This is a genomic window from Brevundimonas sp. AVps23W (assembly GCF_058681395.1).
This window is the reverse complement of the sequence record NZ_CM178738.1, coordinates 394430-752500: the sequence shown is the minus strand read 5'-3', so window position 1 is coordinate 752500 and position 358071 is coordinate 394430. Positions and strand designations below refer to the sequence as shown.

At 66.2% G+C, this 358071-nt stretch carries 351 protein-coding genes, 5 tRNA genes and 2 pseudogenes (2 of these 358 only partly in view); 180 read left to right on the top strand and 178 right to left on the bottom strand.

Going from position 1 to position 358071, the window contains the following annotated elements; all coding sequences use genetic code 11:
• The 3 genes from ACW177_RS03660 to cpdR form a co-directional block, all read right to left on the bottom strand.
• Window positions 1-1063, bottom strand: the 5' portion of a protein-coding gene (locus ACW177_RS03660; RefSeq protein WP_492027297.1) for an alpha-N-arabinofuranosidase. 467 nt of this gene lie to the left of the window's left edge; the window shows 1063 of its 1530 coding nt (coding positions 1-1063); the start codon lies at window positions 1061-1063; its stop codon lies beyond the left edge, outside the window.
• 160 nt (window positions 1064-1223) lie between these two features.
• Window positions 1224-1298: transfer RNA gene (locus ACW177_RS03655), tRNA-Val, on the bottom strand.
• A 148-nt stretch (window positions 1299-1446) separates the two neighbouring features.
• The gene (gene cpdR, locus ACW177_RS03650) at window positions 1447-1803 is read right to left on the bottom strand and encodes a cell cycle two-component system response regulator CpdR (protein WP_492027296.1); all 357 of its coding nucleotides are present in this window, start codon (window positions 1801-1803) and stop codon (window positions 1447-1449) included.
• A gap of 109 nt (window positions 1804-1912) precedes the next feature.
• On the opposite strand from cpdR, the gene ACW177_RS03645 reads away from it, so the two are divergent.
• A complete protein-coding gene (locus ACW177_RS03645) occupies window positions 1913-2743 on the top strand; it encodes an N-formylglutamate amidohydrolase (protein ID WP_492027295.1) in 831 nt (276 codons plus the stop codon).
• A gap of 265 nt (window positions 2744-3008) precedes the next feature.
• On the opposite strand, the gene ACW177_RS03640 is transcribed toward ACW177_RS03645, so the two are convergent.
• Entirely contained in the window at window positions 3009-3692 is a 684-nt protein-coding gene (locus tag ACW177_RS03640) for a DUF599 domain-containing protein (RefSeq protein WP_492027294.1), read from the bottom strand.
• 124 nt (window positions 3693-3816) lie between these two features.
• On the opposite strand from ACW177_RS03640, the gene ppa reads away from it, so the two are divergent.
• A complete protein-coding gene (gene ppa, locus ACW177_RS03635) occupies window positions 3817-4365 on the top strand; it encodes an inorganic diphosphatase (protein ID WP_271165281.1) in 549 nt (182 codons plus the stop codon).
• A gap of 70 nt (window positions 4366-4435) precedes the next feature.
• On the opposite strand, the gene arsH is transcribed toward ppa, so the two are convergent.
• From arsH to ACW177_RS03620, 3 genes are read right to left on the bottom strand one after another with little or no spacing between them, the layout of a single operon-like run.
• Window positions 4436-5179 carry an arsenical resistance protein ArsH gene (gene arsH / locus ACW177_RS03630; RefSeq protein WP_492027293.1) on the bottom strand — a complete coding sequence of 248 codons (744 nt, stop codon included), beginning with the start codon at window positions 5177-5179 and terminating at the stop codon, window positions 4436-4438.
• Window positions 5176-5601, bottom strand: coding sequence for an arsenate reductase (glutaredoxin) (gene arsC, locus ACW177_RS03625; protein ID WP_492027292.1), 426 nt, complete (start codon window positions 5599-5601; stop codon window positions 5176-5178). Before arsC ends, arsH begins: the two co-directional genes overlap by 4 nt.
• 8 nt (window positions 5602-5609) lie before the next feature.
• Window positions 5610-5945 (bottom strand): ArsR/SmtB family transcription factor, encoded by a 336-nt coding sequence (locus ACW177_RS03620; RefSeq protein WP_492027291.1) that lies wholly within the window; start codon window positions 5943-5945, stop codon window positions 5610-5612.
• 79 nt (window positions 5946-6024) lie between these two features.
• Here ACW177_RS03620 and ACW177_RS03615 point away from each other — a divergent pair, with 79 nt between their 5' ends.
• The 4 genes from ACW177_RS03615 to hslU all read left to right on the top strand — a co-directional run bounded on the left by ACW177_RS03615 (window position 6025) and on the right by hslU (window position 12120).
• Window positions 6025-7308, top strand: coding sequence for an arsenic transporter (locus tag ACW177_RS03615; RefSeq protein WP_492027290.1), 1284 nt, complete (start codon window positions 6025-6027; stop codon window positions 7306-7308).
• Window positions 7309-7629: 321 nt separating this feature from the next.
• Window positions 7630-8715, top strand: a complete 1086-nt coding sequence (locus ACW177_RS03610) for a DUF3800 domain-containing protein (RefSeq protein ID WP_492027289.1) — start codon at window positions 7630-7632, stop codon at window positions 8713-8715.
• Entirely contained in the window at window positions 8708-10384 is a 1677-nt protein-coding gene (locus ACW177_RS03605; protein WP_492027288.1) for a hypothetical protein, read from the top strand. Before ACW177_RS03610 ends, ACW177_RS03605 begins: the two co-directional genes overlap by 8 nt.
• Before the next feature lie 434 nt (window positions 10385-10818).
• The gene (gene hslU / locus ACW177_RS03600) at window positions 10819-12120 is read left to right on the top strand and encodes an ATP-dependent protease ATPase subunit HslU (RefSeq protein WP_492027287.1); all 1302 of its coding nucleotides are present in this window, start codon (window positions 10819-10821) and stop codon (window positions 12118-12120) included.
• Here hslU and ACW177_RS03595 read toward each other — a convergent pair.
• Entirely contained in the window at window positions 12110-13345 is a 1236-nt protein-coding gene (locus ACW177_RS03595) for a YihY/virulence factor BrkB family protein (RefSeq protein WP_492027286.1), read from the bottom strand. The two genes, hslU and ACW177_RS03595, sit on opposite strands and share 11 nt — an antisense overlap.
• Before the next feature lie 86 nt (window positions 13346-13431).
• Here ACW177_RS03595 and prmC point away from each other — a divergent pair, with 86 nt between their 5' ends.
• A complete protein-coding gene (gene prmC / locus ACW177_RS03590) occupies window positions 13432-14346 on the top strand; it encodes a peptide chain release factor N(5)-glutamine methyltransferase (protein WP_492027285.1) in 915 nt (304 codons plus the stop codon).
• Window positions 14347-14948: 602 nt separating this feature from the next.
• On the opposite strand, the gene ACW177_RS03585 is transcribed toward prmC, so the two are convergent.
• Complete coding sequence (locus ACW177_RS03585) at window positions 14949-15323, bottom strand: GIY-YIG nuclease family protein (protein WP_492027284.1); 375 nt, start codon at window positions 15321-15323, stop codon at window positions 14949-14951.
• Between the two features lie 327 nt (window positions 15324-15650).
• Here ACW177_RS03585 and ACW177_RS03580 point away from each other — a divergent pair, with 327 nt between their 5' ends.
• Together ACW177_RS03580 and ACW177_RS03575 are read left to right on the top strand one after the other, a co-directional pair.
• Window positions 15651-15839 (top strand): hypothetical protein, encoded by a 189-nt coding sequence (locus ACW177_RS03580; protein ID WP_492027283.1) that lies wholly within the window; start codon window positions 15651-15653, stop codon window positions 15837-15839.
• A gap of 1161 nt (window positions 15840-17000) precedes the next feature.
• Window positions 17001-17420, top strand: a complete 420-nt coding sequence (locus ACW177_RS03575; protein WP_492027282.1) for a hypothetical protein — start codon at window positions 17001-17003, stop codon at window positions 17418-17420.
• 11 nt (window positions 17421-17431) lie between these two features.
• Here the strand turns inward: ACW177_RS03575 and clpB are convergent, their stop codons facing one another.
• Window positions 17432-20020, bottom strand: coding sequence for an ATP-dependent chaperone ClpB (gene clpB / locus ACW177_RS03570; RefSeq protein WP_492027281.1), 2589 nt, complete (start codon window positions 20018-20020; stop codon window positions 17432-17434).
• A gap of 257 nt (window positions 20021-20277) precedes the next feature.
• Between clpB and ACW177_RS03565 the strand changes: the two genes are divergently transcribed.
• Window positions 20278-20658 carry a BA14K family protein gene (locus ACW177_RS03565; RefSeq protein ID WP_492027280.1) on the top strand — a complete coding sequence of 127 codons (381 nt, stop codon included), beginning with the start codon at window positions 20278-20280 and terminating at the stop codon, window positions 20656-20658.
• 62 nt (window positions 20659-20720) lie between these two features.
• On the opposite strand, the gene ACW177_RS03560 is transcribed toward ACW177_RS03565, so the two are convergent.
• Window positions 20721-23027 (bottom strand): TonB-dependent receptor domain-containing protein, encoded by a 2307-nt coding sequence (locus ACW177_RS03560; protein ID WP_492027279.1) that lies wholly within the window; start codon window positions 23025-23027, stop codon window positions 20721-20723.
• A gap of 161 nt (window positions 23028-23188) precedes the next feature.
• The gene (locus tag ACW177_RS03555; protein ID WP_492027278.1) at window positions 23189-23833 is read right to left on the bottom strand and encodes a LysE family translocator; all 645 of its coding nucleotides are present in this window, start codon (window positions 23831-23833) and stop codon (window positions 23189-23191) included.
• A 132-nt stretch (window positions 23834-23965) separates the two neighbouring features.
• On the opposite strand from ACW177_RS03555, the gene ACW177_RS03550 reads away from it, so the two are divergent.
• Window positions 23966-25612 (top strand): serine hydrolase, encoded by a 1647-nt coding sequence (locus ACW177_RS03550; RefSeq protein WP_492027277.1) that lies wholly within the window; start codon window positions 23966-23968, stop codon window positions 25610-25612.
• Here ACW177_RS03550 and ACW177_RS03545 read toward each other — a convergent pair.
• Window positions 25609-26313 carry a DUF4893 domain-containing protein gene (locus ACW177_RS03545; protein ID WP_492027276.1) on the bottom strand — a complete coding sequence of 235 codons (705 nt, stop codon included), beginning with the start codon at window positions 26311-26313 and terminating at the stop codon, window positions 25609-25611. The genes ACW177_RS03550 and ACW177_RS03545 overlap by 4 nt on opposite strands.
• A gap of 128 nt (window positions 26314-26441) precedes the next feature.
• Entirely contained in the window at window positions 26442-27428 is a 987-nt protein-coding gene (locus ACW177_RS03540; RefSeq protein WP_492027275.1) for a DUF4167 domain-containing protein, read from the bottom strand.
• A 353-nt stretch (window positions 27429-27781) separates the two neighbouring features.
• Between ACW177_RS03540 and ACW177_RS03535 the strand changes: the two genes are divergently transcribed.
• Both ACW177_RS03535 and ACW177_RS03530 read left to right on the top strand, forming a co-directional pair.
• Window positions 27782-29014: an NAD-dependent epimerase/dehydratase family protein gene (locus ACW177_RS03535; protein WP_492027274.1), complete on the top strand. Its 1233-nt coding sequence runs from the start codon at window positions 27782-27784 to the stop codon at window positions 29012-29014.
• 7 nt (window positions 29015-29021) lie between these two features.
• Window positions 29022-29915 (top strand): NAD-dependent epimerase/dehydratase family protein, encoded by an 894-nt coding sequence (locus tag ACW177_RS03530; RefSeq protein WP_492027273.1) that lies wholly within the window; start codon window positions 29022-29024, stop codon window positions 29913-29915.
• Window positions 29916-29922: 7 nt separating this feature from the next.
• Here ACW177_RS03530 and ACW177_RS03525 read toward each other — a convergent pair whose 3' ends face one another.
• Complete coding sequence (locus ACW177_RS03525; protein WP_422653188.1) at window positions 29923-30978, bottom strand: 1,9-bis(guanidino)-5-aza-nonane synthase; 1056 nt, start codon at window positions 30976-30978, stop codon at window positions 29923-29925.
• Window positions 30979-31169: 191 nt separating this feature from the next.
• A complete protein-coding gene (locus tag ACW177_RS03520; RefSeq protein ID WP_492027272.1) occupies window positions 31170-32435 on the bottom strand; it encodes a type III PLP-dependent enzyme in 1266 nt (421 codons plus the stop codon).
• Between the two features lie 376 nt (window positions 32436-32811).
• Between ACW177_RS03520 and phnC the strand changes: the two genes are divergently transcribed.
• The 8 genes from phnC to ACW177_RS03480 all read left to right on the top strand — a co-directional run bounded on the left by phnC (window position 32812) and on the right by ACW177_RS03480 (window position 40089).
• Entirely contained in the window at window positions 32812-33621 is an 810-nt protein-coding gene (gene phnC, locus ACW177_RS03515; protein WP_492027271.1) for a phosphonate ABC transporter ATP-binding protein, read from the top strand.
• Window positions 33618-34634: a phosphate/phosphite/phosphonate ABC transporter substrate-binding protein gene (gene phnD / locus ACW177_RS03510; protein WP_492027270.1), complete on the top strand. Its 1017-nt coding sequence runs from the start codon at window positions 33618-33620 to the stop codon at window positions 34632-34634. Before phnC ends, phnD begins: the two co-directional genes overlap by 4 nt.
• A 17-nt stretch (window positions 34635-34651) precedes the next feature.
• Entirely contained in the window at window positions 34652-35521 is an 870-nt protein-coding gene (gene phnE, locus ACW177_RS03505; protein WP_492028067.1) for a phosphonate ABC transporter, permease protein PhnE, read from the top strand.
• Window positions 35522-35619: 98 nt separating this feature from the next.
• Entirely contained in the window at window positions 35620-36687 is a 1068-nt protein-coding gene (locus ACW177_RS03500) for a substrate-binding domain-containing protein (protein ID WP_492027269.1), read from the top strand.
• Window positions 36688-36768: 81 nt separating this feature from the next.
• The gene (gene galU, locus ACW177_RS03495) at window positions 36769-37647 is read left to right on the top strand and encodes a UTP--glucose-1-phosphate uridylyltransferase GalU (RefSeq protein WP_492027268.1); all 879 of its coding nucleotides are present in this window, start codon (window positions 36769-36771) and stop codon (window positions 37645-37647) included.
• A 122-nt stretch (window positions 37648-37769) separates the two neighbouring features.
• Entirely contained in the window at window positions 37770-38567 is a 798-nt protein-coding gene (locus ACW177_RS03490; protein WP_492028066.1) for an enoyl-ACP reductase FabI, read from the top strand.
• A 43-nt stretch (window positions 38568-38610) separates the two neighbouring features.
• On the top strand, window positions 38611-39792 hold the full coding sequence (locus ACW177_RS03485; protein WP_492027267.1) for a benzoate/H(+) symporter BenE family transporter: 1182 nt from the start codon (window positions 38611-38613) through the stop codon (window positions 39790-39792).
• 120 nt (window positions 39793-39912) lie between these two features.
• Window positions 39913-40089: a YegP family protein gene (locus tag ACW177_RS03480; protein WP_492027266.1), complete on the top strand. Its 177-nt coding sequence runs from the start codon at window positions 39913-39915 to the stop codon at window positions 40087-40089.
• Here the strand turns inward: ACW177_RS03480 and rimM are convergent.
• From rimM to ACW177_RS03430, 10 genes are all read right to left on the bottom strand, one after another.
• Entirely contained in the window at window positions 40086-40613 is a 528-nt protein-coding gene (gene rimM, locus ACW177_RS03475) for a ribosome maturation factor RimM (RefSeq protein WP_492027265.1), read from the bottom strand. The genes ACW177_RS03480 and rimM overlap by 4 nt on opposite strands.
• A gap of 69 nt (window positions 40614-40682) precedes the next feature.
• Window positions 40683-41225, bottom strand: coding sequence for a 30S ribosomal protein S16 (rpsP, locus tag ACW177_RS03470; RefSeq protein WP_492027264.1), 543 nt, complete (start codon window positions 41223-41225; stop codon window positions 40683-40685).
• 24 nt (window positions 41226-41249) lie between these two features.
• On the bottom strand, window positions 41250-42800 hold the full coding sequence (gene ffh, locus ACW177_RS03465; protein WP_492027263.1) for a signal recognition particle protein: 1551 nt from the start codon (window positions 42798-42800) through the stop codon (window positions 41250-41252).
• 471 nt (window positions 42801-43271) lie between these two features.
• Window positions 43272-44645 carry a S41 family peptidase gene (locus tag ACW177_RS03460; protein WP_492027262.1) on the bottom strand — a complete coding sequence of 458 codons (1374 nt, stop codon included), beginning with the start codon at window positions 44643-44645 and terminating at the stop codon, window positions 43272-43274.
• Between the two features lie 138 nt (window positions 44646-44783).
• On the bottom strand, window positions 44784-45863 hold the full coding sequence (locus tag ACW177_RS03455) for a murein hydrolase activator EnvC family protein (RefSeq protein WP_492027261.1): 1080 nt from the start codon (window positions 45861-45863) through the stop codon (window positions 44784-44786).
• 1 nt (window position 45864) lies between these two features.
• Entirely contained in the window at window positions 45865-46329 is a 465-nt protein-coding gene (gene rlmH, locus ACW177_RS03450) for a 23S rRNA (pseudouridine(1915)-N(3))-methyltransferase RlmH (RefSeq protein WP_166622028.1), read from the bottom strand.
• Window positions 46330-46333: 4 nt separating this feature from the next.
• Complete coding sequence (gene rsfS / locus ACW177_RS03445) at window positions 46334-46759, bottom strand: ribosome silencing factor (protein ID WP_492027260.1); 426 nt, start codon at window positions 46757-46759, stop codon at window positions 46334-46336.
• Window positions 46760-46892: 133 nt separating this feature from the next.
• Window positions 46893-47471, bottom strand: a complete 579-nt coding sequence (locus ACW177_RS03440; protein WP_492028065.1) for a nicotinate-nucleotide adenylyltransferase — start codon at window positions 47469-47471, stop codon at window positions 46893-46895.
• A 186-nt stretch (window positions 47472-47657) separates the two neighbouring features.
• Window positions 47658-48548, bottom strand: a complete 891-nt coding sequence (locus ACW177_RS03435; protein ID WP_492027259.1) for an alpha/beta fold hydrolase — start codon at window positions 48546-48548, stop codon at window positions 47658-47660.
• Window positions 48549-48550: 2 nt separating this feature from the next.
• Window positions 48551-49048 carry a Fur family transcriptional regulator gene (locus ACW177_RS03430; protein WP_492027258.1) on the bottom strand — a complete coding sequence of 166 codons (498 nt, stop codon included), beginning with the start codon at window positions 49046-49048 and terminating at the stop codon, window positions 48551-48553.
• 106 nt (window positions 49049-49154) lie between these two features.
• Between ACW177_RS03430 and ACW177_RS03425 the strand changes: the two genes are divergently transcribed.
• Complete coding sequence (locus ACW177_RS03425) at window positions 49155-51182, top strand: TonB-dependent receptor (RefSeq protein ID WP_492027257.1); 2028 nt, start codon at window positions 49155-49157, stop codon at window positions 51180-51182.
• Window positions 51183-51292: 110 nt separating this feature from the next.
• A complete protein-coding gene (locus ACW177_RS03420; protein ID WP_492027256.1) occupies window positions 51293-52069 on the top strand; it encodes a SapC family protein in 777 nt (258 codons plus the stop codon).
• Between the two features lie 57 nt (window positions 52070-52126).
• Here ACW177_RS03420 and ACW177_RS03415 read toward each other — a convergent pair whose 3' ends face one another.
• Together ACW177_RS03415 and ACW177_RS03410 are read right to left on the bottom strand one after the other, a co-directional pair.
• The gene (locus ACW177_RS03415) at window positions 52127-52534 is read right to left on the bottom strand and encodes an acyl dehydratase (protein ID WP_492027255.1); all 408 of its coding nucleotides are present in this window, start codon (window positions 52532-52534) and stop codon (window positions 52127-52129) included.
• A gap of 8 nt (window positions 52535-52542) precedes the next feature.
• Complete coding sequence (locus ACW177_RS03410; protein ID WP_492027254.1) at window positions 52543-53571, bottom strand: NADP-dependent oxidoreductase; 1029 nt, start codon at window positions 53569-53571, stop codon at window positions 52543-52545.
• A 324-nt stretch (window positions 53572-53895) separates the two neighbouring features.
• Between ACW177_RS03410 and ACW177_RS03405 the strand changes: the two genes are divergently transcribed.
• Complete coding sequence (locus ACW177_RS03405) at window positions 53896-54246, top strand: hypothetical protein (RefSeq protein ID WP_492027253.1); 351 nt, start codon at window positions 53896-53898, stop codon at window positions 54244-54246.
• Between the two features lie 62 nt (window positions 54247-54308).
• On the opposite strand, the gene phyR is transcribed toward ACW177_RS03405, so the two are convergent.
• The gene (gene phyR, locus ACW177_RS03400) at window positions 54309-55103 is read right to left on the bottom strand and encodes an anti-anti sigma factor/receiver protein PhyR (RefSeq protein ID WP_492027252.1); all 795 of its coding nucleotides are present in this window, start codon (window positions 55101-55103) and stop codon (window positions 54309-54311) included.
• Between the two features lie 201 nt (window positions 55104-55304).
• Between phyR and nepR the strand changes: the two genes are divergently transcribed.
• From nepR to ACW177_RS03375, 5 genes are all read left to right on the top strand, one after another.
• The gene (gene nepR / locus ACW177_RS03395) at window positions 55305-55508 is read left to right on the top strand and encodes an anti-sigma T factor NepR (protein WP_492027251.1); all 204 of its coding nucleotides are present in this window, start codon (window positions 55305-55307) and stop codon (window positions 55506-55508) included.
• Window positions 55505-56116 (top strand): sigma-70 family RNA polymerase sigma factor, encoded by a 612-nt coding sequence (locus tag ACW177_RS03390; RefSeq protein ID WP_492027250.1) that lies wholly within the window; start codon window positions 55505-55507, stop codon window positions 56114-56116. Before nepR ends, ACW177_RS03390 begins: the two co-directional genes overlap by 4 nt.
• A 111-nt stretch (window positions 56117-56227) precedes the next feature.
• A complete protein-coding gene (gene phyK / locus ACW177_RS03385) occupies window positions 56228-57931 on the top strand; it encodes a sensor histidine kinase PhyK (protein WP_492027249.1) in 1704 nt (567 codons plus the stop codon).
• A 48-nt stretch (window positions 57932-57979) separates the two neighbouring features.
• On the top strand, window positions 57980-58117 hold the full coding sequence (locus ACW177_RS03380) for an entericidin A/B family lipoprotein (protein WP_008264300.1): 138 nt from the start codon (window positions 57980-57982) through the stop codon (window positions 58115-58117).
• Window positions 58118-58207: 90 nt separating this feature from the next.
• Window positions 58208-59662, top strand: a complete 1455-nt coding sequence (locus ACW177_RS03375; protein ID WP_492027248.1) for an NAD-dependent succinate-semialdehyde dehydrogenase — start codon at window positions 58208-58210, stop codon at window positions 59660-59662.
• A 3-nt stretch (window positions 59663-59665) separates the two neighbouring features.
• On the opposite strand, the gene ACW177_RS03370 is transcribed toward ACW177_RS03375, so the two are convergent.
• Window positions 59666-60160, bottom strand: coding sequence for a hypothetical protein (locus ACW177_RS03370; protein WP_492027247.1), 495 nt, complete (start codon window positions 60158-60160; stop codon window positions 59666-59668).
• Between the two features lie 45 nt (window positions 60161-60205).
• A complete protein-coding gene (locus ACW177_RS03365) occupies window positions 60206-60682 on the bottom strand; it encodes an Lrp/AsnC family transcriptional regulator (protein ID WP_492027246.1) in 477 nt (158 codons plus the stop codon).
• A gap of 147 nt (window positions 60683-60829) precedes the next feature.
• Between ACW177_RS03365 and ald the strand changes: the two genes are divergently transcribed.
• From ald to ACW177_RS03350, 3 genes are all read left to right on the top strand, one after another.
• Window positions 60830-61948, top strand: coding sequence for an alanine dehydrogenase (gene ald, locus ACW177_RS03360; RefSeq protein WP_492027245.1), 1119 nt, complete (start codon window positions 60830-60832; stop codon window positions 61946-61948).
• Window positions 61949-62143: 195 nt separating this feature from the next.
• Window positions 62144-63190 carry a GTPase ObgE gene (gene obgE, locus ACW177_RS03355; RefSeq protein ID WP_492027244.1) on the top strand — a complete coding sequence of 349 codons (1047 nt, stop codon included), beginning with the start codon at window positions 62144-62146 and terminating at the stop codon, window positions 63188-63190.
• A gap of 132 nt (window positions 63191-63322) precedes the next feature.
• Entirely contained in the window at window positions 63323-64204 is an 882-nt protein-coding gene (locus tag ACW177_RS03350) for a hypothetical protein (RefSeq protein ID WP_492027243.1), read from the top strand.
• Here the strand turns inward: ACW177_RS03350 and ACW177_RS03345 are convergent.
• Together ACW177_RS03345 and ACW177_RS03340 are read right to left on the bottom strand one after the other, a co-directional pair.
• Window positions 64201-65367 (bottom strand): kynureninase/PvdN C-terminal domain-containing protein, encoded by a 1167-nt coding sequence (locus ACW177_RS03345; protein ID WP_492027242.1) that lies wholly within the window; start codon window positions 65365-65367, stop codon window positions 64201-64203. The genes ACW177_RS03350 and ACW177_RS03345 overlap by 4 nt on opposite strands.
• Window positions 65367-67025 (bottom strand): GNAT family N-acetyltransferase, encoded by a 1659-nt coding sequence (locus ACW177_RS03340; protein WP_492027241.1) that lies wholly within the window; start codon window positions 67023-67025, stop codon window positions 65367-65369. The genes ACW177_RS03345 and ACW177_RS03340 overlap by 1 nt, the downstream gene beginning before the upstream one ends.
• 156 nt (window positions 67026-67181) lie before the next feature.
• Here ACW177_RS03340 and ACW177_RS03335 point away from each other — a divergent pair, with 156 nt between their 5' ends.
• The gene (locus ACW177_RS03335) at window positions 67182-67706 is read left to right on the top strand and encodes a hypothetical protein (protein ID WP_492027240.1); all 525 of its coding nucleotides are present in this window, start codon (window positions 67182-67184) and stop codon (window positions 67704-67706) included.
• 257 nt (window positions 67707-67963) lie between these two features.
• Here the strand turns inward: ACW177_RS03335 and ACW177_RS03330 are convergent, their stop codons facing one another.
• A complete protein-coding gene (locus ACW177_RS03330; RefSeq protein WP_008258823.1) occupies window positions 67964-68206 on the bottom strand; it encodes a GlsB/YeaQ/YmgE family stress response membrane protein in 243 nt (80 codons plus the stop codon).
• A gap of 192 nt (window positions 68207-68398) precedes the next feature.
• On the opposite strand from ACW177_RS03330, the gene ACW177_RS03325 reads away from it, so the two are divergent.
• On the top strand, window positions 68399-68779 hold the full coding sequence (locus ACW177_RS03325; protein ID WP_492027239.1) for a helix-turn-helix domain-containing protein: 381 nt from the start codon (window positions 68399-68401) through the stop codon (window positions 68777-68779).
• A 66-nt stretch (window positions 68780-68845) separates the two neighbouring features.
• Window positions 68846-69631: a histidinol-phosphatase gene (hisN, locus tag ACW177_RS03320; protein ID WP_492027238.1), complete on the top strand. Its 786-nt coding sequence runs from the start codon at window positions 68846-68848 to the stop codon at window positions 69629-69631.
• Between the two features lie 664 nt (window positions 69632-70295).
• Here hisN and ACW177_RS03315 read toward each other — a convergent pair.
• The 3 genes from ACW177_RS03315 to ACW177_RS03305 form a co-directional block, all read right to left on the bottom strand.
• A complete protein-coding gene (locus ACW177_RS03315; protein ID WP_492027237.1) occupies window positions 70296-71348 on the bottom strand; it encodes an alpha/beta fold hydrolase in 1053 nt (350 codons plus the stop codon).
• A complete protein-coding gene (locus ACW177_RS03310) occupies window positions 71345-72268 on the bottom strand; it encodes a class I SAM-dependent methyltransferase (RefSeq protein ID WP_492027236.1) in 924 nt (307 codons plus the stop codon). The genes ACW177_RS03315 and ACW177_RS03310 overlap by 4 nt, the downstream gene beginning before the upstream one ends.
• 89 nt (window positions 72269-72357) lie before the next feature.
• Entirely contained in the window at window positions 72358-73167 is an 810-nt protein-coding gene (locus ACW177_RS03305) for a class I SAM-dependent methyltransferase (protein ID WP_492027235.1), read from the bottom strand.
• Window positions 73168-73423: 256 nt separating this feature from the next.
• On the opposite strand from ACW177_RS03305, the gene ACW177_RS03300 reads away from it, so the two are divergent.
• Window positions 73424-73912, top strand: a complete 489-nt coding sequence (locus tag ACW177_RS03300; protein ID WP_492027234.1) for an Hsp20 family protein — start codon at window positions 73424-73426, stop codon at window positions 73910-73912.
• Between the two features lie 66 nt (window positions 73913-73978).
• On the opposite strand, the gene ACW177_RS03295 is transcribed toward ACW177_RS03300, so the two are convergent.
• The 3 genes from ACW177_RS03295 to ACW177_RS03285 all read right to left on the bottom strand — a co-directional run bounded on the left by ACW177_RS03295 (window position 73979) and on the right by ACW177_RS03285 (window position 76185).
• Window positions 73979-74335, bottom strand: coding sequence for a hypothetical protein (locus ACW177_RS03295; RefSeq protein ID WP_492027233.1), 357 nt, complete (start codon window positions 74333-74335; stop codon window positions 73979-73981).
• A 67-nt stretch (window positions 74336-74402) separates the two neighbouring features.
• A complete protein-coding gene (locus ACW177_RS03290) occupies window positions 74403-74879 on the bottom strand; it encodes an RNA pyrophosphohydrolase (protein WP_492027232.1) in 477 nt (158 codons plus the stop codon).
• A 115-nt stretch (window positions 74880-74994) separates the two neighbouring features.
• On the bottom strand, window positions 74995-76185 hold the full coding sequence (locus ACW177_RS03285; protein ID WP_492028064.1) for a divergent polysaccharide deacetylase family protein: 1191 nt from the start codon (window positions 76183-76185) through the stop codon (window positions 74995-74997).
• Window positions 76186-76355: 170 nt separating this feature from the next.
• Here ACW177_RS03285 and ppc point away from each other — a divergent pair, with 170 nt between their 5' ends.
• Complete coding sequence (gene ppc / locus ACW177_RS03280; RefSeq protein WP_492027231.1) at window positions 76356-79055, top strand: phosphoenolpyruvate carboxylase; 2700 nt, start codon at window positions 76356-76358, stop codon at window positions 79053-79055.
• Window positions 79056-79193: 138 nt separating this feature from the next.
• Window positions 79194-79532: a UrcA family protein gene (locus tag ACW177_RS03275; RefSeq protein ID WP_492027230.1), complete on the top strand. Its 339-nt coding sequence runs from the start codon at window positions 79194-79196 to the stop codon at window positions 79530-79532.
• A 49-nt stretch (window positions 79533-79581) separates the two neighbouring features.
• Here ACW177_RS03275 and ACW177_RS03270 read toward each other — a convergent pair whose 3' ends face one another.
• Together ACW177_RS03270 and ACW177_RS03265 are read right to left on the bottom strand one after the other, a co-directional pair.
• Window positions 79582-80547, bottom strand: a complete 966-nt coding sequence (locus tag ACW177_RS03270; protein WP_492027229.1) for a magnesium and cobalt transport protein CorA — start codon at window positions 80545-80547, stop codon at window positions 79582-79584.
• Window positions 80548-80677: 130 nt separating this feature from the next.
• A complete protein-coding gene (locus ACW177_RS03265; protein ID WP_492027228.1) occupies window positions 80678-82870 on the bottom strand; it encodes a M3 family metallopeptidase in 2193 nt (730 codons plus the stop codon).
• Between the two features lie 128 nt (window positions 82871-82998).
• On the opposite strand from ACW177_RS03265, the gene ACW177_RS03260 reads away from it, so the two are divergent.
• The gene (locus tag ACW177_RS03260) at window positions 82999-83856 is read left to right on the top strand and encodes a glutamate racemase (protein WP_492027227.1); all 858 of its coding nucleotides are present in this window, start codon (window positions 82999-83001) and stop codon (window positions 83854-83856) included.
• Between the two features lie 177 nt (window positions 83857-84033).
• On the opposite strand, the gene ACW177_RS03255 is transcribed toward ACW177_RS03260, so the two are convergent.
• The 5 genes from ACW177_RS03255 to argH form a co-directional block, all read right to left on the bottom strand.
• A complete protein-coding gene (locus ACW177_RS03255) occupies window positions 84034-85047 on the bottom strand; it encodes a cation diffusion facilitator family transporter (protein ID WP_492027226.1) in 1014 nt (337 codons plus the stop codon).
• A gap of 79 nt (window positions 85048-85126) precedes the next feature.
• Window positions 85127-85783, bottom strand: coding sequence for a hypothetical protein (locus tag ACW177_RS03250; RefSeq protein WP_492027225.1), 657 nt, complete (start codon window positions 85781-85783; stop codon window positions 85127-85129).
• A 48-nt stretch (window positions 85784-85831) separates the two neighbouring features.
• Complete coding sequence (gene lysA / locus ACW177_RS03245; RefSeq protein WP_492027224.1) at window positions 85832-87106, bottom strand: diaminopimelate decarboxylase; 1275 nt, start codon at window positions 87104-87106, stop codon at window positions 85832-85834.
• Window positions 87107-87112: 6 nt separating this feature from the next.
• Window positions 87113-87343: a hypothetical protein gene (locus ACW177_RS03240; protein ID WP_166621524.1), complete on the bottom strand. Its 231-nt coding sequence runs from the start codon at window positions 87341-87343 to the stop codon at window positions 87113-87115.
• Window positions 87340-88776 (bottom strand): argininosuccinate lyase, encoded by a 1437-nt coding sequence (gene argH, locus ACW177_RS03235; protein ID WP_492027223.1) that lies wholly within the window; start codon window positions 88774-88776, stop codon window positions 87340-87342. The genes ACW177_RS03240 and argH overlap by 4 nt, the downstream gene beginning before the upstream one ends.
• Between argH and ACW177_RS03230 the strand changes: the two genes are divergently transcribed.
• Complete coding sequence (locus tag ACW177_RS03230; RefSeq protein WP_492027222.1) at window positions 88775-89440, top strand: redoxin domain-containing protein; 666 nt, start codon at window positions 88775-88777, stop codon at window positions 89438-89440. The two genes, argH and ACW177_RS03230, sit on opposite strands and share 2 nt — an antisense overlap.
• A gap of 7 nt (window positions 89441-89447) precedes the next feature.
• Here ACW177_RS03230 and ACW177_RS03225 read toward each other — a convergent pair whose 3' ends face one another.
• Entirely contained in the window at window positions 89448-89759 is a 312-nt protein-coding gene (locus tag ACW177_RS03225; protein ID WP_492028063.1) for a hypothetical protein, read from the bottom strand.
• A 198-nt stretch (window positions 89760-89957) separates the two neighbouring features.
• Here ACW177_RS03225 and ACW177_RS03220 point away from each other — a divergent pair, with 198 nt between their 5' ends.
• On the top strand, window positions 89958-90200 hold the full coding sequence (locus ACW177_RS03220; protein ID WP_492027221.1) for a hypothetical protein: 243 nt from the start codon (window positions 89958-89960) through the stop codon (window positions 90198-90200).
• A gap of 85 nt (window positions 90201-90285) precedes the next feature.
• Here the strand turns inward: ACW177_RS03220 and ACW177_RS03215 are convergent.
• Window positions 90286-90362 (bottom strand) — tRNA-Met (locus ACW177_RS03215).
• Window positions 90363-90557: 195 nt separating this feature from the next.
• Between ACW177_RS03215 and ACW177_RS03210 the strand changes: the two genes are divergently transcribed.
• The 4 genes from ACW177_RS03210 to ACW177_RS03195 all read left to right on the top strand — a co-directional run bounded on the left by ACW177_RS03210 (window position 90558) and on the right by ACW177_RS03195 (window position 95776).
• Window positions 90558-91805: a PQQ-dependent sugar dehydrogenase gene (locus ACW177_RS03210; protein ID WP_492027220.1), complete on the top strand. Its 1248-nt coding sequence runs from the start codon at window positions 90558-90560 to the stop codon at window positions 91803-91805.
• Window positions 91806-91865: 60 nt separating this feature from the next.
• A complete protein-coding gene (locus ACW177_RS03205; RefSeq protein ID WP_267515307.1) occupies window positions 91866-92087 on the top strand; it encodes a hypothetical protein in 222 nt (73 codons plus the stop codon).
• Between the two features lie 262 nt (window positions 92088-92349).
• Complete coding sequence (locus ACW177_RS03200) at window positions 92350-93555, top strand: acetyl-CoA C-acetyltransferase (RefSeq protein WP_271165359.1); 1206 nt, start codon at window positions 92350-92352, stop codon at window positions 93553-93555.
• Between the two features lie 16 nt (window positions 93556-93571).
• Window positions 93572-95776: a 3-hydroxyacyl-CoA dehydrogenase NAD-binding domain-containing protein gene (locus ACW177_RS03195; protein WP_492028062.1), complete on the top strand. Its 2205-nt coding sequence runs from the start codon at window positions 93572-93574 to the stop codon at window positions 95774-95776.
• A gap of 356 nt (window positions 95777-96132) precedes the next feature.
• Here ACW177_RS03195 and recA read toward each other — a convergent pair whose 3' ends face one another.
• The 6 genes from recA to ACW177_RS03165 all read right to left on the bottom strand — a co-directional run bounded on the left by recA (window position 96133) and on the right by ACW177_RS03165 (window position 102037).
• Window positions 96133-97212 carry a recombinase RecA gene (gene recA, locus ACW177_RS03190; RefSeq protein WP_492027219.1) on the bottom strand — a complete coding sequence of 360 codons (1080 nt, stop codon included), beginning with the start codon at window positions 97210-97212 and terminating at the stop codon, window positions 96133-96135.
• Between the two features lie 166 nt (window positions 97213-97378).
• Window positions 97379-99283: a M20/M25/M40 family metallo-hydrolase gene (locus tag ACW177_RS03185; RefSeq protein WP_492027218.1), complete on the bottom strand. Its 1905-nt coding sequence runs from the start codon at window positions 99281-99283 to the stop codon at window positions 97379-97381.
• A 69-nt stretch (window positions 99284-99352) separates the two neighbouring features.
• Window positions 99353-100297 (bottom strand): right-handed parallel beta-helix repeat-containing protein, encoded by a 945-nt coding sequence (locus tag ACW177_RS03180; RefSeq protein ID WP_492027217.1) that lies wholly within the window; start codon window positions 100295-100297, stop codon window positions 99353-99355.
• A 1-nt stretch (window position 100298) separates the two neighbouring features.
• Entirely contained in the window at window positions 100299-101111 is an 813-nt protein-coding gene (locus ACW177_RS03175) for a phosphatase PAP2 family protein (protein ID WP_492027216.1), read from the bottom strand.
• Window positions 101108-101611, bottom strand: coding sequence for a hypothetical protein (locus tag ACW177_RS03170; protein ID WP_492027215.1), 504 nt, complete (start codon window positions 101609-101611; stop codon window positions 101108-101110). The genes ACW177_RS03175 and ACW177_RS03170 overlap by 4 nt, the downstream gene beginning before the upstream one ends.
• A gap of 75 nt (window positions 101612-101686) precedes the next feature.
• Entirely contained in the window at window positions 101687-102037 is a 351-nt protein-coding gene (locus ACW177_RS03165) for a ribonuclease (RefSeq protein WP_492027214.1), read from the bottom strand.
• 95 nt (window positions 102038-102132) lie between these two features.
• Here ACW177_RS03165 and ACW177_RS03160 point away from each other — a divergent pair, with 95 nt between their 5' ends.
• Window positions 102133-103140, top strand: coding sequence for an LLM class flavin-dependent oxidoreductase (locus ACW177_RS03160; protein ID WP_492027213.1), 1008 nt, complete (start codon window positions 102133-102135; stop codon window positions 103138-103140).
• 162 nt (window positions 103141-103302) lie between these two features.
• On the opposite strand, the gene ACW177_RS03155 is transcribed toward ACW177_RS03160, so the two are convergent.
• Complete coding sequence (locus tag ACW177_RS03155; protein WP_492027212.1) at window positions 103303-104274, bottom strand: alpha/beta fold hydrolase; 972 nt, start codon at window positions 104272-104274, stop codon at window positions 103303-103305.
• Between the two features lie 47 nt (window positions 104275-104321).
• Between ACW177_RS03155 and ACW177_RS03150 the strand changes: the two genes are divergently transcribed.
• Complete coding sequence (locus ACW177_RS03150) at window positions 104322-105158, top strand: aldo/keto reductase (protein ID WP_492027211.1); 837 nt, start codon at window positions 104322-104324, stop codon at window positions 105156-105158.
• Window positions 105159-105255: 97 nt separating this feature from the next.
• On the opposite strand, the gene ACW177_RS03145 is transcribed toward ACW177_RS03150, so the two are convergent.
• Together ACW177_RS03145 and ACW177_RS03140 are read right to left on the bottom strand one after the other, a co-directional pair.
• Window positions 105256-105654: an HIT domain-containing protein gene (locus ACW177_RS03145; RefSeq protein WP_492027210.1), complete on the bottom strand. Its 399-nt coding sequence runs from the start codon at window positions 105652-105654 to the stop codon at window positions 105256-105258.
• 2 nt (window positions 105655-105656) lie between these two features.
• Window positions 105657-106571 (bottom strand): SIMPL domain-containing protein, encoded by a 915-nt coding sequence (locus ACW177_RS03140; RefSeq protein ID WP_492027209.1) that lies wholly within the window; start codon window positions 106569-106571, stop codon window positions 105657-105659.
• A 138-nt stretch (window positions 106572-106709) separates the two neighbouring features.
• Here ACW177_RS03140 and mdh point away from each other — a divergent pair, with 138 nt between their 5' ends.
• On the top strand, window positions 106710-107672 hold the full coding sequence (gene mdh / locus ACW177_RS03135; protein ID WP_492027208.1) for a malate dehydrogenase: 963 nt from the start codon (window positions 106710-106712) through the stop codon (window positions 107670-107672).
• On the opposite strand, the gene ACW177_RS03130 is transcribed toward mdh, so the two are convergent.
• Both ACW177_RS03130 and zapE read right to left on the bottom strand, forming a co-directional pair.
• The gene (locus tag ACW177_RS03130; protein WP_492028061.1) at window positions 107669-107848 is read right to left on the bottom strand and encodes a YodC family protein; all 180 of its coding nucleotides are present in this window, start codon (window positions 107846-107848) and stop codon (window positions 107669-107671) included. The genes mdh and ACW177_RS03130 overlap by 4 nt on opposite strands.
• Before the next feature lie 176 nt (window positions 107849-108024).
• Entirely contained in the window at window positions 108025-109116 is a 1092-nt protein-coding gene (gene zapE / locus ACW177_RS03125) for a cell division protein ZapE (protein WP_492027207.1), read from the bottom strand.
• A gap of 141 nt (window positions 109117-109257) precedes the next feature.
• Here zapE and ACW177_RS03120 point away from each other — a divergent pair, with 141 nt between their 5' ends.
• Together ACW177_RS03120 and rarD are read left to right on the top strand one after the other, a co-directional pair.
• Window positions 109258-110304, top strand: a complete 1047-nt coding sequence (locus ACW177_RS03120; protein ID WP_492027206.1) for an aspartate-semialdehyde dehydrogenase — start codon at window positions 109258-109260, stop codon at window positions 110302-110304.
• A 183-nt stretch (window positions 110305-110487) separates the two neighbouring features.
• Entirely contained in the window at window positions 110488-111405 is a 918-nt protein-coding gene (rarD, locus tag ACW177_RS03115; RefSeq protein WP_492027205.1) for an EamA family transporter RarD, read from the top strand.
• Between the two features lie 6 nt (window positions 111406-111411).
• Here rarD and ACW177_RS03110 read toward each other — a convergent pair whose 3' ends face one another.
• The 7 genes from ACW177_RS03110 to ACW177_RS03080 form a co-directional block, all read right to left on the bottom strand.
• Window positions 111412-112545 (bottom strand): serine hydrolase domain-containing protein, encoded by a 1134-nt coding sequence (locus tag ACW177_RS03110; protein ID WP_492027204.1) that lies wholly within the window; start codon window positions 112543-112545, stop codon window positions 111412-111414.
• An 85-nt stretch (window positions 112546-112630) separates the two neighbouring features.
• A complete protein-coding gene (locus ACW177_RS03105; protein WP_492027203.1) occupies window positions 112631-112897 on the bottom strand; it encodes an ATP synthase F1 subunit epsilon in 267 nt (88 codons plus the stop codon).
• Window positions 112898-112904: 7 nt separating this feature from the next.
• A complete protein-coding gene (locus tag ACW177_RS03100; RefSeq protein ID WP_492027202.1) occupies window positions 112905-113435 on the bottom strand; it encodes a hypothetical protein in 531 nt (176 codons plus the stop codon).
• Window positions 113435-114970 (bottom strand): F0F1 ATP synthase subunit beta, encoded by a 1536-nt coding sequence (gene atpD / locus ACW177_RS03095; RefSeq protein ID WP_492027201.1) that lies wholly within the window; start codon window positions 114968-114970, stop codon window positions 113435-113437. Before atpD ends, ACW177_RS03100 begins: the two co-directional genes overlap by 1 nt.
• A 37-nt stretch (window positions 114971-115007) precedes the next feature.
• Window positions 115008-115886, bottom strand: coding sequence for a F0F1 ATP synthase subunit gamma (locus tag ACW177_RS03090; RefSeq protein WP_492027200.1), 879 nt, complete (start codon window positions 115884-115886; stop codon window positions 115008-115010).
• A 34-nt stretch (window positions 115887-115920) separates the two neighbouring features.
• Complete coding sequence (gene atpA / locus ACW177_RS03085; RefSeq protein WP_492027199.1) at window positions 115921-117453, bottom strand: F0F1 ATP synthase subunit alpha; 1533 nt, start codon at window positions 117451-117453, stop codon at window positions 115921-115923.
• A 75-nt stretch (window positions 117454-117528) separates the two neighbouring features.
• Complete coding sequence (locus tag ACW177_RS03080; RefSeq protein ID WP_492027198.1) at window positions 117529-118083, bottom strand: F0F1 ATP synthase subunit delta; 555 nt, start codon at window positions 118081-118083, stop codon at window positions 117529-117531.
• Between the two features lie 277 nt (window positions 118084-118360).
• Here ACW177_RS03080 and ACW177_RS03075 point away from each other — a divergent pair, with 277 nt between their 5' ends.
• The 3 genes from ACW177_RS03075 (at window position 118361) to ACW177_RS03065 (ending at window position 120938) form a co-directional block, all read left to right on the top strand.
• Entirely contained in the window at window positions 118361-119233 is an 873-nt protein-coding gene (locus tag ACW177_RS03075; protein WP_492027197.1) for an endonuclease/exonuclease/phosphatase family protein, read from the top strand.
• Window positions 119234-119332: 99 nt separating this feature from the next.
• Window positions 119333-120160 (top strand): TerC family protein, encoded by an 828-nt coding sequence (locus tag ACW177_RS03070; RefSeq protein ID WP_492027196.1) that lies wholly within the window; start codon window positions 119333-119335, stop codon window positions 120158-120160.
• 4 nt (window positions 120161-120164) lie between these two features.
• Entirely contained in the window at window positions 120165-120938 is a 774-nt protein-coding gene (locus ACW177_RS03065) for a glutaminyl-peptide cyclotransferase (protein ID WP_492027195.1), read from the top strand.
• On the opposite strand, the gene ACW177_RS03060 is transcribed toward ACW177_RS03065, so the two are convergent.
• On the bottom strand, window positions 120925-121506 hold the full coding sequence (locus tag ACW177_RS03060) for a DJ-1/PfpI family protein (RefSeq protein WP_492027194.1): 582 nt from the start codon (window positions 121504-121506) through the stop codon (window positions 120925-120927). The genes ACW177_RS03065 and ACW177_RS03060 overlap by 14 nt on opposite strands.
• Before the next feature lie 117 nt (window positions 121507-121623).
• Complete coding sequence (gene katG / locus ACW177_RS03055) at window positions 121624-123894, bottom strand: catalase/peroxidase HPI (protein ID WP_492027193.1); 2271 nt, start codon at window positions 123892-123894, stop codon at window positions 121624-121626.
• Window positions 123895-124036: 142 nt separating this feature from the next.
• On the opposite strand from katG, the gene ACW177_RS03050 reads away from it, so the two are divergent.
• The gene (locus tag ACW177_RS03050; RefSeq protein ID WP_492027192.1) at window positions 124037-124936 is read left to right on the top strand and encodes a hydrogen peroxide-inducible genes activator; all 900 of its coding nucleotides are present in this window, start codon (window positions 124037-124039) and stop codon (window positions 124934-124936) included.
• 106 nt (window positions 124937-125042) lie between these two features.
• The gene (locus tag ACW177_RS03045) at window positions 125043-125567 is read left to right on the top strand and encodes a hypothetical protein (protein ID WP_492027191.1); all 525 of its coding nucleotides are present in this window, start codon (window positions 125043-125045) and stop codon (window positions 125565-125567) included.
• Between the two features lie 61 nt (window positions 125568-125628).
• Here the strand turns inward: ACW177_RS03045 and acnA are convergent, their stop codons facing one another.
• Entirely contained in the window at window positions 125629-128355 is a 2727-nt protein-coding gene (acnA, locus tag ACW177_RS03040) for an aconitate hydratase AcnA (protein ID WP_492027190.1), read from the bottom strand.
• 339 nt (window positions 128356-128694) lie between these two features.
• Here acnA and ccmA point away from each other — a divergent pair, with 339 nt between their 5' ends.
• The 7 genes from ccmA (at window position 128695) to ACW177_RS03005 (ending at window position 132855) form a co-directional block, all read left to right on the top strand.
• Window positions 128695-129318, top strand: coding sequence for a heme ABC exporter ATP-binding protein CcmA (gene ccmA / locus ACW177_RS03035; RefSeq protein WP_492027189.1), 624 nt, complete (start codon window positions 128695-128697; stop codon window positions 129316-129318).
• Window positions 129315-130178 (top strand): DUF3800 domain-containing protein, encoded by an 864-nt coding sequence (locus ACW177_RS03030; RefSeq protein ID WP_492027188.1) that lies wholly within the window; start codon window positions 129315-129317, stop codon window positions 130176-130178. Before ccmA ends, ACW177_RS03030 begins: the two co-directional genes overlap by 4 nt.
• An 88-nt stretch (window positions 130179-130266) precedes the next feature.
• Window positions 130267-130968 (top strand): heme exporter protein CcmB, encoded by a 702-nt coding sequence (ccmB, locus tag ACW177_RS03025; RefSeq protein WP_492027187.1) that lies wholly within the window; start codon window positions 130267-130269, stop codon window positions 130966-130968.
• Between the two features lie 54 nt (window positions 130969-131022).
• The gene (locus tag ACW177_RS03020) at window positions 131023-131742 is read left to right on the top strand and encodes a heme ABC transporter permease (RefSeq protein ID WP_492027186.1); all 720 of its coding nucleotides are present in this window, start codon (window positions 131023-131025) and stop codon (window positions 131740-131742) included.
• A 1-nt stretch (window position 131743) separates the two neighbouring features.
• Window positions 131744-131956, top strand: a complete 213-nt coding sequence (gene ccmD, locus ACW177_RS03015) for a heme exporter protein CcmD (protein WP_492027185.1) — start codon at window positions 131744-131746, stop codon at window positions 131954-131956.
• Window positions 131953-132549 (top strand): DsbE family thiol:disulfide interchange protein, encoded by a 597-nt coding sequence (locus ACW177_RS03010; protein WP_492027184.1) that lies wholly within the window; start codon window positions 131953-131955, stop codon window positions 132547-132549. Before ccmD ends, ACW177_RS03010 begins: the two co-directional genes overlap by 4 nt.
• A gap of 27 nt (window positions 132550-132576) precedes the next feature.
• Complete coding sequence (locus ACW177_RS03005; RefSeq protein WP_492027183.1) at window positions 132577-132855, top strand: hypothetical protein; 279 nt, start codon at window positions 132577-132579, stop codon at window positions 132853-132855.
• Here the strand turns inward: ACW177_RS03005 and ACW177_RS03000 are convergent, their stop codons facing one another.
• Together ACW177_RS03000 and ACW177_RS02995 are read right to left on the bottom strand one after the other, a co-directional pair.
• Complete coding sequence (locus ACW177_RS03000) at window positions 132856-133626, bottom strand: M48 family metallopeptidase (protein ID WP_492027182.1); 771 nt, start codon at window positions 133624-133626, stop codon at window positions 132856-132858.
• A 176-nt stretch (window positions 133627-133802) separates the two neighbouring features.
• Window positions 133803-134915: a lipocalin-like domain-containing protein gene (locus ACW177_RS02995; protein WP_492027181.1), complete on the bottom strand. Its 1113-nt coding sequence runs from the start codon at window positions 134913-134915 to the stop codon at window positions 133803-133805.
• A 160-nt stretch (window positions 134916-135075) separates the two neighbouring features.
• On the opposite strand from ACW177_RS02995, the gene ACW177_RS02990 reads away from it, so the two are divergent.
• Window positions 135076-135684, top strand: coding sequence for a TetR/AcrR family transcriptional regulator (locus tag ACW177_RS02990; RefSeq protein WP_492027180.1), 609 nt, complete (start codon window positions 135076-135078; stop codon window positions 135682-135684).
• Here ACW177_RS02990 and ACW177_RS02985 read toward each other — a convergent pair.
• From ACW177_RS02985 to ACW177_RS02975, 3 genes are all read right to left on the bottom strand, one after another.
• Window positions 135675-136064, bottom strand: coding sequence for a thiol-disulfide oxidoreductase DCC family protein (locus tag ACW177_RS02985; protein ID WP_492027179.1), 390 nt, complete (start codon window positions 136062-136064; stop codon window positions 135675-135677). The two genes, ACW177_RS02990 and ACW177_RS02985, sit on opposite strands and share 10 nt — an antisense overlap.
• A 193-nt stretch (window positions 136065-136257) precedes the next feature.
• Window positions 136258-136332 (bottom strand) — tRNA-Gly (locus ACW177_RS02980).
• Between the two features lie 242 nt (window positions 136333-136574).
• On the bottom strand, window positions 136575-137357 hold the full coding sequence (locus tag ACW177_RS02975) for an SDR family NAD(P)-dependent oxidoreductase (protein ID WP_492027178.1): 783 nt from the start codon (window positions 137355-137357) through the stop codon (window positions 136575-136577).
• 55 nt (window positions 137358-137412) lie between these two features.
• Here ACW177_RS02975 and ACW177_RS02970 point away from each other — a divergent pair, with 55 nt between their 5' ends.
• Entirely contained in the window at window positions 137413-137811 is a 399-nt protein-coding gene (locus ACW177_RS02970; protein WP_492027177.1) for a YkvA family protein, read from the top strand.
• 157 nt (window positions 137812-137968) lie between these two features.
• Here ACW177_RS02970 and ACW177_RS02965 read toward each other — a convergent pair whose 3' ends face one another.
• Entirely contained in the window at window positions 137969-138970 is a 1002-nt protein-coding gene (locus ACW177_RS02965) for an NADPH:quinone oxidoreductase family protein (RefSeq protein ID WP_492027176.1), read from the bottom strand.
• Between the two features lie 142 nt (window positions 138971-139112).
• Here ACW177_RS02965 and ACW177_RS02960 point away from each other — a divergent pair, with 142 nt between their 5' ends.
• Window positions 139113-139982: an isoaspartyl peptidase/L-asparaginase family protein gene (locus ACW177_RS02960; protein ID WP_492027175.1), complete on the top strand. Its 870-nt coding sequence runs from the start codon at window positions 139113-139115 to the stop codon at window positions 139980-139982.
• Window positions 139983-140094: 112 nt separating this feature from the next.
• Here the strand turns inward: ACW177_RS02960 and ACW177_RS02955 are convergent, their stop codons facing one another.
• Window positions 140095-143133 carry a TonB-dependent receptor gene (locus tag ACW177_RS02955; RefSeq protein ID WP_492027174.1) on the bottom strand — a complete coding sequence of 1013 codons (3039 nt, stop codon included), beginning with the start codon at window positions 143131-143133 and terminating at the stop codon, window positions 140095-140097.
• Between the two features lie 379 nt (window positions 143134-143512).
• Between ACW177_RS02955 and ACW177_RS02950 the strand changes: the two genes are divergently transcribed.
• Entirely contained in the window at window positions 143513-146368 is a 2856-nt protein-coding gene (locus ACW177_RS02950; RefSeq protein WP_492027173.1) for a M16 family metallopeptidase, read from the top strand.
• 169 nt (window positions 146369-146537) lie between these two features.
• Here ACW177_RS02950 and ACW177_RS02945 read toward each other — a convergent pair whose 3' ends face one another.
• The 4 genes from ACW177_RS02945 to ACW177_RS02930 form a co-directional block, all read right to left on the bottom strand.
• Window positions 146538-147368, bottom strand: coding sequence for a S1 family peptidase (locus ACW177_RS02945; protein WP_492027172.1), 831 nt, complete (start codon window positions 147366-147368; stop codon window positions 146538-146540).
• A gap of 19 nt (window positions 147369-147387) precedes the next feature.
• Entirely contained in the window at window positions 147388-147828 is a 441-nt protein-coding gene (locus tag ACW177_RS02940) for a DUF350 domain-containing protein (protein WP_492027171.1), read from the bottom strand.
• A gap of 258 nt (window positions 147829-148086) precedes the next feature.
• Entirely contained in the window at window positions 148087-149247 is a 1161-nt protein-coding gene (gene rlmN / locus ACW177_RS02935) for a dual-specificity RNA methyltransferase RlmN (protein ID WP_492027170.1), read from the bottom strand.
• An 81-nt stretch (window positions 149248-149328) separates the two neighbouring features.
• The gene (locus ACW177_RS02930; protein ID WP_492027169.1) at window positions 149329-149628 is read right to left on the bottom strand and encodes a DUF6356 family protein; all 300 of its coding nucleotides are present in this window, start codon (window positions 149626-149628) and stop codon (window positions 149329-149331) included.
• A 170-nt stretch (window positions 149629-149798) separates the two neighbouring features.
• Between ACW177_RS02930 and ACW177_RS02925 the strand changes: the two genes are divergently transcribed.
• Window positions 149799-151154: a trypsin-like peptidase domain-containing protein gene (locus ACW177_RS02925; RefSeq protein ID WP_492027168.1), complete on the top strand. Its 1356-nt coding sequence runs from the start codon at window positions 149799-149801 to the stop codon at window positions 151152-151154.
• 361 nt (window positions 151155-151515) lie between these two features.
• Window positions 151516-151851, top strand: a complete 336-nt coding sequence (locus ACW177_RS02920) for a DUF2794 domain-containing protein (RefSeq protein WP_492027167.1) — start codon at window positions 151516-151518, stop codon at window positions 151849-151851.
• 8 nt (window positions 151852-151859) lie between these two features.
• Here ACW177_RS02920 and ACW177_RS02915 read toward each other — a convergent pair whose 3' ends face one another.
• A complete protein-coding gene (locus ACW177_RS02915) occupies window positions 151860-152414 on the bottom strand; it encodes a hypothetical protein (RefSeq protein ID WP_492027166.1) in 555 nt (184 codons plus the stop codon).
• A 176-nt stretch (window positions 152415-152590) separates the two neighbouring features.
• A complete protein-coding gene (locus ACW177_RS02910) occupies window positions 152591-153340 on the bottom strand; it encodes a Bax inhibitor-1/YccA family protein (RefSeq protein WP_492027165.1) in 750 nt (249 codons plus the stop codon).
• Window positions 153341-153470: 130 nt separating this feature from the next.
• Between ACW177_RS02910 and thpR the strand changes: the two genes are divergently transcribed.
• Both thpR and ACW177_RS02900 read left to right on the top strand, forming a co-directional pair.
• Entirely contained in the window at window positions 153471-154010 is a 540-nt protein-coding gene (thpR, locus tag ACW177_RS02905) for an RNA 2',3'-cyclic phosphodiesterase (RefSeq protein WP_492028060.1), read from the top strand.
• Entirely contained in the window at window positions 154007-154555 is a 549-nt protein-coding gene (locus ACW177_RS02900; RefSeq protein ID WP_492027164.1) for a GNAT family N-acetyltransferase, read from the top strand. Before thpR ends, ACW177_RS02900 begins: the two co-directional genes overlap by 4 nt.
• Before the next feature lie 15 nt (window positions 154556-154570).
• On the opposite strand, the gene ACW177_RS02895 is transcribed toward ACW177_RS02900, so the two are convergent.
• A complete protein-coding gene (locus ACW177_RS02895) occupies window positions 154571-156130 on the bottom strand; it encodes a methyl-accepting chemotaxis protein (RefSeq protein WP_492027163.1) in 1560 nt (519 codons plus the stop codon).
• A 337-nt stretch (window positions 156131-156467) separates the two neighbouring features.
• Here ACW177_RS02895 and ACW177_RS02890 point away from each other — a divergent pair, with 337 nt between their 5' ends.
• The 4 genes and pseudogenes from ACW177_RS02890 to mmcB all read left to right on the top strand — a co-directional run bounded on the left by ACW177_RS02890 (window position 156468) and on the right by mmcB (window position 158709).
• Window positions 156468-156998 (top strand): lipocalin family protein, encoded by a 531-nt coding sequence (locus ACW177_RS02890; protein WP_492028059.1) that lies wholly within the window; start codon window positions 156468-156470, stop codon window positions 156996-156998.
• 127 nt (window positions 156999-157125) lie between these two features.
• On the top strand, window positions 157126-157662 hold the full coding sequence (locus tag ACW177_RS02885; RefSeq protein ID WP_492027162.1) for a carbonic anhydrase: 537 nt from the start codon (window positions 157126-157128) through the stop codon (window positions 157660-157662).
• 242 nt (window positions 157663-157904) lie between these two features.
• Entirely contained in the window at window positions 157905-158126 is a 222-nt protein-coding gene (locus ACW177_RS02880) for a hypothetical protein (RefSeq protein WP_492027161.1), read from the top strand.
• A 135-nt stretch (window positions 158127-158261) separates the two neighbouring features.
• Window positions 158262-158709: pseudogene (gene mmcB / locus ACW177_RS02875) on the top strand (DNA repair putative endonuclease MmcB).
• A gap of 372 nt (window positions 158710-159081) precedes the next feature.
• Here the strand turns inward: mmcB and ACW177_RS02870 are convergent.
• A complete protein-coding gene (locus tag ACW177_RS02870; protein WP_492027160.1) occupies window positions 159082-159870 on the bottom strand; it encodes a C40 family peptidase in 789 nt (262 codons plus the stop codon).
• An 84-nt stretch (window positions 159871-159954) separates the two neighbouring features.
• Window positions 159955-161334: a leucyl aminopeptidase family protein gene (locus ACW177_RS02865; RefSeq protein WP_492027159.1), complete on the bottom strand. Its 1380-nt coding sequence runs from the start codon at window positions 161332-161334 to the stop codon at window positions 159955-159957.
• 75 nt (window positions 161335-161409) lie between these two features.
• Here ACW177_RS02865 and ACW177_RS02860 point away from each other — a divergent pair, with 75 nt between their 5' ends.
• Window positions 161410-162213, top strand: a complete 804-nt coding sequence (locus tag ACW177_RS02860) for a tetratricopeptide repeat protein (RefSeq protein ID WP_492027158.1) — start codon at window positions 161410-161412, stop codon at window positions 162211-162213.
• Between the two features lie 39 nt (window positions 162214-162252).
• Window positions 162253-162924: an HAD-IA family hydrolase gene (locus ACW177_RS02855; RefSeq protein ID WP_492027157.1), complete on the top strand. Its 672-nt coding sequence runs from the start codon at window positions 162253-162255 to the stop codon at window positions 162922-162924.
• Window positions 162925-162931: 7 nt separating this feature from the next.
• On the opposite strand, the gene ACW177_RS02850 is transcribed toward ACW177_RS02855, so the two are convergent.
• Together ACW177_RS02850 and ACW177_RS02845 are read right to left on the bottom strand one after the other, a co-directional pair.
• A complete protein-coding gene (locus ACW177_RS02850) occupies window positions 162932-164626 on the bottom strand; it encodes a methyl-accepting chemotaxis protein (protein WP_492027156.1) in 1695 nt (564 codons plus the stop codon).
• A 242-nt stretch (window positions 164627-164868) separates the two neighbouring features.
• On the bottom strand, window positions 164869-166362 hold the full coding sequence (locus ACW177_RS02845) for an OprO/OprP family phosphate-selective porin (protein WP_492027155.1): 1494 nt from the start codon (window positions 166360-166362) through the stop codon (window positions 164869-164871).
• Window positions 166363-166942: 580 nt separating this feature from the next.
• Between ACW177_RS02845 and ACW177_RS02840 the strand changes: the two genes are divergently transcribed.
• Window positions 166943-168001 carry a DUF2332 domain-containing protein gene (locus tag ACW177_RS02840; RefSeq protein WP_492027154.1) on the top strand — a complete coding sequence of 353 codons (1059 nt, stop codon included), beginning with the start codon at window positions 166943-166945 and terminating at the stop codon, window positions 167999-168001.
• On the opposite strand, the gene ACW177_RS02835 is transcribed toward ACW177_RS02840, so the two are convergent.
• Entirely contained in the window at window positions 167998-168789 is a 792-nt protein-coding gene (locus ACW177_RS02835) for an SDR family oxidoreductase (protein WP_492027153.1), read from the bottom strand. The two genes, ACW177_RS02840 and ACW177_RS02835, sit on opposite strands and share 4 nt — an antisense overlap.
• Before the next feature lie 138 nt (window positions 168790-168927).
• Here ACW177_RS02835 and ACW177_RS02830 point away from each other — a divergent pair, with 138 nt between their 5' ends.
• The 5 genes from ACW177_RS02830 to ACW177_RS02810 all read left to right on the top strand — a co-directional run bounded on the left by ACW177_RS02830 (window position 168928) and on the right by ACW177_RS02810 (window position 173825).
• Window positions 168928-169305 (top strand): hypothetical protein, encoded by a 378-nt coding sequence (locus ACW177_RS02830; protein ID WP_492027152.1) that lies wholly within the window; start codon window positions 168928-168930, stop codon window positions 169303-169305.
• Between the two features lie 73 nt (window positions 169306-169378).
• Window positions 169379-169918 (top strand): DUF6998 domain-containing protein, encoded by a 540-nt coding sequence (locus tag ACW177_RS02825; protein WP_492027151.1) that lies wholly within the window; start codon window positions 169379-169381, stop codon window positions 169916-169918.
• A gap of 222 nt (window positions 169919-170140) precedes the next feature.
• On the top strand, window positions 170141-171850 hold the full coding sequence (locus ACW177_RS02820; RefSeq protein ID WP_492027150.1) for a type I restriction-modification system subunit M: 1710 nt from the start codon (window positions 170141-170143) through the stop codon (window positions 171848-171850).
• A 2-nt stretch (window positions 171851-171852) separates the two neighbouring features.
• Window positions 171853-172869, top strand: a complete 1017-nt coding sequence (locus tag ACW177_RS02815) for a hypothetical protein (protein ID WP_492027149.1) — start codon at window positions 171853-171855, stop codon at window positions 172867-172869.
• Between the two features lie 347 nt (window positions 172870-173216).
• The gene (locus tag ACW177_RS02810) at window positions 173217-173825 is read left to right on the top strand and encodes a recombinase family protein (protein ID WP_492027148.1); all 609 of its coding nucleotides are present in this window, start codon (window positions 173217-173219) and stop codon (window positions 173823-173825) included.
• Window positions 173826-173905: 80 nt separating this feature from the next.
• Here the strand turns inward: ACW177_RS02810 and ACW177_RS02805 are convergent, their stop codons facing one another.
• A complete protein-coding gene (locus ACW177_RS02805) occupies window positions 173906-174208 on the bottom strand; it encodes a hypothetical protein (RefSeq protein WP_492027147.1) in 303 nt (100 codons plus the stop codon).
• A 61-nt stretch (window positions 174209-174269) separates the two neighbouring features.
• On the opposite strand from ACW177_RS02805, the gene ACW177_RS02800 reads away from it, so the two are divergent.
• Window positions 174270-174542: a helix-turn-helix domain-containing protein gene (locus ACW177_RS02800; RefSeq protein WP_492027146.1), complete on the top strand. Its 273-nt coding sequence runs from the start codon at window positions 174270-174272 to the stop codon at window positions 174540-174542.
• A 575-nt stretch (window positions 174543-175117) separates the two neighbouring features.
• Here the strand turns inward: ACW177_RS02800 and ACW177_RS02795 are convergent.
• Together ACW177_RS02795 and ACW177_RS02790 are read right to left on the bottom strand one after the other, a co-directional pair.
• Window positions 175118-176689, bottom strand: coding sequence for a DUF6538 domain-containing protein (locus ACW177_RS02795; protein WP_492027145.1), 1572 nt, complete (start codon window positions 176687-176689; stop codon window positions 175118-175120).
• Between the two features lie 92 nt (window positions 176690-176781).
• Window positions 176782-176857 (bottom strand) — tRNA-Ala (locus ACW177_RS02790).
• Between the two features lie 167 nt (window positions 176858-177024).
• On the opposite strand from ACW177_RS02790, the gene ACW177_RS02785 reads away from it, so the two are divergent.
• The 6 genes from ACW177_RS02785 to ACW177_RS02760 all read left to right on the top strand — a co-directional run bounded on the left by ACW177_RS02785 (window position 177025) and on the right by ACW177_RS02760 (window position 183064).
• Window positions 177025-177330 (top strand): YggT family protein, encoded by a 306-nt coding sequence (locus ACW177_RS02785; RefSeq protein WP_492027144.1) that lies wholly within the window; start codon window positions 177025-177027, stop codon window positions 177328-177330.
• A 124-nt stretch (window positions 177331-177454) separates the two neighbouring features.
• Window positions 177455-178336, top strand: coding sequence for a 3-hydroxybutyryl-CoA dehydrogenase (locus ACW177_RS02780; RefSeq protein WP_492027143.1), 882 nt, complete (start codon window positions 177455-177457; stop codon window positions 178334-178336).
• Window positions 178333-178890 (top strand): phthalate transporter, encoded by a 558-nt coding sequence (locus ACW177_RS02775; protein ID WP_492027142.1) that lies wholly within the window; start codon window positions 178333-178335, stop codon window positions 178888-178890. The genes ACW177_RS02780 and ACW177_RS02775 overlap by 4 nt, the downstream gene beginning before the upstream one ends.
• A 30-nt stretch (window positions 178891-178920) precedes the next feature.
• Complete coding sequence (locus ACW177_RS02770) at window positions 178921-180162, top strand: DUF418 domain-containing protein (RefSeq protein WP_492027141.1); 1242 nt, start codon at window positions 178921-178923, stop codon at window positions 180160-180162.
• Between the two features lie 41 nt (window positions 180163-180203).
• Window positions 180204-182087: a cobaltochelatase subunit CobT gene (gene cobT, locus ACW177_RS02765; protein WP_492027140.1), complete on the top strand. Its 1884-nt coding sequence runs from the start codon at window positions 180204-180206 to the stop codon at window positions 182085-182087.
• Complete coding sequence (locus ACW177_RS02760) at window positions 182084-183064, top strand: esterase-like activity of phytase family protein (protein ID WP_492027139.1); 981 nt, start codon at window positions 182084-182086, stop codon at window positions 183062-183064. Before cobT ends, ACW177_RS02760 begins: the two co-directional genes overlap by 4 nt.
• 1 nt (window position 183065) lies before the next feature.
• Here the strand turns inward: ACW177_RS02760 and ACW177_RS02755 are convergent, their stop codons facing one another.
• Genes ACW177_RS02755 through otsB form a run of 3 tightly spaced genes read right to left on the bottom strand, consistent with a single transcriptional unit; the run spans window position 183066 to window position 187079 of the window.
• Entirely contained in the window at window positions 183066-184478 is a 1413-nt protein-coding gene (locus ACW177_RS02755; RefSeq protein ID WP_492027138.1) for an alpha,alpha-trehalose-phosphate synthase (UDP-forming), read from the bottom strand.
• Between the two features lie 53 nt (window positions 184479-184531).
• Window positions 184532-186316 (bottom strand): glycoside hydrolase family 15 protein, encoded by a 1785-nt coding sequence (locus tag ACW177_RS02750; protein ID WP_492027137.1) that lies wholly within the window; start codon window positions 186314-186316, stop codon window positions 184532-184534.
• A 4-nt stretch (window positions 186317-186320) separates the two neighbouring features.
• Complete coding sequence (otsB, locus tag ACW177_RS02745; protein WP_492027136.1) at window positions 186321-187079, bottom strand: trehalose-phosphatase; 759 nt, start codon at window positions 187077-187079, stop codon at window positions 186321-186323.
• 170 nt (window positions 187080-187249) lie between these two features.
• On the opposite strand from otsB, the gene ACW177_RS02740 reads away from it, so the two are divergent.
• The 10 genes and pseudogenes from ACW177_RS02740 (at window position 187250) to truA (ending at window position 194675) form a co-directional block, all read left to right on the top strand.
• Window positions 187250-188242: a KpsF/GutQ family sugar-phosphate isomerase gene (locus tag ACW177_RS02740; RefSeq protein ID WP_492027135.1), complete on the top strand. Its 993-nt coding sequence runs from the start codon at window positions 187250-187252 to the stop codon at window positions 188240-188242.
• 10 nt (window positions 188243-188252) lie between these two features.
• Complete coding sequence (locus ACW177_RS02735) at window positions 188253-189536, top strand: glycosyltransferase family 4 protein (protein ID WP_492027134.1); 1284 nt, start codon at window positions 188253-188255, stop codon at window positions 189534-189536.
• Between the two features lie 30 nt (window positions 189537-189566).
• On the top strand, window positions 189567-190739 hold the full coding sequence (locus ACW177_RS02730) for a polysaccharide biosynthesis/export family protein (RefSeq protein ID WP_492027133.1): 1173 nt from the start codon (window positions 189567-189569) through the stop codon (window positions 190737-190739).
• The gene (locus ACW177_RS02725) at window positions 190739-191323 is read left to right on the top strand and encodes a hypothetical protein (RefSeq protein WP_492027132.1); all 585 of its coding nucleotides are present in this window, start codon (window positions 190739-190741) and stop codon (window positions 191321-191323) included. Before ACW177_RS02730 ends, ACW177_RS02725 begins: the two co-directional genes overlap by 1 nt.
• Window positions 191324-191355: 32 nt before the next feature.
• The gene (locus ACW177_RS02720; RefSeq protein WP_492027131.1) at window positions 191356-191757 is read left to right on the top strand and encodes an acyl-CoA thioesterase; all 402 of its coding nucleotides are present in this window, start codon (window positions 191356-191358) and stop codon (window positions 191755-191757) included.
• Window positions 191758-191841: 84 nt separating this feature from the next.
• The gene (locus ACW177_RS02715) at window positions 191842-192111 is read left to right on the top strand and encodes a hypothetical protein (RefSeq protein WP_492027130.1); all 270 of its coding nucleotides are present in this window, start codon (window positions 191842-191844) and stop codon (window positions 192109-192111) included.
• A 59-nt stretch (window positions 192112-192170) separates the two neighbouring features.
• Window positions 192171-192749, top strand: a complete 579-nt coding sequence (gene def / locus ACW177_RS02710) for a peptide deformylase (RefSeq protein ID WP_492027129.1) — start codon at window positions 192171-192173, stop codon at window positions 192747-192749.
• Complete coding sequence (locus tag ACW177_RS02705; RefSeq protein WP_426025816.1) at window positions 192749-192991, top strand: hypothetical protein; 243 nt, start codon at window positions 192749-192751, stop codon at window positions 192989-192991. The genes def and ACW177_RS02705 overlap by 1 nt, the downstream gene beginning before the upstream one ends.
• A gap of 27 nt (window positions 192992-193018) precedes the next feature.
• Window positions 193019-193932, top strand: a pseudogene (gene fmt, locus ACW177_RS02700) (methionyl-tRNA formyltransferase).
• Entirely contained in the window at window positions 193932-194675 is a 744-nt protein-coding gene (gene truA, locus ACW177_RS02695; protein WP_492027128.1) for a tRNA pseudouridine(38-40) synthase TruA, read from the top strand. Before fmt ends, truA begins: the two are co-directional and overlap by 1 nt.
• Window positions 194676-194693: 18 nt before the next feature.
• On the opposite strand, the gene ACW177_RS02690 is transcribed toward truA, so the two are convergent.
• On the bottom strand, window positions 194694-195737 hold the full coding sequence (locus ACW177_RS02690) for an aspartate-semialdehyde dehydrogenase (RefSeq protein ID WP_492027127.1): 1044 nt from the start codon (window positions 195735-195737) through the stop codon (window positions 194694-194696).
• A gap of 644 nt (window positions 195738-196381) precedes the next feature.
• Here ACW177_RS02690 and ACW177_RS02685 point away from each other — a divergent pair.
• Window positions 196382-197662 (top strand): hypothetical protein, encoded by a 1281-nt coding sequence (locus ACW177_RS02685; RefSeq protein WP_492027126.1) that lies wholly within the window; start codon window positions 196382-196384, stop codon window positions 197660-197662.
• A 48-nt stretch (window positions 197663-197710) separates the two neighbouring features.
• On the opposite strand, the gene ACW177_RS02680 is transcribed toward ACW177_RS02685, so the two are convergent.
• The 4 genes from ACW177_RS02680 to ACW177_RS02665 all read right to left on the bottom strand — a co-directional run bounded on the left by ACW177_RS02680 (window position 197711) and on the right by ACW177_RS02665 (window position 200656).
• Window positions 197711-198169, bottom strand: coding sequence for a GNAT family N-acetyltransferase (locus ACW177_RS02680; RefSeq protein ID WP_492027125.1), 459 nt, complete (start codon window positions 198167-198169; stop codon window positions 197711-197713).
• A gap of 4 nt (window positions 198170-198173) precedes the next feature.
• Window positions 198174-199391 (bottom strand): beta-ketoacyl-ACP synthase I, encoded by a 1218-nt coding sequence (fabB, locus tag ACW177_RS02675; protein WP_492027124.1) that lies wholly within the window; start codon window positions 199389-199391, stop codon window positions 198174-198176.
• 77 nt (window positions 199392-199468) lie between these two features.
• On the bottom strand, window positions 199469-200005 hold the full coding sequence (gene fabA / locus ACW177_RS02670; protein WP_492027123.1) for a 3-hydroxyacyl-[acyl-carrier-protein] dehydratase FabA: 537 nt from the start codon (window positions 200003-200005) through the stop codon (window positions 199469-199471).
• Window positions 200006-200083: 78 nt separating this feature from the next.
• The gene (locus tag ACW177_RS02665) at window positions 200084-200656 is read right to left on the bottom strand and encodes an SH3 domain-containing protein (RefSeq protein ID WP_492027122.1); all 573 of its coding nucleotides are present in this window, start codon (window positions 200654-200656) and stop codon (window positions 200084-200086) included.
• 63 nt (window positions 200657-200719) lie between these two features.
• On the opposite strand from ACW177_RS02665, the gene ACW177_RS02660 reads away from it, so the two are divergent.
• Window positions 200720-201706, top strand: a complete 987-nt coding sequence (locus ACW177_RS02660) for a 2-hydroxyacid dehydrogenase (protein WP_492027121.1) — start codon at window positions 200720-200722, stop codon at window positions 201704-201706.
• On the opposite strand, the gene ACW177_RS02655 is transcribed toward ACW177_RS02660, so the two are convergent.
• Window positions 201703-202908, bottom strand: coding sequence for a DUF6880 family protein (locus ACW177_RS02655; RefSeq protein ID WP_492027120.1), 1206 nt, complete (start codon window positions 202906-202908; stop codon window positions 201703-201705). The genes ACW177_RS02660 and ACW177_RS02655 overlap by 4 nt on opposite strands.
• A 119-nt stretch (window positions 202909-203027) precedes the next feature.
• Between ACW177_RS02655 and ACW177_RS02650 the strand changes: the two genes are divergently transcribed.
• Entirely contained in the window at window positions 203028-203279 is a 252-nt protein-coding gene (locus ACW177_RS02650) for a hypothetical protein (RefSeq protein ID WP_492027119.1), read from the top strand.
• A 3-nt stretch (window positions 203280-203282) separates the two neighbouring features.
• On the opposite strand, the gene ACW177_RS02645 is transcribed toward ACW177_RS02650, so the two are convergent.
• From ACW177_RS02645 to ACW177_RS02635, 3 genes are all read right to left on the bottom strand, one after another.
• Window positions 203283-204020: a HesA/MoeB/ThiF family protein gene (locus ACW177_RS02645; RefSeq protein WP_492027118.1), complete on the bottom strand. Its 738-nt coding sequence runs from the start codon at window positions 204018-204020 to the stop codon at window positions 203283-203285.
• Between the two features lie 48 nt (window positions 204021-204068).
• A complete protein-coding gene (locus ACW177_RS02640) occupies window positions 204069-204479 on the bottom strand; it encodes a BLUF domain-containing protein (protein ID WP_492027117.1) in 411 nt (136 codons plus the stop codon).
• A gap of 77 nt (window positions 204480-204556) precedes the next feature.
• Window positions 204557-204946: a BLUF domain-containing protein gene (locus tag ACW177_RS02635; RefSeq protein ID WP_492027116.1), complete on the bottom strand. Its 390-nt coding sequence runs from the start codon at window positions 204944-204946 to the stop codon at window positions 204557-204559.
• Window positions 204947-205101: 155 nt separating this feature from the next.
• Between ACW177_RS02635 and hslV the strand changes: the two genes are divergently transcribed.
• Window positions 205102-205656 (top strand): ATP-dependent protease subunit HslV, encoded by a 555-nt coding sequence (gene hslV, locus ACW177_RS02630; protein ID WP_492027115.1) that lies wholly within the window; start codon window positions 205102-205104, stop codon window positions 205654-205656.
• A 50-nt stretch (window positions 205657-205706) separates the two neighbouring features.
• Entirely contained in the window at window positions 205707-207197 is a 1491-nt protein-coding gene (gene hisS, locus ACW177_RS02625; RefSeq protein ID WP_492027114.1) for a histidine--tRNA ligase, read from the top strand.
• Window positions 207198-207570: 373 nt separating this feature from the next.
• On the opposite strand, the gene ACW177_RS02620 is transcribed toward hisS, so the two are convergent.
• Window positions 207571-209694: a M13 family metallopeptidase gene (locus ACW177_RS02620; RefSeq protein WP_492027113.1), complete on the bottom strand. Its 2124-nt coding sequence runs from the start codon at window positions 209692-209694 to the stop codon at window positions 207571-207573.
• Window positions 209695-209849: 155 nt separating this feature from the next.
• On the opposite strand from ACW177_RS02620, the gene ACW177_RS02615 reads away from it, so the two are divergent.
• Entirely contained in the window at window positions 209850-211685 is a 1836-nt protein-coding gene (locus ACW177_RS02615; protein WP_492027112.1) for a cation:proton antiporter domain-containing protein, read from the top strand.
• A gap of 201 nt (window positions 211686-211886) precedes the next feature.
• Window positions 211887-212528: a TetR/AcrR family transcriptional regulator gene (locus ACW177_RS02610; RefSeq protein WP_492027111.1), complete on the top strand. Its 642-nt coding sequence runs from the start codon at window positions 211887-211889 to the stop codon at window positions 212526-212528.
• A gap of 87 nt (window positions 212529-212615) precedes the next feature.
• Here ACW177_RS02610 and ACW177_RS02605 read toward each other — a convergent pair whose 3' ends face one another.
• From ACW177_RS02605 to ACW177_RS02595, 3 genes are read right to left on the bottom strand one after another with little or no spacing between them, the layout of a single operon-like run.
• A complete protein-coding gene (locus ACW177_RS02605; RefSeq protein ID WP_492027110.1) occupies window positions 212616-213200 on the bottom strand; it encodes a Smr/MutS family protein in 585 nt (194 codons plus the stop codon).
• Window positions 213197-213436 (bottom strand): helix-turn-helix domain-containing protein, encoded by a 240-nt coding sequence (locus ACW177_RS02600; RefSeq protein WP_492027109.1) that lies wholly within the window; start codon window positions 213434-213436, stop codon window positions 213197-213199. Before ACW177_RS02600 ends, ACW177_RS02605 begins: the two co-directional genes overlap by 4 nt.
• 23 nt (window positions 213437-213459) lie before the next feature.
• Window positions 213460-214104: a DUF2975 domain-containing protein gene (locus ACW177_RS02595; protein WP_492027108.1), complete on the bottom strand. Its 645-nt coding sequence runs from the start codon at window positions 214102-214104 to the stop codon at window positions 213460-213462.
• 464 nt (window positions 214105-214568) lie between these two features.
• Here ACW177_RS02595 and rdgB point away from each other — a divergent pair, with 464 nt between their 5' ends.
• Complete coding sequence (rdgB, locus tag ACW177_RS02590) at window positions 214569-215183, top strand: RdgB/HAM1 family non-canonical purine NTP pyrophosphatase (RefSeq protein ID WP_492027107.1); 615 nt, start codon at window positions 214569-214571, stop codon at window positions 215181-215183.
• A complete protein-coding gene (gene hemW, locus ACW177_RS02585) occupies window positions 215176-216348 on the top strand; it encodes a radical SAM family heme chaperone HemW (RefSeq protein ID WP_492027106.1) in 1173 nt (390 codons plus the stop codon). Before rdgB ends, hemW begins: the two co-directional genes overlap by 8 nt.
• A 191-nt stretch (window positions 216349-216539) precedes the next feature.
• On the opposite strand, the gene secA is transcribed toward hemW, so the two are convergent.
• Entirely contained in the window at window positions 216540-219389 is a 2850-nt protein-coding gene (gene secA / locus ACW177_RS02580) for a preprotein translocase subunit SecA (RefSeq protein ID WP_492027105.1), read from the bottom strand.
• A 281-nt stretch (window positions 219390-219670) separates the two neighbouring features.
• On the opposite strand from secA, the gene ACW177_RS02575 reads away from it, so the two are divergent.
• From ACW177_RS02575 to ACW177_RS02540, 8 genes are read left to right on the top strand one after another with little or no spacing between them, the layout of a single operon-like run.
• On the top strand, window positions 219671-220579 hold the full coding sequence (locus ACW177_RS02575) for a peptidylprolyl isomerase (protein ID WP_492028058.1): 909 nt from the start codon (window positions 219671-219673) through the stop codon (window positions 220577-220579).
• A gap of 1 nt (window position 220580) precedes the next feature.
• Window positions 220581-221975 (top strand): bifunctional glutamate N-acetyltransferase/amino-acid acetyltransferase ArgJ, encoded by a 1395-nt coding sequence (argJ, locus tag ACW177_RS02570; RefSeq protein WP_492027104.1) that lies wholly within the window; start codon window positions 220581-220583, stop codon window positions 221973-221975.
• 32 nt (window positions 221976-222007) lie between these two features.
• Window positions 222008-222199 (top strand): colicin E5-related ribonuclease, encoded by a 192-nt coding sequence (locus ACW177_RS02565; RefSeq protein WP_492027103.1) that lies wholly within the window; start codon window positions 222008-222010, stop codon window positions 222197-222199.
• On the top strand, window positions 222171-222455 hold the full coding sequence (locus ACW177_RS02560) for a hypothetical protein (RefSeq protein WP_492027102.1): 285 nt from the start codon (window positions 222171-222173) through the stop codon (window positions 222453-222455). Before ACW177_RS02565 ends, ACW177_RS02560 begins: the two co-directional genes overlap by 29 nt.
• Window positions 222456-222464: 9 nt before the next feature.
• Window positions 222465-222692: a hypothetical protein gene (locus ACW177_RS02555; protein ID WP_492027101.1), complete on the top strand. Its 228-nt coding sequence runs from the start codon at window positions 222465-222467 to the stop codon at window positions 222690-222692.
• Entirely contained in the window at window positions 222682-222978 is a 297-nt protein-coding gene (locus ACW177_RS02550) for a type II toxin-antitoxin system RelE/ParE family toxin (protein ID WP_492027100.1), read from the top strand. The genes ACW177_RS02555 and ACW177_RS02550 overlap by 11 nt, the downstream gene beginning before the upstream one ends.
• Complete coding sequence (locus tag ACW177_RS02545; RefSeq protein WP_492027099.1) at window positions 222975-223385, top strand: (deoxy)nucleoside triphosphate pyrophosphohydrolase; 411 nt, start codon at window positions 222975-222977, stop codon at window positions 223383-223385. Before ACW177_RS02550 ends, ACW177_RS02545 begins: the two co-directional genes overlap by 4 nt.
• Window positions 223386-223410: 25 nt before the next feature.
• Window positions 223411-223590 carry a Flp family type IVb pilin gene (locus ACW177_RS02540; protein WP_492027098.1) on the top strand — a complete coding sequence of 60 codons (180 nt, stop codon included), beginning with the start codon at window positions 223411-223413 and terminating at the stop codon, window positions 223588-223590.
• 6 nt (window positions 223591-223596) lie between these two features.
• On the opposite strand, the gene ACW177_RS02535 is transcribed toward ACW177_RS02540, so the two are convergent.
• Window positions 223597-224490, bottom strand: a complete 894-nt coding sequence (locus ACW177_RS02535; protein ID WP_492027097.1) for a methyltransferase domain-containing protein — start codon at window positions 224488-224490, stop codon at window positions 223597-223599.
• Between ACW177_RS02535 and ACW177_RS02530 the strand changes: the two genes are divergently transcribed.
• From ACW177_RS02530 to ACW177_RS02470, 13 genes are all read left to right on the top strand, one after another.
• Entirely contained in the window at window positions 224489-225283 is a 795-nt protein-coding gene (locus tag ACW177_RS02530) for a ComFC family protein (protein ID WP_492027096.1), read from the top strand. The two genes, ACW177_RS02535 and ACW177_RS02530, sit on opposite strands and share 2 nt — an antisense overlap.
• 51 nt (window positions 225284-225334) lie before the next feature.
• The gene (gene grxC, locus ACW177_RS02525; RefSeq protein ID WP_492027095.1) at window positions 225335-225592 is read left to right on the top strand and encodes a glutaredoxin 3; all 258 of its coding nucleotides are present in this window, start codon (window positions 225335-225337) and stop codon (window positions 225590-225592) included.
• A 4-nt stretch (window positions 225593-225596) separates the two neighbouring features.
• Entirely contained in the window at window positions 225597-226436 is an 840-nt protein-coding gene (locus ACW177_RS02520) for a carbon-nitrogen hydrolase family protein (protein WP_492027094.1), read from the top strand.
• 7 nt (window positions 226437-226443) lie between these two features.
• Complete coding sequence (locus ACW177_RS02515) at window positions 226444-226878, top strand: DUF1178 family protein (RefSeq protein WP_492027093.1); 435 nt, start codon at window positions 226444-226446, stop codon at window positions 226876-226878.
• A 1-nt stretch (window position 226879) separates the two neighbouring features.
• Window positions 226880-227704, top strand: coding sequence for a DUF6597 domain-containing transcriptional factor (locus ACW177_RS02510; RefSeq protein WP_492027092.1), 825 nt, complete (start codon window positions 226880-226882; stop codon window positions 227702-227704).
• Between the two features lie 33 nt (window positions 227705-227737).
• Window positions 227738-228208 (top strand): DUF6265 family protein, encoded by a 471-nt coding sequence (locus tag ACW177_RS02505; RefSeq protein WP_492027091.1) that lies wholly within the window; start codon window positions 227738-227740, stop codon window positions 228206-228208.
• An 11-nt stretch (window positions 228209-228219) separates the two neighbouring features.
• Window positions 228220-228705 carry a GNAT family N-acetyltransferase gene (locus ACW177_RS02500; protein ID WP_492027090.1) on the top strand — a complete coding sequence of 162 codons (486 nt, stop codon included), beginning with the start codon at window positions 228220-228222 and terminating at the stop codon, window positions 228703-228705.
• A gap of 138 nt (window positions 228706-228843) precedes the next feature.
• A complete protein-coding gene (gene typA, locus ACW177_RS02495) occupies window positions 228844-230676 on the top strand; it encodes a translational GTPase TypA (RefSeq protein ID WP_492027089.1) in 1833 nt (610 codons plus the stop codon).
• 51 nt (window positions 230677-230727) lie between these two features.
• Window positions 230728-233430 carry a [protein-PII] uridylyltransferase gene (gene glnD / locus ACW177_RS02490; protein WP_492027088.1) on the top strand — a complete coding sequence of 901 codons (2703 nt, stop codon included), beginning with the start codon at window positions 230728-230730 and terminating at the stop codon, window positions 233428-233430.
• A gap of 37 nt (window positions 233431-233467) precedes the next feature.
• A complete protein-coding gene (murJ, locus tag ACW177_RS02485; protein ID WP_492027087.1) occupies window positions 233468-235063 on the top strand; it encodes a murein biosynthesis integral membrane protein MurJ in 1596 nt (531 codons plus the stop codon).
• Between the two features lie 125 nt (window positions 235064-235188).
• A complete protein-coding gene (gene trpS, locus ACW177_RS02480) occupies window positions 235189-236229 on the top strand; it encodes a tryptophan--tRNA ligase (protein WP_492027086.1) in 1041 nt (346 codons plus the stop codon).
• Window positions 236230-236304: 75 nt separating this feature from the next.
• A complete protein-coding gene (locus tag ACW177_RS02475; protein ID WP_492027085.1) occupies window positions 236305-237012 on the top strand; it encodes a GNAT family N-acetyltransferase in 708 nt (235 codons plus the stop codon).
• Between the two features lie 13 nt (window positions 237013-237025).
• Entirely contained in the window at window positions 237026-237490 is a 465-nt protein-coding gene (locus ACW177_RS02470; RefSeq protein WP_492027084.1) for an OsmC family protein, read from the top strand.
• Window positions 237491-237908: 418 nt separating this feature from the next.
• Here ACW177_RS02470 and ACW177_RS02465 read toward each other — a convergent pair whose 3' ends face one another.
• Genes ACW177_RS02465 through ACW177_RS02455 form a run of 3 tightly spaced genes read right to left on the bottom strand, consistent with a single transcriptional unit; the run spans window position 237909 to window position 240122 of the window.
• Entirely contained in the window at window positions 237909-238823 is a 915-nt protein-coding gene (locus ACW177_RS02465) for an NAD(P)/FAD-dependent oxidoreductase (RefSeq protein ID WP_492027083.1), read from the bottom strand.
• A gap of 4 nt (window positions 238824-238827) precedes the next feature.
• On the bottom strand, window positions 238828-239316 hold the full coding sequence (locus tag ACW177_RS02460; protein WP_492027082.1) for an Rrf2 family transcriptional regulator: 489 nt from the start codon (window positions 239314-239316) through the stop codon (window positions 238828-238830).
• A 56-nt stretch (window positions 239317-239372) separates the two neighbouring features.
• The gene (locus ACW177_RS02455) at window positions 239373-240122 is read right to left on the bottom strand and encodes a dienelactone hydrolase family protein (RefSeq protein ID WP_492027081.1); all 750 of its coding nucleotides are present in this window, start codon (window positions 240120-240122) and stop codon (window positions 239373-239375) included.
• 107 nt (window positions 240123-240229) lie between these two features.
• Here ACW177_RS02455 and ACW177_RS02450 point away from each other — a divergent pair, with 107 nt between their 5' ends.
• Window positions 240230-240868: a PadR family transcriptional regulator gene (locus ACW177_RS02450; protein ID WP_492027080.1), complete on the top strand. Its 639-nt coding sequence runs from the start codon at window positions 240230-240232 to the stop codon at window positions 240866-240868.
• Window positions 240865-241674, top strand: coding sequence for a siderophore-interacting protein (locus ACW177_RS02445; RefSeq protein WP_492027079.1), 810 nt, complete (start codon window positions 240865-240867; stop codon window positions 241672-241674). Before ACW177_RS02450 ends, ACW177_RS02445 begins: the two co-directional genes overlap by 4 nt.
• A 53-nt stretch (window positions 241675-241727) precedes the next feature.
• Here ACW177_RS02445 and ACW177_RS02440 read toward each other — a convergent pair whose 3' ends face one another.
• Window positions 241728-242345 (bottom strand): alpha-ketoglutarate-dependent dioxygenase AlkB, encoded by a 618-nt coding sequence (locus ACW177_RS02440; protein WP_492027078.1) that lies wholly within the window; start codon window positions 242343-242345, stop codon window positions 241728-241730.
• 220 nt (window positions 242346-242565) lie between these two features.
• Here ACW177_RS02440 and dnaK point away from each other — a divergent pair, with 220 nt between their 5' ends.
• The 3 genes from dnaK (at window position 242566) to dapB (ending at window position 246593) form a co-directional block, all read left to right on the top strand.
• Window positions 242566-244467 carry a molecular chaperone DnaK gene (gene dnaK / locus ACW177_RS02435; protein WP_492027077.1) on the top strand — a complete coding sequence of 634 codons (1902 nt, stop codon included), beginning with the start codon at window positions 242566-242568 and terminating at the stop codon, window positions 244465-244467.
• 177 nt (window positions 244468-244644) lie between these two features.
• On the top strand, window positions 244645-245847 hold the full coding sequence (gene dnaJ, locus ACW177_RS02430; RefSeq protein WP_492027076.1) for a molecular chaperone DnaJ: 1203 nt from the start codon (window positions 244645-244647) through the stop codon (window positions 245845-245847).
• The gene (dapB, locus tag ACW177_RS02425) at window positions 245844-246593 is read left to right on the top strand and encodes a 4-hydroxy-tetrahydrodipicolinate reductase (protein WP_492027075.1); all 750 of its coding nucleotides are present in this window, start codon (window positions 245844-245846) and stop codon (window positions 246591-246593) included. Before dnaJ ends, dapB begins: the two co-directional genes overlap by 4 nt.
• A 217-nt stretch (window positions 246594-246810) precedes the next feature.
• Here dapB and ACW177_RS02420 read toward each other — a convergent pair whose 3' ends face one another.
• Window positions 246811-247176 (bottom strand): hypothetical protein, encoded by a 366-nt coding sequence (locus ACW177_RS02420; protein ID WP_492027074.1) that lies wholly within the window; start codon window positions 247174-247176, stop codon window positions 246811-246813.
• Between the two features lie 145 nt (window positions 247177-247321).
• On the opposite strand from ACW177_RS02420, the gene ACW177_RS02415 reads away from it, so the two are divergent.
• Window positions 247322-248260: a DMT family transporter gene (locus ACW177_RS02415; RefSeq protein WP_492027073.1), complete on the top strand. Its 939-nt coding sequence runs from the start codon at window positions 247322-247324 to the stop codon at window positions 248258-248260.
• 90 nt (window positions 248261-248350) lie between these two features.
• Window positions 248351-249193 carry a DUF3800 domain-containing protein gene (locus ACW177_RS02410; protein WP_492027072.1) on the top strand — a complete coding sequence of 281 codons (843 nt, stop codon included), beginning with the start codon at window positions 248351-248353 and terminating at the stop codon, window positions 249191-249193.
• A 119-nt stretch (window positions 249194-249312) separates the two neighbouring features.
• Here ACW177_RS02410 and dut read toward each other — a convergent pair whose 3' ends face one another.
• A complete protein-coding gene (gene dut, locus ACW177_RS02405) occupies window positions 249313-249768 on the bottom strand; it encodes a dUTP diphosphatase (RefSeq protein WP_492027071.1) in 456 nt (151 codons plus the stop codon).
• Window positions 249765-250994, bottom strand: coding sequence for a bifunctional phosphopantothenoylcysteine decarboxylase/phosphopantothenate--cysteine ligase CoaBC (coaBC, locus tag ACW177_RS02400; protein ID WP_492027070.1), 1230 nt, complete (start codon window positions 250992-250994; stop codon window positions 249765-249767). The genes dut and coaBC overlap by 4 nt, the downstream gene beginning before the upstream one ends.
• 111 nt (window positions 250995-251105) lie before the next feature.
• Between coaBC and ACW177_RS02395 the strand changes: the two genes are divergently transcribed.
• Together ACW177_RS02395 and ACW177_RS02390 are read left to right on the top strand one after the other, a co-directional pair.
• Window positions 251106-251654 carry an S-type pyocin family protein gene (locus tag ACW177_RS02395; protein ID WP_492027069.1) on the top strand — a complete coding sequence of 183 codons (549 nt, stop codon included), beginning with the start codon at window positions 251106-251108 and terminating at the stop codon, window positions 251652-251654.
• Between the two features lie 40 nt (window positions 251655-251694).
• Window positions 251695-252558: a haloacid dehalogenase-like hydrolase gene (locus ACW177_RS02390; protein WP_492027068.1), complete on the top strand. Its 864-nt coding sequence runs from the start codon at window positions 251695-251697 to the stop codon at window positions 252556-252558.
• Between the two features lie 2 nt (window positions 252559-252560).
• Here the strand turns inward: ACW177_RS02390 and ACW177_RS02385 are convergent, their stop codons facing one another.
• From ACW177_RS02385 to ACW177_RS02375, 3 genes are all read right to left on the bottom strand, one after another.
• Window positions 252561-252902 (bottom strand): PilZ domain-containing protein, encoded by a 342-nt coding sequence (locus ACW177_RS02385; RefSeq protein ID WP_492027067.1) that lies wholly within the window; start codon window positions 252900-252902, stop codon window positions 252561-252563.
• 112 nt (window positions 252903-253014) lie between these two features.
• Entirely contained in the window at window positions 253015-254301 is a 1287-nt protein-coding gene (locus ACW177_RS02380; protein ID WP_492027066.1) for a hypothetical protein, read from the bottom strand.
• Between the two features lie 62 nt (window positions 254302-254363).
• Window positions 254364-254732, bottom strand: a complete 369-nt coding sequence (locus ACW177_RS02375; RefSeq protein ID WP_492027065.1) for a hypothetical protein — start codon at window positions 254730-254732, stop codon at window positions 254364-254366.
• Window positions 254733-254916: 184 nt separating this feature from the next.
• Here ACW177_RS02375 and ACW177_RS02370 point away from each other — a divergent pair, with 184 nt between their 5' ends.
• Window positions 254917-256197, top strand: coding sequence for a polyhydroxyalkanoate depolymerase (locus ACW177_RS02370; protein WP_492027064.1), 1281 nt, complete (start codon window positions 254917-254919; stop codon window positions 256195-256197).
• The gene (locus tag ACW177_RS02365; RefSeq protein ID WP_492027063.1) at window positions 256163-256891 is read left to right on the top strand and encodes a M48 family metallopeptidase; all 729 of its coding nucleotides are present in this window, start codon (window positions 256163-256165) and stop codon (window positions 256889-256891) included. The genes ACW177_RS02370 and ACW177_RS02365 overlap by 35 nt, the downstream gene beginning before the upstream one ends.
• A gap of 189 nt (window positions 256892-257080) precedes the next feature.
• Here the strand turns inward: ACW177_RS02365 and ACW177_RS02360 are convergent, their stop codons facing one another.
• The 3 genes from ACW177_RS02360 to ACW177_RS02350 form a co-directional block, all read right to left on the bottom strand.
• Window positions 257081-259177 carry a transglycosylase domain-containing protein gene (locus ACW177_RS02360; RefSeq protein ID WP_492027062.1) on the bottom strand — a complete coding sequence of 699 codons (2097 nt, stop codon included), beginning with the start codon at window positions 259175-259177 and terminating at the stop codon, window positions 257081-257083.
• A 106-nt stretch (window positions 259178-259283) separates the two neighbouring features.
• The gene (locus ACW177_RS02355) at window positions 259284-259907 is read right to left on the bottom strand and encodes a class I SAM-dependent methyltransferase (RefSeq protein WP_492027061.1); all 624 of its coding nucleotides are present in this window, start codon (window positions 259905-259907) and stop codon (window positions 259284-259286) included.
• Window positions 259904-260851, bottom strand: a complete 948-nt coding sequence (locus ACW177_RS02350; RefSeq protein WP_492027060.1) for an alpha/beta fold hydrolase — start codon at window positions 260849-260851, stop codon at window positions 259904-259906. The genes ACW177_RS02355 and ACW177_RS02350 overlap by 4 nt, the downstream gene beginning before the upstream one ends.
• Window positions 260852-260960: 109 nt before the next feature.
• On the opposite strand from ACW177_RS02350, the gene ACW177_RS02345 reads away from it, so the two are divergent.
• Complete coding sequence (locus ACW177_RS02345) at window positions 260961-262103, top strand: aromatic ring-hydroxylating oxygenase subunit alpha (protein ID WP_492027059.1); 1143 nt, start codon at window positions 260961-260963, stop codon at window positions 262101-262103.
• A gap of 159 nt (window positions 262104-262262) precedes the next feature.
• Here ACW177_RS02345 and ACW177_RS02340 read toward each other — a convergent pair whose 3' ends face one another.
• Window positions 262263-263279, bottom strand: coding sequence for an adenosine kinase (locus tag ACW177_RS02340; RefSeq protein ID WP_492027058.1), 1017 nt, complete (start codon window positions 263277-263279; stop codon window positions 262263-262265).
• A gap of 92 nt (window positions 263280-263371) precedes the next feature.
• Between ACW177_RS02340 and ACW177_RS02335 the strand changes: the two genes are divergently transcribed.
• A complete protein-coding gene (locus ACW177_RS02335; protein ID WP_492027057.1) occupies window positions 263372-264256 on the top strand; it encodes an ATP-grasp domain-containing protein in 885 nt (294 codons plus the stop codon).
• On the opposite strand, the gene ACW177_RS02330 is transcribed toward ACW177_RS02335, so the two are convergent.
• Window positions 264253-265737 carry a methyl-accepting chemotaxis protein gene (locus ACW177_RS02330; RefSeq protein ID WP_492027056.1) on the bottom strand — a complete coding sequence of 495 codons (1485 nt, stop codon included), beginning with the start codon at window positions 265735-265737 and terminating at the stop codon, window positions 264253-264255. The two genes, ACW177_RS02335 and ACW177_RS02330, sit on opposite strands and share 4 nt — an antisense overlap.
• Window positions 265738-265986: 249 nt before the next feature.
• Here ACW177_RS02330 and ACW177_RS02325 point away from each other — a divergent pair, with 249 nt between their 5' ends.
• Window positions 265987-266403, top strand: a complete 417-nt coding sequence (locus ACW177_RS02325; protein WP_492027055.1) for a MarR family winged helix-turn-helix transcriptional regulator — start codon at window positions 265987-265989, stop codon at window positions 266401-266403.
• On the opposite strand, the gene nth is transcribed toward ACW177_RS02325, so the two are convergent.
• Together nth and ACW177_RS02315 are read right to left on the bottom strand one after the other, a co-directional pair.
• A complete protein-coding gene (nth, locus tag ACW177_RS02320; protein WP_492027054.1) occupies window positions 266400-267152 on the bottom strand; it encodes an endonuclease III in 753 nt (250 codons plus the stop codon). The genes ACW177_RS02325 and nth overlap by 4 nt on opposite strands.
• Entirely contained in the window at window positions 267149-268480 is a 1332-nt protein-coding gene (locus tag ACW177_RS02315) for a flavin monoamine oxidase family protein (protein WP_492027053.1), read from the bottom strand. The genes nth and ACW177_RS02315 overlap by 4 nt, the downstream gene beginning before the upstream one ends.
• 121 nt (window positions 268481-268601) lie before the next feature.
• Between ACW177_RS02315 and ACW177_RS02310 the strand changes: the two genes are divergently transcribed.
• From ACW177_RS02310 to ACW177_RS02285, 6 genes are all read left to right on the top strand, one after another.
• On the top strand, window positions 268602-269681 hold the full coding sequence (locus ACW177_RS02310; protein ID WP_492027052.1) for an HlyD family secretion protein: 1080 nt from the start codon (window positions 268602-268604) through the stop codon (window positions 269679-269681).
• Complete coding sequence (locus ACW177_RS02305; RefSeq protein WP_492027051.1) at window positions 269678-271285, top strand: DHA2 family efflux MFS transporter permease subunit; 1608 nt, start codon at window positions 269678-269680, stop codon at window positions 271283-271285. The genes ACW177_RS02310 and ACW177_RS02305 overlap by 4 nt, the downstream gene beginning before the upstream one ends.
• Window positions 271285-271899 carry a TetR/AcrR family transcriptional regulator gene (locus tag ACW177_RS02300; RefSeq protein ID WP_492027050.1) on the top strand — a complete coding sequence of 205 codons (615 nt, stop codon included), beginning with the start codon at window positions 271285-271287 and terminating at the stop codon, window positions 271897-271899. Before ACW177_RS02305 ends, ACW177_RS02300 begins: the two co-directional genes overlap by 1 nt.
• A gap of 26 nt (window positions 271900-271925) precedes the next feature.
• Window positions 271926-272711 carry a creatininase family protein gene (locus ACW177_RS02295; protein WP_492027049.1) on the top strand — a complete coding sequence of 262 codons (786 nt, stop codon included), beginning with the start codon at window positions 271926-271928 and terminating at the stop codon, window positions 272709-272711.
• 92 nt (window positions 272712-272803) lie between these two features.
• Complete coding sequence (locus tag ACW177_RS02290; RefSeq protein WP_492027048.1) at window positions 272804-273175, top strand: phasin; 372 nt, start codon at window positions 272804-272806, stop codon at window positions 273173-273175.
• A gap of 283 nt (window positions 273176-273458) precedes the next feature.
• A complete protein-coding gene (locus tag ACW177_RS02285; protein ID WP_492027047.1) occupies window positions 273459-274325 on the top strand; it encodes a hypothetical protein in 867 nt (288 codons plus the stop codon).
• Between the two features lie 103 nt (window positions 274326-274428).
• Here the strand turns inward: ACW177_RS02285 and ACW177_RS02280 are convergent, their stop codons facing one another.
• The 3 genes from ACW177_RS02280 to ACW177_RS02270 form a co-directional block, all read right to left on the bottom strand.
• Window positions 274429-274632, bottom strand: coding sequence for a hypothetical protein (locus ACW177_RS02280; protein WP_492027046.1), 204 nt, complete (start codon window positions 274630-274632; stop codon window positions 274429-274431).
• Between the two features lie 276 nt (window positions 274633-274908).
• The gene (locus ACW177_RS02275) at window positions 274909-275790 is read right to left on the bottom strand and encodes an AraC family transcriptional regulator (RefSeq protein ID WP_492027045.1); all 882 of its coding nucleotides are present in this window, start codon (window positions 275788-275790) and stop codon (window positions 274909-274911) included.
• A gap of 97 nt (window positions 275791-275887) precedes the next feature.
• Window positions 275888-276163 carry a YdeI/OmpD-associated family protein gene (locus ACW177_RS02270; RefSeq protein WP_492027044.1) on the bottom strand — a complete coding sequence of 92 codons (276 nt, stop codon included), beginning with the start codon at window positions 276161-276163 and terminating at the stop codon, window positions 275888-275890.
• Between the two features lie 130 nt (window positions 276164-276293).
• Between ACW177_RS02270 and ACW177_RS02265 the strand changes: the two genes are divergently transcribed.
• Both ACW177_RS02265 and ACW177_RS02260 read left to right on the top strand, forming a co-directional pair.
• Window positions 276294-276767, top strand: coding sequence for an SRPBCC domain-containing protein (locus tag ACW177_RS02265; RefSeq protein ID WP_492027043.1), 474 nt, complete (start codon window positions 276294-276296; stop codon window positions 276765-276767).
• Between the two features lie 2 nt (window positions 276768-276769).
• Window positions 276770-277108, top strand: coding sequence for an ArsR/SmtB family transcription factor (locus ACW177_RS02260; protein ID WP_492027042.1), 339 nt, complete (start codon window positions 276770-276772; stop codon window positions 277106-277108).
• Between the two features lie 213 nt (window positions 277109-277321).
• Here the strand turns inward: ACW177_RS02260 and ACW177_RS02255 are convergent, their stop codons facing one another.
• The 5 genes from ACW177_RS02255 to ACW177_RS02235 all read right to left on the bottom strand — a co-directional run bounded on the left by ACW177_RS02255 (window position 277322) and on the right by ACW177_RS02235 (window position 281858).
• Window positions 277322-277933, bottom strand: a complete 612-nt coding sequence (locus ACW177_RS02255; protein ID WP_492027041.1) for a MarR family winged helix-turn-helix transcriptional regulator — start codon at window positions 277931-277933, stop codon at window positions 277322-277324.
• A 114-nt stretch (window positions 277934-278047) separates the two neighbouring features.
• Window positions 278048-278701 carry an inner membrane-spanning protein YciB gene (locus ACW177_RS02250; protein ID WP_492027040.1) on the bottom strand — a complete coding sequence of 218 codons (654 nt, stop codon included), beginning with the start codon at window positions 278699-278701 and terminating at the stop codon, window positions 278048-278050.
• 1 nt (window position 278702) lies between these two features.
• Window positions 278703-279638 carry a signal recognition particle-docking protein FtsY gene (ftsY, locus tag ACW177_RS02245; RefSeq protein WP_492027039.1) on the bottom strand — a complete coding sequence of 312 codons (936 nt, stop codon included), beginning with the start codon at window positions 279636-279638 and terminating at the stop codon, window positions 278703-278705.
• 67 nt (window positions 279639-279705) lie between these two features.
• Complete coding sequence (locus ACW177_RS02240; protein ID WP_492027038.1) at window positions 279706-281334, bottom strand: DNA-packaging protein; 1629 nt, start codon at window positions 281332-281334, stop codon at window positions 279706-279708.
• Window positions 281335-281537: 203 nt separating this feature from the next.
• Window positions 281538-281858, bottom strand: a complete 321-nt coding sequence (locus ACW177_RS02235) for a 2Fe-2S iron-sulfur cluster-binding protein (RefSeq protein WP_267515239.1) — start codon at window positions 281856-281858, stop codon at window positions 281538-281540.
• Between the two features lie 78 nt (window positions 281859-281936).
• Here ACW177_RS02235 and ACW177_RS02230 point away from each other — a divergent pair, with 78 nt between their 5' ends.
• The 3 genes from ACW177_RS02230 (at window position 281937) to ACW177_RS02220 (ending at window position 284380) form a co-directional block, all read left to right on the top strand.
• Complete coding sequence (locus ACW177_RS02230) at window positions 281937-282149, top strand: hypothetical protein (RefSeq protein ID WP_492027037.1); 213 nt, start codon at window positions 281937-281939, stop codon at window positions 282147-282149.
• Window positions 282150-282781: 632 nt separating this feature from the next.
• On the top strand, window positions 282782-283657 hold the full coding sequence (locus tag ACW177_RS02225; RefSeq protein WP_492027036.1) for a hypothetical protein: 876 nt from the start codon (window positions 282782-282784) through the stop codon (window positions 283655-283657).
• A gap of 210 nt (window positions 283658-283867) precedes the next feature.
• Window positions 283868-284380: a hypothetical protein gene (locus ACW177_RS02220; protein WP_492027035.1), complete on the top strand. Its 513-nt coding sequence runs from the start codon at window positions 283868-283870 to the stop codon at window positions 284378-284380.
• A gap of 168 nt (window positions 284381-284548) precedes the next feature.
• Here the strand turns inward: ACW177_RS02220 and ACW177_RS02215 are convergent, their stop codons facing one another.
• Genes ACW177_RS02215 through sdhC form a run of 5 tightly spaced genes read right to left on the bottom strand, consistent with a single transcriptional unit; the run spans window position 284549 to window position 288402 of the window.
• Window positions 284549-284899, bottom strand: coding sequence for a gamma-glutamylcyclotransferase family protein (locus ACW177_RS02215; protein ID WP_492027034.1), 351 nt, complete (start codon window positions 284897-284899; stop codon window positions 284549-284551).
• Between the two features lie 20 nt (window positions 284900-284919).
• Window positions 284920-285717: a succinate dehydrogenase iron-sulfur subunit gene (locus tag ACW177_RS02210; RefSeq protein ID WP_492027033.1), complete on the bottom strand. Its 798-nt coding sequence runs from the start codon at window positions 285715-285717 to the stop codon at window positions 284920-284922.
• A 12-nt stretch (window positions 285718-285729) separates the two neighbouring features.
• Window positions 285730-287529, bottom strand: coding sequence for a succinate dehydrogenase flavoprotein subunit (sdhA, locus tag ACW177_RS02205; protein WP_492027032.1), 1800 nt, complete (start codon window positions 287527-287529; stop codon window positions 285730-285732).
• 7 nt (window positions 287530-287536) lie between these two features.
• Entirely contained in the window at window positions 287537-287941 is a 405-nt protein-coding gene (gene sdhD, locus ACW177_RS02200) for a succinate dehydrogenase, hydrophobic membrane anchor protein (RefSeq protein ID WP_492027031.1), read from the bottom strand.
• Entirely contained in the window at window positions 287938-288402 is a 465-nt protein-coding gene (gene sdhC / locus ACW177_RS02195) for a succinate dehydrogenase, cytochrome b556 subunit (protein WP_492027030.1), read from the bottom strand. The genes sdhD and sdhC overlap by 4 nt, the downstream gene beginning before the upstream one ends.
• Before the next feature lie 262 nt (window positions 288403-288664).
• Here sdhC and ACW177_RS02190 point away from each other — a divergent pair, with 262 nt between their 5' ends.
• Window positions 288665-289543, top strand: a complete 879-nt coding sequence (locus ACW177_RS02190) for a pirin family protein (protein WP_492027029.1) — start codon at window positions 288665-288667, stop codon at window positions 289541-289543.
• Between the two features lie 36 nt (window positions 289544-289579).
• On the opposite strand, the gene ACW177_RS02185 is transcribed toward ACW177_RS02190, so the two are convergent.
• Window positions 289580-289882, bottom strand: a complete 303-nt coding sequence (locus ACW177_RS02185) for a hypothetical protein (protein ID WP_492027028.1) — start codon at window positions 289880-289882, stop codon at window positions 289580-289582.
• A gap of 303 nt (window positions 289883-290185) precedes the next feature.
• Here ACW177_RS02185 and ACW177_RS02180 point away from each other — a divergent pair, with 303 nt between their 5' ends.
• Together ACW177_RS02180 and alaS are read left to right on the top strand one after the other, a co-directional pair.
• Window positions 290186-291142 (top strand): IS110 family RNA-guided transposase, encoded by a 957-nt coding sequence (locus tag ACW177_RS02180; RefSeq protein WP_492027027.1) that lies wholly within the window; start codon window positions 290186-290188, stop codon window positions 291140-291142.
• Window positions 291143-291234: 92 nt separating this feature from the next.
• The gene (gene alaS, locus ACW177_RS02175) at window positions 291235-293883 is read left to right on the top strand and encodes an alanine--tRNA ligase (RefSeq protein ID WP_492027026.1); all 2649 of its coding nucleotides are present in this window, start codon (window positions 291235-291237) and stop codon (window positions 293881-293883) included.
• A 456-nt stretch (window positions 293884-294339) separates the two neighbouring features.
• Here alaS and ACW177_RS02170 read toward each other — a convergent pair whose 3' ends face one another.
• From ACW177_RS02170 to ACW177_RS02160, 3 genes are all read right to left on the bottom strand, one after another.
• On the bottom strand, window positions 294340-294891 hold the full coding sequence (locus ACW177_RS02170; protein WP_492027025.1) for a DUF2939 domain-containing protein: 552 nt from the start codon (window positions 294889-294891) through the stop codon (window positions 294340-294342).
• Window positions 294892-294936: 45 nt separating this feature from the next.
• Entirely contained in the window at window positions 294937-295548 is a 612-nt protein-coding gene (locus tag ACW177_RS02165) for a DUF2939 domain-containing protein (protein ID WP_492027024.1), read from the bottom strand.
• Between the two features lie 175 nt (window positions 295549-295723).
• Entirely contained in the window at window positions 295724-296944 is a 1221-nt protein-coding gene (locus ACW177_RS02160; protein WP_492027023.1) for an NADP-dependent isocitrate dehydrogenase, read from the bottom strand.
• Between the two features lie 259 nt (window positions 296945-297203).
• Between ACW177_RS02160 and ACW177_RS02155 the strand changes: the two genes are divergently transcribed.
• On the top strand, window positions 297204-298112 hold the full coding sequence (locus ACW177_RS02155; protein WP_492027022.1) for an NAD(P)/FAD-dependent oxidoreductase: 909 nt from the start codon (window positions 297204-297206) through the stop codon (window positions 298110-298112).
• Between the two features lie 9 nt (window positions 298113-298121).
• Here the strand turns inward: ACW177_RS02155 and ACW177_RS02150 are convergent, their stop codons facing one another.
• Together ACW177_RS02150 and glmM are read right to left on the bottom strand one after the other, a co-directional pair.
• Window positions 298122-299957: a DUF885 domain-containing protein gene (locus ACW177_RS02150; protein ID WP_492027021.1), complete on the bottom strand. Its 1836-nt coding sequence runs from the start codon at window positions 299955-299957 to the stop codon at window positions 298122-298124.
• Between the two features lie 266 nt (window positions 299958-300223).
• On the bottom strand, window positions 300224-301573 hold the full coding sequence (gene glmM / locus ACW177_RS02145) for a phosphoglucosamine mutase (RefSeq protein ID WP_492027020.1): 1350 nt from the start codon (window positions 301571-301573) through the stop codon (window positions 300224-300226).
• Window positions 301574-301738: 165 nt separating this feature from the next.
• Here glmM and glmS point away from each other — a divergent pair, with 165 nt between their 5' ends.
• A complete protein-coding gene (gene glmS, locus ACW177_RS02140; RefSeq protein WP_492027019.1) occupies window positions 301739-303553 on the top strand; it encodes a glutamine--fructose-6-phosphate transaminase (isomerizing) in 1815 nt (604 codons plus the stop codon).
• On the opposite strand, the gene ACW177_RS02135 is transcribed toward glmS, so the two are convergent.
• The 3 genes from ACW177_RS02135 to ACW177_RS02125 form a co-directional block, all read right to left on the bottom strand.
• Window positions 303514-304059 carry a Crp/Fnr family transcriptional regulator gene (locus tag ACW177_RS02135; RefSeq protein WP_492027018.1) on the bottom strand — a complete coding sequence of 182 codons (546 nt, stop codon included), beginning with the start codon at window positions 304057-304059 and terminating at the stop codon, window positions 303514-303516. The two genes, glmS and ACW177_RS02135, sit on opposite strands and share 40 nt — an antisense overlap.
• The gene (locus ACW177_RS02130; RefSeq protein WP_492027017.1) at window positions 303962-304249 is read right to left on the bottom strand and encodes a DUF6894 family protein; all 288 of its coding nucleotides are present in this window, start codon (window positions 304247-304249) and stop codon (window positions 303962-303964) included. Before ACW177_RS02130 ends, ACW177_RS02135 begins: the two co-directional genes overlap by 98 nt.
• Before the next feature lie 67 nt (window positions 304250-304316).
• Window positions 304317-305402: a glycosyltransferase family 4 protein gene (locus ACW177_RS02125; protein WP_492027016.1), complete on the bottom strand. Its 1086-nt coding sequence runs from the start codon at window positions 305400-305402 to the stop codon at window positions 304317-304319.
• A gap of 176 nt (window positions 305403-305578) precedes the next feature.
• On the opposite strand from ACW177_RS02125, the gene ACW177_RS02120 reads away from it, so the two are divergent.
• A complete protein-coding gene (locus ACW177_RS02120; protein ID WP_492027015.1) occupies window positions 305579-306445 on the top strand; it encodes an FkbM family methyltransferase in 867 nt (288 codons plus the stop codon).
• A 539-nt stretch (window positions 306446-306984) separates the two neighbouring features.
• Here the strand turns inward: ACW177_RS02120 and ACW177_RS02115 are convergent.
• Window positions 306985-307446, bottom strand: coding sequence for an Lrp/AsnC ligand binding domain-containing protein (locus tag ACW177_RS02115; RefSeq protein WP_492027014.1), 462 nt, complete (start codon window positions 307444-307446; stop codon window positions 306985-306987).
• Between the two features lie 110 nt (window positions 307447-307556).
• Between ACW177_RS02115 and putA the strand changes: the two genes are divergently transcribed.
• A complete protein-coding gene (gene putA / locus ACW177_RS02110) occupies window positions 307557-310688 on the top strand; it encodes a bifunctional proline dehydrogenase/L-glutamate gamma-semialdehyde dehydrogenase PutA (protein WP_492027013.1) in 3132 nt (1043 codons plus the stop codon).
• On the opposite strand, the gene ACW177_RS02105 is transcribed toward putA, so the two are convergent.
• The gene (locus ACW177_RS02105; RefSeq protein ID WP_492027012.1) at window positions 310685-311383 is read right to left on the bottom strand and encodes a class I SAM-dependent methyltransferase; all 699 of its coding nucleotides are present in this window, start codon (window positions 311381-311383) and stop codon (window positions 310685-310687) included. The genes putA and ACW177_RS02105 overlap by 4 nt on opposite strands.
• Here ACW177_RS02105 and ACW177_RS02100 point away from each other — a divergent pair.
• Window positions 311372-312802: a glycosyltransferase family 4 protein gene (locus ACW177_RS02100; protein ID WP_492027011.1), complete on the top strand. Its 1431-nt coding sequence runs from the start codon at window positions 311372-311374 to the stop codon at window positions 312800-312802. The two genes, ACW177_RS02105 and ACW177_RS02100, sit on opposite strands and share 12 nt — an antisense overlap.
• Before the next feature lie 7 nt (window positions 312803-312809).
• Here the strand turns inward: ACW177_RS02100 and ACW177_RS02095 are convergent, their stop codons facing one another.
• Genes ACW177_RS02095 through ACW177_RS02085 form a run of 3 tightly spaced genes read right to left on the bottom strand, consistent with a single transcriptional unit; the run spans window position 312810 to window position 316167 of the window.
• The gene (locus tag ACW177_RS02095; protein ID WP_492027010.1) at window positions 312810-313565 is read right to left on the bottom strand and encodes a tetratricopeptide repeat protein; all 756 of its coding nucleotides are present in this window, start codon (window positions 313563-313565) and stop codon (window positions 312810-312812) included.
• Complete coding sequence (locus ACW177_RS02090; RefSeq protein ID WP_492027009.1) at window positions 313562-314728, bottom strand: glycosyltransferase; 1167 nt, start codon at window positions 314726-314728, stop codon at window positions 313562-313564. Before ACW177_RS02090 ends, ACW177_RS02095 begins: the two co-directional genes overlap by 4 nt.
• A 59-nt stretch (window positions 314729-314787) precedes the next feature.
• Complete coding sequence (locus ACW177_RS02085) at window positions 314788-316167, bottom strand: glycosyltransferase family 4 protein (RefSeq protein WP_492027008.1); 1380 nt, start codon at window positions 316165-316167, stop codon at window positions 314788-314790.
• A gap of 185 nt (window positions 316168-316352) precedes the next feature.
• Between ACW177_RS02085 and gmd the strand changes: the two genes are divergently transcribed.
• Together gmd and ACW177_RS02075 are read left to right on the top strand one after the other, a co-directional pair.
• On the top strand, window positions 316353-317333 hold the full coding sequence (gene gmd, locus ACW177_RS02080; RefSeq protein WP_492027007.1) for a GDP-mannose 4,6-dehydratase: 981 nt from the start codon (window positions 316353-316355) through the stop codon (window positions 317331-317333).
• Between the two features lie 23 nt (window positions 317334-317356).
• Window positions 317357-318295 carry a GDP-mannose 4,6-dehydratase gene (locus ACW177_RS02075; RefSeq protein WP_492027006.1) on the top strand — a complete coding sequence of 313 codons (939 nt, stop codon included), beginning with the start codon at window positions 317357-317359 and terminating at the stop codon, window positions 318293-318295.
• Here the strand turns inward: ACW177_RS02075 and ACW177_RS02070 are convergent.
• The 10 genes from ACW177_RS02070 to ACW177_RS02025 all read right to left on the bottom strand — a co-directional run bounded on the left by ACW177_RS02070 (window position 318292) and on the right by ACW177_RS02025 (window position 327732).
• The gene (locus ACW177_RS02070) at window positions 318292-319761 is read right to left on the bottom strand and encodes a hypothetical protein (RefSeq protein WP_492027005.1); all 1470 of its coding nucleotides are present in this window, start codon (window positions 319759-319761) and stop codon (window positions 318292-318294) included. The two genes, ACW177_RS02075 and ACW177_RS02070, sit on opposite strands and share 4 nt — an antisense overlap.
• 86 nt (window positions 319762-319847) lie before the next feature.
• On the bottom strand, window positions 319848-320552 hold the full coding sequence (locus ACW177_RS02065; RefSeq protein WP_492027004.1) for a glycosyltransferase family protein: 705 nt from the start codon (window positions 320550-320552) through the stop codon (window positions 319848-319850).
• A 6-nt stretch (window positions 320553-320558) separates the two neighbouring features.
• Window positions 320559-322055, bottom strand: a complete 1497-nt coding sequence (locus ACW177_RS02060; RefSeq protein ID WP_492027003.1) for a glycosyltransferase family 2 protein — start codon at window positions 322053-322055, stop codon at window positions 320559-320561.
• Entirely contained in the window at window positions 322045-322683 is a 639-nt protein-coding gene (locus tag ACW177_RS02055) for an HAD family hydrolase (RefSeq protein WP_492027002.1), read from the bottom strand. Before ACW177_RS02055 ends, ACW177_RS02060 begins: the two co-directional genes overlap by 11 nt.
• Window positions 322680-323342 (bottom strand): PI-PLC domain-containing protein, encoded by a 663-nt coding sequence (locus tag ACW177_RS02050; RefSeq protein WP_492027001.1) that lies wholly within the window; start codon window positions 323340-323342, stop codon window positions 322680-322682. The genes ACW177_RS02055 and ACW177_RS02050 overlap by 4 nt, the downstream gene beginning before the upstream one ends.
• 24 nt (window positions 323343-323366) lie before the next feature.
• Window positions 323367-323645, bottom strand: coding sequence for a hypothetical protein (locus ACW177_RS02045; RefSeq protein ID WP_492027000.1), 279 nt, complete (start codon window positions 323643-323645; stop codon window positions 323367-323369).
• Window positions 323646-324149: 504 nt separating this feature from the next.
• Window positions 324150-324863, bottom strand: a complete 714-nt coding sequence (locus ACW177_RS02040; protein ID WP_492026999.1) for a hypothetical protein — start codon at window positions 324861-324863, stop codon at window positions 324150-324152.
• A 198-nt stretch (window positions 324864-325061) separates the two neighbouring features.
• Window positions 325062-325742, bottom strand: coding sequence for an ABC transporter ATP-binding protein (locus tag ACW177_RS02035; protein ID WP_492026998.1), 681 nt, complete (start codon window positions 325740-325742; stop codon window positions 325062-325064).
• Window positions 325742-326908 carry a KpsE/RkpR family capsule polysaccharide export protein gene (locus ACW177_RS02030; protein WP_492026997.1) on the bottom strand — a complete coding sequence of 389 codons (1167 nt, stop codon included), beginning with the start codon at window positions 326906-326908 and terminating at the stop codon, window positions 325742-325744. The genes ACW177_RS02035 and ACW177_RS02030 overlap by 1 nt, the downstream gene beginning before the upstream one ends.
• A 38-nt stretch (window positions 326909-326946) precedes the next feature.
• Window positions 326947-327732: an ABC transporter permease gene (locus ACW177_RS02025; protein WP_492026996.1), complete on the bottom strand. Its 786-nt coding sequence runs from the start codon at window positions 327730-327732 to the stop codon at window positions 326947-326949.
• A 128-nt stretch (window positions 327733-327860) separates the two neighbouring features.
• Here ACW177_RS02025 and ACW177_RS02020 point away from each other — a divergent pair, with 128 nt between their 5' ends.
• The 5 genes from ACW177_RS02020 (at window position 327861) to dapD (ending at window position 331979) form a co-directional block, all read left to right on the top strand.
• Complete coding sequence (locus ACW177_RS02020) at window positions 327861-328550, top strand: class I SAM-dependent methyltransferase (protein ID WP_492026995.1); 690 nt, start codon at window positions 327861-327863, stop codon at window positions 328548-328550.
• 315 nt (window positions 328551-328865) lie between these two features.
• Window positions 328866-329225, top strand: coding sequence for a class I SAM-dependent methyltransferase (locus ACW177_RS02015; RefSeq protein WP_492028057.1), 360 nt, complete (start codon window positions 328866-328868; stop codon window positions 329223-329225).
• Between the two features lie 311 nt (window positions 329226-329536).
• On the top strand, window positions 329537-330466 hold the full coding sequence (argB, locus tag ACW177_RS02010; RefSeq protein WP_492026994.1) for an acetylglutamate kinase: 930 nt from the start codon (window positions 329537-329539) through the stop codon (window positions 330464-330466).
• A complete protein-coding gene (locus ACW177_RS02005) occupies window positions 330463-331125 on the top strand; it encodes a pyrimidine 5'-nucleotidase (protein ID WP_492026993.1) in 663 nt (220 codons plus the stop codon). The genes argB and ACW177_RS02005 overlap by 4 nt, the downstream gene beginning before the upstream one ends.
• Window positions 331122-331979, top strand: a complete 858-nt coding sequence (dapD, locus tag ACW177_RS02000; protein WP_492026992.1) for a 2,3,4,5-tetrahydropyridine-2,6-dicarboxylate N-succinyltransferase — start codon at window positions 331122-331124, stop codon at window positions 331977-331979. The genes ACW177_RS02005 and dapD overlap by 4 nt, the downstream gene beginning before the upstream one ends.
• A 60-nt stretch (window positions 331980-332039) precedes the next feature.
• On the opposite strand, the gene ACW177_RS01995 is transcribed toward dapD, so the two are convergent.
• The 7 genes from ACW177_RS01995 to fsa form a co-directional block, all read right to left on the bottom strand.
• The gene (locus ACW177_RS01995; RefSeq protein ID WP_492026991.1) at window positions 332040-332540 is read right to left on the bottom strand and encodes a YciE/YciF ferroxidase family protein; all 501 of its coding nucleotides are present in this window, start codon (window positions 332538-332540) and stop codon (window positions 332040-332042) included.
• Window positions 332541-332636: 96 nt separating this feature from the next.
• Complete coding sequence (gene thrS / locus ACW177_RS01990; protein WP_492026990.1) at window positions 332637-334565, bottom strand: threonine--tRNA ligase; 1929 nt, start codon at window positions 334563-334565, stop codon at window positions 332637-332639.
• Window positions 334562-334810, bottom strand: a complete 249-nt coding sequence (gene yidD, locus ACW177_RS01985; RefSeq protein ID WP_035305826.1) for a membrane protein insertion efficiency factor YidD — start codon at window positions 334808-334810, stop codon at window positions 334562-334564. Before yidD ends, thrS begins: the two co-directional genes overlap by 4 nt.
• 79 nt (window positions 334811-334889) lie before the next feature.
• Window positions 334890-335345: an iron-sulfur cluster assembly scaffold protein gene (locus ACW177_RS01980; RefSeq protein WP_492026989.1), complete on the bottom strand. Its 456-nt coding sequence runs from the start codon at window positions 335343-335345 to the stop codon at window positions 334890-334892.
• A 37-nt stretch (window positions 335346-335382) separates the two neighbouring features.
• The gene (locus ACW177_RS01975) at window positions 335383-336324 is read right to left on the bottom strand and encodes a tyrosine recombinase XerC (RefSeq protein ID WP_492026988.1); all 942 of its coding nucleotides are present in this window, start codon (window positions 336322-336324) and stop codon (window positions 335383-335385) included.
• On the bottom strand, window positions 336306-337019 hold the full coding sequence (locus ACW177_RS01970; protein WP_492026987.1) for a DUF484 family protein: 714 nt from the start codon (window positions 337017-337019) through the stop codon (window positions 336306-336308). The genes ACW177_RS01975 and ACW177_RS01970 overlap by 19 nt, the downstream gene beginning before the upstream one ends.
• Before the next feature lie 36 nt (window positions 337020-337055).
• On the bottom strand, window positions 337056-337709 hold the full coding sequence (fsa, locus tag ACW177_RS01965) for a fructose-6-phosphate aldolase (protein ID WP_271165077.1): 654 nt from the start codon (window positions 337707-337709) through the stop codon (window positions 337056-337058).
• A gap of 180 nt (window positions 337710-337889) precedes the next feature.
• Between fsa and ACW177_RS01960 the strand changes: the two genes are divergently transcribed.
• Window positions 337890-340070: a primosomal protein N' gene (locus tag ACW177_RS01960; protein ID WP_492026986.1), complete on the top strand. Its 2181-nt coding sequence runs from the start codon at window positions 337890-337892 to the stop codon at window positions 340068-340070.
• Window positions 340071-340091: 21 nt separating this feature from the next.
• Here the strand turns inward: ACW177_RS01960 and ACW177_RS01955 are convergent.
• Window positions 340092-340168 (bottom strand) — tRNA-Ala (locus tag ACW177_RS01955).
• 259 nt (window positions 340169-340427) lie between these two features.
• On the opposite strand from ACW177_RS01955, the gene ACW177_RS01950 reads away from it, so the two are divergent.
• From ACW177_RS01950 to ACW177_RS01925, 6 genes are all read left to right on the top strand, one after another.
• The gene (locus tag ACW177_RS01950) at window positions 340428-340856 is read left to right on the top strand and encodes a DUF2141 domain-containing protein (protein WP_492026985.1); all 429 of its coding nucleotides are present in this window, start codon (window positions 340428-340430) and stop codon (window positions 340854-340856) included.
• Between the two features lie 25 nt (window positions 340857-340881).
• A complete protein-coding gene (locus ACW177_RS01945; protein WP_492026984.1) occupies window positions 340882-342354 on the top strand; it encodes a carotenoid oxygenase family protein in 1473 nt (490 codons plus the stop codon).
• A 66-nt stretch (window positions 342355-342420) separates the two neighbouring features.
• Entirely contained in the window at window positions 342421-343560 is a 1140-nt protein-coding gene (locus tag ACW177_RS01940) for an acyltransferase family protein (protein WP_492026983.1), read from the top strand.
• Window positions 343561-343608: 48 nt separating this feature from the next.
• Window positions 343609-344139, top strand: coding sequence for a CHAP domain-containing protein (locus tag ACW177_RS01935; RefSeq protein WP_492026982.1), 531 nt, complete (start codon window positions 343609-343611; stop codon window positions 344137-344139).
• A gap of 69 nt (window positions 344140-344208) precedes the next feature.
• Entirely contained in the window at window positions 344209-345006 is a 798-nt protein-coding gene (locus ACW177_RS01930) for a tryptophan 2,3-dioxygenase (protein WP_492026981.1), read from the top strand.
• 328 nt (window positions 345007-345334) lie between these two features.
• A complete protein-coding gene (locus ACW177_RS01925) occupies window positions 345335-345820 on the top strand; it encodes a PA2169 family four-helix-bundle protein (protein ID WP_492026980.1) in 486 nt (161 codons plus the stop codon).
• Here ACW177_RS01925 and ACW177_RS01920 read toward each other — a convergent pair.
• Together ACW177_RS01920 and glpK are read right to left on the bottom strand one after the other, a co-directional pair.
• The gene (locus tag ACW177_RS01920; RefSeq protein WP_492026979.1) at window positions 345817-346908 is read right to left on the bottom strand and encodes a phosphotransferase family protein; all 1092 of its coding nucleotides are present in this window, start codon (window positions 346906-346908) and stop codon (window positions 345817-345819) included. The genes ACW177_RS01925 and ACW177_RS01920 overlap by 4 nt on opposite strands.
• 36 nt (window positions 346909-346944) lie before the next feature.
• On the bottom strand, window positions 346945-348474 hold the full coding sequence (gene glpK, locus ACW177_RS01915; RefSeq protein ID WP_492026978.1) for a glycerol kinase GlpK: 1530 nt from the start codon (window positions 348472-348474) through the stop codon (window positions 346945-346947).
• A 58-nt stretch (window positions 348475-348532) separates the two neighbouring features.
• Between glpK and ACW177_RS01910 the strand changes: the two genes are divergently transcribed.
• The 3 genes from ACW177_RS01910 (at window position 348533) to ACW177_RS01900 (ending at window position 351437) form a co-directional block, all read left to right on the top strand.
• Window positions 348533-349513, top strand: a complete 981-nt coding sequence (locus ACW177_RS01910) for a threonine ammonia-lyase (protein WP_492026977.1) — start codon at window positions 348533-348535, stop codon at window positions 349511-349513.
• Between the two features lie 56 nt (window positions 349514-349569).
• Window positions 349570-350025, top strand: coding sequence for a MaoC family dehydratase (locus ACW177_RS01905; RefSeq protein ID WP_492026976.1), 456 nt, complete (start codon window positions 349570-349572; stop codon window positions 350023-350025).
• Window positions 350026-350276: 251 nt separating this feature from the next.
• Complete coding sequence (locus ACW177_RS01900) at window positions 350277-351437, top strand: OmpA family protein (protein WP_492028056.1); 1161 nt, start codon at window positions 350277-350279, stop codon at window positions 351435-351437.
• Between the two features lie 449 nt (window positions 351438-351886).
• On the opposite strand, the gene ACW177_RS01895 is transcribed toward ACW177_RS01900, so the two are convergent.
• Entirely contained in the window at window positions 351887-352561 is a 675-nt protein-coding gene (locus ACW177_RS01895; protein WP_492026975.1) for a YiaD family glycine zipper/OmpA-like lipoprotein, read from the bottom strand.
• Between the two features lie 266 nt (window positions 352562-352827).
• On the opposite strand from ACW177_RS01895, the gene ACW177_RS01890 reads away from it, so the two are divergent.
• Window positions 352828-353739: an isopenicillin N synthase family dioxygenase gene (locus ACW177_RS01890; protein ID WP_492028055.1), complete on the top strand. Its 912-nt coding sequence runs from the start codon at window positions 352828-352830 to the stop codon at window positions 353737-353739.
• A gap of 15 nt (window positions 353740-353754) precedes the next feature.
• Here ACW177_RS01890 and ACW177_RS01885 read toward each other — a convergent pair whose 3' ends face one another.
• The 3 genes from ACW177_RS01885 to mtgA all read right to left on the bottom strand — a co-directional run.
• Window positions 353755-355326, bottom strand: coding sequence for a TadE/TadG family type IV pilus assembly protein (locus ACW177_RS01885; RefSeq protein ID WP_492028054.1), 1572 nt, complete (start codon window positions 355324-355326; stop codon window positions 353755-353757).
• A gap of 205 nt (window positions 355327-355531) precedes the next feature.
• On the bottom strand, window positions 355532-357436 hold the full coding sequence (locus ACW177_RS01880) for a M2 family metallopeptidase (RefSeq protein WP_492026974.1): 1905 nt from the start codon (window positions 357434-357436) through the stop codon (window positions 355532-355534).
• 64 nt (window positions 357437-357500) lie between these two features.
• Window positions 357501-358071: the 3' portion of a monofunctional biosynthetic peptidoglycan transglycosylase gene (gene mtgA / locus ACW177_RS01875; protein ID WP_492026973.1), read on the bottom strand. 122 nt of this gene lie beyond the right edge of the window; only the last 571 of its 693 coding nucleotides appear in the window; its start codon lies off the right edge, out of view — the gene reads right to left on this strand; the stop codon is at window positions 357501-357503.

Genomic DNA, 358071 nt, shown 5'->3' with positions numbered 1-358071 from the left:
GGCGATGGAAGATATTGAAGTTGACCGCGGCAAGCAGGGCGTCGCGCAGACTGTTCTGCTGCTGCAGCCAGCCATCGGGCGACCCCGGAGTCGGATCGTACCAGGCGCCCCATTCATCGACAGCCAGTATCTTGGCGCCCGCAGGATCGGTCTGGTCCATGACGGCGTCATGTTCGCGCAGCATCTCGGCTATGCGATAGGTCTGCTCGAAAGTCGCCCGCCACTGGGCCTCGTCAAAGCCCAGGGCCGGACCCTTGGTCGTCCAGTCTCCGGTCGGCAAGGTGTAGTAGTGCAGGGACAGGGCGTCGATATCCTCGCCCGCCGCGCTCATCAGGGTGCGCGTCCAGTCGTAGTCGGCCGCGGCCGGCCCGGCGGCGACCACGACGGTCTTGTCCGATTTGACGAAGCCCACATACTGGCGGAACAGATCGGCGTAATAGGCGGACCGCATCCGGCCGCCGCATCCCCAGGGCTCGTTGCCGACGCCCAGATAGTCGATCTTCCACGGCTGGTCGCGGCCGTTGGCGCGACGCTCCTGCGCCAGGCGCGAGCCGCTCGGCGAAGTGATGTATTCGATCCAGTCTGACGCCTCGGCCGGCGTACCCGTGCCAACATTGATGCTGAGATAGGTCTTGGCCCCGATCAGTTCGGCGAACTCGAAGAACTCGTGCGTGCCGAAGCCGTTGTTCTCTTCCTTGTCGCCCCACCAGCGGTTCAGGGTGACGGGGCGCTGCTCGCGCGGGCCGACGCCGTTGCGCCAATGATAGATGTCGGCGTAGCAGCCGCCCGGCCACCGCACCACGGGCACGTCCAGCGCCTTCAACGCGGCGACCACGTCGTTGCGAAACCCGTGCGTGTTGGGAATAGCGGAGTCGGGCCCCACCCAGACGCCCTCATCGATGCCGGTCCCCAGTTGCTCCATGAACTGACCATAGACCTCGGGCGCAATGACCGCCCCCGGCTGATCCAGTTGCAGCCGCCCCGTGGTCTGAGCCTGAACGGCGCCCGCTAAGGTGCAGGTCAAGGCGGCCAGAACGGCCGTCGCAGTTCTTATCAGTCTCATCTCGCGTCTCCCCCAAGCGCTTTAGCGTCCTTTGTGAGAGGCGCAGCAAAGGGGTTCAAGCCGTTTCAGCGAATCCGGCACTGAGAGACCTGGGGCGAATAGACACGGCGCGCGATCAGACGGGCGCAAGATCGACGCTAATCAATGTCTTGGGAAGGAATGGTGGACGCGACAGGGATTGAACCTGTGACCCCCTCGATGTCAACGAGGTGCTCTCCCGCTGAGCTACGCATCCGCCGTAGGGCTCCGGGAAATGTCTCCGGAGCGGGAAGAGCGGTCGTATAGCGGCACGCCCGGACGGCATCAAGCCGATTTCACGGCCAGAATGAGATTTTTGGCCGAACGACGTTAATCCCGCCGCTCAGCCGCTCTCAGATCCCGCTTCAGGCCGCCACCATCCGTTCGACCTCATTGACCAGGTCGCGCAGGTGCACGGGCTTGGACAGGACCTTGGCCTGGGGCGAGGCCTGGGCGGCGGTCAGGGCGACGGCGGCGAAGCCGGTGATGAACATGATGCGCAGGCCCGGTTGACGGGCGGCGGCGACGCGGGCCACCTCGATCCCGTCCGCGCCGGGCATGACGATGTCGGTCAGCAACAGGTCGTAGGGGCCGTGTTCAAGGGCGTCGATGGCGTCGTCCCCGTTCTCGCAATCGACGACCTGATGCCCCGCCCGTTCCAGCGCCCGGGTCAGGAAACCGCGAAGCGAACTGTCGTCTTCGGCCAAAAGTATGCGCGCCATTCGAGAAGTGCCCGTTGAAACAGGGACGCAGCCTAGGCCGCCAAGCGTAAACCGGCGATGAAATTCCGCGCCAGGCCGCCTTCCTTCCACAACGAAACGCGCTATGCGGATGGCTATGACGACGGACGGGGCCAGTTTCGCGATCACTCTGCCGCCCGAGGCGGCGCCGCAGACGGCCCTGGTCTTCGCTTCGCCCCACTCGGGTCAGACCTATCCGGACGACATGGGCGCCGTCGCCGGCCTGCCGCGTTCCAGCCTGAAGAGTGCGGAAGACGCCCTGGTCGGAACCCTGGTCCAGGCCGGTCCAGGCCACGGCGCGCCCTTGATCGAGGCGAGGATCGGCCGGGCCTATCTGGATCTGAACCGCGACCCCGCAGAACTGGATCCCGGCCTGATCGACCAGGTCGAGGGTCCGGTCGGGGCCAAGACCCTGGCCGGATACGGCCTGATTCCCCGCCTGACCGGCGACGGCCTGCCCCTGTACGACCGCCGTCTGTCACGCGCAGAGGCCGAGGCGCGGATTTGCACCGCCTACATCCCTTATCATGAGGCCCTGGCGGACCTGATGGATCGAACGCACGCCCGCGCGGGCCGGGCGGTGCTGATCGACTGGCATTCGATGCCGGCGCGCGCGGTGGGGGCGGAAGTGGTGCTGGGCGATCGGCATGGGACGTCGTGCCAGACGCGGTTGACGCGGCGGCTGCGTGACCTGTTCGAGGGACTGGGTTGGCGGGTGGCGCTGAACCATCCCTATGCCGGCGGCTGGTCCACCCAGATGTGGGGCCGGCCCGACGACGGCTATGAGGCGGTCCAGATCGAACTGAGCCGCAAACTCTATCTGGACGAGGCGACCCAGACCCCCAACGCCGCCCATGGCGCGACGGCCAAGGCGCTGAACCGCATCATCGCCGCCCTGTGCGCCGAGCGCTGGGCTGACTGATCCCGCGCTGACTGATCAACGACAAGTCAAAAAAAAGCCGCGCCCGGAGGCGCGGCATATAAAGTCTATAGGGAGGAAACGCCCAGGAAGGGCAAGACGCCCGGAGGCGTCGAAGGTCAATCTAGGTTGCGATGCACAATCGGTCAAGCGCCGACAGCGGTTTTCAGGTCACGGGTTGTTACGCAATTACGGCGCCTTTTGCCGCAATTCGCCGTTTTGGCGACGACAGGGATCGCCGCGCCCTCCCGCAACTGCAAAATGACCGTCATTCACCCAGCAGACGACGCGCCGTGCGGATCGCGCGGGCGGCGGGCGAGGCCTCCTGGCGATAGATCAGCAGGCCGAAGGACGAGGCCACGCCCAGGGCCAGCCACAGCGGCCCGAACAGCCAGGCCGCCGCCGCCAGGGCGAAATAATAGCCGCGCACACCCTGGCTGAACGCACTCAGCGCCGGGTTCAGCAGTTCGGCCGCCGCCTCGCCGAAGGCCTTGCGGTCGGTCTTGTGGTGCAGTTCGGGGGCCGAGCCGATCAGGGCCAGGGTGTAGTTCATCTGGCGCAGGGCCCAGATGAAATCGAGGAAGCCGCGCGTCAGGCAGATCAGCACCAGGGCCAGCTTGGCCTCCAGGATTTGAATCGGCACGTTCTCGGCCCCGACGGCGGCGAAGCCTTCCAGCTTGCTCTCGCCGCCGAACAATATGCCCCCCACCGCCGCGATCAGCAGCAGATTGGTCGAGGCGAAGAAGGAGGCGGAGTTGATCGAATGGCCCATCAGCTGGCTGTCGACCAGGCGAACCTCCCGGTGGGTCATCGACGCCATCCACACCCGACGGACATGGCTCATGTCATCGTTCAGCGAACCACCGTGGCGGCCGACAAACTTCAGGATCGGCGCATAGCCGAGCCAGCAGATAAAGAAGAGCGCCAGCGCGGCCCAATCAATCCAGGTCATGGCGCGAAATGAACCCAGTCCGGGGCGGGGCGCAAGGGCGTCGACTCACGTCGCGCTTGCCCCGACCGCGCGCGCGGCCTATCACCCATCGCCCAATATTCGCAGTCGCAGCAAAAGACCCGCCATGAACCTCGACGCCATTCCGGTCGGCCCGAACGCCCCCTGGGACATCAACGTCATCATCGAGATCCCCCAAGGGGGCCTGCCCGTGAAGTATGAGATGGACAAGGCCTCGGGCGCCCTGTTCGTCGACCGCTTCCTGCACACCGCCATGTACTATCCCGGCAACTATGGCTTCATCCCGCACACCCTGTCGGATGACGGCGATCCTTGCGACGTGATCGTGCTGAACCCGACGCCGGTCGTGCCGGGCTGCGTCATCCGCTCGCGCCCCATCGGCGTTCTGAAGATGGTGGACGAGGCCGGCGGCGACGAGAAGATCCTGGCCGTGCCGGTCGACAAGCTGAACCCCTATTACACCGAGATCGCCAGCTATCGTCAGTTGCCGGCCATCCTGATCGAGCAGATCGAACACTTCTTCACCCGCTACAAGGATCTGGAGAAGGGCAAGTCGGTCACGGTCAAGGGCTGGGGCGACGCCGGCGAGGCCGCCGAGCTGATCCAGGCCGGCATGAAGGCCCACCAGGACAAGCTGGCCGCCAAGAAGGCCTGATCAGGCGCACATCGCCAAAACCATCAAGGCGTCCTCCGATCCGGGGGACGCCTTTTTGCTGGGCGGGATGTCAGGGGCGTGCGGCGATGGCGGACAGGTCGGTCGAGGGATCGAGCGGAATCCCGGCCGCCTTGCGTTCGGAATACCGGTCCACCAGCTGGGCGGCGTGGGGGCGGGTCAGGATCGTGAACCGGACCAGCTCCTCCATCACATCGACGATCCGATCATAATAGGCCGACGGCTTCATCCGGTCGTTGTCGTCGAACTCCATGAAGGCCTTGGCGACGCTGGACTGGTTGGGGATGGTGATCATCCGCATCCAGCGGCCGAGCAGACGCAGGGTGTTGACCGCGTTGAAGCTCTGCGAGCCGCCCGACACCTGCATCACCGCCAGGGTGCGGCCCTGGGTCGGACGCATTCCCCCCATGCTCAGCGGCAGGTGGTCGATCTGAAGCTTCATGATCCCCGAGATCTGGCCGTGCCGTTCCGGGCTGCACCAGACCATGGCTTCGGACCACAGAGCGTGCTCGCGCAGCGCGTGGACGGCGGGATGGTCGTCGCCTGCGACCTGATCGGTCAGGGGCAGGTCGGACGGATCGAAGATGCGGGTCTCGCACCCCATCCGCCGCAGCAGCCGCGCCGCCTCCTCCACGCACAGCCGCGAGTACGACCGCGCGCGCAGAGAACCGTACAGCAGCAGGACGCGCGGCGCCGGCTCATCCGGCCCCAGCCCTGCCGCCGGCGCAGCGCCAAGATAGGCCGGATCGAGCGCCGGCAGATGGTCGGGGTCAGGCAGGAGGCGAAGGCGGCTCATCCGGCCACCCGGCGACCGTCAGCGTCGATCACCACCTCGCCGTCCTCCTTGGTGAAGGGCTTCAGCCCCGCCTCGGGCAGCAGGTCCAGCACCGCCTCGGACGGCCGGCATAGTTTCACGCCGCGCGGCGAGACGACGATGGGCCGGTTCATCAGGACCGGATGGGCCTCGATCGCATCCAGCAACTGATCGTCCGACAGGCCGGGCTCGCCCAGGCCCAGCTCGGCAAAGGGCGTGCCCTTCTCGCGCAGGATGTCGCGCACCGATCCGCCCATCCGCTCGACCATCTGCGCCACCAGGGCCCGGCTGGGCGGGGTTTTCAGATATTCGACCACATGGGGCTCGATCCCGACATGGCGGATCAGGGCCAGGGTGTTGCGAGACGTCCCGCAGGCGGGATTATGATAGATGACGACGTCCATAGGGGGCCTCAGTCGCAGCAGGGGGCCAGTTCGGCCAGCAGGGGTTGGCAAAGTTCGGCGCGGCCCTGGCAACAGTCCTTCAGCAGGAACAGCACCAGCTCGCGCAGCCGATCCAGGTCGGCGCGATAGACGATCGACCGGCTGCGTCTTTGCGACCGGATCAGCCCCGCCCGCGACAGCACGCCCAGATGGGCCGACATCGTATTGGCCGGCACCGCCAGCCGATCCGCCACCGCGCCGGCGGCCAGACCGTCCGGCTCGCTCCGAACCAGCAGCCGAAAGGCGTCCAGCCGTGTAGACTGGGCCAGGGCCGCAAGCGCGAGGATGGCGGGTTCGGATTCCATTATTCCAAGATACTGGAAATATAACCCGGCGCAAGCTACAGGATCGCGGCGGACGCCGGTCCGCGCTACGGACCCACCCATGATCGTCGCCCTTCTGATCTTCGCCGTCACCATCGTCCTGGTGCTGTGGCAGCCCAGGGGATTGCAGATCGGCTGGAGCGCCCTGGGCGGGGCGGCGGCGGCCCTGTTGCTGGGGGTGGTGGCCCTGAACGACATCCCCGTGGTCTGGGGCATTGTCTGGAATGCGACGGCGGCCTTCGTGGCCATCATCGTCATCAGCCTGCTGCTGGACGAGGCCGGCTTCTTCGAATGGGCGGCCCTTCATGTCGGTCGCTGGGGCGCAGGGCACGGGCGGCGGCTGTTCGTCCTCGTGGTCCTTCTGGGCGCGGCCGTCTCGGCCCTGTTCGCCAATGACGGGGCGGCCCTGATCCTGACGCCCATCGTCATCGCCATGCTGCTGGCGCTCGGCTACGGACCCAAGGCGACCCTGGCCTTCGTCATGGCGGCGGGATTCATCGCCGACACGGCCAGCCTGCCGCTGGTGGTGTCCAACCTGGTCAATATCGTCTCGGCCGACTTCTTCGACATCGGCTTTGATCGCTATGCGGCGGTCATGGTCCCGGTGAACCTAGCCGCCGTCGCCGCCACCCTGGTCGTCCTGTTCGCGGTCTTCGGGCGCGACATCCCCAGGGCCTATGAGGTCGAACGCCTGGCGGCGCCGCACGCCGCGATCAAGGACCGCGCCACCTTCATCGCCGGCTGGGTCGTGCTGGCCCTGTTGCTGGTCGGCTTCTTCGTGCTTGAGCCCCGGGGCGTCCCCGTCTCCGCCATCGCCGCCGCCGGCGCCGTCGTGCTGCTGATCGTCGCCGGGCGCGGGTCGAAGATCAGCACCACCAAGGTGTTGCGGGAGGCGCCGTGGCAGGTCGTGATCTTCTCACTGGGTATGTATCTGGTGGTCTATGGACTGGGGAACGCCGGCCTGACGCGCCATCTGGCCCAGCTGATGGACGGGTTCGCCCAAGGCGGCGTCTGGGGCGCGACCTTCGGAACCGGCTTCCTGACCGCCGTCCTGTCGTCCATCGCCAACAACCTGCCCACGGTCCTGATCGCGGCCCTGTCCATCGACGCCTCGTCGGCGACAGGCCCGGTGCGAGAGGCCATGATCTACGCCAATGTCATCGGCAGCGACCTGGGCCCCAAGATGACCCCCATCGGCTCGCTGGCCACCCTGTTATGGCTGCACGTCCTGGCCCGAAAGGGCGTCCGCATCGGCTGGGTCTATTATATCAAGATCGGCCTGATCCTGACCCTCCCCGTCCTCGCCGTCACCCTGACCGCCCTGGCTTTGCGGCTGACGGTGTAGGCCACAACGACAGCCGCCGCCGCCCAACCACCGCCCGTCTCCTCCCCCTCCGGGGGAGGTGGCGCGGCGCTTCTTCAGCACCGTGACGGAGGGGGTGCGTCCGCACGACCGGCGCCTGTGCTCGAGCGGGCCGCACGCAGACCCGTGGTGACCATGCCCAGCTTCGCCCGATTGTCCGCCCGTGACTCATCACGGACCTCGGGAAGGTCCGCCTGTGCGTCAATCGAGGGCAATGCGGCCGTACTTGTTAAGCCACCCTACACTGTGAGCGATCTGCGTTCTCCGCGTGGCGGCGGCCCGACGTAATTGCTAAGATGCGGTATGACCGAAATTTATTTCGATGAGTCCGGATATACTGGCCGAAATCTACTCGACCCGGTTCAGCCGCAGTTCGTTATCGCCTCCTGCCGCATCACCGAAGCGGACGCTGCGGCCATCCTGAAAGACGCCTTCCCACGGTTCAAAGGGGAAGAGCTCAAATTCGGCGAAGTGTGGAAGCGTAACAGGAACGCGCTCGTGCCCCTCTGCGAGGTTCTGGGGCGCCGGGCCGAGGATTTCTACGTCTGGCATGTCGATAAGAAATTCTGCGTCCTGCAGAAGATGATCGACTTTCTGATCGAGCCCGTCGCCTACGACGCCGGCTACGATTTTTATGCCAACGCCCATGCCTACAAATACTCAAACTACATCTACACTGGGCTCGCGATCATCGGATCGTCGGCACTCTACGACGCTACAGTCACTGCCTACCTCGCCTTCGCACGCGAGCCCAGCCAAGAGGCGCTGGAACTGCTCCGGTTCAAGCTTGAGCTGTTCGCGAACAGCGCACCCGAAAAAATACGATTCTTCTTCCAGACCGCGCTCGTCGGCATCGACCGTTTCCACGATCACAGCAACATCGAGACCTTTGGCGATACGCTAGAGATATACCTCACCTCCATGCTGAACGCCGTGTCCTACTGGTCCGCGCAGGCGACGGATGAACTCGACCTGTTTCACGACCAGTCGAGCAGCTTCTTCGCGCGTAAGGAAATGTGGGACGCGCTGATGTCCAAGGAGATCGAAGAGCAGTGGCATCCAGTCGCCAACGGTCCGCCGGTCAGATTCCCACTGCCTGTTCGCTCGACGAACTCACTGGACTCCAAGGCCAGCGCGGGGGTGCAATTGTGTGATCTGATTGCGGGGCTGAGCACCAAGATTTTTTCCCGACCGGACGATGGACAAGAAACGATCGAGGCGATTCTCCGATCCGGCTTCTCGGAAGTGACGGTGAACGGGATTGAACCCGGAACAGCCTTCCCGGAGGGTGGTCCCGAGCGTCGTGTCGGTCTCGATCCCGTCGACCGGATGGTACGCATGCTGCACCCCGATGTAGCGATCCCGACGCTGGGAGGTCGTGATGGTTAAGTTGGATAGGGAAGAGCTCGAACTCCTGAAGGATCGCCTCGCGTCGGTGAACGACGATTACGACGTCGATCCAACCTTCAACGCCTGCATCAACGCGCACGGCATGTACGAAACGATGCGGTTCGTGCTCCGTCTGAGCCCGCGCAATCACCAGCTCATGGACGAGATCGAGGCCAACGCGTATGAGGCCAGTTCGGTGCCGCCGGAGGCCTTGCAGGCCTATTCCACCTACATCCACGAAACCGTGCACTGGTGGCAGCACGTCGGCTCGACCTCCGGTCTGCTCTTCAGCTTAAGTTACCTCGCCCAAGCGCATTCAAGCATGGATGAGCTCAGGGACGTTCTCCAAACCATTGGCGCGAAAAAGCCTCTCAGGGGCTACACGGACAAAGTCCTTCTAGCGGAGGGCCATGAAGCGCAAGCCAAACTCGCAAAGGCCAATATTGCCGTAAACAACGCGGTCGATGTGGAATTCTACAAGGCCTACGCTTACGCGCCGCGCGAGAACATCAGGTGGATGATCGAAGACAACCACTTCGAGTCAGTCGGGCACGGGTACTTCATCGTTTACGGGCAACTCGTTGGGATGGTGGCTGGCGCAATCGATCCGGACTTTGCGATCCTCCCGAAAATAGCTGCATGGGACGATGAGATCCGGCGGCTCGGGATTATCAAGCACGAGGGCTTTTTCTGGGGATCGGAGGTTCGTCTTCCGGCGACCGGCCTGCGCGCGATCTTTGAGGGACAGGCGCGATTCATCCAGCTTCAGTTTCTGAGCAATACTCAGCAGCAGCCGATGACCTGCGAGCGATTGCGGGAGATGGGATATTTCAGCGGAATCTATGTCGAGGCGTTCGACTGGTTCCTCAAACTCTCGGAGACTGACTGGCCCGAGACAATGGATGATCCCGTAATCGGGCTCTTCCTTCTTATATGCGACATCGCGATCAACCCGACGCGCGGGTTCCCGATCGATATCGAGAGCTTCGAAGACCTCATTGTCGATGTCGATGCAGGGGCGAGATTTACGCGGCTCTGCCTTGCGGTCCGAGAGCATCCCGAGCTCCGAACGGCCATCCGCAACTACTCGCGCGAAGAATATGTCGCGGCCGCGAAAAAGCTGACCGAAGCCACCGGCTACGATCATCCTCTGGCGGGTCTGCAAACTGTCGTGGACTGGATCGATAAGGCTCCCGGTCTCGCCGGCCTGATGGAGGAACACGCCAGCTTCGAGTTCAACCAGATGAACCTGCCGATCCGGGTGTTCCTTTCGCACTTCGTCGCCTTCTGTCGCGACAAGCTCAACCATCCCGAGTTCTTCTGCTGGCCTGGAGCGCACATGGCGGGCGGACGGAACAAGAGTGGCGTGAAGGAACTCTGGCTTCGCCATCTCTCCCTCTTTAGCGATCGAGGCGACAAGGAAGGCGTTTATCCCCGTCGGTGGCCCAATCGTTCGGACGAAGCCGTCAAACAGACGTTCAACCGCTTCTACGGGACGATGGCTCTGTATGACCTAACGAGACAATGGCTGCTGAAAAGCGGGCCGTTCGTCTGCGACTTCAGATGGATTTCCGAGAACTACGACCAATCCCATGCCGACGCGTGGGGCAACGATACGTTCAAGCAAATCTACGGAGTGACGCTGGACGATTTCGAGATCATTGAATGAACCAGCACACCCCCATGGACGTGAGTGTCTCGTTCCCGCTCATCACCAATGTCCGCTGCTGGCGCATACGCGACATTGGTGATGAGCCTTAGGCTGCCGCCAATCCCCAGGTCCGCGTCGGACGCTCGAAATCACAGCCCCTTCCCATCCCAATTCCGCAACCAAACCCCCGCCTTTTCAACGCCCTGCCTCCCGCAACCGCCCTTCAACCTATCACGCCCCAAAACCGTGCCATCATGTCCGCACGGTCTTTGACAACTGAAGCCCCTCGCCAGATCCGCCCCCCTCGGGCCGGCGCGCCCCGTCGCCCCAGGCCGAAGATTGTACGAAAATAGACTCCATTTTTTGCAGTGGATTGAGTCTATTCTCGCCCCGGAACGGCCCGTCGGCGCCGCCCCCTCCCGCTCGGGCTTTCGGCGCCCTATCTGCATTCCATGACTGACCTCTCCCCCCGCGAAATCGTCTCCGAACTGGATCGCTATATCGTCGGCCAGGACGACGCCAAGCGCGCTGTGGCCGTGGCCCTGCGCAATCGCTGGCGTCGCAAGCGCGTGCCTGAGGATCTGCGTGACGAGGTGACGCCCAAGAACATCCTGATGATCGGCCCCACCGGCGTCGGCAAGACCGAGATCGCCCGGCGGCTGGCGCGGCTGGCCGGTTCGCCCTTCCTCAAGGTCGAGGCGACCAAGTTCACCGAGGTCGGCTATGTCGGCCGCGACGTGGACCAGATCATGCGCGATCTGGTCGAGAGCGCCCTGGTCATGGTGCGCGACCGCCGGCGCGGCGAGGTGCGGGCGCGGGCCGAGGGCGCGGCCGAGGACCGGATCCTGGACGCCCTGGTCGGCCCCGGCGCGGGGCCGGCGACGCGCGACAGCTTCCGCAAGAAGCTGCGGGCCGGGGAGCTGGACGACAAGGAGATCGAGATCGCCCTGGCCGACACCGCCTCGCCGATCCAGGGGCTGGACATCCCCGGCGGCGGGGCCGTGGGCCTGCTGAACCTGTCGGAGATGCTGGGCAAGATGGGCGGCGGCCGGACCAAGACGGTCAAGCTGACCGTCCGCGACGCCACCGCCCCCCTGATCGCCGAAGAGGGCGACAAGCTGCTGGATCAGGACAGCCTGACCAAGGAAGCCCTGATCCTGGCCGAGAACGAGGGCATCGTCTTCCTGGACGAGATCGACAAGGTCGCGGCCCGCCAGGGCGCGTCCGGCGCCGACGTGTCGCGCGAGGGGGTGCAGCGCGATCTGCTGCCCCTGATCGAGGGGACCACCGTCTCGACCAAATACGGGCCGGTGAAGACGGACCACGTCCTGTTCATCGCCTCGGGCGCCTTCCATGTGGCCAAGCCGTCGGACCTGCTGCCCGAGCTTCAGGGCCGGCTGCCGATCCGGGTCGAGCTGAAGGCCCTGACGCGGGACGACTTCAAGCGGATTCTGACCGAGCCCGAGGCCAATCTGATCCGTCAGAACCAGGCCCTGCTGGCCACCGAGGACGTCACCCTGACCTTCACCGAGGACGCGATCGAGGCCCTGGCCGACGCGGCGGTGGCGGCCAACTCGGCCGTCGAGAACATCGGCGCCCGGCGGCTCCAGACCGTGCTGGAGCGGGTGCTGGAGGAGACCAGTTTCAAGGCCTCGGACCTGGCGGGCCAGACCGTGGCCTTCGACGGGGCGGCGGTGCGCGACAAGCTGAGCGCCCTGACCAAGGACGTGGACCTGAGCCGGTTCATCCTTTAGCGGCCCGCTCGCGCCGATGGCGGTTGCGGCGGCGCATCAGCCGGTCGGCGACCGCCTCGGCGTGGCGCTGGGTGAAGGCCAGGGCGGAGGGATTGCCCCGCTTGGCGCCGATGCTGTCGGCCACCTTGGCGCCTCGCTCGCCCATGGGCCGGGGCTTGCCGGTGGTGGTGTCTATCGCCGTCTGATGCTCGATCTCGGCGTTCAGCTCGGCCCCCATCAGGATCACCTGCACCGACAGCCAGGTCCACAGCAGAAAGCCCATCATGGCCGCCAGCGGGCCGTAGGAGTCGGTGCGGACGAAGTTGCTCAGGTACCAGCTGAACACGAACGAGACCGTCAGGCTGACCACCGCCGCAAAGATCGCCCCCGGCGTCAGCCAGCGCCAGCGCGCCTTCTGCCGGCACGGGCCGAACCGGTAGATCAGGGCCAGGGCCGCGACATAACCGACCAGCAGCAGGGGCCAGCGCAGCAGGGCCATCAGGCCCCACTCCTCCTCCAGCCCGAACAGCCGGATCGCCACGGGCGCCCCGACCACCAGCAGCGAGCTGAACAGGACGGCGGCAATGGCCCCCAAGGTGAAGCCTAGGCACAGCAGGTTGTAGCGGACGATGTTGCGGCGCTCGACCTCGTGATAGGCGATGTTCAGCCCGTAGAAGAGCACCTTGACCGCCCCATTGGCGGTCCACAGCGACAGGGCCAGGGTCCAGATCAGGGTGAAGGTCAGCTGGCCGTTCGAGTTCGCGGCCAGCCGCTCCATCTCCCCGCCCAGGAAGGCGGCGATACTGCTGGGCATGACCCCGTACAGGAACTGAAGCCGGCTCCAGGCGTCGGCCGGATCGGCGAACAGGCCGTACAGGGTCACGAAGGTCCCCAGCAGGGGGAACAGGGACAGCAGGGTGAAGAAGGTCACGCCCCCGGCCACGAACCCGACCCGGTCGCCGAAGTAGGAGCCCCCGGTGCGCCACAGGATGTCGGTCCAGCCCTTGCGCGGGATGTGTTCGGGCCGGGCGGCGAGACGGCCTCGGCCCGGTTCCCGGGCTTCATAGTCCTCGGGCTGGGGCGGCTTGGGCGGCAGGGGTTCGGGCCGTTCGGGGCGCAGCTCGACCCCGAGCTTGTGGCCCTGGGTGTAGAGGATGTGGGCTGCCCCGGCCCCGGCGGCCAGACCGCCGGCGGCCGCCGCCACGAACCGCCAGAGGCCGCCCCCCGATTTCGACTTCGACTTCATTCTGGCCATCCTTCGCGAACGGCCCAGCTGGGGGCCTGTTCCTCCTCATGCTTGAAATCCCGGCCGCGAAGGGCCAATCACCCGAAATGACCACCGAGCCCCTCTCCCCCAAGCCGTCCGACGGCGCCGCGACCCTGCTGACCGTGTGGAAGGCCGCCCAGGCCCGCCTGAAGGGCGGCCGCATCGACAGCCCGGCCATCGACGCCCGCCTGCTGCTGGAAGCCGCCGCCGGCGCCAGCCGCATGGACATCCTGACCGACCCCTACCGGGTCGTCACCCCCGAGCAACAGGCCGAGTACGAGGCCATGGTCGACCGCCGCCTGCGCCGCGAGCCCGTGTCTCGGATCGTCGGCAAGAAGGGGTTCTGGAAGATCATGCTGAACGTCACCCCCGACGTCCTCAGCCCCCGCCCCGACACCGAAACCATCCTCGACATCGCCTTGCTGGCCTTCGCCAAGACCCAGGCCTTCAGCATCGCCGACCTGGGCACCGGCTCGGGCGCCATCCTGCTGGCCCTGCTGGCCGAGCGGCCGGCGGCCCAAGGCGTGGGCACGGACATCTCGACCGAGGCCCTGGCCGTGGCCAAGGAGAACGCCGCCAACCTGGACCTGAACGAACGCGCCGCCTTCCTGCGCACCGAATGGGCCGCCGGCTTCGGCGACGCGAGCTTCGACCTGGTGGTGTCCAACCCCCCCTATATCCCCACCGACCATATCCCGACCCTGGACCCCGAGGTCCGCGACCACGATCCGCACCTGGCCCTGGACGGCGGCCCCGACGGGCTTCAGGCCTATCGCGACCTGGCGCCCGAGGTGAAGCGGATCCTCAAGCCCGGCGGCGTCTTCGCCGTCGAGATCGGCTGGGACCAGGGGCCCCAGGTCAAGGCCCTGTTCGAGGCCCAGGGCTTTGCCGACGTCAAGGTGATCAAGGACCTGGGCGAACGCGACCGCGTCGTCACCAACGGCCCGGACCCGAGGACCAATCCGATCCCGCAGGAGTGAGGGGCGGGGGCCTGTCGTAAAAACAGGGTGACAAAGCGCCAAAGCGCCAAATCCGATCTGCATTCCGTCTGATGATGCGCCATGTCTCCCCTGGTCCTGAACCTTCGCGGGCGACAGGACGGCACGGTTTTCGGGGGTGGCTAGGAGAGGGCGGTTTGACGGGGACAAGGCCTTGATAAGGCGGAGATTCGCGTCTCGAATTGTGCGCGTTCGACAGCAAGGCGGACCTTCCCCCGCTTGCGGGGGAAGTGGCAGGCCGTGGCGCGCAGCGACACGCCTGACGATGGGGGAAGTCTTCTTGTTAAGCGACACTCCCCTCTCCGACCCTGGTCCGCTTCGCGGACGCCGGGCCACCTCCCCCGCAAGCGGGAGAGGATCTTTCGCCTATGCCGGGGCGTGGGGGCGATCCCGCATCGTGCGGCGTCCAGAACCCCTCCACCCCCGCGCAAGCGGCGCGGCGGCCCCCCTCCCCGCAGGCGGGGAGGAGACGGTGCGACGGCCCTTGCCTGTCTCCTCCCCATGAAATGGGGAGGTGGCGCGGCGCCTCTTCAGCGGCGAGACGGAGGGGTTCTTTCAGCATCACCAGCCTGCACCCCGCCCCGTCATCCTCCGGGCTGTGAATCGAAACCGGGGAAATCCTCATCCTCGATGGGCGGCGTCCAGTTCGGATCATTGACCGGATACCAGCCCTCAGCCAGATCGCGCCAATCGGGGTTGGCGGCCTCGATCAGCTGCAACTTCCAGTCCCGCAGCCATTTCTTGAGCCGTTTCTCGCGGCGAATGGCCTCCACCACCCATGCGTGCTGTTCGAACCAGACCAACCGGGTGCAGCCATAAGCCTTGCCGAAGCCGTCGAAGGCGCCGGTCCGATGCTTCCACACCCGCGCCTCCAGGTTCGCTGTCATGCCGACATAGAGCGTCCCGTTGCGCCCGCTGGCCATGATGTAGGTCGCGATGAAGGTGCGATGGGTCGGCATTCGCACAACCTATACGACACCCTCACTTCTGTCATCCACGCCGCCCCTCTCTTTCGTCATCCTCCGGCGAGCGCAGCGAGACCGGGGGACCCAGCGGCGCGCGAGAGCGCGAACCTGTCGCGGACAAGATGTTCCCGCATCGTGCGGCGGAAAGATTTCGCCTGACGGCGCCGCTGGGTCCCCCGGTCTGCGCCGCGAAGACGCGGCTTGCCGGAGGATGACGAAAGGAAGAGGCCGAACATCGGACCCGCCGACGCCACAACCTTCACTGTATGGACTCACCATCTCGAATCGGCGATGTTCTAGTTTCGTTCGAAGGAGACGACCATGGGCAAGAATACAGGCCAGGGCTTTAGACAAGGCGCCGTTCGCGGCCGCACCCAATTCCAGCAGCCGAACGGCGACTGGCAGAAGCGCGACGAAGGCAATGGTCAGTTCATGGAGCGGAAATCGTCTCCGGGACCGTTCAAGGGCGTCGCGAAAGAGCCGGACGGCCGCGACACCAAGAACTCTTAAGCGGTCCCACCGAAAAACCCGCCCCTCCTTTCGTCATCCTCCGGGCCGCGAAGCGGAACCGGGGGACCCAGCGGCGCGCGAGAGCGCGAACCTGTCGCGGACCAAGTCTTCCCGCATCGTGCGGCGGATGGATTTCGCCTGACGGCGCCGCTGGGTCCCCCGGTCTGCGCCGCAAAGACGCGGCTTGCCGGAGGATGACGAAGGGTAGTTACACGGTAGGACAGAGCATCGAATAGGAGCATTATGCCAGATATTGCTGAGCTTACCCTTCGCGTTGAAGACACTCTTCGCGACCCACGAGAGACCTTAGACGTTGAACTCAAAGGGTGGTTAGACTTGACAAGCCGAGACCACCAAGCACTGCTTGCAAAAGCCGCGATAGCGTTGGCTAACCATGGCGGCGGATTGATCGTTATTGGTAAGGAACAGGTTGGTGCCGATGTAATGGAAGCGCCAAGTCGCCCCGCCGATCTCGCCTCATTTCATGCAGACGCAGTAAACGGGATAGTTGCGCGGTATGCAGAACCAGTTTTTCATTGTGACGTTCGAATTTCCCAAGACCCGGACGGAAGACAGTATCCAGTCGTGCTTGTTCCCGGCGGTCACCGTCATCCCATTCGAAGTCTACGCGATGGCCCTGGTCAAAACCACATTCGTCAGAATGTATACTACATCCGTCGCCCTGGCCCGCAAAGCGATGGACCACAAACGGGAGGAGAGTGGGACGATCTACTGCGTCGCTGTCTAACGAACGGCCGCGAAGAACTTCTAGATAGCTTCAGGAACATTTTGGCGGGAGGGGGGGCATCAGCAGTCCGTCCCGAACAAGCTGATCGAGTGAATGACTGGTTCGTCCAATCGATGACACGCTGGAACGAGCTAATCGCAGATAGCCCCCCTGACAGTGCTGTTCGCCTACCGTTGGGGCACTACGCTGTCTGCTACTCACTAAATGGAGACATTGAGCGCCCGAATTTAGTGCGTCTTCGCGAAATCCTTCACGGCTACCCTCAATTGACAGGCTGGCCGCCTTTCTGGGTGCCCACGCGAGCAGGAATCGCCCCGTATGTAAACGAAGGCGCCATTGAGTGTTGGCTAGGAGCCGAGGAAATTGGGCGTGACCCCGCTCATTCAGATTTTTGGAGAGTGTCCCCGGATGGGTTGTTTTTCCTGATCCGTGGATACCAAGAAGATGGGACCGACCGTCGTCCAGCAGGTACAGGTTTCGACATAACCCTGCCAACATGGCGCATTGGCGAGATCCTTATGCACGCGGCAGCCATGGCGCGAGGCTTCGGAGACCCGAGTGCTCGAGTAAATTTCATGGCGGAATGGACAGGATTAGCCAATCGAGAATTAGTCTCACTCGGCGATAGTTTAAGAGGAGTCATACCGGGAAGTCGTTCGCGCCAAGATCGTTATGAAACACGATTATCTATAGACGCCGGCCGGATCAGTGAAAATCTTCCCGAATTCGTCACTCAAATAGTAACTCCGGCCTATGCACTCTTTGACTTCTTTGAACTTCCGGCAAGGGTCGTCACTGAAGAGTTAGCTAGAATGCGGGATCGACGAGGGTAGCTGACTAGCTCCTAATGCACCCGCGCCTTCCCGATCTCCAACCCGCCTTCCCCGGCGGTGACGGCAATCACCCCGCCGTCCTCGATCTCACCGGCCAGCAGCTTGCGCGCGATCGGGTCCACCAGTTCCTTCTGGATCACCCGCTTCAACGGCCGCGCGCCATACGACGGGTCGTAGCCGCGGTCGGCGAGCCAGGCGAGACCGGCGTCATCGATGGACAGGTTCAGGCGGCGGTCGGCGAGCAGTTTCTCGAACCGTGACAGCTGGATCCGCACGATGCCGCCCATCTGTTCGCGGCCGAGGCGGTGGAACAGGATGATCTCGTCGATCCGGTTCAGGAACTCGGGCCGGAAGTGGGCGCGGACGGCGTCCATGACGAACGGGCGGACGGCTTCCACATCGTCGCCCTCGCCCTGTTCGGCCAGATACTGGCTGCCCAGGTTGGAGGTCATGATGATCAGGGTGTTGCGGAAGTCGATGGTGCGGCCCTGGCCATCGGTCAGGCGGCCGTCGTCCAGCACCTGGAGCAGGACGTTGAAGACGTCGGGGTGGGCCTTTTCGACTTCGTCGAACAGGACGACCTGATAGGGGCGACGGCGCACGGCCTCGGTCAGGGCGCCGCCCTCGTCATAGCCGACATAGCCGGGAGGGGCGCCGATCAGGCGGGAGACGCTGTGCTTCTCCATATATTCGGACATGTCGAGCCGGGTGATGGCGGCCTCGTCGTCGAACAGGAACTCGGCCAGGGCCTTGGTCAGTTCGGTCTTGCCCACGCCGGTCGGGCCCAGGAACAGGAAACTGCCCAGGGGACGGTTGGGGTCGTTCAGGCCGGCGCGGGCGCGGCGCACGGCGTCGGAGACGGCGGCCAAGGCCTCGTCCTGACCCACGACGCGGCCGCCCAGGGCGGTCTCCATCTGGAGCAGTTTCTCGCGTTCGCCCTCCAGCATCTTGTCGACGGGGACGCCGGTCCAGCGGCTGACGACGGCGGCGATCTGTTCGGCGTCGACGACTTCTGGCGTTAGAGGGCCCCCGCCCCCCGTCTCGGCGGCCTCGGCCTCGGCCAGTTGTTTTTCGATCTGGGGGATCTGGCCGTAGGCGATTTCGGAGGCGCGACCGAGGTCGCCGGCGCGCTGGGCGTTGGTCAGTTCCAGACGCAGGCGGTCCAGGGTTTCACGCAGTTGCGCGCCCTGGCCGACCTTGTCCTTTTCGGCCTTCCACTGGGTGGTCAGGTCGTCGGACTGGCCCTCCAGATCGGCGATCTCGTCCTCCAGCTTTTCCAGCCGGTGCTGGGAGGCCTGGTCGGTCTCCTTCTTCAGGGCCTCGCGTTCGATCTTCAGCTGGACCAGGCGGCGGTCGATTTCGTCCAGGGACTCGGGCTTGGAGTCCACGGCCATGCGGACGCGGCTGGCGGCCTCGTCGATCAGGTCGATGGCCTTGTCCGGCAGGAAGCGGTCGGTGATGTAGCGGTTCGACAGGGTCGCGGCGGCGACGATGGCGCTGTCCGAGATGCGGACCCCGTGGTGGACCTCGTACTTCTCCTTCAGTCCACGGAGGATCGAGACCGTGTCCTCGACCGTCGGTTCGGCGACGAAGACCGGCTGGAAGCGCCGGGCCAGGGCGGCGTCCTTCTCGACGTGCTTGCGGTATTCATCGAGCGTGGTGGCGCCGACGCAGTGGAGTTCTCCGCGCGCCAGGGCGGGTTTCAGCAGGTTGGAGGCGTCCATGGCGCCGTCGCCCTTTCCAGCGCCGACCAGGGTGTGCATCTCGTCGATGAACAGGACGATGCCGCCCTCGGCCGCCGAGACCTCGTTCAGGACAGCCTTCAGCCGCTCCTCGAACTCGCCGCGGTATTTGGCGCCGGCGATCAGGGAGCCCATGTCGAGCGCCATGACGGTCTTGTCGCGCAGGCTCTCGGGCACGTCGCCGTTGACGATGCGCAGGGCCAGGCCTTCGACGATGGCGGTCTTGCCGACGCCGGGCTCGCCGATCAGGACGGGGTTGTTCTTGGTCCGCCTAGCCAAGACCTGGATGGTGCGGCGGATTTCCTCGTCGCGGCCGATGACCGGGTCGATCTTGCCGTCGCGGGCGGCCAGGGTCAGGTCGCGGGCGTAGCGTTTCAGGGCGTCATAGCCGTCTTCGGCGCCGGCGCTGTCGGCGGTCTTGCCCTTGCGGACCTCGGCGATGGCGGCGTCCAGCTTGTCGGCGCTGGCGCCCGAGGCCTTCAGCACCTCGGCGGCGACCCCGCCCTCGCGCGCCAGGGCGGCCAGCAGGCGTTCGGTGGTGACGAAGGCGTCGCCGGCGGTCTTGGAGGCCTCCTCGGCGGCGGCGAAGACGCGGGCGGTGTCGCCGTCCAGATAGAGCTGGCCCGAGCCACCGGTGACCTGGGCGCGCTTCTTCAGCGCGGTTTCGGTGTCGGCCTCGGCGCGTTTGGCGTCGCCGCCGGCGGCGGTGATCAGATTGCGGGCCAGGCCGTCGCGTTCTTCCAGCAGGATTTTCAGCAGATGTTCGGGCGCGAACTGCTGATGGCGACGGGCCAGGGCCAGCGACTGGGCCGACTGGACGGCCTGTTTGGCGCGGTCGGAATAGAGATCGAGATTCATGCGTGTCCCCTCGTGAGGCGGAAATGGCCCGGCACGCCCTCTGGAGCAAGCGACGTCCCGGTTCGCCAGAGCAAGTGGGTGTGTTGATCGGGCCACACAAGTGCCTCGAGCTGCGGCTTGCGCGCCTTGACCGGGGTCAATTGCGGCGAACACCGGTCAAACTGATGTCCGAAACGAAATATTTGAATGAATGCAACGGATTAGCCCCACCTATGCGTTTAGGAGGCATCTACTCACCTACGGAAAGGCGCCGTCTCATGCGCAAGTCTATCATTGCAATCGCCGCCGGCCTGATGGCCCTGAGCACCGTCTCCGCCCAGGCCGCCGGCCTCGACCAGAACCGCCCCGCGCCGGACCGCGAGGAACAGCGCCAAGACCAGCATCAGGACCAGCATGGGGGCCAGAACAACGGCCACGGGAACGGCCAGCAAAACGGCGCGCGTGGCGAACACCGCGATTCCTACGGCGCCTGGCAGTCGAGCTGGGGTTCGCGCCCGCCGGCGCCGCCCGCCCACTTCAAGCGCCAGTCCAACTGGTACGCCCACGTCCGCGCCTGCCAGCAGCGCTATCGCAGCTATAACCCCCGCACCGACCGCTACACGGTCCGCGCCGGCCGCACGGCCGTCTGCACCCTGTAAACGGCGAACAGCGCCGCCCGCCCGCCCCGGCCGGGCGGGCGGCGCAAAGCCGATCTTGCCCGTCAGCCGCCGGTGGGGCCGGTCGAGAAGTCGAACTGTTCCGGCTGGCGACGCGGCCCGCCGAAGTTCCAGGTCAGGCCGATGTAGAAGGCCCGCAGCTTGATGTCCTGGTCGGACTGTTCGCGGAACTGCGGCGTCTCGAAGACGGTCGTGGTGTTGAAGGTGTTGAACAGGTCGCGGGCGGTGAAGTTGAAGGAAAGCTGCTCGCTCAGCTTGCGGCGATAGCCGAGGTTGATCATGCCGCCGGCTTCGCGACGGCCCTGGGCCAGCAGGCTGTCGCCCTGCCAGAAGCTGGACACCTGAAGGAAGTCCTTGGCCGTCGGCTGCCAGTTCAGGCTGATCCGGCCGCTGGCCAGGGTGGCCTCCCGGTCGTCGCCGCCGACCACGGCGCCGGCCTCGATCTCCTGACGGAAGACATTGACCCCGGCGCTGTAGCGCAGGGTCGACAACAGGCGGCCGTTGGCCGTCGCCTCAACCCCCAGGTCCTGACGCGAACCCAGGTTCTCGGGCCGGGTCAGGAAGACGTCGCCGCCGATGTCGGTCGTCACGTCGGTGAAGGCCTTGTCCGTGTTCCGCAGATAGGCCGTCGCCTGGTAGAAGCTCTGACCCTTGCGCAACTGCCACATGGCCTCGAACGAGTCCGTTTCCTGCGGCTCGAGATCCGGATTGCCCGACCGCACATTCAACGGATCCTGATAGGTGACCAAAGGGTTCAACTGGGCGGGCTGAGGCCGCTGGATGCGGCGTGAATAGCTGGCGCGCAGGGTCTGGGTTTCCGACAGCTGATATTGCAGGTGAGCCGTCGGATAGGCGCGGAAATAATCCTGAGAGGCCGAGGCGCCGCCGGTCAGATCCTTGATCTCGACCTCGGCCTGCTCCAGCCGCAGGCCCAGTTGGGCCGACAGCTTGTCGCCCAGGGGCCGTTCGTAGGTAGTGTAGAGCGCGTGCACCGTCTGCTCGGCCTCAAACCGGTTGTTCAGCCCCGGCGCCGGCGCCAGGACCGCCTCGGACGGGCCGCGCAGGAACTCGGCGTCCTGCTCGGGCCGCTGGATGTTCAGCTCATAGCCCAGGCGCAGCTTGCCGCCGTCGGACATCGGGCGGGTGTAGGCGCTGGTGAAGCCCCAGGTGACCTGATCGACCGCGTTGCGGGTGCGCTCATACAGGTCGGCTCCAGCCGGCGTCAGGAAGGTGGAGCGCGCCTGGCCGTCGCTTTCATTGCCGTTGGAGTCGTAGCGAAGTTCGTTCGACCACTCGTGGCCGTCGCCGGTGAAGCGGCGCAGCACTCGCGCCGTGGCGCCCCAGTTGGTGAAGTCGAAATCCGACGAGCCGTCGCGACGATAGGCGCTGGTCACGGCGCCGGCCGCATTGCGCGTTTCGTACAGGCTGGAGGTCGATCCGGTCCCGTCGAAGGCGACGCCGCGCAGTTCGCCGGTCACCTGGGTCTTGTCGTCCAGCTTGTATTCGGCGGTGAAGCGGCCGACGAGGCCATTCTGCTCAGACTCGATCGGCTGATCGACGGTGGTGGTCGCGATCAGCGCGCCCGTCGTCGGATCGAACTGCTGGCGCACCCGGTTGAAGCTCAGCTCGGTGGGGTCGGAGCGATAGCTGGCGTCACCCGACAGGGTCAGGCGGTCCTTCTGCCACGACCCGCTGAGGCCGGCGTTCCAGCGTCCGTTGTCGCCGATGTTCACCCGCAAGGAGCCGGTGGACTGGGTTCCCGGCTTGGGCGCCGTCGGCTTGGTGATCAGGTTGATGACCCCGCCCGAGCCTTCGGGGCTATAGGCGGCGGAGGGGTTGGTCATGACCTCGATCCGCGCATACTGGCTCGCGGGGAGCTGGATGAGCGCCTGACCGCGACCGGGGCCGGTCAGGATTCCGGACGGCCGCCCGTCGACCAGGATGGTGACGTTCGAATCGCCACGCAGCGACACATTGCCTTCCGGGTCCACATCGACCGAGGGCACATTGCGCAGGGCGTCGGCCAGGCTGCCGGTCGTCGCCTGCAGATCATTGGACAGGCTGTAACTGACCGAGTCGATCGAGGTGCGGACGTCACTGGCGCGCGCCGTCACGGTCACGTCGCCGACCGTGGCGGGCTCTTCCTGGGCGGGAACCGGCTGGGCTGCGGGCTGCTGGGTCGTGGACGGCTGGGGCGCCGGCTGGCCAGAGGGCGACTGAGAGCCGGTCTGGGCCGGAGTCGAAGACCCGGTCGTGGCCGGCGCAGGAGCGCCCGCAGACTGGGCAAATGCACCACCCGCAGCCCCCGAAACGGCGACGCCTAGCATAAGAGCGAATTTGAAGGATTTCATACCCTTGCGATCCCCATACGACCCTGGCGTCAAGCCGCCCCCGTCGTGACGCCTTTGAGATACCGAGGGCGCTTTGAAATGCAAAGTTACTTCTTGTCCATATGATTACAGCTTCGTCACAATGGCAGCCGCACAACCTGGGGAAGGCTAGCGCCGGCGCGCTACAGCCGCGTCTCCCACGCGGTCCAGGCGGCGATCAGGATCAGGACGCCGGCCATCGAGGCCCGAACCCCGGTGCCCTGGCTGCGCGCGATCCGACCGCCGGCGTGGGCGGCCAGAATGACGATGAGACTGTGAACGGCGAGGCTGATCACCACATGGATTCCGCCCAAGGCGAGCGCCTGGGGCAGGGTCGGGCCGTGGCCAGGGCGGATGAAGCCGGGCAGCAGGGCGATGTAGAACAAGGCCGCCTTGGGGTTCAGCAGATTGGCTGTCAGTCCACGCAGGAACAGGGCGCGGCGCCGATGTTCGGTCTCTTGCCTCGGCTCGGCCGGGCCGCCCTCGCCTCGCCAGGCCTCCCAGGCGAGCCAGAGCAGAAGCCCGACGCCGGCCCAGCGCACGGCCTGATACAGGGCCGGCCATTTCAGCACGATCTCGGTCAGGCCGAAGGCGGCGGCCAGCATCCACAGCGTCAGCCCCAGGGTAATCCCCGCCACCGCCGACAGCCCCGCCGGCCGCCCCTGAGACACGGACAACAGCGCCAGCCAGCCCATATTGGGGCCGGGCGTGAACTCGATCAGAATGACCGCGGCCAGGAAAGGCAGGATCACGCCTGGATCGACCAGCCCGTTCGTCAAAAATTCCATCCACGTCTCCGGCCCGAGGTCTAGGCCGTGTCGGGCGCTGGGTCCAATCGCGACCCGTGAGGCCTTGGCCAGGCGTTGCATTCGGCCCGGCGGGAAGGCTAAGCCTTGTCGTTCTTCGTCGGAGTGCTTTCCATGACCGTCCGCCTGTCGCGCCGCGCCCTGTTCGCATCCGGAGGCGCGACGGCGCTGGCGGTCCAAGCCGTGGGGGCTCCGGTCTGGGCCCAGGCGGCCAATGACGACGCCGCCTTGGCCGAGGCCGTCGACTCCTATGTGAAAAAAGCCATGGCGGCCTGGCCCGAGCAGCCGGCGCTGGGCATCGCCGTGGTCAAGGACGGAACGCCGGTTCTGACGCGCGGCTATGGGGTCAAGGTCCAGGGCAAGACTGCAACGGCCGACGAACACACCCTGTTCGCCATCGCCTCGAACAGCAAGAACGTCACCGCCGCCGCCCTGGCCATACTGGTGGACGAGGGCAAGGTGAAATGGGACGCGCCCATCAAGACCTATCTGCCCGACTTCCGCCTGTCCGATCCGTACATCAGCGACCACATCACCGTTCGGGACACCCTGAGCCACCGGGCCGGGTTCGGCCTGGGCGCCGGAGACCTGCTTTTCTGGCCCAATAGCGACCGGACCCGCGCCGAGGTGATCGCCCAGGCCGCCTTCGTCCCGATCGAGGACGGTTTCCGCGCGGCCTATCACTATTGCAACCTGATGTTCGTGGTCGCGGGCGCCGTGATCGAGGCCGTATCGGGCCTGACCTGGGAGGCCTTCGTCCAGACGCGCATCCTGGACCGGGTCGACATGACCGAGACCGTGCCCCTGGCGCGCCTGGCCGATCCGGCCAAGTCCGCCCTGCCCCACGGGCGCGTCGGGCCGCCGTTGCGCTATCAGGGGGCAATGACGCCGATCGCGGCCTCCATCGTTGAGGTGTGGAATTGGGATTCGGCGGCGGCGGCGGGCGGAATCTGCACCACCCCGACCGATTGGGCCAAGTGGATTGCGGTGCGGCTGAACGACGGCCTGCTGCCGGACGGAACCCGCCTGTTCTCGGAAGCGGCGGCGCGCGAGATGTTCAGGCCGAACATCATCGTCGGCAGCTCGCCGGGACCGACGGCGCAACTGCCGAACCGGGCCATCGCCTCGACCTACGCCATGGGGTTCCAGGTCCAGGACTATCGCGGCGAACGGCTGATCAGCCACGGCGGCGGCTCGCCTGGCGGGATTTCGGCGACCGTGCTGATCCCCGGCCGCAAAACCGGTTTCAGCATCTTCTCCAACGCCGAGGAGAGCTTCCTTCTGCGCGCGCTACGCTCGGGCATCGCCGACCTGTGCATGGGCAAGGTGGATGTGGACTGGATCGCCGATTCCAAGCGGCTGGAGGCCGAGGGGAACGCCAAGTCCATCAAGGCGGCGGCCGAGATCGACGCCAAACAGGCGGCGGGTTCTGCGCCGGCCATGCCGCTGGACGCCTACGCCGGAACCTGGCGCGATCCCTGGTACGGGGATATCGTGATCGCCCCCAAGACCGAGGGGCGCGGGCGCAATCGCAAGACCGGTCTGTGGCTCAGCTTCACCCACACCCCGGCGCTGCAAGGCTGGCTGGAGCCCTATGACGGCGAGACCTTCCGCACCCGGTTCCCGGACAAACGGGAGGAGGACGCCTTCGTCACCTTCAACATCCAGACCGCCAAGCCCGCCACGGCGACGATGAAGGGGGTCTCGCCCGACATCGATTTCTCGTACGACTATCAGGATCTGAGATTGACGCGGGTCTAGCTCCCGGCGGCCGGGACCAGTTCGATCAGGTCGAGGTTCGACTCGTACTGGGGCCAGGGCAGGACCAGGCGCCAGCGGGCGTCGCCGATCCGTTCCAGCACGGCGACCAGGTCGCGGTCGGGGTTGCGGCCGTAGGAGTTGGCGGCGGGCTCCTGGGCCAGGGCCATGGAGCCGAGCAGCAGCATGTGCCGGTCGTTCTCGGGGAACAACAGACCCGAGGGACGTTGAGAACCGGTCAGTTTTGAGAATTTGAGCCCGCGCGACGTCTGTTCGATACGGCAGGCGAACCAGCCGTAGACAACATAGCCGAGACCTTCTTCGCCGCCCTGGGAGCCCAGCTTGACGGTGCGGCAGCGATAGTTTCCGGGCGGCGGGGCGACATCGGCGCGGCCGGCGCCGGGATCGATCAGGGCGCCGAGACTGTCCAGGTCGCCCGAACCGCGTTGGCGGCGGGCCTGTTGCAAGGCCAGGCTCCAGGCGGCGTCGCGGCGCGCGTATCGGTCACGGTCTGCAGCAGTGATGATCCCGCGCCAGTCCATCAGGACGGCGCCGGTCCCTCCGCCGGGCGCCGGCGGCGGAGGTGGAGGCGGGGGTGTCGAAGCGCAGGCCGCAGCGGCGAGCACCGCAGTCAGCACGACAGGCCGGGCCAGGTCGCGGAGTCCGGCGAAACCCGAAGAGCGAGACTGTGAGCATTGACGCATCAAGGCTTCCCTTTGGGCTGGTCGAGGGCCCCGCCTCGCGGCGGAGACCCTTTTAGGCGCCGTATGGACTGGCGTCGTCAAGGCCGTTCGTGCGCCGCCCGGCCATGAGAGGCCGGGGGCGCGGCGGGTCAGCCTTCGCTGTCGGCGACCTCGGCCTTGCGACGCGGGGCGCGGCGACGGGGCGCGGGTTCTGCGTCCTCGGCGGTCTCGGCGGGCGCCGAAGCGGCGGGGGCGGAAGAGCGGGTCAGAAAGCCCGGCAGGGCGGTCGGCGCCTCATCGTCGGCAGCGGCCACGGCCGGACGACGCGAGCGGCGGGCGGGTCGATCCTCTGCCGCCGGCGATTCGGCGGGCGTTTCAAACGCAGGCTCGGCGGCCGGCGCGGACTCGGCCTGAACGTCGGCGCCCTCGTCCGAACCGGGGTTTTCCTGGTTGTCGAAACGGCGGTTGCGTTCCTCGCGGCGACGCTCCCAGCGTTCGCGACGGCTTTCACGACGACCGCCGCCCTCGCCCTCGGCGCGGGCCTCGCCGTCTTCGCGCGGCTCGCGGGGTTCGCGCGGCGGCTGGGCGTCGCGGTTCTGGTCACGATCACGATCACGGTCACGGTCGCGGTTCTGAGATTGGTCCCGATCACGGTCCCGGTCGCGATTGAAGTCGCGGTCACGGTTCTGATCGCGGTCGTTGCGCTCGCGGTTCTGGCCCTGCTCGCGGTCGGCGGCTTCCTGAGCCTGACGGTCAGCGGCCTGCTGGGCGGCGACGAAGGCGGCGGCCTGGGCGCCGGATTCGTCCTCGAAATCGATGTCGAAGCCCTGGTTCGACTGTTCGCGCGCTGCGATGTCGGAGAAGGACCGCTGCGGCTGAAGCGCGCGCAGGACGCGGTAATAGTGTTCGGCGTGCTGCTGATAGTTTTCGGCCAGCACCCGGTCGCCGCCGGACGCCGCGTCGCGGGCCAGCTGCTGATAGCGCTCGTACACGGTCTGGGCGTTGCCGCGGACCTTGATGTTTTCGGGGCCTTGCGAGTCCCACGAACGATTCGGATTGGCGCTGTTGGCGTTTGAGGCGCCCGCCTTGTTCCGATTGCGTCCGCGCTGACGCTTCATGCCCTTGAAATCTCTCATTCGCGCTACCGTGTGCAGGGATGGAGCCTAGGCCAGCGGCCGGTTCCGTCCGTTTCGTGGTTCCGTTTCGCTCGGGGCCGATCCCCGATTGTCGAACTGTCGGAATGCCTTGTCGCCCGCATGGTGCGCCGGTCCTTTCGGGACCGACCGTCATGATCGGCTCAAGCCGCGAACAGCCGGGTGTAGGCCCGTAAAGCTGCGTTTGAGTGGGAGACGACCGAGACTTAGCCTGTGCGACGGTGCTTTCCAAGGGGTTTTCGTCAAAGCGTCGCGTCGATGCTTTGACGGCCCCGCTTTGCCGGAGCCCTTTCGTGGGCTAGGCATGGGCTTTGAGACGACGACGAGGCTTTTCCATGCGGGTTCTGGTTCTGGGCGGCGACGGCTTCTGCGGTTGGCCGACGGCCCTGCATCTGTCGGCCAATGGCTGGGACGTGACGGTCATCGACAATCTGAGCCGTCGCAACATCGACAATGAGCTGGAGGTCCAGTCCCTTACGCCGATCCGCACCATGGGCGAGCGGATCAAGGCATGGAAAGAGGTGTCGGGCCGCGACATCGGCTTCGTCAATATGACGGTCGGCAAGGAGTTCGACCGGCTGGTCGCCCTGATCCGCGACCTGGCGCCCGACAGCGTGGTGCATTTCGCCGAACAGCGGGCCGCCCCCTATTCGATGAAGTCGGCGCGGCACAAGCTGTACACGGTCGACAACAATATCAACGCCACCAACCACCTGCTGGCCGCCATCGTCGAGAGCGGGCTGGACGTGCATCTGGCGCACCTGGGCACCATGGGGGTCTATGGCTACGGCACCGCGGGTCTGCGCATCCCCGAGGGCTATCTGAAGGTGACGGTGGACACCGACCACGGCCCGGCCGAGCAGGAGATCCTGTTCCCGCCGAACCCGGGCAGCATCTATCATATGACCAAGACGCAGGACGCCCTGCTGTTCCAGTTCTACGCCCGGAACGACGCCTTGCGGATCACCGACCTGCACCAGGGCATCGTCTGGGGCGCCCAGACCGCCGAGACCAAGCTGGACGAGCGGCTGATCAACCGGTTCGACTATGACGGCGACTACGGCACGGTGCTGAACCGGTTCCTGATGCAGGCGGCGGTCGGCTATCCGTTGACCGTGCACGGATCGGGCGGTCAGACGCGGGCCTTCATCCATATCCAGGACACGGTGCGCTGCGTCGAACTGGCGCTGAAGAACCCGCCGAAACGCGGCGAGCGGGTCAAAATCCTGAACCAGATGACCGAGAGCCGACGCGTGCGCGACCTGGCGCGGATGGTCGCCGACATGACCGGCGCCGAGATCCACAATGTGCCGAACCCGCGCCAGGAGGCGGACGAGAACGACCTGGTCGTGGCCAATGACCAGTTCCGCGAACTGGGGCTGAAGCCGATCACCCTGGCGGAAGGGCTGATGCAGGACGTGACCGACATCGCCCGCCGCTACGCCGACCGGGCCGATCTGAGCCGGGTGCCGTGCGTCTCCGCCTGGAACCACCGCCGGGCCGAGGCGCTTGAAAAGGAAGCGCGGCCTTATGCGACCGACGCCCCCTCGAAAATCCTGACTGCCTGAATTCTCCATGCCTGACGCCGCCCCATCACTGTCCCTGCTGGTCTTCGGCGGCGGCTATCTGGGCCGAGGCGCAGCATTGGAGGCGATCCGGCGCGGCGGCCGGGCGGCGGCCACATCGCGTGATCCCGAACGGCGGCGCGCGCTGGCGGCCGAAGGGATCACGGCGATCGATCCGGCCGACACACAGGCCCTGAAGGCCGCGCTGGAGGCCGCGACGGCCGTGTTGGTGACGGCGGCGCCCGACATCCACGGCTGTCCGGGACTGCGCGCCCTGGCGCCGGTGGCGTCCCAGGCCTGGCCGGACTGGATCGGCTATGTCTCATCGACCAGCGTCTATGGCGACCGGGCCGGCGGCTGGGTGTTCGAGGACGGGCCGCTGAACGCCGCCAGTCTGGAAGGCGCGCGGCGGGTGCGGGCCGAGCGCGACTGGCTGGACGGGGCGCAGGGCATGGGGCTGACGGTGCAGATCTTCCGTCTGCCCGGCTTCTATGGGCCGGGACGCAGTGTCGTGGACCGGCTGCGGGACGGGACGGCGAAACTGGTGAGGAAGCCGGGCCAGGTGTTCAACCGCATCCATGTGGACGACGTGGTCTCGGGCCTGTTCGCCTCGATGGAGCGGCCTCGTCCCGGCGCCGCCTATAATCTGACCGACGACGCCCCCTCGCCGGCCGATGTGGTGACGGTTTGGGCCGCCGACCGGATGGGTGTACCTCGTCCGCCCGAGGTGGACTGGACCGACGACAGCGTCAGCGAGGCCATGCGGCGCTTCTATCTGGACTCCAAACGCGTCTCGAACGCCCTGGCCAAGGCGGAGTTGGGCTGGCGCCCCGTCTATCCGACCTGGCGCGAGGGGCTGGCGGCGCTGATGGACGCGCCGCCGCCCTTGAGGTTGGTCGGTTAGGCCCGCCTCAGGCCTTTTCGAACAGCTTGTTCCAGCGGCGCTTGTCGCGGGCCTTCCAGGCGCCGCGGTGATAGGCGTCGGAGCCGATCAGGGGGACGACGGTGGTGGCTTCGGCAAAGACCATCTGTTCGTGGGTGGTCTGGACCTTGCCCCAGGAGGCGGCTTCTTTCAGCGTCGAGGACGAACAGGCGCCGTCGCGGACGTCGGCGACAGTGATCTGGACCGCATACCGGTGCATCTCGGCCTCAACGCCCAGGATCTCGGCGCAGACGACGGTGTCCTGGGCGAAGTTCTTGGGCACGCCGCCGCCGACCATGAACAGGCCGGTGACGCCGGCGGCGATCTTGATGTCGGTCAGTTCGCGGAAGTCGGCGATGGCGTCCAGCATCAGATAGGCCTGGCCGGCGGCGGCCCGTTCCTTCTGGTGCTTGACCAGGCCGAAGCCGGCCGATGAATCGACGAAGGCCGGGCAGAAGATCGGCACGCCCTCTTCATAGGCGGTCTGGATCAGCGAGCCGGGCTTCTTGGCGTTACCCTCGGACAGCCACTTGCCCATTTCCCAGATGAACTCACGGCTGGAATAGCCGCGCGGCTCCAGACGGTTGGCGATCTCCAGGATGGTGTGGTCGCAGGCCTGAAGCTCTTCCTCGTCGATATAGGTGTCGTAGATCCGGTCGATGTAGTTTTCGCGCAGGACGTTGTCGTCCACCTCGCCAGCGGCCTGATAGTGTTTGAAGCCCAGGGCCTCAAAGAAATCCATGTCCACGATGGAGGCGCCGGTGGCGACGACGGCGTCGACCATGCCGAACTTCACCATGTCGCGGTAGACGTGCATACAGCCGCCGGCCGAGGTCGAACCGGCCAGGATCAGCCAGGGCGAACAGTCCTTGTCCTCGATGGCCATGCTGAAGATGTCGGCGGCGCGGGCGGTGTCGCGCGAGCTGAAGGACATCTTGCGCATAGAGTCGATGATCGGGCGGGCGTCGAAGGACGTGATATCCACGTGCTCGACGACATTTTGCAGCAGTTGGGCCTTGGCGTTCGACGAAACGGGTGCGTTCATTTCGGAGGTTTCCCTTTTGATTTGAGCGCCCGTCATAACCTTCAGGAGCGTCGGGACGGAGCGACCGATGATCCTAATAGACCGTCACCCTCGGGCTTGTCCCGAGGGCCCACCTGTCAGTCGCACAATCCCATCATCGGGGAGGCAGAACCGTGGGCCCTCAGGACAAGCCCGAGGGTGACGCAATCAAGTTACTTCCGGCGCGACTTGCGCTGACCGGCCTTACCTTTCGGACGTGACAGACGCACGACCTTGCGGGCGTTCTCCTCGGCCGTGGTGCGCACGGTCGGGATGGAGCGCGGGGCCAGGCCGTAGAGCGAGGCCATCGGGGCGTCCTCGACCGCGGCGATGTCGTGTTCGCCATAGCCGTTGAAGCCGGTGGACATGGCGACGCCGTAAGCGCCGAGCATGCCGATCTCGATGAAGTCGCCTTCGCGGATGTCGGCCGGCAGCCAGAACGGACCCGGCATGTGGTCGATGGAATCGCAGGTCGGACCGTAGAACTGGAAGGCCTTCAGCTCGGACGCAGCCTCACCGTCCCGAACCAGCTTGGTCGGGAAGGGCCAGCGCGAGTGGGTCGCGTCGAACAGCGAGCCGTACGAACCGTCGTTCAGATACAGGGCGTCGCCCTTGCGCAGATCGACGCGGGCCAGGATCGACGAGGATTCGGCGACCAGGGCCCGGCCGGGCTCGCACCACAGCTCGGTCGTTTCCGACACCGGCATCTCGTTGAAGCCGCGATGAATGGCGTCGGCGTATTCGCTCATGTCCGGCGGGACCATGCCCGGATAGACCGAGGGGAAGCCGCCGCCGACATCGACGATGTCCACGATGACGCCGGCGCGGCTGATCGACCGGCCGACCTGGGCCATGGCGGCCTGGTAGGCGGTCGGACGCATGCACTGGCTGCCTACGTGGAACGAAACGCCCATCAGGCCGTCCTTGACCGCCTGGCGCGTTTCCATCAGCAGGGCCGGCGCCTGATCCGACGAGACGCCGAACTTGCCCGAAAGCGTATAGGCGGCGCCATCGGCCGAGACGGCCATGCGCACGATCAGATTCAGGTCGTCCGCGCCGCCGGTGGCGTCGAGGATCTTGTTCAGCTCATCCACGCAGTCGAGCGAGAAGGTGCGGACGCCGTGTTCGAAATAGGCCTTGGTGATCGCAGACCGGCTCTTGACCGGGTGCATGAAGGCCAGGCGAACGTCATGGCTGACCGAGCGAACCAGCTCGATCTCGGCGATAGACGCCACGTCGAATCCGCGAACACCGGCCTCGATCAGGGTCTCGATGACCCAAGACGACGGGTTCGCCTTCACGGCATAGAAGACGTCGGCCTTTAGATTATCCTGGAACCAGCGCGCCGCTACGGAAACCGAACGCGGCCGCACGAGGGCGACGGGACGTTCAGGGGACCGCTCACGGACCAGGTCCAGGGGAAGCTGATACGTGCGCAATTCACGTAACCCCCTGCTAATTGTTAAACCCAGACCGGCGTTAGCAGCGCTTAACGGTTAGACCACGGGGTCCGCCGGAAGGCGCGATATGGGGGCATCGACCTGTCATGTAAAGGGGTTTTTTCGTGGCGGGGCCTAGGTTTGGACTGTCACAAATCCCCTACGGCAGCGTCACAGGCCCCAAGGGGCTCACGGTCGAGCTTTCCACGCCGATTATGAAAGGTCCGGTTCTCGCCCCGATACGGACAGTCGCGGCATAAAAGGCCACGAACGGCACGGCTCTGGACGACATCGCGCCCGCCGTGCGATTAAGACTTGCCCAAACGCGCCTATCGCGTCATGCGGCGCCCGTTCGCCACAGCCTCCCAGCGAGTTCATGAGTTCATCCGCAGCCGCCGTCGCCCCCGGGCTAGTCCTGGCGCGTGACGTGTCGAAGACCTTCGGATCGCGAAAGGCGCTGGACGGCGTCTCGATTTCCGTCGCCTCGGGCGAGATGGTCGCCCTGATCGGCCCGTCGGGATCCGGCAAGTCCACCCTATTGCGTTCGATCACCGGACTTCAGTCCATCGACCCCGGCCGGGGAACGATCAGCGTCTTCGGCGAGACGGTCCAGAAGGACGGTCGCGTCACCGGCGCCGTACGCAAGGCGCGCAGCAAGCTGGGCATGATCTTCCAGCAGTTCAATCTGGTCGGCCGTCTGAGCCTGTTCGCCAATGTCATGCTGGGCGCCCTGGGGCGTCTGCCGGCCTGGCAAGGCCTGCTGGGCCTGTGGCCCCAGGCCGACAAGGACCGCGCCATGGCCGCCCTGCACCGGGTCGGTGTCAGCGACTACGCCGGCCAGCGCGCCAATACGCTTTCGGGCGGCCAGCAGCAGCGCGGCGCCATCGCCCGCGCCATCGTTCAGGGCGCCAAGGCCATCCTGGCCGACGAGCCCGTCGCCTCGCTGGACCCGGTTTCGGCCCGCAAGGTCATGGAACTGCTGGTCGAGCTGAACAAGCGCGACGGCATGGGGGTGATCGTCACCCTGCACCAGGTCGACTACGCCATCCGCTACTGCGACCGCGTCATCGCGCTGCAGGGCGGCAAGATCGTCTATGACGGTCCCGCCACGGGCCTGGATCACCAGCGCCTGATCGATATTTACGGTCCTGAATTCGAGGACGCGTTCTGGGAGACCAAGGCATGAGCCTGTCCCGCATTTCCGCCACCCGTCGTCTGGTCGCGGCGGCCGGCGCCGCCGTCATGCTGCTGGGCCTCGCCTCGTGCGGGGGCGACGACGACCAGAAGGCCGCCGGCGCCATGCCGTCGGAACTGACCTTCTCGATCCTGTCGGCGGAAGGCCAGGCGTCTTCCGGGCCGCTTTGGCAGCCGCTGCTGGACGACATGTCCAAGGCCGTCGGCGTGCCGGTGAAGCCCTTCTTCGCGGGCAACTATAACGTTCTGATCGAGGCCATGCGGTTCAACCAGACCCAGGTGGCCTGGTTCTCGGCCAAGCCGGCGCTGGAAGCCGTCGATCGCGCCCAGGGCGAGGTCATCGCCCGCATCGTCGATCCGGAAGGCCGCGACAGCTACACCTCAACCCTGATCGTGCGTAAGGGTTCGGGCATTACGCTGGACAAGGTGCTGGCCTGCGGCAAGCAGTATGACTTCGGCATCGGCGACGCCCAGTCGACCTCGGGCACCCTGGCCCCGCTGACCTTCCTGTTCAATCCGCGCGGCATTGTGCCGAACCAGTGCTTCAAGACCGTGCGCTCGGCCAGCCATCAGGCGAACGCCTTCGCCGTGGCGACCGGTGTGGTCGATGTGGCCACCTCGAACTCTGTCAACACCGTCTTCATGCGTCGCGAGAACCCGCAACTGGCGTCGCAGATCGAGGACATCTGGGTTTCGCCGCCGATCCCTGAGTCCGGCATCGTCATCCGCGAGGACCTGGACCCGGCGCTGAAGGAAAAGCTGCGCAGCTTCTTCCTGACCTACGGCCAGGGCCAGGGTCCTGAAGCCGACCGCCAGCGCCAGGTGCTGGCCGGTCTGAACTATTCGATGTTCCGCGCCGCCGACGATTCCTATCTGGACCCGGTGCGCGAGATGGTCGCCGACCAGAAGCTGACCGAGGCCAAGGCCAAGAACGACCAGGCCGGGGTCGCCGCCGCCGAACGCGACCTGGCCGCCCTGCGCGCCAAGCGTGAGGTCCAGCCTTGACCGACGTCACCGCAGATATGGCGGCCCGGGGCGGCGTCGCCCCCAGCGCCATCCCCTCGGCCCCGACCAAGTCCCTGTCCTCGACCCTGTTCGACGTCATGTTGTGGGGCGGTCTGGCGATCATCCTGATCGCCAGCTTCGGCAAGGTGGACATGCAGAATTTCGACCGGCTCTTCTCGGGCTCGTCGAACATCTCGACCTATGGCGCGGATCTTCTGCGGCCCGACTGGGCGGCCATCTTCCCGCCCGGCGACTTCTGGACCTCGTTCACCCACATCTTCACCCAGCCGACGACCAGCCTGGCCGGCCAGATGTGGCTGACCGTGCAGATCGCCCTGTGGGGCACCTTCCTGGCCGTCTTCCTGGCCCTGCCGCTCAGCCTGATGGCCTCGCGCAACATCGCGCCGGGCTGGATGGTCTTCATCGTGCGCCGGGTCATGGACCTGCTGCGGTCGATCCCCGACCTGGTCATCGCCACCCTGTTCATCGTCGCCGTGGGCCTGGGCCCGCTGGCCGGCGTCCTGGCCCTGGCGCTGAACACCGGCGGCGTGCTGGCCAAGCTGTTCTCAGAGGCGGTCGAGTCGATCGACAAGGGGCCGGTCGAGGGCGTGCGCGCCACCGGCGCCGGCAAGCTGCACGAGATCGTCTGGGGCGTCTTCCCCCAGGTCGCGCCGCTGTGGACCTCCTTCGCCCTCTATCGCTTCGAGTCGAACAGCCGCGCGGCCACCGTGCTGGGCCTGATCGGCGCGGGCGGCATCGGCCAGACCCTGTTCGAGAGCATCCAGGCCTTCGACTATAGCCGCGTCGCCGCCATCGCCATCGTCATCGTCGTCGCCGTGACCCTGATCGACACCCTGTCGCAGGTCATGCGCAAACGCCTGCTGTAACGGGTCGGGACTTTTGTCGCACCCGCCGCGACGCCGGAAAAACCTTCACAATCCTCTGGTCTAACCGTCGCGAAATCGATGCTCAGGGAGAGCGAAGAATGATCCGCACACTGAAACTGACGACGGCGGCCGCCGCGCTTCTGGCTCTGGTGGCCTGCGGCGACAGCGGATCCGGCGGCGGCTCCTCGGCCCGTTCGGGCATCTGGGCGGCCGGTTCGTCCACCGTCTTCCCGTTCGCCACACGCGTGGCCGAGAATTTCGCCCGCACCTCGGGCGGTTCGGCGCCGCGGGTCGAATCCCTGGGCACCGGCGGCGGCATCCAGGCCTTCTGCCAAGGCGTCGGCCCGACCACGCCGGACATCGCCAACGCCTCGCGTCAGATGAAGGCGTCGGAGTTCGACCTGTGCGCCAAGAACGGCGTGACCGACATCGTCGAGATCAAGATCGGCTTCGACGGCATCGTCATCGCCACGGCGCGCAACGGCAACAGCTTCAACTTCGAACTGAACGACATCTACGAAGGCCTGGCCAAGGAAGTCCCCGGACCTGACGGCCAGTTCATCGCCAACCCGACCAAGACCTGGAACCAGGTCAATGCCGGCCTGCCGAACCAACGCATCCAGGTCTATGGCCCGCCCCCCACCTCGGGCACGCGCGACGCCTTCCTGGAACTGGGCATGACGCCGGGCGCCAAGCTGGTGCCCGCCACCGCCGCCGTGGAAAAGGCCGACAAGGACCGGTTCGAGGCCCTGGCCCACACCCTGCGTGAAGACGGCGCCTGGATCGACTCCGGCGAGAACGACAACGCCATCGTCCAGACCCTGACCCGCACCCCCGGCTCGCTGGGCGTGTTCGGCTATTCCTTCCTGGAACAGAACCTGGATACGGTGAAGGCCGAGACCATCGACGGCGTCACCCCCAATGCCGACACCATCGCCAGCGGCGAATACCCGCTGTCGCGCAGCCTCTACATCTATGTGAAGAAGGCCCATATCGGCGTGATCCCGGGCCTCCAGCAGTTCGTGCAGGAATTCCTGTCGGAAGGCTCGGCCGGCAAGGGCGGCTATCTGGCCGACCGGGGCCTGATCCCGCTGCCGGAAGACCAACTGGTCGCTCAGCGCGCAACCGCCGCCGCCATGACGCCGATGCAACGGCCCGCCAAGTAGGGGGCGCATTCTGGGGCTATCCGCCCCTTTCCATGGCCGATCCGTCGGCTATGATGGGCGGATAGCTATCAGGAAAAGCCTATGACTTCTCAGCCCGCGCGTCTGCGCAAGGCCGTGTTGCCTGTCGCCGGCCTCGGCACCCGCGTCCTCCCCGGCACGAAGACCACGCCGAAGGAACTGCTGAACGTCGTAGATCGGCCGATCCTGTCCTATATCGTCGAAGAGGCCCGCGAGGCCGGGATCGAACATATCGTCTTCGTCACCGGCCGGTCGAAGGGCGCGATTGAGGATTATTTCGACCACCAGATCGAGCTGGAAAGCCAGCTGGAAGCCAAGGGCAAGACCGAGATTCTGGACCAGTTGCGGGCGGAACTGCCGACGCCTGGGGAAATGAGCTTCACCCGCCAGATGTCGCCCAAGGGCCTGGGCCACGCCGTCTGGTGCGCGCGCGACATCGTCGGCAACGAACCCTTCGCCGTCCTGCTGCCCGACGTCATCGTGGACAGCCAGCCGGGCGCGCTGAAACAGCTGATCGACGCCTACAACGAAGTCGGCGGCAATCTGATCGGCGTCGAGGCCGTGCCCGAGAGCGAGACCCACAAATACGGCATCGTCGATCCGGCCGGTCGCGATGGGCGTCGCATCACCATGAAGGGGATGATCGAAAAGCCGGCCAAGGGCACGGCGCCGTCCAACCTGTCGATCTCGGGCCGCTACATCCTGCAGCCGGAAATCTTCGGCCTGCTGGCCACTCAGGAACGCGGCGCCGGCAACGAGATCCAGCTGACCGACGCCATGGCCCGCCTGATGGCCGACCAGCTGTTCACCGCCGTCGAATACGAGGGCGTGACCCACGACTGCGGCGACAAGATCGGCCTGTTGCGCGCCAATGTCGCCCTGGCGCTGAAACGCCCCGACCTGGGCGAGGCCGCGCGCGCGGCGGTGACGGCCCTGCTGTAAACGGCCACAGCTCTCCCTTCCCCTGCGGGGGAGGGAGAAAAGTTGAGCCCGCCTGTTCGGCCTGCTAACCCTCCGCGCAAATCATCAGGAGACGAACCATGGCCACTTCCGAAGGCTGGGACATGCCGACCGGCGACCTCATGAAGGGCAAGAAGGGCCTGATCATGGGCGTGGCCAATTCCAGCTCCATCGCCTGGGGCATCGCGTCCCAGCTGGCGGCCCAGGGCGCAGAGTTGGCCTTCACCTATCTGGGCGAAAGCCTGGAGCGCCGCGTGCGTCCGCTGGCCGAGAGCGTCGGCGCCAAGCTGCTGATCCAAGCCGACGTCACCGACGACGCGTCGATGGACGCCGCCTTCGCCGAGCTGGAAAAGACCTTCGGCACGATTGATTTCGTCGTCCACTCGGTAGCCTTCGCCAACAAGGACGAACTGAAGGGCAGCTTCGTCGATAACACCACGCGCGACAGCTTCCTGCTGGCCATGAACATCTCGGCCTTCAGCTTCGTGGACGTGTCCAAGCGGGCCGCCAAGCTGATGCCGAACGGCGGCAGCCTGATCACCCTGACCTATCTGGGGTCGGAACGGGTCATCCCGAACTACAACACCATGGGCGTGGCCAAGGCCGCGCTGGAGGCGGCGACCCGCTATATCGCGCGCGACCTGGGGCCCAAGAACATCCGCGTCAACGCCATCTCGGCCGGCGCCATGCGCACCCTGTCGCTGGCCGGCATCTCGGGCGGGCGCGGCCTGCACTCCAAGAGCGCCCAGTTCTCGCTGATCAAGGAAGAGACCTCGATGGAGGGCGTCGCCGGCGCCGCCCTGTGGCTGTGCTCGGACCTGGGTCGTTCGACGACGGGCGAGGTCGTCCACGTCGATGCGGGCTTCCACGCCGTGGGCCTGCCGGACGACATGGAAGGCTGATCCCGCTCTTCCGCCTCTTACGGCGACGGTTTAAGGCCGGGGCATGACTGCTCCGGCCTTTTCCATGCGCGTCCCGCCCGCCTCCGCCTTTTCGTCCGCCGCCGTGGCGACTGTTATCGGGTTCGGGGGCACGGTGGCCCTGGTGGTGCAGGCGGGGCAGGCCCTGGGCGCGGATGCGAACCAGATCGGCTCCATGGTCACGGCGCTTTGCCTGGCCATTGGCCTGCCGGGCGCCCTGTTGAGCTGGCGACTGAAGATCCCCGTCGTCCTGGCCTGGTCCACGCCGGGCGCGGCCCTGCTGGCGGCCTCGACGCTCGGCCTGTCGTGGCAGACGGCCATCGGCGCCTTCGTCTTCGCAGCCCTGCTGATGATCCTGACCGGCCTGATCCCGGCATTGGGGCGACTGGCGGCGCGGATCCCGGCGGCCATAGCCTCGGCCATGCTGGCGGGGGTGCTGCTGCCCTTCGTGCTGCGGCTGTTCAAGGTCGTTCCGGACGAGACGGTCTTAGTCGTCGGCCTGGTCGCGGTGTTTCTGGTCGTCCGGCGGCTTTGGCCGACCTGGGCCCTGCCCGCCGTGCTGGGCGCGGCCTTTGCGGTTCTGGCGCTGCGGGGACAGTTGGCGCTTCCTGCGGGAACAGGCCTGTTCGGCCATCTCCAGCCGGTGGCGCCCGTGTTCGACTGGAAGGCGGCGGTCAGCCTGGGCTTTCCCTTGTTCCTGGTGACGCTGGCGGCGCAGAACCTGCCGGGACTGGTCGTGCTTCAGAGCGCCGGCTATCCGCCGCCCGCCAACCGGCTGATCCTGTCCACCGGCGTCGCCAGCCTGCTGGCCGCCCCCTTCGGCGCGCACGGGGTCAATCTGGCGGCGATCACGGCCGCGATCTGCACCGGTCCGGACGCCCACCCCAACCCGGCGCAGCGCTGGGTCGTGGGCGTCATCTATGGCGGCTTCTATCTGGTCGTGGCCCTGTTCGCCGCGCCGTTGGCGGGCCTGTTCATCGCCATGCCTGCCGCCGTGCTGGCGGCCGTAACGGGCCTGGCCCTGATCGCGCCCCTGACCGGCGCCTTGCGGAGCCTGACGGCCGAGGCGCCGTCGCGCGAGGCCGCCGTCCTGACCTTCGCGGCGACGGCCTCAGGATTGGCCCTGTTCGGGGTGGGATCGGCCTTCTGGGGGCTGGTCGTCGGGTTCGCGGCCCTGGGCGCTGGGCGACTGATCCGCAGGGCCTGAGCCCCTGCCGCGCCCGCGTCCCTGTGTCGGCGACCGACTATTATCCAGTTGACGATCGTTCTGATCGTGCCAGCTTGGCGTTGACCGATCATCGGTTTTCAAAAAAGGGGAGACGCCCAGATGGCGCACAAGTTCGAAATCTACAAGGACAAGGCCGGTGAGTTCCGGGTCCGGTTCAAGTACAATTCCGAGACCATGTTCTCGACCGAAGGCTACAGTTCCAAGGCCTCGGCCCAGAACGCCATCGACTCCATCAAGAAGAACGGCCCGGACGCCGAGGTCGAAGACAACACCTAATCTGGCTCGCGCTCGCCCACCTCGGTCGGGGGCACGGCCAGCAGCCAGCCGTCGGCCAGGTGCAGCTCGGGCGTCGCTTCCTTGGTGAAGGGCAGATACCAGGTCGGACCGCCGGTCGCGGGGGCGATCTCCAGCATGTCGTCGGCGCCGAAATTCTGGACGGACTTGACCGTGCCCATGACCCCGCCCGCCGTGTCGCGGACCTCGACCCCGATCAGGTCGGCGAGATAGAATTCGTCTTCGTCCGGTTCGGGGAAGCGGTCGCGGGGGACGTAGAGTTTCAGGCCGCGCAGGGCGTCGGCCTCTTCTTTCGTCGCGATTTCCTTGGCCCGGCCGACCACGCCGCTCTTGTCGGGGCGGGTCGCGGACAGGGTCAGGGCGACCGTGCCATCGGCGCGCAACAGCGGGCCGTAGGCGGTCAGGGCGAGAGGATCGGCGGTGAAGGCGGTCACCCGCACCTCGCCCCGCACCCCGAAACCGCCGCCGATCTGGCCGACGAGGATAAGTCTGCTGTCCGTGGTCATGGTCGTCCTTAGCGCATGAAAAAGGCGGCGTCGAAGGACGCCGCCTTGATCGTGTCGAGACCGAAAGCCTTAGGCTTCGGTGGTCTCTTCAGCAGCCACTTCTGCAGCGGGGGCTTCTTCAGCAGCGGCTTCAGCGGCGGGCGCTTCTTCAGCCGGGGCTTCTTCGACAGCCGGAGCAGCGGCGGCGGCGGCGGCTTCTTCCTTGGCGCGGGCGGCGGCTTCAGCGGCCTCGACCTTGGCGGCGGCTTCGGCTTCCAGGCGGTCGGCTTCGCGCTGGGCGCGTTCGGCGGCGCGCTCTTGCGCCTTCTTGCCGGGAGCGCCCTTGTTCGGGTTGTTGGACTGGGTCCACTTGACCTTGGCGCCCAGGGTCTCGTCCTGCGACAGGAAGCGGGCGACGCGGTCGGTCGGCTGGGCGCCCTTGCCGAGCCATTCAGCGATACGCTCGACCTTCAGGGCGACGCGCGGGGTGGCGCCGTCCTTGGGCAGCATCGGGTTGTAGCTGCCGACCTTCTCGATGAACTTGCCGTCGCGGGGCGAGTGCGAGTCGGCGATGACGATGTGGTAGTAGGGGCGCTTCTTGGCGCCGCCGCGGGCCAGACGAATCTTCAGCATTTTCAGTCTCTTTCTAGGAAGTCGTTATTTCTTGGGAGGGAAGCCCGGGAGGCCCGGCAGCCCCCCCGGAAGTTGTCCGCCTCCCAGGCCCGCAAGGCGGTCCTGGATGGCTTTCAGTTCGTCGGCGCTGGGTTCCGGCGTCTTGCCGCCGCCCAGGGCCTTCAATCGGTTCAGGTCAGGGCCGCCGCCCATGCCCGGCATGCCGGGGATGCCGCCGCCGCCGCCGCCGAGACCGCCCAGCATGGCGGCCATCTGTTGCATCTTGCGAGGACCGCCGCGCGCCATCTGTTTGACCACGTCGGCCATCTGGCGGTGCTGTTTCAGAACCCGGTTCACGTCCTGCACATCCACGCCGGCGCCGGCGGCGATGCGCTTCTTGCGGCTGGCGTTCAGCAGGTCGGGCTTCTTGCGCTCGGCCTTGGTCATCGAGGAGATGATGGCTTCCTGGCGCAGGATCATGCGGTCGTCGATGCCGCTCTCGGCCATCTGGCCCTTCATCTTGGCCACGCCGGGCAACATGCCCATGATGCCCTGAAGCCCGCCCATCCGCTTCATTTGCTGAAGCTGGCCGGCCAGGTCGTCCAGGTCGAACTGGCCCTTGGCCAGCTTGCGGGCCATCTTCTCGGCCTTGGCCTGGTCCAGGTCCTGGCTGGCCTTTTCGACCAGGGCGACGATATCGCCCTGACCCAGGATGCGGCCGGCGACGCGGCGGGCGTCGAACACGTCCAGGGCGTCGACCTTTTCGCCGGCGCCCAGATATTTGATCGGCAGGCCGGTGACGGCCCGCATCGACAGCATGGCGCCGCCGCGGCCGTCGCCGTCGGCGCGGGTCAGGACGAGGCCCGTCAGGGGCAGGCGGGCGTGGAAGGCGGCGGCGGTGCGGACGGCGTCCTGGCCGGTCAGGCTGTCGGCGACCAGCAGGGTCTCGACGGGCTTGGAGATCTCGGCGACCTCGGCCACCTCGTTCATCAGCCCTTCGTCCAGGGTGATGCGGCCGGCGGTGTCGAGGATCAGGACGTCGAAGCCCTGAAGCTTGGCCGACTGCAGCGCCCGGCGTGTGATCTGGACGGCGCTCTCGCCCGCCACGATCGGCAGGACGGCGACGTCGATCTGTTTGCCCAGTTGGGCCAGCTGTTCCATCGCGGCCGGACGACGCGTGTCCAGCGAGGCCATCATGACCTTCTTGCGATCGAACTTGGTCAGGCGCAGCGCCAGCTTGGCCGAAGTCGTGGTCTTGCCCGACCCCTGAAGGCCGGCCATCAGCACCACGGCCGGCGGAGTGGCGTTGGTGTTGAGCGGGACCGGCTCTTCGCCGCCCAGCATCTCGATCAGGCCGTCATAGACGATCTTGACCACCTGGTCGGCCGGTTTGACCGAACGGATGACCTCTTCACCGGTCGCGCGTTCGGTGGCGAAGGCGATGAATTCCTTGACGACCGGCAGGGCGACGTCGGCCTCGAGCAGGGCCACGCGCACTTCGCGCATCGCCTCGGCGACATCCTTTTCGGACAGGGCGCCGCGGCCGGTGATCCGGTCAAAGACGCCTGTCAGCCGCTCGTTCAGAGCCTCGAACATTCACTACCTCGTGGCGACGGGTGAAACGGCTCCATACGACAACGGCCCCCGGCGACGATCACGTCGGCGGAGGGTTCTCGCCCACCTCGTTCTCTTTTTTGGGCTATCGGCCTTACGGCCTACTTGAGCCCGAATGGGCTGTGCTCAAGCAGCGCGGAGCGCGGTAGCACGACAAAAGAGCTGTCGTGTGGGTGGAGACGCGAGGTTCACTTGCGTCGGAAGCGGCGGCTTATGAAGGAAAACAAGGGGAATGTCGAATCCTACGACCTCCCATTCTTTCGTCATTCTCCAGCGAGCGTAGCGAGACCGGGGAACCCAGCGGCGCGCGAGAGCGCGAAGCTGCCGCGGACGAGGCGTTTCAGCGTCGTGCGGCGGAGAGATTTCGCCTTCGGCGCCGCTGGCTCCCCCGGTCTGCGCCGCGAAGACGCGGCTTTTGCCGGGGGATGACGAAAAAGAAAGGAGCGCGGCTCCTTACGGCTGCTCAGGCGTCACGTCCGGAGTCTCGTCCTTCTTCGGTTCCGAGCCCGGCTCGGTCACAACGACATTCTCTGGCGGGGCGGACAGTTTCGACAGGTCGCCGCCGGCACGCAGGACGTCCAGGGCGCGTTGCAGCTGGTAGTCCTTCTCCTTGTCGAAGTCCTTGCCCGGAGCTTCATAGGGGGTGTGCGGCCCCTTGCGTTCGGCGCCGATGGAAGCGTCCAGGGCCGTGGCGTAGGCGGCTTCGGAATAGATGAAGCTGGATCGCGAGACGATCCGGGCCTCGGCCTCGGTGCGGGCGACTTCCAGGTCCGGCTCGATGCCGATCTTCTGGATCGAGGCGCCGGACGGGGTGTAGTAGCGGGCCGTGGTGATCGACAGGGCGCCGTCGCGACCCTGGCGCAGCGGGATGACCGTCTGGACCGAGCCCTTGCCGAAGCTGGTCAGGCCGACGATGGTCGCCCGCTGGTGATCCTTCAGGGCGCCGGCGACGATCTCGGACGCCGAAGCCGAGCCGTAGTTGACCAGGACCACCAGCGGCAGGCCGCCGGTCAGGTCGCCGGGCTTGGCGGAATAGCGCTGGATCTGTTCAGGCTTGCGGCCGCGCTGGCTGACGATCTCGCCGCGTTCCAGGAAGGTGTCGGACACGTCGATGGCGGCGTTTAGCAGGCCGCCGCCGTTGTTGCGCAGGTCCAGGATATAGCCCTTCACGCCCGGCTTCTCGGCCTTGATCTTGGCGATGGCCTCGGTCAGTTCGCGGCCGGTGTTCTCGTTGAAGGTCGAGACGCGCAGATAGCCGAAGTCGCCTTCGACCCGGCCGGTGACGGACTGGACCTTGATGATCTCGCGCGTCAGGACGACTTCGCGCGGCTCTTCGCCGTCGCGCAGGAAGGTGACGCGGACGCTGGTGCCCGCCGCGCCGCGCAGCTTCTCGGACACCTGGGTCACGGTCAGGCCAGCCGCGTTCTGGCCCTCAATGGACGAGATGACGTCCCCGGCCTGAACCCCGGCCTTGGCGGCGGGGCTTTCGTCCATCGGCGAGATGACCTTCACCATGCCGCCTTCGGAGGTGATGGTCAGGCCGACGCCCGAATACTGCCCCTCGGTCCGCTCGCGCAGCTCGTCATAGTTGGACGGCGCCAGATAGTTGGAGTGTGGATCGAGCGCCGTCATCATGCCGGCCAGGGCGGCCTCGATCAGCTTCTTGTTATCGACCGGCACCACATAGGCCTGTTCGACGATGCCCACGACGTCGCCGAACAGCTCCAACATGCGGAAGGTTTCGTTGCGAGGCGTCTGGCTGGTGGCGACGGCGGCCGAGCCGCCGAGAACCAGGGCGGCGCAGCCGACGAGGAGCAGTTTACGCATTCGGTCTCTTTCGGTCGGGCCGATCATGATGGGCGCCCGTTGGGAGGGTAAGGCCCCGTAGACACGACGGAATCGTGGCGACGCGGCGTCATGCCGATAAAATCAGCGTCAGAGCGGATTGCAAAGCTCTATTGCGGGTCATTGCAACCAGGGACCGGGGTCGATGGGGCGTTCCTCGCGGCGCAGCTCGAAATAGACGTCGCCGTCGGGGCCGCTGCGGCCCAGGGTCTGGCCGTCGGCGACGCGGGCGTCCGGCGTCACATCAACACTCTCCAGGCCTGCGATCACCGCCCGCCAGCCGGGCCCCAGATCCAGGATCACCACCTGGCCCCAGCCGGTCAGAGGCCCGGCATAGGCGACCTTGGCGTCGGCCGGCGCGACCACGGCCGCCCGATCCGCGCGCCAGCGCCAACCTGATGTCCCTGCCCCCCAGGTCTGGCTGGGCGCGCCCTGGACCGGCGAACTGAGACGGTTACGACCTGCGGGAAGACGGGCGGGAGCAGTTTCGGCAGGCTCCGCGGCGGGGACAGAGCCCCCCAGTTCACGGATCCGGTTTTCCAGCACGCGGGCGGATCGTTCGGCGGCGCGGGCCTCGGCATTGAGGACTGCGGTCAGGGCGGTCTTGCGCGCGGTCAGGCCCTCGATCTCGGCGCGGCGGTCGCCCTGGGCGCTTTCCGTGGTCAGCAGCCGCTCCGACGACAGAACCGCAAGACGGCGGATGCGCATGATCTCTGCCTGACGGTCGGCCAGGGCCTTGGCGCGTTTTTCCAGGTCGGGCGTCATGGCCTTCAGCAGGATGGAGGCGCGCACCGTGTCGATCGCCTTGTCCGCCGGGACCAGCAGGGGGGGCGGCGGGCGGCGGCTCATCATCTGCAGGGCGCTGAGCAGTCGGCCCTGGGCGCCGCGTTCGCGGGCCAGGTTGGTGACCAGTTCGGCCTCACGCGCGCTGAGCTGCTGAAGGCGGGCGCGCTGATCCTCGATCTGGCGGTCGTCGGTCTGTTCGTCGGCGCGCAGGGCGGCCAGCCGGCGCTCGAGCTGCGCCAGTTCGTCCTTGGCCGCCTCGGCGTCGGCGCGCAGGCGGCGCGCCCGCACGGCCTCGTCGCGATATTCAGCCTGGATGCGCGCCAGTTCGCTCTCGGGCGCCTGCCGGCCTGCGGCGGGGGCGGCGAGGACGAGACCCGTCATCAGGGCGAGGGAAAGTGTGGCGGCGCGACCCATGTCAGTCGCGATGATAGGGTGATCCGGCCAGGATGGTAACCGCCCGATACAGTTGTTCGGCCAACATGGCGCGGGCCAGGGCGTGGGGCCAGGTCTGGGGACCGAAGGCCAGGGTCGAGGACGCGGCGGCGCGCACGCTCTCGTCCAGCCCGTCGGCTCCGCCGATGGCGAAGACCAGCCGGCGTTCGCCCTGATCGCGCAGTTTGGCGACATGGTCGGCGAAGGCCCGCGAGGAATAGGTCTTGCCCCGTTCGTCGCAGGCGATCAGGTGCGCGCCTTCGGCGGCGGCGAGGATTAGCTCGGCCTCCGGCGCCTTGCCCGGCTTGCGGGCCTCGAGGTCTATCAGTTCGAGGGGACCGAGGCCCAGCGCGCGTCCCGCAAGGGTGGCGCGCCGGGCGTAGTCGTCGGCGAGCGTCGCCTCAGGCCCCCGGCCCGGTCGGCCGATGGCGACGATGCTCAGCTTCACGGTATTAGTCGCGGACCATGCGGTGGGCGGAATCGACCGCCCAGATCTTCTCGATATTGTAGAAGGTGCGCACTTCCGGGCGGAACAGGTGCACGATCACGTCGCCGGCGTCGATCAGGACCCAGTCGCAGTGCGGCAGGCCCTCGACCTTGGCCTTGCCCAGACCCTGTTCCTTCAGGGTGCGCAGCAGGTGGTCGGCGATAGCGCCCACGTGACGGTGCGAACGGCCGGAAGCGACGATCATTGTGTCGGCCATGGCGCTTTTGCCCTTGAGGTCGATCAGGACCATGTCCTGAGCCTTGTCCTCGTCGAGGCGGCTCAGCAGGGCTTCTTCGAGCGGCGTGGAGCCGACCGGACGCGGGGCGGAATCGCCGAACGCCAGGGAGGATTCAGATCCGTCGTCGGAATGGAGAGGTTCGATAGCGTCCATCTCGTGCGCCGTGTTCGAAACGGCGGCGTCTTGCGTATCATACGCGGGCGAGGGGGTCAGCGGAGGGCTCCGGGAGCGTTGACTAAAGCAGTCCTCTAGCACGAATGGGCCGGAACGTGAACCGCCGGCCCGATCACGAGCCCGCGCGTCGCCCTTTTGCGGTTCGGATCGCCGTCGAGGACAGGGGATTCAGCGGCGCCGTCAGATAGGTCCAGGCCGGCGCGGCGAGGGTCGGCAACAGACCCGCCTGCTGGGCCGGAATGCGGAAACCGCCGAAGCGGGCGGCGGCCGGCGCCGTGCGACTGTCCAGCAGCGAGCCCGGCCGAGCGATCACCGCCACCGGCATCAGCCGCATGATGTCGGTCCAGCCTCTCCACCGGTGGAAGCTGGCCAGATTGTCCGAACCCATCAGCCAGACGAAATGAACGCCGGGATGCCGTGCCGCCAGCAGACGCAGGGTGTCGACGGTCCAGGCCACGCCTGTGCGGGCCTCGAAGTCCGAAATGATCATCGACGGGCCGTGCGCGTGCTCCCGCGCCGAAGCCATACGGTCGGACAACGGGGCGCTATGGCGGGCGTCCTTCAAAGGATTTTGCGGCGAGACCAGCCAGACGACCCGGTCCAGGCCCAGGCGACGCATCGCCGTCTCGGCCACATGGGCGTGACCGTCGTGGGCCGGATTGAAGGAGCCGCCGAACAGGCCGACCTTCATCCCCGGCGTCAGGATCAGACCGTCTCGCAAGCCCCCGGTTCGGGGACCGGCGCCTTTGGGCGCGGGACCGGCGTGAAAGAAGGGCAAGCGGGGCGTCTCGGGGGAGTTATGCTCAGCGGCGCCCTTATCATGGCGAGCAATGGTCCGCATACCGATTTCTCCCCCGCGAACGGAAGCCGCCCCGATCTAGACGGCGGCCTCGAACAGGGCGTCGCGGGCGACGTCGGCGTGGGTCATGGGGAACAGGTGGCCGGCGCCGGTCACGACCTCGACCGTCACGTCCCCCAGGCCTCTGGGCGATGTCGATACGAAGGTCAGGGCGCCGTGCTCGGCCTTCAGAATGCGGATCGGCCCCGGATAGCGCCGCAACGCCCGCCAGGGATTGTGCGCCTGGGCCGCGTAGTTGGCGGCTTCCCAGGCGGGGGTGGCGCTGAGGCTCAGGCCCTCGGACGTCTCGACCAGGCCTTCGGACAGGTAATCGGCGAGGACCATGTCCGGCCAACCCTTGAAGGCGCCGCGCCCGCGGTAGGCGGCCAGGGCCTGTTCGCGGCTGTCGAAGACGGCGCGACGGCGACGGGTGGCCTTGGCGATGGGGATTCCCGCCATCAGCCGATGGGCGAAGGGCAGATTGAAGGCCAGGACCGCAGAGCGCCTCCAGATCACCGGGTCGAACAGAACCAGGCTCGAGACCCGGTCGGGCTGTTCCGCCGCCGCCAGCAGCGAGGCGGTGCCGCCCATAGAATGACCGGCCAGGACCACGGGCGGTCCGTCGATGGCCTTCAACAGGGCCAGAAGATCGTCGCGGTGGTCCAGCCAACTGGCCTTGGGCCGGGCGAAGACCGGCAGGCCCGAGGCGCCGTGCCCGCGTAGGTCCGGGGCCCAGATCCGCAGCGACGCCGACAGCGGCGACAGCAGGCTGCGATAGGTGGCGGCGTTGAAGCCGTTGGCGTGAGAAAAGACCAGATCGACCGGCCGGTTCGGATCACCGAAATCCAGCACCGACATCTGACCGGCGCCCCAGTGGTTCTCAATGGGGATGCTGAGCCGGCGCGGCGCTGACATCCGGGCGACGTCCATGATCAACCCGCCTCGCGGCAGGCCAGGCACAGGCCATGCGCTTCGATCGTGGTGCGCGCGATCGCATAGCCCGCGGTGGCGGCGGCGGCGTCTATCGCGCCCTGGTCCGGCCCCTCGATCTCGCGCGTCGCGCCACAGCAGTCACAGATCAGGAAGGCCGCAGCGTGTGGCGCCGAGCCTTTTGCGGCGCTGCCCGAACAGGCGACATAGGCGCTGATGGAGGCGATCCGGTGGGCCATCCCCTGGCGCTCGAGAAACTCCAGGGCGCGGTAGACGGTCGGCGGCTTGGCCGCCTGGCCGTCCTCGCCGAACCGGGCGATCAGATCATAGGCCTTCACCGGCTCGCCGGTTTCCAGCAGCAGGGACAGGACCCGCCGACGCGGCGCCGTCATCCGCTCGCCTGCCTCGGCCACGCGGCTTTCCGCGCCCTGCAGCGCGCGCGCCAACGCCGCACCGTGCAGGCCGGAATGGTCGTGATCGTGGTCGCAGGTGGAACTCATGGGCCACAGCTAATCGCTGACCGCCTTTATCGCAACAGACACGGCTTGACGCGTCGTGACGTTATCTCATAACACATTATCATCTCTCCCCGAAAGTAGGCCGTCCATGCGTCCCTTCGTCACCCGTCCCCTGCTGCTGTCCGCTGTCGCCTGGAGCGCCCTGGGCGGCGCAGCCTTCGCCCAGAACGCCCAGTCCCCGGCGACGACGGTCGATGACATCATCGTCACCGCCACCCCGTTCGGCGTGACGCAGCGCGCAACCACCATCGCCACCGACGTGCTGGACGAGCAGAAGCTGGCCATCGCCCCGGCGACCTCGCTGGGCGATCTGGTCAACGGCCTGCCGGGCGTCCGCTCGACCGACTTCGCGCCGGGCGCCAGCCGCCCCGTGATCCGCGGCCTGTCGGGTCCGCGCGTCCAGGTGCTGACCAACGGCCTGGGCCAGATCGACGCCAGCTCGGTGTCGCCCGACCACGCCGTGGCGACCGATCCCGGCGAAGCCCATCGCATCGAGATCGTGCGTGGCCCGGCGACCCTGGTCTATGGCGGATCGGCCATCGGCGGTGTGGTCAACATCATCGACGACCGGATTCCTGAAACCCTGCCCGAAGGCGGGATCGAGGGCCGGATTTCGACCCAGTATTCCAGCGTCGACGACGGACGCGGCGCCTCGGGCCACACCACGGTCGGCGTGGGCCGTTTCGCCTTCAACATCAGCGGCGTGACGCGCAAGACCGACGATTATGACATCCCCTCGCCCGCACGCTCGCAAGTCCTGGCCGACAGCGACGGCGAGCCGCGCGGCGACGGCGACAAACAGCCCAACTCCTGGTCCGAACTGAACGCCTGGGGCGTCGGCGGCTCCTATATCGCTGACAAGGGCTTCGTCGGCCTGTCCTACAAGAAGACCGAAAGCGAGTACGGCACGGTCGCCGAGCCGGAAGTCTTCATCAACCTGGAACAGGAACGTTGGGACGGTCGCGGCGAATACCGGTTCGACACCGGCCCCTTCGCCAAGGTCCGCGCCTCGTACGGCCACGCCGACTACACCCACACCGAGTTTGAAGGACCGGGCGAGCCGGGCACCGTGTTCAACTCGGACGGCTGGGAAACGCGCGGCGAACTGGTCCAGCGCGAGCAGAACGGCTGGAACGGCGCCATCGGCGTCCAGGCCCTGGAGCGTAATTTCGAGGCCATCGGCGAGGAAGCCTTCGTCCCGACCGTCAAGATCGAGGAACAGGGCCTGTATACTGTCCAGCGCTATGACCTGGGCCGCTACGGCTTCGAAGGCGGTCTGCGCTACGACCGCCGCACCCTGACCGCCACCCCGATCGGCGAAACGGCCGAGGTCGAGCGTGAGTTCGACAACTGGTCGGCCAGCGCGGCGGCCTTCGTGCGGCCGCAGGCCGGCCTGTTCCTGGGTCTGAGCCTGTCGCGCACCGAGCGCGCGCCCAGCGAGGTCGAACTGTTCGCCGACGGCGTCCACATCGCCACCGCCGCCTATGAGACGGGCGACGTGAACCTGGACACCGAGAAGGTCACCACCCTGGAGGGCACGGTCCACTATGACCGGGGCGCCTTCACCGGCGACCTGCACGTCTATCGGTCCTGGTACGACGGCTTCATCGACGAACGCGCGACGGGCGGCCAATACTATTTCGACGAAGAAGACGAGTATTTCCCGATCTACCAGTTCGTCCAGACCGACGCCGACTTCCAGGGCTTCGAGGCCGAGGCCGCCTACGCCCTGTGGGAAAGCGGCGACCGCAAACTGTCGCTGGAAGGCGCTGCGGACTACGTCAAGGCTGACACCGACCTGGGACCGGCCGCACGCATCCCGCCGTGGTCCGCGACCGCCCGCCTGGCCTGGACCTCGCGCATGTGGGACCTGGCCGGAGAAGTCCGCCACGTCGGCGAACAGGACCGTCTGGCCGAAAACGAACTGCCCACCGACGCCTATACGATGGTCAATCTGCGCGGCGCGGTGCGTCCGTTCTCCGACAAGGAGATCACCGTCTTCGCCGAGGCGCACAATCTGACGGACGAGGAGGCGCGCGAGCATGCCTCCTTCCTGAAGGATATCGCGCCCCTGCCCGGCCGGAACCTGCGCGTCGGCGTCACCTACGCCTTCTGATCGTGTCAATGCGGCCTCACGGAATCCCCTTCTCCGTGAGGCCGTTTGCCGCTGAAGCGGGCTTGGGCTAGAAGGCCCGCCTCAATCAATTCCAGAGTGCCTGGCTTCAAATGACCGACACGACCAACTCGCCGCTCGAAGGCAACGTCCTCTTCTACACCAAGCCCGAGCCGCTGGATCCGGTTCAGCATGGCGGGCTGGGCGTCAACCCGGCCGACAAGCCCTACGCCTTCGTGGCCCAGACCAATGTCGTGCCGCTGACGGTGACCGAGTTCGCCGCCGCCGCCCTGTCCTATCCGGTCATCTTCACCGGCGAAAACCGCCAGCCGGTCGTGGTCATGGGCCTGCGCCAGGGCGAGAACCTGTTCGTCGCCGCCGACGGCGAGTTCCGCCCCGACGCCTACATCCCGGCCTATGTGCGCCGCTATCCGTTCGTCTTCGCCGACGACAAGCAGAACCAGCGCCTGATCCTGTGCATCGACCGCGGCTCGCCGATCGTCGCTGAAGGCGGCCAGAACCCGCTGTTCGTCAACGGCCAGGCCAGCGACTACACGACCATGGCGATGGAGTTCTGCAACAACTTCGAACAAGAGCGCCAGCGCACCGAAGCCTTCGTCAAGCTGATCCAGGACCTGGACCTGCTGGACGTCCGTGAAGCCGTCTTCACGCCGCGCAACCCGGACGGCACGCCCGGCGCGCCGCAGAAGCTGGCCGAATACTACGCCGTGTCGGAAGACAAGCTGAAGGCCCTGCCGGCCGAGAAGCTGGCGGAGCTGCGCGACAACGGCGCCCTGGGCCAGATCTACGCCCACCTGGTGTCACTGCTGGGTTGGGACCGCCTGATCGCCCTGGCCTTCCTTCGCCAGGCCCCCGGCACGGTCAACTAAGACCCCCGGCATCAAGAACAAGCGCCCCGCCGGTTCGCCGGCGGGGCGTTTTTCGTTTCAGCGTCGCGCGAACAGGGCCCGGGTCAGGCAGGAGAAGACCAGCCGCCCCGCCTCGTCCAGCAGGTCATGCGACGCGATGACGATCCCCTTTTCATCGCCGACCGGATCCTTACCCATCACCGTCATCCGGCCGCGCAGCAACTCGCCAGGCGGCGGATTACGCATGAAACGCAGGCCGTCCACGGCCAGCACCTTGGTCTGGGCCCAACCGCCGGACTTCTCGGCGGCCAGCCGGCTCCACAGAACATAGACCATGGCGTCGGGCGCGCCGTAGGCGGTGTCCCAACCGGGCGAGAACCGCTCGACGAAGACGTCCAGGGCCGCCGGATCGACGGCGCAAGCGCCCAGAGGCACCACCTGCCCTGTCTCCAGATCCTCAAAATGGACAAGCAGGGGGTCGCTCATGGCAATCCTTAGGCGGGTTCTTCAGAGACGCGAACCAGCAGCTTGCCGTCATGATCGCCGGTGAACAAGCGGTTCAGCGAGTCCAGCGCCCCTTCCAGCCCGTCATCGACGTGAACCTTCCACTTGACCCGCCCGTCCGCCAGCCAGGGTCCCATCTCGGCGACCATTTCGCGGGCGCGGGGTGCGTAGTCGAGCACCAGGAAGCCCTGAACATTCAGGCGATGGGTGATGATCCGGGCGAAGTTCGGCGACGGCGGCGCCTTGGTGGCGTTGTAGGACGAGACCAGGCCGCAGACCGCCATCCGTCCGTGCACCTTCAGCCGGTTGAACACGGCGATCATGATGTCGCCGCCGACGTTCTCGAAATTCAGATCTATTCCGTCCGGCGCCAGGCGATCCAGCGCGTCGCCGACGTCCTCGTTCTTGTAGTCGATGGCGGCGTCGAAACCGAGTTCATCGGTCAGCCAGGCGCATTTCGCGGGTCCGCCGGCGATGCCGATGACCCGGCAACCCCGTTGTTTGGCGATCTGGCCGGCGATGGAGCCGACGGCGCCCGCTGCGGCCGAGATGACCAGCGTCTCGCCCGCCTTGGCCTTCAACACATCCGTGACGCCGAAATAGGCGGTCAGTCCCGTCATGCCGAGCACGGACATGTTGGCCGTCAACGGCAGGCCGGACGCGCGATGGACAGGCCGAAGCCCGCCCTCGGGCACGACGGCGTAGTCGGCCCAGCCGCCCGAGGCGGGCATGACCAGGTCCCCGACCCGGAACCGATCCGACCGGCTGTGCTCGACGATCCCCAGGGTCAGGCCGCGCATCACCTCGCCCAGGCCGACCGGCGGAAGATAGCCCTCGGAATCATTCATCCAGGTGCGGTTGGTCGGATCCAGAGACAGGTAGATGGTGCGGACCAGCACCTCGGACTCCTTGATGTCCGGGATGGGGCCCTCGACCAGTTCGAGGTCGCCCGGCTGGATCAGGCCCTTGGGTCGCTGTCGCAGCACCCATTGGCGATTGGTTTTTCCGTTCGAGGTCATCGTATATCCTCCGCAGGTTTTCTTTGAAGACCATGGTGGCCCGGTCTCACGCGACGGTCGAGGCCCGCCCCAAAGAAAAAGGCGACCCCTGAGGGCCGCCTTGAAGTGGCATCATCGAGAATGAGGCGCGGAGGCGACAGATTGGCTTTCGCCAATCTCAAGTCGGGGGGGGGCGTCGCCGCCTCCGCAGACCTGTAACGGCGAAGGCAGACCACGGTTCCCAAGGGGCGACGGATTTTTTGGCGCATGACGAACGGCCGCAGGCCGGAACAGCGTTACCGAGGGGGCGTTGTTTCGACCTGAACAACAAATCGGAAGATCGACATGGCAGAGCAAGATCCCCAAGCGAACCCTGGCGACAGGGTGGTCGCACGCCAAGGGGTCGACGCACAATCAACCCGCCAGGGCCGGTCTGGCGTCCGCATCCTGGTGATCCTGATCGCGTCCCTGGGCGGCGCGACCTTGCTGTTGGGCTTGATCTGGTTCTTCAGCCAGGGCGGCCTGTCGCAAACCAACGCCAACGACGGCGGCCAGCCCGTAGATGCGCGGGCCTTTAGCGGGGACGCGGCGACGCCTCCGGCCGCCGACGCTCCGACCGGACCGAACGGGGAGCCCCGCCCCGTCCCCACCGGCGAAGCGCCCAATGTCAACGCCCCGACCCAGCCGTCCAACTGAACAGACAAAAGCCCCGGCCGAAACGACCGGGGCTTTTCCCGTCTATAGCGGGCTCGACGGGCCTAGGCCGCCTGCTTGTGGCGCGACGGATGGAAGAACAGGGCCTGGCTGATCGCCGCCTTCACCGTCTCGGGCTGGAAGGGTTTGGTGATCAGGAAGGTCGGCTCGGGCCGCTCGCCGGTCAGCAGCCGCTCCGGGAAGGCGGTGATGAAGATCACCGGCACATCCATGCTCTTCAGGATTTCCTTGACGGCGTCGATGCCCGAAGAACCGTCGGCCAGCTGAATGTCCGCCAGGACCAGGCCGGGTTTGTGGCGGGCGACCGCCTCGATCGCTTCCTCGTGGGTGGTGGCGGCGCCGGTGACGCGATGCCCCAGTTCCTTCACCAGGCTCTGGATGTCGGCGGAAATAATGGCCTCGTCCTCGATCACCAGGACGTCGGTCGCCAGTTCGGCGTCGATGTCGGACTGGGCGTCGGCGATCAGGCGTTCCACGTCGCGCGCGTCGGCCGACAGGACCTGGGCGGCCTCCGAGGGCGTGAAGCCTTCAAGCGCGGTCAGCAGAAAGGCCTGGCGAGACCGGGGGGCGATACGAAGCAGACGGCTGGAGGCGTCAGAGCCGGTCTCTGCTCCGATCCCGTCCTCAAGCTGGGCGCCGGTCGAGGACCAGATGGCGTGGAAAACATGATAGAGCGCCACCCGCGGCGTCATCTCAGGCGAAAGCTGCTGCTCGCCGGCGGCCAGGGCCTCCAGCGCCACGCGCACATAGTTGTCTCCGGTCGCCTGATCGCCGGTAAGAGCCCGCGCATAGCGACGGACGTAAGGCAGATGCGGCGCAAGTCTGGCCAGAAGGCTCATAAGTTCGTCCCCGACAAAATCCGCTGAACCGTCCCACAGGACGCAGCGCTACAAGCGGGGCAAACGTGCCAACCGGCCCGCGGTTCCGCTGAAGCTCCCAAGCTTGAGCATTATATTGCATAATCGCCGGAACTCGCAGCGTGGAGGGACGTTACTCCCGCTGCATTTCTGCACTGCAGTTGGGTGGGCGGTGTTCTGTCTATGATTGATTCTTCCGATTCCTCGCGGCGCAAAGGCGCCGATAAACCGGGGGAGGCGGGGCTCGAAGAAGCTCGCCTTCGTCAACAGGCCATTGGCGTGAAGCTGCGTCACATGTTCGACGAGGTCGTCAACGAGCCCGTTCCTGATGAATTCCTTGAAATTCTGAAGCGCGCCGACGCCAAGTCTCGCGGCGGTGGTTCATGACTTCCCCGCGTCTGGGCGCCGCGCCCAAGCCTGCGTCTGCGGACGACGAGGGCTTCAAGCGCGAGCTGGTCCAGCTGATCCCTCATCTACGGGCTTTCGCGCGTACCCTGACCGGCGATCCAACCGCAGCCGACGACCTAGCGCAGGACGCCATGATGAAGGCGTGGGACGCGCGCGCCAGCTATCAGATGGGCACCAACATGAAGGCCTGGACCTTCATGATCCTGCGCAACCAGTTCTATTCCGAGAAGCGCCGGTCCTGGCGCCAGTCGCAGCTGGACCAGGAGGCCGCCGAACGGACTCTGGTGGCTGTCGATGATCCCGAAGCGCCGGTGGCCCTGGACGAATTACGCCAGGCGCTGAAAACCTTGCCGGAGGAACAACGTGAAGCGCTGATCCTCGTCGGGGCGGGCGGTTTCGCCTATGAAGAGGCCGCCGAAATCTGCGGCTGCGCCGTGGGCACGGTGAAAAGCCGCGTCAGCCGCGCCCGTCGGGCGCTGCAAGCGACGCTGGAGAAGGGCGGTTATGGACGCGATGGCAAGGCGGCGGGAGACGCCATGCGCTCGATTCTCGGCGAGGCCGACAGGCTGGCCGGCGCCCGGTCCTGAGCCCCGGTGACGGAAGAGACGAGATCCGGCTCCGCCGCCCCCCGGTCCCGGTTGGAGCGGAAATGGAACGCGGCCCGATTTCAGGGAATCCGCTTCCGCCTTGGCACCGCCATGGCTCTGGCGCTCTTGCCGATCCTCATCCTCATTCTGGTGCAGACTCAGGCTGACTTCAGCAGTCAGGCCGAGCAGCGCAAGATCGACCTTCAACTTGCCGCCGAACGCAGCGCGGGCGACGTCAAGGCGCGGTTGGACAGCGCGCAGGTTCTTCTGCGCGCTCTGAGCCCCGATGCCTTAGGTCCCTATTGCGCGCCTCGGCTGACGGCCCTGGTTGACCGACTGGAAGACTACGAGGGGCTTTATCGCCTCAGCCCCTCCGGCGACGCCGTCTGCGCGTCCGGCCGCCGCGACGGGCTTCGGTCCGGGGTGGCGCCTGCAGCCCAGGCCCACTGGTTTCAACGCCTGAGGCAGGGCGAGGATCTCGTCGTCGTCCGCGCCCCCGCCGGCGCCGGCTATCCCGCAGCCCTCATCATCGCCATTCGAGCGGAAAGGCCAATGGGCCGGTTCGACGGCGCCATGGCGGCCGTCATTCCCCTGTCTGCGCTTCAGCCGGACATCAAGGACCGCGCCCTGCCTTCGGCCTCGGAAGCCGCCCTGACCGACGGCGCCGGCCGTCTGTTGGTCGCCAGTGATCCCACCGCCTTCCGCTTCGCCGACGGCGGCGATGTCTCGGGTTGGGTCGCGCGGGCGCGGAACGAAGGCTCCGCCGTGTTCGCGGCCAGGGACAGCCGCGGCCAGAACCGCGACTATGCGGGGGCCGTACTGGCGGGCGGCGACCTGTACGCCCTTTTGTCGGCGCCGGCGCCGGGCCTTCTGTCCTGGGCCAGGCTCAATCCGATAGGGAGTCTGCTGCTGCCGCTGGGCGCCTGGCTGACCGCCTTCGCCGCGGTCATGCTTCTGTCCGAACGGATATTCATTCGCTGGCTCGACTATCTGGAGCGGATCGCTTCCCTCTACGCAAAGGGGCGGTTCTCGGTTCGACCGTTACAGGCGATGAACGCCCCGTCCGAGATTCGCACCCTGGCCCGGACCCTGGACGAGATGGCCGAGGCCATTACGGTCCGCGACCGCGAACTGACGGATGCGATCGCCGAGAAGGACGCGCTGATGCGCGAGATCCATCACCGGGTGAAGAACAATCTTCAGATCATATCGTCCCTGCTTTCTATGCAGCAGCGAGCCCTGACGGACGCGCCGGCCAAGGCGGCGCTGGGGGATACGCGGCAGCGGATTTCGGCCTTGGCCCTGATCTACCGCACCCTCTACCAGAGCGATGACATCCGCCACGCCGATGCGCGAGACTTCCTGACCGAACTGGTCGGTCAACTGGTGGCCAGCGAAGCCGTGCGCGGACCAGTCGTGGCCAGTTCGGTGGAGGCGGACTCTCTGTTCGTCGATCCCGACAAACTGGCGCCCTTGGCGCTCTGGCTGGTCGAAGCGGTCACCAATGCGCAGAAACACGCCTTCGCCAACCGGGGCGGGGCGTTGAGCGTGCGCTTCCGGGTTCATGGGGACACCTCCACCCTGGAAGTCGAGGATGACGGTCCCGGCGCTTCGACCGGCGCAGAGGCGGGGGTGGGACGAACCCTGATGGGCGCCTTCGCTAAACAGCTACGGGGTGAAACGGAGTTCGTGACGGCGCCAGGCGGCGGAACCATCGCCCGCATGACCTTCACCACGCCCGAAGCCCTGTCGCCGACGGACCCCGCCGACACGTCGGGCGGCACGGACGGAACCGGCGCCGTGCGGTCGCGTTGATAGGCCAAGACCGACAGACTCCCATGTCGGCTCAACCGGAGCTTTCTCATGCGCAAGATTTTCGTACTGGTCGCCGCCGCCGCCGCCCTGACCACCGCCGCCTGCAACACCGTCGAAGGCGTGGGTCGTGACACCCAAGCCGCCGGCTCGGCCGTTTCGGGCGCCGCTCAAGACGCCAAGAACTGATCGGCTGCGGCCAAGGCCGCATGATCGAGACTTGCAAGGCCCCGCTTCGTCGGGGCCTTGTTCGTTTCAGGACCTCATCAGGAGATTTCCGTGAACCAGTCTGCCCGGAACGCCGGCCTCGCCCTGCTTCGCCAGCACGCCTTGATCGCCGGAGAGCCTGTCCCGGCCAACGGCGGCGGAATCGCGGTGGACGATCCGGCGACGGGCGACATCATCGGCCATGTTCCCGAGCTGGGCGAGGTTGAGACGCAACGCGCCATCCAGGCCGCCGCCGACGCCTTTCCGGCCTGGTCCCGCGCCGATCCGCACAAGCGCGCCGCCTTCCTGCGCCAATGGGCCGAACTGATCGACGAGAATGTCGAGGGTCTGGGCGCCCTGATGGCGCTGGAGAACGGCAAGCCGTTTGAGGAGGCCAAGGGCGAGGTGGTCTATGCCAACGGCTTCATCAAATGGTTCGCCGGAGAAGCCGAGCGGCTGATCGGCGAGACCCAGGATAGCCCGCTGGGCCATCTGCTGCTGACCTATCGCGAGGCGGTGGGTCCGTGCGCCCTGATCACGCCGTGGAATTTCCCGGCCGCCATGCTGACGCGCAAGCTGGGACCGGCCTTCGCCGCCGGCTGCACTGCCGTGGTCAAGCCCGCCAGCCAGACGCCGTTCACGGCCATCGCCCTGGCCGAGCTGGCCTACCAGGCGGGTCTGCCGGTTGGCGCCCTGTCGATCGTGACGGGCGAGGCCTCGGTGATCGGCAAGGCGCTGACCGAAAGCCCCCTGATCCGCAAACTGTCCTTCACCGGATCGACAGGCGTAGGTCCCAAGCTGGCGGCACAATGCGCCCCGACGCTGAAACGGGTGTCGATGGAGCTGGGCGGCGCGGCCCCCCTGATCGTCTTTGCTGACGCCGATCTGGACCTGGCTGTGGCCGAGACCATCAAGGGCAAGTTCCGCAACTCGGGCCAGACCTGCGTCTGCCCCAACCGGGTCTATGTCGAACGGTCGGTGTCTGAGGCCTATGCCGAGAAGCTTGCGGCCGAGGTGGCGAAGATCAAGGTCGGCCCAGCCTTCGACGATGGCGTCAAGATCGGCCCGCTGATCGAGGACAAGGCCATCGACAAAGTCGAGAAACATGTCGCGGCGGTCAAGACCGACGGGGGCCGGGTGCTGACCGGCGGGTCACGCCATGAGCTGGGCGGTCGCTTCTTCCAGCCGACCGTGACCCTGGGCGGAAACGACGCCCTGTTCCGCGAGGAGGAGACCTTCGGCCCGATGATCCCGATCTTCGCCTTCGACAGCGAGGACGAGGTTCTGAAGAAGGCCAACGCCAGCGAGTTCGGACTGGCGTCGTATCTGTTCACCCGCGACCTGGACCGGGCCATGCGGTTCAGCCGCCGGATCGAGGCGGGCATGTGCGGGGTCAACACCGGCCTGATCTCCACCGCCGTCGCCCCGTTCGGCGGGGTCAAACAGTCCGGCTACGGCCGCGAAGGCTCGATCCACGGCATAGATGAGTATGTGGACGTGAAGACGGTGACCCTGGCGTTGAGGTAGGGGTCAGGCAAGGGCCCACCCGGCCGCCGGGTCGTCATCCGGCGACGCCGGGCGGCGCCGGGCCGAAGGACGCGCGGGCCGTGTCGTGCGATAGCGGATCCGACGCCGGACTGAGGCGCGCCATTGATCCGCCTTCGAGCCGACCATCCCGCGAATGACCCGGACGCGGGCGTTCGCCGCGATCAAGCCGACGGCCGCCAGCACCTCGACATAGGCCAGCACATCGCCAGCCATGAACAGCGCCATCTCCAGCGGCAGAAGCTGAAACAGCATCACGGCGCCCAGGACGATGATCGCGGTGCGCAGGGCGCCGCGCGACATCAGCCGAAGGGTCGCGCGCTCGACCAGACGACGACTGCCCGCATGGAGGGCGCAGGCCAGGCCGACGCAGACGAGAAACAGCGGGAGAAGCGGCGTTCCGCCCGCCAGGACGCCCGGCGCAGCGATCATGCCCAAGCCCAGGGTCAGGCCCAACCAGATGAAGCCGTCGCGATCCATGTCATCCCCAACAGAAGCGTCGCCGTTCGATCTGGTGACCAGCGGTCAGACCGGCAAGACCCCCCGCTTGACCACCGACCGCATGGCGACGCTGGAGGAGACGCGGTGGACCCCCGGCAGGCGCGTCAGGGTCTTGGCGTGGACCCGTTCCAGATCATCGACATCGCGCACCACCAGCCGCAGCAGATAGTCGGCGCCCCCGGTCATCAGATAGCATTCCATCACCTCGGGCGCGGCGGCGACCGCCTGTTCGAAGGCGCTCAGGGCCGCCTCCGACTGGGACGACAGGGTGACGGTGACGAAGACGCTGATCGGCAGACCCACGGCCCGTTCGCTGATCACGGCGGCATAGTGATCGACCACCCCGGCGGCCTCCAGCGCCCGCAGGCGACGCAGGCAGGCGCTTTCGGACAGGGCCACCTGACGCGCCAGGTCGGCGTTGGTCATGCGGCCGTCCTGCTGCAGAAGACGGAGCATCTTCCTGTCGGTTCCGTCAATTTCGACAGCAGAAACAGTCTTCATTGGCTCACTCCATCGCAGAGACTGCGCATGTATGGCGATTAGGTGACGAAATGAACAGGATTCTGCGTCCGGCTCAGCGCTATATGTGAAGGAACGGCGATCCGCCCGCAGGGACGGACGCTCCCATCATTTCCGGAGAGGCTCCCTATGCGTGTCGGCGTTCCCAGCGAAATCAAGAAGAATGAACACCGGGTGGGCCTGACGCCGACAGCGGTGCGCGAATATGTGGCCCATGGTCATCAGGTCTCGGTCCAGACCGGGGCAGGCCTGGGCGCCGGCTTCACCGACGCGGACTACGAAAAGGCGGGCGCGACCCTGGTCGCCGACGCCGCGACGATCTTTGCGAACAACGACATGATCGTGAAGGTCAAAGAACCGCAGAAGGTCGAGTGGGAGATGCTGCGCGAGGACCAGATCCTCTACACCTATCTGCACCTGGCGCCCGATCCGGAACAGACCAAGGGCCTGCTGGCGTCCAAATGCGCCGCCATCGCCTATGAGACCGTAACCGACGCGCGCGGCGGCCTGCCGTTGCTGGCGCCCATGTCGGAAGTGGCGGGGCGGATCGCGGTCTTCTCGGCGGCCGAGACCCTGCTGAAGCACAACGGCGGCATGGGCCTGCTGTTCTGCGGCGTGCCGGGCGTGGTGCCGGCGCGGGTGCTGGTGCTGGGCGGCGGCGTCGTCGGCCTGAACGCGGCGCGGATGGCCATGGGCCTGGGCGCCGAGGTGGTGGTGCTGGAACGTTCGATCCCGCGCATGGCCTATATCGACGAGATCACCGGCGGGCGGGTCATCACCCGCTATTCGTCGATCGGCGCGATCGAGGAAGAACTGGTCAAGGCCGATGTGGTCATCGGCGCCGTCTTGGTGCCGGGCGCCTCGGCTCCCACACTGGTCAAGCGCGAACATCTGAAGACGATGAAGCCCGGATCGGTGCTGATCGACGTGGCCATCGACCAGGGCGGCTGTTTCGAGACCTCGCACGCGACGACCCACGAGGACCCGACCTATGTCATCGACGGCGTGGTCCACTATTGCGTCGCCAACATGCCGGGCGCCGCGCCACGCACCAGCTCCGAAGCACTGAACAACGCCACCCTGCCCTTCGGCCTGGCCCTGGCGGATCACGGGCTTGAGGCGCTGAAGAAAGACCCGCACCTGGCGCGCGGCCTGAACGTGCTGAAGGGCGAGATCACCTATCCTGCCGTGGCCCAGGCCCTTGGGATGGAGTCCAGCGACCCGTTTGGGGTGTGGGCCAAGGGCTGACGCACCTATCCTTCTCCCCTTGCGGGAGAAGGTGGCCCGCAGGGCCGGATGAGGGGTCGCAGCGGCTGGAACGCCCGCGCGACCCCTCGCCCGACCGCGCCAGAACGACGGCTTCGCCGCCGTGCGCGGTCTCCCTCTCCCGCAAGGGGAGAGGGGCGCCTGTAATTCGCCGTCGTCTTGCGGCATAAGCCCGCGATGAAGTTCCTCGACCAGGCAAAGATCTATATCCGCTCCGGCAACGGCGGCGCGGGTTCCGTGTCGTTTCGACGCGAGAAATTCATTCCCAACGGCGGCCCCGACGGCGGCGACGGCGGCAAGGGCGGCGACGTCTGGATCGAGGCGGTCGATGGGCTGAACACCCTGATCGACTATCGCTATCAGCAGCATTTCAAGGCCCAGACCGGCCACCACGGCCAGGGTCGCCAGATGCACGGCGGCAAGGGCGAGGACGTGCATCTGAAGGTTCCGGTCGGCACCCAGGTGCTGGACGAGGACAAGGAGACCGTGCTCCTCGACATGGACACGCCCGGCAAGATCGAGCTGTTGCTGAAGGGCGGCAACGGCGGCTGGGGCAATGTCCGTTTCAAGGGACCGACCAACCAGGCCCCCGCCTACGCCAACCCCGGCCAGGACGGGCAGGAACGGTGGATCTGGCTGCGGCTGAAGCTGATCGCCGACATCGGCCTGGCGGGCCTGCCGAACGCCGGCAAGTCCACCTTCCTGTCGGCGGCCAGCGCGGCCAAGCCCAAGATCGCCGACTATCCCTTCACCACCCTGGCGCCGAACCTTGGGATGGTGGACCTGTCGCCGTCCGAGCGGTTCGTCATCGCCGACATTCCCGGCCTGATCGAGGGCGCCAGCGAGGGCGCCGGTCTGGGCACCCGCTTCCTGGGCCACGTCGAGCGTTCGGCCAGCCTGATCCACCTGATCGACGGAACCCAGGAGGATGTGGCCGAGGCCTATCGGATCATCCGCGGCGAGCTTGAGGCCTATGGCGAAGGCCTGGCCGACAAGGCCGAGATCCTGGCGCTGAACAAGATCGACGCCCTGTCGCCCGAGGAACGCGAGGAGAAGGCGGCCGAACTGGAGGCCGTCGCCGGTCGTCGCCCCATGCTGGTCTCCGGCGTGTCCGGCGAAGGCGTGCCTGCCCTGCTGCGCGCCGCCTGGGCCGAGGTGAAGAAGACCCGGGGCGCCCTGGCCGGCGACAGCGACGCGGACCAGACCTCGGGCTGGCAGCCCTGAAAGACGTGGGGTGTGGCGTGCGAACGTCACCCCTGGATTTCGCCGGTTAATCGCCGGAGAAATAAGCGCACGACGATTTTCGATGCTATGCGTTAACCAGCGCCAAACGGTAAAGCTGGAGCCTGCCTCCCCATGCGTCGACTACTGATATGGTCAACCCTGGCCGCCCTGATCGGCCTGATCCTGGCTGGGGTCGGCTATTGGGCCTATTGGAACTTCTATTCGCGGTTCCAGCCGGTCACCATCAGCCGCGACCAGGCGGAGATCCAGCAGCTGCTGGACGAGGCGTCCTGGGTGTCCAGCGGCGGCGGGGGCGAGCCGCTCTATATCATCGCCTATCGAGACAGCGCCTCGGCCCAGCGCTATGAGCGCGAGGAGGTGGCGAAGCTGAGGGCGGCGGGGGTCGAAGCCCGCGTCATCCTGTTCGCCCGCGCCGACCGGGAAGGCCTGCCCCAGTCCACGGCGGCCGAGCGCGCCACGATCGCGGAGCTTTGGCTGACCCGCGACTGGTCGCTGTATCAGCGCTGGACCGCGACGCCCGCGCGTAACTGGACGGCGGCGGGCATACCGGCGGCGGACGGCAATCTGGCGCGTTCCGCCGTGGTCGAGGCCAGCCGGCAGTTCGATGCCCGCCTGAGCGCCCTGCTGAAGGACGCAGGCGTGCAGATCACCTATCCCCTGATCCTGTGGCGCGACCGCGAGGGCTTCCTGAAGGCCTGCGGTTGTGCGGACAGCCGGGCCTGGGCCTTTATCCGCGATGACCTGAACGCGCCCGAACGGGTGGGGCAGGCCGCGCCGGTGGACGCCCTGCCGGCAGCGGAGACGACGCCCGGAGACGGGACACCGGCGGCGGCGGATCCGTCCGCCCTGCCCTATCCGGCCCTGCCGGCCAATCCACCCGCAGCGGGTCAGACGCCGAATGCGGCCCCCAATGGCGGCCCCGCGCCGGCGTCCCCGCCGGCCCCACGCGCTGCGCCCGAGGCCAAGAAGCAGGACGATACGACCTTCTTCTAGGTTCCAAGCGCGCGGCAGGCGGCGATCAGGCGGTCCACGTCCTCGGCGTCCTGATACAGGCCGAAGCCGAAGCGGATGACGTCGTCGCGGACGTCGGTCACCACGCCTGCAGACAGCAGGGCCGTCCGCCAGGTCTGGGCGTTCTCGTGGCGCAAGGCCAGGAATCGGGCGCGCGGGCCGTCTCCGATGACGGGATTGAGGATCTGCGCCTCGCCCAGCACGCCGGCCTGACCGGCGCGAACCGCGTCCTGAAACTGGATCGCCAGCCCCCGGCTGTGATCGGCCACATCGGCCGTGGTCAGCCCCGCCTGGCTCAGCATCTCGCGCACGGCGTTGAACCGATACAGGGCCGAACTGTCGAAGGTGGCGCCCCAGAAGCGACCGCCATCCGAGCGGTACTGAACCCCGCCCGGCGGGCCTGACAGATCCCCGAACTCGGCGAACCAGCCGGTCACCACCGGCCGGGGCGCGAAGCCGTCGGGGGCGTGGAGGAAACAGGCGCCCTCGCCGGCCATGGCGTATTTGTAGCCGCCGGCGACGTAGAAGACCCGGTCCGCCACCGCCGACAGATCGGTCGGGGTCGCCATGAAGCCGTGGTAGCCGTCGACCAGGACCCAGGGGCCCTCGGGCCGGGCCAGGTCGGCCAGGGCCTCGATCCGGTCGAACCGACCGCCGGTGCGGAAGAAGACCTGGCTGACCAGGATCCAGTCGTGCCCGCCGGCAGCGGCGGCCGCAACGAACCGCTCGGCGAAGGTATCGAACGGCGCCAGGGGCACGCGGGTGACCACGGCCTGGCCGGCCTCTTCCCAGCGTTCGGCCTGGCGGCGGAAGGAATGGAACTCGCCGTCCGTGGACAAGATGCGGACCGGCCGGGTTTCGAAGGCCGAGAAGACCCGCAGCAGCAGGTCGTGGGTGTTGGACGAGAAGACCAGGCTGTTCGGATCGGGCAGACCCAGTTCCTGCGCCACTTCCGCCTGGGCGCGGGGGATGACCTCGTCGAAGATCAGATCCCATTTGCGGTCGGCGTGCAGATTGGCGTCCAGCCAGGCCTGCTGCTGGGCCTCGAAACTGACGTCGGGCCACAGATGATGGCTGTGGGCGGCGAAGTGCAGACGGTCTGGCGCCAGGGCCAGGGCGCGCGAGAACAGGGACTTGAACGACATCAGCGTCCCTTTCTGATCCCGAGCATGCCCAGCCATCCGCCGCTGGTCAGCAGGGCGACGTCCAACAGGGCCAGCGGCAGGGGCGTGGAGACGGGGGCGGCGATGAAGCGGGCCTTCCAGTCCGGCGAGAATTTGGCCTTGTAGCTGCGCAGCCCCTGGAAGCCGTAAAGGGCGCCGCCCTCTTCGAACACCAGGGCGCCGACGCGGGCGAAGACGGGGGCGACGCGACGGTCCTCCAGCCCGGCCAGGGGCGCCATGCCCAGGTCGAATGTGTCGATGCCTTCGGCCTTGGCCCACTGGACACAGCGGGTGAACAGATAGTCCATCCCCCCGTGCGGCGCCTCGGGGCTGTAGCGCATGAGGTCCACTGCGGCCTCGCCAGGGGTGACCAGCAGATTGGCGAAGGCGACGATCCGGTCCCCTTCGCGCATCACCGCCAGGGGCGTGAGGTTCAGATAGTCGATATCGAAACGGCCCAGGGAGAAGGCTTTTTCCGCCCCATTATGCATGGTCAGCCAGGCGTCGGAGATGGCTTTCAGCTCGGCCTCCAAGGGTTTGGCCGCGCCGGGCGGCAGAACCTCGAACCGGGCGCCTTCCCGTTCGGCCCGGTTCAGGGCGGTGCGGAGGTTCTGCTTGCTCTTGCCTTCCAGGCTGAAGGCTTCGGTACGGATCACGGCCGTCTCGCCCACCTTGCGCATGGCCAGGCCCATGGTCGCCAGTTCGCTGAGGATACCGTCGCCGACGGAATAGAAGACGGCCGAACCGCCGTAGCTGTCGGCCATTTCGGCGAAGCTCCACAACAGCTCCTGGCGTTCCTCGACCACGCCGGCCGGCTCGCCCATGGCGATCCAGCGCCGGCCGCGCACGCGATAGGCCAGGAAGCTGCGGCCTGAGGGGCTGAACAACAGGGCCTTGTCGCCCAGCATGGCCAGCCAGGCCTCGGGCGTCGCCTCCTCGGCCGCCTCCAGGGCGATGCGGGCGCGTTCGATCTCGTCCGCCGAGGCGGGGCCGTGGTTGTCGGCGCCGGGCGAGCTGAGCAGGGAACGGCCGGCCACAAGCAGGGTCAACAGGGACAGGACCAGGCCGGCGCGGAGGAAGCCCGAGGCCTGGCGATCCACCAGGAACCGCCACCACAGCTCGTCGGAATAGGCCACGTCGCGATAGGCGAAGAAGCCCAGCCACAGCATGGCGACGACCACGGCGATCAGCAGCAGCAGCCAGCCGGGCCTCAAGGGCTCGCTGAGGCGGGAGCGGCGATTGAAGGCCGTGCGGCAGGGGGCGAGCAGGATGGCGACGATGATCAGGTCGATCGATTCCTGCCAGTCCAGTCCCTTGAGCACCGAGAAGACGGCCCCGACCGCAAGCACGGCAAGGGCGGCCCAATAGGCCCCGCGCCGGCGCCGCCACAGGCCCGCCGAGAGCAACAGCAGGACGAAGCCGGCGATGCTGGCCACGAAGTGGGACAGGTCGATCAGGATCGGCGAGACCACCCCGGTCAGCTGACGCAAGCGCTCGTCAAACTCGGGCGTGACGGCCGAGATCAGCATCAGAGCCCCGGCGCCGAAGGCGACCACGGCGAAGATCTGGGGCGTCAGCTCATAGGCCAAGCCAAGCAATCGGCGGAGCAGGCGGGGCACATAGACGTTGCGGCGGTTCACACGGCCCCCTAGCGATTCGACGGAATGCCTCACCTTAGACCAAGAATCGGCCAACCGGGGCAGTCCCGAGGTCTTTTCGAGGCATACGAAACAATCCGTAACATAGCGAGTTTTGGGGTTGCGGGCGCCGGGCCCGTGCAACCGGATGTAAGTCCCATGACCTTCAAGACCGCTATTCTGGGCAGCGCCGCCGCCGCCTTCATGATCGCCTCGCCCGTCCTGGCTCAGGACGCCTCCACCACCCAGACGCCTTCGGCCGAAGCCACCGCCCAGCCAAGCCTTTCCCTGACCCCGGGCACCACCGTCGCCGGCCCTGACGGCGAACTGGGCAAGCTGGAAGGCGTTCAGAACAACGCCTCGGGCGCCCAGGAACTGACGGTGCGGGGCGCCGATGGTCAGCTTCGTGCAGTGCCGCTGAACGGCATCCGTCCGGACGGCGCCAATGTCGCCGTGGACTATACAAAGGCCGAGTTCGACGCCGCCGCTCCGATGACCGATCCTTCGGCGACATCGCCGTCATCGACCCCGCCGTCATCGAGCATGCCGTCCTCGACGATGCCGTCCACGCCGCCGGTGCTGCCGACGCCCACGACGCCGGAACCGGCGATCCCCGATCCGGCCGACCCGTCGGGCAGCAGCGACCCGATGGCGCCGCCCACCGGCGATCAGCCCCAGGGCTGACGTCGTGCGGGCCTGGCCCCGCTGATCGATAGAGACAAGGCGGTCGGGACGTGTCCTGACCGCCTTTTCGCGCCGGATGGCGAAGCCGTGTCGGGTTGAGCGGGGCGAAACGGGGCGGGAAGCCATACGCCGCCGCGATTTGAAGCGATGGGAAAAAGACTGAGCGTCGTCCAACTTCGGAACGCCGGCCACCGCCTCATACGAAAAAGGGCGGCTCTTGCGAGCCGCCCTTTCATCGTTTCAGTCCAGAGGGACGATCAGGCGCGACGCTTGACCAGACCCAGCAGGAACAGAAGAATGATGGCGCCGATGGTCGCCACGATGGTCGAACCGATCCAGCCGCCCCAGGCGAAGCCCAGCGCATTGGCGACGAAACCGCCGATCAGGGCGCCGATGACGCCGACGATCAGATTGGTGATCAGGCCGTGATTACGGCCCATGATTTGTTCCGCGAGCCAGCCCGCGACGATACCGATAATGATCCAGGCGATAATGCCCATGATGTAGTTTCCTTCCGTTGAAGCCAAGCTGCCGACTAAATGCGCCCGGAGGAAATGGGTTGCGACCGACTTGACCAGGCGTTCGAAGAACCGCGTAACTCCCCTGCCGCGCGACCTTCGGCACGCGGATTGCGGCGTGCAAGGCGAGCCGTCCCGCGTTGGGACAGGTCGCAAGATGAGGAACTGGGGGCCATGGCCACCGACATCGATCTCCACCTGGGCCGCCGCCTGCGGCGTCGCCGTCGCCTGCTGGGCCTGACCCAGCAGCAGCTGGCCGTTCAGGTCGGCATCCGTTTCCAGCAGATCCAGAAATACGAATGCGGCGCCAACCGCATCTCGGCCGCCCGCCTGTGGCAGCTGGCCGAGGCGCTGGAGACGCCCGTCAGCTATTTCTACGACGGGGTGACCGAGGCGCTGGAGCGCAAGGACGCCACCCAGACCGGGGGCGAGATGTTCTCGCGCAAGGAGACGCTGGATCTGATCCAGGCCTATTACCAGCTGGGCGAACGGCCGCGCCGACGCCTGCTGGACCTGGCCAAGTCGCTGCACGACGCCAACGACGCCGTCGTCTGACGCTCACGAGAATCGGGCGTCGGTCGGGGTTCTCGCGAAGGGGCGATCCGGGCTAAGAGCAGGCCCATGACCGAATTCGAATCCTTCGCGGTGGAGCTGGCGCACGAAGCCGCGCGCATCACCCTGCCCTTCTTCCGCTCGGACATCGGGCATGAGGACAAGGGCGGGGCGGCGGGCTTCGACCCGGTGACCGAGGCCGACAAACAGGCCGAGGCGGCGATCCGCCGCCTGATCGCCGACCGCTATCCGGACCATGGCGTCATCGGCGAGGAATATGGCGAGGACCGGCCGGACGCCGACCACGTCTGGGTGCTGGACCCCATCGACGGCACGCGGGCCTTCATCTCGGGCCTGCCGCTGTGGACCACACTGATCGCCCTGCGCGTCGGCGGCAAACCGACCGTCGGCGTGATCGCCCAGCCCTATCTGGACGAAATCTTCATCGGCGGCCCGTCCGGCGCCCGGCTGATGCGCGGCGAAACCGAGACGCCCCTGGCGGTGCGGTCGTGCGAACATCTGACCGACGCCGTCATCTCGACCACCGATCCGAACATCTTCAACGGCGCCGAACGGGGCGCCTGGACCCAGGTCCGCGCCGCCGCCCGCCTGGCCCGCCTGGGCTGCGACGCCTATGCCTACGCCATGGTGGCGGCGGGCAAGATGGACCTGGTCGCCGAGACCAGCCTGAAGTCCTGGGACTGGTCCGCCCTGGTCCCGGTGATCGAGGCGGCCGGCGGCCGGGTGGTCAACTGGCGCGGGGAGGCGCCGGACGGCAGCGGGCAGATATTGGCCGTGGGGGATGAACGGCTGATCGATCAGGCGCTGGTGACGCTGAAGCGGGCGGCGGGCTGAAAGCAGACGTCGGGACTGGCTGCAACGGGTGGGAAACGGACCTTGGCTTCTGAGATAATCAATGAAACGGTGGCCCCATGATTGGTCAGCCCCTCATCCAGCGACGATCCAATGGCTTCGAGATAGCTCACAGGGTTCAAGGCGACGAGCATCGCATTGAAGTGACTATTGGAACGTCATTCAACGAACTTTATTGGGACCTTACGGCGGACGACCTGAGAAAAGGTTGGTGGCGTCATCGCGCGGTTCGCAGAATATTGCGGGACCAAGGGGCGCAATGGTTATTGCGCGCACTCCCGAAGTTGGTGAACAAGCGGCTTTCACTCGATCAACTCCGAGCATTGGCGACGAAGTCCGCTTAGGGTCGGGAGCGGCGGTCCCGAGAGCGGGGCTTCCTTTACTTTCGTCATCCTCCGGCAAGCCGCGTCTTCGCGGCGCAGACCGGGGGACCCAGCGGCGCCGAAGGCGATGGTTCGGCCGCATGATGTTTGAACGGCGAGTCCTCGGCAGGTTCGCGCTCCCGCGCGCCGCTGGGTCCCCCGGTCTCGCTACGCTCGCCGGAGGATGACGAAAGTGAACAGACGCACCAAAGTCAGCAACCGTTCGGTTTGCGACATGGGCCGCAGGTCAAGCCCGAGGATGACGGGTTTGGAGTAAGCGCCCCTCACGCCACCGACGGCGTCTCTTCCGTCACGTCCTCGATCCTCGCCGACGGATCAACCTCCGTCGCGCCCTGCACCGGCGAGACGTAGTCGGCCATGGCGTCGAACTCGTCGAGGAAGACGGCGCGCATGGGGTCGGCTTCCATGATGACTTCGTGCTTGGCGCCGGGGATCTCGACATAGCGGCCGCGGCCCAGGCGTTTAGCGGCCCAGCGGCTGGTCTGTTTCCAGACCACGTCGTCGGCGTCGGCCTGGACGAAGGCGACGGGAATCTTGACCGCCTTCAGAGCCTTGGACTTCAGCGCGCGCTCGCCGGCGTCGAGGGCGAAGGCCAGCCAGCCGTAGGTGGGGCCGCCGATGGCCAGGTGGGGGCAGGCGTACAGCTGCTGTCGCCACATCTCGTAACGGGTCTCGTCCGAGGTCAGGGCGTCCTCGGCGAAGGTGTGGTCGAACGGATCGTCCGGGTCGCCCAAGATATAGTCGCCCGCATGGCCGTGACGGATGTTCCAGCGCACCGCCAGCTTGACCGACCACATCGAGCGTTTGCCGGTCTTGATCCGCAGCATGGGGCTGGACAGGATCGCGCCCGAGAAGCGGGTCTCGCCCGCTTCCAGCGTCAGCAGGTTCAGGCAGGCGCCCATGGAATGGCCGACCATGATCCAGGGCTTGGGGCACTGGCTTTCGAAGGCGTCCAGCAGGCGGCCGTAGTCGTCCAGAAACTCTTCGACCGCGCGGGCGTGGCCCTTGAGCCGGTCGGGCAGGAGGCGGGCCGACAGGCCCTGGCCGCGCCAATCGTGGGCCAGGACGCACCAGCCGCGCGCCAGGAAATTGCCGATGACCTCGAAATATTTCTCGATCGGCTCAGTGCGGCCGGGGCTGAGCACCACGGTCCCGCGCGCCGTTTCGGCCGTCAGGTGCGAGGGGGTCCAGAGGGCGGCGCGTAGACGCATGCCGCCGGCGCCGCGATACCAGTCGCCCTTGCCGCCCGGAGGCGAAGAGGCGCCGGGGACTCCCATCAGGGGCGCATTGGCGGCGAAGGCTTGGGCGCGGTTCACTCGGGTTTCCTGAACTTCAAGGTCATACGGTCGCTTTCGCCGATCTCTTCGAACTTGGACCGGTCGAACGTGGGGTCGGCGGGTTCGCCCCGGGGGGCGGTCAGACGCATCGGCGGCAGGGTGTCGACGCCGAACGGATGGTCCTTGGTGTCCTTGTCGTTGGCGTTGATCTCGGAGGCGGCGACGAAGACGAAGCCGGCCTCGGCCGCCAGCTGTTTGACGAAGGCCTCCTGGACATAGCCGTTGGCGGCCACCGGATCCTGATCTTCTTCCGGGGCCAGACGGTGCTGTTCGATGCCCAGAACCCCGCCGGGCTTCAGGGCCGCAAAGGCGTCGGAGAAGGCTTTTTCCGCGATCCCGGCGGCCATCCAGCCGTGCAGGGTGCGCAGGAACAGGCACAGATCGGCCGTGCCCGCCGGCGCCACGGGGCCGGAGCCGGCGCCGAAGAAGGTGAATTGGGGTTCGCCGTATCGTTTCTTGTCGGCGCTGAACCGGGTCTGGAAGGCGGCGTTCAGGGCGGCCTGGGCCGGGTCGGCGGTCGGGCCTTCGGGGAAGAGGGCGGCGATATAGGTCCCCTCGCCCTCGGCCAGATAGGGGGCCAGGATTTCGGTGTACCAGCCGCTGCCGGGCCAGAACTCGACCACCGTCATGGTCGGCTTGAGACCGAAGAAGCGCAGGGTCTCCATCGGATGACGGAAGGGGTCGCGCGGCCGGTCCTGGGCGCGCCAGGGGCCGGCGACAGCCCATTCCAGCGAACCCTCGGGCGGGCCGGCGGGGGCGGGCGGGGCTTCGGGGGCGGCTTCCTTCTTGCGTCCGCAGGCCGCCATGCCGGTCAGGGCCCCGGTCAGGGCCAGTCCGGCGGCGCCGGACAGCAGAAACCGGCGCGACAGGCCGCTGGAAATCGCAGAAAGATCAGCCATCAAAACACCCCCTAGGAACGCCGGGCCCCGCGTCCGGCAAACCTTGGTCGAACGGGCTTACTCACGTTCGCCGCGCGGGTCAAAAGGGACTATTCCGGCTTGCGGAACCGCAGGGTCATGCGGTCACTCTCGCCGATTGCATCGAAGGCCGCGCGCTGGTCCGGGGTCAGGGCGCCCGAGCCGTCGCGGGCCTGGGACTGGCGCACCGGCGGCAGGGTCCAGACGCCGAACGGGTGGTCGTGGTCGTCCTTGGGATTGGCGTTCAGCTCGCTGCGCGCCTCCAGCACGAAGCCGGCGTCCTGGGCTTCATGGATCACATAGCTTTCGGGGACATAGCCGGTCGAGGCGACGCCGGCGACGTTCAGCCCCTCGGCGCTGCGGTGCTGTTCGACGGCCAGGATCCCGCCGGGCTTCAGGGCGGCGTAGAAGGCCTTCAGATAGGGTTCGGTGCGGCCGTCGCGCGACCAGTTGTGGAAGGCGCGGGCCACCAGGATGAAGTCGGCCGAGCCGGGCTCGACCCCCATGCCCTCCAGCGGGCGGTTGACGCCGACATAGCGGCCGCCGGTCGCCGCCGCATAGGGCTCCAGAATATGCCGCCACCAGCTGGCGCCGCCCGGCTCGATCTCGACCACGGTCATGCCGGGCGTCAGACCCCAGAAGGTCAGGGCCTCGTAGGGATGACGCGCGGCGTCGCGGGCGCGGTCGGCGGCGGGCCGGGTCTCGGCGGCGACGGCGGCTTGCAGCGCCGTGTCCTCCTCGAAGCTCGGCATGGCGCTGGACAGGGCCGAGCGCGGCGGGGTCCAGGCGCCCTCGGTGGGGGCGGTTTGAGACTGGGCGGAGACCGTCGTCGCGGCGACGGTCGACAGCAGGGCGGCGAGGCCGAAGGCGGCGAGACGCATGGGGTCTTCCTTCATCAAGGGTGATCTTCAATACGGGGCGCGGCGGCCGGCGCAAATGACGATCGTGAGACGTGGGGATTCGTCGCGTGCGACCGACCCCTTGACGCTCGTTCGTCGCATCCCATTTCATCTCTCGAGAGCGCCGATTTCGGGCTCTCCAGACCGACGGCGCCGATTTCGGGTCGCCGGGCTGAACCCCAACCGTCCGGGCAAACCGCCGGGCGGCTCAACCTTGCTGATCCGCAGGAGGATGCTGATGCGTACCTATGATTTCACCCCGCTGTACCGTTCGGCCGTCGGTTTCGACCGCCTGGCCAATCTGCTGGAAACCGCCGCGCGGACCAGCCAGGACGGCGGCTATCCGCCCTATAATATCGAGACCACGGGCGAGAACGCCTATCGCATCGAGATCGCCGTCGCCGGATTTTCTCCCGACGAGCTGAATATCGAAGTGAAGGAAAACCTGCTGACCGTCACCGGCCGCAAGACCGCCAATGACGACGCCGAGGCGCAGAAGACCTATCTGCACCGCGGCCTGGCCGAGCGCGATTTCGAGCGCCGCTTCCAGCTGGCCGACTATGTGATCGTGAGCGAGGCCAATCTGGTCAACGGCCTGCTGTCGATTTCGCTGAAGCGCGAACTGCCCGAGGCGCTGAAGCCCCGCCGCATCGAAATCGGCGGCGCCCAGCCACTGATCGAGGGCCAAGCCGACAAGACCAAGACGGATAAGGCCAAGGCGGCCTGATCGGTCTCTCTGGAACTGGAAAGGGCGGCGTTCGCGCCGCCCTTTTTTGTGTCCAATGATCAGCAGTCAGCGCAGGTCGAACTCAGCAGCCATGCAAACTGGAACCTTGAACGACACGCGATGCGTCAACTGGGACGATCCAACGTTTTTGGTGGCCTCAACACTGCCCTTGCGTGCTTCCAACCCGCCTATGGAAACGACCTTGAGGCTTCCGCCCACACCGCCATCTTTGGAAGAAGACGCCTCATGTGCATCCGAAACGACCAAAGAGACATCAAACTCGATGTAGGTGATTTCAGCGACCATTTTTCCGTCGATAGTGCCTGGAGTGATAGCAAAGACACTTCTGGATTTTTCCTTTGCGTTCTTCACACCTTGGGCGATTTCACTGAGGGTTTCCTCGATCAGGTCGCTGAGTTTCATCCCTGTATCCTCACGTCGGCTCGATTTATCGACAAGCAGACACAGATACCGTGAATATGCGAGCTCTCTATGCCGCCAGGTGGGCGAAGGCGGCGACTACCTGTTCGTAGGCCGGGCGTTTGAACGGCACGATCAGGTCGCAGGCCTCAGCCAACGAACCCCAGCGCCAGGCGTCAAACTCGATCTCGTCGTCGGCCGCCAGGTCGATCTCGCTGTCCTGGCCGGTGAAGCGGAAGGCGAACCACTGCTGGCGCTGACCCTTAAAGCCGCGCCAGCCCTTGGGATTGTTCATCGCCTCGGGCGGGAAGTCGTACAGGATCCAGTCGTCGGTCCGCGCCAGGAATTCGACCGAGGTCACGCCGGTCTCTTCCTTCAGTTCCCGCAGGGCGGCGGCCAGCAGATCCTCGCCGTCGTCCACGCCCCCTTGCGGAAACTGCCAGTTATACGGGCCGGGCGTGGCGTGGCGGCGGCCGTACCAGACCTGGCCTTCGGCGTTGAACAGCACGACGCCGACATTGGGGCGGTAGAGGGAAAGGTCGGTCATGGAGCCTTGGTGAATAGTGCTAGTGAGCAAGGGGTGAGCGATGGTGCGGCGGGCAAATCTCAGCTCACCTCTTGCTCACTAGCACTATTCACCAGCACGGCTCACCAGCACCGGATCAGCGCCCCGGCCGCAGGCTCATGGCGGACGCCGGAGCCAGCTGCAGGCCGCGCTGTTCCAGGCCGGCGGTCCAGCGGGCGGCGGCCTCGACCGTCACCGGATAGGAGAAGCCGGTTCCCAGGGCCGAGCCGCGCAGCTTGGCCTGGGCTTCCAGACTGTTCAGGGCGGCGATGATGGCGGCGGGGGACTGGGTCTGGTCGATGACCTTGTCGGCGCTGGCGCGGGCCCAGGCGCCGGGGCGGCGCTGGAAGGAGCCGTCGTCGAGGAAGGCGATCCCGCGCTGGCGCAGGGTCGAGAGGAAGGCGTTCATCCCCGTGTCCGAGGTCGCGAACCGGTCGCCCAGATAGTTGGTCACGCCGAAATAGCCGACAGCGCGCCCCAGCAGCCAGTCCATCTTGGCGTGGACGTCGTCGGGCGTTCCGCTGGCCAGCAGGGTGAAGGGGCCGGGGTCGTTGTCCGGATAGCCGCTGGGCTCCATCGGCATTTCCAGCATGACCTCATGGCCCTGGGCGCGGGCCTGGTCGATCCAGGACTGAAGATTGTCGGCATAGGGGACGAAGCTGAGGGTCACCTCGGCCGGCAGGCGTTCGATGGCGGCGCGGGTGGTGACGGCGTTCAGCCCCAAACCGCCGACGATCAGGGCCACGCGCGGCTTGCCGTTCGAGCGGAAGGGCCGGGCATAGGCCTGGGCCGGGACACGGCCGTCGGGCGCGATCATCGGCAGGGCGCCGCTGGGGCCGGGTTGCGACAGGCCGGCGATCGGCGCCTTGGGCAGGGGCGAGGCAGGCTGGACCGGAGCAGTATAGCTGGCGCCGCCCGCGACGGTGGCGCCGTCCGGCAGGGTGATCACGGCCTCGCCGCCCGCCGCGCCGCTGGGATCGCCGGTTCCCGTCAGATCCTGATACAGGCCCATGGCCCCCATGGAGAAGGCCTCGAACCCGGTCGGCGCCGGGGCGGGCGCCGCCTCTTCGCGGTGCAGGGCGATACGGGCCGAGGGCGTGCCCGCATGGGGGTCGCCCAGGACGGTCAGGAACAGGGCGCTGGTGGACAGCAGGAACAGGCCGGCCAGACCGGCGATCACCGGCGGCTTCTTCAGCACGGCGACGACGGGCTTCAGGCTCAGCTTTCCACGCGCAGCGGGTGGAGAACCGGCGGCGGCGGCGAGAGCGGACTGGCGTTTGGCGAACATGGACACGGGGCGGAATCCTTCGATCCCATCCTCGCACTGCGCCGGTTAAGAAAGCCTAACAGCCGTTCACCATGAACGCGCCTATCGGCCGTTGTCATGGATCGTGCGTTGACGGCGGGGTTTTGGCCCTTTCACATGCCGATCTCCCTGCTCCCGCCTAGGACATGCCGATGATGACGCCCGCCGCCGACGACTCCCTGCGCGAAGAAGTCCGACTGCTGGGCGGCATACTGGGCGACGTCATTCGTCAGGAGGGCGGCGAGGCCCTGTTCGACCATGTCGAGGCGGTGCGGCAAGCCTCCGTCGCCTATCACCGCGACCCGGCCTCGCATCCGGCCAAGCGGCTGGAGAAGCTGTTGACCACCATGTCGGTCGATCAGGCCGCCGGCCTGGCCCACGGTTTCGCCCTGTTCTCCCTGCTGGCCAATATCGCCGAGGACCGCGCCACCCGCCGTCGCGCCCAGGGCCAGGCCGAGGCCGGAGCCCGCCCCGACACGCCCGAAGGCGCCCTGCTGAGGCTGGCCGAGCAGAAGGTGGACAAGACGGCGGTGCGCGCCCTGCTGGACGAGGCCCTGATTTCGCCGGTCCTGACGGCCCACCCGTCCGAGGTCCGCCGCAAGAGCGTCATCGACCGGATCGCCGCCATCTCCGACATCCTCGACGCCTGCGACAGGGCCGGCGACGCCTGCTCGATGGACCAGATCAACGAACCCCTGCGCCGCCAGATCGTCATCCTGTGGGCCACCCGCCTGGTCCGCACCCAGGGACTGGTGGTGCAGGACGAGATCGACACCGTCGTCTCCTTCCTCGACCGCATCTTCCTGCGGGTTGCGCCGAAACAGCTGTCGGCCTGGCGTCGCCTGCTCGATGCGCCGCAGCTTCAGCCCTTCATGCGGGTCGGCACCTGGGTCGGGGGCGACCGCGACGGCAATCCGAACGTCGACGGAACGGTGCTGGCCGCCGCCTTCCACACCCAGTCGCGCGCGGTTCTGGGCTATTATCTGGACGAGGTTCACGCCCTGGGGGCGGAACTCAGCCTGGCCGCCGAGCTGGCGGAGGTCTCGCCTGAACTCGCGGCTTTGGCCGACGCCGCCCAGGACCCCTCGCCCCACCGCGCCGACGAGCCCTATCGCCGCGCCTTGACCGGCGTCTACGCCCGCCTGGCCGCCACCTATGAAGCCCGCGGAGGCGCCCAGCCGCCGCGTCGCCCCGCCGTCGCGGCGGAGCCCTATTCCGGCCCGGACGCCTTCGAGGCCGACCTGCGGATCATGCACGACAGCCTGGTGTCCCACCACGGCGGGGTCTTCGCCGACGACCGGTTGAACGATCTGATCACGGCGGTCGAGATCTTCGGCTTCCACATGGCGACCCTGGACCTGCGCCAGAACTCGGACGTCCACGAACGGGTCGTCGCCGACTTGCTGAAGACGGCCGGGGTGTGCACCGACTATTCCGGTCTGGACGAAGAGGGCCGACTGGCGGTGCTGGCGGCCGAACTGGCCTCGCCCCGCCTGCTGTTCAGCCCCTATGCCGACTATGCGGCCGAGACCCTGAAGGAGCGCGGCATCCTCCAGGCCGCCGCCGCCGCCCTGGCCGCCTTCGGCCCCCAGGCGATCCGGACCCATATCGTGTCCAAGACCGATGCGGCCTCGGACCTGCTGGAGGTCTATCTGCTGCTGAAGGAGGTCGGCCTCTATCGCCCCGAGGATCCCGCCGCCTGCCCGATCCAGGCCGCCCCCCTGTTCGAAACCATCGAGGACCTGCGCGCCTCGCGTCCGACCCTGGAACGTCTGCTGAAGGAGCCGTCCGCTCTGGCCGTGGCCAAGGCGCGCGGCGTGCAGGAGGTGATGATCGGCTATTCGGACTCCAACAAGGACGGCTCGTATCTGACCTCGGGATGGGAGTTGCACGAGGCCTCGCGCGCCCTGGTCGAGGTGACGCAGGCCGCCGGTCTGAAGCTGCAACTGTTCCATGGGCGCGGCGGCACGGTCGGGCGCGGCGGGGGCTCGTCCTTCGCCGGGGTGCTGGCCCAGCCGGAGGGCACGGTCCAGGGCCGGATCCGCACCACCGAACAGGGCGAGGTCATCGCCAACAAATACGGCGAACCCGAGATCGCCCTGCGCAATCTGGACGCCCTGACCTGCGGCGCCGTCCTGGCCTCGCTGGGCCAGGGCAAGGACCAGGTCTTCACCGCCGAACACGGCGCCACCCTGTCGGATCTGTCGGCCCGGTCGATGGCCGCCTATCGCAAGCTGGTCTACGAGACCGACGGCTTCGTTGACTATTACCGCGCCGCCACCCCCATCGCCGAGATCGCCGACCTGAAGATCGGCTCGCGCCCGTCGTCGCGCACCGCCTCGACGCGGATCGAGGATCTGCGAGCCATTCCCTGGGTGTTCAGCTGGTCGCAGAGCCGGGTCATGCTGCCCGGCTGGTTCGGCTTCGGCTCAGCGGTCGAGGGGCGGGACATGGGCGAGCTGAAATCCATGGCCGAGGCCTGGCCCTTCTTCCGCACCCTGGTGCAGAATATGGAGATGGTCATGGCCAAGTCAGACATGACCGTGGCCCGGCGCTACGCCACCCTGGTGACCGACGCCTCGCTGGCCGCGCGCATCTATGGCGAGATCCGCGACGAATGGCAGAGAACCCATGACGCCATCCTGGCCATCACCGGCCACGACAAACTGCTGGGCGGCCAGCCGGAGCTGGATCGGCTCATCCGGCTGCGGATGCCCTATGTCGAGCCGCTGAACCATGTGCAGATCGAGCTGATCCGTCGCCGCCGCGCCGGGGACGAGGATCCCCGTGTGCGCGAGGGAATCCTGCTGGCGATCAACGGGGTGGCGGCGGGGCTTCGCAACAGCGGCTGATTGCGGCCATTACAATGACGACGATTTAATCTGCCTGTCTTGGATCGGCGCCGGAACCCTCACTGAGCTGTTACACAACACGCGTATTGCGCCTTCGTCGCCAACTTGAGCGATTATCTTTCTCCTAGGAGCAAAGCGATGAAGGTTCTCTCCCCCGCTCTCTTCGCCGTCGCCGTCCTGTCCGCATCCTCCGCCCTGGCCCAGAGCAATGAGGCCCGGATCGTCTTCCGCGATCTGGACCTGTCCACGGCCGCCGGCGCCGCCGCCTTCGACAGCCGCGTCGATCAGGCCGCCGCCGACCTGTGCCGCGACTTCACCATGACGGGCAGCCGGATCGTTCGCAACCAGACCTGCCGCTCGATCGTTCGCGCCGAGGCGATGCGCCAGCTGCCGCGCGCGCGCCAGATCGACTACGCCCGCGCCCCGCGCGACGCGCGTCAGGTCGCCCAGGTCGTCGGCCTGTTCGCCAACAGCTGATCCCCGAACCGGCGAGGGGCGTACGCCGCCCTTCGCCGGCGCGTCGGCCTTAAAGCCACTTCGTGCGTTTGAAGGTGACGTACAGGCCGATGCAGACGGCGACGATCAGGCCCATCACGAGCGGATAGCCATAGCGCCAGTGCAGCTCCGGCATGAATTCGAAGTTCATGCCGTAGATGCCGGCGATGGCCGTGGGCACAGCCAGCAAGGCGGCCCATGACGCCAGCTTGCGGGTGATCACCCCCTGCCGTTGCTGCTCCAGCAGATTGGCGACTTCGAACACCGAGGCCAGAATGTCCGTCAGGCCGTTCAAACGGCTGTTCACCCGCCGCACATGGTCGGCGATGTCGCGGAAATAGGGGCGGACGTTCGGATCGATGCAGGGAAGGTCCAGCGACTGCAGCTTGCCCGCCACCTCTTCCATCGGCCCCAGAATGCGTCTGAACTTGAGCAGTTCGCGGCGCAGGGTGAACAGGCGGCGGATTTCCGAGCGGGACAGGAAGGCGTCCAGCGCCCTCTGCTCCAGTTCCAGAACACTGTCCTCGGCGCCGTCGACAATGGGGACATAGGCGTCGGCGATGAAGTCCAGCACCCCGTGCAGAACGAAGTCGGGCCCCGCCCGCAACTGCTCGGGCGCGGCCTCCAGCTGGGCGCGCAGGGCCGTGTGCGACCGATCCGAGCCGTGGCGGATGGTGATGACATGGTCGGTACCGACAAAGACGTGGGTCTCGCCGTAGCTGATGACGTCATCCACCTTTTCAGCGGTGCGGGCGACGACGAACAGTTCGTGGCCATAGACTTCGACCTTCGGCATCTGGTGCGCCGACAGGGCGTCCTCCACCGCCAGCGGATGGAGGTGAAACCGTTTCACCAGAACGTCGAACTCGGCGTCGGTCGGGTCGTGCAGACCGATCCAGACGAACTCGCCAGGCTTCAGCGCCAGCCCCTTCTGCGTCAGGGGCGCCGCCCGCACGCGCTGACCATCCTTGTAGACATAGGAGGCGACGACGGTCATGGGCGGCTCTTTCGCGGACGATTCCCCCTGATCTAGGCCAGGTCGCGCCCAAACAAAACGGCCGGCGGATCGCTCCGCCGGCCGTAAGGTTCACGAACGCGCTCAAGTAGCGCGAAGCGCGGTAGCGCCCTTAAGATACAGGGAAGCCCCGGACCTTCAGCAGGGCCGCGACGTCCGGGTCGCGACCGCGGAAGGCGCGGTAGGCCTCGGCGCGGTCGGTAGTGTTGCCGGGCGCCAGCATGATCGACTTGAAGCGGCCGGCGATGTCCGGATTGAAGACGTCGCCCGACGCCTCGAAATAGGCCCAGGTGTCGGCGTCCATCGTCTCGGACCAGAGATAGCTGTAGTAGCCGGCCGAATAGCCGTCGGACGTGAACAGGTGATTGAACTGCGGCAGGCGGTGCCGCATCACGATCTCCTTGGGCATGCCGATGCGCGCCAGGCTGGCCTTCTCGAAGGCGTCGATATCGGTCGGCGGCGTGGCCTGGGTGTGCAGGTCCATGTCGACGATGGCCGAAGACAGATAGCTGACGGTGGCATAACCCTGGTTGAAGGTGGACGAGGCCTGGATCTTGTCGACCAGGGCCTGGGGCATGGCTTCGCCGGTCTGATAGTGTTTCAGATAGCCGTCCAGGATCGGCCGGCTCAGCACCCAGTGCTCGTGCACCTGCGACGGATATTCGACGAAGTCGCGCGGCGTATTGCCGAACGACGGATAGGTCACGTTCGACGAGAAGTAATGCAGGGTGTGGCCGAACTCGTGGAACAGGGTCTCGGCGTCGTCCAGCGAGATCAGCACCGGCTCGCCGGGCTCGGGCTTGGTGAAGTTGTTGTTGTTGGAGCCCAGGATCACCTTCGACCCGTCCAGGGTCGAGAAGGACCGGTAGGTGGTCATCCAGGCGCCCGAACGCTTGCCCGGACGGGCGTAGTCGTCGGTGTAGTACAGGCCGATCAGCTTGCCGGTGGCCTTGTCGTGCAGCTCATAGACCTCGACGTCCGGCTCGAAGGTCGGGACAGAACCCTTGGGCAGTTTGGTGAATTTGAAGCCGTACAGACGCTCGGCCATGGCGAAGGAGCCGGCGCGGACCGCGTTCAGCTCAAAATAGGGCTTCAGCTGGTTCTGATCGAGGTCGTACTTGGCCTTCCGAACCTTCTCGGCGAAATAGAGGTAGTCCCAGGGCTCGATATCGAAACCGGCGATCGCCTTCATGTCGGCGACCTCCTCGGCGACGCGGGCCTTGGCCGGCGCCCAGACGCGGTCCATCAGGTTCTGCGCATTGGCCGGGGTCTTGGCCATGGTGTCCTGCATCCGCAGTTCGGCATGGTTGCGATAGCCCAGCAGCTTGGCCCGCTGATCGCGCAGCTTCACGATCTCGGCGATGGTCGCATTGGTGTCGTTGGCGTCGCCGTTGTCGCCGCGGTTGACGAACTTCTTCCAGACCTGCTCGCGCAGGGCCCGGTCGTCGGCGAAGGTCAGGAAGGGATCGACGGCCGAACGGGTGTTCAGGATGGCCCAGCCGGTCAGATTGCGGCTGCGCGCGGCCGAGGCGGCGGCGGCCTTGTTCGAGGCGGGCAGGCCCGCCAGACCGGCTTCGTTCGGGATCAGGGTCCAGGCGTTCTCGTCGGCGACGACCTTCTGGCCGAAGCGGGTGAAGGCGTTGGACAGGGCGGTGTTGATCCGGCCCAGCTCGGCCTTGCCGGCCGCGTCCAGATTGGCGCCCGAACGGATGAAGGCGTCGCGGCGGCGTTCGGCCAGACGCTTCTGCTGGGCGCTCAGGCCCATGGCGTCGGCGTTGTCGGCGATGGTCTTGACCCGTTGGAACAAGGCCGCGTTGAAGGTGATCTCGTCCGAGGCCGCCGACAGGATGGGCGACAGTTCGGTATCTACCGCGTCATAGGCTTCGCCGCCGATGTTGGAGGTCATGACGCCATAGACGTTGGACGCCCGGTCCAGCGGCTCGCCGGCCAGTTCCAGCGCCGCCATGGTGTTGGCGAAGGTGGGGGCTTCCGGGTTGTTGGCGATGGCGGCGATGTCGGCGCGTTGCAGCTCGATGCCTTCCAGCATGGCCTCGCGCAGCTTGGCCGGCGTCACCTTGTCGAACGGCGGCAGGCCGTCATAGGACCCGGTCCAGGGCTGAAGCAGCTCGGCCTTGGGCGTCGCGGCCGGCAGGACGGCGCGGGCGACGCGAGCCTCTTCGGCCAGGTCCATGGCGGTAGGCGCGGCGGAGGCGCCGGATCCGGTGGAGGCCCCAGACCCTGTAGAGGCACAGGCCGAGAGGGCCATCAGGCTGCCGCCCGCGATGAGAAGCTGGCGTCTGTGCATGGGATGCTCCGTGGGGAAATCATGTTGGGGCTACACTTAGGCGCGCCAGGGCGGATCGTCACCTGCCCGAGCCGTTAAAGCCCCGTAATCTTGTTGGATCGATCGTCGCACTGTTCTAAAGCGCGGTCATGGCTATTGGCGTATTCGACTCCGGCGTGGGCGGCCTGACCGTCCATCGTGAACTGACGCGGCGCTTTGCGCAGCGCGACTTCATTTATTTGGCCGACCAGGCCCACGCCCCCTATGGCGGGCGCGGCGGCGAGGACATCGTCGAACTGACCAAGGCAGGGTGCGAGCGCCTGTTCGACGCCGGGGCCTCGGTCGTGGTCCTGGCCTGCAACACCGCCAGCGCCATCGCCCTGCGCCGCCTGCAACAGACCTGGATCCCCGGCCTGCGCGAGCGGCTGGGCCGGCCGGTCAATGTGCTGGGCATCATCGTGCCGACCATCGAGGCGGCCACGGGCAAGCCCTGGAGCTTCGAAGCCGAACGCCCTCAGGAGGGCGAAAAGGTCGAAGCCATCGACATCACCGGCGTCTTCTGCACCGCCGCCACCGCCATCAGCCGGGTGTTCGAGATCGAGATCGACAAGCGGCGCGAGGACATCGCCGTCTTTTCCGAGCCCTGCCCCGGCCTGGCTGGCCTGATCGAACTGGGCGCCCCGCGCGAGGAGCTGAAGGTGGTGGTGGACGATCACGTCGACGCCCTGCGCCGCCGCATCGGCCGCCATCCGGACAAGGCCATCCTGGGCTGCACCCATTACGAGATCATCGCCGAACTGTTCGCCTCGGCCCTGCCGGCGGGGACGGTGCTGATCGACCAGCCGACCGCCGTAGCCGATGCGCTGGAGCAGTATTTCGCGCGGCATCCCGAGTTCGAACTGGGCGACAGCGGCCGCCGCGACTTCCTGACCACGGGCCAAGCCGGTCCCCAGTCGGAAATGGTGTCGCAGTTCTGGGGCGCGCCGCTGGCGTTTGCGCAGGCGTAAGGGCGGTTCTGTCTTACCGACGCACCGTCATCCTAGGCCTTGTGCCTAGGATCCATAGACTCAGGCCCCGCCGCATACAGAAGAACGGCGACGTCTGCGCCTCATAATCCGACACCGGGAGTATGGATCCTAGGCACAAGGTCTAGGATGACGGTGGTTGAGGTGAGGCAGCCCTCGTCAGCACCCCGGACAATCCGGCAGGGCCTCGTTTTCGAGCTGAAGCGTCGTGTGGCGGATCGAATGGCGTTTCGCCACGGCCTGGGCCTCCATCAGCAAGGCCGCCCCGTCCGCGCGGTCATGAACCAGGTGGGCGGTCAGGGCGGTCTCGGTGGTGGACAGGCCCCAGACGTGCAGGTCATGGACTTCGCGCACCCCGTCCAGCCCCGCCAGCGCCCGCTCCAGCGCAATCATGTCGACGTCGCCCGGAGCGCCGTCCATGGCCAGGTGGACCGAGTCCTTCAGCAGGCCCCAGGTGGACCACAGGATCACCGCGACGATGACCAGGCTGACGATGGGATCGACCACGGACCAGCCGGTCAGCAGGATCAATCCCCCCGCGAGGACAACGCCCAGCGAGACTCCCGCGTCAGCCATCATGTGCAGATAGGCGCCGCGGGCGTTCAGGTCGTGCTGGGACTTCATGAACAGGAGCGCCGTGCCCAGATTGATGACGAAGCCGATGGCCGCCACCGTCATGATCACGCCCGAGCCGACCGGTGCGGGTTCTGCAAACCGCCGCACCGCCTCGAAGGCGATGGCCCCGCAGGCGAAGATCAGCAGCAGGGCGTTGCCCAGGGCCGCCAGCACCGTCGCCTTGCCGAAGCCGTAGGTGCGACGGCCGCCCGCCGCCCCATGCGCCCCGCGCCGCGCCAGCCAGGCCGCGCCGCCCGCCATGGCCAGGCCCAGGACATCCGACAGATTATGCCCGGCGTCGGCCAGAAGCGCGGTGGAATCCGCCATCAGCCCGGCGGCGAACTCGCAGAAGACAAAGGCCAGATTGACCACCAGGCCGACCGCATAGCGCCAGTCGCCGGGATCGACCGGACCATGGGCGTGTCCGTGGCCGTGTCCGTGGTGATGCCCGTGACCGTGATGATGGCCATGCGCGTGACCATGATCATGGTCGTGGTCGTGGTCGTGGTCGTGACCATGGTCGTGATCGGCGTGATCGTGTCCGTGCGGGGCGCTCATCCGTCCGCCTATACGCTCTTTCGAACAAAGGCCAAGCTGGTACATGATAACGCATTGAATGTTATCACGTAATAACCCTTCAGTGCTGATGAAGAACGACGAGCAGACCCAGGGCGATCAGGGCCACGCCCAGCACAGCGCCTTCATAGCGGGCCCAGCGCTCCAGCCGCAGGATGGAGGCGCCCGCGCTGGCCAGGGCTGTGAACACCGCCATGCCGGCGATGGTGCCGACCGCGAAGACCAGGGTCAGCAGGGCCAGGGCGGCGAAGCCTTCCGAAGCCGAGGACAGATAGATGGGCAGCAGCACCTCGCCCGGCGACACGGCCATCATGGCGACCAGGCCCAGGAAGGCCGCCTTGTTGGAGACTGAAGGCTCGGCGATATCCATGGCCGGTCCGCCCGCCGTCGCGGGTCGCTTCAGCGTCGCCCTGGCCAGATAGAAGGCCCCGAAAACGAACAGCAGCACGGCCGCCAGATGGGGCAGAAGCCCCTCGATCCATTGCTCCAGGGCCAGGCCCGCCGCCACGATCAGGCCGCCGACCACCGCCGTCGTCGCGATATGGGCCAGGCCCGCCGCCGTCACCGCCAGCAGCACGCGTGACGCTCGCCAGCCCTGGGCCCGCCCCACCAGGGTGAAGGGCAGCCAGTGGGTCGGCAGGGCCGCATGCAGGAAGGCCGCGACAAAGCCGCCCGCGAGCAGGGACGGCAGCACGGACAGGTCTGAGGCGGGCGACATGAGCGGCCCTATATCGCGTTACTTTATAACAGTCGAGCCAATTCCGAATCACAGCCAGTCGGCGAAGGGCTCCCGATCCAGCATGTCCTCATAGGTGGGCCGCGGCCGGATGACGGCCCACTGGTCGCCGTCCACCAGAACCTCAGGGACCAGGGGGCGGCTGTTGTATTCGCTGGCCATGACCGCCCCATAGGCGCCGGCGCCGGTAAAGACGACCAGATCCTCGATCGCGAGCGGCGGCAGGCTGCGATCCCGCGCGAAGGTGTCGCCGGTCTCGCAGACCGGGCCGACCACGTCATGGGCGCGGGCGGCGCCGGGGCGCGGATTGACCGGCTTGATGTCATGGAAGGCGTCGTACAGGGCCGGGCGCATCAGGTCGTTCATCGCCGCGTCCAGCACCAGGAAGCGCCGCCCGTCCGAGCGTTCGTTGACCTGGATCACCTGGCTGAGCAGCACCCCGGCGTTGGCGGCCAGCAGACGGCCGGGTTCGAACGCCGCCTCGACGTCCAGGCCGGCCAGAACCCGCGCGGCCATGGCCACATAGTCGGCCGGCGACGGGGGTTCGACCCCGCCCGAATAGGGTACGCCCAGGCCGCCGCCCAGGTCCAGCCGCGTCACCGCATGGCCCTGGGCCCGCAGGTCGCGGGTCATCTGGGCCAGAACCGTAAAGGCGGCCTCCAGCGGGGCCAGGTCGGTGATCTGGCTGCCGATATGACAGGCCAGGCCCACGGGCGTCACATGGGGCGAGGCCGAGGCGCGGGCGTAGAGGGCCATCGCCTCCTCGACCGGCACGCCGAACTTGTCGCCCTTGCCGCCGGTGGTGATCTTGGCGTGACCGCCCGCCCCGATATTGGGATTGACCCGCACGGCGACGGCCGGCGAAGCCTGCATCAGGGCCGCGACCGCGATCAGCCGGTCCAGTTCGGCGCCGGATTCGATATTGATCTGGCGCACGCCGACGCTGATGGCGAAGACCATCTCCACATCGGTCTTGCCGACGCCGGAGAAGATGATCCGGTCGGCCGGGATCCCCGCCGCCAGGGCGCGACGGATCTCGCCCTCGGACACTGTGTCGGCGCCCGAGCCCAGCTTGGCCAGGGTCGCCAGCACCGATAGGTTGGAGTTGGCCTTGACCGCAAAGGCGATCAGGGCCTCGCCAAGAGCTTCACGATGCGCGTCGGCGGCCGCGCGCAGCAGGCCGTAGTGCCGTTTCAGCGTCGCGGTGGAATAGACATAGACGGGCGTGCCCACCTCGTCCGCGATGAGCTCCAGCGGCACGCCCTCGGCATGGAGGGCGCCGTCCTTCAGGTCGAAATGGTGCAAGGCGGCCTAGCGGGGATCGTTCTGGGCGGCGCCGGCGCCGATCGGGTTGTTGGGACCGCCGTCGATCGGCACGCTGCTGGACGGGCGGTTGATGGTGGCCGGCTCGGGCAGGCCGGGGGCGCGGCTGCTGCGCGGCGCGCGTTCGGTCTCGCGCACCGGCGATTCCAGATCGGCCATACGACCGCAGCCGGCGGCCGACAGGGCGAGCAGGCCCGCGAGGATCAGGGTCTTCTTCATAGGCGGGCTCTCCAGTCGGCGATGCGCGCGCGGACCTGTTCCGGCGCGGTGCCGCCATAGCTCTGACGGCTCTGGCACGAAGCCTCGGCGGTCAGCACCTTGTAAACCGCTTCCGTGATCCCCGGCTCCAGTTTCTGCATTTCTTCCAGGGGCAGTTGCGACAGGTCCACGCCCATCGCCTCGGCCTGTTTCACCGCAGCCCCCGTCACATGGTGCGCCTTGCGGAACGGCAGGTTCAGTTCGCGCACCAGCCAGTCGGCTAAGTCGGTCGCGGTCGAGAAGCCGGCGCCGGCGGCGGCGGCCATCCGTTCGGTGTTCGGCCGCAGGGCCGAGACCATGGCGGTCATGGCGACCAGGGCCAGGTCCAGGGCGTCAAACGCCTCGAACACCGGCGGTTTGTCCTCCTGCATGTCCTTGGAATAGGCGAGCGGCAGGCCCTTCATCACGGTCGACAGGGCGACCAGCGAGCCCAGGATCCGCCCGGTCTTGGCCCGGACCAGTTCGGCGGCGTCGGGATTGCGCTTCTGCGGCATGATCGACGAGCCGGTGGTCAGGTCGTCGGGCAGGCTGGCGAAGCCGAACATCGGCGTCATCCAGACCACGATCTCCTCGGCCAGGCGCGACAGGTGGCCCGCCGTGATCGAGGCGGCGGCCAGGCTTTCCAGGGCGAAGTCGCGGTCCGACACGGCGTCCAGAGAATTGGCCATCGGCCGGTCGAAGCCCAGCTCGGCCGCCGTCATATGGCGGTCGATCGGGAAGGGCGAGCCGGCCAGGGCGGCGGCGCCCAGGGGGCTCTCGTTCATCCGCATCCGGGCGTCGGCGAACCGGCCGGCGTCGCGGCCGAACATCTCGACATAGGCCATCAGATGGTGGCCCAGGGTCACCGGCTGGGCGGTCTGCAAATGGGTGAAGCCGGGCATCAGGTCGCCGGCGTGCTGGTCGGCCCGGTCCAGCAGGGCGGCCTGAAGCGCCTTCAGTTGGGCGATGGTGCGGTCGGCGGCGTCGCGCACCCACAGACGGAAATCGACGGCCACCTGGTCATTGCGGCTGCGCGCGGTGTGCAGCCGGCCCGAGGGTTCGCCGATCAGTTCCGACAGCCGGGCCTCCACATTCATGTGGATGTCCTCGAACTGGTCGCGGAAGGGGAAGGTCCCGTTCAGGATCTCGGCCTCGATGGCGTCCAGCCCGCCCAGAATGGCTTCGGCGTCCGCCGCCTGGATCACGCCCTGCTTGGCCAGCATCCGGCAATGGGCGCGCGAGCCGGCCAGATCCTGACGCCACAGACGCTGGTCCACGCCGATGGAGACGTTGATCGCCTGCATGATCTCGGCGGGGCGCGACGAAAAGCGACCGCCCCACATGTCTTGACCTGCGGGCTTTGCCGGGGCCTTAGGAACACTGGCTTGGGCGGTATCGGAGGCGGCGTCTGTCATGAGTGGCTCGAGAAAGGCGATCTGGGCGGTCGTCGGCGCGCTCGTGCTGTTCAGCACGCTCGCCGGCGCCGGCGGCTTGGCGATGTCGCTATACGCCAATCATAGGCAGAAGGCGCAACCCCAGACGACGCCTGTTGCGAAAAGCGATCTGGCCCGGTTCGCCGTCGGGCCGTTGGCGTCGCTGGAGACGCCGACCGATCTGAAGACCGCGCCGGAATATATGTTCCGCGACCGCAACGGCACGGCCGTGCGGTTTTCGACCTTCGAGGGCAAGGTGGTGGTGGTCAATCTGTGGGCCATGTGGTGCGCCCCGTGCCGCACCGAAATGCCGACCCTGGCGGCCCTGGCCCGGCATTATCAGACCAACGAGGACCTGATCGTCCTGCCGATCAACGTCGACGCCTCGGCCGACGCCCTGGCCGACGCCAAGAGCTTCATCGACGTGCACGAACCCCTGCCGCTGTACAGCGACATCAAATTCCAGCTGCCGTTCGAGTTTCCGGGCAAGGGCAAGATGCCCCAGACCATCTTCCTGGATCGCGAAGGCCGCATCCGCGCCACCTTCTCGGGCGAGGCCGACTGGAACAGCCCCGAGGCCCACGCCCTGATCGACGCCCTGCTGGCGGAAGGCGCGCCCGCAGCCGAAGCGACGCCGCCCGCCTGACCGGAACTCAGTTTTCGGCCGGCACGCGCCGGCCCGTCTCGGGGTTCACCGCGCCGGGCCTGCCCTCAGCGGCGGCTTCGGCCTGGTTTTCCTCCAGCTCGTCCGCGACATTCCCCGCGCCGGTCTCGACCGCCTGAGCGGCCTTCATGGCGCCGGACTCGATGACTTCGCCGGCTCGAGCAGCGGCATCAGCCGTATTATCGGCGGCCGCCTCGGCATGGGCCTCGGTGTTTTCCTGCTCGGCTTCGGTGCAGGCGGCGGCGCCCAGCGCCAAGGCCATGACCGCTGTCGCGGCGCTCAAGGTGTTGGCTCGCATCATCACGGCGAATCTCCAGTCAAGGTTAATTGCCAAGACCGAACGCAGCCAGACCTGGCAAGTTGCGAATACTCGGCGCGAGCAGAGGCACTTGCCGACGCCGACCTAACGCAAAACACGCATCGAGCATTACCTCAGATTGCGATTGCCATGAAGTTGTGGCTCCATGGCTCAGGGAGATGGCTCCCAAGGAGGAATGAGATGAAATCGATCCGTTCAAATTTCGTGCGCGTTAGCGCTGCCTTCGCCATGACCTTAACTGCGTCGCTAGTCTCGGGCGGCGCGGCGTCGGCCGATCCAGGCGATCCTGTCTGTATTATGCCGCCGGAAGATTATTGCACCTATTTAGGAGGATACACTTTCGGCACGACGGCGTGGCGGGACTGCTATCGGACGGCCACAGCACTCCACAACGGCGAATACTGCGAAGGCGTTGAATCTTAATTCGGTCAACCCACTACATCTTCCGGCCCGCTCGTTTACACGGGCGGGCTTTCTTTGTTTTTCGCAGATTTGTTCGTTTTGAGAATGGTGACTGGAGGCGGGATCGAACCGCCGACCTGTGGGTTATGAATCCACCGCTCTAACCATCTGAGCTACCCAGTCGCATCCCGTCTCCGGGCGTCCGCGAGGCCGGGGGCCAGCGCGAAAGAGGCGTGCCTATATCGCCGTCGGGCGCGCGGTTCAAGTCGTCTCGACGCAGATCGTGCGGCGATGCGGCGCATGACAGGGTTTTGCGGGAACGGTAACCCTGACGCTTCCGTTGCGACGGAACGTCCAGACCCGACCGGAGTCATCCCCATGCGCCTGATCGTCCTCGCCGCCTCGACCTCCTTGCTCGTCCTCGCTGCGGCCTGCGGCGCAAACGGCGAGAGCGCCCCAGCATCCGGCCAAACTGGGGGCGAGGCGGGCGCGCCGCTGGAGACCCGGCCGGCCAACAACCCGGATCAACAGCCCGCCTTCGCCGGCCAGACCCGCGCGCCGGGCGTAGAGACCGAACAGGCGTTGAGCCACAGCGTCGTCGCCTCGGGCCTGTCGCACCCCTGGGGGCTGGCCCTGATGCCTGACGGGCGTTGGCTGGTGACAGAAAAGCCGGGCCGACTGCGCATCATCACGGCCCAGGGGCAGGTCAGCGAACCGGTCCAGGGCCTGCCGCGCGTCGACGCACGTGGCCAGGGCGGCCTGCTGGACGCCATCACAAGCCCCGACTTCGCTCAAGATCGCATGATCTACTGGAGCTATGCAGAGCCTCGGGACGGCGGCAACGCCACCTCGGTCGCGCGGGGCCGTCTGTCTGACGACGGGGCGCGGGTGGACAACGTCCAGGTCATCTTCCGCGCCCTGCCCGTCTATGACGGCGACAAGCATTTCGGCTCGTCCCTGGCCTTTGCGCCCGACGGCAAGCTGTTCATCACCCTGGGCGAACGCTCCGACCGGCCGATGAGGGCGCAGGCCCAGGACCTGGGCTCGCACATGGGCAAGACCATCCGCATCAACGCCGACGGCTCGGTTCCCCAGGACAACCCCTTCGTCGGCCGCGAGGGCGCCCTGCCGGAGATCTGGAGCCTGGGCCACCGCAACGTCCAGGGGATTGCCGTCCAGCCCGGCACAGGCGCGATCTGGACCATCGAACACGGCACGCGCGGCGGCGACGAGGTCAATCTGGACAAGCCGGGTCTGAACTACGGCTGGCCCGACGCGGCCTATGGCGTCGAATACGCCGGCGGTCAGATCAATAGCGGCAATACGCAGGCGCCGGGCACGGAACAGCCGGTCTACTACTGGGATCCAGTGATCGCGCCGGGCGGGGCGACCTTCTATCAGGGCGCCATGTTCCCCGGCTGGAACGGCGATCTTCTGGTCGCCGGGCTGAGAGAGAAACATATCGCCCGGCTGGTCATCCAGAACGACCGCGTGGTGGGCGAAGAACGTCTGCTGACCGACCTGGGCGAACGGATTCGTGACGTGGCCGTGGGGCCCGACGGGGCGGTCTGGGCCATCACCGATCAGGATGACGGCAAGCTGGTCAGGCTGGCGGTCGCGCAGTAGTCTGCGGGACGCCGGGGGGCAGGACCGCAACGCCGAGGCTTTGCGTGAACAGGAGACACCATGCGCAAGATATTCGCCGCCATCCTGATGACTGCACCGCTGATGACCGCCTGCGCCTCGACCGGCCAGACGAACACCTATCAGGAAGACCTCAAGCGGCTTGAGGCCACCTGCACCGAGCGTCAGGGCATCCTGACCCCGACGGGTCTGCAAAGCGGCCGGCCTGAGACCGAATACGCCTGCCGCATCACGGGCGGCGCCAGCCGTATTCCGCCCCGCTGACGCACGATCCGAGCCGGCCCGACCATGACGGTCGCGGCCGGCGTCTTTGTGCGCCTTTATAGCTGGCGCGACCTCCGACCCGACCCCATCTGGATTTGTGCGGCCCCGTCGCCGCAGCCGGTCACGCGGCTTATTACTTGACGTTGACGTAAACGTAGGGTTCTTGACGTCCGAGCTTAGACCCGTCCTTCCCCCAAGGTCGCGAGACGTTCGCCCATTCGGCGGACCTTGAGCGCCGGGATCAAAATGGAGACACACGCCCATGGCTGACGCCTATATCTACGACGCCGTCCGCACCCCGCGCGGCAAGGGCAAGAAGGACGGCTCGCTGCACGAGATCACCGGCCTCAGCCTGGCGACCCAGGTTCTGGAGGCCCTGCGGGACCGCAACGACCTGGACACCTCCAAGGTCGATGACGTCATACTGGGCTGCGTCACCCCCGTGGGCGAACTCGGCGCCGACATCGCCCGCACCGCGGTCCTTTCGGCCGGTTGGTCGCAATATACGGCCGGGGTTCAGGTCAACCGCTTCTGCGCCTCGGGCCTGGAAGCCGTGAACATGGCCACCGCCAAGGTGAAGTCCGGCGAGGCCGATTTCGCCGTCGGCGGCGGGGTCGAGGTGATGAGCCGCGTGCCCATGGGCTCGGACATGGGCGCCTGGCCCACCGACCCGTCTTCGGCCTTCCCCACCTATTTCGTGCCGCAGGGCGTGTCGGCCGACATGATCGCGACCAAGTACGGCTTCAGCCGCGACGACGTGGACGCCTATTCGGTCGAGAGCCACAAGCGCGCCGCCCAGGCCTGGGCCGAGGGCCGGTTCAAAAATTCGGTTCTGGCGGTCAAGGACCAGCTGGGCCTGACCATCCTGGACCGCGACGAGACCATTCGTCCGAACACGGACATGCAGACCCTGGGCGGCCTGAACCCCTCCTTCGCCATGATGGGTGAAATGGCCTTCGACAGCGTGATCAACCAGCGCTACCCCGAGGTCGAGCGCGTCAATCACGTCCACACCCCCGGCAACTCGTCCGGCATCGTCGATGGTTCGGCCGGCGTGCTGATCGGTTCGCTGGAAGCCGGCCAGGCCCTGGGCCTGAAGCCGCGCGCCAAGATCCTGGGCGGCGCCTCGATCGGCTCCGAGCCGTCGATCATGCTGACGGGTCCGGAATATGTGACCCGCAAACTGCTGGGCAAGCTGGGCATGACGCCCGACGACATCGACGTGTGGGAGCTGAACGAGGCCTTCGCCGCCGTCGTGCTTCGCTACATGCAGGCCCTGAACATCGACCACGCCAAGATGAATGTGAACGGCGGCGGCATCTCGATGGGCCACCCCCTGGGCGCCACCGGCGCCATGATCACCGGCATCGCCCTGGACGAGCTGGAACGCTCTAACAAGTCGACGGCCCTGATCACCCTGTGCATCGGCGGCGGCATGGGCACCGCCACCGTCATCGAACGCGTCTGATCCGGAGCGAATGACTATGGAAAACTTCAAGATCGACATCGACGCCGACGGTATCGCCGTCGTCACCTTCGACGTGCCGGGCCGTTCGATGAACACCCTCACCAGCGCGGTCATGGCCGAGATCCCCGAACTGGTTGAACGGATCAAGACCGACGAGACCATCAAGGGCGCCGTCATCACCTCCGGCAAGACCTCGGGCTTCTGCGCCGGCGCGGACCTGGGCGACATCGCCGGCGGGGTGATGTCGGGCGGCGGAGACCTGCAAAAGGCGTTCGACGCCGGCTGGGCGCTGAACGGCGCCTTCCGCGCGCTGGAGACCTGCGGCAAGCCGGTCGCGGCGGCGATCAACGGCCTGGCCCTGGGCGGCGGGCTGGAGTTCACCCTGGCGACCCACTATCGCGTGGTCGAGAACGACAACAAGATCCAGCTGGGCCTGCCCGAGATCAAGGTCGGCCTCTTCCCCGGCGGCGGCGGCACCCAGCGCCTGACCCGCCTCGTCGGCGTGCAGAACGCCATGATGGCCATGAGCGAGGGCAAGTCCTTCCGTCCGAACGACGCCAAGGGCGCAGGCATCGTCCATGAGGTGGTCGAGAAGGGTCAGTCGGTCGAGGCCGCCAAGACCTGGATCAAGACCAAAGTCGAGTCGGGGGGCAAGGCCGTCCAGCCGTGGGACGACAAGTCGTTCAAACTGCCCGGCGGCGGCCCCTATCACCCGGCCGGCATCCAGAACTTCATGGTCGGCAACGCCATGCTTCGCAAACAGTCCTACGGCAACTATCCGGCCGTGGTGAACCTGATGAAGGCCGTCTTCGAGGGAACCCAGGTTCCGATGGACGCGGCCCTGCGCATCGAGACCCGCTATTTCATCAAGACCCTGATGACGCCGCAGGCCCAGGCCATGATCCGCAGCCTGTTCCTGTCCAAGCAGGAACTGGACAAGGGCGCCGTGCGTCCGTCTGGCGTGCCCAAGTCGGACCCGAAGAAGGTCTCGGTCCTGGGCGCCGGCATGATGGGCGCGGGCATCGCCTATGTTCAGGTCATGGCCGGGATCGAGACCGTCCTGATCGACCAGACCCAGGAAGCCGCCGACAAGGGCAAGGCCCATGTCGAGGAACTCCTGAAGAAGCGTCTGTCGCGCGGTCAGATGACGCAGGACAAGTATGACGCCACCCTGGCCCTGGTCACGGCGACGACCGACTATGACCACATCAAGGGCTCGGACCTGGTGGTCGAGGCCGTGTTCGAGAGCCGCGAGATCAAGGCCGACGTCACCAAGCGCGCCGAGGCCCAGCTGGCCGAGGGCGCCGTCTTCGGCTCCAACACCTCGACCCTGCCGATCACCGGCCTGGCCGAGGCCAGCGTCCGGCCCGAGGACTTCATCGGCATCCACTTCTTCTCGCCCGTCGACAAGATGATGCTGGTCGAGATCATCCTGGGCGAAAAGACGGGTCAGGCCGCCATCGCCAAGGCGCTGGACTATGTGCTGAAGATCAAGAAGACGCCGATCGTCGTCAACGACAGCCGCGGCTTCTACACCTCGCGCTGCTTCTCCACCTTCCTGATGGAAGGCATGGCGATGCTGGAAGAGGGTTACGGCCCGGCCCTGATCGACAATATCGGCCGCATGGCCGGCATGCCGCGCGGCCCGCTGGAGATGCACGACGACGTCGCCCTGGACCTGTCCTACAAGATCGCCAAACAGACGGCGCTGGACCTGGGCGACAAATATGTCCCGTCGGAAGGCGCAGACATCGTCGCCAAGATGGTCGAGGACGGACGCTTCGGCCGCAAGAACGGCAAGGGCTTCTATGACTATGACCAGAAGCCCAAGACCATCTGGAAGGGGCTGAGCGAACTGGCGCCGACCACCAAGGGCATCGACAAGCCCGAGGAGGCGACCGCCTTCGCCCAGATCGACGAGCTGAAGACGCGCCTGCTGTATCGCCAGGCGGTGGAAGTGGCGCGTTGCTGGGAAGAGGGCGTCATCGACGACCCGCGTGAAGCCGACCTGGGCGCCATCCTGGGCTGGGGCTTCGCGCCCTGGACCGGCGGCCCGATCAGCATGATCGACGGCGTCGGCCTGGCCCAGTTCGTGGAAACCGCCGACCGTCTGGCCGCGACCTACGGCGACCGGTTCAAGGTCCCGGACCTGCTGCGCGACATGGCGGCCAAGAACGAGACCTTCTACGGCAAGTTCGCCCCGGAGAAGGCCGCCGCCTGATCGGTTGCGGACTAGTGTGAGTACGGAACGGGCGGCCTTCGGGTCGCCCGTTTTGGTTTGGATTCCTCGTTTCCGCTCATCCCGGCGAAAGCCGGGACCCAGTTCTGTCGCTCGGCAGTGCGTTGGATCTCAACACGGATTCCCGGGGGCGAGACAGATCGCCCAAAGTCCTGGGTCCCGGCTTTCGCCGGGATGAGCGGGTGTGTGGAACCTGGCCTCAAGCAGCGCGAACGCGCGATAGGCCAAGCAAAAAAGACCCGCCCGACACGAGGTCGGGCGGGTCGCTCCGCCGCCCCTCGCGGGGTCGGTGGCGGGTCGCTTGGGGCGACGGAGTGTCTAGGAAGGCGAGACGGTCGTCAGCCTTCGAGATCCTGGCCTTCGTCCGGCTCGGGCGTGCCCAGCAGTTCGTCGGCGATCTTGCTGGTCGAGGCGCGCACCGCCTTTTCGATCGAGGCGGCGATGTCCGGGTTCTGTTTCAGGAATTCGCGCACATTCTCGCGGCCCTGGCCGATCCGGGTCGAGTCATAGCTGAACCAGCTGCCCGACTTCTCGATCACCCCGGCCTTGACGCCCAGGTCGATGATCTCGCCCAGTTTGGAGATGCCCTCGCCGTACATGATGTCGAAGATGACCTCGCGGAACGGCGGGGCGACCTTGTTCTTGACCACCTTGACCCGGGTGGTGTTGCCGACCACCTCGTCGCGGTTCTTGATCGCGCCGGTGCGGCGGATGTCCAGACGCACCGAGGCGTAGAATTTCAGCGCATTGCCGCCGGTCGTCGTCTCGGGCGAGCCGTACATGACGCCGATCTTGTGACGGATCTGGTTGATGAACAGGACGATGCACTTGGACTTGGAGATCGAGGCCGTCAGCTTGCGCAGGGCCTGGCTCATCAGGCGGGCCTGAAGACCCGGCAGGCTGTCGCCCATCTCGCCCTCGATTTCAGCGCGCGGCGTCAGGGCCGCGACCGAGTCGATGACCACGATGTCCACGGCGCCCGAGCGCACCAGGGTGTCGACGATCTCCAGCGCCTGTTCGCCCGTGTCGGGCTGGGACACCAGCAGGTCGTCGAGATTGACGCCCAGCTTCTGGGCATAGACCGGATCCAGCGCGTGTTCGGCGTCGACGAAGGCGGCGACCCCGCCCTTCTTCTGCACTTCCGCGACGGTGTGCAGGGCCAGGGTGGTCTTGCCCGAGGATTCAGGGCCGAACACCTCGATCACCCGGCCGATCGGCAGACCGCCGATGCCCAGGGCCATGTCCAGGCCCAGCGAGCCGGTCGAGATGCTCTCGATCTCGGCCACCACGCCCGCCTTGCCCAGTTTCATCACCGAACCCTTGCCGAAGGCGCGATCGATCTGAGCGATCGCCGCCTCCAGGGCCCGTTGCTTGTCGCCGTCTTCCTTGCCCACCAGTTTCAAAGCCGCCTGTGCCATTGCCTTCGTCTCCCTTGCCATGATTCCCGTCAGAAGCTTGGGAGAGACCCGCCATGGACCCGCCCCCGTTTGTGAGACCGACTATGTGCACGGTTTGTTCTGGTTCACAAGATGTTCTCATCGAGAACAGATGAGAACACCCAAACCTGCGTCCGATTTTGACGTATCAGGGCGCGGTCACATCGACCGCTGACGGCGGCTCGGCGTGGCGGGCCGCCATGGACAGGCCGCAGCCGAGGATCAGCGCGGCCGCCGCCAGACCGGCGAGGGTGTGGACGGCGAGGTTCGGCGTCCCGGCCGCGTCCAGCCTCGGCGGGGCCAGGGGCCTGGCCAGGACAAGGATCAGCAGGGCGATCAGGCCCAGCGCCCCCGGCTGGTCCATGCCCAGGCCCAGGAAGACGAAATGGCCCAGTCCCGCCAGCCAGCCGCCGACGACCACGGTGACTACAGCGGCCGGCGCCAGGGCCGTCCACCGCTCCAGCCGCGCGCCGATCACTGCGGCCAGAGCCGCCGCAAAGGCCGCCGCCAGCCCGGTCCAGACGAACAGCAGGGCCGCCTCGGGCGCAAAGGCCTGGACCAGAACCCCCAGGATCAGCACCAGGACGATTGCCCCCAGCCATCCGCCCCAGACCGTCTCGTCCTCGCCGTCGGGCCACAGGCTCAGCACCGCCGCGATGCCCGCCGCGCCCAGGACCACAGGATTGAAACCGCCCATGACCGTGGCCAGTACGGCCGCCGCCACGACCACGCCCGCCAGCAGACGGCGACCGATCAGGGCGCGCCCCGCCATCAGGGCCAGCATCACCCCCAGCACAGCCAGCCCCGCCCCCGCCTCCATCCAGGGCAGGCGGCGCAGCATCATGTAATAGTTTTCTGATGCGCCGATGCGATCACCGATTGGCCCGGCCAGAAGTCGCGCGGCCTGAGCCACCACGACGCCCGCGCTCAGCAGCCACAGGCCGCCGGTGAAACCCTTCACCCCCTGGCGCCAGGTCAGGCCCGTGGCGTGGCGCGCGCCCCAGGCCGCGAAGCCGGTCAGCACAAAGGCCAGGCCCAGCAGCCCCCAGCCCGCGTCCGGTCCGTGCCGCAGCACCCCCAGGCCGAAGGCATCGGCATAGACGGCGTTCCGCGTCGCCTGAGGCAGGACCGGCGCCCGCAACAGCGCGTCGGCGGTCTCCAACGCCTGGGCGCCGATATGCTGCACACTGCCCTGATCCAGGGCGTCCGGGGTCGAGCTGGGCGAATGATACTGGGCCGGGCGGCCGATGAAGGCCAGATTGACCCCCGGCAAATCCCGGTCGGCGGCGATGGTGAAATCAGTGTCGTTCGACATCAGGCGATAGACGAAGATGGCCAGGGCGTTGCTGGACGGCCCGCCCTGCGCCCGGCGCGCCGCTTCGGCGTACAGGTCGATGGTCTGGGCGTTGCCGGGACCGGTCTGGAACATCAGGGCGCGGCCGCCGCCGCCCCTCGCCTCCAGGTTCACCACCGCCCCGACCCGATCACGCAGCGGATGCTCGCTGAAGAAGGCCCGCGCCCCGTCCAGGTTCAGCTCCTCCCCGTCGGTCAGCAGGACGATCAGGCCCCGCTCGGCCGGCCCGCGCGCCTTGATCGCCCGCACCGCCTCCAGCACGGCGGCCACGCCGCTGGCGTCGTCGGCCGCGCCCGGCGAGCCCGGCACGCTGTCGTAATGGGCCATCAGCACCACCAGCGGCAGGCCGGGGTTCCGACCCGGCAGGACGCCGACCAGATTGACCACCGACAGGCCCTCGACCGTCTCGCCCCGAGCCTCGATCCGCTGCACCGCTGCGGGCGACAGGACGCCGGCCTGAAGCATCGGCGACAGGCCCAGCTGCGTCATTCGGCCATACAGATAGGCTTGGACCAGGGCGTGATCGGTCGAACCGACCGGGCGGGGCGAGCGCGCCATGACCCGCACATCCGCCATGGCGCGTTCGGCCGAGAAATCCGCAGCAGGGGCGCTCGCCGGCGCGGGCCGGGGCGTCTGAGTCGTAATCGCGGCCAGGCCCAGCGCCGCCGCCAGGGCCGTCAACAACAAGGCCAGCCGCATTAGATGCATCCCCCGAGGCGTCATCTCGCCAATAGGGCCGAGGCTGCGCCGTTTCGCAAGTGCGTGATGTCAGGGCCGGGTGTGGTTCCGCTCGACCCGGTTGCCGGTCGCCCCGTCGCCGTCGTCGACGCTGGACCCGAAGGGGTAGCCCGCATCATCGCCGCAGTAGGATCGGCCGCCCTCGCGCGACCCGACCACCACAGTTCTGGGCCGCAGCCAACTTGCGCCGGAAAATACATTGTCCGTAATCTGATTATAGGACGGCGTCTGGTGCCGGATCACCCCGTCCTCGCCGCAGTTGCGGTACAGGAAGACCCCGCCCCGACCGCCCAGGGCGAACCGATTGCCGAGGATGCGATTGGCGCCCGATCCGTCCACGGCGATCTGCTCGCGCCCTGTGCGAATGGAAAAGTCGTTGTCCTGGATCACCGCCCCGGCGCTCTCGGCGTCCAGATAGACGGCGACGGAGGCCGACCGGCCCGAGAAGCGCGACCGGTCCACCGTGGTCCGCGTCACGCCCGGCCCGACATAGAGGGGGATGGTCCCCACGCCCTCGAACCGCACCCGCTCCAGCACGACATCCGACGGCGCCGCCGCCTGGACCGCCTGGGTATGGCCGGGTGTCCGCGACGAGGCCAGAAGATCGCGCATCGATCCGCCCGCCCCCACGCCCCAGATCCGGACATTGCCGACGACGGTGCAGTTCCTCAGATGGACCTGAACCGGTCGGCTCCAGCCGTCGCCGTCGCGCCGCGACCAGATCGCCACCGTCGGCGCCCGCGTCGTCGCCTCACCTGCCGGTCGAATGACGCCGCCGCCGCAATCGATCCCGGCGCCCGAGGCTTCGCCGCCTTCGATCAGTACGCGGCGCTGCACCGTGACGCCGGCCAGTTCGGCGCGGCAGATCAGGCGATAGGCCTGGTCTGACGGGCTCGTCAGTTCTCGGATCTCCGCCGCCGTGCAGGATCGGGCGGCGGGCGCATCGGCCTGAAGCAGGACCAGAGCCGCCGCCATCTCAGGGCAGGGGAATCGCCAGGGCCGCGCGTTCCGCCGCACAGCCGGGGTTGGTCCGCCCGGTCGCCCGCGCGGCCTCGATTTCCTCACGCGCGGCGGCGACTTCGGTCTGGAAGGCGGAGGTCGCGGCGATCTCGGCCACCACCGCCCGCCCCAGGGCCTCGCCCGCCGCCACGTCGCTGGAATAGTCCATGGCGCAGACCAGGCGGCTGACGCCGATCTCATGGCCGATCCGGCGCACCGCCTCGGCCCGTTCCGGCGCGATCCGGGCCAGGGCCTCGGCATAGGCGGTTCCCACCGTCGCGCCCGTGGACGGATAGGCCGAACTGCGTCGCGCCTCGGGGGTCAGGGTCTGGCAGGCACGGCGATCAGGATCCTCGGCGACCGGTCGGGCGCGCTGCCCCCGCGCGCGGACCAGGCTCGCCGCCGCCTGGGCGTCATGAAACGCCCGCGCCGCCATCCGATCCAGCACCGGCGTCTCGGCCGATCCCAGCCGCACCCCAAGAGCACAGTCGAAATGCTGCAACGCCAGCGGCGGCCGCAGTTCAGCGTGGGCGGTCGCCATTAGCCAGCGATCAGAATCCTCGAGCGTCGCAAATCGCGCCGAGGCCGCACGGTCGGCCATATCCAGCACCGAGCCGGCGACGGGTGCGGGGGGCGCGGCCTTGGCCAGCCCTTCCAGCACCCCGGACGTCAGATAGCCTTGGTCAACAGAGATGAAGATCGGAGAGGGCGAAGGCCGTGCGCCCGGAGCGCAGGCCACGGCCAGGGAGAGTACCAGGGTCGCCGCGCCCAGGGCGGCGACCGGTCTCACAGCCCCGCGCTCCAGCTCAGCTGGACCGAGGTTTCACCGCCCTCGCCCGGCGCGGCCACCACCTGGAGATTGGCCGCCCCCGACTGGCCGCCCGCCGCGCCATAGGCCCGGGCGTCGCCCTGGTTCATGCCCATGACCGAGGTCAGACCCGCCTCTTCGGCGCGAGCGCGATAGAATTCCACCACGGCGTCGGGCGAGGCCGCTGTCGTGAAGGTCACCAGTCCGCCCTCGCCTTCCGGACCGGCGGCGGTCGTCGCCGGCTGGTCCAGGGCGGCGCCGGGATAGAGGGCCGCGTAGGAGGGCGCGCCCGGCGCGGCGGGAACCGCAACCAGCGGCTCAGGCGAAGCCGCAACCTCGGCCTCGCCCTGGGCAGGGCCCGTCTTTTCACGCGGCGCAGCGGTGGCGGCCTGAGCGGACGTCTGTTCGGCCTGGGGCCGGTCGTCGCAACCCGCAAGGCAAAGGCAAACTAAGGCGGCCGAGGCCGCCATACGGCGTATCATCGGGGAATCGTCCCTTGGACCCATGGTCAAGGCGCCACCGTGGCGCATGGATGCGGCGGCAGCAAGGCGTCGCGTTCAGTCTGCGCCGCGTGCGCCCTCTGCGGGATCGGCGCGGGATGTCTCGAAGTCCTTCCCAGACCCCTCGACCGCGTCGGGACCGACGTCAGGCGGCGATTCAGGATCCGCGGACGCCCTTCCCTCCTCGGCCAGCTGCGCGTTGATGGTTTCGGAATCGGGATCGTCGTCAGACCCGGAGGCCGAGCCGCCGCGCAGCGAGCCGGCCCGTGTGTCGGACCCGGAATCGCTTCCGTCCAAGGCCTCGATCAGGGCGTCGGCCCTGTGGCCCAGATCCGGTTTCTCGCCCATGTCGGCGGCCTCGCGGGCGTCTTCGCCATCGGCAGGCCCAGGGGATTTGGCGTCAGTCATCGCGCGCTCCTTCTCGTCGAGGATTCAAAGCCGCCCAGGCGGTTGCGGTTCCCCCCTCCCCTTGATCCGGCTTCGCCAGACCCGATCTAGGACGCATGATCCCCTTCTCAGTGCTCGATTTGTCGCCCATCGTCGAAGGCGGCGACGCCCGCCGCGCCCTCGACGAGACCCTGGCCCTGGCCCAGGCCGCCGACCGCCTCGGCTATCAGCGGTTCTGGCTGGCCGAGCACCACAACATGCCCGGCATCGCCAGCGCGGCGACCGCCATAGTCATCGGCCATGTGGCGGCGGGCACCCAGCGGATCCGCGTCGGCTCCGGCGGCGTCATGCTGCCCAACCACGCGCCCCTGGTCGTGGCCGAACAGTTCGGCACCCTGGAGACCCTGTTCCCCGGCCGGATCGACGTCGGCCTGGGCCGCGCGCCCGGCACCGACGGCGCCACCGCCCGCGCCCTGCGTCGCTATTTCGAGGGCGCCGACCAGTTTCCGCGCGACGTGGTCGAGCTGATCCAGTGGTTCGAACCGGCCGCCGACAACCAGCCGGTCCGCGCCGTCCCCGGCGCCGGCCTGCGCGTGCCGATCTGGCTTCTGGGTTCCAGCCTGTTCAGCGCCGAGCTGGCCGGCCAACTGGGCCTGCCCTACGCCTTCGCCAGCCATTTCGCGCCAGAACTGCTGTTGGAGGCCCTGGCCCTGTATCGCCGCAGCTTCACCCCATCCGACCGCCTGGCCCAGCCCTACGCCATGGCCGCGATCAATGTCTTCGCCGCCGACACCGACGAGGAGGGCGTACGCCTGTCCACCTCGATGCAACAGAGTTTCGCCCGTCTCTCGACCGGCAAGCCGGGCAAGCTTCCGCCGCCCGTCGACGACATCACCGCCATCCTGACCCCGCAACAGATCGAGGGCGCACGCAGCCGCCTGCTCTATTCCGCCGTCGGCGGGCCGGACACGGTGCGCAGACAGCTGACGGACTTCATCGCCCTGACCGACATCGACGAACTGATGATCACCGGCATGGCCTTCGACAACACCGCCCGCATCCGCAGCCTGGAAATCGTGGCTGAGGCTCGCGGACGGATGGAGACGGCGGAAGCGGCGGCGTGAACCCGTCCCCTCTCCCGCCGGGAGAGGGCTTGAGCGCCCGAGAGCGTAACGATCGGTCTTGCGCGAAAGGGTGAGGGGCAAGATAGTGCGAGTTGGCCCACTGGCGGAACCCTCATCCGGCCCTGCGGGCCACCTTCTCCCGCAAGGGGAGAAGGAAGCGAGTCAGAGCTCCCCCAGAAACCCCAGCAGCAACCCATTCACCTCATCCGGCCGCTCCTGCTGGATCCAGTGGCCGGCGCCGGGCAGGACCACCGACCGCGTCAGGTTCGGAACCCAGTCCTTCAGCCCCGCCTCGGCCGAGCCGGCGTAGTGCCGCACCGGGTCGGCCTCGCCGACGATGAACAGGGCCGGCTGGAGGATCTGCTGCTCCTGGACGAAGGCGGTCATCGACCAGTTCAGGTCGATGGCCCGGTACCAGTTCAGCGGCGCGTCGAAGCCGCCGGCCGTGAAGGCCTCAACATATTCGGCGAAATGGGCGGGGCTCATCCACGGCGGCAGGTCGGCGCCGTCGTCGATACTGTCCAGCAGGCCGACGCCCCGCGCCATGAAGCCGGTGGCCCGTTTCGCGGCCGGGGTGGCGCCGTCATAGGCCCAGAACAGCTTCCTCAGCGTCGTCGCCGGATCGGCCTCCAGCGCCAGATGGGCGTCCGACGCCTGGAACCGGCTGATATAGAGATCGCCCATCCCCGCACGCTCGGACAGGATGGCCATGACGGTCGTCGGCGGTCCCTGGGGCCGACGCGGCTGGAAGGGCACGGACAGGCCGGCCACCGCCGTGAACAGATCGGGCCGCAACAGGGCGCAATGCCAGGCGACCGGCGCCCCCCAGTCGTGGCCCACGACGACGGCGCTCGATTTGCCCAGCGCCCGCACCAGATCGACCATGTCGCCCACCAGATGCAGGATCGAACAGGCGTCGGCGCCCTTGGGCTTCTCCGTGCCGCCGTATCCGCGCATGTCCGGGGCCGCGACGTGATATCCCGCCGCCGACAGGGCCTCGACCTGCGCCCGCCAGCTGATCCCCAGTTCGGGAAAGCCATGGATCAGCAGAACCAATGGCGCGTTGAGGTCTTCGAACCCCGCCTCCAGCACCTGTTGGACAAGGCCGTCGGTCTTGATAAGCCGGGTGCGCATCTCAACCTCGCAGGCGGCTCTTCCGCCGCGAATGGAATAGGACGGACATGACCCGCCTCGTCACCTTTGCAGACGGTACGACCGTTCCCGCCCTCGGCCAAGGCACGTGGGAGATGGGCGACGATCCCGCCTGGCGCGACGAGGAGCAGCAGGCCCTGGCGCGCGGCATCGACCTGGGCTTGACCCTGATCGACACGGCTGAACTGTACGGCGACGGCCGCTCCGAACGGCTGGTGGGCGAGGTCATCGCCGGCCGCCGCGACGAGGTCTTCCTGGTCTCCAAGGTCCGGCCCGACAACGCCTCGGAAATGAAGATGATGCTGGCCTGCGAGAAGTCGCTGGAACGGTTGGGGACCGACCGGCTGGACCTGTATCTGCTGCACTGGGAAGGCAATGTCCCGCTGGAAGAGACGGTCGCCGCCTTCCAGGAATTGGTCGACGAGGGGATGATCGCCCGCTGGGGCGTGTCCAATCTGGATCTGCGCGCCATGGAACGGCTGATGGAGATCGAGGGGGCCGAGGACTGCGCCGTCAACCAGCTGCTCTATAATCTGGGCTCGCGCGGGGTGGAGTTCGATCTGCTGCCCTGGATGCAGGCCCGCGACATGCCGATGATGGCCTATTCGCCCCTGGGGCGCGGCGAGTTACTGGAACAGCCTCTGATCCGCGACATCGCCAACCGCCACAGCGCCGACCCGGCCCAGGTCGCCCTGGCCGCCGTCCTGCGCCACGACGGCGTCATCGCCATTCCCAAGGCCAGCTCGGTCGAACACGTCGAGGCCAACGCCGACGCCCTTGAGATCCAGTTCGACCTCGAGGACATCGAACGCCTCGACGCCGCCTTCCCCCCGCCCACGCGCGAGACCCCGCTGGATATCATCTGAGGCAGGTCCAACCGCCGCCCCTGAGGCGCACCCACATGACGCTCGTCATCCTAGGGACAAGCCCTAGGATGACGGACCTGTGGGAAAAGGGAGCAGCTTACCCGCCCGCCACGATTTCCAACAGCCGCGCCCGCTCATCATCCGCATAGGCAACCGCCGGTCCTTTCCCCCAGACCGGATCGGGCCACAGGCCGTCGTCGCGGCGACGGCCCACCACGTGAATGTGCAGTTGGGCCGTCACATTGCCGATGGCCCCGACGTTCAGCTTTTCCACCTCTCCCAGCGCGCGCACCAGCGCCCCGGCCCGCACCGTCTCCTCCATCAGCATGGCCCGCTGTTCGACGCTCAAATCCTCCAGTTCCACCGCCCCTTCGACGCGCGGGATCAGGATCAGCCAGGGGAAGCGGGCGTCGTCCTGAAGCCGCACGTGACACAGCGGCCATTCGGTAGCGACGACGGAGCCGGCTTCGAAGGCGGGGGCGACCTGAAACCCCATCCTCAATTCAGCCCGTAGATGACGCAGGCGCTGTCGGTCATCACCTGCAACGGCGGCTGAAGCGCCAGCCGTGCGGCCTCGATCTGAGCCTCGCTCGGCGCTCCGCCCGCCATCTCGGCTACTGGCGCAGGCACACGAACCGCCAAACGTGGCGGCGGCGGAGCGTTAACGCGCGACCCCGTCACCATCATCTCGTCCACCGTCGTCTCCTGCCCACCCCCGGCGGCATAGGCGGGCCAGCCCGCCAGTACGTCGGTCTCGCAAACCCGGCCCGTCGGATCGATGATCTTGACCCGTCCCAGGGTCGCGCCGGCGTTGATCGCCGCCGCCTCAGCCCGGCGACGCGCATCCTTCATCGCCTCGGCCTGGAGATTGGCCTTCCAGCTGTTTTCCGGCTCCAGATTGAAGTTCACCTGGCCGATCGCCGTGGGGCGCGAGGCCACGATGGTGGCGTACACCCGCTCGATCAGGCTCACGTCGCGCACCGTCACATTGACCGAGGCGTCGGCCTGATAGCGCGCCACACGGTCGGCGCGGGTGTTGTCGCGCATCACCCCGTTCTCGTCGCGATACTGGTCATAGAGGGGGCGGGTAGTGACGCTGGTCTCGACCCGAACCTTGTCCGCGCCATAGGCCGACAGGGCCTGGCTGAGGGCCCGCACCTGGTCGGCGGCGGCGCGCGAAGCCTCGGCGACGCTGCGGTCCACCGACTGGAAGGAGGCGGAGACGAAGGCGCGATTGGCCTGGAGTTCGACCCGCACCTCGCCCACCGAGGCGATGACCGGATCGCGCATCCACCAGGGGGCGGGAATATAGCGGTCGCCGATGGTCGCGGGCGGGGTCTGGGCCATTGCAGGGGCGGCGCAGACGACGGGGGCGGCGCCCAGCAGCAGGGCGAGGGCAAGGGAAGGGCGCATCGAAATCCTCCGGTTGGGCCGCAACCTTCGCAAGCCAGACCAAGACCGTAAAGCGAGGTTCTTGCGACAGCCGCGAGAGGGGTCTAGACCGCCCGCACGATTAATCCCCATTCGCACACGCAATAAACGGAGACATCCATGGCTCGCGCGAAGATCGCCCTTATCGGCGCCGGCATGATCGGCGGCACCCTGGCCCATGTGGCCGCGCGCGAAGCGCTGGGCGACGTGATCCTGTTCGACATCGCTGAAGGCACCCCCCAGGGCAAGGCGCTGGACATCGCCGAAGCCACCGCCGTCTTCGGCTCGGACGTGGCCCTGAAGGGCGCGAACGACTATGCCGACATCGCGGGCGCCGACGTTTGCATCGTCACCGCCGGCGTGCCGCGCAAGCCGGGCATGAGCCGCGACGACCTGATCGGCATCAACCTGAAGGTCATGAAGGCCGTCGGCGAGGGCATCAAGGCCCACGCCCCCAACGCCTTCGTCATCTGCATCACCAACCCGCTCGACGCCATGGTCTGGGCGCTGCAGAAGTTCTCAGGGCTCCCCAAGGAGAAGGTCGTCGGCATGGCCGGCGTGCTGGACTCGGCGCGCTTCGCCTACTTCCTGGCTGAGAAGACTGGCGTGTCCGTTCAAGACATCCACGCCTGGACCCTGGGCGGCCACGGCGACGACATGGTGCCGATGGTGCGCCACTCGACCGTCGGCGGCCTGCCCCTGCCCGACGCCGTCGCGGCCGGCTTCCTGTCGCAGGACGAGCTGGACGCCATCGTCGACCGCACCCGCAAGGGCGGCGGCGAGATCGTGGCCCTGCTGAAGACCGGCTCGGCCTTCTACGCCCCGGCCGAAAGCGCGATTGCGATGGCCAAGTCCTATCTGCTGGACCAGAAGCGCGTCCTGCCCTGCGCCGTCTGGCTGTCGGGCGAATACGGCCTGTCGGACCTCTATGTCGGCGTCCCGGCCCTGATCGGCGCCGCCGGCGTCGAGAAGGTGATCGAGTTCACCACCAACGACGAAGAAAAGGCGATGTTCGAAAAGTCCGTCGCCTCGGTCCAGGGCCTGCTGCAAGCCTGCAAGGACATCGACGCCTCGCTGGCTTAATCCATAATCACTTCGACTTGAGAGAGGCCCCATTCATTCGATTGGGGCCTCTCGGCTTTTTGGAGGGAAGCGGTTGGAAAGATCGCTCGTTCGACAGCTCCCTTCACAAACCACTGGCACCAAACCTTTTGAGCTCCATCAGAGCCCATTGCAGACGGGCTACTTTCAACCGTCATGTCGGGCCCTCCAGATTTAAGCTCCACCACGTCGCCAATAGAAAACACGTTCAACCTCCTAGTTGGATGTTGCCAGCATGTTCTGATTCTGGAGCGTAGGATAGCGCCGTTCAACTAAAGCTCCCCGCCAGCGCGTTCCAGGTGGAAACGGTTGCGTCAGGCGACTACCCACGGCCTCACTCCCGCACGTGGGCCAGCCAGTCCTTGCTCTGCATTTCATTAAACCGCGACACCGTCCGTTCGAACTCGAACGCCCCCACCCCTTCGGTATAGAGGGCCTCGGGCCGGGCGGCGGCCAGGACGATCAGCTTGGTCTTGGCCTCGTACAGGGCGTCCACCAGGGTCACCAGGCGCCGCGCCTCGTGGTGGTTGGCCGAACTCAGGATCGGCACGTCCTCCAGGAACAGGGTGTGGAACCGTTCGGCGATGGCCAGATAGTCCTGCGGCCCCAGCGGCCGGCCGCACAGGTCGGCAAAGCTGGCCCGCGCCATCGATCCAACCGTCCGCTCCACCGCCACGTCGCGCCCCAGGACGGTCAGGTGCGCGGGCTCTTCCGGCTCGCCCCCCTTCAGCTCGCGCCACAGTTCCTCGAACCCGGCGCGGTCCTCCGGCGTGTGCCAGATCTCGGCCGAACTCAGCCGGTCCAGCCGCCAGTCGCGCGCCCCCGCCGTCTGCACCACGGCGCAGCGGTCGCGGATGATGTCGATGAAGGGGGTGAAGAGCTGGCGGTTGATGCCGTTCTTGTACAGGTCCTCCGGCGCCCGGTTCGAGGTGATGGCCAGCACCACCTTGTCCTCGAACAGGGCCTCGAACAGCCGGCCCAGGATCATGGCGTCGGCGATGTCCGTCACCTGAAGCTCGTCGAAACACAGCAGCCGGGCTTCGGAGGCGATCAGCCTGGCGATGGGCGGAATGGGATCGTCGCCCTTATGGGTTCCGAACACGGCCTTGCGGGTCTTCGCGTCCCCCTCGCGCCACTGGCGCACCAGGTCGTGGATCCGGGCCATAAAGGCGTGGAAATGGGCGCGGGTTTTCCGGGGCTCGGGCGTGGCCGAATAGAACAGGTCCATCAGCATGGACTTGCCCCGTCCCGGCGGCCCCCACAGATAGATCCCCTTCACCTCAGGCGGCCGCCCGAACAGGCCGCGTTTAGCCAGATCGCGCTCCAGTCGCTCCAGGGCGACCAGGACTTCGGCCTGGGCCGGATCGGGCGTCAGCACGCCCTCTTCCACGCGGATGTCGTAGGCGTTTCGGATGCGGGAGGTCATGAGCCCCTGCTTAAAGTCCCCGCCGCCGAAAAGCGATTGCTTCGCGGCTGCGAACGCCTAAATGCACACCACACAACACATCGCGCTCAAGCAGCGAGGCCCCGTGGGCCGAGCGATAGCGCGTCCGAAGGACCAAGCATCATGGGTTATCGCGTCGCGATCGTCGGGGCCACGGGCAATGTGGGCCGCGAAATGCTGAACATCCTCGAGGAGCTGGAATTCCCCGTCGATGAAATCCACGCCATCGCCTCGCGCAAGTCCAAGGGGGTCGAGGTCTCGTTCGGCGACAAGACCATCAAATGCCAGGACATCGAACAGTTCGACTTCTCCAAGGTCGATCTGGTCCTGATGTCGGCCGGCGGCGATGTCTCGCGCGCCTGGTCCGAGAAGATCGGCAAGGCCGGCCCCATCGTGATCGACAACTCCTCGGCCTTCCGCAAGGACGCCGACGTGCCCCTGATCGTGCCCGAGGTGAACCCCGACGCGGTCAAGGACGCCAAGAACAAGAACATCATCGCCAACCCCAACTGCTCGACCATCCAGCTGGTTACGGCGCTGAAGCCCCTGCACGACGCGGCCAAGATCAAGCGGGTGGTGGTCTCGACCTATCAGTCGGTGTCCGGCGCGGGCAAGGAAGGCATGGACGAGCTGTGGAACCAGACCAAGGCCATCTACGGCCTGGGCGACGCGCGCCCGAAGAAATTCCCCAAACAGATCGCCTTCAACGTCATCCCCTATATCGGTTCCTTCCTCGAGGACGGCTCGACCGACGAGGAGCAGAAGATGTCGGACGAGACGCACAAGATGCTGGACCCCGATATCAAGGTCACGGTCACCTGCGTGCGCGTGCCGGTCTTCGTCGGCCATTCCGAGGCCGTGAACATCGAGTTCGACCGCCCCATCGCCCCGGACGAGGCCCGCGCCATCCTGCGCGAGGCCCCGGGCGTGCTGGTCATCGATAAGCAGGAGCACGACGGCTACATCACCCCCGTCGACGCCGCCGGCGAACACGCCGTCTATGTGTCGCGCATCCGCAAGGATCCGACCGTCGAAAACGGCCTGAACCTGTGGATCGTGTCCGACAACCTGCGCAAGGGCGCCGCCCTGAACGCCGTCCAGATCGCCCAGCTGCTGGACGAGACGGGCGTCATCACCTCGTCGTCGGGGTATCGTTCGATCACGGTGTAACGTCTTTCGTCATCCTCCGGCCCGCGAAGCGGGACCGGGGGAGGCGCCGAAGGCGAAATCCATCCGCCGCTGGGTACGAAAGACCTCTTCTGCGACAGGTTCGCGCTCTCGCGCGCCGCTGGGTCCCCCGGTTCCGCTACGCGGCCCGGAGGATGACGAAAGTAAAATCAAGTGCGCTCCACAATGACCGCCACCCCCGCCGATCCCCGCCCGGTCGCCACCGCCATCGCCTGCTACACCCTGTGGGGCCTGCTGCCGCTGCTGTTCATGGCTCTGGCGGCCCACGGCTTCGGCGCGCCCGAGATCCTGGCCCACCGGGCGGTCTGGTCGGTCTTCGTGGCGGGCCTGTTCCTGTTGCTGGCGGGCCAGTGGGGCGAGGCGAAACAGGTGCTGGCGACGCCGCGCACCCTGGGCTGGCTGGCTTTGTCGGCGGCGATGATCGCCACCAACTGGAGCCTCTACGTCTTCGCCACCACCCACCATGCGACGCTGGAGGCCAGCCTCGGCTATTATATCAATCCGCTGCTGAACATGGCGGCCGGGGCGGTGTTGTTCCGTGAACGGATCGACCGCTGGAGTGGCGTCGCCATCGCACTCGCCGCCGTGGGGGTGGTGGTCCAGACCATCGCCCTGGGCCATGTGCCGATCATCGGCCTGACCCTGGCCGTCACCTTCTGCGCCTATGCGGTGATCCGCAAACGCGTGCCCGCCTCGGCCCAGACCGGGCTGTTCGTCGAATGTCTGGTTCTGCTGCCCTTCGGCGCCCTGTTCCTGGCCTGGCTGGCGACGCACGGCCAGGCGACGGGCTTCGCCTCCCCCGCCGGCCTGGCCTGGGCCCTGGTCAACGGCCCGGCGACGGTCATTCCCCTGGTGCTGTTCGCCTGGTCGGCGCGGCGCCTGCCCCTGTCCACCCTCGGCTTCATCCAGTTCCTGGCGCCCACGCTCCAGTTCGCCTGCGGCGTCTGGGCGGGCGAGCCCCTGACCCCGCTGCGGATCGTCTCCTTCGTCTTCATCTGGGCCGGGGCCGGCGTCTTTGCACTGGGCGCCGCCTCGCGTTCGCGCGCCGCACGCCGCGCCGTGGCCCTGACCGAGACCGTCTGACCGCCTTCAGAGCGCCGCGTACAGCGCCTCCAGCAGCCGCCGGGGGCGCGGGTCGCCGATCAGGTGCGGCGACTGGCGTGTCATCACATAGGCGGCCGAGAGGCGGCGCGACGGATCGGCCATGGCCATCGACCCGCCCCAACCGTAGTGACCCAGCGACTCGCCCGGCCCGAAGACGTTCAGCCCGTCGTTACGCATCAGGCCCGCCGCCCAGCTGATCACATAGGGCAGCACCTTGTCCTGGCCGTGGATCCGCTCGCGCGTCAGGTCGCGCAGCACCCCCTTGGACAGCACCCGGCGCCCATCCAGCATCCCGTCATTGGCCACGACGCCCAGCATCCGCGCCAGGCCCGCCGCCGTGGCGTGCATATTGGCCGAAGGGATCTCCATCTTGCGCCACTCGGCTGAGCCGCGTCCGCCCGGCGCAGACCCGCGGTCCAGGAAGGCCGCCTGTTTGATCGGGTCTATGGCCCCCAGGCTGGGCGCCGCCGAGGGTTTGCGCATCTGCGCCACCCGCCCATGCTCGGCTTCCGGCAGGCCGATCCACAGGTCCAGGTCGGCGAAGTCGGCGCGCAGGGCCTGGCCCATGGTCCGCCCCGTCGTCAGGCGGAACACCTCATTGGCCAGATAGCCGACCGTGACCGGGTGATAGCCCGAGGCCGTCCCCGGCGCCCACATCGGCGCCTGGGCCGCCAGCCGGGCGTTGACCGCCGCCGGCTCGAACCACAGCGACGGCTCCACCGCCTCGGAAAAGCCGGGCAGGCCCGCCTGGTGGCTCATCAACTGGGCCACGGTGACCCCTTCCTTCCCCGCCTGGCCGAAGGCGGGCCAGATCTGCGAGACCTTCTCGTCATAGGCGACCTTGCCCGCCTCGACCGCCGTGGCCATCAACAGTGCCATCACCGCCTTACCGGTCGAGAACACCGGGGTCAGGGTGTCCTCGGCGAAGGGCGCCGTCTTCGCCGTATCGGCGTGCCCGGCCCACAGATCGACGACGGGCGCCCCGTCGATCATCACACAGAACCGCGCCCCCACCTCGTTCAGCCCCTCGGGCGCATCAGTGAAGTTGGCGGCGAAGGCGCCCTTCACCGCCGCGAATCGCGGATCGCAGACGCCGTGGATATCGAGAGCTTCGGTCATGGGGTGGTCCTAGCGCGACCGCCGCCCACGAAAAAGGCCTCCCGCCGAAACGGGAGGCCTCAATCTTTACGACCCTTGGAAAGGATCAGGCCGCGACGACCTCGGTCGCCTGTTCGGCCAGGATGGTCAGGCCTTCGCCGTTGACGTCGGCGAAGCCGCCCTTGACGTCATACTGGGTCCGGGCCCCGCCGACATAGACGGTCACCAGACCCTCGCGGAGGGCGGTCATAAAGGGGGCGTGGTCCGGCAGGACGCCGAAGTCGCCCTCGACGCCCGGCGCATCCACCTGGTCCACGAGGCCCGAGAAGACCTCGCGTTCCGGCGAGACGAGGGAGAATTGAAGCTTTGCCATAACGTGCTCATTGCCCCTGCAGGCGTTGATATAATGCTGGTGTAAAGTCGAGATAGCCGTCGACAGCCCGTCGCTCGGAAGCTGTGCAGCCTGGCGCTGTGCTTATCTTGCCCACCCCCACATCTGGCTCTACGCGATAGATGGCCTTGATGAGCGCAATCTGGCGCTCCGACTTTCCCTCAGTGTCGCGGAAATATCGAATCATCGGATCGAAGCTGCGGCCACGCCAATCCAGCCCACATCTGTCCGCGTTCCGGGCGTCATAGCCAAGGTTGTAGACAGCACGAGCCTCCCGATCGGTTACGATGGGATTAGCGATCTCATCTTCCGTCGCGGGTTCACAGGGCGCTTCCCCGCATACCAAGTCAGACATCCGTCCGACGTAAGCCGCACGAACTCTCAAAGGCAGCGCATTCAGGATTTCCGTCGTCGCTGCTGGTATGACAACCTGACCGGGGGAGCCGGAAGATTGGGCTGTTGCGGCTCCCCAACTGACCAGAAGGCTTGCTCCTATTCCAAGGGGAACCAGAACTCGCATCAGGCTTCCGACGCCATCTTCTCGGCCTTGGCGACGGCCTCATCGATGGCGCCGACCATGTAGAAGGCGGCTTCCGGCAGGTGGTCGTACTCACCGGCGACGATGCCCTTGAACGAGCGGATCGTGTCGGCCAGCTCGACAAACTTGCCGGGCGAGTTGGTGAACTGTTCGGCCACGAAGAAGGGCTGCGACAGGAAGCGCTGGATCTTGCGGGCGCGCGAGACGACCAGCTTGTCCTCTTCCGACAGCTCATCCATGCCCAGGATGGCGATGATGTCCTTCAGGCCCTTGTACTGCTGCAGCACTTCCTGGACCGAACGGGCGACGTTGTAATGTTCTTCGCCGATGACCAGCGGGTCCATGATCCGCGAGGTCGAGTCCAGCGGATCGACGGCGGGGAAGATGGCCTGGGCGGCGATGTCGCGGTTCAGAACCGTGGTCGCGTCCAGGTGGGCGAAGGAGGCGGCGGGCGCCGGGTCGGTCAGGTCGTCGGCGGGCACATAGATGGCCTGAACCGAGGTGATCGAGCCCTTCTTGGTCGAGGTGATCCGCTCTTGCAGGTTGCCCATCTCGGTCGCCAGCGTCGGCTGATAGCCCACGGCCGAGGGGATGCGGCCCAGCAGAGCCGACACTTCGGAACCGGCCTGGGTGAAGCGGAAGATGTTGTCGACAAACAGCAGCACGTCCTTGCCTTCCTCGTCGCGGAAGTACTCGGCGATGGACAGGCCGGTCAGGGCGACGCGGGCGCGGGCGCCGGGGGGTTCGTTCATCTGGCCGTAGACCAGGGCGCACTTGGAGCCCTCGGTCGAACCGCCGTTCTTGGCCGGGTCCACGTTCACGTTGGACTCGATCATCTCGTGATACAGGTCGTTGCCTTCGCGGGTGCGCTCACCCACGCCGGCCAGAACCGAATAACCGCCGTACGCCTTGGCGATGTTGTTGATCAGTTCCTGCATGGTCACGGTCTTGCCCACGCCGGCGCCGCCGAACAGGCCGATCTTGCCGCCCTTGGTGTAGGGGCACATCAGGTCGATGACCTTGATGCCCGTGACCAGGATTTCCGACGAGGTGGACTGCTCCTCGAACGAGGGCGCCTCCTTGTGGATCGGGCGGAATTCGGCGGTCTTGATCGGGCCCTGCTCGTCGATCGGCTGGCCGACGACGTTCATGATGCGGCCCAGGGTGCCGGGGCCGACCGGCGCCTGGATCGACGATCCGGTGTCCGACACGGGCTGACCGCGCGTCAGGCCTTCGGTCGTGTCCATCGAGATGGTGCGGACCATGTTCTCACCCAGGTGCTGGGCGACTTCCAGAACCAGGGTGAAGGGCTCGCCCGTCTTCTGGTCGATGTTCTGGGTGTGCAGGGCGTTCAGGATCGCCGGCAGATGGCCGGTGAACTCGACGTCCACGACGGCGCCGATGACCTGGGCGATCTTGCCGGTGGCGACGACGGAGCCCGTCGCGGTCGAGGCGGCGGGCGCCTTCTTGACGGCGGGTTTGCGGGCGGCGGGTTTCTTGGCGACGGTGTCGGTCATGGCTGGGGTCCGTATCGGAATGTCTGTTCGGTCGGGATCAGAGGGCTTCGGCGCCGGCGATGATCTCGATCAGCTCGGTGGTGATCTGGGCTTGGCGCTTGCGGTTGTATTGCAGCGTCAGGGCGTTGATGAGGTCGCCGGCGTTGCGCGTGGCGTTGTCCATCGCCGCCATCTGCGACCCGAAGAAGCCGGCCTGGTTCTCGTACAGGGCGGCCAGGATCTGGGTCGTCAGGTTGCGGGGCAGCAGGGTCTCGAGGATTTCCTCTTCCGAGGGCTCGTAGTCATAGACCGCGCCGTTCAGGTCGATCGGGGCCGCGTCGCCCTCGACCACGGCCGGGATCAGCTGTTTGCCGGTCGGGACCTGCTGGATGACCGACTTGAACTGGCTGTAGAACAGGGTGACCACATCGGCCTGACCGTCCTCGAACGCCGTGGCGATCATTTCGGCGACTGGCTGGGCCAGGGGCAGGCCGACGGTCTTCTGGGCGCTGAGTTCGAAGGTGTGAACCACCTTGGCGCCGTAAAGACGCGTCAGCTGATCGCGCGACTTGCGGCCGACGGCGATGATGGCCACGTCCTTGCCGTTGGCGATCAGGCTGTTGATCCGCTCGCGTGCGGCGCGGATGACGTTGGTCGAGAAACCGCCCGCCAGACCCTTGTCCGCCGTCGCCACCACGATCAGGTGACGCTGGTCCTGACCCGTGCCGGCCAACAGCTTGGGCGCGTCGGCGCCCGAGACGCCGGCGGCCAGGTTGGCGATGACCGAGGCCATCTTGCGCGCATAGGGTCGGGCGCTCTCGGCCTGGTCCTGAGCGCGTTTCAGCTTGGCCGCGGCGACCATCTGCATGGCCTTCGTGATCTTCTGCGTGGCTTTCACGCTTCCGATCCGATTGCGCATTTCCTTGAGGCTGGCCATCCGGCTTTGCTCTTCCTCTAACTAACCGGCGGGTTCAGGCGAAGGTCTTGACGAAGGCGGCCAGGATGTCCTTCAGCTCGGCCTCGAGGTCGGCGGTCAGGTCCTTCTTGGTGCGGATGCCGTCCAGCAGCGAGGCGTGGTTCGCGTGGATGCGGGCCAGCAGTTCCTTCTCGAACCGGCCGACGTCGCCCACGGCGATCCCGTCGATATAGCCGCGCGTACCGGCGTAGACCGAGACGACCTGTTCTTCCATCGCCAGCGGCGAGTACTGCGGCTGCTTCAGCAGCTCGGTCAGGCGTTCGCCGCGGGCCAGCAGCTTCTGGGTCGAGGCGTCCAGGTCCGAGCCGAACTTGGCGAAGGCGGCCATCTCGCGATACTGGGCCAGCTCGCCCTTGATGGTGCCGGCGACCTTCTTCATCGCCTTGGTCTGGGCCGAGGAGCCGACGCGCGACACCGAGATGCCGACGTTCACGGCCGGACGGATGCCCTGGTAGAACAGGTCCGATTCCAGGAAGATCTGGCCGTCGGTGATCGAGATCACGTTGGTCGGGATATAGGCCGAGACGTCGTTGGCCTGGGTTTCGATGATCGGCAGGGCGGTCATCGAGCCCGAGCCGTAGTCGGCGTTCAGCTTGGCCGAGCGCTCGAGCAGGCGGCTGTGCAGGTAGAAGACGTCGCCCGGATAGGCTTCACGGCCCGGCGGGCGGCGCAGCAGCAGGGACATCTGGCGATAGGCCACAGCCTGCTTGGACAGGTCGTCATAGACGATCAGGGCGTGCATGCCGTTGTCGCGGAAGAACTCGCCCATGGCGGTGCCGGCGAAGGGCGCCAGGAACTGCAGCGGGGCCGGTTCCGAAGCCGTGGCGGCGACGACGATGGTGTATTCCAGCGCGCCCGACTCTTCGAGGGTCTTGACGATCTGGGCGACGGTCGAACGCTTCTGGCCGATGGCGACGTAGATGCAATAGAGCTTGGCGCTCTCGTCATCGGTCTTGTTGACGTTCTTCTGGTTCAGGATGGTGTCGACGGCGACGGCGGTCTTGCCGACCTGACGGTCGCCGATGATCAGCTCGCGCTGGCCGCGGCCGACGGGGATCAGGGTGTCGATGGCCTTCAGGCCGGTCTGCATCGGCTCGTGGACCGACTTGCGGGGGATGATGCCCGGAGCCTTGACGTCGACGCGGCGGCGCTCGGTGAACTGGATCGGGCCCTTGCCGTCGATCGGCTCGCCCAGCGGGTTGACGACGCGGCCCAGCAGGCCCTTGCCGACCGGCACGTCCACGATCTCGCCCAGGCGGCGCACGTCGTCGCCCTCGGCGATGGCGGCGTCGGCGCCGAAGATCACGGCGCCCACATTGTCGCGTTCCAGGTTCAGGGCCATGCCCTTGACGCCGGCCTTGGTGAACTCGACCATTTCGCCGGCCTGGACATTGTCCAGACCGTGGATGCGGGCGATGCCGTCGCCGACCGACAGCACGCTGCCGACGTCGGAGACATCGGCTTCGACGCCGAAGTTGGCGATCTGCGACTTGAGGATGGCCGAGATTTCAGCGGCGCGGATGTCCATGACGGGCTCTCTGTTCTTCAGTCTTCTGCGGGTGCGCCGATCAGGCGCGCTTCATTCTTGGGGCGGGAAGCGGGCTTACGCCCGCTTGAGGGCGAACTTCATCTGGTCGAGCTTGGTCTTCAGCGAGGCGTCGAACAGTTTCGAGCCGACCTTGATCTTCAGGCCGCCCAGGATCGACGGATCGACGCGCGTGGTCAGTTCCGGCGCCTTGCCCAGGCTGGCGTTCAGCGCGGTCTTGATCGCCGCCACTTGCTTGGCGTCCAGCGGCTGGGCCGAGACGACCTCGGCGGCGACGATGCCGGCGTGTTTGGCGTAGCGGGCCTCGAAACCGGCGATCACGCCCGGCAGGTCCTTGGCGCGATGGTTCTGCGCCAGCAGGCCCAGGAAGTTGGCGGTCGTCTGTTCGAACTTGGCCTTGGCGGCGATGGCGACCAGACCCTTGCCCTGATCCTCGGCCGAAATGACCGGCGAGGTGGCCAGGCGGCGCAGGTCGGCGCTCTCGATCCAGGCGGCCTTCAGCGACTCCAGATCAGCACGGACGGCGTCCAGGCGGCCGGTTTCCAGCGCCAGATCAAACAGCGCCTGTGCGTAGCGATCGCCGACTTCCGTCGTTCTGAAATCATCAGCCACTGATTAGGGTCCGAGGTCGTTGTGTCAGGGTCGCGACCGATTGCGGGGGTCGCAACGGTCAAAAGCCTGAAATGCTTACGGAAAGCACGATAGAGGCCGTATTCGTGAATACGCCCCCTTCAAGCCGGGCGCCTGATAGCACGGGGTTTTGCCGCTCGCAACATTGCGTGAAGGGCGAAGAAGCCGCACCCCGGTCGCAGCCTGGGCCCTTCCCGTGTCTCACGCCGGTCATCCGCACGTGGGACACTGCTCCCTTCCCCTGTCGCCGAGGCCCGAGATGAAGCCCACCGTCCTGTTGATCGCCGCCGCCTTCGCCGCCCTGGCCACCGGCGCAGCCGCCCAGCCTTCGGCAGCAGAAGGACCGCGCCCGGTGCGGCTGATGAGCTACAACATCCGCTACGACGCGCCCGACGACATCCCGAACTGGCCCCAGCGCCGCCCGCACATGGCGCGCCAGATCGCCTTCTTCGATCCCGACGTCCTGGGGGTTCAGGAGGCTCTGCTTCCCATGGTCGCCTATCTGGCCGAACAGGCTCCCGCCTATGACCACTACGGCGTCGGTCGCGACGACGGCGCCCAGACGGGCGAGACGACCACCCTGTTCTGGCGTCGCGACAGGTTCGAGACCGTCAGCACCCAGACCCTGTGGTGCTCGCCCACGCCGGACCGGCCGTCCAAAGGCTGGGACGCCGCCCTGCCCCGCACCATCACCCGCGTCGTCCTGCGAGACCGAACCGACGGCGGCCTGCTGGATATCCGCAACGCCCATTTCGACCATGTCGGCGTGATCGCCCGTGAGCATTGCGCCACCCAGGCCGCCGAGATGGCGCCGGCCTCGGTCGGGGGCGTGACGGCGGCTGTGGTCCTGATGGGGGATTTCAACACCGGCCCGGACAGCGCCCCCTATCGCCGGATCGTCGCCTCGGGCCTGCGCGACGCCCGCGCGGTCAGCCCCGTCGTCTTCGGTCCCGCCGGCACCTACAACGCCTTCGACATCGCCAAGGACAACGACGGCGTCGCCATCGACCATGTCTTCGTCGGCCCCGGCCTGTCGGTGGAGCGATACGGCGTCCCGACCGACTCCTTTTCGGGACTGGTGATTTCGGACCATTTCCCCCTGGTCGTGGACGTGACGCGCGCCCGGCCATGAGGGCGGGGTGCGACCATTACGCCGCACCCTCTCTCGCTTGATCGGAACCCGCTTCGGCCCTAGCGCTTAACGCTGACGCTTTTCCTTCCAGGATCCCTCATGTTCGACAGCATTACGCCCCTGCTCTCCGACCCGGCCGCCTGGGCCGCGCTGGTGACGCTCATCGTGATGGAGGTCGTGCTCGGCATCGACAACCTGATCTTCATCTCGATCCTGTCGAACAAACTGCCCGAGCATCAGCGCCAGAAGGTCCGGCGCATCGGCATCGGCCTGGCCCTGGTCATGCGCCTGGCCCTGTTGTCGATCATCGCCTGGCTGGTCGGCCTGGTTCAGCCGGTGCTCACCCTCATGGGCAACGAATTCTCGTGGAAGGATCTGATCCTAATCGCGGGCGGCCTGTTCCTGGTCTGGAAGGCCACCAAGGAGATCCACCACACCGTCGATCCCACGCCCACCCATGACGTCATGGACAAGAAGGACGTGATGATCACGAACGCCGGCGCGGCGATCTTCCAGATCATCCTGCTGGACATCGTCTTCTCCATCGACTCGATCCTGACTGCCGTGGGCATGACCGAACACCTGCCGATCATGGTGATCGCGGTTCTGGTCGCCGTGACTGTCATGCTGCTGGCCGCCGACCCCCTGGCCAACTTCATCAACGAGAATCCCAGCGTCGTCATGCTGGCCCTCGGCTTCCTGCTGATGATCGGCATGGTGCTGATCGCCGACGGCTTCGGCTATCATGTGCCCAAGGGCTATATCTACGCCGCCATGGCCTTCTCGGCCGGGGTCGAGGCGCTGAACATGCTGGGCCGTCGCTCCGCCACCAAGAAAGAAAAGGCCGAGGCCGCACGCGCCGAGGCCGATCAGGCCGAGGCCCGCGCCCAGAAGGCCGAGGCTGAAGCCGCCGCAGAAAAGGCCTGAGCCGATGATCCGCCTGTCGCCTCGTTTCGCCGGCCTCGCCGCTGGCTTCCTGCTGGCGACAGGCGCCGTCCTGCCGGCCCGCGCCGCGGTCCCCGTTCAGGCCTATGAGGTCGTCCGCGCCTATCCGCACGACAAGACGGCCTTCACCGAGGGCCTCTTCTTCCATCAGGGGGCGCTGTACGAGAGCACGGGCCTCTACCCTTCCTTCATCCGTCAGGTTCAGCTGGAGACGGGCGAGGTGGTGCGCCAGCGCGACCTGCCGACCGTCTATTTCGGCGAGGGCATGACCACGCTGAACGGCAAGCTCTACAGCCTGACCTGGCGCAACCACATCGGCTTTATCTGGAAGCTGGACGACTTCTCGCCCCTGGGCGGCTTCTCCTATCCGGGAGAAGGCTGGGCCCTGACCACCGACGGGCGGCGGCTGATCATGAGCGACGGCACCGATCAGCTGCGCTTCCTCGACCCCGACACCCTGGCCGAGACCGGCCGTATCTCAGTCACCGCCGACGGCAAGCCGCTGGATCAGATCAACGAGCTGGAGTGGATCGACGGCGAGGTCTTCGCCAACCTGTGGCAAGACAACCGTATCGCCCGCATCGACCCGGAGACGGGGGTGGTGAAGGCCTTTATCGACCTGACCGACCTGGTCCCCAAGAACGCCGGCCTGGACCCCAGGGACGACGTCCTGAACGGCATCGCCTGGGACGCCGCCGGTAAACGCCTGTTCGTCACCGGCAAGCGCTGGCCGCAACTGTTCGAGATCAAGCTGCGCTGACGGACGGCGAATGTTCGGCGCCGAAGAGGCGGAGGTAGGCGTCAAGTTCCGCGTTTCGCAGACCCAGCGACTCCAGGACCGCAGCCATGAAACTGACGGGCGCCGTGCCCGCCGCCGTGACAATCCGCTCGGCCAAAACGGCGTGCGGCTGATCGCGGTAATGGGCCGCGCCGGCATAGTCAGTGATTGAGAGGCTGTCCGGCCCATTGGCGGTATGGCCCACATGATCCAACAACCCAGCGCGCGCCAGGGCCAGGGTTCCATCGCAAATCCCGCCGACCGTCTTTCCGGCGGCATGGGCCTGGTGCAGCAGATCGGACACGTCCGGCGCGTCGGGCTGACGCCAGATGGACCCGCCGTTGACCAGGATCGCATCGACCTCGTCGATATCGATGTCCTCGATGGCCAGATTGGGAACGACGAACAGCCCCCCGGCGGACACCACCTCCTCGCCCTCGGGCGAGGCGAACAGGGTTTCGATCCCATAATGGCTGCGCGCGCCCGCCATGATCAGCGCGGTTTCCCAGTCGGCGTAGTCGGGTGTCAGAAGCGTTACGATGGTAGTCACGGCGGCCTCCCTTGCCTGTCGCTTCAATCTAGCGAAGCCGCGTGACAGTTCTGCCCGTCAAGACGAGGCGGACGCCATGCGACGCCCGCCCCTTTTCGTCACCGCGTGAGCTGCCGATCAGCCGTGCAGGTCGAACCGGTCCAACTCCATGACCCGGGCCCAGGCCGCCACGAAGTCATCGACCAGCTTCGTCTGTCCATCCGCCCCGGCATAGACCTCGGCCAGGGCGCGAAGCACGGCGTTGGAACCGAACACCAGATCGACGCGGGTGCCGGTCCAGCGCAGCTCTCCGGTCTTGCGGTCGCGCCCGTCGAACAGGTCCTTGGCCGACGAAGCCGCCGTCCATTTCACGCCCATGTCCAGCAGATTGACGAAGACGTCGTTGGTCAGGGCGCCCGGCCGCTCCGTCAGCACCCCATGGGTCGAACCGCCCACATTGATGTTGATGGCCCGAAGCCCCCCGATCAGCGCCGTCATCTCGGGCGCGGTCAGGGTCAGACGCTGGGCCTGGTCGATCAGCAGGGATTCGGCGGGAACGGCGTAGCGGGCCTTCTGATAGTTGCGGAAGCCGTCGGCGACCGGCTCCAGATAGCTGAAGGACTCAACGTCGGTCTGGGCCTGGCTGGCGTCCGTCCGGCCGGGCGTGAAGGGCACGACGACCTCATGTCCGGCCGCCTTGGCCGCCTGTTCGACCCCCGCCGCGCCGGCCAGCACGATCAGGTCGGCCAGCGACACCTTCTTGCCGCCGACCTGGGCCTGGTTGAAGGCGAACTGCACGCCTTCCAGGGTCTTCAGCACCCGCTCCAACTGCTGGGGCTGGTTGACGGCCCAGTCCTTCTGCGGCGCCAGCCGAATGCGTGCGCCGTTTGCGCCGCCGCGCTTGTCGCCGCCCCGGAAGGTCGAGGCCGAGGCCCAGGCCACGCCCACCAGTTCCGAAACGCTCAGACCCGTGGCCAGCACCTGGGTCTTCAGCGCGACCACGTCGGCCGCGTCGATTAGCGGATGATCGACGGCCGGCACGGGATCCTGCCAGACCAGTTCCTCCTTGGGGATCTCCGGGCCCACATAGCGCGAGCGCGGACCCAGATCGCGGTGGGTCAACTTGAACCAGGCTCGAGCGAAGGCCTCGGCGAAGGCCTGGGGATTGTTCAGGAAGCGGCGCGAGATCTTCTCGTATTCCGGATCGAACCGCAGCGACAGGTCGGTGGTCAGCATGGTCGGCCGACGCATCTTGGTCGGATCATGGGCGTCAGGAATGATCTCGCCCGCGTCCTTGGCCACCCACTGGTGCGCCCCGGCCGGCGACTTCTCCAGCTCCCATTCGAAGGCGAACAGGTTCTCGAAGAAGAAGTTGCTCCACTGGGCCGGGGTCTGGGTCCAGGTGACTTCCAGGCCGCTGGTGATGGCGTCGCCGGCCGATCCTTTGCCGAAGCTGGAGGCCCAGCCCAGGCCCTGGGCTTCCAGACCGTCAGCCTCGGGCTCGGGCCCGACGTGGTCGGCCGGGCCGGCGCCGTGGGTCTTGCCGAAGGTGTGGCCGCCGGCGATCAGGGCGACCGTCTCCTCGTCATTCATCGCCATCCGCGCGAAGGTGTCACGAATATCGCGCGCCGCAGCGATCGGATCGGGATTGCCGTCCGGGCCTTCCGGGTTGACGTAGATCAGGCCCATCTGGACCGCCGCCAGCGGGTTCTCCAGGTCACGGGTGTGCCGGTCCCCGTCGGCGGTGTCGTCCGCGACCAGCACCGCCTCGTCGGCGGGCTTATCGACGCCATGCGAGCCGTGAGAATAGCGTGCGTCGCCGCCCAGCCAGGTGTTTTCACGCCCCCAATAGACGTCCTGATCCGGCTCCCAGGTGTCCTCGCGACCCCCGGCGAAGCCAAAGGTGCGGAAGCCCATGGTCTCCAGCGCCACATTGCCGGTCAGGATCAGCAGGTCGGCCCAGGATATGGCCTGACCGTATTTCTGTTTGATCGGCCACAGCAGGCGGCGCGACTTGTCGATGTTCACATTGTCCGGCCACGAGTTCAGCGGCGCGAACCGCTGCTGGCCACGACCGCCGCCGCCCCGTCCGTCGCCGACCCGATAGGTGCCCGCGCTGTGCCAGGCCATGCGGATGAACTGGGGTCCGTAATGGCCGAAGTCCGCCGGCCACCAGTCCTGCGAGTCGGTCATCAGCTGGCGCAGGTCGTTCTTCAGCGCCTCATAGTCCAGCTTGGAGAAGGCCTCGCGATAGTTGAAGTCCTCGCCCAGCGGGTTCGACCGCGACGAATGCTGGTTCAGCAGGTCGGTGCGCAGCTGCCCCGGCCACCAGTCGCGGTTCTGGACCCCGCCCCCGGCGACCGACTCTGTCGTCGCGCCTGAGAACGGGCATTTGGCTTCGGTGGTCATGGCGGTCTTCCCTATGATGGCGCGATGCGGCGGGCGTTTTGGCGATAGCCCTTTGGCTGACGTGGCTATTGAACACGGCCCAGCTTCATAAGACCAATCGATTATCTTTGATTTTTGTATAGGCCCGCCCTATTCGTCCGAAATGCTCCCCACCCTGCGTCAACTCCAGTACCTGAAGCTCCTCGCCGAACACGGCAGCTTCTCCCGCGCCGCCGAGGCCGCCCACGTCAGCCAGCCCGCCCTCAGCGCCGGGGTTCAGGAGCTGGAACGGATCCTGGGCGCCCCCGTGGTCGAGCGGGCGCGCGGCGCCGTCATCATGACCGCCGTGGGGGTCGAGGCCGTGCGCCGGGCCGAGGACGTCCTGGCCCGGACCGAGGATCTGGTCGAGGCGGCCAAGAACGCCGGCCGCCTGCTCTCGGGCCGGTTCCGCCTGGGCGTCATCCCGACCGTCGCACCCTTCCTGCTGCCCGCCAAACTGCCGTCCCTAAAGACCGCCTATCCGAACCTGAAACTGTTCATCCGCGAGGATCTGACGCCCCGTCTGATCGCCGCCCTGAAGGCGGGCCAGATCGACGCCGCCGTCATCGCCCTGCCCTATGAGGCGCCGGGCGTCGAACACGCCCGCATCGGCGACGACGAGATCATGGCCGCCGCCCCCCACGACCACGCCCTGGCCGCGCCCGGCCCGATCCGTCCCGGCTCGCTGCGGGCCGAGGATCTGATCCTGCTGGAGGACGGCCACTGCCTGCGCGACCACGCCCTGGCGGCTCTCGACATCGAGGCCCCGCGCGGCGACGACGTCTTCGCCGCCACCAGCCTGCACACCCTGATCCAGATGGTCGGTTCGGGCCTGGGCGTCTCCTTCCTGCCCAAGATGGCGGTCCAGGCCGGCCTGGCCGACACCCCCTCGGTCGTCATCCGCGCCTTCGAAAACCAGGCCGACGGCGCCCCGCCCCACCGCGAAATCGTCGTCGCCTGGCGCTCCGGCTCCAGCCGCGCGGCCGAGGCTCGGCTGCTGGCGGAAGCGCTGAAGTTGGATTGAGGAAACCAGCCCTTCGGCGACTTACGGCGAATTCACCCACATAAACCAATGTTCACTGGATGAGCGGAGGGACGCGGTTCACAGACGGCGGCGAGGGAGAACTCCAATGAAACGCCTGCTCGCCGCCTTGACGCTCAGCGTATCCGCCGCCGCCTGCGCGCCCGTCGTTCAGGGCGGTCCGCCTATGGATCTGCCGCCGGGTCTGGCCGAAACCGCCCGCGTGACCTCCGTCGTTCTCTCCAGCGAGTGGTTGGATGCGGAGGAGGACTTCGCCGAAACCTTCTCGGAAGAGGTGATGGAGGAACTGGATATGTGCGCCTACGGGACCTATCCGGTGCAGGTTCGCGTCCATGTCGAGGATCTTGATCGTGCCGGTCGGCTCGAGGTCCTTTTCAGAGGCGACGGCGAGCATCGGCTGCGCGCGGTCGCCGAACTGGTCGATCCCGCCCGTCAGGGCCAGATCCTCGGCCGCTATCCGATCGAGGTGTCCGTCGGCGCCGGCGGCCGGATCGCCGGCCTGGCGGGCGACCGGCAGATGATCGTGTCCGAGGCCTTCGGCCGCGCCCTGTGCGACGCCGCCTTCGCTCGCAATCCCCGCCGCCCAGGTCCGCATAACGCCACGCGGGGCTAATAACGAAAAGGGCCGGCGGATCGCTCCGCCGGCCCCTTCTGTTTCAGCCTGAGGCCGCTGCCTATTCGGCCGCGATCGGGGCTTCGGTTTCCGGGCCGCGGGCCAGGTTGCGCAGGACGTAGGGCATGACGCCGCCGGCCAGCAGATAGTCCATCTCGGTCTGGTTATCGATGCGGCAGCGGACCGGGAAGCGGGCCATCTTGCCGTCCGACGGGCGGAACAGCTCGACCCACAGGTCCTGACGCGGACGCAGCTTGCCGACATTGGCGTCGGACAGGCCGCGGATGGTGACGATCTCCTCGCCGGTCAGGCCCAGCTTCTGCCAGCCGTCCTGTTTGAACTGCAGCGGCACGACGCCCATGCCGACCAGGTTCGAACGGTGGATGCGCTCGAAGCTTTCGGCGATGACGGCGCGAACGCCCAGCAGGCGCGTGCCCTTGGCCGCCCAGTCGCGCGACGAGCCGGTGCCGTATTCCTTGCCGGCGAAGACGACCAGCGGCCGGCCTTCCGACTGGTAGCGCATGGCGGCGTCATAGATCGACATGGTGTCGTTCGACGGGAAGTGCTTCGTGACGCCGCCCTCGATCTCGGGCGTGATCCGGTTCTTGATCCGGATATTGGCGAAGGTGCCGCGCATCATGACTTCGTGGTTGCCGCGGCGGGCGCCGTAGCTGTTGAACTCGGCCGCCTCGACGCCGTGGTTGGTCAGATAGACGCCGGCGGGCGAGGTCTTCTTGATCGAACCGGCCGGAGAAATGTGGTCGGTGGTGATCGAGTCGCCGAAGATGGCCAGGACGCGCGCCTCGACCACGTCCTGAACCGGGGTCAGGTCCATGGACAGGCCTTCGAAGTAGGGCGGGTTGGCCACATAGGTGGAGGCGTCGTCCCACTCATAGGTCTGACCGCCGGCGACCTTGATCGCCTGCCAGTGCTTGTCGCCCTTGAACACGTCCTTGTAGCGCTTGGCGAACATGGCCGGGGTGACCGACTTCTTCTGGATGTCGGCGATCTCCTGCGAGGTCGGCCAGATGTCCTTCAGGAAGACGTCATTGCCCTTCTTGTCCTGACCGATGGCGTCCTTGGTGATGTCGATCCGCATCGAGCCGGCGATGGCGTAGGCCACGACCAGCGGCGGCGAGGCCAAATAGTTGGCCTGGACGTCCGGGTTCACGCGCCCTTCGAAGTTGCGGTTGCCCGACAGGACCGAGGTCGCGACCAGGGCGTTGTCGTTGATCGCCTTCGAGATCGCCGGATCCAGCGGACCCGAGTTGCCGATGCAGGTGGTGCAGCCATAGCCGACCAGGTTGAAGCCCAGGGCGTCCAGGTCCTTTTGCAGGCCGGCGTCGGTCAGATAGTCGGTGACGACCTGCGAGCCGGGGGCCAGCGAGGTCTTGACCCAGGGCTTGGCCTTCAGGCCCAGAGCATGGGCCTTGCGCGCCACCAGGCCGGCGGCGATCAGCACCGACGGGTTGGAGGTGTTGGTGCAGGAGGTGATGGCGGCGATGACGACGTCGCCGTCGCCAACGGTGAACTTCTCACCCTCGACGGCCGCGCGCGGGGCGTCGGTCGGACGGGCGAAGACATCGACCAGGGCGGTTTCAAAGGCCGGGGCTGCGGTGGTCAGTTCGACGCGGTCCTGCGGACGCTTCGGTCCGGCCAGCGACGGCACGACCGAGGCCAGGTCCAGTTCCAGAACGTCGGTGAAGACCGGGTCTTCCGAGGTCTCGTCGATCCACAGGCCTTGCGCCTTGGCGTAGGCTTCGACCAGGGCGACGCGCGCCTTGTCGCGCCCCGTGGCGGTCAGATAGCCGATGGTGGCGGCCGAGACGGGGAAGAAGCCGCAGGTGGCGCCGTATTCGGGGGCCATGTTGGCGATGGTCGCCTGGTCCTCGATGGTCATGTTCGGCAGGGCGTCGCCGAAGAATTCGACGAACTTGCCGACCACGCCCTTCTTGCGCAGCATCTGGGTGACGGTCAGCACCAGGTCGGTCGCGGTCGTGCCTTCCGGCAGACGGCCGGTCAGTTTGAAGCCGATGACCTCGGGGATCAGCATCGGGATCGGCTGGCCCAGCATGGCCGCCTCGGCCTCGATGCCGCCGACGCCCCAGCCCAGAACGGCCAGGCCGTTGATCATGGTGGTGTGGCTGTCGGTGCCGACGACGGTGTCGGGATAGGCGACGGTCTTCTTGCCTTCGTCCAGGGTCCAGACGGTCTGGGCCAGGTTCTCCAGGTTCACCTGGTGGCAGATGCCGGTGCCGGGGGGCACGACGCGGAAGTTGTTGAAGGCCGACGAACCCCAGCGCAGGAAGTTGTAGCGTTCGATGTTGCGCTCATATTCGCGCTCGACGTTCTGGCCGAAGGCCTTGGCCGTGCCGAAGTGGTCGACCATGACCGAGTGGTCGATGACCAGATCGACTGGAACCAGCGGATTGATCTTGGCGGCGTCGGCGCCCAGGGCGCTCATGGCGTCGCGCATGGCGGCCAGATCGACCACGGCGGGCACCCCGGTGAAGTCCTGCATCAGGACGCGGGCCGGACGGAAGGCGATCTCGTGCTCGACCGAGCCCTTGTTCTCGACCCAGGCGGCGACGGCCTTCAGGTCGTCCTGCGTCACCGAGACGCCGTCTTCGTTGCGCAGCAGGTTCTCCAGCAGCACCTTCATCGAGCGCGGCAGACGGGAAATCCCGGTCAGACCGGCTTCCTCGGCGGCCGGAAGGCTGTAATAGGCGTATTTCTTGCGCCCGACGGAAAGGTCCTGGCGGGTGTTGAAGCTGTCGGTGGACGGCATGGAGAGTTTTCCTCTGTTCAGCGCCGCCCGACAATCCGGTTGCGCCTTCGCGCGACAGACGCAGCGGCTCACAGGGCCCCTGCGCGCGCGGCGAAAGCCTGCTGCGGCAATCGTGCCTATAGTCCGCTCATCGCGCACCGTCCATGTGTCCACACCCTCGACGCGGACATTGAGAAAGGTTCTCAAAACAAAGGCGTTCTTCTCCCTCCCCTTCATGGGGAGGGACGATCGCGCAGCGATCAGGGTGGGGCCGTCAGGATCGCATCGGCGGACACGCCCCCACCCGGGCTCGGCTGACGCCTCGCCGTCCCTCCCCATGAAGGGGAGGGAGAGTTCGTCATGATCCACACCCTCTCGATCTCCGACCTGACCGTCTCACGCGGCGAACGCCGTCTGTTCCAGGGTCTCGACCTGCGCATCCAGGCCGGAGAAGCCGTAGTGCTGACGGGCGCCAATGGCGCGGGCAAGACCAGTCTGCTGCGGACCATCGCGGGCCTGTTACGCCCCGACGCCGGCGAGGTCGCCTTCCATGACGGCGACGGCAACCCGCTGGATGAGCGACTGGCGCGCGGCCGCGAAACCCATTTCCTCGGTCACCAGGACGGACTGAAGACCAGCCGAACGGCGCGCGAGGAACTGGGCTTCCAGTGCGACTGGCTGGGTCATGTCCAATGCGGCATGGACGATGCGGTCCAGGCTTTCGGCCTCGCTCCCCTGCTGGACCTTGAAGTCCGCCGCCTGTCCGCCGGTCAACGCCGCCGCCTGGCCATGGGCCGGCTGGTCGGATCGCCGCGCGCCCTGTGGCTGCTGGACGAGCCGATGGCCCCGCTGGACGCCCGCTGGCGCGCCGTCTTCGCCGACCAGATGCGCCGCCATCTCGACGCCGACGGCCTGATCCTCGCCGCCGTCCACGACCCCCTGCCCCTCCCGGCCCGCACTCTGGACCTGGGAGGCCTGACGTGAGCTGGTCCTTCTTCATCGACGAGTCCGGTCAGGATCGTCGCGCCTCGCCATATGAGGTACTGGCGGCCATCGGGGTCGAGGACCGCCGCATCTGGCCTTTGATCAGACAACTGTCCGACGCTCAGGCCCACTTCTTCGGCATGCGGCTTTTCGAGGCCTATGGACGCGAGGCCAAGGCTCAGAAGCTGCTCAACGCCAAGACCTTCCGGCTCGCCGGGCAGATGCCGCCCTTCGACCATGCCGAGCGCACCCGGTTGGCAAACGAAGCCTTGATGGACGGCGCGCATCCGACGACCGAACGACTGACCGCCCTCGGCCAAGCGAAGATCGCCTACTGCCGTTTCGCCTTGCAACTCGCGCGCCGCCAGAAGGCCCAGGTCTTCGCCACCATCGTCCCTCGCACTGCGCCCAGGCCGGACGACTTCAACGCCTTGCGCAAGGACTATGCCTATTTGTTCGAGCGGGTCTTCTACTTCCTGAACGGGTTGGAGGAGGAGCCCATGGGCTATCTGGTCTTCGACGAGATTGACCGGAGCGCCTGCCATATCCTGCTGGGACAGGTCTCGAACTATTTCGTGCGCACGGCGAATGGACGGACCCGGGCGCGCCTGATCATTCCCGAACCCTTCTTCGTTCACAGCGACCTGACCACCCTCGTCCAACTGGCGGACATCATGGCCTATGTGATCAGTTGGGGCGTAAGGCTGCGAAGCATGAACGAACCGGCGCGCGCTGAACTGTCGCTTATCGCCGACGACGTCTTGGCCCTGAGGTTCGCGCGACGCCTCGCCGGCGGGGAATGGCAATCCGGCTTCAAGGTCATCAACGACCTTAGGCCTGCCGGCGGGGCCCGAAATTGAAAAAGGCAATGCTCCCGTTTCCGGTCACAAAGCCTCCAAGAGGCAATATCGTGATCTCGCCCCGCAGTGTCAACGACGGAGCAGGCGAATGAGGTCGGACGCCGAACCCCGCCCGCCCGGCCTGCGCGGCGCGACGCGCGTGCTGTTGGAGCGGGAGCTGGATCTGGCCTGGAGCGGCGGGGGCGGTCCCCTGCTAGCCTGCGGCTTCTTCGCCTGTCTGACCGCCGTCCTGCCCCTGGCCGTGGGGGGCGATCCGCGCACGCTTTCGCCCGTGGCGGGCGGGATCGCCTGGCTGGCCCTGGCCCTCGCCTCGCTGCTGTCGCTGGAGCGGCTGTTCGAACGGGATCTGGAGGATGGGGCGCTGGACCTGCTGGCCCTGGGCCATCTGCCGCTGGAATCGGTCGTTCTGATCAAGGCCCTGGCCCAGTGGATCGCCGTCGGCCTGCCCCTGGCCCTGACCGCGCCGGTCGCCGCCCTGGCCCTGGGCCTGCCGCCGGCCCTGGTCCCGCTCACCGCCCTGTCGGCCCTGATCGGTGGGGCGGGCTTCGCCTGTACAGGAACCCTGGGCGCGGCCCTGGCCCTGGGGGCGAAACGCGGCGGCCTGCTGATCGCCGTCGTGGTCCTGCCCCTGTTCATTCCCCCCGTGGTGTTCGGCGCCGGGGCGCTGGAACGCGCCGCCTCGGGCCAGTCGCCCGCCCCGGCCCTGGCCTTCCTGGGCGCCTATGTCCTGTTCGCGGGCGTCGTCGCCGCCTTCGCCGGGGCGGCGGCGGTCAGGAACGCCCAGGGATGACCGCCGTGATCCGCCGCTTGCCCGTCGAGCCACCGCCGCGTAATCGCTGAAGCCATGTTCGGCCTGTCCAACCCGCAGCGCTTCATGGCCTTCACCGGCCCGCTGACGCCCGTCCTCTGGGCGGTCGCCGCCGTGCTGCTGGTGGTCGGGGCCTGGCTCAGCTTCTCTGTCCCCGCCGACTATCAGCAGGGCGACACGGTGCGGATCATGTTCGTCCATGTGCCCGCCGCCGTCTGGGGCCTGGGCGCCTATTCGGCCCTGGGCGTCTCCAGCTTCTTCGCCCTGGTGTTCCGCCACGCCCTGGCCGACGCCGCCGCCCGCGCCGCCGCCCTGCCCGGCGCCGCCTTCACGGCCCTGGCCCTGTTCACCGGCTCGCTGTGGGGCCAGCCGATGTGGGGAACCTGGTGGGTGTGGGACGCGCGCCTGACCAGCGTGCTGGTCCTGTTCCTCTTCTACCTCGGCTATATGGCGCTGCGGGCCTCGATCGACGACGAGCAGAAGGGCGCCCGCGCCGCCGCCGTCCTGGGCCTGGTCGGCCTGATCAACCTGCCGATCGTCAAATTCTCGGTCGACTGGTGGAACACCCTGCACCAGCCGGCCAGCTTCCTGACCCCCGGATCCTCAGGCCTGGACCCCGTCTATCTGCCGCCCTTCCTGACCATGCTGGCGGCCTATGGGGTGCTGTTCGCGGCCCTGTGGCTGATGGCGATCCGCACCGAGATCCGCCGTCGCCGCGTCCTGACCCTGCGCGCCCGTAAAGCCCTGGAAGCGTAAGATGCTCGACCTCGACATGACCCCCTACGCCGCCTTCGTCTGGCCCGCCTGGGGCGTCAGCGCTGTGGTCCTGACCGCCTTGGCCGCCCGCGCCGTCATCGCCTCCCGCAAATGGCAGCGCGAACTGGCGCGGTTGGAGACGGACCCTACACCGGACGCCGCAGACTCCAATCGCCCTCAAGTAGCGCGAAGCGCGGTAGGGCCCCAAAAGTGAACCGCTGGCTGGCCCTGCTGCCGCTGGTCGTGGTGGCGGCGCTTTTCACCCTGTTCATCGGCTGGTCGCTGAAACGCGATCCCGCCTTCAAGCCCGACGCCATGGTCGGCCAGCCGATTCCGGAGACCGTCCTGCCCATGCTGACCGGCGACGCCGCCGGTCCGGGGAATCTGGACCTGAAGACGGCGGGCGTCGGCCGGCCCATGCTGGTCAATGTCTTCGCCTCCTGGTGCGCCCCCTGCCGGATCGAACACCCCAGGCTTCTGGCGCTGAAGGCGCGCGGGATCGCCGTCGTCGGCGTGGCCTACAAGGACGAGCCGTTCGCCACCCGCGCCTTCCTGGACGAGTTGGGCGATCCCTATTCGATGGTTCTGGTGGACCGCGAGGGTCGGGCCGGTCTCGATCTGGGCATTTCCGGCGTGCCCGAGACCTTCGCCGTCGACGCCATGGGTCGGATCACCGCCAAACAGTCCGGCCCCCTGCTGAATGACGCCGACATCGAGCGTCTGGTCGCCTCGATGCAGGCTCCACCGAGGCCGACGCCAAACAAAAAGCGCGTTAACGTTCTTTCGAGACATCTTGTTAACGATTGATCGCTTCGGATGCGTTAACGATTGGGCATGAGCGCGATTCGCCCAGGTTTGCCGCAGACTGCCCCGTCGCAAGGCTCCGCCCTGCCGACGGCGCGAAACGCGCAGGCCGCCTTCTTCCGCGCCGCGCTGAACCAAGTCCAGACGACGCAAGTACAGACAACTCAAGTACAGGCCACTCAGGTCCAGGCCACGCAGGTTCAAACGCCCGCCGCCAACCCGACCCGCCCGGTCGCGGCGACGGCCGCAGCCGACGGGGAAACACCCCGGATCATGCGCCCGGGGACCTATCTCGACATCAAGGTCTGATCAGCTCCAGCCCTTGCTGGCGATATATTGCTGCAGCAGATCGATCCGCGTCGCATCGGACGGGTGGGTCGAGGCGAACTGCGGAATATTGGCCTGGCGTTGCGCCGCCATCAGCCGCCACAGGGCGACGGCCTCGGAGGGCCTGAACCCCGCCGCCGCCATATAGTCCACGCCCAGTCGGTCGGCCTCCAGCTCGTCACGTCGCGAATAGGGCAGCAGCAGCCCATACTGGGCCGCCAGGCCGCCGTAGGCGTTGACCGCATTGCCATAGCGTCCTGCCGCGCCCTGGGCCGCCGCCAGACCCTCAGCCGTCAGCGACTGGCTGGAGGCGCGTTCGGCCGCATGGTTGGCGACGACATGACCGATCTCATGGCCGATGACGCTGGCCAGTTGGTCGTCGTTCTGTACCAGGGCCAGCAGGCTGTCGGTCACCCCGATCTGGCCCGACGGCAGGACGAAGGCGTTGAGGCTTTTCTCGCTGAAGACGGCGTAGTCCCAGGTGCGTCCGCCCAGGCCCGCCGCCTGAACCAGCCGCCCGCCGACACGACGGATACGATCGACCTGCGCCCCCGAGGTCTGGACGCCCGGCTTGGCGATGGCCTCGCGCCAGGCGGCGGTCGATTGCTGCGACAGGGAGGCGTTGTCCACCAGCAGCAGCTGGTTGCGGCCCAGCGCCTCATTGTAGGCGCAGGCCGACAGGGCCGAGGTCGCGACAGCGGCAGCCAGGATACGGGCTGCGAGAGCTGGGGCGGGACGACGAAGGGCGATCATGGGCGGCCTCTTTGGCTTGGACACGAAAACAGCCAAGCAAATCCCGCGGCCCGGGTCGAGGTTCCCTGCCGGTGAGGCTCGCATCCAGCGCCTAGCTGCGGAGCCTCAACAGATTATCCATCCGGTCCCGCCGCCGCCGATCAAGAGATCGGCGACGGCAGGGCGCGGCGCTGGCGTCAAACGACGATGCCGCCGATCATCTCGAACAGGGCATGGGTCTCGATGCGCGTCGATCCCATCCGCCCGGAGACACGGCAGAGCGATTGCCCGCCATTGTGGCCCTGGCCTGCAGGATAGACGAACTCGGGCTTGGACATCATGGCGGTCAGGACGATGTCGAGATCAAGCTTGGGCGCCGTGATGCGCGTCACGCCGGGATATTTCTGTCCGGTGTCGCTGCTGGTCCAGACCTTGTCGTATTCGACCCGCGCCTCGACGTTCGATTGTACGCCGTCCTCGCGCATATAGGTCAGAAAGGTCCAACGCTTGTCCGCGCCCATCACGTCCCAGAACGAGAGGGCCGCGCGGTTGCCTTCGCCGAAAGCGAGCCCCAACCAGGTCCAGTGGGCTTCGTTGACCACTGCGGCGTTGCGCATCAGGTCCTGCGGCGTCAGCCCGTCAGCAACGCCCCATTGCCGATCGAACCAGACCGCATCCGTATCGACCTCGAAGGCCTCGCCGTCGATGGTGACCACGCCCGTGGTGATCATGTTGGGGAAGGCGAACTCGTAGGAGTCCGTACCCAGGAACGGCAGCAGGCCGGTCGTGCCGTTGTAGAGTTCCGCCGCCTGGGGCCGCATCACCACATCGACGCTGTTGGCGCCGTTCACGGCCTTAAGCCGCATTTCAGAGCGGTCGCCGGTCAGGGAGCCTACGGTCGAATAGACGTTCATCTCGCTGGTCGAGGCGCCCACCGTCGCAGACGCCGCCTCGGCCGCCGCATAGGGTCTGAACACGTCGTCGGTCGCATTCATGACCAGGAACTCGGTGGCGCTGCCCATGGCCGTGACGCCCTGGTGCCATTCGAAGCCGATGATCTTGCCACGGCTCTCGAAGGCGGCGTTGACGTACCAGGACTCCACGAACGTATTGGTGTGACCAGGCAGATCCGTCGTGCCGTCGACGAAGAGCGGCGTACCCAGCTGACTGCGCTGGGCCGCGCTGGCGACGCCCGGCGCAAACAGGGCCGGACCGGCGGTCGAGACCGCAGCGCCGACGGCGAGGCCGCCCAGCAGCCTGCGCCGGCTCAGCGACAGGGGCGCCGGACGTTTTGAATGGGTGGCCTGCATCTCATAACCCTCGTTTCGCTTTAGGTGTGTAGCGTAATTAGATACGCTGCTGACCTGCCTATGGGATCACATATTCGCTAAACATGTGTAGCGAAACCAGCTATCATGCCGCCCAGTCCGCATCAAGGGTGGGGGCGAAGGTTTCATCAAAAGGCGACCCATGCCCAATTCCAGCCTAGACGCCGCACAGCCGGGCCGCCCACGCGACCGGGCCCTGGACGAGGCGATCCTGCGCGTGACGCTTCAGCTGCTGGCCCAGACCGGGCTGGAGAGCGTCACCATGGCCAAGATCTGCAGACTCTCGGGCATTCCCGCCACCAGCATCTATCGGCGCTATCCCGACGCCCAGAGCGTCATAGTGGCGGCCATCGAGCATGACCTGCAAAAGATGCAGATGACCCTGCCGGACAGGGGGGCGCTGCGGGCGGACCTGGCGGCCTTTGTCGCACTGGTGGCTGACACGCTCAACGAGGATCGGGCGCGGATGCTGGCCGGCATGATCCTGCCGATGCACAAGGAGCCGCGACTGGCCAGCCTGCTGGCCTCCCGGCTGGAGGAGTTGCGCAGCCGGCTCTGGCGCGGGATCATCGAACGCGCGATCCGCCGCGGCGAATTGCGCAACGACGCCCTGGAGGCGCAGCCGCTGGATGAGGTGGCCCAAACCATGATCTTCTACCAGGCCGTCGTCCGGCAGAAGCCGGCGGATGAAGCCTTCCTCGTGCGGCTGATCGACAACGTCTTGATGCCGGCGCTCGCGTCCTATCGCTGATCCGCAACAGGACCGACCAGGGCTTGGAGCCGAGGTCGCACGCGAAGAAAAACTCGATACGCGACGTCCAGCCCCGCCAGCACGACCGGCGCGCGCGCCGCCAGCCCGAGGGGTCGCAGCAGGGGAATGGCCCGCCACATCGCCGCAAAGGCGGCGGCTCCGGACAGCAGCCGCCCGTCCTCGCTGGCGTGAAACCGGGCCAGCAGGGCGTCGCGATCCAGCGGGCAGGACGCGTCGGCCCCGTCGGCCACATCGATGAACCGGATGGCGTCCCGGCGGTCCAGCCGCCGCATCAACGCGATCTCGCGACGGCACAGGGGGCAATCCCCGTCATACCAGACAAGCAGAGGGATCTTGGTCGGGGGCGACGCTGGCGGCAAGGACGGCTCCTGTCATCGACGACGACGGCGTTCCGGGGGCGCAGCGCGCAGTCGCAGTGATATACGGCGACTTCCAGCGGCCGGATCTGCAACGCCGTGGCCTTCAGCTTTCTGGGTCAGAGCTGAGGGGGACGGGGCAAAAAAATCGGGGCCTGCCGAAAACGACAGGCCCCTGATTTTGTCAGTCTCGACTTGGAGCGGGCGAAGAGATTCGAACTCTCGACCCCAACCTTGGCAAGGTTGTGCTCTACCACTGAGCTACGCCCGCACTCCGTAGGAGCTAGGTGCGCTCCCCGTCGAGGAGGGGGCGTATAGCGGAGGGTTGATCGGTCCTGCAAGCTCTTTTTTGCGGCTATCGCGCTTCGCGCTATTTGAGCCGAATTCATACCTAAACGGCCGAAGCCGGAACGCCCGTGCTCTCGCCGCCTGAGCGCTTTCGCGCTCAAGCAGCGAGCTTCGTCATTCCCGCGAAGGCGGGAACGCGCGGCGAGCGTAGCGCCCCTCCGCGCGTCAGCGCGGCGCCAATCTGATAGCCCCGTCCAGCCGGATGCACTCGCCGTTGATATAGACGTTGCGCGCCAGCTCCAGCACCAGGGACGCATAGTCGGCGGGCGTGCCCAGGCGGCTGGGGAAGGGGATGGCGGCGGCCAGGGCGTCCTGGATCTTCTGGTCCATGCCGGCCATCATCGGCGTCCACATGATGCCGGGTAGGATGGTGTTGCAGCGGACGCCTTCCTGGGCCAGATCCCGCGCGATGGGCAGGGTCATGGCGTAGACGCCGCCCTTGGACGCCGAATAGGCCGCCTGGCCGATCTGGCCGTCCTGGGCCGCCACCGACGCCGTATTGACGATCAGGCCGCGCTCGCCGTCCGCCATCGGCTCCAGCGTCACCATGCCCGCCGCAGACTGCGACAGGACACGGAAGGTGCCGAACAGATTGACCCGCACCGTGCGTTCGAACTGGGCCATGTCGTGGGCCTTGATCTCGCCGGTGTCCTTCTTGCGCGAGACGGTCTTCATGCCGGTGGCGATGCCGGCGCAGTTGACGGTCAGCCGCTCCTGGCCATGGGCCGCGCGGGCCTTTTCGAAGGCGGCGGCGACCGAGGCGTCGTCGGTGACGTCCACCTGGCAGAAGACCCCGCCGATCTCGGCCGCGACGGCCTCGCCCCTCTCGGCGTTCAGGTCGAACAGAGCCACCTTGGCCCCGGTGGCGGCGATGGCGCGCGCCGTACCTTCGCCCAGGCCGGACGCCCCGCCCGTGACCACCGCTGCGATACTGTTGTCGAGTTTCATCCCTGTCGTTCCTATGTTGTAATGAACCTGAGTTTCGTTTGAGGATTTAGCGGCCATGACCGCCAAAGCCAAACCCGCCGATCCATCCGACGCCCTGGACCCACGCAAGGCCCTGGTCCCGTCCGTGGTCAAGGTCAACGAGGTGCGCGTCGCCAAGGGCTTCTGGCCCAAGCTACAGCGCACGGCGGCCCGCATTCCCTTCGCGGATCAGGCGCTGGCCGCCTGGTACGCCGCGCGCGATCCGGCCACACCTCTTCCCGCAAAAGGCATGATCTTCGCCGGCCTGGCCTATTTCATCATGCCGATCGACGCGATCCCCGACCTGTTCGCCGGCATCGGCTACACCGACGACGCCGCCGTCATCGCCGCCCTGATCGCCACCCTGGGCGCCAACATCAAACGCCGCCACCGCGACCAGGCCGAGGACGCGGTTGAGCGGCTGAAGGGGAAATAGTCCAACCCCTCTCCCCTTGCGGGAGAGGGAGACCGCGCACGGCGGCGCAGCCGTCGTCCTTGCGCGGTCGGGCGAGGGGTCGCGCCGGCCTCGCCGTTTCGCACAACCCCTCATCCGACCCTTCGGGCCACCTTCTCCCGCAAGGGGAGAAGGAAGCTCAATCCCCTACCGTCACCACGATCTTGCCCAGGGCCTGACGATCCCCCAGCGCCTTGATCGCCGCCCCCGCTTTCTCCAGCGGGAAGGTCTTCGACACGCGCGGCCGGATCTTGCCCTCGGCGTACATCTGCATCAGCTCGGCCATATTGGCGGCGTGCCCCTTCGGATCGCGCGCCACCGCCGCGCCCCAGAAGACCCCGATCACCGACACCGATTTCAGCAGGGTCAGGTTCAGCGGCAGTGACGGGATCCCCGCCGGGAAGCCGACCACCAGATACCGGCCGTTCCAGTCCATGGCCCGCAGCGCCGGATCGGCGTAGTCGCCGCCCACCGCGTCATAGACCACGTCGGCGCCGTCACGCCCCGTCGCCAGTTTGAACTCGCCGGACAGTTCCTTCTGCCCCGCCTTGTCCATCGGCCCGGTCGGATAGATCAGGCCGTTGTCCGCCCCCAGGTCGAGGGCGAACTGGACCTTGTCATTGGTCGAGGCCGCCGCCACGACCCGCGCCCCCATGGCCTTGCCCAGTTCGACGGCGGCGGCGCCCACACCCCCGGCCGCGCCCAGCACCAACAGCGTCTCTCCGGCCTTCAGCTGCGCCCGATCCTTCAGCGCATAATAGCTGGTGCCATAGGTCATGATCAGGGCAGCCGCCTCCTCGAAGCTCATGGCCTCGGGAATGGGAATGACCGTCTCGGCCTTGACCGCCAGCCGTTCGACCAGGCCGCCCCAGCCGGGCACGGCGATGACCCGGTCGCCCTTGCGCACGTTCTTGACGCCTTCGCCCACCGCCTCGACCACGCCGGCGACCTCGGCGCCGGGCGAGAAGGGCCGTTCCGGGCGGAACTGGTATTTGTCCTCGATGATCAATGTGTCGGGATAGTTGATCCCCACGGCCTTGACCTCGATCACCACCTCGCCCGCCTTGGGCGTGGGATCGAGCACGTCCTCAACCACGAGGGTTTCGGGACCGCCGGGCGCTTTGGACAGGACTGCGCGCATTATTCCTCCCTTGGGCCTATCGCGCTTCGCGCTACTGGAGGCCCGTTTGTGCTCGGCCGACATGGCGCGGCCTTCTCGACGACGCTAAAGAGCGCCACGCCCGTTTGAAAGAGGCGAAGCAACAGGCTCGGGAAGACAGACCATGACCGCCCTCATCCTCCACGGCGGCGCCGGCGCCCGGCGCGAACGCAACTATGACGCCGAGGTCGTGCACATGCGCCAGGTGGTCGAGGCCATGAAGGCGCGGCTGGACGCGGGCGACAGCGCCCTGGACGTGGCCGTCGCCGCTGTCGTCATGCTCGAAGATTCCGGCCTATATGTCGCCGGCAAGGGCGCCTCTCCCAATCTGGCAGGGGCCTATGAGCTGGACGCCAGCATCATGGACGGATCGACCAAGCGCGCCGGGTCGGTCGCCGCTCTCCAGGGCTTCCGCAACCCCGTCGTCGCCGCCCGCGCCGTCATGGACCGCACGCCGCACGTCATGCTGGTCGGCGAGGGCGCGGCCCTGTTCGCTCATGACCAGGGGCTGGAGCCCATCGCCGACGAGACCGCCTGGTACACGAGCGCCGGCCAGGGCGAGGACAATCATCCGCCCGGAACCCTCAGCCATGGCACGGTCGGCGCCTGCGTGCTGGACAGCCAGGGCCGCCTCGCCGCCGCCACCTCGACCGCCGGAGTGTTCGGCAAGATGCCGGGCCGCGCCGGCGACACCCCGATCCCCGCCGCCGGAACCTGGGCCGACGGCCACGCCGCGACCTCCTGCACCGGCCAGGGCGAATATTTCATCCGCGTCGCCGCCGCCGCCCAGGTCGCCTGGCGCGTCGCCGCCGGCCAGACCCTGGCCGCCGCGACCCAGGCCGTCATCGACGAGATCGGCGGGATGGGCGGCGACGGCGGAATGATCGCCCTGGACGCCGCCGGAAACATCGCCAGCCCCTTCAACAGCCAAGGCATGAAACGCGCCTGGCTGACGCCGCAGGGCGAGATCGGCGTCGAGGTGTTCGGGCGCTGAGCTGAGGCGAGACCCGCCGCATCCTTCAGGAAGCGCCTCAAGAAGCACCCACGAAAAAGGGCGGCGAGACTGGCCCGCCGCCCTCCTTCAGTCTTGCCTTCTCAGCCGAGGCTCAGAAGGTCCAGTCGAAGCCAATGCGAACATAGCGCGGCGACTGATAGCTGGTCGGCAGACCGTAGTAGGGGTTGGCGCCGTCCGCCGCGCTCAGGTCGCCGAACTCGTAGAGGTCGGTGACGGCGTCGGAGTCGAACAGGTTGAAGATGTCCGCCCGCAGGACCAAGTCTCCGGGAATGCTGACCGGCACGGTGTAACGCAGCGAAACGTCAACGGTGGTCTCCCAGTCTGACGTCATCTGCGTGCCGCGCGGCGTAGCCTCACCGTTGCAGTAATAGGACGAGGCCCCGTAAATATAGGCGTAATTGGTCTTGTCGGGGTAGTAGCCGATGCAGCCGTAGTGACGCGGCGAAGCCACGGTCAGATTGCCGCCGACCGTCAGGTCACGCAGCGCCTGGTACGAACCGAACAGCTTGAAGACGTGGGCCCGGTGGTTCGGCAGAAGACCATAGGCGCCTTCGGTCAAACCCGGTTGGTCGAAGTCCTGCGTGATGCCGGCGTCGGACTGACCGTTGTCCGACTTCACATAACCCTCGGTATTGCCCTCGCTCTTGGACAAGACATAGGAGCCGCGAAGCCCCCAGACGCCGTCGAAGGCGCGTTCGAAGGTGAGTTCCAGCGCTTGGTACATGCGCTTGGCCTCGGGATAGCCCAGCTCTTCGGCCGAGAATTCAATCGTCCGTACCTCGGTTTCGCCCGGCAAAGGATCCGCCAGAGTGATGGTCGCCGACGAGCCCGGATTGACGACGACATACTGGTGGAAGCCCGACCAGATGCTGCCGCAGCCGGAGATTCCCTGTTCCTCGCAATAGTTCACGACGGCCGCGTCGATCGCGACGTCCTCGGCGTTTCGAAGCAACTTGCGATAGGTGTAGTTGGCTCCAACGGTCCAAAGATCGCCGATCTTGCGCTCATAACCGAACTGAAACTCATCCTCGGCGGTCGATTCCAGATCCTTGGCGACCAGGGACTCGGTCGAGGGCATCGAACCGTCCGCCGTCACGCCGCAGCCCGAGACGCCGACCGTACCGATCCCGCCCGAGGGACATGTGACCGCACCCGAGTAACCGACAATCTGCGCGCCGAGATTCGGCAGGCCGTTCTCATCATAGGGCGTGGACTGATCAACGAGGAAATACTCGCTGATGCTCAACTCCGCCGAAGACATGCGGAAGGCCGTATTGGACGCGACAGGCAGATAATAGCGTCCGTAGGAACCATAGAAGCGACTACGACCGTCATTCAGCGGATCGAAGGTGAAGCCCAGACGCGGCCCGATCTCGTTGTCGAACGACACGATCGTCTCGCCCGAGCCGCTATTCAAATCGAACTTGTCGAGCCGGACGCCCAGATTCAGCGTCAGTTGGTCGTTCACGTCCCACGAGTCTTGAAGATAATAGGCTTCGTTCTGATTTTCAAACTTGCCGCTAGCATTGTAGGTATTGACCCGGACATAGGTCTGACCTGCAGTAATATTCCCCCCAGAAACCAGAGCCGAAGTTGTGCCGGCGGTGTAATATCTGTAATAGTGCCCCCCATTCGTCGCTGTCGTACGCTCCAGAGACAGGTCTTCGTGATCAACACCCGCCCGAACATGGTGTTTTCCGAAGAAATCGAAATAAACATCCGCATCAAACCTCCAGAACTCCCGCTCGGTGTCCCGAATAGAAGTATAGGTCGAGCCCGTCTGATCTGACACGAGACCTATAACATTTCCGCTCGCATTCTTGCGGTTATCATAAGCATACGAATCGGTGGGAGAGCCGCTTCCTGAGGGTTGATTTTCTTTATTTTTCCCATAGGCAGCCGAAATCGTCAGCCAATCGGTTAATGTACCAGTATAGCGAGCCACAAAACTCTCACCACCTGTTTGAGAGTAGCTCGTGCCCGTCTGACCGCCAAGCTCCCCAGTCTCGTGATTCCAATCATAGATGTCGGAGTTCGTCTCACGCGTCGAGTCAAACCAGGTGAACTCCAGATGGTGGTCGTCGGTGACGTATCCGTCCAGCTTGACACCGTAGAAGGGATCATTTGATTTACTGATCGTCTTCTTGTCGCTCGTGATGCTGTAAGACGTGCTCTCGTTATCGCGGAACTCGGTCAGACCATAGAAGAACAGCCGATCCTTGATGATCGGGCCGCCCAACTCAACCGTGGTGGAGTTTGAATCGGCCTCGTACAGCGAGTTGGCGGTCGAATAGGTGTCCGGCGACTGAGACCGCAGGCTGTCGGGCGCGTAGTTGCCGTGCAGACCCATATAGAAGTCGTTCGAGCCCGACTTGGTCACCGCATTGACGATGCCGCCCGTAGCGCGACCGTACTCGGCGGCATAGCCGCCGGTCTTGACCTCGACCGACCGATAGAAATCGAACGGCACGGTGGATCCGCCGATATAGGTGTCGAAGTTGGTGATGTTCAGGCCGTTAACATAATAGGCGTTCTCGGCCACCGACGATCCGCCGATCGAGGGCACGTCGCCAAAGGCGCTGTCGCCCGGCACCGTGGTCGGCGCCAGCAGGATGATGGAGGCGATGCTGCGACCGACCGGCGTGGTCTTGACCAAGTCCTGCACATCGACCGTCAGGCCCGTGGTCGTCTCATTGAAATCCAGGTTCCGGCGCGCCGCCGTCACCACGATCTCGCCCACAGTGTCCGACGAACCCTCGGTCAGGCTGAAGTTATAGGACGAGACGCCGCCCAGGGCGATTTGCACCGACTGCGCCACCGGGGCGTAGCCGGGCGCCGTGATGGTGACCGTATAGCGGCCGATCGGCAGCAGGGCGGCCCGGAAGTCGCCTCCGGCGTTCGTCGTGGCCGAGCGGCTGAAGCCCTGTTCCGCCGATTGGATCTCGACCGTGGCGCCGGCGACCGGGGCGCCGCCCTCGCCAACCACCGAACCGGTCAGGGTGCCGGAGGAGATATCCTGAGCCATGGCGGGCGTCGGCGCGACCAGAACCGGCGCCAAGCCTCCCACGGCAGCCAGGCCGCTAATAATGGTGCCGGCCAGAAGGCTTCGACGAATGCGGTAGATGCTCAATTTAGTACCCCTCCAATTGAGTATAAAAGGTCACAAACGACCTGAAGGGCGCCACACGAGCGCCCGGAGGGAGACGTTATCGAGCTGATCGACACCGCCAAGCCCACATCCACATCTGCATTAAATTGACTTAATGAATGTCACTCAATTGTCGCGGTTGCCATTTCTTGATGGACGCATTTCTACTGTTATTTTTCAGCATTGATTTCAATTGATCCAATGGTGACAAATTTGCGTCATTTTTGAAATACAGACCAGTTCCCGCCCGAAGCGCGCCGCCTTTTTGCGCCCCCACGACCATCATTACAGCTCCGTAAGGTGCACTCAGAAGCCAGACTGATAGGCTCGCCTCGCCCGCCCTCCGGGCCTGGAGACCTCGATGAAATTCCGCCTGACCGTCACCGTCGCCGCCTCAGCCCTGCTGCTGGGACTAACCGCGCCCGCTTTCGCCGCCCCGGCCCCCGCAGCCGCAACCGCCGCCGCCCAGGCGCCGCAGGGCGTCACTGTCCCGCCGCTGGGCTTCGCCAAGCGCGTGCTGCCGAACGGGCTTGAGGTCTATACGGCCCGCGACGCCGACACCTCGAACGTGACGGTCCAGGTCTGGTACAAGGTCGGGTCAAAGGACGATCCGGCCGGCCGTTCGGGCTTCGCCCACCTGTTCGAACACCTGATGTTCAAGGCGACCAAGAACCTGCCGCCCGAGACCTTCGACCGGCTGACCGAGGATGTGGGCGGGTCGAACAACGCCTTCACCGCCGACGACACCACCGCCTATTTCGAAACCGTCCCCGCCAACCACCTGCAGCGGATGCTGTTCGCCGAGGCCGAGCGGATGGGTTCTCTGGTCGTGGACGAGCCGACCTTCGTCGCCGAGCGCGACGTGGTGAAGGAAGAATACCGCCAGCGCATCCTGGCCAATCCCTATGGCCGTCTGTTCGGCCTGTTCGTGCCCGAGACCCTGTACCAGGAAAGCCCCTATCGCCGCGCCGGCATCGGCTCGATCGAGGAGCTGGAGGCCTCGTCCCTGGATGACGTCCTGCGTTTCCACGCCACCTACTACCGGCCCGACAACGCCTATCTGATCGTGGCCGGCAACTTCGACCAGGCCCAGCTGGACCGCTGGATCGACCAGTATTTCGCCCCGCTTAAGAACCCGACCACGCCTCTTCCGGCCAATAATGTCGTCGAGCCCGAGCCGACCGCCCCGCGTGACGCCACCTATTATGCGCCGAACGTCCCCCTGCCCGCCGTCGTGGTCGGCTGGCCGACGGTCAAATACGCCGACGCGGACCGCGCCGCCCTGACCGTGCTGGACGGCATTCTGTCAACCGGCGAGAGCAGCCGCCTGTATCGCTCGCTGGTCTATGATCAGCAGATCGCCGCCCAGATCGGCTCGACGCCCGACTTCGCCCAGCAGGCCGGCAATCTGACCGCTCTGGCCATCATGGCCCAAGGGCACACGGCCGAAGAGGGGATCGCCGCCCTGAACGCCGAGATCGCCAAGCTGCGCGACGCGCCCGTCACCGCCGCCGAACTGACCGAAGCCAAGAACGAGATCGTCGCCGACGCCCTGCGCAGCCGCGAGACCGTGGACGACCGCGCCGTGGCGCTGGGCTTCGCCCTGATCAACACCGGCGACGCCGCCGCCGCCGACCGCGAGATCGCCCAGATTCAGGCGGTCACCATCGCCGACGTTCAGCGTGTGGCCCGCAAATATCTGACGCCCCAGCGCCAATCGACGATCCGCTATCTGGCCGCTGACGAGCAGAACCCGCCCTCGGTTCAGAAGATGAACGTGGACGCCCCCGTCAAGGTCGCCGACCTGGCGCCGGCGGGAACCCCGGCCGTCCTGCTGCCCGAGGCCGAGCGAGCGGCCCTGCCGCAGCCGGGGGCGGAGGTGGCGCCCGCCACCCCGACCGTCGCTGACTTCCGCCTGTCCAACGGCCTGCGCGTCCTGGTCGCCCCGACCGACGGCCTGCCGCTGGTCTCGGCCCGTCTCAGCTTCGACGCCGGTTCGTCCGACGATCCCTCCGGCAAGGCCGGGATCGCGTCGATGACCGCCGCCCTGCTGACCCAGGGCACCAAGACCAAGTCGGCGCCCGAGATCGCGACCGAGATCGAACAGCTGGGCGCCTCCATCGGCGCCGGCGCCGGCGTGGACTTCACCAATGTCTACGCCAACGCCCCGGCCAACGCCTTCCCGGCCACGGTCGCCCTGATGGCCGATCTGGTGAAGAACCCGGTCTTCGCCGCCGAAGAGCTGGAGCGTCAGCAGGCCCAGGCCCTGGACGGCCTGCGCGTCGCCCTCAGCCAGCCGGGCTCCATCGCCAGCATGACCGTGGGCCGCGTCATCTATGGCGACGCCCCCTATGGCGCGACCCTGACGCAGCAGACGGTGCCGGCCATCACCCCGGCCGACGTCGCCGCCTTCCACGCCGCCCGCTATCGCCCGTCGGACGCCACCCTGGTCTTCTCCGGCGACATCGCCCCCGCCGCCGCCCGCGCCCTGGCGCAACAGGCGTTCGGCGACTGGCGCCCGGCCGGAACTGCGCCGGCCGCCACGGCCAACCCCGCCGGTCAGGCCCTGGCTCCGCGCATCATCGTGGTGAACCAGCCCGGCGCCGGCCAGGCCGCCGTGGTCGCCGCCATCCGCGGCGTGTCGCGCACCGACGCCGACTATTTCCCGCTGACGGTGGGCAACACCCTGCTGGGCGGCGGCTTCTCGTCGCGGCTGAACCAGGAGATCCGCATCAAGCGCGGCCTGTCCTACGGCGCGGGATCCTCGCTGGGCGTCCGCGCCGACGCCGGGGTCTTCACCGCCTCGACCCAGACCAAGAACGAGACCGCCGACGAGGTCGCCGACCTGATCCTGGCCGAGATCGCCAAACTGGGAACCGAGACCCCGACCCAGGCCGACCTGGCCCCGCGCCGCGCCACCCTGATCGGCGGCTTCGGCCGCTCGCTGGAGACGGTGGACGGCCTGGGCTCCCTGGTCGCCAACCTGGCCCTGTATGACCTGCCGATGAGCGACCTCGCCGACTACGCCGGCCGCATCCGCGCCGTAACCCCGGAACAGGTCGAGGCCGCCTTCGCCGAACACCTGCCGGTCAATCGCGCCAGCCTGGTGATCGTCGGCGACGGCTCGCTGTTCCTCGACGCCCTGAAGGCCAAACACCCGAACCTCGAGGTCATCGAGGCGGGGGATCTGAACCTGAACAGCGGCTCTCTGAAGTAGGGGCCAAACCCCAGACGCCGTCATCCTCGGGCTTGTCCCGAGGACCCACCCATCCGCCGCACGGGCGGATGGGTGCGGCGTTCCGGTCGTCGTGTTCAAGGTCCCTGATCGTGGGTCGGACGCGTGGGCCCTCGGGACGAGCCCGAGGGTGACGGATCAACGATCCCACCTAAACCGACAAACACACCACCTGCGCCACCCGCAGGTCCCGCCTCAGCGCATCCGCCACTCGGCCATAGTTGTCGATGGTCACCGGCTCGCCCAGCGCCACCTCGTCCGCGCGCTGTTCGCCGCGAATGGCGGGAGCGAAAGACTCGGGCGCCGTGGTGTAGATCCGGCCTCGACGCGGCGCCTCGGCGATGGTGACCCCCAGGACGCGGCCGCGCCCGTCCATCACCGGCGCCCCTGACAGACCCGACAGCGTCCCTTCCAGCCCGTCGGTGCGTCCGACCTCGGCCCAGGCCAGGACCGGTTCGTCATGGGCGCCGCGCCCGAACACCTTCAGGGTCTCGCGGCCCAGCAGACGCGAAGTCACCTCCCCGGCTCGCCCCTGGGGAAAGCCCGGATGAAAGGCGCGCTGGCCCTTGCGCAACCGTTCGTCGGCGGCGACCGGCAGGGCGGGTGGTCCGCCGTCGGTGATCAGCAGGGCCACGTCGGCGCGCGGCGCCAGACGCACGTCGGCGGCCACGGCCCGGCCGCCGCCGATGACCAGGGCCGGGCGACGACAGCCCTCGACCACATGGCGGGCGGTGACCCAACGCCCGCGTCCGGCGATGGAGAAGGCGGTGCCGGACTGGGGCGTAAAGGGGGTGTCCGGCGCATCCAGGGTCACTGTCGTGTCGAACGGAGTGACAGGCCCCAGCAGGGCGCCCTCGATCTCGTCCGGCGGCGGCGGCGCAGGCGGGGCGTCGGCGTTCTCGCGCCGGCCCAGCGACACCGCCAGCAGCACGCCCGCGACCGCGCTGTAGATGGCCCAGTCCGGCAGGCGGGGGAATTGCATGATGCGACCCGTTCGCCGCTCAGCCGGTCAGGGCGGCGGACAGGATCAGGGCGGTCGCCAGCTTGGCCCCCACCAAGACCACCGCGGCCGAAACCTCGCCGTCCTTAATCCGCTGCGGCAGGCCGTGAAGCATCAGGTCCACGACCCGGAAGGCCAACAGTTGCAGCACCAGGGTCGCCACGCCCCAGATGGCGATGTCGCGCACCGAGGTCGAAACCGACAGGGACACGGCCAGCGGAATGGCCAGACCCACCAATATCCCGGCGAAGGCGACCGCAGCGGCCGGATTGCCTTCGCGGATCAGGGCGATCTCCTTCCACGGCGTCAGCATGGCGTAGATCGCCGCCCCTGCCGCGAGCAGCAGCAGGGTGACGGCCAGGTGCATGACCATGACCGGAAAGCCCGAGGCGAAAGCCTGCACCTCGGCGCTCGACAGGACGTTCGTCAGTGAGGGGTCCATGTCCACACGCCTTGCCCGATTGCCGCCCCAATCCGCAAGCGCGACGGAGACACAGTACGTGACATTATGTGTCGAACACGGGTCTCGACTTCAAATAGCCCCTCTCCCGCTTGCGGGAGAGACCATCCCCGGCGTCCGCGCAGCGGAGGGTCGGAGAGGGGAGCGTCGCTCAAAGGAAGACTTCCCCCATCGTCAGGCGTGTCGCTTCGCGCCACGGCCTGACACTTCCCCCACAAGCGGGGGAAGGTCGGAGAGACTTTAAGCCGCCGCCTGCTCCGCCTTCCTGAGCGCGCTCGCTCGCACCTTCTCGCTTTCGGACTTCAGCTGCCCGCAGGCGGCCAGGATGTCGCGGCCGCGCGGCGTGCGGATGGGCGATGCGTAGCCGGCCTTGTTCAGGATGGCGGCGAAACGCTCGATCGTCTTCCAGTCCGAGCATTCGTATTCGACGCCCGGCCAGGGGTTGAACGGGATCAGGTTGATCTTGGCCGGTATGCCCTCGATCAACTTCAGCAAGGCCCGCGCTTCGTCGGGGCTGTCGTTGACGCCCTTCAGCATGACGTATTCGAACGTCACCCGGCGCGCGTTCGACAGGCCCGGATAGGCCCGGATGCCCGCCATCAGCTGGTCCAGCGGATATTTCTTGTTCAGCGGCACCAGGACGTCGCGCAGGGCGTCGTTGGTGGCGTGCAGACTGATGGCCAGCATGGCCGCCGTGCGCGTGCCCAGGGCGTCCAGTTGCGGCACCACGCCCGAGGTCGAGACCGTGATCCGGCGCCGCGACAGGGCGATGCCCTCATTGTCCGAGATGATGTCGATGGCGTCGGCGACGTGGTCCAGATTGTAGAGCGGCTCGCCCATGCCCATGAAGACGATGTTCGACAGGCGGCGGTCTTCCTTGGGCGACGGCCATTCCTCCAGGTCGTCGCGGGCGACCTGGACCTGGGCCACGATCTCGGCGGCGGTCAGGTTACGGACCAGCTTCTGGGTTCCGGTGTGGCAGAAGGTGCAGTTCAGGGTGCAGCCGACCTGGCTGGACACGCACAGGGCGCCGGCCCGGCCCACGTCGGGGATATAGACGGTCTCGATCTCGATGCCCGGGGCGGTGCGGATCAGCCATTTGCGGGTGCCGTCCTTGGACACCTGGCGTTCGACGATCTCGGGGCGAGCCAGGGTGAAATGCTCGGCCAGCTTGGCCTGCATGTCCTTGGCCACATTGCTCATGGCCGAAAACTCGGTGACGCCGTAGTGGTGGATCCAGCTCCACACCTGGCTGGCGCGCATCTTGGCCTTTTCGGGCGGACAGACATTCGCGTCGATCAACGCCTGGCGCAGACCCGCACGCGTCAGACCGGACAGGTTGACGGGGGCTTTCAAAGCGGGCGCGTTCGAGACACGGGAAAGATCGAGCGTGATGCTCAAGGCGGCGATCCTGGATGCGGTTTAGCCGGCCTATATAGCACGAACCCCGGCAATTGCATGACCGGGCGGTTCAGGAGGCGACTACAGCCCCACGTCCCACACCCCGGCGTCGCGCATCCGGCTCTGTTTCGCCTCTTCCGCCCGGCCGCCCATCTCCTGGGCCATGCCCCGCACGGCGGTGGAGACGGTGGTCGTGTGAACGCCCGGCACCAGGGCGTGGGCGAAGGCGGCGCCGGCCAGCCGCAGCAGGCGAAAACCGAAGGCGGCCGAAGCGGCCATATGCTGGAAATAGGTCTCGCCGACCTGGCGCGGATGCTCACGGAACAGGCGGTCAAACGTTGTCGAGCCCGAGCGGGCGCGGTCAAACGTCGTCTGGCTCATGCGGCGGCTCCGGGGTGTTCGCGTCCGCTGATGGTCATGCGAGAACGGCCGCGACGCAAGCCTGTTCCTGCACCGACGACAGGCGCCGACCACAGAGACGCCGTCTTACAGAGGCCATCGTCATGCGCGAGAACTCGGGTTAGGGTCGCGGTTCGATCAAGGGACTATACATGACGCTTCGCTCCACGGCCGCTTCGACCCTCGCTCTTGCGGCCGTCCTGCTGGCCTTCGCCGGCCCGGTCCTTGCGCAGTCCCCGGCGCAATCCGGCCCCAGCTATCTTCCCTATGACGCCCGGCGCGGGGTTTTCAGTTTCGCCGCCGGCCTGGAGGCCTCCCTGCCCGCCGTGGTCCAGGTGACGACCCTGGGCCAGTCGCGCGGCCCCAGCTCGGACGCCGATGATCCCAAACCCTACGCCTCGGGCTCGGGCGTCATCGTCGATGCGGCCCAGGGCATATTGATCACCAACAACCACGTGGTCGAGAACGGGCGGAAATTCACCGTCGACCTGACCGACGGCCGGCTGTTCGACGCCGTCCTGGTCGGGGCGGACAAGGCCACCGACATCGCTGTGCTGAAGATCGTGCCCGACGGCCGGCCGCTGAACCTGAAACAGGTGCAGACGGTCGATTCCGACACCCTGCGCACCGGCGACCTGGCCTTTGCAGTCGGCTATCCGCTGGGCCTGGACCAGACCCTGACCATGGGCGTCATCTCGGGCCTGAACCGTTCGGGCCTGGGCGATGCGGTCGAGGACTATATTCAGACCGACGCGGCCGTGAATTCGGGCAATTCGGGCGGACCGCTGCTGGACAGCCGGGGCCGGCTGATCGGCATCAACACCGCCATCCTGTCGGGCGGCATGGGTGGGGGCAATGACGGCATCGCCTTCGCCGTGCCGACCCGGATCATGCTTTATGTCGCCGACCAGCTGCGCGCCCACGGCGCGGTCAAGCGCGGCGAGACCGGCGCCATCTTCGCCTCCCTGACCGCCGAACGCGCTCGCCAGATGCGGCTGGGCATCGTGCGCGGCGCCGTGGTCGCCGATGTGGCGCCCGGCTCCCCGGCCGAGCAGGCGGGCCTGCGCGACGACGACGTCATCACCCGCATCCAGGGCCGGCCGGTGGCCAACGCCGGCTCGGTCAACGCCACGGTCGGCATAGCCGCGCCGGGGTCGAGCCTGAGCGTCGTCTATCTGCGCGCCGGACACGAGGCCTCGACGTCCCTGACGGTCGCGACCCCGGTCGAGAGCGCGGTCCAGATCGGCGCGGACTGGGTTCTGGCTTACGGCGCGACGCTGCGCGATCTCGACGGCGAGGTTCAGGTCGTCGCTGTCGAAGGCGGGTCACTGGCGGCCCAGGGCGAACTGATCGCCGGCGACATCATCACCTCGGTCGGAGGGACGCCGGTCGCCGACGCCCGCGCGACGGCGGAGGCCCTGCGCGGATCGGCGGGCGCAGTCGCGGTCGAGGCGCGCCGCAACGGCGATACGGTGACGGTGAACCTGGAAATCCCGCTGAAGGCCTGAATCCAGAAAGAACCCGGGGCCGGAACGAGTCCGGATCGGGAGCCGACCATGGCGCATCCGATCCGGACCTGGCTCCAGACAGCGAAACACCCGCCTTGCCTGGGAGGGGGAGGGGATCGGCAAGGCGGGCGCTCGCTTGGAGGAAGCATCGGCCGCCGGAGCCCTTGGTGGAAACATCCAGGGGGCTGGGGGGGGGCTGTTCAGGATCCGGACGCTTCCGAACTCCGACGAGCCGATGATCGATATTTCGCCGCCCAAACAGGCGGGCGAAGGACCGAAACAGGGCCATTTGGTGTCGCTTGCATTTTCTTCGCTTGCCCGCCCCTCTGGCGCTGCATCAGAGGGCGACTAAGTTCAGGTCATGAGCATGAACCCGCACGAGGCGCCGCCCTCCGCCGGCCCGGTCTTCTTCGACCGGCGTGAACTGGACCCGATCCTGCGGGTCTACGGCCGTATGGTCGCCCAGGGGGAATGGCGCGACTACGCCATGGTCGGCCACAAGGACTTCGCCGAGTTCGCCGTCTTCCGCCGCTCGGGCGACGCCCCCCTCTACCGCATCGAGAAACGCCCAGCCCTCCAGGCGCGCCAGGGCCAGTGGGCCGTCATCGGCGAAGGCGGCCAGATCCTCAAACGCGGCCGCGACCTGGCCCAGGTCCTGCGGGTGTTCGACGGACGAAAGTTCCAGGTGGTGGATTAAAACGGGGCCTATTTCTGCGACGGTCGTGAGACGACCCCATACTGCATGGCGACTATCAGCTGCGGCCGTTGACGCCCACCCGAAACGACTACGGGCTTCAGGACGAAGTCCACTCGGCTTGCGGAATCATAAGAAGGTGAGTTGAGACCCGCCATGAAGAAGTACCGCCCGTCGGGTATCTTCGGGAAGCTGAACACGCCGCCGGAACCGCATTCGACATCTTGGACATAGGCTGGGCTTTCCGGCCAAGCCCAGCGATGCAGCCCCGGAACGCCGCTTCGCCATTCGCCGCCGGGCTCCAGCGCAAAGCCTAATCGATGTTCCAGAACCCAGCGATGATGCGGTGTGTCTGGGATCAGTCTGGCGGACAGCCCCTCGCAAGTCAGAGTTTCCGGCTCCACCGGCCGAGAGCCGTCCGGCGTCGCAATGTTTGTCGGCGTCTTCACCTCGACATTGCCCGAAAGTGGAAATCCCTCGCGTTCGAACCAGGATTGCTCGACGGCCCCCGCATGCAAACGTTGCGAAACTTCTCGTTCCTCATTGGCCCTCTGGATGGCGGCCAATGTCAGGCACCCCCCGAGCGACGACGTAATGAGCAAGCTTGCGACCAGCCCTGCCAAGCTCCGTCCGCGTTTCAACATCGCTCACCCCCATTTGGTCGAGCCAAGGCCTAAACACTATGCCGCAAAAAGAAAGGGCCCCGCGAGGGGCCCTTTCCGCATCCGTCTGACGACAGGTCTTAGTTCCGGTTGCCGCCCATAAAGCGCAGCAGGAAGAGGAACAGGTTCACGAAGTTGATGAACAGGCTGAGCGCGCCGTAGCTGGTGGCCACGCCCATGGCGTTCTTGTCGCCCTCGATCGCGTAATAGCTCATCTTCAGACGCTGGGTGTCGAAGGCGATCAGACCCGAGAACAGCAGCACCCCGGCGGCGCTGATGATCCAGTACAGGACGCCGTTCGGCCAGAACATGTTCACCAGCGAGGCGATGATCAGGCCGATCACGCCCATGATCAGGAAAGTGCCCATCGGCGACAGGTCGCGCTTGGTCGTATAGCCGTACAGGCTGAGACCGCCGAAGGCCGCCGCCGTCACCAGGAAGGTCGAGGCCACGCTTGCGCCGGTGTAAAGCAGGAAGACCCAACCCAGCGAGGCGCCCATGGTCGCCACGACCAGCCAGTAGAGGATGTTGGTCGCGCCAGCCGTCGGGTTCTTCATGAAGAACATCGAACCGAAGATCAGCACCAGAGGCGCGAACTGGATGGCCATGCCCAGCATGGTCATGCCCATCCGCCCATCGGGACCGACGGTGTAAAGCAGTTGCTGCACCGCCGGCACATTGCCGGTCGCATAGGCAAGCGCCGCGGCGACCACGAGGCCCAGGGCCAGCTTGTTATAGACGCCCAGCATGAAGCCGCGCAGGCCGGCGTCCACCGACATATCGGCCGTCTGCGGCAGGGGGCGGGCGTAGCCGTTGTTGAAATCGCTCATGGCGACGAACTTTCTCCGATTGGCCGAAGAGACTTCTCCGGTCACAGGGCTCGAATATCGGGAGCCACGGCCTTCAGTGCAAGGAAAACCGGACTTGGAAGGCGCAGTTCCGACCGCTACCTTCGGTCGCATGTTGCGCCTGTTCACCGCCCTGACCCTGCCGCCGGACGTCACGGAGACGCTGAAACGCCGCCAGTCGGGCCTGCCGGGCGCGCGCTGGCGGCCGCTGGACGCCCTGCACGTCACCCTGGCCTTCTATGGCGAGACGGACGAACGCCGGGCCGACGACCTGGCCTCCGAACTGGCCCGCGTCGCCGGCGGCCCGTTCGAGATCGGGCTGAAGGGCGTCGGCGCCTTCGGCGACGACCACCGCAGCCACACCCTCTGGGCCGGGGTCGAGACGCCCAACGAACGGCTGACCGTCCTGGCGGGCCGCTGCAAGAAGGCCGCTGAACGCGCGGGCCTGACCCTGGAGGCCCGCGACTACCGCCCCCACGTCACCCTGGCCTATCTGAAGCCCCAGACCAACCCGGACCGGATCGGCGCCTGGATGGCGGGCCACAATCTGCTGCACTCGCCCCCCATCCGCATCGACCGCTTCGGCCTCTATTCCAGCGTCCTGACCGGCGACGGCAGCCAGTATGCGCTGGAACGGGAGTATCTGCTGTGACCGAAATCCGCATTGAGACCGAACGCTTGATCCTGCGTCCGCCGACGTTGGAGGACTTTCCTCGCTGGGCCGAGTTCCAGGCCGATCCCGATGCGACGCGCTTCATCGGCGGCCCCAAGACGCCGGCCGAGAGTTGGCGGATCATGGCGACCGTCGCCGGCGCCTGGAGCCTGACCGGCGAGAGCTTCTTCTCGGTGCTTGAGAAAACCACCGGCCGGTGGCTCGGGCGGATCGGGCCGTGGCGCCCCCACGGCTGGCCGGGGCCCGAGGTCGGCTGGTCCCTGCATCCGGACGCCATGGGCCGGGGCTATGCGCTGGAAGCCGCCGTCGCTGCGATCGATTACGCGTTCGACGTCCTGGGCTGGGACGAGGTCGTGCACACGATCGACCTGGACAATAAGGCATCGATCCGGTTGGCCGAACGCCTGGGCTCGGCTCCGCGCGGCCCTACCCGCCTGCCCGAACCCTTCGCCGATCTGCCCGTCCATCTCTGGGGTCAGACGCGCGCCGACTGGGCCGTCAACCGGGCGAAGCTCGGGCTTTAACCCCGGCCTGGGTCGTCAGAACTCTTCCCAGTCCTTAAGCGCGGCATTGCCCTGGGTCGCGCGGGGTCGAACCAGGGGCACGACCTTGTCTCGACCTTGGGAGGCGGTGCTGCGCCCCGGCGTGGGACGGCTGGCCGGCGTAGGCGCGGCGCGAACAGCCGACCGCGCCGATTCACCGGTCTGGAAGCGCGACACCAATCGCTCAAGCTCGCCGGCCTCCGACCGCAGACTGGAGGCGGCTGCGGTGGCCTGCTCGACCATGGCGGCGTTCTGCTGGGTCACCTGGTCCATCTGATTGACGGCGGTGTTGACCTCATTGAGCCCGGTCGCCTGTTCCTGAGACGACTGTGCGATCTCGGAGACCAAGCTGTCGATGTCGGCGATCTTGGTCACGATCCCGGAGAGGGCCTTGCCGGTGTCGCCGACCAGTTTGACGCCGCGCTCCACCTGGCCCGTACTGCTGGCGATCAGGGTCTTGATCTCCCGCGCCGCTTCCGCCGATCGCTGGGCCAGGGCCCGCACCTCCTGGGCGACCACCGCAAAGCCGCGACCGGCGTCGCCGGCGCGAGCCGCCTCGACCCCCGCGTTCAGGGCCAGCAGATTGGTTTGGAAGGCGATCTCGTCGATCACGCCGATGATATTGGTGATCTGTTTCGAGCTTTCCTCGATCTCGCCCATGGCGGCCACCGCATCCTGCATCTCGTCGCCAGACTTGGCGGCGCCGACGGTGGCGTCGGAGGCGGCCATGGAGGCCTGTTTGGCCCCTTCTGCGCTGCGCTTCACCGTGGCGGTGATCTCGTCCAGGGCGGCGGCGGTTTGTTCCAGGCTGGCGGCCTGCTGTTCGGTGCGACGAGACAGGTCGTCCGAGGCGGCGGCGATCTCATCCGACCCAGCCCGCAATCCGCTGGTGGAGGCCGCAATCGCGGTCATGGCCTCGCGCAGGCTGTCGATGGCCACGTTGAAGTCATCCTTGATCTGTTGGTAGCGCCCATTGAAGGGCGCCGAAATCCGCGCGGTCAGGTCGCCCTGCGACAATCGCTTCAGACTATCGGCCAGTGCAGTGACCACCGCACTCTGCTCGTCCGCGACCAACTGGCGTTCCGCTTCGACAATCGCCCGTTGTTCGTCAGCCTTGGCGTTGAGAATCTGAAAATAGTTGAACATCACGACACTGGCGTCCGAGAAGACGGACCGCATCAGACTCAGCATCAACTCATCTGAATTCTTCTCATTCCAGCGCTGCTCCTTCATCAGACCTGACGCCAGCCCGGCGGCATAGGCGGCGTAGGTTTTGCTGAGATATGTCGCAAAATCGAGGCTGCTGGATATGTTTTCCGTAATTACAGCCTGCTGCTCGAAATACTCGGCCGGAAAATTACCCCTGGCTATGAATGAGAATTTTTTCTTTTCATTTTCCCAAACGTCACGCGGCAACGACGCCAGCGTTGGATCTATGACTTTATAGGCGTCAAGCAGAGCCTTCTCGAGATGTTTGCTGGCTCGACTGTGAACAACCTCTCCTATTTCCCGCTCACGCGAATTCCAGGTTACGATCTTCTCTTTTATGTCGGACACAGCGAATCTCTAATTTTGAAGATATATTTGTACAAAAACATCTTCCGAAGACGAATTCGAACGGCGTCAACACAAGCTCTTTACTGGTTAATGAATGGAAACTTTTTGAATACGCATAGTTGGCAATTCAGCATTCAATCACTCCAACTGTCGCATAACTGAGACAGGGCTCTGATTTTGGATCAGGTCGATCATGGCCCAAGACCCAGCGCCCAAAGACGCCCCAGTCGAAGGCGCGCCGGCGTAATCCCCCGACCTGACCGTCGAGCGCACACGGGCAAACCAAACAGGCCGGCCCGACGTATTCTCCCAAAACCGAACGAGGATACGCCCCGTGATGCGCGCCGCCCTGATCGCCGCTTCCCTGATCGCCGCCTCTCTGGTCGCCCTGCCCTGTGCGGTTCAGGCCCAGTCGCGCGACATCGATCTGGACCGGTTCGACGGCCGGTGGTTCGAGATCGAGCGCAGCCACAACGATGTCCAGAAGGATTGCAGCCGGGCGCAGATCGACTTCACGCCTCAGGACAGGGCCGACCGCTATCGACTGACCGTGACCTGCACTCGCCGCGCCGACGGCCGCGACGAGGTGCTACGCGCCAACGCCCGCATCGCCGACACCTCGACCAACGCCAAATTCCGCTTCACCCTGCCCGGCCTGCTCAGCTTCGGCGGCCTGGCGGGCCAGAACTACTGGGTCTGGGACCACGATCCTGAATACAGCTGGGCCATCCTGGCCCTGCCGAACAAGTCCGACTGGTGGATCTGGCACCGCGACCAGAACGCCTCGACGGCGGAGCGCACCCGCCTGCTGGCCCGCGCCCGCGCCCTGGGCCTGGACATGAGCCGGGTGGTCAGCACCGGACGCTAGCGGAACGGGGCGGAAAGGCCCTTCATCCTTAAGGACGGATTGCCGCCCCGGCCCGGACGACTACCTAATAGTCAAGCTTACCGAACACAGATACCCGTGGTGTCGCATCAACCACGGAGCGACCCCCATGAACGGCTGCTGTGCTCACCACACCCCCTCCCTGTCGCGCCGGAGCGCCTTTGGCCTGATCGCCCTGGGCGCCGGCGTCAGCCTGATGTCCACCCTGGCGCCGGGCGTCGCCCGCGCGCGGGGCCACACCGATATCCTGCTGCTGACCTGCATGGATTATCGTCTGACCGACGACACCGTCGCCTATATGGAAGGCCATGGCCTGCACGACAAATACGACCACGTCGTCCTGGCCGGCGCCTCCCTGGGCGCCCTGACCGACAAATTCCCCAGCTGGGGCGAGACCTTCTGGACCCACCTGGACGTCGCCATCGACCTGCACCACATCCACAAGGTCATGGTGATCGACCACCGCGACTGCGGCGCCTACAAGGTCTTCCTCGGCGCAGAGGCCGTCGATACCCCCGACAAGGAATTGGCCATCCACACCCAGCAGCTTCACGCCCTGCGCGACGCCATCAAGCATCGCCATGAACACCTGGAGGTCGAGTTGGCCCTGATGTCCCTGGACGGCTCGGTCGAGGAGATCGCCTAGGGCGTGGACTTTGCCCTCGGATAGAAATTCTACGTCTCGTCCGAGGGTACAGACCTGACCCGCGTCCTTGGCCAGCAACCGCATTATGAGCGGGAATCAAACTTGCCAACGTCAACAGAAGGCCCTGAGCCTTCTGTTGAAAAGGTCATGCCTTACGTGAGTGCTTAAACCATACGTGCCCGGTGCATTGTCGAAGCCGGATCGTAATTCCATCCTGAACTTCCCGACCAAAGGAGGTTCAAATGATCCCACTTTCCACCCTCGACAAACTGGCAGCCCATGAACGCGTGATCGCCGCATTAGAGGCGTTTTGCCAACAGCACGGCACCTACTCCGCGCGGTGGATGCTCCAATGCGACGCCCTGAAACCGAACGATGGTGATGTCGGGCGGGAAGCGCAGTACCTACTGGGTACGCTGATCGGCCGCATCAAGTCGCAAGACGATTCTGACCCTGAAGCCTGAGCAAAGGCGAGCCACCTGCGATGCCCAACTACCTTCCCAGGCCAGCAACGCGTTGCGCTCCGCCATAGAGACTGATCGTCCTCGCCAGACGACAGGCCGCTTGCCTTTAGAACATATCCGGAACATAAATCCGGCATGGCCGCTGCCGCCCTCCATCTCGAACTGGTCTTCAGCCGGCCGGAAACCACCCTGTCGGTCACGGGGGGGGGCGGCGCGGCTGATGCAGGATCTGGGCTATGCGCCCCTGCTGGAGGTCGGCCTGCCCAATGGGCGACGCGCCGACGTCATGGCCATCGGGCGGCGGGGCGACATCGTCATCTGCGAGGTGAAGTCGGGGATCGACGACTATCGCGTCGATCGCAAATGGCACGAGTACGCCCCCTTCTGCGACGCCTTCTATTTCGCCGTCGCCCCCGAGTTCCCGCAAGCCGTCCTGCCGGACCAGCCGGGCCTGATCGTCGCCGATGGGTTCGGCGGGGCCGTGGTGCGCGAAGCCCCGGCGACGCCCCTCGCGCCCGCCCGCCGCAAGGCCCTGACCCTGGCCTTCGCCCGCCTGGGGGCGATGCGGACGATGCGGGACTAGGGTTCAGCGCGCGCAATTTTGCGAAAAAGACCGCGCCGGTTCAAGACCTTGAAGAAATTCTGCAGGGTTCGACCTGACGCGTTCCAGAACGAGCTTATGATCGGATCTGGGTCTTTGACATCGCAAGCAAGCCACGCACGCGGGCGCCCGAGGCTGAAGCGCTACCTATGGTCGAAAGAATAGACTCAAATAGACTCAAAATTTTCTCAGTGGATTGAGTCTATTTCGCCGGCCCCAGCCGACCCAATTGCACAGTGCAATTTCATCGCTCAGCTTTCACAAGCCAAAACAGCGCCTTGGTCGCCAATTGCACAGATTGCACCGGTTTCGAACGACCGTGCAATTCCGGCGGCGAGACCGGGACGTCCCGCGTCAGAGGCGGCGGAACACAGCGGTGGCGAAGCCTTCGGCGGTCAGGCGCGCCTCGACCTCGGCCAGGGCTTCGATCACCACCCCACCCTTATCGCCGGTCGAATGGATGATCCGCTCGGCGTCGATCATCAGGGCCGAATGGCCGGTCCAGTCATGATCGCCGGCGGGCGCGAGCCAGACCACGACATCCCCGCGCTTCAGGGCGTCAACGGACACGCCATGACCCAGCTCGGCCTGGGCGTTCGAATGGCGCGTCCCCGGCAGGCCGCAGGCCAGCAGAGCCTGCTGCACCAGGCCGGAACAGTCGGTCGAGATCGAGGACCGGGCGCCCAGTTCGTGCGGTCGCCCCAGCAGGCGTTCGGCCACGGCGACCAGGTCGCGCTCGAACTCTCCGACGGGCTGAAGATCCGCCTCCGTCACCCCTTCGGCGGTCTCGACCACCAGGGCGTTCAGCGGCAGGGCGGCGTCCACGGCGGCGACCCGGCGGGTAGCCAGGGGCGCGCCCGCCGACAGGCTGTCCAGCACCACCCAGCCGACCACCCCGTCGCGACGGGCCCGGCCCCAAGCGAGGCCATTGGCCCGGTCCAGCACATCGAAGGCTTCGCCGTGCAGCAGTTGGTCGATGCGCGTGTCCCGGTCCGACAGAATATCGGCCACGGCGACGCGGCAGTGCATGGCCTCGGTCTTGCGATAGGCAGAGGCGCGCACCAGCCCTTCCAGCGCCTGTTCGGCGAGGTCGGGGCGAGCGAGGCGGTCGCCGGGCGGAAGAAGATCGAGGACGTCGGTCAAACGTGGGCTCGCGAAGATTGAGCCCACAGTCTTATCTCCCTATGGCTTAGGGGCCGTTAACGCCGGTCAATTTTCCCAGAAAAATCAACAGAACCTTGTTTTTAGATACTGGAAACAAGCCCTTAGCGCCTGGGCCTCGCCCCCTTCGGGGAAGCCGGGCCGGGCGCGAGGGTTCCAGGCGAAGATGTCCATATGGACCCAGGCGCCGGTCGTGGGCGCGAACCTTTGCAGGAACAGGGCGGCGGTCACAGACCCCGCCTGAGCCCAGGCCGAGGAGTCATTCTTCAGGTCCGCGATCTCGGTGTCCAGAGCCCCCCGATAGCCGGCCCACAGCGGCATCCGCCACAGGGGATCGCCCACCTCGCCCCCCGCCGCCAGCAGCCCCGCCGCCAGGGCCTCGTCGTCGGTATAGAGGGGCGGCAGGTCCGGCCCCAGGGCGACCCGCGCCGCCCCGGTCAGGGTGGCGAAGTCCAGGGTCAGGTCCGGCTCATGCTCGCCCGCCCGAGTCAGGGCGTCGGCCAGGATCAGCCGCCCCTCCGCATCGGTGTTGCCGATCTCGATGGTCATGCCCTTGCGGCTGTTCAGGATGTCGCCCGGCCGGAAGGCGTCGGCCGAGATCGCATTCTCCACCGCCGCCACGATCACCACCAGCCGCACCGGCAGATCGGCCTGCATCACCAGCCGCCCCAGGGCCAGGGCGTGGGCCGATCCGCCCATGTCCTTCTTCATGTTCCGCATCCCGGCGGCGGGTTTCAGGTCCAGCCCCCCGGTGTCAAACACCACCCCCTTGCCGACCAGGGCCACCAGCGGCAAGTCGGTCTGGTCCAGCTTCCAGCCGATCTCGATCAGCCGCGGCGCCCGGTGCGCCGCCGCCGCCCGACCGACCGCGTGGACGGCGGGGTAGTTCGCCTCCAGCAGGGCCTCGCCCTCGGTCACGGTGATCACGGCCCCGGCGCTCTCGGCGGTCTCGCGGGCGATGGTCTCGATCTGCAACGGCCCCATGTCGGCGGCGGGGGTGTCCACCATCTCGCGCGCCAGGGCGCAGGCGGCGACGATCCGAGCGGTCTCGGCGACATCCAGCCCCTCAGGCGCGACCAACCTGACCGGCGCCTTGTCCGGCCGCGCCTTGTACCGGTCGAACACATAGGCCCCCAGCAGGAAGGCCAGGGCCGCCTTGCCCGCTTCTTCGGGCCGAAGCTCCAGCCGGTACAGCCCCCCCGGCAGACGGGCCGACAGCCCCCGCGCCACCATCGGATCGAAGGCCCCGCCGGTCCCCACCAGCACCGCCCCGATCCCCTCGCCCTGGGGCGCGATCAACAACTGACCGGCCTTGCCCTCGAACCCGTGCAACTCGGCCCATGCCCTTACGGCGCCGTCCAGAACGTCCTTGGGTCCGACGAAGCGGATCGGAACGGCGCCCGCCCCGTCTTCAGCGGCGACCAGAAGCGGATGAGATTGGGACATGGCGGGCCTTCTTAACCAACAGTTGACGCGAACCGGCGACTCTGGAGCCGACCGAGGACCGTCAGGACTCCACCCATGTCGCCCATGCCCGCCCTTCTCGCAACCGCCGCCCTGCTGGGCCTGTCTGCGGGTCCGTCCTTCGCGGCCGATCCGGCGCCCGTCCGCGCCCCCGCGTCAGCCGAGGCCCGCGCCGCCTATGAGCGGATGGACGCCCTGTCGCGCTCGGTCTTCTGGGCCAGCGAGCAGCAAGCCAATCCGGCCGACCCCGTCGCCGGGGTCAAGCTGGCCCAGGCCCTGCGCGAGCTGGGCCGCTACGACCAGGCGGCCGAGGCCGCCCAGGCGACGCTGACCGTCCAGCCCGCCAATCTGGACGCCCTGCTGGAGCTGGGCCGCGCCCATATCGCCCGGGGCCAGGCCTTCTATGGCGTCGCGCCGCTGGAGAAGGCGCGCGACCAGGCGCCACGCGACTGGCGGGCCTATTCGCTGCTGGGCGTGGCCTATGAACAGGTCCGCCGCTTCGACGACGCCCAGGCCGCCTGGAGCCAGGCTCTTGCCCTCTCGCCCGACAATCCCGACGTCCTGACCAATGCCGCGACCGCCGCCCTGACCCGTGGCGACGCCCCCGGCGCCGAAGCCCTGCTGCGCCGCGCCGCCGCCCAGCCGACCGCCTCGGCCAAGGTCCGTCAGACCCTGGCCATGACCCTGGGCCTGCAAGGCAAGATGGGCGAGGCCGAACAGATCCTGCGCCGCGAACTGCCGCCGGAACAGGCCGAGCGGAACCTCGAGTGGCTGAGGACGCGCGGCGCACCAGCGGGAGCGACGCCGGGTACAGCGACGTCGGACACGGCCCGCACCTGGGATTCGCTCCAGGGCGGCTGACGGGGTTTGCGCCGGTTCGCCCCCCGTGCTGGATAGGGCATGGCTTCCTCCCCCCACGCGACCAAGACCTATCAGGCCTTCCTGTTCGACATGGACGGCACCCTGATCACCTCGACCGCCGCCGCCGAGCGCGTCTGGACCCGCTGGGCCCAGCGTCACGGCCTGGACGTCGCGACCTTCATCCCCACCATCCACGGCGTCCGCGCGGCCGACACCATCCGCCGCCAGAACCTGCCCGACATCGACCTGGCGGCCGAGGTCGCCTGGGTCGAGCGCGGCGAGATCGAGGATGTGGACGGGGTGGCGCCCATTCCCGGCGCCATCGACTTCGTCAAACGGCTTCCGCCCGACCGCTGGGCCGTGGTCACCTCGGCCACCGTGCCCCTGGCCCGCGCGCGTCTCGCAGCCGCCGGCGTGACCCCGCCGGAACTGATGATCACCGCCGAACGGGTGGAGAAGGGCAAGCCGGACCCGGCGGGATATCTGCTGGCGGCCCAGACCCTGGGCTTCGACATCGCCGACTGTCTGGTGTTCGAGGACGCAGAGGCGGGGATCAAGGCCGGCGAGGCGGCCGGCGCCGACGTCGTGGTCGTCACCGCCGCCTGGACCCACCCGCTGGAGACCGCACATCCTCTGCTGGCCGACTACGGCCAGACGCGACTGGAGATCGAAGACGACGGTCGGCTGGGCTTCGCGGCCCAGGCCGACTGAGCGGGCGTTACGCCGCCGCCGATACGTAAGACTCGTCGTCGGGCACAGCCTTGAACACGGACACCTTGCTCCTCAACCGGTCGGTCTCGGCGCGGATGGAGTGGCTGGCGGCCGTGCTCTCTTCCACCATAGCGGCGTTCTGCTGGGTGAAGCGATCCATCTGGGTCACGGCGGTGTTGACCTCGTCCAGGCCGCTGGCCTGTTCGACGGTGGCGCTGGCGATTTCCGACACCAGGCCCGAGATCTCGCGGACCTGATCGACGACCTTGCCCAGGGCCGCGCCCGTCTGGTTGACGAGGCGGGCGCCCAGCGAGACCTGCTCGTTCGAGCTGGAGATCAAGCCCTTGATCTGTTTGGCGGCGTCCGCCGACCTTTGGGCCAGGGCGCGCACTTCCTGGGCGACGACGGCGAAGCCACGACCGGACTCGCCCGCCCGCGCAGCCTCCACCCCGGCGTTGAGCGCCAGCAGATTGGTCTGGAAGGCGATCTCGTCGATGGTGCCGATGATCAACTCCATCTCGCGCGACGAGGCTTCGATCAGGCCCATGGCCGTCACGGCTTCCGTCATGGTCTGGCCGCTGCGCTCGACATCCGTATGGGCGGAATCGACGGCCTGTTTGATCTTGCCAGCGCCGGCGGATGTGGCGCGGACCGTGACCGTGATCTCGTTCAGGGCGGCGGCGGTCTCTTCCAGACTGGCGGCCTGTTGCTCAGTGCGCTGGGCCATCTGGTCGGCGGCGGCGCTGACGTCGTGGGCGCCTTCACCCAGGCTGTTCACGCCGCTGGAGATGTCGGCGATCAGATCCTTAAGGCTCTTCAGCGCCGTATTGTAGTCGCTGCGAAGCTTCTCGTAGTCCGCCGGGAACCGCTTCTGGATCGGCGACGTCAGATCGCCCTGCGCCAGTTGCTCCAGCGCGGTCGAGAGGTTCTGCACGACTTCGCGCGCCGCCGCGTCAGCGCCGGCGCGAGCCTCGTCGGCCTCCGCCTTGGCGCGATCGGCCACAGCCTTCGCCTGGTCCGCTTCGGCCTTGGCCAGGGCCGTGTCGCGGAAGACCAAGACAGCGCGCGCCATGTCGCCCACCTCGTCGGCGCGATCCGCGTCCACGGCGATCTCGTTGTTTCCGCGCGCAAGCTGGGCCATGGCCGCAGTCAGGGTGGTGATGGGGCGCGCGATCATGCGGCTCAACATCACCGACAGACCGACGGCGATGCCGATGAGCGCCAGGCCGCCGATCACCAGAGCCGTCATGGCGGTGATGATGGCGCCATTCTGTCGTGCGCCGTTCTCCTCGATCCGCCTGACCTGATCATCGCGGATTTCGCGCAACGGCAAGACCGCCGCACTGACTAGAACCTTCTTGCCGGCGTCGCGGACCATCTGCTGGGCCTCTTCGCGACGCCCTTCCCGAACAATGCCAATCATCCGGTCGCCCCAGTCCTTGCGCCAGGCAAGGGTGGCGACGCGCGATTTTTCAAGCTGCTCCAGCAACGCCGGATCGGTGAGCGTGGTCTTCAACTCAGCCGAAACGCTGTCGTATTCGTCACGGCCTTCGTAGTAGGACTTGAGATAGGTCTCGTCTCCAGTGACGAGAAATCCACGAAGCTGGCTGTTCTGGCGCAGGATGGCGGTTTCCAGAGCCAGACTTTGCGAATGTATGGATTGCGCAAGGTTATTGCTTTCGGTCGATGACCTGATCGCCATGATGGTAGCGAAGAAAATCATCATTATAACCGCAGCCGAAACGCAGATCGCCACAAATGAAAAACTCAGCTTTCGCGGAATGTTCATCGCATTGATCATAGCCTGCTCCACATAAATTCAATCCATCGGCATTCTTCCGACAATTGACTTAACAAATCGCTCTTATTTTGAACACGACACACCACATAACATCGACAATACACCTCATCACAGCTTCCGCCGCGACGAGGGGCTGCCCTGTACTAGAAGGTGACTCCGACGCCGGCGCTGACCGTTTGACCGCTATCCTCGGTCGGATAGGCGCCAGAGCGATTTTCGGCGTTCCAGTGGATCAGGTTGAGCTGGAGGCGAATGACGTTGTCCAGGTACCAGTTGACCCCCGCCGTGGCCGCCCACCCCTCGCCCGCGGTCGGGACGCCGGAGTAGTCGATGTTCTCATAACGAGCCAGCAACTCGATTGCGCCAGGACCGCCGTCCAGCACAGGCCGCAGAACCCGCGGCTGCGCGAAGGTGCCCAGGCGGGCGTTGTAGGGCGGCAGTTCCCCGGTCAAGAAGTAGCCGCTCGACAGGCTCCATGCCTCGCTGACGAAATCCGGCCGTCCGGCGTCCAGCTCTGCATTACGTTTGCCGATCTCGCCCATCACCCACACAGGCCCCATATAGCCGCCTGCTTCGGCGCCATAGCCCCGCGTGCCGGTGCCGCCGGTCAGCGTTCCTGACGATACGCGCAGAGCACCGTTGAAGCGGCCGCCGATTGACGTGTTGCGCGTCAAGGAACCGGCCCCCTCGGCCAGTTGCTCGTCAAAGCCCCAAGCCCCGAGATGTAGCGTGGATCGTGCGGTCTTGACCGGATTCCAGTGAACGCGGCCCATAAGAGTCTGACTGTCGGAAACGACCTGCCGGTTGTCGATATAGTCGCCGCTGAGGGTCAGCGAGGCGTGCCCGCTGCCCCAGAACACACGCGGCATCAGCGAAATGCCGTAGAAGCCGCGTTGCGGGATGATCGCGGTGGCGACAACGTTCCGCTCCAGGAAAGGCGGCGCGTCCGAGCCGCTGGAGCCCTCAAAGCTGCGGTCGTTGAACATATTGCCGAAGCGAACATCGTACGAGATATCGCCGACCGTATCGCGCCATCCGACAAAGGCGGTTCCGACGTCGGAGACGTTGTCGGCGAAGTCATTCTCGAACTGGTAGAAGAAGTTGGGCCCTGCCGCGCCTTCGATCCCGATCCGCAGCGCGCGCATGCCGGTCGTCGTGATATTGCGCGCATCATAGTCTGACCCGAAGGTCGAGCTGGTGTGGGCGATGATGCGGCCGCGCATCTTGAACATGTATTTGCCGTCGGGCGACCGGAAGGTGGGCAGTCCGCCCTTCCACTCGGTCGTCACGCCTGCGGCGTTGATGGCTTCTGCGCGCGCTTGAGCGACGTCCTGTTCCGCCGGACCAGGCGCCACGATATTGGTCGCATACAGCTCTGTCGCACTGTCGTCGTTTGCGTTCGCCAAGCGGGGGACAGCAGCTGTTCGAGCCGCCGGCGCAGGTTGGGATGCGGCCGTTCCAACGGGCTTGGCGGCTTCAATCGCATCAAGCCGAGCGCGAAGCGCCGCGATTTCACCGGCCTGCGCGCGGACCAGAGCAGCGAGTTCAGCCTGATCAACAGAGTCCGACTGCGCAAAACTAGGGCTGGCGAAAAGAATAGCGGAAACCGCCGTGCCTGCAAGAAGCGTCAACTTCATTTCAAAACATTCCCATATTCCGCCCCACTACTCGCAGGACATTATTTATTGAAGTAGATACCCAAGACGCTATACATCACCACTACTTGATCATTTGCTGGATACACCTCGTCCAGCCAAACCATCTTCCCGCTCCAAGAGCCCTCGCCAGAACGCGCAACCCACGCACCGCGCGACACAAAGACGACAGATAAACGTATAACTACTTACGTAAATACCCTTATATTTCACAGAATCTTGCCTCATCTGGCAATTTTTAGGTTAAATATTTTCTAATCGAAGATTCGTATATCTACTTACATCGATAAATTCTGATTTGCTCGTCTATTGATTTTAACTTCCTGAAAATATCTGCCATTTCATTATAAGACAGTCGCCTGACATCGGGTTTCATAAGATCAGCGTGAGGCGATTTGGATATGATTGCGGAAGCGCCACCATCATCATTCACGTCACGAACCACCATTTTCACCCCTGATCTCAGGCCAGCGGTGTCGGCGAATATTGAATGATTACTACGCAACAACAGCCGCCCGCGAAGGACTCGTCTGAAGTCCAGGAGGCCCGAAGGCTTACCGACATGGCCTCCAAGACCGACGGCACGCGGGACTTCGAACTCACCGCCGGCAGGTGTCGCGCCATGGGATCGACTTTCATCGCCTCCGTATTAGAGGCCGTCGTCCACCAGTTGCCGTGCGCGCCGGTCAGCGCCGCCTTGATCCGCAATTGGCCGGGCGATCCGGCGGCGGCGGCGCTCGCCTTGCGGGTCAACGGCGCGCTCCATGCCCTCGCGCGGCGCGGAACCCCGCAGCGGCTCGCGCAGCTTTATCGCGGAGAGCACAATGACTTCGACGGCGCCGTCGCCACCGCGATGTCTGAACAGGACGCCTTCATCGCCGAATGGCTTCGTCACCCGACCCAGACGAATGAAGTCGCACGCGCCGGCGCGACCATGGCGGCTCTCATGGCGTCGGCGCGACGGTGGGGCATGCCGTTCGAGCTTTTGGAATTGGGGTCGAGCTGCGGCCTGAACCTCAACCTCGCGCACTACGCCTATCGCCTGGGCGGAACGGAGGCGGGGGATCGCACCTCCACCGTTCGGATCGAGCCCAGATGGCGGGGCGCGCCTCCGCCGATGGTCCCCGTCTCGATCGCCACGGCGCGCGGTGTGGACCTGCACCCTCTCGACGCATCAAACCCACAGGATCGAGAACGCCTGCTGGCCTTCGCCTGGGCCGACCAGCCCGCCCGCCTCGACCGCCTGGAAAAGGCGCTCGAGATTGCGCGCGCCCATCCGCCCCAGGTCGATCTGGGGGACGCGCCGGCGTGGCTGGCGCGTCGCTTGGCCGAACCGCAGCCGGCGGGCCGTTGCCGGGCCGTGGTCCACACCATGTTCCTGCAATATCTCGACCAGCGCCATCGCGCCGACCTCACGGCGATACTGGCTGCAGCCGGCGACCGGGCGACGCCCGACCGCCCGCTGGTCTGGATCAGTTTTGAATGGACGCCTGACCGCAGCGAGGTGGAGTTGCGCCTGACCTCCTGGCCTCAGGGCGAGACCAGGGTTCTGGCGAAATGCCATCCTTATGGCGACGCGATCGACTGGCAAACGCCCGAGGCCGCCCCCTTCGCCGCTTAAATCGCCTTGATCGCCCCGCCGTCCAGCCGGATCAGCGATCCGGTGACATAGGCGGCGAGCGGGCTGGCCAGGAAGGCGGCGGTCGCGCCGAACTCCTCGGTCGTGCCGATCCGGCCGACGGGGATGGACTTTACCGACTCCGCGCGGGCCTCCTGCGGCGTGACGCCGGTGCGCTCGGCCGTCGCCTGATCCAGGCGTTCGATGCGCGGGGTGTCGATCCGACCCGGCAGCAGGGTGTTGACCGTCACCCCGTCTGGTCCGACCTCGTTGGCCAGGGTCTTGGCCCAGGCGGCCACCGACGCCCGCAAGGTGTTGGACACCCCCAGGGCCGCCGACGGCTCGACCACGGTCGTCGAGGCGACGTTCAATATCCGGCCCCAGCCGGCGGCCCGCATCCGCGGCAAGACCCGATCGGTCAGGCGAAAGACCGACAGCACCATGGACTCGAAATGATCGCGCCAGACCGAGGGCTCCAGGCCCGACACGCCCGACGGCGGCGGCCCGCCGGTGTTGTTCAACAGGATCTCGATATGTCCGCCCAGCAATTCCTCCGCCAGATCGACGGCCTTCAGCAGCGCCTCATGATCGGCCAGGTCCGCCGCGACCACGACCGCGCGCCCCGGTCCTGTGGCGTTCAGTTCGTCCGCCACGGCCTGAAGCTTCACCGCATCGCGCGACAACAGGGCCACGTGGACGCCTTCCGCCACCAATGCGGTCGCCACAGCGCGTCCCAAACCGGATGAGCCGCCGCAAATCAGGGCGCGCTTTTGTGCGAGTTTCAGGTCCATGTCGCCTCCTTGCGTCATTCGAAGCGCGGATATCGGGCTTCCCCTGCGTCAGCGCAACGCGACGTTAACCGAAGCGGCGCACCATCCTCTTCATATGGCCGCCAGCAGCCGTCTGGATCGGCCTTGGAGGGCCGGCCCATGTCGACCAAGATGACCTCGAGCGTGCGTCGCCACAGCGACCATTTCGAGCCGCAAGACACCGATCCGCACGAGCAGCGCCGTCTGCGCGGCCAGCTGGAGCAGATCGACTACGCCGCCTATATCGCCAACAAGGAGCTGATCGGCCACACACTGACCGGGCTGGACGCCGCCTCCTTGCAGAAACTGGCCGTCCTGACCGCCAGCGCCCGCGCCAAATGGGCCGCCGAGGCCCTGCGCCTGGCCCACTCCGGCTCACCCGTCACCCCCGACCAGGTCGCCCGCCTGACCGCCGCCCGCACCGCCTTCGACGAACTCGCCGAAGCCTACGAGGCCCTGCGGCGGATGGTCGAGCGCGGGTACGCGGTGTTGAAGTAGGGAGCGAGAAGCAGCCGTTCTCTACGCCTTGATGTCGACGATGAAATAGGTCGGGCGAAGTCTTGAATCGAGCATGACGATTATCGCAGAAAAATCACCGCAGAAGTTTCGCCTGCCTGCGGCAATCCAGCCGCTGGTTCAAGCTCGCAACGCACTTCGGGATCACTACGGCTACGCCAGCCTTCCATTCACATTTGACGGCAATCTTGTAGGTGACCTGGGCGAAGCAGTCGCTGTCGAGCTGTTCGGCTTGAAACTGGGCCGCCCCTGCGGACCAGGCATAGACGGCGTGGTGGGAGATAAGACCGTTCAGGTCAAAGCAACGGGAACAGGCCGCGGCCCGGCTTTCCGTAAAGTGGAAACTACGGCGGCCCACCTTCTGTTCTTCAGCCTAGATTTTGACCGAGGCGAAGGCGTGATCGAATTCAATGGTCCGGAAGCAATGGTCACAGCCCTTTTGCCTCCGACCTGGGTAGGGCAACGTCAGATCAGTCTAACCGCCATTCGCAGGGTTAACGAGCGCGTACTCGCCACAGACCGCCTGCCGTTGGCAACCCGCTTCATTGAGCCCGATGCAGAACCACGCGTAGCAGCGCTGCTTGGGGCGGCCTAAGCGATTGTTTGATAACGCCTGGTGGAGCCGAGGGGAGGCCCTACCATCTCTATAAACTCAAACACTTATAGTGAGCTCGAGCTCCCGCGTGTGGGTCTCTTGTGTAGCAGCCCGAAGCGTCCCTAGCCAAGTCCCCACGGGGAGGGTGATCGATATTGTTAAAAAAGGAGCTGCTCTTTTTTCTGGCTGGAGGTATGGGATCAAAAAAAAGGAATGCCCAACATGCCCCCCACGCCTTCACAAAGCAAAAGCCCTGACCAGCGACTAAAGCCTGAGGAGGGAGTGCGACAATCTACGCTTAAAAAGCTAATCGAGCTTGGATGGCGTGAAGGGCAACTGCAGTGGAAACCAGAATGGCAGGTTCCAAAGACCCCTCATGATCTTACTAAGCGAGAGCGTGGACAAAAGTACGACACTTGCGGCAGCGCCGATCTTGTCGCCTTCGCTGACACAAGTGGCGAGCCTCACGCTCTACAAGTAATTTTCGAATTTAAAGCGCCAGATATTAACGCGGGTAGCGCCCAATTGAAGCGTTATCTTAGCAGTGAGCCTATGGCGAAGATGGGGTTCTGGACCAATGGTACTCAGACCCTCGCCGTCTATAAGCGGCACTCTGCGGACTGGATCGACGTATCCGGCGCGCCCCTGCCTCAGCCATCTGATGACTTCAGCCAAGCACCCGACAAGCCCCCCACCTGGAACAGCTTGAGTGAACCTTCGGAGGCAATCCTAACCTCCGCGTTGCGGCGCATCATTGCCACCGTGGTTACGCAAGACACGCTCGTGAACCGTCGCGAAGATCAAATGCGCGAGGTTCTGCACGTTATGCTCGTGAAGCTGGAAAGCGACGCGGTGGCCAGTCGCTCGGCGAACCGAGATGAGCCCGTCGACTTCCGACTTTACGGATCCGAGACAGACAAGGTGCGCCTCACGGCTGATCGTGTCCGAGATCTGTTTAAGGCGTACTTCGCAAGACAGCGGACTAGGATTTTCCTCCCTCATGACCGAGACGAGCTTCTGCTCAGTGACAAGACTATTTATGCAATCGTCGCAGAGCTTTGGCCTTATCGGATCTTGGGGGACCAAGTCGATCTTCTAGCAAAGGCCTTCCAGACTTTCCGCACGTCAGCGCTTAAGAGCGGCGAAGGGCAATACCTCACACCATTACGCATCATTAGGCCCGCCGTGATGGCGATGGAGATATCCTCGTCAGACAAGGTCATCGACCCTGCCTGCGGCACAGGAGGCTTCGTCGTTGAAGCGTTGCGACAAGTTGCCGATCGAGAGTTTCCAGATCCTTCCGAAGCCTGGAACCTGATTAAGTGGTCTAACGACAACCTATATGGCATCGACAAGGATGACATCGGGGTAAAGCTGACGCGAGCAATGATGGTGGCGATGCGAGATGGCTCGACCCATGTGCTTCTAGGCGACGCTATCCGGGTTAACGAATGGCCGAACAGTTACACGAAGCTACGAGATGAACTTGGAGCTAAGGAGAGCCCTCACGTTGCAGAGCAGTTCACCGTAGTAATCACTAACCCGCCGTTCGGCGAAGATCTCAAAATCAAGGCGTCGGACTGTAGGGCCGCTGGGTATACGATCTCCATGCACGCCGCCATGAAACCCGGCAAGTATGCCGACCTCGAAATTGGCCTTGTGTATCTTGAACTGGCCCACAGACTATTGCAGGTCGGCGGTCGCGCAGGAATTGTCCTGCCGGAAACTTACCTATTTAGCCACAAGTATAGATGGCTACCAGGATGGCTAGATGGTCGCTTCAAACTCCGAGGAATGATCAACATTCCAATGGAAGCTTTTGAAGAATTTTGTCGGGCTAAAACGAACTTTTATATTTTCGAGAAAGTTGGATACGGGCCTTCTGCAGTCAGCGATGAAGCCTCTACCGACCTCACAAAGGGCGAGGATTGAGCGTGGCTATTCACAAGCCGAAGTGGTTTTCAGACGACTACGTTATGGTTTCGACAGCTCCGACATGCGGACTGAGCAAGGGCGGACGTCTTCTCAAGAAGGTGGACCCGAACACGGCAAAACGTCTTCAAGTGCTCGACCATGAAACCGGCGAGTATGTCGACGCGATTAACGATCAGCTCCTTGAGGACATGGAAGCTCTGTCGGCGCTTCAAACCGTACCACCTGCGGGAAATGTGGCGCTGCCTGAGACCCTTACCTTCGTTCCTAGTGAAGCCGTGGATCTCCGCTGCGCTGTACCGGCATATTATGATCGACGATTTCACTCTCACTTCACTTCAGCGATGAACGGGCCAGAGTTTGCCGGCTTCACTTCAGCAACCCTAGGTGAACTGCTCGAGGAGGGAAAAATCCTTATTCGCGGTGGACATGGCTCACCATCCCAAGAGCAGCGAATTGGCGAGGTGCCTTACATCAAGGTGTCTGACCTGCGAGCTGGCCTCATGAATATTAATCCGACAAACCGTGTTCCCCGCTCGGTTGCCGAGCGGTTCTGGGGGGGCAAGTCATCCGGCCTGCAAGCGTTTGATCTCGTATGCCCGGAGCGCACATCGAAAAATATCGGCGATTTCTGCTTGCTCATGCCCGGGCAAGAGCATGTCTTAATGACTAAGGAAATCATCGTCATTCGACCTGGGGCCGATGCGCCGTTCGACCCATTTTATCTCCTATGGGCGATGACTTTGAAGATTGTCAGAGACCAATGGAAGCGCGTGATTTTCATGCAGACCAACCGGGAGGATGTTGGCAAGCGCTTCTATGAAATCGAAATCCCCGTTCCACCGGACGCGGAGACCGCCACACGAGTATCAGCTTCTTTCCGTGACTATTATCAGACCTTGGCATCGGCCAGGACGAAGCTCCAAACGTACCTTGGAGCCTCCGAAGCGCATCACTTTTTCGTAGCTGGCGCTGAAGGGTTGCAACCAGAAGTTGGGGATGCTGCCGAAACCGAATAGGGGCGCCGGATCGGCGGTTAGGTTGTCGCAAACTAGCAGCACCGCCACCGATTTTTTTTGGCCTTAGGCGCATCGGTTGTGGGTAGCGGTATCGGGTCGAAAATCGACTTAGTTATCCGAGGGGAGCCCTCCGATCTTATGAGGGTCGGGCTCCCCCGCTACCCCTTGCCGGGGGTACCGTCGCAATCCCTGCCATCGACACCGCTCGCGATGGCGCAGAGCATTCCATCGCCGCGCGCGGCTCACAAGTTGTAAGTTATGCGCCACGGCTCATAAGTTATCTTGACGGCGCTTGTGAGCCGGGGTTATGAGCCGGGTTAGAGCTTCCCCTAACTTGTGAGCCACTTATGCACCGCATTGCCTACTACCGTGTCAGCACCGGCGACCAGAGCATTGAAGCCCAACGCGCGGCGCTAGGCGGGGGCTTTGATCAAGAGTTCAGCGACGAGGGTGTGAGTGGTGCAACGCCCGCCGCCTCACGCCCCGGCTTCTCGAACCTGTTGGCGAAGATACGTGGTGGTGACGCGCTATACGTCTACGCCGTTGATCGCCTTGGGCGGGACGCGTTGGACGTTCAGACCACCGTACGCAGACTGATCGACATGGACATCACCGTTCACGTCCACGGCCTGGGTCCGATAGGGCGAGGGGTTGGCGAACTGATCCTTGCTGTCCTGGCTCAGGTCGCTGACATGGAGAGGCAGCGGATTGCCGAGCGGACGCGGGCGGGGCGCGATGTCGCCCGCGCCTCATTAGCGGCCACAGGGCGCACCCACAGGGGCAAGGAGAGCCTTGGGCGGCCCGCTGCTCATAACGGCGCTGCTGTGGCCCTGTGGAGGCGAGAAAACCGGGCCTCCATCGGTGACACCGCGCGCAAGTTCGGCATCTCGCCCGCGACCGTGAAGCGTTACTGCGCTCTCGCACTGGAAAAGAATGGAAGCGCGCCGTTCGTTTGAACAGGGCGTCGTGTCCGGACTGCATGATTGGCCGAAAATTTTCGCGCCACCGCCAAGTGGCTTCAGATCATCCCGACCAGTTAGCCCGGCATCAGCGCATTTACTCGGAGATGCGCGGCCATACTCCTCACCGCCGCACACTTCTTGATCCGTGCGGCCGCTTGAGGAGCCATTCCCTCTAGGACAGCAATCCGCTCAAGCTCGTCGATGGTCTCCATCTCTTGGATGAGGCCCGCAATGTGAGACGCTGTGAGTTTTGTGCGTGTCTCAACAAAGAGATCGCGGAATGCATGATCCAGCACAATGTCATCATACCAGCGCTTGGCGATCAGGCCGATAAAGCCAAACAGCGCCAGCAGCACGATCCAAGAAACAACGCCCATGAGCTCCTCCACGCGCCAACCATACGTAGGATAGAATGGGTCGTAAATACCGTGGCCTCAAATGCCGCAACGCCAGACCTCTCAATGCATGGCGAGGGTGTCTGGAAAGTCTGATGGCGAGGGGGCGTTGCCGAAGCTAGGCGCGGCTATCCTGGCAAGCCGCCGTGAGGTCGCGCTTTCGCAAGAGGCATTGGCTGACGCGTCCGGCATTGATCGATCTCACATGGGGAAAATCGAACGCGGTGAGCGGAACGTCACCCTGCTCAACGTCTTGAAGATCGCCCAAGCGCTGGGCTGCACTGCCTCGGAGTTGCTGCGCCGAGGTGGCCTATAGCCTTCTTGCCAACGCCCGATGCGGCTGTGGTCGTCGCGTGGGGACTGTACGATTGGCAGGATTTTTTGTTGCGGGCTAGGCGATGCGCCCCACCCCTAGCGCATCTGACGCCCATAGATTGATTAGTCTTCGTTGGTGACAGAACCACCGCTCGCTGGGGGTTGGTAGTTTCGATACCCATACAGACAGAGAAACACGCCCTCAGTCATGCCGCCGAAAGGCGGAGGCCTTCATCAAAGGCACGGTCGCACGGGAGAGGCTTGGCTTATGCCAGCCGCGACCGGCGGTTCCCTACGTAGCGCTCGATCCAACTCATGGTCAGACGTACGAAGGCCCGCCTTCCCTCCAAAGTATGATCCATGAGGTAGATGTGCAGTTTCGCATATCTATTTCCCGGGATTGACTAAAGGGGAGAGGCGGTGGCCCACGAACAACTCATCCAATCTATGGTCAGAGAGGCAGGGCCGAGCCGTCCGGATAGGCGACCACGAAGGGTGGATCGAAGTCGAAAGATGGACCCCGCAGACACCCCTAATCTGTATTGAGCTCGGCTGATCCGAACGCCGCGAACCGCACTACCGAAGTGACGATGGCGGCGGCGCAATGGTGGCAAGGCGAGGAACCCGGTAAGCCCGTATTCCAGACACCAAATCCGCAAAACCGAACCCGATGCCGTATGTGTCCGCTACATCGATAGGCGCATGTCCCATCAACTGCCGCTGAACCCGCTCCTCAATCTTGCTACCCCGGCAGTAATCTTTGAACGTGTGTCTGAGGGAATGGAAAACCTTCCGGCTGTCGTTCAAGCCGATTGATCTACGATAGGTGCTGAACCATTCGCCCCACTTCGCTCCATGTCGATCCTCGCCGTTGGGCTTTAGGTCTGGGAACAGCAGCGCCTTCGGGTCACTGCGGGATTGAGCGTATTTCAGGAACCCGAGGTCTATCAGGAAAGGATGGAGCGGGATTAGCCTGATAGCCCCGGCGTTCTTCACATGGTTGCTTCCATCCGGGCCGGTGTTGATGTCGATGCACCAAGCGAGATCGTCATTCTCCTCATCCACCGCATATGGCTCTTCTCTGATGTCGGCCCGTCGGAGCTGAGCTAGTTCCTCCAACCGCGCCCCACTGAACAAAGCTAGAAGCGGCAGCCAATAAGCAGCTTCACCTCGACCGCGTATCGGGCGCGAGCCTGCCGAGTGAACCGGGCCGGAGAAAAGGATGTTGAGGTCGTCCGCTGACCACGGAAGTCGAGCCTTTCCGGGGCGCTTATCGGCGGGTGGTTTGATGTTGGTCGCCGGGTTGATGTCGATGATGCCTTCCTCACAGGCATAACCAAACAGCGTCCGCAACCTGCTCAGCTTCGTTCGTATATTCGCGGGGGTCTGCCCCTCTTGGATGAGGCGTGTTCGGAAAGTGCGAACGTCATCGGCGTTAGCCAGCCGAACGTTGGTGACGCTCGTTCGATCAACAAACCATTGCGCGACCGCTTTGTGCGCCGCGACAGTCTTGGTCTGGGGGCTCCGATCCCTCTGCCACCCCGCTATCAGATCGTCAAAAGACGTGCCTAAGCCTGCTGCCTTTCGCGCTGGCGGTGGCGTCGCTGGCGAAGGACTTTGAGGCGGTTCAGGCCGTGTAGCCAACGCGTTCTTTGCCTTCGCCACGTCAAAATGCGCATCGCTGATCAAGTCTTTGAGCGCTTGTTCCTCAAGGCTGAGAAGGTGATTTGGCACGGAGAGAAGGGCCAGCAAGCGCTGACGTGGGAGTTCCCGCCTTTCGTATTCGGCTTCTTCCTCAAGACACAGACGGAAGGAGAGCTTGGCCTGCTCGATCTGGTACTCCACCTCCTCATCGGAAGGTTCGCCACGGTCGGCGTTGCGGGCCATCAACGGTCTGATTTCAGATAGCTTGCGTCGGATGTGTGCGTCGGGATCGATGGCTAAGGAAGCACGGCGCGCTTCGAACTCTTCATCAAGTTCGACCCATAGCCGAGCATGGATGCGTTTTGCTTCCGCAAAGTCGTTCGTTCCAAGCGCCCGGACGATCTCCTTTCGGCCCTCGTAAGCGGCGATCAAATCCATCGGCACGCGACGTCGAAGGCTGTAAGCGCCGCCTCGCCGGATCAATCCTGTAGGCATGTCAGTCATTGCTCCATGTGTAGCAGACACAGGGCGCTTCGGCATATCTAAGTGACTGATTTCTATGTAAACATAAGCAGATCAAATGCTTATGTAACGCCTGGTGGAGCCGAGGGGAGTCGAACCCCTGACCTCGTCATTGCGAACGACGCGCTCTACCAACTGAGCTACGGCCCCGTTTCCAGTGCTGGATCGGGCCTCCAGGCGAGGGCGGGACATAGAAGGCGCGCGGGCGTGGTGTCAACGGGGTTGTGCGCGCAATCGAAGCAGGCGCGCGAGGGGCGTTGTCGGAAGGGGGCGGGACAGGCTAAAAGCGCCGCTCGCTCGAAGCAGGAGAAGCGTCCATGGGTTTCGCCATCGTCTGGCTGGTCAACGCCGTCATCAGTCTGATGATCTGGTTCATCATCGCCCAGGCGATCCTGAGCTGGCTGGTCGCGTTCGACGTGATCAACTACCGCAACCGTTTCGTCTATTCGGTCGGCACCTTCCTGGATCGGGTCACTGCGCCCCTGCTGGAGCCGTTCCGCCGCATCATCCCGAACCTGGGCGGAATCGACATCTCGCCCATCGTCGTCATCCTGCTGCTTCAGTTCGCCAGCGTCCTGTTCAACCGCACCGCTGGGCCGGCCCTGATCGCCCTTCTGGGCTGACGTCCGAGGTGGCGTCTGGGCGGACACGGCGCGCGGGATTCTCATGGGCAGGGGCGATTCCGCCCTTGCGCCGCGCAGCCAGCTTCCTAAAGGTGCCGGCCCCGACCATTTTTGACCACGGTTCATGAGCACGATCACCACAGTCGCCGTCCTGGGCGCCGGACAGATGGGCGCAGGCATCGCCCACGCCGTGGCCCTGGGCGGCTATTCGGTCCGACTCTATGACGTAGCCGCCGCCCGGCTGCCGCTGGCCCAGGGCGAGATCGCCGCCAGCCTGTCGCGCCATGTCGGGCGCGGCCTGGTCGCCCAGGCCGACGCCGACGCCGCCCTGGCCCGTATCAGCGTCACCGAGGACATCGCAAACGCCGTGGCCGGCGCCGACCTGGTCATCGAAGCGGCGCTGGAGGACGAGGCGGTCAAGAAGGCGATCTACGCCCAGGTCGCGCCCCATCTGGGACCGCAGACCCTGCTGGCCTCCAACACCTCGTCGATTTCGATCACCCGACTGGCTTCCGCCTCGGACCGGCCCGACCGGTTCATCGGCCTGCACTTCATGAAGCCGGCGCCGGTGATGAAGCTGGTCGAGATCGTGCGCGGCATCGCCACCTCGGCCGAGACCCATTCGGCCGCCGTCGCCTTCGCCGAGAGCCTGGGCAAGACCACCACCGACGCCGAGGACTTCCCCGCCTTCATCGTCAACCGCATCCTGGTGCCGATGATGAACGAGGCGATCTTCGCCCTGTACGAAGGGGTCGGCAATGTCGCCTCCATCGACAAGGCGCTGCGTCTGGGCGCCAATCATCCGATGGGCCCGCTGGAACTGGCGGACTTCATGGGTCTGGACGTGGTCCTGGCCATCATGAACGTGCTGTACGACGGCCTGGCCGACAGCAAATACCGTCCCTGCCCCCTGCTGGTGAAATATGTCGAGGCCGGCTGGCTGGGCCGCAAGAGCGGGCGCGGCTTCTATGACTATTCCGGCGACACGCCGGCGCCGACGCGATGAGCCGGTTCGAGACCTATGCCGACCTGCCCGGCCAGGCGACGATCCATTCGCGCCCCGCGCCCCTGTATCCGATCCTGGCGTCCATCGCCGGCGCGGCCTGGCCGCCGCTGCTGCTGACCCTGCCCCTCTGGCCGCCGAAGGCCGTGGGCGCGGGACGTGATCTGGACTGGCGGCTGCTGGTGCTGCTGATCGGTCTGGTCGTGGTTCCGGTCGCCCTGTGGCGCATCGTCGAGGAACGTCGGCGCAGCGGCCGGCCGGGTTCACGGCTGGGCGTCGTGTGGCGGTTCATGCTGTTCGGCGGCCTGGCCGCAGCGGCGGTTCAGGTATTCTGGGTCCTGGGGATGACCCTGTTCGGCTGGTTCGAGGCCGGCGACGTGATGCAGGCCCTGGGCGCGACCGAGACGACCTTGCTGATCTTCGGCGTCCTCGGCCTGCCCATCGCCATGATTGTCGGCGTCAGCTATGCCTTGTGGGCGGGGCTTTGCGCCGCCTTCATCGCCTTTGAGGCCAAGCCGGCCGTGAAGGACAGACTGGGCCTGATGCCGAAGGGCTGACAGGCTCGCTAGACGGATTGGGGGATCCAGATGGCGGCCGAAGACATCCAGATACAAGCCGCGCCGCGCCTCGCGCCAGTCGCCACGAAACAGCGAATCGCGCCGCTGGACCTGATCCGGGGCCTGGCCATACTGGGCATTCTGGCGGTCAACGCCGACGGTTTCGGTGCCACCATGTCCGCCTACGGCAATATCGACCTGTGGCCCTTCCCCCACGAAGGCTGGACGGCCCTGTCGAAATGGATCGTCGACGCCTTCTTCCACCAGAAATTCATCACCCTCTTCTCGATGCTGTTCGGGGTGTCCTTGTTCCTGGTGGGAGGCGAGCGCAGCGACAAGCCGCGCGGAAAACTGTTGCGGCGGCGGCTGTTCTGGCTGTTCGTTTTCGCCCTGTTCCATGGCCTGGCGCTGTGGTGGGGCGACGTGTTGCTGCTGTACGCCTGGTCCGGGCTCTTTGTGATGTTCGCCCGGTCGTGGCGGCCGCGCACCCTCTTCATCGTCGGCGTGCTTCTGTACGGCCTGTTCACTGCGCTGCAGATCCTGGGACCGCTAACGCTTCAATTCGCGCCGCCCGAGACCCAGGCCGAGGTTGCCGCCCAGATGCATCCCTCCGCCGAGCGGATCGCAGAGGTCCGCGCCCAGTTCGCCGATGCGGGCGGGTCGCTCGCCGGGGCCTATCGCCAGAATTTCGCCGGGTGGAAGGCGTTGCAGTTGCCCAGCGTCCTGGCCTTCTTCGTCCCTACGGTCGGGCTGATGATGATCGGCCTGGGCCTGTTCAAGACCGGCTTCTTCAAGGGTGAACGGGGCGTCGGAGCCTATGTGGCGACCTTCATTATCGGCGCTGCCTCACTGGCGTGCGTGGCCTGGCTGAGCTGGCAGGAGGTTATGGCGGGCGCGGAGCTGCTGTGGGCAGGCGGGGTCGAGGGGCTGCTGAATCCGCTGGTCAGCCTGGGCTACGCCTCCGTGCTGATCCTGATCTGGAAGGCGGGCGCGGCCGGGTTCCTGTCGCCTCTGGCCGCAGCCGGACGAATGGCCTTCACCAACTATCTGACCCAGTCGCTGATCATGACCTCGATCTTCTATGGCGGACGGGGCCTGGGGCTGATGGGACAGGTGGATCGGCCGGCCCTGTGGGGGCTGGTGATCGCGATCTGGGTGCTGCAACTGATCTGGTCGCCGCTGTGGCTGTCGCGGTTCAACATGGGGCCGCTGGAGTGGGTCTGGCGCTGCCTGACCTACGGTCGCCTGGTGCCGATCCGAAAAGAGGCCTGATCGCGCTTTTATCGCAGGCGCGAAGGGATTAACTGGGGGCCATGGCCGCCCCGGATACTCCCGCCGAAACCTTCAAGCGCGCGCTGGGCCATGCCGCCCGCGCCCTGGCCGAACAGCCCGAGCTGGAGGTTGTGTTCGGGTCGGACGGTCCGAAACTGGTCGGCGGGATACTGACCCTGCCGCATCCGCCGCGCGACCCCTCGGGGCCGGAGAGCGCCTCCCTGCGGGGCCAGGCCGACCGGCTGGCGCTGCGCCTCGCCAATCACGACACGGACATCAACGCGCGGATGCGACCGCTCGACAGCAAGGCGGCCGAGGTGTTCGACGCGGTCGAACAGGCGCGGGTCGAGGCCGTGGGTTCGGAATATCTGGCCGGGGTGCGCGACAATCTGGGGGCCGCCCTGGTGACGCGACTGGAAAAGACCGGCGCGCTCCGCATCGCTGAAGCAGAGCGGGTGCCGGTGTCCGAGGCGGTGGCCCTGCTGGTCCGCGAACGGCTGACAGGCCGTCCGTCGCCGGACGGCGCCAAGTCCATGCTGGACCTGGTGCGCGCCGGCATCGAGGCCAAGGCGGGAGAAAAGCTGGACGCCCTGGCGGCGACAGCGGCTGACCAGGCGGGCTTTGCCGAAAAGATGCGCGACGTGCTGCGCGCCCTGGACCTCGACCCCGGCGACGGGCGGGGCGAGGACACGTCCGAGGATCCCGGCGATGAGGAGCCGGATCCCCAGGAACCCGACGCCAGCGACGAACCCGACGAGGACGAGGACGAGCAGGGCGGCGAAGGCTCCCAGTCGATGGAGGGCGACGCCGATGATCAGTCGTCGGAGCAAGAGCGCGAAAGCCGCCCCGAGGGCGCGCCCGCCGACCCCGACGGCGACGGCTCGGAGGACGGCCCCGAACTGAACGAGGGCCAGCAGCCCAATCGCCAGCAGACCGCCGACGACGGCCGGGCGGTCGACTTCTACCGTGTCTTCACCACCGCCTATGACGAGGTGGTGGACGCCGCCGACCTGTGCGACCCGATGGAGCTGGAGCGGCTGCGCAACCTGCTGGACCAGCAGCTGACCATCCTGTCCAGCGTGGTCTCGCGCCTGGCCAACAAGCTGCAACGCCGCCTGCTGGCGCAGCAGAATCGGTCGTGGATGTTCGATCTGGAAGAGGGGATGCTGGACACGGCGCGCCTGACCCGGATCGTCACCGATCCGACCGCCCCCCTGTCGTTCAAGGCTGAGAGCGAGAGCCCGTTCCGCGATACGGTCGTGACCCTGCTGCTGGACAATTCCGGCTCGATGCGCGGGCGGCCGATCATGGTGGCGGCGGTCTGCGCCGACATCCTGGCGCGGACCCTGGAGCGGTGCGGGGTCAAGGTCGAGATCCTGGGCTTCACCACCCGCGCCTGGAAGGGCGGGCAGAGCCGCGAGGCCTGGATCAGCGCCGGCAAACCCGCCAATCCGGGCCGTCTGAACGACCTGCGCCACATCATCTACAAGGCCGCCGACGCGCCCTGGCGCCGGGCCAAGAAGAACCTGGGCCTGATGATGCGCGAAGGCCTGCTGAAGGAGAATATCGACGGCGAGGCCCTGCAATGGGCGCACAATCGCCTGTTGGCCCGCACCGAGCAGCGCCGCATCCTGATGGTCATTTCCGACGGCTCGCCGGTCGATGACTCGACCCAGTCGGCCAACGCCGCCCTCTATCTGGACAAACATCTGCGCCAGGTCATCGCCGAGATCGAGGACCGGTCGCCGGTCGAGCTTCTGGCCATCGGCATCGGCCATGACGTGACCCGCTGGTACCGCAAGGCCCTGACCATCGTCGATGTGGAACAGCTGGCCGGCGCCATGACCGAGAAGCTGGCGGAACTGTTCGAGGCCGAAAGCGCCGTTGTTCCGGCCCGCCGGGTGCGCAAGAAGCTGGCCGCATGAGCCGGTTGCATCGCCTCGCCGTCGTCTGGGCCGCCCTGGCGCTGACGGCCTGCGCCGCCACCCTCGGCCCGCCTCAGCCCAGTCTGTCCGATAACGACGGCTGGGCCTCTACGCCTGCGGAACTGAAGACCGTTGGGCTGGGCCTGCCCGGCGCGGTTCTGGCGCCCGAGGTCCGCTTCGCCAGCGGGGTGGAGATCGTCGCGGGCCTGGGCTCGCCCCTGCATGGGCTTTCCGACCTGAAACTGACCGGCGACGGCGGTTTCGTGGCCGTGTCCGACGCGGGGGATTTGGTGCGCGGCGCGCTGCGGCTTGACGCCCAAGGACGACTTGTGGGCGTCGATCGCCTGGCGTCGCGTCGCTTGACGCTGGAGAATGGCCAGCCGATCGCCGACAAGATCGACGGGGACGCCGAGGGTCTGGCCCTGACCCGCTCGGGCGATCTGCTGATCAGTTTCGAGCGCCGTCACCGCATCTGGAACTATGGCCCCCTGTCCGCCCTGCGCGCACCGGCGCCTGTGTCGGCGCCCGACGCGGCCTTCCCCGAAAATGAGGGGATGGAAGGTCTGGCCGCCGCCCTGCCGCGCCAAGGCGAAGGCTGGCGCGCCCTGGGCGAAGGGGGCGGCGTGTGGGACTGCACGACCGAACGGTGCCGCATGGTCACCCCGCCACCGGCTGAAGCGCCGAAAGACAGCGACTATCGCTCCACCGGCCTGGATCGCGATCCCTCGGGAGAGGGGTGGTTCATGGTCGAGCGTCGCTATTCGCCGCCGTTCGACATGCGCGGACGTATTCGCCGATTGGCGCCCGATGGGACTCCGGGTCCAATCCTGGTCGAGCTGAAACTGCCCGGCACGACCGACAACTTCGAGGGCGTCGCGGCCGAGCGGCGAGGCCAGGGCACACGGCTCTATCTGCTGTCCGACGACAACGCCAACCCGGCCCAGCGCACCCTGCTGCTGGCCTTCGACGTCCGATAGATCAGGCCGCGCCCGCCCACTGTGCGGTCTCCGGCTCGCCCTCGACCGCCAGCAGTCCCTTGACGAAGGCGTCGCGCCAGACGCCGACGTCGGTGTCGCGCACCACCTGCATCAGAGCCTCCCATTTCCGGATCCGCTCGGCGAGGGGCATGGTCAGGGCCTTCTGGATGGCGTCCGACAGTTCCTCGCGGCTGTAGGGATTGACCAGCAGGGCCTCGCCCATCTGTTCGGCCGCTCCGGCAAAGCGCGACAGGATCAGGACGCCGGGATCATCAGGGTTCTGCGAGGCCACATATTCCTTGGCCACCAGGTTCATCCCGTCGCGTAGCGGCGTCACCAGTCCGACCCGCGCGGCGCGATAGATGCCGGCCAGCTGATCGCGGCGATAGGTGCGGTTCAGATATCGGACCGGTTGCCAGTCCATATCGCCAAACGCGCCGTTCACTCGTCCAGCCAGAGAATCCAGACGCGCGCGCAGATCCTGATAGGAGTCCACATCGTCGCGTGAGATCGGCGTCACCTGCAGCAGGAAGACTTCGCCCCGCATCGAGGCGTTGTCGTGGAGGAACTGCTCGTAGCCAAGCAGTCGCTCCTCCAACCCCTTCGAATAGTCCAGCCGGTCCACGCCGACGATCATGGCGCGGAAGGCGGCCGAAGCCGCCATCCGGTCATAGGTTCGCGCCCCCAGGGTCGAGTTGCGCGCCGCGAGAAATCCTTCGACGTCGATGCCGATGGGGAAGACGCCGGTCTGGACCCGCCGCCCGAAACACTCCAGCCCGCCATGGCCGAACAGCTCTCCCTGGGCCTCGCTGACCACATAGTCGGTGAACAGATCGCTCCATTCCTGGGTGTGGAAGCCGATCAGATCGAAGTCGAACATCGACTCCACCAGCCGCCGGTGATGCGGCAAGGTGACCAGCAACTGACGCGCCGGCCAGGGCGTATGCAGGAAGAAGCCGATCCGGTTCCTGATCCCCAGGCGGCGCAGATCCCGCGCCATCGGGATCATGTGATAATCATGGATCCAGATGATGTCGTCCGGCTGGATCACCGGCGCCAGAACCTCGGCGAACCGGCGGTTCACCCGCTCATAACCTTCGCCGTATGAGCGTTCGTACTGGGCCAGGTCGATCCGGTGGTGGAACAGGGGCCACAGGGTCTTGTTGGCGTAGCCGTTGTAATATTCGTCGACATCCTGCGGCTCCAGATCAACCAGACCGACGGTGACTCCGGCCCTGTCCTCGACCTTCATCTCGCCAGTGAAGGTCTCGACCGTGTCGCCCGACCAGCCGAACCACAGGCCGTCGTATTTCCTCAGCGCGGCGGACAGGGCCATGGCCAAGCCGCCGGCCGAGCCGGCGGCAGGATCTGAAGGGGCGGACACCCGGTTGGATACGACGATAAGGCGACTCATGACTTCACTTTGGCGGCGACCCCAGCCCCGGGGTCAGACAGGTGTTCGGCGTATCAACGCACGTCGGTCCAGGAACGGCTCAACATCACGGCGCAATTGATGATGCCGACCAGGGAATAGGTCTGGGGGTAATTGCCCCACAGTTCGCCATCCTCGACCGAGATGTCCTCGCTCAGCAGGCCGGCGTGGGTGCGCCGGGCCAGCATCTCTTCGAAAATGGCCCGCGCCTCTTCGACCCTGCCGTTCTGGTGCAGGGCCTCGATGAACCAGAAGGTGCAGAAGTTGAAGGCCGTCTCCGGTTCGCCGAAATCGTCCGGCTCGACATAGCGGAACAGGAAGGGCCCCTTCTTCAGGTCGCGCTCGATGGCGTCGAAGGTGGCTATCTGGCGGGGATCGTGAGCATCGAGGAAGCCCAGATCCGTCAGTTGCAGCAGGGAGGCATCCAACTCGCGACCACCGAAACTGGCCGCGAACCGGCCCTCGTCCGGCAGGAAGGTCTCGGCCTCGACCCGCTCGCGGATAATCGTCGCCCGCCCGCGCCAGACCTCGCCACGCGCGGTCAGGCCCAGATGGTCCGCCGCCTTGGCCAGGCGATCACAGGCCGCCCAGCACATGACCGAGGAATAGGTGTGGACCCGAGCGATGGTGCGGAACTCCCACAGGCCGGCGTCGGTCTGGTCGTGCATGGCGAAGGCGCGTTCGCCGACCCGCTCCAGAGCGTGGAAATCCGCAATCGTGCCGGGCCGCAAAAGCCGCTGGTCGTAGAAGGCTTGCACCAGCGGCAGAACGATCTGTCCGTAGACGTCGTGTTGAAGATGCTCGTGCGCCTGATTGCCGATCCGCACCGGCTTCATGCCGCGATAGCCCTCGACCGAATCGATGATGCTCTCGCCGATTCCGGGCTCCAGACCCACGCCATAGACCGGCTGCACATGCCCCCCGGCGGCGTCATCGACCAGATTGCGCAGATAGCCCAGGTAGTTCTCCAGGATATCGACCGCGCCCAGACGGTTCAGGGCCCGCACGGTGTAATAGGCGTCGCGGATCCAGCAGTAGCGATAGTCCCAGTTGCGCCCGCTCTCCTTGAACTCGGGCACCGAGGTGGTCATGGCGGCGACGATGGCCCCCGTCTCCTCATAGGCGCAGAGCTTCAGGGTTATGGCGGCACGAATGACGGCCTCCTGATAGTCCAGGGGCAGATACAGTTTGCGCACCCAATCCTGCCAATAGGCGACGGTGCGATCCAGAGCGGCCTGAACGCCAGGGCCGACATCCTGATCGTAACCCTCGTCCGGACCGAGGAAGAAGGCGTGCGGCCGCTCCAATCGGAATGTCCGCTCTTCCAGCACATGCGACACGGGGCAGTCCGTAGTCAGGCGGAAGGTGACGTCCGGACACATGAAGCGGATGTGGTTCGATCCCGAGGTGCAAGGCGCCGGCCGGGCGCCCCAGTCAGCGGACGGGCGCAGCCGTATGCGAATGCGCGGCGTGCCTTGCAGCGGACGGACGATCCGGCCGAAGGCCAACGGTCGGTAGGTGCGCGAATGTTTCGGATGGCGGGGCGCGAAATCGATGATCTCGACCGCCGCCCCGTCTTCAGCCGTCAGCACAGTCCGCAACACCGGCGTATTGCGAATATAGGCTTGGCTGACGTGTTTCAGACCTTCCAGTTCAACGGCCCAGTAGCCGTGATCCGGCGCCTCGCCGTTCATCAGGGCCGAAAAGACCGGGTCGCCGTCAACACGCGGCGCGCAGGCCCAGACGAACCGGCCTTGGCGGTCAATCAGGGCGCTGATGGCGCAGTTGCCGATCGGAAAGAGGTCGAGATTGGGCTTCATCGGTTCAGGCCTCCGCCACGGCTTCGAGCCAGGACAGGACGGCGTCCACATCGTCCAGTCGGTAGCGGGCGGCGGTGTCTCGTTCCGGCCCCACCAGCACCCCATAGCCGCCCAGCGCAGCGGCGGCTTCGAACCCGTGCTCGTCAGTCAGATCGTCGCCCAGCATGACAGGGATCGCGCCCTTGAACGGCTCGTCCTGCATGAAGGCGGTCACGGCCGTGCCCTTGTCGGCGCCGGGGGTCTTCAGTTCCAGAACCATATGGCCGGGCTGCAAGGTCAGGCCGGTCTCAGCCTGGAGACGCTCCGCCAACGCCACCGCCGCCGCGGTCTGATCGGGCGCCTGACGATAGTGCAGGCCGGCCGACACGCCCTTGTCCTCAACGATCACGCCCGGCCGATCAGCCGCGAAGGCCTGAAACGCCGTCAGGGCCGCAGCCACGCCGGCGTCAGCCGCCTCGCGCCGGATCGAGCCGTCCTTGAGCCGGCGTTCCAGCCCGTGCACGCCGGAAGCGGAGATCAGGGCCGCCCCCGATATTCGGTCGATCTCGACGATGGTGCGCCCGCTGACGATGGCGGCCCGGCCCGCCAAGCGCGCATCGACGGCCTTCAACACATCTGTACGACGGCTGAGCGGTCCAACGCCGTCGGGGGTCGGCGCCATCGGGGCGAGAACCCCGTCCATGTCCAGGAACAGGGCGACACCCTCGGCAAGGACAGGCGGCGTGGGCAATAACAGCGCGGCGGCTCCGGCGTGAGACGGCATGTGACTTCGAACTCTTTTTGACTTCCCCAGCACCACCCAACGCGCCAGTGCGGCAAAGGTTGACCCGAAAGCGACAAAGTCGTCTGAAAGGTCTTGTTGCGCGCAGCCTTGGGATGCGGCAGATCGCGCGCCTCGAACCAAGGAGCGCCCGGAGACGGGCCCGTCAGACCATGCCTGAGATCATCCATTCGTCTCCCGAAGACATCGCCGTGATGACCGACCGCGCCCGCGAGGTGATGCGGCTGAACGTCGAGGCGCTTGAGGCGCTGGAGCGGTCCATCGACGTTTCCATGGCGCGCGCGGTCGATGTGATCATGAGCCGGCCGGGCTATGTGATCGTGACCGGCATGGGCAAGTCGGGCCATATCGGCGGCAAGATCGCCGCCACCCTGGCCTCCACCGGCACCAGCGCCTTCTTTGTCCACCCCGCCGAGATGAGCCATGGCGACCTGGGCATGCTGCGCCCCGACGTCACAGTGTTGGCCATCTCCAACTCGGGCGAGAGCCGCGAACTGCGCGATCCGTTGATCTATTGCCAGCGCAACGGCATCCCGGTCATCGCCATCACCCAGCGGCCGGCCAGCTTCCTCGGCCGCAACGCCGCCGTCTGCCTGACCATGCCCAAGGTGGCCGAGGCCTGCCCCAACGGCCTGGCGCCGACGACCTCGACCCTGATGACCCTGGCCCTGGGCGACGCTCTGGCCATGGTTCTGATGGACCGCCGGGCCTTCAGCGCCATGGATTTCGGCCTGCACCACCCCGGCGGGGCGCTGGGCATGAGCCTGCAGAGCGTGCGCGAATGGATGGGCGACAACGCCGCCGCCCCCGCCAGCGTGCCGCTGAACGCCAGTTTCAGCGAAGTCGTCTCGGCCATCACCGAGGGTCGCAAGGGGGCGGTCGCGGTCCTTCATGCGGACGGATCCCTGGCTGGAATCGTCACCGACGGCGATTTGCGTCGCGCCTTCCAGCGCGACATCACCGATCTGACCGCCGCCGATATCATGGGCGCCAATCCGATCACGGTCGAGCCGGAAGCTCGGATGAGCGACGTCGTCGATCTTCTGACCGCCAACAAGATCGCCAATCTGTTCGTGGTCGAGGAAGGCCGACCGACCGCCATCGTCCATATCGCGGAACTGATGCAGGCCGGCTACGTCGCCTGAAGGTCCGAAGATGCGCATCCTCTACGACGCCAGCCGGTTGATGAGCCGGGCCGACCGTTCCGCCCCGACCGGTGTGGACCGGGTCTGTCTGGCCTATGCCGAATGGCTGCTGTCCCGGCCCGACGTCGTCACCATACCGGTGCGCGGTCGCAAGAATCGGTTGGTGGCCGTCAAGGCCAGCTGGTTCCGCGACTTCGTCGCCGACCTGCGGAGCAGATGGAACGGCGCGAACGACGCCCAAGGCGATCTGGCCCATGAAGCGCGGCTGCTGGGCGCTCTGGCCGCCGCCGTCCGGCCCGAGACGTCCGTTGTCAGCCCGCCGCCCGGTCCGATTGCGGAAAAGCCTGCTGACAAGGGGCGGGTGCTGAAGCAGTTCTTTCGGTCGCGCCATGGCGCCGCCCTGCCGGCGGCGGACCTGTATCTGAATGTCGGCCACACCACTCTGCACGATCCCTCGGCGCTGAAGGAACTGGAGGCGGCTGGCGTCGAGCGCGTCGTCCTGATCCACGACCTGATTCCCGTCACCCACCCGGAGTTTTGCCGCCCCGGCGACGGGGACAAACATCACGCCCGCGTGGCCAACACCCTCCGCCACGCCAGCCGGGTGATCGTCAACTCGGCCTATACCGAGCACGAGCTGCGCGCCTTCGCCTCGCGCGAAGGTCTGCCCCAGCCGCCGGTTCACGTCGCCCATCTCGGCTTGGAGCCCGCCTTCGGCGTCGGCGAAGCTTTCGCGGCCCCGCGACCCTATTTCGTCCATGTCGGCACCATAGAGGCGCGCAAGAATCTGGCGCTTCTGCTGACCTTGTGGAGACGGCTGGAGGAACGACTCGGCGACCAGACCCCATCGCTGGTTCTCGTCGGTCGGTACGGCTGGGAGAACGAGGCGGTGCTGGATCATCTGGAACGGTCGCCGAACCTGCGGGGCGTGGTGCACCAGGCCTCCAATCTGTCCGATGTTCTGCTGGCGCGGCTGATGCGGGGCGCGCGGGCGGTCCTGGCCCCCTCTTCGGTCGAAGGGTTCGACCTGCCGGCGGTCGAGGCCCGCGCCATGGGCCTGCCCCTGATCTGCTCGGACATCCCGCCCCACCGAGAGCTGATTCCGGAGGCGGAGCTGATCGACCCTCTGGACGGACTGGGCTGGCTGGCGGCGATCGAACGCGCAACCCTGAATCCGCCGACCGCCCCCGCAGTCGGCGCCGCGCCCTCATGGCCCGCCCATTTCGACATTGTCGCACGCGCCATAGGGCTTCAGCCGACCTCGCCTCTGGCGGGAGTCTCCAAAGGCTTGTAATCAGTCCGCGAACAAGGGCCGACCCGCTTCATGACTCGCACCATCCTGCCCCTCGCCATCGTCGCCATCCTGGGCGGCTGCTCCACCCTGCCGCGTGACGGACCCTCGGGGGCGTCGATCGACGCGGGCGCCACCACGGCGCAGGCCCAGGGCAGCTACGCCCTGGTGCCCCTGACCTATGAGGTGACGGAACGGATGAAGGCGGTCCCGCCCCAGTTCTTCGGCACCCTGGCGGCCGCTTCCAGCGAACAGCCCGCCGATGTCATCGGCGTCGGCGACACCCTGGCCATCTCGATCTACGACCCGTCGGGCGCCCTGTTCGGCGGCGCTCTGGGCGGCGGCTCCAGCGGCAATCGCACCCAAGCGACCCTGTCCGGCGGTTCCCAGGCCCTGCCCGGCGTGACCGTTGACCGCAGCGGCTCGGTCGCCGTGCCCTTCGCCGGCCAGGTGCGTGTCGAAGGTCTGACGGCGCCCCAAGCCGCAGCCGCCGTTCGTCGCGCCCTCGCAGGCAAGGTCGCCAATCCGCAGGTGCTGGTCGGCATCGCCGACAACGCTTCCAATACGGTCAATGTCTTCGGTGACGTGCGCCGTCCTGGCCGCGCCCCTCTGGGCGTCAACAGCGACCGCATCCTGGACGTCATCGCGGCAGCCGGCGGTTCCGCGCGCGAAACCGACGATCTGACCATCAGCATCCAGCGCGGCGGGCAGACCTATACGGCGCCGATGACGGCCGTGACGACCGAGTTCGGCGAGAACGTCCGCCTGCAACGCGGCGACGTGATCAATGTCCAGTACAAGCCCCGTCGTTTCTCCACCTTCGGGGCCCTGAACGCCGTAACCCAAGTCGATATGCCTGCCGGTCCGATGACCCTGACCGGCGCCATGTCCAAGGTGGGCGGACTGAACACCAACACCGCCAACGCCCGTCGCGTGATGGTCTTCCGTTTCGAGCGGCCAGAGGTCGCCCAGGCCCTCGGGATCACCCAGGCCCCTACCCCGAAGGGCGTGCCGGTGGTCTATCAACTGGACTTCAACGAGGCCGCCAACGTCTTCGCCGCCACCAATATGCAGATCATGCCGGAAGACGTGATCTACGTGCCCCTGGCCGGCGCCGCCGAGGCCCGCAAATTCTTCGAGGTCGTCCAGAGCCTGACCCGCGTCGTCTATGACGTGTCGGTGACCAGCTCCCTCAACACCGACTGATGTTTCGGGCGCGCTGGCGGGCCTTACTGTCGCAACTGAGCGGCCCCGCGCCCGGTCACCTTCGGACAGGGGACGATAGCGCAGCGGCGTCTCCGTTCGACCGTCCGTCCGATTACGAACCGTCTGCGCCAGACCCTCTGGAAAGCGCGCTCGCCGAGATCGAGGCCGGCGCGCTTGAGATCTATGCCCACGCCGGGCTGCCGACCGCGCCCGGCCATTACCGCAAGCCACCCGGCGCCGACACCTGGACCTTCATCGCGGCCACTCTGCCGCCGGAGGCGCGCTTCGCTCTGACGCTGGAGCATCCGCCGGAAAGGGGCTGGCGGTTCGCACGGTTACAGGACCTGGGCGCGCGATCAGGCCGCCCCGATCTGCAAGCCGCATCGCGCCTGTTGAACGACATCGCCGATCTACGGACGGCCAGGCGCGGCCTTCTGACCGAGGATCACCTTCTGGTCGCCATGGAATTGGGCGGCGCGTGGCGGGCGCTGAGGGACGCCAAGGCCGTCAAGACGACGCGACTGACCTTGACGCCGCCAAAGAAGGACAGGGTCAAGCGCGACAAGACGACGAAGCCGCGCTAGGAACACCGCCTCCCCGAACGCCAGAGCTTACCATGTCCAACGCGCCCGAATATCCTCCCGAAACCCGTCCTGTGGGACGGATCATCGCCATGCCGGCGGACACCAACCCCGAAGGTGACATCTTCGGCGGCTGGCTGCTGGCCCAGATGGACGTCGCCGGCGCCACGCCCGCTTTTGAGCTGGCCCAGGGCCGCTGCGCCACCGTGGCCCTGGACGGCATGGTGTTTCACCAGCCGGTCGCCGTCGGCGACGAGGTCAGCATCTATGCGGAAGTGATCGGCACAGGCCGCACCTCCATTCGCGTCAATGTCGAGGCCTGGAAACGGTCGCGCGGCCAGCCCCTGGCGACATCGGTCCGCGTGACCCAGGGCGTCTTCACCTATGTGGCCATCGACGAGAACCGCAAACCCCGCCCCCTCCCCGGCAAGGAATAGGCGGGCCCCTTCAATGGCTGGCGTCGTCCGGTTGACAGTGGCGCAGCCGGACCACCAAATGCTCAGGCCGTTTGGGGGAACAGCATGGTCATCATCGCCGCCTATATCGCGGGTCTCTTTCTGATTCTGCGGGAGGCTGTTCCGTGGCTTAAAGCGCGAGCGTCCGGGGTCATCTACACACGCGGCCACCGACGCCATAAGGTGTTGCGCGCGGAAGAGCCGGAACGCTTCGCCGCCCTGGCCGCGAACCGGTTTCGAGCCATGGGCGTCGGCGCACTGGTTCTCGCGCTCGCCGTCGGCTGGACCGTTTGGACCGCCTTCGGTGCCGTTTTGCAGGCCGCTGCGCCGCTGTAGAACGGCGTGCGAGGCCTGGAAATCTTGACCTAACGCCGGGGCGCGCCTACGTCCCGGCCATGGCCATCCGACGTATCCTCACCATCGACATCCCCGCCGACCTGGCGATTTTGAAACAGGTGTCCACGCCCGTTGCGGCCGTGGACGACGCGGTGCGCACCCTGATGGACGACATGCTGGAGACCATGTACGCGGCGCCGGGCATCGGTCTTGCCGCCGTTCAGGTCGGGGCGCTGGATCGGGTCATCGTCATGGACCTGGGGGATCGCGACGGAACCGTCTGCGAAACCGAGGAAGAAGACACGCCGGAAGCCGCCGAGGCGCGCAAGAATCCGCGATTCTTCGCCAATCCGGAAATCCTGTGGACCTCGGACGAACTCTACACCTACGAAGAGGGCTGCCTGTCGATCCCCGAGTATTTCGACAAGGTGGAACGTCCCGCCCGCGTCCGCATTCGCTATCTGAACCGTGACGGTCAGTCGGTGGAGGAAGAGGCTTCGGGCCTCTACGCCGTCTGCATCCAGCACGAGATGGACCACCTTAACGGCGTGCTCTTCATCGACCACCTGTCGCGGCTGAAGCGGGATCGCGCCGTGACCAAGGTCAAGAAGGCCGCCCGCGACAGGATCGCCGCCTGATGACCCGACGCCCCACTCGCCCCATCCGCCGCGGCCAGTCCCTGGTCATCGACACGCAAGGGCGGCGTCGCCTGACCCGCAGCCAGAAGATCGGCGTCGCCGGGGTCGCGACCCTGGCCGGCGTCGCCCTGCTGGGCGTGGTGGCGGGCCTGCTGCTGGACCGGCTGCTCGATTTCGACGACGCTTTGGACGCGGGCGGCGAATGGGATGAGGGCGGCGGCGTCTTCACCCGCTGGCAGTAAAGGCCGCAAGCCGTTAAAGGCGTGCCCATGCGCCTTGCCTTCATGGGAACTCCCGACTTCCCCTGGCCGAGCTTCTCGCCTCGGGCCACGAGATCGTCGCCGTCTATTCGCAGCCGCCGCGCCCCAAGGGCCGGGGCCAGAAGCTGACGCCGTCGCCGGTCCACGCCTTCGCCGAGACCATGGGCCTGCCCGTGTTCACGCCCGAGAGCATGAAGTCGCCCGAGGCCGTCGCCGACTTCCAGAGCCTGGACCTCGACGCCGCCTGCGTCGTCGCCTACGGCCAGATCCTGAACGCCGAGGTGCTGGCCGCGCCCCGGCTAGGCTGTCTGAACCTGCACGGCTCGCTGCTGCCCCGCTGGCGCGGCGCGGCGCCGATCCAGCGGGCGATCATGGCCGGCGACACCGAGACTGGGGTCCAGATCATGCAGATGAGCCTGGGCCTGGACGAGGGACCGATCCTGCTGGGCGAGGTGATGGACATCCGGCCCGACGACACGGCCGCCAGCCTGTCGGAACGCATGGCCCATGTCGGCGCCGGCCTGTGGCCCCGGGCCCTGGCCGCCATTGATCGCGGCGGCGTCGCGCCGACGGACCAGGTCGGCGAACCGACCTATGCGAAGAAGATCACCCCCGCCGAAGCCCGCATCGACTGGACCCGTCCGGCGGCCGAGGTCGACGCCCATATCCGCGGCCTGTCGCCCTTCCCCGGCGCCTGGTTCGAGGCCCCGTCAGAAGCGGGGCCGGTTCGGATCAAGGCCCTGCTGTCGGCCCTGGCGGACGGATCAGGCGCGCCCGGCGCGGCGCTGGACGACGCCCTGACCGTGGCCTGCGGCGCCGGCGCGGTGCGGCTGATCCGGGTCCAGCGCGAGGGCAAGGCGGCGCAATCGGCCGATGAGATGCTGCGCGGCTTTGCCCTGCCGGCCGGGACCGTGCTCGGCTGATGCCGCGCTACAAGCTGACCCTCGAATACGACGGCACGGCCTACAACGGCTTTCAGGCCCAGGAGGACCAGCCGACGGTCCAGGGCGCGGTCGAGGCCGCCATACTGGCCTTTTCAGGCGAGCGTATCCGTATCGCCGCTGCGGGCCGCACCGACACCGGCGTCCATGCGACGGCCCAGGTGATCCACGCCGATCTGGAGCGCGACTGGCCGGTGGACACCGTCCTGAACGCCATCAACGCCCATCTGATCAAGCAGGACGTCTGCGTCCTGTCGGCCGAATACGCGCCCGATCCCGACTGGCACGCGCGGTTCTCGGCCACCGGCCGGGGCTATCTGTACCGGATCCTGAACCGCCGCCCCCAGCCGGTGCTGGAGCGGGACCGGGTCTGGCATGTCAAGAAGACCCTGGACGCCGAGGCCATGCACCATGCGGCCCAGGTCCTGGTCGGCCTTCACGACTTCACCACCTTCCGCGACGTGGGCTGCCAGTCCAAGTCGCCGGTCAAGACCCTGGACGTGGCCCGCGTCTCCCGTTTCGGCGAAGAGGTGCATCTGGTCTTCCAGGCCCGCAGCTTCCTGCACCGCCAGGTCCGGTCGATGGCCGGCACCCTGGTCGAGGCGGGTCTGGGCCGCTGGACCGCCCACGACGTCAAGGCGGCGCTGGAGGCGAAGGACCGCGCCCGGTGCGGCCCCGTCGCCCCCTCGGCGGGGCTCTATCTCAGCGGCGTGCGCTACGACTGAACCCCGCCTGGGGCCGGATCAGCCGCGCTGCTGAACCAGAACCTCGGCGATCTGGACCGCGTTCAGGGCCGCGCCCTTCCTAAGATTGTCGTTGGAGACGAACAGGGCCAGCCCGTGCTCGACCGTCGGATCAGGACGCACCCGGCCGACGAAGACCGGATCCTGACCCGCCGCCTCCAGCGGGTTCGGCACGGCGGTGACGACCACGCCCGGCGCCTGGCCCAGCAGATCCAGCGCCTGGGCCGCCGACAGCGCCCGCTCGAACTCGACATTGATCGACAGGGAGTGGCCGGTGAAGACCGGCACCCGCACACAGGTGCCCGAGACCGGCAGGCCGGGGATCTCCAGGATCTTGCGGCTCTCGTCGCGCAGCTTCAGCTCCTCGTCGGTATAGCCGTCCTCGCCCAGCGCGTAGTTCAGGGCCACGACATTGGCGGCGATCGGCACGACCCACTTTTCCGGCGCGCCGAAGTCCACGGCCCCGCCGTCGCGGGCCAGGGCCGCGCCCTGCCCCACGGTCGCGCGCGCCTGGTCCTCCAGCACGCGGATGCCCTCGATCCCGCCGCCCGACACGGCCTGATAGGTCGAGACCGTCAGACGCTTCAGCCCCGCCGCGTCGTGCAGGGGCTTCAGCACCGGCATGGCGGCCATGGTGGTGCAGTTGGGGTTGGCGATGATCCCCTTGGGCAGGTTGGCCAGGGCGTGGGGGTTCACCTCGGCGACCACCAGCGGCACTTGCGGGTCGCTGCGCCAGGCGGAGGAGTTGTCGATCACCACCGCCCCGGCGGCCGCCACCTTGGGCGCCAGAGCCCTGGACGTGTCGCCGCCGGCCGAGAAGAAGACGATGTCCAGACCGGCGTAGTCGGCGGTCGCCGCGTCCTGGACCACGATGTCGGTCTCGCCGAAGCGGACGGTCTTGCCCGCCGACCGGGCCGAGGCGAACAGGCGCAGCGAGGCCAGCGGGAAGTTCCGCTCGGCCAGCAGGCCACGCATCATCTCGCCGACGAGGCCGGTGGCGCCGACGATGCCGACATGGGGCGGACGGGAGGGGGAAAAGGACATTCAGGCGTCTCCTGGAAGGATGGAGGCGCGGGGTTCAGCCGGATCGACCGCCCCGCGCATCGGCGGGGCTTGGGATCGGGGTTCGGCGCTTCAGACCTCGCGCACACCCGAAACCGCCCCGCCGAAGCCGGTGGTTTTCGAGGTAATCGCTTTGGTCATAGTGCGGGTCACGGCGACGCTCTCTAAGGGCAAGGATCGGTCGTGTAAACAGGCTTTTGGAGACAAGACCGGCACGGCGCTCGGTTTTCGACGGCTCAATGCGCAAAAATCCGTCACCCCACGGAAAAATCATCGCGCGGTTCGAAATTGCACTGCACCCTCGAAAACGGTGCAATGTGCAAAAGAGTGCAATTAGGCGGGCCTCCCTTCGATATCGACGGACGGGAGTATAGGCCCGCTGGAAGGCATGGTTGGTTGGAGGCCGAATCTTTCAGTCAGGCGGTTGTTTTGCCGACGGAATATTTTTTGAACTAGGAAAGCTGGCTGCCGAAGCGGACCTACCTAACGTCTGCAATGGGTGGGAGGCTGTCATTCGTGGATCGACTGACTGATGGCAGCTATGGTGCTCAAGCTGTCGTTCAGCCCTGCACCTCGAATGTCTGCTTGTATTGAAGGCCAATCGGCATGGCACGGGGAGATACGAAATGACGAAGAAGAGCGACCGCATCGCCGACCTTCCATCGACGCGGGAGGCCTCGGACTTCCTGCCTGCCGTGCGGGTTGTACGTGGGTTGGCCAACCTCGCCGTCAAGACTGGACTTGGAGGAGAGAAGGCCAAGCGGATCGTTGAGAGCGCAAATGAGCTGCTCTCTCAAGCTGATATTCTCGACCTGCCGGATCGGTTCAACGCAGCGTTTGGTGATCGCGGATGGATTGCGACGTCTTCCCTGTCAGTGGAGGTGATGCGCACGGCCCTAGAGAGCCACGAAGCTGGTGATATGGATACTGCCGAAGCCATCATCTTGGACTGGGTGCTCATGCCAGACACCATCAAGATGTTCGCGATCACACGGAGTAAATCGTTCAATGTCGCGCAGGATCGCTGGCACCAATTGCGTGAAGCGCTCGCGTTGACCCAAGAGGATCGTTACTGGTCCGCTATTCCCCTAATTCTGGTCGCAAGCGATGGCTTCGCATCCGACGTACTCGGCACCTCTCCGTTCGAGAAGAACGCAGATCTCTCCCTCTTTGACTCAATGGTGGCGCACCCAACCGCTCTTCCCGCCCTGCTCGCACGGTTGACGAAAGGTGTGCGCAAATCGAGCGACGACCATCTGTCCTTGCCGCTGCGCCACGGCATTTTGCATGGGCGATCCCTTGGCTACGCGAACCGTGCCGTTTGCGGCAAGGCTTGGATGCTCATGATCGCCTTGGTCGACTGGGCGGCGGACAAGCGAGACGAAGAAGCGCGACGGGCTAAGAACGAAGCACGAAACTCGACTGACTGGCGGGAACTTGCTGCCTCCATCCAAAAGAACCAAGGTGACAAGCGAGCTATTGAGTCATTCGTCGAAAAGGAATGGGACGGCCCGTTCGATGCAGGACTGAACGAAAGCGATCCCCCTTTTGCGTTCCGTGAATTTTTAGCGGGTTGGAAGGCCCGAAATTTTGGCCTCATGGCCAAAAGAGCGGTCAACATCACGCAACAGGCGCAGAAACATTTAGCAGGGCGGATGCGGGCCGATACTGAGCATGTCCAGCTTACGGCGTTCGAGATACTAGCAGTGAAGCAGACAACAGTCGCGAGGGCGGAGGCACGCGTCTTTATGCGCGGTCGAACGTTAAAGGACGAGGTCGAGGGAGAATTCGCGATACTCGCATTTCGGCATACTGTAGGCGGCGACATCGCGATGCCACATGACGAAGGTGCTTGGTATGTGCAGCAAGGTTGCGTGTTTGATCTCATGCACCAGCGCACAGCCTAGAAGCATCGTAAATGAGCATCCCCTAGAATGACGGAAATGCTGGATTAGTTACAAATCCAGATGCAGGAACTGGCTGAATTCGTTCGCCTCGTAGCCGGAGAAGGGTGCGCCATCCACGAAGCCGCGCCGCCGGTACATCGCCAGAGCCGGTTCGAAGGCGTCGCCGCGGCCGGTCTCCAGGCTCAGCCGTTTCACGCCTGCGGCCCGTGCGGCGTCGATGATCTGTTCCAGCAGCACCGCCGCCACGCCGCGCCGCAGATGGTCGGGGTGGGTGCGCATCGACTTCACCTCGGCCTGATCGGCGTCGATCAGCTTCAGGGCGCCTATGCCGGCCAGGGCCGCGCCGTCCCAGGCCGTCCAGACGGTGATGTTCGGTTGCAGCAGGCCGGTCAGGTCCAGGGCGTGGACGTGGCAGGCCGGGGAGTTGGCGTGCATGCCCGACAGGTGGAAGGCCAAGAGGGCGCGAACCGCCTCCCCGCTGAGATCATCCACCCGCAGGTCGAACACGGGCTCAGACCTTGGACAGGATCAGCGTGCCGTTGGTGCCGCCGAAACCGAAGCTGTTGGACATGACGTGGGTCAGTTCGCCCTCGTGGCGCTGACGCAGGATGGGCATGCCCTCGAAGGCCGGATCCAGGGTCTCGATATGGGCGCTCTCGGCCGCAAACCCGTTCTGCATCATCAGCAGGCAGTAGATGGCTTCCTGTGCGCCCGCCGCGCCGAGCGAGTGGCCCGTCAGCGACTTGGTCGAGGAGATCATCGGCATCTGGTCGCCGAAGACGGCGCGCACGGCCTCCATTTCCTTCGAATCCCCGACCGGGGTCGAGGTGCCGTGCGGGTTCAGATAGTCGATCTTCGGATTGCCGGCCTGTTCCAGCGCGATCTTCATGCAGCGCTGGGCGCCCTCGCCCGAGGGGGCGACCATGTCGTAGCCGTCGGAGTTGGCGCCATAGCCGGTGACTTCGGCCAGAATGGTCGCGCCGCGCGCCTTGGCCCGCTCGTATTCCTCCAGCACCACAATGCCGGCGCCGCCGGCGATGACGAAGCCGTCGCGGTTGACGTCATAGGCGCGCGAGGCGACCGAGGGGGTCGCGTTGTAGTCCGACGACATGGCGCCCATGGCGTCGAACATGTTGGACATGGACCAGTCGATGTCCTCGCAGCCGCCGGCGAAGACCACGTCCTGCTTGCCCCACTGGATCTGTTCGACCCCGGCGCCGATGCAATGGGCGGATGTCGCGCAGGCCGAGCTGATCGAATAGTTGATCCCGCGCATCTGGAACCAGGTCGCCAGCACCGCCGAGGGGCCGGACGCCATGGCCTTGGGCACGGCGAACGGGCCGATCCGCTTGGGCGAATTCTTCTCGATCGTGGTGGCGGCGGCGTTCAGGATCACCTGGGTCGAGGGGCCGCCCTCGCCGACGATCAGGCCGATGCGGTCGTCGCGAATCTCTTCGGCCGTCATGCCCGACGACTTCAGCGCCTCTTCGAAGGCGATGTGCGCCCAGGCCGTGCCGTTGGCCAGGAAGCGGGCGGCGCGACGGTCGACCAGTTCCTCCCACGGGCCGATCTTGGGCGGGGCCCAGACCTGGCTGCGGAAGCCGTATTTGGCGTGATCGGGCGCATGGACGACGCCCGAACGGGCTTCGCGCAGGGACTGGGTCACCTCTTCGGCGCCGTGGCCGATGGAAGAGACGATGCCCAGGCCGGTGACGACGACACGACGCATGGTGTTTCCTTCTTTAGCTTCTCGACCCGAGCTTCTCGAGCGGGGGTCTTCCGCGCTGTCCGCGGTTATATAGGCGTTTAAGCGCCCGCCTGCTCGTCCTTGGCGGCGCCAAAGAGTCCCACCCGCATATCGTTGCAGGTGTAGATCACCTCGCCGTCGGCCTCCAGCACGCCATCGGCGATGCCCATCACCAGTTTGCGATTGATCACGCGCTTCAGGTTGATCTTGTAGACCACCTTCTTGATGTCCGGGGTCACCTGGCCGGTGAACTTGACCTCGCCGACGCCCAGGGCGCGACCGCGGCCCGGACCGCCGATCCAGCCCAGATAGAAGCCGACCAGCTGCCACATGGCGTCCAGGCCCAGGCAGCCCGGCATGACCGGGTCGCCGATGAAGTGGCACTGGAAGAACCAGAGCTCGGGATTGATGTCGAGTTCAGCCTCGACATAGCCCTTGCCGTGGGTTCCGCCGTCGGACGAGATCTGGGTGATCCGGTCGAACATCAGCATCGGCGGGGCGGGCAGTTGGGCGTTGCCGGGACCGAACAGTTCGCCGCGCCCGGAGGCCAGAAGGGCCTCGTGGTCGAAGGACGAGGGGTATTGGGACTGGGTCAAGGCGGTTCCGTCTGGTCTGCTGTTGCGTGCGGGTTACACGACCGGGCCGCTTCGCTCAACACCGAGGGTGACCAAGCGTCAGCCTCGACCCGTTCCCGCAGGGCGATTGGCGTTGCACAGGGCCCTCTGCTGGGTGCCGAACACCGCCCGTTCCTGGATCCAGCCGTTCAGGCGACGCGCCCGCACCCGGCACCAACCCTCTTCGCACTCGTCCAGCGACACCAGCGAGCGGGGCGACAGCCGCGCCCGCACGGCCGAGGCCTGGGACTTGCCGGCGTGGATCATCACCTCTTCGGGCGAGGTGTTCAGCACATAGCGACGCCCCGAGGATACCGTGCGGTGAATCCAGGCGACCGCGCCGTCCGAGTCGCAGATCTTGCGCCATTCCGTCGTCTCGGCGATCACCTGGACCGGCAAACCGGCGGCGCGGTATTCCCACAGGATCGGATAATCCAGCCCCGGCCCCTGGCGGGCGCGGACGTGCGAGGACTTCAGCGAGATCCAGCGCGGCACCTCCAGCCCCGACGGCGTGGGCCGCCCATCAGGCATGGTCGCGCCCGCGCCGGCCATCACGCCCAGCCCCAGAACGGCAAGGGTTATGGCGATGCGGCGTCGCAGGCTTTGGAAGATGGCGGCGGCTTTGCTAGACACTGAGGAAACGACCCGTCGTGCGGGCTTCGATCCTGAACCGTCGCCCGCTAACCAAGGCCCGCAATGTCCGTTCGCAAGCTTAAGGTCGTATTAACCAGACGCCTGCCCGACGCGGTCGAAACCCGGATGCGCGAGCTTTTCGACGCCGAGCTGAACCTGAAGGACCAGCCGATGGACCGGGCGGCGCTTGTGGCGGCGGTTCAGCGGGCCGAGGTTCTGGTGCCGACCATCACCGACGTCATCGACGCCGACCTGATCAATGGGGCCGGCGAACAGCTGAAGATGATCGCCAACTTCGGCGCCGGGGTGGACCATATCGACGTGGATGCGGCCGTGGCGCGCGGGATCATCGTCACCAACACCCCCGGCGTCCTGACCGAGGACACCGCCGACCTGGCCATGAGCCTGATCCTGGCCGTCAGCCGCCGTATCGTCGAAGGCGCCCAGGTGGTGGCCGAGGGCCGGTTCGAGGGCTGGACCCCGACCTGGATGTGCGGTCGCAAACTGTGGGGCAAGCGGCTGGGGATCGTCGGCATGGGCCGAATCGGCCAGGCCCTGGCCCGCCGCGCCAAGGCCTTCGGCCTGCAGGTCCATTATCACAACCGCAAACCCGTCCCGGCCCTGATCGAGGAAGAGCTGGGCGCGACCTACTGGGACGATCTGGACCAGATGCTGGCGCGGATGGACGTGGTCTCGCTGAACTGCCCGGCGACCAAGGACACCCATCACCTGCTGTCGGCGGAACGGCTGGCCAAGCTCCAGCCCCACGCCATACTGATCAACACCGCGCGCGGCGAACTGATCGACGAGGCGGCCCTGTCCCAAGCCGTGGCGACGCGGTCTTTGTCCGGCGTCGGCCTGGACGTGTTCGAGAACGAGCCGGCCATCCACCCCGGCCTGCTGGGCCAGCCGAACGTCGTGCTCCTGCCCCACCTGGGCTCGGCCACCCTGGAGGCGCGCCAGGACATGGGCGACCGGGTCATCGCCAATGTCATGACCTACCAGAACGGCCACCGCCCGCCGGACCGGGTCATTCCAGCGATGCTTTAGGGCGCGGCCAGCAGCCGTTCGGCGGCGTCGGGATATTTCTGCGCCAGTCGCGCGGCCCAGTCGGCCTTCATCGGCAAATGGGTGCGAGCCTGACCGATGCGGCGCTCGACCAGGGCGGCGGCCTCGCGGTGGGCGGGCCAGTCCATCAAGAAGCCCAGGACGGTTTCGAAATCGGCGTGGGTCGCGACGTGGGCCAGGGCGCGGTCCAGGGCCTCTACGTCGTCGAAATCGGGCAGGCGGGCGAGATAGTCGCGTAAAGCCGGGGCCGACAGGTCGCGTTCGAACATCGCCCAGCGCAGGTCCTGGGCCTCGGCCTTGCGCCCCTCGGCGTCGAGCAGGTCGATGGAGGCCGCCTCCCAGGCGGGGGTCAGGGGCGGCGGTCCCGCCGCGGGCGACCGACCGAAGGTGAAGCGCCGGTTCGCCGCCGACGGCTTCAACGCCGCCTCCAGGGCCTGACGCGCCTCGGCGATTCGACCGGCCGCCAGCAACCGCCGCGCCGCCGCCGCCGCGAAGTCCGGCGATCCCTGTTCATCGGGCGTGACCAAGGACAGCCACAGATCCAGATTCTCGGCCCGGTCCGCCAGTCGCCGGATCGCCGTCCGTGCGCCGCGCACTCCCGAACCCGTATCCATCACCGCCAGCACGGCCCGCGCCAGCTCCGGGCTCAGGGCCTCGCCCGCCGCGCCGATCCAGCGGGCATAGTCCAGCGGATGGCGTTCGATGGCGGCGGCCAGACGCTCCATCGCCGCCTGATCCATCAGCGCCGTCTGGGCGACGGTCCAAAGATCGGGCGCCGCCGCCTCGAAGGCGGTCGTCATCTCGCCGCGCGGATCCTTGACCCGCAGCGTCAGGCCGCGAAACAGGTCGAACCAGGCGATCATCCGGTCCAGGCCGGCGACGGGCGCTCGCGGCGCCAGATCCTCCACCACTGCGCGGCGCAGCATGTCGAGGTCGCGCAGCAGGTCCGGCCGTTTGCGCCAGGACACCCGCGCCCGCGCCCCCGCCAGAGCCGTCAGCCGCTTGTCCAGCTCGACCGTCAGGGGCTCGACCCCCGCCTCGGCCGCCAGCACCAGCCGCAGACGCCGCTTCAACAAGGCGTCGCCGTCCGCCGCCTGCATCAGCAGATCGCCCAGCCGATCCGCCCCCAGGGACGCCAGGCTGGCGGCGTTCAGACGTTTGGGCGAGGCGGGGCGTCGGGCCATCGGGTCTCCTTTTCACAAGTCTGTCGAACCGGACTCATACGGCTGTCGAAAACCATGGGCAGGGGAGGAACCGCCGCGAGCGAGCTTCGTTTCCGGCGACCTGTCTGAGGAAGCGTGCGTTGGACTCCTACTATTGTATCGTCAATCTGCCGGGCGTTGCGGTGCGTGATATCTGCGTCCTGAGCGCAGCCGACGATACGGCCGCGAATCAGGCGCTGGCGGCGGTCGCGCGGGCCTGGGCCGGGTTCGAGACCCTCTATCTGTATTGCGGCGAGCGGCTGGTGACGGTGCTCAGCAACCCCGCCCTGGGCTTCGCCCCGCACATCCCGGATCTGGATCTGGCCGACGTGCGGTTCTCCACCGCGGCCTGAGGTTCAACCGCCGCAAACCGGGCAATGGGGGTCGGCCGTCACCCGCACCGTCCGCGCCGCGCCCGCCAGGCCGTCATAGATCATCAGCCGCCCGGTCAGGCTGTCGCCCGCGCCGACGATCAGCTTGATGGTTTCCAGCGCCGCCATCGACCCGACCACGCCCGCCAGGGCGCCGACCACGCCGACACGGACGCAGGTCTCGGCGTCCGGCGGGATCTCGGGCACCAGGCACTGATAACAGGGCCGGCCGGCGAACACCCCGACCTGGCCGCTCCAACGCCCCAGCGCCCCGGACACCAGGGGTTTGGCGACCGCCACGCAGGCGGCGTTGACGATCAGCCGGGTCTCGAAATCATCGGTCCCGTCCAGCACGATGTCGAAGCCGTCGATCCGCGCCGCCGCATTGGCCGGCGTCAGCCGTTCGGCGAAGGTCTGGATCATCACGTGCGGATTCAGCTGATCCAGGCGCGCGGCCGCGGCCTCGACCTTGGGTCGGCCGGCCTCAGGCGTGGAAAAGAGGATCTGGCGCTGAAGGTTCGACAGGCCGACGACGTCGTCGTCGATCAAACCCAGGGCCCCCACTCCCGCCGCCGCAAGGTACAGGGCCGCCGGCGCGCCAACGCCTCCAACGCCGACGATCAGCACCCGCGCACGTTTCAGCGCCTGCTGCCCCGGCCCGCCGATCTCGGACAGGACCAGATGCCGGGCATAGCGTTCGACTTCGTCTTCGGAGAAAACCATGGCTCCATCTAGCGATGCGGAGCCCGTCGCGCGAGGCCCCGGACGGCGCTAGACGGTCGCGGCCATCTCACGACTGGCGTCGATCAGAATACGCTCGGCCTGGTCCGCAACGGACGGGTCCGTCAGCGGCGCCGCCAACAAACGCCCCAGCGCCGACGGCGCATCGGCTTGAGCCATGGGCCAGTCCGTGAAAAGGCGTTGCGTGATCGGGATGTCAGCCAGGACCCGAATATTGGTGTGGCGTCGGTCGGCGCGCAGCCGCCCCATCAGTCGGTCCAGATCGACACGGGCGCCTTCGACGGCCTGAAAGAACCGACCCTCGTGCCGCATCAAGACGCCGGTCAAATGGTCCCTGCGGTTGTTCCGGTCGGAGGCGCCGATGATGTCGATCAAGGACAACAGGCTTGCGCCGGCGTCGCCAACGGCTTCGCTGACATAGACGATGCGGAACAAACTCATTGAATACTCATACGCTTACAACCGAAAATCGGGCACAACCTCTAGAGCGATCAGGTTAATGAAACACGCAAAAGGGGTTAGGCGGCGCAGGCCGACACCCGAAGCTTGTCGCACGACAACAGGCGTTCCAGACCGGACGCCTCGACGTCTTCTAGCCGGCGCCCGCGCAGATATTCTGCGGCCTGTTCCGGCGACAGGGCGTAGAGCCGGACAGGATCCATGAGGCGACGCTGAAAGATCGGACGATCCGTCAGGATTCTCAGAATGCGGTGACGTGGATCGGAGAAGAGCCGCTTCAACAGTCGATCGACGTCGGCGCGCATGCCCTCGAGCAGGACGACCGCCTGGCCTTCATAAAACATCATGGCGCTGCCGATGGCGTCACGACGGTTGTTGTGCTCGGAGGCCCCGAGAATATCGACCACCGTCCCGACCGAGCGCCCAACGGCGCCGACCGTTTCGCTCAAAATAAGAACCCGATAGAGCAATTCTCTATCCCCAATTTCGCATATCTGTGGAGTGTATTCTTACTTTACGTTGATCACTTAGGTCAAAGTATGACATCGCTATCTGAGATTGCGGCAGGCTTGATCCCGCAACAACCTCACGCCATCTGGGCGTCATGACCCAATCCAACTTCCCCGACTGGCACGGCACCACCATCCTGGCGGTCCGCAAGAACGGCCGCACCGTGATCGCCGGCGACGGCCAGGTCTCGATGGGGCCGACCATCGTCAAAGGGGCCGCGCGCAAGGTGCGGACCCTGGCGGGCGGCAAGGTGCTGGCCGGTTTCGCCGGCGCCACCGCCGACGCCTTCACCCTGATCGAACGGCTTGAGGCCAAGCTGGAACAATATCCGGACCAGCTGGCGCGCGCCTGCGTCGACCTGGCCAAGGACTGGCGCACCGACCGGTATCTGCGCCGGCTGGAGGCCATGCTTCTGGTGGCGGACAAGTCGTCGATCTTCACCGTCACCGGCGTCGGCGACGTGCTGGAGCCGGAACACGGCGTCGCCGCCGTGGGTTCGGGCGGCAACTACGCCCTGTCGGCCGCCCGCGCCCTGATCGAGGAGACCGACCTGGACGCCGAGGCCGTCGCCCGCAAGGCGATGAAGATCGCGGCCGAGATCTGCGTCTATACCAACGGCAATCTGACGGTGGAGACGCTGGAGGGGTGACTTGCTGCGGTCGCGTTGCGAGCCGGCCCCCTTTGGCTTAAGGCCCCGCCATGACCGAAGACGCCCCCATTCGACCCCTCGCCCGCAATCCGCGCGGTTTCGCCGACAAGCGCGGCCGCGACCTGACCGCCGAGCGCCGCATCGTGGCGCGCGTGTCGGAGGTCTATGAGCGCTGGGGCTTCGAGCCGCTGGAGACGCCGGCCTTCGAATACGCCGACGCCCTGGGCAAATTCCTGCCTGACGCCGACCGGCCCAATGAAGGGGTGTTCGCGCTTCAGGACGATGCGGGCTCGGATGAGCCGGGCGAGTGGATGGCCCTGCGTTACGACCACACCGCCCCCCTGGCCCGGTTCGCGGCCCAGACCTGGGAGACCCTGCCCAAGCCGTTCCGCCGCTATGCCTATGGCCCGGTGTGGCGCAACGAGAAGCCGGGTCCGGGCCGGTTCCGCGAGTTCTGGCAGTGCGACGCCGACACCGTCGGCTCTGACCGGCCCGAGGCCGACGCCGAGATCATCGCCATGGCCTGCGAGGGCCTGGGCGCCGCCGGACTGGACGCGGGCCAGGCCCAGATCCGCGTCTCGAACCGCAAACTGTTCGACGGCCTGTTCGACGCCGGCGGCGTGACCGAGGCCGGTCAGCGGCTGACCGCCCTTCGCGCCATCGACAAGTTCGACCGGCTGGGCTGGGAAGGCGTAGTCCAACTGCTGGGCGAAGGCCGGCTGGACGAGTCCGGCGACTATACCAAGGGCGCGAGCCTGCCGGCCAAGGTGACCGGCGCCATCGAGGCCTTCCTGGCCTCGGCCAACACCCCCGGTCTGTCGCGGGCCGAAACGCTGGAGGCCGTAGCGCGGTCCGGCGACCTGGGCGCGGCGGGCGAGGCGGCGCTGAACGAGCTGGCGGCCATCGACCGGGCCTTGGGCGCCATGAAGGTCGGCCAGGAGGCCGTTAAGTTCGATCCCACCATCGTGCGCGGGCTGGAATATTACACCGGCGCCGTGTTCGAGGCCGAGCTGCTGCTGGACACGGTGGACGACAAGGGGCGGCCGGTGCGGTTCGGCTCCATCGGCGGCGGCGGGCGCTATGACGACCTGGTGGCCCGCTTCACCGGCCAGAGCGTGCCGGCGACCGGCTTCTCCTTCGGCGTCTCGCGCCTGGCTTCGGCCCTGCGCGCCGCCGGACGCGGCGGCGACTACGCCGTGCGTGGCCCGGTGGTGGTGATCGTCTTCTCTGAGGACGACATGAGCCACTATCTGGCCGCAGTCGCCGAGCTGCGCGCCGCCGGAATTGCGGCCGAACTCTATCTGGGTCGGGCGGGCATGAAGGCGCAGATGAAATACGCCGACCGTCGCGGATCGCCCGCCGTCGTCATCCTGGGCGGGGACGAGATCGCCGCCGGCGAGGTCACCATCAAGGATCTGGACGCCGGCCGGGCCGCCGCCGCAGCCATCGCCGACAATGACGCCTGGAAGGCCGAGCGGCCGGGCCAGATGAAGATCGCCCGCGCCGACATGGTTTCCGCCATTCGGTCCATTATCGAATAAGCTTCGATAAATAAGTCTGTCTGGCAACAGTTATCGCCGATAAGTCGAAGAAAGTTCGATTCACCGCCACAAGCCCGTTGACGTCCCCGGCCCGGTTGCGTCAAATGAACTCACTCGAGAGCAAGCGTTGCTCAAGCGCGCAGCACTCGAAGGCGTTTCGGGGAGGAAACGTCCGCTCTTCAAAGAGCGCGAAAGCCCGCTGCGATGTATCCCCCGCAGCGGGCTTTTTCGCGCCTGGAGCCTCGCAAAAAATGCATGACCTGTAGATTTTTTCAATGCGATCTACAGATTTCGGGCCCGATTTTTCACCCTGTCTCCATATGAAAAAGGCCGGGGCGAACCCCGGCCTTTTCCGTTTTCGAAGACGCGTCGCCTACCAGATGTGGACGCGTTCTTCCGGGGTCAGATAGTATTTGGTCCCCGGCTCGACGTCGAAGGCGTCGTACCAGGCGTCGACGTTGCGCAGCGGGCCGATGACCCGGAACTGGGCCGCCGAGTGCGGATCGGTGGCGACCTGCTGCTTCAGAGCTTCGTCGCGGTACTTGGACTGCCAGACCTGGGCCCAGCCGTAGAAGAAGCGCTGGTCGCCGGTGGTTCCGTCCAGCACCGGGGCGGGCTTGCCGGCCAGCGACAGGTGATAGGCCTCAAGCCCCACAGCCACGCCCGAGGCGTCGCCGATGTTCTCGCCCATCGTCAGGCCGGGGTTGATGGTGTAGCCGGCGATCGGCTCATAGGTGGCGTATTGCGCGCCCAGGCGGGCGGTCAGGGCCTCGAAATTGGCCTTGTCGGTCGGGGTCCACCAGTTGCGCAGCACGCCGTCGCCATCGGACTTGGAGCCCTGGTCGTCGAAGCCGTGGCCGATCTCGTGGCCGATCACGCCGCCGATGCCGCCATAGTTGACCGCCGGATCGCCGTTCGGATCGAAGAACGGCGGTTGCAGGATGGCGGCGGGGAAGACGATCTCGTTATTGGCCGAGTTATAATAGGCGTTGACCGTCTGAGGCGTCATGCCCCACTCGGACTTGTCGACCGGCTCGTCCAGGCGGGCGAGGTCGTAGTTCCATTCGAACAGGCCGCGGCGCACGGCGTTGCCGACCAGGTCGTCGGCGCGAACCTCAAGGCCCGAATAATCGCGCCACTTGTCCGGATAGCCGATCTTGACGGTGAATTTGCGCAGCTTCTCTTGCGCCGCCGCCTTGGTCTCGTCGCCCATCCAGGTCAGATTATCGATCCGGTGCGACAGGGCGGTGCGCAGGTTGGCGACCAGTTCTTCCATCTTGGCCTTGGATTCGGCCGGGAAATACTGGGCGACATAGAGCCGGCCCGTCGCCTCGCCCAGCGAACCCTCGGCGAAGGAGATGGCGCGTTTCTCGCGGGTGCGCTGTTCGGGCTGGCCCGACAGGTCGCGCGAACGGAAGCCCCACTGGGCGTCCGAGAACCGCTTGGACAGCAGGGGCGCCATGTCGTCGGCGGTGTGGAAGGCTTCCCACGCCTGGAGCAGCTCAACCGGGGTCTCGGCGTAGATGGCCGCGATCTTGGGCATGGCCGTGTCCTGACGCACGATCAGGCGCGGCACGCCGCCCAGTTCGGCTGCATCGAAATAGGACTGCCAGTCGAAGCCCGGCGCGTCCTGGGCCAGTTTGGCGATGGTGTATTCGTTATAGGTGCGGTCGCGGTTGCGGTTCTCGACCGGGCTCCAGTGCGCCTCGGCGATCTGGGTCTCCAGGGCGACGATCTGGGCGGCGGTCTCCGCCGGATTGGCCCAACCGATCATGCCCAGCATGTCGGCGACATAGGCCTGGTACTTCTCTTTCTTATCGGCGTAGCGGGCGTCCAGATAATAGTCGCGGTTCGGCAGGCCGATGCCCGACTGGCCGGTGGAGACGACGTAGCGGGTCGGCTGTTTCGCATCGATGGTGATGCCGCTGCCGAAGAAGGAGCCGCCGAAACGGCCGACCGTCTGACCCATATAGACGGCCATCTTCTCATGGCTGTCCGCGGCGCGGATCGCGGCCAGATAGGGTTGCAGCGGCTGGGCGTCGAGCTGCTCGATCCGGGCTTCGTCGATATAGGAGCGATAGGCGTCGGCCACCTTGGCCTCGTCCGAACCAGGGGCCAGATCGGTGCGGCCCGCCAGGCCCAGGACCAGTTCCTTCATCCGGTTGTCGGACAGTTCGCGCAGCAGGGCGAAGGAGCCGTAGCTGGTGCGATCGGACGGGATGACCAGTTTATCGAAGGCCGCGCCGTTGGCGTAGCGGAAGAAGTCGTCGCCGGGCTTCACCGAGGTGTCGCGACCCGCCATGTCGAAGCCCCAGGTTCCGTAGCGGGGCGCATCAACGCCCTTCCAGCCGCCCGCGCTCTCTTCGCCGGAGAACAGCGACACGATCGTGCAGGTCTCGTCGACACAGGCGTGGTCATGATCGACGTCCTGGGCGAAAGCGGCGCTTGCGGGCAGCAGAAGGGCGCCGACGGCGGCCCCGATAAGCAGTCTTTTCATCACTGTATCCTAGGTTCCGCCCCCGAAACGGGCGGGTCGGAGCGGACCCTAGACCTGAGGTCGGGGCTGTCGCCTTAAAAAAAGTTCATGAAAGGGGCGCGACCTCTCGCCACGGGCAGTGGTTCGGGGTCAGATGCCGCAGATACGGAGGTCGGATGCAGGGGCACGGCGGGGACTATAAGGATCTGGTGGTCTTCCTGGCCGCCGCCGGGGTGATCGTGCCCCTGGTGAACCGGCTGAAGATCAGCCCGGTTCTGGGTTTTCTCGCCGCAGGTGTGGTGCTGGGGCCCAGCGGACTGGCGCGGTTTTCGGACGCGGTTCCGTGGCTGTCCTATTTCACCATCAGCGACCCCGGCCAGCTGGCGCAGCTGTCGGAGCTGGGCGTCGCCTTCCTGCTGTTCATGATCGGGCTGGAGCTGTCCTGGGAACGGCTGCGCGCCATGCGTCGCCTGGTGTTCGGCCTGGGCCTGATGCAGGTCGTGGTCTGCACCCTGGTGCTGGCGGGCCTGTTCGTTCTGATGGGACAAACCCTGGTCAGCGCCACGGTCCTGGGCATGGGCCTGGCCTTGTCGTCGACCGCCGTGGTCATGCCGGTCCTGGCCGAGAGCGGAAGATTGAAGGGGACGGTGGGGCGTTCGACCTTCGCCATACTCCTGGCCCAGGACCTGTCGGTCGCGCCGATCCTGATCACCGTCAGCGTCCTGGCCGCCGTCGCCCAGGCGGGCGGGTCGCTGGACCCGGCGGTTCTGGGACGGTCGTTGTTCACCCTGGTTCCGGCCGCGATAGGCCTTGGGCTGCTGGTCCTGCTGGGCCGGGTCGTGCTGCGGCCGATGTTCCGATCCGTCGCCCAGGCGCGCAAGTCGGCCCAGGGCGGCGAGCTGTTCGTCGCCGCCAGCCTGCTGGTGGTGGTCGTCGCCGGTCTGGCGGCCCAGGCCAGCGGCCTGTCCATGAGCATCGGCGCCCTGGTCGCCGGCGTGCTTCTGGCCGAAACCGAGTTCCGACGCGAGGTCGAGGTCTCCATCGAGCCGTTCAAGGGCCTGTTGCTGGGCGTCTTCTTCGTCGGCGTCGGCCTGGGCTTGGACCTCGGGGCGGTCGCCGCCAATCCGGTCCTGCTGTTCGGCATGGCCCTGGCCATTACGGTGGTGAAGACCGGCGTGATCTTCGGTCTGGCGCGGCTGTGGGGCCTGGCGCCCAAGCCGGCGATCGAGACCGCCCTGGTGCTGGCCCCGGCGGGCGAGTTCGCCTTCGTGGTCTTCGCCACGGGCATGGTCGAGGGGATCGCGCCTCCCGGCCTGACCAGCACTGTGGCCCTGTCGGCGACCTTGAGCATCTTCTCCATTCCGTTCCTGGCCATGCTGGGCCAGCGGCTGTCGCGCGAAAAGGCCCCGGACCTTCCGACCACGCCCGAGGGCGCGGCGCCGCCTGAACAGGCCGACGGCGCCGTCATCATCGTCGGTTTCGGCCGCGTCGGCAGGCTGATCGGAGAACTTCTGAAGGAGCACGACCAGACCTTCATCGCCCTGGACACCGACGCCGCCGCGGTCGCGGCCGGCCGTCGCGACGGGCTCGACGTCTTCTATGGCGACGCAGGGCGAGCCGAGATGCTGGCGCACTGCGGCGTCATGTCCACCCGCGCCCTGATCGTCACCATGGACGCACCGACCAAGGTGGACGAGGTGGTGACGACCGCCCGCGCCCTGCGCGAGGACCTGATCATCATCGCCCGCGCCCGCGACGACCAGCACGCGGCCCGCCTCTATGCCCTGGGCGTCACCGATGCGGTGCCGGAGACGACGGAGGCCAGCCTCCAGCTGGCGGAGAACACCCTGGTCGATCTGGGCGTGCCCATGGGGCTGGTGCTGGCCTCGATCCACGAGAAGCGCGACCGGTTCCGCAAGACCTTCCAGGCCGCCATACCCGCCGGGGGACGCAGTAGAACAACCCGCGCATTGAGAATGCCCCAGAATGATACAGGTAACCAGAACGGTTAAGCTTAGAATTCACGCTCTTAGCCGCCATATTAGCTTTCGCGACCCATTTTCGTCATGGTTCCATGATGCAAGCCCTGCTTCGATATCGTGCGGTTGTCGGGTGAAGAGTCAGAACGTCTCACCCACAGTTGATGCGACGCCCCAATCCACTTCGGGCTCCGTCAGGGCTTCCGAAAATACGTAGAGTAAAAGCCTGAATTCATGACTGATTCCGTTCTTTCGACTGAAGCCGCTCCCCGTCTGAACCGCCGACAGGCCGCCAAGATCAGGACTCGTCAGAAGGTTCTGGACGCCGCGCGCTCGCTGTTCGCCGAGCGGGGCTATGAGCCGGCGACGATCCGCGACATCGCCAAGGGCGCCGGCATGTCGACCGGCGCCGTCTTCGCCAACTTCCAGGACAAGGCCGAGTTGTTCGAGGCGGTCCTGACCGAGGACATGTCGCGTCTTGCCGAGGTGGTCGAGGCCGGCGCCCCCGAGGGCGAGCCGGTTCGCCAGCGCCTGCTGGGCGCCCTCAGCGCCGGCTATCATTCCTCGCTGGACCAACTGCCCCTGTTCCAGGCCATCGTCGCCCGGTCATGGTTCCAGCCCCTGGCCGCCGAAATGCGCGCCCGCGCCGCGACCAAGAACCTGCTGCTGGCCATCGGCGGCATCCTTCAGGAAGCCGTCGCCAAGGGCGAGGTGAACAAGGACGCCGACATCCGCCTGTTGGTCGAGCTGATCTGGGACGCCTATCTGTCGAACTATCGCCGCGCCGCCTACGACGAGTGGGACGCCAACGCCCTGTCCGACCATATGGGCAAGCAGATCGACGTCATCCTGGCCGGCGCCCTGTCGACCAAATAAGCGTCCGGCCCTCCCCGGCCGCCCCATCGAAGGCCCGTCCGCGTTCGTCGCGGGCGGGCCTTTGTCTATCTGCGACGACGGCCTGCTTCAGCTCCGGCGCTTCAGCGTGACGTAGAAGGCCCCGTTTCCGCCGTGCCTCTGGTGGGCGACGGTGAAACCGGACACGACGCCGCGCAGTCCCGGCGAATGCATCCACTCCCCGAACGAGGCGCGGATCACCCCGCCCCCCAGTCGTCCCTGACCAGTAATGACCAGAACCGCCCGCATCCCGCGCGCCTGGCACGAGGTCAGAAAACCCCGAAGCTGATCCTCGGCCTCGAACCGGCCGAAGCCGTGCAGGTCGATGCGGGCTTCGATGGGGTCCCGCTCACGCGACAGCCGCTGTTTGCGGCGGGGCTCCAGATCCTCAGGCGCGGGCTTGGGACGGCTGCCGACCGGGCGCGGTTCGGTCGGTTTGGCGACGGCCGTGGTCCGGGCGGGCGAAGGCTTGGCCAGGGGGCGCGGACGCTCGGCCGGGGCCACGACCAGATGTGCCGGCGCCTCGGCCCCCGGCGTGACGCGAGCCGGCTTGCGGCTGCGGGGGGCGACGACCGTGCCGGTGATGCGGCTCCAGATACGGCGGTCTTCGGGCGTCAGCCCGTTCTCGTCGCGGCCGGGGCCCTTGCGTTTCATGCCGCGTCGTCGTCCTCGAAGGTCTCGGCGGGGCCGGGTTCGTGAACCAGCAGGTCGCCGGGCTGGCATTCCAGTTCGCGGCACAGGGCGTCCAGGGTCGAGAAACGCACCGCCCGCGCCTTGCCCGTCTTCAGGATCGACAGATTGGCCACCGTCACCCCGACGCGGTCGGCGAGTTCGGTCAAAGACATGCGGCGTTCGACAAGGACGCGATCAAGCTGGACGCGGATGGCCATCGGGAAGTCCTACTGGAAACGGATCAGATCGTCAGTTCGGATTCGCGGCGCAGGCGCGCGCCCTCGCGGAACACCTCCGCCAAAACGAAGACGATCAGGACCGAGAATATGGGGGTCAGCAGTTCGCCCAGCCCCTGAGGGTCCATCACCCCCGGCGCCAGTCGTGCGGCGACGACGCCCTGGGCCAGCCAGACCCCGCCGGTCACGACCGCCAGGATCAGTCCGATCTGGCGCAGCCGGCGGACATTGGCTGGATGGAAGGGGTCGCCCATGGTCAGGGTGCGGAAGATGCTACGCAGGCTGCGCAGGATCAGCATGAAGCCGCCGAAATAGGCGGTGGCGGCGCCCAGGCCGAACAGCAGCAGGGTGCGGGTCAGCGGCAGCTCTCGTCCACCTTCGTCGCCGCTGACGGTGATGTTCACATTGTCCAGGGGAATGAAGACGGCGGCGATCAACAACAGCAGCAGCACGCCGGTGATCAGCCAGAGCAGAATATAGGCCACATCCAGCGCCACCTTCAGCACGCTGGAGACGGAGCCGGGGCCCATGGCCCTGAGGGGGGCGGTCATTGCGCCCAGGGAATTCAGCAGGGTCGGGATCGTGCGCGCCCCCGTCGAGGCGGACGCCGCGTCGCGCTTCAGCGGATTTCGCGGCGGGGGCAGGCGCATGATCAGTAGGTCTCAGATCGGAAGGAGGGGCGAGGCGGCCGCGCGGGGTCCGGCGAACCCACGCGCAGCTCTATACATCGCGGTCTTCTTCAAGGTCGTCAAAGCTCTCGTGATCGAAACAAGGGTGGACTTGAGCCCGATCAGAAGGCTTGAACCAGGATGGCGACCAGGGCGGTCGGCAGGGCGGCGATCAGGACCGTGTTGACGAAAGCGGCGCCGACCTTGTCCAGGAAGAGCGAGAGGTTCATCGTATGCATTGTGGTTCTCCGTCGTTTTGTTTTGGGCGATTATCGCCCGTTGGTTTTGTTTTCCGCACGATCATTCCGATTTTCGCGGAAGGTCAGAACGTTGCGGCCTCGTTCCTGACGATCAATAGATAGGCCGTGCGGTGCGGAAAAGCACGTTACATATCGTTTAACGATATTAAACTTTGGCAATAGACTGTTTCAAGGGCGTGATCGTCGATGAATCTCAAGCTTATCAAGGGGATGCGGATCGTCGCCGCAACCCACAACCCCGGCAAGGTTCCCGAAATCGCCGCCCTTCTTGGTGAAGATTACGAGATCCTCACCGCCGGACAGTTGAATCTGCCCGAACCGGACGAGACCGAGACCACTTTCGCCGGCAACGCCATGCTGAAGGCGCGCCACGCCGCCGAACTGTCAGGCGAGGTGGCTTTGGCCGACGATTCGGGGATGTCGGTCGCGGCCCTGGACGGGGCGCCGGGCATCTTTTCCGCGCGCTGGGCCGGGCCGGGCAAGGACTTCGCCGTGGCGATGAAGAAGGTCGAGGAGCGGCTGGAGGAGATCGGGGCGACCGACCGCCGCGCCTGGTTCACCTCGGCCCTGGCCGTGGCCTGGCCGGGCGGTCCCTGCGTGGTGGTCGAGGGGGTGGTCCACGGCCGACTGACCTTCCCGCCGCGCGGCGACCGGGGCTTCGGCTATGATCCCATCTTCATTCCCGATGATGGGCCGGAGGGCGGCGACCTGACCTTCGGCGAGATGGAGCCGGCGGCCAAGGAGGCCATCAGCCACCGCACCCGCGCCTTCTCGAAGCTGCGGGCGGCGTTGATTGACTGATTTCCCCGAAACCTGGACGGACCCGGGAACGGACGTCGGCCTGTATGTCCACTGGCCCTATTGTGCGCGCATCTGCCCCTATTGCGATTTCAACGTCGTGCGCGACCGGGGGCGGGTCGAGGAACAGGCGGGACTGGTCGAGGCGATCCTGGCCGACATGCGGGCCCAGCGGGCCCTGACCGGGCCGCGCCGGCTGGCCTCGATCTTCTTCGGCGGGGGCACGCCGTCGCTGATGGCGCCCGAGGCCGTGGCGCGGATCATCGCCCAGGCGCGCGACCTGTTCCCTCCCGCGGGCCGGATCGAGATTTCGCTGGAGGCCAATCCGACCGACGCCGAGGCCGCCCGGTTCGCCGCCCTGGCGGGGGCCGGGGTGAACCGGCTGTCCATGGGTGTGCAGGCGCTGGACGACGCCTCGCTGCGGTTCCTGGGGCGGGACCATTCGGCGGCGGAGGCGCGGCGCGCGGTCGCTCTGGCCGGGCGGGCCTTCTCGCGCCTGTCCATCGACCTGATCTACGCCCGGCCGGACCAGACCCCGGACGACTGGGCGACGGAGCTGGGCGCGGCCCTTGACATGGGGTTCGAGCATGTCTCGCCCTATCAGCTGACCCTGGAGCCGACGACCGCGTTCGGACGTGCCCTGGCGCGCGGAACCCTGATCCCGCCGGACGAAGACCAGGCCGCAGCCCTGTACGAGACCACCCAGACGGTGCTGGAGGCCGCCGGGTTCGACGCCTATGAGGTGTCCAACCATGCGCGGGGCGTGGCGGCGCGGTCGGCCCACAATCTGCATGTCTGGCGGGGCGGCGACTATCTGGGCCTGGGCCCCGGCGCCCATGGGCGGCTGACGCTGGACAGCGTGCGGACGGCGACGGTCGCCCACCGCCGGATCGCCGACTATGTGGCCGGGGTCGGGGCGGGAAGCCCCTGGGCGGAGACGGAACGGCTGGACGCCGCCGGGTCGGCCGAGGAGTGGCTGCTGCTGGGCCTGCGCACGGTCGAGGGCGCACCGGTCGGGCTTCTGGCGGACCTGGGGCTGTCAGTAAGCGCAGGGCCGACGGCAGGCCTGATCACCGACGGATTTCTGATGCTGAGCAGCGGCAGACTGGTCGCGACGCCGCGCGGGCGGCCCGTGCTGGACGGGGTGCTGAAGGCGTTGCTGACCTAGCGGCTCTCAACCGATCACACGCCAACCACACTCCTACCCGTCACCCTCGGGCTTGTCCCGAGGGCCCACCTCTCCGCCGCGCGGGACGGGGTGATGGAGCGACGGTCGTGGCGCTGCGCAGAAACCCGAACCCGCACCCGCCGTGGGCCCTCGGGACGAGCCCGAGGGTGACGGACGGGGAAAGAGGGCCCTTAAACCAGCGCCCCGTGGCAGTGTTTGAACTTGCGGCCTGAGCCGCAGGGGCAGGGGGAGTTGCGGCCGGTCATTTCCCAGCCGGGCGGCAGGGCCTCGACCGGAAGCTTGGCGCGGTCGTCGCCGATCAACTGGCCTTCCGGATTTTGCGCGGCCGGATTGGCCATCTCGTTCTCGCCGGTGCCGGGGTTCAGGTGAATCTCCTGGAACTCGGGCATTTCCGGCGGCGGCTGGAAGCGGAACTCGACCGTCATCAGCCAGCGGGTGACATTGTGGCGCAGGTCGTACAGCAGGTTCTCGAACAGCGAGAAGGCCTCGGTCTTGTACTCGTTCAGCGGATCGCGCTGGCCGTAGCCGCGCAGGCCGATGACGCCGCGCAGATGGTCCAGATGGACCAGGTGTTCGCGCCATTGCATGTCGATCATCTGAAGCATGAACTGCTTTTCGAGACCGCGAGTCTGGGCGGCGCCGATTTGTTCCAGGCGTTCGGCGGCGCGGGCGTCGGCGGCGGCCAGCAGCCGCTCCTCGATCTCCTCGTTGGACACGCCTTCCTCGGCGGCCCAGTCGTGCAGCGGCAGTTCCAGACCCAGGGTCGTGCGGACCTTCTCGTCCAGGCCGTCGATGTCCCACTGTTCGGCATAGGCCTTGGGCGGCATGTAGCGTTCGACCAGGTCGGACACCACGTCGCGGCGGAAGTCGCCGACCAGTTCGGACAGGTCCTCGGAGTCCATGAACTCCTGGCGCTGCTCGAACACGGCCTTGCGCTGGTCGTTCACGACGTCGTCGTACTTCAGCAGGTTCTTGCGGATGTCGTAGTTGCGAGTCTCGACCCGCTTCTGGGCGGTCTCGATGGCGCGGTTCAGCCAGGGGTGGGTGATGGCCTCGCCCTCAGCCACGCCGAAGGTCTTCATGATCGAGTCCAGACGGTCGCCGGCGAAGATGCGCAGCAGGTCGTCCTCGCAGGACAGGTAGAATTTCGAGGTGCCGGGGTCGCCCTGACGGCCGGTGCGGCCGCGCAGCTGGTTGTCGATCCGGCGGCTCTCGTGGCGTTCGGTGCCCAGGACGAACAGACCGCCGGCTTCCAGAGCGATCTTCTTCTGGACGGCGATGTCGGCCTTGAACTGGGCCTCCTGGGCCTGCTCCATCTCGTGCGTGACCTCGACGGCCATGTTGCGCTGTTCCAGCAGCCACTTCTGCATCTTCATCTCGAGGTTGCCCCCGAGCTGGATGTCCGTGCCGCGGCCGGCCATGTTGGTGGCGATGGTCACCACGCCGGGCAGACCCGCGTCGGCGACGATATAGGCCTCCTGCTCGTGCTGGCGCGCGTTCAGGACCGAGTGCGGGATACCGCGCAGCTTGGTCTCGTAGGTGATGTCATAGGCGGCGTCGCCGATCTTCTCGGCTTCCTTGGCCTTGCCTTCGTACTGGGGCTTCAGCTTGCGCGAGACCTCGACCTTGTACTCGTAGGTGCGGAGCAGTTCCGACAGTTGCTCGGAACGCTCGATCGAGACCGTGCCGACCAGGATGGGCTGACCCGCCAGGTGGCATTCGGCGATCTGTTTGGCGATGGCCTGGTTCTTCTCGGCGTGGGTCCGATAGACCTCGTCGTCATAGTCCTTGCGCTGGATCGGCCGGTTGGTCGGCACCTCCAGCACCTCCATCTTGTAGATGTCGCCGAACTCCTGGGCCTCGGTCGCGGCCGTGCCGGTCATGCCCGACAGTTTTTCGTAGAGGCGGAAATAGTTCTGGATCGTGACCGAGGCCAGGGTCTGGTTCTCGGGCTGGATCTTGACGTCTTCCTTGGCCTCGATGGCCTGGTGGAGGCCTTCGGACAGGCGGCGGCCGGTCATCATACGGCCGGTGAATTCGTCGATCAGGACGATCTCGCCGCCCTTGATGATATAGTCCTTGTCGCGCTGATACAGGGTGTTGGCGCGCAGGGCCTGATTGGAGTGGTGGACCAGGCTGATGTTGGCGGCGTCATAGAGGCCGGTGGTGTCGAGGGCGAAGTGACCGCCCTGTTCCAGAGCCTCTTCCAGACGCTCCGAACCCAGTTCGGTCAGCAGAACCTGCTTCTGCTTCTCGTCCAGCTCGAAGGTGTCCTTGTCCTTGATCAGCTCTTTGATCAGGGTGTCCAGGATCTTGTACAGGTCCGATCGGTCCTCGGTCGGGCCCGAGATGATCAGGGGGGTGCGCGCCTCGTCGATCAGGATGGAGTCGACTTCATCGACGATGGCGAAGTTGTGCGGGCGCTGCACCATCTCGCGCCGGTCGTAGACCAGATTGTCGCGCAGATAGTCGAAGCCGAACTCGTTGTTGGTGCCGTAGGTGACGTCGGCGGCATAGGCGGCCTGGCGCTGGCCCTGGCTCAGGCCGTTGACGATGACGCCCACTTCCAGGCCCAGGAAGCGATAGACCTTGCCCATGGTCTCGGCGTCGCGGCGGGCCAGGTAGTCGTTGACGGTGATGACGTGGACGCCCTTGCCGGGCAGGGCGTTCAGATAAACGGGGGCCACGGCGACCAGGGTCTTGCCCTCGCCGGTCCGCATCTCGGCGATGCCGCCTTCGTGCAGGATCATGCCGCCGGCCAGCTGGACGTCATACTGACGTTGACCCAGCACCCGCTTGGACGCCTCGCGCACCACGGCGAAGGCCTCGGGCAGGATCTTGTCCAGGGTCTCGCCATTGGCCAGACGGTCCCGGAAGGCGTCGGTCATCATCCGCAGCTCGTCGTCGGACAGGGCGGCGAACTTGGGCTCCAGCGCATTGATGCGCTGGGCGTGGTCCTGGAAAGCCTTGACCTTGCGGTCGTTGGAAGAGCCGAAAAGTTTCTTGGCGAAGCCGAGCATATTGGATCCGGTAAGCGGTCGAGCGTCTGCGAGCTGAGCGGCTCTGGAAATCCCGAGAAGGGCGGCGGTACGGACGCCGCAAGAGGGGCCCGAACCGATGGCGACCCCGGTGCGCCGGAACTGGCGCGCGCGAAGGGCCGCGCAGACGATCAAAACCCCTCGACTTGGGCGCAGGCGGGACTTAAGCACCGGCCTAACCCCTGTCAACGCGAGGGGCTTTCGGCCGCCTTCGACGGAGCGCCCTCTTGACCCCATTTCCGCGAGTTTCAGGCTTGTTTTCCATCGTGGTTCTGGCCGCGGTGCTGACGATGTCCGCCTGTTCGAGCGACGGCGGCGGCGATCAGGCGCCGGAGCCCGGCGACCGCGCTGTGGCGAAGGTTCAGGATGAAACCGTCTGGGCCTCTGACGTGAAACGCGAGGCGGTGGCTCAAGGCCTGGTCGGCGAGGGCGAACCGCTGGACGTGACCTCGGACCTGTTCCGCCGGGTTCTGGACGAGGTGATCGACCAGAAACTGCTGGCGCGGGAGGCGGAGCGCCGTCGCCTGGACGCCTCGCCCCTGGCCCAGCGCCGGCTGGAGGCCACACGTGAAAGAATTCTGGGCGACATGCTGGTCGAGAGCGTCGTCAACGGCGCCATCTCCGACGAGGCCGTCCAGACCCTGTATAACGAGCAGCTGCGTCTGGCGAAGACGTCCGAGGAAATCCGCGTCCGCCTGATCCTGTCGCGGACCAAGACCGAGGCCGAGGCCGTGGTCGGCATTCTAGGCCAGGGCGCCAGTTTCGAGGCCGTGGCCATGGAAAGGTCCATTGACGAGGCGACGCGATTTTCGGGCGGGGACCTGGGCTATTCGACCCTGGACGTCATGCCGCAGGCCTATGCCGGAGCGTTGCGCGATCGGCCGGCAGGATCGACCGTCGGCCCCTTCCAGACCGAGGGCGGCTGGGCTGTGCTGCGGGTCGAGGACCGGCGCAAGGAAAGCCCGCCGACGCTCGAACAGGCGCGGCCGCAGATCGTCCGCTATCTGACCTATGAAGGCGTTCGGCAACTGCTGGAACGCTTGCGCGGCAAGGCCAAGGTCAATGTCCTTCTGTCCGGCGAAAGCGCCGGGCGGAACGAAGAACCGGCCTCGGCCCAGCCCCCCGCATCCGCCGCCCCTGCCCCGACCTCCGCTTCTGTTCCGGCCGCCTGACATGACCAAGACTCCCTCCACCACCGGCCAGAAGATCGAACAGGCGTTCGAAAAGGCGCTGGACCCCTTCGCCACCGCCCTGAAGCGCGCCACCCGCCCGGCCGAACCCGCCGCCGCGCCCGCCCCGGCCGCCGGCAAGCCCGGCCTGGCCATATCGCCCCTGGCCGTGCCCTTCCCGACCATTCCGCCCATCGGCGGGGTCGAGATCGCCGCCGCCCGCGCCGGCTTCTACAAGCATGAGCGCGACGATCTGGTGGTCTTCCGGTTTGCGCGCGGCACCAGCTGCGCCGGGGTCTTCACCCGCCACAAGATCGGCTCGGCGCCGGTCGACTGGTGTAAGAAGCACCTAGGCGGCGCAGACGGCGGCAAGGACGTGCGGGCCCTGGTGGTCAACGCCGGCTGCGCCAACGCCTTCACGGGCAAGGCCGGCGCCGACGCGGCGCGGCGTGCGGCGTCCGAAGTGGCCAAACGGTTCGGCTGCCGCCAGCGCGACGTCATGCTGGCCTCGACCGGGGTGATCGGCGTGGTGCTGGACGAAAAGAAGATCGTGTCGAAACTGCCCGAGATCGAGGCCGGACTGGACGCCGACATCCATCCGTCCGAGCAGTGGGCCCGGGCCGGTCGGGGCATCATGACCACCGACACCTTCCCCAAGGGGTCCTACGCCGAGGCCGAGATCGAGGGCTACAAGGTCCGGATCGCCGGGATCGCCAAGGGGTCGGGCATGATCGCGCCGGATATGGCGACCATGCTGGCCTTCATCGTCACCGACGCCGACATCCATCCGAACGTGCTGAAGGCCCTGCTGGGCCTGCACGTTCGCACCACCTTCAACAGCGTGACGGTGGACGGCGACACCTCGACCAATGACACGGCCCTGCTGTTCGCCACCGGCGCCTCGGGCGCGCCGCGCATCGGCCGGGTCGGCGACCGGCGGCTAAAGAGCTTCTCGGCCGCCCTGGACAAGGTGATGCTGGATCTGGCGCACCAGCTGGTGCGCGACGGTGAAGGCGCGACCAAGTTCGTCAAGGTGACGGTGGACGGCGCCGCCAGCCCCGCCTCGGCCCGCAAACTGGCCAAGTCCATCGCCGACAGCCCCCTGGTCAAGACCGCCATCGCCGGCCAGGACGCCAACTGGGGCCGGGTCGTCATGGCTGTGGGCAAGACCGAGGAGCCGGTGGACCGCGACCGTCTGGCGATCAAGTTCGGCCCGCACCAGGCCGCCATCGACGGAGCCCCGTCCCCGACCTACGACGAGGCCAAGATGACCGCCTATATGAAGAAGCCCGAGATCGACATCACCGTCGATGTCGGCTCGGGCCGCGCCTCGGCCACGGTTTGGACCTGCGACCTGACCAAGGGCTATATCGAGATCAACGGCGACTATCGCAGCTGATGGTCAAGCGGCCGGACAAGCTGCGGCGGCAAATGGCCGCTCGAGGCTGGACGGACGACGAGATCGCCGAGGCCGTGGCGAGCGGCGTCCGGGTCGCGACGGCGAACCGCGAGACAGATCGGCCCGCGACGCGCTATATTCATCCGATGACAGGTCGCTCGGTGGTGATCGAGGACGAGTCTGGAGAGATCATTCATGTCGGCGGCGACGGCTTCATCTACTGACTGGACCGAGGTGCATGTCCGGATACTGGACGATGCCGTCGATGTCTGGCGGCCGGTCAAGGCCCGCGCTGTCAGCGACCATGTCTTTCGTCTGAGCGACGCCCCCGCCCCGGCCGACGAACGCTGGGCCTTCGCGCCCGGTGATGAGGTGGTGGTCGAGCGGCGGGCGAACGGCGATGAAGACGTACTGATCGCGGTCGCACGCGCCCTGGATCGGGACGAACCGTCCAGTCTGTGGCTGCGGAAGGCCGGATAGGTTGAATCCATGAGCGCCCAACCCAAACCTGCCGATCCCTATGCTCGCATGAACGGGCCGGTAGTCAGCGCGCAATTGATCGAAGACCTTCGCGGACCTTCGCCATCGCAACAGGCTCTGTACTGGATTGCAAGGTCGATGGAGGAAGCAAAGGCGGGGGCGGCACGAACCGCCGCTGAGGTGCTGGCCGATCTTGATCGATTGATCGACCGCGTCGAAGCCGAACGTGGCGATTGAGGTCCGGCTATCCGCACGCGCTGAGAGCCAGCTTGTCGACCTGTCGATGACAATCGCGCTTGAAAGTCCATCAGGCGCCCGCCGATTGCGGACGGCAGTGGCCCAGCTGCTTGATCGTATCGGCGAATATCCAGAAAGTTGTCCTGCCGTCGGCGGCGACCCGACACTGCGCATAGGGCTGGCGGCGCGCCGCCTTCATCTTCTCTACCAGATCCGCGACGACGGCCTCTTGGTGCTGGACGTCGTCTATGCGGGTTACGACCTACGAAAGCTGTTCGACGAATGACTGAAACCCTCCCCACCGTCCTGGTCGTCGCCGTCGCCCTGATCGATGTCGACGGGCGGGTGCTGATCGCCAAACGGCCGCAGGGCAGGAAACTGGCGGGCCTGTGGGAGTTTCCCGGCGGCAAGGTCGAGCCGGGCGAGCGGCCCGAGGCGGCCTTGATCCGCGAGTTGCAGGAGGAGCTGGGCATCACCGTCAGCGAATCCTGCCTGGCGCCCTTCGTCTTCGCCAGCCACGCTTACGATTCCTTTCACCTGTTGATGCCATTGTATCTGTGCCGACGGTGGGACGGCGTGGTCACGGCGCGTGAACACGACGGCCTGGCCTGGGTGAAGCCGAACAAGCTTTCGGACTATCCCATGCCGCCGGCGGACGAACCCCTGGTCGCCTGGTTGCGCGACCTGCTCTGATCACCGCCGACCAGGGAGGCCGGCTATGAGGCGTCTCATCGCCCGTTTCCTGTCCGACGACGACGGCGCCACCGCCATCGAATACGGCCTGATCTGCGCCCTGATCGTCCTGGTGATCATCAGCAGCCTGGCCGCCATCGGGGGATCAAACGAAGGTAATTTTAACCAGGTCATGCAGAAGATTTCCGACGCCATGAAGGCTTGATCGCCTTCAGTCGATCTCGTCGCCGGTCATTTCCTTCACGCCCAGGGCGTCCGCCAGCCGGACCTTGGCCGAGCCGCGCGGCAGCGGCTTCTGCTGGCTCTCGTGCGGTTTCCAGCCGGCGAGGTGGATGATCTCGAAGGTGGCGGGGATCCGGCCGTCGGCGTCGCCGTGGCGTTCGGCGTACAGGGCGGCGGCGCGGGCGATCACGGCGCGACTGAGGGGACGGATCGGGCCGTACAGCACATTGGTCTCGCCCATGGCGCGCAGGTCGCGGATCAGGGCGAACAGATCGGGATAGCGGACGGTGAACCGGTCCACGTCCGACACGGGCAGGGCGAAGCCGGCCCGCTGCAACAGGGCCGCCCCGTCATAGCCGTCGGCGAAGGGCGAGACCCGCGCCTGGGCCCCGCCGCGCTCGGCCAGTTCCGCCTCGGTCAGGACCGACCGCAGCTCCTTCAATGTGCCCGCCCCGAACAGGGTGCCGAGGAACAGGCCGTCCGGCTTCAGCGCTCGCCGGATCTGGGCCAGGGCGCCGGGCAGGTCATTGGCCCAGTGCAGGCTGAGCAGGGAGACGATCAGATCGGTGGACTCATCCGCCAGCGGGAGGGCGGCGGCGCCCGGCGCGGCGCGTTCGGCCAGACCGGTCGGGGTCGCAACCGACCCCACACGCCCGGCGGCGTCGCTGCCCGCCAGGGCCTGGGCGAACGGGCCGGAATGAGCTGAGAGGTCGACCGCGGCCGGAAACTCACGCAGGATGGCTTCCAGGCTGCCCGCAGCGTTCTCGGCCGCCCGGACGTGCAGGAAGTCGGCCTCGCCCAGCCTATCGGCGGCGCGCGCCAGACGGGTTTCACGCCGGCGGGCGTCGAAAATGCGGGGTGGAGCTTCGGGGGAGGCGGTCATGGATGTGCAGGATGGGGGTTGGCGGCGCGCCTGGGAAGGGGCCGGGCGTCAGTTGCGCGATGTGGGGCGCGGCTTGGCCGATCTGGTCCTGCCGCCCCTGGCCCATGACAGCCGCGAGGCCACGGCGGCGGCGGGACTGACCCCCGACGCCTGGAGCCGGATCAAATTCCTGGAGGCGCCGGTCTGCGACGGCTGCGGCGCGGCCTTCGAATTCGACGGCGGCGCCTTCGCCGAGACCCGCTGTGCTGCCTGTATCGCCCAGCCCTACAGGTTCCAGAGGGCGCGGGCCGCCTGTCTGTACGACGACCATTCGCGCGGTCTGATCCTGCGGTTCAAGCACGGCGACCAGCAGCAGTTCGCCCCGCTGTTCGCCCGCTGGATCGGCCGGGCCGCCGCCGATCTGATCGAGGGGGCCGACGCGGTGGTTCCCGTGCCCCTGCACCCGTTCCGCCTGTTGTCACGGCGGTTCAACCAGGCGGCCGAGATCGCCCGCCCCCTGGCCCGCCACGCCCGGTTGGACTATCTGCCCGACGCCCTGGTCCGCACGACCCACACCGACAGCCAGGGCGGCAAGAGCCGGCGTGGGCGGCGGATGAACGTGAAAAAAGCCTTCGCCGTCACCGAGGCTGGACGCCGCCGGATCAAGGGCCGGCGCATCCTTCTGATCGACGACGTGTTGACCACCGGCGCGACCGGCGAGGCCTGCGCCCGCGCCCTGATCGAGGCCGGGGCGCGGGGCGTCGATCTGGCCGTGATCGCACGGGTGCGAAACGCCCGTGAACTGACTATGTAGATTCAAACCGCCCCGCTTGCGCGCAGGGCGCCCATTTTCTGGAGTTCTGATTTGGCCGACGTCGTCATCTACACCAAGCCCGGCTGCCCCTATTGCTACAGCGCCATGGCGCTGCTGAAGAAGAAGGGCGTCGACTATACCGAGATCGTCGCCTCCAACGACCCCGAGAAGAAGGCCGAGATGGTCGAGAAGTCGGGCGGGCGCATGACCTTCCCGCAGATCTTCATCGGCGGTCAGCACGTCGGCGGCTCGGACGACATCCACGCCCTGGACCGGGACGGCAAGCTCGACCCGCTTCTGGCCGCCTGACCCGATGAGCAGCGGGCTCGACATCGCCCTGATCCAGACCCGCACGCCGGCGACGGCGCAGGCGGCCCTGGCCCATGTCGAGCCCCTGATCCGCGAGGCGGCGGCGGGCGGGGCGAAATTCGTCCTGACGCCTGAAGGGACGAACGTCCTGGAACAGCGTCGCGACCGTCGCGACGCCGTCATTACCGACGAGACCGCCGATGTCGTCGTCCTGGGCCTGCGACGGCTGGCGGCGGAACTGGGGGTCTGGCTGCTGATCGGCTCCGCCATCGTCAAGTCGGGCCACGTCGGAGACAGCCGTGCGGCCAACCGGTCGCTGCTGGTCGATGCGTCCGGCGGGATCGTGGCCCGATACGACAAGCTGCACGTCTTCGACGTCGATCTGCCCAATGGCGAGCGATACCGCGAGAGCGCGACGGTGCGGCCCGGCGACGGGGCGGCGGTCGGCGACACCCCTTGGGGGCGGCTGGGCCAGACGATCTGCTACGACATCCGCTTTCCCCATCTGCACCGTCAGCTGGCCAAGGCCGGGGCGTCCATGATCGCCGTTCCCGCCGCCTTCACGGCGCCGACGGGCGAGGCGCACTGGGAGACCCTGTTGCGCGCCCGGGCCATTGAGACCGGCGCCTTCGTCCTGGCCCCGGCCCAGGGCGGGCTGCACGAGGACGGCCGCCGCACCTGGGGCCGTTCGACCGTGGTCGGCCCCTGGGGTGAGATTCTGGCCAAGGCGGATCACGACGAGCCTTGCATCCTGACGGCGAAGCTGGACATGGAGGCGGTGGCCAGGGCGCGGGCGGCGGTGCCGGCCCTGACCCACGACCGCGACTTCCTGCCAGTCTCCTGATGCGCTCATGATCCGATACGCCCTGAATTGCGACCAGGCCCACGACTTCGAGGCCTGGTTCGGCTCGTCCTCCGATTATGACGACCAGGCGGCGCGCGGCCTGGTCGAATGTCCGTTCTGCGGCTCGCGCTCGGTGCAGAAGGCGATCATGGCCCCGGCGGTCAGCGGAACGCGGAAAACGACGACCACGCCCGATGTCGCCGCCCGGATGCAGACCATGATGATGGAGGCGGCGCAGCAGGTGCGCGCCCATGTCGAGGCGAACTTCGACTATGTGGGCGATACGTTCGCCCGTGAGGCCCGCGACATCCACGAGGGCAAGTCGGAGAAGCGCGAAATCTATGGCGAGGCCACGCCCGCCGAGGTGAAGAAGCTGAAGGAGGACGGCGTGCCGGTGGCCGCCCTGCCTGCCCCGCCGCCGGATCCGTCCAAGGTCAACTGAGGTGGCCTCGGGGGAGGAGCGGTATCAGGAGTTCGCGCCGCCCCCGGCGCTGCGGCCTTTCGTCCGCGTCATCTGGACCTACGCCGCCCCCGATCCGACCCCGACGATCCAGCGCATCGCACCTGACGGCTGTCCCGAACTGGTGTTCGACATCGGCGCCCCCTATGCGGAACAGGGCGAAGACAGGGCGTTCCGCCTGCAGCCCTCGGCCCTGTTCGCCGGCCAGATGACCCGGCCCCTGGCCATGAAACCAACAGGCCCGACCGAACTGGTCTCCGTCCGGTTCGAGCCCGACGGGGCGCGGGATTTTCTGGGGCGGCCGCTGAGCGAGGCGACCAACCGACGGCTGGACATGGTCGAACGCCTGGTCGGCTTCGATCCACCAAAGGGCGATCCGGCGGGGCAGGCGGCGGCCTTCGTCGCCTGGCTGACCCGCCAGAAGCAGCACGCGAACTGGACGATCGATCCGATGGTCCGCGCCGAAGTCGATAAGGCCGCCGCCGAGCACCCGGCCACCGCAAAGTCGCCATCGGAGCAACGGGCGCTTCAGCGGCGCTTCGCCGACCGCGTCGGGGTCCCGCCCCGCCTGCTGCGGTCCATATTTCGCTTTCGCCGGGTGTTCGACCACGCGGCCCAGCCGGATGGCGAGACCGAGGGCTGGCTCGAAGCGGGGCTGGAGGCCGGCTATTTCGATCAGCCGCAGATGGCGCGCGACTTCCGGCGGTTCCTGGGCTGCACCGCCACCGACTGGGCGCGAGAGCAGCAGGCCCTGGCCCGGGCCATCGCGTCGCAAACCTACAAGCCGGCGGGACCGCAAGCGGCCTAGCCTGCCGCTATCGACCGGAGAGGGAAACCGACCATGCTGACCCCGCTGCTTCTCGCCGCCGCCCTTCAGACGGCCCCCGACCTGCGCCCCGACCTGGGCTGGATGGCCGGCTACTGGTTGTCCTGCGAATCTGGGCGCGAAGTGTCCGAGACCTGGACCGATCCGCGTCTGAACCTGATGCTGGGGACATCCCTGACCGTGCGCAGCGGCCGCGCGGGGTGGGAGCTGTCGCGCATCGCCCCGGTCGATCCGACCCCGGCGGCGCCCCTGGCCTATTTCGCCCATCCCGAGGGACAGGCCCCGACGATGTTTCCGGTCGTCGCCTCCGGCCCGAGCCGCGTGGTGTTCGAACAGGCGGCGGACGACGACTTTCCCAAGCGCATCGTCTATGAACGGGAGGGCGATGTCCTGAACGCCCGGATCGAAGGCGTGTTGGACGGTCAGGAGAGGATCATCCGATGGCGCTTCCAGAAGGCGGAGCTGAACACGCGCTGCCCGGCTTAGACTGGCGCCCCATGCGGCCGGCCGACATCGACGCTGTGGTCGAGGTCGCCCGCCTGTCCTTTCCCGATCATTTCGAGGACCGGGCCTGTTTCCAGAACCGGCTGGCGCTTTATCCGCGCGGCTGTTTCGTGCTGGCGTATGGCGAGGCCCCGGCCAGGGGCTATCTGATCGCCTATCCGTGGCGGGCCGACAGCGCGCCGCCGCTGAACACGGTGATCGAGGGCCTGCCGGCCGATCCCGACCTGATCTATCTGCACGATCTGGCCCTGCACCCCCAGGCGCGTGGCGGCGGGGTTACGGGAGCCGTCGTCAAGCGGCTGGCCGAACAGGCGGCCGAGGACGGCTGGCCCGCCATCGCCCTGGTCGCCGTCAATGACGCCGTGGGTTTCTGGTCCCGTCACGGCTTCAAAGAGCGTGAAACCCCCGGCCTGGCGGAGAAACTGGCCAGCTATGGCGCCGACGCCCGCTATATGATGCGTGACCTTCAGGACGCTTAAGGCGCGCTTGATCCGGGGCGTCTGAACGCCTGCTCTGGTCTTTCCGTCCACATGCCTGTAAGAGGCGCGCGCTCCCTGCATGCCTTTTCATGACCAGCGGCCGCCTGCATCCCGGCCGCGCCTTTTCGCGATTATCAAATGAACCTGCGCAACGTCGCCATCATCGCCCACGTCGACCACGGGAAGACGACCCTGGTGGACCAACTGCTGGCCCAGTCCGGCGTCTTCCGAGCCAATGAGGCGACGACTGAGCGCGCCATGGACTCCAACGACCAGGAGAAGGAACGCGGCATCACCATCCTGGCCAAGTGCACCTCGGTGCTCTGGAACGGCAAGGCCGGCGAAACCCGCATCAACATCATCGACACCCCCGGCCACGCCGACTTCGGCGGCGAAGTCGAACGCATCCTGGGCATGGTGGACGGCTGCGTCATCCTGGTGGACGCTGAAGAGGGCGTCATGCCCCAGACCAAGTTCGTCTTGACCAAGGCCCTGAAGATGGGCCTGCGTCCGATCCTGTGCATCAACAAGGTCGACCGCGCCCACGCCGATCCGGACCGCGTCCACAACGAGACCTTCGACCTGTTCGCCGCCATCGGCGCGACGGACGAGCAGCTGGACTTCCCGCACATCTACGCCTCGGGCCGCAACGGCTGGGCGACGATGGATCTGAACCAGCCCAACGACAACCTGGCCCCGCTGTTCGACCTGATCGTCGATCACGTTCCCGCGCCGAAGGTGCAGGAAAACAAGGACAAGCCGTTCCAGATGCTGAACGTGCTGATCGAATCCGACCCCTTCCTGGGCCGTCTGCTGACCGGCCGTATCGAGAGCGGCAAGGCCGTTCCCGGCATGGCGATCCACGCCCTGGACCGTGAAGGCAAGGAAATCGAGCGCGGCCGCATCACCAAGGTCCTGGCCTTCCGCGGCCTGAAGCGTCAGGCCCTGGACGAGGGTTCGGAAGCGGGCGACATCGTCGCCATCGCCGGCATGTCCAAGGCCACCGTGGCCGACACCCTGTGCGCCATGGAAGTCGTCGACGCCCTGCCGGCCCAGCCGATCGACCCGCCGACCATCTCGATGACCGTCTCGGTCAACGACAGCCCCCTGGCCGGTCGCGAAGGCGACAAGGTCCAGTCGCGCGTCATCCGCGACCGCCTGCTGAAGGAAGCCGAAGCCAACGTCGCCATCCGCGTCACCACGACCGAAGGCGGCGACGCCTATGAGGTCGCCGGCCGTGGCGAACTGCAGCTGGGCGTTCTGATCGAAAACATGCGCCGCGAAGGCTTCGAGGTCTCGATCTCGCGTCCGCGCGTGGTCTTCCAGGAAGGCCCGAACGGCGAGAAGCTGGAACCCATCGAAGACGTCATGATCGACGTGGACGACGAGTTCTCGGGCATCGTCATCGAGAAGCTGTCGGCCCGTAAGGCCGAAATGACCGACATGGGTCCGTCGGGCGCCGGCAAGACCCGTATCCAGCTGAAGTGCCCCTCGCGCTCGCTGATCGGCTATCAGGGCGAGTTCCTGACCGATACGCGCGGTTCGGGCGTGCTGAACCGCGTGTTCAGCCACTATGAGCCGCACAAGGGCGCCATCGCGGGTCGTCTGAAGGGCGTGCTGATCTCGAACTCGGACGGTGAAACCGCCGCCTTCGCCCTGTGGAACCTGGAAGACCGCGGCGTCATGTTCGTCGGCGCCGGCGAAAAGACCTACCAGGGCATGATCATCGGCGAGAACGCGCGCTGGGACGACCTGGACGTCAACCCGATCAAGGGCAAGCAACTGACCAACGTCCGCGCCGCCGGCAAGGACGAGGCCGTGCGTCTGACCCCGCCGCGCCAGATGTCGCTGGAACAGGCCATCGCCTATATCGACGACGACGAGCTGGTTGAGGTGACGCCGAAGTCCATCCGCCTGCGCAAGCAGACGCTGAACCCGTCGTTCCGCAAGAAGCGCGTTCGTCCGGAGTAAATACGGATCATTCACGGACGCGAAGCATGATGCGGCCTATAGAAGGCTGACATGACCGTTTCGCCCAGTCTGGATGACCGCCTTGACGAGGCCGCCCGCGCGGGAGATCCGCGCGCGGCGGTCGCGTCCGTTTTGCGCGACAGTTTCGACGCCGCCCGCGCCCGCGCCGAGCGCAAACTGGACGGGGGCATGAAGGGGCGCGAGGTCGCCCGCCTGTACGCCGCGGCCGCCGACGACATGCTGGCGGCCCTGTGGCGGGTCGCGACCCAGGTCCTGTTCCCCGTCTCCGCCGTCGAGAGCGAGCGCCTGTCGTTGGTGGCGGTCGGCGGCTATGGCCGGGGCGTCCTGGCCCCCTATTCCGACCTCGATCTACTGTTCCTGAGGCCCGCCAAGGCCACGCCGCGCGGCGGGACGGTGATCGAGTTCGTCCTCTATGTGCTGTGGGACCTGGGCATCAAGGTCGGGCCGGCCGTGCGGTCGGTCGAGGAATGCCTGACCCTCTCGCGCACCGACATGACGGTGCGGACCACCCTGCTGGAGGCCCGGCATCTGGCCGGCGACGAGCGGCTGTCGGACCTGATGATCGGCCGGTTCCGCGACATGGTGGCCAAGGCCGACCCCCGCCCCTTCATTGCCGCCAAGCTGGAAGAACGCGCCGCCCGGCACCAGAAGGCGGGCGTAACCCGCTACAAGGTCGAGCCCAACGTCAAGGACGGCAAGGGCGGCTTGCGCGACCTCAACACCCTGTACTGGATCGCCCGATCCCTGGCGCCAGACAGTCGGCTGGGCGCCACCGTAATGGACGAATTGTTCACCCCGCGCGAGCGACGGGCCTCCGACGACGCCTTCGACTTCCTGTGGCGGGTGCGGATCCATCTGCACCTGGTCGCCGGACGGGCGGAGGAAAAGCTGACCTTCGACATGCAGCCCGAGGTGGCCCGGCGCATGGGCTGGCAGGGCCGCGGCGACGAACCGGCGGTGGAGCGGTTCATGCGCCGCTATTTCCTGATTGCGCGAGATGTCGGCGCCCTGACGCGGGCCATGTCGGCCAAGCTGGAGGCCCGGCATCAGAAGACGGCCCAGGGCCTGTCGCGCCTGATGATCCCGTTCCGGACCAACCGTCGCAAGCTGGAGGTCGAGGGCTTCTGGGTCGATCAGGGCCGGCTGTCGGTCGAGGACGCATCGGTGTTCGAGCGTGATCCGATCAAGCTGCTGAGCCTGTTCGTCTATGCCGACCGCCATGATCTGGACCTGCACCCCGACGCCTTTTCGGCCGTGACCCGGTCCCTGTCCCTGGTGACGCCCAAGCTGCGCCGCGATCCGGAGGCGACGCGGGCCTTCCTCAGCGTCCTGGCCCATGGCCAGAGGCCCTACCGCACCCTGACCATCATGAACGAGACGGGCCTGTTGGGCCGGTTCCTGCCCGAATGGGGGCGGATCGTCGGCCAGACCCAGTTCAACATGTACCACGCCTATACGGTGGACGAGCACACGCTCCAGGCCATCGGCGTCATCAACGACATCGCGCGCGGCAAGCTGAAGACCGACCACCCGATGGCGTCGGAGATAGTCCACCTGATCTCGGACATGGAAGCCCTGATGCTGGGCATGTTGCTGCACGACGTCGGCAAGGGGGGCGAGCGGGGGCAGCTGGAGGACGGCGCCATCGCCGCGCGCCGGGCCTGCGAACGGCTGGGCGTCGATCCGCGCCGGATCGAACTGGTGGTCTGGCTGGTCCGCAGCCATCTGGCCCTGTCCGACTACGCCCAGAAGCGCGACCTGTCCGATCCGGCCACCATCCGCGCCTTTGCCGAGCTGGTCGGCGATCCTGAGCGTCTGAGAATGCTGCTGGTCCTGACCGTGGCCGACATCCGCGCCGTGGGGCCGGGCGTCTGGAACGGCTGGAAGGGGCAGTTGATGCGCACCCTCTATGACCAGGTCGCCGCCCTGTTCCGCGGCGAGGACGTGGCGCGCGAGGATCCGCTGGCGGCGCACCCCGCCCTGGTGCAGCGGGCGCGTCAGACCGGCGCCGCCGCCGAGGCCGCGCCCCTGACCCCGGTCGAGGGCCTGCCGGTCCAGGCCACCGAAATCTCCATCGCCGCCGCCGACCGGCCCGGCCTTTTCGCCGACCTGGCCCAGACCATGGCCGCCCTGGGCGCCGACGTGACCGACGCCCGGGTGGCGACGACCAGCGAGGGCGTGGTTCTGGACGTCTTCCGGGTGCAGGACGGGGCGGGCCTGCCCTATGGGCAGGCCGAGCCGCGCCGGCTCAAGGCCCTGATCGAGGCGCTGGAAAAGGCTTCGCGCGGCGAAGGCCGTATCGGCAAGGCCCCCGCCCCCGCCGGCAACGCCCGCAAGGCCGCCTTCGAGGTCCGGCCCGTGGTCATGGTCGATCACCACGCCAGCGAGACCGCCACCCTGGTCGAGGTCTCGGGCGCCGACCGCCCCGGCCTGCTGGCGGCCCTGTCGCGGGTCTTCAACGACGAGGGGCTGAACATCCGCTCGGCCCATGTCGCCTCCTACGGCGAGCGGGCGGTGGACAGCTTCTATGTGGTGGACGGCAAGGGACGGAAGATCACCTCCGAACAGCGGATCGCCGAACTGCGCGCCGCTCTGGAAGCCGTGCTGGACAGCCGCGCCCCGGCCCCCGAAGGCCGCAAGGTCGCCTCGGCCCGCGCCAGCGCACGCGACGTCTCGGACCTGGGTCGCCGGACCCGCGCCAAGCCCGTATCGCCGCCGCCGGAAGCGCGCTAAGCCTCGGTCTTCTCCAGCCTTCCTCCCCCCGGTCAGCATGAGCCTCGCCCGCAACACCTTGGTTCAGTCCACGCTGACGCTCGGCAGCCGCCTGCTCGGTTTCGGACGCGACCTGGCCCTGTCGGCCAACTTCGGCCAGGGGGCGCTGATGGACGTCTGGTCCACGGCCCTGATGCTGCCCAACATGTTCCGCCGCCTGTTCGCCGAGGGCGCCTTCGCCCAGGCCTTCGTGCCGGTCTATGGCGGGGTCAAGACGCGCGAGGGCGACGCGGCGGCGGCGGTGACGGCGTCGGAGGCCATGTCCTTCATGTTCGCCGTGGTCGCGGCCTTCTGCATCCTGTTGCAGGTCGCCATGCCCTGGATCATCCCTCTGCTGCTGTCGGCCTGGAAGGACGACGCCGAGGTGATGCGGGTCGCGGTGATCGCGACCCAACTGGCCATGCCCTATCTGGCCTGTATGACCATCGCCTCCCTGTTGTCGGGGGTGCTGAACACCGGCGGGCGGTTCGCCCTGTCGGCGGCGGTGCCGGTATTCCTGAACCTGTGCACCCTGGCGCCCCTGATCGGCGGGTTCGTCCTGCCGGTGTCGCCAGAGACCGTGCTGCTGGCCACCAGCGCCGCCGTAACGGTCTCGGGCGTCATCCAGGCCGGTCTGTTGTGGTGGGGGGTGCGCCGTCTGGGCGTGAAGCTGAAGCTGGGCCTGCCGCGCCTGACCCCGAACGTGAAACGCGCCCTGGCCCTGGCCGTGCCCGGCGCCATGGCCGGGGGAGCCATGCAGGTCAACTCGGTCGTGTCTCAAGTGCTGGCCGGTTCGGACGCCGGCGCCCGCTCTGTCCTCTACAACGCCGACCGCCTGTACCAGCTGCCCCTGGGCCTGGTCGGGGTGGCGATCGGCCTGGCCCTGGTGCCACGCCTGACGCGGGCCTTCGTCTCGGGTGACCATGAGGGCGGGCAGAAGACGCTGGACGACGGGATCAACCTGGCCATGGCCTTCACCCTGCCGGCCGCCGTGGCCCTGTTCGTCATTCCCTTCTTCATCATCGACGCCACGGTGACGCGCGGCGCCTTCACCAGCGCCGACGCCGCCCGCACCGCCGATGTGCTGCGCCAGTTCGCCTGGGGGGTGCCGGCCTTCGTCCTGGCCAAGGTGCTGACCCCGCCCTTCTTCGCGCGCGAGGACACGCGCCGGCCGATGTATTTCGCCGTCGCCGCCGTGATCATCACCGTGGTCTTGGGGTCCGGCCTGTTCTTCTGGTTCCGCGCCCTGGGTTGGGACGGGGTGCTGGGCCTGGCCATCGCCACCAGCGTCTCGGCCTGGATCAATGTCGGCCTCCTGGCCGGGGTGCTGATCCGCGAGAACAGCTGGCGGCCGTCGCCGGCCTTCGTCTCGCGCATCGCCCGCGTCCTGGCCGCCAGCGCGGTCATGGCCGGCCTGCTGCTGCTGGCCGGGATCAACTATGGACTGCTCAGCCAGGTGCTGCTGGCCAAGGAGATCGCCGTCCTGGCGGTCTGCGGCCTGGGCGCGGGCGTCTATGGCGCCTGTCTGCTGGCCTTCCGCGCCGTCACCCTGTCCGAGCTGAAGGCGACGCTGCGCCGCGAGCCGGGCGGTTCGACCGTGTCCGGTCTGGACTGAACCCTATCGAGGCGATAAGCGCGAGCCATGATCCTTTCGGGCCCGATCTTTGACCGGCGATGGCGCGGCTGAACCGCCGCACTCTTCGCCACGCCTGACAACGACTTTTCGAGACCCGACCGACCATGACCGATCAAACTCCCCCGGCCCTCTACACCGGCCCGCGCCGCATCCTGTCCGGCATCCAGGCCTCCGGCGCCTTGCACCTGGGCAACTACCTCGGCGCGCTGAAGCGGTTCGTCGAACTACAGGACCAGGGCGCGCCGGTCTTCGTCTTCGTCGCCGACCTGCACGCCATCACCGTCTGGCAGGAGCCCGAGAAGCTGGCGGCCCAGACGCGCGAGATCGCCGCCGCCTATCTGGCCTCGGGTCTGGACCCGGCCAAGTCGATCATCTTCCCGCAATCGGCCGTGCGCGCCCATGCCGAACTGGCCTGGATCTTCAACTGCGTCGCCCGCCTGGGCTGGCTGGACCGGATGACCCAGTTCAAGGAGAAGTCGGGCAAGCACAAGGAGCGGGCCTCGGTCGGCCTCTACACCTATCCCGTGCTCCAGGCCGCCGACATCCTGCTGTACAAGGCGACCGAGGTGCCGGTCGGCGAGGACCAGAAACAGCATCTGGAACTGACCCGCGACATCGCCGCCAAGTTCAACAACGACTTCGGCGTTCCCGGCTATTTCCCCGTGCCCGAGCCCATCATCCAGGGGCCGGCGACGCGGGTCATGTCCCTGCGCGACGGGGCGGCCAAGATGTCCAAGTCGGACCCGTCCGACAACAGCCGCATCAATCTGACCGACGACGCCGACACGATCGCGTCCAAGATCCGCAAGGCCAAGACCGACCCCGAACCCCTGCCGGAAACCCTGGAGGGGCTGAACGACCGGCCCGAGGCCAAGAACCTGGTCGCCATCTACGCCGCCCTGGCCGGCCTGACCCGCGAACAGGTGATCGAACAGTTCGGCGGCCAGGGCTTCGGCGCCTTCAAACCGGCTCTGGCGGATCTCGCCGTCTCGGCCCTGGCCCCCGTCACGGCCGAGATGCGCCGCCTGATGGACGATCCCGCAGAGATCGACCGCGTGCTGAAGGACGGCGCCGACCGCGCCGCCGAGGTCGCCGACCCGGTGGTGGACGAGGTCAAGAAGATCGTTGGCTTCTGGAGGGGGTAGGCCGCTGGCGGTTTCCGGACGCGGCGTCCCGGCGACCGGTTCCGCGGCCGCGACGCGGGGGTTAGAAGCCCGACCATGAACCATCCCCTCGATCGCGCCGTCTGGAACGCCCTGACCACCCGTCTGTCATCTTTCACGACGGCGGAGTCCGACACACGCGCCGTGCGCATCGATCCCGAGGTCGGGGTTTTCCTGTCGGCCGCCGACGCCTCGCCCCAGAGCCGCGCCCGCCTGACGGAGCTGGCGCGGCTCCATCCAGGCGCGGGAATGGTCGAGCATTCCGACGGGCCGATGGCCGACCTCCTGCCGGAGGGGATCGTCGTGAATCGCCGCATCGGCCTGGTGCAGATGACCTCCACCGCTCTGACGCCCGAAAAATCAACCGGCCGAGGATCCAACCTGCCCTTCGAGACCCTGACCGAGGCCGACGCCCCGGCCATGCTGGCCCTGGCGACCTTGACCCGACCCGGTCCCTTCCGCTCGAGGACCCGCGAACTCGGCCCCTTCGTCGGGATCAAGCACGACGGCGAACTGGTCGCCATGGCCGGACGACGGCTGCGAGTGGACGGCTTCACCGAGCTGAGCGGGGTCTGCACCCACCCCGACCACCGGGGGAAGGGCTATGCGGCCGCCCTGTCGCGCGCGGTGGTCGGCGAAATTCACGCCTCGGGCGAGGCCGCCTTCCTGCACGCCTTCGCCGATCATGAGGCGACCATCGCCTTTTACCGTTCGCTGGGCTTCGAGGTTCGAGCGCCGATGGTCTATACGATCCTGGCCGACTGACAGGGAGACCACCATGGGCGTTTATGAAGCGAAGATCGCCTGGAGCCGGGGCGATCAGCCCTTCCTCGACAAGCGCTACAGCCGCGCCCATTCCTGGACCTTCGACGGCGGCGCGGTGGTGCCGGGGTCGTCGGCCCCGGTCAGCGTGCCCGTGCCGATGTCCGATCCGGCTGCGGTCGATCCGGAAGAGGCGATGGTCGCCTCCCTGTCCAGCTGCCACATGCTGTGGTTCCTGGCGTTCGCCGCCAACGCCGGCCTGGTGGTCGACACCTATGTCGACGAAGCCTCTGGCAAGATGGGCAAGGACGAGAACGACAGGAGCTATCTCGCCCAGGTCACGCTGCGGGCCTGCACCAGCTTCACCGGCCGCGTTCCCTCGCTGGAAGAGCTCGACGCCCTGCACCACCAGGCCCACGACCACTGCGAAATGGCCCATTCGGTGCGGGCTGAAATCATAATAGCGCCAATGATCGGCTGACACTTTTGCGCGCCACAATCAATCATGGGTTGATTGATTTACGCTCATGAGTTTTTATTTCGAGGGAGATTGGCTCCCTTGGAGAAAAGCATGACTTTACATCGAGTCGCGACGGGTCTGTTCCTCGCGGTACTGGTCGCCGGGTCCGCCGCCTTCGCAGGCCAGCCTGGTCCAGTTTCCAAACCACCGGCCCAGCAAAGCCCCTCGAAGGGCCTCCAAGTTTCCAAGGCGCGCTACGATACCTACGCGCAATGCTATGCGGCCACACGCTTGCAATGTCGGGCTCAGCACCCCGGCGACAACGCAGCCTTCATGGGGTGCTGGATTACTCTGCAAGCGGAAGTGTGCGCTGGCTTGCCCGGCGAACCCTGAGTCCACTCGGCGCCCGCCCTTCTGAAGGGCGGGCGTTTCCATTCGATCAGGCGGCCCGCGCCGTCTCTTCTTCGACCAACGAGCGGAACAGGCCGTGGGCGGCGACCATGCCGTCCGAGGTCGCCAGGGTGATGTTGGACGCGGCGCGCGCCAGGTCGCCGGCGGCGAAGACGCCCGGCTGGGACGTCGCCTGCATGGCGTCCACCTTGATCACCCGGCCCATCGGCGTGTCGGTCATCTCGCAGCCCAGCCGCTCGGCGAAGGGGCTGGCGACGCGGACGCTGGCGCCGACGAAAATGGCCTTCAGATCCACGAACCGCCCGTCGGTCAGTCGGACCCCGGTCAGCGTCGGGGCCTCGCCCTCCAGCCGGGCGATGGGCGTAGTCTCTATGGTCACGCCGCGCCGGTACAGCAGATGGGCGTCCTCCGGCGACAGCCCGACCTCCAACCCCATGAACAGGGTGACCTGGCCCCACTCCGCCACGGTGGCGGCGTACTGGACCGCATGGTCGCCGCGGCCCAGCACCCCAATGGGGCCGCCGCCGATCTCATAGCCGTGGCACCAGGGGCAGTGCAGGGCCGTGCGGCCCCAGCGTTCCTTGACGCCCGGAATATCGGGCAGGACGTCCTCGACCCCATGCGACAGCAAAAGCCGGCGGCCGCGCGTGCGCGTGCCATCGGCGAAGGCGACCGAGAAGCCGCCGTCGATCCGCTCAATCGAGATCGCCTCGGCCATGCGGAAGGCGGCGGTGGGATAGGCGGCGACCTGGGACCGGGCGGCGGCGGCGATCTCGGCGCCGGGCTTGCCGTCGTTGGTCAGGACGCCGTGGGCGCGGGCGGCGAAACGGTTGCGCGGCCGTCCATCGTCGATGACCAGCACCCGGCGACGGGCGCGCACCAGTTGCTGGGCGGCGGACAGGCCGGCGTAGGAGCCGCCGATGATCAGGGCGTCGTGCGGCATGGGTTCACTCGGGGCGATGGGCGTTGAGACGGGCATGGAGCAGGTCCCTCTTCGGATGGTCGGCCATCCGGCGCGCGAAGTCCGCCGCCAGATCGGCCAGGGTGATCTCGTTCAGTCGCGCGACCAGCAGGGCGCGGGCGGCGGCGTAGGTCTCGGCCAGGGCCTCGTTGACCGCCGCCTCGACCAGGCAGCCGTGGGCCTCGACCGGCGGGGTTTCGCGGAACAGGCGGGGCTCGCCCAGGGCCGTGTTCACCTGGCCCAGGGTCACTTGATCCAGCGGCCGGGCCAGCCGCCAGCCGCCGCCATGCCCCTTTTCCGAAGCCACCAGCCCCTGTTCGCGCAGGCCGGCCATTGTCCGGCGCACCACCACCGGATTAGTCGACAGGCAGACGGCCAGCTGGTCCGAGGTCATGGGCGCGCCGGTCCGCGCCTCATGCTCGGCCATGTGCAGCAGGGCGTGGAGGATGTTGGAGAGGCGGGAATCCCTTTTCATGTAACTTCAATTGTTACGTGATGAGCTGCGCGTCAAGGCGCGGGCCGGGATTCTTTTTAGACGTTGGGCGCGACGTCGGTCAGGAAGGCGCGGAACCGCCGCAGAGAGTCCTCGGTCAGGTCCGGGTCGTGACGCATCGGACCGTTATTGGTCGGCTCGTCGAAGGCGTGGGTGCCGGCGGCGACCCAGCTTTCGACCTCGGCGCCGCAGTTGCGGATCATGGCGTTGACCTGTTCGGCGTTGCGCACCGTGGTCAGGTGGTCGCGCTTGCAGGTGACGGCCAGCACCTTGGGGCAGTGCCGCCAGGGCTTCATCCGGTTGAAGGCGAACGGGCCGATATAGGGATAGGCCAGCCAGACGGCCCGCACGCCCGACAGGTCGGCCGCGCCCGGATCGGCGACGCCCAGGGTGTTCGGCGCGGGATCGGCGCTCATCATCTCCATGATCGACCAGCCGCCGTGGCTCCAGCCGGCCAGGGTCAGCCGGGTCGCGTCCACGTCCGGTCGGGCCGAGATTCCCTGAATCGCCGCCAGGACGTCGCCGCCCCGCTCGTATCCCCGGAAGGCCAGGCCGGTGCAGACCGCTGCCAGGGTGAAGGTCCGGCCCCAGCCGCGCGGGCCGTAGGAATCGACGATGAAGGCGCGCCAGCCGGCCGCCTTCGCCGCCTCAGCATAGCGGGGCAGGTGGTCGCGCAGACCGCCGCAGCCGTGGAACAGCAGCACCGCCGGCCGGGGCCGGTCGTCGTCGGGGCCGACAACGGTAAGATGGGGTTCGAGGCGGGCCCAGCGGCGCTTCAGGTCGTCCATCCCCGATTTACGCCGCAGCTTGCGCCCGAACGCCAGCCCCCTTGCGCATTTCGTTGTTCAGATATATCTGATCGCTTATGAATAGATATATCGAAAAGGAATCGATCATGAGATCCAAGGGGATCTTTCAAGGCCGCCGCGACGGATGCGGCGAAAAACACGGCCGCCACGGCGGCTTCGGCCATGGGTTTGGTCATGCGTTCGGGCGCGGGATGCGCGGCGGACGCGGCGCGGGCTTCGGGCCGGGCTGGGAAGGCGGCGAGGGGCGTGGCCACGGCCGACGCGGCGGCGGCGCGCGCCTGTTCGACCACGGCACATTGCGCTGGGTCCTGCTGTCGCTGATCGCGGAGAAACCCAGCCACGGCTACGAACTAATCAAGGCGGTCGAGACGAAACTGGGCGGCGCCTATTCGCCCAGCCCCGGCGTCATATACCCCAGCCTGACCCTGCTGGAGGAGATGGGGGCGCTGGAGTCCGAGGCCCAGGGCGGCAAGAAACTGTACTCCATCACCGAGGCCGGCCGCGCCTTGCTGGCCGAGAACGCCGAGGTCCTGCGCGCCGCCGAGGCGACCATGGACAAGTTCGCCTCCCGCGCCCTGCGTCCCACCGCCATCCAGGACGCCATCGGCCGCCTGCGCCACACGATCCACGGCCGTCTGACGGGCGAGACCGCCCTGACCGAGGCCCAGGTCCAGGCCATCGCCGCCATCCTGGCCGAGGCCGCCGACAAGGTGGAACAGGCATGACCGACGCCCTGCGCATCCCCCGCCGCGTACGGCACGAATTGAAGTTCCGCACCCTGACCGTCGCCTCGGTCCAGGACCTGACGCCGGCCTATCGCCGTATCGTGCTGGAGGGGGCGGATCTGGACGGCTTCGTCTCCCTGGGCTTCGACGACCATGTGAAGATCTTCCCGGTCGCCGAGGGCCAGGCGCCGGTCCTGCCGACGGCGGGGCCGGACGGTCCGGTCTTTCCCGAGCCCCGTCCCGTGGCGCGCGACTACACCCCCCGCGCCTATGACGCCGCCGCCCGCCGCCTGACGCTGGACTTTGTCGTCGGCCATGGCGGTCCGGCGACCGAATGGGCCATGGCGGCCGGGGTCGGCTCGGTCCTCGGCGTCGGAGGGCCGCGCGGCTCGTTCGTCGTCCCCACCGCCTTCGCCGACCATGTCCTGATCGGCGACGAAACGGCCCTGCCCGCCATCGCCCGTCGTCTGGAGGAACTGCCCGCCGGCGTCCGCGCCCATGTGGTGGTCGAGGTCGCGGACCTAGATTCGACATGGACCTTCGACAGCGCCGCCGAAATCGCCGTCACCTGGGCCGTCCGCGACGGCGCCCCGCGCGGCCGGGCCGACTTCCTGCTTGCCGCGCTCGATACGGCCCTGACCGGGGTCAGCCCGCAGGACGCCTACGTCTGGATCGCCGCCGAATCCGCCGTGGCCAAGGCCCTTCGGACGCGCGTGCTGGCTCTCGGCTTTTCGGCCAAGTCCATGAAGGCGGCCGGCTACTGGCGCCTCGGCGGCGCCGGCGCCCACGAGGTCATCGAGGACTGAAACTCAAACATCCGTCACCCTCGGGCTTGTCCCGAGGGTGACGGCATCTGTATTCACCCCGCCACGCGCAGCGTCAGGTTCAGCCGCCCGCCGCCGGGGATCAGGCGCGACGAGCCCGCCAGCACGCGGTCGATCCCATGCCGGGCCAGTCGCGCCGGCCCCGTCAGGGCGCAGACGTCGCCGCTTTCAAGCTTGAGACCTGTGGTGCGCCCGCCCTCGGCGGCGCCGATGCGGAACATGGCCGCGTCGCCCAGCGACACCGACAGGACCGGCGCGCCCAGGTCGGCCTCGTCCTTGTCCTGGTGCAGGCCCATCTTCGCCCCCTCGCGATACAGATTGACCAGACAGGCGTCCGGCCGCCAGGGGCCGCCGACCGTCGCCTCCCAAAGATCCAGCAGCACCGGCGGAATATCCGGCCAGGCCCGCCCCGTCTCCGGATGCGTCGGCTGATAGCGATAGCCGCCCCGGTCCGAGACCCAGCCCAGTGGCCCGAAATTGCTCATCTTCACCGAAAACGGCCGCCCGCCCGGCGTCTGCGGCCGGTAAAAGGGCCCCGCTTCCAGCCGCGCGAACACCGCATCGACCAGATCAGTCTGGGCCTGGGCGTCCAGGGCGCCGGGCCAAAGGCGGAAGCCTTCGACGGCGGTTTTGACCTCTAAAATCGCGGACATGGCCCCATCCTGAGCGAAAACCGGTTCCGCCGCATCGCTGAATCGCAGAACGCCCTTGCAGGCCTATGGGACTTTCCCATATCGGGGCCAGCTTCGGAGAAACCCCGAGAAGTTTGGGGCTATCCGGCATCTATCACGCCAACCCACAGGGGGCGGTCACGCGCGGCGCTTCGTCGAAGGCCGCCGCATCGCCCGCCGATACGGAGAGAACAGTACGCCCATGGCCAAGATTATCGGCATCGACCTCGGCACCACCAACTCGTGCGTGGCCGTCATGGACGGCAAGAACCCCAAGGTGATCGAGAACGCCGAAGGCGCCCGCACCACCCCGTCGGTGGTCGCCCTTCAGGACGGCGGCGAGACCCTGGTGGGTCAGCCCGCCAAGCGTCAGGCCGTCACCAACCCCGCCAACACCTTCTTCGCCATCAAGCGCCTGATCGGCCGCAACTTCGACGATCCCGTCGTGGCCAAGGACAAGGGCATGGTGCCCTATGAGATCGTCAAGGGTCCGAACGGCGACGCCTGGGTCCGCGCCCACGGCAAGGACTATTCGCCGCAACAGATCTCGGCCTTCACCCTCATCAAGATGAAGGAGGCCGCCGAGGCCTATCTGGGCGAGAAGGTGACGCAGGCCGTCATCACCGTCCCGGCCTATTTCAACGACAGCCAGCGCCAGGCCACCAAGGACGCCGGCAAGATCGCCGGGCTTGAAGTCCTGCGCATCATCAACGAGCCGACCGCGGCTGCGCTCGCCTATGGCCTCGAGAAGAACGAAGGCCAGAAGATCGCTGTCTATGACCTGGGCGGCGGCACCTTCGACGTCTCGATTCTGGAAATCGGCGACGGCGTCTTCGAGGTGAAGTCGACCAACGGCGACACCTTCCTGGGCGGTGAAGACTTCGACGTGCGCCTGGCCGACTATCTGGCCGACGAGTTCAAGAAGGAACAGGGCGTCGACCTGCGCCAGGACAAGCTGGCCCTCCAGCGCCTGCGCGAAGAAGCCGAAAAGGCCAAGAAGGAGCTCAGCTCCACGACCCAGTACGAGGTCAATCTGCCGTTCATCACCATGAACGCCTCGGGCCCGCTGCACCTGAACATCAAGCTGTCGCGCGCCAAGCTGGAAGCCCTGGTCGATGACCTGGTCGCCCGCACCATCGAGCCGTGCAAGAAGGCCCTGGCCGACGCCGGCCTGAAGGCCTCGGACATCGACGAAGTCGTCCTGGTCGGCGGCATGACCCGCATGCCCAAGGTGCAGGAGGCCGTGAAGGCCTTCTTCGGCAAAGAGCCGCACAAAGGCGTCAACCCTGACGAAGTCGTGGCCCTGGGCGCCGCCGTTCAGGCCGGCGTTCTGCAAGGCGACGTCAAGGACGTGCTGCTGCTGGACGTGACGCCCCTGACCCTGGGCATCGAGACCCTGGGCGGCGTCTTCACGCCCCTGATCGAACGCAACACCACCATCCCGACCAAGAAGAGCCAGACCTTCTCGACCGCCGACGACAACCAGTCGGCCGTGACGATCCGGGTCTTCCAGGGCGAGCGCCCGATGGCGGCCGACAACAAGATGCTGGGTCAGTTCGACCTGATGGGCATTCCGCCGGCGCCGCGCGGCATGCCGCAGATCGAGGTCGCCTTCGACATCGACGCCAACGGCATCGTCAACGTCTCGGCCAAGGACAAGGCGACCAACAAGGAACAGTCGATCCGGATCCAGGCCAACGGCGGCCTGTCGGACGCCGACATCGACAAGATGGTCAAGGAAGCCGAGGCCAACGCCGCCGCCGACAAGGTTCGCAAGGATCTGGTCGAGGCCCAGAACGCCGCCGACAGCCTGATCAACTCGACCGAGAAGGCCCTGGCCGAACACGGCGACAAGGTCGAGGCCGACGTCAAGACCGCCATCGAGACGGGCCTGGCCGAGCTGAAGACCGCCCGCGAGGGTACGGACGCCGAAGACATCCGCGCCAAGACCAACACCCTGGTCCAGGCCTCGATGAAACTGGGTGAAGCCATGTACGCCCAGCAGCAGGGCGCGGGCGACGCCGAAGGCCAACCGGCCGACGACGGCGTGGTCGACGCCGAGTTCGAGGACGTCTCGGACTCCGACGAGAAGAAGAGCGCCTGATTGCGCCACGATGATCTGACTTGATCCGAACCCTCGCTTGCCTTTGGTAGGCGGGGGTTCGTTTCATGAAACTTGCATCATTCGTCCCGGCCCCCATGTCAGCCGGGACACCGTCTTTCCCAGAACCCACAGAGGTTCAGGTCAGGCGGCTGGGGAAGTAATGAGGACTGACGCCCGATGGCGCGTGATTATTACGAGATTCTGGGCGTCGAACGGACCATCGACGCGCCCGGCCTGAAATCGGCCTATCGCAAACTGGCCATGATCCACCACCCGGACCGCAACGGCGGCTCGGACGAATCTATGGCCAAGTTCAAGGAGATCTCCGAGGCCTATACTGTCCTGTCGGACGATCAGAAGCGCGCGGCCTATGACCGGTTCGGCCATGCGGGCGTGAACGGCGGGACCGGCGGCGGCTTCGGACAGGGCCAGCAGGGCTTCTCCGACATCAACGACATCTTCTCCCAGGTGTTCGGCGACGCCTTCGGAGACGCCTTCGGCGGTCGCCAAGCGGGTCGGGGCCAGCAGGGCGGACCGCGTCGCGGCTCGGATCTGCGCTATGATCTCGAGATCAGCCTGGAGCAGGCCTACAAGGGCGCCGAGGTCGAGATCGACATCCCCGCCACCATGACCTGCGAGACCTGCGAGGGCTCGGGCGCCAAGCCGGGCACCAAGCCTGTCACCTGCACCACCTGCAACGGCGCCGGCCGGGTGCGCCAGGCCAACGGCTTCTTCCAGGTCGAGCGCACCTGCCCCCGCTGCCACGGCGCCGGCCAGATGATCGCCGATCCCTGCACCACCTGTCACGGCCACGGCCAGGTCCGCAAGACCCGCACCCTGAACCTGAAGATCCCCGCCGGCGTCGACGACGGCTCGCGCATCCGCCTGTCGGGCGAGGGCGACGCCGGTCAGCGCGGCGGCCCGCGCGGCGACCTGTATGTCTTCCTGTCGGTGACGCCGCACGACCTGTTCGAACGCGACAACCTGGACCTGCTGGTCACCGTGCCGGTTCCCATGACCGTCGCCGCCCTGGGCGGCGAGATCGACGCCCCCTGCCTGGTGTCCGAGACCTGCGACGGCAAGTGCAAGGCGCCTGTCGCCGTGCCCGCCGGGGCTCAGACCGGAAAGACGGTGCGGATCAAGGGCAAGGGCATGCCCCATCTGAACGGCCGGGCGCGCGGCGATCTGGTGGTCGAACTGTTCGTCGAGACCCCCACCGAGCTGACGCCGCGCCAGAAGGAATTGTTGCAAGAGCTTGCCCTGTCGTTCGGCGAGGGGCAGAACCCACGCAACTCCAGCTTCGCCGGCAAGGCGAAGCGCTTCTGGGCCGACATCCTGGGCAATCAGGATGCGGACGGGTCGAAAGAGAACGCGGCTTGAGCGCAATCTTCCACGCCGGGATTTCCGGCTATCGTGGCCGGATGGGTCGCGCGGTGTCCCAGGTGCTGGACGCCCGTGAAGACGTGGTCGTCGCCGCCCGTTTCGACTGGGGCGAGACGGCCGACATCTCGCTGTGCGACGTCATCATCGACTTCTCGACGCCCGACGCCTCCCTGGCCCTGGCCCAGGGCGCTGCCGAGCGTGGCGGCCCGGCCCTGGTCATCGGATCCACCGGCTTCACGCCGGAGCAGGAGGCCGAGCTGATGAAGGCCGCCGAGAAAATCGCCATCGTCAAGAGCGGCAATTTCTCGCTGGGCGTGAACATCCTGATCGGCCTGGTCCAGCACGCGGCCCAGCGTCTGGACGCCCAGGACTGGGACATCGAAATCACCGAGGCCCACCACCGCCGCAAGGTCGATTCCCCGTCCGGCACCGCCCTGATGCTGGGCGAAGCGGCGGCGGAGGGCCGGTTCACCGACCTGGCCGACATCCGCTCCAAACCCTATGACGGCGTCCAGGGCGAACGCGAGAGCGGCAAGATCGGCTTCTCCTCGATCCGCGCCGGCGGCATCATCGGCGAACATACGGTCCTGTTCGCCTCCGAAGACGAAGTCCTGACCCTCAGCCACTCAGCCATCGACCGCTCCCTGTTCGCCAAGGGCGCCGTCGCCGCCGCCGCCTGGGTCCGTACGCGCGGGCCCGGCCTGTACGACATGCAGGACGTGCTGGGCTTCCGTCAGGCTTGATGTTTAGGGGCGCTTCGCGCCGCGCTACGCTCGCGACGCGGTCGCTCACTGCTTGAGCGCGATTCCAATATCCGACCCGTCACCCTCGGGCTTGTCCCGAGGGCCCACGGCTGATGCGGATTCGGGCCTCTGAAAATCTAGAGCGTCGTCCAGCCGTGCGGCGGAACCGTAGGCCCTCGGGACAAGCCCGAGGGTGACGGAACTTGGGGAGGCGGTATCAGCGCACGACCCGGCGACGCCCGAACGCCGTCCCCGTCAGCAGCGTCTTGATGAAGAAGAAGATGGCGATGACGATGGCGTAGCCCAGGAACAGGGCCAGGGCCGTCATCCAGAAGCCGACGGTCAGGATCGCCGGCAGGGCGAACTCGTCCCCGTTCAGCACGGGCAGGACCGCCAGCACGATCAGATGCACCAGGGTCGCGCCCAGGGCCGTCGAGGCCAGCGACCGCCAGTCCACCATCAGCAGGGCGGCGATGATGGCGATGATCAGCCCCATCACCTGGTTGACGCCGTCGAAGCCGGCGCTGGCCAGTCCGGCGATACGGTTCAGGAAGTCGGCGATCTGATCGATCAGATTTTCCACCTCGTCGCTCCTGTGAAAGAAAGTTGGAAAAATGACCCGGCCAAGCTTGGGCGGTTCGTATCGGTTAACGCCCGCTGTGCTTAAAGGCTCCCGTGAAGGATACGACTCCGCCTCCGGGCTGGGCCGCGAGGATCGACAGGACGACATGAAGGCCCGAACCAGCGTCGAAGACATCGCCGGCGGCATCGCGCTCAGGATCGCGGCGGCGGGCGCCTTTTCGATCATGACGGCGACGCTGAAACTGGCCTCGTTCGACGGGGTGGTGGCGGCCGAAATGCTGTTCTACCGCGCCTTCTTCGGCCTGCCGGTCGTGGTGATCTGGGTGCTGACCCAGCCGGGGGGCCTGGCCGGTCTGACGACGCGTCGCCCCTGGGCGCTCGCCGGCCGCAGCGCCCTGGGCATCGTCTCCATCCTGTGTCTGTTCCAGACCCTGACCCTGCTGCCGCTGGCCGATGCGACGACGCTCAGCTTCACTTCCCCCATCTTCGCCACCCTGCTGTCCTTCCTGATCCTGAAGGAGGCGGTGGGGCCGCGCCGCTGGGCCGCCGTGGCCGTCGGCTTCATCGGGGTGGTGGTCGTCATGCGGCCCGTGGCGCTGATCACCGGCGGCGGGGACCAGGCCATACCCCTGGTCGGGATCGGCTTCGCCCTGGCCGGCGCCCTGCTGACGGCCGGGGTCACCATCACCCTGCGCCAGCTGCGCGACACCGAACATGTGGCCGCCATCGTCTTCTGGTTCTTCGCCGCCTCGTCCGTGGTGGGGGCCATCCTGCTGATCTTCGTCGGCCGGATGCACGCCCCGGCCACCTTCGGCCTGCTGATCGGCTCGGGTATCGCCGGGGGCCTGGCGCAGCTGTTCATGACCGCCTCGCTGCGCGCCGCCCCGGTCGCGGTCGTGGCGCCCTTCGACTATCTCCAGATCGTCGGCGCCGTCGTCTTCGGCTGGTGGCTGATGCACGCCACGCCCAGCGCCAACACCCTGGCCGGCGCCGCCCTCATCGCCGCCAGCGGCCTCTACACCGCCTGGCGCGAACACGTCCGCCGCAAGGACAGCCTTATGCAGACGACGGCGCCGCCGGTTTAGGGGGATCAACCGCAGTTTCGCTCGCCGTGTTGTAACGCCTGAACGCCCGCGTATGCTGCATACGAAACAACCCGCTTAAAAGCTGAGCGCATGACTGAGCCGACACAGCCTCCGTCCGACCAGCTGCCTCTTTTTGACGCCGCTTTCGGATCTTCGTCGGAGGGCGCGCCAGAGGCGTCTAAGTTCAGCAGCTATATCGTCTACGTCGATGAAAGCGGCGACCACAGCATGGTCGCTGTGGACGACGCCTACCCTGTGTTCGTGCTCTCATTCTGCATCTTTCAGAAGGCCTATTATGGCCGCGCAGTGGTGACGGCTCTGGAGGCGTTCAAATTCTCAAATTTCGGCCATGACCTCGTGATCCTGCACGAGCGAGACATCCGCAAGGAAACCGGTCAATTTCGCTTCTCAAGCGCGAAGGAAAAGAACCGCTTTATCGGCGCGCTCACCAAAATCATTGAGGCAAGCAGGTTCATTCTCATCGCCTCCATCATCGACAAGCGCCGGATGAGCGACGGCGGCGAAACCGCCGGGAACCCCTATCACGTCGCCCTCAAGTTTTGCCTGGAGCAGTTGCGGGACTTTCTGGCGGAGAAGAAGCAGCTCGACGCGACAACTCACGTCGTCGTCGAGTGCCGCGGAAAGAAGGAAGATGCTGAATTGGAACTGGAGTTCAGGCGGATTTGCAGCGGCGCCAACAGGTTTTCGACGCCATTGCCGTTCACAGTGGTTTTCGCGGACAAGAAGGCCAATTCGTCGGGCCTTCAACTCGCCGATCTCGTGGCCCGGCCGATCGGTCTGAGCGTGGTTCGCCCCGAACAATCCAACCGCGCCTTCAGTATTCTACGAGAAAAGTTCTTTTGCCGGGGCGGCAGAGCACAGGCAGGAAAAAACTACGAGGGGATCGGCTGTATGGTCTATCCAGAGGCCTAAAAGCGAAAGGCCCCGGTGAACCCACCGAGGCCATAGCGCCGACCGGGAACCCCCAATCCACTTGACTCATTAGATAGCTTGTGAATTGCCGATTTGCAATAAGATTCGGCCAGTCCCGCCTACCGCCCCGTCGATCCGAACCCGCCCGCGCCGCGCGCGGTCTCGTCCAGCGTTTCGACCTCGACCCAGTCGGCGCGTTCGTGCTTGGCGATCACCAGCTGGGCGATGCGCTCGCCGCGACGGATGACGAAGGGTTCCGGGCCGATATTGGCCAGGATCACGCCGCACTCGCCGCGATAGTCGCTATCGATGGTGCCCGGCGCATTGGGGCAGATGATGCCGTGCTTCAGCGCCAGACCCGAGCGCGCCCGCACCTGGGCCTCGTAGCCCAGCGGCAGGGCGATCTTCAGTCCCGTGGGCACCAGGGCGCGCTGGCCCGGCGCCAGGGTCATCGGCTGGTCCTCGGGCACGGCCGCGCGCAGGTCCATCCCGGCCGAGCCCGCCGTCTCATAGGCCGGCAGGGGCAGGCCCTCGGCATGGGGCAGGCGCAGGATCTGGATGGCGGTCTCGGTCATTCGGGGGCCTTGAAATGGTCGGCGATACGGGCCGCAACGGCCCGGGCAATGGCGGATTTGGACTGGCGGGGCCAGCTTTCGGTCTTGTCGGCGGTGACCAGCAGCACGGCGTTGCCGTCCGAGCCGAAGACGTCGTCGGACACGTCGTTGCCGATGATCCAGTCGCAGCCCTTGCGCGACAGCTTGGCGCGGGCGTTGGCCTCAAGGTCCGTGGTCTCGGCGGCGAAGCCGATCACCAGGGTCGGCCGGTTCGGGCCCGGCGCGGCGATCCCGGCCAGGATGTCGGGGTTCTCGATCAGGGCCAAGGTCGGCGGCCCGCCCGGTCCCTTCTTGATCTTGCCGCCGGCGATGGTGTCCACGCGCCAGTCGGCCACGGCGGCCGACAGCACGGCGATGTCGGCCGGCAAGGCGGCCTGGGTCGCCGCCTGCATCTCCAGCGCGCTCTCCACGTCGATCCGAGTAACGCCCGTCGGCGCAGCCAGGGCCGTGGGTCCGGACACCAGGGCCACCTCGGCCCCCAGCTCCGCCAGAGCGGCGGCGATGGCGTAGCCCTGTTTGCCGCTGGAGCGATTGGTCAGGCCCCGCACCGGGTCGATAGGCTCGAACGTCGGTCCGGCCGTGACGACGGCGCGCCTGCCCGCGAGAGGCCGCCCCGCCGCCCCCGCCAGCAAACCCTCAATCGCCTCCAGAATGGCCGCCGGCTCGGCCATCCGGCCCGGTCCGTATTCGCCGCAGGCCATCTCGCCGTCGTCCGGGCCCACCACCGCCACGCCATGGAAGCCGGGGAAGGCCTTCAGCCGCTCCATATTGGCCTGGACCGCCGGATGCTCCCACATCCGCACGTTCATGGCCGGGGCCAGCAGCACCCGCTTATCCGTGGCGATCAATGTGGTTGAGGCCAGGTCGTCGGCCATGCCGTTCGCCGCCTTGGCGATCAGGCCCGCCGTCGCCGGCGCCACCACCACCAGATCGGCCCAGCGCGACAGCTCGATATGGCCCATGCTGGTCTCGTCGTCGGGGTGGAACAGGCCCGACCGCACCGGATGGCCGCTCAGCGCCGCCAGGGACAGGGGCGTCACGAACTCGGCCCCGGATTCGGTCAGGATCACCCGCGTCTGGCCCCCGGCCTTGGCGATCAGCCGCACCAGCTCCAGCGCCTTGTAGGCCGCTATGCCGCCGCCGACGATCAGCAGGATTTTGCGGTTCGAGAGGGGGCGGTTGTCCATGCCCTCGGTCTAGCCGCCCCGCGCGACGCCGTCGAGACGGAGGAAAAGAACATTGCAGGAACAGATGGGTTGTGCTTGTATCGCGCCATACGGGTGCTGATGGAGGGCAGGATGATCAAGGACCAGCGACAGCGTACGGCGGGGGCTCTGGCGGCGGGGGCTCTGGCGGCGAGGGCTCTGGCGGCGGGGCTGATGGTGATGGGGCTGGCGGCCTGCGACAACGCTTCGGCGGTGCAGACGCGGGACCGGACGGCCGAGGCCGCGCCTGTCGCCCTGGCCATGACCGCGACGGATACGGCAGACGGCTCGGCGGCGGCCAAGCCGGTGCTGACCACCGGCCGGCGCGAAACCGTCGATGCCAAGATCGCCCGTCTTTATGCGCGCAACGGCGCCGATTTCGGCGCCTCCTCGGCCGAAGACTATCTGGACAAGGTCACGGCCTTTACCGCCAAGCCCCCACGCGACGCCGAGACGGTGAAACGGCCCAATGGCGACACCCTGATCTATCAGGCCTCGACCAACACCTTCGCCGTGGCGGCCCGCGACGGCACGCCCCGCACCATGTTCAAGCCGACCACGGGCGCCGACTATTGGGCCGAACAGAAGACGGCGGCTCCCAGCTTCGGTCAGAGGCGGCAATCGACGCAGGACGACGGCTGATATAGACGGCGGGGTCCGACCCTGCTGTGGAGCCCGCCTGATGTCCGACGCCCCCTCTGGCCAAAAGCCGCTGCTGAAGACGGCGCTGATCTATGATTTCGACGGCACCCTGGCGCGCGGCAATATGCAGGAGGTCAGTTTCATCCCCTCCGTCGGCATGGGCATCGGGGCTTTCTGGGAAGAGGCCGAACGCCTGACCAAGGAGGCCGACGGGGACGGCATCCTGATGTACATGCAACTGATGCTCCACCACGCGCGCCAGAACGGGACGCCGGTGACGCGCGAGACCCTGCGTCGGCACGGCGAGGCGGTGGCCCTGTTCGAGGGGCTGAAGGACCTCAGCTGGTTCGACCGGATGAACGCCTTCGGGGCGCGCTACGGGCTTGAGATCGAACACTATATCGTCTCGGCCGGCCTGGAGGAGATGATCGACGGCACGCCGATCCGCCCCGCCCTGAACCACGTCTTCGCCTCCCACTATGTCTATGACGACAAGGGCGAGGCGGCCTGGCCCGCCGTCGGCGTCAACTACACCACCAAGACCCAGTATCTGTTCCGCATCAACAAGGGGGTGAAGAACCACTGGGAGCACGAGCGGATCAATCACTTCATCCCCGACGACCAGCGGCCGGTGCCGTTCGAACGGATGATCTTCATCGGCGACGGCGACACCGACGTCCCCACCATGAAGATGATGCACACCAAGGGCGGCTTCTCGATCGCCGTCTATGATCCCCGCTCGAACGAGAAGGACCAGAAGAAGGTCTATTCCCTGATCTCGGAGGACCGGGTCAATTTCGTCGCCGCCGCCGACTATCGCGAAGGCTCGGCCCTGGACCTGATCGTCAAGGGCCTGGTCGGCCGTATCGCCATCAACGCCGGCGCCATGCCGGCCGGGATGTAGAACTAGCGTCCGCCGGCCCTCAGCCAGGCGTCGCGCGCGCCGATCAGCCGGGCGGGCGCCAGGCCGCGCAGGGATCTGGCGCCGGTCTGTCTCAGCCCCGCCTCCTGCCCCTTCTGCCAGAGGACGGTCGCCGGATAGGCCACGGCTTCGGCGATATCGACCACCACCACCTCGGACGGCAGGGCCGCGCCCCGGTCCAACCTCAGCCGCATGCCCGAGTTCGACAGATCGACGATCAGACAGGCGGTCTCGACCCCCGGCGCACACACCACGCCTCGGGCGTTGACGGACCTGCGCGGTTCGCCGCGTCGATCAGGGGCGGAGGCGGGCTTGGATCCAAACATGCTCAGGCCTCGCAACACGCGGCGGCGATACAGGCTACGCCGCAGAACTTCGCCGCCCGAAACGGCTGTCCATGCCGGTAGCCGAGTTTGAGCCCGTCAGGAAGAGCGCGGGCTAGAGGCCCGACTTCCACAGCAGGAAGCCCGCCCGTTCAGCCAGAACCGGCACGCCCATTTCGCGCGCCGTCGCCACGGCTTCGTTCAGGATCAGGTTCAGATGGCGAGGCGCGGGGCCGCCCAGGCGGCGACGAGCCAGGGCCACATCGGCGAGCCCGATCTGGTCGGCCGCCCAGTCCAGCGGCGCGGCGCCGACCAGGCGGCGACGCAGACGATCTTCTAGCAGATCCAGTCCGGCAAGGTCGCGCACCGCCTCCGCCAGGGCGATCTCGCGGGCCACGCGGCGCTCGCGCACCAGGGCGCCGACGATCAGGCCGCGCCCCTGGGTCAGGGCCTCCGCCTGGTTCAGCAGCATCAGCGGCGTCGCGTCGTCCCCGGCGCGAAGCATCTGGATCACCGCCCAGTCCAGCGGGCTGTGGTCCGGCGTGAACTGGTCGGCGGCGGCGTCGAACATCATCCGGCCCTGGTCCTGGGCCTCGGCATGGTTGGCCACGGCGGCCAGGGCCGACAGGCCCGCCCCGCACAGGGCCAGGGCGCGGGCGCGGGTCAGGGGGCGATAGTCGGGCGAGGCGGCCTCGACCAACTGGCCGAGATCGCGCCCGGCCTGGTCAAGCAGGCGGGGGTCGCGCTTGATCACCCCGGCCTCCAGCGTCAGGCTGGCGCGGTCCAGACGCAACTCGACATCCCCCGCGCCCGTCTCGTGCAGGGCCATGTCCATTAGAGCGGCGGCGTCCATCAGGGCAGAGGCTTCGCCGGACAGTCGCGCCTGACGGGCCTTCAGACGCGCATGAATGGAGGACAGTTCGCCTGACAGGGCGGATCGGCGCCCGAGCCCCCTTCCGTCGACAGCGGCCCCCGCCAGCGTGTCCAGGGCGCGGTCCAGATGGCCGGGGTCGCCGCACAGGTCGAACCGCAGCATCAGGGCCTGGGCCTTGTCGATCGCGGCCTGTGCGACCTGGATCTCGCCTGCGGCGGCGCGCGTCAGGCTGTCGGCGCAGCGTTCGGCCCGGTCCAGACTGTCGATGGTCCCGCTGCGTCGCGCATGTTCGCGCCACAGAACGGCGGCGCGGCGCTCGGTCTCGAAGGGGCGGGCGCAGGAGACGCGGCCGGCGTCGGTGGCTTCCCGTCGCGCCTCGGCCGCCAGCAGATCGACGCCGATCAGCTCGACCCAGCCCAGATCCTCGCCGTCGCGGGCCTGGGAGAAGAGTTTGCGAAGGTCACGACCGAACTCGAACATACGCTGGGCGCCTTTAAATCCCGGTTCGGGACGGCTGGTGCGTCCCATGAGGGTTCCATTGCAAACGCGACGCCGTCATCGGGGTTCAGCCTGGTCTTAAGGATGATTGTTCAGTTGAGGACGGGCGTCTTCTGGAGGCAGCGTTGCAGGGCCGCGCGCGCGGCGGGCGCATCGGCGTTCAGGCGGCGCACGGCGTCGATCCGGGCGCGGGTCTGGTCGGTCTCGGCCGCCGGCGCGGGCTTGCCCGCGGCGGTTCCCGCCTGCATGGCCGCCAGCGACCAGAACAGGGCGGCGTCATAGAGACGCTGTCCCTCCGTGCTTTCACCGCCTTCCAGCTCGGACGCGGCCTGGGTCAGACCGGCGCAACGCACCGCCTCCTCATAGGAGACGAGGCCGACTCCCGGATTGGCTCCCGGATTGGCGCCCGGATTTGGGGCGCTCTGCATCAGCAGGCTGGCGAGGGTCAGGGCGACCAACATCAAAGGCTCCATCGACGTCCCCCCGGACATCGCGCTTATCTGACCACGTTCGCGCGGCCGCGAGAAGGTCGAACCCGAGCGGCAATTGGTCGGGATTGCGAATAACTGCGGATTTACCGGAAACCCTGTATGCTGCTGTGCAGCAAACGGCCGTCAGCTCGCCCCGGCCCAGTAATGGATCGCCATGCTCTACGCGTTTCACGAACTCGCCTACCAGTCGGCCCTGCCGTTCCGGGTCGGGGCCCAGATGGCCCGGCGCTTCTGGTCCTCGCCCTTCAACCCGGCGTCCGACACGGCGGTCGGCCGCACCGCCTACGCCTCGGCCGAACTGTTCGAGAGCGTGACCCGCCGCTACGGCAAGCCGGACTGGAAGCTGGAGACGATCGACATCGGCGGCAAGTCCGTCCGCACCGTCGAACAGGTGATCTGGCAGAGCCCGTGGTGCCGCCTGGTCCGGTTCGCCCGCAACATCGGCGACCTGAAACGGGCTGGAAAGCCGGCCTCCGGTCCCGCCGTCCTGATCGTCGCCCCCCTGTCGGGCCATTACGCCACCCTGCTGCGCGGGACGGTCGAGGCCTTTCTTCAGGACCACGACGTCTATGTGACCGACTGGATCAACGCCCGTCAGGTTCCGGTGCTGGAGGGGCGGTTCGACTTCTTCGACTATATCGACCATGTGCGGCGGATGCTGGCCGAGATCGGCGGCCGGGCCCATGTGGTCGGGGTCTGCCAGCCGGGCCCGCCGGTGCTGGCGGCCGGCGCCGTGATGGCCGAGGACGGCGACGACAACCGCCCCGCCTCCATGACCTTCATGGGCTCGCCCATCGACGCCCGCCTGTCGCCGACCGCGACCAATCAGCTGGCGGAGGAGAAGCCCTTCACCTGGTTCCGGTCGAACATGATCCACACCGTGCCCCTGCCCTATGCGGGCTTCGGGCGGCGGGTCTATCCGGGCTTCGTCCAGCTCTACAGCTTCATGTCGATGAACCAGGAGCGCCACCGCGACGCCCACTGGGACTATTTCAACAGCCTGATCGACGGCGACGGCGACGGGGTCGAGAAGCACGAGGAATTCTACGACGAATATCTGTCGGTGCTGGACCTGACCGAGGAATTCTACCTCCAGACCATCGACATCGTCTTCCAGCAGCATCTGCTGGCGCGCGGCCTGTTGGAGCATCGCGGGCGTAAGGTCGATCTGAGCAAGATCACCGACATCGGCCTGATGACGGTCGAGGGCGAGAAGGACGACATCTCCGGCGTCGGCCAGACCCAGGCGGCGCACGGCCTGTGCGCCAGCATCCCCGAGGATCAGAGGGTGCTGTACGTCCAGCCCGGCGTGGGCCATTACGGGGTCTTCAACGGTCGCCGTTTCCGCGAGGAGATCTACCCCCGCGTCCGCGACTTCATCGCCCAGAACGAGGCCCGCCTTGGCGTACCGCAACGGTCAGCGGCTGCCGCTTGACGAAGGGGGTTCGGAACCCGGTTCCGGCCCCGCGCTGAGACTGTCAGTCAATCCGCGCGCCCGACGCCTGTCTGTGCGGATCGACGCGCGGGCCGGCGAAGCGGTGGTGATCGCCCCGACCGAGCGCGGCCTGGCCCAGGCCGTGGCCTTCGCCCGCTCCAAGTCCGTCTGGATCTCCGAACGTCTGGCGGTGCGGCCCAAGGGACGGCCGTTGCAGCCGGGCCAGGTCATCTCCCTGCGCGGCAAGCCCGTGCGGCTGGAGGCGACGCCCGGCGCCGGCGCGGCGCGTCTGGTCGAGGACGGGACGGTCATCCGCTCGGGCGGCGAGGGCGAGGCCTATGCCCGTCGGGTCGAGAACCTGCTGAAACGCGAGGCGCGCAGCACCCTGCTGGACCGCACCGACCACCATCTGCGCGCCCTGGGCCAGACGCCGGTCACGGTCTCCATCGCCGACACCCGCTCGCGCTGGGGCTCGTGCAGCCCGCACAACCGCACCATCCGCTATTCCTGGCGCGTCATCATGGCCCCGCCCCCGGTCATCGACTACCTCGCCGCCCACGAGGTCGCCCACCTGGTCCACGCCGACCACAGCCCGGCCTACTGGTCCGTGGTCGAACGGCTGGTCGGGGATCACAAGCCCTGGCGCAAATGGCTGAAGGACTATGGCGCGGCGCTACACGCCGTGGGGCGGTAGGCGGCGTCCCAGACCCTCTCCCGCTTGCGGAAGAGGTGGCCCGGCGTTCGCGCAGCGAACCAGGGTCGGAGAGGGGAGTCTTCTTCCAAGACGCAAGACTTCCCCCATCGTCAGCCGTCTCGCTGTGCTCGACGAGCTGACACTTCCCCCGCAAGCGGGGGAAAGGTCTGTGGGGGCGTCCCCGAAGGATCAGAAGAACAGCGGGTCGCTGCGTTTCTCGGCCGGTTGGCGGCCTTCCGGCTGTTGGTTCGGCGGATCGCGCGGCGCCGGCTGGGGCGAGGCCGGGCGGGCGGCGGGCTGGGCGGGCGACGTCGGCTGAACCGGTTGGCCCGGCTCTTCAGCATAGGGGTCGCCGCCGTTGGCATCCGCCGGTTCGAGCGGCAAGCCGTCCTCACCGATGCCCGACATCAGGTCGCCGACCGGATCGGGCGCGACCCAGCCCTCGGGCATGGCCGGGCCGTCGGGGATGCGCGAGGCGTTCAGGCGCGGCAGGGCCGCCTCCATGAAGCCCTTCCAGATCGCGGCGGGCGAAGAGCCGCCGGTCACGCCGCGCATGGCGGTGTTGTCATCCTTGCCGACCCAGACGGCGGTGACGAAGCCGCCGGTGTAGCCGACGAACCAGGCGTCCTTATAGTCCGAGGTCGTGCCCGACTTGCCCGCCAGGTCGCGCCCGGCGATGGCCGCGCTGCGCCCGGTGCCCGAGGTCATGACCCCGCGCAGCATCTCGTTCATGTAGTACAGCGACGGATTGTTGATCGCCTGTCCGCTCTGGCCGCTGGCCCGCTGATAGATGACCCGGCCCTGGGGGGTGCGGATGCGGCTGATGCCATAGGCCTCGACCCGGCGTCCGCCGTTCGAGAAGGCGTCATAGGCGGTGGCCATCTCCAGCGGCGAGACCTCGACGGCGCCCAGGGCCATGGCCGGCTCCAGACCGATCCGGCTTTCGATGCCCAGGCGGCGCGCGGCGCGGGCCACGCTGTCGCGCCCGATCTGGTCGGCGACATAGGCCGCCACCGTATTGGTCGACTGGGCCACGGCCTGGGCCAGGGTCATCTCGCCGCTGAAGGTGTTGGAATAGTTCTTGGGCGACCAGTTGCCGATGGTGATCGGCTGATCGACCACCGGGGTCTGGGGCGTATAGCCGGCCTCGACCGCCGCAAGATAGACGAAGGGTTTGAAGGCCGAGCCCGCCTGACGACGCGCCTCGACGGCGCGGTTGAACTGGCTGTCGGCATAGGAGCCGCCGCCGATCATGGCCCGCACCCGGCCGTCGCCGTCCAGGGCGACCAGGGCCGCCTGTTCCACGCCCTTGCCCTCGTCGCGGTCCAGGATGCGCCGCACCGAACGTTCGGCGGCGGTCTGCAGGGTCAGGTCCAGGGTGGTCTCGACCACCATGTCCTCGGTCGGTTCGCCGACCAGGCCGCGGATCGACTGGTCCAGCCAGTCGATGAAATACTGGGCGTGCTGGGTCGCCAGGGTGCGCGACACGATGATCGGCTGGGTCACGGCCTCCTCGCGCTGGGCGGCGGTGATGACCCCGGCCTCTTCCATCTCGTTCAGCACGACGGTGGCGCGGGTGGCGGCCCGCTCGCTCTCGGACACGGGCGAATAGCGCGAGGGCGCCTTCAGCAGCCCGGCCAGAAGCGCAGCCTCGCCGACGGTCAGATCCTTGGCCGACTTGTCGAAATAGCGTTGCGACGCCGCCTCGATCCCATAGGCGCCGGCGCCGAAATAGACCCGGTTCAGATAGAGGGCCAGGATCTCCTTTTTGGAGAATTTCATCTCCAGCCAGACCGCCAGCATCAGCTCCTGCACCTTGCGGCGCAGGTTCTGGTCTGGCGTCAGGAACAGGTTCTTGGCCAGCTGCTGGGTCAGGGTCGATCCACCCTGCACCACCCGGCCGGCGCGCATATTGGTCGCCACCGCCCGCATCATGCCGATGGGGTCGAAACCGGGGTGGTGGTAGAAGCGCCGATCCTCGATGGCGATGAAGGCGGCCGGCACATAGTCGGGCAGGGCGTCCAGATCGGCGGGCGGCGCCATCTGGGTGCCCCGGGTGGCGATCAGGGCGCCGTTGCGGTCCAGATAGGTGATCGAGGGCTGACGATCGACATTGTACAGGGTCGAGGTGTCCGGCAGGCCGCGCGCAAACACCGCGAAGAAGACGACCAGGAAGATCAGCCCCCATACGGCCAGCACGGCGCCCCAGTAGAGCGCCTGTTGCAGCCGCGTGCGGGCCGGCTTTGCACCGCCCTGTTGTCCGCCCCCGAACCCTGGACCCGCCATCGAATATCCTCAAGAACCGCGCATCGGCGGGATTAGCCCTACGGATGTGTACCCCGTATGAACCGCCGCCGAAACGGCTCCGCTCACTTCACGCCAGCGTGAGCGGCTATTTCGCCGAAAGAAAGGCGCGACGGGCCAGCCAGACGCCGGTCGCGGCCCCGTCGCCCTCCACCGACAGCCCGGCCTCGCTCAGCAGGGCGCGATAGGCGGCGGGGTCCAGACTGCCGTGATACAGCGGCTCGCCGCGCCATTCGCCGATGGTCTCGCCATGGGCGGGGCCGCTGGTGAACATCAACCGCCCGCCTTCCCCCACCTGTCGGGCGAGAGCGGGCAGGACACGCCGCTGATCCTCGGGCGTCAGATGGAACAGGCTGTGCCAGGCCAGAACGCCGTCGAACACGCCGTCCGGCGGCGGGTCGCGCATGTCGGCGGTCTCCCAGACGCCGGCCGGCAGGGTCTGGCGCGCATGGGCGATCAGGGCCGGCGAGGAATCCCGCCCCACGACCCTGAACCCCCGCTCCAGCAGGGCCGCGCCCATCGGCCAGCCCGAGCCGCATCCGACGTCCAGAATAGACGCGCCCGGCGGCAGGTCGGCGACGAAACGATCCAGCCATTTCGCCTCGTCCAGCCCGCGCGCCCCGGAATACAGGGCCGCGCCGCGATCCCTGATCCAGTCCGCCGCCCTGTCCTCGTATAGACCCACGATCCGATCCGCCGCCGGATGGCTCATCGCGCCAGGAAGGCGTCCAGCTCGCCGTAAAAGGCCTGGGGCTGGTCCAGCATGATGAAATGGGCGCTGTCGTCGATCCGCTTCAGCGTCACGCCGGGCAGGTTGGCGAAGCTGCTGCGGAAAATCTGATCGGTAATCTCGGGCGTCATGCGCGGGTCGTTGAACTTGACGTACATCACCTCGGTCGGGGCGACGATACGGGACAATTCAGGCCTCAGATCTGTCACGATCAGTTCGCGGAAGGCGGCGGCTGAGACCTTCTGATCGCTCGTGCGGCTGTCTTCCAGAGGGCCGGCCCGCAAACCTTCGGTCGCGATCATGCCCGTGAGCGACACCGTCGCGCGCTGGTCGTACTCTGCGCGGGAAACATAGGCCATGCCGGCATAGACCTGATCGGCCATCGTGGTGATCGCCTCGTTCGAAGCGCCAGGCGGCGCGAACATCGCGCCCATGAAGGGGATCATGTCCACCACCATCAGCTTGCCGACGCTGTCGGGATGACGCGCGGCCAGCATCAGGCCGATGGTCCCGCCCATCGAATGGCCGACCACGACGGGCTTCTCCAGACCCTGTTCGGCGATATAGCGGGCGATCTCCTCGGCGACCGGGGCCGCCACCGGGGTCGGCGTCGCGCCCGTCTGGGCGTTGCCCTCAGCCGGGGCCCCCGCGAAGCCCTGGACATGGATCCGATGCACTCTCCACCCGGCGCCGAGATGATCGACCGTGCCCTGCCAGACTTCGGGCGAGGAACTGAGACCGGGGATCAGGATGATGTCGCGACCGCCCGCTTCGCCGTCCACGCGGACATGGATGCGGTCGGAGGTGAAATCCGCATGATGATGGCCGTGCGCATGTCCCTTGTCGGGATGAACCCCGTGCCCGTCCTGAGCCTGGACGGCAGAGGCGACGAACAGCATGGCGGCGAAACCTAAGGCGCGAAACATGGCGAAACTCCCCTGTGAGACGGTCCTTATGCCGCCTCTACTTTGTTTTGTAAAGTTCTCTGTAGCCTGCGGGAGGACAGACCCCGCCTCCCTCTGTTATGAGGCGCGCATGAAGCCTGTAGACGCTCCCCCCGTCCAGTCCCCTCAAGCCGAAGCCGCCCCCTCCAAGGCGGGCGCCCAGCCCTTCGGCAAGGGATTCGTCGCCGATGCCTGGTATTTCGTCGCCCTGTCGCGCGACGTCGCCCCGGCCGGCTTGAAACGCTACGAGATCATGGGCGAGCCCGTCCTGGTCGGCCGCACCCGCGCGGGCGCCGTCTATGCGATGCGCGACATCTGCCCCCACCGCGCCGCGCCGCTGTCGGCGGGGAAACTGGTCGAAAAGCCCGGCGAGGGCGAGACCATCGAATGCCCCTATCACGGCTGGCGCTTCCGCCCCGACGGGGTCTGCGCCGCCATTCCCTCCCTGGTCGAGGATCAGGCGTTCGAGGCCAATCGCATCAAGGTGCGCGCCTTCCCGGTGCGCGAGAGCCAGGGGATGGTCTTCGTCTGGATGGCGTCCGACGCCCGCAACCCGATGGAGCCGGATCACGAGCCCCCGGTCTTCCCCGGCGTGGTCGGATCCGGCCCGAAACTGGTCGAGACGATGGAGTTCGACAGCCATATCGACCACGCCGTCGTCGGCCTGATGGACCCTGCCCACGGCCCCTATGTCCACCAGCAATGGTGGTGGCGGTCCGAACATTCGATGCACGAAAAGGCCAAGGCCTTCGTCCCGGCCGATTTCGGCTGGGCCATGGCGCGCCACGCCCCCTCGTCGAACAGCCGGCTCTACAAGATCCTGGGCGGCGCCCCCGCGACCGAGATCACCTTCCGCCTGCCCGGCTATCGCTGGGAGCATATCCAGGTCGGCGAGCACTCCGGTTCTCGGCAGGTCCTGGCCCTGACCTGCCTGACCCCGATCAGCGAGACCAGGACCCGCATCACCCAGATCTTCTGGTCCGACCACTGGGTCTTCGCCCTGGCCAAGCCCTTCCTGCGCATGGGGGTGGTCGCCTTCCTGAAACAGGACGGCGGCATGGTGAACCTTCAGAACGAGGGCCTGCGCTACGACCCCGCCCTGATCTGGATCGACGACGCCGACAAACAGGCCAAATGGTACCAGCAGCTGAAGCGCGAATGGGCCAGGAGCCGGGCTGAGGCACGACCGTTCGTCAACCCGATCCAGCCCACGACGCTGCGGTGGAAGAGCTGACTCCGCTTCCTTCTCCCCTTGCGGGAGAAGGTGGCCGAGCGCAGCGAGGTCGGATGAGGGGTCGGCAGATGCACAACGACCCTGTCCGACCCAACATCTAACAACCCCTCATCCGGCCCTTCGGGCCACCTTCTCCCGCAAGGGGAGAAGGAAGAGGTCTTACAGCTTCAACCCATGCTCACCCGCCAGATCGGCCAGTTTCACCATGGGGCGCGGGCCCCAGTGGGCGATGACTTCAGACGCGGCCAGCGAGCCCAGCTTGCCCGCCTCTTCCAGAGTCAGACCCCGTGCGACGCCCAACAGGAAGCCGGCGGCGTACTGGTCGCCGGCGCCGGTGGTGTCGATCACCTTGGCGACCGGATAGGCGGCGACCACGACGCGTTCGTCGCCGGCGATCACGACCGAGCCGTGTTCGCCGCGCGTTACAGCGGCGATCTCGACGATGGCGGCCAGTTTCGAGGCGGCGGCGTCGAAATCATCGGTTTCGAACAGGGCGCCCAGTTCGGCCTCATTGGCCAGGACGATGTCGGCCGACTGTTCGATGAAGCTCAGCAGTTCGGCGCGCCAGCGGGCGACGACGAAGGTGTCGGACAGGGTGATGGCCACCTTGCGGCCGGCCTTGTGGGCGGCGGCGGCGGCGCGTTCGAAGGCGGCGCGGGCCGGGGCCGGGTCGAACAGATAGCCTTCCAGATAGACGATCTCGCTGGCGCCGATCAGGGCCTCGTCGATGTCGTCGGCGTACAGCTGGTTGGCGGCGCCCAGGAAGGTGGCCATGGTGCGCGCCCCGTCCGACAGGACGTTGATCAGGCAGCGGCCGGTGCCGAAGCCCTTGTCGGCCCCGCCGGTCAGGACCGGGGTGTCGAAATGCACGCCGGCGGCGCGGATGTCGTGGCTGAACACCTCGCCCAGGGTGTCGTCGGCCACCTTGCCGATATAGGCCGCGCGACCGCCGAACGAGCCGACGCCCGCCACGGTGTTGCCGGCCGAACCGCCCGAAGCCTCGACCCCCGGCGCCATGGCCTCATACAGGGCGGCGCTGCGTTCGGCGTCGACCAGTTGCATGGAGTTGGGGGCCAGGTCCTGGGCCGTCAGGAAGGCGGCGTCGCAGGGGCTGAGCACATCGACGATGGCGTTGCCGACAGCGCAGACGTCATATTGGGCGGTGTTCTGGGTCATGGTCGCGCCTTAGCGGTTGAAGACCCGAACGTCACCCGAAAACATATAAGGAAGCCCTTATATGCGTCGGCGTGTTGCGATAGGCAGACGTCATGACCCAGATCGCCGTCCTGACCCCCGATCCCGCCGACAAATCCTACATCGGCCGCTGGCCCGAGGTGCTGGCCCGGCTGACGCGGACGCTGGAAGGAACCGGCGCAACGGTCGTGGCGACGCCCTGGACCGATCATGTCGAGGACGCCTCGGCTCTGGCGGCCTATGACCTGATCCTGCCGGTCATCGCCTGGGGCTATCACCGCGACCACGCCCGCTGGCTGAAGGCCTGCGCGACCTGGGCGACGGCCGGCCTGCCGATCGCCAATCCGGCCTCGGTGCTGGGCTGGAACTCAGACAAGACCTATCTGGCCCGGCTGGCGGACAAGGGCGTGCCCATTCCGCCGACCCGCTGGAGCGACGGCGTGACCCAGGCCCAGCTGGACGCCGCCTTCGCCCAGAATGGCGCCGAAACCGGCGTCCCGACCCTGATCGTCAAGCCGACCGTCTCGGCCGGCGCCTTTCGCACCCTGCGCCTGACGCCGGGCCAGGCCCTGACCGATGCGCCGCAAGGCCCGGCGATGATCCAGCCCTATCTGAAATCCATAGAGACCGAGGGCGAGACCTCGTTGCTCTTCTTCGGCGGCCGGTTCAGCCATGCGGTCAACAAGCGGCCGGTCCCCGGCGACTTCCGCATCCAGATCCAGTTCGGCGGCCTCTACAAGACGGTGACGCCGGATGATGCGGCCCTGGCCCTGGCCGAGCAGGTGCTGGCCGCCATAGACGAGCCGCTGCTCTACGCCCGCATCGATCTAGCGCGCGACGACGCCGGCGCCTGGGTGCTGATGGAGGCCGAGCTGATCGAGCCCGACTTCTATCTGGACCACGACCCGGCCGACGGCGCCGGTTTCGCCCGCGCCGTTCAGGACAGATTAGACGCCTAGAAGCTTTCCCAGTCGCCGCCGCCCCCACCCGCAGCCCGGCGCTTGGGCGCGGACTCGGCGGCGAAGGCTTCGATCCGGGCCTGGGCCTGACGGATCGGCGCAGGCGCGCGATCGACCTCGCCCTGGGTGACCTGGAACCGGCCGACCAGTTGCGCCATATCGGCCGCCTCCCGGTTCAGGCTCAGGCTGGCGGCCGTCGATTCCTCGACCATCGCAGCATTCTGCTGGGTGACCTGATCCATCTCGTTGACGGCCGTATTGACCTCGGCCAGGGCCAGGGCCTGTTCCTGGGTCGAGGCGCGGATCTCGCCCATCAGATGGGTGATCTCGTTGATGCGTTCGGCGATCACCGCCAGAGCATCGCCAGACTCGCGCACCAGCACGACCCCGCTCTTGACCTGGGTGCTGCTGGTCGAGATCAGGGTCTTGATCTCGCGCGCCGAGTCCGCCGACCGCTGGGCCAGGGCGCGCACTTCCGACGCCACCACCGCAAAGCCGCGACCGGCCTCGCCCGCACGGGCCGCCTCGACCCCCGCGTTCAGGGCCAGCAGATTGGTCTGGAAGGCGATTTCGTCGATGACGCCGATGATCTGGCTGATCTGGTCCGAAGACTTCTCGATCTCGCCCATGGCGGTGATGGCGCGCTGGACGACGCCGCCGCCCGTCTCGGCCTGGGTCCGGGTCTGACCCACGACCGTATCGGCGGACTGGGCGTTCTCGGCGGCCTTGCGCACCGTCGCCGTGATCTGGTCGAGGGCGGCGGCGGTCTGTTCCAGCCCGGCGGCCTGACGTTCGGTCCGACGCGACAGGTCCTCGGCCGCGCTGCTGATTTCGTTGGCGCCCGACTGCATCGATCCGGCATTGCCGCGAATGACGGCGATGGCCTGGTCCAGCGAGGTCATGGCGCGATTGAAGTCCTCGCGCAGGATCGCATAGTCGCCGGGGAAGGTCTCGTCGATGCGATAGGACAGGTCGCCGGCCGCCAGGGCCGACAGGCCGCGTCCCGTGGCCTTGACCACCGACGCCTGCACCTCGGCCGCCACGCGGTCGGCCTCGGCGCGACGCTCGCGCTCCAGCTCGGCCGCCGTGACGTCGATGGCGAACTTGACCACCTTATAGGGTTTGCCGTCCGCGCCGAAGATCGGATTGTAGCTGGCCTCGATCACCGCACGGGCGCCGCCCTTGCCGTAACGGATGAATTTATCGGCGATGAACTCCCCCGCATTCAGCCGCCGCCAAAAGTCGAGATAGGCCGGCGAGGAGGCCTCCGCAGGGTCTATGAACATGCGGTGATGGCGGCCCCGGACTTCGTCCAGCTCATAGCCCACGACGGCCAGGAAGTTCGGATTGGCGGTGATGATCGTCCCGTCCAGCTCGAACTCGATGACCGCCTGCGACCGCTGAACCGCCGCCAGGACGCTGCGCAGTTCCGCCGTCTCCGCCGAGTCAGTGGAAGGCCGGGTCCGGAAAAACGATTTCATGGCGACAATCTTCAAGGCTTGTTCTGATCGATATCTGCCACGAAATCATTACGACATTGAGCGGATATATTTAGCCGAGGCAAACACCCAGCTCTGTCGTTGCTACGTACTTGTACAAGGTCGTATGAAGGCTGAAAAAACGTTACGACTAAATGCTTCCGCCTTGAGGATCCGCCGCTGTTACCGCTCCTATCTGCGGGATTACCGCACCGCCAAGCCCTGCAACTGAGAATCGCTCTCGCTGTTACCTTGTCGGCCCGGCGTTTTCATGTCCTAACGGCCGAGGCCCGTCGGGCGTCCGGAAAGGCCGCCGTCCGAACAAGCCTGCTTTACTTCCTGGACGAGGCGCCCGCGGGCCTGACACAGACGGAGCTGGCGCAGCGTCTTGAGATAACCGGGCCCAGTCTCACGCGTCAGCTCGACAAACTGGAGGCGCTCGGGTTCGTCAGCCGGCGCCGCGTGCTCGGAGACGGACGGGTTCGTCTGATCATGCTGGAACCGGCCGGACGCGAGGCCTTGATGGAACTGGACATCCTCGCGGCCGAGATCCGCGACCGCCTCTTTATGGATATTCCGGAAGCCGACCTGGAAGCGACGCAGCGGGTGCTAGAGACCGTGGCGGAACGACTGGCTACACACCCGGCGCTGCCGCCAGAAATGGCTTAACCCGCCGCCCCCAGCGCCATCAGCCCCGCCCGCGACGGGCACAGGTCGGCGATGACGCAGGCCAGACATTTGGGCTTGCGCGCCGTGCAGGTGTAGCGCCCGTGCAGGATCAGCCAGTGGTGGGCCTTGGGCAGCCATTGCTCAGGCACGACCTTGAACAGCTGGGCCTCCACCTTGTCCGGCGTGCCCGCATTGGCCAGGCCCAGCCGGTGCGAGACGCGGAAGACATGGGTGTCCACGGCGATGGCGGCCTCGATCCCCAGCTCGTTCAGCACCACCGAGGCCGTCTTGCGTCCCACGCCGGGCAGGGCCTGAAGATCGGTGCGGTTCAGCGGAACCTCGCCGCCATGCTGCTCCAGCACCAGGCGGGACAGGGCGATGACGTTGCGCGCCTTGCCGCGATACAGGCCGATGGAGGCGATATAGGGGACCAGTCCCTCCTCCCCCAAAGCCAGCATCTTCTCCGGCGTGTCGGCGACCTGGAACAGGCGGTCGGTGGCCTTGTTTACCGCGACGTCCGTGGTCTGGGCCGACAGGGCCACGGCGACGACCAGGGTGAAGGGGTTGGAGAAATTCAGCTCGGTCTTCGGCTCGGGCATGATCCCGGACAGCCGCTCGAAAATGGTCTCGACCCGGTCTTCGTCCGGCGGCCAGCGCAGCACCGGCACGGAGGCGCCGGTCATCACCGCCGGGCGTTTCGCACCGGGCTTGAGCTTGGCGACAGGTTTCAGGGCCTTGGTCGGCTTCATGCCTCGCTGTCGCCGTCGTCGCGGCGCGGGTCAAGACCCAGGGGCGCCAAGCCTTGGGCTCTCAGGGCCGCATCCGCCGCCCGTTCGCCCTCCATCCAGGCCCCGTGGGCCGTGCCGTAATAGACCGGCGCCGTCGCCTCGCCGGCCAGGAAGATCCGGTCCTCGACCGCCGTCCGCAGTTTCGCCCGGTCGCCCGCATGACCCGGCAGGGCGTGGGAATAGGCGCCGCACGACCAGGGATCGACGCCCCAGTTCGACACGGCCACGGCCTCCAGCCGGCGCCGCATGTTCGACCCCAGGGCCGCGACCAGTTCGGACACGGCGAAATCAACCAGGGCGGCGGGGCCTTGCGCCTCCAGCCCCCAGGCCAGCCCAGCCCCGAAATAGGCCTCGATCATCGGCCGCCCAAACGGCCGCAGATGATAGCCGCCGGTCTCGGCCGTATCGGTCCGCGTCCACAGCTGGGTGTCGGGCTGAAAATCCCCCGCCCCCCGCACCGTCATATGCACCTTGGAGGCCAGGCCCAGGGGCACGCCCGCCGTCGCCTCCAGCCAGGCCGGAACCGGCGGATCGATCCGCACCGTCTCGCTGGCGATCAGACTGTTGGGAACCGTCAGGATCACGATCCGCGCCGTCAGCTCGCCCCGGCTGGTCTCCAGCCGCAGCAGGGGGCCGGACCGGTCGATCCGCCGCACGGCGCAGTCGCGCACCACCGCGTCGGACACGGCGTCGCCCAGCCGGGCGATCAGCCGGCCATAGCCCTCGCGCACCCGCCAGTTGACCCCGGTGTCGCCATAGGCGTCATAGTCCAGGCTGGACACCTCGGCGAAGCGCGCGCCGTTCAGAGCGCCCGAGATGGCGTCCATCCGGGCGTTCCAGCGACAGTCCGGGTCAAAGAAGTCGGAGGCGGGCCGGTCTTCGCCCCGCCCATCCCGAACCAATGCGGCGGCTTCCGTCACACGCTGGTCGAAAGCGGCGAAGGCCTCGCCGAACTCGGCCTGATCGGCGCGGGTCATTTCATGGTCGAAGGCCTGGGTTCGCCACGGGGGCGGAGTCTGGTCCAGCGTCAGCCCCTCGGCCTCGACCCGCCCGGCCAGAACATTGTCGTCGGCCGAGTGCAGCCAGCCGCAGCCCATGTCCAGGCCCTCGCCTTCGACCCGCGCCGTCCAGGCGCGGCCGCCGATCCGGTCACGGGCCTCCAGCACCAGAACCGACAGGCCCGGCCGCATCAGCCGGCGTGCGGCGGCGATCCCCGCCGCCCCCGCGCCGATGACCGCCACATCGACCTGGGACGGCAGCGGATGGGAGGCGGAAACACGAACGGTCATGGGACGGAAATACACGAAAACCGCTCGTGATCCGGATTCTTCAGGATGGACATTGATTTTTGGACGGCGACGTCCATTTTAGCGCCGCTTCAAAACGCCGCACCCTCCCCCGGATGTCCCCATGTCGCCTGAACTGAAGAAACGTCTGCCGCTGATCACCGCCGTCCTGGTGGGTCTCGCCCTGATCGCGGGCGGGATCGTCTGGTGGATGAACGGTCAAAGGTGGGAGAGCACCGACAACGCCTTCGTCCAGGCCGACACCACCCTGGTCAGCCCCCAGCTGGCCGGCCGCGTGATCGAGGTCTTTGTGGGCGACAACCAGCGCGTCGAGGCCGGTCAGGTTCTGGTCCGGCTGGACGACGCCGACCAGCGCGCCGAACTGGCCCGCGCCGAAGCCAATCTCCAGGCCGCCATCGCCGCCGTCGGCAATGTCGACGCCCAGGCCGTACAGGAACAGGCCACCATCGCCTCCCGCGCCGCCGCCGTGACCCAGGCCCAGGCCCAGGCCGGTCTGGACCGCGCCGAGGTCGAGCGCTACGGCAAGCTGGCCCAGCAGGGCTGGGTCTCGCAACAGCGGATCCAGACCGAGCGCGCCTCGGCCGCCACCTCCGACGCCAGCGTGAAACAGGCCCAGGCCGCCCTGGTCGCCGAGCAGCGCACCGCCGGGGTGCTGGGCTCGACCCGCGAACAGAGCGTCGCCGCCGTCGAACAGGCCCGCGCCCAGGTCGAGACGGCCCGCATCGCCCTGGAACGCACCGTCATCCGCGCCCCCATCGCCGGCGTCGTCGGCGCCCGCAGCGTCCGGGCCGGCCAGTTCGTCAACGCCGGAACCCAGCTGCTGTCGATCGTGCCCCTGACCCAGACCTATGTCGTGGCCAACTTCAAGGAGACCCAGCTGGACCGGATGCGTCTGGGCCAGACGGTCGAGATCTCGGCCGACGCCTTCCCCGGCCGCAAGATCGAGGGTCGGATCGACAGCTTCGCCCCCGCCACCGGCTCCGAATTCGCCCTGATCCCGGTCGAGAACGCCACCGGCAACTTCACCAAGATCACCCAGCGCGTCCCCGTGCGGATCGTCGTCGCCGGCGCCGACCGCGGCCTGGCCCTGCGTCCCGGCCTGTCGGTGGACGTCAAGGTCGATCTGAAGAGCCACGGCGGCCAAAGCTTCGCCGACGCCTCCATCGGAGCGTCCCGCCCGTGACCGCCGCCGACCCGGCTGCGGCTGGGGGCGGGGTCACGCAACAGAGCCCCGTCGCCGGCCATCCCGAGATCAACTGGACCATGCTGCTGCTCGGGTTTTCCGGGATGGTGGTGGGTCAGTTCATGGCCATTCTGGACGTCCAGATCGTCGCCGCCTCCCTGCCCCAGATCCAGGCGGGGGTCGGCGCCTCGTCCGACGAAATCAGCTGGATTCAGACCGCCTATCTGATCCCCGAGGTGGTGATGATCCCCCTGTCGGGCTTCCTGTCGCGGCTGTGGGGCACGCAGAAGGTCTTCCTGGCCTCCTGCGCCGGCTTCGTGGTGATGAGCATCGCCACCGGCCTGTCGAACTCCATCGACACCATGATCCTGTTCCGGGCCATCCAGGGCTTCGTCGGCGGGGCCATGATCCCGACCGTCTTCGCCGTGGCCTTCACCGCCTTTCCGCCGGACAAGCGGGTGACGGCCAGCGTGGTCATGGGGTTGATCGTCACCCTGGCCCCGACCGTCGGCCCGACCCTGGGCGGTCACCTGACCGAATGGCTCAGCTGGCGCTGGCTGTTCTTCATCAATGTCGCGCCGTGCCTCGTGGTCCTGTTCCTGGTCGGCCGGTTCGGCAACTTCGACCGGGGGGACCCCTCCCTGGCCAAGGGGTTTGACTGGTGGGGCCTGTGCTTCATGGCCGTCTTCCTGATGAGCATGCAATACGTCCTGGAAGAGGGCGCAGATAACGACTGGTTCAACGACACCACCATCCTGTGGCTGACGGTGATCGCCGTGGTGACGGGGCCGATCTTCGTCTGGCGCTCCCTGGCCTATCGCCAGCCGATCGTCGAGTTGCGCGCCTTCGGCAACCGCAACTTCCTGGTCGGCTTCATCATGACCTTCATCGTCGGCTTCGCCCTCTACGGCGGCACCTTCCTGCTGCCGCTGTTTCTGGGCCGGGTGCGGGAATATTCGTCGGCCGAGGTGGGCACGACCATGATCGTCTCGGGCCTGGCCATGTTCGCCACCGGCCCCTTCGCCGGGCGTCTGGTGCGCCAGCTGGACGCGCGCGTGCTGATGTTCGGCGGCTTCATGCTGTGCGCCTGGGGCATGTGGGAGGCCCGGATGGTCACCGACGAATGGGGCTTCTGGGAGTTCGCCTCGGTTCAGGCCTTCCGCGGCGTGGGCATCATGCTGGCCATGATCGCCGCGCAACAGGTGACCATGGCCACCCTGCCGCCGCACATGGTCAAGAACGCTTCGGGCCTGGTGAACCTGTCACGCAACGTCGGCGGCGCCGTCGGCCTGGCCATATTGAACACCGGCCTGACCACCGACACCGCCGTCCACATGGGCGAGCTGACCAGCCGCATCGCCCAGAGCGACCAGTCCATGCGTGAGATGATCGCCGGCATGGAACAGAGGTACGCCCACACCATCGACCCGGCGGCCTCGGCGATGAAGGCCGTCTATAGTCTGCTGCAGAAACAGGCCAACACCCTGGCCTTCGGCGACGCCTTCGCTCTGCTGGGCATCCTGTGCGCCTTCGCGGCCTTCGTCACCCTGATGGCCCAGCCGGTCAAGGTCCAGCCGGGGGCGCCCCCGTCGGACATGCACTGATGGGGCGCCGCCTGGGTCAGATCGACGAGAAGAAGAGCGAGGCCATTCTCGACGCCGCCATGACCCTGTTCGCGGACAAGGGAATGACGGCTTCGATGGAGGAGATCGCCCGCCTCGCGGGGGTGTCCAAACAGACGGTCTACAACCGCTTCGCCTCCAAGCTGGAGATCGCCCGGGCCATGGCCAGCCAGCGATCCGACGCCGTGGCCGCGCCGCTCAAGGCGCCCGGCGCCCCGCTCGCCGTGCTGGAGGCCCTGGCGCTGGGCCTGCTGGACCGCGTCTGCGACCCGCACAAGGTCAGTTCGGTGCGGGGCGTGGTTCTGATGTCGATCGAGGCGCCCGAGGTCGCTCAGGTCGTCTATGAGGCCGGGCCCTTGCGCGGCCTCAAACTGCTGTCGGCCTGGCTGGCGGACCAGACGCGCGCCGGCCGGCTGGCCGTGCCCGATCCCGACGAGGCGGCCGAGATGTTCACCGGCCTGGTGCTGGGCCACGGCCATCTGCGGGCCATGCTGAACATCCCCCAGATCGACGCCGACCGCCGCGCCCGTCGCGCCCGCGAGGCCGCCCGCCTCTTCGTCGCGGCCTATGCGCCCACCGTGGATCGCGCTAGTTGATGCGGGTCGCGTAAAGGAGTTCGCCCATGCTGATCCACCTGTCGTCCTGGCCCGAGATCGACGCCCGCATCGCGGCGGACCAGCAACTGTCCAAGACGGTCGTGGTCCCCATCGGCTCCAACGAGCAGCACGGACCCACCGGCCTTCTCGGCACCGACTGGCTGTGCCCCGAGATCATCGCCCACGAGGCCGAGCGCACGGACGCCGCCCTGATGGTCGCCCCCACCTTCAACATCGGCATGGCCCAGCATCACCTGGCCTTCGCCGGCACCATCTCCCTGCGCCCCTCCACCTTCATGGCCGCCATCACCGACTGGGTCTCGTCGCTGAGCCGGCACGGGTTCGAGCGGATCTATTTCCTGAACGGCCACGGCGGCAACGTCGCCACCATCGAGGCGACCTTCTCGGAAATCTACGCCGAATGGAGCTTCATGGAGGAGGAGCCGCCCTTCATCCTGAAGCTGAAAAACTGGTGGGACCTGCCCGGCGTCCAGGGCCTGTGCAACTCGATCTTCCCCACCGGCCACGGCATGCACGCCACCCCGTCCGAGATCGCCGTGACCCAGGCCGCCTATCCCGACCGGATCAAGACGGCCGACTATTCGCCCCAGATCGCGCCCAGCGGCCCGATCCGCGACGCCCTCGACTATCGCGCCCGCTTCCCCGACGGCCGCATCGGCTCCGACCCGGCCCAGGCCAGCCCTGAAAAAGGTCGCCGCATCATCGACCTGGCCGTCCCCGCCCTGCTGTCCGACGTCGCGGCCTTCGCCGCCGAGGCCCGACCCGGAGAAGCCCCTGGAGACGCGTCCTGACCCGCAAGACCCGCGCCGCCCCGACCCCTGCGGTCCTGGGCGCCGAACTCCTGTCCGCCTCGGCCGAGGTCATCGCCGCCCGCACCACCCTGATGGCCCAGGGCCTGACCGACCCCAGGGGCCAGGACCCGGTCGAACTGGCGTTGATGAGCTCGGAAAAGACCGAGGCCATGGCCGCCTCCGCCGCCGCCCTGACCGCCAGCGCCGGCGCCGTCGGCGAACGCCTGGGCCGCGACGCCATGAACGAGGGCGCCCGCGCCCTCCAGGCCGCCACCGAAATCGCCGGCGCCCGCACCCCGGCCGAAGCCGCCCAGGCCCAGATCCGCTACGCCCTGGGCTGGTGGAGCCGCGCCGCAGGCCAGGCCCAGACCCTGACCGCCGAACTGACCCAGGCCCACACCGACGCCCTCACCCCCATCCACAAGACCGCCGTCGCCAACGCCAAACGGCTGAGGAAGACGTAGGGCGTCTCCTCCCCACGCCGTGGGGAGGGGGACCGCGCGTAGCGTGGTGGAGGGGCTCTTTCCGCCCCCCCCCCGTCATCCTCGGGCTTGCCCCGAGGACCGGGCGCCGATCGGGCGCTGCGCTAGTATCATCGCACCAGCGGCGGCCCCTTCGATCCTCGGGTCAAGCCCGAGGATGACGGCGTGGGGTCCAAAGGCGGACATTACGAAGGGCTGCTTGGGGTAGAAAGCGGACTTTCAGTAGTCCATTGTTCAAGCCGAAACTGTGCGAGGGCGGGGTCAAATGCTTCTCCGTATAGACGATGACCGAGTCATTTTCAGTCGTCGAATGTATCGCGACCCTCCGGGAGTTCGCGTTCTCGACCGGCACGGTCGCGAGACACGTTTTGATCTTGGCGGACGGTTCGCGAATTTCAGGCAGTCCTCCGATGGATCACTTCTGCTTCGCCACGACACGGGCGTGGCAATCGTCGATCCCGACGCGCAATTCACGATGCGCGAACTGGACGAGACCGAACTGGCCGACAACGAAGTAAACTGGTCCATCAGCTTCTTCGATGCGCTGGTCGATACCGATAGAGGCTGCTTTGCCCGGTTTGAACTCGATGACGCGGCGTTGTCTCATGACCCGGAGACAGGTCCGACCGATGCGCTTCTCATGTCGGATCGCCGTTCGCTTGCGATCACCATTCATAAAACTTCGCATGTCGCGATCTTCGAACCCTTAGGGCGAACCACGAGACTACTCCCCCTTCCGGTCGGCCTCGGCGGAGCTTCGAACGCCGTCGTGATCGGAAGCGACTTGTGGTTCATCTGCTACGACAGATTTTGTCATCTCGACCTGAGCACAGGAGCTGTTCGTGCATCGGAGGTTTTGCAACCGCAGTTTTACGCAGAGAACGGGCTGATGAGCTCCGGCTTCGTGGGCGTGCCACGTTTCTCAGAATCGTTGTCGAACTGGTTGCTCCCCCGGCCCTATAGCGGAGACATCCTTATCATGTCCGGCGAAAGCCTTGCGCCGGTTTCACGTATCGCGACAGGCGGCAGACCTTACGATGCCGTGGAGTTCGACGATGGGTCGCTCTTGATCTTAGATCACCCATTTGACGTTGTCTGTTCGGCGCACGTCCGAGATGCGGTTTCGATTTAGGGATGTCTGCTTAGGGTCGGACCACGACATCGACACCAGCGCGGAAAGCGGACATTGGCTCCACAGCCCAAAAGCGGACGCGCCGACCAGCCGCTAGGGGTGGTTACTGGACCTTGGCGTTGCGGCGACGGAAATAGTCCCAGATCGACTTCACGACGTTCGCACCAATCACGATCCCCACCATCGGCCAGAGCCAACGGTCTGGAATGTCGGCCCCGATGTCAAAATGAAGAAACGCCCAGAACACTACGACCAATGCCAGTGTTCCAGCCCACAAGATGATTGAGTTCTTAGCGTCGCGACTCATGGCTGGCTTCCCTCTTCACAGTGCAGCTTACTGCCACGCAGCATGTCCGCAACGGATCGATTTGCGGAATCGGCGTCTGATCGCACTGCAGACACTGCCGCGCCCTCCTGTCCCCTCCCCGCCTTGCGGGGAGGGGGACCGCGAAGCGGTGGAGGGGTTCTGGCCGCCGCACAGACGCCGGCCTTGCGGACACGCCCCCTCCGTCACGGCGCGGAAGACGCGCCGCGCCACCTCCCCCAGAGGGGGAGGAGACAGACGCGGTCTCCTCCTTCCTTCTCACCGCAGCGGCAAAAACAACTCCGCCGCCGCCCCCATCTCCGGCTCCCCCAGGAACAGCCGCTGGCAGTAGATCGGAAAGTCCCGCATCTCCTCCCCGCTGGCCGGCAGCCACTCGCGGTACAGATACAGGGCGGCCGGCTCCAGATTATGGGTGTCGCCGACGACACGCAGCACGGCGCACCGCCCGCCGGGGATTTCGCCCGCCTTCACCGCCGGGTCCTCCGCCTCCACCCGCTGACCGGGGTTCAGCCCGACGCACAGGTCCATCCGATAGTCGGCGGGGTCGGCGGGGCGGCGTTCCGAATGCCAGATGTTGAAGGTCGGATTGGTCTGCGGCGACAGGCCGGCGGCCTTTCGCCAGGCGATGAACCGCTGGACCGTGGCGTCGATGGTCGCGGGATCGCCGCGATGCTCGAAGATCGCCACCCGGATCGGGGGCGTCTCCCGGATGCTGACCTGATCGGGGCTGAAGGGCGTCTGCATGAGCCTGCTCCGGGCTGAGTTGAGGGGCCCGAAGGCCTGAAGCCACGGCGCCCAGTCGGGTGATTTGCGGAAATCGGACGGCGACTGCCGGAACCTCTGGCGAAAGGCGCGGGCGAAGGCGTCGGGCGTCTCGTAACCGGCGTCCAGGGCGATGTCGGTCACACTGGGCCCCGACCCGCCCGCCAGCCGTTTGGAGGCCTGTCGCATCCGCGCGAGCTGGACGTAACGGTGCAGAGACACCCCAAAGGTCGCCTTGAACTGCCGATGGAAATGGAATTTGGAAAAGGCCGCGACACCGCTGACCGTCTCCAGGTCCAGATCGCCGTCCAGATGCCGGTCGATATGATCCAGCACCCTCAGCATCCGGGCATGATAGTGGTCCAGCGCCGTCGTCATCGTCCTCATCCGTCGTGATGGGCCCAGATTGGCGCCCGCCCCCGTCGCGCGCTCGCCCGATCTTGCGGTTTGGACGGGACGCGAACCCGAAGGCCGCCTAAGCCGCGCCGGTCCCCTTCTCGCGGTGTGGGCATCCTGGCCAGCAGCAGGGGCGGCGTTTGCCGTCGCTCAGGTTCTCGCGCCCCCAGTCGATCCGCTTCAGCCGCGTCTCGGTCTTCTTCGCCTGTTCGACCCAGCAGATCCATTCGTTGCGGGCCAGGGGCGTGATCGCCATCCAGGTCGCCACGGCTGCGGCGTCCCGGCTCAGCGCCGCCCGCAGATCGGCGGGCAGCGGATGGACGACGCCGCCGGGCAGGTCTGTCTCATCAGCCATGCCTCATGGTCGCAGCCCCGGACGCGGGCCGCAAGCCGCGTGCGGCCGGAAACCAAAGTGAAGTCTGAACTTGACTGTTTTCGGGCAAAAAAGTTAGTGAAGTTCAGGCTTCACCAACTGAGAGGGCGTCATGACCGTCAAGTTCGACAGCTTCGAGATGGACGAGGCGTTCGCCTGTCCGGTGCAGAGGCTCTTTTCGGCGTTCACCGATCCGATGACCAAGCGCGCCTGGTATGCCGATGGCGCACACGCTGAGACGCACGAAACGCTGGAGTACACGCTCAATCCGCAAGTTGGCGGCAAGGAGGTCTTTCGCCTGGCGCTGAACGACAAGACGCCCGCGCCCGGCCTGGAAATCCATATGGAGGGAGAGTGCGTGGCGCGCATAGACAATACACTGCTCGTCTATGCCTCGCGGATGAGCGCGCATGGCCAGGTGGTCTCGATCACCAACGAGACCTTTGAATTCGCGCCCGACGGCGCGGGCGCGCGGCTACGCCTGACCCAGCAAGGCACCTACCTCGAGGGCTCAGACGGTCCCGAGTTGCGCAGGCGCGGCCACGAACAGTTGTTTTCCGACCTGCGACGCCATTTGGCCGGCTGACCATGTCGAGCGACCTGCAGACCCTGTCGCCCGGCGCCGTCGAGGGGATCTTTGTCGCCCTCGGCGACAATACCCGGCGAAGCATCTTCTTTTCGTTGATGGAGCGCGAGCAATCCATCAAGGAGCTCGCCACGCCCCTGGGGATCACCCTGACGGGCCTCGGCCAGCACATCAGGGTGCTGGAGGCCGCGCAGCTCGTGAGCAGCCGAAAGGTTGGACGTGAGCGACGATGCATGATCGACCCCGCAGGGCTGGAGCGCCTTGAAGCCTTCGCGCAGTTGCAGCGGTCGCTCTGGCGATCCCGCTTCGACACCCTCAGACAAATCCTGGAAGCGCCCTAGGCATCGAGCCGCCCCTCGTTTCGTCATCCTCGCCCTTGTGGCGAGGATCCATACGCCCGGTGTGTCCGCAGGGCGCACCCCCTTCGAACACCGGGCGTATGGATCCCAGGGACAAGCCCTGGGATGACGGTTTGAGAATTGCGAGGGGGAACCTAGGTCCACTTCATCGCCCGCCCCCCTCGCAACACGTCCGAGGGTGGCGGGCGGCGGCCGTCAGGCGATCTCGACCACCTTCAGCTTGGGCTTCTTCAGCTTGGGCTTGGCCGGGCGGACCGCCTTCTTGGCGGCCTTTTCGGCCTTCTTGGCTTCCTTCTCGGCCAGTTTCGCGGCCTTCTTGGCGGCCTTGGCCTCGGCCTTGGCGGCGTCGGGGGCGGCGTCGGCGGCGGCGGCCAGTTCGGCCAGCTGGGCCAGGAAGGTCTCGCGCTGGCCCTTGGGCAGCAGGGCCATGATCCGCTTGTCGGCGGCCTCGACCAGCGGCCGGGCGGCCTCCAGACGGGCGGCGCCCTCCGTGGACAGACGAACCGCCTTGGCGCGGGCGTCCAGGGTCGAGCGTTCGCGCTCCAGCAAGCCCTTGGCGGTCATCCGCGTGACCAGGTCGGCCAGGGTCGAACGGTCGATGCCGGTCATCCGCACCAGTTCCGTCTGGGTCAGGCCGGCCTTCAGCGAGGCGGCCTCAAGCACCGCGAACTGGCGCTGGGTCAGGCCGTCGGCGCCCGTCTCCTCGGAATAGATGTCCAGCGCCAGCTGAAGCGCGCGGTGCATCAGATGGCTGGGCGAGGTGGCCAGAGGCCCGACCTTGCGCAACGCCTTGCCTGACTTGACCATATTGACCGTCCCCCGATTGTCTTTCGTCCGCACGCGTACCAGCGGCGCTTTACGATTTGACGCGAGAAGTATGTCGGTTACGCGACATTTTGTCTGTGCGCTACCGCGCTTCCGTCAAAGTCCCGTGTCCGGCGAGATCGGGCCGGGCTCTTCGTCCTTGGTCATGTTGCGCATGATCAGCGGCACCTGCGACAGGCCGAAGACCGAGGCGGCGATCCACAGAACGCCGCGGAAACTGGTCCAGACGTCGTTCGGATTGGGCGTGTCGCGGCCCAGGGCGTGCCAGAGGGCGGTGACGGCGGCGGGGCTGCGGAAGATTTCGTTCAGCACGGCCACGGTCAGGAAATACAGGCCATAGCGCAGGGTCAGGGTCCGCCAGGCGGCATCATTGACCTTGATGGCCGAGCCCAGCAGGGCCTTGAACGGATATTTGCCCAGCGGGATCGAGCCCAGCAGGATCACCGCCAGCAGGCCGTTCTGCACCGTCAGCTTCAGCTTCACATACAGGTCGTCGTGGGTGAAGACGGTCAGCAGGCCGAACACCAGGGCGAACAGGCCGGTGATCAGCGGCAGGGGCGCGAACCGCCGCTCGACGGCATAGCCAATCCCCAGGGCCAGGGCCGAGGCCCCGACCAGCACCCAGGTCGCCAGGATCATGTCCCGCGTCACGAAATAGCTGATCATGAAGGCGGCCAGGGCGCCGAAATCCACCAGCTGGCGGATCCACTGACGGTTCTTCTTCTCGGGCGCGGGCGTCGTCTCGGTCATCTCAGTCTTCCAGTCCCACCAGGGAGCGGGCGAAGGCGCGGGCGTCGAAGGGTTGCAGATCCTCCACCCCCTCCCCCACGCCGATCAGCATCAGGGGCGCATCGGAGGCCTGGGCCACGGGCACCAGCACCCCGCCCCGCGCCGTCCCGTCCAGCTTGGTCATCACCACCCCGGTGACGAAGGCGGTGCGGCCGAAGATCTGTTCCTGGGCCAGGGCGTTGCGCCCCACCGTGGCGTCCAGCACCAGAAGCGTGTCGTGCGGCGCCTCGGGGTCCACCTTCTTCAGCACCCGCACGATCTTCAGCAGCTCGTCCATCAGGGCCGACTTGTTCTGCAGCCGCCCGGCCGTGTCGATCAGGACGACGTCGAACCCCTCGGCCCGCGCCTTGGCATAGGCGTCGAACGCCAGGCCGGCCGCGTCGGCCCCGTCGCGGCGGCTCTCGAAATCGGCCCCGGCCCGGTCGGCCCAGACCTTCAGCTGTTCGCGGGCGGCGGCGCGGAAGGTGTCGCCGGCGACGATCATCACCTTGGCGCCCTTGCCCGTCAGGTCGGCGGCGATCTTGCCCAGGGTGGTGGTCTTGCCCGAGCCGTTGACCCCGACGAACAGCACCACATAGGGTTTGGGCCCGCTCAGCGGATCGAAGGTGGCCTGACGCGGCGACAGCTCCGCCGCCACCGCCTCGGCCAGGGCTTCCTTGACCTCATGTTCCTGGGCGTCCTTGCCGAACTTCAGCGCCCGGAACCGTTCGACGATCCGCGCCGAGGCCGCCGGCCCCAGGTCGCTTTCCAGCAGATGTTCCTCCAGCTGCTCCAGCGCCGCCTCGGACAGGGGTTCCTTGACGAAGCTGGCGACGACCTGGTCGGTCATCTGTTTGGAGGAGCGCGAGAGCCCCGCGGACAGGCGCTGGAACCAGCCCTTTTTCGGCGTATCGTTCATGGATCAGGCTCTAGCGCGCCCGCCGCGCCCCGTCACGCGCCAATGGCGGGGCAAAAAGCCCCGCGTCCTACAACACCCTGAACCACGGCCCCTGCCGTTCCTCCCCCAGCATCAGGTCGGTCAGGGCCCAGACCAGGGCGTCGGCCCGGTCCAGACTGCCCGTCTCGTCCCCGCCCAGGGCCATCAGCTCCTCCTCCAGGTCGCGGAACCGGCCCAGGTGCGTCACCCGCCCCTGTTCGTACAGGGCCGCCACCGGCTCGGCCCGCATCCGCTTGCCGCGCGTGGCCCGCACCTCGCGCACCACCACCTCGGGGTCCAGGGTCTTCAGCACATGGGCCACCATGTCCCCGCCCTGGTTGACCTCGGCCACAATAGCCCCGGCCCCGAACTCGGCGGCGCAGGCCAGGGCCCGCCGCGCCCAGCCGTCGGGGCTTAAGCCCCGCATCGACCGGTCGGCCAGGACATAGGCCTGGGTCCCCGCCCGCCCCGCCGCCACGATGCCGCAGGCGTCGCCCCCCGGCGTGGTGGTCGGATCGATCGCCACCACCACCCGGTCGAACCGCTCCGGCGCCGCCCCGGCGTCCAGATTGGCCTGACGATTGGCTTGGGCCAGATCCTCCGCCCGGAACAGCGCCCCTTCGACGTCGAGGATCAGCCCCTCCATCTCCTGCGCCGCCCGCCGCGTGCCGCCGTACAGGTCCTCCAGCCGCGCGATCACCCCCGGCGCCAGATGTTCGGCATTGTCCCGCGTCGGCGCATGGGTGGTCACACACCCGGCCTCGGCCCTCAGCGCCTTCAGCGCCGCCATCGGCCGGGGCGTGGTCGTCACCACCAGACGCGGGTCCCGCCCCAGTCTCAGCCCCAGGCGCAGCATGGCCAGGGTCTCGTCCGGCCGCGCCCAGGCGCAGAATTCGTCGGCCCAGGCCCCGGCGAACTGCGGCCCGCGCAGGCTGTCGGGGTCCTCGGCGGAAAAGGCCCAGGCCTCGGCCCCGCTCGGGAACACCAGCCGCCGCCGCGTCGATTCATAGACCGGCCGCGCCCGCCCCCGCCAGCGCGGCAGGGCGTTGATGCCGCTGGGCCCGCCGATCATCACCTCGCGCACATCGTGCAGGGTCGCCCCCACCAGGGCCAGCCGCCCGCCGCGCCCCAGCCGCTCGGCCTCGTCCGCCGCCCACGACGCCCCCGCCAGGGTCTTGCCCGCCCCCCGTCCGCCCAGAAACAGCCAGGCGGACCAGGCGTCCTCCGGCGGCTTCTGCGCCGTCCTCAGCACCAGCTCCGGCCCCGGCTCCGCGTCGTCGTCCAGCCCACCCGCGTCCAAAGCCTCTCGCGCCGCCTCGGGCCAGACCACATAGGGCAGGGGCGCCCCCGTCGCCGCGCGCAGGCCCGCGATACAGCGCAGGATTTCGCGAAACTCGGGCAGACGCCCCAGGCGGCATGCCGCCTTGCCCAACGCGATCAGGGCCTCCATCGACAGATCCGGACGCTCGGGGTCCCATTCGAACCCCATCAGGGCGGCTCTCGCCTCCTCCAGCGTCCGCGTCTCCGGCGCCGCCGTCCCCTTCAGGAAGTTGGCCGGCAGGGACTCGCGCGGCGTCTGCCGGAAGAACCCGCGCTTGTGCATCTGGGTTTCCAGCGTGCCCTTGGAGACGCCCAGCTCGGCCGCCATCGCGCGCGCGGTCTTGTGCCGCTCGTTCATGTATCGTGGGCCGATCTCCTCGTCCCACACCTTATCCGTGAATATGCTCTTGGCTCCCATGCGCCCAGTATTCGCGCACCCGCTCCTCAGGCGCGCAAATAGGCCCTCGCGCGCCTCAAGCCGCTGAAGTCACAGACTTTCGATCGTCCAGTTATAAGCGCTGGACCGCCCAACCCATCATAATTCGGGCCAGAACCCGCCGATCAGTGCTGGTTCTGCGGCAACCGCACCACCAGGCCGTCCAGCGCCTCCGACACCCGGATCTGGCACGACAGCCGGCTGTTGGGCTCGACCTCTTCGGCGAAGTCCAGCATCGACTCCTCCATGGCCGAGGGTTTGCCCGCCGCCTCGCGCCAGGCCTCGTCGACATAGACATGGCAGGTGGCGCAGGCGCAGGCCCCGCCGCAATCCGCATCGATCCCCGGCACATTGTTCCGGATTGCGCCCTCCATGACGGAGAGCCCCGGTTTCACGTCAACGACGTGCTCGGTTCCGTCATGCTCGATATAGGTGATGCTGGCCATGCGCCGCTCATATCAAGCCGGAGAGATGGCGCAAGGGCGCTGATCGACGGCGCAGCCGCTCCATGGCATCATCCCCCAATGACCGACAGGCGCAAGATCCCCGCCGCCCCGCCCGCGCGCCCTACGGCGGCGTCCCCGGACGCGACCGGTCAGGGCGTGACGGAAACCCTGCGCCAGTCGCTCGAACCCCGGCACCATGCATACTGGAGCCGCCGAATGTTGGTTCTGGAAGGCGGCGCGCGCCTGTACCTCGATCTGGACGACCTACGACAGGATCGCGCGACAGACTGACCGAACTGTCGGGCTTGGTTACAACCTGAAGGTCGGCAAACGAAAAACGGCCACCACAGACGTGGTGGCCAAGTTCGTTGACGCTATGGCGATCCTCAGTACCGCCAGGTTTAGAGAGCTAACTCAGGTCCGCGGCCAGCGACGGGTATGGCGCACAACGTGCTCCACACGACCGAAGCGGAGGCGAACATAGGAAGTGACATACACGACCGGTTCCATCCTCATCTCCTGCGAGAGGGGTTGCGGGATGAGCCGGGGCGTGCGAATCCTAATCTTGTCACAGAGTCAGATCGTGCCGTTTCCCGGCTCGGTTCGATTTTACGGCGGCCCAGGCCTCGGCCTGGGTCGTTCCGTTTCCGGCGCCGCGCCGGCCTTCATTTTTTCATCGCAATCCTTTCCGCAGGCCCTCGCCCGAATCCGTCGAGCGTTTGCCTACCCCTGCCGTAAACCATCTTTCGACGCAGCCGACAAGTCCTATCGGGCAGTTTTGTCATTTCCGCTATCGGCAGCCGATTGCGCGCCCGTGGATTTTGTGCTTAATGACGGGGAGATCGGAGCATGCCATGAATGACACCCCTAGGTTTCGGAGCCCGCCGTCGCCGTACATAGGCTTGGCGCGCGCAGTAGAGCGTGTGGAACTCCTTTATTCAAAAGCTCGTCACTTCTCGGTGCCGGTGGCGACTGCCGCTGATGCTTGGGGAATGAAAGCGACGAGTAGCTCGACGCTCCAGACCATAGCTGCTCTGCTGCAGTATGGTTTGCTGGAGGATGACGGAAGCAAAGGTGCTCGACGGGTGAATGTCAGCTCACTCGGGCTTTCCATCGTTACCGATAAGCGGCCCGATAGCGCAGATCGCGATAAATTCATCAAACAGGCTGCGCTTAACCCCCCGGTTTTCCGCGAACTTTGGGACGAATTCGGCGAGGCGAGCTTACCTGACAGCGCCGTTATTCACGCGCTAACCTATGCTCGTCGAACGGCGAGTAAGGCCCCTTTCAGCGACGAAGCCGCGAAGGATGTCATCCGTGTCTACCGAGAAACGATAAGCTTTGCTCGATTGGGGGAGATCGATGGTCCAGCCAACCCCGACACGCTTGAAAATGGGCCGTTCGCCGTTGTCGGCGATATCATTCAATGGGCTCCGGGTGGCAGTCTAGCGCTGCCGGAACCCGCCCGAGTTCGGTTCGTCTCGCCTGACAATGCGTGGGTGTTCATCGAGGGCAGCGAGACCGGTATTCCGATGCGAGAGATTGAGATTGTTGCGCCAGCGCCGCCCCCCTACTCTGCTCCGCCACCCTCGACCCCACCCCCGCCGCGTCTTCCGGTAGACGATGGGGTTGTTGGGACGCCTGCCCACGCTGCCGTCGGGTCCGATAACATCAAGCTGACGATAGATGGGGGCCGAGTCCTCATTACCGCTTCTGTCGATTTGGCCGGGCTTCGCAGGCTACAGAAAAAGTTAACGGGGATTGCCGCCCTTTTGGAAGACGATCATACCTCGGATTAAGTCCGGCTACATGCCGAAGGAGAAGTGACGCGATCTATCGCTGATTTATATTACCGCCGACCGTACTCACTTGGCTCCGCCTACCGTGTTACTGTTTCTGGCTCGGTGTACTGTCTTCCAAATCTGATTACCGGATGCATACCAATGTCTGTGTCTAGCACCGATTAGTCGACTGATTCGCGTAAAATCAAATTTTAAAAGATGAATTCTATGACCGAGCCATTGAAGCCGAACGAAGCGCATACCGACTACGGCACAGCGAAAGACTACGTTCAATCGGCGTACGCACTCATGGTCAGTGACGTACGCATGAAGCAGCAGACCGATCTCACGTTCTTCCTTTCCTTTCATCAACTTTGCGGATTCGCCACGGAACTCTACCTCAAGTCATTTCTTCGTTTTAATAATCATCCTGAGAAGGAGCTTAAAGGAAAGAGCGGGCACGACCTGCCTCATCTACTAGCTCTATGCCAAGGTTATGGCCTCTCTGACAAAGGTGCTGACTTTCTGGTCGGCGTTTTGGGCGAACACCACGGGACCTACGAGTATCGCTATTTGAAGCCAGAATCGAAGTTCGAGCAGAGCGATATCGCTTCCGTTTTCGACGCCTTTTCGACCTTGGACATCGCTGTCGATACATTGATCGGTGCGAGCGAAGCATACGGAAAGACACCTGAAGGTGCGTGGGTCTTCCCCAAAGCACTGTCAGTCTGGCGTCACTGAACTCGCCGAGCACCGCAACATTTCGAAAGCCGCCGGTCGCCCTTCGGATCGCTATGCCGTCTAGCATTTTGGTAGGGTATATGGGTCGCCAGTAACCTCATGGTCCCGATCAGCGAATGTCTACTTCCGGCGCTACGTCTATATTTTCTTCTGGCGCAACCTAGCCCCTCACCCCTCCGCCGCCACATACACCCACGCTTCCGCCCCCGCCTCCGTCGTCACGCGCACCCTGCGATAGGCCTCGCCCTCATAGGCGTCGGCGGCGGTCAGGTCGGCGGGGGTCAGGGGGTAGAGGCGGCCGGGGACGGGCGGGGCGTCGTCCGTCGTCGGGATCAGGATCGGATAGTGGGTCAGGCCGGTCTCGGCCGTGATCTGGGGGTCGTCAACCGGGATGTGCGACAGGCGAAAACCGCTCAGTCGGTCCGGGGCGCCGGGCTCCAGAACGTGGCCGAAGACGGCCGTCTGGACCGCCGGGTCCTGCAGCGTGCCATAGGCGAACAGCAGGACCTCAGCGGTCATTGACGCGGCGGCGTCGGCGGTCAGGCCGCCTGTTTCTTGCGGCTGGGGGCGACCATCAGCTTCTTGGTTTCGGCGATGGCCTTGGCCGGGTTCAGGCCCTTGGGGCAGACCTGGGCGCAGTTCATGATGGTGTGGCAGCGGTACAGTTTGAACGGGTCTTCGAGGTCGTCCAGACGCTTCTGCGTGGCGTCGTCGCGGCTGTCGGAGATCCAGCGATAGGACTGCAACAGCGCCGCCGGGCCGAGGTATTCCTCCTGGTTCCACCAGTAGCTGGGGCAGGAGGTGGAGCAGCAGGCGCACAGGATGCACTCGTACAGGCCGTCCAGTTTTTCGCGCTCGGCCGGGGTCTGGAGCCGTTCCTGTTCCGGGTCGGGCTCGTCCGACTGGAGATAGGGCTGGATCGAGTCGTACTGGGCGTAGAACAGGCTCAGGTCCGTCACCAGGTCCTTGATCACCGGCTGGTGCGGCAGGGGGGCGATGGTGATGTTGTGCGACGCGCACTCGTCCCAGCCCTTGGTGCAGGCCAGGGTGTTGCGCCCGTCGATGTTCATCGAGCAGGAGCCGCAGATCCCCTCGCGGCACGACCGCCGGAAGGCCAGGGTCGGGTCGATCGAATTCTTTATATGAATCAAGGCGTCCAGCAGCATCGGACCGTGATCGTCGGTCGAGACCTCATAGACGTCCCAGCGCGGGTCGGCGTCGACCTCGGGGTCGTAGCGATAGACCTTGTAGGTCTTGACGTTCTTGGCGACGGCCGGGGCCTTGTGGACCTTGCCCTTGGTGGGCTTGGAGCCGCGGGGGAGGGAGAGTTGAACCATCTGCGTTCGACCTCAGTAAACCCGAGCCTTGGGCTCGATGTACGCGATGTCGTCGGACATCGTGTAATTGTGCACGGGGCGGTAGTCGATCTGGACCTGCTCGCCCGGACGCTTCCACGCCAGGGTGTGTTTCATCCAGTTTGCGTCGTCCCGGTCCGGATAGTCCTCGCGGGCGTGGGCGCCGCGCGATTCCGTGCGGTTCAGCCCGCTCTCGATGGTGACGACGGCCTGGGCGATCAGGTTGTCGTACTCCAGCGTCTCCATCAGATCCGTATTCCAGATCAGGCCGCGATCGGTGGTCTTGATATCATCCCCCGCCGCATCGATCGCCCGCAGCTTGTCCACGCCCTGCTGCAACGTCTCGCCGGTACGGAACACCGCTGCATCGGCCTGCATGGCTTTCTGCATCGCAAGCCTAAGTTCGGCAGTCGAACTGGAACCGTTGGCGTTACGGAAGCGATCCAGGCGGGCCAGGTGGGCGTCGGTCTGGGTCTTGGAGGCGGACGGCACAGCCGAGGCCTTGTCCACCACCTCGCCGCAGCGCAGGCCGACGGCGCGGCCGAACACCACCAGGTCGGTCAGGGAGTTGGAGCCCAGGCGGTTGGCGCCGTGCACCGAGACGCAGGCCGCCTCGCCCACAGCCATCAGGCCGGGCACCACGCTGTCGGGGTTGCCGTCGCGCAGGGTCAGGACCTCGCCGTGATAGTTGGTCGGTATGCCGCCCATATTGTAGTGGACGGTCGGCAGGACCGGGATCGGCGCCTTGGTCACGTCCACGCCGGCGAAGATCTTGGCGCTTTCGGAAATGCCCGGCAGGCGCTGGTGCAGGATCTTGGGATCCAGGTGGTCCAGGTGAAGGAAGATGTGGTCCTTGTTCGGGCCCACGCCGCGGCCCTCACGGATTTCGATGGTCATGGAGCGCGAAACCATGTCGCGCGGGGCCAGGTCCTTCACGGTCGGCGCATAGCGCTCCATGAAGCGCTCGCCTTCCGAGTTGGTCAGATAGCCGCCTTCGCCACGCGCGCCCTCGGTGATCAGGCAGCCGGCGCCATAGATGCCGGTCGGGTGGAACTGGACGAACTCCATATCCTGCAAGGGCAGGCCGGCGCGCAGCACCATGGCGTTGCCGTCGCCGGTGCAGGTATGGGCCGAGGTGGCCGAGAAATAGGCGCGGCCGTACCCGCCGGTGGCGAGCACGACCATCTTGGCGCGGAACTGGTGAAGCTGACCGTTGTCGAGTTGAAGCGCCGTCACCCCGGTGCAGGCCTGAGTTCCATCAGACTGGGCCTGCATGATCAGGTCGAGCGCGAAATATTCGACGAAGAACTTCACTTCCCGACGCACCGACTGGCCGTACAGGGTGTGCAGGATGGCGTGGCCGGTGCGGTCGGCGGCGGCGCAGGTGCGCTGCACCGGGCCTTCGCCGAAGTTGCGGGTCATGCCGCCGAAGGCGCGCTGGTAGATCTTGCCTTCCTCGGTGCGCGAGAAGGGCACGCCCCAGTGTTCCAGCTCGTAGACGGCCTTGGGCGCGTTGCGGACCAGATATTCGATCGAGTCCTGGTCGCCCAGCCAGTCCGACCCCTTGACGGTGTCGTACATGTGCCACTGCCAGCTGTCCTCGCCCATATTGCCCAGCGAGGCGGAGATGCCGCCCTGGGCCGCGACGGTGTGCGAGCGGGTCGGGAAGACCTTGGTGACGCAGGCGACCTTCAGTCCCTGCTGAGCGGCGCCGAGCGCGGCGCGAAGGCCCGAGCCCCCGGCGCCGACGACGACGACGTCGTATTCGTGGTCGATCAGTTCGTAAGCGGCCATCAGGGGATCAGGCTCCGAAACCGGCGGGCAGGGGCGCAGAACCCAGCGCCAACCGCACGATGAAGAACAGGCTGGCGGCCGCCAGCACGAAGAAGACCAGGTTCAGCAGACCCGTCAGCGCCTTGCGGGCGCCGGTCTGGGGCACATAGTCCTCGAGGATGACCTTCCAGGCCAGGCTGAGATAGCCGAACAGCAGCACGGCCGTGACCGCCAGCAGGCCGGCGTTCAACGGCTTGGCGAACCATTCCAGCACGGCGTCATAGGCCGCGCCCGCCAGGGTGAAGCCGGTCGAGGCGACCCACAGGCCCAGCGGCAGCAGGGGGACCAACAGCACCCGCTCGGCCAGCCATTCGCCGCCGCCGTGATGCTCGGAAATCTTGACGTTGTTCTTGAACTTGACGGCGCTGCTCACAGCGAGACCCTCCCGACAGCGAACAGGACGACCCAGAACAGGATCGCCAGGGGGACCGGCGCCCAGACCGCGATGCTCGAAAGGGTGGTCGCCGACTTGACCGTCAGTCCATTGCCCGTGTCGTTGATCGTGTGGCGCGCGCCGTTCAGAATGAAGGAGAACAGGATCACCGTCAGGCCGAAGCCGACGAACAGACCCAGCGGCGAACCCGCCAGGGCCAGGACCGTCGCATAGGCCTCGGGCCCGAAGGCCAGGGCGCCCAGCCAGGCGACGACGAAGACCAGACCGACGGTGCCGGCGATCAGGGTCGCGCGGAACAGGATCGAGGCGGCCATGGTCACGTGCCAGCGCCAGATTCCCATATGGGGCGAGAGCGGCGTCTTGTGACCGTTGGGCTGGACGACGAAACGACCGGTCCGGTCGCCCGATGCAACCCCCGGGGTCGGGTTGGGTTGAGTCATGCGAATGGTTCTCAAAAGCGAATGAATTCAATCGCCGTGTGCGGTTGCGAAGGCTTTTGTGACCCTAGAGGGACGGTGTCAACGGACCGTTGATCACTTAGCGGATTCTCGCGTCGCTTAGCCTGATCCGTGTCGTGATCGCCATATTCAGGGCATGATCGATCCTCGCTCTGCCTGATATTGAGGCTTTACGCGGCGGCGGTGGTTTTGGATCACCAGCCGCCCCGCTCGCCAAAACCGCGTTCCGCCCTATATGGACCCCATGACCGAGATCACGCCCCGCCCCGTTCTTCGCCTGCATCCTGCCCATCGCGACGACATCGGCGACCTGACCACGCGCCGGCCGGTGCCCGGTCCGGGCCTGGACCAGGTCGATCCCTTCCTGTTCCTGAACCACCACGGCCCCCAGACCTATCCGCCGGGCAATCGCGGCCTGCCCTTCGGCCCGCACCCGCACCGGGGGTTCGAGACCGTCACCTTCATCCTGGACGGCGAACTGGCCCACAATGACTCCGGCGGCGGCGAGAGCATCATAAAGGCGGGCGGCATCCAGTGGATGACCGCCGGCTCGGGCCTGATCCACGCCGAACTGTCGCCGGCCGATTTCAAGCGCGACGGCGGGCCGATGGAGATCCTGCAGCTGTGGGTGAACTTGCCATCGCGGCTGAAGATGACCAAGCCCGACTATGTGGGGCTTCAGGCCGCCGACATCCCGACCTTCACCACTGAAGGCGGCGTGACGGTCGAGCCGGTCTCCGGCGAATGGCTGGGGGTCAAGGCCCCAATCCAGTCGCTGATCGACATCCATCTGGCCATCGTCCGCCTGCCCGCCGGCGCCCGGTTCGAAGTCCCGGTCGCCGCCGGCCGCAATGTCTTCTTCTATGCGATCAAGGGTCAGGTCTCCGTCGCCGGAACCCCCGTGCCCGAATGGAACCTGGCCGCCCTGGGCGACGGCGACGCGGTCGAGATCACGGCCCAAAGCACCGACAAGACCGAGGCCGTCGTCCTGCTGGGCCACGCCGAACCGATCAACGAGCCCGTCTTCAGCCACGGCCCCTTCGTCATGACCACCCGCGAAGAAATCATCCAGGCCATTGAGGACTACCAGTCCGGCAAGTTCGGCCCGCCGCCACGGGTTTAAAAGGGCGGCCGAACCGACCGCCCTCACGTATTTCGATCAGTACGGCCAGTCGGGCGGCAGATAGGGCCCCATAGCCGTACAAACGAATGCAGGCGTCTGATCATAGTAGGAGGTCGGCAGATAGGCACCGGCAACATAGGGTTGGCCGCCGATAACGCCGCAGGTGTCCACAGCAAAACCAAGCTGCTGCGTCTTCGCCGCATCGGCGTAGTAGACATAGGAGTAGGCTACCAGGGCGGGATCCCATGAATCCCTGACCCTTGCCTCGACCGGCCCAAAGGTCACGGTCGTGGCCGCGACCGCAGCGATCGCGATTGCGAGGTTTTGAACGCGTTTCATTTCAGTCCTCTCCAGAGGCGCGAAATTGCGCACGTCAAATGTGCATATAAATCAACCCAAGGCTCAACCCGTATATTGCTGCCAAAGCGACTCCATTGGAGCCGCCCTTGTTTGTCGCTGATCTGTTAGATTTGCCCTGATCCGGGATGCTCGCCTGATGTTCACCGCATCAGGCGAGCCACCGATGGAGGGACCGTGGCCACCTTGGCCTTTGGGGCCGTGGGAGAGCGGGGTCGCCGTCGGCTGTTCACTGATCCGGATGGTTGCAGGGACAATTGGGTCCGAAGCCACAAGGAGGGATCGATGAACGAGGCCAAGTCTAACACACGGATCGCCGGGGTCGATGTGTCCAAGCCCCGGCTGGATGTCGCGCTTCACGGGGCGGAGCCGGCGGCGACGCTGCAGGTCGCTAACACGGCCCAGGGGCACGCCGAGCTTCTGGCCTGGCTGTCGGCGCACGGCGTGGGCCGGGTCGGGCTGGAGGCCACGGGCGGTTACGAGCGCGGCGTGGTCGAGGCGCTTGCGGCGGCGGGGCTGGAGATGGTGATCCATCAGCCGCTGGAGGTGCGGCTGTTCGCCCGGATCAAGCGGCTGCGGGCCAAGAACGACCGGATCGACGCGCGGCTGATCGCCCTGGCCACGGCCCAGGTCGATACGGTCAAGGCCGCCGCCGATCCCCGCTTGAGGGAGCTGGCCGAGCGGCTGACCGCCTATGAACAGGCCGCCGACCTTGTGAGGTTGCTCAAGACCCAGATGGAGCATGTCCGCCTGCCCGACCTGCTGGAGGACGCCCGCGCCCAACTGGCCCAGCTCAAGGCGCGCAAGGCCCGGCTGGCGGCGGATCTGCTGGCGCGCCTGCGCGCCTGGCCCGACCTGGCGCGGCGCTTCGACCTGGTGCGCTCCCTGCCGGGCGTGGGACCCGTCGTCGCCCTCGGCCTGGTCGTGCGCATGCCGGAACTGGGCGCCATGGGCCGGGGCCAGGCCGCCGCCCTGATCGGCGTGGCCCCGTTCGACCGCGATTCCGGCGCCCACAAGGGCCATAGGTTCATCGCCGGCGGACGATCCAGGCCCCGACGCCTGCTCTATATCGCCGCCCTGGCCGCCCGCCGATGCGACCCTGCGCTCAAGGTCTTCGCCCAGCGCCTGATCGACAACGGCAAACCCCCGAAGGTCGCCATAGTCGCCGTCATGCGAAAACTGATCGAGGCCGCAAACCTCGTCCCCAAGCGTGATCAGCCCTGGACGCCCGTGCTCAACTGACATGGTTGCTCTCCCGTCCAGATGATGCGTTCCCCGACAAAACCCTATATGACGCCGGTTCCTTGCGACGACCGAGCCGAAGACACGCCCAAATGCCCAGCCTGAACGAGATCCGCGCCACCTACCTCGACTTCTTCGCGGCCGACGGCCACGAGAAGGTGCACTCGGCGCCGCTGGTGCCGCAGAACGATCCGTCGCTGCTGTTCGTCAACGCCGGCATGGTGCCGTTCAAGGACTATTTCACCGGCGCGTCCAAGCCGCCCTATCCCCGCGCCACCAGCTCGCAGAAGTGCGTCCGCGCCGGGGGCAAGCACAATGACCTGGACAATGTCGGCTACACCGCCCGCCACCTGACCTTCTTCGAGATGCTGGGGAACTTCTCCTTCGGCGACTATTTCAAGGAACACGCCATCGACCGGGCGTGGAAACTGGTCACGCAGGACTTCGGCCTGGACGCCAAACGCCTGCTGGTCACGGTCTATATCGACGACGACGAGGCCGCCGCGATCTGGAAGAAGGTCACCGGCTTCGGCGACGACAAGATCATCCGCATCGCCGGCAGCGACAACTTCTGGGCCATGGGCGACAGCGGTCCCTGCGGTCCCTGCACCGAGATCTTCTGGGACCACGGCGACAAGATCGCCGGCGGCCCTCCCGGCTCGCCGGACGAGGACGGTGATCGCTACGTCGAGATCTGGAACAACGTCTTCATGCAGTTCGAGAAGGAGAACGACCAGATCGTTCGCAACCTTCCCAAGCCCAGTGTGGACACCGGCATGGGTCTGGAGCGGATGACCACCGTGCTCCAGGGCGTGCATTCGGTGTTCGAGACCGACCTGTTCAAGACCCTGATCGCCGCGTCGGAAGACGCTACCTCGACCAAGGCCGCCGGCGACCAGGCCGCCAGCCACCGGGTCATCGCCGACCACCTGCGCTCCTCCTCCTTCCTGATCGCCGACGGCGTCACCCCGTCGAACGAAGGCCGGGGCTATGTGCTGCGCCGGATCATGCGCCGCGCCATGCGCCACGCCCACCTGCTGGGCGCCGCCGACCCTCTGATGCACCGTCTGGTCCCGACCCTGGTGGCCCAGATGGGCGACGCCTATCCGGAACTGGCCCGCGCCCAACCCTTCATCGAGGACACGCTGAAACAGGAAGAGGTCCGCTTCCGCACCACCCTGGGCCGCGGCATGGCCCTGTTCGACACCGCGGTTCAGGGCTTCCGTCCCGGCGACATGCTGGACGGCCAGACCGCCTTCACCCTGTCCGACACCTATGGCTTCCCGCTGGACCTGACCCAGGACGAAGCCCGTCGTCGCGGCTTCTCGGTCAATGTGGACGGTTTCGAATCCGCCATGGCCGAACAGCGCCAGCGTTCGCGCGAACACTGGAAGGGCTCGGGCCAGACCGCCAACACCAATGAATGGCTGGCGATCCGCGACCGCATGGGTCCGACCGTCTTCACCGGCTATGACAATATCGAGGGTTCGGGCGAGGTCCTGGCCCTGATGAACGGCGGCGCTCCGGTCGAGACGGCCCAGGCCGGCGACATCGTCGAGATCCTGTTCGACGCCACCCCCTTCTACGCCGAGAGCGGCGGTCAGACCGGCGATCAGGGCACGCTGGAGTGGCCGGGTGGAGAGGCCGAGGTGCTCGACGTCAAGAAACACGCCGGCGACCTGCACGTCCTGTCGGCCCAGATCACCGCCGGGACGCTTGAGATCGGCGCCCGCGTCGCCCAGTTGGTGGACGCCGACAAGCGTATGACCACCCGCGCCAACCACTCCGCCGCCCACCTGCTGCACACGGCCCTAAAGAATGTGCTCGGCCCGGCGGTCGCCCAGAAGGGCCAGCTGGTCGACTCTGAGCGCGCCCGTTTCGACTTCAGCCACGGCGCCCCCGTGACCGAGGACGAGCTGGCGGCCATCGAGGCCGAGGTCAACGCCGTCATCCGCCAGAACGTCCCGGCGGAGACCAAGCTGATGGCCCCGCAGGACGCCATCGAGGCCGGCGCCATCGCCCTGTTCGGCGAGAAATACGGCGACGAGGTCCGCGTCCTGACCCTCGGCCGCTCGCTGGTCAGCGATAACGCCCCCTATTCGGTCGAACTGTGCGGCGGCACCCATGTGGCCCGCACCGGCGACATCGGCCTGTTCAAGGTGGTCCAGGAAACCGGCGTCGCCGCCGGCGTCCGCCGCATCGAGGCCCTGACCGGCGAGGCCGCCCGCCTCTATTTGGAAGCCCAGGCCAAGGTGACCCGTGGCCTGGCCCGCGACTTCAAGATCCAGACCCAGGACGTGCCGGGCCGGGTCGACGCCCTGCAAGGCTCGGTCAAGACGCTGGAGAAACAGGTCGCCGAGCTGAAGAAGCAACTCGCCCTGGGCGGCGGCTCCGGCGCGGCGTCTGCGCCGGAAGAGATCGGCGGGATCAAGCTGATGGCCCGCGTCCTGGACGGGGTGGACGGCAAGGGTCTGCGCGGCGTGGCCGAGGACTTCCGTAAACAGGTCGGAACCGGCGTCGTCGCCCTGATCGGCGTGACCGAGGGCAAGGCCGCCGTCACCGTCGCCGTCACCTCGGACCTGGTCGGTAAGGTCAACGCCGCCGACCTGGCCCGCGCCGCCGTCATCGCCATGGGCGGCCAGGGCGCCGGCGGCAAACCCGACTTCGCCCAGGGCGGCGCCCCCGACGGCTCCAAGGCCGAAGACGGCCTCACCGCCGTCCGTGAGGCGCTGAAGGGCTGAGCCCACACATCTTTCGTCATTCCGGGCGAAGGGCCGCTTGGCCCGTAGACCCGGAACCCAGCGGCGCGCGAGAGCGCGAACCTGTCGCGGACTCGATTTCCAGACACTGTGCGGCGGATGGATTTCGCCTGACGGCGCCGCTGGGTTCCGGGTCTACGCTGCGCTTCGCCCGGAATGACGAAAGGAAGAATGGCGGGGGAGATCGGGTCCGCTCACCCGCCTCCGCGCACAATTCCGCAAGCAATCCTTCGGCGATTCAATCCCCTGGCTTCGCGCAAAGCCCATCGACCCATCACGCTTTCGAACGCCCGTATAATGGGCGCATGATCGCGAGACGTGACGAACGACTATGGACTCTGCACCAGGCGACGCCCGTCTTCCTGACGCCCGCCGAAATTGCACTCTTTTGCATATTGCACCCGTTTTCGGGGGTGCAGTGCAATTTGGCCGGCGCCCCTAGCCCATCGGATCAGGCGTCAGATCCACCCCCGCCAGCTTCCAGCTCAGCGGCCCCCGCCGTTCCATAATCAGCACCAGGGCGTCGTCGGGCCGGTCGTCGCGGGTCAGGGTGACGGCGAACCGGTTGATCCCGCGATAGGCCCAGGACTGATGGATCCGCTCCTTCGGCGTCGGCGGGGTGTCGGACGCGGGCACGGGCTGCTCGGGCCGGGGCTTGTCGCCGGACCGGACCATGGCCGCGATCCCCTCGGGCGTGACCAGACCGTCCACGGCCCCTTCGACCAGCGACGGCGCCAGCAACATGCCCAGGGCGGCCATAGCCCGGTCGCCGCCCGTCCGGTCACGGATTTCCAGCGCCGCGCGGGCGTTCAGCTCGGCCTTCAGACTGGTTCGGAAGGTGGGGAAGTCCACATACCGCTCCAGACCGGCCACATCGCCGGCCCGCGCCGCCCGGATCAGCCCCTGGGTCGCCACGAAGGGCGAGATGAAACAGGCGACCAGAGCCAGGCCCAGAATGGCCGCGATCAGTCCGATGGCGATCTTCTTCATGCGTGCTCCTGCAGCCGAAACGTCGAGACGGGCCAGATGTTGCGCCTAGGGGACTGTCTGGGGCGCAGCCGCCTGGGGCGTCGCCGGGGCCGACCCGTCGGGCAGGCCGATCTGGACCAGCACCCACTCGAACGGCCCTCGCCGCTCGAAGGTGAAGACGGTGCGTGATCCGCCCTGGTCCTGAACCGCCATCCGCGCCCGGTTCACGCTCCAGAAGATCGGCCGGGGCCAGGGCTTGGGCGTCTCGGCGCCGGCCGGCGGCGGAACCGCCGCCGACCAGTGGCTGGCGTAGCGCCCCTCGCCCCGCGTCAGGGCCGACAGGGCGGCCGGCGTCAGATAGGCGTCCACGTCCGGCGCGTTCAGGATCGGGTTGCGCTCCATCTGGCGCCGAACAGCGCCGATGGGGTCTTCGAGGAACGAGGGCGCCGGCGCCTGGGGCCCTCCGCTCAGCTGCGGTCGCAGCGACTGCCGCACGGCCTGGAAGTCGATCAGCCGGGTCAGCCCCTGCACATCCCCCGCCTCCGCCGCCGACCGTATGGCGAAGAAGCCCACCGCCGGCGCGGCGAAGAAGGCCACGACCGCCGCCACGAGCACTAGGCCCACCAGATTGCCGAACTGCCGCTTCAAGCCACGTCCCCCACGCTCGAAGCCGATCATGCACGACCCTTGCTCCGACGCAACGAAAAGCCCCGCCGGATCGCTCCAGCGGGGCTCTTTGTCATTGTCCTACCGCGCTTCGCGCTGCTTGAGGACGTTCTGTGTCCTAACGCGCGTCGCGCTGCTTGAGGACGTTCTGTGTCCTACCGCGCTTCGCGCTGCTTGAGGACGGGGCTCAGCCGACGTCCGGCAGGGCGGTCTTCAGGTTCTCGGCGACCTTGTCGAGGAAGCCCTCGGTGGTCAGCCAACCCTGTTGATCGCCGACCAGCAGCGCCAGGTCCTTGGTCATGAAGCCGGCTTCGACGGTGTCGACGACCACCTTCTCCAGGGTGTCGGCGAAGGTGCCCAGGGCCGCGTTGCCGTCCAGCTTGGCGCGGTGCTTGAAGCCGCGGGTCCAGGCGAAGATCGAGGCGATCGAGTTGGTCGAGGTGGCCTCGCCCTTCTGATGCTGGCGATAGTGGCGGGTCACGGTGCCGTGGGCGGCCTCGGTCTCCAGCACCTTGCCGTCCGGCGTCATCAGCACCGAGGTCATCAGGCCCAGCGAGCCGAAGCCCTGCGCCACCACGTCCGACTGAACGTCGCCGTCATAGTTCTTGCACGCCCAGACGAAGCCGCCGGACCACTTCATCGCCGCCGCGACCATGTCGTCGATCAGGCGGTGCTCATAGGTCAGGCCGCGCGCCTTGAACTCGGCGGCGTAGTGGGCGTCGAACACTTCCTGGAAGATGTCCTTGAAGCGGCCGTCGTAGGCTTTCAGGATCGTGTTCTTGGTCGACAGATAGACCGGATAGTTGCGTTGCAGGCCATAGGCGAAGCTGGCGTGGGCGAACTCACGGATCGAGTCGTCCTGATTATACATGGCCATGGCCACGCCGGCGCCGGGGGCCTTGTAGACTTCGTGCTCGATCACGGCGCCGTCTTCACCGACGAACTTGATCGTCAGGGTGCCGGGGCCAGGCATCAGGAAGTCGGTGGCCTTGTACTGGTCGCCGAAGGCGTGACGGCCGACCACGATGGGCTGGGTCCAGCCCGGTACCAGCCGCGGCACGTTCGAGCAGATGATCGGCTCGCGGAAGACCACGCCGCCCAGGATGTTGCGGATGGTGCCGTTGGGCGACTTCCACATCTTCTTCAGGCCGAACTCCTTCACCCGGGCCTCGTCCGGGGTGATGGTGGCGCACTTCACGCCGACGCCGTGCTTCTGGATCGCGTGGGCGGCGTCGATCGTCACCTGGTCGTCGGTGGCGTCGCGGTGCTCCATGCCCAGGTCGTAGTAGTCCAGCTCGAGATCCAGGAACGGGAAGACCAGCTTGTCCTTGATCATCTGCCAGATGATGCGGGTCATTTCGTCGCCGTCGATGTCGACGATGGGGTTTTCGACCTTGATCTTGGCCATGCGTGCGGTCCGCCTCTGACTTTTGGGGAAAGAATATCGTGGCGGGGATATAGCCGGGCCGCGCGTCCGCGCAAACCCCGCCGTCAGGTCAAGTCGACAGCGGATCGCCGCATCCCTGAACCCACGCCCGTCATCGATGGGGAACTGATGCGACCTCCGCTCGCTGAACCACCGCTGCTGAGGGAGACCAGGCCATGACAGACAGGACGTTCAGGCCATGCGGCAGCGGCTTCGTTGTGGCCGTCGCCCGGCGCACCCGATGACGGACCCCGAGGTTCTGATCATCGGCGCAGGCCCGGCGGGCCTGACGGCCGCGACCTATCTGACCCGGTTCCGCCGCCGTAGCCTGGTGATCGACGCGGGCGAGCCCCGCGCCTGCTGGATCCCGTTGAGCCACAATATGCCGGGCTTTCCCTCCGGCGTGTCCGGCGCCGACATCCTGAAGCGGATGCGCGAACAGGCCGAGGAGTTCGGGGCGGTCATCGAACCGGGCCGGGTCGAACGCCTGGCGCACGACGGCGACGGCTTCACCGCCCAGGTTCAGGGTCGCGAGATCCGCGCCCGTGCGGTGCTTCTGGCGACCGGCGTCGTGGATCACCACCCCGACCTGCCCGGCGTGGAGCGGGCGGTCCAGCGGTCGCTGGTCCGCATCTGCCCGATCTGCGACGGCTATGAGGCGACGGATAAGGCCGTGGCCGTCATCGGCCATGACGACAAGGGCGCGCGCGAAGCCGCCTTCCTGCGCACCTATTCAGACCGGGTGACCCTGATCCATATCGGCCCGCCCCAGGCTCTGACGCGCCACGCGGAACTGGACCGGCTGGGCGTCGAACTGATCGTCGCGCCCCTGGAGGCCGTCGCGCTGGAGCGGGACCGGGTCACCGCCCTGGGCTGGGGCGGCGGCACCCGCGCCTTCGACCTGGTCTACTCCGCCCTGGGCACGTCGCCGAACGCCGAACTGGCGCAGGGCCTGAACGTCCGCCTGGCCCCCGACGGCCGGCTCGAAGTCGATCTGCATCAGGCGACCAGCGTGCCGGGCCTCTACGCCGCCGGCGACGTGGTGCGCGGCCTCAACCAGATCGCCGTCGCCACGGCCGAGGCGGCCGTCGCCGCCACCGACATCCACAACCGCCTGCGCCGGATCGACGGGCTGACCGTCTCCGACTAGGCCCTCACACTAAGCCTGGGTCGCGATCCAGCCGTCCACGATCCGCTCCAGCACCGACAGTGGCACGCCCCCGGCGGCCAGGGCCGTGTCGTGGAAGCTCTTCAGGTCGAACTTGTCGCCCAGGGTGGTCTTGGCCTTCTCGCGCAGGCGGACCCACTCATTGTGGCCGACCTTGTAGGCGCAGGCTTGTCCCGGCCAGCCGCAATAGCGTTCGACCTCGGACACGGCGGCCCCTTCCTGATCGCCATAGGCCTCCATCATGTACTGGATGCCCTGTTCGCGGCTCCAGCCCTTGGAATGGATGCCGGTGTCCACCACCAGACGGGCCGAGCGGAACATCAGCGACTGGATATAGCCGATCTGCCCCACCGGATCGTTCTCATAGGCGCCCAGCTCGTCGGCCAGCTGTTCGGCGTACAGGCCCCAGCCTTCGACATAGGAGGCGAAGCCCAGCAGGTTCATGAACTTGGGCGCCGCCGCGCTCTCCTGTTGCAGGCTGATCTGCAGATGGTGGCCCGGCGTCGCCTCGTGATAAGTCAGGGTGGGCAGGGTCCAGGACGGCCATTCCGCCGTGTCCTTCAGATTGATCCAGTAGATGCCCGGCCGCGTGCCATCCAGGCTGGGCGAGTTGTAATAGCCCATGGCGGCGCCGGCCTCGATCTCGGGCGGCACGCGCTTGATCTGGACCGAGGCCTTGGGCAGGCGGCCGAAGGCGCTGGGCAGACGGGCCTGCATATCGGCCATCTGGTCGTTCAGCTTCTCGATCAGTTCGGCCTTGCCGGCGTCGGTGTTGGGATAGACGTACTTCGGGTCGTTGCCCAAGGCGCGGATCCGCTCGGCCACCGTTCCCTGGGTCAGACCCTGAGCCTGCAACAAGGTGTCGGCGCGGGCGGACAGCTCGGCCATCTGGGCGCGCCCCGTGCGGTGGATCTCGTCCGCCGTCAGCCGGGTGGTCGTAATGAAACGCAGGCTGTTGGCGTAATACTGCTGGCCCTGCGGCAGGCGACGGATCGAGGCCTCATGTCCTGCGCGCGGCAGGGCCGCCTTTAGCAGGGCGTTCTGGGCCGCCAGGGCGGGATAGACCTTCTGGTTCAGCAAGGCCTCGACCTGGGCGCCCCAATCTCCCGTCAGCCCCTTGGCCTGCGTCCGGTCCACCACCGAGGCGACCAGGGGCGAGGCGGCGACGTCGGTGGCCAGTATGCCGTCCTGCTGAGCGATAGCCTTGGCCAGGATGAAGTCCGGCGGGATCACGCCCAGGCCATAGTCCTCGCGCAGCCGCTCGGTCTCGGCGCTCAGCACCTCGGCGAAGGCGGCGACACGGGCCACATAGGCATCGGCGTCGGCGGCCGTCTCGATCGTATGCTGGTTGGCCAGGAAGTCCGGCGTCGACTGATAGGCCCCGCCCTGCTGGCTGACCCGATAGGGATTGGGCCATCCGCCCTGGCCATAGGGAATGGCGAAGGTGGCGATCACCCCGTCCAGATTATCGGCGATGGTGTCGTAGTAGATGCCGTCCTGGGCATCCATCGACGACCGGTCCAGGGCCGTGAGGGCGGCGCGCTGGGCCTTGGTGAAGGCGCGGAACTTCTCCTCGTTCTCCGGGGTCGGAGCGGTCAGCTGGGACTTGGCGGCGGCGCGCGCGCCATTGTCCAGGCCGAAGGCGGTCACGGCCTCAGGGCTGAGGTCCAGGGTCTGTTCGAAGGCCTGATCCATAAAGGCGGCCAGCGCCGCCTTGGCCTGGGCGGCGTCGCCGGCCGGGGCGGCTCCGGCAAAAGCCTGCCCCCCTGCGGCGGCCAGGCCCGCCCCGGCTGCGGCGGACAGAAGAAGGCGTCGACGGTCGATCATGGAAGGCCCCTGCGAAGATGTCGGCCGCAATGGAGCGCCGCTCGCTTCACCCCGCAAGTGAAATTGCGGACAGGCTCGATCTGGGCTCACCTCCCAGTTCGCGAAGGCGAACGGGGAGGACCGGCGATCGCGTCAGCGAGCGCCAGGAGGGGGCGACTCGGTATCTGAAGCTCTTGAGGTCATCACCGCCGTCGGAGTCGCCCCCTCCTGGCGCGCAGAGCGCGCCTGTCCTCCCCGTCGGCCTTCGCCGACGGGGAGGTGAAAAATCACCCCCCCGCCTTCACCGCCGCAGACACGTCCGACACCACGCGCTTGACCAGGGCCGCATCGTCGCCCTCCGCCATGACGCGGATCAGTTTCTCCGTGCCCGAGGGCCGGACCAGCAGTCTGCCCGAACCGTTCAGCGCCGCCTCGGCTTCGGCGATGGCCGCCTTGACCTTTTCGCTCTCCAGCGGCTTGCCGGCCGTGAACCGCACATTCTCCAGCTTCTGCGGCACCGGATCGAACTGACGCGCCAGCTCGCTCATCGGCTTGCCGGACTCGACCAGAACCGCCAGCACTTGCAAGGCCGCCATCAGGCCGTCGCCGGTGGTGGCGTGGTCGTGCAGGATGATGTGGCCCGACTGTTCGCCGCCGATGTTGAACCCGCCTTCGCGCATTCGCTCCATCACATAGCGGTCGCCGACCTTGGTCCGCTCCAGCGTCAGACCCTCGGCCTTCAGCTTCCGTTCCAGCCCCAGGTTGGACATGACGGTGGCCACCACGCCGCCGCCGGTCAGCAGACCGCGTTTGGCCCAGTCCAGCCCGACCAGAGCCATGATCTGGTCCCCGTCCACCACCTGGCCCTTTTCGTCGCAGATGATCAGCCGGTCAGCGTCCCCGTCCAGGGCGATGCCGATGTCAGCCCGGTAGCGTTTGACCGCCTCGACCAGGGTCGCCGGATGGGTCGAGCCGCATTCGGCGTTGATATTGGTCCCGTTCGGCGTGACCCCCACGGGGAAGACCTCGGCCCCCAGCTCGAACAGGGTGGTGGGCGCGACCTTGTAGCCGGCGCCGTTGGCGCAATCGACGGCGATCCGCAGCCCCTGCAACGACAGCCGCTTGGGGAAGGCCTGTTTGGCGATCTCGATATAGCGGGCCTGGGCGTCGTCGATCCGCTTGACCCGCCCCAGCTTGTTCGACGGCGCCAGCCCCTGGTCCAGGCCGTCGTCCATCAGGGCTTCGATCTTCAGCTCGATCTCGTCCGACAGCTTGTAGCCGTCCGGCCCGAACAGCTTGATGCCGTTGTCGGCATAGTCATTGTGCGAAGCCGAGATCATCACCCCCAGGTCGGCGCGCATCGACCGGGTCAGCATGGCCACCCCCGGCGTCGGCACCGGGCCGAAGGTCCGCACGTCCATGCCCACCGAGGCGAAACCGGCGACCAGGGCCGGCTCGATCGTATAGCCCGAAAGCCGGGTGTCCTTGCCGATCACCACCAGATGGCGCCGGTCGTCGCCGGTGCGGAACAGTTTCCCCGCAGCCAGGCCCACGCGCAGCGCGACCTCGGCCGTCATCGGATAGGTGTTGGCGCGCCCGCGAATACCGTCGGTGCCGAAATATTTCCTGTCGCCCAAGGCGTCGTCCTTCGTTTCGGGTAACGTTCCGAAACCCCTTTTTTGATGCGGTCCGTCTTAAGATTGCATAGACGGCCGGTGGGGCTCGACGCGTGGCTTAGCCCCGGATCGCCGCCAGTGCAAAGCGGCGCCCTTCTGTTTCCTTCTTCCTCGGAGTTCCAGCCCATGTGCGGCATCATCGGCGTCACCGGCAATGGACCCGTCGTTCCCCGGCTGATCGACAGTCTGAAACGGTTGGAATACCGGGGCTATGACTCCGCCGGGGTCGCCGCCGTCGTAGATGGGTCGGTCGAGCGTCGCCGCGCCCAGGGCAAGATCCGCAATCTGGAAGCCGTTTTGGTCGAGGCGCCGCTGACGGCCACGGTCGGCATCGGCCACACCCGCTGGGCCACCCACGGGGCGCCGACCACCGCCAACGCTCACCCGCACAAGGCCGGTCGCGTCACCCTGGTCCACAACGGCATCATCGAGAATTTCGCCGAGCTGAAGGCCGAGCTGGCCGCAGAAGGCCATGTTTTTGAAAGCCAGACCGATACCGAGGTCATCGCTCACCTGCTGGACGCGGAGTTGAACACCGGCCGCACGCCGCTTGAGGCCTTCAAGATCACGCTGGACCGGTTGACCGGCGCCTACGCCCTGGCGGTGCTGATCGACGGCGAGGACGATCTGATCCTGGGCGCCCGTCGCGGCAGCCCGCTGGTGGTCGGCTGGGGCGAGGACGAAATGTATCTGGGCTCGGACGCCCTGGCGGTCGGCCCCTTCACCCAGAAAATCTCCTATCTGGAAGAGGGCGACTATGTCGCCGTGACCAAGGGCGGGGCCCGGATGTTCGACGTCGCGGGCAAGCCGGTCGAGCGGGCTGTGGTCCAGGTCTCGGCCTCCTCGGCCATGGTCGAAAAGGGCGAATACCGCCACTTCATGGAAAAGGAGATCCATGAACAGCCCGACAGCGTCCAGCACACATTGTCGGAATATCTGGACCTGGTGACGGGCACGACCAAGCCTCAGTCGGTGGACTTCGCCGCCATTGACCGGATCCAGATCGTCGCCTGCGGCACCGCCTTCTACGCCGGCCAGATCGGCCGCTACGCCTTCGAGAAGCTGGCGGGCCTGCCGTGCGACGTCGAGATCGCGTCCGAGTTCCGCTACCGCTCGCCGGCGGTGTCGCAAAAGACCCTGGCGGTCGCCGTCAGCCAGTCGGGCGAAACGGCCGACACCCTGGCCAGCCTGACCTGGTGCAAGGCGCACGGTTTGATGACGGCTGCGGTGGTCAACGTCCACTCCTCGTCCATGGCGCGCGAGGCCGATGTGCTGTGGCCCACCCATGCCGGACCGGAAATCGGCGTCGCCTCGACCAAGGCCTTCACCGCCCAGGTCGCCGCCCTGCTGGCCCTGGCCGTCGCGGCGGGCGTGGCGCGCGGCCGGATCGATGCGGCCCAGGAGGCCGAGCTGGTCAAGGCCCTGTTCGAAAGCCCCCGCCTGATCGCCGACGCCCTGCGCATGGACGCCAGCATCCGCGCCGTGGTTCAGGATTTGGCCAAGGCCGACGACGTCCTGTTCCTGGGCCGGGGCGCCATGTTCCCTCTCGCCATGGAAGGCGCGCTGAAGCTGAAGGAGATCAGCTATATCCACGCCGAGGGCTATGCCGCCGGCGAGCTGAAGCACGGCCCCATCGCCCTGATCGACGAAGAAACCCCGACCATCGCCCTGGCCCCCCTGGACGATGTATTCGAGAAGACCGCCTCAAATCTGCAAGAGGTCGCCGCACGCGGCGGCCCCGTTATCATGATCGCCCCGGAAAAGGCGCCCGATCCGCACGGCGCCGGCATCCGCCGCATCCACGCCCCCGACTGCCACCCCCTGATCGCGCCCCTGGTCTATGCGGTCCCGGTCCAGCTTCTGGCCTATTACACCGCCGTCCAGAAAGGCACCGACGTCGATCAGCCCCGCAACCTGGCCAAGTCCGTCACGGTGGAGTGAGGCGCCCGTTCGCGGACGGCGCCGACCGCCACCGTGCCCAGGGCGTCGACGTCGCAAAGACGGATCGCCGCCCGCCCGACCCGAATGGCCCCCGCAGCCTGCAACTCGCCGCCTGCGGTTGAGACGCCGGCCCGGCGAACGGCCAGGAGGTCGGCGATGTCGCTCTGGCGCAGCGGGATTTCCATCGCCTGGCTCAAGCCGTGAATATCGAGCAGCAGCGCTGCGAGACGCTCGGTGACCCTTCCGCGCGCCTGACGCTTCACTTCCGCATGGGCCGTGTCCATCCGGCGCCGCAGATCCGCCAGGGCTATCTCGACCAGGGACGAACGGTCGATCACCTCGACAAGACGGTCCGCCGGGATCGTGATCTGCCGACCGGCCGTCAGCCACAGGCCGTCCTCCTTCGCTTCACCTCCGACAGCGGCGTCGAAGTTCAGAAGATCGCCCGGACCGGCCAGCCCAAGGCAGAGGGAATCCCGACCTTGCCGCGGTACGCCCGTCGGCATCGGTCACGATCACGCTGAACGACGCCGTCTCCCAAAAGGCCGCGCCCCGATACCGCAGGATTTCCCCCAGAACCGCCACCGCCTCTTCACGCGCAGCATCGACATCGGGCAGATCCTCGCCCTGATCATCCCGAATACAGTCGCCGTTTTCGGTGTGAAAATAGAAGTGCGGCAATCGGGCCTCCAGCATCAAGTCTGCTGGAAGCGGTCATGGGGCGGATTGGTTCAGCGTTCAGATATTCTGATTGAAAGCGCCGTCAGGCGGCCGCGCGTTTTCTGATCCGCGCAATGCGCCGAAGCCGGCGCCAGAAGCGGCCGCGCTCGGGTTCGGGATAGGGTTCCAGGTTCTCGACGAACTGCTCGGCCGACGCCCGCCAGCTGAACTTCTCGGCATAGGCGCGGACGTCCCGGCGGTCGAGGTCGAGGCATTTCAGGCAGGCGGTCTTCAAATCCTGGTCGATGACCCCGGCGTTCGAGCCGGGAATGATGTCGATCGGACCATGGGCCGGATAGGCGGCGACCGGCGTGCCGGCGGCCATGGCCTCCAGAATCACCAGACCGAAGGTGTCGGTCCAGCTGGGGAAGACGAAGACGTCGGCGTCGCGGAAACACCGGGCCAGATCATCACCGAACCTGGCCCCGAGGAATTTCGCCTCGGGATATTTTTCCTGCAGCTCGGCGCGGGCGGGCCCGTCACCGACAATGATCTTGGTGCCGGGCAGATCCAGTTCGAGGAAGGCCTCGATATTCTTCTCCACCGCCACCCGGCCGACGTTCAGGAAGAAGGGACGCGGCCAATCCTTGCCGCCCATCTCGTCATAGATCCGGTCCAGATCGGGGTTGAACATCTCGGTGTCCACGCCGCGCGACCAGGGCGAGACATTCTTGAACCCATGTTCGACCAGTTCGTCACGCAGGGTCGGGGTCGCCACCATCAGCCGGCCCGACGGCTTGTGGAACCATTTCATATAGGCGTAGCCGACCTGAACCGGGATCGGGAAACGGGCCGAGACATATTCCGGGAATTTGGTGTGATAGCTGGTCGTGAACGGCAGCTTCCATTCCACGCAGATCCGACGCGTGGCGATGCCGATGGGCCCTTCGGTCGCGATATGGACGGCCTCGGGTTCGAAGGCCCGCAGCATTTCGCGGATCTCTTCTTCCGCTCCCAGGGCCAGCCGGATTTCCGGATAGGTCGGGCAGGGAATCGTCTTGAACAGGCTCGGCTCGATGACCTCGACCTCATGGCCCATGCCGCGGCATTCCGCGACAGTACGGGTCAGGGTGCGGACGACGCCGTTGACCTGAGGTTCCCAGGCGTCGGTGGCCAGAACGATGCGCATTGAGGCGGGCAGACCCTGAGCCGTTAAGTAAGGGCGGAACTTCTAGACGGTTCGAATGACGATGGCGAGACGTTCGCAGTTGTTTGGTCAACACCAATAGGATAAGCGGCGGCCGTCTGGTAGGCGCGCTTCGCGCCCTGCCGAGCCAGTCACCTTACGTGAATTCGGAAAGCGCTATGAAAAACTGGTCGAAATCGGTCTCCAGATTCTGGAGACCGAAAAAAGACGTAGCGCGCAACAAAATGCCCGAACGACCATATTTCTATCTAGGTGACGGCTTGGCTCTTACGAGGCTTAAAAACGGTCATCTCCTCTATGTCGATCCCCTGGAAGAAAGTGTTTGCGCGCATCTAATTGCACACGGCACGTGGGAGCCTTGGATCGCCAAGGTCGTGCTGAGCTTGCTTAAGCCCGGGGATCGTGTCGTGGAGGTCGGCGGGCACGTTGGGTTCTACACAGTGGCGATGGCTAACCGTGTGGGGCCGACGGGAAGTCTCCTGACGTTCGAGGCGAATCCCAGACTTGCGGCGCTTTCGGCCAGATCTATTCGCCTTAATGGATACGCCCCCTGGGTACAGATCGTCCAAAAGGTCGCGAGCGATACCATAGGCGTGGTGAGATTTTCAGTTTCCCGCCAATATGGAGGCGGCGGTCACGTATACCTAGGCGACAATGCGCTCGGAGGCGATACGCAGGTTCTGGAGGTCGAATCAGTTCGGCTGGACGATCTTGATTTACCTAATACGAGACTGCTTCGCATTGATGCTGAAGGATCAGAGCCGCTGATTTTGTCGGGCGCTGAAAACCTTTTGAAGCAGCCTGACATTGTTCTATGCATCGAGTGGGACGTCGTGCAGATGCGTTCCCGCTCGGATCCGCAAGAGGTCGCTAATCGATTGGGGGGAATGGGCTTCAAGTTCTGGCGCATCACCACCAAGGCTGAATTGGTTCCTGTCGATTGCAACACTCTAGGAGATTTAGCACCATGCGATCTTGTGGTGGCTAGGAAGTATCCATTTTCAAGCGTCGACAATCTATTATGAAAAAACTTCTAACAAGAGCATACCTAGGTCAACAAAGCTTTGATATTAAGTTCACTGTCTAGATAAAACAGCGCCTGGTAAAGCTGAACATGGACGAGCATTATATGGCTTAAAGAGGCGGCTGGCGCAGGCTCATCGATGAAGTTAACGCGGCCCAGCACGTTGTCATGCCAAATACTTTGTGGCGTTAGGTAGCGCTAAAGCGCGCATTGAGCCCGCGCCGTTTGGTCGAGACACTGAGAGCGACGATACGCCCTTATGCGGGAGCGGTGACGCAGCCTCTAACAGATTGGCGGAACGCTTCGGCGTATGGGGTGTGATGATCCGAAGTGACTAAAAGAATTATCACGTCTGGCGCACGACGCGCTGTTCACAGCGCAGCTGCGGCCACAGCGGCTGAACAGTTGCGCCCTTCCGGCTCAAGCAGGACAACAGCAGTTGCATCGATCTCCTCTAGGTGGCGGTAGCCATTTAGTTATCTGAGCTAGAGCATGATCGCGGCACCGCCTAGCGAATCCGGCACCCCTAAAAGCTACAATTTACAACGGCAGCACCGTCGTCGACTTCACCTCTTCGAGAACCGCATAGGTTCGCGTCTCGCGCACGCCCGGCATCCGCACCAGGACGTCGCCCAGAAAGGCCCGATAGGCGTCCATGTCGCCGACGCGGGCCTTGATCAGATAGTCGAAGCCGCCGGCGACCATGTGACACTCCAGCACCTCGGGCTGGCTGCGCACGGCGGCGGCGAAAGCGTCGAAGACGTCGCCAGTGGTGCGGTCCAGCAGGACCTCGACGAAAATCAGCAGATCCCGACCGACCTGGCTGGGGTCGATCATGGCGGCGTAGCCGGTGATGATCTTCTTTTCCCGCAGGCGTTTGACCCGCTCGAAACAGGCGGCGGGCGACAGGTTGCAGCGTCGCGCCAGCTCGGCGTTGGAGATGCGGGCGTCGGTCTGGAGCACCCGGAGGATGCGGCGGTCGACGGAGTCGATGTCGATCATCGGAAGTCAGCAGGTTAGACCGAACAATCTTCGGCTTCAGCTTGTATCATACGAAGCACCTTCGCTGAACTCCGGCATATACGGCGGAAATCCACAGGATTTGCCACGCCATGACGACTCCCGCCTTCACGCCTTCGAGCCTGACCGTTTGGGACGGTTTGGACGCGCACAAGTTCCGTGACGAGCGCGACGCCGTCGCCGCCAATCTGGCCCGCATGCCGCTGGACGCCGCCGAACGCGCGGATGTCGTCGCCGAGGCCACCGCCCTGGTCGAACACGCCCGTCGCAGCCAGAAGAAGCAGGGGGTGGTCGAAAGCTTCCTTCAGCAGTTCAGCCTGGGCACCCGCGAAGGCCTGGCCCTGATGTGCCTGGCCGAGGCCCTGCTGCGCGTTCCGGACGAGGAGACGCGCGACCGTCTGATCGCCGAGAAGATCGGCTCGGCCGACTGGGCCGCCCACCTGGGTCAGTCCGACAGCCTGTTCGTCAACGCCTCGACCTGGGGTCTGATGCTGACCGGCAAGCTGGTGGACGTCGATGATGAGGCCCGCAGCGACCTGCCCGGCTTCCTGAAGCGGATCGCCGGGCGACTGGGCGAGCCGGTCATCCGCCAGGCCGTGGCCACCGCGGTCAAGATCATGGGCGAGCAGTTCGTCGTCGGCCGCACCATCCAGGGCGCGCTGAAGCGGTCGAACAAGGAAGGCTGGCTGTGCAGCTTCGACATGCTGGGCGAGGGCGCCCGCACCGTCGCTGACGCCGACCGATACGAAAAGATCTACGCCGACGCCATCGAGGCGGTGGGCAAGACGTCAAAAGGCCAGGGACCAGAACACGGTCACGGCGTCTCGGTGAAACTGTCGGCCCTGTCGCCCCGGTATGAGGCGACGCACGAGGACGACGTCTGGGCGACCCTCTATCCCCGCATCCTGCGTCTGGCCCAGATCGCGGCCAGATACGACATCAACTATACGATGGACGCCGAGGAGGCGGACCGTCTGGCCCTGTCGCTGAAACTGCTGGACCGGCTGGCGCACGAACCCAGCCTGGGCGGGTGGACCGGCCTGGGCCTGGCGGTTCAGGCCTATCAGAAGCGCGGGCGGGAGACGATCGAGCGGGTCGCCGACCTGGCCCGTCGCTCGGGCCGCCGACTGATGGTGCGCCTGGTCAAGGGCGCCTATTGGGACACCGAGATCAAGCGCGCCCAGGTCTTCGGGCGCACCGACTATCCCGTCTATACGACCAAGGCGGCGACCGACCTGAACTATCTCGTCTGCGCCAAGGCCATGATCGAGGCGGCGCCGGCGATCTATAGCCAGTTCGCCAGCCACAACGCCCACACCCTGGCCGCCGTGCGCCGCATGGCCCGCGACCGGGGCGTGGCCGTCGAACACCAGCGCCTGCACGGCATGGGCGAGGCGCTCTACGACGCCGCGCACGAGGCCTGGGCCAATGAGACCGTGATCGTCCGCGCCTACGCCCCCGTCGGCGGGCATGAGGAGCTGCTGCCCTATCTGGTGCGGCGCCTGCTGGAAAACGGCGCCAACTCCTCCTTCGTCCACGCCCTGCTGGACGAGCGCGTGCCCGCCTCGGCCGTCGCGGCCGATCCCATTTCCCTGGTCGAGCAAGCGCCCGACCGTCACCCCAAAATTCCGGTTCCGCAAGACATGTACGGCGATCGTCAGAACTCCCTCGGCCGCGACTATTCGCAAGCCGCCGTCCGTGAAGCCCATGCCCGAGCCCTGGAGGGGATCGACCGTGAGAAGCTGACCTCCGGCCCGATCATCGGCGGCAAGCTGCGCGCCGGCATCGACGCCCAGGCCGTGACCAATCCGTTCGACCGGTCGCAGACGCTCGGCCATGTCTCGGAAGCCGAGGCGACCGACATCGACGCCGCCGTCGAGGCCGCTGCGAACGCCCAGGTTCAATGGGATCGCCAGGGCGGGGCCAAACGCGCCGTGACCTTGCGCGCCATGGCCGATGCGCTGGAGGCCGACCTGGACCGGCTGGTCGCCCTGCTCAGCCGCGAGGCGGGCAAGACCCTGAACGACGGCGTCGCCGAGGTGCGCGAAGCCGCCGACTTCTGCCGCTACTACGCCCTGCTGGCCGAGCGCGACTTCACCGCCCCCCAGACCCTGAAGGGCCCGACGGGCGAGACCAACCAGCTGATCCTGCACGGGCGCGGGGTCTTCTCCTGTATCTCGCCGTGGAACTTCCCCCTGGCCATCTTCACCGGCCAGATCGCCGCCGCCCTGGCCGCCGGCAACGCCGTCCTGGCCAAGCCCGCCGAACAGACGCCGCTGATCGCCGCCGAGGCCGTGCGCCTGTATCACAAGGCTGGCCTGAACCCCGATCTGCTGGCCCTGGTTCCCGGGCGCGGCGAGACGGTCGGCGCGGCCCTGGTCACGCATCCGGGCATTGACGGCGTCGCCTTCACCGGCGGCACCGACACTGCCGCCGCCATCAACCGCGCCATCGCCGCCCGCCCCGGCGCCATCATCCCCTTCATCGCCGAAACCGGCGGCCTGAACGGCATGTTCATCGACACCACGGCGCTGAAGGAACAGGTGATCGACGACGTGATCCAATCCGCCTTCGGCTCAGCCGGCCAGCGCTGCTCGGCCCTGCGCGTCCTCTACGTCCCCAAGGATTCCGCCGACGCCCTGATCGAAGGCTTGAAGGGCGCCCTGGCCGTCCAGACCGTCGGCGACCCCGCCGATCCCAAGACCGACATCGGCCCCGTCATCGACCCCGAGTCGCGTCGCGCCCTGGACACCCACGTCGAACGCCTGGCCAAGGACGCCAAGATCATCGCCCGCGCCACCCTGCCCCTGGGCGCCGAAAAGAGCGACCTGTTCGCCCCCACCATCGCAGAAATCCCCACGCCCGACTTCCTGGAACGCGAGGTGTTCGGCCCGATCCTGCACATCTATCGCTACGACTCCGCCGATCTGAAGTCGGTCGCCGGCAAGCTCGCCGCCCGCGGCTACGGCCTGACCCTCGGCGTCCACAGCCGCATCGAAGCCTTCGCCGCCGAAGTGATCGACCTGGTCCCCGCCGGCAACGTCTACGTCAACCGGTCGATCACCGGCGCGGTGGTCGGGGTCCAGCCGTTCGGCGGCGAGGGCCTTTCGGGCACGGGCCCCAAGGCGGGCGGGCCGAACAGCTTGATCCGCTATGCGGCGGAGAAGGCGATCAGCGTAAACATTGCTGCGCAGGGGGGAGATCCGGCGCTGTTGAACCTTTAACGGCTTCGGCGCTTCCACCACGGCGTAGACATTTGCGTGACCTCAGGCTTGCGACACGAGACAATCGTGAACTGACCCGGCGTTTCATTGCGCAAGATGGTCATCTCATCAGCTAACAGTGCGCCTTGCCGACCCTCGTCAGTCATTTGATAACAATCCTGGCCCGCCCAACCGCACAGTTGAAGTCCCTGTTTGTTAGCCAGGTCCAATGTTTCATTCAGCGTGTAATGCTGGAAGTGGAAATGGTTGCCCGTGGCGTCGTGGGGCAGCAAATCTTCGTTGGGTGTCGAAAAGATCATCTGTCCCCCGGGCTTAAGCGCTCGGGATAGCGAGGCGAAAAAGGCCTGCCCATCGGGTACGTGTTCGACGGATTCTAGTGATACTATGAAATCAAAGACTTCCTCTGGCATTTCGAACGGCCAGTAGGCGTGAGCGTATAACGTGCGCGGAGTAGGGAAATGGTCGCTGGCGAACGCTACAGCTTCCTTGGAACCATCTAGTCCTAAGATGTGCCGAGTGCGAGAAAGCAGCCATGCGCCATAGCCGTTGCCACAGAAGGCATCCAGACCATACCCTCCCGCTGGAATGATGCGATCCGCCCACTCATAGCGATACCTGTGGTCGGCGCGAATATCATCATAGGCCCCGGCGACCTGACGTTCGCCTGAATATAAGCCGAGATCGTGAGCCGTCATGGAAAAGCCGGGGCTAGTGGTGAGCAGAGAATAGCCGGAATCGGCAATCACGCCTGGCGGCGCATTGCCCACTTCATGCTAGTCTGGTTGAGGCTGATAACAACGACGGAATCGCGCGTGTCTGCAATTTGCATCGACGGCTTCAACCTCGCCCTGCCCAAGGGTTCGGGCATCGCCACTTACAGCCGCAACCTGCTCACAGCGTTCGAAGATATCGGCGTCAGCGGTCAAGTGCTCTATGGCCCGCCGGCTAAAGACAGCCGCAAAATATCCGAGGTGACACTTGCCGACGCCCATCGCGAACCCGCGAAGGGCAAGAAGCTTGACCGTTTCAAAAAAACAGCGATGTCGCAATTTGGGCGATCAGCCTACCCCATTGTTCCAAGCGATGATGTGATCTGGTCGTCCAGAGGTGGCGGGCGCCCCCTGGCCGACTGCTTTTGGGCCGCCGGCAACCTGTTCCATTACGCACATCGTTGCTTTCAAGCTTACGGCCAGGTGACGCCTGTTTCGTTTGCGGAGAATGAGAGGACGGCGCGCCCTGATGCGGTGCAATGGACTGCGACGCTACCTTTGTATGCAAATAATGCAGCCAATATATACACGATCCACGATCTGATACCGCTGCGACTTCCTCACACAACCATGGAGGATAAGCAGAAATACCTTCGAATGTGCGAGTTCATTGCGAAAAAGGCTGACCATATTTCGGTGGTGTCCGAAACGACGAAGAATGACGTTATCAAACTTCTCGGTGTCAGCGCCGATAGGATCACCAATACGTATCAGTCCGTTTCAATCCCGCCTTCCGTTCTCAGCCGATCGGCCGCTCAGGTCGCCCTAGAAGTCGAGGGGGTCTTCGATCTCGGATGGAAAGAATATTTCCTCTATTTCGGTGCCATCGAGCCCAAGAAGAATGTCGGGAGGATAGTCGAGGCCTATCTGGCATCTGGGGTCGAACGCCCGCTCGTGATCGTGGGTGGCAGGGCCTGGCTTGAGGAAGGTGAGGTCGCGTTGCTTGATCAAGTGCAGCGAGACGGCACCAGGGCGGGCAAGCGAATTCGCCGGTATGAATATATGCCGTACTCGATGCTGGTCAGCCTGATACGCGGCGCCCGCGCGACGCTATTTCCGTCGCTTTATGAGGGGTTTGGTCTTCCAGTGCTTGAATCCATGCTTCTAGACACGGCGGTGCTCACCTCTACGGGAGGCGCGCTGCCAGAAGTTGCTGGCGACGCGGCCATGATGGTCGATCCTTATGATGTGCCTGCCATTACCAGAGGAATACAGGCGCTGGCGGCGGATGACGATCTGGTGGATGATCTGGTCGGGCGTGGGAGAGCGCGCGCCGTTGCGTTTTCTCCGCAGGCTCATGCAGAGAGAGTGCGCACCATGTACGCTGGGCTCGGGCTTGTCTAAATTTGTCTCAAGCGGCGTTTACAGCAGGTGTGAGGCCGAGTGAGGCGAGCAAGGCGTGACCATCTTCGCTGTCTGGAAATTGCGTAGCGAAGTTCGTCGCCATGCTGGCGGCCACTTTGCGATCACCACATCCAGTCGCTGCCTTGATGGTCTCGTACAGGATTGAATAGTCGTCGGGATGCCTTGCCTGCGCATTGCGGAGGAGGCGGTAAGCCGACGGAAGGTCATACCTGGCCAGAAGTCGGCTTCTGATCAGCCAGGCTTCACGCGAGCGTCTAATTTTGGGGTTCATTGCGAAGGCTGCAAAGAGATCCCGCTCGGCCGCCGGAATATCCCCCAGACTGTGATGAGCAATCGCCAGATGGAGCAAGACTTCCGATGGCGAAATTGGCCATGCGGTCGATTCTACGCCCTCGCCTTCCTGGACCGCCATTATAGATAGCGTTTCGTCCCAATGTTGGCGCGCCGTCCACCAATCCGAGCAGCGAACGGCTACGCCGGCTAGGCCAGCCTCGGCATGGACGCGGTGGCTTGCAAACGCCTTGATGCGCTCGAAACCTTGCCGAGCCCTTTCATAGTCCGCCAACTCGTTGTGCATATTGGCTGATTGAATCATGGCGTTGATATTTGACGGGTCCAGTCTCAACACTACCGTCCAGTGGCGCAGCGCCGACTTCCAATCATGACGCGCTTGAGCCGCCCGCGCCTTCTGGCGCTCACGTTTCACGGCCCGACGCTTGAAGCTCTTGATGGGATTGATCACGATTTCAGCCCCGCGTTCGCTCGCTTCACGGCTTTATTGACCTCGGGAATGAGGTCGCTGCCTTTGAGAAGGTTGTCCCAGTAGAGGCCATGACGTTTGGCCAATTCCATCTTCGTCAGGCTTAAGGGCGGGGCGTAAATAACATCAAGCATGGCGTCCCGGAACTGTTTGGGCGTGCTCGCAACGATCACCCCCTTCTCGTGCTCAAAATCTTCGAATGACCTGAGAGCTGTCGGCGTCGCGATTAACCATTTGCCACTGCAAAGCGCCTCGGCCGTCTTCAAGTTGCTGCCGCCGCCGGACGCTATCGGCAGAAGGCTTCCCTTTGCCCCATTCTGAATCCAGTGAAGCTCTTCATCTGAGGGACGCGCGAAGAAATGGACACGGTCCCCATAGGATGAGGCGTGCGGAAGATAGTCGCTCGAGGCGAAGATGCCGTCGGCTGCGCCGCCGCAGACGGAAATCAGCTTGCGCGGCGGCAGGCCGTAAAGCGAGTTCCCGAGCACAAACTTGATGAACCCGGAAATATTCGGCGGATAGGCGCTGCCGACAAACACGAGATACTCCCCCTGGGGTAGCTCCCTGCCGGCGTCAGGCTTCTTAAGGCGTCCCGGCCGGTCGGTCCCATTGCGAATAGTCAGAACGGGCGCACGGGGCTTGAGGGCGCGATAGTAGTCCGCCTCCACCTCCGAGACAGCTACGATCAAATCTGCGACCTGTACAAGATCTCGTTCAACAGCCTCAATAGCGGAGACTGCACGGTCCGTCTTCTCTCGTGACACGCCGGCGCTTTCAAGAATTGCGCGCTTCAGAGGCGCTTCGTGATTTTGCGACGAATAAACGATCGCCACTCCTTCTAAGTCCCCTAGGGCCTTCATCTTCTCGACTAGAGGCCACATGAACGGCTGTTCGAGGTGGACGACGTCTGGTTTGAAATCGCTGGCGATGGCTCGAAAGTGTTCCAACGGTTCGCCATTCTGACTGGCGAAAACGCCAGAACCCAGGTCATCAATAAACGGAATCTCGGAAAACATACCTCCCGGCGAACCGTAAGGCAGGTCGTCTGCCGTCACGGCGCCTGCGCCATATGCGTTCGGCATGTAGACAGACGCATACCGAAATTCGTGCCCGGCAGTCTTGTAATATGCCGCGATGTTGCTCACGCGTCGCTGGCCGCCGTGAACAGGTCGCCGGATGGGATAGGTTCCAAACGATAGAATTCTCACTTGCTCACGCCCATGGCCGCGTTCAATCGGTCGTAAAACTGGTCTGCGGACAAATCCCACGTCACGGGCTTATAGTGATCTCGTGATCGCTGCTCGTAGGACCTGACGAGTTGGTCGTCGTTCATGAAGTCGCGTATGGCGTCGGCCCAGGCGCTGATATCGTAGGGCGGAATGTACAGGGGAGCGTCGCCTCCGACCTCAGAGAGAGACCCCGTATCACTACTTATACAGGCCTTGCCCAGCGCCATGGCCTCAACGAGCGAAAGGCCATACCCCTCATAGCGAGAAGGGAAGACGACAAAACGCGCGGCCCCATAGAGAGCGCCAAGTTCTTCATCCGAAATGTCGGACAAAATGACGATCCGGTTCTTGATCGCCGGATTTGTGCGAATTTCCTGAAGCAGGTTGTCGATATTCCAACCTGCTCTGCCGACAAAAACGCAAACGGCGTCGTCGTCAACCTGGCCGCTGCGAACAAGATGGTCGAATGCTTCGACGATAGTGCGATGGCTCTTTCGCGGTTCGATCGTCGAGACATACAGCAGATATTTCGATCCGCGCAGTCGAGCATTTGTCGGGGCGTCACCGATCGGACCGGACCCAATATCAGAGCCAAGTTGCCAAGAGTCCATCAGCAGGCGTGGCATACGCCATTCCGCCATGTGCTTCTCGACGTCACGCTTGGTGGTTTCGGAAATACAAAGCGCATAGTCGACAGTCCAAAAAAGTTCTCCGAAGTATCGCTTCAACACATCTACATACGAAGGCACGACAAAATGGGGGTAAAGCAGCGGTATTAAGTCATACACAACCGCCACATATTTGAAGTCTCGCTTACTTTTCGCGATCCTTATCTCGCGAAGATCCTTATGCTCCCAATCCAGCCCAGCATTTACGATCCAAGTGTCGCTACTAAGGCGAATTTTGCGCCTGACGAGATGAGTCGTTGGCGCCAGTCTACGCAGGGCTCCCCAGTGTATAGGGATCACCGAGAGCTTATTGCGCGATCTTAGAATGTCGGCCAGCGACATATCGGCAGCATGGCGAGCAGCTTCAGACACCGCCCTCGCACCTGAAGCGCCCCGCCCCACTATATCACCGACAATCCGGCCGACGTTGTTCTGATCCGCCCGGCTTGAGAAGTCGGCCGCTAGAAGGTCGGCGCGGTCAATGTGGCAACTGCCGGACAGCACGGCCTCGGCCAGCCATGGAGCCATCTCATAGAAGGCTCGGCTTGGTGCATGATAGAAGCAGTATGCAGCCGTGACCCCGCTGCGGCCGCCAGCCCTCTTCGCAATCTCTCTCTCGACGCGGGTGATGCCCACTGGAAAGCCGCCCCAACAAAGGGAGGTGGTGAGGTCAAAATAGAGTTTCATCGCATGTTCTGGAGTTTGGCGCGCGCTTCAGCGTTCATTTTGTGAGGATTCGACAAATGCTTATAAGGCGCCCCAGAGCGCTGACAATGGAACGATAAATCGATCGTCAGCCAAAAGAATGGTGCTTTGACTTCGCGGCCCCGCCGATGCTAGCTCGGGCCGATCTGTGAGATGGAGGCTTAGACTTGGCTAGAACCGCGTTGGTCACGGGTGTTACCGGGCAGGACGGAGCATATCTTTCCCAGCTCTTACTGGAAAAAGGATACGACGTTTATGGCCTTGTGCGTCGGTCGAGCCATTCTGAAATCGACGACCATCGCCTGCGGTGGCTGAATATTCATGAGGATGTCCGCATAGTTGACGGCAACCTTACAGACCTTAGTTCTCTCATCCGCGTGCTTCGCGAGGTCAAGCCCGATGAGATTTACAATCTGGGCGCGCAGTCGTTCGTGAAAGCCAGCTGGGACCAGCCGGTTGTGACAGCGAATGTCACGGCGAATGGGGTGTTGAACATTCTTGAAGCCGCACGGTTCGAAACGCCGGACGCACGGTTTTATCAGGCGTCCTCGTCCGAAATGTATGGGCTTATCCAGGAGCCGATGCAGAGTGAGACTACGCCGTTTTACCCTCGGAGCCCCTACGCGGTCGCCAAGCTCTACGGTCACTGGATTACCGTGAACTATCGCGAGAGCTTCGACATGCATGCATCGTCGGGCATTCTTTTCAATCACGAGTCCCCATTGCGTGGCTTTGAGTTTGTGACGCGCAAGGTCACGCGCACCGCCGCCGCCATCAAGCTGGGATTGGCGAACAAGCTTGAGATGGGCAACCTGGACGCCAAGCGCGATTGGGGGCATGCCAAGGACTATGTGCGCGCCATGTGGCTTATGCTTCAACAAGACAAGCCCGATGATTATGTGGTCGCGACCGGCGAAACCCATACCGTTCGTCACATGATCGATGTGGCGTTCCAGCAGATTGATCTGAATCCCGACGACTATCTGTCGATCAATCCCAAATTCCTGCGGCCGGCGGAAGTCGATGTTCTTCTTGGCGATGCGACCAAGGCGCGCAAACAACTGGACTGGACGCCAGAGATCAGCTTCGAAGCGCTGATTGCAGAAATGGTCGAAGCTGACCTGGCTCGTCTGCGCCGCACGCTCTGAATATGCAGGGTGGCGCAAGGATCTTGGTCACGGGTGCCGGCGGTTTCGTCGGGCGACGTCTCGTGGAAGCGCTTTCCATCACTCCGGGCGCCGACGCTGTTCTGGCCCTCGGAGGGACAGCAACAAATGGATCGAAGGTTAAAACCCGAGCGGCCGATGTCACGACACATGAGGTCGAGGCCGCAATCCAAGCCTTCGGCCCCAGCCATATTGTGCACTTGGCTGCTAGATCGTCGGTGGCGGCGTCTCTGCGGGATCGTCGCGGCGTAATGGATGTGTCCGTGGGCGGGGCGCTGAGAATAGCCGATGGAGTGGCTGCGCATGCTCCCGACGCAAAGATACTGTTCGCGAGTTCGGCAGAAGTTTACGGGGCGGCGTTTTCTGCGGGTCTTGAACTTGACGAGACAAGTCCTGTTGCGCCCGCCAATCCCTATGCGCGCTCAAAGCTTGTGGCCGAGTTTCTTCTCGCGGATCGTCTGCATTCTGACGCGAGTTTGATCGTGATGCGGCCCTTGAACCATATTGGGCCAGGGCAGGACGCCAGATTCGTAGTTTCTAGCTTCGCCCAACAAATTGCGGAGATCGAGCGCGGGCTGCGTGCACCGGAAATCCTGGTCGGAAATCTTGATGCCCAACGTGACTTCATGAGCGTGGATGATGTCGTGGACGCGTATCTTCGCGTTTTGTTCTCGAAGCCCATTGAGCCTGGGACCCGAGATGTATTCAATGTATCTTCAGGCGCTCTAAGAAGCATACAGAGTGTTCTGGATGATCTTCTTTCGCTCTCCACAGCAGACTGTAAAATCGTCGTGGATCCAGAACGGTTTCGACCGAACGATATCGCCGTTACGCGCCTTTCCAGCGCCAAGCTAAAAGCAGAAACGCGCTGGTCCCCCACAACTGCATGGACCGCATTGTTGATCTCAGTTCTCGACGATCAGCGTGCCCGCCTGTCTGCCTAGACCGAAGTCAGAGCAGGCACCCGGCCAATCGAAAACAACATCAATCCTAACTCCCGGAAATCAGGTACGCCTTCAATGTCGCAAGGACGACGCGGCGTGCGTCGGTAAAAGATCAGTTGCAGGCAATCGCCATGCGTAGGTTTATCTACGTCGAAGCGGACGACGGCTGGATCTCCCCGGTTCGTCGGCAAGACAGCTGTCGTGATGCGACGGCCGTTGCTCCAGATCTCCACCTCATCAGTCACACCCCGCCCACCTGTGTAAACTGCTGCCGAAATTTCCAAGGTGAGCGGGCCCGCCTGATCGGATGGCCATGTGAAATCCAGCGCGGCCAAGCCCGTCGACCACACGCCCCATGCATCAGGCTCATGCCATCCATAGGCCTTTGCGCAAGCCGTCGGGCCATTGGACACGGCAGAGGGGGCGCTAGGAATCTGCGGCGGTATCCCCTTGGGCGGTAAGAAGGCTGATGTCGCCCACTGCATCCCCAGCAGTGTTTTCAAACTTCGTGAAGCGGCGACTGCACCGGAAGCGCTGGTGGTTCCGAACCAGGCCGCAATAGGGCCGATCAGGTCGGCCATGCGGACGCTGGTAAACTCGCTTTTAACCGGATAGCCGTGTGAAAGGTCGGGCCTCAAAGCCACAGGCTCCACGCCAAAGCTGGTCGCCTCATGCAGAACGGAACTCGAAAGCGCAATCACGTGACTGACTTGCCCCGAAGCTAGCACTTCATAGGCGCTTCGATCTGTAAGTCGCGCATTCTCGAGTGACAAAAACGCAAGACGATCTGCCTCTCCGGGCAGAGAATGAGGATGGGGACTTACCCATATTACAGGATGTTTTCGCGACAATCGTGTCAGTTCATCGAGGTGCTCACCAAGATTTGCAAACCCCCATGCATCAAGAAGAGCGCTGTCCATCGGCATCTGAAGCGCGAGGAGCGCATCCTGGCGTGGCCGATGCTCATGCCCAACTCTGAATGCCTCGAATTCCAACGCTGCCGCTTCAAGTGCAAGTTCCTGTTGAAGTGGCGCCTGGTCGACAAGGTCACGCAGCGGAATGCGATTGCTACGAGCCAGAAAATAGTAGTCTGGGCCGAATCGGCAGGGGTGGATACGCAGATCCAGCGCGGGCGCCTTTCGTGCACACAGAGCCCGCCAAACATTGTCTGGGGTCTCAAATCCCACATAGACGACATCACCTAATCCGACGATCGCCGCTTCTAGCTCGTCAGAAAGCGACGCTTCACGTTGGCGTGCCCATTTTGCCACAGCGTCCAGTCCCGCTGGAGGCGCGATGCCTAGACGTTCTGGTGAAAGCACCTCAACGTCCACAGGTCCAAGCATGCCGGTGGCAACCACCTTCAGTCGTTCGACGTTAAGACGCTGTTCCCAGAGACCGCTGGACGACAGTCTAAAAGGATCGCCGCCTAACAGAACGGGCGTAGCGGTGGTGTCGTCGTACAATGTCGGTCCCTGTTTTGACTGGTTGCGAGCCAATGCGTAGAGCTCGAACGATATTCGATATCAAAAGATGAGAGTACCGGTCCCCGTCACGGATTACGAGCGCCTGAAACTTTGATATCGACGACACTGTTCACAGGCCAAAGAAGCACATCTAAGCCCTGCGCCGCCACGCCGTTCAAGAGTGGGCAGACGTAGAAAAGGCCGTTGTGCGTGAACTGCTCGGCTTGTTCTAGGCAATGAGCTAAGGCCTTCAGATAGATGGGGGCCGACCGGAAGAAATATACGCCCGCCGACGCTTTGTTTGAAATGACCCTTTTTTCTGCCGCTTCCAAAAAGCGGCCGTCCAGGTCAGTTCGTAGATAGCTGTATGCGGCTGAATCGGAACTGAATGTCAGAGCCGCAGCACCAACGCCGTCTGCTTTTAAGCTTCCAGCATCGAAACACGTATCGAACATGATGTCCGCTAAATCGACGCAGATCACTTCATCCGAATCATCGACCATCGCCACTCCGGTGAGGGATGACAGAGCTGCCCCACGCGCTGATCGCCCAATGAAGATGGCGGTTGCCTCCGGGTACCAGAGCGCCAGATCCTGCCTGTGAAATTCGCGCGTAGCGGCGTTGTCGTGCATGATAAAGGTGAGCTTCGCTGAGTCAGCGCCGTCATTCGCCCACCACGACCTGCTTTCCAGAGCTCGCCGCAAAAGCGGTTGCCCATCGACGACCATCTTACCCTTTATGCCTTCTGGCGTCACGAAGTCGGGGCCGGCGAGCGGAACGATGATCTTCACTATGAGTCAGTTTCTAGCAAGGTATGCGGCAAGATCTTCCGGTGTGCCGAGCCCGTGCATCCCCTCGGCCGGCACTTCAAAAACACCGACGCGAAGTCCGCCCTCAATCATGTAGTTATAGACAGGGCACGTGTAGAACTCGTTGTTTACGCGATCATTATTAACGATCATGTCGATCGCGGATCGAACGAAATCTGATCCCCGCCTGAAATAGTAAATTCCAATCGTAGCCAAATCTGAAATCGGCTTTTTTTCCGCTACTTCTACTACCAAATTGTCGAGGCCCAGCTTGGCGAATGACCATTTCGGATTCAGGGTGGGGTCCCTGAAGACTAAGATGGACCCATCCAAATTGCGGTTCACCGCATCGCGAACGAAATCATCGACTGAAAAATCGACATACTGATCGGAGTTGGCAACGATAAGGGGGCTCGCGTTGTCGAAAGCTTTTCGGGCCAAAAGCACAGTGCAGGCCGTCCCTTCTGTAAGGGCGTCGACCAAATGAACTTCTGTGCCGCTTTGACGTAAGGCTTCGATATCGGCTCGGTTTTCTTGGACATGATCGGCTCGGGCCAGCACATGGATTTTAGCGCCCGCAGGTTGAACGTTGCCGATAACGTGCTGGATCATCGGCTTGTCTAGGACATCTATAAAGGGTTTGGGCTTGACAAAGCCTGCGGCCTTGAAGCGACTGCCTTCACCGGCTGCCGGTATTACGACATTCACTACAGGCGCTGGAATTTCGGCATGAGAAATTGCGCCCATGATGTTGTCATCCTCGAATGCTCTAATTTTCTCTGGAGAATAGAAGCTGTAGTACTTTTGATGATCAACCCTCTCAAACAACACTTTGCCGCCCGACAGTATAACTTCGTTCAATGCAGGAGCAACATAGAACTGCCCATCGACGCTGGCATTATTTTTTATAGATGACATCGCAGCGTCAGTCAGAAGTCCCCCTGATTTAAAGTAATAAAATCCAGCTATAGCGTCCTTGCTGATAACGCGCTTTTCAGCAGCTTCCAGCACGGTATTGTCCGCGCCGGCTCTGACATACGACCAGCGCGGATGAACAGATTCAAAGGAGATCACGCCGGCGTCCGCCTCAGCACGCGCCATTCGGCCGACGAACCCCGAAAAATCGAGATCAATGATCTGGTCTGCGTTCGAGACGACAACCGGCGCCTTTGGGTCAATCTGCCCAATTGCCATCAGTATCGAACAGAGTGCACCCTTTGTTGGGGCGGATAGTTCCACTATTTCGCACCTGTTGTCGGTCAGCAGGCGTAGCGTTTGATCCAGCGAGAAGCGCACCACATCGTCGCGTTGGACGACAAATATGAAACGCGCATGTGGATGAACCGTGAGAAGGTTTTCAATGACCCGCTCGATCATCAGTCTCCCACCTACTTCCAGTAGAGGCTTTGGGAAGAAAAACTGAGCGGGATCGAAAAACGCCGAACGCCCCGCTATCGGTACGATAATCTGAGTTTCAGCCTGCATTGATCTGATCCTCGTTGATCCGGTCGATCACGGATCTGATGTTTTGATATGTGACATCGTTTGTTGTGCCGATGACCAGCACGTGCGCGCCGGACGCTCTCGCCGCAGCAATGCCGTGGTCATTATCCTCAAGTATAAGGACTTCCGTGGGGGATAAACCCATCTTGTTGATTGCGTGGTTGTACATTTCTGGATCCGGCTTTGACCGAACAACGTCTTCGTTTGATATGGTCAGTTCCAGAAAGTCGCTCAAGCCGGAAAGCCTCATCATCAGATCTATCGTTTGACGGATTGAGTTTGAGCAAACGCCGAGCCGCAGCCCGTCTTTCTTCAACTCGGCTAACGCATACCTGTGATGGAAAACAGGTTTGCAGGACGCGTAGGTTATCTGAACTGTTTCTTCTTGCTTGATTTCGTTGATAAAAGAATGCAGCGCGGCCGGTAGGTTTCGGGTCTTGGACAGCATTTCCAGCTTTCGGCGCGTGGGTAAGCCATCGAATGTCGCGAGGTGCGCATCTCTGTCTATCGCGAGTCCGAACAACGCAAGTGCGCGGTTCAACGCTTCATAATGCCAGTCTTTCGCCTCGATCAGTACGCCATCCATGTCGAAAAGGACTGCCTTGATCATTGTTCACGCTCAACCGAAGTATTGAAGTAAGTGTCAGCTTTATCGGGAAAATCGGTGCAGATCATACAGCGCGGTCCTGCGGTCCCCGCTGCGTCGATAGTGTCGCGCCATATGCGCCAAGCGTCCTCATGTGGCTTTTTGTGCAACTCTGGCGAGACGAGCGCCACGTCTTTCCCCATCGCACGCGCGTAATCTAGATCAATGATTGGAACGTTGGGCGCCACGAAGGCATCCAGCCACAGGCCTTGGCTTTGATCGTCCAAGACCGACCCCCGTTCATACTCGCTTCTGCGTGTAAACACAGTAGCGTCGCCCCGGAGATAATGGAGCGTATCGGGAACGGACATGTCGAAAACAAAATATCTCGAGACGCCATGACTTCGCAGCGCTTCAAGTAAGGGCTCCGCTAGTCCGTCAGCTTTTACGTTGAGGGCCAGCGTGCCTGACTGCGGAATTTTTGTATACTCATCTAGAAGCGCGTTGAGTGACAAAGTTGGCAGGCGAGGCATATCGTGGCTGATAACCAACTGTCCATCACAGTCACGAATATCCGTTTCAACGCCAAAGCCTGCGCGAAGCGCGCGTGAAAGCGCAGCGAGCGAGTTCTGATCTTCTCGCGATGTCCACCAACCGCGATGTGCGAGGATTTCGACCGTCATTTTCGCATTCCTCGTCATATGGCCTTAGGCGTTCCGCGCAGGGTCGAGTTCCCAGACTTCAAACGGCGACACCTGCACCGAGGTGCCCGAATTTGCTATCATTTGGTCCAGCACTTGCTCCGGGATGGTGGACTTTTGGATCAGCCCCCCCAGATCGGCCAGCGATCCAAAGTTCCACGCCCTCCGCATGACCTCGACCCGTGCTACAGCGAACTGATCGTTCACAAACGTATGCTCGTCCAGCTTCTTGTGCAGCGTGCAGTATTTCTCGTCTGTAATCCAATCCGAGAAGTGACGACCCATACGTATATCCAAGTCTGGGCGAGTGTGTATGACGTATTCTGCCATTCCGCTGGCAGAAATAGTCTCTATGGCTATCTTAGATAAATAGTATTGATAGAATGTATTTCTAGATGAACGCCCGCCATCAAGGAACTCCACGCCTCCACAATAGTCGAGGATGGCGTTATCGGAAGGCGGTCGGATGAAGAGGCAATGGTCGACGACTGGTGAGTTAGTGATTCCTGACAGCACGGCTCGGTCAGGTACGCTCCACATCGCGAAAACGACCGTCGCATTGTGTCCTTGAGACCGAACTTCTGATGCCAGCGCGGCAGCGCGAGACAAAGCCGCTTGGGCGCTTGGTCGGACAGGACCCCTTACTAGAATCGCAAAGTTCATTGCTATGGAGTACTCCGTTCTGCATCTTTAGGGGTGCGCCCTGCTTGGATGCCCTCTATATTGGGGTCGAGAAGAAGGCTTCCGGGGTTGATGTGCTCCGCCTCCGTTCGCTGACCGCCGAGCCACTCAGACAGAAACAGCCCCTCCAATCATTTCGATATCGACACCTTCCAGCGTTAAGAGTCCCGCCAAAGAACTTTCTGGAAGAATCAGACGCAATTCACAAAGCCCGGCCTCTTCAAAAAAGTGGGTGATCTGTGCAGTGAAATGCCCCGGTTTTCCCGGAGACGTCTCGAATGAGGCGAATTGAGCAAGAGGTCCCCACTCGAAACGAAGCCGATGTCGACATGCGGACACATCGACTGAAAACCTGACTGTGGCCCGCCAGACCCCTTTTGGTAAGGCGACATATGGACCGTGAACGAGACACCTAGCACGACCCGTCAGTTCAATGCGGATATCGGTTGACCCGTCGGCATATTCATGGCGCGGGTCGATAGAAAAATCGGCAGGTGACCAAGAATAAACGATTCCGGTCTTGAGGGGGCCCTCCCTGTAAAGGGCAAGCGCATGATCGACTGGAGTATCCGTCGATCCAAACTTCGTGTCGAGATGCAGATCAAGGAAAGACGTCACTGCCACAGAGCGACTGGGATGGATTGACGAATGGGTAATGTAGCGCACCTTGTCGTCTGTCGGCAAGGCAGAGAGTAGAAGCGATACATCGGCTCTTTGTTTGCCTGTCCAATGGCCGAGAGCTTCTGCGCGCGTCAAGATTATGGTCTTTTCGTCGTAGCTGGTAGCCGATATGTCATCAAGATTATCGGAAATGTCGATCATGAAGGCGTGTGTTTGATGGATCGAATCATCCTCGGCCGTCGACACGGCGATGCCGCGAGCGCGTCCTTGCACTATGATTGCCCGACGCCACTCTTCAGCGTCCGGAGACGACGGAATGATGACCAATGCACTGGCCAACCAGGTCTGGGGGGCATCGGTCGGAGGCGGAGTAGGGGAAAGCATTGTATTGCGACCGTGTCAGCTGGCGCGTAGCCACATGTAGACATCAACAGCTTCGTTAATATCGTCGAAAATCTTGGCCTGCCCGCCTTCGACAACAAGCGCCCGGCTGCAGTGCATTCTGATGAGCCCCATGTCGTGTGAGGCCATGATAAATGCGCGGTCGGCACGGTGCTGGAAAAGTTCGGTGTTACAGCGCTCCTGGAAGCGGGCATCACCCACCGAGACCAACTCATCGATCAAGTAGCAGTCGAACTCGATCGCCAGCGACATGCCAAAGGCGAGGCGCGCCCGCATCCCTGACGAATAGTGTTTAACGGGCATCTCGAGCTTTTTGCCCAATTCCGCGAACCCGTCCACGCGAGTAAGAATCTCGTGATAATCGCGACCATAAAGCCGAGAGATAAAACGTATATTATCTAGTCCTGACAGGCTTCCCTGAAAACCGCCGCCAAAGCCAATTGGCCACGATGGTTTTACCGACCACTCTACCTTGCCCGACGTCGGAGGCAGCACGCCTCCGAGTATCTTGATAAGCGTCGACTTGCCCTGGCCATTGCGTCCAAGCAGAGCGAGACGACCAGATTTGGGCACTTCAAAACTAAGGTCGGAAAATACCGGGCGACCAACGCCCGGCTTTCCGTATGTCTTCGTAAGGGACGTAACGCGGAGGCCCCTGTCGCTATGCAAGCTGGACATCAGTCCTGCCTGTGTTCGCGCACTCCGGCCCAGACCAACCAGCCAACGCCGTAAATCAACAAGCAGGTCAGCAGAACCGATAGAATGGAACGCAGCCTGCGCGGCTCAGACGCGACATCCGGAAGGTTCGGGGACGCGATCCGTTCGAGATAAAGCTGTTGGCGCTGAGCCTCTTGCTGGGCAGACATCAGGTTCGACGTAGCGGCAGCGACTTCCTTTGCGGCCAGTTCGTTGTTGAGCACTAGCGTCTCATACTGGCCGAATTGGGGGGCGAGCGAGGATGCGCCTCCAGCGATCTTGGCGCGTTCTTCGGCTATCTGGCGCTGTAGGGCCTCAACCCTGCCGTTAAGAGAAGACAGCAATGGGCTTTGAGGCGCTTCGGCCCGAAGCTGATCACGCTGCGCCTCGATCTCAGCAAGGCTTGACATCAGCCCCACCATCACCTGAGACATCGCCATGGACTCGCGCGCTGGATCTAAGAAGCGCTGCTGGTTCCGGAAGGCGGCGAGGGCTGCCTGCGCTTCCCCTGCCAAACGGACCGCAGCGTCCTTGCGAGCAGTGGCGTCAGCGGCCGCATTGGCTGTCGCGCGACGGTTCAACTGGTTGACCAGCATTTCGCCCTCGTCGAGTAGGGCGTTGGCGACCTTCTGGGCGTCGCCGGGACGGAACGCCTCGACCCGCAAAGTGCTGATGCCAGTCTGAGAGGCGTATCCGACCGTAATGAAACGGCTGAACGCTTTGTACATGCTCTCGAAACTGCGATCTTCGAGCAGGTTTGGATAGCGCGCCAGGAAATCCGCGTGTCTGGGCCCTAAGACCTCGCCCATGTTCACACGACGGTTCAGTTCAACAAGGCCGTCACGCGAAGTGATATATTCGTGGATGGCGAAAGCATCCGACGCCTGGCTCGTGAAGCCAGCGCCTTGGAGTGCGATACCGAGCGCTGACATCTGAGGCTGCGAGGGAGAACGTACAATGAACCGTGCCTCCGACACATATCGGGGGGCCGCGATCAAGAGGAAATAGATACCGGCGACCAGCGTCGGGAGGACTACAATGACTAGGAATCCCCAAGGCATTCTCTTGATGACGGAACGAAGATCCCGTTTGGGTGGCTTCGTGGCCGACGCCAGTGGGCCGACGTAGGAAAGGCGATTTTCGTTCATTGGCATTTCGCGTTTTGGGCGTACGATCGGATCGATGCTTAATCGACTTCGATGCGCTTGCTGGCAACTGTTATCAACACCACGCCGGTGAGGTTCATGATGAGAACCCAAAGAAGCGCATAGGCCGGATTGTAGTGGGTTTCGACGAACTCGCCGAACACGGAAGCCCGTATCATTTCCACGGCGTGAGGGAATGGGATCCAGAGATAGATTTCCTGAGCCGATGGGGGGAGGAAGGATGTCATCACAAATGCGCCCGATACGGGGATGAGCGCGTAGCTCAAGAAGCCCACAAGGCGCTCAAAGAGCTCGGACATCATCGCCAGCCCCCCAAACGTCAAAGCAAGGCCTGACCCAAGCCCTAGCATGAGAAGCCAGCCACAGTACAGCAATAGATAATCGGACGGAAGGTTGACTTGTCTTAAAGCAAGAAGAAGAGCATAAACAATAATAAAGGCACAAGTTGCTCCGGCAAATTCCAACAGGACTCGCGTTGCATATATATGCAACGGTTTTATGCGCGAGTGATACAGAAGCCCCGAGTTCGCTTGTAGCGCTGTTATTGTCGCGCCAATCAGGTGGCGCAAAAGCAGCAATGACATGTAGCCCGTCATCACGAATGGGCCCAATTTGATGCCGTGCTCATAAGGCGGTTTAATGAAGTGCCACATAATCAGCACGCCGATACAGAAGATCAGCGGCTCTCCGATCAACCACAGAAAGCCAAGTCCTTCCCGGCCATACCGCGTCATGATTTCTCGCATCATTAGCGCGCCAATGATGCGTCCTTGGCGGGGCAGGCCGGTAGGAAGCGAGCGATTCATTAAGTCATTCTCTGCGGATGGCTTAGGGGATGCAAGGTCGGAGCGCCTTTTGGGCTTATAAAGAAAGCGCCTTTCCGCGCCGCTCCATTTACGAGTAGCTTCGGCGCGAATTTTGTCCTGGAGAGACGATGTACATGAAGCCCCGGAAATCGACCAAATTGGCTCGCAAGCTAAATATCGGGTGCGGCTACGACAAGCGGGAAGGGTACGTCAACGTGGACGTTGATCCGGCGTGCGAGCCGGACATCCTTGTGTCTTTGGCAGACGATAGCGGCATTCCTCGCCAGCACTTTGACGAAGTGCTGGCGCACGATGTTTTAGAACACATTCCGCGGTCGGCGACGTTGTCTGCGCTACTGACTTGGGCAGACTACCTCAAACCCGGCGGAAAGCTGGTCATTCAGACCAGCAATGTCGAAGGCGTCATCAACATGATGCGAGCAAATCCGAAGTTTGATCATCAGTTTGGCATGACGATCTGCATGTTCGGCAATCAGGCCCATCCCGGCGATTTCCACTACACGGGCTTCACCCCCCTAACCCTGCGTGTGTACCTTCTGTCAGCTGGCTTCGTCGTTGAAAGCATGGAGACGATTGACGGCTGGCTGCTGTCGGCCGTTTGCTCCAAGCAGGACGACTGGACTTGTGATGTGACAGCCGATGACGTGGTTGCCGCAGGGTTTCAGCGCGCCTTTGGTCGGGATCCAGATCCACACAATTGGGTGGCGCTCGAGGGTGTGCCGCCGAAAGAGGCGCTGCACACCATCTGGTCTTCGCCAGAGCGGCTCTTCGTCACCGCGCGCCGTCACGGTCTTTAAATTCGAAGGTTCCGATCAAGGCGCTATGAAAAAGCGCGTTCGAGCAAAGAACAACTCGGCAGCCGGTCTTCAGTTCGATCACCTTTTTGAGCGAATACGCGATCTACTATTGACGCCTGAGCCATTAGGCTGAACATGAATTTTAGTGATAAAAAGGACGTAAAAATGAGCGGGTCGGAACAGTATATCGAGATGCGGCGCGCCTAGTATGAACAGGCTGCAGGGCGCTCAAGTTATGATGCTGAAGCAAAGCTCGATGCTGTCGTCGGTAGCTATGACGCGCACAATGATTGGCCGGATTATGATCGATTCTTGATGCAAGGTGTCGATGACAGCTACAAAAATAAGGTAGCGCTTGACTTTGCCTGCGGACCTGGCCGGAACATCGTAAAATATGCTGATCGATTTTCTAGGATCGATGGCGCAGACATCGCTCAAGCTAACCTCGACAACGCCAAGACGAATCTTAATCATCACGGAATCGAAACGCCTAACTTATTTTTGACGGACGGCCGGAGTTGCGGTGATGCTGCCAATGATGCTTACGATATGGTATTTTCTACAATTGCGCTGCAGCACATTTGTGTCCACGAGGTGCGATATGCAATTTTTGAAGATATGTACCGTATCCTAAAGCCCGGCGGCCGCATCTCGATACAGATGGGATTTGGTTGATCGGATGGTAAGGCCAGCTACTATGACAATCACTACGAGGCGACTACTACCAACATCGGTCACGATACCATGGTGGAAAACACTGATTTCCTTGAGGACGATCTGAACAAGATCGGGTTTGTGAATTTCCAATGCTGGATTCGCCCACCTGTTCCAGGGGATTCTCACCCCTATGCGATTTTCTTTACGACGGTGAAGTAGGCGCGCTATCTTCACTCGCCTTGTAGATTGCGCCAAATTGAAACCCGATCTAGTCAAGCGGGCCCTTCCCACGTGACACCGCTCCCATCCCCCGCTATCTCGCGCCGGTGATGAACGAAACAGAACGCCAGTCCGAGGAACGCAGCTGGGAGACGGCGAAGACGCTCGCCGAGGCCCTGCCGTATATTCAGGTCTATGACCGCGAGACCGTGGTCATCAAATACGGCGGTCACGCCATGGGCGAGAGCGCCGTAGCGCGGCAGTTTGCGGCCGATGTGGTGCTGCTGAAGCTGATGGGGGTGAACCCGGTCGTGGTGCACGGCGGCGGGCCGCAGATCAGCGCCATGCTGGACAAGGCGGGGGTGAAATCCAGCTTCGTCGATGGGCTGAGGGTTACGGATCCGGCGACGATGGAGGTGGCCGAAATGGTCCTGTCCGGCGCCGTGAACAAAGAGATCGCCCACTGGATCACCATGGCGGGCAAGGAGGCGGACGTGCGCGGCGTCGGTCTGTCGGGCAAGGACGCCGGCCTGCTGACGGTCGAGAAGACCCGTCGCACCAAGCGCGACCCAGACAGTATGATCGAGCACGAGGTCGATCTGGGCTATGTCGGCGAACCGACCAAGGTGGATCCCAAGCTGATCAAGGGGCTGATCGCGTCGGAGACCGAGGACTGGGTTCCGGTCATCGCGCCGATCGGGGTGGCCGAGGACGGCCAGACCTATAACGTCAACGCCGATACGGTGGCGGGCGCCATCGCCGGGTCGCTGAACGCCAAGCGGATGCTGCTGCTGACCGACGTGCCGGGGGTCAAGGGCGCGGACGGCGAGATCATTCGCCAGATGACGCTGGAGGAGGCGCAAGGCCTGATCGACACCGGCGTCGCCTCCGGCGGCATGATCCCCAAGCTGGAGACGGCCATGGCGGCCGTGCGGGCCGGGGTCGAGGCCGTGGTCATTCTGGACGGCCGGCGGCCGCACGCCATGCTGGTGGAACTGTTCACCGAGTTCGGCGCCGGCACCCTGGTGAAGGCGTCTTGATCGACCTGTCGCATGTCAACGCCTGGGTGTTCGACATGGACGACACCCTGTACCCGCGCGATCAGGGGCTGATGTCCTTGGTCCAGGCGCGGATCAACGCCTATGTGGTCGAGGCGGTCGGACTGGCGCCCCAGGAGGCGCGGGTCCTGCAACGGCAGTTCCTGGACGAGCACGGCACGACTCTGGCCGGGCTGATGGCCAACTACACCATCGATCCCGAGGACTTCCTGCGCGTGGTGCATGAGGTGCCGCTGGACGGGGTGGAGCCCAATCCGCGTCTGGCCGAACGGCTGAAGACCCTGCCGGGGCGTTGTTTCGTCTTCACCAACGGCGCGCGGGAGTATGCGCACCGGGTGCTGGACCGGATCGGCGTCGCCGACTGTTTCGAGGGGGTGTTCGCCATCGAGGACGGCGACCTGACGCCCAAGCCGGCGCCGTCGGCCTTTCGCCGCATGATCGAGCGGTTCGATTTCGAACCCCGCTGCGCCGCCTTCTTCGAGGATACGCCCAAGAACCTGGAGCCGGCCAAGGCCCTGGGGATGGCGACCGTCCTGATCGGCGACGGTCACGGCAAGCCCCTGGGGGACCATATTGACTGGATCGCCCCCGATCTTCTCGACTTCCTCAACGCCCTGAACTTCAAGGACGCCGCCGCATGACCGACCTGTCGCATCTCGAATCCGTCATCGAGGCCGCCTGGGAAGAGCGCGCGGACGTCTCGGCCGCCACCCATGGCGATGTGCGCGACGCGGTCGAAACCGCCCTGGCCCTGCTGGACGCCGGCCAGGCGCGCGTCGCCTCGCGCGGGGAAGACGGGGTCTGGACCACGCATCAGTGGCTGAAGAAGGCGGTGCTGCTGTCCTTCCGCCTGAACGACAACCAGATCATGCGCGCCGGCGACCGCGGCCCGACCAGCCACGCGCCGGGCGTCGGCCCCTATTGGGACAAGGTGCCCAACAAGTTCGGCGACTGGGCCGCTGCTGACTATCAGGCGGCCGGCTTCCGCTCGGTGCCCGGCGCCATTGTTCGCCAAGGCGCTTACATCGCCAAGAATGTCGTGCTGATGCCGTCGTTCGTGAACATCGGCGCCTTTGTGGACGAAGGGTCCATGGTGGACGCGTGGGCCACGGTCGGCTCCTGCGCCCAGATCGGCAAGAACGTCCACTTGTCGGGCGGTGCGGGCATCGGCGGGGTGCTGGAGCCGCTCCAGGCCAATCCGACCATCATCGAGGACGGCTGTTTCATCGGCGCCCGCGCCGAGGTGGCCGAGGGCGTGATCGTGCGCGAGGGCGCGGTCCTAGCCATGGGCGTCTATCTGTCGGGCTCGACCAAGATCGTCGACCGCGCCACGGGCGAGGTCTTCCGGGGCGAGGTTCCGGCCTATTCGGTCGTCGTGCCGGGCGCCTTGCCGGATCCCAAGGGCGGCCCGTCGCTGTACTGCGCCGTCATCGTCAAGCGGGTGGACGCCCAGACCCGGGCCAAGACCGGGGTCAACGAGCTGCTGCGCGACTGATCAGATACGAAAACGGAGGCGACCGCGCGGCCGCCTCCGTTGTTTATCCGGCCGATAAGATCAGGCGGCGCTCTTCATCGCGTCGGCGTTGACGGCGGCGTCGGCGATGCCGGTCAGGTCTTCGTCGGTCTGGGATTCTTCCTGCAGAGTTTCGTCCAACAGGGCGGCGGCGTCTTCCATGTCGAGCACCATGGCCCAGCGCTTCAGGGTGCCGTAGCGGGTGATCTCATAGTGTTCCACCGCCTGGGCGGCGGCCAGCAGGCCGGCGTCGAGGGCCGGGTTGTCCTTGTATTCTTCCATGATCTCGTCGCCCTCGGCCAGGATGCCTTCGATGGCGTCGCAGGTCTTGCCGCGCGGGGCCTTGCCGATGATCTCGAACACCTGCTGGAGGCGTTCGATCTGACCTTCGGTCTGACCCTTATGTTTTTCGAAGGCGGCCTTCAGCTCGGGGGACTGGGCGGCGCGGGCCATCTTGGGCAGGGACTTCAGGATCTTACGCTCGGCGTAATAGATGTCCTTGAGCGTGTCGTGGAACAGGGTGTCGAGGGTTTTCTCGGCCATGGGATGTCTCGCTGTTGTGATGGGGCGCGGGGGCGCACCCCACCACAAGCGATCAGATCGACGACCGTTCCTCTGTCCGAAACCGGGCTTAGGGCCTCAGCCGGCCCGTTTCAGGTCCGGCGGCGTGGCTTCGTCGGTCAGGATGCGGATGGCTTCCTCGACCGTGACCACCGTCTGGGCCTGGGAGCCCAGGCGGCGGATGGCGACCATGCCCTGCTCGGCTTCCTGGCGGCCGACGACGGCGATGACCGGCACCTTGCCGACCGAGTGTTCGCGCACCTTGTAGCCGACCTTCTCGTTGCGGAGGTCGATCTCGGTGCGCAGGCCGGCGGCCTTGAAGCGGGCCATCACGTCGCGGGCGTAGTCGTCGGCGTCCGAGGTGATGGTGGCGACCACGGCCTGGGTCGGGGCCAGCCACAGGGGGAAGGCGCCGGCGTAGTTCTCGATCATGATGCCGATGAACCGTTCGAAGCTGCCCAGAATCGCCCGGTGCAGCATGACCGGGCGGTGCTTCTGGCCGTCCTCGGCGATGTAGTTCGCATCGAGCCGTTCCGGCAGGACATAGTCCAGCTGGATCGTGCCGCAGGTCCATTCGCGGCCGATGGCATCCTTGACGATGAAGTCCAGCTTGGGCGCGTAGAAGGCGCCGTCGCCCTCGGTGACGACCGGCTCGGTCCCGGCGGCGCGGGCGGCTTCGGCCATCAGGGCCTCGGCCTTGTCCCAGAACTCGTCCGAACCGGCGCGGTTCTCAGGCCGGGTGCCCAGGCTGATATAGGCCGTCTCCATGCCCAGGTCGGCGTGGACGCTGCGCGCCAGTTTGATGAACTCGGCCGTCTCCTCGACGATCTGGTCCTCGCGGCAGAAGATGTGGGCGTCGTCCTGGGTGAAGCCGCGCACCCGCATCAGGCCGTGCAGCGAGCCCGACGGCTCATAGCGGTGGCAGGCGCCGAACTCGGCCATGCGCAGCGGCAGTTCGCGGTAGGAGCGCTGACCCTGGTCGAAGATCTGGACGTGGCCGGGGCAGTTCATCGGCTTGAGCGACAGGGTCTCGCCCTCAACCGTCTCGCAGACGAACATATTGGGGCGGTACTTGTCCCAGTGGCCGCTCTGTTCCCAGAACTTACGGTCCAGCACCTGGGGCGTCTTGACCTCCACATAGCCGGCGGCGTCCAGGCGGCGGCGCATATAGGCCTCCAGCACGCGCCACAGGATCCAGCCCTTGGGATGCCAGAAGACCATGCCTCGGCCCTCTTCCTGCATGTGGAAGAGCTCCATCGCCTTGCCGACCTTGCGGTGGTCGCGCTTCTCGGCCTCTTCCAGCCGCTGCAGATAGGCGTCCAGGTCTTCCTTGGTCGCCCAGGCGGTGCCGTAGATGCGCTGCAGCTGTTCGCGCTTGGAATCGCCGCGCCAGTAGGCGCCGGCCAGTTTGGTCAGCTTGAACGCCTTGCCGACATGGCGCGTCGAGGGGAAGTGCGGGCCCCGGCACAGGTCGATCCAGTCGCCCTGTTTGTACAGAGTGATGGTCTCGTTCTCGGGCAGGTCGCGGATCAGCTCGGCCTTGAACTTCTCACCGCGCGCCTCGAAGAAGACGATGGCCTCGTCGCGGTCCCAGACCTCGCGCTCGAACCTGGCGTCGCGATCGACGATCCGGCCCATTTCCTTCTCGATGGCGGCGAAGTCGTCGGTCGAGAAGGGCTCGTCGCGGAAGAAGTCATAATAGAAGCCGTCCTCGATGGCCGGGCCGATCGTGACCTGGGTGCCGGGGAACAGGGTCTGGACCGCCTCGGCCAGAACGTGGGCCGTGTCGTGGCGGATGGTGTAGAGCGCGGCGGGGTCGTCGCGCATGATCAGGCGGAAGTCGCCGCCCGTTTCCAGCACCCGGCCCATGTCGCGCTGCTCGCCGTTCAACTCGGCCAGGACCGCCTTCTTGGCCAGGGACGGCGAGATCGAGGTCGCGACGTCGCGCGCCGTCGAACCGGCCGGATACTGACGCACCGCGCCGTCGGGGAATTTCAGATCGATCATGACTGTTCTTTTTCGTCGGTCTTCAGGGGCGGGACCGGGTCATAGCCCGAACCGCCGAAGGGATGGCATTTACAGAGGCGACGCACGGTGAGCCATCCCCCCTTGACCGGCCCGTGCTGGATCAGGGCGTCGCGCCCATAGTCCGAACAGGTCGGCAGGAACCGGCACTGCTGGCCGATCAGGGGGGACAGCGTCAGCTTGTAGCCCCGATGGGCCGCGCGGACGCCGCGTTCATAGAGAGACATATGTCCCTTCGCCGGGGGCTGAATGGGTTCGCCGCGCTTATCCCCTGTCATCGCAGGGGGATCAACCGGTCAGAGCCCGTCAGGCCGCGCCGGCGAGACGAGTTCGCGCGGTCAGGGCCTGATGGACCGCCTCCAGCGTCGCCTCGACCGCCACCAGGGTCGAGGCGCGACGGGCGGGATAGTCGGCGACCTGGCGCAGGAGGCGCAGATCCTCGAACCGGCCGACCGGGCCTTCGCCGCCGGATTTCAGCATGGCGATCATGGCGTCGCGGGCGCCGGCGATCTCCTCGACCGAGGCGCCGATGACGGACTGGCCCAGGACACCCGCCGCAGCCTGACCCAGGGCGCAGGCCTTGACGTCCTGGGCGAAGCCGACGACGCGGCCTTCATCATCCAGCGTCACATCGACGGTGGCGCGCGATCCACACAGTTTGGCGACCCGCTCGCCGGTGCCCTCAGGCGACGGCAGCCGCCCCGCATGAGGCAGGTTGGCGGCCAGCGTCAGAATGCGCGCGCTGTAGAGATCGTCGATCATGGCGGGAAGATAGGACGGGCGGGGCCTAGGTGAAAGCCTATGCGTGCGGATGGGCGCGCGGATGGGCCGCCGCATAGGCGTTCAACAGGCGTTCGGCGTCGACGCCGGTGTATTTCTGGGTCGTCGACAGGCTGGCGTGGCCCAGCAGTTCCTGGATCGAGCGCAGGTCGGCGCCGGCGCCCAGCAGATGGGTCGCGAAACTGTGGCGCAGGGCGTGGGGGGTGGTGCGTTCGGGCAGGCCCAGCCGGCCGCGCAGCCGCTGGACCGAGGCCTGGACGTGACGCGGGCTGAGCGGCCCGCCGCGCCGGGCGCGGAACAGGGCGTCGGACGGTTGAAGCGGAAAGGGCTGGAGCGCCAGATAGGCGTCCACCGCCGCGCGGACGGCGGGCAGGACCGGGACGATCCGGGTCTTTGACCCCTTGCCGAGAATACGCAGGGTCTCGCCCAGCGGGGCGTCGGCCCGGATCAGGGACAGGCCTTCGGAAATCCGCAACCCGCAGCCGTAGAGCAGGGTCAGGACGGCGCGGTCGCGCGCGGCTTCCCACGGTTCGGCGTCCGGATCGGCGTCGGGTTCGGCCAGCAGGCCGCGCGCCTGGTCCTCCGTCACCGGTCGGGGCAGGGACGGCTTGATGCGGGGACCGCGCACCAGGGCCAGCTGGGGGGCGGGCGTGTCCAGTCGTCGGTCCAGGAAGGCGTGAAAGCCGCGAATGGCCGACAGGGTCTGGCTGAGGGACCGGGCCGCCAGGGGATGATCGCCGGATCGGCGGTCCGCCAGATGGGCGCGGACCTCGGCGGCGGTGACGGTTCCCAGCGTCTTCAACGTCAGGGCCTCGCCGCGATGGCGTTCGAGGAAGGCGACATAGAGCCGGCCGATATGGCCGTAGGCCTCCAGGGTGCGGGGCGACAGCCGCCGCTCGTGCGCCAGATGCTCAAGCCAGGCGAGCAGGGCCTCGGCGGCGGTCAGTTCAACACCGGCCATCGCTCGGCCATCCGCTCCACCACCCGGGCCAGGAAGGCGGCCAGTTCGCAGCCCATGGTGGGGGTGAAACCCTCGGGTTCGGGCGAACCGAAGGCGCACAGGCAGGGGCGGGGCGGTTCGCCCGGCGTCAGATGCGGCGCCATACGGATCAGGGCGACGGACTTCACCTGATCGGCGGCTGCGCCGAACAGGTCCAGGCCCTCGAACATCGGGCCCAGCCAGGTCAGGCCGTGTTCGCCGAGCAAGCCGTCCACTTCGCCCGCCTCCAGTCCGCGCCAGCCGAAGGGCACGCCGCCCGGTCGTTCCAGGGCGATGGCGGCGCCGGCCAGGCCGAACCGTCCCTGGGCCGCCGCGTCCAGGCGTCGCGCCAGATCGGAATGGTTGCGGGCCTCCATCAGGTCGAGGGCGGCGACATGGGTCTGGGTCTGGGCGGCGAAATTGGCGCGGGCGATGGTCTCGACCTCGCGTCGGGCGCCGGCCTCACGCTCGACCACGGCCTCCATCCGCGTCAGGGCGGCGGCGCCGAACTCCAACACATTGCGGCCGTGCGGACGCAGACCGATCTCTTCCAGCAGGGAGCGGTCGTCCAGCAGGGTCTGGGGATGGGTCTGAAGCCAGCCGCGCACCTCGGGCCAGTGCAGGCCGTCGCCCAGATGGGGGACGGCCTCCGCCTCGGAGGTTTCGAAAAGGTCCAATGAGCCGCTCAAACAGACCTCTCCGTGACGCGCGATTTACAGGATGGACTGACCGGTCTTGGCCCAGTCCGCCACGAAGGCATCAAGACCTCTGTCGGTTAACGGGTGCTTTACCAGAGCCTTGAATGTGTCAGCGCCGAAGGTTGCGGCGTCCGATCCGGCGACGGCGGCGGCGGCTACATGGGCGACGTTGCGCAGCGAGGCGGCCAGGATCTGGGTCTCGAAACCGTGCACGTCATAGAGGACGCGGATTTCCTCCAGCAGGGCGATGCCGTCGGCGCCATTGTCTTCCAGTCGGCCGACGAAGGGCGAGACGAAGGTGGCGCCGGCCTTGGCCGCCAGCAGCGCCTGGGCGGCCGAGAAGCACAGGGTGACGTTGGTCTTGATCCCCTTGTCGGTGAAGACGCGGCAGGCGCGCAGGCCGTCCCAGGTCAGGGGCAGTTTCACGACCACGTTCGGGGCGATGGCGGCGAGCTTGTCGCCCTCCTTGACCATGGTCTCGAAATCGAGCGAGACGGCCTCGGCGGAAATCGGCCCCTCGACGAGGGCGCAAATCTCGGCGATGACCTCGGCGATGTTCCGACCCGACTTGGCGATCAGCGACGGATTGGTGGTGACGCCGTCCACCATGCCGGTGGGGACCATGTCCTTGATGACGGCGACGTCGGCGGTATCGAGAAAGAGTTTCATGGACAGGGCTTTTAACGTCACCGAGCAGCGGATGCGACTCCCTTTCTCCTCCCCGTCGCTTGCGATGGGGAGGTGGCGCGGCGCGTCTTCGCGTCGTGACGGAGGGGTTCTGGCCGCACGACAGGCGCCTGTGATGCGGCAAGAGCCCCTCCACCACTTCGTGGTCCCCCTCCCCATTTCATGGGGAGGAGACGGCGAGTGAAAGTCGCCTCGGTCCTCATTCCCCTGCCGGTGCCGGAAGCCTTCGATTACGAGGCGCCCGAAGGCATGACGCTGGCGCGCGGCGATCAGGTCGCGGTGCCCCTGGGGCCGCGGCTGATCCGGGGCGTGGTGGCGGAGGTGTTCGAGACCACCGGCTCCAACCGGCGGCTGAAATCGGTCGAGTCGAGACTGGACGACCCCGCCCTGCCGGCCGGGGTGATGGACTTCGTCGAATGGGCCGGGCGCTGGACCCTGTCGCCGCCCGGCGAGATGGCGGCGACCGCGCTGAAAGGCCTACGCGCACCGCGTCCCCGGCCGGAACGCAAGGTGCGGCGGGTTGGCGACCGGCAACCGGCGCGCGCCACCCCGGCTCGGACGGGGGTGCTGGAGGCCCTGGGCGACCGCGCCATGGCCGTCGCCGATCTGGCGCGCGCCGCCGGCGTGTCGTCGGGGGTGATCAAGGGCCTGATCGACGAGGGGGTGCTGGAGATCATCGAAATCGCGGCGGAGGCGGCGTTCGACCGGCCCGATCCCGACCATGCGCCGGCGACCCTGAACGGCGACCAGGCGGCGGCGGCTTCGGCCCTGGCGGCGGGCGTGACGGGCGGCGGTTTCCGGCCCTTCCTGCTGGACGGCGTCACGGGGTCGGGCAAGACCGAGGCCTATCTGGAGGCGATCGCGCGGGTGCTGCGGGCCGATCCGAAGGCGCAGATTCTGATCCTTCTGCCCGAGATCGCCCTGACCCAGGCCCTGATCGAACGGATCACGGACCGGTTCGGCGCCGCCCCGGCCGAATGGCACTCGGGCGTCGCCCCACCCCGCCGGCGTCAGGTGTGGGAGGCGGTGGTCGCCGGCCGGTGCAATATCGTGGTCGGCGCCCGTTCGGCCCTGTTCCTGCCCTTCGTCGATCTGCGGCTGATCGTGGTGGACGAGGAGCACGACAGTTCGTTCAAACAGGAAGAGGGTCTGGTCTATCACGGGCGCGACCTGGCGGTGGCGCGGGCGCGGATCGAGGGGGCGGCGGTGGTTCTGGCCTCGGCGACGCCGTCGCTGGAGACCCTGTGGAACGCCCAGGCCGGGCGGTATGACTGGCTGAAGCTGGGCGCGCGTCACGGGGTGGCGGTGATGCCCGACATCGAACTGCTGGACCTGCGCCAGCACACGCCCGATCCCCAGACATGGCTGTCGCAACCGCTGCGTCTGGCGGTGGGCGAGACCCTGGCGCGGGGCGAGCAGACTCTGTTGTTCCTGAACCGGCGCGGCTATGCGCCCGTCGTCCTGTGCCGCGTCTGCGGACACCGGCTGACGGCGCCGGACACCGACAGCTGGCTGGTCGAGCATCGCTATACCGGCCGCCTGGTCTGTCACCTGACCGGCTTCTCGATGGCGCGGCCGAAACTGTGCCCGTCGTGCGGAGCGGAGGACTCGCTGGTCTCGGTCGGGCCCGGCGTCGAACGGGTCGAGGAGGAGGTGCGCCAGCTATTCCCCGAGGCGCGGACGGCGGTGTTCAGCTCGGACACCGCGCCCGACGCCAAGTCCGCGCGCGCGCTGATCCAGCGGATGACCGACGGCGAGATCGACATCCTGGTCGCGACCCAGGCCGCCGCCAAGGGCCACAACTTCCCCCGCCTGACCCTGGTCGGGGTGGTGGATGCGGACCTGGGCTTGCGGGGCGGCGATCTGCGAGCGGCCGAGCGGACCTATCAGCTCTTGGCCCAGGCGACAGGGCGGGCAGGCCGAGCGGATCGGCCGGGGCGCGCTCTGCTGCAGACCTGGACCCCGGAGCATCCGGTGCTGATGGCCCTGGCGGCCGGCGACCGGGACGCCTTCGTCGAGGCGGAGATGGCCGAGCGGGAAGCGGCGTCCCTGCCCCCCTTCGGCCGGTTGGCGGCGATCATCCTGTCCAGCGAGAATGCGGCGGCGGTGGAGAAGGTCGCCGCCGACCTGGCCCAGGCCATTCCCAACGCCGAGCGGCTGGAGGTCTATGGCCCCGCCGACGCGCCCCTGGCCTTGGTGCGGGGACGGCGGCGCAAGCGACTGCTGGTGCGGGCCGACCGCGATGTGAACCTTCAGGCGTTTCTGCGCGCCTGGCTGACGCGGGTGAAGATCCCCGCTTCGGTCCGGCTGACGGTGGATGTCGATCCCTACTCCTTCCTCTGAACCTCTGAGAGATGAAGAAGATGGAGGCCTGGCCTCCGAGTCGAACGGAGGGTTTTCGGGCTTGCAGGCCCGCCGCGTAGCCACTCCGCCACCAGGCCGTAACGCGTGCAGACTGCCACGGGGCGGGGCTGTGGCTGATATCGTGCGCGTTTCGAGATGTAACGGGCAGTAACGGCGAGATGGGGCGCGAAAACTGATCGAGCGGGTGGCGACCGGCGCTTCGTGGGCGGCCGAGACGGTCATTCACGAAGGCCGGGTGGTCGCTCCCGCATGTCCGATGGCGAAGGCGACTCGTCGTCTTCAGGGTCTGGTCATCGAGGGCCGGTCGTCGGCCCGGCATGAAGCAGGACGCCCGCCATGAAGACCCTTTCCGCCCTCTGGGGCTCCGCCGCCCTGGTCGCCGCCGCCCTGTCGTCGGCCCCCGCCCTGGCCGCCGACATCACCTTCGACTTCGATGTCGCCGCGCCGACCGGACGGATCATGGTCGCCCTGTTCAACAGCGAGGCCAACTATGGCGGCGAGGGCCAGCCGGTTCGTTACGCCATGGTGGACGCGGGAGGCGCTTCCAAACAGGTCCGATTCGAGGACCTGCCGGACGGCGACTATGCGATGCGGGCCTTCCACGACGTCGATGGCGACGGGAAGATGAAGACCAATCCGTTCGGCATGCCGATCGAGCCCTTCGCCTTCTCCAACAACGCCGCCGGCAACATGGGTCCGGCCTCGTGGGAGCGCGCGAAGTTCGCCGCGACCGGCGCGGTCGTCCAGACCATCAGCCTGAAGTAACCAGACCTAAGCCCGGAGCCGGACCATGACCCCTTCACGCCGTTCCTTCCTGATGGGCGCCGCCGCCCTGTCGGCCGCCGTCGCTACACCCGAGATGGTCCGCGCCGCGGCCGCCCTCGACGCCGCAACAAAGGCCGACTGGGCCCTGGCCACCCGCGACGTCGAGGGCGACCTGCCCCGCCAAGCCATGCGCCTGATCCACGGCCGGGCGCCGGCGGGGTTGGACGGCGCGCTGTTCCGCAACGGGCCGGGTCGGTTCCGGCGTCCGGGCGGCTCCGTCACCCACTGGTTCGACGGCGACGGCCTGATGCGGGCCTTCCGCATCCACGATGATCAGGCCACGCTGGAGGCTCGGTTCGCCGATACGCCCAAACGCCGGGTCGAGACCGAACTGGAGGCCGTCGTCACGCCCGGCTTCGGCACAAGGGGCGACGCAAGGGCGCGGATCAGCTCCAACGACGACGCCAACGCCGCCAACACCGCCGTCATGGCGACGGGGAACCAGGTCTGGGCCCTGTGGGAAGGCGGTTCGCCGCTGGCGATGGATGCGGCCGACCTGTCGACAAAGGGCTTCGTCACCCTGCGCGACGATCTGAAGGGCATGCCGTTCCAGGCCCACCCTCGGCGGGTGCCCGACGGCTCGATCTGGAATGTCGGCACGGCCGGCGACCGGGCCGTGATCTGGCGGCTGAACCCCGACGGCGGTCTGAACAGGGCCGAGATCATACGCCTGCCGCGCGCCAGCTATATGCACGACTTCACCGCCACCGACCGGCATGTGATCCTGGTGCTCCAGCCCTGGATCCAGGAGCGTCAGGCCCTGCCCATGATCAACGGGCTGGCGTGGCGGCCCGAGGCGGGGACGCAGGTGATGGTGCTGGACAAGGACGACCTGACGCAGTCGCGCCTCTATGAACTGCCGGGCTTCTTCCACTTCCATCTGGGCGACGCCTGGGCCGAGGCGGACGGCACGATCCGGTTCGACGTGGCGGCCAGCGGCGATCCGCGCTTCGCCGTCGATGGGGCGCGGGTTCTGGTGGAGGGCCATGGAACCGTGCCGGGCGATCCGGCCAAGCTGGCCCTGATCACCCTGCGTCCGGATGGCAAGGCCGAGATGCTGACCACGGACGCTGTCGGCGAGTTCCCCAAGGCGGATCCGCGCCGTCTGGGGCTGAAACGCAGCCTGACCGTTCACACCAGCGGCGAAACCACGGGACGGCCCCTGCCTACGGGCCTGGCCGTGCAGGACTGGGACAGCGGCCGGTCGCACGGCTTCACCTTCGGCCTCCATCAGATCGTCGAGGAGACGGTCTTCGTGCCCAAGCCCGGCGCCACGGCCGAGACCGACGCCTGGCTGGTCGGGCCGTCGGTCAATCTGAAGGCCGGCCGGACCGAGCTGCACGTGTTCGACGCGGCCCATGTCGAGGACGGGCCGGTGGCGAGCTGGCAGGCGGACACGGCCCTGCCGGCGGGGTTTCACGGGACGTGGGTCGCCTAGGGCGGCGGGGGCGCGAAGCTTGCGGGCCTTCACGGTTCGACAAGCCCGACGTGCCAAGGTGAGACCATGACCCCCGTCCAGACTCCCGCCGATCTTCGCCCCATCACCGCCCTGCGTTTCGGCGCGGCGATCTGGGTGGCCGTCTATACCTTCTGGGAGAACCTGGCCGGGGCGCCGTCGTCCGGCCTTGTCGACAAGGGGTATCTGGGGGTCGAGCTGTTCTTCGTCCTGTCCGGATTTATCCTGAGCCATGTCTATCTGCAGGCGGCCGGCGAGAAGCGGTTCTCGTATCGCAGCTTCCTGTGGGCGCGGGTGGCGCGGGTCTATCCGCTGCACCTGGCGACCCTGATCGGGGTGGGGCTGCTGGCCGGCGCCGCCCTGGTCGCGGGGATGAGCGTGGACGGCAATGTGCTGAGCTGGGCGTCGCTGCCGGCCAATCTGCTGATGGTCCACGCCTGGGGCCTGGCGCCGGTGGCGGGTTGGAACCATCCGTCCTGGTCGATCTCGGCGGAGTGGTTCGCCTATCTGTGCTTCCCCCTGTTCGCCTGGGTCTTCTGGCGGCTGCGTCAGCGGCCGGTCGTGGCCTTCCTCGGCGCGGCGGCCTTCCTGGCGGCGCTCTACTACGGGTTCGAGCGGCTGGCGGGCTTCCCTCTGACCGAGGCGACCATCCGCTGGGGGGCGCTGCGGATCGTGCCCTGTTTCGCCCTGGGGTGCGCCCTGTATCTGGTCTATCGCCGGGCGCCGCTGAAGGCGCCCTGGACCACCTCGGCCGTGTCGTTCGGCCTGATGGTGATGAGCGCGGCCCTGGGCCTGTGGGACGGGGTCACCGTCCTGCTGGCCGGCGCCCTGATCCTGTCGCTGGCCTCGTTGCCGAACGAACGGGCGGGATGGCTGGCGTCCAAGCCGGCCGTCTATCTGGGGGAGATCAGCTATTCGGTCTATATGGTCTGCGTGCCGTGGAAATTGCTGGCCGTGAACCTGGCGGCCAAGGCCACGGACGCCCCAGACAAGCAGGTTCACGTTTTCGTGTGGTTGGCGATTCTGGCCCTTTTGCCCGTCGTTGCGGCCCTGTCCTACCACCTGGTCGAACACCCGGCGCGCAAGGCTTTGAAGGCGTGGGGCCAAGGCCGGAATTCCCTGTCAAGCGATCAGACGCGCAAGCGCCCGCCGCACGGGGATACGCCGAAAGGGGTTGTCGAATCCTGAGCCCCTGTGTTCTAAAAACACCATCGGCAGTCGGGATACAGCCTCAGCATGATCAAACGGCTCAAAGCCGTCGCGGTTGCGACGACCTTCGGATTTCTTGCGCTGGGCGTCGCGCCCTCTTCCGCAAAGGCCGATGAGCCGTATTGGCAGTGCGTCACCTTCGCCCGCATGTTCTCGGGCATCAACATCTTCGGCGACGCCTGGACCTGGTGGCGCCAGGCTGCAGCGAACTTCCGCACCGGCGCAGCGCCCGAGACCGGATCGGTCCTGGTCTTCCGTCCCGAAGGCCGCATGAGCCGGGGCCATGTCGCCGTGGTTTCCGACATCCTGACCGACCGCGTCGTGCGCGTCACCCACGCCAACTGGGGCGGCAGCCGCGGCAAGGTCGAAGAGAACGTCACCGTGGTGGACGTCTCGCCCGCTAATGACTGGTCGCAGGTCAAGGTCTGGTACAACCCGATCAACGACCTAGGCACCACCGTCTATCCGACCTACGGCTTCATCTACAAAGGCGCCCGCGACGCCTTCGACGCCGGCCGCCAGATCGCCTCGAACGCTTCGAGCCAGGGTCAGCACTGACCTGAACCCGCCGCGATGAGCGGCGACCGGTCCGCTTGCACCTTCTCCAGCCACGGGCGATAGGCGGGCATGACCCAATCCAGCGACATCACCTACGCCGGCTATCTGGCGTTGGACGACCTGCTTTCCACCCAGCATCCGCTGTCGGACCAGCACGACGAAATGCTGTTCGTCGTCATCCACCAGACCAAGGAACTGTGGCTGAAGCAGATCCTGCATGAGGTGGCCCTGGCCCAGACCATGGTGCGCGCCGGCGATCTGGTCCCCGCCTACAAGAGCCTGGCCCGCGTCAGCCGCATCCAGGCGGTGATGACCCAGAGCTGGGACATTCTGTCGACCATGACCCCGGCCGACTATCTGCGGTTCCGGGGCTCGCTGGGCTCCTCCTCCGGCTTCCAGAGCGACCAGTTCCGGCGGTTCGAAGCCATGCTGGGGCTGAAGGATTCCAGCTTCCTGAAGTTCCATGAGGACCGGCCCGAAGCCCTGGCCGCGCTCCAGGCCGCCATCGCCGCCCCCAGCCTGTATGACGACGCCCTGGCCCAGATGGCCAAGGCGGGTCTGCCCATACCGGCCGAGGTGCTGAACCGCGACGTGACCCAGCCCTATGAGCCGTCGCAAGCGGTGGAGGCGGCCTGGCTGGAGGTCTATCGCGACACCGAACGCTGGTGGTCGCTGTATCAGCTGGCCGAGAAGCTGGTCGATCTGGACGACGCCCTGCTGACCTGGCGGCACAAGCATGTGGTGACGGTCGAGCGGATCATCGGCCGGCGCCGCGGCACCGGCGGCACCGAGGGGGCGGCCTATCTGGCCTCGACCCTGACCAAGCGCTGCTTCCCCGAGCTGTGGTCGCTGCGCACCAGCCTGTGACCCGCGCCGGAGCCCCAGGGACGGCGAAATAGACGGAATCCACTGCAATTTTTTTGAGTCTATTTTCGTCCATTCTTTACAAGCGACGGGGCGAGGCTGAGCGTTCATCCGCCCAGTATGCGCCTGCCCCGGAGCCTGCTTAGAAGAGGCCTGCGTATCCTCGCCGACGCTTTGAAAACAGGCGGTTTATTCTCTGGAATTAGGCGCGGAGCAGGATCGAACCTGACACGCTCTGACGCCGTTTTGATCGTCCGATCGCCGCACCCGGCAACCTTCCCCACGCCTGCCCATTCCGCCGTTCGACCGCAATGCGGAAGGAATGAGCGAAATGACCAACCCCAACGCCCACGACATCAAGGTTCTGAATGGGCTGATCGAAACCACCCTGGACAGCGTGGACGGCTATCGCGAGGCGGCCGAACAGACCGAGGATCCGCACTACCGCACCCTGTTCGAGAACCGCAGCGCCGAACGGCGGCAGGTGGTCGAGGATCTATCGGGCGCCGTGCGCGGCCTGGGCGGCGATCCCGAGCCGCATGGTTCGATCCTGGCCAAGGCCCATCGCGCCTTCCTGGATGTGAAACACGCCCTGATGCGCAACGACGATTCCGTCGTCGGTTCCATCGACAGCGGCGAAGGCTTTATCGCCGGTCGGTACGAGAAGGCGCTGGAGGACACAGGCATCTCGGCCACCACGCGCGAGACCGTCCGCCGCGCCTATGCGACGATCAAGGTCGGCCATGACGAAATGCACGCCCTGAAACACAGTCTGGAAGGCCAGAAAGACGCGTCGAACCCGCTTTATCCGACCTAGGCGCCCGCCCGTTTCGCAAAGCCCCAGGCCGCGTCGCTGAGCGGCCCGACCTGGGCGGCCATGCTTCGGGCGTGGGCGCTGGCCGCCGTGCCGTCGCGGACCCGGCCGGCGATGCCCTGGCAGATCGCCGCCAGTCGGAACAGGTTGTAGGCGTAGAGCCAGTCCAGATTGGCGGGCCGCATGCCGGTGGCGGCGGCGTAGCGGTCCACTGTCTCCTCGACCGAGGGAATGCCCAGGGCCTCCAGATCGGCTCCGGCGAGACCGTTTCGCAGGCTGGCCGGAATGGCCCAGGCGATCAGCAGATAGGAGAAGTCGGCCATCGGATCGCCCAGGGTCGACAGTTCCCAGTCCAGCACGGCGCGAACCTCGGCCCGATCCTCAGCCAGGATCATGTTGTCGAGACGGAAGTCGCCATGGACGATGCGGCTGGGCCCTTCGGCCGGCAGGCTGTCCGGCAGGAAGGCGATCAGCCGGTCCATGGCGGGAACGGGTTCGGTTTCCGACGCGCGATATTGCTTGGTCCAGCGCCCGACCTGACGCGCGAAATAGTTGCCGGCCTTGCCATAGTCGGCCAGGCCGATGGCGGCGGGATCAAAGGCGTGAAGCCGGGCCATCGCATCCGTCTGGGCGTTATAGATGGCGCGGCGCTCAACGGGGGTCAGGCCAGGCAGTTTCAGATCCCAGAGGATACGGCCCTCGACCTTGTCCATCACATAGAAGATCGAGCCGATGACGGCCTCGTCCAGGCACAGCGCATGGGGCTTGGCCACCGGGAAGCCCTGGGCGGCCAGGGCGGAGATGACCTGGAACTCGCGGTCCACGGCATGGGCGCTGGGCAAGAGAACGCCCGGCGGCTTGCGGCGCAGCACATAGGCGGCGGTCGGGGTCGTCAGCTCGTAGGTGGGGTTGGACTGGCCGCCCTTGAACTGGCGCACCGTCAGCGGGCCGGCGTAGCCCGCGACATGGTCGGTCATCCAGGCGGCCAGGGCCGCCTCGTCCAGCCGGTAGCGGGGATCGACCTCGCGGGTGCCGGAAAAGGTCGTTTGAGCGTCCTGCATAGGCGCGTCGGCAGCGGAGGCGTCGGTCATGTGCAGCCCTGTCGTTTCCCTTCAGCCGCCCGCGTCTTAGGCCCGGTCCGGCGCGGCGATGATGGCGGCCTTGACGGCGCGACGCCAGCCGGAAAGCAGATGTTCGCGTTCTGAAGGCTTCATTCTGGGCTTCCAGCAGGCCGGGGCCTCAGCCGGGCGGGCCTCCAGATCGGACAGCAGGCCGACGCCCAATGCCGCCAGACGCGCGGCGCCGAGGGCGGTCATCTCCTGAAACGCGGGGCGTTCGACCTCGACCTCGCAGATGTCGGCGACGAACTGCATGGCGAAACTGTTGGCGGTGACGCCGCCGTCCACCTTCAGCGTCTTCAACGGCGGAGCGCCGTCCTGGGCCAGGGCGTCAAGCAGATCCCGCGTCTGATAGGCCAGGGCTTCCAGCGCGGCGCGGACGAAATGGGCCGAACCCGAGTCCCGCGTCAGACCGACCACGGTCCCGCGCGCGTCCGGCTCCCACCAGGGGGCGCCCAGGCCGGTGAAGCCGGGCACCATATAGACCCCGCCGTTGTCGGGCAGGCTCTGGGCCAGGGCTTCGGACTGGCGGGATTCGGAGATCAGCTTGACCCCGTCCCTCAGCCACTGGATCGCCGACCCGGCCGAAAAGATCGACCCCTCCAGCGCATAGGCGGTGCGTCCGTCGGCCCGGTAGCCGAGCGTGCCCAAGAGGCGGCGGGTCGAGGTCACCGGCGTCTCGCCGACATTGGCGACCAGGAAGGCGCCGGTGCCGTAGGTGATCTTGGCGTCGCCCGGCTGCAAAGCCCCGTGGCCGACCAGGGCCGCCTGCTGATCGCCCGCCGATCCGGCGATAGGCAGGGGGCGACCGAACAGACCGGGCTCGGTCTCGCCGATCAGGCTGGCGCAGGGAACGATGGCGGGAAGCGCCGCGCGCGGCACGTCGAACAGGGCGCACAGGTCGTCGCGCCATTCGACCGTCTTCAGATCCATCAGAGCCGTGCGGGACGCATTGGTGGCGTCGGTGGCGTGAACCCGGCCGCCGGTCAGTTTCCAGATCAGCCAGGCGTCGATCGTGCCCAGCTTGACCTCGCCCCGCGCCGCCCGGTCGCGCGCGCCCGGCACGGCGTCCAGCAGCCAGGCGAACTTGGTCGCCGAGAAATAGGGGTCGAGGATCAGGCCGGTGGCGGCCTGGACCATTGGCTCATGGCCTTCGGCGGTCAGGCGGGCGGTGACGTCGGCGGTGCGACGGTCCTGCCAGACGACGGCGCGGTGCAGGGGCTCGCCGGTCGCGGCGTCCCAGATCACCGCCGTCTCGCGCTGGTTGGTTATACCTATGGCGGCGAACCGGTCGACGCCGCCCGCCTGGCGCACCACTTCGCGGCAGGTCTGGAGGGTGGCGGACCAGATTTCGGCTGCGTCATGCTCGACCCAGCCGGATCGGGGGAAATGCTGGGCCAGCTCGATCTGGCTGACCGCGACCGAGCGCAGATCAGGGTTTCTTTCGCCTATCGCGCTTCGCGCTACTTGAGGCGAGAGTTCAAAGGCAATTGCCCGGGTCGAGGTGGTGCCCTGGTCGATGGCGAGGATCAGGCTCATGTCTTTCTCTCCCTGAACCGTCTTGGGCGACGCCTGCGGCTCGGTCTAAAGGGAGCATATGACGACGCACCTGCCCAGCTATGAAGGCGTTCTCGACGCCGCCCGCCAGATCGAGGGCGTCGCCGTTCGCCCCCCCCTGATCGAGAGCCCGGCCCTGAACGCCGTGATCGGCGGCCGGGTTCTGATGAAGGCGGAAAACCTGCAACGGGCCGGGGCGTTCAAGTTTCGCGGCGCCTATAACCGCATCAGCCGGTTGAGCGCCGAGGAGAAGGCCCGCGGGGTCGTGGCCTTTTCTTCCGGCAATCATGCCCAGGGCGTGGCCGCCGCCGCCGCCCTGGTGGGGACGCCGGCGATCATCGTCATGCCGGCGGACTCGCCCAAGGTGAAGGTCGAGGGGGTGATCGGCTTCGGCGGCGAGGTGCGGCTGTATGACCGCTGGACCGAGAGCCGCGAAGAGATCGGCGCCGCCATCGCCGCCGAGCGGGGCTGCGTCCTCGTGCCGCCGTTCGACGATCCCTTCATCATCGAGGGCCAGGGGACGACGGCCCTCGAGATGCTGAACCAGGCCGATGCGCCGATGGACCAGCTGCTGTGCGGCGCCTCGGGCGGGGGGCTGATGGCCGGGATCAATCTGGTCATGGCCGAGCGCAGCCCCGAGACCCGCGTCCTGGTGGTCGAGCCCGAGGCCTATGACGACACGGCCCGGTCGCTGGCGGCCGGGGAACGGGTCGGGCATCCCGCCGGGCCGCCGTCGATCTGCGACGCCCTGATGTCGCCCATGCCGGGCGTCCTGACCTGGCCGATCAATCGACGCCTGGCCGGCGCGGTCACCGTGTCCGACGCCGAGGTCGCCGAAGCGGTGCGGTTCGCCTTCCGCCACCTGAAACTGGTGGTGGAGCCGGGCGGCGCCGTGTCCCTGGCGGCGCTGCTGGCCGGCAAGGTCGAGGGCGCGGGTCTGACGACGGGGGTGATCCTGTCCGGCGGCAATGTTGATCCCGGTCTTTACGCCGAAATCATCGAAGGCCGTTTCGGCGTGTGACCTCTTTCCTTCCCCGTGCGCCTGAGTCAGGCTTTGCGGAAAAAGGGAGGAATGGAATGACGAAGCCGCAGGAACTTCAGGGCCTGATCGGACAGGAGGTCGGGGTCTCGCGATGGTTCGAGGTCAGCCAGGCGCGGATCGACGCCTTCGCCGACTGTACCGAGGACCGACAGTTCATCCATGTCGATGCGGAGGCGGCCAGGGCCACGCCTTTCGGCGGGACCATCGCCCATGGATTTCTGACCCTCAGCCTGGCCTCGGCGATGAGCTATGACGCCGTCCCGTCGCTGGAAGGCGTGTCGATGGGGATCAACTACGGGTTCGACAAGCTGAGGTTTTTAACGCCTGTGCGGGCCGGATCGCGCGTGCGGGGCCGGTTCCGTCTGCTGTCAGCCGAAGACAAGGGGGGCGGTCGCTGGTTGCTGAAGCACGAACTGACGGTGGAAATCGAGGGCGCCGACAAGCCTGCGCTCGTCGGGGAATGGTTAGGGATGCAGGTGGTCGATGGTTAGGCCTGCGCGCAAGGGCTGCGCTGAACACCACCGCACTTCATGGTGAACAGAAGTCCTCCGGAACCGGTCCAAAATCGCCTCAATCGGCTTCAGATCGCCAATTTAACCTGTAGCATCAATAGCACGGTATGCGGCCCCGCCCTCTTGATCGCCTCGTTTTCGCCTCGACCTTCCACGGCAACGCTGATAAGACCCGCGGAGGCGGTAGACCCGCCCTAGATCAAACAGGCGGAGGGCTACCCCCTATGCGTATGAAGACTTTCGTGCTGGCCTCCAGCGCAGCGGCCGCTCTGGCCCTGTCCGCTGGCGTTGCGTCGGCCGAGCCGAACGGCTGGTACGGCGCGATCGACGCCGGCTATCACATCATCGACGACATCAATGCCGAGTCATCGACCACCGGCGCTAGCTGGAACTATGAAGTCAACGACGGCTGGGCGGCCTTCGCCCGTCTCGGTTACCGTTTCAACCCCAACTGGCGTGTTGAACTGGAAGGCGGCTATCGCTCGGGCGACATCGGCACCGTGCGCGCCGCGTCCGGCACCCAGGGTCTGTGCAACCTGACCCCGGCGACCGGCGGCTGCTATTCGCCGGAAGGCGACATCGAGTCGACCACTCTGATGGCCAACGTCCTGTACGACTTCGGCTATGAAGCCTGGGGCATCCGTCCCTTCGTCGGCCTCGGCGCCGGTGTGAACCACGTCAACACTGAAACCGTCGGCAACCTGCGCGCCAACCGCGGCGCCAGCTTCGCTATCGATGACAGCTCGACCGAGTTCGCCGCTCAAGCGATCGCCGGCCTGGCTTGGGCCATCAGCGACCGCGCCAATATCGACCTGACCTACCGCTACCTGACGGGCGACGCCACCTGGGCTTCGACCACGGTCGGTACGGGCGCTGGCGCCACGGCATTTGGTGAATGGGACGGCGACTACGATCAGTCGCACACCGTGACCCTGGGCCTGCGCTACAGCTTCGGTGCGGAAGAAGCGGCTCCGCCGCCTCCTCCTCCCCCGCCCCCGCCGCCCCCGCCGCCTCCTCCGCCCCCGCCGCCTCCGCCGCCGGTGGTTCAGAAGCCGGCCGCGCGTCAGTTCGTGGTCTACTTCGACTGGGATCGTTCGGACCTGACGGCTGAAGCCCGCTCGGTCGTGACCCAGGCCGCCAACTACGCCAAGACCGGCCGCGCGACCCGCGTCGTGATCGTCGGCTACACCGACACCTCGGGCTCGGCCGCCTATAACCTCGGCCTGTCGAACCGTCGTTCGCGCACCGTTGCGGACGCCCTGGTCGCCCAAGGCGTCAACGGCGGCGTCATCGCCCTGGACGGCAAGGGCGAAACCGCCCTGGCCAAGCCCACGGCTGACGGCGTGCGTGAGCCGCTGAACCGTCGCGCGACCATCGACATCAACTTCTAAGACCACTCAAAGGGTCGGCTCGGATCCCGAGCCGACCCCAGAGGTCAGAAGCTTGTCGTAAGATTGAACGCCGCTTCCACCGGAAGCGGCGTTTTTCTTGGGCGTCATGTACGAGGCGGCGCCAACCCCTGGAGGGCGGGAACGGTCAGTCGGGGGAAGAGGCCGGCAGGATCTGGGGAGCCAGCGCTGTCGGTCCGGAGCGTCCACGCAGCGCCTCCCCGATAAGGACGACGAGCGTGGCCGTAAGGATGGCGCAAACCAACGCAATCCCCGCCAGCTTCAGACCCTGTCCAAATCCTGGACCGTCAGGCGCCACCAGATCTCTCCCACCACCACGCCCTTCGGGAATCATAGGTCGTGAGCGGGCGCAAATCACGGTTCGGTGCGCCCCATTAAAAAAGGGCGGCGTCCATGACGCCGCCCTTTTCGAACCCAAGTCGCAGGCCTGATCAGCCCGTGAACGGCCGGATCAGGATTTCGACGCGGCGGTTCTGGGCCTTGCCCTCAGCCGTCGCATTGGAGGCCACCGGCTGGCTGGAGCTGACGCCCGCAACATACAGTCGCTCGGCGATCACGCCCCGCCGCACCAGTTCGGAGGCGACGCTGGCGGCGCGGCGTTCCGACAGGGGCTGATTGATCGCATCGCCGCCCGAGGAATCCGTATGCCCGATGATGTCGATGGTCGAACGGTCGTATTCCTGCAGCACCCGAGCCACATCCTCCAGAACCGGCAGGAAGCGCGGGTCGATCGAGGACTGGTTGGTGGCGAAGGTCACGTCCGACGGCATACGCAGCACGAGATTGTCACCCTGACGTGCGACGCCGACGCCGCTGCCCGACAGTTCTGCCTCCATGGCGCGCTGCTGGCGGTCCATATACTGGCCGACGGCCGCCCCGCCGAGGGCGCCGATGCCGGCGCCGATGAGGGCGTTCTTGCGGCCTTGCTCGCCGTTCGAGGTGTTGGTCAGATACCCCAGCAGGGCGCCGCCGAGCGCGCCGGCGATCGCGCCCGTGCCGGTGTTGTTGCGGGTCGGGGTGGAGCGATAGGGATCCGTGGTGGTGCAGGCGGCGGTCCCCAGCAGGGCCGCGATGGAAACGCTGGCGACGAAAATCTTGGCGCGCATGGAAATGGTCCTTCCGAGAAGTCTGGCCGAATTGAAGTCTGGCGCGAAAACGCCCGCTTACTGTCTAGGTTCCAAGCTGTACCATAGATGAACACGCCCACGCACTGATACGCGCCCCTCCAGGACAATCCCCTCCAAGACAATCGCTCCGCCTGACATAGGGGCGGAATGGGCGTAAGAAACCGCCGCACATCGCCTGACGAGGACTGCCTGTGAGCTTGACCGAAGCCCAAACCGCCGCCCCCCGCGCCATCACGCCGGTTTCGATGACGCGCTATGATGCGGACTTCCAAGGCTTCAGCGACGCCCTGGGCGCATCCTTCCAGCGCTTCGGCTTCGCCGTGGTGGCGGACCATGGACTGGACGAGGCGCGGATCGCCGCCGCTCTGGACGACGCCAAGGCCTTCTTCGCCCTGCCTGAAGACGTGAAGCGTCAGTATCATCAGCCGGGAACCGGCGGGGCGCGGGGCCTGACCCCGTTCGGCGTCGAGGCGGCCAAGGGCGCCGCGACGGTCGATCTGAAGGAATTCTGGCACGTCGGCCGCGAACTGCCGGAGGGCCATCGGTACCGCGGCTTCATGCGTGACAATGTCTGGCCCGCCGAGACACCCGGCTTCAAGCCCCATGTCTATGGCATGTACGAAGACCTGGACGCCCTGGGGCGCAAGATCCTGAGGGCCATCGCCCGCTATCTGGGCCTGGACGACGGCTATTTCGACGACAAGGTCGAGATGGGCAACAGCGTGCTGCGGCTTCTGCACTATCCGCCGGTGCCGGCCGATGCGCCCGGCGTCCGCGCCGGCGCCCACGAGGACATCAACGTCATCACCCTGCTGCTGGGGGCCGAGGAGGCCGGGCTGCAGCTGAAGGAGAAGGACGGAAGCTGGCTGGACATCGCCCCGCCGCCCGGCGCCCTGGTGATCAATATCGGCGACATGCTGCAGCGGCTGACCAATCACGTCCTGCCGTCGACGACGCATCGGGTGGTCAATCCGGCCCCGGAGCGGCGCGGGTTCGCCCGCTACTCCACGCCCTTCTTCCTGCACTTCAATCCGGACTTCCTGATCGAGACCCTGCCCAGCGCGATCACCCCGGAAAACCCGGACCGGTACGCCGGCAAGTCCATCACGGCCGAGGACTATCTGACCGAACGCCTGCGGGAAATCCGCCTGCTCTGACGGCGCCGTCGACCGTCAGCGGGTGATCCGCAGCTTGGTGATGTCGCGTCCGATGGCCTCGAAGGCGGCGACCAGCGCTGTTCCGCTGTCAGCCAGATAAGCCTTGTCGGACGAGGAGGCGCAGTTGGACAGAAGGGTGGCCGCCGCGCTGTTGGCGGTGATCGCGAAACCGACGGTGTAGACGGTGACGCCCTTGGCCTTCATCGCGGTGCAGAGCTTCTCGGCCTGGGAGGCGGACGATCCGTTGGAGGCGTTCTGGTTGATCCGGACGTCATTGGACGAATAGGATCCACTCAGGGAATCCTTGGCTATGACCCCGCTATAGTAGGGCGTGTTGAAGTCGCCGTCGGTCATCAAGACCACGGCCTTGACCGTCTTCAACGGATCATAGTCGTTCGCGGCTGAGTCCGACGACCACAGACTGTTGAAGTTGGGCGCCAACGTATACCAGCCCCAGGCCGTGCCTATTTGGCCGGCGGTCGAGCCTCCGTAGTCCAGACTGTTTATGATGGACTTCAGGTTGGCGCGGTCGCTGGTCAGGGGCTGAATGCCGACGGTCAGGCAGTTGTTATTCTCAGTGGTGCTGGGATAGTTGCGACCCACATAGGCCGAGGCGGGCGAGGCGTCGGTATAGGCGGCAGATCCGATCCGCTCCGTCACGCAGTCGCTGATCGCATGAACGGACGTACTGCCTGCGGCATTGGTGTAGGCCAAATACTGACAGCCCGCGACTGTGCAATAGGCCGTCCCGCCATTCGAATAGCTGCCGCTGACGCTGCCGCTGATGACGTATTTGAAGGTGTTGGCGGTGCGCTCCGTAACGGTAAAGGCCGTATTGGAGGAACTGTTTTTGGCGTTGGTCGCGCTGTTAATGGCCATGCCGGACACCCCGGTGACGACGACACGATCATTGACGGCGAAGCCGTGGTTCGCCGCCGTCACTGTGATGGTGCATTTGGTGGTACAGCTCTTGGTCGCGCCGGTGATGGTGTTGCCTGCCGTCACGGGCCCCCGCGCGGCGGAGGCGCGCGATCCCAGGGACACCCCCATGGAATAGGGCACCACCGACATCCGCGAGGTGTAGGGGGTCTGGACGTCCTTGACGACGATATCGACCATCTTGAGCGCGGCGGTCTTCAGGTCGGTGATCTTGCTGCCGCTCATCGAGCCGGTGATGTCGAGCACCATGGCCACTTCGAGATTCTTGGCCGACCGATTGACCTCGGAGTGGACGCTGATCGGAATGGTGTCGTCGAGCAGCTGGCCATAGGGCGGAAGGATGATGTTGGCGACCAGAGTATTCACCTTGCCGACGGCGTCGGAGACCACGACCGTTGTGCCGTTCATGACCACCGTCACGTCGGAGTCCTGGATGGGCTCGACCTCCGTGTTCTCCAGATTCGCCCGCAGGGTGATCAGGGTGACGGCCTTGAGATCCTTCGGGTCCGTATAGGACGACCGGGCCGCAGACAGGGTGGCGGCGTCCAGGGCGTCCTGGAATTGGGACCGGGCCGTGGTCACGCGATGCAGATCGATGCCGCCCAGCGCCAGCATGACGATGATCGGCAGGCTGAAGGCGAAGATCATCGCCACATTGCCGCGCCGGTCGTCGCCTAGGCGCGCGACAAGGCTGCGGAGACGGCGGACCGCCCGAGGGATCGATGGAGAGGCCAAGTTCGTCGCTTCCCTGCCGGGCGCACACGGCCCGTATGACGGCAGAATGCCGTCATACGGTTAAGAGAAGCCTCAAGCCTCAGGTTAACGGCCCCGCAGACTGAAGCCCCAGGCGGCCTCAGGCCTCGGACCAGCCGCAGTCGTGACCGCGGTTCTGGACGGTGAGCCATTCATTCAGCGGGGCGAAATAGTCGGCGACAGCCGAGGCGTCGTTGGTGGTCTCGCCGGTGAAGGCCTGCATGGCCTCGGGCCAGGGCTTGGACTGGCCCATCTCCAGCATGGCGTTGAAGCGGGCGCCGACCGCCTCGTTTCCATAGACCGAGCAACGGTGCAGCGGCCCGGTCCAGCCCGCCTGTTTGCAGGCCGCGCGCTGGAACTGGAACTGGTAGATGTGGGCCAGGAAGTAACGGGTGTAGGGGGTGTTGCCCGGCACATGATATTTCGCGCCCGGATCGAAGGCGTTGGTCGGACGCGGCCCCGGCGGGACCAGGCCCTGGTATTTCAGCATGTCGGCGGTCCAGGCGGCGTTGTACTGGTCCGGCGAGGTCTCGCCCGAGAAGACGCCCCAGCGCCAGCGGTCGACCATCAGGCCGAACGGCAGGAAGGCGATCTTGTCGAGCGCCATCTTCAGCAGGAAGGGAATGTCCTCTTGCGTCCCCGGCGTCGTCTTCAACAGGCCGATCTGGTTCAGATAGGTGGGGGTCAGGGCCGACAGGCCGACGAAGTCGCCGATGGCCTCATGGAAGCCGTCGTTGGCCCCGTTGCGGAACAGCATCGGCTGGTTCTTGTAGGCGCGCTGGTAGTAGTTGTGACCCAGCTCGTGGTGGACGGTGTAGAAGTCCTCGCCGTTGACGTTGGTGCACATCTTGATGCGGATGTCGTCGGCGTTGTCGAGGTCCCAGGCCGAGGCGTGGCAGACGACTTCGCGGTCGCGGGGACGCACGATCTGGCTGCGTTCCCAGAAGGTCTGAGGCAGGGGATCCAGGCCCAGGGAGACGTAGAAGCCCTCGCCGGTCCTGACCATTTTCGTCGGGTCATAGTCAGCGGTCTTCAGCAGTTCGGTCAGGTCATAGCTGGAGGCGCCACCGCTGGTCGGGGCCACGACGTCATAGATATTGCCCCACTGCTGCGACCACATATTGCCCAGCAGGTCGGCGCGGATCGGGCCGTGATCGGGCTGAACGGCGTCGCCGTATTTGGCGTTCAGCCGGGCGCGGACATAGCAGTGCAGGTTCTCGTAGAAGGGTTTGACCTGGGCCCACAGGCGGTCGGTCTCCTTGGCGAAATCGTCGGCGGGCATGTCGTAGCCGGAGCGCCACAGGGCGCCGGTGTCGGAAAAGCCGAGGTCGCGCGCGCCCTCGTTGGCGATCTCGACCATGCGGGCATAGTCGTCGCGCATGACCGGCGAAATGGTGCGCCAGCCTTCGTACAGGGCCTTAGTCTCGTTCGGGTCGCGGCTGTCGGCCAGAATCAGCGAGGCCTCGTCCAGAGTAACGGGCCGGCCCTTGAAGTCGAACTTGCCGGTCGAATAGGTCGAGTCCAGCCGGGTGGTGATCTGCGACAGCTCCTCGGCCGCGCCGGGGCGGTTGGGGGCCGGCAGGACGATGCCGAGCCGCAGCAGGTTCAGCTTGCGCCGGACCACGGGGTCCACCGCCACATCATTGAACCTGGCGGCCTGGTTGGCGAACTGGACCTGAAGCTCGGTCGCCTCGGCGTTGACCTTGGACTCCAGCCACATGGTGTCGAAGGTGATGTTGGTGGCGCGCGCCCACTGCACCCGAGCGGCGTATTCGCCGAAGGTCAGCATCTTGGCTTCGGCATCGGCGACGAACTGGGTCGCGCCTTCGACGGTGGTCGGATAGTCGGCGCGCAGGCCAGTGGCGGTGACGGGGGCGGGGGTGAAGGTCTGTTCGCCGCCGTCGGCCTGAAGCGGCAGGGCCTCGTCCGGGATCGTGGTGGCGGCGCAGCCGGCGGTGAAGGCGAGGGCGCAGACCGCGACGGCGGTCATCATCTGACGCTTCATGATGGATCTCCTGAACAGCGGGCGCAGGAGAGGTCAGGCCTGATCCGCCGTCAAGCGGAGCGGTTCAGCGGATAACGCAACCATTCAGATCCTGAGTGCGGACCGTGCCCATGGCGGCCTGGATGCGCGCGGCGCGCCGGCGGACATAGGGGCCGGGCGAGGCGGCCTTATAGCGACGCGGGGCGGGCAAGATGGCGGCCAGACGCGCGGCCTCGCGCGGGGTCAGGTCGGCGGCGTCCTTGTCGAACCAGTGCTGGGCGGCGGCCTGGGCGCCATAGACGCCCGGCGCCCATTCGACCACGTTCAGATAGACCTCCATGATCCGGCGCTTGGACCAGACGGCTTCGATCAGGACGGTGTAGCCGGCCTCGAACCCCTTGCGGATCCAGTCGCGGCCCGGCCAGAGGAAGACGTTCTTGGCGGTCTGCTGGCTGATGGTCGAGCCGCCGCGGATGCGGCCGCCCTCGGCGTTGTGGTCCAGCGCCTTCTGGATCGCCTCGATGTCGAAGCCGTGGTGGCTGCAGAAACGGGCGTCCTCGGCGGCGATGGCGGCGTTGACCAGATTGGGCGAGATGTCGTTCAGACCGCGCCACTGATAGTCTAGGCCTTCACCGCGCACGGCCTGGCGCAGCATC

Bases quoted from the DNA above. Each gene is read 5' to 3' on its own strand.
- cpdR (WP_492027296.1), bottom strand. From the start codon at position 1,803: ATGGCGCGCATACTTTTGGCCGAAGACGACAGTTCGCTTCGCGGTTTC.
- ACW177_RS03645 (WP_492027295.1), top strand. From the start codon at position 1,913: ATGGCTATGACGACGGACGGGGCCAGTTTCGCGATCACTCTGCCGCCC.
- ACW177_RS03640 (WP_492027294.1), bottom strand. From the start codon at position 3,692: ATGACCTGGATTGATTGGGCCGCGCTGGCGCTCTTCTTTATCTGCTGG.
- ppa (WP_271165281.1), top strand. From the start codon at position 3,817: ATGAACCTCGACGCCATTCCGGTCGGCCCGAACGCCCCCTGGGACATC.
- arsH (WP_492027293.1), bottom strand. From the start codon at position 5,179: ATGAGCCGCCTTCGCCTCCTGCCTGACCCCGACCATCTGCCGGCGCTC.
- arsC (WP_492027292.1), bottom strand. From the start codon at position 5,601: ATGGACGTCGTCATCTATCATAATCCCGCCTGCGGGACGTCTCGCAAC.
- ACW177_RS03620 (WP_492027291.1), bottom strand. From the start codon at position 5,945: ATGGAATCCGAACCCGCCATCCTCGCGCTTGCGGCCCTGGCCCAGTCT.
- ACW177_RS03615 (WP_492027290.1), top strand. From the start codon at position 6,025: ATGATCGTCGCCCTTCTGATCTTCGCCGTCACCATCGTCCTGGTGCTG.
- ACW177_RS03610 (WP_492027289.1), top strand. From the start codon at position 7,630: ATGACCGAAATTTATTTCGATGAGTCCGGATATACTGGCCGAAATCTA.
- ACW177_RS03605 (WP_492027288.1), top strand. From the start codon at position 8,708: ATGGTTAAGTTGGATAGGGAAGAGCTCGAACTCCTGAAGGATCGCCTC.
- hslU (WP_492027287.1), top strand. From the start codon at position 10,819: ATGACTGACCTCTCCCCCCGCGAAATCGTCTCCGAACTGGATCGCTAT.
- ACW177_RS03595 (WP_492027286.1), bottom strand. From the start codon at position 13,345: ATGAAGTCGAAGTCGAAATCGGGGGGCGGCCTCTGGCGGTTCGTGGCG.
- prmC (WP_492027285.1), top strand. From the start codon at position 13,432: ATGACCACCGAGCCCCTCTCCCCCAAGCCGTCCGACGGCGCCGCGACC.
- ACW177_RS03585 (WP_492027284.1), bottom strand. From the start codon at position 15,323: ATGCCGACCCATCGCACCTTCATCGCGACCTACATCATGGCCAGCGGG.
- ACW177_RS03580 (WP_492027283.1), top strand. From the start codon at position 15,651: ATGGGCAAGAATACAGGCCAGGGCTTTAGACAAGGCGCCGTTCGCGGC.
- clpB (WP_492027281.1), bottom strand. From the start codon at position 20,020: ATGAATCTCGATCTCTATTCCGACCGCGCCAAACAGGCCGTCCAGTCG.
- ACW177_RS03565 (WP_492027280.1), top strand. From the start codon at position 20,278: ATGCGCAAGTCTATCATTGCAATCGCCGCCGGCCTGATGGCCCTGAGC.
- ACW177_RS03560 (WP_492027279.1), bottom strand. From the start codon at position 23,027: ATGAAATCCTTCAAATTCGCTCTTATGCTAGGCGTCGCCGTTTCGGGG.
- ACW177_RS03555 (WP_492027278.1), bottom strand. From the start codon at position 23,833: ATGGAATTTTTGACGAACGGGCTGGTCGATCCAGGCGTGATCCTGCCT.
- ACW177_RS03550 (WP_492027277.1), top strand. From the start codon at position 23,966: ATGACCGTCCGCCTGTCGCGCCGCGCCCTGTTCGCATCCGGAGGCGCG.
- ACW177_RS03545 (WP_492027276.1), bottom strand. From the start codon at position 26,313: ATGCGTCAATGCTCACAGTCTCGCTCTTCGGGTTTCGCCGGACTCCGC.
- ACW177_RS03540 (WP_492027275.1), bottom strand. From the start codon at position 27,428: ATGAGAGATTTCAAGGGCATGAAGCGTCAGCGCGGACGCAATCGGAAC.
- ACW177_RS03535 (WP_492027274.1), top strand. From the start codon at position 27,782: ATGCGGGTTCTGGTTCTGGGCGGCGACGGCTTCTGCGGTTGGCCGACG.
- ACW177_RS03530 (WP_492027273.1), top strand. From the start codon at position 29,022: ATGCCTGACGCCGCCCCATCACTGTCCCTGCTGGTCTTCGGCGGCGGC.
- ACW177_RS03525 (WP_422653188.1), bottom strand. From the start codon at position 30,978: ATGAACGCACCCGTTTCGTCGAACGCCAAGGCCCAACTGCTGCAAAAT.
- phnC (WP_492027271.1), top strand. From the start codon at position 32,812: ATGAGTTCATCCGCAGCCGCCGTCGCCCCCGGGCTAGTCCTGGCGCGT.
- phnD (WP_492027270.1), top strand. From the start codon at position 33,618: ATGAGCCTGTCCCGCATTTCCGCCACCCGTCGTCTGGTCGCGGCGGCC.
- phnE (WP_492028067.1), top strand. From the start codon at position 34,652: ATGGCGGCCCGGGGCGGCGTCGCCCCCAGCGCCATCCCCTCGGCCCCG.
- ACW177_RS03500 (WP_492027269.1), top strand. From the start codon at position 35,620: ATGATCCGCACACTGAAACTGACGACGGCGGCCGCCGCGCTTCTGGCT.
- galU (WP_492027268.1), top strand. From the start codon at position 36,769: ATGACTTCTCAGCCCGCGCGTCTGCGCAAGGCCGTGTTGCCTGTCGCC.
- ACW177_RS03490 (WP_492028066.1), top strand. From the start codon at position 37,770: ATGCCGACCGGCGACCTCATGAAGGGCAAGAAGGGCCTGATCATGGGC.
- ACW177_RS03485 (WP_492027267.1), top strand. From the start codon at position 38,611: ATGACTGCTCCGGCCTTTTCCATGCGCGTCCCGCCCGCCTCCGCCTTT.
- ACW177_RS03480 (WP_492027266.1), top strand. From the start codon at position 39,913: ATGGCGCACAAGTTCGAAATCTACAAGGACAAGGCCGGTGAGTTCCGG.
- rimM (WP_492027265.1), bottom strand. From the start codon at position 40,613: ATGACCACGGACAGCAGACTTATCCTCGTCGGCCAGATCGGCGGCGGT.
- rpsP (WP_492027264.1), bottom strand. From the start codon at position 41,225: ATGCTGAAGATTCGTCTGGCCCGCGGCGGCGCCAAGAAGCGCCCCTAC.
- ffh (WP_492027263.1), bottom strand. From the start codon at position 42,800: ATGTTCGAGGCTCTGAACGAGCGGCTGACAGGCGTCTTTGACCGGATC.
- ACW177_RS03460 (WP_492027262.1), bottom strand. From the start codon at position 44,645: ATGCGTAAACTGCTCCTCGTCGGCTGCGCCGCCCTGGTTCTCGGCGGC.
- ACW177_RS03455 (WP_492027261.1), bottom strand. From the start codon at position 45,863: ATGGGTCGCGCCGCCACACTTTCCCTCGCCCTGATGACGGGTCTCGTC.
- rsfS (WP_492027260.1), bottom strand. From the start codon at position 46,759: ATGGACGCTATCGAACCTCTCCATTCCGACGACGGATCTGAATCCTCC.
- ACW177_RS03440 (WP_492028065.1), bottom strand. From the start codon at position 47,471: ATGAAGGTCGGCCTGTTCGGCGGCTCCTTCAATCCGGCCCACGACGGT.
- ACW177_RS03435 (WP_492027259.1), bottom strand. From the start codon at position 48,548: ATGGACGTCGCCCGGATGTCAGCGCCGCGCCGGCTCAGCATCCCCATT.
- ACW177_RS03430 (WP_492027258.1), bottom strand. From the start codon at position 49,048: ATGAGTTCCACCTGCGACCACGATCACGACCATTCCGGCCTGCACGGT.
- ACW177_RS03425 (WP_492027257.1), top strand. From the start codon at position 49,155: ATGCGTCCCTTCGTCACCCGTCCCCTGCTGCTGTCCGCTGTCGCCTGG.
- ACW177_RS03420 (WP_492027256.1), top strand. From the start codon at position 51,293: ATGACCGACACGACCAACTCGCCGCTCGAAGGCAACGTCCTCTTCTAC.
- ACW177_RS03415 (WP_492027255.1), bottom strand. From the start codon at position 52,534: ATGAGCGACCCCCTGCTTGTCCATTTTGAGGATCTGGAGACAGGGCAG.
- ACW177_RS03410 (WP_492027254.1), bottom strand. From the start codon at position 53,571: ATGACCTCGAACGGAAAAACCAATCGCCAATGGGTGCTGCGACAGCGA.
- ACW177_RS03405 (WP_492027253.1), top strand. From the start codon at position 53,896: ATGGCAGAGCAAGATCCCCAAGCGAACCCTGGCGACAGGGTGGTCGCA.
- phyR (WP_492027252.1), bottom strand. From the start codon at position 55,103: ATGAGCCTTCTGGCCAGACTTGCGCCGCATCTGCCTTACGTCCGTCGC.
- nepR (WP_492027251.1), top strand. From the start codon at position 55,305: ATGATTGATTCTTCCGATTCCTCGCGGCGCAAAGGCGCCGATAAACCG.
- ACW177_RS03390 (WP_492027250.1), top strand. From the start codon at position 55,505: ATGACTTCCCCGCGTCTGGGCGCCGCGCCCAAGCCTGCGTCTGCGGAC.
- phyK (WP_492027249.1), top strand. From the start codon at position 56,228: ATGGCTCTGGCGCTCTTGCCGATCCTCATCCTCATTCTGGTGCAGACT.
- ACW177_RS03380 (WP_008264300.1), top strand. From the start codon at position 57,980: ATGCGCAAGATTTTCGTACTGGTCGCCGCCGCCGCCGCCCTGACCACC.
- ACW177_RS03370 (WP_492027247.1), bottom strand. From the start codon at position 60,160: ATGGATCGCGACGGCTTCATCTGGTTGGGCCTGACCCTGGGCTTGGGC.
- ACW177_RS03365 (WP_492027246.1), bottom strand. From the start codon at position 60,682: ATGAAGACTGTTTCTGCTGTCGAAATTGACGGAACCGACAGGAAGATG.
- ald (WP_492027245.1), top strand. From the start codon at position 60,830: ATGCGTGTCGGCGTTCCCAGCGAAATCAAGAAGAATGAACACCGGGTG.
- obgE (WP_492027244.1), top strand. From the start codon at position 62,144: ATGAAGTTCCTCGACCAGGCAAAGATCTATATCCGCTCCGGCAACGGC.
- ACW177_RS03350 (WP_492027243.1), top strand. From the start codon at position 63,323: ATGCGTCGACTACTGATATGGTCAACCCTGGCCGCCCTGATCGGCCTG.
- ACW177_RS03345 (WP_492027242.1), bottom strand. From the start codon at position 65,367: ATGTCGTTCAAGTCCCTGTTCTCGCGCGCCCTGGCCCTGGCGCCAGAC.
- ACW177_RS03335 (WP_492027240.1), top strand. From the start codon at position 67,182: ATGACCTTCAAGACCGCTATTCTGGGCAGCGCCGCCGCCGCCTTCATG.
- ACW177_RS03330 (WP_008258823.1), bottom strand. From the start codon at position 68,206: ATGGGCATTATCGCCTGGATCATTATCGGTATCGTCGCGGGCTGGCTC.
- ACW177_RS03325 (WP_492027239.1), top strand. From the start codon at position 68,399: ATGGCCACCGACATCGATCTCCACCTGGGCCGCCGCCTGCGGCGTCGC.
- hisN (WP_492027238.1), top strand. From the start codon at position 68,846: ATGACCGAATTCGAATCCTTCGCGGTGGAGCTGGCGCACGAAGCCGCG.
- ACW177_RS03310 (WP_492027236.1), bottom strand. From the start codon at position 72,268: ATGGCTGATCTTTCTGCGATTTCCAGCGGCCTGTCGCGCCGGTTTCTG.
- ACW177_RS03305 (WP_492027235.1), bottom strand. From the start codon at position 73,167: ATGCGTCTCGCCGCCTTCGGCCTCGCCGCCCTGCTGTCGACCGTCGCC.
- ACW177_RS03300 (WP_492027234.1), top strand. From the start codon at position 73,424: ATGCGTACCTATGATTTCACCCCGCTGTACCGTTCGGCCGTCGGTTTC.
- ACW177_RS03295 (WP_492027233.1), bottom strand. From the start codon at position 74,335: ATGAAACTCAGCGACCTGATCGAGGAAACCCTCAGTGAAATCGCCCAA.
- ACW177_RS03290 (WP_492027232.1), bottom strand. From the start codon at position 74,879: ATGACCGACCTTTCCCTCTACCGCCCCAATGTCGGCGTCGTGCTGTTC.
- ACW177_RS03285 (WP_492028064.1), bottom strand. From the start codon at position 76,185: ATGTTCGCCAAACGCCAGTCCGCTCTCGCCGCCGCCGCCGGTTCTCCA.
- ppc (WP_492027231.1), top strand. From the start codon at position 76,356: ATGATGACGCCCGCCGCCGACGACTCCCTGCGCGAAGAAGTCCGACTG.
- ACW177_RS03275 (WP_492027230.1), top strand. From the start codon at position 79,194: ATGAAGGTTCTCTCCCCCGCTCTCTTCGCCGTCGCCGTCCTGTCCGCA.
- ACW177_RS03270 (WP_492027229.1), bottom strand. From the start codon at position 80,547: ATGACCGTCGTCGCCTCCTATGTCTACAAGGATGGTCAGCGCGTGCGG.
- ACW177_RS03265 (WP_492027228.1), bottom strand. From the start codon at position 82,870: ATGCACAGACGCCAGCTTCTCATCGCGGGCGGCAGCCTGATGGCCCTC.
- ACW177_RS03260 (WP_492027227.1), top strand. From the start codon at position 82,999: ATGGCTATTGGCGTATTCGACTCCGGCGTGGGCGGCCTGACCGTCCAT.
- ACW177_RS03255 (WP_492027226.1), bottom strand. From the start codon at position 85,047: ATGAGCGCCCCGCACGGACACGATCACGCCGATCACGACCATGGTCAC.
- ACW177_RS03250 (WP_492027225.1), bottom strand. From the start codon at position 85,783: ATGTCGCCCGCCTCAGACCTGTCCGTGCTGCCGTCCCTGCTCGCGGGC.
- ACW177_RS03240 (WP_166621524.1), bottom strand. From the start codon at position 87,343: ATGAAGAAGACCCTGATCCTCGCGGGCCTGCTCGCCCTGTCGGCCGCC.
- ACW177_RS03230 (WP_492027222.1), top strand. From the start codon at position 88,775: ATGAGTGGCTCGAGAAAGGCGATCTGGGCGGTCGTCGGCGCGCTCGTG.
- argH (WP_492027223.1), bottom strand. From the start codon at position 88,776: ATGACAGACGCCGCCTCCGATACCGCCCAAGCCAGTGTTCCTAAGGCC.
- ACW177_RS03225 (WP_492028063.1), bottom strand. From the start codon at position 89,759: ATGATGCGAGCCAACACCTTGAGCGCCGCGACAGCGGTCATGGCCTTG.
- ACW177_RS03220 (WP_492027221.1), top strand. From the start codon at position 89,958: ATGAAATCGATCCGTTCAAATTTCGTGCGCGTTAGCGCTGCCTTCGCC.
- ACW177_RS03210 (WP_492027220.1), top strand. From the start codon at position 90,558: ATGCGCCTGATCGTCCTCGCCGCCTCGACCTCCTTGCTCGTCCTCGCT.
- ACW177_RS03205 (WP_267515307.1), top strand. From the start codon at position 91,866: ATGCGCAAGATATTCGCCGCCATCCTGATGACTGCACCGCTGATGACC.
- ACW177_RS03200 (WP_271165359.1), top strand. From the start codon at position 92,350: ATGGCTGACGCCTATATCTACGACGCCGTCCGCACCCCGCGCGGCAAG.
- ACW177_RS03195 (WP_492028062.1), top strand. From the start codon at position 93,572: ATGGAAAACTTCAAGATCGACATCGACGCCGACGGTATCGCCGTCGTC.
- recA (WP_492027219.1), bottom strand. From the start codon at position 97,212: ATGGCACAGGCGGCTTTGAAACTGGTGGGCAAGGAAGACGGCGACAAG.
- ACW177_RS03185 (WP_492027218.1), bottom strand. From the start codon at position 99,283: ATGCGGCTGGCCTTGTTGTTGACGGCCCTGGCGGCGGCGCTGGGCCTG.
- ACW177_RS03180 (WP_492027217.1), bottom strand. From the start codon at position 100,297: ATGGCGGCGGCTCTGGTCCTGCTTCAGGCCGATGCGCCCGCCGCCCGA.
- ACW177_RS03170 (WP_492027215.1), bottom strand. From the start codon at position 101,611: ATGATACGCCGTATGGCGGCCTCGGCCGCCTTAGTTTGCCTTTGCCTT.
- ACW177_RS03165 (WP_492027214.1), bottom strand. From the start codon at position 102,037: ATGACTGACGCCAAATCCCCTGGGCCTGCCGATGGCGAAGACGCCCGC.
- ACW177_RS03160 (WP_492027213.1), top strand. From the start codon at position 102,133: ATGATCCCCTTCTCAGTGCTCGATTTGTCGCCCATCGTCGAAGGCGGC.
- ACW177_RS03155 (WP_492027212.1), bottom strand. From the start codon at position 104,274: ATGCGCACCCGGCTTATCAAGACCGACGGCCTTGTCCAACAGGTGCTG.
- ACW177_RS03150 (WP_492027211.1), top strand. From the start codon at position 104,322: ATGACCCGCCTCGTCACCTTTGCAGACGGTACGACCGTTCCCGCCCTC.
- ACW177_RS03145 (WP_492027210.1), bottom strand. From the start codon at position 105,654: ATGGGGTTTCAGGTCGCCCCCGCCTTCGAAGCCGGCTCCGTCGTCGCT.
- ACW177_RS03140 (WP_492027209.1), bottom strand. From the start codon at position 106,571: ATGCGCCCTTCCCTTGCCCTCGCCCTGCTGCTGGGCGCCGCCCCCGTC.
- mdh (WP_492027208.1), top strand. From the start codon at position 106,710: ATGGCTCGCGCGAAGATCGCCCTTATCGGCGCCGGCATGATCGGCGGC.
- ACW177_RS03130 (WP_492028061.1), bottom strand. From the start codon at position 107,848: ATGACGGTTGAAAGTAGCCCGTCTGCAATGGGCTCTGATGGAGCTCAA.
- zapE (WP_492027207.1), bottom strand. From the start codon at position 109,116: ATGACCTCCCGCATCCGAAACGCCTACGACATCCGCGTGGAAGAGGGC.
- ACW177_RS03120 (WP_492027206.1), top strand. From the start codon at position 109,258: ATGGGTTATCGCGTCGCGATCGTCGGGGCCACGGGCAATGTGGGCCGC.
- rarD (WP_492027205.1), top strand. From the start codon at position 110,488: ATGACCGCCACCCCCGCCGATCCCCGCCCGGTCGCCACCGCCATCGCC.
- ACW177_RS03110 (WP_492027204.1), bottom strand. From the start codon at position 112,545: ATGACCGAAGCTCTCGATATCCACGGCGTCTGCGATCCGCGATTCGCG.
- ACW177_RS03105 (WP_492027203.1), bottom strand. From the start codon at position 112,897: ATGGCAAAGCTTCAATTCTCCCTCGTCTCGCCGGAACGCGAGGTCTTC.
- ACW177_RS03100 (WP_492027202.1), bottom strand. From the start codon at position 113,435: ATGCGAGTTCTGGTTCCCCTTGGAATAGGAGCAAGCCTTCTGGTCAGT.
- atpD (WP_492027201.1), bottom strand. From the start codon at position 114,970: ATGACCGACACCGTCGCCAAGAAACCCGCCGCCCGCAAACCCGCCGTC.
- ACW177_RS03090 (WP_492027200.1), bottom strand. From the start codon at position 115,886: ATGGCCAGCCTCAAGGAAATGCGCAATCGGATCGGAAGCGTGAAAGCC.
- atpA (WP_492027199.1), bottom strand. From the start codon at position 117,453: ATGGACATCCGCGCCGCTGAAATCTCGGCCATCCTCAAGTCGCAGATC.
- ACW177_RS03075 (WP_492027197.1), top strand. From the start codon at position 118,361: ATGAAGCCCACCGTCCTGTTGATCGCCGCCGCCTTCGCCGCCCTGGCC.
- ACW177_RS03070 (WP_492027196.1), top strand. From the start codon at position 119,333: ATGTTCGACAGCATTACGCCCCTGCTCTCCGACCCGGCCGCCTGGGCC.
- ACW177_RS03065 (WP_492027195.1), top strand. From the start codon at position 120,165: ATGATCCGCCTGTCGCCTCGTTTCGCCGGCCTCGCCGCTGGCTTCCTG.
- katG (WP_492027193.1), bottom strand. From the start codon at position 123,894: ATGACCACCGAAGCCAAATGCCCGTTCTCAGGCGCGACGACAGAGTCG.
- ACW177_RS03050 (WP_492027192.1), top strand. From the start codon at position 124,037: ATGCTCCCCACCCTGCGTCAACTCCAGTACCTGAAGCTCCTCGCCGAA.
- ACW177_RS03045 (WP_492027191.1), top strand. From the start codon at position 125,043: ATGAAACGCCTGCTCGCCGCCTTGACGCTCAGCGTATCCGCCGCCGCC.
- acnA (WP_492027190.1), bottom strand. From the start codon at position 128,355: ATGCCGTCCACCGACAGCTTCAACACCCGCCAGGACCTTTCCGTCGGG.
- ccmA (WP_492027189.1), top strand. From the start codon at position 128,695: ATGATCCACACCCTCTCGATCTCCGACCTGACCGTCTCACGCGGCGAA.
- ccmB (WP_492027187.1), top strand. From the start codon at position 130,267: ATGAGGTCGGACGCCGAACCCCGCCCGCCCGGCCTGCGCGGCGCGACG.
- ACW177_RS03020 (WP_492027186.1), top strand. From the start codon at position 131,023: ATGTTCGGCCTGTCCAACCCGCAGCGCTTCATGGCCTTCACCGGCCCG.
- ccmD (WP_492027185.1), top strand. From the start codon at position 131,744: ATGCTCGACCTCGACATGACCCCCTACGCCGCCTTCGTCTGGCCCGCC.
- ACW177_RS03005 (WP_492027183.1), top strand. From the start codon at position 132,577: ATGAGCGCGATTCGCCCAGGTTTGCCGCAGACTGCCCCGTCGCAAGGC.
- ACW177_RS03000 (WP_492027182.1), bottom strand. From the start codon at position 133,626: ATGATCGCCCTTCGTCGTCCCGCCCCAGCTCTCGCAGCCCGTATCCTG.
- ACW177_RS02995 (WP_492027181.1), bottom strand. From the start codon at position 134,915: ATGCAGGCCACCCATTCAAAACGTCCGGCGCCCCTGTCGCTGAGCCGG.
- ACW177_RS02990 (WP_492027180.1), top strand. From the start codon at position 135,076: ATGCCCAATTCCAGCCTAGACGCCGCACAGCCGGGCCGCCCACGCGAC.
- ACW177_RS02975 (WP_492027178.1), bottom strand. From the start codon at position 137,357: ATGAAACTCGACAACAGTATCGCAGCGGTGGTCACGGGCGGGGCGTCC.
- ACW177_RS02970 (WP_492027177.1), top strand. From the start codon at position 137,413: ATGACCGCCAAAGCCAAACCCGCCGATCCATCCGACGCCCTGGACCCA.
- ACW177_RS02965 (WP_492027176.1), bottom strand. From the start codon at position 138,970: ATGCGCGCAGTCCTGTCCAAAGCGCCCGGCGGTCCCGAAACCCTCGTG.
- ACW177_RS02960 (WP_492027175.1), top strand. From the start codon at position 139,113: ATGACCGCCCTCATCCTCCACGGCGGCGCCGGCGCCCGGCGCGAACGC.
- ACW177_RS02950 (WP_492027173.1), top strand. From the start codon at position 143,513: ATGAAATTCCGCCTGACCGTCACCGTCGCCGCCTCAGCCCTGCTGCTG.
- ACW177_RS02945 (WP_492027172.1), bottom strand. From the start codon at position 147,368: ATGCAATTCCCCCGCCTGCCGGACTGGGCCATCTACAGCGCGGTCGCG.
- ACW177_RS02940 (WP_492027171.1), bottom strand. From the start codon at position 147,828: ATGGACCCCTCACTGACGAACGTCCTGTCGAGCGCCGAGGTGCAGGCT.
- ACW177_RS02930 (WP_492027169.1), bottom strand. From the start codon at position 149,628: ATGAGCCAGACGACGTTTGACCGCGCCCGCTCGGGCTCGACAACGTTT.
- ACW177_RS02925 (WP_492027168.1), top strand. From the start codon at position 149,799: ATGACGCTTCGCTCCACGGCCGCTTCGACCCTCGCTCTTGCGGCCGTC.
- ACW177_RS02920 (WP_492027167.1), top strand. From the start codon at position 151,516: ATGAGCATGAACCCGCACGAGGCGCCGCCCTCCGCCGGCCCGGTCTTC.
- ACW177_RS02910 (WP_492027165.1), bottom strand. From the start codon at position 153,340: ATGAGCGATTTCAACAACGGCTACGCCCGCCCCCTGCCGCAGACGGCC.
- thpR (WP_492028060.1), top strand. From the start codon at position 153,471: ATGTTGCGCCTGTTCACCGCCCTGACCCTGCCGCCGGACGTCACGGAG.
- ACW177_RS02890 (WP_492028059.1), top strand. From the start codon at position 156,468: ATGCGCGCCGCCCTGATCGCCGCTTCCCTGATCGCCGCCTCTCTGGTC.
- ACW177_RS02885 (WP_492027162.1), top strand. From the start codon at position 157,126: ATGAACGGCTGCTGTGCTCACCACACCCCCTCCCTGTCGCGCCGGAGC.
- ACW177_RS02880 (WP_492027161.1), top strand. From the start codon at position 157,905: ATGATCCCACTTTCCACCCTCGACAAACTGGCAGCCCATGAACGCGTG.
- ACW177_RS02865 (WP_492027159.1), bottom strand. From the start codon at position 161,334: ATGTCCCAATCTCATCCGCTTCTGGTCGCCGCTGAAGACGGGGCGGGC.
- ACW177_RS02860 (WP_492027158.1), top strand. From the start codon at position 161,410: ATGTCGCCCATGCCCGCCCTTCTCGCAACCGCCGCCCTGCTGGGCCTG.
- ACW177_RS02855 (WP_492027157.1), top strand. From the start codon at position 162,253: ATGGCTTCCTCCCCCCACGCGACCAAGACCTATCAGGCCTTCCTGTTC.
- ACW177_RS02850 (WP_492027156.1), bottom strand. From the start codon at position 164,626: ATGGCGATCAGGTCATCGACCGAAAGCAATAACCTTGCGCAATCCATA.
- ACW177_RS02845 (WP_492027155.1), bottom strand. From the start codon at position 166,362: ATGAAGTTGACGCTTCTTGCAGGCACGGCGGTTTCCGCTATTCTTTTC.
- ACW177_RS02840 (WP_492027154.1), top strand. From the start codon at position 166,943: ATGGCCTCCAAGACCGACGGCACGCGGGACTTCGAACTCACCGCCGGC.
- ACW177_RS02835 (WP_492027153.1), bottom strand. From the start codon at position 168,789: ATGGACCTGAAACTCGCACAAAAGCGCGCCCTGATTTGCGGCGGCTCA.
- ACW177_RS02830 (WP_492027152.1), top strand. From the start codon at position 168,928: ATGTCGACCAAGATGACCTCGAGCGTGCGTCGCCACAGCGACCATTTC.
- ACW177_RS02825 (WP_492027151.1), top strand. From the start codon at position 169,379: ATGACGATTATCGCAGAAAAATCACCGCAGAAGTTTCGCCTGCCTGCG.
- ACW177_RS02820 (WP_492027150.1), top strand. From the start codon at position 170,141: ATGCCCCCCACGCCTTCACAAAGCAAAAGCCCTGACCAGCGACTAAAG.
- ACW177_RS02810 (WP_492027148.1), top strand. From the start codon at position 173,217: ATGCACCGCATTGCCTACTACCGTGTCAGCACCGGCGACCAGAGCATT.
- ACW177_RS02805 (WP_492027147.1), bottom strand. From the start codon at position 174,208: ATGGGCGTTGTTTCTTGGATCGTGCTGCTGGCGCTGTTTGGCTTTATC.
- ACW177_RS02800 (WP_492027146.1), top strand. From the start codon at position 174,270: ATGCCGCAACGCCAGACCTCTCAATGCATGGCGAGGGTGTCTGGAAAG.
- ACW177_RS02795 (WP_492027145.1), bottom strand. From the start codon at position 176,689: ATGACTGACATGCCTACAGGATTGATCCGGCGAGGCGGCGCTTACAGC.
- ACW177_RS02785 (WP_492027144.1), top strand. From the start codon at position 177,025: ATGGGTTTCGCCATCGTCTGGCTGGTCAACGCCGTCATCAGTCTGATG.
- ACW177_RS02780 (WP_492027143.1), top strand. From the start codon at position 177,455: ATGAGCACGATCACCACAGTCGCCGTCCTGGGCGCCGGACAGATGGGC.
- ACW177_RS02775 (WP_492027142.1), top strand. From the start codon at position 178,333: ATGAGCCGGTTCGAGACCTATGCCGACCTGCCCGGCCAGGCGACGATC.
- ACW177_RS02770 (WP_492027141.1), top strand. From the start codon at position 178,921: ATGGCGGCCGAAGACATCCAGATACAAGCCGCGCCGCGCCTCGCGCCA.
- cobT (WP_492027140.1), top strand. From the start codon at position 180,204: ATGGCCGCCCCGGATACTCCCGCCGAAACCTTCAAGCGCGCGCTGGGC.
- ACW177_RS02760 (WP_492027139.1), top strand. From the start codon at position 182,084: ATGAGCCGGTTGCATCGCCTCGCCGTCGTCTGGGCCGCCCTGGCGCTG.
- ACW177_RS02755 (WP_492027138.1), bottom strand. From the start codon at position 184,478: ATGAGTCGCCTTATCGTCGTATCCAACCGGGTGTCCGCCCCTTCAGAT.
- ACW177_RS02750 (WP_492027137.1), bottom strand. From the start codon at position 186,316: ATGAAGCCCAATCTCGACCTCTTTCCGATCGGCAACTGCGCCATCAGC.
- otsB (WP_492027136.1), bottom strand. From the start codon at position 187,079: ATGCCGTCTCACGCCGGAGCCGCCGCGCTGTTATTGCCCACGCCGCCT.
- ACW177_RS02740 (WP_492027135.1), top strand. From the start codon at position 187,250: ATGCCTGAGATCATCCATTCGTCTCCCGAAGACATCGCCGTGATGACC.
- ACW177_RS02735 (WP_492027134.1), top strand. From the start codon at position 188,253: ATGCGCATCCTCTACGACGCCAGCCGGTTGATGAGCCGGGCCGACCGT.
- ACW177_RS02730 (WP_492027133.1), top strand. From the start codon at position 189,567: ATGACTCGCACCATCCTGCCCCTCGCCATCGTCGCCATCCTGGGCGGC.
- ACW177_RS02725 (WP_492027132.1), top strand. From the start codon at position 190,739: ATGTTTCGGGCGCGCTGGCGGGCCTTACTGTCGCAACTGAGCGGCCCC.
- ACW177_RS02720 (WP_492027131.1), top strand. From the start codon at position 191,356: ATGTCCAACGCGCCCGAATATCCTCCCGAAACCCGTCCTGTGGGACGG.
- ACW177_RS02715 (WP_492027130.1), top strand. From the start codon at position 191,842: ATGGTCATCATCGCCGCCTATATCGCGGGTCTCTTTCTGATTCTGCGG.
- def (WP_492027129.1), top strand. From the start codon at position 192,171: ATGGCCATCCGACGTATCCTCACCATCGACATCCCCGCCGACCTGGCG.
- ACW177_RS02705 (WP_426025816.1), top strand. From the start codon at position 192,749: ATGACCCGACGCCCCACTCGCCCCATCCGCCGCGGCCAGTCCCTGGTC.
- truA (WP_492027128.1), top strand. From the start codon at position 193,932: ATGCCGCGCTACAAGCTGACCCTCGAATACGACGGCACGGCCTACAAC.
- ACW177_RS02690 (WP_492027127.1), bottom strand. From the start codon at position 195,737: ATGTCCTTTTCCCCCTCCCGTCCGCCCCATGTCGGCATCGTCGGCGCC.
- ACW177_RS02685 (WP_492027126.1), top strand. From the start codon at position 196,382: ATGACGAAGAAGAGCGACCGCATCGCCGACCTTCCATCGACGCGGGAG.
- fabB (WP_492027124.1), bottom strand. From the start codon at position 199,391: ATGCGTCGTGTCGTCGTCACCGGCCTGGGCATCGTCTCTTCCATCGGC.
- ACW177_RS02660 (WP_492027121.1), top strand. From the start codon at position 200,720: ATGTCCGTTCGCAAGCTTAAGGTCGTATTAACCAGACGCCTGCCCGAC.
- ACW177_RS02655 (WP_492027120.1), bottom strand. From the start codon at position 202,908: ATGGCCCGACGCCCCGCCTCGCCCAAACGTCTGAACGCCGCCAGCCTG.
- ACW177_RS02645 (WP_492027118.1), bottom strand. From the start codon at position 204,020: ATGGTTTTCTCCGAAGACGAAGTCGAACGCTATGCCCGGCATCTGGTC.
- ACW177_RS02640 (WP_492027117.1), bottom strand. From the start codon at position 204,479: ATGAGTTTGTTCCGCATCGTCTATGTCAGCGAAGCCGTTGGCGACGCC.
- hslV (WP_492027115.1), top strand. From the start codon at position 205,102: ATGACCCAATCCAACTTCCCCGACTGGCACGGCACCACCATCCTGGCG.
- hisS (WP_492027114.1), top strand. From the start codon at position 205,707: ATGACCGAAGACGCCCCCATTCGACCCCTCGCCCGCAATCCGCGCGGT.
- ACW177_RS02620 (WP_492027113.1), bottom strand. From the start codon at position 209,694: ATGAAAAGACTGCTTATCGGGGCCGCCGTCGGCGCCCTTCTGCTGCCC.
- ACW177_RS02615 (WP_492027112.1), top strand. From the start codon at position 209,850: ATGCAGGGGCACGGCGGGGACTATAAGGATCTGGTGGTCTTCCTGGCC.
- ACW177_RS02610 (WP_492027111.1), top strand. From the start codon at position 211,887: ATGACTGATTCCGTTCTTTCGACTGAAGCCGCTCCCCGTCTGAACCGC.
- ACW177_RS02605 (WP_492027110.1), bottom strand. From the start codon at position 213,200: ATGAAACGCAAGGGCCCCGGCCGCGACGAGAACGGGCTGACGCCCGAA.
- ACW177_RS02600 (WP_492027109.1), bottom strand. From the start codon at position 213,436: ATGGCCATCCGCGTCCAGCTTGATCGCGTCCTTGTCGAACGCCGCATG.
- ACW177_RS02595 (WP_492027108.1), bottom strand. From the start codon at position 214,104: ATGCGCCTGCCCCCGCCGCGAAATCCGCTGAAGCGCGACGCGGCGTCC.
- rdgB (WP_492027107.1), top strand. From the start codon at position 214,569: ATGAATCTCAAGCTTATCAAGGGGATGCGGATCGTCGCCGCAACCCAC.
- secA (WP_492027105.1), bottom strand. From the start codon at position 219,389: ATGCTCGGCTTCGCCAAGAAACTTTTCGGCTCTTCCAACGACCGCAAG.
- argJ (WP_492027104.1), top strand. From the start codon at position 220,581: ATGACCAAGACTCCCTCCACCACCGGCCAGAAGATCGAACAGGCGTTC.
- ACW177_RS02565 (WP_492027103.1), top strand. From the start codon at position 222,008: ATGGCCGCTCGAGGCTGGACGGACGACGAGATCGCCGAGGCCGTGGCG.
- ACW177_RS02560 (WP_492027102.1), top strand. From the start codon at position 222,171: ATGTCGGCGGCGACGGCTTCATCTACTGACTGGACCGAGGTGCATGTC.
- ACW177_RS02555 (WP_492027101.1), top strand. From the start codon at position 222,465: ATGAGCGCCCAACCCAAACCTGCCGATCCCTATGCTCGCATGAACGGG.
- ACW177_RS02545 (WP_492027099.1), top strand. From the start codon at position 222,975: ATGACTGAAACCCTCCCCACCGTCCTGGTCGTCGCCGTCGCCCTGATC.
- ACW177_RS02540 (WP_492027098.1), top strand. From the start codon at position 223,411: ATGAGGCGTCTCATCGCCCGTTTCCTGTCCGACGACGACGGCGCCACC.
- ACW177_RS02530 (WP_492027096.1), top strand. From the start codon at position 224,489: ATGGATGTGCAGGATGGGGGTTGGCGGCGCGCCTGGGAAGGGGCCGGG.
- ACW177_RS02535 (WP_492027097.1), bottom strand. From the start codon at position 224,490: ATGACCGCCTCCCCCGAAGCTCCACCCCGCATTTTCGACGCCCGCCGG.
- ACW177_RS02520 (WP_492027094.1), top strand. From the start codon at position 225,597: ATGAGCAGCGGGCTCGACATCGCCCTGATCCAGACCCGCACGCCGGCG.
- ACW177_RS02515 (WP_492027093.1), top strand. From the start codon at position 226,444: ATGATCCGATACGCCCTGAATTGCGACCAGGCCCACGACTTCGAGGCC.
- ACW177_RS02505 (WP_492027091.1), top strand. From the start codon at position 227,738: ATGCTGACCCCGCTGCTTCTCGCCGCCGCCCTTCAGACGGCCCCCGAC.
- ACW177_RS02500 (WP_492027090.1), top strand. From the start codon at position 228,220: ATGCGGCCGGCCGACATCGACGCTGTGGTCGAGGTCGCCCGCCTGTCC.
- typA (WP_492027089.1), top strand. From the start codon at position 228,844: ATGAACCTGCGCAACGTCGCCATCATCGCCCACGTCGACCACGGGAAG.
- glnD (WP_492027088.1), top strand. From the start codon at position 230,728: ATGACCGTTTCGCCCAGTCTGGATGACCGCCTTGACGAGGCCGCCCGC.
- murJ (WP_492027087.1), top strand. From the start codon at position 233,468: ATGAGCCTCGCCCGCAACACCTTGGTTCAGTCCACGCTGACGCTCGGC.
- trpS (WP_492027086.1), top strand. From the start codon at position 235,189: ATGACCGATCAAACTCCCCCGGCCCTCTACACCGGCCCGCGCCGCATC.
- ACW177_RS02475 (WP_492027085.1), top strand. From the start codon at position 236,305: ATGAACCATCCCCTCGATCGCGCCGTCTGGAACGCCCTGACCACCCGT.
- ACW177_RS02470 (WP_492027084.1), top strand. From the start codon at position 237,026: ATGGGCGTTTATGAAGCGAAGATCGCCTGGAGCCGGGGCGATCAGCCC.
- ACW177_RS02465 (WP_492027083.1), bottom strand. From the start codon at position 238,823: ATGCCGCACGACGCCCTGATCATCGGCGGCTCCTACGCCGGCCTGTCC.
- ACW177_RS02460 (WP_492027082.1), bottom strand. From the start codon at position 239,316: ATGAAAAGGGATTCCCGCCTCTCCAACATCCTCCACGCCCTGCTGCAC.
- ACW177_RS02455 (WP_492027081.1), bottom strand. From the start codon at position 240,122: ATGGACGACCTGAAGCGCCGCTGGGCCCGCCTCGAACCCCATCTTACC.
- ACW177_RS02450 (WP_492027080.1), top strand. From the start codon at position 240,230: ATGAGATCCAAGGGGATCTTTCAAGGCCGCCGCGACGGATGCGGCGAA.
- ACW177_RS02445 (WP_492027079.1), top strand. From the start codon at position 240,865: ATGACCGACGCCCTGCGCATCCCCCGCCGCGTACGGCACGAATTGAAG.
- ACW177_RS02440 (WP_492027078.1), bottom strand. From the start codon at position 242,345: ATGTCCGCGATTTTAGAGGTCAAAACCGCCGTCGAAGGCTTCCGCCTT.
- dnaK (WP_492027077.1), top strand. From the start codon at position 242,566: ATGGCCAAGATTATCGGCATCGACCTCGGCACCACCAACTCGTGCGTG.
- dnaJ (WP_492027076.1), top strand. From the start codon at position 244,645: ATGGCGCGTGATTATTACGAGATTCTGGGCGTCGAACGGACCATCGAC.
- ACW177_RS02415 (WP_492027073.1), top strand. From the start codon at position 247,322: ATGAAGGCCCGAACCAGCGTCGAAGACATCGCCGGCGGCATCGCGCTC.
- ACW177_RS02410 (WP_492027072.1), top strand. From the start codon at position 248,351: ATGACTGAGCCGACACAGCCTCCGTCCGACCAGCTGCCTCTTTTTGAC.
- dut (WP_492027071.1), bottom strand. From the start codon at position 249,768: ATGACCGAGACCGCCATCCAGATCCTGCGCCTGCCCCATGCCGAGGGC.
- coaBC (WP_492027070.1), bottom strand. From the start codon at position 250,994: ATGGACAACCGCCCCCTCTCGAACCGCAAAATCCTGCTGATCGTCGGC.
- ACW177_RS02395 (WP_492027069.1), top strand. From the start codon at position 251,106: ATGATCAAGGACCAGCGACAGCGTACGGCGGGGGCTCTGGCGGCGGGG.
- ACW177_RS02390 (WP_492027068.1), top strand. From the start codon at position 251,695: ATGTCCGACGCCCCCTCTGGCCAAAAGCCGCTGCTGAAGACGGCGCTG.
- ACW177_RS02385 (WP_492027067.1), bottom strand. From the start codon at position 252,902: ATGTTTGGATCCAAGCCCGCCTCCGCCCCTGATCGACGCGGCGAACCG.
- ACW177_RS02380 (WP_492027066.1), bottom strand. From the start codon at position 254,301: ATGGGACGCACCAGCCGTCCCGAACCGGGATTTAAAGGCGCCCAGCGT.
- ACW177_RS02375 (WP_492027065.1), bottom strand. From the start codon at position 254,732: ATGTTGGTCGCCCTGACCCTCGCCAGCCTGCTGATGCAGAGCGCCCCA.
- ACW177_RS02370 (WP_492027064.1), top strand. From the start codon at position 254,917: ATGCTCTACGCGTTTCACGAACTCGCCTACCAGTCGGCCCTGCCGTTC.
- ACW177_RS02360 (WP_492027062.1), bottom strand. From the start codon at position 259,177: ATGGCGGGTCCAGGGTTCGGGGGCGGACAACAGGGCGGTGCAAAGCCG.
- ACW177_RS02355 (WP_492027061.1), bottom strand. From the start codon at position 259,907: ATGAGCCATCCGGCGGCGGATCGGATCGTGGGTCTATACGAGGACAGG.
- ACW177_RS02350 (WP_492027060.1), bottom strand. From the start codon at position 260,851: ATGTTTCGCGCCTTAGGTTTCGCCGCCATGCTGTTCGTCGCCTCTGCC.
- ACW177_RS02345 (WP_492027059.1), top strand. From the start codon at position 260,961: ATGAAGCCTGTAGACGCTCCCCCCGTCCAGTCCCCTCAAGCCGAAGCC.
- ACW177_RS02340 (WP_492027058.1), bottom strand. From the start codon at position 263,279: ATGACCCAGAACACCGCCCAATATGACGTCTGCGCTGTCGGCAACGCC.
- ACW177_RS02335 (WP_492027057.1), top strand. From the start codon at position 263,372: ATGACCCAGATCGCCGTCCTGACCCCCGATCCCGCCGACAAATCCTAC.
- ACW177_RS02330 (WP_492027056.1), bottom strand. From the start codon at position 265,737: ATGAAATCGTTTTTCCGGACCCGGCCTTCCACTGACTCGGCGGAGACG.
- nth (WP_492027054.1), bottom strand. From the start codon at position 267,152: ATGAAGCCGACCAAGGCCCTGAAACCTGTCGCCAAGCTCAAGCCCGGT.
- ACW177_RS02315 (WP_492027053.1), bottom strand. From the start codon at position 268,480: ATGACCGTTCGTGTTTCCGCCTCCCATCCGCTGCCGTCCCAGGTCGAT.
- ACW177_RS02310 (WP_492027052.1), top strand. From the start codon at position 268,602: ATGTCGCCTGAACTGAAGAAACGTCTGCCGCTGATCACCGCCGTCCTG.
- ACW177_RS02300 (WP_492027050.1), top strand. From the start codon at position 271,285: ATGGGGCGCCGCCTGGGTCAGATCGACGAGAAGAAGAGCGAGGCCATT.
- ACW177_RS02295 (WP_492027049.1), top strand. From the start codon at position 271,926: ATGCTGATCCACCTGTCGTCCTGGCCCGAGATCGACGCCCGCATCGCG.
- ACW177_RS02290 (WP_492027048.1), top strand. From the start codon at position 272,804: ATGGCCCAGGGCCTGACCGACCCCAGGGGCCAGGACCCGGTCGAACTG.
- ACW177_RS02285 (WP_492027047.1), top strand. From the start codon at position 273,459: ATGCTTCTCCGTATAGACGATGACCGAGTCATTTTCAGTCGTCGAATG.
- ACW177_RS02280 (WP_492027046.1), bottom strand. From the start codon at position 274,632: ATGAGTCGCGACGCTAAGAACTCAATCATCTTGTGGGCTGGAACACTG.
- ACW177_RS02275 (WP_492027045.1), bottom strand. From the start codon at position 275,790: ATGACGACGGCGCTGGACCACTATCATGCCCGGATGCTGAGGGTGCTG.
- ACW177_RS02270 (WP_492027044.1), bottom strand. From the start codon at position 276,163: ATGGCTGATGAGACAGACCTGCCCGGCGGCGTCGTCCATCCGCTGCCC.
- ACW177_RS02265 (WP_492027043.1), top strand. From the start codon at position 276,294: ATGACCGTCAAGTTCGACAGCTTCGAGATGGACGAGGCGTTCGCCTGT.
- ACW177_RS02260 (WP_492027042.1), top strand. From the start codon at position 276,770: ATGTCGAGCGACCTGCAGACCCTGTCGCCCGGCGCCGTCGAGGGGATC.
- ACW177_RS02255 (WP_492027041.1), bottom strand. From the start codon at position 277,933: ATGGTCAAGTCAGGCAAGGCGTTGCGCAAGGTCGGGCCTCTGGCCACC.
- ACW177_RS02250 (WP_492027040.1), bottom strand. From the start codon at position 278,701: ATGACCGAGACGACGCCCGCGCCCGAGAAGAAGAACCGTCAGTGGATC.
- ftsY (WP_492027039.1), bottom strand. From the start codon at position 279,638: ATGAACGATACGCCGAAAAAGGGCTGGTTCCAGCGCCTGTCCGCGGGG.
- ACW177_RS02240 (WP_492027038.1), bottom strand. From the start codon at position 281,334: ATGAACGAGCGGCACAAGACCGCGCGCGCGATGGCGGCCGAGCTGGGC.
- ACW177_RS02235 (WP_267515239.1), bottom strand. From the start codon at position 281,858: ATGGCCAGCATCACCTATATCGAGCATGACGGAACCGAGCACGTCGTT.
- ACW177_RS02230 (WP_492027037.1), top strand. From the start codon at position 281,937: ATGACCGACAGGCGCAAGATCCCCGCCGCCCCGCCCGCGCGCCCTACG.
- ACW177_RS02220 (WP_492027035.1), top strand. From the start codon at position 283,868: ATGACCGAGCCATTGAAGCCGAACGAAGCGCATACCGACTACGGCACA.
- ACW177_RS02215 (WP_492027034.1), bottom strand. From the start codon at position 284,899: ATGACCGCTGAGGTCCTGCTGTTCGCCTATGGCACGCTGCAGGACCCG.
- ACW177_RS02210 (WP_492027033.1), bottom strand. From the start codon at position 285,717: ATGGTTCAACTCTCCCTCCCCCGCGGCTCCAAGCCCACCAAGGGCAAG.
- sdhA (WP_492027032.1), bottom strand. From the start codon at position 287,529: ATGGCCGCTTACGAACTGATCGACCACGAATACGACGTCGTCGTCGTC.
- sdhC (WP_492027030.1), bottom strand. From the start codon at position 288,402: ATGACTCAACCCAACCCGACCCCGGGGGTTGCATCGGGCGACCGGACC.
- ACW177_RS02190 (WP_492027029.1), top strand. From the start codon at position 288,665: ATGACCGAGATCACGCCCCGCCCCGTTCTTCGCCTGCATCCTGCCCAT.
- ACW177_RS02185 (WP_492027028.1), bottom strand. From the start codon at position 289,882: ATGAAACGCGTTCAAAACCTCGCAATCGCGATCGCTGCGGTCGCGGCC.
- ACW177_RS02180 (WP_492027027.1), top strand. From the start codon at position 290,186: ATGAACGAGGCCAAGTCTAACACACGGATCGCCGGGGTCGATGTGTCC.
- alaS (WP_492027026.1), top strand. From the start codon at position 291,235: ATGCCCAGCCTGAACGAGATCCGCGCCACCTACCTCGACTTCTTCGCG.
- ACW177_RS02170 (WP_492027025.1), bottom strand. From the start codon at position 294,891: ATGAAGAAGATCGCCATCGGACTGATCGCGGCCATTCTGGGCCTGGCT.
- ACW177_RS02165 (WP_492027024.1), bottom strand. From the start codon at position 295,548: ATGATCGGCTTCGAGCGTGGGGGACGTGGCTTGAAGCGGCAGTTCGGC.
- ACW177_RS02160 (WP_492027023.1), bottom strand. From the start codon at position 296,944: ATGGCCAAGATCAAGGTCGAAAACCCCATCGTCGACATCGACGGCGAC.
- ACW177_RS02155 (WP_492027022.1), top strand. From the start codon at position 297,204: ATGACGGACCCCGAGGTTCTGATCATCGGCGCAGGCCCGGCGGGCCTG.
- ACW177_RS02150 (WP_492027021.1), bottom strand. From the start codon at position 299,957: ATGATCGACCGTCGACGCCTTCTTCTGTCCGCCGCAGCCGGGGCGGGC.
- glmS (WP_492027019.1), top strand. From the start codon at position 301,739: ATGTGCGGCATCATCGGCGTCACCGGCAATGGACCCGTCGTTCCCCGG.
- ACW177_RS02135 (WP_492027018.1), bottom strand. From the start codon at position 304,059: ATGCCGACGGGCGTACCGCGGCAAGGTCGGGATTCCCTCTGCCTTGGG.
- ACW177_RS02130 (WP_492027017.1), bottom strand. From the start codon at position 304,249: ATGCTGGAGGCCCGATTGCCGCACTTCTATTTTCACACCGAAAACGGC.
- ACW177_RS02125 (WP_492027016.1), bottom strand. From the start codon at position 305,402: ATGCGCATCGTTCTGGCCACCGACGCCTGGGAACCTCAGGTCAACGGC.
- ACW177_RS02120 (WP_492027015.1), top strand. From the start codon at position 305,579: ATGAAAAACTGGTCGAAATCGGTCTCCAGATTCTGGAGACCGAAAAAA.
- ACW177_RS02115 (WP_492027014.1), bottom strand. From the start codon at position 307,446: ATGATCGACATCGACTCCGTCGACCGCCGCATCCTCCGGGTGCTCCAG.
- putA (WP_492027013.1), top strand. From the start codon at position 307,557: ATGACGACTCCCGCCTTCACGCCTTCGAGCCTGACCGTTTGGGACGGT.
- ACW177_RS02105 (WP_492027012.1), bottom strand. From the start codon at position 311,383: ATGACGGCTCACGATCTCGGCTTATATTCAGGCGAACGTCAGGTCGCC.
- ACW177_RS02085 (WP_492027008.1), bottom strand. From the start codon at position 316,167: ATGAAACTCTATTTTGACCTCACCACCTCCCTTTGTTGGGGCGGCTTT.
- ACW177_RS02060 (WP_492027003.1), bottom strand. From the start codon at position 322,055: ATGCAGGCTGAAACTCAGATTATCGTACCGATAGCGGGGCGTTCGGCG.
- ACW177_RS02055 (WP_492027002.1), bottom strand. From the start codon at position 322,683: ATGATCAAGGCAGTCCTTTTCGACATGGATGGCGTACTGATCGAGGCG.
- ACW177_RS02050 (WP_492027001.1), bottom strand. From the start codon at position 323,342: ATGACGGTCGAAATCCTCGCACATCGCGGTTGGTGGACATCGCGAGAA.
- ACW177_RS02045 (WP_492027000.1), bottom strand. From the start codon at position 323,645: ATGGGTCGTCACTTCTCGGATTGGATTACAGACGAGAAATACTGCACG.
- ACW177_RS02040 (WP_492026999.1), bottom strand. From the start codon at position 324,863: ATGATCGACATTTCCGATAATCTTGATGACATATCGGCTACCAGCTAC.
- ACW177_RS02035 (WP_492026998.1), bottom strand. From the start codon at position 325,742: ATGTCCAGCTTGCATAGCGACAGGGGCCTCCGCGTTACGTCCCTTACG.
- ACW177_RS02030 (WP_492026997.1), bottom strand. From the start codon at position 326,908: ATGAACGAAAATCGCCTTTCCTACGTCGGCCCACTGGCGTCGGCCACG.
- ACW177_RS02025 (WP_492026996.1), bottom strand. From the start codon at position 327,732: ATGAATCGCTCGCTTCCTACCGGCCTGCCCCGCCAAGGACGCATCATT.
- ACW177_RS02020 (WP_492026995.1), top strand. From the start codon at position 327,861: ATGTACATGAAGCCCCGGAAATCGACCAAATTGGCTCGCAAGCTAAAT.
- ACW177_RS02015 (WP_492028057.1), top strand. From the start codon at position 328,866: ATGCAAGGTGTCGATGACAGCTACAAAAATAAGGTAGCGCTTGACTTT.
- argB (WP_492026994.1), top strand. From the start codon at position 329,537: ATGAACGAAACAGAACGCCAGTCCGAGGAACGCAGCTGGGAGACGGCG.
- dapD (WP_492026992.1), top strand. From the start codon at position 331,122: ATGACCGACCTGTCGCATCTCGAATCCGTCATCGAGGCCGCCTGGGAA.
- ACW177_RS01995 (WP_492026991.1), bottom strand. From the start codon at position 332,540: ATGGCCGAGAAAACCCTCGACACCCTGTTCCACGACACGCTCAAGGAC.
- thrS (WP_492026990.1), bottom strand. From the start codon at position 334,565: ATGATCGATCTGAAATTCCCCGACGGCGCGGTGCGTCAGTATCCGGCC.
- yidD (WP_035305826.1), bottom strand. From the start codon at position 334,810: ATGTCTCTCTATGAACGCGGCGTCCGCGCGGCCCATCGGGGCTACAAG.
- ACW177_RS01980 (WP_492026989.1), bottom strand. From the start codon at position 335,345: ATGATCGACGATCTCTACAGCGCGCGCATTCTGACGCTGGCCGCCAAC.
- ACW177_RS01975 (WP_492026988.1), bottom strand. From the start codon at position 336,324: ATGGCCGGTGTTGAACTGACCGCCGCCGAGGCCCTGCTCGCCTGGCTT.
- fsa (WP_271165077.1), bottom strand. From the start codon at position 337,709: ATGAAACTCTTTCTCGATACCGCCGACGTCGCCGTCATCAAGGACATG.
- ACW177_RS01960 (WP_492026986.1), top strand. From the start codon at position 337,890: ATGGGGAGGAGACGGCGAGTGAAAGTCGCCTCGGTCCTCATTCCCCTG.
- ACW177_RS01950 (WP_492026985.1), top strand. From the start codon at position 340,428: ATGAAGACCCTTTCCGCCCTCTGGGGCTCCGCCGCCCTGGTCGCCGCC.
- ACW177_RS01945 (WP_492026984.1), top strand. From the start codon at position 340,882: ATGACCCCTTCACGCCGTTCCTTCCTGATGGGCGCCGCCGCCCTGTCG.
- ACW177_RS01940 (WP_492026983.1), top strand. From the start codon at position 342,421: ATGACCCCCGTCCAGACTCCCGCCGATCTTCGCCCCATCACCGCCCTG.
- ACW177_RS01935 (WP_492026982.1), top strand. From the start codon at position 343,609: ATGATCAAACGGCTCAAAGCCGTCGCGGTTGCGACGACCTTCGGATTT.
- ACW177_RS01930 (WP_492026981.1), top strand. From the start codon at position 344,209: ATGACCCAATCCAGCGACATCACCTACGCCGGCTATCTGGCGTTGGAC.
- ACW177_RS01925 (WP_492026980.1), top strand. From the start codon at position 345,335: ATGACCAACCCCAACGCCCACGACATCAAGGTTCTGAATGGGCTGATC.
- ACW177_RS01920 (WP_492026979.1), bottom strand. From the start codon at position 346,908: ATGACCGACGCCTCCGCTGCCGACGCGCCTATGCAGGACGCTCAAACG.
- glpK (WP_492026978.1), bottom strand. From the start codon at position 348,474: ATGAGCCTGATCCTCGCCATCGACCAGGGCACCACCTCGACCCGGGCA.
- ACW177_RS01910 (WP_492026977.1), top strand. From the start codon at position 348,533: ATGACGACGCACCTGCCCAGCTATGAAGGCGTTCTCGACGCCGCCCGC.
- ACW177_RS01905 (WP_492026976.1), top strand. From the start codon at position 349,570: ATGACGAAGCCGCAGGAACTTCAGGGCCTGATCGGACAGGAGGTCGGG.
- ACW177_RS01900 (WP_492028056.1), top strand. From the start codon at position 350,277: ATGAAGACTTTCGTGCTGGCCTCCAGCGCAGCGGCCGCTCTGGCCCTG.
- ACW177_RS01895 (WP_492026975.1), bottom strand. From the start codon at position 352,561: ATGCGCGCCAAGATTTTCGTCGCCAGCGTTTCCATCGCGGCCCTGCTG.
- ACW177_RS01890 (WP_492028055.1), top strand. From the start codon at position 352,828: ATGACGCGCTATGATGCGGACTTCCAAGGCTTCAGCGACGCCCTGGGC.
- ACW177_RS01885 (WP_492028054.1), bottom strand. From the start codon at position 355,326: ATGATCTTCGCCTTCAGCCTGCCGATCATCGTCATGCTGGCGCTGGGC.
- ACW177_RS01880 (WP_492026974.1), bottom strand. From the start codon at position 357,436: ATGAAGCGTCAGATGATGACCGCCGTCGCGGTCTGCGCCCTCGCCTTC.